Below are 461,373 nucleotides of genomic sequence, written 5' to 3'. Positions count from 1 at the left end.
AACATTATTTACAATTAGTTAATGAAATTTCGAATAGAAAGGTTAGATATTAATGAGACACATTTTTCCTTCTTTATTATCAGTCGATTTTTTGAATTTAAAACAGGAAATACAATTATTAGAAGAAGCAGGCGTTGACGGTCTACATTTTGATGTTATGGATGGTCAATTTGTACCTAATATATCAATTGGATTACCCATATTAGATGCAGTAAGATCAACTACGCAATTACCAATTGATGTACACCTCATGATTGAGAATCCTGAAAACTATATTGAGACATTTGCAAAACATGGGGCAGACATGATTTCAGTCCATATTGAATCAACCCCTCATATTCATCGTGCTATTCAACTTATCAAAAGTCTAGATAAAAAAGCAGGTGTAGTAATTAATCCTGGCACCCCTGTAGATAGGGTCGTGCCTGTTCTTTCTATGGTGGATTATGTTTTAGTAATGACGGTTAATCCTGGATTTGGTGGACAAACATTTATCGACATGTGTGCTTCAAAAATTAAGTTATTAAATGATTTGAAGTCATCTTTTAATTTAAATTTTGATATTGAAGTCGATGGTGGTATAAATGATAAAACGATAGATATTTGTGCAAAACATGGGGCTAACCTTTTTGTTACAGGTTCATACTTTTTTAACCAATATGATTATAAAACAGTGACTAAAATATTGAGAGGTTGAGATAATGAAAATTAATTTACTATGTGGAGATCGGCATTTACCCCCTCATATTTTTTCAAAATTATCAACTGAATCGTGGGGCGGAATAGACCGTGGGACTTTAATTCTTTCTGAACAAAGTATTGTACCTGTTTTTTCAGTGGGCGATTTTGACTCCGTCAATGATGAAGAAAGAGAAATTTTAAAAAAAACATTAAATATTCATCCAGTTAAAGCTGAAAAAGATGACACTGATTTAGCATTAGGCGTAGAACAAGCCATTCAAAAGGGATATACAGAAATAGATATCTATGGAGCAACGGGTGGAAGATTAGATCATTTTATGGGAACATTACAAATTCTTTTCAAGTCAGTCTATATAAAAAAAGAAATTATAATTAAAGTAATAGATAAGCAAAATGAAATCATGCTACTTAATACTGGGACACATCAACTTCATAAATCTGATAAATATCAATATGTTTCATTTATTCCAGTAAATGGAGAAGTGATAGTATCTTTATCTGGGTTTAAATATAATTTAGATCATCAGCATTTAGAAATAGGCTCTACACTGACAATCTCTAATGAAGTCGATCAATCAATAGCGATTATCGAAGTTGAAAAAGGTCAAGTATTGCAAATGAGAAGTAAAGATTTAGAGTAATAAAAAAATGCCTTCACCACATATGAAGGCATTTTTAGTGCATTATATTTATTAAACTCTAGTAACTTTACCAGATTTTAAAGCACGAGCAGAAACCCAAACTTTTTTAGGTTTACCGTCAACTAAAATTCTAACTTTTTGAAGGTTAGCGTTAAATCTGCGTTTGTTCGCATTTAAAGCGTGTGAACGATTATTACCAGTCGTAGCTTTACGACCTGTTACGTAACATTGTTTACCCATCAAAGTACCTCCTTTAATAAATATAAATACACTTAACTACTTATATACTTTAAATAAGATACCATATATCAATATTTAAAGCAATAAAATCATATGTAATTTATGTTAATTGTTTTGAAAATGTAAATCTATGGTATAATTAACTATTGTGGAGTTATTATAATATATTTTTATGTAGATTGGCTTATTTATAAAATAGTTATCTTTATCATATATGTATACATCATTTTTAAATATGATTTTAACCATAATTCAGGAGGATAATGAAGATGACATTAGAGATCTTAAATGACTATGGCAAAATTGATATCTCAAATGAGGTCATTGCTTCTGTTGTAGGAAGTAAAGCTGTAGAAAGTTATGGCATTGTTGGCATGGCATCTAGACAACAAGTAAGAGACGGTATTGCTGAAATATTAGGACATGAGAATTATGCTAAAGGTATTGTTGTTAAAGAAGATAATGGTGTGATTGATATAGATATGTACATCATTGTAAGTTATGGTGTCAAAATTTCTGAAGTAGCTAACAATGTACAATCATCAGTAAAATATACACTCGAAAGTTCACTTAATATTAAAGTGAATTCTATTAATATTTTTGTACAAGGTGTAAGACTTAATAACAAGGGCAAGAAGGTATAGGAGGACAAAGCACGATGATTAGCAAAATTAATGGTAAATTATTTGCCGATATGATAATACAAGGGGCACACAATTTATCTAATAATGCAGATTTAGTTGATTCCCTTAATGTATATCCGGTACCTGATGGTGATACAGGAACAAATATGAATTTAACAATTACCTCAGGTCGCGAAGAAGTTGAAAATAATTTATCTCAAAGTATTGGTGAATTAGGTAAAACTTTTTCTAAAGGACTTTTAATGGGAGCACGTGGTAACTCTGGTGTTATTTTATCTCAATTATTTAGAGGATTTTGCAAAAATATTGAAGATGAAAAGGAAATTAATGCTCAACAATTTGCTAGTAGTTTTCAAGCAGGTGTCGATACAGCTTATAAAGCAGTCATGAAACCAGTTGAAGGAACTATTTTGACTGTTGCCAAAGATGCAGCAAGTGCAGCTATGACTAAAGCAGAAGAAACAGATGATTGCATCGAAGTAATGGAATATACAATCGAAAAAGCTGAGCAATCTTTAAATAATACGCCAAATTTATTAGCAGTTTTAAAAGAAGTAGGCGTAGTGGATAGTGGCGGTAAAGGTTTATTGTGTGTCTACGAAGGCTTTTTAAAAGGACTAAAAGGCGAAAAAGTTGAAGCTAACAAACAAAAATTAGACACAGAAGATTTGGTTCATGAAGAACATGATTTTCATGGGGTTATTAATACAGAAGATATTAAGTACGGTTATTGTACTGAAATGATGGTACGCTTTGGAAAAGATAAAAAAGAATTTAATGAACAAACATTCAGAAATGACATGAGCGAATTTGGTGATTCGTTATTAGTTATTAATGATGATGAAATAGTTAAAGTCCATGTACATACAGAAACACCAGGTGAAGTGTTCAATTATGGACAACAATATGGTGAGCTTATTAAATTAAAAGTAGAAAATATGCGTGAACAACATCGTGAAGTAATTAGAAAAGAACAAAGTCATCAACAAGCAACAGCTTCGCAACAACCTAAAACAGTTGAAACAGCAGTAATTGCCATTTCAATGGGTGAAGGTATCTCTGAGTTGTTCACTTCAATGGGTGTGACACACATTATTAGTGGTGGGCAAACAATGAATCCTTCTACAGAGGATATTGTTAAGGTGATTGAACAGTCTGAATGCCAGCGTGCAATTATCTTGCCAAATAATAAAAATATTAGAATGTCTAGTGATCAAGCAGCACAACTTGTTAAAGCTGATACAGTAGTCATTCCAACTACATCTATTCCTCAAGGTATTGCAGCACTTTTCCAATATGATGTTGCATCTACGTTAGAAGAAAATGCGTCTCATATGAATACAGCGTTAGAAACTGTTAAATCTGGCTCAATTACATTTGCTGTCAGAGATACTAAGATTGATGGTGTAGATATTAAAAAAGATGAATTTATGGGATTAGCTGAAAGTAAAATTGTGACTAGTAATGCAGATGAATTTAAAACTATTACTGGCTTATTAAGTACATTGTTAAATGAAGAAAGTGAAATCTTAACAGTGATTACTGGTGAAGATGCACAATCTGATATGACAACTCAATTAGAAGAATGGGTAGAAAATGAATATCCAGATGTTGAAATAGAAATCCATAAAGGTGATCAACCAATTTATCCATATTTATTTGCTGTAGAATAAAGTGAGATTTAATAGTGGGAGTGATAACGATGAAATGATTATCGTTGTCACTCCCCATTTTATATTTAATAAAAGTATTGAAAAATATGACACTGGAAAACTTACTTTAATAGGTTTTTCAAGACATAATGACCAGTCAATATATATTAAAATAGAAAAATATGCTATCAATAATGAACTGTAAAATAGAGGAAGATATCACAATTAAGAAGATAACTAATATTCAAAGAGTGATTAAAAAAATATCATATAATTTAGCAGTAATAATAACTGGGAATGTATGTATAAATCGTTTTTTGATTTAAACCTTGATGGAACATAAAAATACTTCGTACTTCTAAAATTTAAATAAGATTAAGAGCTAATGCAAAATCATTTAAAATAGATTTATGCTCTCTTTCATATTATTAGTTAAGTATGATAAAACGATATTAGTATTAAAAGTGAATGTTGTACGTTTAAATGAAGTGAGTGATATTCATTTGTCAAGTGGACTATAGTAAGATGGTATCACTAAATATTTATAATAAACGTGATAAAATATAAATAAGATTAAAAATATTAGGTGAGAAATAATGTCGAAAGTTAGTTTAATTGAAAGTCCATATCCGCTTCAATCTATAAAAGGACTTGGACCAAAGAGAATTGCTTTACTACATGAATTAAACATTCACACAATAGAAGATTTAGTGTTGTATTTACCAACGCGTTATGAAGATAATACTGTTGTAGATTTAAACTTAGCTGAAGATCAATCTACTGTGACAGTAGCAGGAGAAATTTATTCTGTACCCACGGTAGCCTTTTTTGGTCGGAATAAATCAAAATTAACTGTCCATTTAATGATTGATAATATCGCAGTTAAATGTGTATTTTTTAATCAACCGTATTTAAAAAAGAAAATTGAGTTAAATCAAACAGTGACAATAAAAGGTAAATGGAATCGTGCTAAACAAGAAATTAATGGCAATCGTATTTTTTTTAATGACACTCATACCTCTACTGAAGAAGTGAGATTAGAACCGGTATATCGACTTAAAGAAGGTATTAAACAAAAACAAATGCGTGATATGATTCATCAATCTCTTAATGATGTCACTATACATGAATGGATTACGGAGGAATTAAGACAAAGGTACAAATTGGAATTACTAGATTATACTATTAAAACGTTGCATCTACCTAAAGATAAACAAGCTCTTATGCGTGCGAGACGTACATATGCTTTTACTGAATTATTTATGTTTGAACTACGTATGCAATGGTTAAATCGCTTAGAAAAAGCTTCAGATGAAGCCATTGAAATTAATTATGATATTAATAAAGTGAAGTCATTTATCCAGTCGTTACCTTTTGAATTAACAGATGCACAGAAATCGAGCGTTAATGAAATATTTAGAGATTTGAAAGCGCCAATACGCATGCATCGTTTATTACAAGGTGATGTTGGGTCAGGGAAAACAGTTGTAGCAGCAATTTGTATGTATGCACTCAAAACTGCTGGATATCAATCTGCACTGATGGTACCTACAGAAATTTTGGCTGAACAACATGCAAATAGTTTAACAGAACTTTTTGGTGACCATATGAATGTTGCTTTATTAACTGGATCGGTAAAAGGAAAAAAAAGACGTGTATTGTTAGAACAATTAGAGAATGGAACGATCGATTGTTTAATTGGCACGCATGCATTGATTCAAGACGATGTACAATTTAAAAATGTAGGGTTAGTTATTACTGATGAACAGCATCGTTTTGGTGTGAATCAACGTCAATTACTAAGAGAAAAAGGTGCTATGACCAACGTATTGTTTATGACTGCGACGCCTATACCGAGAACGTTAGCCATTTCAGTATTTGGAGAAATGGATGTGTCCTCAATTAAACAATTACCTAAAGGTCGAAAGCCAATTATTACACATTGGGCGAAACATGAACAGTATGACCAAGTGTTAGCTCAAATGACAAGCGAACTAAAAAAAGGACGTCAAGCCTATGTGATTTGTCCACTAATTGAAAGTTCTGAACACCTAGAAGATGTACAAAATGTTGTTGAGCTTTTTGAGTCACTACAAGAGTTTTATGGTAAAACACATGTAGGTTTATTACATGGGAAAATGTCAGCAGACGAAAAAGATGATGTAATGGCACGTTTTAGTAATCATGATATTGATATCTTAGTGTCGACAACCGTAGTTGAAGTAGGCGTTAATGTTCCTAATGCTACATTTATGATGATTTATGATGCTGATCGTTTTGGATTATCTACACTACATCAACTTAGAGGTCGTGTTGGACGTAGTGAACATCAAAGTTATTGTGTATTAATTGCATCACCTAAAACAGAAACTGGCATAGAAAGAATGACCATTATGACACAAACTACAGATGGATTTGAATTAAGTGAATATGACTTAGAAATGAGAGGCCCTGGTGATTTCTTTGGAGTTAAACAAAGCGGGTTACCAGATTTTATGGTTGCTAATATAGTAGAAGATTATCGTATGCTAGAAGTAGCTCGTGATGAGGCCGCAGAACTCATTCAATCTGGGGAGTTTTTTACTGAGAAATATGAACGTTTAAGAGCATTTATCAACGACCACTTACTTAACATGAGTTTTGATTAACATCAGTAAACTGATATTTAATTCAAATTATTTATTATATGAGAATGTAATATTTGTTGAGGATAATAAATAGAAAGTGTTATGATATGTGAGGAATGATTAAGACTTGGTACTAAAATATTTAAAGGGGAGGAAAGTATGAAATTAAAAAAAACAGAACGTCGTCATGAGATTAAGAAGGCGATTAATGAAAACCCCTTTATTACGGATAGTGAATTGTGTGAATTATTCAACGTAAGTATTCAAACTATCCGTCTGGATCGCACACAACTTAATATTCCTGAATTACGTAAACGTATTAAATCTGTAGCCAAACAAAATTATGAATATATCAAAGGATTGGAAGCTAATGAAGTGATTGGGGATCTTATTCAAGTTAAACCTAATTATTCTGCCCAATCTATTATAGAAATTACAGAAGAGTATGTGTTTCAAAAAACACGTATTGCACGTGGGCATATTTTATTTGCTCAAGCTAATTCATTATGTGTAGCCCTAATACATAACTCTACTGTTTTAACTCAAGAAAGTAATTTGAAATTTATTGAAAAAGTAAAGTTGCATGATAATGTTAGAGCAGAAGCAACCGTAATCAATAGAACAAATCGACATTATGATATAAAAGTGGAATCTTTTGTAAAAGATACACTCGTTTTTACAGGCATATTTAAAATGTTTTATATAAGTGAGGATGAAAACCATGGTTAAAATTGCTGTAGATATGATGGGTGGCGACAATGCACCAGGCATCGTATTAGAAGCTGTAGAGAAAGCAATCAATGATTTTAAAGATTTAGAAATTATTTTATTTGGTGATGAAAAACAATATACATTAAATCATAAGCGTATAGAATTTAGACATTGTTCAGAAAAAATTGAGATGGAAGATGAGCCTGTACGTGCCATTAAAAGAAAAAAAGACAGCTCAATGGTACGCATGGCAGAAGCGGTTAAATCTGGTGAGGCAGATGGTTGTGTATCTGCTGGTAATACAGGTGCTTTAATGTCAGCAGGGCTATTTATCGTCGGACGTATTAAAGGCGTAGCTAGACCAGCACTTGTTGTCACATTACCTACTATCGATGGTAAAGGATTTGTATTTTTAGATGTTGGAGCCAATGCAGATGCAAAACCTGAACACTTATTGCAATATGCACAGCTAGGTAATATTTATGCTCAAAAAATTAGAGGTATTCAACAACCTAAAATATCATTGTTGAATATCGGAACTGAACCAGCAAAAGGAAATGCCTTGACTAAAAAAACATATCAATTATTAAAAGATGAAGCGAGTCTCCGATTTAATGGAAATATTGAGGCTAAAACATTGATGGAGGGTGACACAGATGTAGTTGTCACTGATGGTTATACTGGAAATATGGTACTAAAAAACATCGAAGGTACTGCTAAATCAATTGGAAAAATGTTAAAAGGTACACTACTAGCTAATTTAAAAAATAAGCTTGCTGCTGCGATATTGAAAAAAGATATCAGTAAGTTTGCGAAAAAATTAGACTATGCAGAATATGGTGGGTCTGTTCTTTTAGGGTTAGATGGTACTGTAGTAAAAGCACATGGTGGTTCAAATGCACGTGCATTCTATTCTGCAATTCGACAAGCTAAAATTGCTGGTGATGAACAAATAGTAAAAATTATGAGAGAAACGGTAGGTGGTGACAATGAGTAAAACTGCAATTGTTTTTCCTGGACAAGGTGCACAAAAAGTAGGAATGGCTAAAGATTTATATCATGTTAATAAAGATGCGACTTCTGTTTTAGAATCAGCGCAAACAACTGTTGATTTTGATTTATTAGAAACGATGTTTACAGATAAAGAGAAAAAATTAGGAGAAACTGAGAATACTCAACCTGCATTGTTAACACATAGTATTGCATTACTAGAAGCACTAAACCGTATAGATGCTGACTATACAATGGGGCATAGTCTTGGTGAATATTCAAGTTTAGTGGCTGCTGGCGTACTAAAATTTGAAGATGCAGTGAAAATTGTGCGTAAGCGTGGCGAATTAATGACTCAAGCTTTTCCAAATGGTGTAGGAAGTATGGCTGCTGTTTTAGGGTTAAGTTATGAAGAAGTAGATGAAATTTGTAAAGAAATTTCATTTGGAGATCAATTAATTGAACCTGCCAATATTAATGCACCAGGTCAAATTGTTGTATCTGGGCATAAGGCGCTGATTGATAAATTAACTAAAGAAGGAAAAATTTTAGGTGCGAAGCGTGTGATTCCTTTAGCAGTATCAGGTCCCTTCCATTCTTCAATGATGCAAGTAATTGAAGAGGATTTCGCTTCATTTATTGATCAATTCACTTGGAATGATGCTCAATTTCCTATCGTTCAAAATTATAATGCTCATGGAGAAACAAAAGCAGAAACGATTAAACAAAATATGGTGAAACAACTCTATTCACCAGTACAATTTATTAAATCTACAGAGTGGTTAATAGACCAAGGCGTGGATCATTTTATTGAAATTGGGCCTGGTAAAGTATTATCTGGTTTAATTAAAAAAATTAATCGAGATGTAAAAATTACATCGATTCAAACATTAGAAGATGTGAAAGGATGGAATGAAAATGACTAAAAGTGCATTAGTAACTGGTGCTTCTAGAGGAATTGGACGTAGTATTGCATTGCAATTAGCAGAAGATGGATTCAATGTAGCAGTTAATTACGCGGGTAATAAAGAAAAAGCAGAAGCAGTGGTTAAAGAAATCAAAGAAAAAGGCGTAGAAAGTTTTGCAATACAAGCAAACGTTGCTGAAGGTGATCAAGTCAAAGCCATGATTAAAGAAGTTGTAAATCAATTTGGCTCTTTAGATGTTCTTGTAAACAACGCAGGTATTACAAAAGACAATTTATTAATGCGAATGAAAGAGCAAGAATGGGATGACGTTATTAATACTAACTTAAAAGGGACATTTAATTGTATTCAAAAAGCTACGCCACAAATGTTACGCCAACGTAGCGGTGCTATTATCAATTTATCTAGTATTGTAGCGGCTATGGGTAATGCTGGACAAGCTAATTATGTAGCGACAAAAGCAGGTATTGAAGGACTGACAAAATCAAGTGCACGTGAACTTGCTTCACGTGGTATTACTGTTAATGCAGTTGCGCCTGGGTTTATCGTCTCAGATATGACAAATGCATTAAATGAAGATCTTAAATCACAAATGTTGGAGCAAATTCCATTATCACGTTTTGGAGAAGATAAAGATATTGCCTATGCAGTGTCATTTTTAGCATCTGATCGTGCGAAATATATTACAGGTCAAACGTTATCAGTTAATGGTGGCATGTATATGTAATATATACGTCATGTATTTAAAAGGATAAATAGTCATTATATCCTTTTAATAAATACTTGTGTTTTAGCCCTTAAAATGGGAAAATATAATAGTCTATGGATAGACACTTTTAAAGGAGGTGAATCGACGTGGAAAACTTCGATAAAGTAAAAGATATCATCGTTGACCGTTTAGGTGTAGACGCTGATAAAGTAACAGAAGATGCATCTTTCAAAGATGATTTAGGCGCTGACTCACTTGATATCGCTGAATTAGTGATGGAATTAGAAGACGAATTTGGTACTGAAATTCCTGATGAAGAAGCTGAAAAAATCAACACTGTTGGTGATGCAGTTAAATACATCAATAGTCTTGAAAAATAAAAACTTACATCTGAGTCGTCGTCATGATGGCTCAGATTTTTTTCATAGGACATCAATAACATGAACGGAGGTTTATCAATCATGCACCCGAAACAATCAGAAATGATTAAAGATTTTCAATATCAATTTGATAAAAAAATGAAGATGCTTGGTCTTAGTTATACTCATTTAGATGTGTACCAACAAGCGTTTTCGCACTCTAGCTTTATTAATGATTTTAATATGGATCGATTAGCGCATAACGAGCGTTTAGAATTTTTAGGAGATGCGGTATTAGAATTGACGGTTTCACGTTACCTTTTTGACAAATATCCTAATTTACCAGAAGGAAATTTAACTAAAATGAGAGCGACAATCGTATGTGAACCCTCACTTGTAATATTTGCAAATAAAATTGAATTAAATCAACTCATTTTACTTGGAAAAGGTGAAGAAAAAACAGGTGGTAGAACAAGACCTTCATTAGTATCAGATGCTTTTGAAGCGTTTATTGGGGCTTTATACTTAGACCAAGGCTTAGAAGTAGTCTGGAAGTTTGCTCAAAAAGTCATTTTTCCATATGTAGAACATAATGAATTAATTGGCGTGGTCGATTTTAAAACACAATTCCAAGAATATATTCATAGTCAAAGTAAAGGGGATGTGACGTATCATTTGATTAAAGAAGAAGGTCCAGCACACCATCGTTTATTTACATCTGAAGTGATTTTAGAAAATAAAGCAATCGCAAAAGGACAAGGCAGAACAAAAAAAGAATCTGAACAAAAAGCAGCTGAAAGTGCTTATCATAAGTTAAGAGATGAGAACAAATAATAATGAACGCATTTCATATATTATCTTCTTTTCAACAAGAATGAGTATGAATGAATTAAGGAGAAGAGTATGGTTTATTTGAAATCTATAGATACCATTGGCTTTAAGTCATTTGCAGATCGTACGAATGTACAGTTCGATAGAGGCGTGACAGCAATTGTTGGTCCAAATGGTAGTGGAAAAAGTAATATTACTGATGCGATTAAATGGGTTTTAGGAGAACAATCTGCTAAGTCGCTTCGTGGCTCTAAAATGGAAGATATTATTTTCTCAGGGGCAGAACATCGTCAAGCACAAAATTATGCAGAAGTACAATTAAAATTAGATAATTCTACAAGAGGGTTGCAGATTGAGGCTGATGATGTGATTGTAACACGTCGTCTTTATCGTAGTGGAGAAAGCGAATATTATTTAAATAATGATAGGGCACGTCTACGCGATATTACAGAGTTATTTTTAGATTCTGGTCTAGGAAAAGAAGCGTTTAGTATTATTTCACAAGGTAGAGTAGATGAAATTTTAAATGCTAAACCTGTTGACCGACGTCAAATCATAGAAGAATCAGCGGGTGTTTTAAAATATAAAAAAAGAAAAACGGAATCTTTACAAAAGCTAGGTCATACAGAAGATAATCTATCTCGAGTAGAAGATATTTTATATGATTTAGAAGGGCGTGTTGAACCTCTAAAAGCAGAAGCATCTATTGCTAAAGAATACTTACAATTATCAAAAGAGATGGAGCATAGTGATGTTGTCGTAACTGTACACGATATTAATCAATATGATGAAGAGAATCGTCAACTCGATGAACGATTGAATCATCTAAAAAGCCAACAAGCTGAAAAAGAAGGCCAACAAGCTCAATTAAATCAATATTTACAAAAACAAAAAACACAACGTCAAAAGCTTGAAAGAGATACCGACCACGTTAATATAGATTTAATTACTACAACTGAGGAATATGAAAAATTTATTGGAAAATTAAATGTCCTTGAAGAGCGAAAAAGAAATCAATCAGAAACGAATGCACGTTTTGAAGAAGAATTAGATAATTTACAATATGAATTAAAGAATGTTCAAGATGAAAGAGAACTTTCTTTAGAACAAGTATCTAAACTTAAAAAACAGCATCAATCGCTTAATAAAGAGATTAAACAGTTAGAATCAAAACTTAATCTTACAGATGCACAACATGATGAAAAATTAGAAACTATTAAAAATGAATATTATGAATTAATGTCCGAGCAATCTGAAGTGAATAATGATATTCGTTTTTTAGAACGTACTATTCAAGAAAATGAAACCAAAAAAACACGTCTCGATGCAAGATTAATAGAAGTATTTGATCAACTTAAACATATTCAAAAGGACATACATCAAACCGAACAAGCGCATACTACTACATCACAAAAAATGAATGTAACAGAGAAAGACATGCGTGACGTTGAATATCGTTTATCTGAAACAAAACGTATAGAAGCGACATATGAAGATAAGTTATATCAAGCGTATCGATATACTGATAAAATGCGTGTGCGTATGGAAAGTTTAGAAACACAAGCAGAAGACTATTCCTACTTTTTTAATGGAGTAAAACATATATTAAAAGCAAAAGAGAATACTTTAAGTGGTATTCATGGTGCAGTAGCCGAAGTCATCAAGGTACCATCAAAATTAACACAAGCGATTGAAACAGCGTTAGGAGCCTCCTTACAACACATTATTGTAAATAATGAAAAAGATGGTCGCCAGGCGATAAAATTTTTAAAACAACGAGGATTAGGAAGAGCAACATTTTTACCACTAAATGTAATTAGAGCAAGAAGTTTATCTCATCATATCCAAAATGTAGCTCGAAATTTTGATGGTTTTATTAATATTGCATCTGAAGCGGTTGAAGTTAATCAAACGTATCAAGCTGTCATAGATAATTTGATGGGTACTACCATTATAGTGGAGAATCTTAAAATTGCGAATGAACTTGCAAGAGCGATTCAATATAAAGCGCGAATCGTTACCTTAGAAGGAGATATCGTTAATCCAGGAGGATCAATGTCAGGTGGCGGAATGCGTCAATCAAAAAGTATTTTAGCTCAAAAAGATGAATTGACAACAATGAAAACACAATTAAACGACTACGAAGAGAAAACAAAAGAATTCGAACAACAATTGCAAAATCAAAAAGAGGAAGTTGAGACATTAAGTAATAAGTATGTAGATTTAAGTCAACAATATCATCAATTAAAAGCCACCGCTCACGAAGAAACATTGACTTTAGATCGATTAAAAAAACAAGAAACACATATAAAAAGTGAACATGAAGAATTTGAATTTGAGAAAAATGATGGCTATCAAAGTGAAAAAAGTCGTCATACATTAAAACAACAACAATTACGGTTATCTGAAATTCAAGAGCAACTAAAACAACTTGAAAAGGACATAGAGGTATATTCAAAGCTCTCTAAAGAGGGTAAAGAAAATGTATCGCAAGTTGAAAAAGAATTAAATCAAAAACGTTCTGATGTTGCAGTCGTTAAAGAAAAAATAAGCCATCAAACTATGTCGTTGGAAAGAATAGACAAACAACATGCACAAATTAACCAACAAATCATAGCAACTAAAGAGAAAATAGAATTATTTAATTCTGACGATATGATGGGCGAAAAAGCATTTCAACAGCTTCAATCAAGTATCCAAGATAAAGCGTCTCAACGTGATACATTAAAACAAAAACTTGATGCTTTAAAAGAACAAAAAGAGTCTATAAATGAAGATATTGAAATTCATGAGTACAAACTCGAACAATGCCATCAAGATTTATTATCCATTGAAAGTTTTTATCAAGATATTAAGGCCCAACAGTCTAAATTAGATGTTCTTATTAATCATGCAATGAATCATTTAAATGAAACGTATCATCTTACACTTGAACGTGCGAGAGAAACGTATCAATCAGATGTTCCAATAGAAACATTAAGAAAAAAAGTGAAATTAACTAAGATGTCAATTGAAGAATTAGGTTCAGTTAATGTTAATGCTATTGAACAATTTGAAGAATTAAATGAGCGTTATACATTTTTGAATGAACAGAGAAATGATTTAAGAGAAGCAAAACAGACTTTAGAACAAATCATTGATGAAATGGATCAAGAAGTAAAAGATCGTTTCAAAGCTACATTTTTTGAAGTACAAGATTATTTTACATCTGTATTTCAATCACTTTTTGGTGGTGGTCATGCCAAGTTAGAGCTTACGGATGATGATTACTTGTCTGCAGGAGTAGATATTATTGTTCAACCACCAGGTAAAAAATTACAACATCTTTCTCTATTAAGTGGTGGCGAACGCGCATTAAGTGCTATTGCATTACTATTTGCTATTTTAAAAGTAAGATCAGCACCATTTGTTATACTAGACGAAGTGGAAGCAGCTTTGGATGAAGCCAATGTTATTCGTTACGCACAATTTTTAAATGATTTATCTGAAAAAACACAGTTTATCGTCATTACGCATAGAAAAGGTACAATGGAGTATTCGGATCGTTTATATGGTGTTACAATGCAAGAGTCAGGCGTTTCAAAATTAGTAAGTGTAAATTTAAATACAATAGATGAGGTTATGAAGGAGGAAAATGCATGAGTTTTTTCAAACGACTGAAAGATAAATTTTCTACAAAGTCGACTGAAGATATTGAAAAGGAATTAACGGAAGATGAGGAATTAGATCAACCATCAACAAAAGACAATGAACAAGAAAATGAAGAACCCGCACCAAAAAAGAAAAAACCACGTAAATTAAGCGAAGCTGACTTCGATGAAGATGGGTTAATTTCAATTGAAGATTTTGAAGAAATTGAAGCTCAAAAAATGGGAGCGAAATTTAAAGCAGGTTTAGAAAAATCAAGAGAAAACTTCCAAGAGCAATTAAATAACTTGATTGCACGTTATCGAACTGTAGATGAAGATTTCTTCGAAGCTTTAGAAGAAATGTTGATTACTGCGGATGTAGGTTTCAATACGGTTATGCAATTAACGGATGAATTACGTACAGAAGCACAACGTCGTAATATCAAAGAAACTGAAGGTTTAAGAGAAGTTATCGTTGAAAAAATTGTAGAAATTTATCACCAAGAAGATGATCATTCAGAAGCAATGAATATCGAAGATGGCCGATTAAATGTCATTTTAATGGTTGGGGTCAATGGTGTAGGTAAAACTACAACGATTGGTAAATTGGCACATCGTTATAAAATGGAAGGTAAAAAAGTTATGTTGGCTGCTGGTGATACTTTCAGAGCAGGTGCAATTGAACAATTACAAGTTTGGGGCGATCGTGTAGGCGTAGAGGTAATCAGACAAAGCGAAGGTTCTGATCCTGCAGCAGTTGTTTATGATGCAATCAATGCGGCTAAGAATAAAGGTGTAGATATATTAATTTGTGATACAGCAGGTCGTTTACAAAATAAATCAAACTTAATGCAAGAATTGGACAAAATGAAAAGAGTCATTAGTCGTGCTGTTCCAGATGCACCACATGAAGCATTATTATGTTTAGACGCAACCACTGGTCAAAATGCACTATCACAAGCACGTTCATTCAAAGAAGTAACCAACGTTTCAGGGATTGTGCTCACTAAATTAGATGGCACAGCAAAAGGTGGTATTGTACTTGCTATTCGAAATGAATTGCATATTCCTGTTAAATACGTTGGTTTAGGTGAAAAACTAGATGATTTACAACCATTTAATCCTGAAAGTTATGTATATGGACTGTTTGCTGATATGATTGAGCAAAATGATAATATCCCTGATGAAATGCAAAGCTTAACAAACAATAATGAGGAACACCAAAATGGGGAAAAATGATTTAGTTAAAACGTTAAGAATGAATTATCTATTTGATTTTTATCATTCTTTGCTTACTGAAAAACAAAAGAATTATCTTGAATTATTTTATCTAAATGATTACTCATTAAGTGAAATTGCTGAAACGTTTAAAGTGAGTAGACAAGCGGTTTATGATAATATAAGAAGAACTGGCGATTTAGTAGAAGACTATGAAACTAAATTAAAGTTATATGAGAAATTTGAACAACGTCAAATGATTTATAACGAAATGAAACAATCCATTCATGATACTAAAAAACTGGAACATTTAATCCAAAATTTAGAAGAACTAGAATAATTTATAAGGAGGTTGTTAATATGGCATTTGAAGGATTATCCGATCGTTTACAAGCCACGATGCAAAAAATTCGCGGTAAAGGTAAAGTAACAGAAGCGGATATTAAAACAATGATGCGTGAAGTTAGATTAGCATTGTTAGAAGCCGATGTTAACTTCAAGGTAGTCAAAGACTTTGTTAAAACAGTTTCCGAACGTGCTTTGGGATCAGACGTTATGCAGTCTTTAACACCTGGACAACAAGTTATAAAAATAGTACAAGATGAATTAACACAATTAATGGGTGGAGAAAATACATCTATTAAAATGGCTAATAAGCCACCCACAGTTGTAATGATGGTTGGTTTACAAGGGGCAGGTAAAACAACTACTGCTGGTAAATTGGCATTGTTAATGCGAAAAAAATATAATAAAAAGCCAATGTTAGTAGCAGCCGACATATATCGTCCAGCTGCGATTAATCAATTACAAACAGTAGGTAAACAACTTGATGTACCTGTTTATAGTGAAGGTGATCAAGTTAAACCACAACAAATTGTAGATAACGCATTAAGATATGCTAAAGAAGAACATTTGGACTTTGTAATTATCGATACGGCGGGACGTTTACACATTGATGAAACATTAATGAATGAATTAGCTGATGTTAAAGAAATCTCAAAACCAGATGAAATTATGCTTGTTGTAGATGCAATGACAGGACAAGATGCTGTGAACGTTGCGCAATCATTTGATGAGCAATTAGATGTCACTGGTGTGACTTTAACTAAATTAGATGGAGATACTCGTGGTGGTGCGGCACTTTCTATTCGTGCAGTAACACATAAACCAATTAAATTTGTTGGTATGAGTGAAAAAATGGATGGTTTAGAATTATTCCATCCAGAGCGTATGGCATCTCGTATACTAGGTATGGGTGATGTATTAAGTCTTATCGAAAAAGCGCAACAAGATGTGGACCAAGAAAAAGCTAAAGATTTAGAAAAGAAAATGCGTGAGTCTTCATTTACATTAGATGACTTCTTAGAACAATTGGATCAAGTGAAGAATCTAGGACCACTGGATGATATTATGAAGATGATTCCAGGTATGAATAAAATGAAAGGCTTAGATAAGCTAAATATGAGCGATAAACAAATTGACCATATTAAAGCTATTATTCAATCAATGACACCTAATGAAAGACAAGATCCAGCAATTTTAAATGTTTCAAGAAAGAAACGTATAGCAAAAGGCTCAGGCCGTTCATTGCAGGAAGTGAATCGTTTAATGAAACAATTTAATGATATGAAAAAAATGATGAAACAATTTACGGGTAATGGTCGTAAAGGTAAAAAAGGTAAACGTAGCCAAATGGAAAATATGTTAAAAGGCATGAATTTACCATTCTAGAAAGTAATGAAGACGGAATAACATTTTAAGTGTTATTCCGCTTTTTCATAAATAAGTAAAGGAATGCATGTATATTGGTATATGCATAACCAAAATGAATAAAGATAAGCCCTAGCTAAAGCTAGTACATAATCAAATTTACGATTTATTTCATAAATCTAGATTTGGTAAAGAAAAAAATCTTTACAAAGTTGAATGTTCCTGTTATTATTATTTCTTGTAGAAAATAAAAATTAAAAGATTTAAAGGAGAGTTTTATAAATGGCAGTTAAAATTCGCTTAACTCGTTTAGGTTCAAAAAGAAATCCATTCTATCGTATCGTTGTAGCTGATGCGCGTTCACCTCGTGATGGTCGTATCATCGAACAAATCGGTACTTACAATCCAGCAAGTGTAAATGCACCAGAAGTTAAAATCGATGAAGAATTAGCTTTGAAATGGTTAAAAGACGGTGCAAAACCAACTGATACTGTTCACAATATCTTATCAAAACAAGGTATTTTAAAAACATTTGATGAACAAAAACGTTCAAAATAATTGATAATAATATCATATAATAACTGGTCTGTGACATAAGGTATGTCACAGGCTTTTATTATATGTGCACTCTATAAGAAACATGTTAATATGTATAAATAAACGACTATGTAAGGAGGATAAGGATGCAAGTAGAAGTAGGACAAATTGTAAATACACATGGGATTAAAGGAGAAATAAAAGTAAAATCTAATTCCGATTTTACTGATACACGTTTTCAACCTGGAGAAGTCCTTATCGTAAATCACCACCATAATGAAATAGAAATGACTATTACATCATATCGTATACATAAAGGATTCCACATGCTTAAATTTGAAGGTATTAATAATATTAATGACATCGAACAATATAAAGGAGATTATTTATTCCAAGAACGTGATCATGAGGATATTGAATTGAATGAAAACGAATTTTATTATTCTGATATTATTGGGTGTACGGTGTTTAATAATGATACACCAATTGGAAGAGTAATTAATATTTTTGAAACTGGTGCCAATGATGTATGGGTTGTTAAAGGTGACAAAGAGTACCTTATCCCATATATAGCAGATGTCGTTAAAGAAGTAGATGTTGAACATAAAACAATTTGTATTACGCCAATGGAAGGATTATTAGAATAATGAAAATAGATTACCTAACATTATTTCCAGAAATGTTCGACGGCGTTCTAAATCATTCGATTTTGAAGCGTGCGCAAGATAAAAATATTATTGAAATTAATACTGTAAACTTTAGAGATTACGCTGAAAATAAACATAATCAAGTGGATGATTATCCGTATGGTGGCGGTCAAGGAATGGTTTTAAAACCAGAACCAGTATTTAATGCAATGCAAGATTTAAAGCGTACTGATAAAACGCGTGTCATTCTCATGTGTCCTCAAGGACGACCATTCTCTCAAGCAATTGCTGAAGAATTGAGTGAAGCTGAACATATTGTATTTATTTGTGGACATTACGAAGGATATGACGAAAGAATTAGAGAAAATTTAGTAACCGATGAAATTTCAATGGGGGATTATGTATTGACTGGTGGAGAATTACCAGCTATGACTATGACTGATGCTATCGTTAGGTTAATTCCTGGAGTACTTGGTAATGAACAATCCCATCAAGATGATTCTTTCTCAGATGGTTTACTTGAATTCCCACAATATACGCGACCAAGAGAATATAAAGATATGACTGTACCTGACGTATTATTATCTGGAAATCATGCAAATATAGAAAAATGGCGACATGAACAAAAATTAATACGCACTTTGCATAAACGTCCGGATTTACTAGAAAAGTATCAATTAAGTGATAAGGATAAAGAATTTTTAGAAAGCTATAAAAATCAATTGAAAAACAACTAGGAGTATGCTAATATATATCAAGTGTGAAAAGACACTAAAAATCACTATGATCCGCTGCTATATGATTGTCTAGGCAAGAACATAGGTTGAAGGAGAGTATAAAAATGAGTAATCATAAGTTAATCGAAGCAGTTACAAAATCACAATTACGCACAGACTTACCAACTTTCCGTACTGGTGACACGTTACGTGTACACGTACGTATCGTCGAAGGTTCACGTGAACGTATCCAAGTTTTCGAAGGTGTTGTAATTAAACGCCGTGGTGGAGGAATTTCTGAAACTTTCACAGTTCGTAAAATTTCTTCAGGTGTAGGTGTGGAACGTACATTCCCATTACACACTCCAAAAATCGAAAAAATCGAAGTTAAACGTCGCGGTAAAGTACGTCGTGCTAAATTATACTACTTACGTAGTTTACGTGGTAAAGCTGCAAGAATTCAAGAAATTCGCTAATCAGTATATAGAAAACCATACTAAAAAATGGGTAAGTTAATACGCATTTAAAAAAGAGTCCGGGACTAAAGTTCCAGGATAAGTAAAAAAGGACAATTTCTATTGAAATAATATAGAAATTGTCTTTTTTATAATTTTTTTGATTATTTTCAACTCATCGAGCTATTACTTTTCTCATATTAAGTGCTATTAGCACAAATTCTAGTTCTCTTTTAGCTTTATTTATTTCTCTAATGGATATTCGAGGGAAACAAAATCGCCTTCATAAATGCAAAAACAGGCTCTACATCGATTTTTCTTTGACTGTAGATTGTAGATGGTTTTTGTTTTTGGTATTGTTTGGACAAATGAATTTATCGAATTCAGTCTTAGTAATTGTTTTTACAATATCGTTTATGGGAATGAGAACTGAAGTTTCCATTGGTAGAGTAAATTGTGTCATGTTATCATCTTTATACATAAGACACCTCGTTAATTTAGTTTAGTGAAGTTTATTAAATTATAGGAAAGAACCTTATTTTTTTTAAATATTTCAATGTAAAATTACATATAACAAAGTATTTTGGCAAGATTCTTGAGAGAACAGGACAAACTGAAGACTACAGGCTAAACCTGTCCCCTAAGAAAGTGAGTCAACAATACGTAGTATTTGTAAATAAAGAAGCCAGTAAATGAATTTATAATAAACTCATTTACTGGCTATTTTGCTAGGAATTATGACCCAGGCGCTTTTTATTTTAATTGATTTTTTCTTTTTAAATATCTGCTAAATATTATACTGCTTATTATTCCGATAACGCTCAAAATTAATAGTTTATAAAAATGTGGTGGTGTATAAGATAATTCAATATGAGTATCATTTTTCTTGACTGGAATAGCTGTCATAATACCGTTAGCTTGTTTTACATCTACATCGTGTCCATTAACACTTGCGTGCATACCGTTAGTATAGACGATTGGGACCACTAAGTATCCAGAAGTTCCTTTAGGTTTAGTGAATGTATAGCCACTTCTAAATTGTGAAATAGTCACAGGTTTAAGTGATTTAGAAGCTTGTTTTAATGTATGATAATCTTCTCCATAGATACCTTTAATAGATAGTCGATAATGTCCTTTAGTAAGACGAATCTTTAATTGATCCGACGCTTTTACTCTCATTGTTACAGGAGTTACAAAACGTCGATATTTATAACTTAGCATATTACGATTTTGAGCATATTCATTTACTCCTATAGAATGCTCAATATCTGGAGCTAACAATTCTACATCCATTTCGACATACATATCTTTATATTGATTAGCTAAAGTTTTAGGTAATGTCAATGTGATACCACCATTATTTTTTTCTACATTTAAATGAGTTTTATCTTTCCAAGTAGCATTATGTGTAGATTGATATGCTTTACTTAATAGGTTTTTATTTTGAGTGAAAGAAGTATTCGCTTTTATTGAATCATCATCTAATACTACACCTTGTAGCATCGCTTGCTCACGATCTAATGGCGATTTGAGATCATGTTTATTAAAAATCTTATTAGTAATATGAGTGGCTGGATAATTAATAGTATTTTCTGAATGAATTAATTTATCTGAACCATTATTGATAGTATCTACCTTTTTAAAACCATAAGGCATATTCAGATCGTTAGGATGTCGGAACCGATTTTGAACATCCCACATGGCTTCTAAATTTGCTCGGTTCCCTAAGTATCGATATGTACTATTCTTATCAACAGGCATATTAATTTGCATTTCTTTATCATAGTATTTTAATATATCACCATCAAAAATACTTGAATAAAGTGAAATGCCATTATAATGGTAAATAAATGGTGAATTGAGTGCATAGGCTGACATATAATCGATACGATGGAAAGGATTTTTATTATCTTTTTGTTTCTTAATATTATTAATTCTTTTAGCAAGTTTATGGTTATAATAACTTGAATCTGTTAATGTTTTTGTAGTTGTTGCATACGGATCAATAGTACGAGCTCGTGAATCGTGTGTCATCATAATTTGTTGTACAAAGAATAGTAACACAATAGCTATTAGTATATAGGGTTGATATAACCATTGTTTTTTCCATACTACAAAGGTTAAAACGATGATTAAAAATAATGGTACAATCATCCAATTGACATAAGTACTTGTAAATATATAGTGATATAAACCAAATATAAATACCGGAATTGCTACAAGTAAATATTGTTTTAATGTAAGTTCAGATAAATATTGAATATATAATGCAATTAAGATACTAGTTGAAATAGATAAAAAGTATACCCATCGACGTTGTGGCAGTGAAAAGCCATTAAATGCACTATCAAAGTATTGTGATAAAGATCCAATAAGTAAAAACCAAGTGATAATAGCAAAAATTTTATAATAGTAGTGACGATATAACTTAAACGTAAATAACGCCATCAATGCAATAATCGAAACTGTGATATAAAAACCATCAGAAAAAATATGATATTTATTTTGTGTTAAATCTGTAAACAATGTAATATTAAAGTCATTATTTTGGGCTCTATCATTATTTAGGAATGAAGATACACCTGTATAGAATCCTAAAATACTAGATAAAAGCGCAAGTATTGCACCAATAACGAGTAAATAAAATTTTTCCCATCTTGATACGATATCATAACGATATTTAAAAATGATTCTTAATATGAAATAAATCCCTAATACAATAGCTTGGTAGTAACTGAAATAAAAATTAGAAAATAAGGTCAGCGCAACTGAAAAGATAAATAGCCCTATTCTTCTTTTTTGGAAGAAACGTTCCATTCCCCATAAAGATAAAGGTAATAAAATCAATAAGTCTCCATAAAATGACCATGTATAGTTATAGTAAAGAACAAGAGTGGATGCACCATATAAAATAGTAGCGATAAGCAATGGCGCCGTTTTCAACTTTAGCCATTTTAAGTAGTAAAATACAACAATAATTGTAATAATCGTTCTAGCGTAAGCGATTATTAATTGGTTAGTTGCCCAAAAGGCGATGTGACTCGTTTGCCAATGAAATAAAAAGTGACTTACCCAGATTATAAAAAAATTAATCCACATTATCGGAGATAAAGAATAATAATAGGCTAACCCCTTAATGTAATCTCCACCTAATCCAAATGATTGATCATAGGCTCCTTTGAACTTACTATAATGTTCATATAAGTACATTTGAAATGGCATCATTTGTCTAAAACCATCTCCGGAACCACTAAATACAAATCCTTCTTTGACATAATCTCGAATAAATGGATAATAAACTGCCAAAGAAATGATATTAGCAATTATAAATATAGATAAAAAGGTCAATAATCGATTGGACCGAATTTTATTGATCAATGTTTTTCCTCATCTTTCTCTTTTTGGTATTAACAAATCTAACAAATACAACACTTATTATTATACTGATTAGTGAAATTAAAATCATAGTATTCCAATAAGGTGGTTGATATTTAATAATTATTTTTTTGGCAGATGAATTAACAGGAACGCCTGTCATCATGTAATTAACTTTCATAGGTTTAATACGGTGTCCATCAACATACGCTTGCATACCTTCTCTATAAGGAATATTAATTGAAGCAATCCCTTTATCATGTTTAGCTAAGTTGACTTCGACGCCATTTTTAATATCTTTATATTTGTTATTAAAATCAGCTTTTTCATGCATTTGTTTTAATATTTTATAGTTTTCACCATTTAATTGTTGAAGATTTAAATAAAATGTTCCTTTAGGAGATAAAGTGATATTGATGTTTCCTTTATTATCAGGTTGTGTTCGATAAAGTTGTGTATCAATACCAGTACGATAAGTAGAATTATTAAATAATCGGTGATTTGCATAATTATTCACAGAGACTGTGTAATTACTATCGGGATGACCACGCTTTATTTTCATCGTAACGTAAAAATCATCATACTTTTGGCGTAATGATTGAGGTAAGTGTATTGTTAATGTTCCACCTTTATCTCCAATTACTTTATAGACATTACCATTTAAATGTTTTAGATTTTTATAACTCAATGATGATTGAGTTAATAAATTAGGAGCTTTATCTTTATAACTTGTGCCTTCATTGTTTAAAATAACACCTTTTAACATTGCATGTTCTCTATCAATTGCAGTTGTTAATTTTTTACTATTGTATATAGAATCAGTTACTTTAACAGAGGGTAAGTTAAGTGTATTTTCATAAATACCATATTGCCCGCTTGATTTTATTTTTTTGAAGTAGGAAGGTAAGTTATTTTGATAATTTTTTAGCATCATATAACGCACTGAAAATAGACTCGCGATATTTTGTCGTCCATTCGTTGATTGATATCGACTCAATGACTCCTCAGCTAAATTAATTTTTAAAGCATCGTAATAATAATCGAGTATATTATGATGGAAAATACTTGAATACAAACTTAACCCTTTAAAATGTTGATACATCGGTGTATTATCTTGTTCGTTGACTCTCCAATCGATACGTTCATCCTCATGCTTATTTTGATTCATTTCTTTGACAAGCGCACGTTGTAAGTCGGAACTATATAAACTGGAATTAATATAAAACGTATTTCCACGATCAGTGTGATCTTTATAGTAAATTTGATTTTTAATGAATACTATAGAGACCAAGATACTTAATAATATAATTGAAATATTATATAAATAACTTAATTTAAAACGATATGTACGATCTTTAATGATAAGAACCATCAGTCCAATTAAAGATACAATAGGGACTAATATGAACCATGCTAAAAATTTATGATATATTATAGCGCTTATAAATATAACTAATTCTGCAATAATATTACTTATTAGATAAGATTTTGTAGTTAGTGTTTTGAAATATTTTAAAAATAATCCGATTAATAGTGTGGAATTAAAAGCTAAAATAAAATGCCAACGCTTTTGAGGTGCTGAAAAACCATTAAATACTTGGTCGATGAAAGGTATAAAACTAAATATGATAAATACAAAGGTAAGGATAGCAAATAAACGATAATAATAATGTTTATATAATTTAAAACTTAAAAGAGCTTGAATGGTAATAAATAATAATACAATTAAATAATTATCAAAGAAAATATTTGTATTAATATCTAATTTTTCAAATGTATCAACTGCTCCAGAAAAAGGCACACGACGGTTATTTAAAAAGCTTTGAGCACCATGAAAAAAGATAAATAAACTATTGCCTAAACCTAACAGGGCACTAATGATTAAAGTTAAAAATGCTTTACTTCTTGAGAGAATATCTTTTGGGTGTCTAAATATTACACGAATCAGTATATAACCCCCACCTATTAAACAAAGATAATATGCAAAATAAAAGTTATTAATTAGTATTAAAGAAACAGTAACAATGAATAGTCCAAACTTCTGTTTTTGCAAGACTCTTTCAATAGAGAGTAGTAATAACGGCATCCAAACAAACACATCACTAAAGAAGGGCCAATACACTGTAAAGCGATAATATAAGGGTGACATAACAAATAAAAACGCTACAACTAAGCTTAACCGTTTGTTATTTGAAATGTATTTACTATATAAGTAAGTGCAATACATAGCAATCGTTGCTTTAATCATGGACATAACAAGGGCATTAATCATCCAAAATAATATATCATGCGTATGTAAAGGAATAAAAATTTTAATAAGTGCAATAAATACTACATTTATTATAAATAAAATATTTGTGGAGAAGTAGTAACTAAGATCTGTAAAGAAATCTCCACCTAATCCAAAATCGGTGGAATAAAACAAATTGCCACTACTCCATTTATCAAATAAATACATTTGAATTGGAACCATTTGTTCCATTCCATCATTTGGACCTGTAAATAAAATGCCATCGTGAATAAAACGATAAATGACATAACTATGGCCTATGATGGACAGTGCTATAAAAATTCCTAGATAAGTAAAAAATTTTTTCATATTAAACCTCTGTAGTTAGAATGTCCTATTAATAATTAAAAAATGACTACATACTAAATTGTAGTGTATTAAACTTCCTAATAAAAGTATTTATATGTTTTATAAAAAATTAGAAATTTGTTTTTAATAGTAGCGATTTAATGAATATGAAATAGCATGTTAAAATATAATAGAATTGATAATAGTAGTGAAGATTTTAAATATTGATTATAATCGAACAGTTGAAATAAATTTAACGAAAGTAGGGTGAATGTCATGGTGATTCAATGGTATCCAGGGCATATGGCAAAAGCCAAAAGAGAAGTGACAGAACAACTTAAGAAAGTAGATGTGGTATTTGAACTTGTTGATGCACGTATACCGTATAGTTCAAGAAATCCAATGATTGATGATGTCATTAAACAAAAACCACGCGTAGTTATTTTAAATAAAAAAGATATGTCGAATTTAAATGAAATGCAAAAGTGGGAACATTTCTTTACTGATAAAGGTTTTTATCCTGTAGCAGTTGATGCGAAACACGGCAAAAATTTAAAAGGCGTAGAAAATGCTGCAATTGAAGCGACTAAAGAAAAGTTTGAGAAAGAGAAAGCGAAAGGACTTAAACCTAGAGCTATACGTGCCATGATTGTTGGTATACCTAATGTGGGAAAATCTACATTAATTAATAAGTTAGCTAAAAAAAACATTGCTCAAACAGGAAATAAGCCGGGAGTAACGAAACAACAACAATGGATTAAAGTAGGTAAAGCATTACAACTGCTAGATACGCCAGGTATTTTATGGCCTAAATTTGAAGATGAAACTGTAGGTAAAAAACTAAGCCTTACTGGTGCCATTAAAGATAGTATCGTGCACTTAGATGAAGTAGCAATATACGGTTTACAATTCTTAATTAAACATGATGTTGAAGGATTGAAGAATCATTACAATATTGATGTAGAAACTGATGCAGAAATTTTAGAATGGTTTGATGCTATTGGACGTCGACGTGGGTTATTACAAAAAGGAAATGAAGTCGATTACGAGGCTGTCATCGAATTGATTATTAATGATGTGCGTAATGCTAAAATTGGAACTTATTGTTTTGATATTTATTCAGAAATGAAAGGGGACTTAGATTATGCCTCAAACAATTAAAGAGATTAAAGCATTATTAGACACAATTGATTCAATTGAAGCACTTGAACAACATGAATTAATGAGTGATACAAGAAAAGGGGTACAGCAAAATATAGTACGACGTCGTAAACAGCTTTTAAAAGATCAAGAAACACAAGAACATTATCAACAAATGAATAAATATGAAAATAAAATATTAAAGGACAATCCTAATGCTTTAATATGTGGGATTGATGAAGTAGGTCGTGGTCCACTTGCTGGGCCTGTTGTAGCTTGTGCAGTCATTTTAAATAAAGAACATCAATATTTAGGATTAGATGACTCGAAGAAAGTTTCAGCAACAAAGCGAAAAATACTTAACGAACAATTGAAAGAAGGTGTTTATGACTATGCTTACGGGATAGCAAGCGCTGAAGAAATTGATGAGTTCAATATTTACAACGCAACCAAATTAGCTATGGAACGTGCTATTAATCAATTAAAACAACAACCTAATCATTTACTTATTGATGCTATGACATTGGATAATGCAATGCCTCAAACTTCTATTATTAAAGGAGATGCTAAAAGTGTTTCTATTGCTGCTGCTAGTATCATGGCAAAAGAATATAGGGATGGTTTAATGGCGGAAGTAGCACTGAAATATCCTGGTTATGATTTTGAAAAAAATGTAGGATATGGCACTAAATCACACCTTCAAGGATTAAAACAATTAGGCATAACGCCATATCATCGTAAAACGTTTGAGCCTGTTAAATCAATGATATAATTAAAATAAAATTAAAATTATTTGAATTTAAAAACTATTGCAAAAAGTATAACACTTTCAGTTTACAAAAGCGCTTACATTTTCTATAATTAAAGTGAACTTAACCTAAGAAACAGGAGGATGGAAGATGAATATCCACGAGTATCAAGGTAAAGAAATATTTCGTGCTATGGGTGTAGCCGTTCCAGAAGGACGTGTAGCATTTACTGCTGAAGAAGCGGTGGAAAAGGCAAAAGAATTAAATTCAGATGTTTATGTAGTGAAAGCACAAATTCACGCTGGGGGTAGAGGTAAAGCAGGTGGAGTTAAAATTGCTAAATCACTGTCTGAAGTTGAAACTTATGCTAATGAATTATTAGGCAAGCAATTAGTAACGCATCAAACTGGACCTGAAGGTAAAGAAGTTAAACGCTTATATATCGAAGAAGGTTGTGATATTCAAAAAGAATATTATGTAGGCTTTGTCATTGATCGTGCTACTGATCGTATTACATTGATGGCTTCTGAAGAAGGTGGAACTGAAATTGAAGAAGTTGCAGCTAAAACGCCAGAAAAAATCTTTAAAGAAACAATCGATCCAGTGATAGGGTTATCACCATTCCAAGCACGTCGTATTGCATTCAATATTAATATTCCAAAAGAATCTGTAAATAAAGCAGCAAAATTCTTACTTTCTTTATATAATGTTTTTGTTGAAAAAGATTGTTCTATTGTTGAAATTAATCCACTTGTAACAACTGGTGATGGTGATGTTTTAGCTTTAGATGCAAAATTAAATTTTGATGATAATGCATTATTCAGACATAAAGATATTTTAGAGTTACGTGATTTAGAAGAAGAAGATCCAAAAGAAATTCAAGCATCTAAATATGATTTATCATATATTGCCTTAGATGGTGACATTGGTTGTATGGTTAATGGTGCCGGATTAGCCATGGCTACAATGGATACAATTAATCATTTCGGTGGTAATCCAGCTAACTTCCTAGACGTTGGTGGCGGTGCTACAAAAGAAAAAGTAACTGAAGCATTCAAAATCATCTTGGGTGATGATAATGTAAAAGGTATTTTTGTAAATATCTTCGGTGGAATTATGAAATGTGATGTGATTGCAGAAGGTATTATAGCAGCAGTTAAAGAAGTCGAATTAACTTTACCTTTAGTTGTTCGTTTAGAAGGTACAAATGTTAAACGTGGTAAAGAGATTTTAAATGAATCTGGTCTAGCAATTGAACCAGCAGCAACAATGGCTGAAGGTGCACAACAAATTGTTAAACTTGTTAAAGAAGCGTAAGGAAAGGATGGGAACACTAAAATGGGTGTATTTATAGATAAGAATACTAAGGTAATGGTGCAAGGTATTACAGGGTCTACTGCCCTTTTCCATACAAAACAAATGCTTGATTATGGCACACAAATTGTCGCAGGGGTAACACCAGGTAAAGGTGGACAAGTGGTTGAAGGCGTGCCAGTGTATAATACAGTAGCTGAAGCTAAAAAAGAAACAGGTGCTAACGTATCAGTAGTTTACGTACCAGCACCATTTGCTGCAGATTCAATTTTAGAAGCAGCTGATGCAGAATTAGATATGGTGATCTGTATTACTGAACATATTCCAGTTGTTGATATGATTAAAGTGAAACGTTATTTAGAGGATAGAAAAACACGTTTAGTTGGACCAAACTGTCCTGGTGTAATTACAGCAGATGAATGTAAAATTGGTATCATGCCAGGTTATATTCATAAAAAGGGACATGTAGGCGTTGTCTCTCGTTCAGGTACTTTAACATATGAAGCAGTACATCAATTAACTGAAGAAGGTATTGGTCAAACCACAGCAGTAGGTATCGGTGGGGACCCAGTTAACGGTACAAACTTTATCGATGTACTTAAAGCATTTAATGAAGATGAAGAAACAAAAGCTGTTGTTATGATTGGCGAAATCGGTGGTACTGCTGAAGAAGAAGCAGCTGAATGGGTCAAAGCAAACATGACTAAACCAGTGGTTGGTTTTGTTGGTGGACAAACAGCACCTCCAGGAAAACGTATGGGCCATGCAGGTGCAATCATCTCAGGTGGTAAAGGAACTGCTGCAGAAAAAATTAAAACGCTTAATGAATGTGGTGTTAAAACAGCAGATACACCATCAGAAATTGGTACAACACTAATTGAAGCGGCAAAAGAAGCAGGCATTTATGAAGAACTATTAACAGTGAAGTAGCAATTATGTAATTAATAATTGAATTCAAACTGTCAACAATTACTGAAATTTGTTGGCAGTTTTTCTTATATATATCGTAGACTACAATATATTATAAATAACTGAACGCTCTATTTTTCACATGTTATGAAATCAAAAAGTATACATAATCTTTTAATATTATTACTCCTTACATTTATATATCAAATTTGTCTTATAAATGAAATTTTACTGTTAATGATTCACGGTATAATAAATTAAAAGGAGACATTTACTTCATGAATGATTTTATTTTATTAAAAATGAGATGGATAGGGTATACGACCCAACATATTCATCATTTACTCAATGTATTTCCAAAATTTTTCAATGTTAATGAACATGATCAATTTGAAATGATCAATGAATGGGAATCTCTATATTTAAAAAAGAAGCGTTTTACTCAATTAACAGAGATTTCTTACGATTATATTCAAACCCAACTTTCTAGATATCAGGTTAACTATGTTACTTCATTTTCTTCTCAATATCCTTCATTGCTTAAAACTATTTACGACTATCCTTTTATATTATTTTATCGTGGAAATATACATTTATTATCATCTACGTATACTTTAGGTGTTGTAGGTTCACGTGAGGCCACAAATTATTCTAAGTGTGCACTAGATTATCTGTTTCCTCACTTTATAAATATTCCACTAACGATTGTATCCGGTTTAGCGAAAGGTGCTGATAGCATAGCTCATCAATTCGCATTAAAACATCATCTTCCAACTATTGCAGTTCTAGGTTTTGGCCATTTAAATCATTATCCAAAGGAAACACGAAAGTTACGCAATATAATTGAAGAAACTGGTTTAGTCATAAGTGAATATCCTCCTTTAACAAAAATAAACAAATATCAATTCCCTGAAAGAAATCGTCTGATAAGCGGGTTGTCTCGTGGTGTATTAATTACTGAAGCTAAAATTAAAAGTGGTAGTCAAATTACAATAGATTGTGCTTTAGATCAAAATAGAAATGTTTATGTACTGCCTGGATCGATGTTTAATCCTTTGACAAAAGGAAATTTATTACGTGCTCAAGAAGGTGCAATGATTGTTTCAGAAGCAGAAGATATATTATATGATTATCGCTTTTTAAACGATTAAATATATAAATAATTAATTGTGAAAATTCAAAGGATATTTCACAAAAAAATATCTATATTGGATTAAAATATTGACAAAAACAAAATTAACCGTTTATCATTTATCTTTAGTAATTGAAAAAGCAAGGGGGAATTCACTTTGGCAGATAATTTAGTCATCGTTGAGTCGCCTGCAAAAGCGAAAACCATTGAAAAATATTTAGGTAAACGATATAAAGTTATTGCTTCTATGGGACACGTACGAGATTTACCAAGAAGTCAAATGGGTGTAGACGTAGAAGATAACTATGAACCAAAATATATAACTATTCGAGGTAAAGGTCCTGTTGTTAAAGATTTAAAAAAATATGCGAAAAAAGCTAAAAAAGTTTTCTTAGCTAGTGACCCTGACCGCGAAGGTGAAGCGATTGCTTGGCATTTATCAAAAATTTTAGAACTTGAAGAATCAAAAGAAAACAGAGTTGTATTTAATGAAATCACTAAGGATGCAGTAAAAGAAAGTTTTAAACATCCTCGTGGTATTGAAATGAATTTAGTTGATGCACAACAAGCGCGTCGTATTTTAGATAGACTTGTAGGTTATAATATTTCTCCAGTACTATGGAAGAAAGTAAAAAAAGGATTGTCAGCTGGTCGAGTACAATCAGTTGCTTTAAGATTAGTCATTGATCGTGAAAATGAAATCCGTAATTTTAAACCAGAAGAATATTGGTCAATTGAAGGTGAATTTAGATATAAAAAATCAAAGTTCACTGCTAAATTCTTACATTATAAAAATAAACCGTACAAATTAAAAACAAAAAAAGATGTTGAAAAAATTACATCCGAATTAAATGGTGATGAATTTGAAATCACTAATGTAAATAAAAAAGAAAAAACGAGATACCCTGCAAATCCATTTACAACGTCTACGTTACAACAAGAAGCAGCACGTAAACTTAATTTTAAAGCACGTAAGACTATGATGTTAGCACAGCAATTATATGAAGGTATCGATTTGAAACGACAAGGTACAGTTGGATTAATCACATATATGAGAACAGATTCAACACGAATCTCACAAACTGCTAAAGATGAAGCAAAATCATATATTGAAGAGAAATATGGTACTGAGTATACTTCAAACCGTAAAACAAAAGGCAAACAAGGGGATCAAGATGCCCATGAAGCTATTCGTCCAACAAGTACATTACGTACACCAGATGAAATGAAAGCATATTTAACACGTGATCAACATCGCTTGTATAAATTAATTTGGGAACGTTTTGTAGCAAGTCAAATGGCTCCTGCAGTTTTAGATACTGTGGCTTTAGATGTAACACAAAATGACATTAAATTTAGAGCAAATGGACAAACAATCAAATTTAAAGGCTTTATGACATTATATGTTGAAGCAAAAGATGACAAAGATAATGATAAAGAAAATAAATTACCAAAATTAAATCAAGGTGACAAAGTAACTGCAACACAAATTGAACCGGCACAACATTTCACTCAACCACCTCCACGATACACAGAGGCACGATTAGTTAAAACATTAGAAGAATTAAAAATTGGTAGACCTTCAACATATGCTCCAACGATTGACACAATTCAAAAACGTAATTATGTTAAACTTGAAAGTAAACGTTTTGTACCAACTGAACTAGGAGAAATCGTGTATGAGCAAGTGAAGGATTACTTCCCAGAAATTATTGATGTTGAATTTACAGTTAATATGGAAACCTTGCTCGATAAAATTGCTGAAGGTGATATCGGTTGGAGAAAAGTTATCGATAATTTCTATGGTAGTTTTAAATTAGATGTTGCACGTGCAGAGGAAGAAATGGAAAAAGTTGAAATTAAAGATGAACCAGCCGGCGAAGATTGTGAAGTATGTGGAGCTCCTATGGTAATAAAAATGGGACGTTATGGTAAATTTATGGCGTGCTCGAATTTCCCAGATTGTCGAAATACAAAAGCTATTGTTAAAACTATTGGTGTCACTTGTCCAAAATGCAAAGATGGCGATGTAGTTGAGAGAAAATCTAAGAAAAATAGATTATTTTATGGTTGTTCGAATTATCCAGAGTGTGATTTTATTTCTTGGGATAAACCAATAGGAAGAGATTGTCCAAAATGTAATCATTACTTGATGCAACATAAAAAAGGACGTAGTTCTCAAGTGATTTGTTCTAATTGTGACTATAAAGAAGAAGTACAAAAATAGAGTTTTATTAAAGGAGAATGTATATGAGTCAAACTGTTAATGTTATAGGCGCAGGATTAGCTGGTTCAGAAGCAGCTTATCAATTAGCAGAACGTGGTATTAAAGTGAATTTAATCGAAATGCGTCCTGTTAAACAAACGCCTGCCCATCATACAGATAAATTTGCTGAGTTAGTATGTTCTAATTCACTACGTGGTAATGCATTAACAAATGGTGTAGGTGTGCTTAAAGAAGAAATGCGACGTTTAGATTCATTAATCATCGCAGCAGCTGATAAAGCTAGAGTTCCAGCTGGTGGTGCATTAGCAGTAGATAGACATGACTTTGCTGGTTATATTACAGATACATTGAAAAATCATCCTAATGTAACTGTTTTGAATAAAGAAATTCACAGTATTCCAGAAGGACATACAATCATTGCAACAGGCCCGTTAACAACTGAACATTTAGCTAAAGAAATTGTAGAAATTACAGGTAAAGATCAACTATATTTCTACGATGCAGCAGCTCCAATCATTGAAAAAGATTCAATTGATATGGATAAAGTCTATTTGAAATCACGCTATGATAAAGGTGAAGCAGCATATTTAAATTGCCCTATGACTGAAGAAGAATTCAATCGTTTTTATGATGCGGTATTAGAAGCTGAAGTTGCACCTGTAAATGAATTTGAAAAAGAAAAATATTTTGAAGGATGTATGCCATTTGAAGTGATGGCTGGTAGAGGTCGTAAAACATTACTATTTGGTCCAATGAAACCAGTAGGATTAGAAGACCCTAAAACTGGTAAACGTCCATATGCAGTAGTGCAATTACGTCAAGATGACGCGGCTGGTACGCTTTATAATATTGTCGGCTTTCAAACACATTTAAAATGGGGCGCTCAAAAAGAAGTCATTCAATTAATTCCAGGTTTAGAAAATGTTGATATTGTTAGATATGGTGTGATGCATAGAAATACCTTCATTAATTCACCTGATGTTTTAAATGAAAAATATGAATTAATTAATAATGATAGAATTCAATTTGCAGGACAAATGACAGGTGTGGAAGGATATGTTGAAAGTGCAGCAAGTGGACTTGTAGCAGGTATCAATTTAGCGCATAAGTTACTTGGAAAAGGAGAAGTGATTTTTCCAAGAGAAACAATGATAGGCAGTATGGCTTATTATATTTCTCATGCTAAAAATGAAAAAAACTTCCAACCAATGAATGCTAACTTTGGTTTATTGCCGTCACTTGATCGCCGCATTAAAGATAAAAAAGAACGTTATGAAGCACAAGCATATCGTGCACTAGACTATTTAGAAAATTTCAAAAAAACGTTATAGATTTAAATTATAATAAAATATTTTGAAGGAATTTTTAAATTATTCACAAATTCTCAAAAGATTTTGAATTCTATAGCTAATTATTTTAGTCCCCCTCAGTTTATATGCTACAATGCATATGATGGAGGGGATTTTTAGTGGAAGAAATCCAAAAGAAATTTTTGAATATGCTTAAAGTTGAAAGAAATTTCTCCGACCATACATTAAAAGCGTATCATGACGATTTAGCTCAATTTAATCAGTTTTTAGAACAAGAACTGTTAAATTTAAGAACGTTTGAATATAAAGATGCAAGAAATTATCTAAGTTATTTATATTCCAATAATTTGAAACGTACTACTGTATCAAGAAAAATATCAACATTAAGAACATTTTATGAGTTCTGGATGACTCAAGATACATCTGTAAATAATCCTTTTATACAACTTGTACATCCTAAGAAAGAGCAATATCTTCCTCAATTTTTTTATGAAGAAGAAATGGAAGCATTATTTAATACTGTTTCAAACGATGCAAAAAAAGGATTAAGAGATAGAGTAGTAATTGAATTATTATATGCAACAGGCATTCGTGTTTCAGAACTTGTGAATATAAAGGTTATGGATTTAGATATGAATCTTCCAGGGGTAAAGGTATTGGGTAAGGGAAATAAAGAACGATTTGTGCCTTTTGGAGAGTTTTGTAGACAAAGTATTGAACAATATTTAGAAAAATTCAAACCACTTAAAGGTAAAAGTCATCCTTATTTAATTGTTAATATGAAAGGTGATCCTATTACTGAGAGAGGTATTAGATATCTTCTCAATGATGTAGTTAAACGTACAGCGGGGGTAACTGAAATCCACCCTCATAAATTAAGACATACATTTGCTACACATTTATTGAATCAAGGTGCAGACCTAAGAACAGTTCAATCTTTATTAGGACACGTTAACCTTTCTACAACTGGTAAGTATACACATGTATCTAATCAACAATTGCGCAAAGTGTATTTAAATGCACATCCTCGAGCAAAAAAGGAGAGTAAATAAATGAGTAAGACATCATTACATGCTACAACGATATATGCTGTAAGACACAATGGAGAAGCGGCAATGGCTGGAGACGGTCAAGTTACACTTGGTGAACAAGTAATTATGAAGCAAACAGCTAGAAAAGTAAGACGCTTATACGAAGGTAAAGTGTTAGCAGGATTTGCAGGAAGCGTAGCCGATGCATTTACATTATTTGAAAAATTTGAAACTAAATTACAACAATTTAGCGGTAATTTAGAACGCGCTGCTGTAGAACTTGCTCAAGAATGGCGTGGAGATAAGCAATTACGTCAACTGGAAGCCATGCTTATCGTAATGGATAAAGATGGTATTTTAGTGGTAAGTGGTACAGGTGAAGTCATTGCGCCTGACGATGATTTAATCGCTATTGGTTCAGGAGGAAACTATGCATTAAGTGCAGGAAGAGCACTTAAACGTCATGCTTCACATATGACTGCTAAAGAAATGGCATATGAAAGCTTAAAAGTGGCTTCAGATATTTGTGTATTTACAAATGATAATATTATTGTTGAGACTTTATAAATAACATATATAAACAAAACGGAAATGAATTGATATGGACATACATTAAGGTGGAGGTAATAGTAAATGGATGCAAACGGTATAAAATTAACACCTAAAGATATCGTATCTAAATTGGACGAATATATTGTAGGTCAAGAAGATGCAAAACGTAAAGTAGCAATCGCGTTAAGAAATAGATACAGAAGAAGTCTTCTTGATGAAGAAACTAAGCAAGAAATTGCACCCAAAAATATTTTAATGATTGGCCCAACTGGTGTAGGTAAAACAGAAATTGCACGCCGTATGGCAAAAGTCGTAGGTGCACCATTCATTAAAGTAGAAGCTACAAAATTCACTGAAGTTGGATATGTTGGACGTGATGTAGAAAGTATGGTTAGAGACTTGGTGGACGTGTCTGTAAGACTCGTAAAAGAGCAAAAGAAATCATTAGTTGAAGATGAAGCAACACAAAAAGCTAATGAAAAATTAGTAAAATTACTTGTTCCTAGTATGAAGAAAAAAGCAGCTCAAAATAATAATCCACTTGAATCTCTTTTAGGTGGTGCTATTCCTAATTTTAATCAGAATGACGAGGAAGAAGAAGCCCCTACAGAAGAAATCAAAACAAAACGGTCAGAAATAAGACAACAACTTTTAGCAGGTAAGCTAGAAGAAGAAAAAGTTAGAATCAAAGTTGAACAAGACCCTGGCGCATTAGGAATGTTAGGCACGAGTCAAAATCAACAAATGCAAGATATGATGAATCAATTGATGCCTAAACGAAAAGTAGAAAGAGAAGTACCAGTAAAAACAGCACGTAAAATTCTTACTGATGATTTTGCAGATGAATTAATTGATCAAGAAACTGCTAATCAAGAAGCTTTAGAATTAGCAGAACAAATGGGAATTATCTTTATCGATGAGATTGATAAAGTCGCTACAAACAATTCCAATAGTGGTCAAGATGTATCAAGACAAGGTGTTCAAAGAGATATATTACCAATCCTTGAAGGTAGCATGATTCAAACTAAGTATGGTACTGTAAATACTGAGCACATGCTATTTATTGGTGCTGGCGCTTTCCATGTTTCTAAACCAAGTGACTTGATTCCTGAGTTACAAGGGCGTTTTCCAATTCGAGTTGAACTTGAAAGCTTAACAGTCAATGATTTCTATAGAATATTGACTGAACCTAAGTTATCTCTTATAAAGCAGTATGAAGCACTGTTAAAAACTGAAGAAGTTACGGTCAACTTCTCTGATGAAGCGATAACACGATTAGCTGAAATGGCATATCAAGTGAATCAAGATACAGACAATATTGGTGCACGTCGATTACACACTATTTTAGAAAAAATGTTAGAAGATTTATCTTTTGAAGCACCAAATATGCCAAATGCAGTAGTAGATATAACACCACAGTATGTTGATGATAAGTTGAAATCTATTTCAACAAACAAAGATTTAAGTGCATTTATTTTATAATATAAATAAAGGAGAAATTTTATGAGCTTATTATCTAAAACTAGAGAATTAAATACATTATTACAAAAACATAAAGGCATTGCGGTAGACTTTAAAGATGTTGCTCAGACTATTAGTAATGTAACTGTTACAAATGTCTTCATCGTTTCTCGTAGAGGTAAAATTTTAGGTTCAAGTTTAAATGAACTTTTAAAGAGTGAACGAATTAGTAATATGTTGACTGAAAGTAAACATATTCCAAGTGAATACACTGAACTACTTATGCAAGTTCAACAAACTGAAGCGAATATTGATATTGATTCAGACTTGACAGTATTCCCTCCAGAACACAGAGATGTATTTATTAATAGTAGAACAACCATCTTCCCGATTTTAGGGGGAGGCGAACGCTTAGGTACACTGATTCTAGGAAGAGTTAAAGATGACTTTAATGAAAATGATTTAGTGCTTGGCGAATACGCTGCAACTGTTATTGGTATGGAAATTTTACGTGAGAAACATAATGAAGTTGAGAAAGAAGCACGTGATAAAGCTGCTATTACAATGGCAATCAATTCATTATCTTATTCTGAAAAAGAAGCGATTGAACATATTTTTGAGGAACTTGGTGGTAATGAAGGTCTATTAATTGCATCTAAAGTAGCAGATAGAGTAGGTATTACACGTTCTGTAATTGTAAATGCGTTACGTAAATTAGAAAGTGCTGGTGTAATAGAATCACGATCTCTTGGCATGAAAGGTACATTTATTAAAGTTAAAAAAGAAAAATTCTTAGATGAACTTAATCGAAGTGAATAAATATTTTTTAAAACTACTATCTATCTATTAAAATTAAGATAGTAGTTTTTTATTTTACACAGTTAAAAAATGTTGCGTAATGATTCTAGATATGATATTATTATTGACGGCTATAAAGCCAATACACACGTAGTGAATGTAAATATAAAGGGTGCAGTCTTAAGTATTGTCTTTATATTAGTTTACTATGGAGGTAATTAACCAATAGGAGGAATTTAACATGGCAGTAATTTCAATGAAACAATTACTAGAAGCCGGTGTTCACTTCGGTCACCAAACACGCCGTTGGAACCCAAAAATGAAAAAATATATCTTTACTGAAAGAAATGGTATTTATATCATTGACTTACAAAAAACAGTAAAAAAAGTTGAAGAAGCTTATAACTTCTTAAAACAAGTATCTGAAGATGGCGGTAAAGTCTTATTCGTAGGTACTAAAAAACAAGCACAAGAATCAGTTAAAGCTGAAGCAGAACGTGCTGGTCAATTCTACGTTAACCAAAGATGGTTAGGTGGAATCTTAACTAATTATAAAACAATCTCAAAACGTATTAAACGTATTTCTGAAATTGAAAAAATGGAAGAAGACGGTTTATTTGACGTTTTACCTAAAAAAGAAGTTGTTGAACTTAAAAAAGAATATGACCGTTTAATCAAATTCTTAGGCGGTATTCGTGATATGAAATCTATGCCTCAAGCATTATTCGTAGTTGACCCTCGTAAAGAGCGCAATGCGATTGCTGAAGCACGTAAATTAAATATCCCTATCGTTGGTATCGTTGACACTAACTGTGATCCTGATGAAATCGACTATGTTATCCCAGCGAATGATGATGCTATTCGTGCCGTTAAATTATTAACTGGTAAAATGGCTGACGCTGTCTTAGAAGGTCAACAAGGTATTTCAAACGATGAAGTAGCTGCAGAACAAAACATCGATTTAGATGAAAGTGAAGAAACTCAAAAAGCAGAATCAACTGAAGAAAATACTACTGTTGAATCAAACTAAGATATAGTTAAATGGGTGATAAGATGTAATGCTTATCGCCCTTTTTTTAAAATAACCTTAATTTAAAAAATTATTAATAAATCGTAATAGAGTATTGGAAATAATAGTACCTTTAATGGTAATATTTAAATATCATCTATTATTACAATTAGACATATTGGAGGAATAATTAATGGCAATTTCAGCAAAACTTGTAAAAGAATTACGTGAAAGAACTGGCGCAGGTATGATGGATTGTAAAAAAGCGCTAACTGAAACTGATGGAGATATCGATAAAGCAATCGACTACTTACGTGAAAAAGGTATTGCTAAAGCAGCTAAAAAAGCTGATCGAATCGCTGCTGAAGGTTTAGTACATGTAGAAGTAAAAGGTAATGAAGCAGCAATCGTTGAAATTAACTCTGAAACTGATTTCGTTGCTCGAAACGAAGGATTCCAAGAATTAGTTAAAGAAATTGCTAATCAAATCCTTGAAAGTAAAGCTGAAACAGTAGAAGCTTTATTAGAAACTAAATTAGCAAGTGGTCAAACAGTTGATGAAAGAATGAAAGAGGCTATCTCAACAATCGGTGAAAAATTAAGCATCCGTCGTTTTGCTATTAGAACTAAATCTGATAACGATGCTTTTGGTGCATACTTACACATGGGTGGACGTATCGGTGTATTGACTGTTGTTGAAGGTTCTACTGATGAAGAAGCAGCTAAAGATGTAGCAATGCACATCGCTGCAATTAATCCTAAATATGTTTCTTCAGATCAAGTAAGTGACGAAGAAATTAATCACGAAAGAGAAGTATTAAAACAACAAGCATTAAATGAAGGTAAACCTGAAAATATCGTTGAAAAAATGGTTGAAGGTCGTTTACGTAAATATCTTCAAGAAATTTGTGCTGTTGACCAAAACTTCGTTAAAGACCCAGATCAAACAGTTGAAGCTTTCTTAAAATCTAAAGGCGGTAAATTAGCTGACTTCGTACGTTATGAAGTAGGCGAAGGTATGGAAAAACGCGAAGAAAACTTTGCTGATGAAGTTAAAGGTCAAATGAAATAATTTGTTCACATTATTCTAACAAGAAAGAAGACACCTTTAAGGAATTCTATATAATAAAATTCTTTTATTATAGAAGACCATTAGTGTCTTCTTTACTTGTATATATTACATATCATTAATCATAGAGAGGAAAAAATAATGGCGCAGACTTCTAAATATAAACGTGTAGTACTGAAACTTAGTGGTGAAGCACTTGCAGGTGAAAAAGGTTTTGGTATCAATCCTATCATCATTAAAAGTGTAGCAAAACAAGTCGCTGAAGTAGCTAAAATGGATTGTGAAATAGCTGTTATCGTTGGTGGCGGTAATATTTGGAGAGGTAAAACAGGTAGCGATTTAGGCATGGACCGTGGTACAGCTGATTATATGGGCATGCTTGCTACTGTAATGAATGCATTGGCATTACAAGATAGTTTAGAGCAATTAGATTGTGATACACGAGTATTAACTTCAATTGAAATGAAACAGGTTGCTGAGCCTTATATTCGTCGTCGCGCAATTAGACATTTAGAGAAAAAACGCGTAGTTATTTTTGCAGCTGGTATTGGTAATCCATACTTCTCTACTGACACAACTGCAGCACTACGTGCAGCTGAAGTAGAGGCCGATGTCATTTTAATGGGTAAAAATAATGTTGATGGTGTGTATTCTGCCGATCCAAAAATTGATAAAAATGCTGTAAAATATGATCATCTAACACATATTCAAATGTTACAAGAAGGCCTACAAGTTATGGATTCAACTGCTTCTTCATTCTGTATGGATAATAACATTCCATTAAATGTATTCTCTATTATGGAAGAAGGCAATATTAAACGTGCCGTTATGGGCGAAAAAATTGGTACATTAATTACTAAATAATTAGAGGTGTAAATGTATGAGTGAGATAATTCAAGATACAAAATCTAGAATGAAAAAATCAATTGAAAATTTATCACGTGAATTAGCTAATATTAGTGCAGGTAGAGCGAATTCTAATTTATTAAATGGAGTAAATGTTGATTATTATGGTGCGCCAACACCAGTTCAACAGTTAGCGAGTATAAACGTGCCTGAAGCACGCTTACTTGTCATTTCTCCATATGATAAATCATCTGTAGCTGATATTGAAAAAGCGATTATTGCTGCTAACCTAGGTGTGAACCCTACTAGTGACGGTGAAGTTATTCGTATCACTGTTCCTGCTTTAACTGAAGAACGCCGTAAAGAATTAGTTAAAAATGTTAAAAAAATCGGTGAAGATTCAAAAGTTTCAATCCGTAATATTCGTCGTGATATCAATGATCAATTGAAAAAAGACGAAAAAAATGGAGACATTACTGAAGATGATTTAAGAAGCCAAACAGAAGATGTTCAAAAAGTAACAGACAATTCAATTAAAGAAATTGATAATTTAGTTGATGAAAAAGAAAAAGATATTATGTCTGTTTAATATTTCATCATACTCTTCTATGACAAGATTATAAATTGTTTTAGTCTAAACTGTGCCAAGTCAGACTTTGGTACAGTTTTTTAATTTGCTTATTCAATGCCATTATTTAGTATGATAAAATGATAGATGATTTCTTAAATAACCTATATAATATAACAGAAATGATCAGGCTCGGAGGAAAGACCATGTTTAGAAAGCTAATAAAAAGAAATAAGACTAAAATCAATCAAAATGATGATTTAGATATACATAATTTACCTGAACATATAGCAATTATCATGGACGGAAATGGTCGTTGGGCAAAAAAGCGTAAAATGCCTAGAATTAAAGGTCACTATGAAGGTATGCAAACCATAAAAAAAGTGACACGTGAAGCAAGTCATTTAGGTATTAAATATTTAACTTTATACGCTTTTTCAACGGAAAATTGGTCAAGACCTGAAAGTGAAGTTAATTATATCATGAATTTACCTGTGAATTTTTTAAAAACATTTCTACCAGAACTTGTAGAGAAAAATGTTAAGATAGAAACTATTGGTTTTTTAGATGCAATACCCCAATCAACAATTGAGGCGATTAATTATGCTAAAGAAAAAACCAAAAATAATACAGGATTGAAATTAGTATTTGCCATTAATTATGGTGGACGAGCTGAACTTGTTCAAAGTATGAAATCAATTTATGATGAACTTCAACGTAATGGTCAAAACAGTGATGATATTGATGAATTGATGATTTCCAAACATTTAATGACCCATCCATATCCAGATCCAGATTTATTAATACGTACATCTGGAGAACAACGCCTTAGTAACTTCTTAATTTGGCAGGCTTCGTATAGTGAATTTATTTTTAATGAGAAGTTATGGCCAGACTTTGATGGTGAAGAATTAAAACAATGTATAAAAATATATCAATCTCGCCAAAGACGTTTTGGAGGATTAAGTGAGGAGTAATTTATGAAAGTAAGAACATTGACCGCGATTATAGCATTGCTTATTTTTCTACCTATATTATTAAAAGGTGGAACTATTTTAATGCTTTTTGCTTATTTGCTGGCGCTCATTGCTTTAAAAGAATTGTTAAATATGAATATGATTAAATTTTTATCAATTCCAGGTATTTTCAGTGCTATAGCGCTTATTATTATTATGCTTCCTCAGTCTTCCGGAGATTGGGTGAGTGATGTTCAATTAAAAAGTTTAATTGCAATGAGCTTCATACTATTAAGTTATACTGTACTTTCGAAAAACAGATTTAGCTTTATGGACGCTGCATTTTGTTTAATGTCTGTAGCATACGTTGGAATAGGATTTATGTATTTTTATGCTACACGTTCTTATGGTTTACATTATATACTTTTTGCATTTTTAATCGTATGGTTAACAGATACTGGCGCATATATATTTGGACGATTAATGGGAAAACACAAACTATGGCCAGTTATTAGTCCAAACAAAACGATTGAAGGTTTTATTGGAGGACTCATTTGTAGTTTAATTGTTCCACTTGTAATGATGTTTTTTGTAGATTTTCATCTAAATATTTGGTTGTTATTATTAATTACAATTATTTTAAGTGTATTTGGTCAATTAGGTGACTTAGTAGAATCTGGTTTTAAACGTCATTTTGGTGTTAAAGATTCAGGCAGAATCTTGCCAGGACATGGCGGTATTTTAGATAGATTTGATAGCTTTATGTTTGTTTTACCACTGTTAAACATTCTATTACTACAAATGTAATAAAAAATTAACGTTTTATTTATTTATGAAAAGCATATAATGATATAATTGAGGAGTTATTGAGTTCACATTTGATTAATATTATACAATCGTGTACTTTATAGCTCTTTTTTTAAAACTGTTTTTTTATACTAGAAATTATTATAAAATTTAAAATTTAAAATCTAAAATCTTATAATCTAGATAATTTAAATATTAAAATTAATTGAGGTGTTGTAAGTGAGTTATTTAATCACAATCGTCTCATTTATTATCGTATTTGGTGTACTCGTTACAGTACATGAATATGGACATATGTTTTTTGCAAAACGTGCAGGTATTATGTGTCCAGAATTTGCGATTGGAATGGGACCCAAAATTTTCAGTTTCCGTAAAGATGAAACGTTATATACAATACGTTTACTTCCAGTTGGTGGATATGTAAGAATGGCAGGAGATGGATTAGAAGAACCACCCGTTCAGCCAGGAATGAATGTTAAAATAAAACTAAATGAACAAGATGAAATTACACATATTATTTTAGATGATCAACATAAATTCCAAAAAATTGAAGCGATTGAAGTTAAACGATGTGATTTTAAAGATGATTTATATATTGAAGGTATTACAGCATATGATAATGAAAGACATCATTTTAATATTGCTAAAAAAGCTTACTTTGTTGAAAATGGTAGTTTAATTCAAATTGCACCAAGGCATCGTCAATTTACACATAAAAAACCATTACCTAAGTTTTTAACTTTATTTGCGGGCCCATTATTTAACTTTATTTTAGCTCTCGTACTATTTATTGGCTTAGCTTATTATCAAGGTACGCCTACCCCTACAGTAAAACAATTAGCAGACAATTATCCAGCACAAGAAGCTGGATTAAAAGCTGGAGATAAAATTGTTCAAGTTGGACACTATAAAATTAACGATTTTAGCGATATTCAAAGTGCACTTAATAAAACGAAAGACCATCAAACAACAATTAAAATTGTACGAGATGGTCACACCAAATCACTAGATGTTACACCTAAAAAACAAGTGATTAAACAGACAAAATTAAATTCTAAAACTTCTTATGTATTAGGTTTTCAACCTGCGAATGAACATTCACTATTTAAGCCATTAGCATTAGGCGTACAACAATTTTTAGATGCAAGTGTACTTATTTTTAAAGCAGTTGGAACAATGATTGGAAGTATTTTCACAGGTGGCTTTACTTTTGATATGTTAAATGGTCCAGTGGGTATTTATCACAATGTAGATTCTGTAGTAAAACAAGGTATTATTGCATTAACATACTATACGGCATTGCTGAGTGTTAACTTAGGGATTATGAACTTATTACCTATTCCAGCTTTAGATGGTGGTAGAATTTTATTTGTTATTTATGAAGCGATATTTAGAAGACCAGTAAACAAAAAAGCTGAAACTGCAATTATTGCTGTTGGAGCTATATTTGTAGTGATTATTATGGTCTTAGTCACTTGGAATGATATACAACGTTATTTCTTATAATTTAGGAGGATAAAAAATGAAACAATCGAAAGTCTTTATACCAACAATGAGAGAAGTCCCTTCTGAAGCTGAGGCTTTAAGTCATCAGTTGTTATTAAAAGCAGGTTTAATTAAACAAAGCACAAGTGGTATTTATAGTTATTTACCCTTAGCAACACGTGTACTAAATCATATTTCTAAAATCATTCGTGAAGAAATGGAAAATATTGATGCAGTTGAGATTTTAATGCCAGCATTGCAGCAAGCAGAACTTTGGGAAGAGTCGGGACGTTGGGGCGCTTATGGTCCTGAATTAATGCGATTAAAAGACCGTAATGGAAGAGAATTTGCTTTAGGACCTACTCACGAAGAAGTAGTGACTTCTATCGTTAGAGACGAATTAAAGTCTTATAAACAATTACCATTAACATTATTCCAAATTCAATCTAAGTTCCGTGATGAAAAACGTCCACGTTTTGGTTTATTACGTGGAAGAGAGTTCATCATGAAAGATGCTTATTCTTTCCATGCTGATGAAGCATCATTAGATCAAACATATCAAGAGATGTACAATGCTTATAGTCGTATTTTTAAACGTGTTGGAATTAATGCGCGTCCAGTAGTAGCTGATTCAGGTGCTATTGGCGGTAATCATACACATGAATTTATGGCTTTAAGTGAAATTGGTGAAGATACGATTGTGTATAGTGAAAATAGTGATTATGCAGCAAATATTGAAAAAGCTGAAGTTAAGTATTATCCAAATGAGAAACATACAGACATTAAATCACTAGAAAAAATAGAAACGCCAAATATTAAAACAGCTCAAGAATTGGCTGACTTTTTAAATCGTCCAATTGATGAAATTGTAAAAACAATGATTTTCAAAGTGGATGGAGAATTCATCATGTTCTTAGTAAGAGGCCATCACGAGCTCAATGATGTGAAGGTGAAAGCATACTTTGAAACTGATAATGTGGAAATGGCGACTCAAGATGAAATTGTAAATTTACTTGGAGCAAATCCTGGTTCATTAGGACCTATTCATAATAAAGACATTAAAATTATTGCTGATAATTTTGTTAAAGATTTAAATAACATAGTGGTAGGTGCTAATGAAGATGGCTATCACTATATTAATGCAAATGTTGAGCGTGATTTTAATATCGATGAATACGGAGACTTTAGATTTATTTTAGAAGGTGAACCGTTAAGTGATGGTTCTGGAAATGCAAAATTTGCAGAAGGTATTGAAGTTGGACAAGTATTTAAACTGGGAACGAAATATTCTGAAGCAATGAATGCTAAATTTTTAGATAATCAAGGTAAAGCGCAACCTTTAATTATGGGTTGCTATGGTATCGGAGTGTCTAGAACATTAAGTGCGATTGTTGAGCAAAATAATGATGAAAATGGTATTATTTGGCCAAAGTCAGTCACTCCATTTGATTTACATTTAATTACAATCAATCCTAAAAAAGAAGAACAACTTGAATTAGGAGATAAATTATACTCAGAATTACAATCTAAATATGATGTACTTTATGATGATCGTAAAGAGCGTGCAGGCGTTAAATTTAATGACGCTGATTTAATTGGTTTACCGATAAGAATTGTTGTAGGTAAAAATGCAAGTGAAGGTATTGTTGAAGTTAAAGTGCGTCAAACGGGTGAAAGTGAAGAAGTTCATGTTAATGAATTAGACAATCACATTGCTTCACTCTATGAAAAACTATAGGTGCACATGAATAAAAATGGTTGGAACATTTTGTTGTTTCCAACCTCTTTTATTGTTTTTATTAGTTAAACTGTAATCATGAAAAATAAATGTGAAAGTAGTATAATATAAATCAAGTTTTTTAAAGTAAATGATAAGTTCGAAATAAGGTGGTTATTCTTTGTGGCAATGACAAGTCAGGAAAAATTTAGAGTACTTGCCGATCAAATTAAGATTTCAAATCAATTGGATAAAGAAATACTTGAAAAAGGTGAACTCACACGAATAGATGTATCAAATAAAAATAGAAGTTGGGAATTTCAAATTACGTTACCTTATTTTCTTTCAAATGAAGATTATTTAATCTTTACTCATGCAATTAAAGAAGAGTTTAAAGATATTGCACATGTGGACTGGCATTTTACAATTCAAAATACATCGAATCAAGATGAACATGTGATTAAATATTTTGGACATTGTATTGAACACACAGCTTTATCACCAAAAGTGAAGGGTCAACTTAAACAAAAACGTTTAATTATGTCAGGTAATGTTTTAAAAGTAATGACTTCAAATGATATTGAAAGAAATCATTTTGATAAAGTATGTAATGGTAGTTTAGTAAAAGCATTTCAAAAATGTGGCTTTGATATAGATAAAGTAATATTTGAAACTGACGATTCGAATAGAGATGAAGATCTTGCTTCATTAGAGGCACATATTCAAGAAGAAGATCAACAAAGTGCTAAAGAAGCTACAGAAAAAATTGAAAAAATAAAAGCTGAAAAAGCAAAACAACAAGATAATAACGGTAGTAGTGTTGAAAAATGTCAAATAGGAAAGCCAATTCACGTTGAAAATATTAAACCTATTGAAACAATTATTGAAGAAGAATTTAAAGTAGCCATTGAAGGGGTTATCTTTGATATTAATATTAAAGAACTAAAAAGTGGACGTCACATCGTTGAACTTAAAGTGACAGACTATACAGATTCTTTAGTATTAAAAATGTTTACTAGAAAAAATAAGGATGATTTAAATCACTTTAAAGCCTTAAGTGTAGGTAAATGGGTACGTGCACAAGGTCGTATAGAAGAAGATACATTTGTCCGTGATTTAGTCATGATGATGTCAGATATTGAAGAAATCAAAAAGACACCTAAACAAGATAAAGCAGAAGAGAAACGTGTCGAATTTCATTTACATTCATCAATGAGTCAAATGGATGGTATTCCAAACATCAGCGCATATGTTAATCAGGCTGCAGCATGGGGACATAAAGCAATAGCTGTTACTGATCATAATGTGGTTCAAGCTTTTCCTGATGCTCATAGTGCAGCGGAAAAAAATGGAATTAAAATGATTTACGGGATGGAAGGCATGTTAGTCGATGATGGCGTGCCTATTGCCTATAAACCTACCGATAGAAATTTAAAAGATGCGACATATGTAGTGTTTGACGTCGAAACAACAGGTTTATCTAATCAATATGATCAAATTATTGAACTTGCTGCTGTCAAAGTTAAAGATGGCGAAATTATAGATAAATTTGAAAGATTTAGTAATCCACATGAAAAATTATCAGAAACAATAATTAATCTGACACACATTACAGATGACATGCTAGTGGATGCACCAGAAATTGAAGAAGTACTAACAGAATTTAAGGAATGGGTAGGAGATGCCATTTTTGTAGCGCATAATGCTTCATTCGATATGGGCTTTATTGATACAGGGTACGAACGATTAGGTTTTGGTCCATCAACTAATGGAGTGATTGATACCCTTGAATTATCACGTACTATTAACACTGAATATGGTAAACATGGGTTAAATTTCTTAGCTAAAAAATATGGCGTTGAACTCACTCAACACCATAGAGCGATTTATGATACTGAAGCAACAGCTTATATTTTCATTAAAATGGTTCAACAAATGAAAGAATTAGGTGTGGCTAATCATAAAGATATTAATAAAAAATTATCAAATGAAGATGCCTATAAACGTGCACGACCAACTCATGTCACACTCATAGTTCAAAATCAAGATGGACTTAAGAATTTATTTAAAATCGTAAGTGCTTCTTTAGTAAAATATTATTACAGAACACCTAGAATTCCACGATCATTATTAAATGAATATCGAGAAGGCATTTTAGTTGGTACAGCTTGTGATGAAGGGGAATTATTTACAGCTGTGATGCAACGTGATCAATCTGAAGTTGAAAAAATAGCAAAGTATTATGATTTTATAGAAGTACAACCACCTAAACTTTATCAAGATTTAATCGATCGTGAATTAATTCGTGATACTGAAACATTGTATGAAATATATGATCGTATTTTAAAAGCGGGAGAAAGTACAGGAATACCTGTGATAGCTACTGGTAATGCTCATTACCTATTTGAGCATGATGCTATTGCTCGTAAAATTTTAATTGCATCACAACCAGGTAATCCATTAAATCGTTCCACACTTCCAGAAGCACATTTTAGAACAACAGATGAAATGTTAGATGAATTTCATTTCTTAGGAGAAGATAAAGCCTATGATATTGTTGTTAAAAATACAAATGAATTAGCAGACCGAATTGAGAAAGTAATTCCAATTAAAGATCAATTATTTACGCCACGTATGGAGGGCGCTAATGAAGAAATACGTGAGTTAAGCTATACAAATGCAAAAAAATTGTATGGTGATGACTTACCGCAAATTGTAATTGATCGTCTCGAAAAAGAATTAGATAGTATTATTGGTAATGGCTTTTCAGTTATCTATCTTATATCACAACGGTTAGTTAAAAAATCATTAGATGATGGATATTTGGTAGGGTCACGTGGTTCTGTAGGTTCGAGCTTTGTTGCAACAATGACAGAGATTACAGAAGTGAATCCGCTCCCTCCACACTATATATGTCCACATTGTAAGACGAGTGAATTTTTTGATGATGGATCGGTAGGTTCTGGATTCGACTTACCTGATAAAACGTGTGAAACATGTGGTGGCGAATTAATTAAAGAAGGTCAAGATATTCCATTTGAGACTTTCTTAGGATTTAAAGGAGATAAAGTCCCAGATATTGACTTGAACTTTAGTGGTGAATATCAACCGCATGCTCATAACTATACGAAAGTACTTTTTGGAGAAGATAAAGTATTCCGAGCAGGTACAATTGGTACAGTGGCTGAAAAAACGGCATTTGGTTTCGTTAAAGGATATCTAAATGATCAAGGTATTCATAAACGTGGTGCGGAAATCGATAGACTTGTCAAAGGATGTACAGGTGTTAAACGTACGACTGGACAGCATCCAGGAGGAATTATTGTAGTTCCTGATTATATGGATATTTACGATTTTACACCGATACAATATCCAGCAGATGATCAAAGTGCACCTTGGATGACAACACACTTTGATTTCCACTCGATTCATGATAATGTGTTAAAACTTGATATACTTGGACACGATGATCCTACAATGATACGTATGTTACAGGATTTATCGGGTATCGATCCTAAAACGATTCCTGTTGATGATAAGGAGACAATGCAAATATTTAGTAGTCCGGCCTCTTTAGGTGTAACAGAAGAGGATATTTTATGTAAGACAGGCACATTTGGTGTACCTGAATTTGGTACAGGTTTCGTTCGTCAAATGTTAGAAGACACTAAGCCAACAACATTTTCTGAACTTGTACAAATTTCAGGATTATCACATGGTACCGATGTGTGGCTTGGTAATGCGCAAGAGTTAATTCGATCAGGCATCTGCGATTTATCCAGTGTAATTGGTTGTCGTGACGATATTATGGTATATCTTATGTATGCTGGACTTGAACCATCAATGGCCTTCAAAACAATGGAGTCTGTGCGTAAAGGTAAAGGACTTACAGATGAAATGATAGATGCAATGAAAGCGAATGATGTACCTGATTGGTATTTAGATTCATGCTTAAAAATTAAATACATGTTCCCTAAAGCTCACGCAGCTGCTTATGTACTTATGGCTGTACGTATTGCATACTTTAAAGTGCATCATCCGTTATACTATTATGCAGCATATTTTACAATTCGTGCATCAGACTTTGATTTAATTACAATGATTAAAGATAAAGAAAGTATTAAGAACACAGTTAAAGATATGTATTCTCGTTATATGGATTTAGGAAAAAAAGAAAAAGATGTATTAACAGTATTAGAAATAATGAATGAAATGGCACATCGTGGATTTAAAATGCAGCCGATTAGCTTAGAAAAAAGTCAAGCTTTTGATTTTATTATTGAAGATGATACATTGATCCCACCATTTATTGCTGTGCCAGGATTAGGTGAAAACGTAGCTAAACGTATTGTTGAGGCACGTGAAGACGGGCCGTTTTTATCCAAAGAAGACCTTAATAAAAAAGCAGGTTTATCTCAAAAAATTATTGAATACCTTGATGATTTAGGTTCATTACCAGATTTACCAGATAAAGCACAGTTGTCCATTTTTGATATGTAAATGGAGAACTTAGATGTATTAATAGTAGCTTCATTTGTTTAAGCATATAAAGTATGTTATAATTAATTTGTGTAAAAATTTAGACTCAGGCAGAAAGAGTGGGCATATACCCGCTCTTTTCTATTTGCCAAAAAAGGAGGCCTGTATGAGTAAAATTACTGAAGAAGTAGAAACTATCATTACTCCCATTTTAGATGATTTAAACTTTGAATTAGTTGATGTTGAATATGCAAAAGAAGGCAAAGATCGTTTTTTGAGAATCTCTATTGATAAAGAAGGTGGCGTAGATTTAAATGATTGTACGCTTGCTTCTGAAAAAATAAGTGAAGCAATGGATCAAAATGATCCTATTCCTGAAATGTATTATCTTGATGTAGCTTCACCTGGAGCTGAACGTCCACTAAAAAAAGAAAAAGATTATCAAAATGCGATAGAGCAACCTGTATTTGTATCTCTTTATGCGCCAATTGAAGGTGATAAAGAATGGTTAGGTATTCTGAAGTCTGTCGATGATGACACAATAACTATGGAAGTTAAAGAAAAATCAAAGAAAAAAACAATTGAGATACCAAGAAATAAAATTGCAAAAGCACGTCACGCTGTAATGATTTAACGTGATGAGGAGGAATAATTGTGGCAAGTAATGAATTATTATTAGCAACTGAATACTTAGAAAAGGAAAAGAAAATTCCAAGAGAAGTTTTGATTGATGCAATTGAAGCAGCTTTAATTACTGCATATAAGAAAAATTATGATAGTGCTAGAAACGTTCGTGTAGAATTAAATATGGATGAAGGCACATTTAAAGTCATCGCACGTAAAGAAGTTGTAGAAGAAGTATTTGATGATCGTGAAGAAGTTGATTTAAGCACTGCTTTAGTTAAAAATCCTGCTTATGAAATAGGTGATATTTACGAAGAAGATGTCACACCTAAAGACTTTGGTCGTGTTGGTGCACAGGCTGCTAAACAAGCAGTAATGCAACGTCTAAGAGATGCTGAAAGAGAAATTTTATACTCTGAGTTTATTGATAAAGAAGAAGATATTTTAACAGGTGTGATTGATCGTGTTGATCATCGATATGTGTATGTTAATTTAGGTAGAATCGAAGCGGTTTTATCTGAAGCTGAAAGAAGTCCTAATGAGACATACGTTCCAAATGAAAGAATTAAAGTCTATGTTAATAAAGTAGAGCAAACAACAAAAGGTCCACAAATTTATGTGTCAAGAAGTCATCCGGGTTTATTAAAACGTTTATTTGAACAAGAAGTCCCAGAAATTTATGATGGAACTGTTATTGTGAAATCAGTTGCACGTGAAGCAGGAGATCGTTCTAAAATTAGTGTATACTCTGAAAATCCAGATATAGATGCAGTGGGAGCTTGTGTAGGTGCAAAAGGTTCACGTGTTGAAGCGGTTGTTGAAGAATTAGGTGGGGAAAAAATCGATATTGTTCAATGGGATGAAGATCCAAACGTTTTTGTACGTAATGCTTTAAGCCCATCACAAGTTTTAGAAGTTATTGTTGATGAAGATAACCAATCTACTGTAGTGGTAGTACCTGATTATCAATTATCATTAGCTATTGGTAAACGAGGACAAAATGCGCGCTTAGCTGCCAAACTGACAGGATGGAAAATTGATATTAAATCTGAAACAGATGCTCGCGAAGCAGGGATTTATCCTATAATTGAATCTGAAGAAAAAGCTGATGAAATAGTATTTTCTGAAGATAAAGATATTGAAATTGATGACATCAATTTAGAAGAAACAAACTTAACAACAGCTGAATTATCAGCGGAAGTTGATGAAACTTCAAATGAAGCACAAGACGCTTCAGATAATAAAGAAGAACATTAATACGTTTAAGCATGTGGGGTGAGTAGTAAATGAAGAAGAAGAAAATTCCAATGCGCAAATGCATCATCACGAATGAAATGCGTCCTAAAAAAGACATGATTCGAGTAGTAATTAATAAAGAAGGCGAAATTTTCGCTGATGGTACTGGAAAACAACAAGGTAGAGGTGCATATGTTTCAAAAGATGTTAAAAGCGTAGAAGATGCTCAAAAAAATGGTGTACTCGAGAAATATTTTAATGAAAGTCCTGAAAAATTAGATCCTGTATATAAAGAAGTAATTCGATTAATTTATAGAGAAGAGATTCCTAAATGACAAAAGAACAGATATTTAATTTTTTAGGCTTAGCGATGAGAGCTAGAAAAGTTAAAGTTGGAGAATCAGTACTCATATCAGAAATAAAAAAACGTAATATTAAGCTTGTGATTTTATCTACTGATGCTTCAGATAACGCTAAAAAGAATATAAAGAATAAATGTGACACATATCATGTTCCATTTAGAGTTTTCGGTACGAGAGTAGAATTAGGACAATCATTAGGCAAAGAAGAACGTGTAAATGTTGGCGTAACAGATTCAGGTTTTGCCAAAAAACTTATGTCGATGATTGATGAATATTGTAAGGAGTGATTATATGAGTAAAAAGAGAATTTACGAATATGCGAAAGAAGTAAATGTTAAAAGTAAAGAGATTATAGATGAGTTAAAGAAAATGGACGTTGAAGTATCCAATCACATGCAAGCATTAGAAGATGACCAAATTAAGATGCTTAATAAAAAGTTCAAATCATCAAAAAATGAAGAAAATAAAAAACAAAACACTCAAAATAATCACCAAAAACAGCAAAATAAAAAAGATAATAATCAAAACAAATCTAATTCAAAGAAAAAAAACAATAAAAATAGCAAAAACAATAAAAACAACAAAAATAATAAAAAAGGTAAGAATAACAAACCTGCTGCTGAACCCAAAGAAATGCCTTCAAAAATCACGTACGAGGAAGGTATTACAGTAGGAGAACTTGCTGATAAATTAAATATCGAATCATCTGACATTATTAAAAAATTATTTTTATTAGGTATTGTTGCTAACATTAACCAATCATTAGATGAAGAAACATTAGAACTTATCGCAGATGATTATGGTGTTGAAATTGAAAAAGAAGTTGTTGTTAATGAAGAAGACCTAACAACTTATTTTGATGATGAAGAAGACGACCCAGATGCAATTGAACGACCAGCAGTTGTAACAATTATGGGACACGTTGACCATGGTAAAACAACATTACTAGACTCAATTAGAAATACTAAAGTAACAGCAGGAGAAGCAGGCGGTATCACACAACACATTGGCGCATATCAAATTGAAAATAATGGTAAAAAAATTACTTTCTTAGATACACCTGGACATGCAGCTTTCACAACAATGCGTGCACGTGGTGCTCAAGTAACAGATATCACTATTTTAGTAGTAGCAGCAGATGATGGCGTTATGCCTCAAACAATTGAAGCAATTAACCATGCTAAAGAAGCGGATGTACCAACAATTGTTGCGGTCAACAAAGTTGATAAACCAACTGCAAATCCAGACCGAGTGATGCAAGAGTTAACTGAATATGGTTTAATTCCAGAAGATTGGGGTGGCGACACAATCTTTGTACCACTTTCAGCATTAAATGGTGATGGTATTGATGACTTATTAGAAATGATTGGTTTAGTTGCCGAAGTACAAGAATTAAAAGCTAATCCTGATAAGCAAGCAGTAGGTACTGTTATTGAAGCAGAATTAGATAAATCACGTGGACCAGCTGCGTCATTATTAGTTCAAAATGGTACGTTGCATGTAGGTGATTCAATTGTAGTTGGTAATACGTATGGTCGCGTAAGAGCTATGGTAAATGATTTGGGTCAAAGAATCAAAACAGCTGGGCCTTCTACACCGGTTGAAATTACTGGTATTAACGATGTACCTCAAGCAGGTGACCGCTTCGTTATTTTCAAAGATGAAAAACAAGCGCGTCGTATTGGTGAAGCTCGTCATGAAGCAAATGTGATTCAACAACGTCAAGAAAGCAAAAATGTTTCATTAGACAATTTATTCGAACAAATGAAACAAGGCGAAATGAAAGATCTTAATGTCATTATTAAAGGCGATGTACAAGGTTCTGTAGAAGCTTTAGCTGCATCTCTTATGAAAATTGATGTTGAAGGCGTAAATGTTCGTATTATTCATACAGCTGTAGGGGCAATCAATGAATCAGATGTTACATTAGCTAATGCCTCAAATGGTATTATTGTTGGATTTAACGTACGTCCTGATGCAGGTGCGAAACGTGCAGCAGAAGCTGAAAATGTTGATATGCGTCTTCATAGAGTCATCTATAATGTTATAGAAGAAATTGAATCAGCGATGAAAGGTTTATTAGATCCTGAATTTGAAGAACAAGTTATCGGACAAGCTGAAGTACGTCAAACATTCAAAGTTTCAAAAGTTGGAACAATTGCCGGTAGTTACGTAACTGAAGGTAAAATCACTCGTAACGCAGGCGTACGTGTCATTCGTGATGGTATCGTTCAATTCGAAGGTGAACTTGATACGTTAAAACGTTTTAAAGATGACGCTAAAGAAGTATCACAAGGTTACGAATGTGGTATTACAATTGCAAACTTTAATGACATTAAAGAAGGTGACATTATTGAAGCATTCGAAATGGTAGAAATTGAAAGATAACTCATTTGTAAAGAGCTGAAGTGTATATGATATAGGTAGCCACTTTAGCCTTCTTTTCTAAATATATGTTAAATAATAAAGAGGTGACATATCCATGAGTAATATGAGAGCTGAACGTGTTGGCGAACAAATGAAAAAAGAAGTTATGGATATCATTAATAATAAAGTTAAAGATCCAAGAGTAGGATTTATTACTATTACTGACGTTGAATTAACAAATGATTTATCACAAGCCAAAGTTTTTTTAACAGTGCTTGGCAATAAAAAGGAAGTTAATGATACGTTTAAAGCTTTAGATAAAGCAAAAGGATTCATTAAATCTGAGCTAGGTTCAAGAATGAGATTACGTATAGTACCAGAGTTATTCTTTGAATATGATGAATCAATTGAATACGGTAATAAAATTGAAAAAATGATTCAAGATTTACACAAACAAGATAAATAATACTTTATCATTGTTATTAATCAGTGACATTCAATCAAATAACTTCAGAAAAAGAAATTTAGATGTAACATATAATGGGGGTAGGACGATAACATTTACATGAATTCAGTCCTACTCCTTTTTATATGATTAATACTGATAAAACATGGATAAGACATTAGATGATTTAATAATACATAGTGAGACATAATAAACTAAAGGGTGTGAAAAAATGTACAACGGTATATTACCAGTGTATAAAGAGCGTGGTTTAACCAGTCATGATGTTGTATTTAAACTTAGAAAAATCTTAAAAACTAAAAAGATAGGTCATACTGGAACATTAGATCCTGAAGTTTCAGGTGTACTACCTATCTGTATAGGGACAGCAACAAGAGTGAGCGACTATGTCATGGATATGGGGAAATCTTATCAAGCAACCATTACATTAGGTGAAAGTACGACAACTGAAGATCAAACTGGAGAAGTAATAGAAAAAGTAAATATAGCGGCGAATACGATTACTTCTATAGAAGTTGATTGTGTTTTAGAAGAATTTAAAGGAGTAATAGAGCAGCTTCCTCCAATGTATTCCTCTGTAAAAGTAAATGGAAAAAAATTATATGAATATGCTAGAAAAGGAGAAACTATTGAACGGCCAAAACGACAAGTTAAAATTGATGAAATTGAACGAATATCTGATTTAACATTTATAGAACAAACATGTCATTTTGATATAAAAGTAACGTGTGGAAAAGGTACCTATATCAGAACGTTAGCAACAGATATTGGCAAAGCTTTAGGTTATCCTGCTCATATGTCGTTGTTAACTCGTATAAATTCGGGTGGATTTAATATAAATGAGAGTTTATCACTTGAAAAAATTTCTGAATTACATGAGCATGAAACATTACAACATTATCTATTTCCTATAGAATATGGTTTGAAAAGTTTACAACATGTAGTCATTGATGATGACACTTTAAAGTATAGAATCTTAAATGGTCAAAAACTCCTAAAAAAAGATTTTACTCTATCATTAGAAAAGCAATTTGTGTTTATTGATAAGATAAGTGAAAAAGCATTAGCCATTTATGAACATCATCCTGACAAAATTAACGAAATAAAGCCTAAAAAAGTATTTAATTAAAGGAGCCTTTGATTGATATGAAAGTGATAGAAATAACACATCCAATACAAAATGAACAACTCATAAAAGAAGATGTTGCAATGGCATTTGGTTTTTTTGACGGTATGCATCGTGGTCACAGTAAAGTATTTGAAGCATTAGATATACGTGCAAAAGAAAAAAATTTAAAAAAGGCAGTAACAACATTTGATCCGCATCCATCAGTAGTATTAAATCCTGAACGTAAACGTACAGATTACTTAACGCCACTATCTGATAAATTAGAAATGATAGAACAGCATGATATTGATTATTGTATTGTTATCAATTTCTCATCACGTTTTGCTAACGTCACAGCTGAAGAGTTTATCAAAGACTATATTATTAATAATCATGTTAAAGAAGTTGTTGCAGGATTTGATTTTACATTTGGTAAATTTGGTAAAGGAAATATGGCCGTGTTAAATGAAATAGATGAATTTAATACTACAATAGTCGGTAAATTAGATTTAGATTCTGAAAAAATTTCAACAACATCAATTAGACAAGCGTTACATGAAGGCAATCTACAAAAAGCTAATGATGAATTAGGTTATTTATATCGAATTAAAGGTACAGTTGTTCAAGGAGAAAAAAGAGGTCGAACAATCGGTTTTCCAACAGCTAATGTCCAACCTAGCGATGATTATGTACTTCCTAAAAAAGGGGTATATGCGGTAAGTATTGAAATAGGTGCCGAACACAAAATATATCGTGGGGTAGCTAACGTAGGTGTTAAGCCGACATTCCACGATCCATCTAAAGCAGAAGTGGTGATAGAGGTGAATATTTTTGATTTTGAAGAAAATATTTATGGAGAACGTGTAATCGTATATTGGCACCATTATTTAAGACCAGAGGTAAAATTTGATGGTATAGATGCTTTAGTCAGTCAAATGAATGATGATAAAGAACGTGCAAAATATCTTTTAGCAGTTGATTTTGGTGATGATGTATCGTATAATATTTAAAGTTGAGTTTTTGAAAAACTTATTACTATTGAATCCTTTATCTTGGCAGGTTGAAACTCCGACGCCTTGCTCAGATTAAGGTGTAAACAAAAATTAGGAGGAATTTAATTATGGCTATTACTCAAGAACGTAAAAATGAAATTATTAAAGAATATCGTGTACACGAAACAGATACTGGTTCACCAGAAGTACAAATCGCTGTTTTAACTGCAGAAATCACTGCATTAAATGAACACTTACGTGAACACAAAAAAGATCACCATTCACGCCGTGGATTATTAAAAATGGTTGGTCGTCGTAGACATTTATTAAACTACTTACGTAGTAAAGATATTCAACGTTACCGTGAATTAATTAAATCATTAGGTATTCGTCGTTAATTTTAAATATATTGAAGGGAAAGCACCATTTAGATTGGTACTTTCCTTTTTTGTATTTTTATCATAAACACTAATATAAAAATATATAAATAAATGATATGATGTAAGTATTAGATTTCAGAGAGGAGATTCATAATGTCTCAAGAAAAGAAAGTGTTCAAAACCGAATGGGCTGGAAGATCGTTAACGATTGAGACAGGTCAATTAGCGAAACAAGCTAATGGTGCAGTTTTAGTACGTTATGGTGATACTGTTGTATTATCTACAGCAGTTGCTTCTAAAGAGCCACGTGATGGTGATTTTTTCCCCTTAACAGTTAACTATGAAGAAAAAATGTATGCGGCTGGTAAAATTCCAGGTGGATTTAAAAAACGCGAAGGTCGTCCTGGAGATGAAGCGACACTTACTGCACGTTTAATTGATAGACCAATTAGACCATTATTCCCTAAAGGTTATCGACATGACGTTCAAATTATGAATACTGTATTAAGTGCGGACCCAGACTGCTCCCCAGAAATGGCAGCAATGATTGGATCGTCAATGGCATTGAGCGTGTCTGATATTCCATTCCAAGGACCAATTGCCGGTGTTAATGTAGGATATATTGATGGAACATACGTGATTAATCCAACACTTGAACAAAAAGAAGTATCTCGTTTAGATTTAGAAGTTGCTGGTCATAAAGATGCTGTAAATATGGTTGAAGCAGGTGCGAGTGAAATTACAGAACAAGAAATGCTTGAAGCGATTTTCTTTGGTCATGAAGAGATAAAACGCTTAGTTGCTTTCCAAGAAGAAGTTGTTGAGCATATTCAACCTGTAAAAAAAGAATTTATTCCCGTTGAACGTGATGAAGAATTAGTACAACGAGTAAAATCTTTAACGGAAGAAAAAGGATTAAAAGAAACTGTATTAACATTTGACAAACAACAACGTGATGAAAATTTAGATGCACTTAAAGCAGAAATCGCTACTGAATTTGTAGACGAAGCGGACCCAGAAAATGAGTTGCTTATCGATGAAGTATATGCAATCTTAAATGATTTAGTAAAAGAAGAAGTTCGTCGATTAATTGCAGATGAAAAAATTAGACCTGATGGACGTAAACCAGATGAAATTCGTCCGCTTGAATCAGAAGTTGGTTTATTACCACGTGCACATGGTTCTGGATTGTTTACCCGTGGACAAACTCAAGCATTATCTGTACTTACTTTAGGAGCATTAGGAGACTATCAACTTATTGATGGATTAGGACCTGAAATTGAAAAACGTTTTATGCACCACTATAATTTTCCTAATTTCTCAGTAGGTGAAACGGGTCCAGTAAGAGCGCCAGGTCGTCGTGAAATTGGTCACGGTGCACTAGGTGAAAGAGCACTTAGATATATCATTCCTGACACTACAGAGTTTCCTTACACAATTCGTATTGTGAGTGAAGTATTAGAGTCAAATGGCTCATCTTCACAAGCTTCAATTTGTGGATCAACATTAGCGTTAATGGATGCTGGTGTACCTATTAAAGCTCCAGTAGCCGGTATTGCTATGGGTCTTGTCACTCGTGAAGACAGTTATACAATTTTAACTGATATTCAAGGTATGGAAGATGCCTTAGGTGATATGGACTTCAAAGTTGCTGGAACTAAAGAGGGTATTACTGCGATTCAAATGGATATCAAAATTGATGGTTTAACACGTGAAGTGATTGAAGAAGCTCTTGAACAAGCTCGTCAAGGTCGTTTAGCTATTATGGATCATATGTTACAAACAATCGATCAACCACGTAGTGAATTAAGTGCATATGCACCTAAGGTAGAAATTATGCATATCAAACCTGAAAAAATTCGTGATGTCATTGGTCCGGGTGGTAAAAAAATTAATGAAATTATTGACGAAACTGGCGTTAAGTTAGATATTGAACAAGATGGTACTATCTTTATTGGCGCTGTTGATCAAGAAATGATAAATAGAGCTCGAGAAATTATTAATGAAATTACACGCGAAGCTGAAGTGGGTCAAGTATATCATGCAAAAGTTAAGCGTATTGAAAAATATGGTGCTTTTGTAGAATTATTCCCAGGTAAAGATGCTTTATTACACATTTCTCAAATTTCTAAAGATAGAATAAATAAAGTTGAAGACGTTTTAAAAATCGGTGATACGATTGAAGTTAAAATTACAGAAATTGATAAACAAGGCCGTGTAAATGCGTCTCATAAAGTTTTAGATGAATAAATGGATGAAGTTAAGGTTAGGACAAAATGAAGTCCTAACCTTCTTTATATATATAAAGAATGGTTTTATGAAAGTATATATTTTTTATTAAAGGTCTTTTACTCCTTAGTTACAACACACTTTAATAGTGTACATCCTTCGTAAATTAAATTATAATAAATTATGAGTTTATATGGACGGGAATTAATTATAGGAGGTAACATTTTGAGTTTAGTAAAGAAAAAGAATGACGATATTCGCATTATTCCACTTGGGGGCGTAGGCGAAATCGCTAAAAATATGTATATCGTCGAAGTAGACGATGAGATGTTTATGTTAGATGCGGGATTAATGTTTCCTGAAGATGAGATGTTAGGAGTAGATATTGTTATTCCTGACATCCAATATGTAGTAGAAAACAAAGATAAATTAAAAGGGATATTTTTAAGCCATGGCCATGAACATGCAATTGGTGCAGTGAGTTATATTTTAGAGCAAGTTGATGCACCAATTTATGGATCAAAACTTACTTTAGCTTTAGTTAAAGAAAGTATCAAAAAAAGAAATATAAAGAAAAAAGTACGATATTATACTGTGAATCATGATTCAGTGATGAGATTTAAAAACGTCAATATTACTTTCTTTAATACATCACATAGTATTCCAGATAGTTTAGGTATCTGTATTCATACTTCATACGGTTCAATTGTATATACAGGTGAATTTAAATTTGACCAAAGTTTACAAGGGCATTATGCTCCTGATATGAAACGCATGGCTGAAATCGGAGAAGAAGGTGTTTTTGCTTTGATTAGTGATTCAACTGAAGCAGAAAAACCTGGTTATAATACTCCAGAAAATGTCATAGAATCGCATATTTATGATGCATTTGCTAAAGTAAAAGGACGCTTAATTGTTTCATGCTATGCATCGAATTTTATTAGAATTCAACAAGTATTAAATGTTGCTAGTAAATTAAATCGTAAAGTATCTTTCTTAGGAAAATCTCTTGAAAGTTCATTTAATACTGCACGAAAAATGGGATATTTTGATATTCCTAAAGATTTATTGCTTCCAATCAATGAAGTTGAAAATTATCCTAAAAATGAAGTCGTTATTATAGCAACAGGTATGGAAGGCGAACCTATTGAAGCGTTAAGTCAAATGGCCCAACATAAACATAAAATTTTAAATATTGAAGAGGGCGATTCAGTTTACTTAGCCATCACTGCTTCAGCAAATATGGAAGTTATTATAGCCAATACGTTAAATGAACTTGTTCGAGCAGGTGCACATATTATTCCAAATAATAAAAAAATTCATGCCTCTAGTCATGGTTGTATGGAAGAATTAAAAATGATGATTAATATTATGAAACCTGAATACTTTATTCCTGTTCAAGGTGAATTTAAAATGCAAATTGCTCATGCAAAATTAGCAAATGAAGCAGGTGTTGCACCTGAAAAGATTTTCCTTGTCGAAAAAGGTGATGTGATTCATTTTGATGGCTCACACATGGTATTAAATGAAAAAGTAAATTCAGGTAATATTCTTATCGATGGTATAGGTGTAGGAGACGTTGGAAATATTGTGTTAAGAGATCGTCATCTTCTTGCAGAAGATGGTATCTTTATTGCAGTAGTAACATTAGACCCTAAAAATAGACGTATAGCTGCTGGACCTGAAATTCAATCACGCGGATTCGTTTACGTACGTGAAAGTGAAGAATTAATGAAAGAAGCGGAAGATAAAGTTCGAGAAATTGTGGAAGCTGGACTACAAGAAAAACGCATTGAGTGGTCTGAAATTAAACAAAATATGCGCGACCAAATTAGCAAGCTTTTATTTGAAAGTACAAAACGTCGCCCAATGATTATTCCAGTTATTTCTGAAATTTAAGAGACATACATTTAATAAAGAGGTCGGGACAATATCACTTTTATAAAATAATTAAAAATATAAACGTTTATCATTCTTATTTATAGATTCATTGATGTATTAAATTGAAAGTATATAAAAGATAAGACATTTACCCTAACTTTTATAGTGAACTCTATAAATTTAAAAGATGATTTGACTCATTTATTTTTAATGATTTTAAAATGGGCTTAAGAGTCTATGTGATATATATTGTCTCAACCTCTTTCATACTTTTAACTCTAAAACATAACTTACATTTTTTTATATTTTTGAAAATGTCATTATTATAATTAAAAATAAAAGAAGGTGTAACATTTGCCACGAACTAAGAAAAAAACAACGACTAGAAAAACCAATTCAAAGACGAAAACGAAAGCACGCCAATCTAAAAAGAAAAAGCAACAAAAAACAGATAGTTCTATAAGGTATATTATTACTATTATAATTGTGGTTATATCTATTTTAGGAATATTTCAATTAGGGCTTGTTGGTAGAATGATTGATAGCTTTTTCAATTATTTATTTGGCGCAAGTCGTTACCTTACATATATTTTAGTAAGTTTAATTACGATTTATATTGCAATGCAAAGACATTTTCCAAAAACTCGTCGTACGTTCGGTCTCATTTTATTACAATTTGTATTACTGATTGTTTCTCAACTCATTTATTATTTTTCTAAAGGAGAAGTTGCGAAAAGAGAACCGGTATTGTCTTACGTCTATAAATCTTATGAACATACTCATTTTCCAAATTTCGGTGGAGGTATTATAGGTTTTTATTTATTAAAATTATTTGTACCTTTAATCTCTATTGCTGGGATTATCATTGTGACTTTGATTTTACTGATATCAAGTTTTATCCTATTACTAAAATTACATCATAGAGATGTGGCGAGAAGCACAATTGATTATTTTAAACGTTCTACTCAGAGTGCTTCATCTACTCTAAAAGAAAAAAGAGAAGCAAATAAAATTAGAAGAGAAGAACGATTACGTGAAAAAGAAGAACAGCGTCAAGCATTGGCACATCAAAGAGAATTAGAAGAACAACAAAGGAAAGATGAAGTCATTAAAGATGTGAGTGATTTCCCAGAAGTGAAACAACAACATAAAGATATTCCTATATATAGTCATCATGCAGCAACGGAAGAAGAAAAAGTACGACCTAAACGTAAAAAACGTCAATTTGACATAGACCATCAAGATAAAGAACCTACTCATGTATCTTCATCAAATTCTATGAAAAAAGATAAAATAAAACACGTCTCTAATGATAACGATACGAATAATAGTTCAATCATAGAAGCGGGAGAAGTTGGCAATGTAGCCTATCACATTCCTCCTTTATCATTACTTAAACAGCCAACAAAACAAACGACAACTTCAAGAGCTGAAGTACAACGTAAAGGTCAAATATTAGAATCAACCATGAAAAATTTTGGAGTTAATGCTAAAGTGACTCAAATTAAAATTGGACCGGCTGTCACTCAATATGAAGTTCAACCCGCTCAAGGTGTTAAAGTAAATAAAATCGTTAATTTACATAATGATATAGCTTTAGCACTTGCTGCGAAAGACATTCGTATTGAAGCGCCTATACCTGGACGTTCAGCTGTAGGTATTGAGGTTCCAAATGATAAAATTTCTTTAGTTACGCTAAAAGAAGTTTTAGAATCTAAGTTTCCAGCAAAAAATAAATTAGAAGTCGGTTTAGGACGAGACATTTCCGGAGAACCAATGACTATTGAATTGAATGAAACACCTCACTTATTAGTGGCTGGTTCTACAGGTAGTGGTAAGTCAGTATGTATTAACGGTATTATTACGAGCATTTTATTAAATGCTAAGCCACACGAGGTAAAATTAATGTTAATTGATCCTAAAATGGTAGAATTAAATGTATATAATGGAGTTCCACATTTATTAATACCTGTAGTAACAAATCCTCATAAAGCATCACAGGCATTAGAGAAAATTGTTGCTGAAATGGAACGTCGTTACGATTTATTTCAACATTCGTCTACTAGAAACATTGAAGGATACAATCAATTTATAAGACGTCAAAATGAAGAACTTGATGAAAAGCAATCAGAACTTCCTTATATCGTTGTCATTGTTGATGAATTAGCAGATTTAATGATGGTAGCAGGAAAAGAAGTTGAAAATGCAATACAGCGTATTACACAAATGGCTCGTGCAGCGGGCATACATTTAATTGTAGCAACACAACGTCCTTCTGTAGATGTTATCACGGGTATTATTAAAAATAATATTCCTTCAAGGATTGCATTTGCTGTAAGTTCACAAACAGATTCTAGAACAATCATAGGCTCTGGAGGAGCAGAGAAATTATTAGGTAAAGGTGACATGCTTTATGTTGGTAATGGTGAATCTACACAGACACGTGTTCAAGGTGCATTTTTAAGTGATCAAGAAGTACAAGAAGTTGTAAATTATGTAGTTGAACAACAAAAAGCAAATTACGTAAAAGAAATGGAACCTGACGCCCCTGTAGAAAAATCAGAAATGAAAAGTGAAGATACACTATATGATGACGCATACGCTTTTGTAATTGAGAAACAAAAAGCAAGTACGTCGCTTTTACAAAGACAATTCAGAATTGGATATAATCGTGCTTCAAGATTAATGGACGATTTAGAGAGAAATAATGTTATTGGTCCACAAAAAGGCAGTAAACCAAGACAAGTTTTAATAGATTTTGAGAATGAAGAGGTGTGAGTATGACTGAATTAAACTCGGTTTTTAAAGTAAAAGAATATATTTTTAAAAAAATAAAAAATCATTCTTTGAAACCTGGTGATAAACTTCCTAGCAATTTATCTATTGCTAGAGAAGTTAACGTTAAAACAGATGATGTCTATGAAGCGATTGGAGAACTTATTATTGAACAAGTTTTAACTGATAATTTTGAGGAAGGAACAAGTATAAAGGCTCTACGTCCCTTTTATTATCCTTTAAATAAATTATTTAGTATTAGTGAAATGATTAAAAAAGCGGGATATGAAGCAAGTACAGAATATTTAAGTTTAGAGCAACAACCCGCTTCTTTATTGGATGCAAAAATGTTAGATATTGAAGATAAACAACCTATAACAATTATTGAAAGACTACGTACTGCGAATCATCAACCAGTTATTTATTGTTTAGATAAGATTGCTGAGCATCATTTAACTTGTACCGAATATCAAGAAAGTGATGGTTCGATGCTTAATGCAATTGAACTTAATACTGGTCATAAGGTAGCTTCTGCTGAAACTGAAATTGAAGCAATCAGTTATGAACCTCATATTTCTAGCATATTGAATGCTGAACCACATGAGGGATTAATGTTATTAAAGGTTGTACATTATGATGAAATGGGTAAACCTATTTTATATTCATTAAATTATATAAAAAGTAGCCTAGTGAAGTTTAAATTAACACGCACAAAAATTTAATAACAGGTAAAGGAGTGATTGATTATTTTGAAACAACATACTAATCATCAAATACATATTGATATTCTTCCGACTGAGAAATTTAAAACAACGATGATCACATTTAAATTTATGGCACCACTTGATTACGAAACAATTACTGCTCGTTCATTACTAAGTAAAGTATTGGTTCGTGCCACAAAAAAATGGCCAACAGATAGATCATTTAATCAACAATTATCAGAGCTTTATGGGGCTTATATTAATAGCTTTGTTTCTAAATTTAAAGATAAACATGTCATTACTATTTCTTTAGAAATTGTAAATGAACGTTATCTTAAAGATACTACACCATTATTTGAAAAAGGTTTAAATTTATTAAAAGAAGTCATCATGAATCCACTTGTTGAGAACAATTCATTCAACTCTACATTTGTTACTCAAGAAAAATCATTATTACATAAAAAAATAGAAGCGATGATTGACAATAAAGCGCAATATTCATTTATTAATTTATTAAAATATATGTTCAAAAGTGAAGCTTATCGTTATTTGGCTATAGGTCAAATAGAAAATATTGCGCGTATTACAAATGAAAGTTTGTATGATACATATAAATCTATGATAAATAATGACATGTGTTCAGTTTATGTAGTGGGAAATGTAAATAAAAAAGAAGTTACATCACTTATAGAAAATTCATTTAGTCTTAGCTCAACTACGTTTGACTTTAATCATAATGTAAATACTGACTGTAACGCCCAATCTACTGAAACAATCATTGAAAAAGATACCGTCGACCAAGCTAAATTAAATTTAGGTTATCGTTTTCCAACTCATTATGGGAATGAAGATTACTATGCACTTGTCGTATTAAATACTATGTTTGGCGGTGATCCTTCTTCAGTACTATTTAATGAAGTACGTGAAAAACAAAGTCTAGCTTATTCTATTCATTCACAATTAGATGGAAAAAATGGCTATTTATTTGTATTAAGTGGTGTATCTGTTGAAAAATACGATACTGCAAAAAACACAATTATTGAAGAATTCGAGAAGTTTAAAGTAGGGGAATTCTCTGAAGAAAAATTAGCATTAGCTAAAAAAATTATCATTTCACAACGACAAGAAATTGCAGATAGACCTAAAGGTATTATTGAAGTTATGCAAAATCAACTACTTTTGAATCAGCCTCAATCAGATAAAGAATACATGGAGTTAATTAATAAAGTGATTAAAGAAGATGTCGTTAAAATGGCAAACCAAGCCTATTTAGATACGATATATGTATTAACGAAAGGAGGTCAATCATAGTGCAAGAACAATATTATGAATTAATTGATGAACGCGTCTATAAACATGAACTAAATAATGGATTACGCTTATTTGTAATTCCTAAAAAAGGATTTCAAAAAACATATGTGACCTATACAACTCAATTTGGTTCGTTGGATAATACATTTAAACCTCATCATAAAGATCAATATGTGACTGTACCAGATGGAGTAGCACATTTTTTAGAGCATAAGTTATTTGAAAAAGACGATGATAAAGATTTATTTACTGCATTTGCCAATGATAATGCTCAAGTCAATGCATTTACAAGTTTTGATCGTACGAGTTATTTGTTTAGTGCAACTGATCAAGTTGAACGTAATATTCTACGTTTACTTGATATGGTAGAAACACCCTATTTTTCAAAAGAAACAGTAGATAAAGAAAAAGGAATTATTGCTGAAGAAATTAAAATGTATCAAGAACAACCAGGATATAAAATTATGTTCAATACATTACGCGCAATGTATCATCATCATCCAATTAAAGTAGATATTGCAGGTAGTGTTGAGAGTATTTATAGTATTACTAAAGATGATTTATACTTATGTTATGAAACGTTTTATCATCCATCTAATATGGTGTTATTTGTCGTAGGAGATGTGGACCCTAAACGTATTTGTAATGTTATTGAAGAACATGAAAATCGTCGTCATAAAACAAATCAACCTTCTATCCAAAGAGGAGCAATAAAAGAACCAAATGAAGTAGTTCAATCATTTGTATCTGAAAAAATGAAATTACAGTCTCCACGTTTAATGTTAGGATTTAAAAATGAACCTTTGAATGAAGCACCTGAGAAATATGTTCAAAAAGATTTAGAAATGACTTTATTTTTTGAACTCGTATTCGGTGAAGAAACAGATTTCTATCAATCTCTTCTTAATGATGATTTAATTGATGATTCATTTGGATATCAATTTGTTCTTGAACCTACTTATAGTTTCTCAATTATTACAAGTGCTACTCATAAACCAGATCAATTAAAGGATAGATTACTTACTGAATTAAAGAAATATAGAGGAAACTTAAAAGATTCAGAAGCGTTTGAATTATTGAAGAAGCAGTTTATTGGTGAATTTATCTCTAGTTTGAATTCCCCAGAATATATTGCAAATCAATATGCAAAATTGTATTTTGAGGGCGTAAGTGTATTTGATATGTTAGATATTGTAGAGAATATCACTTTAGATAGTATTAATGAAACTGCCAAACAATATCTAAATATTGACCGTCTTGTTGATAGCCGTTTGGAGATAGATTAAATATGAAAGCATTAGTATTTGGTGGTTCAGGTAGTATTGGTAGTGCGATTGTAGATCGTTTATTAAAAGATAGATATGAAGTAATACTTCAATATTATCAATCTGATATCTCATCCTTAGAAAAAAAGTATAAAGGTGAAGCCGTAGAATTTATTCAAATGGATTTGACTCATGATATTGATTTTAATGATATATTTAGTCATATAAAACATTTAGACTGTTTAATTTATAGTAGTGGTACATCATTATATGGGATGTTACAAGATATGAAAGATAAAGAGATAGATGAATGTTATCATATTCATGTTAAACAGTTAATTCGATGCTGTCGATATTTCATAGACATATTGAGAAAAAGTACAAATGGTAGAATTATTGTTATCTCATCAATTTGGGGCGAGACGGGAGCAAGTATGGAAACTATTTATTCAGCAATGAAAAGTGCTCAAATTGGATTTGTAAAGGCCCTCAGTCAAGAGCTAGCATTGACGAATGTCACTGTGAATGCTATAGCACCTGGTTTTGTTTCAGGACGTATGGCTAAAGCATTCAGTGATGAAGACAAAGCAGTTATCTTATCTGAACTACCACAACAAAGAATGATAGCTCCACAAGAAGTAGCACACGTGTGCGCTTATTTATGCCATCCTAATGCTAAGAGTATTACAGGAACAGTCCAAAAGGTTAATGGTGGTTGGTATATTTAAAAAGTATCCTAAATTTTAAATGCAGATTTGACGATTCGTTTTTTATAATCAATGATATAATAAATTTAATTATATAAGGGGAATATTTCAAATTGTATTTAAACAAGGGGTGGTTAGATGACTGTCGCTAAAAAAAAGGAATGGTATTTAGAATACGAGATAATTGTTAATCGAGCTGGACTTTTAGGAGACGTATCGAGTTTACTTGGTATGTTAGGAATTAGTATTATTACTATAAATGGTGTTGATCAAGGGCGTCGTGGATTACTTATTAAGACAGATAGTCTTGAAAAAGTCACACGTTTTGAAAATATTATTCATGAATTGAAAGAAATAGAAATAACAAAGTTAAGAATTCCAGAGTTACGTGATCGTTTAGCAGTGCGTCATGGTCGCTATATTGAACAAGATGCAGGTGACAAAAAAACATTTCGTTTTGAACGTGAAGATTTAGGTTTACTTGTCGACTTTTTAGCAGAGTTATTTAAAGAAGATGGTCATAAATTAATAGGTATTAGAGGGATGCCTCGTGTTGGAAAAACAGAATCGATTGTTGCAGGTAGTGTCTGTGCGCATAAACGATGGCTATTTATAAGTTCAACATTAATTAAACAGACAGTTCGTAGTTCTCTTATAAAAGGTGAATATGATGCTAATCATGTTTATATTATTGATGGTGCAGTAACTGCTAGAGAAACAAATCCTAAACATCAACAGTTAGTGGAAGAAGTGATGACTTTACCATCAATAAAAGTAGTTGAGCATCCAGATTTATTTATAGAAACAAATCAATATAGCATCGATGATTTTGATTATATTATCGAGCTACGTGAACATGAGAATCAAAAAATTGAATATGATCATATGAAACAACAAGTTAAACAACAAGCAATTAAAAGCAAAAACACATTAGATTTTGGAGAAGATGTGTTTGGCGGTGGCTTCGGTTTTTTTGAGTAATAAGGGTGGAGGCGTCAAACGTGAAAACAATTGGTGAAACCTTAAAAGGTAGAAGAGAAAGATTAGGAATGACATTAACAGAATTAGAACAACGTACACAATTAAAGCGAGAAACGTTAAAATATATTGAAGAGAATAAATTTGATCAACTTGCCAAAGTGGATTACGCTGAAGGATTTATTAGACGTTATGCAAGTGTAGTTAATATGGATGTAAATCAACTCATTAAAGTGCATCATGAAGAAATTCCTAATCACCACAATCAACTCGATACACTTTTACATCATTATCGACACAACGAAGTGCCCGAATATCGTACTAAAAATAAAGAACCTATTCAATTATTGATTATGATTAGTATTGTTATAATTATTACTTTAATTATATGGGTGTTAGCAGTATTATTAATATAATTTACATATAAATTAAGAAATGAGGTATTAAAATGAATATACCTAACCAGATTACAGTTTTTAGAGTGATTTTGATTCCAGTATTTATATTATTTGCTCTAGTAAACTTTGGTTTTGGAAATGTATCTGTATTAGGTGGCTATGACATAAGAATAGAGCAACTTATTGCTGCTATTATTTTTATTGTAGCTTCTTTAAGTGATTTTTTAGATGGTTATTTAGCAAGAAAATGGCAACTTGTGACAAATATGGGTAAGTTTTTAGATCCATTAGCGGATAAATTATTAGTTTCTAGTGCTCTTATTGTTATGGTTCAATTAGGGCTAACTAATTCAGTTGTAGCAATAATTATCATTGCTCGTGAGTTTGCGGTTACAGGTTTACGTTTACTTCAAATTGAACAAGGGTTTGTGAGTGCAGCAGGCCAATTAGGTAAAATTAAAACAGCTGTTACAATGGTAGCAATTATTTGGATTTTACTTGGTGATTTATTCTCAAATTGGATTGGATTTCAATTAGGACAAGTATTATTATATATTGGCGTATTCTTTACAATATTATCAGGAATTGAATATTTCTATAAAGGTAGAGATGTGTTTAAGCAATAAAAAGTATAATCAAATAAAGTGAAATGTAATGAGAGTCGCATAAAATGACTCTCATTTTTTTGAGTTATTTTTTAGATTATATAATAGATTAAGTATAAAATATGAATTAAGACTAAATAAGGGAGAGGGGCATATGAATACATCTATCATAGCAGTAGGTTCAGAATTATTATTAGGCCAAATAGCAAATACAAATGGCCAATATTTATCAAAACTTTTCAATCAAATTGGAAAGAATATAGTTGAACATACAGTTATTGGTGATAATCCTGATCGTTTAGAATTTATTATTAGAGAAGGACTAAAAAGATTTGACACACTAGTGCTCACGGGTGGATTGGGTCCAACTAAAGACGATTTAACTAAACAAACAGTAGCAAAAGTATTAAATAAAAACTTAGTGACTAATGAAGAAGCATTAAATTATATTGAAGGTTTTTTCAAAGAACAAGGGCAAGAAATGACACCTAATAATAAACAACAAGCACTTGTGATAGAGGGAGCGAAAGTGTTAAAAAATCATTATGGTATGGCTCCAGGCATGTTTATTGAAATGAATGATAAAAAAGTAATTCTGTTACCTGGTCCTCCGAGTGAAATGCAACCTATGGCTAAAAATGAGTTGCTTCCATTACTTATAGATAATGACAATACTATTTTTTCAGAGCAACTTAGATTTGCAGGAATTGGAGAATCGAAAGTTGAAACAGAACTTATGGATTTAATTGAAAAACAAACGAATCCTACGATAGCTCCGTTAGCAGGGAAACATGAAGTATATATTAGATTAACAGCAAATGCTTCTACACAAAGCGAATGTAAAACATTGATTCAACCTATAAAAGAAGAAATTCTAGAACGAATTGGTCAATTTTATTATGGTTCAGATGACACATTGTTAGAACAATCTGTAATGGAACAAATGAATTCTACAGTAAGTATATATGACGGAGTAACTGATGGAGCGATTTATACTCGTTTAAAACGCTTTGATAAACAAAATATATTAAAAGGAATATTACCAGATAATGACATATTTTTAAATCATCATTCAAGTATTGAAATGCAATTAAGAGACGCTGCATCATATGTAAAAGATTTATATAAAACTGAAATGGGTATAGCAATATTACATGAGAAAGAGAATGTTTATCTAGCAATTAATACAAAAGATGATTTTAAAATGACTACATTTAAGATAACGCAATCAAGAAATATACTGCCCAACAGAAGTCAAAATTATGTATTAATAAGATTATTAAATTGGCACTAAAATGTACTTAAATTAAAAAATAGTTATAATTTCAGGGCACATTTGTTCGATTTTTCGGATAGCGTTCTCTTTTTATGCGAACAAATATTCGCAAAATGCTTGTGTTTGAATATAGTTAAGAGTATAATATATATATAATATTAAATAGATAACTATCTCATATAGGAGGTTTCGCTTTGGATAATGATCGTCAAAAAGCTTTAGATACAGTTATAAAAAATATGGAAAAATCCTTTGGTAAAGGTGCAGTAATGAAATTAGGCGATAATAAAGGTCGTCGTGTATCTAGTGTATCAAGTGGTTCAGTTACTTTAGATAATGCACTAGGTGTAGGTGGTTATCCTAAAGGAAGAATTATTGAAATATATGGTCCTGAAAGTTCCGGTAAAACAACAGTAGCACTTCATGCTATTGCCGAAGTGCAAAAAAATGGAGGCGTTGCTGCGTTTATCGATGCTGAACATGCACTTGATCCAGTATATGCTGAAGCATTAGGTGTTGATATAGATAATTTATATCTTTCTCAACCTGACCATGGTGAGCAAGGTTTAGAGATAGCAGAAGCTTTCGTAAGAAGTGGAGCTGTTGACATTGTTGTTGTAGACTCAGTTGCTGCTTTGACTCCTAAAGCTGAAATTGAAGGTGAAATGGGAGATACACATGTTGGTCTTCAAGCACGTTTAATGTCTCAGGCTTTACGTAAACTTTCAGGTGCAATTTCAAAATCAAATACTACTGCTATATTTATTAACCAAATTCGTGAAAAAGTTGGAGTAATGTTTGGTAACCCAGAAACTACACCAGGTGGTAGAGCCTTAAAATTCTATAGTTCAGTACGTTTAGAAGTGCGTCGTGCAGAACAATTAAAACAAGGTCAAGACATTGTAGGTAACAGAACTAAAATTAAAGTTGTTAAAAATAAAGTAGCACCACCATTTAGAATTGCTGAAGTAGATATCATGTATGGTCAAGGTATTTCAAAAGAGGGAGAATTAATTGACTTAGGTGTAGAAAATGATATTGTCGATAAATCTGGCGCTTGGTACTCATATAATGGTGAGAGAATGGGTCAAGGTAAGGAAAATGTTAAAACATATCTTAAAGAAAACCCTCAAATTAAAGATGAAATCGATCGCAAATTACGTGAAAAATTAGGCATTTTCGATGGTGATGTTGAAGAAAATGAAGATAAATCATCACAAACATTATTCGATGAAGAATAATGTTGAATTTTTAATGCTTTAAATAGAATATACTTTTAATATATATTTAAAAATATTAAAATTATTTTGTGTGAGAGTGAATAATGAGTTCGAAATGAATTCAATGTCACTCTCTTTCTTTTATAAGTAGGTGTAGTGAAATTTCATATCTTGACACTACTGAGTACCTAAACGTACAATTAATATGTATATTATTTATACAATTTATAAAAAATCATAGAGATTTTAATATACAAGCAAATACCTAGAAAAAGGAGGTGTTTATGTGAATTTATTAGACCTCCTACTCATTTTGCTGGGGATTATTCTAGGGGTTGTTGTAGGGTATTTTTTAGCCCGAAATATATTACATCAAAAGCAAATTCAAGCTAGACAAACTGCTAATGATATTATCAAACAAGGACAAAAAGAAGCAGATAATATCAAAAAAGAGAAATTATTAGAGGCAAAAGAAGAAAATCAAATTATTAGAGAACAAGTTGAAACAGAGCTACGTGAAAGACGTAGTGAGCTTCAAAGACAAGAAGCCCGAAATCTTCAAAAAGAGGAAAATTTAGATCGTAAATCAGAATTATTGGATAAAAAAGATGAGATTTTAGATCAAAAAGAATCCAAAATTGAAGAAAGACAACAACAAGTAGATGCAAAAGAGAGTAGTGTTCAGACGTTAATAATGAAGCATGAACAAGAATTAGAACGCATCTCCGGTCTCACTCAAGAGGAAGCAGTTAATGAACAACTTCATAGAGTGGAAGAAGAACTGTCACAAGATATTGCAGTACTTGTTAAGGAAAAGGAAAGAGAAGCAAAAGAAAAAGTTAACAAAACAGCAAAAGAATTGTTAGCTACTACTGTACAAAGATTAGCTGCTGATCATACAACGGAATCTACTGTTTCAGTAGTTAATTTACCAAATGATGAGATGAAAGGTCGAATTATTGGTAGAGAAGGTAGAAATATTCGTACTTTAGAAACGTTAACAGGTATCGACTTGATTATTGATGATACTCCTGAAGCAGTGATTTTATCAGGATTTGATCCTATTAGACGTGAAATCGCTAGGACTGCATTAGTGAATTTAGTCTCTGATGGAAGAATTCATCCAGGTCGTATCGAAGAAATGGTAGACAAAGCTAGAAAAGAAGTAGATGACATCATTAGGGATGCAGGTGAACAAGCAACATTTGAAATCAATGTTCACAATATGCATCCAGATTTAGTGAAAATTTTAGGTCGTTTAAACTATAGAACAAGTTACGGCCAAAATGTCTTAAAACATTCTATGGAAGTCGCACATCTTTCTGGAATGTTAGCTGCTGAATTAGGCGAGGATGTTAGTTTAGCAAAAAGAGCTGGATTACTACATGATGTAGGTAAAGCAATTGATCATGAAGTTGAAGGTAGCCATGTTGAAATTGGTGTTGAATTAGCTAAAAAATATGGTGAAGTTGAAACTGTAATTAATGCGATTCATTCACATCATGGAGATGTTGAACCAACATCTATTATTTCAATTCTAGTAGCAGCTGCAGATGCATTATCGGCCGCACGTCCAGGAGCACGTAAAGAAACACTTGAAAATTATATTCGTAGATTAGAACGCTTAGAAACTCTTTCAGAAAGTTATGAAGGTGTTGAAAAAGCGTTCGCAATTCAAGCTGGTAGAGAGATTAGAGTTATTGTTTCTCCTGAAGAAATAGATGATTTAAAATCTTACCGATTAGCTAGAGATATAAAAAATCAAATTGAAGAAGAATTACAATATCCAGGACATATTAAAGTGACAGTTGTTAGAGAGACTAGAGCAGTAGAGTATGCGAAGTAATTTTAAAAATTAAATAGGAACTCACTGATTACTAAAAAACCTGAGACATATTTAAAATGTCTCAGGTTTTTTCATTATTTAAGTTGTAAATCTGTTTTTTTGATTTCAGAAAGAATTTCAGCTGTATCATAACAATTTGTAGCAATATTAGAATATCTTTCTGCTAAACGGTATGCGTTAATATATAATTCTAAGCTTTCTTTAGCCATATCTTCTGCATCTTCTGATTTTGATGGGTTTGCTTTTACAACTAGTTCTGCAAATTTTTCTGGATCGATATTAATTGACATCTAATTATACAACTCCTAAATTTTTATAATATTATAATAACATATGCTGTATGCATGCTAAAGTTAAGACTGTGTAATTTTAAAAAATATGAAACTCTACCTTTAATTATATAGTTATTTCAATTACACTATATTGTGAGAGGATGAACATTAATGCGAATTTTATTTATTGGAGATATCGTAGGAAAAGTAGGTAGAAATGCCATTGCTGAATATTTGCCTAAATTAAAGCAAGCTTATAAGCCTACGTTGAGCATTGTTAATGCAGAAAATGCTGCTCATGGAAAAGGTTTAACTGAAAAATTATATAAACAATTGCTTAGAGATGGCGTGGATTTTATGACAATGGGAAATCATACTTATGGTCAAAGAGAGATTTATGACTTTATTGATGATGCTAAAAGAATGATAAGACCTGCTAATTTTCCGAGTGAAGCGCCAGGTGTTGGCATGCGTTTTATTCAGGTTAATGATATTAAAGTTGCCATCATTAACTTGCAAGGACGTTCATTTATGCAAGATATTGATGATCCTTTTAAAAAAGCAGATCAATTGATTGAAGAAGCTAAAAAAGAAACTAATTATATTTTTGTAGATTTTCATGCAGAAACTACTTCAGAAAAAAATGCAATGGGTTGGTATTTAGATGGAAGAGTCAGTGCTATTGTAGGCACACATACTCATATTCAAACATCTGATGAGCGTATTTTGCCCAATGGTACAGGCTATATTACAGATGTAGGTATGACTGGTTATTATGATGGAATACTAGGGATTAATCGCGAGGAAGTTATTAAGCGTTTTATTACAAGTTTGCCACAACGACATGTAGTGCCTGATAATGGTAGAAGTGTACTTTCAGGTGTTATTATAGATTTAGATAAAAATGGAAGAACCAAACTCATAGAACGCATTTTAATCAATGAGGATCATCCTTTTGATAAATAGCGTATAGTCCATTAGTATGAATTTAAATAAAAGCCACTGTTGACATAGTAAGACGGTGGTTATTTTTGTTATGATTTAGTATGAATTAATTCCACAGGAGGCTAATGATATGAAACCACAAATATCATGGAAAGTGGGCGGACAACAAGGTGAAGGTATTGAGTCAACAGGAGAACTATTTGCTACTGCAATGAATCGAAAAGGTTATTATTTATATGGATATCGACATTTCTCAAGCCGAATTAAAGGCGGTCATACAAATAATAAAATAAGAGTCTCAACTTCTCCAATTCATGCAATTAGTGATGATTTAGATATTTTAGTTGCATTTGATCAAGAGACAATTGAATTAAATCATCATGAAATGAGAGAAGATAGTATTATTATTGCAGATGCTAAAGCTAAACCTTCTAAACCAGATGATTGTCGTGCGCAACTTATTGAATTACCGTTAACATTAACAGCTAAAGAATTAGGTACTGCACTGATGAAAAATATGGTAGCGATTGGTGCAACTTGTGCAGTAATGAAATTAGATACAACACCTTTCGAAACGTTAATTACAAATATGTTTACTAAAAAAGGTCAAAAAGTTGTTGAAATGAATATAGAAGCGCTTCATCAGGGTTATGAGTTGATGAAGGATAAATTAGATACAGTAAATGGTGATTTTTTACTAGAAGATAGTGAGGGCACACCACATTTATACATGATTGGTAACGATGCAATTGGATTAGGCGCGATTTCAGCTGGTTCAAGATTTATGGCAGCTTATCCAATTACGCCCGCTTCAGAAATTATGGAGTATATGATTGCAAATGTTCCAAAAGTAGGAGGTACTGTAGTACAAACTGAAGATGAAATTGCTGCAGCGAATATGGCAATTGGTGCGAACTATGCAGGAGTTAGAGCATTTACTGCGAGTGCAGGGCCAGGTTTATCTTTAATGATGGAAGCCATTGGTTTATCAGGTATGACTGAAACACCACTAGTTATTGTTAACACGCAACGTGGAGGTCCTTCAACTGGATTACCTACAAAACAAGAACAATCAGATTTAATGCAAATGATATATGGAACACATGGAGATATTCCTAAGATAGTAGTAGCACCAACTGATGCTGAAGATGCTTTTTATTTAACTATGGAAGCTTTTAATTTAGCTGAAGAATATCAATGTCCGGTTATCGTATTAAGCGATTTGCAATTGTCATTAGGTAAACAAACAGTAAAACAACTCGATTACAATAGAATTCAAATTAAACGTGGAGAGCTTATTCAATCAGATATTGAACGTGATGAAGATGATAAATCATACTTTAAACGTTATGCACTTACAACATCTGGAATTTCACAACGTCCAATTCCTGGTGTTAAAGGTGGTATTCACCATGTTACTGGTGTTGAACATAATCAAGAAGGCAAGCCAAGTGAAGCTGCTGATAACAGACGTGAACAAATGGAAAAACGTATGAGTAAAACTGCGAACTTACTTATTGAAACACCTGTTGATTATGATGAGAAACATGAGAAAGCAGATATTTTATATATCGGATTTATTTCAAGTAAAGGTGCAATTGAAGAAGGAAGTAAACGATTAAATAATAATGGTATTAAAGTTAATACGATGCAAATTCGTCAACTTCACCCATTACCAAAAGATATTATTCAACAAGCTATTGATAAAGCTTCAAGCGTCATAGTAGCTGAGCATAACTATCAAGGCCAATTATCAAATATCTTAAAAATGAATACTGCCATTCAAGACAAATTAGTTAATCAAGCTAAATATGATGGTACACCTTTTTTACCACATGAAATAGAAGAAAAAGGACTTTCAGTAGCTAAAGATATGAAGGAGATGATGTAATTGGCTACATTTAAAGATTTTAGAAACAGTGTGAAGCCAAACTGGTGCCCAGGATGTGGAGACTTTTCAGTACAAGCTGCAATTCAAAAAGCAGCAGCAAATTTAGGTTTAGAACCTGAAGAAGTGGCATTAATTACGGGAATAGGTTGTTCAGGTCGTTTATCAGGCTATATTAACTCTTATGGGGTACATGGTATTCATGGTCGTGCATTACCTCTTGCCCAAGGAGTGAAAATGGCTAATAAAGATTTAACAGTCATTGCTTCAGGTGGCGACGGTGATGGTTATGCTATTGGCATGGGTCATACAATTCATGCATTACGCCGCAATATGAATATTACTTATATTGTTATGGATAACCAAATTTATGGCCTAACTAAAGGTCAAACGTCTCCATCTTCTGCTGTTGGATTTGTAACTAAATCAACACCTAAAGGAAATATAGAAAAAAATGTTGCGCCATTAGAACTAGCACTATCATCAGGTGCTACATTTGTAGCACAAGGTTTTTCAAGTGATATTAAAGCATTGACAAAATTAATTGAAGATGCAATTAATCATGATGGTTTTTCATTTGTAAATGTGTTTTCTCCATGTGTGACATATAATAAAGTGAATACGTATGATTGGTTTAAAGAACATTTAACTAGTATTGAAGATATTGAAAATTATGATCCAACAGATAAACAATTAGCGATGAAAACTGTATTAGAACACGAATCACTAGTTAAAGGTATTGTATATCAAGACACAACAACACCTTCATATGAATCACAAATTGAAGAATTAGATGAAAGTGCATTAACTAAAAGAGATATCCATCTTTCTGAGCAAGAGTTTAATGACTTAACTGCTCAATTTGTATAATTTTTTTAAAGACATTCTTGAAAGCATCATATGACTTCAAGAATGTCTTTTAATTTAAGTTTAAATTTATAAAAATCTTGTTAAACTTCATTTATTTATTTTTATTAGGGAAGAAAATAATATAGTAAATAAAAGGAGTGGAAATGTTGGATAAATTTAAATCAATGCAAGAATTGGAAAAAGAAACGATTGAAAATGAAGACTGGAAAATAATAACTAAAAACCGAAATAGCAGCGTTTCAATACTAGCAATTCATGGTGGAGGCATTGAACCCGCTACAACTGAATTAGCAAGTATAATTGCTGATGAAGGCGGATATAATTACTTTACTTTCGAAGGTTTACGTAGTAAAGGAAATAAAGAGTTGCACGTAACTTCTACACGTTATGATAATAAAGATGCAATGAATTTGGTAACTGAAAGTAACCAAGCTATTGCTATTCATGGTTGTGAAGGGAACGAGAGCATTGCTTATGTTGGTGGGAAAGACGAATGTCTAAAATCACTCATCAAAGAACAATTAAATAATATTGGTATAAAAACAAGTGAAGCACCAAGCCATATTTCAGGTCAACAGGATAATAATATTGTTAATTGTACGACTAGAGGTATGGGCGTACAAATTGAGTTAACTACCTCATTACGTAAAACTTTTTTCAAAAATAATAAAACAAATCGAAATAGTAGAGAAAATCAGTCAAATTGGGATAAATTAATGTGCGACTTTGCAAAAGCTATAAAATCTGCAATAGAAAATATAGAATAACTCAGATTTATAAAGATAATCATGATAAAATAAAATCATAAATAAATCATAGAGGTGAAATTTATGCAAGATACGTTAATGAGTGTACAAATAGTTCCTAAAACACCTAATAATGATGATGTTATTCCTTATGTAGATGAAGCGATTAAAATTATTGATCAGTCGGGACTACATTACAGAGTAGGTCCTCTTGAAACGACTGTCCAAGGTGATATGAGTGAATGCTTAATTTTAATTCAAAAATTGAATGAAAGAATGGTTGAATTAGAATGTCCTAGTATTATTAGCCAAGTGAAGTTTTATCATGTGCCAGAAGGTATATCTATTGAAACTCTAACTGGTAAATATGACGAAGCATAACATATTTTAAAGTTAAATAACGTTTAGTTAAAGTGGAGTAAGATTCAATATGACATCTATTCCACTTTTTATTCAATATTTAATAATAAAATATATTAATTTTTAACCTCTTTTTGCACTTTAATGCTAATTTTAATATAATGTACTAATAATATTAGGGCATATAGAAAGGATTTTTGTAAAGTGAACGAAGAGCAAAGAAAAGCTGGTACGATAGATATTTTAGACGAACGTAATAAAAAAGCAGAAAAAGACTATAGTAAATATTTCGAACATGTTTATCAACCACCTAATCTTAAAGAAGCAAAAAAACGTGGTAAACAAGATGTTCAATATAATCGAGATTTTCATATTGAAGATAAATATAAAGGTATGGGAAAAGGACGAACATTTTTAATTAAAACATATGGGTGTCAAATGAATGCACATGATACTGAAGTAATGGCAGGAATTTTGAAAGCTTTAGACTATCAAGCAACTGATGATATTAATGAAGCGGACGTTATATTAATTAATACATGTGCTATTCGTGAAAATGCTGAAAATAAAGTATTTAGTGAAATAGGTAATTTAAAACATTTAAAGAAAAATAGACCTGAAACGTTAATTGGTGTATGCGGTTGTATGTCACAAGAAGAATCCGTTGTAAATAAAATTTTAAAATCATATCAAAATGTGGATATGATTTTTGGAACGCATAACATACATAAATTACCTGAAATTTTAGAAGAAGCATATTTATCAAAAGCCATGGTCGTTGAGGTTTGGTCTAAAGAAGGCGACGTTATTGAAAACCTACCTAAAGTGCGTGAAGGAAGTACAAAAGCATGGGTTAATATTATGTATGGATGTGATAAATTCTGTACATACTGTATTGTACCTTTTACACGAGGAAAGGAACGCAGTCGTAGACCACAAGATATCATTGAAGAAGTTCGAGAACTCGCTCGTGAAGGTTATAAAGAAATTACACTTCTAGGACAAAATGTTAATTCATATGGAAAAGATATTAAAGATTTAGATTATGGCTTAGGTGATTTATTAGAGGATATTTCTAAAATTGACATTCCACGTGTACGTTTTACAACGAGTCATCCTTGGGATTTTACAGATAGAATGATTGAAGTGATTGCAAAAGGTGGAAATATCGTTCCTCACATTCATTTACCTGTGCAATCTGGAAATAATGCTGTATTAAAAATAATGGGACGTAAATATTCACGTGAAAGTTACTTGGATTTAGTTGATAGAATTAAAGAAGCTATTCCTAATGTCGCTCTTACTACTGACATAATAGTAGGATATCCTAACGAAACAGAAGAACAATTTGAAGAAACACTTTCATTATACGATGAAGTTCAATTTGAACATGCTTATACGTATTTGTATTCACAAAGAGACGGTACGCCTGCTGCTAAAATGAAAGATAATGTTCCAACTGAAGTGAAAAAAGATCGCTTGCAACGTTTAAATAAAAAAGTTGGTCAATATTCAGAAAAAGCAATGCAAAATTATGAAGGACAAGTTGTTACTGTTTTATGTGAAGGAACAAGTAAAAAAGATGAAACAGTTCTAGCAGGTTATACTGAAAAAAATAAATTAGTTAACTTTAAAGGACCTCGTGAAGCTATTGGTCAACTTGTTGATGTTAAAGTTAAAGAAGCAAAACAATACTCACTAAATGGTGAATTTTTACATTTTCATAATCAAGTTATGGTGACTAATTAATATGTATGAAAAAGAAGATATTCTAAAGCAAGCAAATAGTGTATCGAACAAAATAAAGGCACTAGAATTGATTAAACAATATCAAAATGTAGAGCAACAAATTCATGAGAATACATCAATTGAACAAAAAATGAAACAATTAAAATTGCAACAAAAACAGTCAGTAAATTTTCAAAATTATGGCAAGCATCAGGCTTATCAAAAATCTGAAGAAGAAATTTCTCAACTTGAAAAAGAAATCAATGCATTACCTATTGTTGAAGAATTTCGGTCAGCGCAATTTGAAGCAAATGAGTTGTTGCAATTGATGGTTTCTACTATGGAACAAAGTTTAAATAATCATAATGAAAAAGCACATCACGACTCATAAACAGAAGGGAATATTCAAAGATGAAAACTAAAAAACTTACCATTACAGCTTTACTCATTGCTTTTAATGTCGTATTTAGTAGTTTTATTATTATACCTTTAGGTCCAGTAAAAGCAGCCCCAGTACAACATTTTGTAAATGTACTATGTGCGGTTTTTGTAGGGCCATGGTATGGTTTAGCACAGGCTTTGATTTCTTCTTTAATAAGAATAACATTTGGAACTGGCAGTGCTTTTGCCTTTCCTGGTAGTATGATTGGTGTGTTTCTAGCTAGCCTCTTCTATATGTATAGAAAGCACATATTTATGGCTGCAGTTGGAGAAGTGATTGGAACTGGAATCATTGGTAGTTTAATGTGCATTCCACTATCTTGGATATTAGGTTTGCAACATTTCTTTATCAAACCATTAATGCTTGTATTTGTAGTTTCAAGTTTTCTTGGTGCAGCGATTAGTTATATCTTACTTATAGTGTTAAAAAAACGAGGATTATTAGATAAATTCAAATAAATATTTTATTTAAGATTATCATTTCATACACTTAATAAGTTTAGTGCTTATTAAGCGTAGTAAAGAGATGATAATCTTTTATTTTTAAGTTGTAGAATAATATTCTAATTTGGATAACGAGCGCTTCAGTATGACATATGTTAAAATATACAAGTTAAAATGTGAGAAGAAAAAAGTATATATCAGTAAGGTTGTGAAAAAATATGGCTAATGTGACACCTATGATGCAACAATATTTAAAAATAAAATCTCAATATCAAGATTGCTTATTGTTTTTTAGATTAGGCGATTTTTATGAAATGTTCTTTGAAGATGCTAAAGAAGCATCTAGAGTATTAGAAATTACCTTAACTAAAAGAGATGCTAAAAAAGAAAATCCAATTCCAATGTGTGGCGTTCCGTATCACTCAGCAAATAGCTATATTGAAACACTCATTAACAATGGATATAAAGTTGCTATTTGTGAACAGATGGAAGATCCAAAACAAACTAAAGGCATGGTTAAAAGAGAAGTAGTTAAAGTAGTCACGCCTGGAACAATGATGGAACAAGGCGGAATGGATGAAAATCAAAATAATTATATTCTTAGTTTCATTCAGAATGAAAATGGATACGCATTAAGTTATTGTGATGTTTCTACTGGTGAATTAAAAGCTACCAATTTTGAAGATGAAAGCACGTTAATTAATGAAATCATTACGATTAACCCAAATGAAATTGTAGTACGAGAAGACATAAATGAAGATTTAAAAAAACAAATTTCACTTACTACTGAAACGATTACAGTTAGAGAAGAAATTTCTGATATAGAATATAGTGTTAATACATTAGAAAATAATTTAATGTTTTTGACAACACAATTATTGTTAGATTATATTCATCATACTCAAAAAAGAGATTTATCTCATATTGAAGATGTGATAACTTATGCAGCGATTGACTTTATGAAAATGGATTATTATGCAAAACGCAATTTAGAGCTTACTGAAAGCATACGTTTAAAAAGTAAAAAAGGAACATTATTATGGTTAATGGATGAAACAAAAACACCTATGGGTGCAAGACGCTTGAAACAGTGGATTGATCGCCCACTTATTCATAAAGATAATATTGAACAACGATTAGATATCGTAGAATCATTTATTGATCATTTTATAGAAAGAGATACTTTAAGAGGTTACCTTAATCAAGTATACGATATTGAAAGATTAGTAGGACGAGTAAGTTATGGAAATGTAAATGCTCGAGATTTGATTCAACTCAAACATTCTATTTCTGAAATTCCAAATATTAAATCACTTCTTGAACAAATGGATAATGTGACAACAACGCAGTTTAGCACATTAGAACCATTAGAAGATTTACTGAAAGTTTTGGAAGATAGTTTAGTAGAAGAACCACCTATTTCAGTCAAAGATGGGGGACTGTTCAAACAAGGATTCAGTAAACAACTAGATGAGTATTTAGAAGCATCTAAAAATGGAAAAGATTGGCTAGCACAACTTCAAGCGAAAGAACGTGAAAGAACAGGTATCAAATCTTTAAAAATTAGCTACAATAAAGTTTTTGGTTACTTTATTGAAATCACACGTGCTAATCTTCAAGGATTCGAACCAAGCGAGCATGACTATCATCGTAAACAAACTTTATCTAATGCAGAAAGATTTATTACAGACGAATTAAAAGAAAAAGAAGATATTATTTTAGGTGCAGAAGATAAAGCAATTGAATTAGAATATCAACTGTTTATTCGATTGAGAGAGCATGTTAAATCATATACTGAAAGATTACAAAGACAAGCAAAAGTGATATCAGAGCTTGATTGTTTACAAAGTTTTGCAGAAATTGCACAAAAATATAACTATGTTAGACCAGAATTTAGTGATGATAAGACATTGAACTTAGAAAATTCTAGACATCCCGTTGTAGAACGCGTGATGGATTATAATGATTATGTACCAAATGATTGTTATCTTGATCAAAATAACTTTATTTACTTGATTACTGGCCCAAATATGTCTGGTAAATCAACTTATATGCGTCAAGTGGCAATCATTAGTATCATGGCACAAATGGGCGCTTATGTACCATGTGATAATGCAATATTACCTATTTTTGATCAAATTTTTACAAGAATTGGTGCAGCAGATGATTTAGTATCCGGTAAAAGTACCTTTATGGTTGAAATGCTAGAAGCACAAAAAGCATTAACATACGCAACAGCAGATAGTTTAATCATCTTTGATGAAATCGGGCGAGGAACGTCAACATATGATGGCTTATCTCTAGCGCAAGCTATGATTGAATATGTAGCTGAAACATCACATGCTAAGACGCTTTTTTCAACCCATTATCATGAATTAACAACATTAGATCAACAGCTATCTAGTTTGAAAAATGTACATGTAGCAGCAGATGAGTATCAAGGTGAACTTATTTTCCTTCATAAAGTTAAAGAAGGTGCCGTTGATGATAGTTATGGTATTCAAGTTGCTAAACTAGCAAATCTTCCTGAGAAAGTAATTGAAAGAGCTCAAGTTATTTTAAATGCGTTTGAACAAAATGGATTATCAGATGAGAATGTCAATCGTAAACAGTATAATGACAACTCTAAAGATATTGAAAATAAGGATCATTTAATTAATAAGGAAGAACACTCAACTATTAAACAAACAGATGTGTTTGAACAAACAAGTTTTGACTTATTTAATTCGAATGAAACACAAAGTGAAATAGAGGCACAAATTAAAAATTTAAATATTTCAAATATGACACCTATTGAAGCATTACTTAAGTTAAGCGAATTACAAAATCAGTTAAGATAGAGGTGTTAATTCATGGGTAAAATTAAAGAATTACAAACATCTTTAGCAAATAAAATTGCTGCAGGTGAAGTGGTTGAACGTCCTAGTTCAGTAGTAAAAGAACTACTTGAAAATGCAATTGATGCTAAGGCGACTGAAATTAATATAGAAGTAGAACAATCAGGTATTTCCTCAATTCGTGTAGTCGATAATGGAACTGGAATTGAGCAAGATGATTTGCAACTTGTTTTTCATCGTCATGCTACCAGTAAAATAAATGATGATGACGATTTGTTTCATATCAGAACATTAGGATTTCGAGGTGAAGCACTGGCTAGTATTTCATCTGTAGCTAAAGTGACACTTAAAACGTGTACAGATAATGAAAATGGTCACGAAATTTATGCTGAAAATGGTGAAATATTATCTCAAAAACCAGCAAAAGCCAAAAAAGGAACAGATATTAAAGTAGAATCATTATTTTATAATACGCCAGCTCGGTTAAAATATATTAAAAGTTTATATACAGAATTAGGAAAAATTACAGATATTGTTAATCGAATGGCAATGAGTCATCCAAATATTCGCTTTTCACTTATATCTGATGGAAAAACGATGTTAAAAACGAATGGCTCTGGAAGAACAAATGAAGTGATGGCTGAAATATATGGTATTAAAGTTGCAAAAGATTTAGTTCACATTTCTGGCGATACGAGTGACTATCATTTAGAAGGATTTGTTGCTAAACCGGAACATTCTCGTAGTAATAAACATTATATTTCAATTTTTATTAATGGTCGATATATCAAAAATTTCGCTTTAAATAAAGCTATTACTGAAGGATATCATACACTTCTAACCATAGGTCGTTATCCTATTTGCTATATCAATATAGAAATGGATCCAATTTTAGTAGATGTCAATGTGCATCCAACGAAACTTGAAGTTAGACTTTCAAAAGAAGAACAACTTTATAATTTAATTATTGAAAAAATTAGACATGCATTTAAAGATAGAATATTAATTCCTAAAAATGATTTAGATCGAACACCTAAAAAAAATAAAGTATTGCATACGTTTGAACAGCAAAAAATCGATTTTGAACAAAAACAACAAAATATTTCAAATCAAACAAAACAATTAGAAAATAAAAATGACCTCAACGTTTCGACTAACAATACCTTTTCAACAATAAGTTCTCAATATGATGAAGAACATACCTCTGATGATTCTTACACTAGAGAAGATAACGAACATTCTAGTGTCTATAATAATAAACGTAGTATGGATAAAGATTACTTCGACATTCAAAAAGATATTTTAAATAGTTTAGATCGTGCTGAGTCTTCAATCGATAACACTCGACATGATGAAACCAATATTTATAATTATGATGAAAATGAAGACTTTCAAGAGAATGTTACAAATCAAGAAGAACAAGATATTAAAGGTAAAGTAAGTTCAACACCGTCTCGACGTGTGCCATATATGGAGGTAGTTGGTCAAGTACACGGTACCTATATTATTGCTCAAAATGAAAATGGAATGTTTATGATAGATCAACATGCTGCTCAAGAACGTATTAAATACGAATATTTCAGAGAAAAGATAGGCGAAGTATCAAATGAAGTACAAGATTTGTTAATTCCTTTAACATTTCATTTCTCAAAAGACGAACAATTAATTATTGATCAATATCGAGAAGAACTTGATAAAGTAGGAGTTCATTTAGAACATTTTGGTGGATATGATTATATTGTAAATAGTTATCCAGTATGGTTTCCTAAAGTAGAAGCAGAGGAAATTATTAAAGATATGATTGAACTAGTATTAAATCATAAAAAAATTGACGTTAAAAAAATGCGCGAAGACGCAGCTATTATGATGAGTTGTAAGAAGTCAATTAAAGCAAATCATTACTTGAAAAAGAATGAAATGGCAGATTTAATTGATCAATTAAGAGAAGCGGAAGATCCATTTACTTGTCCTCATGGTAGACCAATTATTATTAACTTTTCAAATTATGAATTAGAGAAATTATTTAAACGAGTAATGTAGAAGGGATGCATAGAAATGAAAGAACACGTACTACCAGCAATTCGAAATATGAAAGATTTAGAGAAATTAACTCAAACGGATTATAAAGTGTGTGTCCTTTTAGATATGCATGTAGGTCATTTAAGAAGCATTATAGAGTTACTTAAAAAACATGACATTGAAGCATATATTCATATTGATTTAATTAAAGGAATGGCACATGATGAATATGCATGTGAATATATCATTCAAACTTATAAACCAAAAGGGATTGTTTCAACAAAAACAAAAGTCATTCAAAAAGCAAAATCATTAAATGTACTTACTATTTTTAGAGTTTTTATTATTGATAGTCAAGCACTCAATCGTAGTATACAACTCATAAAGAAAGTGGACCCAGATTATGTTGAAGTACTACCAGGTATTGCTCATAAAATTGTTGAAAATGTAAGAGAAGCAACGGGTGCTAAAATTATAGCAGGTGGGTTAATCGAAGAAAAAAAAGAAGTGAATGATGCGATTAATAGTGGTGCAAGCTATGTAACCACAAGTAATAGAAAATTGTGGTAGAAATTATCTTTTTAACCTGAGACAAAAATTGAGGTCTCAGGTTTTTTATGTATTACTAAAAAAATAATTATAGTACGTTGTTTTAATCTACAAAATAAATTGTGACAAATTTTTTACAAAATCTATTGACAACGCTTACAATTATTTTGTATGATTTATACAAGTTAATATTTGAATGAGAGATGAAGAGATTTCTGCAAGCCTAATTATATAGTTTGTAGAAGTCTCTTTGCCTTGTAGGAGGTTAAAACATGAATGCTTATTTAGCAGAGTTTTTAGGCACGGCCATTCTTATTTTGTTCGGTGGAGGCGTATGTGCAAATGTAAATTTAAAACGTAGCGCTGGACAAGAATCTGATTGGATCGTTATTGCCGCTGGATGGGGTTTAGCTGTAACTATGGGAGTTTATGCAGTAGGACAGTTTTCTGGAGCTCATTTAAACCCAGCTGTGACAATTGCTTTAGCAGTTGAGGGAAGTTTTAGTTGGGTAAAAGTACCAGGATATATTGTTTGTCAAATGCTAGGAGGAATTGTAGGAGCTACACTTGTTTGGTTAATGTATTTACCACATTGGAAAGCAACTACAGAGCAAGGTGCAAAATTAGGCGTATTCTCTACTGCACCTGCTATTAAAAATTATTTTGCTAACTTTTTAAGTGAAATTATTGGCACAGCTATTTTAAGTTTAGGGATTTTATTTATTGGGGTAAATAAAATTGCAGATGGATTAAATCCATTAATTGTGGGTAGTTTAATTATTGCAATAGGTTTAAGTTTAGGTGGACCTACAGGTTATGCCATTAATCCAGCTCGTGACTTAGGACCAAGAATTGCACATGCAATTTTACCAATTGCTGGTAAAGGCGGATCAAATTGGTGGTATGCTATTGTACCAGTACTAGGGCCAATTGCTGGCGGTATGATAGGTGCTGTGATTTATCAGGTTTTTTATAAAAATGAATTTACTTTTATGAGTGGTGTTAGCATTGTAGTTTTGATTGTTACATTACTGATTGGTTTAGCGCTTAATAAATCAAATAAACATAAAGATATTGAATCGATTTATTAAAAGAAAAATTTTAGTTTTAAATCATATAATATATTGACTATGTGATTCAAAGGATACTTAACACATACAGTCAGAATGAAAGAAGGAGAAAAATTATGGAACAATACATCATGTCAATAGACCAGGGCACAACTAGCTCTAGAGCAATTTTATTTGATAAAGAAGGACAAATTCAAGGCGTTGCGCAAAGAGAATTTAAACAATATTTTCCTAAATCTGGTTGGGTAGAGCATGACGCTAATGAAATTTGGACATCAGTATTAGCAGTAATGGCTGAAGTGATAAATGAAAATGAAATTGATCCTGAACAAATTAAAGGTATTGGTATTACTAACCAACGTGAAACTACGGTCATTTGGGATAAGAAAACAGGTCGCCCAATTTATCATGCAATTGTTTGGCAATCTCGTCAAACACAACATATTTGTAATGAATTAAAAGAACAAGGCCACGAAAAAACATTTCGTAATAAAACAGGTTTATTATTAGACCCTTACTTTTCTGGAACAAAAGTAAGATGGATATTAGATAATGTTAAAGGTGCAAGAGAGAAAGCCGAAAATGGGGATTTATTATTCGGAACTATCGATACTTGGTTAGTGTGGAAACTATCTGGTGGAGAAGCACATATTACAGACTATTCAAATGCCAGTCGTACATTAATGTATAACATTCATGAACTTAAATGGGATGATGAATTATTAGAATTACTAGACATTCCTAAAGCAATACTTCCAGAAGTTAAAGAATCTAGTGAAGTTTATGCACATACTAAAGATTATCACTTCTTTGGTCAAGAAGTACCAATTGCTGGTATTGCTGGTGACCAACAAGCAGCATTATTTGGTCAAGCTTGTTTCGAACGTGGTGATGTGAAAAATACGTATGGTACTGGCGGATTCATGTTAATGAATACTGGTGAAGAACCTGTAACGTCTGAAAGTGGATTGTTAACTACAATTGCTTATGGTCTTGACGGTAAAGTAAATTATGCCCTTGAAGGATCAATTTTCGTATCTGGATCAGCAATTCAATGGTTACGTGACGGTTTAAGAATTATTAATTCTGCACCGCAAACTGAAAACTATGCAACACGTGTTAATTCTACTGATAATGTCTACTTTGTTCCTGCATTCGTAGGTCTTGGTACACCATATTGGGATTCTGAAGCACGTGGCGCGATTTTCGGATTAACTCGTGGTACTGAAAAAGAACATTTCATTCGTGCAACATTAGAATCTTTATGTTATCAAACACGTGATGTTATGGAAGCAATGTCTAAAGATTCAGGAATTGAAGTAAATAATTTACGTGTTGATGGTGGCGCAGTAAAAAATAACTTTATAATGCAATTCCAAGCAGATATTGTTGATACATCAGTTGAACGTCCGGAAGTTCAAGAAACAACAGCACTTGGAGCTGCTTATCTAGCAGGTTTGGCTGTAGACTTTTGGGAAGATAAAAAAGACATTGCTGATGGATGGAAATTAGAAAAAGAATTTAATCCAGAAATGTCTGAAGAAACAAGAACTAAGTTATATAAAGGTTGGAAGAAAGCAGTAGAGGCTACTCAGGTCTTTAAATTAGAAGATTAATTTTTAATTATGGCTTAGTTACAAAGAATATGTTATGATGTAGTTAAGTTAATACATTAGTCGAGATTTGAGAGACCTGTTATCATGCAGTATGCTTCTGTGTGTGTATAGGTTTCTCTTTTTTTAATATAAATTTTGGAGGGTATATTATGGCATTATCTACTTTTAATAGGAACTTAATTAAAAAGAATTTAAGAAATAAAGAATTTGACGTTGTAGTTATTGGTGGAGGAATTACTGGTGCAGGTATTGCATTAGATGCTACACAACGTGGTATGAAAGTAGCTTTAGTAGAAATGCAAGACTTTGCGCAAGGTACAAGTTCTCGCTCAACTAAATTAGTACATGGTGGTTTACGTTACTTGAAACAAGCACAAATCAAAGTTGTTGCTGAAACAGGTAAAGAACGTGCAATAGTTTATGAAAATGGTCCCCACGTAACAACTCCTGAATGGATGTTATTACCGATGCATAAAGGGGGTACATTTGGTAAATTCACAACTAATATCGGGTTAACAATGTACGATCGTTTAGCAGGCGTTAAACGTTATGAACGAAAAAAAATGTTATCTAAACAAGCGACTTTAAATAAAGAACCTCTTGTGAAAAAAGATGGTTTAAAAGGTGGCGGTTACTACGTAGAATATCGTACTGACGATGCTCGCTTAACAATTGAAGTGATGAAACGTGCTGCTGAAAAAGGCGCTGAAGTCATTAATCACACTAAATCTACTGACTTCGTATACGATGCTAAAAATAAAGTAAGTGGTATTAAAGTAAAAGATATGCTTACAGGTGAAGAGTATCAAATCAACGCTAAAAAAGTAATCAATGCTGCTGGTCCATGGGTAGACGAAGTGAGAAAGAAAGATTATACACGTAATAATAAACAATTACGTTTAACAAAAGGTGTTCACGTAGTTATCGATCAATCAAAATTCCCATTACGTCAAGCGGTTTACTTTGATACTGAAAAAGATGGTCGTATGATTTTTGCTATTCCTCGTGAAGGTAAAGCATATGTAGGTACTACTGATACATTCTATAATAATGAAAAAACAAAACCTTTAACTAACCAAGAAGATAGAGACTATTTAATTGATGCAATCAATTATATGTTCCCTGATGTGCATGTTACGGATGCTGATATTGAATCAACTTGGGCTGGCGTGCGTCCATTAATTTTAGAAGATGGAAAAGATCCTTCAGAAATTTCACGTAAAGATGAAATTTGGGAAGGTAAATCAGGATTATTGACCATTGCTGGTGGTAAATTAACTGGATATCGTCACATGGCATTAGAAATTGTTGATTTATTAGCTAAGCGTTTAAAACAAGAATATGGTCTAAAATTTGCGGATAGCAAAACTAAAAATACACCTATTTCTGGTGGAGATGTTGGCGGTAGTAAAAACTTTGAAAACTACGTAAATCGTAAAGTCCAAGAAGGTAAAGCACTTGGATTAAGCACAGATGTGGCACATAATTTAGCTTCAAAATACGGTTCAAATGTAGATAAATTATTCGCAATTGCACAATTAACGAATGAAAAAGATTTAAATATGCCATTAGAATTATACGTTCAATTAGTTTATAGTGTACAAAACGAAATGGTATATAAACCAACTGATTTCTTAATTCGTCGTACTGGTAAATTATATTTTGACATCAATACAGTTAAACAATATAAACAAGCAATCATTGATGAATTAGATAAATTATTAAATTATACTGCTGAACAAAAAAATGAATTTTCTAAAGAAGTTGATGAAGCTATTGAAGAAGCAACACATGGTAATCATCAACCTGCAGAAAAATAAATATAGTTAAAATAGTATATTAACTGAGATTGGGTAAAAACACTCAATCTCAGTTTTTTTTATATTTTGATAAAATTTTTGAGTTTAAAGTATATATAACCTATTAAAAAGTGACAAACTATTTGATAACATTAAAGAGTATAGGTATATTAGTAGGAATAGTACGTTGTTAACAATACCATTATAGAAAGAGATTGGAGGCATATACGTGGGGCAAAGTGCTTATAAAATAACTGTAGAAGATGGAACAACTTTAGAAGTTAAAGTAGATAAAGCAAACATAGCGACTTATGGTATTGTACATATATTTCATGGTATGGCTGAACATATGGATCGATACGAAACACTTGTTAAAGCTTTAACACATCAAGGCTATGATGTGATTAGACATAATCATAGAGGACATGGGAAAGAGATTGATGAGAAAGAACGTGGACATTACGACAGCATGAATCAAGTCGTTCAAGATGCGTTTGAAATTGCACAAACATTATATGATAGTGAGAAAGGATTACCCTATATTGTATTAGGGCATTCAATGGGATCTATTATTGCACGTTTATTCGTTGAAACTTATCCAAATTTTGCTAATGGATTGATATTAACTGGAACAGGACAATATCCTAAATGGAAAGGAATTCCTGCAGGGATCAGTTTGAAATTAATTTCTATTTTTACTGGGAAGCGCAAGCGTTTAAAATGGGTCAATCAACTCGTTTACAAATCATTTAACAAAAAGATTGATCAACCAAGAACTGAAAGTGACTGGCTTTCATCACAGTCTACAGAAGTTGATAAATTCGTAAACGATGAGTATACCGGCTTTTTAGTTTCAAACCAATTAATTTATGAAACAGTAAAACATATGACACGTACTGCAAATTATAGTCAATTAAAAAAAATAAATAAACAGTTACCAATATTGATGATTTCTGGAAAAAATGATCCTTTTGGAGAGTATGGCAGAGGTATTAAATCCTTGGCCAGAAAATTTAAAAAAGCTGGTATTAAACATATTACGGTACAACTTTATGCAAATAGAAGACATGAAATATTATTTGAAGTTGATCAACAAATGATATGGAATCATATGTTTGATTGGATTCAAAAACAAGTATTGAAAAATAATCAGAGTGAGGCGTAATCATTGCAAGCATCAAAAAAACCTTTTCTAGTAGTCATTGTAGGGCCGACAGCTTCGGGTAAAACAGAATTGAGTATCGAATTAGCTAAAAAAATGAATGGAGAAATCATTAGTGGCGATTCGATGCAAGTATACCGTCAAATGAATATAGGTACTGCAAAGGTAACAGAAACAGAAATGGAAGGGATCCCCCATTATTTAATAGATATCTTAAATCCTGATGAATCATTTTCTGCATACGAATTTAAAAAAAGAGCAGAAGTGCTTATTGAAGATATTACAAAAAGAGGTAAAGTACCTATTATTGCAGGAGGTACAGGTTTATATATTCAATCTTTAATTTACGATTATCCATTTGATGATGAAAATATATCAGTAGAAAAAGAATTAAGAGTAAAAGAAAAAATAGATGTATTAAATCAATTAAATAATGATGACTTACATCGCTACTTAGCATCGTTTGATGAAACATCAGCTAAAGATATTCATCCAAATAATAGAAAAAGAGTACTTAGAGCGATTGAATATTACTTAAAAACAAAAAAACTTTTAAGTTCTCGAAAGAAAGTTCAACAATTTACAGAAAATTATGATACATTATTAGTAGGGATTGAAATGTCGCGCAAAACATTATATACAAGAATAAATAAACGTGTTGATATTATGTTGGGCCACGGATTATTTAATGAAGTGAAAGCACTAGTTGAACAAGGTTTTGAATCTAGTCAGAGTATGCAAGCAATTGGTTACAAAGAACTTGTCCCTGTTATAAAAGGAGAAATGGAATTAGAACCAGCTATAGAATTATTGAAACAACATTCAAGGCAATATGCGAAAAGGCAACTCACATGGTTTAAAAACAAAATGAATGTTCAATGGTTTGATAGAGAGACAATGTCACTTCAAATGATGTTAGATGAGATTACAACCCAAATAAATAAAAGGAGTTCTAAACATGATTGCAAACCAAAACATCCAAGATCAAGCACTAGAGAACTTTAAAGCAGAACAAACGGAAATTACTGTATTTTTCTTAAATGGTTTTCAAATGAAAGGCGTTATCGAAGACTTTGATAAATACATGATTAGCTTAGTTTCTCAAGGCAAACAACATTTGATTTACAAACATGCGATCAGCACTTTCACTGTGGATACAGAATCTACTGATTCAGAAGCTACAGGTGAAGGTGAAGAATAAGTTGTAATTAAAGTGCCAAGTTACTGACTTTTAGAGCGTAGTCCACGGTCAAAATGTATACGTAGCTTGCAAAATTCTCATCAATTTTTGCACTTTTGAACAAATAGAAGAAATGTTTGTAATAAAACAAAGCTTCAATATAGAACGATTGTCTATGACATAGTCATCTATATTGAAGCTTTTATTTATTTATAGAAGTTTTTCAATATCTTTTTCAATTTGAGCAGGTTTTTTCTGAGGTGAGAAGCGTTGAACAATATTACCTTCACGGTCTACTAAAAACTTAGTAAAATTCCATTTAATTTTTTCACTTAACATACCTTTAGCTTGACTTGTTAAATAACGAAACAATGGATGTTGGTTATCGCCTTTAACGTCAACTTTTTCGTGAATAGGGAATGTGACACCGTAGTTAATTTTACAATTTTGATTTGCTTCAGCACCAGAACCAGGTTCTTGACCACCAAACTGATTGCATGGGAAACCTAAAACAATAAATCCTTGGTCCTTATATTTATTATATAGTTCTTGTAATCCTTCAAATTGTGGTGTAAATCCACATTCACTCGCTGTATTAACGATAAGCATAACATCGCCTTTATATACATCTAATTTATAATTTTCACCATTAGATTTTTGAACTTCAAAATCATAAATATTTTCCATACTATCACCCTTTCAACTTAGCTTTAATTTAACATAGTTTTAGTCGTTAGTCTTTAAACTTGCTCTATGATAGAATATGTAAGACATGTTAAAAAAGGAGATGTATATCATGGCTCAGCAACACACTTATGATACTAAGAAAAAGCTAGAAACTGCTGTATTAGTTGGTGTACATGCTCAAAGTGATCATCAATATAATTTTGAATCTACAATGGAAGAATTAGAAGCTTTAGCGTTGACTTGTCAATTAGATGTTATAGGACAAGTCACTCAAAATAAAGATCAATTTGATTATAAATATTATGTTGGCAAAGGTAAGATTGATGAAATTAAAGCTTTTATAGAATTTCATGACATCGATGTTGTTGTGACAAATGATGAATTAACAACAGCACAATCAAAAACATTAAATGATAATTTGGGCATTAAAATTATCGATAGAACACAGCTCATTCTTGAAATTTTTGCTTTAAGAGCGCGTAGTAGAGAAGGTAAATTACAAGTTGAATTAGCTCAACTCGATTACTTACTCCCTAGATTACAAGGACATGGAAAAAGTTTATCTCGTTTAGGCGGGGGAATTGGTACGCGTGGTCCTGGTGAAACAAAATTAGAAATGGATAGACGTCATATTAGAACACGTATGAATGAAATTAAACATCAACTTAAAACAGTGGTCGAACATCGTGAAAGATATCGTAATCAACGCGAACAAAATCAAGTATTTCAAATTGCACTTATTGGCTATACCAATGCTGGAAAATCTTCTTGGTTTAATGTTTTAGCAAACGAAACGACTTTTGAAAAAGATTTACTATTTGCCACACTTGACCCTAAAACACGACAAATACAAATTAACAATGGGTTTAATTTAATTATTTCTGATACCGTAGGCTTCATTCAAAAGTTGCCTACAACATTAGTAGCAGCATTTAAGTCGACATTAGAAGAAGCAAAAAGCGCAAATCTACTTCTACATGTTGTTGATGCAAGTCATCCAGAATATCGAGCTCAATATGATACGGTTAATCAATTGGTAAAAGACTTAGATATGGATGGCCTTCCACAAGCAATCATTTTTAATAAAAAAGATCAATGTTCTGAAGAAACTGATGTACCGGTATCAGACCATCCGTCTGTATTTGTATCAAGTCGCAATAGTGAAGATAAATTAAAAGTGAAGCAGTTACTGTTTGATCAAATAAAAGCGACTTTGTCATATTACGTAGAAACTGTATCTAGTGAAGATGCAGATAGATTATATTTTTTAAAACAACATACACTTATCGAAGAAATGAAATTTGATGAGAATAATGAAAGTTATATCGTTAAAGGATATAGAAAATAATTATATATAAAGGAAGATAAATTGCATGTCAGATATTCAACACATCGTTTCTGAAGTAGAAGAAACGTTAACACCCTTTTTTAAAGAAATTGAAGAAACTGCTTATATCAACCAGGAAAAGGTTCTTGATGCTTTTCATCATGTTAAAGCGAGCGAGAATGATTTAGTAGGTTCTACAGGATATGGTTATGATGATTTTGGACGTGATCATTTAGAAGAGATATATGCTTATACGTTTAAAGCAGAAGATGCAATTGTTAGACCTCAAATTATTTCAGGTACTCATGCAATTACATTAGCATTGCAAAGTACACTCAAATATGGCGATGAACTGATGTACATTACAGGTAGTCCCTATGACACCTTACTTGAAGTGATTGGTGTTAATGGTAATGGTATTGAAAGTCTCAAAGAGCATGGCGTGACATATAAAGAAGTTGCATTAAAAGATGGAATAATTGATATTGAAACGGTTTTAAATACTATTTCGAAACAAACGAAAGTTGTTGCTATTCAACGTTCAAAAGGGTATGGACAACGCCCTTCAATTACAGTAGATGAAATAGAAAATGCTATTTCTCAAATTAAACAACGATATCCAAATGTAATTATTTTTGTAGATAATTGCTACGGAGAGTTTGTAGAGCATCGAGAACCAATAGAAGTGGGCGCAGATTTAATTGCAGGGTCATTAATAAAAAATCCTGGTGGTGGATTAGCCAAAATTGGTGGTTACATTGCAGGACGAAAAGATTTAATCGAACGATGTGGTTATCGTTTAACTGCACCTGGGATTGGTAAAGAAGCGGGTGCTTCATTATCTTCATTGCAAGAAATGTATCAAGGATTCTTTTTAGCACCGCATGTAGTGAGTCAAAGCTTAAAAGGCGCACTATTTACAAGTTTACTTCTTGAAAAAATGAATATGAACACAGTACCCAAGTACGATGCTAAGCGTACAGACTTAATTCAAACCGTTCAATTTGAGACAAAAGAACAGATGATTGCATTTTGTCAAAGTATTCAACATGCTTCACCAATTAATGCACACTTTAGTCCTGAACCTAGTTATATGCCTGGTTATGAAGATGATGTCATCATGGCAGCAGGAACATTTGTGCAAGGCTCCTCTATTGAATTATCAGCAGATGGTCCGATTCGTCCGCCTTATGAGGCATATGTGCAAGGTGGTCTAACTTATGAACACGTTAAAATTGCAGTAACACGTGCAGTAATGAATTTAAAAGAACAGAATTTAATTTAAGTAGTATAACAAAATATTCAAAAATAAATAGTAATAAAAATAATGAGAGTGAATTTCTTTTTGTATATGGATTTATTTTATGATAATATATCATGGTTAATTATGCGAGATACTAATGAATAAGAAGGTTTAAATCAATTATGAAAGAAAATTTTTGGAATGAATTACCACGTCCATTTTTCATTTTAGCGCCGATGGAAGACGTGACAGACATTGTTTTTCGACATGTAGTAAGTGAAGCAGCGAGACCGGATGTATTTTTTACTGAATTTACAAATACGGAGAGTTTTTGTCATCCAGAAGGGATACATAGTGTACGAGGACGTTTAACATTCAGTGAAGATGAACAGCCTATGGTTGCTCATATATGGGGTGATAAGGCAGAACAATTTAAAGAAATGAGTTTTGGTTTAGCAGATATGGGCTTTAAAGGTATTGATTTAAATATGGGCTGTCCTGTCGCAAATGTTGCCAAAAAGGGTAAAGGGTCTGGGTTAATTTTACGACCAGAAAGAGCAGCTGAAATTATTCAAGCAGCCAAGGCAGGTGGACTACCTGTTAGTGTTAAAACACGTCTAGGTTATTATAATATAGAGGAATGGAAAGAATGGTTAAGACATGTATTTAAGCAAGATATTGCAAACTTATCTATCCATCTTCGTACACGTAAAGAAATGAGTAAAGTTGATGCACATTGGGAATTAATTGAAGCCATTAAAAAAATGCGTGATGAAGTGGCGCCTCAAACATTATTAACTATTAATGGTGATATTCCAGATAGACAAAAAGGAATGGAACTTGCGACGAAATATGGTATTGATGGAGTGATGATTGGAAGAGGTATTTTCCATAATCCTTTTGCTTTTGAAAAAGACCCACGCGAACATACAAGTAAAGAACTCTTGGATTTATTTAGATTACATTTAGAGTTATTTGAAAAGTATTCAAATGAAGAAACACAACAATTTAAAAGTTTACGACGTTTCTTTAAAATTTATGTGCGAGGTATTAGAGGTGCAAGTGAATTACGACATCAATTAATGAGTACAGAAAATGTGGATGAAGCTCGAGCATTACTTGATGATTTTGAAGCAAATATGGAAGATAACCATTAATAAAGCTTAAATTTTCAAAACTCAACAATAAGAATACGCTATCGTATTGATGTCGTAAAAAATAATTTTTAAATAGTAAAAAGCCTGTAGATAACTGTATCTATGGGCTTTATGTTTATATGTAAGAAATATTTAATTTTCATGTAAGAAAACCTGACATATTTTTGTATTTCGTATTAATCTATGCTAAATTATAGACAAGTTCAAAAGTAGAGGTGAGGTTATAGTGTCTAACGATACAATAAGACGTAATATGGCCGTGTTCTCTATGAGTGTTGTTTGTAAATTGACAGAACTCACAGCAAGACAAATACGTTATTATGAAACACATGAACTCATTAAGCCCGAACGTACCGAAGGAAATAAAAGGTTATTCTCTATGAATGATTTAGAGAGACTGTTAGAAATTAAAGCGTTAATTGAAAAAGGTTTTAATTTAAAAGGTATTAAACAAATAATTACAAATAATCAAGGGCACTTAACTACTGATGAACAAGAAACGAGAAAAAGAATGATTGTAGATGCAACTCAGAAACCGCGCAGTGAAGCTTTACCGATAAACCGTGGCGATTTATCACGATTTATTAATTAATTACTTGGAGGATGTCTACCATGCCAAAACGTACTTTTACAAAAGAAGATATTCGCAAATTTGCCAAAGAGGAAAACGTAAGATATCTAAGATTACAATTCACTGATATCTTAGGCACAATTAAAAATGTTGAAGTTCCAGTAAGCCAATTAGAAAAAGTGTTAGATAATGAAATGATGTTTGATGGATCTTCAATCGAAGGTTTCGTACGTATTGAAGAATCAGATATGTATTTATACCCAGATTTAGATACTTGGGTTATCTTCCCTTGGACAGCAGGTCAAGGCAAAGTAGCACGTTTAATTTGTGATGTTTATACAACTGATGGAGAACCATTTGCTGGGGATCCACGTACGAACTTAAAACGTATATTAAAAGAAATGGAAGACTTAGGTTATACAGATTTCAACTTAGGACCTGAACCGGAATTCTTCTTATTCAAATTGGATGAAAAAGGTGAACCAACATTAGAATTAAATGATAATGGTGGTTACTTTGACTTAGCACCAACTGACTTAGGTGAAAATTGTCGTCGTGACATCGTCCTTGAATTAGAAGATATGGGCTTTGATATCGAAGCAAGTCACCATGAAGTAGCACCAGGTCAACACGAAATTGACTTCAAATATGCAGATGCAATTTCAGCATGTGACAACATTCAAACATTTAAATTAGTTGTTAAAACAATTGCACGTAAACATAATTTACATGCGACATTTATGCCAAAACCATTATTTGGTGTAAATGGCAGTGGTATGCACTTCAACGTATCTTTATTCAAAGGCAAAGAAAATGCATTCTTTGATCCAAACGGCAAAGATCAATTAACTGAAGATGCTTATCACTTTACTGCAGGTATCTTAAATAATGCACGTGGATTTACAGCAGTATGTAACCCATTAGTCAATTCATATAAGCGTTTAGTACCTGGTTACGAAGCGCCATGTTACATTGCTTGGAGTGGTAAAAACCGTTCTCCATTAGTACGTGTACCTACTTCAAGAGGTTTATCAACTCGTATTGAAGTACGTTCAGTTGACCCAGCTGCTAACCCATATATGGCTTTAGCTGCGATCTTACAAGCTGGTTTAGACGGTATTAAAAACAAAACTAAAGTACCAGAACCAGTAAACCAAAATATCTATGAAATGAATCGTGAAGAACGTGAAGCAGTAGGTATTCAAGATTTACCATCTACACTTTACACTGCATTAAAAGCAATGCGTGAAAACGATACAGTTAAAAAAGCATTAGGTAATCACATCTATAATCAATTTATTAATTCTAAATCTATCGAATGGGACTATTATAGAACTCAAGTTTCTGAATGGGAACGCGATCAATATATGAAACAATACTAATCGCTAAGCAAAAAGGGGAAAGACTTAGGGATATAAGAAGTTAAGGCACTTGTCTTAGCTTCTTTTTTGTTTGAAAACTGGGCAACTAAATCATAAAAATTAGAGCGATTTTGAGAAACTGGGCAACTATTGGGCAACTAAGGTTAAAAAACATTCTTTATATACTTCTCGAAATTTTCTTTAGCGTCATCATTCATTTTTTTAGTTACATGACTATATACTTCACTCGTAATGGCTTCAGATTTATGACCTAAGCGTTCCTGGATTACTTTCATAGGTACATTGCTTTCTAGAAGTAGCGTAGCATGTGTATGTCTTAGTTTATGAATACTTAATCTATTATCTTTACCTAGTAATTTTCCAGTAACATACATCATAGTATTATGAGTTGTTGAACGTGGTAATGGTTCACCAAACTCATTACAGAAAATATAATCGTAAGAATTATTATAGAAATCCGCATTAACAATTTTGTTACTATTTTGTAGATTCTTAAGTTTAAACAGTTCTTTAGCTAACTCATCTGAAATAAAAATAACTCTGTTTTCTTTATTTTTAGTGGGTCCAAATTTATTAGACTTTTGATTATACGATTTAGTAATTGATAATGTTTTAAGTTTTCTATCATAATCATTCCAATTTAAAGCACTAGCTTCGCCAATTCTCATACCAGTTTCTATTAGAGTTCTAAATAAAAAATATTGATATACATCTCTTTTACGTACCATATCTAGAAATGGTTTAATTTTATCTTTAGGTAGATACTTAGCTTTTTCTTGTTGTTTCAAATCTATGTGTTGCAAGGTTATACCATCACATGGGTTGTGATAGATGAGTCTGTCATATTTAGCTCGTTCTAAGCTACGCTTTAATAGATTATGTGTTTTAGATAATGTGGATTTACTATAGCCTTTTTCAATTAAGTAATTGATAAAACTTTGATGTATAGAGGGTGTAATGTCTTTTATATTTATATCGTTATAAAAGTCTAATATTCGTTTCTTCGAGAATTGTTCAATGTAAAAACTACTATTGCTTATCTTATTTTTTCTCCAAGTTTCAAGATAGTAATCGAGCCATTCTGTTAGAGTATAATTTTTTTCTTCTTTATAGCCTTTATTAATCTTACTCTCTAATTCTATTGCAGCTCGTTTAGTTTCTTGCTTCGTTCTAAAGCCTGATTTACTAATATATTTTTTTCTTCCTAAATTATCATGATAATGAATTTTAAAACGCCATTTACTACCACGTTTTTCGAATGATGCCATGTAAATCATCTCCTAGTTGTTAATTCTTGTTGTATAAAAATAGGGTAGACATGCTACCCTTAATTGTTATTTATATATTTTATTAAAACTATCAGCATATTGCGCTGGGTTATCATAAATTTCATTCTTATACTTTTCAATATTTTTAATAGCATCTTCATTCCATTTGCTTGAAACTACACGTGTACTACCAATTTTTACACCAATATTAGCTGATTTAACTCCTGTATTTGCATTATTAATACCAATAAGAGTTTGTGCAATAGCTCGATTTATAGTCTTTTTAGTCATGTTTTCAGTTAAATTATTGTCAACTGATATTAAAATATTAGTGTTGGTATCAAACTGACCTAATTCTTCTACTTTTCCTAGATGTAATTCAGTTTCAACTGAATTTCTTAGTTTAATAGTTTGATCTTCGCTATTATCAACAATTGAATCATTATTATTTATCGAATTATTTTCATTATTAATTTTAGTATCTTCTTTTGTATTTGAAGCGGGTGTTTCAACTTTATTACTCTCTTTTGTTTCATGTTGTTGAGTTGAATTATTTGATTCTTCATCAGAATCAGAGTCTGGCAGTGTTAAGGCAAGAACAAAAAATATTGCGAATACTAAGGATATGACTATTTTTGTTGACTTTTTAAAGGGAGTATATCTCCACATTAAAAATACTCCTAATGGAAAGAAAAACATTAAAGATAAAAATATAAACCAGTATTTTTTATAAAAGGGTGTTTTTTCTAGCTGCATAATCTATCACTCCTGTACAATATAAAGCTAATTTTCATTCAACAATATTTTAAGAAATGCGAGATTGGAATATGTATAGTTTTAAAAATAAATAGGTTGAAGGATTTTATAGGTAGATAATTTAAAAAAGTTGCTTAATTTTTGGAGGGTATTGCAATTATAAATCTCTATAGCTTTTTGAATCTTCATGAGGGGAATTAAATAACTTATGTCTTGATTAAAATTTTTAAGAATATAATATGATTTCCTAAAATCAGTATTCGAAGACAATTTGGTATTTATATATAATTTTTTATCTACTATCATACACTCTAACTTTTCAGGCATCTCTTTATACTCGATATTAATGTCATCAATCAACTCCTTGTATTGATGCATAATTTCTACTCCTTTATAAAAAATTTTTGAAACTTAGTTTTTTTATTTTTTAGCCTTATCTCCTATTTAAAAGTAAAATTATGCATAATTTAATTTATAAAAAAAAGAGACACAATTATACTAATTAAAAAAATTTAGTAATAATTTAGCGTCTCTTTTTATTTATCGCTTTTATTATCTTTAATAAAGTTTATAAAATTTATTATTTGTTTCATTTCTTCATCGGTTACATCATCACTTATATGTGCGGCAATAATTTGTTTATTATGACTTAACTGTCTCTCTTCATCGGTAGAACGATTAGAGTCAACATCATATCCAAGTAGCCAAGCTTCACTAACATTTAAAACTTTAGCTAATACATATAACTTTTTTTGACCGGGAGAAGTTTTACCATTTACATATTGACTTAAATCAGTTTTGGTAATTTTTATACCATCAGTATCATTTAGTAATTTTGATTTATTTATAATATCAATTTGTTTCATTCCGTTATTTCTCATAGCTTCTTTTAAACGCGCACTAAACGAACTTTTCATTATATAAACCTCCTTAAGTCTATAGATTTATTATACAAGTCATTGAACTAAAGTTCAATGATTAAATTCAAAAATTTTGAATAAAAGCGTTGCGAGTTTTAAATTATTGTGATGGATTTAACTTAAGTTCAAAAATATCGAACAAAAACTAAAGAGGTTTTTAAAATGCAATTTGATTATTCAGTTTTGAATGAAAAATTATTTCTGAATATGGAAGTCAATATGCTTTTGCTAGAAGCATTGAATTATCTGAGAGAAGTCTTTCTCTGAAACTAAATAATAAAGTTTCATGGAAAGATAAAGAAATTTCAAAAGCGATTGACTTGTTAGGTTTGAAAGAAGATAGTATTTCAGTATATTTTTTAATCACAAAGTTCAATAATATCGAAATTCACTTGAATTATTCACTTCCTATTTAAAATATATATTATTTATAGGTAATACCCTCAAAATCAAAATTTAGGCATGCTTTATTGGAAAATAATTTAGAAGAAAGTTTTGAAAAACTTTTAATTGCAATATACATATATAAGTAACTTTTGAATTCTCAATGCATATTAAATACATTCTATTACAAAGGTTATAGAGCAGAAGTTTACTAGCTAAATATCAACCGTAAAGTTTATAGAGTTTGTAAAAGTCATACTTATAAAGCATTAGACAATTTCTTTTGTAGAAAAGAAGCGATAGGATTTATAAATAGTTTAACTATTAATTAGAGTAGTATATATCAAAGAAAAATTTAATATTTTACATATGATATTTAATATTAGCCTCATAAGTTGATTTGCTTATTAGCTTGTGGGACAATTTTTATGTTTTAAAAAGTTATGACAAAAAGCATAATATAGTCATAAGATAACCGAAAGGAAGTACATTAAATGAGAGAAGCAATCATCAATTTATTAAACAGTGATTTAAGTAGTAATTACATAGCCAAACAAACAGGTGTAGAGCAAAGTACTATTTATAGATTAAGAAGGGGTGAACGTAAACTAGATAATTTAGGTCTTAGTAAATGTGAAAAATTATATGAATACGGCAGCTTTTTCTTTTACGAAATCAACCCAGAGTGATTAAAAGATACTAAATACATTTTAGACTTAATTAAAAATAAAGATCTAAATAGTAAATTTTATGAAGAAGAAATTGAAAAGCCTACTCAATTTGAATATACACTCCAAGAAGTAAAAGATTACTTAGAAAACTTATAATTAAAAATAATGCCCCTCACATCTATTAAAAGGTAGTTTGTTATAATGTGAGGAACTTGAATTTGAATAAAATAAAATCTAGTTAAAAGTTTTTCAAATTTTTAGCTTTAAACAACTTATTTTGAATTTTAATATAAATAGCATCCGATTCAATTTTTTTTGAAATTTTAAGTTCAATTATATCATTGATTAGTTTTGTTTTAGATTCGAATTTATTAAAATAACTTATTTCTAAATTGAAAGTGAAGGTTTTTTCAAAAGTAGTAATTGCTAATGAAGCGTTATTAATTTTTTCTTTATATTCTAAATAATACGCATATATATATGAATAAATACTTTTAGGGAATGGAATTGTTAAAATATCGTCTATTTTTTCATAGTAATGATACTCTCTATCATTGATAGAATAAATAAGAGTAGTTTCATTGGTGGCAGGTTTTATACCGAAATATTCGGTATCTTCGTTATAATAATATTCAAATAGAAATTTATTAAATGATTTTAATTTATTATTTGTATCGACTACAGAGGTTTCTTTATTATATCTTTTTTGAATTTCGTCAATTAAAGAATTTATATTATTATTTTTCGAAGGAGTTATAGAGACATGAAGATCATAAAGTGGTTGATCTGATGTTACTATTAAACTATATTTTAATTTATTATGCCTATACCATTTTTTTAAAAATCTATTGAACCATTCCAAAACGTGTAATTCCGAAGGGTGATTATCACTATTAATTTTATACTCTTTTCTTGTCAATATAATATTTGGTGATTTTCGTTTTCTTTCATTTAAATTCTTTTTAATAGTAATACATAAAGTGATAAACGCTACAATAAATGAGAACATTGCAGCAATAGCTGACCATATAGCAGGCCAATTTGAAGCGGTAGTTTCGCCTAGAATAAACATTAAATATCTTCCTCCATAAAATGTAAATAATTTATAATGTTTACATCAATATACCCTGTTTTTATTACAATCAACCTTGACCAATTTTCTAAATATAAAATAAAGCTCTATCCCTTATGTACTAAGAGATAGAGCCTAGGTAGTTTCCCACTTTGTAAGTTTTAGTATATTGGGCAACAAAATATATTTAACTATAAAACGTACATTGATTTAATAAGGTTTTAGTATAAAGTATTTTTAATATATCAGTAAAACTTGTATGAATTATAAAAATATTATGTAAACATAAAAATATAGACCCAAAGTACATCATCTTAAGGTCTATATTAAATAAATTAATAATTAAATTAATTCCAAAAGTTTGTCTATATTTTCTTCAGTTGTTGCCCAACTTGTTGCAAATCTAACAACACGATGTGTATCATCGTATTTTTCCCAAATTGCAAATTTCACTTTACTCTGAAGATCTTTAATCTTATCATCACTTAATACGAAAAATTGTTGATTAGTAGGAGAATCAAAATACACTTTATAACCTTTATCGATAAATCCTTGTTTCATTTTATTCGCCATATTAATAGCATGTCGACTAATTTCAAAATACAAGTTATCAGTAAATAATTCCAAAAATTGAATACCAACTAAACGTCCCTTAGCAAGTAGGGCACCATGCTGTTTAATACGTGTAGTGAAATGTGTAGGTTCATTATTATTTGTGAATACAATCGCTTCACCACATAGTGCACCAATCTTTGTACCACCAATATAAAAAATGTCACAGTAATTAGCAATATCTTCAATTGTGACATCTGTTTCATTACTCATTAAACCATAACCTAATCGTGCACCATCCATAAATAATGGAATGTTATGTTCTTTACAGACGTCTGATAAATTCTTGAGTTCTTCTTTGCTATAAAGCGTTCCATATTCAGTAGGATGAGAAATATATACCATACCAGGAAATACCATATGTTCACGCTTGAAATCACTATAAAAAGTTTCAAGATAGGTATTTACTTCTTTAGGTGAAATCTTACCTTCATAAGATGGCACTGCTAATACTTTATGACCACTAAATTCTATAGCGCCCCCTTCATGTACTGCCACATGACCTGTATCTGCTGAAATAACTCCTTCATATGGCTTTAATACAGTATTAATAACAACTTGATTTGTTTGTGTACCACCAATTAAAAAGCGAACAGTGGCTTCAGGACATTGAATCGTTTTTCGAATTTGATCAGCGGCTTGTTTTGAAAATTGATCATCCCCATAACCCGAAGCTTGAATATAATTTGTATCAATAAAACGTTGTAAAATTTTTGGATGTGCACCTTCTAGGTAATCATTTTCAAAAGATATCATCGAATTCCTCCCTAACTTCCTTATGCTTATTCTAAACTGATTATTCTGAAAGTTCGAATAGAATGTGTTTAGTATACACCACCTTTTTACAAATGTGAATTTAAGTGAATAAAAATAAAAATGTAAGCGTTTTTAAAAGATATCCTATTATCCTTACAATTTAGTTGATAAATATATGTAAAAAGACTATGATTTAAACAAATATATGAAATGGAGTGTTACAAATGAGCAAAGTAAAATTTAAAAGAATTCAAGAACAAACAATTGAAGAATTGGAAAATGAAATTAATCAATATTTAGCAAGTGAAGAAGGTAGTCGCTATGAATTATTAAATGTTTCAATTGATAAAATTGAAGAACGCCAATTTCCTAATAATGAAGAAATATTAAGTGCCTTTTTAATATTAGCCGATAAATAAAAGTTGAATTTGAGAAGTAGGAGTTTAGAATTATGATAAGTCTTTTTGGCCCTAAAATTGGTACAATATTGAATATCATTTTAGTGCTTGGATTTTTAGTCAATTTAGTGTTGGCTTTTATTTTGATTTTTCTAGAGCGTAACAGACGTAGTGCATCTTCGACATGGGCTTGGATATTTGTATTATTTGTATTACCAGTGCTTGGATTTATTCTTTATCTATTTTTCGGTAGAACAGTTTCAAAAAGAAAAATGGAGAAAAATAATGGTAAAGAGTTAGATGTTTATAAAGATTTAATTGATGAACAAGCTCATAAAATTGATCATCACAACTATCATACAGAAAATAAGCAGCTACAAAATCATCAAGATATGGCAAGAATGCTATTAAAGAAACAAGATGCTTTTATTACTGAAGACAATAAAATTGATTTATTTATTGATGGTCATGAATTATATGACAAAGTAATCGAAGATATTTATAATGCGAAAGGTTACATACATTTAGAGTACTTTGGATTTGAAATCGATGGTCTAGGCAAACGAATTATCGATGCCCTAGAAACAAAGTTAAAAGAAGGTTTAGAAGTTAAATTACTCTACGATGATGTGGGTTCAAAAAAATTAAAACGTCACAAATTTAAACGTTTTGAATCATTAGGTGGAGAGGTAGAAGCATTTTTTGCATCTAAACTACCAATTATTAACTTTAGAATGAATAATCGTAACCATCGGAAGATTATTGTTATTGATGGTCAAATCGGGTATATTGGTGGATTTAACGTAGGTGACGATTATTTAGGTTTAGGTAAACTAGGATACTGGAGAGATACGCATTTAAGAGTACAAGGTGATGTTGTAAATGCACTTCAAATTAGATTTATTCTTGATTGGAACTCTCAAGCACATCGTCCACAATTTGAATATGATAATAAGTATTTTCCTAAAAAGAAAGTACACAATGGTCATTCAGCCATTCAAATTGGTTCAAGTGGACCTGCATATGAATTACATCAAATTGAGTTTGGATATACCAAAATGATTATGAGTGCGAAAAAATCTATTTATATTCAAACACCTTACTTTATACCAGATCGAGCTTACATTAATGCATTGAAAATGGCAGCCAATACTGGCGTTGATGTTAACATAATGATTCCATGTAAACCTGATCATCCCTTTGTCTACTGGTCTACATTTTCAAATGTTGCTGAATTACTTGAATATGGAGTAAAAGTGTATACGTATCAAAATGGATTTATACATTCTAAAATGTTAATGATTGATGATGAAGTCAGTAGTGTAGGTTCATCTAATATGGACTACAGAAGCTTTGTATTGAACTTTGAAGTTAATGCATTCGTATATGATGAACAATTAGCTAAGAAGTTAAAAGAGGCATATAAAGAAGATATTAAAAAGTCTAAACAACTTACAATTGAGAAATATAAAAAACGGCCATTATCAATTAAATTAAAAGAAGATATTGCCAAATTATTATCCCCAATCTTGTAAGAGTTAATAAAACCGACAAAGCATTGTGCTTTGTCGGTTTTATTAATGTGACAAATGTCACTTAAAAATAATGACATTTTTATCTGAAATTATAACTTGTTTGTTGATAAATTATTGATATTAACAAAAGGAAGTGATGAGTTATGATTCAAATTCGACATTTATCTAAAAGATATAATGGAAAGACAGTATTGAAAAACATATCACTAAATATAGAAAAGGGTATGAGTACTGCATTAATAGGAAAAAATGGAGCCGGAAAATCAACTTTAATTAATATTTTAATTAATCATTTGAAAGCAGATACGGGAGAAATTATAGATATAGATCATGTATTAAATTTAAATCATATTGGTGTATTATTTCAAAAAACATCTTTTCCTAGGTTAATAAAAGTAAAAGAATTATATAAATTATTTTGTCAACTATACAAGGATGCAATTTCAATAGATGAGTTTAAAAAAATTACAAAATTGAATGATAGCCAGTTGAATCTGTATGCAAATCACTTATCTGGTGGACAACAACGTATATTAGATTTTGGATTGTGTTTAATAGGAAAACCAAAGCTTCTCATTTTAGATGAACCTACTGCAGCTATGGATGTTGAAATGCGAGAACATTTCTGGACAATGATAGGGAAATTAAAAAAAGAAAATGTATCTATTTTTTATACTTCTCATTATATTGAAGAAGTAGAACGAATGGCAGATAAAGTTATATTTCTTGATCAAGGTATTATTAAGTTAAATGATTCACCTAGAAATATATTAACCAACCAACAATATTCAATAATTAAAGTGCCAAATACAGTAGACAATGATTTACAGAATTTAACAAATTATTTTGATGTAAAAATTGAAGATACTACTTTAAAAATTAAAACATCTGATGTTAAGAAAGTAATATATTATTTGGAAAAATTAAATATAAATTTAAATGACATTACTATTGAAAAGCAAACATTGTTAGAAACAATTTTATTTGCTGATGTAAAAGAGGGAGAGACTAAAAATGAATAATATCGCTTTATTAAAAACAGAATTTAAAATTATTTTTCGAAAGAAACTAACTACATTCTTATCAATCATATTACCGGTAGGCTTTTATTTATTATTTACTTCTTTACTAGACTTACCTGAAGAGGCGAAACAGCAGTTCTATAAAGAATATATGTATAGTATGACAGTGTTTAGCTTGATGAGTTTTTGTTTAATGCAATTTCCTATAGAGATTATTGAAGAAAGAAACACAGGTTGGTTTAAACGATTAATGGTAACGCCTCTATCTAGTAAAACCTATTTTACTACTAAAATAATAAAAACAATAATGCTATTTTTATTGGCTATTATTTTAATTTTTACTGTTGCTCATCTATATAAACACGTAAACATGAGTATACAACAATGGTTGCTTTCAGGTGTTTCATTATGGGTAGGTGCAAGTTTATTTTTAACATTAGGACTAATCGTTGCTCAATTTAATGAAACACAAAAAGCAAGTAGTATAGCCAATATAGTTAATATGGTATTAGCGATATTAGGAGGATTGTGGTTTCCAATTCAAACATTTCCAAGTTGGTTACAAAGAATTTCAAAAATTACTCCAACATATCATTTGAAAAATTTTGCATTAGAGTTAGCTAAAAATCAAGGTTTAAATATTACTTCATTATTTATTTTAATTGTATATAGTATACTATTTTTAATTATTACAGTGTGGATCAATCAAAGAAAAGAAGTGAGTTAGATGAAAAAAAGAAAATGGAGCGTTAGATTAGGAGAGCTATCTACGCTTATATATTTGTTATTTCCAATTATAAGTATCTTCAATGAAAAACGAGGTTCTCAAACTGTATATTTAATTGTTTTAGCTATATTTATTGTGTCATATCTTATGTTAGTAATATATTATTATCGATTTAACAATAACGTAATATATAGCCTATTAGTGGTTCATTATGCAGGAATTATATATTTTGTTTATACTATTAATCCAATGAATAGCTTATTCTTTTTCTTTAGCGCATTTGCATTACCTTTTATGTTTGAAGTAACAATTAAGTCAAGAGAATTTATCACATTTATAATTGCAATATTTTTATGTCTTATAATTACAAGTATTTATCAAATACAATATATAACTGTATTAGTTATCTTTTATTTAGTTATTTTAATTATTACTTTAGGAAATTTTAAAACTAAAAAAGATGAAGCATTAAAAAAAGAAATAGAAGAGAAAAATAAGTATATTAATACATTAATTGCAGAACAAGAACGTCAACGTATAGGGCAAGATTTACATGATACACTAGGTCATGTATTTGTAAGTCTTAGTTTAAAATCAGAATTGGCATATAAGTTGATTGATAAAGATCAAGAAAAGGCTAAAAATGAAATATTAGCGATTAATCAGATATCTAAAGCTACCTTAATTAAGGTAAGAAATATTATTGAAAATTTAAAATCTCAAAGTTTTGAAGAGGAAGTTCAATCCATAAAAACTGTCTTAAAAGATGCAAACATTCAATTTGAATTAAAAAATATAAGAAAGGTAAATGTTTTAAATCCAACAAAGCAATCTATACTATCAATGATTTTGAGAGAAGCAATCAATAATGTCATTAAACATGCAAATGCTAGTAAAATCTGTTGTGAGGTTAGACAAGAAAAAAATGAACTCTACTTAATTATTCAAGATAATGGAAAAGGTTTAAACGATACAGAAGACATTAAGTTAGAAAGTATAGAAAATAGAGTTCAATTTCTTAATGGAAAGCTAGAAATTAAAGATAAAAGTGGTATGCATATACGTATTATAATACCAAGAGAGGATATTAAATGATTAGCATTATAATAGCAGAAGATCAATATATGTTGCGAAAAGCGATGGTTCAACTGATTGAATTCAATGACCAAATGAACGTGATTGAGGACTGTGGTAATGGGGTTGACGCATTTGAGTTTATTGAAAAGTATCATCCAGATATTGCTATATTAGATATTGAAATGCCTGGACTGACAGGATTAGAAGTATTAGTTAAAATAAAAGAATTTAAATTAGATACTAAAGTCATTATTGTAACAACATTTAAAAGACCAGGTTATTTTGAAAAAGCTGTGGCTAATGATGTAGATGCATACGTATTGAAGGAACGTTCAGTAGAAGATTTAATACAAACTATCCAAAACGTCATGAAAGGTGAAAAAGAGTATAGTACTTCATTAATGACTACTTTATTTAAAGAATCTAATCCCTTAACACATAAAGAACAAGTTGTATTACGTGAAATTGGAAATAATCTAAGTAGTAAAGAAATTGCAGAAAAACTTTATCTCTCAGATGGAACAGTAAGAAATTATACGTCTAATATAATTGATAAATTAAATGCAGATAATCGGTTTAATGCTTGGAAGCAGGCGAAAGAAAAAGGATGGATATAAAAGTAAGTAAAAAATTTTAAATAATATATAAAAAAGACTGAATTGAATGATATTTAATGTTTTCAATTCAGTCTTTTATTGAGAGTGACGTTGTATGATACTCCCTTATTTATCTTTTCGTTTACGTATAATACTTTGAATAATATAAACAATAAATCCAACTAAAATGCCTAACAATACTGCTATAACAACCGAAACAATAATAGGCAGTTTATAAACGATTTGTAAAATAACGCCAACGATAATAGCAATTACGACAGCAATCATCGTGACTAAATTTTCATTACGTTCGCTCATGTATTTCACTCCTAACATGTATAATTATATCATGTTGAATATCAATTAATCATTTTTTGAAAATAAATTCAATATAGGTAGACTTTTTAGGTCGAAAGTATTGATTGATTATTAAATACATATTATATATTATATTTGAGTATTAAAAATATAATATAGGAGGCACCTATGAATTCAAAGAAAAATTTAACAATAATTGTTTTTGCTGTCATTGTTATTGGCGTATTAGCATTTCAATTTTTAAATCATACAGGGCCATTTAAAGACGATAGTCAACATTCTTCATCTAATTCAACACAGACAGAATTTAAAGGAAAAGAAAAAGTCCACGTTAATCGGGTTGTAGATGGAGACACATTTGTGGCTAAGAAATCAAATGGTGAGCAAATTAAGGTACGTTTAATTGGTGTTGATACACCAGAAACGGTTAAACCTAACACACCAGTTCAACCTTATGGAAAAGAAGCTTCTAATTACAGCAAACAACATTTAAATAATAAAGATGTGTATTTAGAATATGATAAGGAAAAAGAAGACCGTTATGGTCGTACATTAGCCTATGTATGGTTAGATGAAAAAACAATGTATAACGAAGAATTAGTTAAAAAAGGATTAGCTCGTGAAAAATACTTTTCACCTAACGGTAAATATAGAAGTACATTTGAAAAAGATGAACAGCAAGCTAAAAAAGATAAAGTGAATCTTTGGAGTTAAAAAATGAGTATGGGAGAACATTCGTCAAGAATGTTCTCCCATACTCATTGTTTAGTTATGAAAGTTTTCAACAATAGTATTAACTTGAGTTTCAGATAGAGGGTGTTTAGATAATTCAATAGCATTATTAATCACAGATTCTAAAGAAGATTTCGTGGATACTGTATCAATATATTTCTCTCTTTCGTCAGCACCTTCAATTATATTAACACTACCATCACTAAAATAAATGACCCCAATACTTTGAACTTTATGATTAAAATATTTTTCAATGCCATCTTTTAAGATTTTTGCATTAATAGCAGCTTGTTCATAAGGATCATGTTGATAAAATTCATAGATGACTCGATTGTTTTGAATTTTTTCAACAAAAGTATATATTTCATTACGATTTGAATCAAATTGACTATGATATTGCTTACTAATATAATGACCTACAATTTGTTCTACACTTTGATTATTACCCTCTAAGTGATCAGAAGTAGGTAAATCAAAATGATAAAATGTTTTTTGTTTCCAACTTTTAACGTCAATATTAATAAGACCTACGTCAGATACAACTATATAGTCAAAGGTTCTTGCATACTCAAACAGTGGATGTTTAGTAGCTAAATTACTAGTCGTAATGATATTATAATATTTTAATTTTCCTGAAGCTTTAAAACGGTCTAAGATATCTTGTAATTCACGTTTAGCATTACGTTTTGAATGAGGACTAATCTCGTTATTAGAACTTAATATTTTATTTTTAAGTTCTAAATTTTCTTTACTGAGTAAAGAATTTTTAGAGACCATTTGATTTTTAGCGTAAACTTCAGTATCTATTCTATCTTGCATGTATCTTTGATTAAGTATAAATGCAAGTATAAGAATAACAATAATAATAATCAGAATAATCGTATGTGTCATATGTTCACCTCCTGTTTAATATTTGTAAATTAGAAGATTAATGATTAAATTAATTTTCTATAGAAATCAATAATTAATTATAAACAAAATATATTTAATGTTCAATAAACAAAAAATGATAATTTAAGTTGAAAAAGAACATAATAACAGGATATAATTTATTCATTATTATAAATATAAAATTGTGTAAAATTATATCTTATAACCTAAAGAAGAGTTAAAAGAATTACAAATTTTTCACAAATTGAAATTGAAAATATAAAATTGTGTCTGTATAATTAACTTATGAAAGCGTTTCCTTTAAGGAGGACAGTTGTATGTCTCATCACCAAAATCATGTAGAAGAACTAGTTGGAATATTAAAAAATCAATGCCGTACAGCGTTCAAATTTCACGGTGAAGTTGCTATTCAACTATTTTTAAATGAACTTTTTGAATTACCTTCGAAAGTCGATATTTGTGTAGAAAGAAAACGAATAGTAGAGGTTTTAAAAGTTATTCCTTCAAGTTATACATTTAAATATTATGATATGTCCAATCATAACATGGATAAAGATAATTTAGATATTCCATCTATTTCTCAAATAAACGTTGTTAATAATGATAAAGTTATTTTAAGTATTTTTATTTATGATGTTATAAATGAGGAATGGATATTTAGACTAAACACTAATATCCGACTACCTAAAAATAGTATTTATTTTCATTCATTAACTTGGGATGTCGATTATATTAAACCTGAAATCGTATTAATGTATGATTTATTAGATTATCAACAAAATAATTTAGAAGCCAATTATAAGTCAGTTTTAGATGCTCTAAGCTATTATCAATTTGTGATTTTAAAAATGGTAGTGGGAGAGCATAAAATTGAAAAAGCACTTACACTAAAAGTTTAATATAAAAAATCTGAGACAAATAGATGTCTCAGATTTTTTTATGTAATTGTTATTTAGGACATAAATTTTTTAAGCATACACCATGATAGCAATACTCATAAGTTGATAACACAGCTTTATCTGCATTTTCTCTTGAAATACCAAACATCATAGAAATTTCAGAAGCACCCTGATTAATCATTTTTAGGTTGATATTGGATTCTGCTAGAGCATGTGTGATTGTGTTAGCAGTCCCGACAGATTGAGTCATTCCTTCACCGACAATCATTAATATGGCAAGGTCATGGTCAATGCTTAATTCATCAATATCACATTTTTTTCTAATCGCACTCAATACTTCATTCTCTTTGTCTTTAATTTGATTAGAACGCATAATAATACTAATATTATCAATACCTGATGGCATATGATCGAAAGAGATATGATAGTCTTCTAATATTTCTAAAATTCTTCTTGTAAAACCAATTTGTCTATTCATTAAGTATTTTTTAATATTTATAACTGTGAAATCTTTATCGCAACTAATGCCAATAATTTGATTTTTATCTGTGACTTCACGATCATGGCGAATAAAGGTTCCTTTGTCCTCTGGATGATTTGTGTTTTTAATGACTACGGGTATTCTATGTTTATATAAAGGCTGTAATGCTTCATCGTGAAAAACACTAAAGCCGGCATATGATAACTCACGCATTTCTCTATATGTAATTTCTTCAATAAGTTCAGGATGTTCAATTACATTTGGATTTGCCTTAAAAATACCAGATACATCTGTAAAATTCTCATATAATGATGCTTTAATACCACGTGCTATGATTGCACCTGTGATATCTGAACCGCCTCTCGGAAATGTAACAACATAGTTATGTTTAGAAACACCAAAGAAACCTGGGATAATAATTTTTCCTTCAATTTCTCTTAATTTATAAATTTTATCATAAGCGTCTTCTAAAATTTGTGCTTGTTGTGGTAAGTCAGTTACTAAGATACCAGCATCTTTTGGTGAGAGATATGTTGTTTTAATGCCTTGAGAATCGTTGTATTTAGCGATAAGTTGAGCATTAAAATTCTCACCACATGATAACAATGCATCGTATAAACGATCATGCTTATCGTTTAATTGTTTAATGATTGTTTCAAGTGTTTCATCTATTGTTTCTAAGAGTGTAGACTCCATATTTAATTCTTCTAAAATATCTGCATAACGTTGAATAATCTCTCTTTTTTTATCTTGATAATCCAATTGATTGATTACTTTTTCATATAGACGAATAAGTAAGTCAGTTGTTTTAACATCATTCTTATGTCTTTTACCAGGTGCAGATACAATAATAATTTTTCTGTCTGGGTCATCATTGACGATATTTAGGACTTTTTTAATTTGTGTTGCATTTGAAACAGAACTTCCACCAAACTTAGCAACTTTCATAAAATTTACCAACCTTTCTAAAAAATCAGAAAATTCTATTTAATTTCCTGATACTACATGATAATATATATCTACATATTCACTTTTTCTTTTAAAAGTCCTATTCAACTAATTTGATTTAATAGTATAATAAATTTAAGTGTTTTTCAATAAAACAATTGTACTTCTCAATAATACAAATGGGAGGAAGATAAAAATTATGAAGGAATTAAACGTCGCATTACTGGGGTTAGGAACAGTAGGCTCAGGTGTAGTAAAAATTATTGAAGAAAATCGACAACAAATTAAAGATACTCTAAATAAAGATATTGTTATTAAACATATTTTAGTAAGAGATACCACTAAAAAAAGACCTATTAATATTAGTCAATATCATTTAACAGAAGACATTAATGAAATTTTAAACGATGAAGATATAGATATCGTTATAGAAGTAATGGGAGGAATTGAACCAACTGTTGATTGGTTAAGAGAATCTTTAAAAAGAAAAAAACATGTCATTACAGCAAATAAAGATCTACTTGCTGTGCATTTAGAATTACTAGAGAACCTAGCAGAACAACAAGGAGTAGCCTTAAAATTTGAAGCAAGTGTTGCAGGTGGTATTCCCATTGTTAACGCGATTAATAATGGGTTAAATGCTAATAATATCTCTAAATTTATGGGGATTTTAAATGGTACGTCAAATTTTATTCTTTCAAAAATGACAAGAGAACAAACTTCATTTGAAGATGCACTTGCTGAAGCACAAAGATTAGGATTTGCTGAAGCAGATCCTACTGATGATGTGGAAGGTATTGATGCAGCTAGAAAAGTAGTGATTACTTCTTATTTATCATTTAACCAAGTAATTAAGTTAAATGATGTGAAAGTAAAAGGTATCAGTAAAACAACGTTATCTGATATTAATGTAGCAGACAAATTAGGTTATAAGATTAAATTAATTGGTAAAAGTACATATCATCATAGCGAAGTTAATGCATCCGTTGAACCAACCTTAATACATAAATCACATCAGCTTGCAGCAGTAGAAAATGAATACAATGCAATTTATGTTATTGGAGATGCTGTAGGGGATACTATGTTTTATGGTAAAGGGGCAGGTAGCTTAGCTACTGGTAGTGCAGTAGTGAGTGATTTATTAAATGTAGCACTCTTCTTTGAGTCAAATTTACATACACTTCCACCTCATTTCGAATTAAAAACAAATAAAACTCGAGAATTAATGGATAATGGTGACGCAATTGCTATTGGAGAAAAATTAAATTACTATGTTGTCATTCATAGTAATGAATCAATTGATAAACTTAAAGATCAACTTAAATCAGATTTACCATTCCATAAATCACTTCAAATAGAACAACGTGATTCTAGTTCTTATGGCGTTGTGATTATCGGATTAGACCAATCACCTGAATCACTACTTAGTAAAGCAAATTACAACATTGAAAAAATTTATCCAGTTGAAGGAGTTTAATAATTATGAAAAGATGGCAAGGTTTAGTAGAAGAATTTAAAGATTATTTACCGGTTAATGAAGATACACCTAAACTTACTTTAAATGAAGGACATACACCACTGATTCACTGTGCTAATATATCAGAAATGCTAGATATTGATTTATATGTTAAATATGAGGGTGCTAATCCAACCGGTTCTTTTAAAGATAGAGGAATGGTAATGGCTGTAACAAAAGCGAAAGAACAAGGTAAAAAAGTAGTGATTTGTGCTTCAACAGGAAACACTTCTGCCTCAGCAGCAGCTTATGCTGCACGTGCAGGTTTAAAAGCAATTGTAGTGATTCCCGAAGGAAAGATTGCTTTAGGTAAACTTTCGCAAGCGGTCATGTATGGTGCAGAAATTGTCTCAATTGAAGGTAACTTCGATGAAGCATTAGAAATCGTTAAAGAGATTGCACAAAATGATGATGATATTGAATTAGTAAATTCTGTTAATCCATTTAGAATAGAAGGACAAAAAACAGGTGCATTTGAAATTGTGGAGCAATTAGAAGAAGCTCCAGACGTTCTAGCAATCCCAGTAGGCAACGCAGGAAATATTACTGCTTATTGGAAAGGCTTTAAAGAGTATCATGAGAAAAAAGGAAGTCAACTTCCTCAATTATTTGGTTTCCAAGCAGAAGGAGCCTCACCAATTGTTCAAAATAAAGTCATTAAAAATCCTGAAACAATCGCTACAGCAATCCGTATCGGTAATCCAGCAAGTTGGAAAAAAGCGACTGTTGCGTTAGAAGAATCAAATGGCCTCATTGATAGTGTGACTGATGATGAAATTTTAGAAGCGTATCAATTAATGACATCTAAAGAAGGTGTATTTAGTGAACCAGCAAGTAATGCTTCAATTGCTGGTTTAATCAAATTACAACGTGCAGGAAAATTGTCGAAAGGTAAAAAAGTAGTAGCAATATTAACTGGTAATGGACTAAAAGATCCAGACACTGCTATCTCAGTTTTAGATAATCCAATTCAACCGCTTCCAAACAATAAAGAAAGTATTATCAATTATATTAAAGGAACACTTTAATATGAAGCCATCACTTCACCTGAAAATACCTGCATCAACTGCTAACTTAGGAGTAGGATTTGATTCTATTGGTATGGCAATTAATAAATATTTATACCTATATGTTGAGGAAGCGGAAGGAAGTAACTGGGAATTTAGATATTTAAACGAAGAGTTAGAATCATTACCGAAAGATAAAAGTAATTATATCTATACAGTTGCACAACAAGTAGCTGAAAAATATAATGTGACTTTACCTAATTTAAAAGTGTCGATGAGAAGTGAAATTCCATTAGCAAGAGGGTTAGGATCATCCGCATCCGCTTTAGTTGGAGCATTATATATCGCTAACTACTTCGGTAATATCCAATTATCTAAGTATGAATTACTACAACTAGCTACTGACATAGAAGGACATCCTGATAATGTAGCACCTACAATTTATGGTGGATTACTCGCAGGATATTATAATCCTGAAACCAAAGAAACAAATGTGGCACATATTGATATACCTGATGTAGATGTGATTCTTACTATCCCAACATATGAACTCAAAACAGAAGACTCACGTAGGGTACTTCCAGATAAGTATTCACATGAGAAAGCAGTTCAAAATAGTGCGATTAGCAATACAATGATTTGTGCATTAATTCAACATAATTATGACCTTGCTGGAAAAATGATGACACAAGATGGTTTTCATGAACCTTATCGTCAACACTTGATTCTTGAATTTGAAAAAGTAAAAGTACTATCTCAAAAATATGATGCTTATGCTACAGTGATTAGTGGAGCAGGTCCAACGATATTGACATTGAGTCGTAAAGAAAAAAGTGGAGCACTTGTGAGAACATTAAAATCAGAAATAACAACTTGCGATTCTGAACTTGCAACAATTAATAATGTAGGTGTTATTGAAGAAGTTGTGTATCCTTCATAAAATTATTGTAAAATAGATAAGAGCAAAAATGAAAGGAGAGCAACTAAGAAATGAGTAACTATAAAATGATTGTTATGGATATGGATGACACTTTAATAACAAGTGATAATGTAGTTAGTCCTGAAACCAAAGATTATTTAATTCAACTACAAGAAGAAGGATATAAGATTGTTTTAGCCTCTGGAAGACCAACTGAGGGAATGATTCCAGTAGCTAAAGAATTAAAGTTAGATCATTACCAAAGCTATATCATTAGTTATAATGGTGGTAAAACAATTAATGCTAAAACAGAAGAAATTGAAGTAAGTAAAAGTGTAACTAAAGATCATTTTGATAAAATTACAGATTATTGTCGCGAAAAAGGCTTTTTAACATTAACGTATCAAGACGGACAAATTATCTTTGATACAGAACATGAATATCGTAAAATTGAATCAGAATTAACTGGTCTACCTATGAAACAAGTGGATGATATTAAAGCATATATTCAGTCTGATGTACCTAAAGCAATGGGCGTTGATTATGAAGAAAATATTTCAAAAGCACGTAACGAATTAAATGGAACATTTAATTCTGATATTGATGTGACGACGAGCAAACCTTTCTTCCTGGAATTCATGGCTAAAGATGTTTCTAAAGGTAATGCAATTAAAGCTTTATGTGAAAAGTTAAATATTTCATTATCAGAAGTGATTTGTTTTGGAGATAGCCTCAATGACCAATCAATGTTTGAAGTTGTAGGATATGCTGTAGCAATGGGAAATGCGAGTGAAGAATTAAAAAAGATTGCAGATAAAGTTACATTAGATAATGATTCTAATGGTATACCAGCAGCACTTAAAGAATTGCTATAAAACATTTATATAAATTAAAAGGAAGCGGAATGAATTCGTATTGAATCAAGTTTCGCTTCCTTTTTTTATTATCATAACTAGTTATTTAGCAGTGTGTGTCCAATCACGTTTACCTTTATTTCTTTTTACATGAGCATATACTTGATCAGCTGCATAATCTAAATTTGTATATACTGTTACTGTATATGCAGATTGGTTATCGCGAAATGGCTCATCTTGAAATACATCTTTTAAATGTGTAAATAAGTTTTCCATTTGATCATGAGTTAGACTAGGATACTCACGCAATGTGCGTTTCAGTAATTGTCCATTTCTTTCTTCTAAAGATTGTACGACAATAACAAAACGTTCATCGCTCTTTATTACGTCATCAAATAAATTTGTTTGACCTACCATACTCAGTCACCTCTAAGTCGTTATCGTTATACTCATTATACAAAATAAACGACTATTAGAAAATATACATATTGTGTTTAGTAATAAAAACAGGAGTAGAATTGTATTTAATTCTACTCCTAAATAAACGATGATATTAATCATGATAATGATGAGCTGTAAGATCCATATGATCTAATTTTACAAATTTAGTTTTACGAATCAATTTATGTACGATAAAGATAATCGCTAAGACAATTAAAGGCATGATATTAACAAAAAAATCACCTATATTACCACTAAATAAATCACCGATAGAATTACCAAAGTATAAGAAAATTAATGTAGCAAATACAATGATAGGACCTAGAGGGAAAAGTGGTGATTTATAAGGCAATAATGTATTAATATCTTTGCCTTGACGTTTAATACCTCTACGTAAACGTATTTGAGCCCATGCACTTATTGCCCATACAATAATAACTAAAGAGCCAATAATATTTAACAAGCTAAATACTGCATTAGCATAGAAATTAGCTAGAATAATAATTGCTACTACTAAAATGTAAGTGGTGACTAATGAACGCATCGGTAATTTTGTTTTATTATTTAATTTACTTAAAAACTTTGGTGCTTGCTTTTCATCACTCAAAGAGAAAAGCATTCTACTTGTTGTATACATTCCAGAATTCGCTGCAGATAGTAACGATGTAAGAATAACAGCATTAATAATTGATGCTGCAAATGCTATACCGATTCGATCGAAAACTATAGTAAACGGACTTTGAGATACTGATTGATTTTTATTTAATAATAAAGGATCAGTATAAGGAATAATAGCTGCAATGACGACAATAGATAAAACATAAAATAATAAAATTCTCCAAAATACTTGCTTAACAGCCCTTGGCATAGTTTTTTCAGGATTATCAGATTCACCTGCAGTGACCGCTACAACTTCCGTACCACCCACAGAAAATCCTGCTACAAGTAATACTGCTAAGAAACCAGATAAACCACCTACAAAAGGTGCTTCACCTTTGGTATAATTCTCGAATCCATATGTATGTCCACCAAGAATACCAAAAATCATTAATATACCGACAACAATAAATACAATAATTGTGACTACTTTAATTAGTGATAACCAAAATTCTGTTTCGCCAAATGCTTTAACAGTAAAGATATTTAATAGGAATATAATCGTTATAAAAATTAAACTCCATACTAGAGGACTGAAAATTTTAAATACATCCCAATAAAATAAAACATTAGAAGCTACCATTACATCAACGCTTGATACTAATGACCATAGAATGTAATACAACCAGCCCATTGTAAAACCGATAGACGGATCAATGAAACGGGTAGCATATGAACTAAACGAACCAGATACAGGATAAAATGTAGCAAGTTCTCCAATAGATGACATTAAAAAGTAAAGCATGATTCCTATCAATAAATAAGCTAAGATAGCTCCTCCAGGTCCTGCTTGAGAAACGACACTACCTGTAGCAACAAAAAGTCCAGTGCCTATTGCACCTCCGATAGCAATCATAGATATGTGTCTTGACTTAAGACCGCGTTTCATATTGTTATCTTCCATATAATATCTCCTAAATTAAAATTTAAAATATACAAATCATTTTAATCGTTTTGGTTCAAGTATTCAATAACTTTTGAACAATTTGTTTTAAAAATTTTAAATTTTCTGATTTTTTAAACGATTAGTTTTTGTTATGTAGAAGGAAACTGACTAAATTAAAAGAAACTTATTGCGTGAAAATGAAGGATATGATAGAGTTTTAAATCGTAAGAATTCCTAATTATATATAACAAGAAAGGATGTTATTGATGCGCGTTAATGTAACTTTAGCTTGCACTGAATGTGGCGATCGTAATTATATTACAACAAAAAATAAACGTAATAACCCTGAGCGTATTGAAATGAAAAAATATTGCCCAAGATTAAATAAATACACGCTACACCGTGAAACTAAATAATTCCTTATCTTTTAAATACGACAAAAAGATAAACTATTATAGACTCATACATGTTTAAGATGAATAACATGTATGAGTCTTTTAATTTTAAAATAAATGTCTTTGTAATTTTTTAAAAGTATGTTAATATATAAAACGTAATTATTACGATTTATAAAAAGGAGATAATATATGGCTAAAAAATCTAAAATAGCTAAAGAATTAAAAAGAGAAAAATTAGTAAATCAATATTATGAATTACGTAAAGAGTTGAAAGAAAAAGGAGATTATAAAGCATTAAAGAAATTACCAAGAGATTCATCTCCAACTCGTTTAACAAGAAGATGCAAAGTTACAGGACGTCCTAGAGGTGTAATGAGAAAATTTGAAATGTCTAGAATTGCATTTCGAGAACATGCTCATAAAGGTCAAATTCCTGGTGTGAAAAAATCTAGTTGGTAATTGAAACTAATACTTTAGTCCGTTTACATTGTATTTAAAAAATTGTAAAGTATATAAGGATATAAATAATAAGAGCGAGAAAAAGGTGATTTCTCGCTCTAGATTACGTTATAAATAATTTTGTAAAGAGTCAGATATTTTATTTATGTCTACAGTGTCTTTTAAATTTAAAATGTATAGGGGAAATTTAAAGTATGAAAATTTTTGATTATGAAGATATTCAATTAATTCCAAATAAATGTATTGTTAATAGTAGATCTGAATGTGATACGACTGTACAATTTGGGCCAAAAACTTTTAAGTTACCAGTGGTTCCAGCTAATATGCAAACAGTAATGAATGAATCTTTAGCAGAATGGTTTGCAGAAAATGATTATTTTTATATTATGCATCGCTTTAATGAAGTAGGTCGCATACCTTTTATTAAAAAAATGCAAAATAAAGGACTTTTTGCTTCTATTTCAGTGGGTGTAAAGGAAACTGAATTTGAATTTATAGAAAAATTAAAAACTGAGCACTTAATACCTGAATATATTACAATTGATATTGCTCATGGTCATGCTAATTCGGTTATTAATATGATTAAACATATTAAAAAACATATTCCTCAATCATTTGTTATTGCGGGTAATGTAGGAACCCCTGAGGGAGTAAGAGAGTTAGAAAATGCTGGTGCAGATGCTACTAAAGTTGGTATAGGACCAGGACGAGTATGTATTACTAAAATTAAAACTGGATTCGGTACAGGAGGATGGCAATTAGCTGCATTAAACATTTGTAGTAAAGCTGCACGTAAACCAATTATTGCTGATGGAGGTATTAGAACACATGGTGATATTGCGAAATCTATTCGTTTTGGAGCTACTATGGTTATGATTGGTTCATTATTTGCAGCGCATGAAGAATCTCCTGGCGAAACAGTTGAGTTAGATGGTAAACGTTATAAAGAATATTTTGGTAGTGCTTCCGAATTCCAAAAAGGGGAACATAAGAATGTTGAAGGGAAGAAAATGTTTGTGGAACATAAAGGTTCATTAAAAGATACCTTAGTTGAAATGCAACAAGATCTTCAAAGCTCAATTTCCTATGCTGGCGGTAAAGATTTAAAATCACTAACTACTGTTGACTATGTTATTGTAAGAAACTCAATTTTTAATGGTGATAGAGATTAATATATGTTTAGTAGGTGAATATTATTAAAAAGTTCCTTTTATTTACTGCAATATTTTTGTTATTTATCATTATTAAACCCATTGAAGAAAACCAGTTTTTTATTAATTTACAAAATAATGTAAGAGATAAAGTAGAAGTTTTATTAAATGAAGATACAAGTTTTAAAAATAATGTGCTTAAAGTTCCAAAAAAACAAGAATTTGCAGTTAATAATATTCAATTAAATATGTCTCAAAAGGAAGTAGAAAATAAGATAGGGCGACCAAAAAGAGTGACATCAAATGAATATGGTACAAAATGGTACACTTATTACAATGATGATTATCAAAATTTTTTAATGGTAAGTTACATTAATAATAAAGTTAATGCTTTATTTAGTAATCAAAATATTATAACTTCTAAATCTAAAATTAAATATAATACCCCTAAAAAAGTGGTTGAACAACGTCTCGGTAAACCAGTAGATAAAATTACAAAAGGACGTTATCGTTTTGTTGTAAAAAATAATGAATATGATGTTTTTTATAAAGATCACATTTATACCACTGCATTTTACGATAAACATAATAAAAATAACTTAACAGGGTTGTTGCAAGTGAGTGAATCGATGGAAAACCGATTACAAAAGCAATATGGTGCACCATCTACAACGCTAGAAAAAAGCTTTGAATATCAAAATTTTGATTTAGTTAATGCAGAAAGAAAACAACACGGATTAAATACATTGGATTACTCTAAAAAAATATCTCATACTGCAAGAAAACATAGTGAAGATATGGTTAAAAATAATTATTTTGATCATACTGATTTAAATGGTCATTCACCTTTCGATAGAATGAAACGTGATGGTATTCAATTTAATGCTGCTGCTGAAAATTTAGCTTATGGTCAACAAAGTAGTATTTATGCTCACGAAGGACTTATGAATTCTCTAGGACACCGAGAAAATATTTTAAATACGCACGTAAATACATTAGGTGTAGGTGTAGATTTTAATAAAAATCGACAACCATTTTGGACAGAAAACTACGCTGGATAATGTTTGATTTATAATATATAGGGGTATGTTCATTTTGCAAGGAAGTTGATATTATGCCTACAAAGAAAAATAAGAAAAAAGATATACTTGATAAAGTAAAAGAGATTTTAAATAAAAAATAAAACTAGAAGCGTCTATGCGCTTCTAGTTTTTTGTATATTAAACATATATAAGAGATTTTAACGTAACGAACAAGAGATAAACTATAATTCTCTATATAGACCAATGACTTTACCGATAACTGTTACATTATCTAAATATATGGGACTCATAGCACTATTTTCTGGTTGTAAACGATATCGATTTTTTTCTTTGAAAAAGCGTTTTACAGTAGCTTCATCATCTTCAGTCATTGCTACGATAATATCTCCATTTTCAGCAATAGTTTGGCTTCTTACAATTACTTTATCTCCGTCTAAAATACCCGCTTCAATCATACTTTCACCGATAACATTTAAAATAAACACATCACTATTGTGTGTAGACGTTAAATGTTCTGGTAATGGAAAGTATTCTTCTATATTTTCAACTGCGGTAATCGGAACTCCTGCTGTAACTTTACCGATAACAGGAACATAGATAGTTTCTTCTCTAGTCATATCATTATTTTGGTCACTCACGATTTCAATTGCTCTAGGTTTAGTAGGATCTCTTCTAATATATCCTTTTTCTTCTAATCTAGATAAATGACCATGCACAGTTGAACTTGAGGCAAGACCAACAGCTTCACCAATCTCTCTTACACTTGGTGGATAACCTTTTATTTGAACAACATGTTTAATATAATCATAAATCTCACTTTGTCTTTTAGTTAACTCTCTCATATATAGGCACTCCCTAAGTTTATTTTAATATAGTATAGCATTTTTTGATTTTTTAAACAAACGTTTGTTCGTAATTCTATTGACTAGGAACACTAGTTCTGTTAAAGTATTTATACAAACAAATGTTCTAGGAGTGAAAATAAATGCTTAGTAATCGTACTAGTAATATCATTAAAAATATAATTGTTCTAGTAGTATCTTGCATCGTTTTTCTGGTGTTTTTTACTAATTTATATCAGAACGCTCATACGGAACACATGTACGAAATTACCGATCATACGATCCCTAAAAAAGCGATTTTAAACGATGATTATAAGAACGATATACCCAACAATACAGAACAAACAGACTATAAAGTGTTCGCATTAGTTAAATAAATATTTAAGAGATACAGATAAAAAGTTATTACTTCTAAGAAATGGGAATATGAAGTATTATATAAAAATACTTCATTTATTTTAGAAAGAGTTTATGATGCTTAGATTTTTTATCTATGTCTCTTTTTTGTTATATTAATTAAGTATTTTATATGTATTAAAGAAAAGAATAGGAAGTGTAATGACATGTCAAATAATAATTTAAATATAGATAGAATTAATGAATTAGCAAAAAAGAAAAAAGAGCAAGGTTTAACAGAAGCTGAAGCAAAAGAGCAATCTAAGTTGCGTAAACAATATTTAGATTCTTTTAGAGAGGGATTTAAACAACAAATTGAAAGTACCAAAGTCATTGATCCAGAAGGCAACGATGTAACGCCTGAAAAACTTAAAAAAATTCAAGAAAGAAAAAAGAATGATCAATAGTTAATAACATTTTAATCATTAACATTATAATCTTATCATTTACTATATTTTTAAGTTATAATATATAAAAGATGATTAATTCTAGAAGGGAAGTATGTAAGATGTTTAATGAAAAAGACCAATTAGCTATTGATACTATACGTGCATTAAGTATTGATGCAATTGAAGAAGCAAATTCTGGTCATCCTGGTTTGCCTATGGGAGCTGCACCAATGGCCTACACGCTTTGGACTCGCCACTTAAACTTTAATCCACAATCTAAAGACTACTTTAACAGAGATAGATTTATATTATCTGCAGGTCATGGTTCTGCTTTACTATATAGTTTATTACATGTCTCTGGAAGCTTAGAATTAGAAGAATTAAAGCAGTTCAGACAATGGGGTTCTAAAACACCTGGACATCCTGAGTTTCGTCATACAGATGGTGTTGAAGTTACAACAGGTCCATTAGGGCAAGGATTTGCTATGTCTGTGGGAATGGCTTTAGCTGAAGCTCATTTAGGTGGTAAATTTAATAAAGGTGATATTAACGTTGTAGATCATTATACTTACGTGTTGGCTTCAGATGGAGATTTAATGGAAGGTATTTCTCATGAAGCAGCTTCATTTGCTGGTCATAATCAATTAGATAAACTTATTGTATTATACGATTCAAATGATATTTCACTTGATGGTGAACTTAACAAATCTTTCTCAGAAGATGTAAAACAACGTTTTGAAAGTTATGGATGGAACCATATTTTAGTAAAAGATGGCAACAATTTAGAAGAAATTGATAATGCGATTACTAAAGCTAAACAGCAAAATGGTCCTACGTTAATTGAAGTTAAAACAATTATTGGTTACGGCGCGCCAAACGTTAGCGGTACAAATGGTGTTCACGGAGCGCCACTTGGTACTGATGAAAGAAAACTTACATTTGAAGCATATGGATTAGATCCAGAAAAACGTTTCAATGTTCCAGAAGAAGTATATGAAATCTTCCAAACAACAATGTTAAAACGTGCAAATGAGCATGAAGATGAGTGGAAAGAAAAATTAGAAACATATACAGAAAGATATTCAGAATTAGCTGAAGAATTTAAATTGACAATCAGTGGTAAATTACCTGAAAATTATAAAGATGAATTACCAAAATTCAGTAGTGACCATAATGCAGCTACTCGTGCAGATTCTGGAGAAATCATTCAAGCAATTAGTAAATCTGTTCCTTCATTCTTTGGTGGTTCTGCAGATTTAGCAGGATCTAATAAATCAAATGTTAAAGAAGCTACAGATTACAATCCTAATACTCCAGAAGGTAAAAATGTTTGGTTTGGTGTAAGAGAGTTTGCTATGGGTGCTGCAGTAAACGGTATGGCAGCACATGGAGGTTTACATCCTTATGGTGCTACCTTCTTCGTATTTAGCGATTACTTAAAACCAGCATTACGCTTATCTGCAATTATGGGATTGAATGCAACATTTATCTTTACACATGATTCAATTGCTGTAGGTGAAGATGGTCCAACACACGAACCTATTGAACAGTTAGCAGGTTTAAGAGCTATTCCAAATATGAACGTCATTCGTCCAGCAGACGGTAATGAAACAAGAGTAGCATGGGAAGTTGCATTAGAATCTAAACAAACACCAACATCTCTAGTTTTAACTCGTCAAAACCTTCCTTATTTAGATGTAGATGAAGAAACGGTTGAAGAAGGCGTACGAAAAGGTGCATATATTGTATTTGAAACTGAAACTAAACCAGAATATCTATTGTTAGCAACTGGCTCAGAAGTAAGCTTAGCTATTGAAGCAGCTAAAGATTTAGATAAACAAGGTAAAGGTGTAAGAGTAGTTTCTATGCCAAACTGGTTCGCTTTTGAGCAACAATCAGACGAGTATAAAGAATCAGTTATTCCAAAAGAATTAACTAAACGTGTTGCAATTGAAATGGCTTCACCACTCGGTTGGCATAAATATGTAGGCACTGAAGGCAAAGTCATTGGAATCGATGGTTTTGGTGCAAGTGCACCAGGAGACTTAGTTGTTGAAAAATATGGCTTTACTAAAGAAAATATTTTAAATCAAATTCGCACTTTTTAATATTATGATTTAGTCAACATAGAGAGCGGGAAATGAATTCAAAATGAGTTCTTTCCTGCTCTTTCTTATTTTGTGAATAGTACTTTATATGAAGTGATTTATAATATTAGTATTCGTGTTAAACAGTTTGTTAATATAAAAGCGAAGTGGTGTTATTCTAAAACTAACTCTTGAAATCAAGATAGTTATTTAGTAAAATTCAGTAGGATATAGAAAGTGGGTGAAACAATGGCAACTTGGTTAGCAATTTTATTAATCATTGTAGCACTTATCATCGGACTAGTTGGTGGTTTCTTCTTAGCAAGAAAATATATGATGGACTATTTGAAAAAAAACCCACCTATCAATGAAGAAATGTTACGTATGATGATGATGCAAATGGGACAAAAACCGTCTCAAAAGAAAATCAATCAAATGATGACGATGATGAACAAAAACATGGATCAAAACATGAAGAGTTCAAAAAAATAATAGTTATTAAAGGATTGTATGCCATAAGGGTTTACAATCCTTTGTTTTTGTTGTAAAACATTTTTAGTTGGAGTATTTAAGAATTATAATAGTATTAAACTTTTAGTTATGTGAATATAAGAAGGTGTAAATTTGGCATATTTAGTTTTTTCCATAGTATTTGCATTGTTTATGGGGATTGTTGTCATAGTTATTCGTATGAAAGCACAAAAATTCCCTGTAAATGAAAAGAAAATTATTTTACCTCCTATCTTTATGTCGACAGGTGCTTTGATGTATGTCATTCCATATTTTAGATTAACTGGGGCTGAAATTTTAGAATCTATCATTTTAGGTGTGATATTTTCGTCTGTACTTATCTGGACAAGTCATTTTGAAGTTCAAGGTGCTGAGGTATATATGAAACGATCAAAAGCGTTTCCAATCATTTTAATTTCGCTTTTAATTATTAGAACAATCATAAAAATATTTATTAGTAGCTCTATTGATCCAGGAGAAATCGGAGGCATGTTCTTTTTATTGGCATTTAGTATGATTGTTCCTTGGCGTTTAGCTATGTTATATAAATATAAAAACGTTAAAAAATCTTTAGTCTCATAATAGAGATTAATAATATTAGCTTATCTAAAATTAAATAAAATATTATTTTTTGATATTAAATTGAATTGAAGTTTAGAGCGAGTATGTGAGTTCATTGAGAATTCAATCTCGCTCTTTTTTAAAATTAAATTATAATTCTTTAAAAAGTAAGGGGAATGTTATGAAAATTATACATACTGGAGATTGGCATTTAGGAAAGATACTTAACGGAAAACAATTTCTTGAAGACCAATCATTTATTTTAGAACAATTTATTCAATGTTTAAAAGATGAAAAACCTGATGTAGTTGTGATTTCTGGGGATATTTATGATACAACTTATCCGAGTAAAGAAACCATTTATCTTTTTGAAAATGCTATTCATACGATTAATATAGATATGAATATCCCCATGATTATTTCTAATGGTAATCACGACGGTAAAGAACGATTGAATTATGGTGCTTCATGGTTTGAACATTCCAAACTCTTTATACGTACAAAATTAAAACATATGAATCAGCCTATCGTATTTAATGATGTACATTTCTATGTACTTCCATTTGCTACTATTAGTGAAGTAAAAGAATTTTTTAAAGATGCTTCTATTCAAACGTATCAACAAGCAACAGAAAAATGTATTAATTATATAGTAGAAAATTTGAATAAAGAGAAAATAAATATTTTAATTGGTCACTTAACGATAAATGGGGGAAAAACATCAGATTCAGAAAGACCTTTAACAATTGGGACTGTTGAAAGTGTTACTAAATCGTGTTTTAACGTATTTGATAAAGTGTTATTAGGACATTTACATCATCCATTTAGTATTAAAGATGACATTATTGATTATTCTGGTTCACTGTTACAATATTCATTTTCAGAAATAAACCAGCCTAAGGGATATAAACGTTTGGTGATTAAAGATAAAAATGAAATATCAACATCATTTGTGCAACTTAAACCTTTAAGAGAGCTTGAAGTGGTTGAGGGCGAGTATGATGAAGTGATTCAAGGACATATTCAACCTAAAAATAAAGATAATTATATACATTTCAAACTTAAAAATATGTCGTATATTAGTGATCCAATGATTCATTTAAAACAACTATTCCCTAATACTCTTGCGCTTAGCAATATTACTTTTGAAAATGAGGGACCTTTACATCAGACACAAATACAACAACAAGACGACCAAACTATTATTAAGCAATTTTATAAGATGATTACAGATAATGAGATGACAAAATACCAGGAAGAAAAAATAAATAATTTAATCACTTTGGTATCGAATAAGGAGGTCTAAAATGAAACCAATAAAATTAACGTTACATAATTTTGGCCCATTCTTACATGAAATGATTGATTTTACTCAAATTAAAAATGATCAACTTTTTTTAATTAGTGGTAAAACTGGTTCGGGAAAAACCATGATATTTGATGCAATTGTATTTTCGTTATTTGGAAAAGCTTCTACAGAAGGCAGAAGTGAAGCGGGATTAAGAAGTCATTTTGCAGAGGCAAAATCTCCTATGTGGGTTGAATATGAATTTCAACTCAATAAAAAATATTTCAAAATTATTCGTCAAGGCGCTTTTACTAAAGAAGGAAACACTAGTCAAACACCAGGAAAACTAGATGTGTATGAATATGATTCTAAAAGTGAAACATATGAATTAAGAGAAAGTAAAATCAGCGTTGGAAATCAATATATTAAATCATTACTAGGAGTTAATGCTGAACAATTTAGACAGTTATTTATTCTTCCACAAGGTGAATTCAAAAAATTTTTAGTATCCAATAGTACAGATAAACAAGGGATATTAAGAACTTTATTTAATAGTATACGTTTTGAAGAAATTCAAAAACTTCTTCAAAGTGAAGTGAAAGAAGAGAAAAAACAAATTGAAAAAAGATACAATCAAATAAAATTACTATGGGAAGATATCGAAGCATTTGATGATGAGCAATTAATTCAATTTAAACAAATTCATCACATGAAAACTCAAGAATTAATACAGACTATTCCCGATTTTAGAGCAATAGGTCATCAAATCGAAGAAAAAAGACTGCATCTAAAAAATGAGCAAAACGAACAATTGCTTTCTATAACAAAACGTATTGATTTAAATAAAACGTTAGAACAACAACTGAGTGAACTGAAAGAATATCATCAATTAAAACATCAGTTAGATGAACAAATGGATGACATAAATGCATTAAAAGTAAAATTAAATCGATTAAATGATGCTGGCATGCTGTTTAATTTATATGATCAACAACACTTTAAAGAAGAAAAACGTCAAACAATAAAAACCAAAATAATAGAAACTGAAAATAAAATATCGCAATTAAATAATAAAATAAACATGCTTGAAAAAGAACGTAAACAATTAGACAAGATGAGTGACTCATATCATTTAAAAAGTGAGAGTTTAGAACAATCAAAGCCCTTTTATAATTATTTGAATAAATATCAACAAGCGTTTAAAGAGCAAGAACATATTATTCACAGTTATAATGAAATGATGAAAGAGCAAGAGCAGTTAATTAATAAAGAACATAAAATGAGTAAATCTATTGATAGCTATAAAGTGGATAATAAAGCTATTGATGAGCTGACTGAACAAATATATCAATTACAAAAACAATTAGATGAACAACAGAATTTAAAAGATAAGTATGAAAAGCAAGTTTCCCTAAAACGACAATATCATCAACATTCAAAAGAGGTACAAAATTTAAAAAATGACATTGATACACTCAATCAACAGTTAGGAATCATTGATAAACGTAATATTGATTTAAATGATAAACAAACCTTTATTATTGAAATACAGTCAGCGTTACGTATTGGCGATACATGTCCAATATGTGGAAATGAAATTGAATCTTTAAATCAGCATATTGATTTCGAAACTATTAATCAAAATCATCAATTACTTGATAAACTTTCTAATGAAATTAATGAAAAAAAACAGCATTTAAGTAAAAGCGAAGCGACGTGTGAATTACTCTCTCAAAGCATATCAGATTTAGGAGAGATAGAGTATAAATCGATTAATTTAGACCAAATCAAAGAAAAGTTACAAAGTGCAAAGTCTGAAAAAATACAATTACAACAACAATTAGAAGAGTTAGATAAATTACAACAAAAATTTCATACGTTACAGCAAGAGAAGCATCAGCAAGAACTTAAATTAGAGAAATTAGCTTCTCAAAAACGTCAGAATCAAACTTTAATTCAAGATTTTGAAATAAATACAGGATATTCAAGTATTGAAACTTTTAAAAATTATTACTTAAGTCTTCGAAAAGAGATTGATGAATATCATCAACATGTTAATGATACTAATAAAAACATGCAATCATATCAAAATGCGCTAGCTTTAGAAAATAATAGTGTTGATAATTATTTAGCTACGAGTAAAGAACTACAAAAAGAATTAGATTATTTTGCAACAACTATCCGAAAAGAAATGAAACGATTAGGTTTAGAAAATGAAGATGAAATAAAAAAATTAAAGCAGGAACTTCAAAATAAAGAACATATTGAGAAAAGAATTAATCAATTCGATAAGGAACAACATAAATATAACGTTGAAATAGAACGATTAACACGCCTTACAAGTGAAAAAGAACTTGAAGATATATCTAATCTTGAAATGCAAAAAGAACATATCGAAGAAAAATATAATCAGTATGTTAATGATGTTGTATCAATACAATATAAAATTAAGAAGAATGATGAAAAATTTGCAAAAATAGAAAAACATATTCACTATTTAGATGAAGAGTTAAAAGAGCAGCAACAAATTTTTAATTTATCTGAGGTTTTATCTGGAAAGAATCATCAAAAATTATCGCTTGAAAACTATGTATTAATTTATTATTTAGAAAGAATTATACATCAAGCAAATATTAGATTAGATATAATGAGCGGGCGAAGATACCAACTTAAACGAAGAGAATCAATATCACAAGGATATAGTGGATTAGAAATCGATGTATTTGATTTATATTCTAATAAGTCAAGACATATTAGTTCATTATCAGGGGGAGAAACGTTTCAAGCATCCCTGGCTCTAGCATTAGGATTAAGTGAAGTCGTACAACAAGAATCTGGAGGTATTACGTTAGAATCAATGTTTATCGATGAAGGATTCGGCACACTTGATCAAGAAACTTTAGAAACATCTCTTGATACATTATTAAATTTAAAAACATCTGGACGGATGGTAGGAATTATCTCTCATGTGAGTGAATTAAAACAACGAATTCCATTAATACTTGAAGTAAATACAAATCAGTATCAAAGTTACACAAAATTTAAATGGAAATAACAAAAGAGGCTGGGACATAATTCCTAAAAAATAGCCAGTAAATGAGTTTTTTATAAATTCATTTACTGGCTTCTTTATTTACAATACTACGTATTGTTGGCTCGCTTTCTTAGGGGACAGCTTCAGCCTGTAGTCTTCAGCTTGTCCTGTTCCCTCAAGAGTCTCGCCAAAACACTCTGTATTTATATGTAATTTTACATTGAAATACTTCAAAAAAATAAGACCCTTTCGTATAATTTAATAAACACTAATAAACTAAATTAACGAGGTGCCTTATGTATAAAGATTATAACATGACTCAACTTACTCTACCAATGGAAACTTCAGTTCTTATCCCCACAAATGATATTTCACGACATGTCAATGATATTGTAGAAACCATTCCTAAGACTGAATTTGATAAATTCAGACATCATCGTGGTGCAACATCATACCATCCAAAAATGATGTTAAAAGTCATTCTATATGCCTACACACAATCTGTGTTTTCAGGACGTAAGATAGAAAAATGACTTAATGATAGCATCCGAATGATGTGGCTATCACAAAATCAAAATCCTTCTTATAAAATGATTAATCGATTTAGAGTCAATCCAAAAGTAGATGCTTTATTAGAATCATTATTTATTCAATTTCATAGTCAGTGTTTGAAACAACATCTTATAGATGAACAGGTCATTTTTATTGATGGTACGAAAGTTGAGGCGAATGCCAATCGATATACATTTGTATGAAAAAAGAGTATTCAAAACCATGAGTCAAGGAAGAATGAAGATTCTAAAGTGCTCTATCATGAATGGGTGACAAATAAAATCATAACTGAGATTAAAGAAGATCGCGATAATGACTTAACAAAAAAAGAAATAGATTTGATTGGTAGTCATTTCGATAAAGAAATCGAAGATTTAAACCAACATATCGATAATGAAAAATGGACTAAAATAAGAAAACAAATACGGCTCAAAAGAACTAAAATTAAAAAATATAAAAAGCAAATTAATAATTACTCTGAGCGAAAGCATAAATACGAAGGCTAAAAATTTATTTTAAAGCATAGAAATAGTTATTCTAAAACAGATCATGAGGCCACATTTATGAGAATGAAAGGAGATTATATGAAAAATGGACAACTCAAGTCAGGTTATCATTTACAAATAGCGACAAATTCTCAATTCGTTTTATCTTATCATGTGTATCAAAATCTTACTGATACAAGAACGATGATACCATTTTTAAATTCAATTCAAGAGACCTACGGTCATTTACCTGAATATATCGTAGCTGACGCAGGTTATGGTAGCGAACCCAATTATATGGCAATTATAGATGATTTTAATCGAACATCGCTTATAACTTACGGTATGTTGATAAAAGATAAAACTAAAAAGTATAAAGTGACATCTTTAATACTCAAAATTGGGATTATGACGAAATTAACGATGAATACATTTGTCCAAACAAAAAGCGATTAGGTTTTAAAAGATATGCCTATCGTCATGATAAATATGGTTTTAAACGGGACTTTAAATTATATGAATGTGATGATTGTTCAGAATGTTCTTTGAAGCACCAATGGATGAAATTCAATTCAAAAACAAATAAAAAAATAATGAAAAATTATAATTGGGAATATTTTAAAGCCCAAATTAATCAAAAGCTTTCAGAAGCAAAAACAAAAACCATCTACAGTCAAGGAAAAATTGACGTGGCGCCTGTTTTTGGATTTATGAAGGCTATTTTGGGTTTCACTCGAATGTCCATTTGAGGGATAAATAAAGTCAAAAGAGAACTAGAATTTGTATTAATGGCACTTAATATAAGAAAAGTAGCAGCTCGACGAGCTGAAAATAATCAAAAAAATTATAAAAAAGACAATTTCTATATTATTTCAATAGAAATTGTCTTTTTTCACTTATCTAGAAACTTTATGTCCCGGACTCTTTGGATTTATTTATTTGTTTTTAAAAGATCTCGAATTTCTGTAAGTAATACCGTATTTGTATCAATTTCTTCTTCTGGTTCTTCTTTTCTCATAATTGTATTGGCAATCTTAACAAAGATAAATAATGCAAAAGCAACAATAATAAAATCAATAATTGACTGAATGAAAAGACCATACTTAATGCCCCAAAGTTGCCAATCTTTAGCAAAATCTACCGAACCGAACAGTTTACCAATCAATGGCATGATAATATAAGTTACTAAGGATGATACAATTTTATTAAATGCTGCTCCTATAACTACAGCAATTGCTAAATCTAAAACATTTCCTTTAAATGCAAACTCTTTAAATTCTTTTAGCATAGTAATCTCCTATTTATTTAATTTTTATATAATATATCATACAAAACATAAATAAATTAGTAAATATTAAAATTAATGAAATTTGATTAAGATTAAAACGTTTGTTATTATATTAAAGTGGTTTACCGAAAAATTAATTAATTATTTTTATAATTAATTGTGTATTTTTCATTTTGAAAAAATTTAATATTACGATGAAGGGAGTTATATTAGTTATGAATTCTTCTTCTGAATCAAGTAAGAAAGGAAAGAAATTTTCGCCGGTATTTATTTATAGTGCGATTATCGTAGCGATTATTGTATTAATTGGGGCAATTGTACCGGAACAATTCGATTCAATTACTAGTTCAATAAGTGGATGGATTACTGATAAACTTGGTTGGTATTATTTAATACTTACAACTATTATTGTTTTCTTCTGTGTCTTTTTGATTTTCAGTCCAATTGGGAAATTAAAACTTGGCAAACCTGATGATAAACCAGAGTTTAATACGATTTCATGGTTTGCCATGCTATTTAGTGCAGGTATGGGTATTGGTTTAGTATTCTATGGTGCAGCAGAACCTATGTCACACTTCGCAGCACCACCAACTGCTAGTCCAAAAACGACAGAAGCCTTTACTGAATCACTTCGTTCTACTTTCTTCCATTGGGGATTTCATGCTTGGGCAGTTTATGGTGTCGTAGCTCTTGCCTTAGCATACGCTCAATTTAGAAAAGATGAACCAGGACTTGTTTCTAGAACATTACGCCCATTGCTTGGAGATAAAGTAGAAGGACCTATTGGTACGATTATTGATGTACTTTCAGTATTCGCTACAGTAGTAGGGGTAGCTGTATCATTAGGTATGGGTGCATTACAAATTAACGGTGGTTTAAATTACTTATTTGGCGTCCCAAATAATGTATGGGTTCAATCACTTATTATTGTTGTTGTTACAATTTTATTTATTATTAGTGCTTGGTCTGGTCTAAGTAAAGGAATTCAATATTTAAGTAATGCCAATATTGGTTTAGGTACAATATTAATGATTGTTGCTTTAATTGTTGGACCGACTGTATTAATTTTGAACATGTTTACAAGTTCAATTGGTAGTTTGTTCAATACATTCTTATTCAACAGTTTTGATACAGCAGCATTAAATTCTCAAAAAAGAGAATGGATGTCTTCTTGGACACTATATTATTGGGGCTGGTGGTTAAGCTGGAGCCCATTCGTAGGTGTATTTATTGCGCGTGTGTCTAAAGGACGTTCAATTCGTGAATTTATTTCAGGTGTATTACTTGTTCCAGCTCTAATAAGTTTCTTATGGTTCAGTGTATTTGGCGTATTAGGTATTGAAATGGGTAAAAAACATTCTGAGCTATTCAAGATGTCAGCAGAAACACAACTCTTTGGCGTATTTAATCATTTACCTTTAGGAATGGTTTTATCACTTGTTGCACTTGTATTAATCGGTTCATTCTTTATTACATCAGCCGATTCAGCAACATTTGTATTAGGTATGCAAACAACATATGGCTCATTAGAACCATCTAACGTGGTAAAAGTAACATGGGGTATTGCACAATCTCTTATTGCCTTCATCTTACTCTTAGCAGGTGGTGGAGATGGCGCAGAAGCATTAGGCGCACTACAAAGTGCTGCAATTATTAGTGCATTACCATTCTCCTTTGTGGTCATACTAATGATGATTAGTTTCTATAAAGATGCTAACCAAGAACGCAAATTCTTAGGATTAACATTACAGCCTAATAAACATAGACTAAAAGAATATATTGAATATCAACAAAAAGACTATGAATCTGATATATTAGAAAAACGTCAAAATCGACGTAATGCAGAGAAAGCAGAACAATAATTAAAAAAAACGCCTAAGACAACTTATTTGTCTTAGGCGTTTTTTAATATGGTTAGATCGAAATATAAAGACTTTCAAAAGAAAATCCACATCCAATATATGTTGATATTGGAGCCAAAAATTCAAAATGAATTTCTATTCTACTTTCCTTTTTATTTCATTTAGCTTATTGAAAAAAATTCTCATTTAATAAAAAATACTTATAGTTTAAATGTACTATGATAAGTATTTCTTATATTAACTGATTATAAAACCAAAATTCAAATCACTCAAATTCTAGTGATATATAGTTGTTTTAAAAAACATATAATTATACAATTTAATTAAAGAAGTATAATTATGAATTTTTAATATTCAAGGGGGATAATCAAATGGCTTCTAACATTAAAGAACAAGCAAAAAAATCATTTGAAGTTCGAGGTAAATCATATACATATTATGATTTAAAAAGTCTTGAAGAACAAGGTTTAACTAAAATTAGTAAGTTACCTTATTCTATTCGTGTTCTACTAGAATCAGTATTAAGACAAGAAGATGACTTTGTTATTACAGATGATCATATTAAAGCATTAGCCCATTTTGGTAAAGAAGGTAATGAAGGAGAAGTACCTTTCAAACCTTCTCGCGTAATCTTACAAGATTTTACAGGGGTGCCTGCGGTTGTCGACTTAGCTTCATTACGTAAAGCTATGAATGATGTAGGTGGAGATATTAATAAAATTAATCCAGAAGTACCGGTTGATTTAGTCATCGATCACTCTGTACAAGTAGATAGCTATGCAAACCCACGTGCGTTAGAACGCAATATGAAATTAGAATTTGAAAGAAACTATGAACGTTATCAATTTTTAAACTGGGCTACAAAAGCATTTAATAATTATAATGCTGTACCGCCTGCAACAGGTATCGTACACCAAGTTAACTTAGAATATTTAGCTAAGGTAGTTCATGTAAGAGACGTGGACGGTGAACAAACTGCTTTCCCAGATACACTTGTTGGTACAGATTCACATACTACTATGATAAATGGTATTGGTGTATTAGGCTGGGGTGTTGGTGGTATTGAAGCTGAAGCAGGTATGCTTGGTCAACCATCATATTTCCCAATTCCTGAAGTGATTGGAGTACGCTTAACTAATTCATTACCTCAAGGATCAACTGCCACTGACTTAGCATTACGAGTAACTCAAGAGCTACGTAAAAAAGGTGTAGTTGGTAAATTTATAGAATTCTTTGGTCCTGGTGTTGCCGATTTACCATTAGCTGATCGAGCGACTATTGCTAACATGGCGCCTGAATATGGTGCAACATGTGGTTTCTTCCCAGTTGATGAAGAGTCACTTAAATATATGAAATTAACTGGTCGCTCTGAAGAGCATGTTGAGTTAGTTAAAGCTTATTTACAACAAAACAATATGTTCTTTACATCAGATAAGGAAGATCCACAATATACAGATGTAATTAATTTAGATTTATCGACAGTTGAAGCTTCACTATCTGGTCCTAAACGTCCTCAAGATTTAATTTTCTTAAGTGATATGAAAAAAGAATTCGAAAAATCTGTAACAGCTCCTGCTGGAAATCAAGGTCATGGTTTGGATCAAAGCGAATTTGATAAATCAGCCCATATTCAATTTAACGATGGCTCTGAAACAACTATGAAAACAGGAGACATTGCAATTGCAGCGATTACTTCATGTACAAACACATCAAATCCTTACGTTATGTTAGGTGCTGGTTTAGTTGCGAAAAAAGCAGTTGAAAAAGGATTAAAAGTGCCTGAATATGTTAAAACATCACTAGCACCAGGTTCAAAAGTAGTGACAGGTTACTTACGTGATTCGGGATTACAAAAATATCTTGATGATTTAGGATTTAATCTAGTAGGTTATGGATGTACAACTTGTATTGGTAACTCTGGACCGCTATTGCCAGAAATTGAAAAAGCTATTGCTAAAGAAGATTTATTAGTTACTTCTGTATTATCTGGTAACCGTAACTTTGAAGGTCGAATTCATCCATTAGTAAAAGCGAACTATCTTGCTTCACCTCAATTAGTCGTTGCGTATGCTTTAGCTGGTACAGTTGATATTGATTTACAAAATGAACCACTTGGTAAAGCTAAAGATGGTCAAGATGTATACTTAAATGATATTTGGCCTTCAATTAAAGAAGTTGCTGATACAGTAGATAGTGTTGTAACACCTGAATTATTTAAAGAAGAATATAAAAATGTATACAACAATAATGAAATGTGGAATGAGATTGATGTTACTGACTCTCCATTATATGACTTCGATCCTAATTCAACATATATTCAAAATCCAACATTCTTCCAAGGTTTATCAAAAAAACCAGGTACCATTGAACCATTAAAAGATTTACGTGTAATGGGTAAATTTGGTGACTCAGTTACAACTGACCACATTTCTCCAGCAGGTGCTATTGGTAAAGATACACCAGCAGGTAAATACTTATTAAATCATGACGTACCTATTCGTGATTTTAACTCATATGGTTCTCGTCGTGGTAACCATGAAGTTATGGTGCGTGGTACATTTGCGAATATTAGAATTAAAAACCAATTAGCACCAGGTACAGAAGGTGGCTTTACAACATATTGGCCAACTGATGAAATTATGCCAATTTATGATGCTGCAATGAAATATAAAGAAGATGGCACTGGCTTAGCAGTATTAGCAGGCAACGATTATGGTATGGGATCTTCACGTGACTGGGCTGCTAAAGGTACTAATTTATTAGGCGTTAAAACTGTAATAGCACAAAGTTATGAACGTATTCACCGTTCTAACTTAGTTATGATGGGTGTATTACCATTACAATTTAAAGATGGAGAATCAGCTGATTCACTTGGTCTAAATGGTAGAGAAGAGATTTCTGTAGATATTAACGAAGATGTACAACCACATGATATTATTAAAGTTCATGCAAAAAAAGAAAGTGGAGAAGTGGTTGATTTTGATGTCATTGTTCGTTTCGATTCACAAGTTGAAATCGACTATTATCGTCACGGTGGCATTCTACAAATGGTATTAAGAAATAAACTTGCTCAATAATACAATTATTCGAAAAAATATTTAAAATTTGAATGTATTTTGAATCCTTAGATGGCAATCTCATCTAAGGATTTTTTCTTCATTTGTGTCATTGAGCTATTTCAATAGTAGAAGTAGTAAATGGGGAATTCTATAGCAAGTAACTTTTTTATGTTAATATTGAAAGTGAACTTAATTGGAAAGAGGTACATAAATATGATTTATAGTATGACTGAAATTGAAGCGAGATACCAAGAGACAGATAAAATGGGAGTAATTTATCATGGGAATTATGCTACATGGTTTGAAGTTGCTCGTACTGATTATATTCGTAAATTAGGTTTTAGTTATGCAGATATGGAAAAAGAAGGAATTATCTCACCCGTCGTGGATTTACAAGTTCAATATAAGAAATCCATTTTTTATCCTGAAAAAGTTAAAGTGAAAACATGGGTAGAACATTATTCAAGATTGCGTTCAACGTACTGTTATGAAGTATATAATGAAAAAGGTGAATTAGCTACTACAGGGTCCACGCAGCTATTATGTATTAAAGCAAGTGATTTCAGACCAATTCGTTTAGATCGTTATTTTCCAGAATGGCATCAGGTATATAGTAAAGTCGAAGCATTGAATAACGAAGGTAAGGAATTAGAAATCACACAACGCAGCGATTTGAATATATAAATATAAGACCATAAATATCTGTAAATATTAGATACTTATGGTCTTTTTTTAATTAGTTGTAGAATAAACAATTTCGTCTTCATGGTCTACTTTTTCAACTAGAACTTCATGATCTTCAAAATACCATAAGTCATCTTCTGAAACTACAATAATTAAATCATTATAGTTTTCATGATAACCTATCTCAACGTCATTGCTCGGTTCCACACGAAATGCTGGGCTAAAACCTTGTTTAAGTTGAAATTCTCCACCATACCTCACATAAAATTGTAAGACTTTATTCTCTTCAGGTAAATCTAATTCATTTTTAAACCATTCAACTGCTTCATCAGTCAATTTGATTTTCATTATATGACCCATCCTTTATATTAATTATTATTATATTTATAATGTAATAATTGCTTGAACTAAAACATATTGTTCTCACTATTAAACATGAACTGCTTATCATATTTAATTAATAGAACTAAATCCGAATCTTCACATTTGGTGCAAGAAACATCCATTTTACATCCATTTGATTTTTGGCTCTTCACCTTTAAAAATTCTAACAATATTAGAACGGTGTCTAAAAATTAAAATGATTGATACAAAAGCACTCATTCCAAATAATATGTAATCATGAATAACTAATGAACCTATCACACAGCTGATTGCCGCAATAATACTAGATAATGACACATACTTTGTTAAATATAAAATTCCAAAGAATATGACTGCTAAGATTAAAAGTAAGATTGGATTAACTCCTAACACAACTCCGGCACTTGTGGCTACAGCTTTACCCCCTTTAAATTTAAGATAAATAGGGTAAACATGACCAATTATTGCAAAAATACCGACAATTAATCCATGTGTGAAGAATGTACTAATTGGTCCATGCGCATGCACTGGGAGCCATAATGGGAAAAATACAGTAATGAATCCTTTAAATATATCTAAAAAAGTAACGATAAATCCAGCTGGTTTTCCTAAAACTCTAAAACTATTTGTGGCACCGGTATTACCGCTTCCAAATTCTCTAATATCTTTTTTAAAAAAAACTTTTCCTATAACATAACCATTTGGAATAGCTCCAATGAGATAGCTTAAAATCAACATGAGAACTATCATCATCATTTGTTTACACATCCCTTATATAATGTAGGTATATTTTATCACAAAGTATTCCTGACAACGATTAAAAATTGAAAAAACGTCTTATATATTAAGTTAAATACGTATCTTATATAACTCATACTTGCATTTTAATGCGTTTTATATAAGAATAACTATTGTAAAGTTAAAAAAACGAACGTACGTTTGTAGGAGGCGAACGCATTGGCAACAAAAATGACAAATCATTATTCAGATGATTCGATTCAAGTATTAGAAGGACTTGAAGCAGTTAGAAAACGTCCAGGAATGTATATTGGGTCGACTGATAAACGTGGATTACACCATTTAGTATATGAAATTGTCGATAACTCCGTCGATGAAGTTTTAAATGGTTATGGTAATGAAATTGATGTAACAATCAATGAAGATAATAGTATTTCAGTGGAAGATAATGGAAGAGGTATGCCAACTGGTATGCATGCGTCTGGTAAACCTACTGTAGAAGTTATTTTTACTGTATTACATGCTGGAGGTAAATTTGGACAAGGGGGATATAAAACTTCTGGAGGACTTCATGGTGTTGGTGCTTCCGTAGTTAATGCTTTAAGTGAATGGCTAGAAGTTGAAATTCATCGAGATGGACAAATTTATAAGCAATCTTTTAAAGACGGTGGTATTCCAACTTCTGGTTTAATGAAAGCGGGAAAAACTAAGAAAACAGGTACAAAAGTTACATTTAAACCAGACTCAAGTATTTTTAAAGCAACAACGTCATTTAATTTTGATACATTAAGTGAGCGCTTACAAGAATCTGCATTCTTATTAAAAAACTTAAAAATTACTTTGAAAGATCTACGTGATGGAAAAGAACGTGAAGATGTTTATCATTACGAAGAAGGTATTAAAGAATTTGTAAGTTATATCAATGAAGGTAAAGAAGTATTACATGATGTTACGACGTTTACAGGTGCTGCAAATGGAATCGAAGTAGATGTTGCTTTTCAATATAATGATCAATATTCTGAAAGTATATTAAGTTTTGTTAATAATGTACGTACAAAAGATGGCGGAACTCATGAAGTAGGATTTAAAACAGCAATGACACGCGTATTTAATGACTATGCACGTCGTATCAATGAACTTAAAGATAAAGATAAAAACTTAGATGGTAATGATATTAGAGAAGGATTAACAGCAGTGATTTCTGTACGTATTCCAGAAGAATTACTGCAATTTGAGGGACAAACTAAATCTAAGCTTGGTACATCTGAAGCGCGTAGTGCAGTAGATTCTGTTGTTTCTGAAAAATTACCTTATTACTTAGAGGAAAAAGGGCAATTATCTAAATCACTTGTGAAGAAAGCTATTAAAGCGCAACAGGCAAGAGAAGCGGCTCGTAAGGCACGGGAAGATGCACGTTCTGGTAAGAAAAACAAACGTAAAGATACATTATTATCAGGAAAGTTAACGCCTGCTCAAAGTAAGAATACTGAGAAAAATGAATTATATCTTGTCGAAGGTGATTCAGCAGGGGGATCAGCTAAACTTGGGAGAGACAGAAAATTCCAGGCTATTTTACCTTTACGAGGTAAAGTGATTAATACTGAAAAAGCAAAACTTGAAGATATTTTCAAAAATGAAGAAATCAATACAATTATTCATACCATTGGTGCTGGTGTTGGTAATGATTTTAAATTAGAAGATAGTAATTATAATAGAGTTATTATTATGACTGACGCTGATACAGATGGCGCCCATATTCAAGTGTTATTATTAACATTTTTCTTCAAATATATGAGACCTCTTGTTCAAGCAGGTCGTGTTTTTATTGCATTACCTCCGTTATATAAATTAGAAAAAGGTAAAGGGAAATCTAAAAAAGTAGAATATGCTTGGACAGATGATGAATTGGAAAAACTTCAAAAACAATTAGGTAAAGGTTTTATTTTACAACGCTATAAAGGTTTAGGTGAAATGAATCCTGAACAATTGTGGGAAACTACAATGAATCCTGAGACAAGAACGTTGATTAGAGTTCAAATCGATGATGAAGTACGTTCTTCTAAACGTGTAACAACATTAATGGGAGATAAAGTTGCACCAAGACGTGAATGGATTGAAAATCATGTTGAATTTGGCATGCAAGAAGATCAAAGTATTTTAGATAATACAGAAGTTCAAATACTAGATACTGAAGAAGATGATGAGGAGGAAGTCAATTGAGTGAGATAATTCAAGACCTATCACTTGAAGATGTTATTGGCGATCGCTTTGGAAGATATAGTAAATATATTATTCAAGAACGTGCGTTACCAGATGTGCGTGATGGTTTAAAACCTGTACAACGTAGAATTTTATTTGCTATGTATAGCAGTGGCAATACGTATGATAAAAATTTCCGTAAAAGTGCGAAAACAGTTGGGGATGTTATTGGTCAATATCATCCACATGGTGATTCTTCAGTTTATGATGCAATGGTACGTTTAAGCCAAGATTGGAAGTTGCGTCATGTATTAATCGAAATGCATGGAAATAATGGTAGTATTGATAATGATCCACCTGCTGCGATGCGTTATACAGAAGCGAAATTAAGTCAACTTTCTGAAGAGTTGGTTCGTGACATTAATAAAGAAACAGTGTCCTTTGTACCAAACTATGATGACACAACACTTGAACCTATGGTGTTACCAGCAAGATTTCCAAATTTACTAGTAAACGGTTCGACTGGTATTTCGGCAGGATATGCTACTGATATTCCTCCACATAATTTAGATGAAGTAATTCAAGCAACATTAAAATATATTGATCATCCTAATATTTCAGTAAATCAATTAATGAAATATATTAAAGGTCCTGATTTTCCAACGGGCGGTATTATTCAAGGCATTGATGGTATAAAGAAAGCCTATGAAACAGGAAAAGGAAAAATTGTTGTTCGTTCAAAAGTAGAGGAAGAAGCGTTAAGAAATGGACGTAAACAATTAATTGTGACAGAAATTCCTTATGAAGTGAATAAAAATTCACTTGTGAAACGTATTGATGAGCTTCGTGCTGATAAAAAAGTAGATGGTATTATTGAAGTACGTGATGAAACAGATCGTACAGGTTTAAGAATTGCTATTGAATTAAAAAAAGATGTTAATTCAGAGTCTATTAAAAACTATTTATATAAAAACTCTGATTTACAAATTACTTATAATTTCAATATGGTCGCTATTAGTGATGGACGTCCAAAATTAATGGGTCTACGTGAAATTATTGACAGCTATTTAAACCATCAAATTGAAGTTGTAGCTAATCGTACAAAATATGACTTAAATCATGCTGAAAAGCGTATGCATATTGTAGAAGGTCTTATGAAAGCTTTATCTATATTAGATGAAGTGATCGCGCTAATTCGTCATTCTAAAAATAAAAAAGATGCAAAAGATAATTTAGTAAAAGAATTTGACTTTACTGAAGCACAAGCAGAAGCCATTGTAATGCTTCAATTATATCGTTTAACTAATACTGATATTGTTGCACTTGAAGAAGAACATGAAGAATTACAAACATTAATAGAAGAGTACCGAAATATTCTTGATAATCATGACGCATTATTAAATGTTATTAAAAAAGAGCTTACAGAGATTCGAAAACGTTTTAAAACATCACGTTTATCTTCAATTGAAGCGGAAATATCAGAAATTAAAATTGATAAAGAAGTTATTGTACCAAGTGAAGAAGTTGTTTTAAGTATGACTAGACATGGATATATAAAACGTACGTCTACACGTAGCTTTAATGCAAGTGGTGTGACAGAAGTAGGTTTAAAAGAGGGAGATAGTTTACTCAAATACCAAACTGTAAATACTCAAGATACAGCTTTAGTATTTACGAATAAAGGAAGATATCTCTTTATTCCAATTCATAAAATTGCAGATGTGCGATGGAAAGAGTTAGGTCAGCATGTATCGCAAATTGTGTCTTTAGAAGAAAACGAGAGAATTATAGATGTATTTAACGAAAAAACATTTGATGGTAAAGCTTTTTATATTATTGCAACTCGTAATGGCATGATTAAAAAAAGTAATCAATCATTATTTAAAACCACGCGATTTAATAAGCCACTCATTGCAACAAAGTTAAAAAATGAAGATGAAGTGGTAAATGTACTTCGCATAACTCAAGAACAAATGATTACTGTTATTACACATAAAGGCATGTCATTAACGTATTCTACAGAAGAACTTTCAGATACAGGATTAAGAGCGGCTGGTGTGAAATCTATCAATTTAAAAGATGAAGATTACGTTATTATGACTGATACTGTTGATAAGAATAATTCAATCATTATGGCTACGCAAAGAGGAGCAATAAAACGTATTGCTAAAGATATCTTACAAGATGCCAAACGCGCACAAAGAGGTATTACACTTTTAAAAGAATTGAAAAAAAATCCTCATCGTATTGTAGCTGCACATGTTGTCAGAGATGAAACATACTATACACTTTATTCAGATAAACATGCTGAAACAGGTGAAATTTCTCGTATTCATCTTTCTGAACAATATACAAATGGTTCATTTGTGGTTGATACAAATGAATTTGGAAATGTAAAATCAATGATAATAAATTAATATGATTTTAAAATTTTTGTTTTCAAGTAATTCATAAGATGATAAAATTAATTTAATATTTAATTATTTATAACTCACAAGAGATTTATATTGTTGGTAAGTATATCAAAGTGATTACATGAGAAATATGTACATTTTGATCTTTAATACTACAATATAAATCTCTTGTAATGTATATCATAACAATAATTTTGATGAGAGGGATTTAATTGAGAGATTTTGATAGTTTAATACCTGATTGGTTTAAATCCGTCGTCCAAGTTGGAAATGATTTAATCTGGTCACAGTATTTAATAGGTTTACTATTGACAGTAGGTATCTTCTTTACTATTAGTTCTAAATTTGTTCAGCTACGAATGCTACCTGAAATGTTTAAGGCATTAGTCGAAAAACCAGAAACTCTGAAAAATGGAGAGAAAGGTATTTCACCTTTTCAAGCATTTGCTATTAGTGCAGGTTCTCGTGTTGGAACAGGAAATATTGCTGGTGTAGCAACAGCGATTGTGTTAGGTGGCCCTGGGGCAGTTTTTTGGATGTGGATTATCGCATTTATCGGAGCTGCGAGTGCATTTGTAGAAGCAACACTTGCACAAGTTTACAAAGTTCATGATAAAGATGGTGGCTTCCGAGGAGGTCCAGCTTATTACATAACCAAAGGTTTAAATCAAAAATGGCTTGGTATTACATTTGCTGTGTTAATTACTGTTACATTTGCATTTGTATTTAACACAGTTCAATCGAATACTATTGCTGAATCTTTAAGAACCCAATATCATATTAGTCCAGTCATTACTGGTATTATTTTGGCTGTCATTACAGCAATCATTATCTTCGGCGGTGTACGTAGTATTGCAACGTTATCATCTTTAATTGTTCCAATAATGGCTATCGTTTATGTTGGTATTGTTTTAGTTATCTTACTAATGAATTTTGATCAAATTATTCCAATGATTGGTACAATTATTAAAAGTGCATTCGGAATGGAACAAGTCGCAGGTGGCGCAGTAGGTACAGCGATTTTACAAGGTGTAAAACGTGGCTTATTCTCTAACGAAGCAGGTATGGGTTCAGCCCCCAATGCGGCTGCTACTGCTGCTGTACCACATCCAGTAAAACAGGGATTACTTCAATCTTTAGGTGTCTTCTTCGATACAATGCTTGTTTGTACAGCAACAGCTATTATGATTTTACTTTACTCAGGCTTAAAATTTGGTGAAAAAGCGCCACAAGGTGTAGAAGTTACACAATCTGCATTGAATGAACATCTTGGTTCTCCGGGCGGTATTTTCTTAACTGTCGCGATTACTCTATTTGCATTTTCTTCTGTAGTTGGTAATTACTATTACGGACAATCTAATATAGAATTTCTATCTAAAAACAAAGCAATTTTATTTATTTTTAGATGCTTAGTTGTTGTATTAGTATTTACAGGAGCAGTTGTTAAAACTGAAACCGTATGGAGTACAGCGGACTTATTTATGGGATTAATGGCCATTGTAAACCTTGTTTCCATTATAGGTCTTTCAAATATTGCATTTGCTGTTATGAAAGATTACATTCAACAAAAACGTGCTGGTTTAAAACCTGTATTTAAACCAGAAAACCTTGAGATTAATTTATTTGGTATTGAATCTTGGGGACGTGAAGATAAAATATCTAAAAAACATTAATAATTTAAATCAACACTTCTTTTCTCCATCTTTTAGAGTAATGCGAGAAAGAAGTGTTTTTTAAAAGGACGACTTTTCAAATATAATGTTTAACTATATAATTTTAATAGTAAAAAAAGGATGATAATGATGAGTAAATATCATATTTCAAAAATTTTAAATAATAACGTCATCATATGCATCAATAGTAATCAAGAAGTTATTTTAATTGGTAAAGGTATTGGTTTTAATAAAAAGCCTGGAATGGTCGTAAATGATAATGCTTCTATTGAGAAAGTGTATAAATTAGATCAAAAACAACAACAAGAGTATTACAAATCTCTAGTTGAAATAGCTGATGAAGAGGTCTTACAAGCAATTATTGAATCAGTTAACTATATTACAAGTACAATCTATATGAACGATGATAAACAACTAGTTATTGCCTTAACCGATCATATTATTTTTGCATATAAACGCTTAAAACAAAATCAAATAATTAGTAATCCCTTTGCAATGGAAACTAAACATTTATATAGTGAGGCGTATGATATTGCCACACAAGTTATACAGAGATTAAATGAAAAATTAGATGTCACATTTCCTGAGGATGAAATAGGTTTTATAGCATTGCATATTGCGTCAAATAAAGAAGATTTACCTATGAGTGAAATATCTTTAATTAATAAAATGATAAGTAAATGTGTATTAATTATCGAAAATGATATAGGGTATCCTGTAAATCCTCGAACGGTCCAATATCAACGATTTATTAGACATATTCAATTTCTAATTCGTCGTTTAAATAAAAAGGAATATGTTCATGCACAAGATGAATTTATCAATATGGTCAAAACATATTACCCTAATTGTTACAGTACAGCATATAAGATTTCTAAAGTTATTCAAAAAAATCTAGATATTGATGTAGATGATTCAGAAATTGTTTATTTAGCTTTGCATATTTATCATTTTCAATCTCAAAATAACACACAAAATGAATAAGCTACATGGTATGATATAATATAGATTATTTTATTTTAGATTAAAAGGTACGGTGAAAATGATATGTCAATGGACCACAATAAAGTTGAAGGAAAGAAAGCTAATAAGCTAAGCTTTTCTGAAACACGCTTTATGAAGTTTCTAGGTGGTAAAGATTTATTATTTGCGCTAGTTTCATTAGTATTACTTGGTATTACTATATTCATCTTTGACAAAATTTCTTATGTTTTTCAGCCTTTTGTCATTATCTTTAATACTATTGCAGCGCCAATTATTTTATCGCTTATTTTGTATTATTTGTTAAATCCAGTGATTAATTTGATGGAACGGTATAATATTCCAAGATTATTAGCAATTGCAATAGTCTTTCTAGTGATTATTGGAGGAGCAACATTAATTATCGATTTATTAATTCCTGTGATTGGTGATCAAATTAAACAACTTGCAAATAACTTCCCAAAATATATTGAAAAATTTAATAGAGCTATTGATAAAGTGACACATATGTCTATTTTATCTTCATTTTATAATCAAATTCAGGACTGGCTTGATTCTACTTCTAAAAAGATTCCATCGTTAACGTCAGATTATTTTAGTGGATTTGGAACTAAAATTAGAACATTTGCAGAAGCTGTTGTGAATGTTGGTGTTGTGATTGCGACTACTCCATTTGTATTATTCTTTATGTTGAAAGATGGAACTAAATTTAGAGATTATACAACTAAAATTGTGCCGCCTAAATTTAGAAAAGACTATCATGATTTATTAGAAAAAATGAGTGTACAGGTCGGCTCATATATTCAAGGCCAAATTATCGTATCATTTTGTATTGGTATTTTATTGTTTATTGGTTATTCTATTATTGGTTTAGATTATGGATTAGTTCTAGCTTCAATTGCTGCAGTAACGAGCGTAGTCCCATACTTAGGACCAACAATTGCAATTTCTCCGGCAATTATTATTGCGATTATTACTTCACCATTTATGTTATTAAAATTGATTATTGTGTGGACGTTGGTTCAATTTATTGAAGGTCATTTTATTTCTCCTAATATTATGGGAAAAACGTTAAAAATTCATCCGCTAACAATTATCTTTATTTTATTAAGTGCGGGTAATTTGTTAGGTATTGTAGGAGTTATTTTAGGTATTCCTGGCTACGCTATTTTAAAAGTATTAGTTTCTCATATCTTCTTATTATTTAAACGTCGTTACAATAAATACTATGGTGACGATGCAGGTCAATATGAGATTAAAAAAGAAGAACATAAAAATTACACAGAAGCAGAATAAATCACTATATTAAAAAGCCTGAGACATAATGAGTTGTCTCGGGCTTTTTAATATAGTGATAGTCATCGTTGTAAAGTAGAGCGATGAATTCTCCTCCACTACCTTTTATCTTACAATTATGTTAGTTCAATAGTCTAAAGATATATACCTAGAATATGATATGATATATTTTATATTAATATAATGTAAAGGATAATAATGAATAATGACTGAAGAACATAAAAATAGACTGATATCTATATTAAAAGTGGTATTTGCTGTCACACTTTTTATTGTAGTAGTTGCTACTTTATATCATGAATTGTCACATATTAACTTCAAACAAACATTAGAAGCATTTAGTAAAATCAATCGATGGTTTTTAATTGGTTTATTTATATGTGGTGGCGCATCAATGCTACTTTTAAGTTTATATGATGTCATTCTTGTTAAAACTTTAAAGTTGAGTATACCACTGAACAAAGTATTTCGTTTGAGTTATATTATTAATGCATTTAATGCTATTGTTGGATTTGGTGGATTTATAGGCGCAGGATTTAGAACATTTATTTATAAAAATTATACTTCTGATAGAAAAAGATTACTTCACGCTATTTCAATCATATTAGTTTCAATGTTAACTGGTTTAAGCTTCTTATCTATTTTAGTCGTACTTCATATTTTCGATGCTTCTCATATTCTTGATAAAGTACGTTTTGTAAAATGGGTATTGTACGTAGTCGCTTTATTTTTACCTATTTTTATAGTGTATACAGTCGTTAAACCGGTTACTGAACATAATAAATTGGTAGGAATATATTGCACGCTTGTTTCAAGTATTGAATGGATAGCCGCTGCTGTTGTACTTTACTTGTCGGCATGGATTATTGATATTCATGTAGCTTTTACAACATTACTTGGTATTTTTATTATTGCTGCATTATCTGGACTAATTAGTTTTATTCCAGGTGGATTTGGAGCATTTGATTTAGTTGTTTTATTAGGACTAAAATCCTTAGATATTCCTGAAGAAAAAATATTGATTGCCTTACTGTTATATCGTTTTGCTTATTATTTTGTACCTGTTATTATTGCTTTAATTCTATCTACGTTTGAATTTGGCAATTCTGCGCGTAAGTACTTTGAAGAGTCTAAATATTTTGTACCCGCTAAAGATATTACCTCATTCATACTGTCTTATCAAAAAGATATTATTTCAAAAATCCCAGCATTTGCTTTATCTATTCTCGCACTATTAACAAGTTTTATTTTCTTTATTAATAATGTGACGATTGTGTATGATGGATTATATGATGCAGATCATTTTATTTACTATATCATGTTGTCTATTCATACAAGTGCATGTTTAATATTACTTGTTAATGTAAGGGGAATATATAAGCAAAGTAAGAGAGCAATTATTTATTCAATGATTTCACTTGTTTTAATATTTCTTGCAACGTTATATACGTATGCTTCTATCATGTTACTTACATGGCTCATCATTATTTTTATCTTACTTATTTTAGCTTATCGACGTGCGAAAGTATTTAAACGTCCATTTAGATTAAAAAACTTAATATTTACCTTAGTCATTAGTGTGATTGTTTTATATATTAATTATTTCATTATTTCTGAAACCTTATATGCTTTAGATTTATATCACTTGGAAATGGATACGTCATTATTAAAATATTATTTCTGGTTAACTGTGGTAGTTGTTATATTATTAATTGTTGGTATTGCATGGTTATTTGGTCGTCGCTTTGAACGCCCACATCAATTCCAAGAATTTTCTCAATGTAAATCAATTATAGAAACATATGGAGGGAATTATTTAAGTCATTTGATATATAGTGGTGATAAAGATGTATTTATGCATGACAGTGAACAAGCCTTTCTTATGTATAGATATAAATCAAATGCGCTGGTCGTATTGGGAGATCCAATTGGAAATACAGCATCATTCCAATCATTGTTGGATGATTTCTATAGTTATGCTGAAAAGTTAGGTTATGATGTCATTTTCTATCAAGTATCTGATCGTTTTATGCCGTTGTATCATAATTTTGGAAATCAATTTTTTAAATTAGGCGAAGAGGCTATTATTGATTTAACACAATTTACTACTTCTGGAAAAAAACGACGTGGTTTTAGAGCAACACTGAATAAATTTAATGATTTAAATATTAAATTTGAAATTATAGAACCACCATTTTCTAAAGCGTTTATAGAAGAGCTTAGAAAAGTAAGTGATAAGTGGCTCGATGGACGTACTGAAATGCATTTTTCTGTTGGTCAATTTACAGAACAGTACTTAGATAAAGCGCCAATTGGAATTATGAAAAATGAAGAAGGTAAGATTATTGCTTTTTGTACATTAATGCCAACATACTATAACGAAGCAATTTCAGTAGATTTAATTCGTTGGTTACCTGAATTAGATTTACCTCTAATGGATGGATTATATCTACATATGTTATTATGGGGTAAAGAAAAAGGGTATAAAGCTTTTAACATGGGTATGGCTACCTTATCAAATGTAGGTCAACTCGATTATTCTTATTTACGAGAACGTATTGCGGGACGTGTGTTTGAACATTTTAATGGTTTATATCGTTTTCAGGGGTTACGAAGATATAAAGAAAAATATAGTCCTCAGTGGGAACCGCGATTTTTGGTATATAGAAAAGATAGTTCTCTATGGTACAGTATGTTAAAAGTAATGCGAGTGATTAGACATAAATAAAAAAGATATCCGAAATTGTTTTCGGATATCTTTTTTATTATGAGTTAGAACGAGGATCATAATTTGCGCGATCTCGCTGTTCTTGTGCGTAACGTTCAGGATTTTTTTTATAGAAATTTTGATGATATTCTTCTGCTTTATAAAAATTTGAAGCGGGAAGAACCTTAGTAGCAATGGCTTTATCAGAATGCATCGTTTGTTCTAAATCTTTGATATAATTAATCGCAACTTTTCTTTGATCATCATTTGTATAAAAAATAGCTGTTTGATACTGTGACCCTCTATCTTGAAATTGACCGCCAGCATCTAATGGATCAATGACTGAAAAAAATATTTCTAATAATTTATGATAAGAAAATAAAGCAACATCATACTCTATTTTAACAGTTTCATAGTGTCCAGTAGTTCCGCTTTTTACTTGTTCATAGGTTGGATTTTTAACTGATCCCCCCATAAAACCTGATGTTACTGATTCAATACCTTCAAATTGATCAAACGGTTTTGTCATACACCAGAAACAGCCTCCTGCAAAGTATGCTGTATTAATATTCATTTATGCCATCCTTTCCTAACACCTTTGTAATATTTATTGAAAACACTTGATTTTTTAAGGTATTTTATATAACTTATTTATATATTATAGTATATCCGAATATTATTTTGAAGATTTTAAAGAGTGTAAGGTAGGTAAATATGACAGAAGAGAAGGATAATACAATATTAAGACGGCAATCGGGGACAACGATACCTTCTAAACGACGCAAGAAGAAAAAACTTCGAAAATTACCTTTTGTAATACTGATTATTGTAGTTTTACTTATTGTAATGATTACGTATGTCGTTCATGGATATCAAAGTGGGATGAAATATGCACAAGAACATGCAAAAGATATTAAAATTCATAAATTTAATGGAGCCGTTAAAAATGACGGGAAAATCACAATATTAATGCTCGGTGCTGACCAAGCTAATGGTGGAAAATCAAGAACTGACTCTATTATGGTTGTACAGTATGACTATATTAAGAAAAAAATGAAAATGATGTCAATTATGCGTGATATTTATGCTGAAATTCCTGGTTATGACAAATATAAAATTAACGCTGCATACTCACTTGGTGGACCAGAGTTATTGAGACAAACATTAAATAAAAATTTAGGTATTAATCCTGAATACTATGCAGTCATTGATTTCACTGGCTTTGAAAAAATGATTGATGAATTAGAACCTAATGGTGTGCCAATTGATGTTGAAAAAGATATGTCAGAAAATATTGGGGTTTCATTGAAAAAAGGACATCATCGATTAAACGGTAAAGAATTATTAGGTTATGCTAGATTTAGACATGACCCAGAGGGGGACTTTGGACGCGTGAGACGTCAACAACAAGTTATGCAAACACTTAAGAAAGAATTAATTACCCCAAGTACAATCGTGAAATTACCTAAAGTAGCGGGTATATTGAGAGGATATATTAATACAGATATGCCAAACTCAGCTATTTTCCAAACAGGACTAAGTTTTGGAATACGAGGCGATAAAAATGTGGAAACACTAACTGTACCGTTAAAAAATTCTTATCAAAATATTAATACTAATAACGATGGTAGTGCATTAGATATTGATAAAGAGAAAAATAAAAAAGCAATAGAGTCATTTTTAAAAGATAATAAATAAGCAGGCCACTTTGGCCTGCTTATTTATTATCTCTTTAACTACAATAATATTATTATGTAAACTTTAAAGATTATAATATTATTGTTCTGATTTTCTCACGCCACCTACACCGTAGTGATTTTTCTTCATTTCATCAATAACTACATGGATTGCTTCTCTATTTGCGCCTGTTGTTTTCTCCACTGCATTTGTAACCTCAGTGACTAAGTTTTTTAATTGCTCATCTGAGCGTCCTTCTAATAATTTTACATTTACAATCGGCATGATGTTTTCCTCCTTATATAATTATGTGCTTAGTATATCATTTTTAAAAAATGAACTTCAAGATATTTAAACAGAACATTTGTTCTTTTTAATATTGTAAGGGAACAAATGTTCTTATATAATTGAATTATCTAAGGAGGGGATTGATATGTATGATTATAATTTACTTGAAGATAGAGACATACTATGTGTAGATCAGAAAAGTTTTTATGCTAGTGTGTCTTGTATTGAAAAAGGGTTAGATCCTTTAACGACAAAATTAGCAGTGGTTGCTGACACTAAGCGACAAGGATCTGTTGTTTTGGCAGCAACACCTAAATTAAAAGAACTTGGCATTAAAACTGGATCTAGATTATTTGAAATTCCACAGCGTAATGATATTTATATTATTAATCCAAGTATGAGAAGATATCTAGAAATATCTTTAGAAATTTCTAAAATTGCTCTTAAATATGTTCCAAGGGAAGATTTACATCAGTATAGTATTGATGAATTTTTTATGGATGTAACAAATAGCTATCATCTTTTTAATACTACAGTATATTCTTTTGCTAAGTGTTTCCAAAAGGAAGTATTAGATAAGACAGGAATATACTGTACGATAGGTATTGGCTCTAACTTGTTACTTAGTAAAGTAGCTATGGATATCGAAGCTAAACACATAAAAGAAGGTATTACTGAGTGGCGGTATCATGACATACCCGATAAATTATGGCGTATTTCACCATTGAAATCATTTTGGGGAATTAATAAAAAAACAGAAATAAAGTTAAATAAAAAAGGAATTATTACAATAGGTGATTTAGCACATTATCCTCATAGATATTTGAAGAAAGACTTTGGTATATTAGGCACTGATATGCATTTACATGCTAACGGTATAGATCAAAGTAAAATAAGAGAAAAAAGTAAAATTAATAATCCAGCTATATGTAAAAGCCAAATTTTGATGAGAGACTATCAATTTAAAGAAGCAAAAATTGTTATGCAAGAGTTGATTGAAGATGTTACTTGTAGATTAAGAGAAAGAAAGCAATTAGCACGTACTATACATTTTTCATTTGGATATACTGAAGGTGGAGGAATACATAAACAACACACTTTAACTGATGCTACAAATCTAGAACAAGATATATTTAAAGTCGTTAATGATTATGCGAATCAGTTGTGTGATAAACACGCTTTGTATCGTACGTTAAGTGTTTCACTAACACAGTTCATTCATGAAGAAAATCGACAATTAAATTTATTTGTAAATGAATATAAAAGACAAAGAGATGAAAATTTAGCTAAAACGATTGATACGTTACAAAGAAAATATGGCAAAGGCATTGTTTCAAAAGCAATTTCTTATACTGCATCTGGAACAAAACATAATAGATTAGGATTAATGGCAGGTCATAAGATGTAAATAAATGGAAGTAGGTCAAAACTCATTTTGAATTTTGGCCCACTTCCTTTTTTATGGAATATAAGTATCAAATTCATTTAAAGCAACAATACCTAATTCACGATCTTTTGGAGTTTTAAAGGTAACTTGTAAAGCACCTAAAATATCCTCACGAACTTCTAAAATTTTTAAGTTTCTTATAGAAATATTATGTAAACTAAGTATGGAAGTAATTTTATTAATCATACCCGCTTTATCTGGAATATCAATATATAAATCATACCCAACATTGACTACACCATGTTGTTTAAGAGGTAATTGATCTCTAAATATTTTTGCTTCTTCAAAGAATTGATATATTTGTTGTTCTTCTTCATTTTTAAGTTTAACTATCATATCCTTAATATTGGTTTGCATATCTTCTAGTAAACTAATGATATTTTGTTTATTACTAAGTGAGATATCCTTCCACATTTCGGCATTACTACTTGCAATTCTTGTAATATCTCTAAATCCACCAGCAGCAAGCTGTTTGACTAAAGCATGATCATTTGCATGGCTTGAACTCAAGTGTACTAAACTAGAGGCAATAATATGTGGAACATGACTGACAATCCCCGTTACATAATCATGTTCTTTTGCATTAGTAACAATAAATTTAGCTAGTGTAGGGGAGAGCAAATCTTGTAATGTTTTAGCTGCTTGTGTATTATGTTCATCATCGTAAACTAAAATATAGTATGCATTTTCAAATAAGTGCTTTTTTGAATTAAGGACACCGGATTTATGGCTACCAGCCATTGGATGCCCGCTAACAAGATGGATATTTGATTCTAATAAACGTTTTTCAAAATTTTGAATGATAAGCTTTGTACTGCCAGTATCCGTTACAATCAAGTGTGATTTAGTTTCATAATTAGGTAATGAATTTAGATATATCGCTGTTTGATGAACTGGAGTAGCAAAGATAATAATATCCGCTTCCTTAACACCAAGTGCATAATCATTAATCTTTTTATCAATTATACCAATAGACATTGCTTTATCTAGTTGAGTTACATCAGTATCATAGGCAGAAATTATAAAATCAGATTGATAAAATTTTAAATTACTAGCTAAGCTTCCACCAATTAATCCTAAACCAACAAATAAAATATTTTTCATATGAGCTCTCCTTATTTCTAAATATTCAGAATATCTATATTTTAAATTAGTCATTCATTTTAAACAATACTATTCATTAGAGTTCGCTATTTATCTAAGTTAAAATATATTTAAATTGATAAAGGGGGAAGTTGAATGGAATCAAAGATATTAGAATTAATTCAAAACTTAACTAACATTAATAGTCCTTCGGGAAATGCTTATAAAGCAATAAGTTATGTAAAACAAAAAGTAGAACATTTAGGATATTCAACTCAATTAACAAATAAAGGTGCTTTAATTATCACAGTTGAGGGCGAAGACAATGAGCGTCAACGTTGTATTACTGCTCATGTAGATACTTTAGGTGCAATGGTAAAAGAAATTAAAGAAGATGGTCGTTTAACAATCGATCTAATTGGTGGATTTAAATATAATGCGATTGAAGGAGAATATTGTCAGATTGAAACAGACTCTGGCGAAACATACACAGGGACAATATGTTTACATGAAACAAGTGTTCATGTATATCGTGAAAATGAAAAAATCCCAAGAGATATTGAACACATGGAAGTCCGTATAGACGAAAAAACGTCTTCTAAGCAAGAGACAGAAGATTTAGGAATAGAAATAGGTAATTTTATTAGCTTTGATCCAAGAACAGAAATAACATCATCTGGATTTATTAAATCCCGACATTTAGACGACAAAGCAAGTGTAGCAATGATATTAGATTTATTAGAAAGAATAAAAAGTGAACAAATTAAATTACCACATACTATTCAATTTTATATTTCTAATAATGAGGAAATAGGATATGGAGCGAATGCATCTATTTCTAATAAAATTGTAGAATTTATTGCTTTTGATATGGGAGCGCTTGGAGAGGGACAATCTTCTGATGAATATACAGTATCTATTTGTGCTAAAGATGCGTCTGGACCTTATCATAAAGGATTAAAAACACATCTAGTAAACTTATGTAAATTTAATCATATTCCATATAAAATAGATATTTATCCTTATTATACGTCAGATGCGTCTGCAGCATTAAAAGCAGGAGCAGATATTAAACATGGGTTATTTGGAGCTGGTATTGAGTCCTCTCATGCACTGGAACGAACACATATTGATTCTATACATGCCGCTCAAAACTTATTATATGCCTATTGCTTGTCATCAATAAATTGAAATAAATATTGACAAGGAAGATTTATTTATGTATTATACTGAATTATAATAACATTTTAATAATTCTGAGAATTGAGTAGAAGATATGTGATGTAGCAAATAGAAAGCTAATGGATGATGTAAATTAGCACAGCATATGTTTGAATTGGACTTAGAAGGTTAAATTTAATAACAGTAAAGTGAACATGTAATGTTAATTAAGGTGGCACCACGGTAACGCGTCCTTATCTATGGAACGTAATCGTGGTGTCTTTTTGGTATAAATATAGTAATTATTAGCTAGATAATCATAGAAAGTTAGTGGTTGATGAAAACTAACATCACTAATAATGAAATTGGGTTTATACTTATAAAAAATTAAATGAAAAATGAGTGAACTTTAAATATTTTGATAATTCAAAATATTTAGTTAATTAAGGTGGTACCGCGCGTCAGCGTCCTTTTAAATAAGGATGCTGATATTTTTTTGAGAAAGGACTAAAGCTTAATGAAAATATATTATGAAATACTTAGAGCTAATATTACACCCGAAGTATTAGGAAAGTTAAAGAAAAATAAAATTATTTTAGAAAGTACCAGTCAAAAACAAGTTAAAGGTAGATATTCTATTGTAGCATTCGAAAGCTATGGTTCTGTTGTGTTAAACAACGACTTACTAACGATAAAAACAAAAAAACAAAATATTGAAATTACTGAAAAGTCTTATGAATACTTAAAAGATTATATCAATCAATTTAATATTCAGATTACAGATGAAAAATTAAAACATTTACCATTTGTATCTGGCTTTATTGGTACATGTAGTTTTGACTTAATAAGACATGAATTTCCAATGTTAAAACAGCAATCTATACAAGAAATTAAGGACAGCAATGATATTGAATTTCACATGATAGAAGATGTATATGTATTTGATCATTATAAAGATGAATTATATGTTATTGCTACAAATCAATTCTCAGAAGTAGAACAGAAAGATTTAGAAGAAAGAGTAAAAAATAGAGTAAAGGCACTATCTCAAATTAAAGCTTATACAGATGATTATATTCATCCTCCTACGCCTTCAAATATCATGCCAAATGTATCAGATGATGAATTTATAAATACTATAAAACAATTGAAAGAACTTATAAAAGAAGGCGATATGTTTCAAGTTGTACCATCTAGAATATATAGCTACAATCATTATTTTAAAAATAATACATTGCAATTAAGTTATCAATTATACCAAAACTTAAAAAGACGTAATCCAAGTCCATATATGTACTATATTAATATGACTACACAAATTATTATAGGCAGTTCTCCAGAGAGTTTTGTAGCTGTACAAGATGGGACGGTCATTACGAATCCAATCGCTGGAACAATTAAAAGAGGTAAAACCATAAAAGAAGATAAGCAAAATGCAGAGCAATTATTGAGTGATGAAAAGGAATTAAGCGAACATCGAATGCTTGTTGATCTAGGCAGAAATGATATACATAGAGTCAGTAGAACCGGTAGTTCAAAAATTACAAAATTAATGGAAATTGAAAAATATGAACATGTCATGCATATTGTAAGCGAAGTAAGAGGTGAGATTAAGCGAGAATTATCTCCTATGACAGTAATTGCTAATTTATTACCTACAGGAACTGTTTCAGGAGCTCCAAAACTTAGAGCAATTAGGCGTATATATGAGACATATCCATATAAACGTGGCCTATATAGTGGTGGTGTAGGCTACATTAATTGCAATCAGAATTTAGATTTTGCCTTAGCAATAAGAACAATGTTAATCGATGATACTACCGTGAAAGTCGAAGCAGGATGTGGGGTGGTTTATGATTCAGTACCAGAAAAAGAATTAGAAGAAACATTATTAAAAGCAAAAAGTTTATTGGAGGTAACACCATGATTTTAATCATTGATAATTATGACTCATTTACATATAACTTAGTTGATATAGTAAGTCAATTAGACGACGTCATTGTTAAATATCCAGATGATAAAGATGTGCTTAATTACGTTAACCAAAGTGATGGTCTCATCATATCTCCAGGACCTGGTCATCCTTTAGATAGTAACCATCTATTAAATATTATTGAAAGGTATAAATCTTTACCGATATTGGGCGTATGTTTAGGTGCACAAGCAATAACATGCTATTACGGTGGCCATGTTATTCAAGGTGAAAAAGTCATGCATGGTAAAGTCGATATATTAACAGTTATTCAACAAACTAAATTATATAACAACTTAGCAAATCAATTTAATATAATGCGTTACCATTCATTAATAAGTGATGAAATCTCTTTTCCATCACAATTAATAATTACTGGAAGAACAAAAGATTGCATTCAATCTTATGAAACAAAAAATGGATTACATTTTGGTATTCAATATCATCCCGAGTCGTTTGCAACAGACCAAGGACAACAAATAATTAAAAATTTTATCGATATCGTAAAGGAAAGAGGTAAATATGATGACCTTAACATTACTCAACCAAATTCAAAGCCATGTAACACTCTCACAACATGAAACTACTGAATTTATTCAATATCTCATCAATCCAGAATGTCATACTCAAGATAAAGTAAAGTTATTACAAGCTTTCACAAATAAGTCGATACAACAAAAAGAATTAACTTATATAGTGAAAAGTCTTATTCATACGATGTATTCAACTCAACCTGAATACAAAGGAAGTATATGCGTTTGTGGAACAGGAGGAGATAAATCAAATAGTTTCAATATTTCAACGACAGTATCATTTGTAGTAGCAAGTGCAGATGTTGCAGTCATTAAACATGGAAATAAAAGCATTACATCTAATTCTGGAAGTACCGATTTATTACAACAATTACACATTCCTACTACGAAAGTAGCGAATGTAGCCAAACAAGTATCTAAAACGCATTTAGCATTTATCAGTGCTATGGAATCTTATCCAATTATGAAATATATTCAACCTATTAGAAAACTCATTCATGAACCAACTATTTTCAATATTGTTGGACCATTAATCAATCCTTTTAAATTAGATTATCAAGTAATGGGGGTATACGATGCTTTCCAATTATCCATGATTATTAAAACTATGAAAGATTTAGGACGACGAAGAGGTATCGTACTTCATGGCGCGAATAGAATGGATGAAGCAACGTTATCTGGGGATAACGAAATATATGAATTGCATGAAGATGGAACTATTTCACATTATGTTTTAAATGCACGAGATTACGGCATTGCTAATGCGAATAATATAGAACTTCAAGGTGGTACACCTGAAGAAAATAAAAACATTACCATTGATATATTAAGTGGAAAAGATCATTCCCCTAAAAGAAATGTCGTAGTGCTGAATGCAGCATTAGCCTTATATATATCAAATAGAGTGGATAGTATTAAAAAGGGCGTTGATTTAGCAAAAGATTTAATTAATAGTGGCAAAGCCTTAAAACAATATCAGTTGATGAAAGGGGAATAAAAGTGACAATATTAGATGAGATTGTACAGTATAAAAAACAATTACTAAGTGATGGGTATTATACTGATAAAATAAAACATATTAAAAAAGTTGATGTATCTTATAAGTCAGCTCTAGAAACCACTTTGAAAAGAGAATCAACATTGAGTATTATTGCAGAAATAAAATCTAAAAGTCCTTCTGTAAAAGCATTCAAGGACATTAACTTAGAGCATCAAATTGCTAAATATGAAAATCATGGAGCAAATGCTATTTCAATTTTAACCGATGAAAAATATTTTGGAGGAAGTTTTGAACGTCTACAAACGTTAACACAACTCACACATTTACCAGTATTATGTAAGGATTTTATCATTGATCCGCTTCAAATTGATCTTGCTAAGAGAGCTGGAGCTTCTATTATTTTATTAATAGTAAATATTTTAACCAATGATACACTTCAGTCTTTATATCATTATGCAATGTCTCAAAACTTAGAAGTCTTAGTTGAAGTCCATAACAAAGAAGAGTTAGAACGCGCATATCAAATTAAACCTAAAATCATTGGAGTAAATAATAGAGATTTAAAAACATTTATTACTAAAGTAGAACATACTAATGACATTTTGGAAATGAAAAAAGAAGGTTATTACTATATTTCTGAAAGTGGTATTACAACTTTAAATGATGTAAAAAAAATTGTAAGTAGTGGAATAGACGGGTTACTTGTGGGAGGAGCTTTAATGAATAGTAATAATATATCATCGTTATTACCTTCATTAAAATTAAATAAAGAGAAATGAATATACTAAAATTTTGTGGTTTTAAAACAAAAAGTGATATTTTAAAAGTCAATTCCTTAGACATAGACATGATAGGTTTTATTCATTATCCAAAAAGTAAACGTCATTTAAATATAGAACAAATTAACTATTTAAATCAATTTGTAGCAAAGCACATTCATCGAGTTATAGTTGTTGTGAATCCTACATATAAAGAATTAAATACATTGTTGCAACAAACCAATGTGAATGCCATTCAATTTCATGGTAATGAAGCAATTGAATTAATCCAAAAAGTTAAATTGAATTTTAAGAATATTAAGATAATTAAAGCGTTGCCGGCTACAGAAAATTTGAATAGAGATATTAATCAATATAAGCCATGGGTGGATTTATTTATTATTGATACTCCTTCAATTCAATTGGGTGGTACGGGTCAAACGTTTAATTGGCAAATATTAGAATCAGTAAGCCAAGACATTCCTTATCTTATTGCAGGAGGAATAAACATAAATGCTATTCAACAGATTGAAAAGCTAGATTTATCACATAAAGGCTATGATATATCCAGTGGTATAGAGACAAATGAATGCAAGGATAAATTGAAAATGGAAACAATTATAAATTACGTTAAAAGGAGCTTAGAATATGAAACAGATACAAACTGAAGCAAATGAACTAGGTTTTTTTGGTGAGTACGGAGGACAATATGTACCGGAAACATTAATGCCAGCTATCATTGAATTAAAGAGAGCGTATAAAAAAGCCAAAAGTGATCCTAAATTCCAACAAGAGATAGCATATTATTTAAAGGATTATGTTGGGAGAGAAACACCATTGACTTATGCGAAATCATACACAGAAACATTAGGTGGGGCTAAAATTTATTTAAAAAGAGAAGATTTAAATCATACTGGTGCCCATAAAATCAATAATGCCATAGGTCAAGCATTGCTCGCTAAACGAATGGGTAAACATAAACTTGTTGCAGAAACGGGAGCTGGACAACACGGAGTTGCAAGTGCCACAGTGGCTGCATTATTTGATATGGAATTGATTGTTTTTATGGGAAGAGAAGACATCAAAAGGCAACAACTGAATGTATTTAGAATGGAATTATTAGGAGCTAAAGTTGAAGCTGTGGATGAAGGTCAAGGAACTTTATCTGACGCAGTTAATAAAGCGCTACAGTATTGGGTAAGTCACGTGGAGGATACACATTATCTATTAGGATCAGCTTTAGGACCGGATCCATTTCCAACAATGGTTAGAGATTTTCAGAGTGTAATTGGTCAAGAAATAAAATCACAACTATTAGAGAAGGAACATCGTTTGCCAGATGCAGTAGTTGCTTGTGTAGGAGGAGGATCTAATGCAATAGGAACATTTTATCCTTTTATCAAAGATAATGTGAAATTATACGGTGTGGAGGCAGCTGGCAGAGGTAAGGATACTAATCAACATGCACTTGCGATAGGGAAGGGAAAGGCTGGCGTGCTTCATGGATCAAAAATGTATTTAATCCAAGATGAACATGGACAAATTGAATTGGCACATTCTATCTCAGCAGGATTAGATTACCCAGGTATTGGACCTGAACATTCATATTATCATGATATTGGAAGAGTAACCTATGAATGTGCTAGCGATGAAGAAGCAATGGAAGCACTTGTCCGCTTCACCAAAATAGAAGGTATTATCCCCGCTATAGAAAGTGCACATGCATTAAGTTATGTAGAAAAATTAGCACCTCAAATGAAACAAAACGATATATTAGTAGTGACAATATCTGGACGTGGAGATAAAGATATGGAAACGATTCAACAATATATCCAACAAAGAAAGGAGGACAAAAATGAGTAAATTATTTATTCCTTATATCATGGGTAATAGACAATTTTTAGAAAATGTAAAATTACTTGATAAAAGTGGAGCAGATATGATAGAAATTGGTATTCCATTTTCAGATCCTGTAGCTGATGGACCTATCATTATGAAAGCTGGTCATGAAGCACTTCAAAATCATATAACAATCGACTATATATTTGATGAGTTAGATAAACATCAAAACGAAATTAATTGTAAATATGTCCTAATGACATACTATAATGTTATTTTAAGTTATGGAGAAAAAGCCTTTTTTAAAAAATGCGATGATATTGGTGTTTATGGAGTAATTATTCCAGACTTACCATTTGAATTAATAGAACAATTAAAACAACAATTAAATGATAATAGAGTAGTAAAAATAATTTCATTAATAGCAATGACGGCAGATACAAATCGTATACAAAATATAGCAAAACATGCTGAAGGATTTATCTATACTGTAACGATGAATGCTACTACAGGAGAAGATGGAACGTTTCATCCAAAGCTTAAAGACCAGATAAAAATGATTAAATCTTTTACAGCTCTTCCAGTTGTAGCAGGATTTGGAATAAGAACTACAGACCATATAAAAGATTTGGTAAAAGATGTAGATGGTGTTGTTATTGGAAGTGAAATCGTTCGAAGATTTGAAAATGATGACTTAAATCAAACAGGAGAATACTTAAGGGAGATTAGACAAATTTTAAATAACTATTAGCATAGTATAAAATAAAAGCTATTTAAAGTATTCATAGCATGAAATACTTAAGAATTAGTAGCAATGTAGTATTAATTGATTTAAAATGAAATTAGATATGAATTTAAGAGCTGAAAATCATTCTTTTTCAGCTCTTATTATTTGTAGAAGATAGAAGCCAAGAATTTAAGAGCATTTAGGTTAATTGGAAGTGTATACAGGTTTATATTTTAGTTTTAACCTTATCTAGTGTATACTTATTGAGATTAGACCGATGCGTATTCACAACATATACATAAGCTAAAATTTTAAAATTAGTCAACTCAAATTAAATAAAGATTCTAAATTAGGAGTTATAGAGATAATGAAGTTTACAAATTTAACATCTACAGAATTTGGCGATTTTACTGAAAAAATGCCATATAGCCATTTTACACAGATGACTGAAAATTATGAGTTAAAAGTTGCTGAGAAAACTGAAACTCATTTAGTAGGAATTAAAAATAAAGATAATGAAGTCATTGCTGCTTGTATGCTAACTGCTGTACCCGTTATGAAAATTTTTAAATATTTTTATTCAAATCGTGGTCCAGTCATTGATTATGAAAACAAAGAACTCGTTCACTTTTTCTTTAACGAATTAAGTAAATATTTAAAACAACAACATTGTTTATATGTACGTATAGACCCTTATTTGCCTTATCAATATCGTAATCATGATGGTGATATTACAGGAAATGCTGGGAATGATTGGTTCTTCGATAAAATGAAACAATTAGGATATCAACACGAAGGTTTTACAACAGGATTTGATCCAATATTACAAATTCGGTTCCATTCAGTTTTAAATTTAAAGGATAAAACTGCTAAAGATGTATTAAATGGAATGGATAGTTTACGAAAAAGAAATACTAAAAAAGTCCAAAAAAATGGTGTTAAAGTAAGATTTCTTACTAAAGAGGAATTACCTATTTTCAGATCATTTATGGAAGATACATCAGAGACTAAAGAATTTTCTGATAGAGAGGATAGTTTTTACTATAATCGATTTGATCATTTTAAAGATAGAGTATTAGTACCTCTCGCATATATAAAATTTGATGAATATCTTGAAGAACTTCATGCAGAACGTCAGACATTAAATAAAGACTTAAACAAAGCTCTAAAAGATATTGAAAAACGACCAGATAACAAAAAAGCACAAAATAAAAAAATAAATTTAGAACAGCAATTAAAAGCAAATGAGCAAAAAATTGATGAAGCAACACAACTTCAATTAGAACATGGTAACGAATTACCAATATCTGCTGGATTCTTCTTTATTAATCCATTTGAAGTTGTATATTATGCAGGTGGAACGTCAAATAAATATAGACACTTCGCTGGAAGTTATGCAGTTCAATGGACTATGATTAATTATGCAATTGATCATGGCATTGACCGTTATAATTTTTATGGGATTAGTGGTCATTTTACAGATGATGCTGAAGATGCAGGTGTTGTAAAATTTAAAAAAGGATTTAATGCAGATGTAATTGAATATGTTGGTGATTTCGTTAAACCTATAAATAAACCAATGTATTCACTATATACAACACTTAAAAAAATTAAAAAAAGATTGAATTAAGAGGGGGATAGTGCGAATATGAAATTTACAGAGTTAACAGTTAAAGAATATGAAACCTTCGTACAAAATCCATCATTAGAGAGTCATTACTTTCAAGTTACTGAAAATATAAAAACTAGAGAAAATGACGGATTTGAAGTTGTGTTATTAGGCGTAAAAGATGAAAGTAATAAAGTGATTGCTGCAAGTCTTTTCTCAAAAATTCCAACTATGGGAAGTTATGTATACTATTCAAATCGTGGACCGGTGATGGATTATTCCGATTTAGGTCTTGTTGATTTTTACCTAAGAGAATTAGAAAAATACCTACACCAACATCAATGTTTATATGTAAAACTTGATCCATATTGGATTTATCAAATTTATGATAAAGATATCAATCCGGTTGAAGGTCACGAAAAAAATGATGCTTTAGTTAATTTATTTAAATCACATGGTTACGAACATCATGGTTTCACTACGAAATATGATCGCTCTAGTCAAGTGAGATGGATGGGTGTAAATTATCTAAAAGGTGAAACACCTGCATCATTGAAAAAGCAGTTTGATAGTCAACGTAAAAGAAATATAAATAAAGCGATAAACTATGGAGTAAAAGTAAGATTTCTTAAAAGAGATGAACTAAACATTTTCTTAGACTTGTATCGTGAAACAGAAGCACGTACCGGTTTTGTTTCAAAAACAGATGAATATTTTTATAATTTTATAGATACATACGGCGATAAAGCATTAGTGCCATTAGCATATATTGATTTAGATGACTATATTAAATCATTGCAAACCTCTTTAAATGATAAAGAAACGCGTCGTGATCAAATGATGTCTAAAGACAATAAAAGTGACAAACAGCTGAAAAAAATTGCTGAATTAGATAAACAAATAGAACATGACCAAAAAGAGCTCTTACATGCAAGTGAATTACGTCAAACTGATGGACAAATTTTAAACTTAGCTTCTGGAGTATACTTTGCAAATGCTTATGAAGTAAACTATTTCTCAGGCGGCTCATCAGAAAAATACAATAATTATATGGGACCATACATGATGCATTGGTTTATGATGAATTATTGCTTTGACCATGGATATGATCGATATAATTTTTATGGTTTATCTGGTGATTTCACTGAAAATAGTGAAGATTATGGTGTTTATCGCTTTAAAAGAGGGTTTAATGTATATATCGAGGAGTTAATTGGAGACTTCTATAAACCAATTAATAAACCTAAATATTGGCTATTTAAAACATTGAATCGTATACGTAAGAAGATTAAAAAATAACAATTAGAATAAAAAGCATATTGGCAATCTTGCCAGTATGCTTTTTATAATTAGTGATAGAGACTAATTATAAATAGTGTAGGTAAATTCTAAGTTGTAAATACAAGTTGCATCCTACAAATTAATAATAGCATATCAATCATTTTTATCAATGATACACCAAAAGAAATTTGTTTTTGATATTTTATAAAAAATGAATTTTATATCTTTTTATAATTCAAATGATAAATACATAGCTATTATATCATCAAATAACTAATCTAATAGAAATCATTCCGCTTTGATTGATTTATCAAATAATTAAGAATGATTGTATGAATCGTAATGTCGACAACCATGATTCAATACTTTAGATATTGATTACCGAACTGTAGAAAAATAATAACTTTAAATAAATACTCATAAAATTAGAATGCATGGGCATATGTAAATGAGTTAAGGAATATATTAAAACTTTAAATATCTGTATTTTGTTAAAAAGCTTAAATTGAAGATATTCATATAAAAATACAGATTTCAACAATTTAGTTTACATAATATATATTATAGGAAGTTGTATATATAACGATTAGGGGACCTATTCTATTTTAATGACACTGTAATGATATATTTTAGTTATAATCCTGTGGTTAACATTGATCTATCTAAAATGATTGACTTAGTTATAATTTGTTATGATAAAAATCAACTACGTTATATATAACGTAGAAAATACTAATATGAATCTAGTGTTGGTATTTATGACACAATATATTTTGATAATGAATCAATTATTGAATGCTTATTTAGTTTACATAATGTAAGATATCAAATTATTTTTGCAGATAAATAATTTATTACCTGTTCTACCTTATCAATTTACGGTCTATCGATGATAATGGACCATGATTTATAATAACAATTATTTCAAAGAATGACTTTTATATCATAAAAAATGATCCATTCTTATAATTTTGATTATCGTTTATTAAGACGATTTTATTAAATATACCTTTCCAATATTATGAGCAATATACTCCTTTTAAAATTATCGAATAATCAATAAGATCACTTATTTTAAGTCTAATACATGTATTAAAGAAATCACTACTAATATAAAAGGAATATGTAATATTTTAGGTAAAATAATGTTATAAAACGTAAATATTTAATTGATAATGATTATCATTTTCTATTATAATGTTCTCTAGGAGGTAAGAAAATGCAAAAATTATTTAAATATATTCTATTAATTTTATCAGTTATTTTAATTTTATCAGCATGTAATAAGCAATCGGATTCAAATTCTTCATCTAGTAAAAATACCATTACAGTAAAAAATACATATGAATTTAAGGATAAGAATCATACACATAGTAGAGGCAAAAATAAAACAGAAACAGTTAAAGTACCAGTTAATCCAAAACGTGTAGCAGTACTAGATTATGGCGCGTTAGATATTATGCAACAAATGGGACTTCAAGATAAAATAGTTTCTATTGCTAAAGGACAAGGTGCTTCATTCTTACCTTCTTCCCTTTCGGAATTTAAAAACAGTAAATATACAAATCTAGGCAATCCTGGAAGACCTAATTATGATGAATTAGCTAAATCAAAGCCTAATGTTATCTTTGCTTCATTTAGACAAGCACATACAAAAACAATAGATGAAATGAAAAAAGCGGCGCCTAATGCTAAAATTTTATTTGTTAGTCCCGATAATGATCATTATATTTCATCAATTAAAGAACATACGACATTGTTTGGTAAAATTTTCAAAAAAGAAGAAAAAGCAAAAGCGCTTAATCATAAATTAAGTGAAGAAGTGAAAAAGACTAAAAAAGTAATGAATAATGATACCGTATTACTTTTAAATGTTGATGATAAAGGCATTAGTGTCTTCGGACCAACTGGTAGATTCGGGGGCTTCTTAAATAAAGATTTAGGAATTAATCACGCTGATCCTAAAATGAAAGCAAATTCAGCTGGTAATATAGTTACTAATGAGTATTTAAATAAAATTAATCCTAATAAATTGTTTGTAATTAATCGAACTAAAAATGCGGATGACAAAACGTTACCTTCTGCTTTAAATAATAAAGTGATAAAAGATATGAAAGCAATAAAAAATCACCAAGTATATCAATTTGAAGCTAACGCTTGGTATTTTAGTGAAGGTGGTATTGAAACAACTATTCATCAATTAAATAAAATTGAAAAAGCCTTTAAAAAATAATCATGTTATACACCATTAATAATATAAATAGGAGTGGGATAACGAATTCAAAATGAATTCTATCCTACTCCCTTATATTTATCTTCTATCACGACGGCGATACATGTACTCGTCGTGATCATATTTTTTCATCTCTTTTTCCAATTGCTTTTCTTTACGTTCTCGGCGCCATCCTCTTGTAAAATACCATAAAAGGAAACTAATCATTAAACTTATAATGGCAAGAAAAGCCGCATAGCCTAATAAAGGCTGGAACGTTATATTATAAAAATTAGGAATAAAGAAAGCTAATATTGCTAAAACAACGAAGGTAATTACTGTTGCTGAAAACCATTTTTTCAGTACCAATGTACAAAAGACAGTTAATATCATCATTGCTACGATTGTAATCCAAAGATAATTTGGCATATCAAATATCGTCATAAAAAACGCCTCAACTTTTATATTTTATAATATGTAATATACAATACTTTTATAAATAATTATACCTTCTTAATTATTAAAATGACTCAGACTAAAGGCTTAAAACTGAGTTTACAAATAATATTATGTATAATATATATGAGAATAACTATTTAGGAGTGAATAAAATGAACACAGGCTTACCACTCAGAAAACATGTTCCAGATAATGAAAAATGGAATTTAGAAGATTTATTTACGAATGATGAAGCATTTTATAATACTTTAAATGATGTATTAGAGAAATCCGCTCAATTTAATCAAAAATATAAAAATAATTTATCAGAAACTAAAATTATTCTAGATGCGCTTAAAGAATATGAAGACTTACTTATACAATTTGATCGATTAGGTAATTATGCTGAACTTAGATTAAGTGTCGATACTACAAATGAATTAGCGCAAACGTTAAATGCCAAACTATCAACATCTTATGGTAAGATATCTAGTTTATTATCATTTGTTGAATCTGAAATAATGATACTCTCTGATGATAAATTGAAAGAGCTAAAAGAGCAGTTCAATAGTCCTCATTATCTAGAAAAATTAATAAAACGTAAACCTTATCAATTATCTTCAGAAGTTGAAGAAGTGCTTGCTAGTTTGTCACCTACTTTTCAAAGTGCTTATGAACTCTATGGAACAACTAAAATGCTTGATATTGCGTTTGAATCGTTTGAACATAATCATGAAACGTATCCTTTAGATTATGCAACTTTTGAAAACGAATATGAAGACAGTTCAGATCCAGAGTTTAGACGTAAAAGTTTCGAAACTTTTAGTAATGCATTACGTAAATATCAACACACAACAGCCGCAACATATAATCAACATGTGCAACAAGAAAAAATTGAGGCTAATTTAAGAGGCTATGATTCTGTTATAGATTATTTACTACAAGAACAAGAAGTTACACGTGAAATGTATGATAGACAAATTGATGTCATCATGAGTGATTTAGCACCTGTGATGCAAAAATATGCCAAAATACTGCAAAGAATTCATAACTTAGATAAAATGCGATTTGAAGATTTAAAAATATCAGTTGATCCAAGTTATGAACCAGATATTTCAATAGAAGACTCAAAACAATATATTCACGGTGCTTTAGGTGTTTTAGGCGATGACTATATTAAAATGGTTGATAATGCTTATAATCATCAATGGATTGATTTTGCACAAAATAAAGGTAAAGATACTGGCGCGTATTGTGCTAGCCCTTATTTTACGCATTCATATGTATTTATTTCATGGACAGGTAAAATGGCAGAAACCTTCGTATTAGCGCATGAATTGGGTCACGCTGGTCATTTTACATTGTCACAAAAACATCAACATTTATTAGATTCAGAAGCATCTATGTATTTTGTAGAAGCGCCTTCTACAATGAATGAAATGCTAATGGCAAACTACTTATTTAGTAATAGTAATGATGCACGTTTTAAACGATGGGTGATTGGCTCAATCATATCTCGCACATATTATCATAATATGGTCACGCATTTACTAGAAGCTGCATATCAAAGAGAAGTATATAAAAAAGTTGATAATGGTGAATCTTTAACAGCACCGGTTCTTAATAAGTTAATGAGAAACGTTTATGAACAATTCTTTGGTGATGCGGTTGAACTTACTGATGGAATGGAATTAACTTGGATGAGACAACCACATTATTATATGGGATTATATTCATATACGTATTCAGCTGGATTAACTATTGGCACAGTGGTCTCTCAAAAAATTAAAAAAGAAGGACAAAAAGCAGTCGATGCATGGTTAGAAACGTTAAAAGCTGGAGGAAGTAAAAATCCAGTTGAACTTGCAAAAGTAGCAGGCGTTGATATAACAACAAATGCCCCACTTAAATCTACTATTGCGTATATTTCAGAATTAGTAGATGAAGTAGAAATACTTACAAATGAAATCGAACATAATTAATGTATTATAAAGGAGTGAGACACTATTCAAAATGAATAGTGTCTCACTCCTTTACTTTGATTTTTTTAGTTTGAATAAAACTATCAACTATAAAGTAGTTTAACGATCATATTTATCAAAATGTTCACCAGTAAAGTAATAATAAACACTTTCTGCTATATTTCTTACATGATCCCCTACTCTTTCTAAGTTACGTGCAGCTAAATGAGCTTGTCCAGCTACAAACGGATCATTATCAATTAGATAAGTTGTGTTAACAATATTCACGTATAAATCGTCAATATCTTTATCACGTTCGATAATTTCTTTAATCAATGTTAAATCTTCATTTTTAACAGCAGTATTTAAGTCTTCTAACATTAATAATGCAAGTTTACCCATTGTTTTTAAACGTGTTAAGACATAATGATCTGTAATTTTTACTCTTAGTCGAATATGAGCGATATTTGCAGCATTATCCCCCATTCTTTCAAAATCAGTAGAAATTTTTAAAGCTGCCATCATCATTCTTAAATCAGTAGCAATGGGTTGTTGTTTCGTAATTAACATGATTACTTGTTCGTTAATGTCATAATCAAATTTGTTAATTTCTTTATCTTTTTCAATGACGTGTCTAGCAAAGTTTCTATCATCTTCACTCAATGATTCAATAGCATTGTTAACATTTGAATAAACACGAAGACCAAGACGACGAAGTTCTTTAATTAAATCGTCCAATTGGCCTTCATATTTTTGTCTAATAATTTTCATTAAGCATTAACCGAAACGACCAGAAATATAATCTTCTGTTTGTTTGTCTGAAGGATTAGAGAAGATTTTATCAGTATCGTCATATTCATTTACATAACCATTAAGGAAGAATGCTGTTTTATCAGAAACACGTGCAGCTTGTTGCATGTTGTGTGTAACCATAATGATAGAATAATTTTCTTTTAATTCTTGAACCAGTTCTTCAACTCTTAAAGTAGAGATAGGATCTAATGCAGACGTAGGTTCATCCATTAAAATAACATCTGGTTCAATTGCTAAACATCTAGCAATACAGACACGTTGTTGTTGTCCCCCTGATAATCCATACGCATTTGTATGTAATCTGTCTTTTAATTCATCCCAAATTGCAGCACCACGTAATGACTTTTCAACAATTTCATCAAGTAATTTTTTATCTTTAATACCATGGATTTTTGGACCATAAGTAATATTATCATAAATTGATTTAGGAAACGGATTTGGTTGTTGGAATACCATTCCTACATTCGTTCTTAGTTTTTCTTTTGAATAGTTGCTATCAAAAATATTTTGTCCTCTGTATAAAATTTTACCCGCAGTTTTAACTGATGGTACTAATTCAACCATACGATTTAATGTTTTAATATATGTTGATTTACCACAGCCAGAAGGTCCGATAATAGCAGTGACATTATTTTCTAAGATATCTAAATTGATATTTTGTAAAGCATGATTTTCACCATACCATAAATCTAAATTTTGAGTTGAATAAACTACTTTTCTTTCACTGTCAGGTTTAATATCTTTTTTATTTTCATTATTAGTTGTTACAATTGTTGTCTTTTGCGACTGATTGTCGTTATGTTGTTGTGTGTCGTTTGTTGGATGAGTGTGATTTGAGCGTTGATCAACAACATCATTTGTATGTTGTTCAACGTTCTTTTTCTTTTCATCTACATTGATTTTTGCCATATATAAAACTCCTTTTATTTTAAGAAAGAAAGCAGAAACCTTTCTCTCTATCCCAAATAACTTTAATAATAAAATGCTTAATATTTTCTAGAAAATTTATTACGTAAGAAAATTGCTAAACCGTTCATTAATAATAAGATAACAAGTAATACGATAATACCTGCTGATGCCACGTTTTGGAATTCAGCTTGTGGCATTTTAGCCCAAGTATAAATTTGAGTTGGTAAAGCAGTAAACATTGAGAATAAACCAGATGGTACTGCTAAGAAAATAGTCGGAATACCGATTAAGATTAATGGTGCTGTTTCACCTAATGCACGTGAAAGTGATAAAATAAATCCCGTTAAAATACCAGGTAAAGCAGCGGGTAAAACCACTTTTCTAATTGTTTGCCATTTATTTCCACCTAGACCATAAGATGCTTCTCTTACAGAATTAGGTACGGCACGAATCGCTTCCTGACTTGAAACGATAATAATCGGTAAGATAAGTAATGACATTGTTAAAGCAGCAGCGATAACAGTATTTCCTAAAGATAATGATTCAATACCAGCGCCACGTACAAATAATGTTAAACCTAATAAACCAAATACAATTGAAGGGACACCAGCTAAGTTAGAAATACAAATTTTAACGAAACTTGTAAACATATTATCGCGTGCGTATTCTTCAAGATAAATTGCTGTACCAACACCTAAGATAATAGAAATTGGGATAATAGTAATCATTAACCATAATGTACCAGCTAATGCGCCTTTAATCCCAGCTTGTGATGGTGTTGAAGATGAGAAACTTGTAAAGAATTCAGGTGTTAAATGTCCTATACCTTTTACAAGTGTTTGAATCAGTAGTGCGGCAAGAACGATTAAAGCAAATACAATACATGCAAAGAATAGCCATTTATTAAGACTATTTTTTTTATCACGACTAGATAGGTTTTTTTCGACTTTATTTTTGTCAACTAAACCTTTAGCTCTTGGATCAGTCGTTGCTGTCATATTAATACTCCTCTCTATAACGCTTAGATATCCAGTATGAAATTAAGTTCATAATTAATGTGAAAATGAATAATGTGAAGCCAACTGCATAAATACTATAGTAAATATCTGAACCGAATGTCGCATCACCTGTAGCAATTTCAACAATATAACCTGTCATTGTTTGAATAGAGCTTGTTAATGTTAAAGATGATGTCGGTGAACTACCTGCAGCTAATGATACGATCATTGTTTCACCAATAGCACGAGAAATACCAAGTACAATTGAAGCAATTACACCAGAAGCGGCAGCTGGTAATACGACTTTAGTTGCCACTTCAAATTTAGTTGAACCTAAACCAAAAGCACCTTCCCGCATTTTATTAGGTACAGAAGCCATTGCATCTTCACTCATACTTGTAATAATTGGAACAATCATTATTCCAACTACGATACCAGGACTGATAGAGTTAAAACTATCGAGTTGAGGTATAAATGTTCTTAATAAAGGTGTTACAAAAGTTAAAGCAAAGAAACCGAATACGATAGTTGGAATACCAGCTAAGATTTCAAGAATAGGTTTAATAATACGTCTTGCTTTATCGCTTGCATATTCACTTAAGTAGATTGCAGCCCCTAATCCGATAGGAACAGCCACTAAAGTACCAATGAAAGTGATTTTTAAAGTACCAAGAATTAAAGCCCAAATACCATATTTAGGATCAGAACTTGTAGGGCTCCAATCTTTAGTAAAAAGAAACTCAGTAATTGAAACACGTGTAAAGAATGTGATTGTTTCAGTGATTAACGTAAATAGTATACCGATAGTTGTTAAAATAGAGATGGCAGCAATAATTCCTAAAATAATTGGCACGATTTTATCAGAAAATCCACCTTTTTTAGCGTTATTTTTAGCTATCATCTCTCTAACATTAGTGTTAGAAGCCATATGTAACCCTCTCTTTTTATTTCTCCCAATAGATTTTAAAAAAGAGCAGGAAATTATCAGGTAACGAATGAGTTCAAATTAATTTAAAACACTTTAACAATCACCCATGTATATATCCTGAACAACTCATGTAACATTTACATGAGTTGTTAATTCCCAGCCCTTTATATTAATAATGATTATTATTTGTCAGAATCTTTTTTGTATTTATCTAATTCTTTAATTTCATCTTTATAAACTTTGCTTGGTGAAGCAACGTATCCAGCATCTTCAGCTGATTTACCTTTATCATCTAAAGTGAATTTCAAGAATTCTCTCATAACATCATTATCTTCTAATGATTTTTCTTTAACATATAAGAATAATGGTCTACTTAAAGGATAAGAACCATCTTGGATAGTCTTTTTAGTAGGTTCTACAGATTTACCATCGTCACCTTTAATTTTAACTTCTTTTAATTTATCTTTATTTTGTTTATAGAAGTTATAACCGAAGTAACCAATACTTTCTTTGTTTTTCTCAACTGATTGAACGATAACGTTAGTATCTCCATTTTTTTGAGCTTTGATATCTTGTTTATCCATAACTTCTTCTTCCCAGAAGTCATAAGTACCATGACTTGAGTTTGGAGAGAAAGCTTTGATTTCTTTGTTAGGCCAGCTAGAATCTACATCTTTCCAAGTTTTAGCTTCGCCACTGTAGATTTTTTTCAATTGATCTTTAGATAATTCTTTTACAAAGTCATTATCTTTATTAACAGCAACAGTTACACCATCTTGTGCAATTTTAAATTCTTTATATTTAATGTTTTTGTCTTCTAATTTTTGTTTTTCTTCATCTTTGATAGGTCTAGAAGCTTGTGAGAAGTCTGTTTCACCAGCGATGAATTTTTCAAAACCAGCACCAGTACCTGCTTGACCAGATGAAATAGTTGCGCTTGGATGATCTTTAGCCCATTTTTCATTTAATTTTTCAACGATTGGAGCAACAGTAGATGAACCTTCACCTTTTGCAGAACCTTCAAGGTCTTTTCCATCTCCTGAACCACTGCCGCCACTATTTCCACCGCCACATGCGCCTAAAAGAACAGTAGCACCTAAAACAGTTGTACCAACTAATTGCCATTTCTTCATTAAAACATCCTCCTAATTATAGATAACCCAAAATGTTATATGTATTTCTTACAATGCTTATATTACATACTTTTTGTTAATGTAAAATAGAGTAATTGTAAATATTTTGTTAATTTATCAAAAAACTTATGTTTTATATAAATAAAACCCATAAAAAAACCATCGAAAGTGTTACCTTTCAATGGTTTTGAACTATCTATATAATATAGAAGAAACTCGTTTTTCATGAACTCATTATTCTTGAATAAGGGTTTTACCTTTTTTAGTTAATGTAATTTTTCCAGTTTCAATATTTATAATTTTTCTTTTATATAAATGACCAATTGCACGTTTAAATGAACCTTTACTCATGTTGAATACTTCTTTAATTGCTTCCGGACTTGATTTATCCCAAAATGGAAGTTCACCATCATACTCTACTAACAAATCAAAGATGACTTGACCATCTTCATCTAAACGTTCATGTGCGAGTGGTAAGAATGAACCGTTCAATTCACCTTTTTCATTATGCCCGATAATACGTACTTCTACAGCTTCGCCTAGTCTTGGCTCATGTTTACGTTCAGACTCATGTACAAATACTTTGTAACCATCCTCAGTTAATAAAAAAGTACCGATACGTAATAAACGATAAGGTCTTGCTTTTAATACTTGATTTTGCATATCATCATTAGATACAGGTGTAAACATTTTTTCCACAATTGTTTCACTAGCTAAACGCGCGAACATTTGATGATCTCTATCGATTCTTAATGTGACTAATACATAATCTCCTGATTGAGGCCATAACGATTTAACTTTAGGTAAATCTTCCCATGGAATAAGCACTTCTCTTGGTAAACCAACATCTACTCTTGCACCATCTCTATCTGTTTTTAATACTTTTGCAAAATCATATTTATCTTTTGTAATATCAGGCATATTTTGAGTAGCAAATAATTCACCTGAACGGTTTGGATAAATGAAGAAACTATATTCTTCTCCAATTTCGAATTCATCTTCCTCATTGATTTCTGACTGATTTAACTTCACTTGTTCACCATTTGGACCTTTTAATAAATAAGTAGAGCCTTCCAATCCAAGAACTTCTAGAAATTCAATTGAACCAACGATATCTTTGTCTAATGCCATAGTTGTCTCCTTTAAGCAGTGTATTTCTAAGTATTATAACATGAGTTTTGTAAAGTATCATTGACATAAATGATATAAGGTCGAATATAGGAACATTATATGATATAATTTTTTGCGTTAGATAAACGATGAATAAAGGAGTAAATGAATGTTACAAGTTACGGATGTAAGTTTACGTTTTGGTGATCGTAAACTATTTGAAGATGTAAATATTAAATTTACTGAAGGTAATTGTTATGGACTTATCGGTGCGAATGGTGCAGGTAAATCTACTTTCTTAAAAATCTTATCTGGAGAAATTGATTCACAAACGGGTCATGTTTCTCTTGGGAAAGATGAACGTTTAGCAGTATTAAAACAAGATCACTTTGCTTATGAAGATGAACGTGTATTAGATGTAGTTATAAAAGGTCATGAACGTCTATTTGAAGTGATGAAAGAGAAAGACGAAATTTATATGAAACCTGACTTCAGTGATGAAGATGGCATTCGTGCAGCTGAATTAGAAGGTGAATTTGCTGAAATGAATGGATGGAATGCCGAAGCAGATGCAGCTTCCCTACTATCAGGACTTGGTATTACCCCAGATTTACATGATAAGCAAATGTCAGAGTTAGAAAATAATCAAAAAGTAAAAGTATTATTGGCACAAAGTTTATTTGGAGATCCAGATGTTTTATTACTCGATGAGCCTACCAATGGTCTTGATATTCCTGCCATTAGTTGGTTAGAAGATTTCTTAATTAACTTTGAAAATACTGTCATTGTCGTATCTCATGATCGTCATTTTTTAAATAATGTATGTACACATATTGCAGATTTAGATTTTGGCAAAATCAAAGTCTATGTTGGTAACTATGATTTTTGGTATCAATCAAGTCAACTTGCTCAAAAAATGGCTCAAGAACAAAACAAGAAAAAAGAAGAAAAAATTAAAGAATTACAAGACTTCATTGCTCGTTTCTCTGCGAATGCGTCAAAATCAAAACAAGCAACTAGTCGTAAGAAGCAATTAGAGAAAATTGAACTTGATGATATTCAACCATCTTCAAGACGTTATCCTTATGTGAAATTCACCCCAGAAAGAGAAATTGGTAACGATTTATTAGTAGTTGATGGTATCTCAAAAACAATTGATGGTGAAAAAGTTTTAGATAATATTTCATTCACTATGAATCCAAATGATAAAGCTATTTTAATTGGCGATAGTGAAATTGCTAAAACTACCCTATTAAAAATACTTGCTGGTGAAATGGAACCAGATGAAGGTTCATTTAAATGGGGAGTGACAACTTCATTAAGCTATTTCCCTAAAGATAATTCTGATTTCTTCGAAGGCGTAGATATGAATTTAGTTGAATGGTTACGTCAATATGCTCCTGAAGATGAACAAACTGAAACATTTTTACGTGGCTTCTTAGGACGTATGCTATTTAGCGGTGAAGAAGTTAAGAAAAAAGCAAGTGTATTATCAGGTGGAGAGAAAGTACGTTGTATGTTAAGTAAAATGATGCTTTCAAGTGCCAATGTTTTACTACTTGATGAGCCAACGAATCATCTTGATTTAGAAAGCATTACAGCTGTTAATGATGGATTAGCTTCATTCAAAGGATCAATTATCTTTACTTCATATGATTTTGAATTTATTAATACAATCGCTAATCGTGTGATTGACTTAAACCAACCAGGTAGTTTATCTAAAGAATTGCCATATGAAGAATATCTAAAAGAAATTGGTGTGTTACAAAAATAAAATAACAGGATTTTAATAAGTTATCTTCTATTTTTAAAATTTAAAATATGCATAAAACTGTCGATAAATAACGAACTTTATCGACAGTTTTTTTATAAAATATTATTATTTTCGAATTATTGTTATTATTTACACAAATTACTTATTATTACTATCTCTTTTCTTTAACAGTAATATTACTTTAATAATTTTCAGTTTATTTCAAAAAATCACAAAAATCGGTTTACAGTTAAAAGGTGCTTATGTATAATTAAAAACATAGTAATTGAATAAGAAATTGATGAGGCGCATCAATCATTAGTATATATTAGAATACTGTCTGCCACGGCTAATATAGAAAGGGTGCGATGCCGAAACGAATTGCAACCGCAGTAAGCGTTCGTTGGACTTTGTGGTTAAGAGCTGAGAGTTTGTCATTATTATTTAATAATGGAGTGCATCACTTGTATATAAATTACGAGCAAGTTCGCACATTCCGAACTTGCTCTTTTTTATGACGTGTGCCCCTAAATTCTAGGAGGTAAAATCTTGAAACGACGTGTTTTAAAGTTCGGTGGTTCATCTGTCGCCGATTTTACAAAGATAAAAAATATTGCAGAAATGCTTAAACGCCGTGTAGATGACGGTGAACAACTTATTGTTGTCGTAAGTGCTATGGGCAAAACAACAGATCAATTAATGGAAAATGTTTCTCATCTTACAACAACACCAAAAGATGAAGAACTTGCTCTATTATTAACAACTGGTGAACAACAAACAGTTTCTTATTTGTCGATGGTATTAAATGATATTGGCGTAAGTGCTAGAGCTATGACTGGATATCAAGCAGGTATCAAAACAGTAGGTCATCATTTAAAAAGTCGAATTGCAGAAATTAATCCTGAAACATTTAACAAGGAATTTAAAGACAAGGATGTTTTAGTTGTAGCAGGTTTCCAAGGAGTGAACGACGAATTAGAGTTAACTACGCTTGGTCGTGGTGGTTCAGATACGACTGCTGTTGCATTAGCAGCTAGTAATCAAATCCCTTGTGAAATTTACACTGATGTTGATGGCGTTTATGCTACTGATCCAAGAATTTTGAGTGAGGCAAAACGTTTAGATTATGTGTCTTATGAAGAAATGATGGAAATGAGCGCTTTAGGTGCTGGTGTGTTAGAAACAAGAAGTGTAGAACTTGCTAAAAATTATGATATCCCCTTGTATTTAGGTAGAACGTTATCAAATGTGAAAGGAACATGGGTTATGCCAAGAACAGAAATATTAGAAAAAAAAGCCGTAACTGGAGTTGCATTAGATACACATATGATGCATGTAACAATTAGTTATCCTCTTCCAGATAATCGACTTCTAACTCAATTATTTACTGCTTTAGATGAAGGTTCAGTTAATGTGGATATGATTTCTCAAATCGTAAATGTTGAAGGTTTACAACTATCTTTTTCTATTAAAGATAGTGATGTACAACAAATTTCAAGTATCTTAGAGGAACTTTCTACAACATTTGATGCATTAGATTATAAAATTAATGAAGCGTACGTCAAAATTTCATTAATTGGTTCAGGAATGCGTGATATGTCTGGTGTAGCTTCAAAAGCATTTATTACGTTAATTAATTCTAATATTCCATTTTATCAAACAACAACTTCTGAAATTAGTATTTCTTATGTTATTGATGCAGAAAATGGAAATAAAGCGGTTGAAGTTTTATACGATGCTTTTGATATTTAAACTTAAGTTAAAATAAATAATTTAAAATTCAATTAATATTTAAATGGAGTGATTCTTTTATGACAAGATTAGCAGTAGTTGGAGCAACAGGATTAGTCGGAACAAAAATGTTAGAAACAATTGATCGTAAACATATTCAATTTGATGAGTTAGTATTATTCTCATCAGCAAGATCAGCAGGAAAAGAAATTGAGTTTCAAGGGAAAACATATACAGTTCAAGAACTTACAGAAGAAGCAGCAAGTGAAAAATTTGATTACGTGCTAATGAGTGCAGGTGGCGAAACAAGTAAAGAATTTGCCCCTATTTTCGAAAAAGCTGGAGCAATTGTTATTGATAATTCAAGTCAATGGCGTATGGCAAACGATGTGGACTTAATTGTACCAGAAGTTAACCAACCAGAATTTAAACGTGGTATCATTGCCAATCCTAACTGCTCAACAATTCAGTCGGTCGTGCCACTCAAAGTTTTATACGATGCTTTTGGATTAAAGCGTGTAGCTTATACAACATATCAAGCAGTTTCAGGTTCAGGGATTAAAGGTAAGAGAGACTTAGCTGAAGGTGCGAATGGTAAAGCTCCAGAAGCTTATCCACATCCTATTTATAATAATGTTTTACCACATATTGATGTTTTCTTAGAAGATGGATATACAAAAGAAGAGCAAAAAATGATTGATGAAACACGAAAAATTTTAGGACAACCTGACTTACGTGTGACTGCAACATGTGCACGTGTACCTGTTCAAGATAGTCATAGCGTAGAAATTGATGTTACTCTTGATAAAGAAGCAACAGTTCAAGAAATTAAAGATTTATTTGAAAACGATAATCGTGTTGTTTTAGTAGATAATCCTGAAAATAATGAATATCCTTTAGCTATTAATTCAACAGGTAAAGATGAAGTGTTTGTAGGTAGAATTCGTCGTGATGACTCACTTGATAATACTTTCCATGTTTGGTGTACTTCAGATAACCTACTTAAAGGTGCAGCTTTAAATGCAGTTCAAGTGTTAGAACAAGTCATTAAATTAAAAGGAGCTAGATAATATGGCACATATTTTTGAAGGTGTAGGTGTAGCGCTTGCTACTCCATTTACTAATAATGAAGTTGACTATAAAGCATTAGAACAACATGTTCAATTTTTACTTGATAATAATGTTAAAGCAATTATTGTAAACGGTACTACAGCAGAGAGCCCTACTTTAACAGAAGAAGAGAAAGAAACAGTACTTCAAGCAGTGATTAAACAAGTTAATCATCAAGTGGCTATTATCGCTGGAACTGGTACAAATAATACAGCTAAATCTATTCAAGCTTCATTACGTGCTAAAGAATTAGGTGTAGATGGTATTATGTTAATCACACCTTACTATAATAAAACGAATCAACGTGGCTTAATTAAACATTTTGAAACTATCGCGAATGAAGTTAAGTTACCTGTTGTTTTATATAATGTACCTTCAAGAACGAATATGACAATTGATCCTGAAACAGTCGAAACATTAAGTCATAATGATTATATTGTAGCTATTAAAGATGCTACAAATGACTTTAACTATTACGAAGAAGTGAAAAAACGTATTCATCAAGATGAATTTGCTCTTTACAGTGGTAATGATGATAATGTCGTAGAATTCTATAATCGCGGAGGTAATGGTGTAATTTCTGTCATTGCTAACGTTATTCCGAAAGAATTTCAAGCACTTTATGATGCTAAACAAAATGGGAAAGAAATTGAGAAAGACTTTGAACCAATTGGTCAATTGTTAGATGCACTTTCAGTTGATGTCAACCCTATTCCAATTAAAGCTTTAACAAGTCATTTAGGATTTGGAAATTATGAATTAAGATTACCTTTATTACCACTAGAGAAAGAAAAAGCAAATGTATTAGTGAATGCTTATAAAGCATTTAAAGCGGAGGAATAAAAATGAAAATTTTACTCATTGGATATGGCACAATGAATCAACGCGTTGCCAGATTAGCAGAAGAAAAAGGTCATGAGATTGTCGGTACAATTGAGCGAGAAGAACATCAACATTCACCATATAAAACTTATCATCATATTGCAGACGCCCAAAATGAAGCCGATGTAGCGATTGACTTCTCTAATCCTAATCTATTATTACCTTTATTAGATGAAGATTTTGAATTACCTTTAGTGATTGCTACTACTGGTGAAAAAGAAAAACTAATTCAAAAATTAGAACAATTAAGCGAACGTATGCCTGTTTTCTTCAGTGCAAATATGAGTTATGGCGTCCATGCATTAACTAAAATTCTAGAAGCAGCTGTTCCCCTTTTACACGATTATGATATTGAGTTAACTGAAGCTCATCATAATAAAAAAGTGGATGCGCCAAGTGGCACACTAGTCAAACTTTATGATGTTATTAAAGAATTACGTGAAAATGTAACGCCTGTTTACGATCGACATGAGCGAACTGAAAAACGTGAAAAAGATGAAGTCGGTATTCATTCAGTTCGTGGCGGTACAATTGTAGGCGAACATGATGTTTTATTTGCTGGCACAGATGAAACAATTACCATTTCTCATAAAGCACAATCTAAGGACATTTTTGCAAATGGCGCAATTACAGCTGCTGAAAAATTAAACACAAAATCAAATGGTTTCTATACATTTGACAACTTATAAAATAACTTAAGGAGATTCTAAACTATGGTACAACACTTATCTGCACAAGAAATTATTCAATATATTAGTGATGCTAAAAAATCAACACCATTAAAAGTATACGTAAATGGACAATTCAATGACGTCACTTTTCCTAATACATTTAAAGTATTCGGATCTGATGATTCAAAAGTAATATTTTGTGAAGCGGATGATTGGAAAACATTTTATGAAACCAATCAATCACATATTACTGACTTAGAAATTGAAATGGACCGTCGTAATTCTGCTATTCCTTTAAAAGACTTAACCAATACAAATGCACGTATTGAACCAGGTTCATTCATTCGTGAACAAGCTATTATCGAAGACGGTGCCGTTGTGATGATGGGAGCAACAATCAATATTGGCGCTGTTGTAGGTGAAGGCACTATGATTGATATGAATGCAACATTAGGTGGTCGTGCGACAACGGGTAAAAATGTTCATGTAGGTGCCGGTGCAGTATTAGCGGGCGTTATTGAGCCACCTAGTGCTTCTCCAGTAGTAATCGAAGATAATGTATTAATTGGCGCAAACGCAGTTATTCTAGAAGGCGTAAGAGTTGGCGAAGGCGCTATTGTAGCTGCTGGTGCTATCGTAACTCAAGATGTTCCTGCCGGTGCGGTTGTAGCTGGTACACCTGCTAAAGTCATTAAACAAACATCTGAAGTTCAAGACTCTAAACGAGAAATTGTTGCAGCGTTAAGAAAATTAAATGATTAATGACAAACTTGAATAATTGAATGCTAAAGGCTGGGACAACATGTTCTCAGCCTTTACAATTAAATGAATACATAAGTTGAATAATAAATGAATAAAGGATTGATTAAAATGAGCGAATTAGAATTTGTCACACAACATAGAAGACATTTACATCAACATCCAGAATTAAGTCTTCACGAATTTGAGACAACTCAATATATTACTCGATTTCTAGATGAATTAAATGTACCTTACGAACAACCTCTTGAAACGGGTGCTATTGCATATTTAGAAGGTAATAGTGACCATACAATTGCATTTCGGGCAGACATTGACGCCCTACCCATTTTTGAAGAAAATAATGTCGATTATCGTAGTCAAACAGATAATGTGATGCATGCTTGTGGTCACGATGGTCATACAACAGCATTGATGTTATTTGTTAAACGATGTAAGGTGATGGCTGATCAACATCAATTACCTCATAATGTCGTGTTTATCTTCCAACCAGCTGAAGAAACAGGCGGAGGCGCAAATCGCTTAATTAAAGCAGGTGCTTTTAATCAATATCCTATTGAAGCAGTATTTGGCATTCATGTCAATCCTTTCGCTGAGGAAGGACAAGTCGTGATACGCGATGAAGAAATTACAGCAAGTGCCACTGAATATCGTTTTTTCCTAAAAGGATTATCTAGTCATGTAGCTGATAAAGAGCAAGGTCATTCATGTGGCGAAGCACTGATTCATGTTTTAAATCAAGTTGGTCAAATACAGCAATATCATTTAAATGGACTAAAACGTAATATTATTCATATGGGTCACTTTAATGCAGGCGAAGCAATTAACACGGTGCCTAGTAACGGCTATTTAGAAGGAACTATTCGTACTTATGATGCCACTGATTTAAATATTGTGAAAAATCAAATGAATAAAATTGCAAAAAGTGTGAAATTATTATTCAATGTTGATTGTGAAGTCAAATTTGAAGAAGGATATCCTGCTACAATGAATAGTCCTAAACTACGTCATATCGTTGAACAATCTATACTATCTGCTAATTTAGAAGTTATTGAAAAGCCTCTGCCATTTTTATTCGGTGAAGACTTTAGTTTTTATGGTCAACAATTAGCGCCATCTTACTTTGCTTTTGTAGGAACTCGAAATGAAGATAAAGGCTTTATCACAGGCTTACATACATCGCATTTAAATTTTGACGAAAAAGTGCTTATTGATGTTGCGAATTACTATGAACAAATATTGAACCATTATGGAAAGGAGTAAATTAAATTGACAGCAGTTTGGTCAGTTGATTCAACAATCTTTTTAAGAAATGCAACTAAAGTAAAGAATAATCAATCAATAATGGCAGTTGTAAAAAATAATGCTTATCATTATGGATTAGAGTTTGCAGTAAGAACATTTTTAGAAGCAGGTATCAATACATTTAGTACTACTTCCTTAAAAGAAGCAGTGAGAGTTCGTAAACTTGCGCCTCATGCTACAATCTTTTTAATGAATGCAGTTTACGACTTTGATACAGTTCGAAATAATAATATTCAAATGACGCTTCCCTCTTTAGAATATTACTATCAGTACAAAAGTGAATTAAAAGATATTAATGTTCACTTAGAATTTGAAAATTTACTCCATCGTTCAGGTTTCAAAAATCTTGATGAAATTAAAGAAGTACTTCATCATCATGAAAATGATAATGGAAGTAAAATGAATATCGTTGGCCTATGGACGCATTTTGGGTATGCAGATGAATTTGATGTTCCAGAATATGGGATTGAACGGGAAGCATGGTTAAACGTCGTTAATACATTATTAAATGAAGGATACCAATTTGAACTTATCCATGCGCAAAACAGTGCGAGTTATTATCGCGAAGGACAACAACTTCTTCCCTATCATACACATGCACGTGTAGGTATCGCTTTATATGGTTCAAGACCATATAGCAAATTAGATGAACATGAGATTGAACAAGCCTTAACCGTAAAAGGAAATGTAATTCAAGTTCGTGAAGTAAATAAAGGTGATTATTGTGGTTATAGTTTTGCATTTGAAGCAATGCATGATCATACACATCTTGCAGTTGTTGATATTGGCTATGGTGATGGTATTTTAAAAAAACGTGCAACACACGAAGCATTAATTAATGGTAAACGTTACCCTATTCGAGCATTAATGATGAGTCACATGTTTGTTGAAGTCGATGATGATGTTCATGCACAAGATGAAGTGATACTATATAATAATGATATACGCATTGATGAATACACATTCAAAGGTGTTGGCGCTAATTCAGAACAACTTAGTGCGATGAATCATGATTCTCTTATAAAGGAGTTTAGATAAAATGTCAGTTAAATATAATGATTACGGTGAATTAACAATGGCGGGTACAAGTTTGAAAACACTAGCTCAAAGTTTTGGTACGCCTACCATTGTTTATGATGAAGATGAAATTCGCAATCAAATGCGTCGATTTCATAATGCTTTTCAAAAAAGTGGATTAAAATACAATATTTCATATGCTTCTAAAGCCTTTACTTGCATTCAAATGGTAAAGTTAGTTCAAGAAGAAAACTTACAATTAGATGTCGTATCTGAAGGTGAGCTTTATACAGCATTAGAGGCTAAATTTGATCCTAGTCGCATCCACTTCCATGGCAATAATAAAACGAAACGTGAAATACAATATGCTTTAGAAAGTGGCGTTGGCTACTTTGTTATTGATTCTTTAGAAGAAATTGAATTAATCGATCGCTATGCAAGTGATACAGTTAATGTTGTCATTCGTGTGAATCCTGGAGTAGAGGCCCATACCCATGAATTTATTCAAACTGGTCAAGAAGATAGTAAATTTGGTCTTTCAATTCGCCATGGTCTTGCAATTCAAGCAGTTGAAAAAGTCAAAGCATCAAAGCATCTTCATTTAAAAGGAATACATTTCCATGTAGGATCACAAATTGAGGGTACTGAAGCTATGATTGAAACAGCTAAAATTGTTTTAAATTGGCTTAATGAGCATCATATCCAAGTTGAATTACTTAACTTAGGTGGTGGTTTTGGTATTAAATATGTCGAAGGTGATGTGAGCTTCCCTATTGAAGAAGGTATTGCTGAAATTACAGATGCGATTAAATCTGAATCAGAAAAATTAAACTACGACGTTCCTGAAATTGGTATTGAACCAGGACGTTCAATTGTTGGCGAAGCGGGCATTACTTTATATGAAGTTGGAACAATTAAAGACATTCCTGAAGTAAATAAATATGTTTCTATTGATGGTGGTATGAGTGATCATATTAGAACTGCTTTATATGGAGCAAAATATCAAGCATTACTTGTAAATCGTCATGAGGAGGCAGACGAAACGGTAACTATTGCCGGAAAGTTATGTGAATCTGGAGACATTATTATCCGAGATGCTATGTTACCTTCTTCTGTAAAACGTGGAGATTATTTAGCCATTTTATCTACTGGCGCATACCATTACTCTATGGCATCTAATTATAATCAAATGCAAAAACCACCTGTTTTCTTCTTAAAAGATGGAAAAGCACGTGAAGTTATTAAACGTCAATCATTACGTCAATTAATAATTAATGATACAAAATAAAATAACGAAAAAGTTTATACTTACCCGTTAATGTTGCACCATGATGATATTTGAATTCATTGAATTCAGATATCAAGAATTGTTTTAATTGAAGATAAAGTATGTTGGCGAAATACTTGAAGGAACAGGATGAAGCTGTTCTTTAAGAAAATGATCCAATAACAGAAAGTATCATAAATAAAGAAGCCAGTAAATGAGTTTTTTAAAACTCATTTACTGGCTATTTTTCTGGGATTATGTCCCAGCCTCAATTATATATAAAAAACACCCTACATCTTGGTAAGGTGTTACTAAAGTCAATTTTTGCAATCTATAAATTATAGTTTAACAACGTTTGCAGCTTGAGGACCGCGATCGCCTTCAACTACTTCAAACTCAACTGATTGACCTTCTTCTAATGATTTATAACCTTCTTGGTTAATTGCTGAGAAGTGTACGAATACGTCGTTTTCTCCTTCAACTTCGATGAAGCCAAAACCTTTTTCAGCGTTAAACCATTTAACTGTACCTTGTTTCATAATTGTGAAACCTCCAAGACTAAAATTCATTCAATATGCATTATTCGCATATTACAAAAAATACGTGTTATAAATATGTATAAATAACAAAATGCTATCAATCAATATTACAGATATTCTTTGCAATATGGAATAAAACTATTGCTTGGTAACTATTATATGTTAGTTTGAACTAAATTGCAATACAATTATAGAAAATTCTCTTTTAATTAATTTTTGGTAGATTATAATAAACTTCTTTATTATTTAAAACAATAAAACTATAAAATATTTGTAAATCTTCATCACAATCTTCACAAAAATTTAAATCACAATTATTATAAAATGCATAAATATTATATTTCCCAATAACATAATTATTATAATATTTTTTACTTTTTTTAATAATTGATTGATAATCTTTTAACATTTCTTCATAGTTACTATAATGATGTTGTTCTACGATTTTTTCTGTCCAGTCGCTAAATAACCACCATCCCTCGTAGTCAGCACGAATCTTTGCAACTGTCCACATGACTAAGTCCCCTCTCAAATTAAAACTCTAATAAATATTGTAACTTTTTTTTAGACGAATTCAAGCTTAAAGACTTCGTTCTTTTAATTGAGATAGAGATGATATGTATATTAATTATTAGTTTTTTGTAGGAAAAATACGTATAATATAATGTAGAGGTGATAATGATGCAACGTAAACATATACAAGTATTTGGAACTGTCCAAGGTGTAGGGTTCCGTCATCATACTGAATTAATTGCAAAAAAACTTGGTATATTTGGGACTGTTCAAAATGTTGAGGATTATGTAGATATATATGCTCAAGGTGACGAGGAACAAATAAAATCATTTATTGATAAAGTGATTGCTGGTGCTTCTCCTGCATCTTCAGTTTCTGATTATAGTATTGAAGATTTAGACGTAACAAATAGATACTCAGAATTTAAAACGATTTATTAAATAAAGGAAGATGAATATTGAGATATAACCTTTCTCGACTTCTGGGTGTTTTAGTAGGAATTCCAATAGCTATTATCTCATGGGTGACAAGTGTATTTGGATTTGATCTATCCTTTATACTTGATGCCCTAATAGGTATTGGAATGTTTTTTGTATCTTATTTTCCTACTCAAAGATTGACATCCAAAAAATATTTAAATGAAATTGGATTATCACGTAGAGACTATCGTTTTGTTAATCAGCAACTCAATCAATCACATAATAAAATTCGTAATATTTTAAAATCATATATTAATATCAGAACGATTAAAGATTTTCGTCAAATTAATGATATTTATAAAATTTCTAAGTCTATTCATTATGCTGTTAAACAGAGACCTTCATCATTCTTCAAGGTAGAGAGTTTCTTTTATTCGCATATAGATAATGCACTAAATTTAATTGATGCATATACTCGTTTATCTAAAATGCCAAAAAAATCTGATAAAGAAAAGCAAAAATTAGAGCAAACACGTATTACTTTAGATGAAGTGAAACGTACACTTATTGCAGATTTAAAAAGACTTAATGAAGATGATTATGAGCGTTTAGATATTGAAATGGAACTTAATCGGTTACAACAAAAACGATATAAAAAATAATAATTTAAAGTTAAGATAAGAATGGAGAGAATTTTTAAATGAATCAAAAAGACCAATTTATTAACTCACATCCATTAGATGATTATATAGAACATCAACCGCATGATGTTTCAACTCAAAATGTTAAGCAAGACTTTGAACAACAATTTAACGAACAAGATTTAAAAAAAATTGATTCAATTAGTCAACAAATCAAACCATTAGATAGTGAAGGCCTATTATCTTTTGGGACACATCTACAGCAGAACATGTCTCAATTTTCACATCAAATGTTAGATGAAGTTCAATCGAAAGATGTGGGTCCTATTGGTGATACTTTAAATCAATTAATGTCAAAGTTAAGAGAAGTTAATCCTGATGACTTGAATCAAGACAATCAATCTAAACTTAAACGTTTATTTAGACGAACAAAAGCTTCAATAAATGAAGTATTCTCTAGAATGCAATCTGTAAGTTCACAAGTTGATAGAATCACCATTCAATTGGATAAGCATAAAGGAAATTTAACTAAAGACATTCAGTTACTCGACCATCTTTATGAACAAAATAAAGTATATTTTGATGATGTTTCTCTATATATTGCTGCTGCACAGCGTAAAAAACAAGACATAAATGCTAATGAATTGCCTAAATTGCGTCAACATGCAGAACAATCTGGTAATCAAATGGATATTCAAAGTGTCGCTGATATGGAGCAATTTGTTGATCGATTAGATAAAAAAATTTATGACTTACAATTATCACGTCAAATAGCAATTCAAACAGCACCGCAAATTCGCATGATTCAAAATGTGAATCAAGCATTAGCCGAAAAAATTCAAAGTTCTATTCTCACAAGTATTCCTTTATGGAAAAATCAGATGGCTATTGCTCTCACTTTAATGAGACAAAAAAATGCTGTAACAGCTCAGCGTGCAGTTACTGATACCACAAATGACTTGCTTACTCGAAATGCAGCCATGTTAAAACAAAATGCAATTGAAACGGCTACTGAAAATGAACGTGGTATCGTAGATATTGAAACGCTTAAAGCGACTCAAAATGACATCATTGAAACGATTGAACAAACACTGCAAATTCAATATAATGGACGTCAAAAACGTCAACAAGCTGAAAGAGAATTATCACAACTCGAGAATGAGTTAAAAGAACATTTACTTACTATGAAAAAAGAATAGATAAAATTAAAACACCGATTGCTCTCATTTAAAGAAGTAACCGGTGTTTAGTATATCTATTCCTTTTGATAAACAATATACGATTGATTTATAAACTTAGATACGATATACCCTATTATGATTGAAATGATAGCTATAGGTAACCATTCTAAAGAATATTGCTTAAGAGGTAAATGATTTATAACATTTAATTTTATTAAACCTAACGTATTTATTGTACTTACAATTGAAACAAGACTAACAATGATAATAGGTATTTGTTGCGCAATAGGTTTAGTTGGAATAAAACGCGCAAGTAAGATTAAAATAATCATAGTAATAGCTACAGGATAAATAATACTTAATACAGGAACAGACATGTTTATAACAGAATTTAATCCTAAATTAGCCAATATAAAACTGATAATTGTAAAACCTATAACATATACCTTATAACTAATTTTTGGAAATATACTATTAAAGTATTGACTCACAGATACAATAAGTCCACAAGCTGTAGTTAAACAAGCTAAAGCAACAATGATACCTAGTAAGTATTTGCCTAGAACACCAAAGCCATTTGTAGCCATTGTAGTAAGTAAATAAGTTCCTATATTTTGATTTTTAGCCATTAGAGTTGTAATCGTATTTTGACTTATTCCCATATGATTACCAATATACCCTAAAGAAACATATATAAAAATTAATGCTAAGGCGGCAATAAACCCAGCTATAACTGTTTGTTTAAATATTTGATTGGTGTGTTTAACTCCTGTTGCTTTAATGGCATTAACCACAATCATTGAAAATGCAATTGCTGCAATTGCATCCATTGTTAAATACCCTTCAATAAAGCCATGGGAAAAACTTTCTATATTTGAAGAATATGTTTCTGGATTTCCATGAGATGAACCGTGTCCCTTATAGTTTACAAATCCTTTAATAATCATAGCCAAAATTGTAATTAATAATAAAGGAGTTAATAAAGATCCAATTCGATCTACTATTTTACCGGGATTAATACATAAATATAAAACAATAATAAAATAAATAAGTGTAAAAATGAATAAAGACATATTACTATTTGAATGAGTAATGGGTGTAATAGTCATTTCAAAAGACGTAGATGCAGTACGTGGTATAGCAAATAGAGGTCCAATGGTTAAATAAATAATAATTAGAAAGACAACTGAAAATCTCGGTGACAGTTTATTAAAGGCACCAATATATCCTTGTTTATCAAGTGCCCCAACGACTACTCCAAGTAATGGTAAGCCTATTCCAGTCAAACAAAAAGCTAAAATTGCTGGCCAAAAATAGGCACCACTTTCTTGCCCTAAATTAGGAGGAAAAATTAGATTACCTGCGCCAAAAAACATAGCAAATAGCGTAAAGCCGATAATCCAAGTATGTTTATTCATAGACTTGCTCCTTTTTATGTATATGTTTGCAATATTTAACATTCTAGCACAAAAAGAATTTACAAGTCTATGTATGTCACAAAAATTTGAATATTATAAATCAATATACAGTTTAATTATTGATTATGATTAGAAAGATTTTAATAACAATTTTTTTAGCAATGGTGATAAGTGACTCGGTAAATTTTCAACACCTTCTACAAATAATGCAAATTGTCCATAAATATTATGAATGGTTTCTTCAATATCTTCAGTAATTGGATCTTGGCTTAAAAAGACATTAAATACTTCGATTCCAAATTTACGTGCCATTTCCACAGCTTCATACGTATCTAAAATACCGTCTTGAGCATAGTTATATGCTGAAGGTTCCCCATCTGAAAAGATAATTAAGAAACGTTGTTGATGACTTCTTCTTAATAAACGTTCACTTGCAATTCGTATAGCTACGCCATCTCTATTATCATCTTGAGGATGTAATGACATAATGCGTGGTCCACTTTTTTCCATGATGGAGCGATCGTAATGAACGATTTCATCAATGATATTAGGTTGTTTTCGATCATCAGAGTCAAAAGCATCTTCATTAAAAGCAAGTATCTCATGTTTAACGTTGAGTGCTTTTAATGTTTCATGAAATAATACGACGCCTTTAATCGTTTCTTCCATTTTATCAAACATACTAGCAGATACATCAATCAGTAATGTAAAAGTCGCATCGAATGTTTTACTAAGGTCTTGTTTTTTATAAAACAATTTATATTGATCATCAATAAACCAATTGGTTAAATCACGTTGAAGACGACCTTTAGTCAAATTATGACGTTCGTCCACGTGTTCTCTATCGATGGTTTTCTTTATAATCTGAATTAAATCTTTAGTTTCAAATTGTACTTCATTTTTAACTTGTTGGTAGCTTGAAATATACTCTGGCTCTATATCAGGCACTTTCCATTCTATTTCGACATTTTCATTAATACCACGTAAAGCAAATGATGGATTAGAACCTATAGAACCGCCTTCGTCACGATCAAGTGAATGATTAGAGCCACGTCCTTTTTTCGTCATCATATCTGTCATATCGTCAGTTGAATCACCTTCACGTGCAGTGTCGTTATCACTCATAACGTCACTATTTTCACCTTCATGTAATTCCATTTCAAGATAAGCGCCACCTTCAGATTTACTATCTTGAGCGTTTGTTTCAGCTTCGGCTGATGTAGTGTCAGTTTCTTGATTTGTATTATCTTGCCCATCAACGTTACTTGCATCCATACGTTTAATATCCTCATAAGACATTTCATGAATAGCTTCATATACTTTTCTAGGAAGATGATAATATTCATTTAACATATCATGTGATAACATTTCATCGATTTGGAACATGATACGTTGTGCAAGATACATATTATCTTCAGATGATTCATTTTGGAAAAAATCAGGTAAATATTGAAACATATGATTTAATATGTCATCTAATTGTGGATGTATCGTGGGTATATCAAAGAAGTTTTGACTTAAAAATGCTCGCTCTAAATATAAGAAAAGTAAATCTGTATATACCGTTTTTGTTTTATAGAATTTAATTTGTGATTCCGTATAAGATAATCGAGTTTTCACTCTTAAATCAATTTGTTTAGCAGTGCTAGGCCGATCTACTTTAATAAAATTAAAAACGCGCATATCTTCTAGCAATCTAAAGAGTTGATGATAAAATTTGGGATGGCTAAATTCATTATCATGAAGGACTTCATTTACGATAGCTTCGTCCATCATTTTATAACCATATGCAGCGAGCATAACATCTGTTTTTAACCCTGCACTTTCAATATCTTTTGGACGATGAGACCAAAACCAACTTGTAATTAAAGTATTATTAATAGGATCATAATAAGGGAACTTTTGAATTTTTACTTTAGTTTGTTCGTTTTTCAGTAGTAAGCGCGCTAAATCTTGTAACATCATGACTTGCTTAGCATCTAGCTGCTCATCATTAAATTTTATAAAACGATCACTCATAATAATCCCTCTCTAAAAGTTTAGTTCGATTGCATTTCTGATGGCTTGCTGTTCGCGTTCATCTTCAAGTTTATCGATAATTGTACGCTTAATTGCTCTCTCTATTGGCATAACTGTAATTAAGTCACTTAAGTCAATTAACGCACGAATACTAGCTGCTTCTTCTGAAATTTGTCCTTGTTTTGACATTGTACGTAAGTCTTCATTAAATTTAATGATTTTTTTAATTATATCATCATCTTGAAGTTGGCTTTGTTGTTTAATGACATCTTTAAGAATGTCTCCTCCAATGTAATCAACTTGTATGACAATAAAGCGGTTTTTTAATGCTTCATTCATTGGTAATGTCCCAACATAGCCTTCATTTATCGCAGCAATTACATTGAAACCAGGGGCTGCTTTAATTATTTCTCCAGTAAAAGGATTGGTTAACTGACGTCTATAGTCTAATACGCCATTTAAAATAGGTAATGTTTCAGGTTTAGCCATATTGATTTCATCAATATATAAGATATGACCTTCTCGCATGGCTTTTATAACTGGGCCGTCAATAAAAATAATTTCTTGTTGACCTTGTTCATTTGTTTTTATTGTTTTAAAACCTAATAAGCTCTCTGCGTCTAAATCAACAGAACAGTTAACTTGATGCATCGGCGTTTGGACCACTTCACTTAAAGTTTCAGCTAATCGTGTTTTACCAGAGCCTGTAGGGCCTTTTAATAAAATATTTTTATTTAAATTAAACAATGCTTTTGCATCATTGAATACAGATTGATCTGAATTGATATAATGATTATTTGGCATTTTAATATTCTCCTTTATAAGATGAAAAAATAGACCAAGAGCGTGTATAAATGTATAGATATTGGCACATCACTCTGAGTCTTAATTTAATCGTTATCTTTTTAGAAATTGAATGTATTTAAACTTCTTTAAAATAATCTTTGTAATAACCACCTACTAGACCAGAGTTATCAATGATTTGATAATATTCTTCAGTTTCATTGATGACATCATATTGTTTTCCAATAGTAAGCATATCTGATACTGTGAATTTTTTTGCATCAGTATTAACTACCATCACTTGTTTAATTGGTGTGCGTGATTTCCAATCTTCATGTAACATTCCCATTTTAAATCCTCCAATAAAATGATTTATATTAATTTTTTTCTAAAGTATATATGAAAGAGATGCCGCTACCTTCAGTAATGCGTAACGATTGAGCATCACCTTGATTTAATATTTGATAAGGAATACCTATTTCATCCAGTTCTTTTTGTGCATGTTCAAAGTCTTCAGTTGAATTTGTACTGAATTCAATTTGTTCCACAATTCCTTCTTCTTTTAATTCAACTTGTTCATTAGATTGATATAAATGAATTTCTCCACCAAGTCCACCATCTCCGATTTTAAATACCTGGACAGTTTGATCAGGAAATTCAGTAGATTCATATTCAGCATAATGCGTTAAATTAAATACATTTTTAAAGATAGAAGTTGTAACCAATAATTCGTTTACTTTAATAATTACTGGTCCCAATCCTTGAATTTGATGAAGAGGATTAACAGCACTTTCAAATGTGGGTGTGCCTAATCCAACACCAACATTCAGTTCATTAGAATAGATATCAAAAATTTGATGATTATCATCTTTAAAATTAAAGTGCTGATTACCGTTTAATTCAGTGATTGAACTAAATTGAATATTATTTTTTTCTAATATTTGTTGGTATTCTTCTAAACCAGCATTCGATGGTGTTCTTAATCCCACGCTTGATATATGTACATTTCTATAATTAGGATTAGGAACTTCTACAAAGTGAAGTCTTGTACCAGGATTTAATTCAGCATCACCAAAACGTAATGCTTGTCTTTTTGTTGCAACATTAAGACCTAAAATATTATGAAATAAATTCTGTGTTTTTGAGAGATCACTTGTTCCAATCGTAACACTTCTTAGTCCACTCATTCATCGACACTCCCATTTATATATCTTTTCTTAAACATTATAACGTATTTTATATATGAATAATATGTTGAACTCTTAAATAAGAGTATTGTTTTTTATTATAAAATATACGTAAATAAAAATATTATATATGATTAAAGTGTGTATAATAAATAAAATATATATAAGATAATATATATATTTTATCCCTCCCCTACTTTGTTTTATATAGGTAGGGGGGATATATCATAGGTTATTTAATTGTCTTAAAACAAACTTGATAAATTATATAAAGTTCGTTTTTAACTTATTGTAGCTTTAATGACTATTATTTTTTTATGAATTCGTTTGGAATATCCTTAAAAATATTTGTTGTTTTTTGTCCAAATATAATACTTAATTTATCATTTTTATACATATTAGCATCTGTTTTGGAAAAGTCATAAATGGATAATGAGGGATGCGCTTCTCTGTTATTTTTTATATTCTCAATTTTTTTAATACTAATATAACTAAAACATAAAAAGAGTAGAATAAATTCATTATGAACTTATTCTACTCTTTATCAATTTTTGATTAAGGTTTCAATATATTTAGCTCTTTAATAAACGAAATTAAGATTCTAATAATAAGTCTTCTGGGCTCTCGATAAGCTCTTTAATTGTTTTTAAGAATCCAACTGCTTCTTTGCCATCAATAATTCTATGGTCATAGCTTAATGCAATGTACATCATTGGTCGGTTCTCGATTGTATCTTTATCAATAGCAATTGGACGAGTGATAATTGAATGCATACCTAAGATAGCAGCTTGATTACCATTAATAATTGGTGTACTCATCATAGAACCAAATACACCACCATTAGTGATGGTAAATGAACCATTTACCATATCATCTAATCCAAGTTTTTTATCACGTGCTTTTACTGCTAAATCTGCAATTGATTTTTCTAGTTCAGCAAAGTTTTTCTTATCACAATCTCTAACGAATGGTACTAATAATCCATCATCTGTTGAAACAGCAATACCAATATCATAGTATTGTTTAGTAATCATATCGTCTCCATCAATTTCAGCATTAACTTCTGGATATTTTTTGAGTGCTGCTACTGCTGCCTTAGTAAAGAATGACATAAATCCTAATTTAGTGCCGTCATGATCTTTAATAAATTGTTCTTTTTTACGTTTTCTTAATTCCATTACATTTGTCATATCAACTTCATTAAATGTTGTGAGCATTGCGGTATTATTAGATACTTCTAATAATTTTTTTGCAGCTGTTTTCTTTCTTCTAGACATTTTTTCACGGATCACTGGTTTATTAGGCGTATTAGCAGTTGATTTTTTAGATGTTTCTTGTTGTGAATTAGGTTGAGTATTTTGATTAGATTGACTTGGTTTTTGACTATTATCAACATCTTCTTTTCTTATCACATCGCTACCTTTTCCAGCTACTTCATTTAAATCAATACCATTTTTACGAGCATGACGACGTGCTGATGGTGTTGCATTCACTCTTTTATTATTGATTGATTCTGAGTCGTCATTTGAACTTGTATCGCTACCTTGTGCTTCAGTAGAAGTGCGTGGTGTTGAATAATTAGTTTCTGCAGAATCTGTTTTTGTGTTTTCATTTTCAGAATTTGAATCGTTATTTTGTGATTCGCTTGAACTACTTGTACTACCTTTACCTTCACCGACAATTGCAATAGCTTGGCCCACTTCTACAGTGTCGCCTTCAGATGCAAGTTGTTCTTGAAGTATACCATCTTCTTCAGATACAACTTCAACATTCACTTTGTCAGTTTCTAATTCAAGAATAGCTTCTCCTTTTTCAACATTATCCCCTATGTTTTTTAGCCACTCTGCAACTGTACCTTCTGTAATTGATTCTGCTAATTCTGGAACTTTTACCTCTGCCATTATATTTCCCCCTAGTTATTTTTGACACTATTTTCAATAATTTTATGTTGAACAAGTTTGTGAATTTCTCCATCACCTTCGGCAGGTGCTGCACGTTGTATTCTACCCTGATAACTTAAATTATATTGATGTCCAACAATAGATTTAAGATATGGGTAAACAAATAACCATGCGCCTTGGTTTTTAGGTTCTTCTTGAACCCAAGCAACAGATTCTAAATTTGGTAATTCTTCTAAAGCTTTTTTAATGTCCTCCTCTGGGAAAGGATATAATCTTTCCACAGCAATAAGTTGTATATTTTCATTAGGTTCTTTTGCTAATGTTTCTTTTAAATCAATAAACATTTTTCCAGAAGCTAAAATGACTTTTGTTACTTTAGCTTTTTGAGCATCTTCAACAATAATTGGTTTGAAACCGCCAGTTGTAAATTCACTAATTGGCTTAGCCACTGTTTTATTTCTTAGCAAACTCTTAGGTGACATCACAATTAATGGTCTCATCGCTTCAGTATTTAAACTTTTAGCTTGTGCACGTAATAAATGGAAGTAGTTACTAGAACTTGATAGATTGACCACTGTACTATTATTTTCAGCCGCCAGTTGTAAGAATCTTTCTAAACGTGCTGATGAATGTTCAGGACCTTGACCTTCAAAAGCGTGTGGTAAGAATAAAGTTAGACCACTACGCTCGCCCCATTTAGCTCTGGCAGATGACATAAAATTATCAAACATCATTTGTGCCATATTTGAAAAATCTCCATATTGGGCTTCCCAAATATTCATACTATTTTTATTTTCAACATTATATCCATATTCAAAGCCTACGACTGCAGCTTCTGATAATGGACTGTTATGCACTTCAAATGTTGCTTTTTGACTTGGTACATGGTGAAGCGGTGTATACGTATTGCCATTGTCTTCATCATGTAGTACAGCATGTCTGTGACTGAATGTACCACGTTCACTATCTTGACCTGTCAAACGAATTGATATGCCATCTTGAACAATTGTTGCAAAAGCTAATTGTTCTGCTTGAGCCCAATCAACTAGACCATTTTCATTTTCAAAAGGCTCTCTACGTTTTTCTAATACTTTATTTAATTTTCTAAATACATGGAAATCTTCAGGATAGTTTAACATTGCATCATTAATTTCTTTCAAATGTTCAAAGCTAAACTCTTTTTCATCACTTTGTAAAGGCAACTGAAGCGATTCTGGTTTATTCATTGCAGTACTATTCATTTTATCTGATTTATCAATTTTATCTTGAGCAGTACGCATTTCTTTTTGTACAGAATCAATCATTTCAGACATTTGTTCTTTCGTTAAAATACCTTCATCTACAAGTTTATTTCCATAAATCACTTCAACTGAATCATGCTTTCTAATATTGTGATATAATGTTGGATTTGTAATAGATGGTTCATCCATCTCATTATGTCCATATCGACGATAACCTACTAAATCAATGACAAAGTCTTTGTGGAATTCTTTTCTAAATTCCATAGCAATATCAATGGCTTCAATTGTCGCTTCTACATCATCTGCATTCACATGAAGAATAGGTACATCATAACCCTTAGCGATGTCTGATGAATACGTTGTAGAACGACCATCAATAGGTTCAGTTGTAAAACCAATTCGGTTATTTGTAATTATATGTAGTGATCCGCCAGTTGAATAACCATCTAAATTACTTAAATTCATTGTTTCAAAATTGATACCTTGACCAGGATATGCAGCATCTCCATGAATAATAATTGGCATACCGTGATGAAAATCTGTAGTTGGTCCACCCGCATGATGTGTATCATCTTGAGCAGCACGTGTTTTTCCTATAACTACAGGTGCTACAATTTCTAGGTGACTAGGATTGTTTGCTAAAGAAATACGTTGTTCAATACCATATGAAGAAGTAGTTTTTACGCCACCCAAGTGATATTTAACGTCTCCTGTCCAACCAGCAGTAAGTTTTAAACTGCCATCTTCAGGTAAGAATTTCATTGGATCCGTGTGCATAAATTCTGAAATCATCATTTCATAAGGTTTTTCTAATACATGTGTTAAAACATTGAGACGTCCCCTATGTGCCATTCCAATTTGAATATTCTGAATGTCCTCTTGAGCAGCACGCTTCAATGTATGTTGCAACATTGGCACTAATGTATCTACACCTTCAATTGAGAAACGTTTTGCTCCGACAAAGTTCTTATGTAGATATTTTTCAAAACCTTCAACATGAGCAAGTGTTTTAAATAAGTTGATTTTTTCATCACTATTAATAGTAGCTTTATAAGGTGTTTCAATACGACGTTTTAGCCAAGTACGTTCTTTATTATTGTTAATATGATTGTACTCAAACGCAATAGAGCCTTTATAACGCTTTTCCATACGCTTTAACGCTTCATAAGCATTATCGTATATATCACTAAAGTGATCTGATACGATACCAGATGAAATATTTTCTAATGTCTCTTTATCTAAATTAAAATCTTCAATTTCTAATTTTGGGACATGCGTTCTTTTAGGCGCATTTACAGGATAAATATCAGCCTTTAGATGACCATATTGTCTAATATTATCAATTAATCGCATGACACGTTTGATTGTGCTATCATCTGCTGAAGTACCACTCCCATCTGTGGTAGACTTAGCTTTAATTTGTGCTTCGCCATTTTTTATTGTACTAAAAAGCACTTGTAAATCATCTGAGACAGAAGTTGGGTCTTGAAGATAATCATCATATAAATCGAGCATAAGACCCAAATTTGCCCCAAAATTTACTGGAGCTTCCGTAACATCCCTTTTATCCTTTGCCATTTTATACCCTCCACAAAATAGTTAAACCGCTTACAAAACTATCATAGCACTATTTTGACTATTGATAAAGACTATTGACTGAATATTATGTAAAAAGAAAAAATTCAATAAAGATAAATTTTTTTAATTTTATATTAATAAAAAAACACAGATTATTATCATCTGTGTTTTTATTTAAAATTGATTTTAAATGTTGTGAATTGATTAAGTTCACTATCTACAGAAATGTAACCTCCATATTGACTCACAATCTTTTCAGCAATTGAAAGCCCTAAACCATTACCACCTTGGCTTCTTGCTCTAGATTTATCTACTCTATAGAAACGATCGAAAATAAATTCTTGATCTTCTTTTGGTATGCCTAAGCCGTGATCGGTAATTTCAATACTTATTTGTTTATTACGCAATTGTGTTTTAATACATATATGCTTTCTCTCTTTATCATATTTCATAGCATTGTCTATAAAAATTAAGATTAATTGTTCAAATTGATGACGATTAATTTGTAAAACTAAAGGTTTTTGTTCTAATTCAATCTCAAATAAATAATCTGGATGCAGTTGTTGAAGTGCCTTAATTCGTGATTGAATTTCTTCATTGATATCAACGTCCTCTTTTTCTAAGGATTGCATATTTACTTTATCTTTGGTTAATAATAATAATTCTTCTACTAGCTTTGTAATTCGATTCATTTCTTCTAATGAAATATTTAAAGATTCTTCTAAAATGTCAGGATCTTTCTTACCCCATCGTTTAATTAAATTTAAATGGCCTTGAATGATTTGAAGTGGTGTTCTTAACTCATGAGAAGCATCTTCAACAAATTGTCTTTGTTGATTAAAAGAGGCTTCAATTTGATACATCATTTCGTTGAAAGTTTCTATTAAATTATCTGTTTCTTTATAACTTGTATCAAGTTCTAATTTATTTTGAAAACCATCGCGTCGTATTTGATTCATTTTATTAGACATTGTTACTAGCGGTTTTGTAATGTTTTTAGAAATGAAATAGCTAATACATGCAGTAATCACTGTAGCGAGTAGACCAAAAACAACAGCAATAATATAAAGTGATTTTACTAAGTTGTTATAATGCTCAAGAGAATGAATAAGTACGCTATAACCTTTAAAGTTTGGACTATGAAGTGGTTCAGTAATAACTAAATATTCTTTTCCATTATTTCGCATTACCTGAATTCGATCGGTTTTTTGTAAATTGTTGTTAGGTATAAACTGAATTGTACTTTCATTAGATGATTTCATTATTCTTTGACCTATATGATTGTAAATAATGACTTCTTCATAATTTTCTAATGAAGCACTTAAATCTAATATCGATATATTATTAATCGGACGCGTTTGAATTAAATTGACAATATCACTTAAACTATGTTCTGCTTCCTCCACTTCTCCTTCTCTTAAAGTATCTTTTAAGAAAAATATAATAATAAGACAAAATAAAATAATTGTCGTAAACATAATCAATGTAGTGATTGTCATCCATTTATATTGTAATGTATGATTTTTCATTATCGAATCACATATCCTACACCACGAACAGTTTCAATGACTTTCTCTTTATTAAAAGGTTTCAATTTATTTCTTAAATATCTGATGTATACATCAACCACATTCGTTTCTACTTCACTATTGTATCCCCATACATGATTTAAAATTTGTTCACGTTGTAATACGTGATTGCGATTCGTTGCTAATAGATACAATAAATCATATTCAGTTTTAGTAAAATCTAATTGCTTGCCATCAACAGTTACTTTAAATGCATCAATATCTATTCTGATACCATTGATATCGATAATATCTTTATGAGGCTGACGACGTAATACAGCGCGAATTCTTGCAAAAAGTTCCTCAATTTCAAAGGGCTTTACTATATAGTCATCTGCACCATAATCTAATCCAGTCACTTTATCGTAAGTATCACTTTTAGCAGTGATGATAATAATTGGTGTTGATTGCACTTGGCGTACACGTCGACAAATTTCTAGTCCATTTATATTTGGTAACATTAAATCTAAAATAATTAAATCAAAATCGTTATTTAATGCTTTTTCTAAACCAGGTTCCCCATCATATTCGATGTCTACTTTATAACCATCATGTGTTAATTCTAATTCAAGAAATCTGGCTAAATTTTGTTCATCTTCTACGATTAAAATATTAGTCATTTTTTCAGACACCTCTTTTTTAATAAACGTATGACTTCTCGTAATATAACCAATATTTTATCATAAAAATTATTTGTTACTAGAATGAATAAAATAAAAAGTAAAATTTTAATTGACAATCATTATCAATAAGTTATAATATTAATTGAAAATGATTATCAATTAATTCTAAGTTTCCCCTATAATTCAAAATACTTAGAATTATAATCATTTTCAAGCCATTCCCCCCTTAATTTATGTGTCCGTAAATATTAATAAACGTTCGTTTTAAAACGATACGTAAATAATAAATAAGTGCGCCAAATAAGGCGCACTTATTTATTGTTTATAAGATTGTAGGCTCATATAATCCTTTTAATACTAAAGTTGAAAGAACGATACAGAAAGCACCTCCGATGATTCCTGCAATAATATCAGTTGGATAATGTACGCCTAAATAAACTCTTGAAATAGAAATGAGTAAAATAAGTGCCGCACATAGTCCGATAATAACACCTTTTGTACTTCCTGATGCTCTACGTTGGGCAATATACATTGCACTTCCAAAAAATGAAGTCGAACCCATTGCATGTCCACTAGGAAAACTAAATCCAGAAATATCAATTAAACGTAGTAATGTTGGACGTTCGCGATCAAAAATATTTTTTAGTAAAGGATTTAATATACCTGATAGTGACATAGTGATAACAAAAAATAAAGCTTCAATTTTGTAACGTTTAAGCATTAAATAAGCAACAAGCATTAATGACAAACAAACCATTGCCCATACTTCCCCAATTTTTGTTGCACCTAATAAAATAGATGTAGTAATAAAACTCTCCGATGCATAAATAAATTCATATACTTCATTATCAATCCATTTGCCTAAACGTGATTCATGGAAAAATGCAATGATGCCAAAGATTAATGTAAAAACAATGAGCAATGTAATGCGTTTCGTTCTATTCATCAATTGGTCCTCCTATATTAAAGCGCATCGTTCAAGATTTTATTAAATAAGTCTTCTTTAGTATAACTTTCTTTATAAGATTCCATTTGATGAATAATATCATTACGGTGAGACTCAATTTGTTTTAGTTGTTCGAGTAATTTGAATTGTGTAAGTTGATCTTCTGGAATCATTTTTCCATATCCTTTGGATTCAAAATATTTAGCATTGTCAATTTGATCTCCTCTAGATTGATCAAGTCCTAGTGGTATTAGCAACATTGGGATTCTTAAAGTCAAGAATTCATAGATAGCATTAGAACCTGCACGACTTACGACTGTGTCTGTAATCGATAATAAATGCGTTAATTCTTCTTTAACAAATTCATATTGGATATATCCTTTTTGTTTATAAGACTCATCTACTAATCCATGCCCCGTCAAATGAATGATTTGATAATCATGTAGTAAAGCTTCAAGATTCTCTCTAATAATATCATTTAATTTTTTACTACCTAGGCTACCACCCATAACAAGTAATACTTTTTTATCTGAATCAAACCCTGTTATTTCATAACCTTTTTGTTGATTACCTTCTTTTAAATCTTCTCTAATTGTTGCTCCTACAAAATCAGCTTTATCTTTAGGTAGATATTTAAGCGTATCTTCAAATGTTGTATATATTTTTTTTGAAAATTTTAAAGATATTTTATTTGCTAAACCAGGAGTTAAATCTGATTCATGAATAATGGTAGGAATATTCAATGAACGTGCTGCTATAACAACAGGAACAGAAACAAATCCTCCTTTAGAAAATAATAAGTCAGGCTTTTCTTTTTTTAGAACGCGACGGGCATCTAAGATACCTTTTAATACTTTAAAAACATCTTTTGCATTTTCAAAAGATAAATAACGACGTAGTTTACCACTTGAAATTGGGTAATATTTAATATTCGAAATTTGTGATTCAATCATTTCTCGTTCAATTCCGTTTTTAGAGCCAATATAAAAAACTTGATGTCCTTTTTCTAATGCAGTTGGAATTAAACTTAAGTTCACAGACACATGGCCTACTGTGCCGCCTCCGGTAAACGCAATTTTAGACATGATTATTAACCTCTATTCTTATATGTTTTTATAATATGCATAGAATGGTGCGCCTCTATTGAATGGATGATAGTCAATTTCTGTTTCTCCTACTTTTTGGAAACCAAATTTCTCGAATAAACCTTGAGCAGGTTTATTTAATGCAAAAGTATCTGTCAGAATCACATGGATATGATGTTCTTCTGCTAATTTAACTGCAAAATCAAATAATTGAGTTGCTGCACCTTTATAATCTTTAGAACCAACTAATCTATGAATAACATAAGCGTTATTTCTATCAATTGGCCATTCTAAATTATCATACCACTCTGATTGTTGTTGGTCGACAACAATAAATCCATAAATAGTGTTATTTTCTTCTAAAACATACAACGTCTTAGTATCAATATCTGCCTTAAAATGTTCAGGAGTTGGGTACTTATCGTCCCACTGATTATTCCCAAATGATTTCATTAAATCTTTTGCTTCTGACACTAATATTTCGATTTGATTAATATCTTCATGTTTACCTAGTCTAATCATATAATAGATATTCCTTTCTATTTTATTAATTTTAATAATTTATCTAAGACCGTGTCTTCATTATTTGATTTTTCAACTAATAATTGAGTGAATTTTTCATTTGTTTTGGTATCAAATTTTCCCGTTTCAGATAGTTGATTATTTGATTGGAATAGTTTAATAGTATTAGCTAATTGATTATCAAATTGGTTTGATTCATCTCCGTTATAATAACCTAAAGCATCTAAACCAATTTTTATTGATTTAACATTTTTATTATTATCGCCAACAGAATATGTTTTATCAGACGGAATAACACTTAATGATTGATACTTAGGAGAATCAATTGTAACATCTGGTCTAATACCTTTTCCATGAATATAATGATCATCAGGTGTTAACCATTTCATTTGTGTATATTTTAATAATGAGCCATCTTTAAGTTCTCGTGTGGTTTGAACGATTCCTTTACCAAATGTTTTTGAGCCATACACTTTAGCTTTATGATGATCTTTCATTGCTCCTGTAAAGACCTCTGACGCACTTGCGGAACCTTCATTTACTAAAATACTCACTTTCATATCTTTAACATCTTTTAAAGCATCATTAGAAGTTTTAATTGCTTCTTTATCATTGCCTTTTTCAAGTTGAACAACAGTCTGACCTTTATCAATAAAAATATTAGCCATTTTAACTGCCTCATCTAATAATCCACCTGGATTATTACGCAAGTCTAAGATGATATTTCGAACACCAGCATTATGAGCTTTTATAATTGCAGATTTTAATTCACCCGCAGTATTCTGTTGGAATTTAGTAATCGTAAATACACCTATGTTACCTTTTTTCTTATATTCCACACTTTTAACATGAATTTTACCACGTTTAATGTTAATATCTTTTTCTTCAGAACCGCGTTTAATAGTTAACTTAACATTTGAGCCTTCTTTACCTCTTACCACTTTAACAACTTGATCTAAAGGTTTACCTACCACTGACTTGCCATTAACTTTTGTGACAATATCTTTAGGTTGAAGGCCAGCTTTTTCAGCAGGAGAATCTTTCATGGGACTTGTAATCATAATATCTTTATTTTTCTTTTGCATTTCTGCACCAATACCTACAAAATCTCCAGATACATCTTCATTAAAGCTCTTTGTTTCAGACTTTGTCATGTATTCAGAATATGGATCTTTTAATTCTTTTACCATACCATTAATCGCAGCTTCAGAAAGTTTACTTGAGTTTTGTTTTTTGTAATAATCTGTATCTAACGTTTTATATGCAAATTCTATTTTTTTCATTTCTTGACGTTCTTCTTTAGTTAAACCACTTAATTTATGATTGATTCCTATCGTCGCAAATACAGCTATAATCGTTGTAATGATAATAACACTTAATAAAATTAAGATAAACTGCCATATTGTCAAATGCATCTTTTTTTTAGTAGATGCATATCTTTTTTCATCTGATTGTCCGTCATGGTGCTCCTCAGAATGATTATTCATAAAATCACTTCCTCTAATTACATCTTGTCTCTTATCATTTTTTATAAAGACATACCTAGTATGTCTTTATTTTTGAGCAAACGCAAATTATAAGAAATTGTATTTCTTAATTAGATAAAAATAAAAAGAGTGGCATATAAATCTAAAATTAAGATTTATATGCCACTCCATATCATATTTAGACATAAAACGAATTTAAATTAGAATTTTAACCATTCTGTATATTCTTCATATAAATCATCAAATACGGACATAGGTAAAGTAATGTCACTTTGCATTTCGATATAGTCTGATAATATGTTGAAGTCACTTTCATGTTTTGGAAACGATAAGTCATTGAAAATGTCTTCGGCTAATTCACCTTTATCATCTTTACGTCCTCTAACCGTTAAGGCAAATTGATAAAATGAATGATCTTTCATTAGCTCATTGTCACATCGACAACTTTAGTTTCACCTTTAATAACAGCTTTAACATCATCGAGTGAAATAGATTCTGTTTGATCAGAATTTGTAATAATAATAGGTGAAATAACTGATTTGGCATTATTTCTAATAAATTCTAAATCGAATTTGAGTAGAGGGTCGCCTACTTGTACTGTATCACCACTGCTAACAAGTACATTAAATCCTTCACCGTCTAACTGCACCGTATCTAAACCAATGTGTACTAAAATTTCAAGACCATTTTTAGTTTTTAAACCAATTGCATGTTTTGTTGGAAAAACATTATCAACTTTTCCAGCAACTGGGGAAACTACTTCACCTTCAGTAGGATTAATACCGAAACCTTCACCCATCATTTTTTGGGCAAATACAGGATCTGGTATATCTTCAATTTTGACATATTCACCTGTTAATGGTGCATATAGTTGAGTTTCTTTATTGACTTCTTTATCTTTACCAAATAATTTTTTAAACATTATTCATCGCTCCTATTTATTAAAATGTGGAATCAAATCGCCATATCCTAATTCTTCTAATTTTTCGTATGGAATAAATTGAATGGCTGCAGAATTAATACAATAACGCAATCCGCCACTTTCTTTTGGGCCATCATTGAATACGTGACCTAAATGACTGTTAGCATCTTCTGATCTAACTTCAGTTCGAATCATACCAAATGATTTATCTACGAGTTCAACAATTTCATCATCATCTAATGCTTTTGAGAAACTCGGCCAACCACAATCAGATTCAAATTTCTCTTCAGAAGTAAATAAAGGCTTACCAGAAATTTTATCTACGTATATTCCTTTATCAAAATGATTCCAATATTCATTTTGAAAAGGAGGTTCTGTACCATTTTCTTGAGTAACAAGATACTCCATATCATTTAATTCGCTTTTATCTTTTTTAATCATTTTGAGACCCCCAATGTGATTCTATAAATGCTTTTCTACCAGAACCGCGTTGATATTGCTCATAATGCATAGGATTTTTTTTATAATAGTCTTGATGGTAATCTTCTGCTGGATAAAAGTTTTTGTAAGGAAGAACGGGTGTGATGATTGGTTTTTTAAAAATACCTTCTTCATTTAGTTGTTGGATTTTTAATTCGGCAGCCTTTTTTTGTTGTTCATCGTGATAAAATATTGCTGGTTCATAGCTTTCGCCTCTATCAAAAAATTGCCCTTTATTATCTGTCGGGTCAAATAGTTTAAAGTAAACATCTAAAATATTTTCAAATGACGTAATATCTGGATTATAAGTAATTTGAACTGCTTCTCTATGACCCGTTTGATTTGAACATACTTGTTCATACGTTGGATTTTCTATATCTCCGCCGCTATAACCTGATACGACATCTTCAATACCTGGGTAAGATGTAAAGGGTTTAACCATACACCAGAAACATCCTCCTGCTAATGTTGCATATGCCATTATATTACCTCCTCTATCTTTCTTTAAATTTACGATATAATGATATTAAATTAAAGTAATTAACTCAGAAATCAATAACTTAAGTGACCTATTATTTATCTATTATCCTCTAACTACGACAAGACCGATAGCGCCTTGACCAGTGTGTGTAGAAATGACTGGTGTCGTTACATTAACATCATAGCTTTGTTGTCCAAATGCTTCATTAAATTGATTTTTTACTTTTTCAACAAATTCAATCGTATTTGCATGTGCAATACCAATCGATTGAATAGTATGATTTTCAATAAATTTAGCAATTTCTTTTTTTAGATATTGAATACTAGAATTTTGAGTACGAGAATTATGTACGATTTCTAAATATCCCTCTCTAAGTGTTCCTATCGGTTTTATTTTCATTATATTTCCGATTAAACCTTTTGTTTTACTGATGCGTCCACCTTTAATTAATTGATTGAGTTGGCCAATAACAACAAATAGTTTAATATTTTTCTGCAAGTCTGAAATATGTTTAATAATTTCTATACTTGAAAGATTAGTATTTACAAGTTCTACTAAACGTTGAATTTGGTATGCTAATCCAAATGAAATTGATTTTGAATCAATCACATTTACTTTTGCTTCAACCATATTGCTCGCTTGTAAAGCAGTCTGATATGTTCCACTTAATCCTGAAGACATATGAATACTAAAGATTTCTACATCGTCATTGTCATTATCAAGTTGTTCATATAATTCAATAAATTTACCAATTGATGGCTGACTCGTTTTGACGTCAGCGTTTTCTTCAATACGTTTAATGTACTCCTCAGATGAGATATCTACTTGATCTACAAATGATTCTTTATCAATAGTTAAATTTAATGGAACGACATGTATGTTATGTTGATTTAAATATTCAGCTGATAAATCTGAGGTAGAGTCTGTAACGATTACTTGTTTAGTCATAATTTCTCCTCTTAGTTTATTTTATTTTCGTACTAAATGTAAAAAGGTATGTGGAATAGTATTTTTTTCATCAAGTTGACCCTCTTCAGAAGATGCAACCGTCCAATCTTCAAATGTGTAGGGAGGGAAAAATGTATCACCTTGATGTTTTCCGTCTACTACAGTGATATACATATCGTCAACTTTATCAATCATTACTTCAAATAATGTTTGGCCACCGAAAATAAAAACATGACCCTCTAAGTTGTAGATATCATCTATTGTGTGAATCACTTCAACGCCGTCAGGTTTAAAATTGTTATCACGAGTTAAAACTACATTTTTTCTATTTGGTAATGGTTTGCCAATAGATTCAAATGTTTTTCTACCCATTACAAGTGTATGGCCAGTTGAGAGTTGTTTTACATGTTTTAAATCATTTGGAATATGCCATGGTAGAGCATTTTTATAACCAATGACACGTTGTTGATCATGTGCCACTAAAATTGACAATGTCATTTATCATATCCCCTTTTAGTTTATTTTTAATTAAAGATAGATTACACAGCAATGGGCGCTTTAATTGCTGGATGAGATTGATAATCTACAAGTTCTAAATCTTCATAATTAATATCAAAGATTGATTGTTCAGAGTTTATTTTTAATGTAGGAGGTGCAAAACTTTCTCTAGAAAGTTGAGTCTTGATTGCCTCTATATGATTAGAATAAATATGTGCATCTCCAAAAGTATGAATGAATTCTCCAACTTCTAAATTACATTCTTTAGCAATTAAATGCGTAAGTAATGCATAACTTGCAATATTAAAAGGCACACCTAGGAAAATATCTGCACTACGTTGGTAAAGTTGACAACTTAATTTGCCATCTTGTACATAGAACTGAAACATTGTATGACATGGTGGTAATGCCATACTATCAATTTCAGTCGGATTCCATGCTGAAACAATGTGTCTTCTCGAATTAGGGTTTGTCTTAATTTGTTGAATAACTGTTTTAAGCTGATCGAAATGATTACCATATTGATCTACCCAATCACGCCATTGTTTTCCATAGACATGTCCTAAATCACCATATTTTTTAGCAAAAGTATCATCATTTAACACTTTCTCTTTAAATTTTTTCATTTCCTGTTGGTACATTTTATTGAAATTTTCATCTTTTTGAGAACGATGTCCAAAATTTGTCATATCTGGACCATGATAATCTTCAGATTGAATATATTTTTCAAAAGCCCATTCATTCCAAATATTATTATTATATTTTAATAAATACTTAATATTAGTATCTCCTTTTATAAACCACAATAACTCAGTAGCAATAAGTTTGAAAGATACTTTTTTTGTAGTGAGTAAAGGGAATCCCTTCGTTAAATCGAAGCGGATTTGATGTCCAAATTTAGAAATGGTACCTGTATGTGTTCTATCATCACGTTGATTACCAATTTCTAAAATGTCATTACATAAATCGTGATAAGCCGAATCAAAAGGATTGAGCATATGTACATCTCTCCTAAATTTTATATTAATTATCATTATACTAGAAAATAGAAAGATATTGAATGAATTATATTATTGAGTATATATTATTTCAAAACATTTTTATATTTAAAAATCTCCAATAATAAATTATCTTAGTTTGATAATTTATTATTGGAGATGCATATTAAGATAGAGTAAATTAGTCTAATAATATTAACAATTTTCGTCGAAAGCATCTTTAATATCCATACAAATATCTTGAATATCTCTACCTTCAATATGTTCACGCGGAATAAAATGTTTTAATTCTGTACCTTTAAATAAAGCATACGAAGGGCTTGAAGGTACTTGTTGGATATAATCGCGCATTGTTTGCGTTGCTTCTTTATCTTGTCCAGCAAACACTGTGACTTTATGTGTTGGCTTTTTATCATTTTGATCAGCAACTGCTACAGCGGCAGGTCTCGCTAGACCAGCAGCACAACCACATGTAGAATTAATAACAACAAATGTTGTTTCGTCATCTTTAACATTGTTCATATAGTTTGATACATCTTCACTTGATTCTAAACTTGTAAAACCATTATCAGTTAATTCAGAACGCATTTGTTGTGCTAGTTCATGCATATATTGTTCATACGGATTCATATAAAAAACTCCTTTAATGTTTATTACGATTAGCAATTTGTTTCCATACGGAACCTAATGCTTCATCGCCATTTTCAATTCTAGAAATTGCCATTTCCACTTGAAGTTTTACTTCGTAAGCATTGTCGTTCGCATGCGCTCTTAGAGATGCGAGTTGCGCTTTGCCACCTTCTTCAAATAAAAACATTGCAGCTCTCCAACGAACAATTTTTTGTGGATCATCAAGTGCTTTTTCCATTTCTGGCAAAGCTTCTTTATAACCTAAATCACTGATACAATCTCCAGCTGTACGTCGAATAGCAGGATGCTTATCATTTAATCCTTTATACAAATATGGCAATATTTCTTTACTTTCAATCATACCAAATAAAACAATCGCTTGACGTCTTAATGGTAACTTATTTTCATTTAAGGCTTGCTCTAAGAGTGGAATATCCTCAAGTGTTGGTGTTGGAAATTCTGTTAACATTCTGAGACGTACTTTCCAGTCTGATTCATTCAAGTACTCCTCGTATGAAACATGTTGATAAAAATGAGATGTACTTTTCGTTTGCTTAGATAAAGCTTGAACGACTAATTGTTCCAATCGACTTTTTGGATACAATGCAATGATTTCTTCATAAACTTCTTCCATAACTAAAGAAAGTTCTCCATAACGTAAACCAACCTCTTTCCATTTTCTAAGAAAAATAACATTATCATCATCTTCTTGTGCTTTAAGCATACTATTGATAAAGATATCAGGTAGTTGTTTACGTATTTCTTCATGAGCATTTGTTAATTTAATTTGATATGGGATATTTTTAAAAGTGAGTATCTCTGCTTTCACTTCTCCATAGTGTTCATCAAACTGAGATGATTGACTAATCGTTTCCTCTTTTTGAAGTGACGCAGTAATTTGAGGTAATACCTCTTCCCAATTTGCTTTCGGATACTTATCAATAGCTAAAAAGTCAATTACATGAAATATAGATTTAACATCTTTAATTTGTAATAAGTCATTAATAAAATCAGGTTGAGATGTTTTGACTTCTGTATATGTGTTCGACTGATTATCAGCACGCTTTTCACTTAAAACGATTTTCATTGTATTTGGGCTTGGTGTTGGTTCAATTTTTAATATTTCCACTACTGTTCCTCCTAAAATTAAAATGTGTCTTCAATTTTAGGTACAAGATCATCCCAATTGGCATATTCCTCTTTATCTACTGAAATAAAATCCATGACATAAAAAACTGACTTTACTCCTTCGATATCAAATAATCGATTAATAAAATCAGGTTGCCCATCTTGAGCAGATGTATACGTATTTGATTGATTATCTTTACGTTTTTCACTTAAATTAATTTTAATCGTATTATAATTTGGTGTGTCTTCAATTGACTTTATATGCATAAAATTCCCTCCTATTGAAGTTCATTGCCTAATTGCTTAATTTGCTTACCTATTGAACATTCAGAAATACAAAAATGATGTGCTTGTGTTTTTCCTTCTGTTTTTCTAATGTGTGTTTTCAGTAAACATTTATCACAATAAGTATTCATTAATTCATCAATTTTTTCTATTGCATTTTGTTCGGAATGTGTAAGTATAACTTTCACTCCTTATACTTAATTTTATAAATATGGAGTTATTATAACTTATATGATGATCATTTTAAAATAATCGATTTTATTTTTTAATATTTATAATATGAATTGATTAATGAGTATTGAATTTGAATTACTTTTACTATAAAATATTAAAGTTGCTTAGCGGTTTCTAAACACCCGCATTATCAAAATTTAGGAGGATAAATGATGTATAATGAATTTTTTGGCATTGCTACTTTTTTTGTAACATTTATTGTAATGGTTTTAATGTATCGTTGTTTTGGTAAACAAGGTCTTATCGCTTGGGTAGCTATCGGTACAATTATTGCTAATATCCAAGTCATCAAAACGGTTGATATTTTTGGTATCTCAGCAACTCTAGGTAATGTAATGTTTGCCTCTATCTACCTAGCTACAGATATTTTAAATGATATTTATGGACGAAAAGTTGCTAAACGTGCTGTATGGTTAGGCTTCTCATCAACTCTTGTTATGATAATTGTAATGCAAATGTCATTACATTTTATACCCGCACCAGAAGATATATCTCAAAAAGCATTATCTACGATTTTTGATTTAGTGCCGAGAATTGCTTTAGGTTCAATTATTGCTTATATTATAGGGCAACATGTAGATGTGTTCATCTTTTCAATGATAAAAAAAGTTTTCCAATCAGATAAAACATTTATTATTAGAGCTTATGGAAGTACGGTATTAAGTTCAATTATTGATACTGCATTATTTGTAACTATCGCATTTATCGGTACATTGCCTGCAAGTGTTGTATTTGAAATCTTTATTACTACGTATGTTTTAAAATTAGTCTCAACGATTTTCAATGTTCCATTTGGTTATATTGCGAAGTCATTCTATCGAAATGGAAAAATTCAAAAATTAGACGAAGGTTATTAAAACAATCATACATGCATATTGTTTAGGTTTACTAAGCAATATGCTATTTTTAAATAGACAAATAGTGTTTAATTAATGCTTAAACTAGAGGTGTTTTTAATGGCTAAAATATTTTTTGATGCTGCGACGAGTGGCAATCCGGGACGTAGTACGTGTGGGATAGTAATTAAAGAAAATGATATTAAATATACTTATACACATGATTTAGGAGAATTGGACAACCATAGTGCTGAATGGTCTGCATTCATTCATGCATTAGAGCATGCTCGTGAATTAAATGTTTCAAATGCTTTATTGCATACAGATTCTAAATTGATAGAAGATAGCGTGAATCAAGGTTATGTAAAAAATGCGCGTTTCAAACCATTTTTTGAAAATATGGAGATTTTAGAAGCAAGTGTTGATTTGCTATTTGTAAAATGGGTTCCAAGAGATAAAAATAAAGAAGCAAATCAATTAGCACAACAAGCTCTATACAAATTAATTAAGAATAAACAATAATAATGTAAAAAAGAAGATAAAAGAATTTATGTTGAATTCTTTTATCTTCTTTTTTTATCTGTTTTACATTAAAATTTTTGAAGCAAGATATTTACCAGAGACATAAAGTTCGTGTTCATTACAAATTGAAAGAATATGATTCAATGAATGTGTATACTTCATTTCTTCATATAATGCAGTTGTATCAATAGGCACATCTGTATAGATTTTCGCTAATTGTTTGGATAGAATCAAATTTTCTTTATCAATTGCAATTTTTTTCTGTTGATTAGGTGTAAGTGATTCGATATTGTCTAGTACGTTTTCAACGCTACCATAAGATTGTATTAATTTAATGGCGGTTTTTTCTCCAATACCTTTAACACCAGGATACCCATCTGCTGAATCTCCCATAAATGCTTTAATATCAATAAGTTGAAGTGGATGTAATGCATACTCTTCATTAAAACGATTAAGAGTATAATGATGATAAATATTAAAACCTCTTCTGATTAACCAGACTTCTACTTGTTCATTGATACATTGTAAAATATCTCTATCTCCAGTTACAATATGTACTTCATTATCTTTTGAATATATTTTAGCGAGTGTTCCTATGACATCGTCTGCCTCATAATTTGCAACACCGATATTCACAAAACCAAATTGTTCTGAAATGTCTTTTACGTAATCGAATTGAGGTATCAATTCATCTGGTGGTGCAGGTCTATTTTGTTTATAAGAAGTATACATATCATTTCTAAAGGTCGCTTGCCCCATATCCCAACATATCGCGACATGACTTGGTTTAATATCCTTAATTGCCGTAAAAATATGTCTAACAAAACCCTGAATCCCATTGGTTGGAATGCCTTTAGAATTATACATAAATTGTTTGTGTAGACTTGTAGCATAAAAATGTCTAAATAAGAGCGCCATTCCATCTACAAGTAAGACACGTTGAGTCATATATTAATCCTTCTTTCTAATTTAAAAGTGGGTCCAATTGTTGATTTACTGTTTCTAATTGTTTAATGAGTGAATCATCGATACGTTTAGATAATAAGTCATTGATTTGTTCTAAAACATTATTATTTAACTGATTAAGTTCGATGTTCGCGTCGTGAGTTAAGTTAGAAACATAATAATCTAATTGTTGTTTTAATGCGTTTAGTGATGGTTGTAGTAGTTCTAGTGTATTTGAACAAATCATTTCTTGTAGTTCTCTTTGCGCATTTGCATTTAAAATTTTACGTTTAGACAACTGTTTAGGTAAAACTGAAAGCATCTCTTCTAAACTAATACGTAATAGTGCATCATCAGTAAACGGCGCTATTATTTTAAAATGAGGTTGGATAAGTACATGAACTGAGTTTAATTTTTGAATTGTTGGTGCTACTTGTTGATCTAATTGAGAAGTAAAGTATGTTTTTATTCTTTCGACTAATAAAGTTTGTTCTAAATATAATCGTTGATGAACTTGATCTAAGTACATTTTCGTAGCATGTTTCTTTTCATCATTAAAATCATTATTTTGTGTCATTTGACTATTATATACTTTTTTAACCTCATCTAATAATTGAAGCTGTAATCGTTTATTTAAATGATAGATTTGTTCTTCAACTTCATTTTTAGTATGTTGCTCACTTGTATGAATCATTTGGTTAGTTAATGGTGTTTTATCTTTATAAGTTTCAAGTTGTTGTTGTCGTTCTAACATACGTGTTTGATTTGTTTTAAATTCATAGATGATTTGATTAAAGTTATCGCGCATTTGCTCGATTTGATGAACCATTTGCTTCTCTAAAATCGTTTTCGATTCAGTTTCGACAAAATGATTAATACTTTCTTTTAATTTAAGAATGCCTTCATCTTTAGTCTCCAATGCACGTTTACTTGATACACCGAATAATTCAGATGGCAGATTCACTTGAGATAGAGCATCTTTTACATACTGCTCCACTGCTATTAAATCTTCATTAGTTTCAGCTAAATCTACCGCATTAATAATCATTTTAAATGTCTGTGCTTCATTTAATTGGTTAATATCTTTCATATGTTCAATAAATGCTTTGTCATTATCAGTAAATGAGTGATTAAAATAGCTCACATATAAAATTAGGTCTGAAGAAGTTAAGATTTGTTCAGTTTCATTTGTATGTCGTTGATTATTAGAATGTAACCCTAATGAATCAACGATAATTTTGTCTTTTAACCAATCCAGTGGAAGGTGTATATGAACGGTTTTAACAAATGTAGCGTATTCGTCTTCTGCACTCCATTGCTTAATTTCATGTTGTGAAATAGTATGTGTTATACCTTCTTTTAGCATATCTTGGTACATTGAAAAGTGCTTCTCTACTGATGTTATAAAAGCCAATTGATTTTTTTCTAATTGTTGTTTTAAAGACTCAATGTTACTATTCATAAATTCTTCTAAAGAGTTAAAAGAAACGTTTTGATATTCAAGCAATTGATTTAATTCATTTAACAATTGCGTATTTGTTTTCAAAGTAATTTGACTATCATGACCATATGAGATTTCAGTTGTAGCTGCCGTTGTTGGATTAGGTGAGCTTACAAGATAATGATCTCCAAGTAAACCATTAATCAAGCTACTTTTTCCTGCACTAAATGTACCGAAGACACCTATTTTTACAATTTTATTATCTATACGTTGCAATGTTTCTTTGATGTCTTGCTTTGTTTTATTGAATAAAGGAACAGGCTCAATGATAGCCAGTGCTTTCTGAATATCAAAGTGATGAGTTCTCGTAGCCTTAGTTGATGTAATATCTTCGTCTAAATCATTTGTTGAAGATATGGTTGATTGATTAAGTTCATAATGTATTTCTGTTCGATCAATTAATTTATCGAGTGAGTCATTCATATGAATATAATAATGTTTATAATTTTCAGTTGTTAATGACTGTTTTAAATTCTTGAACTCAAGATACTGTTCATATAAATGTGCATCATTATTATCTATGTTAGATAATTCCGTTGCTTCAGTATGTTCAATAATATCTTTAAATAATGAATCTGATTGTTTTTCGACAACGCGTGCAATTGCTTTTACAACGTCATCACTAAATGTGAGCACATAGGTATTATTAATGCTTGTTTGTACTTGATATAAATTAGAAATTAAAGTAGGTTCAATTTGATAATGTTGATTTAAAATTCGTTGATTCACTTCAGAATGATGGATAAAGCGAGTTATAAAAGATAAATCTTCACGCATGGGTTGACGAATGTGTCGATTCACTTTTTCTTGTAAACGGTCTACAACATTTTGTAAACGTTTTGCTCTCTCTTCTTCTGTTTTCTTTTTTTTATTTAGAAGACCACCCACTTTGAAGTCTAAAGCCATGCTTTCAAGATAATAACGAATATCTTCTCGCATATCATGAGTCATAATATAAGCATTATCTAATATATTTTTCCGTTTTTCTTTTAAGTACATTAATAATTGAGAAGAATGATTTAATAATTGTGCTTCTTCACTTATAGCTTGATTCTGTTGAAATTGTTTATAGGATTCTTCAAATTCGGATTCATTGATATTTAAGTCGTCAAGTATATTTTGCATATGCTCTTGAATATATGAAAGCTGAGTACGATGTATAAATTCAATGATACGTGTTACAAAATCTTCAATAGGTTCACGTAGTTTATCTTTTTCTTCTAAAAACTCTGAGAATAAATGAAGTTGATTGTTTGGATGATCAAATTTACTAACATAAAATAGTTGATCGACTTTAATATCCCAATCTTGTATAGATTGTTCTACTTTTTGTTTAAATGTATCAAAAGAAATTTCATTCTCATTATGCTTATCAATTTGATTGATAACAAAAATAATAGGTATGCCTACTTGATTCATGCGTTTCATAAATTGGAAATTGAGTGCAGACTGAACATGATTATAATCAACTGTATACACAATCATATTGCTTGTATATAAAAATTGTTCAGTAGTGGATTGGTGTGCAGAAACATTTGAATCTACTCCTGGAGTGTCTTGTAATGTAAAACCAAGATTAAACTTATTTGAAGGGAACTTTATTTCAATAGATTCCACATCCATATTTAATCGGTTCATTATTTTTACATCTTCATACGTTTTTAGCTTAACATAATTTTGATATTCTAAATTAGCAATAATCTCTTCTTCTTTTGAAACAGAAACTATAGCCGTATTACTCGTCGTTGGTACAGGTGAACTAGGCAATATATCTTGTTCTAATAATAAATTGATTAATGTTGATTTACCAGCTGAAAAATGTCCAACAAATGATAAAGTATATTGATTTAAATATACTTTTTTAATCACTTGATTTATTGTATGTACTAATGCTTCGTTATTCGATTTTTCTATTTCTTTTTTTAGTTTGTATAATACATCTAATTGTTCATTATTTTGCATAATGCTATCCCCTTTATTTCGCTCACTCTAAAATATAAAAAAATTAAGGTTATAAAACTAAAAAGAATTATAACCTTACTTTTAGGGTGATAAAACTAAATTATCTTTAGCTGTGTTTATTAAATTTTATCATAAGAAATAATAAAAACCTATATAGAATGAATTAGTTAAACCAAGCTGGTTTATCGCCATCAGTATTTGGTTTATTTACTCCAATATTTTGTCTAGAATAAAGTTCAGGTTGTTTCGCTATACGTACTGCTAAATTGGCTACACTTCTTCTAGAAACTTCTGTTCCTTTAAAGGTATCACCTTTTTGAGTAATTTCATAATCTGATTCATTTTTAAATGTTAACCAAGCAGGACGAATAATTGTATAATCTAAGTCAGAAGCTTCAATTAAATCAGCTGCTTTACGATATTTAGTTAATTTTTCACCAAATTGTTCTTTATTAAATGTATTGAATTTATCTGGTAATTCGTCATAAATACCAGGAGCCGCCACAAATATTAAACGTTTAACATTCTTTTTGTTCATGGCATCTATAATGGCTTGTGCTTCTCTATCTAGGGATCCTGATAAACTTGCAAAAACAATATCTACTTGATCTAATGCTTTTTCTAAATCTTCAACATTTTTAGCATCACCTTCAAAGACAGTGATACGATTAGATGCGTAATCAGGAATACGATGGGCATTTCTTAAAAATAAATCAACATTAAAACTAGAATTCTCTAAGAAAATTTTAGTTGCTTCAATTGATACTTTTCCGTTAGCCCCTACAATTAGAACTGTTTGCATAACTTACTCTCCTTACTATACTGTTTAAATGTGCTGTGTTTTTAACACGCTTACTAATAACTTTACAATAGTCACTATTATAGTGCTAATAAATACATAAATTTTAAATAAATATTATCTAATTTATTAAGAAAAATTTACAAAATTAATTATTTTCAAATAAATCTTCAAATCAATTTATTTATCAATATTAGGCTTTTTTCCCCAGTATTGATAATACGTGCATTCGATATAACCATTAAAAAGTTTTCGACGTTTTGTTGCTTTACGATCAACTAAATACTCAAATTCTTTATTACTTGTAAGAATATATGTTGATAAATACGGGTGTTGTTTCATTAGTTTACCTACATATCGATACATTTCTTCTACTTCATCTCTATCTCCAATACGTTCGCCGTATGGTGGGTTACCAACTAACGCTACAGGCCCTTCTTGGTCGATAGTTAATGTATTAACATCCTTAACACTAAATTGAATAATATCACCTAGGCCTACTTCTTCAGCATTACGTTTAGCAATTTCAACCATTTCTGGATCTATATCAGACGCATACACTTGAATATCTTTATCATAGTCAGCTTGTTGATCAGCTTCATCACGCATGACGTCATAAATATTAGGAGGCATGATATTCCATTCCTCTGATACAAATTCTCTATTAAAACCTGGCGCAATATTTTGAGCAATTAAACATGCTTCAATAGCAATTGTTCCAGAACCACAGAATGGATCAATAAAGGGTGTATCACCTTTCCAATTGGCTAAACGTACTAAGCTAGCTGCTAATGTTTCTTTAATAGGTGCTTCACCTTGTGCAATACGGTACCCTCTACGATTTAGCCCTGAACCTGACGTATCAATGGTAAGTAGGACATTATCTTTAAGAATGGCTACTTCAACAGGATATTTCGCACCACTTTCATTTAACCATCCTTTTTCATTATAAGCTTTTTTAAGACGTTCAACGATAGCTTTTTTAGTAATGGCTTGACAATCAGGAACGCTATGAAGTGTAGATTTTACACTACGACCTTGGACAGGAAATTGCCCCTCTTTATCGATAATTGTTTCCCAAGGTAATGCTTTTGTCTTTTCAAAAAGTTCATCGAATGTTTTAGCATTGAAGCGACCTACTACTATTTTTAATCGATCAGCTGTACGTAGCCATAAATTACATTTTACAATGGCATTAGCATCACCTTCAAAGAAAATACGTCCATTTTCAACTTGAGTATCATAACCAAGTTCTTGTATTTCTTTAGCAACTACGGCTTCAAGACCCATTGGACACACTGCTAATAATTGATACATTATTTCATCTCCTTTGTCTCATATCATATTAGTATATTAACAAATATTAAAATAATTATGTATACAATATAAAAAAAGCTCTCCATAAAAAGGGAGAGCTAAACTAGTCCGTGATATCTCTATAAGCCATGTTCTGTACCATTGTACTCATAACGTACACTAGTTGTACTGGTACTTTGGTGGTAACCATCTGTCTACAAATCTTTACTATGCGAGTAAAGATGTCTCGTTTATACGTTGAATTCCGCTAAACAAGTGCTCCTACCAAATTTGGATTGCTCACTCGAGGGGTTTACCGCGTTCCACCTTTTATATTTCTATAAAAGCTACGTCACTGTGGCACTTTCAAACTATTTTAACCGTATCAATTAATGACTTAGGTTATTTCATTGCCGTCAAATTAATGCCTTGACTTATTGTTTCATCAAGCACGAACACTACAATCATCTCAGATTGTGTGAGCATGGACTTTCCTCTATATTTCTATAGCGATTACCCAAAATATCACTTGTGTGAGTATAACATAATTTTAAAATATTTAATAGAATTTTAAATAGATAAATAATTAGCTATCAAAATCCAACATAATAGCAATCAAACATGCTTCGTAACAAGCTTATATCTTTAAGATACCAATGTATTATTTACCAAAAACAGCTTTTTCAAGATTAGAAATTCTTTTTAAAATATCTACGTTATTATTCGCTGATTTCGAATTACTTGAAGCAAATGACTTATTATCAGAAGGACGTGAAGTTGCAACTCTGATTCTCAATTCTTCAACTTCTTTTTTAAGTTTATTATTTTCTTCAGATAGTCTGACTACTTCATTATTCATATCAGCCATTTTCTGATAATCAGTAATGATATCATCTAAAAAAGCATCGACTTCTTCACGACGATAGCCGCGAGCCATCGTTTTTTCAAAGTCTTTTTCATAGATATCTTTTGCTGAAAGCTTTAAAGAAACATCTGCCATTAATTTCCACCTCATTCAAAACTTTGGTCTTGTTGCCATTGTAAATCGTTAATAAAGTCAGTAAGTTCATCAAATGTCACAATATCACAATTATAAGTCGTTTTTTCCATAAAATCAACTAACATCCTCTTAAAATATTTTGGACTTCCTTCTTGTTCATCATCATAAATTAATAACGTCATATCTGTATGATCTAATATGAATTGATCTGTTTGTTTAAATTGAAAAGGTCCTTGATATTCAGAATGAAATACACTATCTAGAAATTGTGCATTACTAGCAATAGATTCATACTTTGCTATATTGTGTTCATTCCACTTGGAGGTATGACCATAAAATGGTGTGATAATACCTAATTTTAACTCAGGATGTGTGTCTTGCAATTTTAATACTACTTCAGCTGCCCATAATTCAATACCAATTTGTCCTTGAATAAGTACCCATTCTAGCCCTTCGTCAATATACTGTAATAATTTATGTTCTATAAATTGTTTAAGATAATCCACTTCTTTCATATCATCTTTAAATATATTTAATTCAAATGATTTATATCCAGTCACATATACTGTTTTCAATGCATTGATTCCTCTTTATCTTTGATATATTTAAACAAATTGGTAAGATCATAATTAACGGACTTCAATTTTTCATTAAATAACTTCTTACTTGTTTTATTGTAGTGACACTCTACAGATAATTCCTTAATATGTTTAACTAACATTTCTAATTTTTCTTTATTCATATAAGGAAATTGGATTAGTTCATCATGATAATGAGATAATTCTTCAGTTAAACCATCAATTTTTTTTACATAAGGAACAACATCTCGATGAAATTGCTTCTCTGACTGTGTCAATTTTATTTCATTATAGCTTGACGCCATGTACTGTAATTCTTTAAGTAGTTCATTAATTAATGTGTACATAACGATGCCTCCTATATTCTTACAATTTATTACAATTATTATAGAGTATTGTTTAGATATAAATTTTACATTATTACAAATTTTTAAACATATTGTTTTCACTGTTAAAGCACGTTAAAATAGAATAGATAATTAATGAATATATTTAATTATGTGTAGTATAATATAAATATTATGCTCATTTCATTATTATCATATTATAGTTTAATATTATTCTCTTAGACATTGAAAGTGTAATATTAAATTTGTGTGGTGAGTATGATAAATTATCCAAATGGAAAACCATTCAAACTAAATCCTACTAAGGTTGGAAGTAATCAAAGTGAGGCTTCTAGTAACATTAAATATGGTGGACGAGGTATGACTCTCGAAAAAGATATTGAGCAATCTAACAATTATTATTTTAAGCATGGTGTGGCTGTTATACATAAGAAACCTACTCCTATTCAAATTGTAAATGTTCATTATCCTAAAAGAAGTAAAGCTGTAATTAATGAAGCATACTTTCGTACACCTTCTACAACTGATTATAATGGCGTTTATCGAGGCTATTATATTGATTTTGAAGCGAAAGAAACCAAAAATAAAACGTCTTTCCCTTTAAATAATATCCATGATCATCAAGTAGAACATATGAAAAGTTGTTTTCTACAAAAAGGACTCGTCTTTTTATTGATTAGATTTAAAGTGCTTGATGAGGTATATCTATTACCTTTTTCGAAGTTTGAACCTTTTTGGGAAAGATATAAAAAGGAAATAAAAAAATCAATAACAGTTGAAGAAATCAAAAAAAATAGTTACTATATTCCTTATCAGTATCAACCTAGATTGAATTATCTCAAGGCTGTTGATAAGTTGATATTAGATGAAAGTGAGGACCGCGTATGACGGAAAATAAAGGATCTTCCCAACCAAATAAAGGCAAAAATGGGAAATCCAAATCAAAAAAGAATAAGAATGTAAAAAGAACGATTATTAAGATTATAGGCTTTTTATTCATTGCCTTTATCGTGTTACTTCTACTCGGTATACTTCTATTTGCATACTATGCTTGGAAAGCTCCAGCATTTAATGAGTCTAAATTACAAGATCCAAAGCCTGCTGAAATTTATGATAAAAACGGTGATTTGGTTAAGAAATTAGACAATGGTGCACGTAGAGAACATGTTGAATTGAAAGATGTTCCTAAAAATATGAAAAATGCCGTGTTAGCAACTGAGGATAATCGCTTCTATGAACATGGTGCTTTAGACTATAAACGTTTATTTGGTGCTATTGGTAAGAACCTAACTGGTGGTTTTGGTTCCCAAGGGGCGTCTACTTTAACACAACAAGTGGTTAAGCGTTCGTTCCTTTCAGAAAAGAAATCTATTGGACGTAAAGCGCAAGAAGCTTATCTATCTTATCGTTTAGAGCAAGAGTACAGTAAAGATGATATTTTCCAAATGTACTTAAATAAAATTTATTACTCAGATGGTGTATATGGCGTTAGGGCTGCAGCTAAATATTACTTTAATAAAAATTTAAATGAACTTAATTTAGCTGAAGAAGCCTATCTAGCTGGTTTACCACAAGTTCCTAACCTGTATAACATTTATGATAACCCGAAAGAAGCTGAAAATCGTAAAGAAACTGTTTTATACTTAATGCACTACCATCATAGAATCTCTGATAAACAGTGGAAAGAAGCTAAAGCTACTTCATTAGAAGATAATTTAGTAAAACGTACAACAAAAGAACGTCAAATATCTAATGATGATTCTAATAGTGAGTATGATTCTTACGTTAATTTTGTTAAAGCTGAATTAATAGGCAATAAACACTTTAAAAATAAAAACTATAGTGATTTAATGCAAAGTGGTATTAAGATTTATACAAATATGGATAAAAACGTTCAAAAAACGCTTCAAGATCGCATTGATAATGGTGATTACTATAAAAATGATGATCAACAAGTAGGTTCAACCATTCTTGATAGTAAAACAGGAGGCATTGTAGCCATTTCTGGTGGACGAAATTATAGAGATGTCGTTGATCGTAACGCTGCTACAGATACACACTTGACTGGTTCATCACTGAAACCATTCTTATCATACGGTCCAGCAATTGAAAATATGCAATGGGCTACAAACCACGCAATGCAAGATGAATCAAGTTATTCCATTGATGGTGGTACATTCCGTAACTATGATGGGCAAGGTCATGGTACAGTATCTGCATACGATGCATTAAGACAAAGTTTTAATATTCCTGCTTTAAAAGCTTGGCAACAAGTATCATCAAATGCAGGTAAAGATGCTCCAAAAGATTTTGCGTCTAAAGTTGGTTTAGATTATGAAATTGATTTAGGGCCATCTGAAATTTTAGGTGGCGGTGCTTCTGAATTCTCACCTACTCAATTAGCATCAGCATTCGCATCAATAGCTAATGGTGGTACTTACAATAATGCACATTCAATTCGCAAAGTTGTAACATCTGATGATGAAACTATCGAATTTGATCATACAAGTCATAAAGCGATGGAAGATTATACTGCTTACATGCTTGCAGAAATGTTAACTGGTACATTTAAACCATATGGTTCTGCTTACGGTCATGGTGTTGCTGGCGTTAATATGGGTGCTAAAACAGGTACAAGTACTTATGGCACAGAAGTTAATAATCAATATAACTTACCTGACAATGCAGCTAAAGATATTTGGATGAATGGTTTCACACCTAAATATACAATGTCAATTTGGATGGGCTTCAGCCAAATTAAACCAGGCGGTGAAGATTCATTCTTAGGACATTCTGAACAAGAATATGCACAATATCTATATAAAGATGTGATGTCAGATATTACTTCAAGTAATGATGGTGACTTCAAAAAACCTGATTCAGTTACTGGTTCAAGTGCAAGTACACTATCTGTTAAAGATCATCCAGATAATAATACAACATCAGGAAGTAAATATGATAACAAGTCTACTAGTAGTTCAGATAGTAGCTCATCAAATGATTCAAGTAATTCTAGTAGTACAGAAAGTAGTTCAAGCAATTCTACTTCTACCAGTGATAACAACTCAAATACTACATCAACAACGAACGGTAATACTACAACGAATACTGGTAATACAACTGATAACTCAGCAAATAATTCAACTACGAACAACAGTGCTAACAATAGTACCACATCAACTCAACAAAATAATAATAATGATAATACAAATAACAATAGTAGTTTATCTAACATATTTAAAGCAAACACGATTTTTAATTTTAGAAAAGCGTCGTAATAGCTTTAAAAACGACATAGTCTTTTATAAGGCTATGTCGTTTTTTTAATTAAAAAAAGTCTAGAACAACTTTGCTCTAGACTATCTTTCATATTAATTATTATTTTGATTTTTTCTTCTAATTTGATATGAAGCGTTCATTTTAATAAGCTCATTTTTTAATGTTTTCATTTGACTATACCCCATAAAGTGGTATTTTCTTTTTAACATATATTGATATCGTTCTAAAAAATTCATAGGAACAACTGGATATTGGTCTAAATGATTTAAATCAATAGACTCTATTTCATTAATTTGTTTAAAGAACAAAAGAAGTAGTTCAAAATAATCATCGATATATTGTTTTGCTAAATCAGAATTTAGTTGTCTTTTCTTAGCATAGACATCAAGTTCATTTTCTAGCGATTCAAATTGTGATTTATTAATCATTTGTTCCGACTTCCTTTTTCATTGCTTTCATGCGTTTTTGCCCTTCTCTACAATCCTCAAGTAATGGACAAATATCACATTTTGGTTTTCGAGCAATACAATGATAACGTCCAAAAAAGATAAGTTGATGATGACTTTTACTCCATCTTTCTTTTGGAATAATATCACACAAACGTTCTTCTACTTGTTTAACATTATCTTTCCACTTATTAATACCTAGACGCTTTGAAACACGTTCAACGTGTGTGTCTACTGCCAAAGAAGGCTCATCAAAAGCTACACTCATGACAACGTTCGCTGTTTTTCGTCCGACTCCAGCTAAGCTTTCTAAATCTTTATGTGTATGAGGAACTTGTCCACCGTACTGGTCGAGTAAAGATTGGCATAATTTTTTAATATTTTTTGCTTTATTACGATATAAACCTATTGATTTTATATCATTCTGCAATTCTTCTATATCTACTTTTAAATAATCTTCAGGAGTTTTATATTTTTTAAAAAGTGAACGTGTCACTTTATTAACTAAATTATCTGTACATTGCGCAGATAATAATACAGCTATTGTTAATTCAAAGGGATTATCATGTTTTAATTCACATTCTGCATCAGGAAACATATCTGCAATAACGTCAATCATTTCTAATGCTTTTTTCTTACTTACCATCTAGATTCTCTCCATTTAACCAGTCAAATTTAGGTATATGTTTTACAGTATGAGTTAATTTAGGTTTATTGAATTTTTCTCTCACTTTGTTAGATTCTTCTAAAGTTGTTACATTGTTTTTCTTCCAATTTAATAAGATACGATCAACATATTTAAAACTTAATTTATCATGACTATATGCTTCATCTAATGCAGCACGTATTAAAGTGTAATCATGTTGGTCTACATCAATCCATTGGTTGAGCGTTTCGATTTCATATGGTGATAATGGTCTCGAAAACAACTGTTCAATATATTGAAATAATTCCTTAAAGTTTTGTTGCGTTTGATGATGTGTAGTTTCATTTTTTTCTTGAGTTAAAATATCACTTAACTTTTCGTAAAAACGATTTAAATTCATATATTCAGTAAATTTTCCTTCCTCATCTTTACTTACATGTAGTGCAAGTAAATCACGCTGAATTAAATTTTGAATAATTGATGTTATTTCTCTCGGCTCCATATTTGAACCTTTTTGCAAAAATTCTATTGAGGGTTGTTTATTAGAAACTTCAGCGGCATAAATCAACTTAATCAAAATGACTAAATCTTTTTCATTTAAACCTAATTCATTGTAATGATCGAAAAGTTCCCTTCTAACTACAACAGGACGAGTTTTAAGTTGATGTGTGTCCATGATACCCCTCTCTTTCTTATTTTAAAAAGTGGGAGTGAGACATGAATAACATCATTTAGTCTCACTCCCCATGTATGATTTATAAAACGTGATATTTTATGGATATAAACGATTTAATAAACGTGGGAATGGTGATGTTTCTCTCACGTGTTCAACGCCTGAAATCCATGCAACTGTGCGTTCTAAACCTAAACCAAAACCACTGTGTGGCACACTACCATAACGACGTAAGTCTAAATAGTAGTTATAACTTTCTGTATCAAGTTGATGTTCATCGATACGTTGTTCTAATAATTCTAAATCATTAATACGTTCAGAACCACCAATAATTTCACCATAACCTTCTGGTGCAATTAAATCTGCACATAAAACTGTGTCTTCGTTGTTAGGGTTTGGCTGCATATAGAATGGTTTAATTTTAGTTGGATAATTTGTAATAAATACTGGTAAATCATAATGATTGGCTATAGCTGTTTCATGTGGCGCACCAAAGTCTTCACCCCATTCAATGTCATCAAATCCTTCTTCTTTTAAGAACTTGATAGCATCATCATAAGAGATGCGTGGGAATGGCGCAGATACTTTTTCTAATTTACTCGTATCTCTATCTAGCGCTTTTAATTCTAATTTACAATGTTCTAATACAGATTTTACGATATGAGATACATATTGTTCTTGAACTTGTAAACTTTCTTCGTGATTTGTGAATGCCATTTCAGGTTCAATCATCCAGAACTCAATTAAATGACGTCTTGTTTTAGATTTTTCAGCTCTAAATGTTGGTCCAAATGAGAAGACACGTCCATGTGCCATAGCTGCAGCTTCCATATATAATTGACCACTTTGAGATAAAAATGCATCTTGATCAAAGTATTTAGTATGGAATAATTCACTAGTACCTTCTGGTGCACTTGCAGTTAAGATAGGCGGATCAATTTTAGTAAAGCCATTTTCATTAAAAAATTCATATGTTGCTCTAATGATTTCATTTCTAATTTTCATTACTGCATGTTGCTTTTTAGATCTTAACCATAAGTGACGATGATCCATTAAGAATTCTGTACCATGGTTTTTAGGTGTGATTGGATAATCGTGAGCTTCATGAATGACATCAATTGATTTTACTTGCATTTCATAGCCTAAATCAGAACGATTATCTTCTGTAATCGTACCTGTGACATAAAGTGATGATTCTTGTGTAATGTCTTTAGCAAGTTTAAATGTTTCTTCATCGACTTCTGATTTAACGACAACACCTTGCATAAATCCACTACCATCACGTAATTGTAAAAATGCGATTTTACCGCTTGAACGTTTATTTGTTAACCAAGCGCCAATTGTGACTTCTTGATTAATGTATTGTTTTGCTTGTTTAATTGTTGTTTTCATAATCAAACTCCTACTTTATTTTCTTTTTATACAATACTTATTTATTTTATCAAAATAGAAAGTGAACTTCTAGCACCTGAATAGTGTTCTCATTATTTAAAATAAACTATTTTTTTCTGTTTTTCAGTTTACTTGCCTGCATGCGGTAAAGTAATTTATTAAATTGTTGAATATCCCCTTTTTTTTGAGAATAAGATTCTAACGATTGTTCAAAAAAATGCTTATAGTTACTATTTGTTAAACGATCATCAAAGGAAACAATGAGTCCCTTATCGTCTTCGTTACGAATCAATCTACCTAGACCTTGTCTAAAACGCGTTACAGCATCAGGTAAGACATAATCTTTAAATGTAGATTCAAATTCTGAATCCATTAGCCAATGCTTTGTATTATATTTATTCATGAATGGTAATTTAGCAATCATCACACATTTAATACCATTAGATTGATAGTCAAATCCTTCAAAAAATGTTGATGTACCTAACAAAATAGCTTTATCAAAGTGATTAAATTGTTGAACGATTTTATAGTTTTGATTTTGTTGTTGGGTCAAAATAACATAATCGTCAAATATTGGTAATTCATTTAATAGCTCTTGTACCATATGCATCATTCGATAACTGGTGAAAAGTACGAGACATTTAGATTGTGTTATAGTTACGTACTCTTGAATATAGTCTACAATAGACGCTACATAATCCTCTGTATTTTTAAAATCATAAGAAACAACATCACTTGGAATATAAATATTTGTTGATTTATGATTTTGAAGTGATGACTGTACTTCATAAGTATTAAATTCTACATCTTCTTTAAACCAGTTTTTAAATGCCTCAAACGAATGGTTAAATGTAAGTGTGCCTGAAATAAATGTTAATGATTTAAATTTCTCGAGCACTTGCTTTGTTAAAATATCCCGTACTTCATAATCTTTTACAATTAGACGTATGGTCGATTTTTGATTCAAATTTTTGATAGATATGAAAGCAGTATGATTTTGTTTTAAACTTTGTTCTATATGTCTGTAATTATCGTTAATGTAAAGTAATTGCTTACGTATAGATTTGATTGTTTTATGGTTAATACCATTAAAAAATTCTAAAGTTTTATTGATTTTGTCTACAATTGTATGTAAATCTTTTAGAATACGTGTAGAATCAAAGTCGAATACATAATGATATCGATGTACATCATCATCATGTACATCTGAGTGTTGAACAATATCGAAAATATGATTAAATAGGGTTTCATTTAGTTCGTGTAAATCAGAAATATTAGATTTTAAACCAAACACGTCAATAGGTGGAATATCTAATCGTTCCAAAATACGTTGTTGCTCTAAATGATCTACTAATTTAAGAAGCTTTTCATTTTCATTTTTCCCTATTAAACCTAACTGATATTTGATATCAGAATAATTTAATTCATTGGTCACTTGATTAAGAGCATAATCAGGTAAACGATGTGCTTCATCAATGATACAATCATCAAATAACTGATAGATTGAATTCTCTTGATCTGAATGAATAAGATGCGCATGATTAGTAATACCAATTTGAATATTTTGAGCATTACGCTTTATATAATTATAGTAATGAATATCGTGTCTTACTGGAACATAAGTTTCTAATTTTTGGTCAAAATACATTTTCTGACCACCTTTTAAATTTAACTCTTGTATATCTCCAGTATTTGTTTCTAATATCCATATAAGTAATTGCATTTTTAAAATATTCACTTCATAGTTAGCTGTATCATCTTTTAAAATTTGACTTATCAATCCTAGTGAAATATAGTCTGTTTTACTTTTAATAAGTGCAGCATTAATTTTGAAATCTAGCGCGCGATTAATACTAGGAATATCTTTTTGAAGTAATTGATGTTGAAGTAATTTCGTGTTTGTTGAAATCATTACATGTCTGCCTGTTTCAATGTTATACATCAATGCAGCTAATAAGTATGCTAATGATTTACCACTTCCTAAAGGTGCTTCAATAAGTGCCTTATCATTATGCATTAACTGCTCTAAAATAATTTCTGACAAATAGAGTTGTTGTGGGCGATAAGTAAGTTCAAGTGCTGTTGTAACTTCTAGATATAAATCTTTTAATGAACCTTTAAATTCAATTTGTGGCACTTTTAAGTCTTGTTGTTTTTTATAGATAATCTGTTCAAATTGAGCATACTGATAATCTATATCATGATTATGATGTTGTCTGACCATTTCAAATAAAATGTTAAATAAATCATATTTTAAATGCTTACTTAAATAATATAATTGTTTTAAGGTATCTATAGGTAATGACTCAAACTTTTTAAAAGCTTTAATCATTAAATAGGCCGTTGTTGTTGCATCCTCATCTGCTCGATGTGCATTTGTCAGAGGTATATTATGAGCATTTGCTAATTCACTTAATTGGTAACTTTTTTCAGTAGGAAATGCAATTTTAAATAATTCTAGGGTATCAAGCACCTTTTTAGGTTTAAAATGAATATTACTTTTTTCAAATGCTTTTTTAATGAAATTCAAATCAAAGTCAACATTGTGGGCTACAAATATACAATCTTTGAGTTGTTCATATATATCATCAGCAATTTCATGAAAATACGGTGCTTGTTCTAGCATAGTTTCTTCGATAGAAGTCAAAGCTTGGATAAATGGTGGGATTTCCAAATCAGTACGAATCATTGAATGATAAGTTCCTGATATTTTATTATCACGTACAAATGTAATACCAATTTGTATAATTTCATCATGTTCAAGTTGGTTTCCGGTTGTTTCTAAATCTACTACCGCAAAACTTGTATATGCCATATCTATCTCTCCTAATTCTATCCGTATGCTTATATATCTATATCTGCGCTTATAAGTCGTCTAGTCTGATTATCTTCATCTTTGACAATTAAAAAGCCGTCATTATTAATATCAATAGCTTCACCTATAAATTGTTCTCCATTTTCAGTAAATGTTAACTTACGATGCCAAATATTAGATGTACGAATGTATTCATCTCTAATTGTTTCAAATGAAGAGTTAAGAAATTGATGGTAACGCTTTTCAATTTCCTCAATTAAACGTTTCAAAAATTGATATCGATTGATTTCTTCTGAATGGTGCAAGCGAATGCTTGTAGCACGATGACGTATCATATCAGAAAAATCTTCTTCTTGATGGTTTAAATTAATACCAATACCACATATTATGGCCTCAACTGCATCAGCATTTGCTACCATTTCTGTTAAAAATCCACATACTTTTTTATCATTAATATAAATATCATTTGGCCATTTAATCTCTACTTTGTCTCTAGAAAATGCTTGGATAGCATCTCTAATTCCTAAAGCTATAAAAAGATTAAATTTTGGAATCATTGCAAATGAGACATTAGGTCTTAAAACAACAGACATCCATAACCCTTTTCCTTTTGAAGAAGACCAATTACGATTGAAACGACCACGACCTTTTGTTTGTTCATCACTTAAAATTAACATGGTATGCTGATTATCAACAAGACCTTGTTTAGCAATAGTTTGAGTAGATTCAACACTATCATATACTTCAATTTTGGATACTAAATGATTAGACTCTAGTACTTTATTGATAATGCCTCTATACCAACGATTTGGCGATGCATTAAGCTTATGTCCTTTATGATTAATTGAGTCAATATCACATCCATCTGCTTTTAATTGATCAATTACTTTTTTCACAGCAGCTCTCGATATATTAAGCTGATTTGCAATGTATTGACCAGAAATATATTCTGATTGATGCTCATATAACATTTTAACGACATCTTGACTATATTTTGACATTTTCATTCACCCATTTCAAAATTTCTTCTTTGTTATTTTTGATTTTATCAGTAACTATCGCACATTCTATTTCTCTCAATACATTTTTTAACCAAGGGCCACCATTTTTATTAAAATGTGCAAGTAAATCTTTTCCATTCACATCCATTTCTTTACGTTCATGTAATTGAAGGTGTTGAACGACTTGTTTAATAGAAAGAGAATTGATAATAAGTTCTGAAGCGGTAGGAATTTGATTATTTTGAAGTACAGAATAAATATTTAAAACCTTTAAGATATAATAGTCACTATAATCATAAACAAATAATTTCAAAGCATCTTTAGTAGTAATTTGAGGTAATGTTTCAATGATAGCAATATATATATGTATATCTGATTTTTCTTTATTACTAATTTTTAATTGCTTTAAAGAAGGAAGATTATTATTTTTTATAAGTAAGATGGCTAACCATTGTTCAAATTCAAGAGGTTCATTGATGTAAACACATGTCATATCTAATTCATTAAAAAATGGAATATAATTAAAAATTTTTAAAGATAATAAATTATGATAACTCTGTTTAACATTACTTCCTAAGATTAATTTTTTAAATTCTACAACAATTCGCTCGATTGATAAATATTTAACGTCCGAACAAGTTAATTGCATTGCTTCAAAGGTTTCAGTATGAATATCAAATGTAAGTTGTGACTGAAATCTAAGGCCACGAATAATTCTTAATGCATCTTCTTTAAATCGTTCACTTGGATTCCCTACCGTACGTATCAATTTTGATTGTATATCCTTTTGACCACCAAAGTAATCAAATATTTTATAATTTTTATCCATAGCAATAGCATTGATAGTGAAATCTCTACGTTGTACATCTTCATAGAGATTTCTCACAAAATTAACTTCACTTGGACGACGGTGATCTAAATAATCACCTTCTGATCTAAATGTTGTCACTTCGTAATTTTCATTGTTGAAAACAACATTGATTGTGCCATGCTCTTTTCCAATTGGAATAGTGTGTTCAAATATATCTTCAATTTCGTCTGGCATCGCACTTGTAGTGATATCAATATCATGAATTGTACGATGCATAATGTAATCTCTGACTGCCCCGCCTACAAAATAAGCTTCGAAATGATGTTTTTCTATTTGATTTAGAATTGGCAAAGCTGTTTCAAATAATTCATTACCCATATTAATCCTCTTTTTTAATTCAACATTTTTTTATAGTAATATTCATATTGATCGACGATAAGTTCAGAACTAAATCGTTGTTTAATATCTTTAAGCATATTACTTTGTAATTCTTGATAAAGTTGCTCATCTGTTAATAATTTTAGTGCATAATGACTTGCTTGTTCACTATCTCCTACATCTACAATATAACCTGTTTCACCATGTTTGATGACTTCTTTGATACCACCAGCATTTGAACCTATAGGTACGACTCCTGTAGTCATTGCCTCTAATAGTGTAAGGCCAAAACTTTCTTTTTCACTTAACAGCAAAACTAAATCAGCCATTTGATAGAATTTACTAACTTGATCTTGTTTACCTAAAAATAATACATCATCTTCGATATGTAATGACCTTGCTATTTTACGCATATCTAAAAGTTCTGGACCATCACCTAATAAGATCAACTTGCTTGGTATATGTTTATGAACTTTAGCGAAAGTTTCTAAAATAGTGTCAATACGTTTGACTTTTCTAAAGTTTGATACATGTATAAGAACTTTTTCCTCAGGCTTTATATCGTAAAGCTCTTTATATTGATTTTCATGTTGTGTAGGAAATTCTTTTTCTCGAACAAAATTATAAATAGGAATAATCTCTTTATCTGTTTCAATAATTGACTGTGTTTGTTCAGCTAATGAATGACTGACACTAGTCACGAGGTCACTTTGTTCAATGCCAAATTTAATAGCGCCTTTAAGTGAATGATCATAGCCTAACACTGTGATATCAGTACCATGTAATGTTGTCATAATTTTTATATCTTTTCCAGACATTTGACGTGCTAAAATACCACATACAGCGTGTGGTACAGCATAATGCATATGCAAGATATCTAAATCATATTCTTTAATAACTTCAGATATTTTTGTGCTCAATGTAATATCATATGGTGGATATTGAAATACTGCATATTGATTTACTTCGACTTGATGGATAGTAATGTTAGGCAAAGGCTTACGAATTCTAAAAGGAATATTTGACGTAATAAAGTGAACTTCATGTCCCCTTTCTGCCATTTTTATACCTAATTCAGTTGCTATGATACCTGAGCCACCCATTGACGGATAACATGTAATACCTATTTTCATAAAATAACCCCCTTTCTATCCATTATTTACGTTCAAATCGATTTTTATCTCTAGTATTAAATTTATCCATTGTATCATTAAAACTTTCTGTCATATCAATACCAAGTGAATTAGCAATGCAAAGTAAAACAAATAAATTATCTCCTAATTCAGCTTTAACAGAGTTTTCTTCTTCCGTTGGTTTCTTTTGCTTTTCACCGTAATAATGATTGATTTCTCTTGCAAGTTCGCCCACTTCTTCTGTTAGACGGGCTAAATTAGCTAATGGAGAAAAATAACCCGCTTTAAATTGACTAATATAGTCATCTACTTCTTTTTGCATTTGATTTAAAGATTTCATCATCATTCTCCTTTTTTCCGTTTCTTTCTAAGTATATCTCAAATTAGTTGTTAATGCATTTTATCAATTCTATTCTATGAGATATAAAAAAAGAGCGAAACAGAATTCATTTTTGAATTCATATTTCGCTCGATATAACTCCTTGAAAATCTTAAATGTTGTTACACAAGATTTAAGATTGAGTTAGTTTATAAAGGTAGTTTAGTTATCACTTGCACGTGCCAGTAAAATAATTCTAACAAGTTCGGCTACAGCTGTAGCTGTTGCTGCTACATAAGTCATAGCTGCTGCTGATAATACCTTTCTCGCATGTTTATATTCTTTTTCATTCACAATATTAAGTGCAGTAATTTGTTTCATCGCTCTTGAGCTTGCATCAAATTCAACTGGTAATGTCACGATTGAGAATAAAACTGCTAATGACATTAACCCAGCACCAATCCATAATGCAGTTGAGCCAAAAGCACTACCTAATGCTGTTAAAAAGATACCAGCCATAATAATGATATAGCTTAATGAACTACCAATATTTGCTAAAGGTACTAAAGCAGTTCTAAAACGTAAAAACGCATAACCTTGTTGGTGTTGAATAGCGTGTCCAACTTCGTGTGCCGCAATAGCTGTACCAGCTACTGAAGGACGATCAAAGTTTGCAGGAGATAAACAAACTACTTTCTTATTTGGATCATAGTGGTCTGTTAAAAAGCCTTCGCCCTTAACTACATCTACATCGTAAATTCCATTAGCATGAAGAATTTCTTCTGCTACTTCACGACCCGTCTTACCACTTGTTGATCTTACCTGTGAATATTTTTCATAATTTGATTTTACTTTGTGTTGAGCCCACATTGGAATGAGCATAATAATGACGATATATATAATATAAGACACTATAGACAATCAATTTCACTCTCCTTTAATCATATTCTACTGACTATCGAATTTTTTATCAAATAATTTAACCTTTATTAATTTATTAAAACTATAATAAAGGATAAGTGACATAATACTTAGCCATAGCGCGATAAAAGCAACTAAATGAACGTGTTGCTGTATAAAATCATAATAAGGATATTTCTTTAATATATAATCTACATAATCATTGTTAAATATCCATATCATAGAAATAAACAAACTGAGTATAGAAATTTTGAATCGTGGATAAAAATAGATACTTTCAAGTACCATAATTCCATGACTAATAATTAAAAGTACATTCATAATAGTTATATCGTTATTATTAACCATCATTATCAAATTCATAATGACAGCCCATAAACCATATTTAAATAATGTTACAAATGCTAGTCCTTCAATAATACTATTTTGTTTATTTAAAATAATTAAACAAATTGATATACATAACAATAGCGATGCAATAGGACTATCTGGTACAAAAATTAGATAATGCCATTGTGTCTTAAGTAATTGATCACCATACCATATAAAACCATAAATGGTGCCTAAAACATTACATATAAGCAATATTACGAGTATGGAACGTTGATATAATGATAATTCCCATAGTTGTCTTAAAGTAGGCATAAGTTATAATTCCTTTAATTTTGATCTATGAGTGATGAGTTAATACACTCAAAATTTGTGATAATTGATAAAAACGTTGTTGATCTTTCATTTGTAAACTTACATCGATATGATGTTCTAATTGTTCGATTAGTGAATACTTTTTATTTAGATCAAGACTTAAGTGATATATATTATTAAGATATGCAAGATATTGATCAGAATATATTAATTGTTGAATTATAAGCTCATTTAATCGCCCATCTTGCTTATCGTTGTATTCAAAGTGAATGAATATATCAATACAAATATCTTTAGAAGCTATATAATTGAATATTTCATTTGTATTAATTAATGTTTGATCGTCTTTTGTTAATTTAATCGCAGAGAAATTGGAGTGTTTTAGGCCAATTTCAAGGGTTATATGACTTTTAATTTTCTTATTTACAAAATGACTACAATTTAATTTTGGCGGTGAGGCTTTTAAATAATTTAATAGCCACACACTAATTCTGGACTTAAAATGATAATGAAACAAAGCATATTCAATATAGCTTTGTTTCATTTTAACTAATGTGTCATTCAATTTTAACACCCACTCTAGTCATTCAATCTGCTCAATTCTTCATTCCAAGTTTCATTAGTTGGATCGATAATTAATAATTCGTTAAGTAATACTTTAGCTTTATCTTTTTGGCCAATTTCAATTAAATAGAAATAATAATCGCTTAAGAATAGACTCTGAGATTTTAATGTTGGATAAGCCAATTCATAGAAATGTTGGGCTTCAGTATCTCTTTCTTCTTCCCCATATGCATGTGCTAAATGCCACATAAAGACAGGGTCAAGATCTTCTTCATCTACATAAGATAGAAGTGAAATGATGGCTTCATAGTCTTCTTTTTGACGGAATAAATCACTTAAGATAAGTAAAGGTTTATGGTAACCATTATCTACTTCAAGTGCTTTTTTAAGAAGTTCTACCCCCTCATTCGCATCTCCATGTTCAATTTCTAAACTACCGGTAGAAACCATGAGTTCTTTATAAAATTGATTAAGACGTAACCCTTCTTTACCTGTTTCAATCGCATCTGGATAATTTTTTTCATTTTCATATAAAGATTGTAAATAAAAGTAACCTTGAATAAAGTCTGGGTCTTTAGAAAGAAGTGTAGTCATAATTTTTATAGCTTCTTGAGTTAGATCATTTTTTTCATATGCGATGGCTTTTTTGAAAAAGTCATCAGAGATCATTTCATCTTCACTAATCTCATCAAATAACTGTATAGCATCACTATAATTTCCACTTTGTAACGCACAATCAGCCATTCTTGAAAATAAATTAATTCCATTTATTTCATATTCGCCTGTATCTAAAACAACTTCATATTCTCGTGTAGCACGAAGGTATTGTCCATCAAAATAAAGTAATTCTGCTAAAGCAAAATGAATAATTGGGTCATTAGGTTCTAATTCACGCGCTTCAGTTAACTTATCAATAGCAACTTCAGTCATATTGATTTGTTGATATAAGTCGGCTTCTAACATTAACTTTTCAGGTGATAATTCAACTTGATTTAAATATTCTAATGCTTCGTCTGTTTGATTTTCAGACATAAGGCCTTCGATAAAATAAATTAATAGTTCACTTTCATCTGGATACTTATGATATAACGTTCTAAACACTTCAAGACCTTGAGGTGTTAATCCAAAGTTATATAATGTTTCTCCTAAAATAAATAAAGCATCATCATTATTGGATGTTAATGCTTCATTTACACGTGTATCTAAATGATCTAATTTTTGAAGATTGATATCGTCTATTAATTTATAGATATCTTCCATAATATTTTATCCCTCATTTTCTAAAAGCTTTAATTTCGGCAAGAAACCAGGGAATGATACATTTACTGCATCAAACTGACGTATCGTTAATGGCGAATCACTTAAAATAGAGGCGACTGCAAGCATCATGCCAATTCTGTGGTCAGTTAAGCTATCTACTATAGCATTTCTAGTTAATTCAGAGGGATGAATAATTAATCCATCCTCTGTAGCTTGTAATTTAAAACCTAGTAAATTAAGCATATCTGCAGTTGTATCAATACGATTAGTTTCTTTTACCTTTAATTCCTCTGCGTCCTTAATCATACTTGTACCAGAAGCTTGAGTGCATAACAAAGCAATAATTGGCAATTCATCAATTGCTTTAGGAATTAAATCTCCTTCAATTGTGATTGGTTTCAAGTTGTTCGTATACTGAACTCTAATCGACGCAGTTGGTTCTGAAGACTCTGTAACATTAAATAATTCAATGTTACCATTCATTTGTTCAACGATATCTATAATACCTGAACGTGTAGGATTGATGCCAACATTATGAATTGTAATATCACTTCCTGGAGAAATCAAAGCAGCTACAATAAAGAAAGCAGCTGAAGAAATATCTCCTGGTACTACAAAGTTTTTAGGTTGAATATTGCTTATAGCATAAGGAGATGTTGTAATCACTTTTTGATTTACTTGTATTGGAATTTGATAATGTTTAAACATCGTTTCAGTATGATTTCTACTTATGTCTAATTCTGTAATTTGTGATGCTTCTTTTGAAAATAGACTTGCAAACAAAATTGCACTTTTAACTTGAGCACTTGCGACTTCCATTTGATAATTGATACCATTAATGGCTGAAGGCTTAATAATAAGTGGTGTATAGTTATTTTCAATACCATTAATATTTGCATTCATTAATTTTAAAGGTTTTAAAATACGATCCATAGGTCGTTTTCCTATCGATGTATCTCCAGATAAGACACACTCTATGCCCAATCCACTTAAAAGACCAGCAAGTAAGCGCGTTGTTGTACCAGAATTTCCAGTATATAACGTTTGATGTGGTATATTGAAATGTTGATATCCTGGAGAATTAACAATAAGACGATGTTCTTCAATTTCAATCTCAACACCTAAGAGTTTAAAAATTTCAATTGTACGTAAACAATCTTCACCTAGAAGCGGTTGTTCAATAATTGATTTACCTTTAGCGAGTGACGATAGCATAATTGCTCTATGCGTCATAGATTTATCTCCAGGTACTTCTATCTCACCCTTTAATGGACCATGAATATCTATTGTTTGACTTGTTGTCACAGTATTTCACCTACTCTACTAATAATTGTAGTTGTTTAAATGATTGCTTCAATATATTTTTTTCTACATGATATACATTAGGTTTACCTAATTTCTCGAGTAGAACCATTTGAATACCTTCACCATTATTTTTTTTATCTGATAACATATATTGATACATTTCTTCAAAATCAATCTGCTGAATTAAATCCAGCGGATAATTTAATTGATTCATATAATTAATATAATGTTGAATATCAAATTGTGTGCCAAGAAGATGATTTGCCACAATAAACTGATAAATCATCCCAATCATAATGGCATGACCATGAGGTATTTTATACTTATATTCTACTGCATGTCCAAAGGTATGACCTAAATTTAAATATTTTCTAACATTACTTTCTTTTTCATCTTTTATAATAATGTTTAGTTTTGTTTTTATGCCCTTAAAAATAAATTGATCCATATCTTTAAGTGATTCAAGTGTTTTCCTATCTGAAAAGTGTTTTTCAATATCTTCTGTAGCAACTGCGCCAGTCAATAAAGCATGCTTATATACCTCAGCGTATCCACTTAAAATTTCATGATAAGGTAAAGTTTTTAAAAAATTTAAATCATATATGACTGCTTTAGGTCTATAAAATGCGCCTATAAGATTTTTACCATGGGAAGAATTTATTCCAACTTTGCCTCCTACACTTGAGTCATGCGCTAATATCGTTGTAGGTACTTGTATAAAATCAACACCTCTTAATAATGTAGAAGCTAAGAATCCTGTAAAATCTCCTGTGGCCCCACCACCTATAGCCACTAAACATGTATTACGAGTAAGGTTCATTCCTAGTAGTTGTTCCATGATAGATTGATAATGATTAAACGTTTTCATTTTTTCACCGGCAGGAACGATAACTTTTTGAATGTTTGAATTGTGACATAATATTTCAAATTTATCTCTAAAATTAAAATCAACAAATTCATCTATAATTAAGAATACTTTATCGTAATCTTGAATATAATCGGATAAATATTTAAATGCATGATGTTCTACAATAATTGGATAATTATCACTGTGATATGTGGTTTGTAATTGCATGATATACCTCATTTCTAAAGGTTAATTAAAGATGTTTAAAATTCTATATTTAACTTTCTACGTTCTTCAATTTGTTCTTTAAGTTGATCGATATGATTAGATTGGAACTCTTCTAAAAGAGCTTTAGCAACTTCAAATGCAACGACATGTTCGCAAACAACGCTTGCTGCTGGAACTGCACAACTATCTGAACGTTCTATAGTTGCTTTAAAATCTTCTTTAGTATTAATATCTACTGAATTTAAAGGTTTATATAAAGTTGGAATAGGTTTCATAACGCCATTTACAATGATAGGCATACCATTAGTCATTCCACCTTCAAAGCCACCTAAATGATTAGATCCTCTATAATAACCTCTTTCAGAATGATATAAAATTTCATCTTGAATTTCGCTTCCAGGTTTTTCAGCAGCTTTAAACCCTTCGCCAAAGCTGACACCTTTGAAGGCATTAATACTTACAACACCTTGAGCAATGCGTCCATCGAGTTTACGATCATAATGCACGTAGCTACCTACTGCAACTGGCATATTTTCAACCATAACTTGAACTACGCCACCTATAGAGTCGCCTTCCTTTTTAGCTTCATCGATTTTATCTCTCATTTTTTGAGCAATCGATTCATCAATCACACGTACATCATTTTTATCGATATTTTGTTTAAATGTTTCTGTATCGTATAACCCTACATCTTTAATTCCACCAATTTCTACAACACGACTATACATATGAATGTCTAGTTGAGAAAGTAAAATTTTGGACACTGCTCCTACAGCTACACGTGCAGCTGTTTCTCTTGCAGAAGAACGTTCAAGTACATTTCTCAAATCACGATGATTATATTTCATTCCGCCAATTAAGTCTGCATGACCAGGTCTTGGCTTTGTAATTGTACGTTTCATATTTTCACGTGCCTCGTCACTAATTGGTTCAATACCCATAATATTTCTCCAATGAGTAAAATCATCATTTTTAACTACAATTGTAATTGGACTACCTAAAGTAAAGCCATTTCTTACACCAGAAACAATTTCTACCGCATCTTTTTCAATTTGCATTCGACGTCCTCTACCGTATCCACCTTGACGCTTAAACATTTCTTTATTTATTTCCTCAGCTCTCATTTCTAAGTTAGCTGGAACACCTTCAATAATCACGGTTAGTTGTGGACCATGTGATTCTCCTGAAGTTAAATATCTCATGATTAATAGCTCCTTTCCTTTACCACTTTAAATAGTATTATGTATTATTTGTTATCATATCATATTCAATGAAATTACATAACTAGTGTAGAATAATTGGTGTTTGAAAATTCAAATAATTTTATATAAAAAAGTACCTAAGACAACTGTTGTCTTAGGTACTTTCTAACATGTCGGCAGTCAATGGTTGAATTGAAAATAAATTCCAATTTATTCTACTTTTTAAAAATTATTCTTCATAAAGCCAATTTTCTCTATTAGCTTCGTAGCTATATATTTCATCATCATTAAACCATAAATTGATTTCTCTTTCAGCAGATTCTACAGAGTCTGATCCGTGAATAATATTTCTCCCTACTGTTAAACCATAATCGCCTCTTATAGTACCGGGAGCGGCTTCAGTGGGATTTGTTTTTCCGATAATATGTCTAGATACCGCAACTGCGTCTTCTCCTTCAACAACCATGGCAAACACAGGTCCAGAAGTTAAAAAAGAAACAAGTTTATGAAAAAACGGCTTCTCTGTATGTTCAGCATAATGTATGTTAACAGTATCTTTAGTTGGAATTATAAATTTACCGCCAACTATTTTTAAACCTTTTCTTTCAATTCTAGAAATAATTTCTCCTATTAAATTACGTTGTACTGCATCTGGCTTAATCATTAAAAAAGTGCGTTCCATTATACAAATCCCCCTAATAAAAAAATTGATTTAATATGTATAAATACATTTAATAGCAAACAACCTACTACTACTAAATACTAACAGGTTATTAAAGCGTTTTCAACTTTTTTCTATTCTTATGTATTTCTAGAACGCATTCTTTTAATAAGCTTTCTAAATAAATTTTGAGAATTTGGTTCCTCTAATTGATCAATTAAGTCGAGTGCTTTATTTAAATAATGATCGCTCACTTCTTGAGATTGTGTGATACTATTTGAATTCTTGATTTGATCAATAAGTGGATCAAATTGATGTTTATTTGTCAGGTGTGATAACTCAACAATTTGTTTTTTGAAAACCGGGTCTTTTTTCATCTCTAATAAAACTGGTAATGTAATATGACCATTCATTAGGTCACTACCCACAGGTTTACCTAATTTTTTCTCAGTACTTGTAAAATCTAAAATATCATCTACAATTTGAAAACTCATTCCAATATAATGACCAATCATTTTTAATTTTCGAATCGTCTCATTATCAGCTTGTGATGTTATTGCACCAACTTCTGTTGAAAGTTGAATAAGCAACGCCGTTTTTCTATTAATACGTCTCAAATAGTTCGTAATATTTTGATGACTATTAAATTGGTCTTGGAATTGGAAGAGCTCCCCTCTACAAACATCAACAATTGCGTTAGAAATAATAGTATGAACACGATGATCTTCAATTTTAGAAAGTTGTTTTAAACCTAAAGCTAGTAAGAAATTGCCAGTTAGGATAGCAGTAGTGACATCCCATTTTTTTTCAATAGTCAATTTACCACGACGTTTGTCACTTTTATCAATCACATCATCGTGCACAAGTGTTGCCATATGAATTAATTCTAAAGCTACTGCAACATGATACGTATCTTCAGTAATTTTCTTTGGTCCAAACTGACTACTAAGAAGAACAAATGCTGGACGCACTCGTTTGCCACCCGAAGATAATAAATGAAATGCTGCTTCTTGTAATACAGAATCATTACTTTTAATAGCATTTTTTAAACGCTTTTCAACATTTTTAATTTCACTATTCATACTTAACTTTGCCACATTAATCACCTTTTATTTAGTAGAAGTTTCTATTTATAGCCAAGGTGCATTGCAGCAACGCCACCTGTAAAGCTACGAACTTTTACATGACTGAAACCAGCCTGCTCAAATAAACGCTTTAATTTAGTTTTATCTGGAAAATTGAATGTAGATTGTTGTAACCATTCATATTCTTCCCTAGATTTAGCAAACAATTTCCCGAAAATAGGCATCACAAATTTAAAGTAAAGTTTATAAACTTGTTTAAATACGGGTAATGTTGGTTGACTTGTTTCTAAACATACAATCATACCGCCTGGTTTCAATACGCGATTTAATTCTTTTAATGTTGCTAAATAATCAGGCACATTTCTTAAACCGAAACCAATGGTTACATAATCGAATGTTTTATCCTCAAATGGTAAATTCATAGCATCGCCGTGCACTAAGTGAATATTAGGCATTGATTTAGTTTTTTCTTTACCAACTTCAAGCATATTTTCACTGAAATCTAAACCTGTAACTTCTCCATTAGGTCCTACTGCTCTACTTAAAGCAATAGTCCAATCTGCTGTACCACAACATACATCAAGTGCTTTACTTCCAGGTAACACATTCATATCTTTCATTACATGTTTACGCCATATTTTATGTTGTTCGAAGCTTATTATATTGTTCAATCGATCATATTTTTTAGAAATATTTTGAAAAACCGTATGAACTTGTTCTTTTTTTGCATTATTTTCAGTCATTAATTATTACCTCTACTTTTCTCTTTATCGCTTTGCTTTATATGTTTAATAAATTGGTTTATTTCATCTTCATCATATTCACTTAAATAAGAGGGATAATATTGATGTACCCCACTAAATAATTTTTCAAATATTTCATATTGAGAAATCTCAATATCTGTAAAATGAGAAATAGTTATAAAAGGGAAAAGTGTTTCTATATCTAACACAGCCTTATATATATCATGACGCTCGAGTGAATGATGATGCAATGAAGTTTTAAGCTCATTAGATTTTATAATCGCTTCACTCATTAGCTTTTGATATGACACATCACCAATTTCAGATATTAAAGTATAAAAATGAGCACTTAATAAGTCACCAATTAGAATTGATTTCTTAGATAATTTATTTTTAGAAATATCATCTAGATGCTTCATTGAAGTATCAATAGTGAGGCAGGCAAGTTTAGCATTTTCTGGAATATTAAAATGATCTAAAACATCACTTAATCCTTTATTAATGTGAATTGCTTCATATTCATTAATTCCTTTAAGCCTTTGAGTAATTTGTCTATTTAATTTGCTTAATGTTCTTTCCATGTTCACACCTCACGTTAGTATCAATATACATATTAACATTATATTCATAAAAATAAAATATAGTGCTTATGACGAAAATAACTTCACAGACGCTTCACAGTGAATTGTACAATTATAAATAAAACATATGTATTTAGAATTAAACAATATATAAAATAAAAAGCCCTTATAGGGCTTTTTAAGTAAATTATTTTACAGCATCTTTTAATGCTTTACCAGCTTTGAATGCTGGAACTTTACTTGCAGGAATTTCGATTTCTTTACCTGTTTGAGGGTTACGTCCTTTACGTGCAGCACGTTCACGTACCTCGAAGTTTCCGAAACCAATTAATTGAACTTTTTCACCTTTAGAAAGTGAGTTTTGAATTGATTCGAAAACAGCGTCTACTGCTGAACCAGCTTCTTTTTTAGTTAAATCAGCTTGTTCTGCAACCGCATTGATTAAGTCAGTTTTATTCATTATGAGTTCACCTCCAGATGAATGATAATGATAAATTTATATCATTATGGTATGACTTTAACACAATAATTCCCTTTACCGCAACGATTTATATACTTAAAACGTTGAATTATCAGTATTTCGTGAATAATTTTATAAAATATTTGCGTTAAATAGCAAAATTACACTTTATTCAGCTTTTTTATCTCGTCCCATTAAATCCTTCACACTATCTTTCACTGGTTTATCTTCAAATAATACTTTGTATAAAGCATTGGTTATTGGCATATCAACATTTTGAGCTTTTGCTAAATGATATACTGAATTTGTTGTATAAATTCCTTCAACAACCATATTCATTTCGTTAAGTGCTTCTTCAGTCGTTTTACCTTTTCCTAATTTATATCCTAAAGTATAATTTCTTGAATGAGTAGACGTACACGTTACAATTAAATCACCAATGCCACCAAGACCTAGAAAAGTCATAGGATCAGCCCCTAGCTTTTCACCTAGTCGACTAATCTCAGCTAAACCTCTTGTCATTAAAGCAGCTTTAGCATTATCACCATAACCCATTCCAGCAACAATACCACTTGCTACAGCAATAATGTTTTTAAGTGCACCACCTAGTTCTACACCTATCAAATCATTATTAGTATATACTCGTAAGTAATCATTCATGAATAAATCTTGAATAAGTTTACTTATACGTTCATCTTTTGACGAAGCTGCAACAGTTGTAGGTTGTTTAATTACAACTTCTTCAGCATGACTTGGTCCAGATAGTACCCCCACACCATTTTTATGGTTCTTAGATACTGAATCTTCAATCATTTCTGATACACGTTTAAATGTTTCATTTTCAATACCTTTTGCAACGTGAATAAATGTTTTTTTAGTTTTAATATGTTGATTAATTTCAGTCACAACGTCTCTAATTGCTTTTGTAGGTAAAGCAATTAAAAATATATCTGAAAAATTAACTGCTTGTTCTAATTGATTTGTTGCTTTAATTGTTTCAATTAATGTTACGTCTTTCAGGTACCGTTTATTTTGATGAGATTGATTAATTTCATCTACAGTATTTTCATTTTTTCCCCACATTAAAACTGAATGGCCATTCTCTGCTAAAACATTTGCTAATGCAGTACCAAAACTTCCTGTACCAAAAACTGTAATCTTAGTCATCTTAATCTCTCCTCTTAGTTTCTTCTTCTAGGGATGATATGAATAGGCGTTCCTTCAAAACCAAATGCATCTCTAATTTGATTTTCAAGATAGCGTTTATAAGAAAAATGCATTAACTCAACATCATTTACAAAAACCACAAATGTTGGTGGTTCAATAGCCACTTGAGTAGTATAGAAGACATTTAAACGTCTACCTTTATCTGTAGGTGTAGGATTCATTGAAATTGCATCCGTCACCACCTCGTTAAGTGTTGAGCTTTGAACACGTTTTTTGTGATTTTCACTTGCTTCTCTTATATAAGGGAAAAGTGTTTTTAATCGTAGTCGCTCTTTTGCCGATACGAAAGCGATAGGTGCATAATCTAAAAATTGAAATTGATTACGTACATCATCAGCAAATTTTTTCATGGTATTAGTATCTTTTTCTACAGCATCCCATTTATTTACAACAATCACCATTGCTTTTCCTTCTTCATGAGCATATCCAGCAACGCGCTTATCTTGTTCAATAATTCCTTCTTCGGCATCAATAACTAATAACACCACATTTGAACGCTCAATTGCTTTTAAGGCTCTTAATACAGAGTATTTCTCAGTTGACTCATATACTTTACCTTTTTTTCTCATACCTGCTGTATCTATTAACACGTAATCTTGTCCATCATAGCTATACTCAGTATCTACAGCATCTCGAGTTGTACCTGCTACATTTGATACAATAACACGTTCTTCACCTAAAATGGCATTTACTAAACTAGATTTACCCACATTTGGACGGCCAATAATAGATAAACGAATAGTGTCATCATCATATGGATCACTATCTTCTTCTTTAAAATGTTTAACGACTTCATCTAATAAATCACCTAGACCTAAACCATGTGAACCAGAAATTGGATAAGGATCGCCAAAACCTAAAGAGTAAAAATCAAAAATATCACTTCTCATTTCAGGATTATCTACTTTATTTACTGCTAAAACAACAGGTTTTTTTGATTTATAAAGTAATTGAGCCACCATTTCATCACTTTGAGTGAGACCTTCCCTCACATTTACCATAAAGATAATAACGTCTGCTTCATCAATAGCGATTTCTGCTTGAGCTCTTATTTGTGTTTGGAAAGGTGCATCTCCGATTTCGATGCCTCCAGTATCAATGATATTAAATTCATGTGTTAACCATTCGCCTGAAGAATAAATACGATCACGCGTAACACCTGGAGTATCTTCAACAATTGATACACGTTCACCTACTACTCTATTAAAAATTGTAGACTTCCCCACATTAGGTCTACCTACAATTGCTACAATAGGTTTAGTCATAAGCTAACTTCCTCTCTTTCTAAAATCTCTATAATTTTATCATACGCAATGATGATTTAAAAACAAGTATATATTGTCATACGATAGATAGTGAGTAAAGATAAATAAAAAAAGAGCAAGAAAGAATTCTATTTGAATATCTTTTCTTGCTCTCATCATTAAATTAAATAATAAAATATTTAATATTAGAATTTTAAGTTTTTAAATTTATCACCAAAAACGTCACCTAAAGTTGGATTGTCTTCATCTGTTTCATTAGATAAATATGATTGAGTTGTAGCTTCGTCACTTTCAATCACATCTTCATTTGGTAATGTAGCTTTAATAGATAAAGAAATACGCTCATTTTCTTCATCAATACCTAAAATTTTAACGCTCACTTGTTGTCCTGGTTCTAACACTTCACTTGGTGTACCAATATGTTTATGAGCAATTTCTGAAATGTGTACAAGTCCTTGAACACCAGGAGCAATTTCCACAAAAGCGCCAAAGTTAGCCAAGCGAATTACTTTACCTTCGATAACGTCGTTTTCGTGGAATTTACCTTTAATATTTTCGAATGGAGTTGGTAAAGTATCTTTAATAGATAAAGAAATACGTTCAGTATCTTTTTCAACAGATTTAACTTTAACGTCCACTTCTTGTCCAACGCTTACCACGTCTTCAGGAGATTGAACATGCTCATGTGATAATTCTGATACGTGAACTAATCCATCAACGCCACCAATATCTACAAAAGCACCAAAGTTAGTAAGACGCGCAACTTTTCCTTTGATAACGTCTCCTTCATTAAGTGAATCTAATAACGATGCTTTTTTAACGTCATTTTCAGCTTGTTCAACTGCTTTACGGCTTAAAATGACTCTATTATTTTCAGGATCTAATTCTTCTACTTTAAGACGAATGGTTTGTCCTTCAAATACAGAGAAATCTTCAATGAAATCAGTTGAAATGAGTGACGCAGGAACGAATCCTCTTTGGCCCACATCCACAACTAAGCCACCTTTAACTACTTCAGTAACTTTAGCTTCGATTACTTCGTCATTATCAAGCTTTTCTTGTAAATATTCATATGATTTTTCGGTTTCAAGTTGACGTTTTGATAAAATGTAAGCGCCTGATTCATTTTCTTCGTCAATTTCAATTTTGGTTACATATGCTTCAATTTCATCACCCTCTGAAATAATCTCACTTGGATTTTCAATGTGATGAGTTGAAAGTTGGCTAATTGGAATAATTCCGTTATATTTAGCCCCATCAATATGAACTACTACTTGTTTATCTTCAACTTGTTGAACTTTTCCAGTGACTTTGTCACCTTCTTTAATATCATTAATCATTGATTCATTGAATTCTTCAGTCATCATGTTTGCCTCCTTATACACTACATAACTATAACATCTTATAAACACGAGGAATTGTCAAGAAATACCCCTTTAGTTTCATAAGTTTTTAAAAAATATATCATTTTTTAAAATTATTTAATATTAAGCAATAGAAAAATATATTTATTAATATCGATGAAAATCGAAACTTATGATTGAATATAAGAATAAGAAAATTTATTGTTTATATTTTCATAATTAATTATATATAACTAAAATAGCTATTTAAAATAATTCGCTTATACTTTAGTCATTTGACGAATTAAATTAAATAGCTATGTATGAAAATTACAGATTCTCTACTAACTTTAATATTTCTTCAGTTACGTCTTCTATAGTTTTACTCGTTGTATCCACTGTTATAGCATCTTCCGCTTTTCTTAAAGGTGAAATATCACGATTCATATCGTAATGATCTCTTTCTTCAATCTCTTTTTTTAATTGATTTAAAGTGGAAGGAATGCCACGTAATTCATTCTCTTTTTGTCTTCTTTCCGCTCTTTCATCTACAGAGGCAATCATATATACTTTTAACTCAGCATCTGGAAGAACGACGGTACCAATATCTCTACCGTCCATAACAATTCCTTTTTTTATTGCTAATTCTTTTTGTTTTTGTACGGCGTAGGTGCGTACAGGTTCTTTTGATGCAACATATGAAACATGTTGTGTGACATCATTTTCTCTTAAATAGTCTGTCACATCCTCGTTATCTAAAATAATTCGTTGGCCTTTTGATGGATTGTAAGTTAATTCTAAAGAAGTGTGATTAATTAAATTTTGAAAATCTTCAGGAGCATCTTGCTTTAAATATTTATACGTTATTGCACGATACATTGCACCAGTATCGACATAAATCATTGATAATTTACTAGCTACTTGTCTTGCAATTGTACTTTTCCCAGCAGCAGCAGGACCATCTAATGCAATATTAATTGGATTCATAACATTTTTCCTTTCTTGTTGTTTTATCTGTATTATTTTATCATAAATATATATTTTAAAAATAGGAGGAGTTTAATGAAAAAGATACTTGTTATTCATACAGGTGGAACAATTAGTATGTCTCAAAATCAACTCAATCAGGTCGTTACAAATGATATCAATCCTATTTCATTGCATAAAAACATCATAGATCAATATGCAAATGTATATGAAATAAGTCCCTTTAATGTGCCATCACCACATATCACACTTTCTCATGTCATAAAGTTAAAAGATATCATTATGAAGGAATTTTCTAAGAATCATTATGATGGATGTGTGATTACACATGGCACAGATACGTTAGAAGAAACAGCTTATTTGCTCGATTTAACAATCGATATAAGTCAACCTATTGTTATAACAGGTGCAATGCGTTCATCAAACGAGATTGGTTCAGATGGGCTATATAACTTTATCTCAGCAATTAGAGTTGCAACTTCATTAGAAGCTTCTGATAAAGGCGTGATGGTCGTATTTAATGACGAAATACATACTGCGAGAAATGTTACTAAAACACATACCTCGAATATCAATACCTTTCAGAGTCCTAATCAAGGCCCTTTAGGTATCTTAACTAAAGATCGTGTTCAATTTTATAATCGTCCATATCGACAAAAAGTATTTCCAAGAATAGATGAAAGTTTAAATGTGCCATTAATTAAAGCGTATATGGGAATGACTAAGGATGTTTTAGAATTTTATGCTCAACAAAACGTTCAAGGTATAATTATTGAAGCGTTAGGCCAAGGTAACTTACCTCCAAGTTGTTTGAAAGGTATTGAATCATGTGTCAAAAAAGATATTCCTATCGTACTCGTGTCTCGCTCATTTAATGGCATTGTAAGTCCAGTATATGATTATGAAGGTGGAGGTTTTCGATTAGCTGAAGAGGGTCTTATTTTTTCTAACGGATTAAATGGCCCTAAAGCAAGATTAAAACTTTTAATTGGTTTAAGTAACCATATGAATCATAAGGAATTGAAAGAATACTTTGAAACTTAAAAAAGAGAGAAACAATGATGATGCACTCATTGTTTCTCTCTTTTAATTAAAATAAATGAAATTTAACTTTCTAGTGGAGTTTGTTTTTTTCTTAAAATACTTTGAGCGATAATACCACCATGATATTTACCGTTTTCAATGAAAATTGAATTATTATCATTACCAGCTGCTATAACACCAGCAATATAACAGTTTTCCACATTTGTTTCATACGTTTCTTTATTATAAATTGGAGCTGTTCCAAATTCATTAGTATGAATATCTATACCAATAGATTGTAAAAACTCATAGTCTGGATGATAACCAATCATTGCAAAAACAAAGTCATTTGGTATTGTTACTGTTTCACCATTTTTTTCATAAGTTACTGAATGTTGAGTGATTTCAGTAACATTTGCATCAAATTCCATATCGATTTTTTCATGGTTAACTAAAGATTCAAAGTTTGGCAAAATCCAAGGTTTAATTGCTGCTGAATATCGATCTCCACGATACAATACAGTCACATTTGCCCCAGCCTTTTCCAATTCCAAAGCTGCATCTACTGCAGAATTCTTACCTCCAATAACCACGACATCTTGATTGAAGTATGGATGTGCTTCTTTAAAGTAATGTTTAACCTTAGATAAATCCGCACCTTTAACATCTAAAGTATTATGTTGACCATAATAACCAGTCGCAACTGTTAAAAATTTACATTCATACACGTCTTTAGTTGTTGTAATTGTAAATTTATTTCCAATTTTTTTAACTGTTAATACTTCCTCAAAAGGATGTACATTCAACTGATGAAATCTTACTACTTCTCTATAATAGACAAGTGCTTGGTTACGACGAGGTTTACTTTCCTCTACAATAAATGGCACATCTCCAATACTTAATTTATCGCTAGAAGAGAAAAAAGTTTGATGCGTAGGATAATGATAAATGGCATCTACAATGTTACCTTTTTCAATTACTAGTGTTTCTATGCCTTTTTTCTTTTGCTCAATTGCTGCACTTAAACCACATGGGCCTCCACCAATAATAATACTTTCAATTGTTTGCATGTTTAATGGCCTCCTTTAATCACTAACATATTATATCAGTTTACAGATATATTTCTAAATAAAAATATTTACATTGTTATTTACTTATCTTCAAATGAACATAAAAAAGATACACCATTTTAGGTGTACCTTTTTTAATACATTCAGATATTATTGAGGAATAACTAATTTTTGACCATTTACAATATTATTACTAGTTAAGCCGTTAGCTCGTTTTAATTTATTTACATTTTCAACTGTACCTTCACCATAGTATTGAATTGCAATACGATATAAATTATCATTACCAGATACTACGTGAGTTTGTTGGCCAGCACTATTACTTGATTGTGTGCTATTTTGAGTTGATTGAGAATTTGAGTTATTGTCTGAACTTGATGAATTGTTATATACATTTGATTTATTGTTATCATTTTCAGATGTTGCACTTTCAGTAGAATTTTTATCATTATTATTGTTTGATGTACTATTTTCTGTTGTAGCTACTTCATTTGACTCATTACTATCTTTTTTAGTGCTATTATCTGATTCGCTTGATTTATCTTCTTTTGTTGCTACTTTTTCATTTGATTGGTCTTTTTCATTTGTAGCTTTGTCTTTAGCGTTATCTTTGTTCTCAGTTTGTTCTGTTTTATTATCTGCAGTGTTATTGTTTTTTTCTTTATGGTCATTGTTAAGATACATGCCAATAAAAATAGCTAGAGCAGCTAAAATAAGTAATAAAGCTATGAGTGGAAGTAAAATTCCCATTAAACCACGTTTTTTATTACCGTTATGTGCTTGGAAACCATCATTATCTTCGTATTCACGATGTTTATCAGCATCATGATGATTTAGATTGTTATGTTCATCATGTTGTTTATGTTTAGAAGCGGCAGCACCAGCAGCACCTGCTCCAGCTGCGCCAGCACCGACTGCAGCAGCTTTTTTGCCTTTATTACCTTTTTTTCTGTGATGTTTATTATCTAGTTCATTATTATCTTCGCTGTTATGTTGAACACTTCTATTTTCATTATCTCTATAATTTTCATCATCATGACGATTATTTTTACGTTTTTTATTACGTGATGCTTTTGCTCCAACAGCTCCTGTAGCAGCAGCTCCTCCAGCAATTGTTGCGTCTTTTCCGATTTTTGAATGATGAGCTTCATGTCTATCGTTATCTTGATCAAAATCACGATGACGACGATGATCACTATTCATTCTATCATCACTATTATCATCATTTTCATAACTATCGTCCTCAAGACGATGATTAGAATGACGATTATGTTCATCATAACGCTCATCTACATCGGAACGTTGATTATTCTCATCATTCTCGTGATTATGATGAGAATTATTATCGTTATGTACTTTGTCAAATGTCTCCTCATCATAACGGTCATCTAATGAACCTTCTTCATAATCATTAACCTGATCATTAAATTTTTTGTTACGACTAGAAGATTGGTTTCTTCTTCTTTGTCGTCTTTGTGCATTTCTTGGTGGAAACTGTTGATCGGTTTCATTGTTAAAATTGTCTATTTCATCGTTAGTTTCATTATTTACACGATCGAATTGATCGTTTGAATCTATCGATTGTCGATTTTTTTCAAAATCATCCTTAAAATTATCTCTAGACATAGTCAACATCCTCTCTTTTTCTTATTTTAATTGTCACATTATTTATACCCAAGTAATGCATAAATATGTATCATTTTTAAATTTCTTATAAATCACTATGTAATTTAATTATATCCTGTATAAAATATTTTAGTAAAGTAAAGTCACTAAACTCTAAATAAGTTTTTAATTTTTTCATTGAAAGTAAATTGTCTTTTAACTTTTTTTCTGTTGTAACACTCAATTTTACTTAAATCTGAATCATTGTCACAACATTCATTAGGTTGATTAGGAGATTCTCCAAAAAATTCCAATAAAAATTTTCTTCTACATTGATCTATACGAGTATAACCTATGATTCTTTGATAACCAGCTTGTTTACGTATATATGAGGTTTTAAAAATGTGTTTCAATTCTTTAAATGTATAATTTTGGTGTAATACTGTTAAAATTTCTTCTTTATTAGGTGGAAGGAATGCGCCTAGCTCAAAATTTTCGACATCTTCTGTTACGATAGCATCATTAAATAGTAACGTCTCTAGAATATAAGCATCGTCTGGTTGATATAGACTAATCGCTTGACTTTGTTTTCCATCTCTCCCAGCTCTTCCAATTTCTTGTAAATAATTTGAAGGACTAGATGATAAATGAAAATGAATCACAGTCCGAATGTCTTTTTTATTAACCCCCATTCCAAAAGCACTAGTAGCTACAATAACTGGAATAAAATTATTAATAAATTGATTTTGAACAGTTTGACGTTCTTGATAAGTTAAATCCCCATGATAAATACCAGTTAAATATCCATGTTGATAAATGAGTTTTGCGAGTTGTAAGCATATTTTCTTAGATGATACATAAATAATTGTGGGACCTGAAGATTCAATAAATTTCAATAACCATTCTATTTTTTCGTCGTCATCCTTGAAATTAAAATGTGATAACGAAATATTTTTACGATTCATAGTAGTTTGTATAGTGTTTAATTTAACTTTTAAAATATGTTCTAAATCACTTGTTAAATGTGGCGGTGCAGTAGCAGTTAATGCTAAAATAGTCGCTAATTTAAAATGATGAGTGATTTGACCGATAAGTGCGTAATGCGGTCTGAAATCATATCCCCATTCTGATAAGCAATGCGCTTCATCTAATACTACTAAACCAAATGGGATGTTTTTAATTAAATTGAAATGATGAGATTGAAGAATAAATTCAGGACTTAGAAATATAAAACGACTTTGATTTAATAAATTGATATTTTCCTTCTTTTCTTGTTCATCCATACCTGAATGAATACATACAACCTTTCGTTCACCTTGAGATTTAAGTTGCATCACTTGATCGTCCATTAAAGAAATTAGCGGTGAAATAATAAGAGTAGGTTTTTGTTGCATATAAGTTGGAAATTGGTAACACAGACTTTTCCCACTACCTGTTGGCAAAACACCAAGTGTATGATTGCCTTGTAACACACTTTCTATAACTTCTTTCTGACCTGGGTGAAAACTTTCATGTCCAAACCATTGTTTAAGATTGTTCTCTAACATTGATTTCACCTCTTTCTATCCCAACAATCATGAGTTTAATTTCAAAGTATGATAAATGGTCAAACTCTTGTTTATATATTTTTAATCTTTTTCCTTTATGCTCTGTATAGTATTGAGTAAATTGAAAAACATCTTTTTTCTCTACGTAATTTTCGTAATTTTTCTCATAACCTTTAATAAATAATTCTAAAATATGATCTTCTATTGTATTGAGTTTAACATTCTGTGCAATTGCAATTTCATTTAAACTCAAACCTTGATGAAGATATTGTTGAGTAATAGATGTTTTATTTAATAATGATGAAAGAATAATACATTCAGACAATATAGGATAACGTTGTTTATTTTCAATTTCACTTCCTAAGGTGACTAAATTATTCAATTCTAATGTATATAATTTTGAAATAGAAATATTCTCAATCAAACTTACCTGTTGTCTTGTATACATAGGCTCATCATAACCATGCAAATAATAATGAAGGTAGCACTTATTATTATTATTTAAACTGATTGCTTGAAATAAATCAGTCACTTCATTTTCAAAATCTTTTATTAAATCATTTTTAATAATAGTTCCATAAATCTTTTTAACTTTATTTTGAATAATAACTTGTTGGTTCATTGGTACGAATTTAAGTTGATGATGGAGATATTGAGATATCGTCTGAATTAATAATTGAATACATTTAAAAGTATTATTAAGACTGTCATAAGTGAACCGAGGATGCACCTTGATATTTAATTCTTTTATATCATTTTTATTCAAAAGTCGTTCAAATGTCTGATATTTTAATTTAGGTAAACTATGATATAATGATAAAAGTTGTTGAGAGCTCGCATCAAAAAACGTTTGATGTGACTTTTTTCCACTTAAAATATTATATATACTTTTATTAGTTTTATAATTGAATGAGTGATGTTTAACATAACTAATCATTTCTTGCATGAGTGAACTCCTCTTTTATAGAACTTTTATATCTAGAATATAATAAAATTATTTATTATGACTAGTGTAGCATTTTTATCAAAGGAGGCGAATAAAATGGCAAAGTACACAATCGTTGATATGGATACATGTATTGCTTGTGGTGCTTGTGGCGCTGCTGCACCAGATATTTACGATTATGATGACGAAGGTATTGCTTTCGTAATCCTTGACGATAATCAAGGTACTGCAGAAGTACCAGAAGAATTATATGAAGATATGGAAGATGCTCTTGAAGGCTGTCCAACTGATTCAATTAAAATTGAAGAAGAGCCTTTTGATGGAGATGCCTTAAAATTTGAATAAATCTGTAAATAAAATTGTATTACCATAATTATAATATAAAACCTCCGATGATTCCTACTTAGAAGTCATCGGAGGTTTTAATTTTATTTCAATACTTTTTTTAAACGGCGATATAGCAAGATAAAAATGATCGATATGACACATCCTTTAATAATATTAAAAGGAATAATACCAGATAAAATGATTACTTTTAAATTAGTAAACACATCACCAAGATTAAATATCATACCATATAAAGGTAGTAAGACAAAATAATTTAAAATACTTAAAACGATAGTCATTGCAATAGTACCGGCAACTAATCCTATAATTAGTGAACGACGAGATGAATATTGTTTACGACGACTAACAAAATAAGCTGTTAGTAAAAAACTAGCTCCAGCTAAAAAATTTGCCACAGGCCCAACAGGATCGCCAATATTAAATAAGAAATTTAATATATTTTTAATTAATGCTACAAGAAGACCAGATAAAGGACCAAAAATAAAAGTAGCTAATAAAGTCGGTACATCACTAAAATCTAATGTTAAGTATGGAGGCAAAAATGGTAACGGAAATTTCAAAAATGTTAATATGAATGCAATTGCACTCAACATACTTATGGTAATTAAACGTTTATTTTGTTGCATATTCAGTTTTCTCCTTCCATTCATCTTACTAAGAATTGGAGGATACGTTTACACAACAAAAAACCTCCACCTTCTCCCATCCAGACTATACTGTCGGCTTCAGATTTACACTGAATCAGCCACTTCTATTGAAGAGGGTCGCAGGCTCAAATTACTGCCGGTTGGGAATTACACCCTACCCCGAAGATGAATTATTGAATTTATCATTTAAAATTTATATTACACGAATAAATCTTTCATTGCAATATGTCTGTTTATTTATAAAAATGAGAGATATGTTTCATCAGTTTCATCGACTGATTTTAAATTAATATGACATGAAATATTATATTTAAAAAACTATAGATATAAAAATGTTCTTCAAAGTTTTATCTTTAACTTTGAAGAACATAATCTCAAAAAATTTGGATATTTAATCCTATTTTGTTGAAAGTTAATTATTTAGAATCTATAGAAGGTTTAGGTAATTTAATAATAAAGGTTGTGCCTTTATTCACTGTACTTTCTACAGAAATAATTCCGCCATGCTCTTGAATAATCATCTTACTAATAAATAATCCTAAACCAGTTCCTTGTTTACCCCTAGTTCTAGAAGCTTCTACTTTATAAAAACGATCAAATACATGATCAAGATGTTCAGGAGCAATACCGCTACCTGTGTCGTTTATATTTAAAATTTGATACTGACTATCTTTATTAGCAGTAATCGTAATTGAATCTCCAGGGTGTGTATAGCGTGTTGCATTATCAATTAAGTTTGTGAGTACTTGATCAATTCGATCAGCATCGTAATTCCATAAATCATCTTCATTAATATTTGGTAACAAGTCTATGTTTAGTTCTAAATCTTGTGCTTGTTGACGGTATTTAAGTTGTATTTTGCGTAATAATGGCATTATGGGCTGTATTTCTTTATTAATGGTTAATCCTTCCGCATCCATTCTTGCAACATTTAAAAGCTCGTTGACAAGGCGATTAAGTCGTTTTGTTTCATCTAATACAATTGATAGTGATTCTTTGATTTCGTTAGGTTCTGTTACAATGCCATCAACTATCGATTCAGTATAACCTTGTAATAACGAAATCGGTGTACGGAGTTCATGGGATACGTTTGCGATAAAATCTTTTTTCATTTGATCAAGATTATGTTCATTTGTCATATCTCTTATGATGATTACAATTCCACTACGACCATCTTGTTGAATACGATCAATATAACTCATTATAAATACATAATACTTAGAGTTTATTGCATATTCATTAAACTCTGTGCCTTTTGAATGAAACGTGGCATTAATTTGATTTTTAATTTCTGAATAAATAGATTTATCAATTGTCGGTAGTATTTGGTCTGCCATTTTGTTAGATAAAATAATTTCACTTTTATCATTTAAACCCACTACACCTTCAATCATAGAATTAAATAAACGATCACGAATATTTTTTTGAGTAGATAAAGCTTCAATGTGCTCTTGAATTTTATAACTCATATTATTAAAAGTATAAGAAAGTTCACCAATTTCATCTTTCGTATTTACGGTTGTTTTTTGAGAGTAATCTCCATTCGATACATTAATTGCCTGTGTACTTAATTTTCTAAGTGGTTTAGTAATACGATTAGATAAAAAGAACGCAAAAATCGTTGAAACAATAAAAAATACAATAGCAGTAATTAAAATAATAATGGTAATTGCATTATTAGTATCTTCAATTGTTTTTAAATCTTGATATATAAATACTCCGCTAAACTTAGCATGCTTACGATCTTGAGATTGCATCGGATATCCTAAAAGAATATAAGAATGGGATGTCCCTTTTTCACTTATTGTGACATTTTGTGTGGCAGATTTCCCTGTATTAAATACTTTATTAAAGTTGTCGTTGTTTTGAATTTCTTTTAACATTCTTTTTTTAATCAAATTATATGATTTTTCTGCTGACATATTTTTATTAGACATAATAATAACGCCACCTGTGCCATCAATCAATTCCTGACTATGTTGTATGGCAAGTGACTTGTTATCAGCTTTTTCAACAAGGTGACTAATTCTTGAAGCATCTTCTCTTATAGCATTTTCTGTTTGTTGGGTGTAATAATATTGAATAAATGTAATTAATGCTGCACTTAATAAAATTAAAACTGTCGTTACTATAAATATTATAGTTAACCACAGTTTTATAACAACACTATTTAGACGATTCATCATTTGTATTGACCTCAAATTTGTAACCGACACCCCAAACGGTTTGAATCATATGTGCTGCTTCTTCAGAAACTCGATTTAATTTTTCTCTTAATCGTTTAACATGTGTGTCTACAGTTCTTAAATCACCATAAAATTCATAATGCCAAACTTCTTTTAATAGTTGTTCACGATCAAATACTTTATTAGGTGTTTTTGCTAAGTATATTAATAACTCATATTCTTTTGGAGTTAAATTCACTTGTTGTTGATCCGCTAATACACGATGCGCATCATTATCGATAATAAGATGATTAAACTCAATGACATCTCTTGCATGTGGTTCGCTTTGTTCTGGTTTAGATGTTTGAGTTCTACGTAGTAATGCTTTCACTCTTAATACGACTTCTCGGGGAGAGAAAGGCTTCACTATATAATCATCTGCACCTGATTCGAACCCTTCCACACGATTAGTTTCTTCGCCCTTAGCTGTAAGCATAATAATAGGCGTATCTTTATGCTCACGTAATTTTGACGACATTTCAATACCATCCATTTCAGGCAACATTAAATCTAAAAGAATGCACGCATAGTCATTTTCCATAGCAAGTTCATATGCTTCTTTACCATCACTTGCTTCATGGATAGTAAACGATTCTCTTTCTAAGTAAAGTTTTAATAATCTTCTGATTCTATCTTCATCGTCTACAATTAATATTTCATTCGTCATTACAATATACCTCCTACACATGCTCTATACCGTTTTAATTATAGCATATTCACTATATTAAAGCTTTCTATTCAATTGACTTTGTGAAAAAAATATCAAAATATCTTTTTAATGTAGAACCTATGATTTATTATTACAGTGAATAAATAAAAAAAGAATACACATTGTAATTGAGAATATACTTTGTATTGTTAAGTTATTTCGAATTAATTACCATTTTCAGCCATATGTCTTAATATTTTCACCTCATGAGGTGTTAATACTCTACCTTCACCTGCATTTAATCCTTTTAAATTAAGATTTCCAAATTCGATTCGTATTAATTTATCGACGGTGTGATTAAAATGTTCGAACATACGTCGAACTTGTCTATTTCTACCTTCGCTAATAGTTATTTCAACCAGTGTCGTATTTTTTTCTTTATTTTGATTTTTTATTTTAACTTGAGCAGGTTGTGTAAAACCATCCTCTAATTCAATTCCTTGTTCTAATGATTTAACTTCTTCTCTCATTAAATACCCTTTTAATTTTGCAACATATTTTTTTTGAATATGATATCTGGGATGAGTCATTAGGTTAGTAAATTCACCATCATTTGTAAGTAATAATAACCCTGAAGTATCATAGTCTAATCGTCCAACTGGATAAATTCTTGCTTCTAAATCTTTAAAATAATCTGTTACAACCGTTCTACCTCTATCATCTGAAACACTAGTAATAACTTGCGTTGGTTTATAGAACAGAATATAAATTTTATCTTCTTGCTCAATTTTAATTCCTTCAACTTCAACAGTGTCTGAAGATTTAACTTTCGTTCCAAGTTCTGTAACTACTTGACCATTTACTTTCACTTTACCTTCAGTGATTAAAGTTTCTGCCTTTCTTCGAGAGGTATATCCACTGTTAGCAATTCGTTTTTGAAGTCTTTCTAAATCTTTATTCATTTTATTTCTCCTTTTGATTTGTAAGTGTACTAAAGAAATTCTCAATCTCTTCGTTATCTTCTTCAGTAGATGGTAATTCTTCTATTGATTTCATTCCAAAAACATTTAAAAATAAATCAGTAGTCATGAGTAAATGACTCCGCGAATTCTCCATGTCTTTTGCTTCAATAAGTCCTCTAGCAATTAATGTTCTCACTGCACCATCAGAATTGATACCTCTTGTTATTTCGATATCACTTCTAGTTAATGGTTGATTATAAGCAATAATTGATAGTGTCTCCATAGCAGCTTGAGATAATTTCATGTTTGCTTTTTGCTTCACTAGTACTTCGATAAAAGGTGCACACTCTTTTTTGGAGGTTAACATATAAATGGAACCATATCTTTGTATTTCAAGACCTTTTGAATGATACGTCGAAATTAATTGATCAAGTTCATCTAAATCCATTTTTAAAATATCTGCAAGCTGACGTGCTTCCAGTCCTTCATCGCCTACAGTAAATAATAAGGACTCTATAATTCCAAGGTTATCCAATCGCATAGTTCACTCCTCTAATGATATTGATGTCTTCAAAGTTATTTGACTGTTCTATATTAATAAGACCTGCTTTAGCCATTTCTAATATTGCTAAGAAATGTGTAACGACTTTACTCACAGGTTCATTAAAGTTAAATAAACTAAAGAAGTTAAATGCTGTTTGTTTCTCTAAATGTTTAGCAACCACTTCAGTAGCTTGTTGAATTGTAAAAGTATCTTTTGAAATTTCAACTACTTTTGGCGTATTTAATGCTACTCTATTTTTTACTCTTTGGTATGCAACAATCAGTTGAGTCAAATCAATCGTTTGATTTTTGTCCCAATGCGTTTCTTTTTCCAAGTGAGATAAATCAGCTGGTGATTTAGTATAATATAATTCTCGTTCTTTTTTTAATTCTGTTAATAGTAAAGAATATTCTTTATAATTTTGATATTCGATTAAACGACCTACAAGGTCCTCACGAGGATCTTCTTCTAAGTCATTTTCAGTTTCTTGTTGTGGCAATAATAATCTACTTTTTATCATTAATAATTCTGAAGCCATCACTAAATATTCACTTGCAATATTAATTTCAACTTCTTTCATTGCATGAACATATTGCATATATTGTTCAGTTAAAGCTTTCATTGGTATATCATAAATATCTATTTCATATTTATGAATTAAATGAAGAAGTAAATCTAATGGGCCATTAAAAGCATCTAATTTAACTTCGTACATAAATTAACTTCCTTGTATTATAAAATCTAAATTGTGCATAATTCACCTAAATATTATAGCATGAATATATATTAGAATTAAATTAAGGGGGAGTATTCATGAATAAAGCATTAAGTCAATTCTACTATCAATTTCATACACACCAACATTATTTTTTATGTCATGATATTTTAGAAGAATTATGGAAGTCTAACCCTAATTTTTCTAAGAAAGATGCTATAGTGAGTTTAATACTATTTTCAACTGCCATGTATCACTATAGACGATGTAATAAGTTAGGTGCATTAAAAAGCTTTAAAAAAGCGTTATATACATTTAAGCATGCAAAGGATAAGGATACACTAGGTTTAAAGGTCAATGAATTTACTTTATTGATTCAAAATCAAATAGAAAAAGTGAAACATGATCAGACATTTCAACCAATACAGTTGCCAATTACATCTTCAATAGAAAGGGAACTTATCAATTTATATCCTAATTATGAATATAAGAAACAAATTAACAATGATGACATGATTGTTCATTGTCATCGTCTAAGAGATAGAAGCGATATCATTGCAGCTAGAAAAAAAGCACTTAAAAATAAAAGAAAGAAAAGTTAAATAATTCACTTTTCTTTCTTTTATTTTAAGCTCTAGGATGAAATTGATTATACATTTGTCTTATTTGGGATTTAGACACATGTGTATAAAGTTGTGTCGTTGAAATATCTGAATGACCAAGCATTTCTTGAACTGCTCTTAGATCTGCCCCATTTTCTAAAAGATGTGTAGCAAATGAATGTCTCAACGTATGAGGGGTTAAAGTTTTATTAATATTGGCCTTCAAACCATATTGTTTAATCATTTTCCATATTCCTTGTCTAGTTAAAGGTCTACCGTGCATATTTAAAAATAATACATTCGTAATAGTCTTTTTCAAAAGTTGAGGACGTACCTTTTCTAAATACGTATCTAGAAATTCAATCACAGTGTCTCCTAATGGTATAATTCGTTCTTTATTACCTTTACCAAATACTCTAACAAATCCCATAATAAGATTGATATCCTCAATATTAATTTGTATCAGTTCCGAAACACGCATGCCAGTCGCATATAATAATTCTAATATTGTACGATCACGATACCCATTTTTCTTATTTAAGTCCGGTGTTTCTAAAAGTTGAAGTACTTCCTCAACTTCTAAAACATCGGGTAACTTCTTCTCATATTTCGGAGTTTCAATTAAGACTGTTGGATCTTTAGCGGCATATTTTTCTCTAAGTGCAAATTGATGAAAATTGCGAATTGTAGAGATAAAACGCGCCATTGATTTAGCTGAAGCACCTTGGTCTATTAAATATCCTAAGCATTCTTGTATGACTTGGCGATCAATAAAATCGATATGAGCAATTTTATGTTCTTTCATGTACTCTTCATATTTAGCTAAATCGCGTCGATATGCGCCGATAGTATTGTCACTCAATCCCTTTTCAATTTGAATAAATTTTAAGAATTCTTCAATAATCGTATTCATATTACACCTCTGTTTATATAAAAAAGGTATGAAATAGAATTCAAAGTTGATTCTTAATTTCACACCTTCTATCGATTAATTATTACATATCACTTTTTTTATCTTGAAAAGCTCTTCTAGGCATTTGCATATAAAGTTGATACAACACTTTATTAGGTTTAACTTATTATTTACCTTTAGCTTGACATTCTGAACATATACCGTGAAATGTTAAGCGATGATCCAAAATTTTAAATTGATATTCTGATTCAACACGTTCTTCCACTTTTGGTAATAAATCTTCATGAATTTCCTCTACCTTACCACATTCCATACAAACTAAGTGATGATGAAAATGTTTAGCACCTTCTTTTCTCAAATCAAATCGTGCTACGCCATCACCAAAATTAATTTTATCTACTACTTTTAATTCAGCAAGTAGTTCTAAAGTTCGATAAACAGTAGCTAAACCTATTTCAGGTGCTTTATCTTTTACCTTTAAATATACGTCTTCAGCACTTAGATGATCTTTTTCATTTTCAATTAACACACGAACTGTTGCTTCGCGTTGAGGCGTTAATTTGTAAGAAGATTGCTGTAATTGTTGTTTTACTCTATTTAGACGTTCTTCCACGGGAGCATCACTCCTCAATTAATTATAATCATTTTAAATTAAATTATTTCAATTAATAAATTACCAATAAATTTAGTAAAAATCAAGTAGTTATCACGTCTTATTTAGAATGATTATAATTTAATAATACATATTGTAAAGCAATCATTGTTTTCGCATCTTCAATTTCATGATTTTCTAAAAGTGCATGGATATCATCTAAGTGTATTTTATGCAATTCTACAAATTCGTCATCATCCAGATTCAATTCTCCTTCACTTAAATTATCAGTAAAATAAATGGTTAGTTTCTCATTTGAAAATCCTGGAGAACCATACATATGAGTGATGAATGTTAGATGATTAGCTTTGTAGCCAGTTTCTTCTTCTAATTCGCGTTTAGCTGCTTCTTCTCTTTCTTCATCTTCTTCTAGTTTACCTGCTGGAATTTCTAACAAGGGTTTTTCAATAGGTTTACGATATTGTTTAACCAATAATACTTCTTTTTCTGGAGTAATAGCGCAAATTGCCACAGCACCATTATGCTTGATAATTTCTCTCTTGGAAGTTTTCCCGTCTGGTAACTCCACATCGTGTAGTTCTAGATCGATAATTTTACCATTATAAATGACTGTTCTATCAAAAGTTTTTTCATTAAAGTCCATTATATCCACGTCCCTTTTCATTAAGTTAATAAATTGATAAGATAAATGCGTTAACTAAAGTGTATCGGAAGGAGATTGTTCATGCAAAAAAATATATTAAAAAGTGGCATTGAAATTTCGGAACTAGGTTTAGGGTGTATGAGTTTAGGCACAGAATACCATCACGCAGAGGAAATCATTGAGTGTGCAATTGAAAATGGTATCACATATTTTGATACCGCAGATATTTATGATAGAGGTGTCAATGAAGACATTGTTGGAAAGTCTTTAAAGAAATATCAAAATAGAGATGATATTGTTATAGGAACAAAAGTAGGAAATAGACCGCTTAATGATGGTAGTACTACTTGGGATCCTTCAAAAAAATATATTAAAGAAAGTGTTAAAAGTTCTTTAAAACGTTTAGGCTTAGAACAGTTAGATCTTTATCAACTTCACGGTGGTACAATTGATGATCCCCTAGATGAGACGATTAGTGCATTCGATGAACTGAAAAAAGAAGGTGTAATCAAAGCTTATGGAATTTCTTCTATTAGACCTAACGTGATTGAGTATTATTTAAAACACAGTCAAATAGAAACGATTATGTCTCAATTTAATCTTATTGATAATCGTCCAGAACGTCTTTTGAATCACATTCATTCTCATGGCGTAAAAGTTTTAGCACGTGGTCCCGTGTTTAAAGGGTTACTTACTTCAAATAGTGTTAATGTACTTGATCAGAAATTCTCAGATGGTATTTTTGACTATAATTATCATGAATTAGGAGAAACGATTGCTTCTGTTAAGGAAGTTGAAAGTAATTTAAGTGCTTTATCATTCGAATATTTAAAATCCCATGATGCATTAGGATCTATTATTGTTGGTGCAAGTTCTGTTTCACAATTAAAAGATAATATTACTAATTTTAATAAAACAGTAAGTTTGGATCAAATTAAATCTGCACGTCACCGCGTGAAAGATTTAGAATATACTCAGCATCTTGAGTAATTAATTAATAAATTCTTATAAACAATCGTTGATGTAAAGTACAAGTGATGAAGTATCTATGATGAATGCTTCATCATTTTTTTAGGTTAAATTATATTTTATTTTTAAACAATGAAGTAAAATATTTTTCAATTTTTCTAGGAGCTAATTGGTAAAGTTTTAATAGTGGATTCATCCATAGCGGCTTGTTAATTTCTACTTTACGAGTGATGATACCTTTAACGATATCTTCTGCGAGTATTTTAGGATCTATCATTAGTGATGCATATTTATTAGCGTACTTCAATGATGGATCTGCTTTTTTGTGAAATGGTGTATTAATCGGACCTGGATTAACAGTCATAACATGAAAGCCTTGCTCCTCAATTCTTAGAGCATTTAATACGCCATTTAAAGCAGCTTTAGATGAGCCATAAAATGCAGCGTTCGCTTGCGTTACAAATGCTGCCTGACTTGAAATAGCCACTATAGAAGCATTCATTGTTAAATATGGTTTAACAGTTTTAAATAATGTAATAAAACCAAGCACATTCACATCATAAGTCTCCAAGGTTTCTTCTAACGAATGAGATTGTATTGATTTAAAAAAGCCTAAACCTGCACTATAAATAATTCCGTCAATCGGATAACAAAGGGATTTAGAAATAGTATCTATTTGTGAAGTATCTTGTAAATTACATTTAATCATTGAAACACGATGTTTGTACGGATTAAAATTAATATTTTCGAATTTCTCCGTACTACGAACAATGAGGGTAATATATGCACCTTTTTTTAATAATTTTTTCGTTATTTCTAAACCTAAGCCACTAGTTCCTCCAGTTACGATGAAATGTTTACCTACAATCACTGATGAGTCTCTCCTATCTAACAAGTATAGTTAATTTTTGATAATAATTATAATGAATATGTTACTATAGTTTTATCAATTAAGGGTAAGGATGGTGCTATTTTATGAAGTTAGTATTTTATGGCGCTGGTAACATGGCACAAGCCATTTTTAAAGGAATTATTGATTCTAAAATATTAAATCATAACGATATTTATTTAACAAATAAATCAAATGAGAATACTTTAAAATTATTTGCGAAAGAATTAGGAGTAAAATACAGTTACGATGATGCATTTTTATTAAAAGATGCAGATTATGTTTTTTTAGGTACTAAACCTCATGATTTTGAAACGGTCGCATCACGTATTAAATCACATATACAATCAGACCATCGTTTTATATCTATTATGGCTGGTTTATCGATAAATTATATCCGAGAAAAGTTAGAAACGAATAATCCTGTTGCTAGAATTATGCCTAATACAAATGCACAGGTAGGTCATTCAGTGACAGGTATTAGTTTTTCTGGTAATTTCGATCCTCATTCTAAAGATGAAGTAACAGAATTAATTAGTGCTTTTGGCTCAGTTATTGAAGTTGACGAAGAATATTTACATCAAGTGACGGCTATTACAGGAAGCGGACCAGCTTTTTTATATCACGTATTTGAACAATATGTTAAAGCAGGAACATCATTAGGTCTTGAAAAGAAACAAGTTGAAGAATCCATTAAGAATCTCATTATTGGAACAAGTAAGATGATTGAACGATCGGATTTAAGTATGGAACAACTTAGAAAAAATATTACCTCTAAAGGTGGTACAACACAAGCTGGATTAAATGAACTTGATCGACATGATATTGAGAGTATTTTTAAAGCCTGTCTAGACGCGGCAGTTCATAGAAGTATTGCCCTTTCTAAAAGTGAAGATGAGTAATAAAAAAAGCTATAACGAAAATTAAGTCATACATATCGTTATAGCTTTTTATGAGTTTTTACGTATCATTATAAAACGCTAATATTATTTAAAATTTGAATGTATCGAAGTCTTTAACAAACTCAAAGTTTGGTGTATCTTTCATTTCTTTTAATGCACGGTTTATCTCTTCTATATCTTCTAAATTATATCGATTACTTAGGTGGGTAATAAAACTTTTCTTCACATTAGACTGATGAATTAACCTAAATACATCATCAATGTGACTATGATGATAGTTATTTGCTAAAATTTTGTCACCTTCAATATATGTTGCTTCATGAATCATAATATCCGCATTTTCTGCAAGTATATATTCGTTGTCACACGGTTTCGTATCTCCAAAAATAGTAACAATAGGTCCTGGTTTGGCTGGACCTTTAAAGTCTTTAGAAAGATAAATTTGATTATTATATTCAAAAGTATCAAACATTTTTACTTCTTGATATTTAGGACCCGGTTCTAGTCCAATTGCCTTTAATGCAGTTACATCAATTGTACCTAGTGTTGTAGGAGCCTCAATTCGATAACCATATGAAGGTATACCATGATTTAATAACCTTGATGAAACTGTAAAGCCATGATGATGATATGTAAAATTATTATCAATTTCAATATATGTAATAGGATAGTTTAAATGAGATTCAGATAATTTCAAAGCAGTTTCAATAAATTGTTGTAAACCTGTTGGCCCTATTAACGTCAATGGCTTATCTTCTCCACCTTGGAATGAACGACTTGTTAATAATCCAGGTAATCCAAAAATGTGGTCGCCATGCATATGCGTAATAAAAATATGATCAACTTTGCCTAATTTTATTGAGTGATGCAAAATTTGATGTTGAGTCCCCTCTCCTACATCGAATAACCATACTGAATTTGAATAAGGTTCTAAATTTAAAGCAATCGCTTGAGTATTACGATCTTTAGTAGGTAAACCCGCACTCGTTCCAAAAAATGTAACTTCCATGCATTTGCCTCCTCTTTCTTCAATAATATATTTTATCATACGTCTATAAGTTTGTTATCATATGAAATAAAATAAATGAATTTATCAGAATTTAGGGTATAATGTAACTTATAAAAAATAAATTGTATGTTATTTAGTTTAATGTTGTAAATATTATCAACAATTTTAGGCAAAAACATATCAAGAAAAACAGTTTTAATTTATAATGAATTAATCATAGCAATTAAAGAATTGAGGTTTTGAATTTGAACACACACACTAAACATATCCCTTGTTTAATTACTATATTTGGCGCAACTGGAGATTTGAGTCATAGAAAATTATTCCCTTCTTTATTCCATTTATATCAACAAGATAATTTAGATGACCATATTGCCATTATTGGCGTTGGTCGAAGAGATTATACTAACGACTTTTTCCGTGAACAAGTTAAACAATCTATTCAAACGCACGTCAAAGATACTGATCGACTCGATGAATTCATAGAACATGTTTTCTATTTTAAAAATGATGTCAATGAAGAAGAAAGTTATCATGAATTATTAACATTCTCTAATGAACTTGATGACACATTTAAATTAGAAGGTAATCGCCTATTCTATTTAGCAATGGCGCCTCAATTCTTTGGACCAATTTCTGATTATTTAAAAGCTTCTGGCTTAACTGAAACTAAAGGATTTAAACGCCTTGTAATTGAAAAACCATTTGGTAGTGATTTTAAATCTGCTGAAAAATTAAATAATCAATTACGACAATCATTTAAAGAAGAAGAAATATACAGAATTGATCACTATCTTGGTAAAGATATGGTGCAAAATATCGAAGTTCTACGATTTGCTAATGCGATGTTTGAACCTCTTTGGAATAATAAGTATATCTCTAATATCCAAATCACTTCTTCAGAAATACTAGGTGTTGAGGATCGTGGAGGTTATTATGAATCGAGCGGTGCATTAAAAGATATGGTACAAAACCATATGTTACAAATGGTTGCATTACTAGCAATGGAAGCACCTATTAGTCTTAAAAGTGAAGATATTCGAGCTGAAAAGGTGAAAGTATTAAAATCTTTAAGACAATTAAAACCTGAAGAAGTCAATCAAAACTTTGTGCGTGGACAATATGGAGAAGGGACTATTAATGACCAACGTGTTATCGCTTATAGAGATGAAGATCGTGTTGCGTCTGATTCCAATACACCAACCTTTGTTTCTGGAAGATTAACTATCGATAACTTCCGTTGGGCTGGTGTACCATTCTACATTCGTACTGGTAAGCGTATGAAGTCTAAATGTATACAAGTTGTTGTAGAATTTAAAGAAGTTCCTATGAATTTATATTATCAAACGGATCGACTACTAGATTCTAATTTATTAGTTATTAATATTCAACCTAATGAAGGGATTTCATTACACTTAAATGCTAAGAAAAGTATTCAAGGTATCGAAACAAAGCCTGTTCAACTGTCTTATGCTATGAGTGCACAAGATAAAATGAACACAGTAGATGCATATGAAAACTTGTTATTCGATTGTCTTAAAGGTGATGCAACCAACTTTACACATTGGGAAGAACTTAAATCTACATGGAAATTTGTAGACGCTATTCAAGAACATTGGACCATGATTGATCCAAACTTCCCTAATTATAAATCAGGGACAAATGGCCCTATCGAAAGTGATTTATTATTAAGCAGAGATGGAAATCATTGGTGGGACGATATTCAATAAACAGATATACTAGAAGCTTCATGTGATAGATGTATAAAGGATAAGACATATTATATTATTTTCACTCATTGAAAATAAGGTCTTGTCCTTTTTAAATTGAATATTGAAAGAGTCATTTAAAAATTTAATTTAATTTTATATTATTGATGTATATTTTTATAAAATAATGTAAAATATTAGTATTGATTGTAAATTTATTGGAGTGAAGGTTTTGGACGTTATCAAGCAGATACAACAGGCAATTGTATATATAGAAGATCATTTATTAGAGCCTTTTAATTTGCAAGATTTAAGTGATTACGTTGGTCTTTCCCCTTACCATCTTGATCAATCGTTTAAAATGATTGTTGGACAACCTCCTGAAAGTTATGCTCACTCTCGAAAAATGACTGAAGCTGCTAAAGAAATGATACAAAGTTCTTCGAGATTGGTTGATGTAGCAAAACGCTATAATTATTTAAGTTCCAATGACTTTGCAAATGATTTTAGTGATTTTCATGGAATATCTCCTATTCAAGCTTCTACTAAAAAAGAAGAACTAAAAATGAATGAACGTTTGTATATTAAATTAACAACTACAGAAAGAGCACCATACCCTTACAGACTAGAAACAACTAAAGACACACCTTTAGTTGGATATGTAAAATATATTGAGGCTAATCAACTATCTAACCCTTACAAAGTTCCTGATTTTTTAGAAGATTTATATTTAGATGGTAAAATAAAAGAATTAAAACGATATAATAATATAAGTCCATATGAGTTATTTGTTATTACATGTCCTTTAGATGAAGGTGTAGAATTATTTGTGGGCGTACCTAGTGAACGTTATCCAGCTCACTTAGAAAGTCGATTGTTGCCAGGGCGACACTATGCAAAATTTAATTTGCAAGGTCAAGTGGATTATACTGTTAATGAAGCTTGGTATTATATTGAATCCAGCTTACAACTTACTCTACCTTATGAAAAAAATAGCTTATATGTTGAAATTTATCCTTTTGATCTCTCATTCGAGGACCCGTTCACTAAAATACAGTTATGGCTACCTATTAAACAAGAAACTTATGATATAGAATAAAAGAAGCGTTAGATGACTAAGTTATTAAACTTATGTCATCTAACGCTTTACTATTAAAGTTCGGCTACGAACGCTTCAAAAGGTCTCATATTAGTGATATCTAAATCATTTTTATAATTGTGTAGCTTAATTTGAGATGGTTCAACTTCGAATGGTAAATTTAATGATGCAACATGATCTGTTAAATTTCCTGCAACTAGAACTGTCTTATTATTGAGTTTACGTGTGTAAGCAAAAATATTCTCGTTCGCATCATCGATTAAATTAAATTCACCATAAGTATATATATCATCAGATTTTTTTATTTTAATTAGACGTTTATAAAAATTAAGAACGGAATCTGAATCCTCGGATTGTTGTGCTACATTTATTGTTTTATAGTTAGGATTGACTGGGAACCATGGCGTACCTTCAGTAAAACCTCCATTTACTTCATTAGTCCACTGCATAGGTGTTCTAGAATTATCACGATTCTCCATTTTATATTTATCTAATAACTGATTAACATCTCCACCTTGAGATTTAACAATTTGATATTCTGTTTTTACAGCAACATCGTTAAATGTTTCAATACTTTCAAATGGATAGTTTGTCATACCAATTTCTTGACCTTGATAAATAAAAGGTGTGCCTTGTTGTAAGAAATATACCACTGCATGGCTAGTAGCAGATTCAAACCAATACTTTTTATCATCTCCCCAAGTAGAAACACGTCTAGGTTGATCATGATTTTCGATAAATAGTGCATTCCATCCTATACCCTCTAGTTGTTTTTGCCAACGGTTTAATACATTTTTATAAGATAAAACATCAAATTTAGAGTCTCCAGTACTCCATAAACCTAAATGTTCAAATTGGAAAATCATATTAAATTTACCTTCTTTTTCTCCAACCCACTCTTTTGCATTATCTGGATTCACGCCATTTGCTTCTCCAACAGTCATAATGTCATAATGACTAAGTGATTTGTCCTTCATTTCTTGAAGCCAATCTTGAATGCCTGGTTGATTCATATCAACATCAAATGCTGGAGCGTATTGTTTTCCTTTTGGAACAGGTAAATCACCAGCTTCAAATGTTTTTTTGATATGAGTGATCGCATCGACTCTAAAACCATCAATTCCTTTTTCGAACCACCAATTCATCATTTTAAAAACAGCTTCTCTAACATCAGGATTACTCCAATTTAAATCAGGTTGCTTTTTACTAAATAAATGGAAATAATACTGTTTTGTTGTGTCATCATATTCCCATGTTGAACCATTGAAAATACTCTCCCAATTATTAGGTTCAGAACCGTCAGGTTTAGGATCTGCCCAAATATACCAATCTCGTTTAGGATTATCTTTACTAGAACGAGATTCTATAAACCATGGGTGTTCATCAGATGTATGGTTAACAACAAGGTCTAAAATTAATTTCATTTCACGCTTATGAATCTCAGATAACAAATGATTAAAGTCTTCCATTGTTCCAAATTCTTCCATAATATCTTGATAATCACTAATATCATAACCATTATCGTCGTTTGGAGATTTATACATAGGGCTAAGCCAAATGACATCAATACCTAAATCTTTCAGATAGTCCAACTTTTCTACCATCCCTGGTAAATCACCAATACCATCATTATTGCTATCATTAAAACTTCTTGGATACACTTGATATGCTACGGCTTCCTTCCACCAATTTTTTTCCATTTATACCGCTCCTTTGAAAATATTATGTAAATAAATTAACTTTGAAATAATGAATTATAATATTCGAGTTAGTTATTTTAATAGTCAATGTTAGTCTTCAATATATAATTTAAATTTTTCTGGATTTATAGAAATATAAAATAATATGTAATAGCATTATATATGGATAATCCATTTTTAAGAAAACGTTTACGCCTATATTTATCGTACTAATCGAGTTTCTAAATGTCAACTTGGGATATATCGATTAAATATAAATTAAAATAACAAAACTATATTTATTAAGAGATCTATACAAACCTATCATAATAAAAAAATCTGAGACACTTAATGGTGTCCCAGATTTTTAATCATGCAATAATTATTCTTCAGTCCATTGAGTATGGAAAATACCATCTTTATCTTTACGTTCATAAGTATGTGCCCCAAAATAATCACGTTGTGCTTGAATTAAATTAGCAGGTAGATCTTCTGAACGGTAGCTATCATAATAGTTGATACTTGCTGAGAAACCAGGTGTTGGTACACCATTTTTAACACCAGTAGCAACTACTTCTCTAAGTGCATCTTGATATTCAGTAACAATACCTTTGAAATAAGGGTCTAATAATAAGTTTTGAAGACCTGAATTATTGTCATATGCGTCTTTAATTTTTTGTAAGAATTGGGCACGAATAATACAACCTTCACGCCAAATCATTGCTAAATCACCTAATTTAAGGTTCCATTCGTTTTCATTGCTCGCTTTACGCATTTGGGCGAAACCTTGGGCGTATGAACAAATTTTACTCATATATAACGCTTTACGGATTTTTTCTAAGAATTCTTCTCTATTTCCATCAAAGTTTGATTTAGGACCACTTAATACTTTCGATGCCTTCACACGTTCTTCTTTAATTGAAGAAATGAAACGTGCAAATACAGATTCAGTAATGATTGTTAATGGTATACCTAATTCTAATGCATTAATTGATGTCCATTTACCAGTTCCTTTTTGACCAGCAGTATCAAGAATTTTTTCTACAAGAGGCTCATTATTTTCATCTAATTTAGTGAAAATATCGCCTGTTATTTCAATTAAATAACTTTCTAATTCTCCAGCATTCCATTCTTTAAAAGTTTTAGAAATTTCTTCATGAGACATACCTAATAATTCTTTCATCATTGCATAACTTTCAGCAATTAATTGCATATCAGCATATTCAATACCATTATGAACCATTTTTACATAATGTCCTGCACCATTTGGTCCAATATATTCTACACATGCAGCACCATCTTTTGCTTTAGCAGCAATGGCATCTAAAATATCACTTACTTTGTTGTAAGCTTCTTGTTGACCACCAGGCATTAAAGATGGACCAGTTAACGCACCGATTTCACCACCAGAAACACCCATTCCAATAAAGTTGATACCACTTTCAGCAAGTGCTTTGTTACGACGAATTGTATCTTGATAGTTTGTATTACCGCCATCAATTAAAATGTCATCGTCATCTAATAAAGGCAATAAGCTATCTATTGTTGCATCTGTAGCAGGACCAGCTTTAACCATTAATAATATTTTGCGTGGTTTTTCTAAAGAGTTTACAAAATCTTCTAAAGAATACGTTGGATGAATTTGTTTACCTTCTGATTCCTTAATCATTAAATCTGTTTTATCACTAGAACGGTTATAAACAGATACGCTATAACCACGTGATTCGATATTCCATGCAAGGTTTTTACCCATAACAGCTAAACCTACTACACCTATTTGTTGAGTCATATTACTTACCTCTCTTATTCAATAATTTCATTAGTATTGTATCACAAAAATATAAATGACTTCACTAAAGTAAAATATTATTTCGCTACTAATTCAACAATTTTAATCAATTGATTCGTAAGTTGATTTAAAGCAGCTACAGAAATACGTTCAGAAGTAGTATGAATGTGTTCATATCCTACACCTAATATGACAGTTGGAATATGATATGTGTTAATAATACTTCCATCTGAATCTCCGCCAGCAATAACAGTTTTACCTGAAAGGCCTAAAGTTTTCGCACTCTTTATAGCATATTGAGTTACAGTCTCAGAATCGTTTCTTCTAAAACCAGGATAGCTCTTAGAAATTTCAACGTTTGCTTTACCGCCTAATTCTTTTGCTGTCGTTTCGAAAGTCTTTTTCATATGGTTGACTTGATATTCTAAACTTTTATCATTATGCGAACGAGCTTCTCCCTCTAAAATGACTTTATCTGCAACAATATTTGTAGCAGAACCGCCATAAAATTTACCAATATTAGCTGTGGTATCTTGATCAATCTGACCTAAATGCATTTTATTGATCGCCTTAGCTGCAATATGAATTGCACTTATACCTTGGTTGGGTTTACTAGCATGTGCTGTTTTCCCATAAATAGTTGTATTAATAATCATTTGAGTTGGGGCACCCACCACTGTTGTTCCAACCGCTTGGCTGGCATCGACAGCATAGCCGAACTCTGCATCTATTAAGTTTTGATCTAATTCTTTAGCACCTTTTAAACCTGCTTCTTCTCCTACAGTGATAATAAATTGAATTTGTCCATGAGGTAATTCTTGTTCATTTATAGTTTGAATCATTTCTAACAAAGCAGCTATACCTGCTTTATCATCTGCCCCTAATACAGTTGTGCCGTCTGAATATACATAGCCATCTTCTTTAAGGATTGGTTTAACGTTAATACCTGGAACAACTGTATCCATATGGCTAGTAAAATAGATTTTAGAAACATGTTCTTTTCCTTCACTACTTGGTAAGGTACAAATTAAATTATTTGCACCTAACCATTCTCTTTTAGACGCATTATCTTCTACAACATTTAATCCTAAATCTATAAATTTCTTTTTTAGAATGGGTTGTATCGTTTCTTCATTCCCAGTTTCAGAATTAATTTGCACTAACTCTAAAAAAGTATTAAGTAAACGGCGACTATTAATCATTATGAAAACCCCTTTCTTATATAGTTAATATTTTAACTGACTTTGAGAATTAGAGTAAATAAATTGATTGCCATTTTTATCGAAATCATTTAAGGTTATTTTATATATTATAAGTTATTAATATAACGAATAATTAAATTATTTAAAGGTTTCAAGGAGCGTTTACATTGAATAATAAAGTGCTAAAAATTATTATCATTATCATGTTAATTGCAGTTGTAGCTGCACTGTTACTTACAAGTCTTGTTCCCCTCATGCATTAAAAATTACTTAGAATAGAAACTATCGACAAAAAACCAAATTTGACGATAGTTTTTATTATTATTTCTTAAATTTATGCAAATAAAAAAGACAAACTTTTTGTATTTAAAGGAAGTTTGTCTTTTTACTTTGATTAGAAATTATTTTTAGATGTTATATTTCACTATGTAATTTTAAAGAGCCGAAGTGAGATTTAATATTTAAATATTCTTCTAATTCATTTAAAATTTGCATCATACTTGCTCTTGATTTTAAAGATTGATGTGATTCTGGCAATGGCAATTCGTCTAATTTTAAACGTATCTCATATAATGAATGTAGTCTTAACACAGTATAATCATTACTATTAACATTATCTCCAATTTCAGCCATTAAATGGGCAACAGTCTCTAACAAAGGATCATTAGATGAAGTATTATGAATTAATGTTTGGATTCTGCGTAGTATTTCTAGTTGTTCTTCTCTCATATCAAAATAGTGATAATATGAGTTTTCATTTCGCACAAAGTGATTTTTAACGTCTCTAAACGCAATAGATTTAGCTTTACGAATATTGTTTTCTAATGTATCAAAAGAAATTGACAATTGTTTATTAATATTTAAACATGCTTCACTATATTGTTTAAATATTGCTTTAATTTCATTTTCAATTTCCTTCTTAAAATTATCTAATGTATTATCTAGACTAGGCATAATTAAATTCATTAAAAATGCTATTCCTAAACCAATTATAAGAAGTAAAATTTCATTAATAATTAAATGAAGACCAATAACTTTGGCATTAAATACGTGAAGTAAAATGACACAACTTGTCACTACACCTTCTTGAACATTCAACATCACTGTAAGTGGAATAAATAATAAAACAATTAATCCTAAAACGACTGCATTTTGACCAAGTAAATTAAAAATAAATGAACCAAAAAATAACATTAATAAACACGAAACGAATCGAGAACCAATTGCTTGTAGTGAGTGAACTTTAGTATGTTTAATACATAGAACAATGAGGATAGCACTTGAAGCATAGTTATCAAGTCCTATCCATTTAGCTAGAATAACGCCTAATGTAATTCCTACAGCTGTTTTAAGTGTTCTAAATCCAATTCTATAAGGATTTAAAGTTAGCATGTATTGTTCCTCTTATCTTTCTTCACAATACTTATCAAATAACTTTTGAAGTTGATTGATAACATCCATTACGTCATGACCTTCTATTTGATGGCGTTCTATCATTTCAGTAATCTTACCATCTTTCATAAGTGCAAATGAAGGACTTGAAGGTGCGTATCCTTCAAAATAGTCTCTTGCTTGCTGAGTGGCTTCTTTATCTTGACCAGCAAATACAGTAACTAATCTATTAGGTAACTTATCATAGTGAAGTGCGTGACTTGCGGCTGGACGCGCTATACCTCCTGCACATCCACAAACTGAATTTATCATTACTAGTGTAGTACCATCTTGTTTAAATACTTTATCAACTTCATCTGAAGTAGTTAATTGTTCATAACCAGCAGATTCAATTTCATTTCTAGCTTGTTCTACAACACCATTCATATATAAATCAAAATTTAAATCCATTTAGAATCACCTTTCAGTCAATTATTATTTATTGTCATTTTACTAATTTCCAACATATAGTTCAAATAGGTTGGTTGTAATATAACAAACTTTTAATAAATATTTGTTGTTTCAATTGAATAGCTTTCAATTCGATTTTTTACTTGCGACATAAATCGTCCAGTTTGAACACCATCTAAAATACGATGATCAATTGAAATACATAAATTAACCATATTTCTTATAGCTATCATATCGTCGATGACAACAGGTTTTTTAACAATTGATTCTACTTGTAAGATTGCTGCTTGAGGATGATTAATAATACCCATTGAAGATACAGAACCAAATGTCCCAGTATTATTAACTGTAAAAGTACCACCAGTCATGTCTTCTTGAGTCAGTTGTTGATTTCGAGCTTTTTGTGCTAGTTGATTGATTTCTCTAGCAATACCTTTAATTGATTTTTCATCTGCATTTTTAATTACAGGAACATATAATTTGTCTTCATCAGCTACAGCTATCGAAATATTGATGTCTTTATGAATTATAATTTCATTACCATCCCAACTGCTGTTAAGTAATGGATTAGATTTCAAAGCTTCTGCTACAGCTTTTACAAAGAAAGCAAAGAATGTTAAATTATATCCTTCTTGTTTTTTAAACACAGTCTTATAATGATTTCTAGTTTTCACAAGGTTTGTAGCATCGACTTCTATCATCATCCAGCCATGTGGAATTTCAGTGGCACTGGTAACCATATTTTGGGCAATTGCTTTTCGCACGCCTTTAACTGGTACTGTATAATCGTCTAATGGTTCATTTGATGAAGCGTTATTATTTCTTGAACTCGTTTCGGAATGATTGGTTATCTGAGTGGTAGGTGTTTCTTTTAAGTCTTGCTGGTTATTTTCTTGAATATAAGTTTCAATATCTTTTTTAGTTACTCTACCCTCAAATCCTGTGCCAGGTACTTGTGATAAATCAATATCGTTTTCTGAAGCTATCTTAAATACGACTGGAGAAAATCTTCCATTATTGATCGAATTCGTAGATGATTGATTTGTGTTAGAAGGCTTAGACTGACTCTTTACAGAATTACTTTGTGTTTGACTAGGTGTTTCATTAGTATCGTCTTGATTAGAATTTAAAGATGTATCATCGGGTTGAATTTTACAAATGATTTGATTGATTTCAATCGTTTCACCTTCAGTAGCAATTAACTCTGTAATTGTACCAGAAATAGTTGAAGGAACTTCTGCTGTTACTTTATCTGTAACTACTTCACATAGTGGTTCATATTCATCTACATGATCCCCTTCAGAAACTAACCATTGTTCGATTGTACCTTCATGGACACTTTCTCCTAATTTTGGCATTTTAACATCCATTATGTTACCTCCCTAAAATTGTGCTAACTCACGCATTTTTTTTAATATCTTATCAGGATTCATCATTACTTCATTTTCTAAGTTAGGAGAAAATGGCATTGATGGAACATCAGGACCAGCTAACCGCATAATTGGTGCATCTAATTCGAATAAACAATGTTCAGCTATGATTGCTGAAACTTCAGACATGATACTACCTTCAAGGTTATCTTCAGTTACAAGCAAAATCTTACCATTTCGTTTAGCGCGTTCAATAATCGTTGTTTTATCTAATGGATAAACTGTTCTTAAGTCAACTACTTCAACATTAATGCCATCTGCCTCTAAAATATCGGCTGCTTGAATACAATAGTTAACACATAAACCATAAGTGAAAACTGTAATATCATCACCTTCACGTTTAACATCAGCTTTGCCCAAAGGAATAGTATAGTAAGAATCGGGTACTTCTTCTTTTAAAAATCGGTATGCTTTTTTATGTTCAAAAAATAATACTGGATCATTTGATTCAATTGAAGATAATAATAAACCTTTCGCATCATATGGAGTTGAAGGAATTACAATTGTTAATCCAGGTGTAGACGCAAAGATACTCTCAATACTTTGAGAATGATATAAACCACCATGTACGCCACCACCGAATGGTGCACGAACAGTTAAAGGACATTGCCAATCGTTATTAGAACGATATCGCATTTTAGCGGCTTCACTAATAATTTGATTAACTGCTGGTAAAATAAAATCTGCGAATTGAATTTCAGCTATAGGACGTTTGCCAAGCATTGCTGCACCAATTGCAGTACCGATAATATTTGATTCTGCTAAAGGCGTATCAATTACGCGCAGTTCTCCATATTTTTCTTGTAAACCACGTGTCGCACCGAATACACCACCTTTTCGTCCTACATCTTCTCCTAATATAAAAATATTATTATCTTTTTCCATAGCCAAGTCTTGTGCATTTTGAATGGCTTCTATATAACTCATTTTAGTCATTGAAAATATCTCCTTCTGGATCATACACATATTGATATGTTTCTTCTACATCTGGATATTGAGCATTTTCAGCATCTTTTGTAGCTTTATCTATAATAGATTTATGTGCGTTATCTAATTCGTTTAACCAATCTTCATTAATAATGCCTAAATCGAGTAATTCATTTTTGAATTTAAGATTACAGTCAGATGTCTTAAAAGCATCTCTTTCTTCTTTAGAACGATATGTATCATCATCATCAGAAGAATGAGGAGTCATTCGAGTGGTAATAGCTTCAATCAATGTTGCCCCTTCGCCATTAAGTGCCCTTTCTCTTGCTTCTTTCATTGCTTTGTACATCGCAATTGGATCATTTCCATCTACGGTTTCTCCATGAATACCATAACCTATTGCTCTATCAGATAGATGCGTTGCTGCATATTGTAATGAATCTGGTACTGAAATTGCGTATTTATTATTGATAATTACACATACAAACGGTAAGTTATGGACTCCAGCAAAATTCAATCCCTCATGAAAATCTCCTTGATTAGAACTACCTTCTCCTACAGTAGCAGTTGCTATATTAGATTGTTGATTCATTTTTAATGCTAATGCTGCTCCTACTGAGTGAGGGATTTGTGTTGCTACCGGAGAACTTTGAGATAAAATACCTTTTTCTCTATGACTAAAATGAGAAGGCATTTGTTTTCCTCCAGAATTAATGTCATCCTTTTTACCGAAAGAAGCTAACATTGTATCATAAGGTGAAATCCCCATATATGTAACGAAAGCTAAATCTCTATAATACGGAGATGAAATATCTCCTTCTTTCATTGCATACGCCATACCAATTTGAGTGGCTTCTTGACCTTGACCACTTACTACAAATGGTATTTTTCCAGCACGGTTAAGTAACCATAAGCGTTCATCTAGTTTTCGTCCTAAGTCCATCCATTTATATATTTCTCTCAAATCTTCATCTGTAAGTCCCACAGATTTGTAGTCAATCATTTTTATTTCCTCCTTTAAACGTGTATTGCTCTATTTTCAGCCTTTAGTCCAAGTTCCATCAATATTTCAGACAATGACGGATGTGCATGAGTCGTTAATCCTAATTCTAATGTTGATCCATTCATAAATTGTAATAAAGCAACTTCATTTATTAACTCCGTGACATGTGGGCCTACCATACTTAGACCAATAATATCTCCATTGTCCTTATTTAATATAATTTCACAAAAACCACGTTTATTTTTAGTTTCTTCAATAACTGCTTTTCCAATAGCATTAAAAGGAACTTTATAACTTGTTGCCTTAATATTTTGAGATTTAGCAGTTTCTATATTCAAACCGATAGATGCGACTTCTGGATAAGTATAAACACATTTGGGCATTAAATGATAATTCACTGGAAGCGGATGATCATTAAACATATGTTCAACTGCAGTGATTCCTTCTTTAGAAGCTACGTGAGCTAATTGTAATGTTCCGATACAATCACCTGCTGCATAAAGATGCTTATCACTCGTTTGTTGAAATTCATTTACTTTGATATAACCATGAGTATCTAATTGAATTTTAGTATTTTGAATACCAATATCACTTGTATTAGGTACGCGACCTACTGCAACTAATATTTTATCAACTGTAATAGTAGTTTTTTCATTTATATGTATTTGGATGACATCATTTTTATGTATGATATTCTCTTCACTTAGTTGGCAATCTTCAAAAAATTCTGCACCTCGTTCAATTAAACTATCTTTTAAAAATGTAGAAATGGATTTACTGTCAGAAGGTAATATACGTTTACCTGCTTCAATCACTTTAACATTTACATTTAAATCAGTTAGTAAGGAAGCAAATTCAAGGCCAATCACGCCGCCCCCAACAATAGCAATACTGTCTGGAAGTGTATCAATTTGTAATATATCATCGCTCGATAAAATATTTCGATGATTAATTTTTAAAAATGGTAATGTTTGAGGTCGTGACCCTGTAGCGATAAGTACAAATTGATTTGGAAGTAACTCTGAGCTGCCATCTTCGTATTCAACAGAGATTGTTCCGCTTTGTGGAGAAAATATAGAAGTTCCCATAATACGTCCAATACCATTATAAATATCAATATGATTTTTTTGCATTAAACTTTGAACGCCATTATGCATTTGATTAACAATATCCGTTTTTCGATTCATCATTTTTTCAAAATTAATATGTGAACCCTTTGTGTCTATACCAAATTCTGAAGATTGTCTAACAGTACGAGTCACTTCAGCAGATTTAAGTAGCGCTTTAGTAGGGATACACCCTTTATGTAAACATGTGCCACCTAATAAAGATTTCTCTACAATTGCTACCTTTTTTCCTAATTGAGAAGCACGAATCGCTGCTACGTATCCTGCTGTCCCACCACCTAAAACAACTAAGTCATATTGTTTTTCAGACATTTTGTTACTCCTTATTAATCAGATTTAAAGGTTAGAATTGAAAAGTGTGAATAAACAATTTGAATATAAAAAATAACATTATACTCAATATGTTCTATTTCTTTCCGACATCCAACCTTAATTTAAATTATTCAATTATAAACTATTTATGATTTTGAGCAATCATTTCTCTAGCATTTTCTCTTGTTAATTCAGTTACACTTGCTCCAGAAATCATACGGGCAATTTCGTCAATTTTATCTTCTTTTTTTAACTCTTTCACTTGAGTTGTTGTACGATCATTCTTAGACATTTTACTAATTAATAAGTGATGATCACTCATAGAAGCTACTTGGGGTAAGTGAGATATACAAATAACTTGAATATATTTTGCAATATCTCTCATTTTTTCAGCCATTTTTTGAGCTGCTTGACCAGAAACACCCGAGTCAACTTCATCAAACAAAATAGCAGTTTGACCTCTTGATTCAACGAATATACTTTTTAACGCTAGCATAATACGAGAAAGTTCTCCTCCAGAAGCTATTTTATTTAAACTTTTAAGTGGTTCGCCCTTGTTAGGACTAATGAGAAACTCTACAAATTCAATTCCTTCTATTGTAGGAGTTTCTAATGGCTGAAATGAAATTTCGAGGTTAGCCTCTTTCATTTGTAAATTTTGAATTTCAGCCACGATATGCTCCCGTAACGTTCGAGCTACAATTCGTCTTTCCTTCGATAATGACTGTCCATATTTTATTACTTTTTCATAAAGTAGGTCAATTTCTTCTTTTAATTGAGAAGTACTTTCTTCATAATTTTCAATCTTAGCAATTTCACTTTCTAATTTAGATTGATAAGTAATAAGTTCATCAATAGTTTTACCGTACTTACGTTTAAGATTATTCAGTAAGTTCATTCTAGATTCTAATTCATTAAGTAATTGTTCATCGAATTCAGTATTTGACATTTCATCGTATAGTTCGTGTTTAGCATCCTCTAAGGTATAGTAGAACTGATCAATATCCTCTTTAAGTTTTTTAAATTTACCTGGAATAATGTCATCAATAGTTTGTAAATGATTACTTAATTCATATAAACGGTCAGTGATAGCATGTTCATCTGTAAGTGTGACATGTGCATTGTTTAATGCTAAACTTAATTTTTCAGAATTCTGGATTCGTTTTATATCAGATTCTAATTGAGTAATTTCACCTTCTTTTAGAGAGGCTTCTTGCAATTCCTCAAATTGAAACTTCATTAAATCAAGACGTTGCAATAATGCTTGATCAGCAGACTGTAACTCTTCAAGTTCTTTTTTCTTTTCTTTATATTCATTAAATGTAGTTTCATATTGTTCTTTAACATTGCTATATTGATTTTCAGCATAATCATCTAATAATTTTAAATGATATTTTTGTTTTAATAACGTTTGCGTTTCATGTTGGCCATGTATGTCTAAAAGTTCTTGCATCACTTTTCTTAAATCTTGAAGCGTAACAATTTGATTATTAATACGACAAATACTTTTTCCCGAACTAAAAATTTCTCTTTTTACTAATAGAAAGTCTTCATCAATATCAATATCTAACTCATTTAAAACTGAAATGGCCTCTTTACTATTATCAATATCAAAAATCCCTTCGATAATTGCTTTTTTCTCTCCATGTCTTACAAAATCAGAAGAGGCACGCATACCAATAAGTTGGCCTATTGCATCTATAATAATTGATTTACCAGATCCAGTTTCACCGCTAAGCACAGTTAAACCATCAGAAAAATGAATTTCGAGTTCATCTATAATTGCAAATTGCTTTATTGATAAGGTTTGTAACATAGATTAATCGCATCCTTATAATAAATTGAAAATTCTTGTTTTAATTGTATGACTTGCTTCTTCATCTCTGCATATTAATAGACAGGTATCATCACCACAAATAGTTCCCAATACTTCATCCCAATCAATTTGATCTAAGATTGCTCCGATAGATTGAGCATTACCAGGAAGCGTTTTTAGTACGAGTAAGTTTCCTGTTCCTTCAATATTTACAAATGAATCCATTAAGTATCTACCTAATTTTTCTAAAGGATGGTACTTTCTATCGTTGGGAAGGCTGTATACATACTGTCCTGATGAAGCAGGTACTTTAATTAATTGTAATTCTTTAATGTCACGAGAGACAGTCGCTTGAGTAACATTTAGGTCGTATTCATTTAGACGTTTTACAAGTTCATCTTGTGTTTCAATTTGTTCACTTGAAATAATTTCTCTTATTTTTATATGTCTTACAGATTTTTTTGCCATTATGAACACTCCTAGTTTCGAATATTTATACAATGATTTTAACACAACGTTATTTTAACTACTACTAAAGTTATCCTTTAGAAAGGTTGATTTGAAGAATGATATTATTATTTATGATACGTATTATTATATTTTCTATTTAAATTAAATTTAAATTTATATACATTTATGCATTTTAAATCATTAAAAGTAGATTACTAAAACAAAAAACTCTTTAAAGATTATTGTCTTAGTAATCTTTAAAGAGAAAAACTCTAACTATTAATGGTCACGTGAATAAAATAAATCTACAATTTCTAGAAGCGGTTCAACATCATATTGTGGTTTCAATTGATTAATTGTATCTATTGCAGCATCTTTATGATATTTTAGTTTTTCTTCAGCGCCTGATTTACCAAGTAAAGAAACATAAGTACTTTTATGGTTTTCTACATCGCTTCCTACTTTTTTACCCAATTTTTTCTCATCACCATAAACATCTAATAAATCATCTTTTATTTGAAACATTAGGCCTAAGTGTTCACTGAAACAATCTAATGTATTTAAAATTTCTTTGTTTACATTGGCAATATCCGCAGCACTTAAAATAGAAAATTTTAAAAGAGCCCCAGTTTTTGCCTTATGAATTTGCTCTAGAGTATGTAATTCTATTGGAGTATTCTCACTATCCATATCTAAGGTTTGGCCACCGACCATGCCGAGATTGCCACTATCATGTGCTAGTCTTGAAATAACTTTTACTTTTGTTTCAGCATCTAAGTTTTTATCATTTGCAATTAGTTCAAATGATTTTGTTAGTAAGGCGTCTCCCGCTAAAATCGCTTTCCATTCTCCATACACTTTATGATTTGTTAATTTTCCTCTTCTAAAATCATCATTGTCCATTGCAGGTAAATCATCATGTATAAGTGAGTAAGTATGAATCATTTCTAATGCCAGTGCGGTTTGTAAACCTTTTTTATAATTTTCATTTAACACTTCTAAAGTGAGTAATACAAGCACTGGACGAATTCTTTTACCACCAGCATCAAGTGAATATTGCATACTCTCCTCTAGTTTAGTATTTAAAGGAGACGATTTTATAATACCGTCAAGATTATTATTTATAATTTCAATCAATTCATTCATTGATTTCTTCAACATCATCTTCATCCTTTGCTTCATCTTTGATTAATTGATTTACTTTATTTTCAGCATCTTTCAAAGTTTTGTCACAAGCAGATGATAATTTCATACCACGTTGATATAAATCAAGAGATTCTTCTAATGAAACAGTTTCATTATCTAACTTTTGAACTATACTTTCTAATTCTTTCATCATTTCTTCAAAACTTTGTTGTTCTTTACTCATCTTCACACCTTACTTTCTTAACTATAGCGTCTATATTACCGTCTTTCATTGATAATGTGATTTCATCTTGTTCATTTAAATCGTGTGTGCTTGTAATGACTTTATTGTCCTTATTAATAATTGAATATCCTCTTAACATTGTATTAGTTGGACTAAGTTGATTTAATTGCTCAATTTTATTCTTTAAATTAGCTTTATTATGATTAATTAAGTTATATGTTAAATTTATTAATCTATTTTCATTATTACGGATCATTTTTTGATATTGTACAATTGAATCATTTAATCTTCTTATATTAAAATGTTGACGCAATACAGTGATATTGTTTCTTTTTTTTTCAATATTTAACGTTAAACGTTGTGTTAGTTTTTTTTCTAAATCATCTCTTCGTTGAATCTGTTGTTCATATAACAACGTAGGTTGCTTAAATTTATAATAAGATGATAAATAATCTAATTGTTTATGTTGTTTTTCTATTAGTTGTTTAATACTTTTAGTAAGAGAAAATCGATACTGATGTATTTGCTGAATGAGTTCGTACTGATCTGGTGTAGCGATAACAGCAGCTTGAGTAGGAGTTGCTGCTCTCATATCTGCTACAAAATCACTTAAAGTAAAATCAGTTTCATGTCCTACAGCTGAGATAATTGGTGTATGACACTCATATATAGCTCGAACAACTTCTTCTTCATTGAAATTCCATAAATCTTCAATAGAGCCGCCTCCACGGCCTAGAATGATGGTATCTACTCCTAAAGTATCTGCATACTTAATTTTTTCAATAATATCATTTTTAGCATTAATACCTTGTACTAATGTACTAATTGATATTTTTTCTACTAGAGGGTATCTACTATCTATAGTAGTGTGAATATCTCTGATTGCTGCTCCAGTATCAGCTGTAAGAATAGCAATCTTTTTAGGGAATCTAGGGATTGCTTTTTTATGATTTTGATTAAAAATCCCCTGTTTATTTAGTTTTTCTTTTAATTGCTCTAACTTTTGGTATAAATTTCCTATACCGTCAATTTCCATTTTATTAACATAAATTTGATAATTTCCTCTACGTTCATAAACCGAAACTCGAGCTTCTAATAAAACTTCGTCTCCTTCTTTAGGATCAAATGTTAGTTTAGAAGCATTTCCCTTAAACATCATAGCACTTATCACACTATTTTTATCTTTCACATTAAAATAAAGATGACCACTAGAATGTTTTTTAAAATTTGAGAGTTCACCTTTTAATAGGATAGATTGCAAGTGTGGATCTTGATCAAATTTATATTTAATATATTTAGTTAAAGTAGAGACACTTAAATATTCTGACATGATTCATCACTCAAATATGTTTATTTTATATTACTTAAGACACCGTTTATAAATTTATAATGACCTTCATCACTAAATTGTTTTGTTAGCTCTACTGCTTCATTAATGATGACTTTAGGAGGCGTATCACTATGAAGCAATTCAAAGGTAGCCATTCTTAAAATAATACGATCCGTTTTTAATAATCGTTGTATAGACCAGTCTTTTAATTTTGGTTCAATTGATTGATCTAAAACTTGTTCATGATCTTTCACTCCTGTAACAAGCCAATGAATGAACTCAAAATCTAAGTCTGGATAATCGTCTTTTATAAAATTTATAGCTTCATTGATTGTTAAATCTGTATTTTTCATTTCTAGTTGAAACAATGTCTGAAATGCTTGTTTTCTTGATTCTTTGCGACTCATAAGAAACTCCTTTGTATTATGGTAACTTTAATTTATTCAGTTGTGATGTGCATGATATGAATGTTAATTTCTTTGGGTTCGATAGCAGTCATTGTTTTAATGGAATTAAAAATAGAAGTTTGAATTTTACTTGCAACTTTAGCTATTTTTATTCCATGTTTAATAGAGCAATAAACATCAATATGAATACCATCATCTTTAGTATTAACTTTTAAATTTTTATTTAAATTTTTACGACTTATTTTTTCAATATTACTCTTTTTTAGTTCATAAAAATGCCCAGTCACTCCTTCAACTTCAGAAACAGCAATACTTGCTATTACTGAAATAACTTCTGGTACAATTTCTACTTTACCTAAATTAGCATGTGAATAATCTGCTACATTTACCATTGTTTTATCCTCCTATTCACTCTCAGCCATAATATTATACTTTTCTAAAAAGTTTGTATTATAATCTCCAGATTTAAAAATATCATTATTCATTAATTTAAGATGGAATGGAATGGTTGTATCTATTCCTAGAATTAAATATTCACTTAGTGCTCGAATCCCAGTCATTATTGCTTCATCTCTGGTAGGTTCATGCACAACCAATTTTGCTACCATTGAGTCATAATAAGGAGGAATCGTATAGTTTGTATAACATGCTGATTCGATTCTTACTCCGTATCCTCCTGGCGCAAGGTATTGTGTGATTTTACCTGGTGAAGGCATAAAATTCTTATAAGGATTTTCAGCATTAATTCTATATTCAATGGCATGGCCATTTATTGTAATATCATCTTGCGTATAAGGTAGCGGTTCTCCCATAGCAACTTTTAATTGCAATTTCACTAAGTCTACACCTGTTACCATTTCAGTAACTGGATGTTCTACTTGAATTCGTGTATTCATTTCCATAAAATAGAATTTATTTTCATTTAAATCATATATGAATTCTATAGTACCAGCATTTTCATAATTCACTGCTTTAGCTGCTCGAATAGCGGCTTTACCCATCTCTTTACGTTTTTCATCTGTAAGTATTGGCGAAGGTGACTCTTCTACTAATTTTTGCATACGTCTTTGAATTGTACAGTCACGTTCGCCTAAATGAATGACATTACCGAATTGATCACCAATCACTTGAATTTCAATATGACGGAAATTTTCAATGAATTTTTCTAAGTATAATCCACCATTACCGAAAGCTGTTTGAGCTTCTTGTTGTGTCATACGGTAACCATTTTCTAAATCGTTCTCATTTCGTGCAACGCGAATTCCTTTACCTCCGCCACCAGCAGTAGCTTTAATAATAACTGGATATCCTATCTGTTTAGCCACTTTTTTAGCATCTTCAATCGAATCAATTAATCCATCACTTCCTGGTACTACAGGCACGTTAGCGGCTATCATTTCAGCTTTAGCTACATCTTTAATACCCATTTTTTGAATGGATTGATAACTTGGTCCAATAAATTTTAATTGGCAAGCTTCACAAAGTTCAGCGAAATCCCCATTTTCGGCTAAAAATCCATAACCTGGATGAATTGCTTCACATCCTGTTGAAGTTGCTATAGATAGGATGTTTGGAATATTTAAATATGAATCTTTAGACTGAGTTGGACCGACACAATATGCTTCATCAGCGATTTGAGTATGTAATGCATCTTTATCTCCCTCAGAATATATAGCAACAGTTTGAATACCTAAATCATGGCAAGCTCTAATAATTCTAACTGCAATCTCACCACGATTTGCAATTAATACTTTTTTCATTATTTCACCTTAAATAACGGCTGGCCATACTCTACCATTTGTCCGTCTTCAACTAAAATTTCAACGATTTCTCCTGTAACTTCTGCTTGAATTTCATTAAATAATTTCATGGCTTCTAAGATACATACAGTTGAATCATTAGTGACTTTATCCCCAACTTGTACATAAGCTTCCTCTTCAGGTGATGGGGATTTATAAAAAGTCCCGACCATCGGAGCATTAATTGTTTCGTAGTTTGACGTTTCATTTTCTTGGTTTACTTCACTAGTTTGAGATATTTCATTTGCCATTGGTGTTTGTACTGATGGTTGAGATGCCATCACTGTTGGTTGTTGTGAATATTGAGGCGTAATAATTTCAGTTTCTTTTTGTTTTTTTAAATTAACTACGCTACCTTTATTATCTTCTATATTAATTTCAGTTAAACTTGATTCATCAAGAATTTGAATTAATTCTTTAATTTCTTTAAAGTTCATAATTTAATGACTCCTCGACTTAGTTTTCATCTACCCATCTATTTTACTTGAGTGTGAAATTCAATTCAAGCGTGTTCATTTAACTGAGATCTAACTTATGATTAAAAAAGTATATAAGTGATTATAATATAGTAAATTTATATTAAAACTTAGATACTAAAATATTGATTATTCTTTTTAATCATTTATATAAAAACAGGTTAATCCATAATTAAATATGCATTAACCTGTTTTAATTTAAATTTTTAAAATTATTAATTATGCTCTTGAAATGTAACTGCCATCGCTTGTATTAATAACTAACACATCGCCTTCGTTAACAAATAATGGTACATTTAAAGTATAACCAGTTTCAACTGTAGCAGATTTTGTAGCACCAGTTGCAGTATCACCTTTAATACCTGGCTCTGTTTCAGTAACTTCAAGTTCAACAGTTTTTGGTAATTCAATACCAATCGTTTCGCCTTCATATGACTGAATTTGAACTTCCATATTCGCTTTTAAATATTTTAATTCATCTTTTAAATAATCGCCAGATAATTCTGTTTGGTCAAATGTTTCATTATCCATGAAGACATGAGTATCTCCATCAGCATATAAATATTGCATACGACGATTTTCAATCATCGCTTGTTCTACTTTTTCACCAGCTCGGAAAGTTTTTTCTTGAATAGCGCCTGTTCTTAAATTACGTAATTTAGAACGAACAAAAGCAGAACCTTTACCTGGTTTTACGTGTTGGAAATCAATTACTTTCCAAATTCCATTATCTACTGAAATAGTTAAACCTGTTTTAAAATCATTAACCGAAATCATTCAGTTTCCTCCTCAATTATACGCTTACTATAAAATAATAAGGTCTTTTGTGCATTTAGTAAAGACTTCACACCCATTTTCAGTAATTAAAATGTCATCTTCTATACGCACTCCACCAAGACCATCTACATAAATACCTGGTTCAATAGTAACACAATTATTAACTTGAACTGTATCATTAGTGTTTTTAGATAATACTGGACCTTCATGAATATCTAAACCAATACCATGACCTAAAGAATGACCAAATTCATTACCATAACCATGTGCTTTAATATAATCTCTAGATAATGCATCAGCTTCCTTAGTTGTCATACCTGGCTTGATTTCTTCAATTGCCTTTATTTGAGACTGAAGCACGATATTATAGATTTCTTTCAATTTTTTATCAGGTTCACCAATCGCAAATGTTCTAGTAATATCTGAACAGTATCCTCTATAATATGCACCAAAATCAAGAGTAATCATGTCACCTTTTTCGATTACTTTATCGCTAGCAACTCCATGAGGCAAAGCCCCTCTATAACCAGAAGCAACGATTGTATCAAATGATGGACCATCAGCGCCTAGTTCTAACATTTTGCTTTCAAGCAATGCTTTTAACTCTCTTTCAGTCATTCCAACTTTTGCAATGTTTAAAATGTAGTTATAAGTATCATCCACAATCTTAGCCGCATATTTTATTTTATCGATTTCTTCAGGTGATTTAACTTCTCTAATTTTTTCAATGGCATTGCCTATACTTACGTAATTCGTATCAATTTGGCTTAATTCTCGAAACGTATCATAGCTAACTAAATGACCTTCAAAACCTACTGTTTTATACTGCTTGTTTTTTATAATTTCTTTTATCTCATCAATAATCCCACTACGTCGATTTACAATTTCAAAATGAGTGGCTTGATTTGTGGCTTGTTCAATGTAACGAAAATCTGTAATCAACTTATTTTCATTATTAGAAATAATTAAAGCTCCACTTGTTCCGGTAAAATCAGAAATATAACGTCTATTATAGTCAGATAATATAACAAGAGCATCAAGATTTTCACTTTCTAATATATGACGAACTTTAGCTAATTTATCCATTTAACCCACTCCTTGTATAACGTTTGTACATTTTTATTATATACATTAAAATAATAACATACTTAAAATATTAAAGATATTTTGATTTAGGGAGATTTACATGAAAAGATTATTAACGATTTTAGGAGCTTCTTTGTTTTTGGTTGGCTGTGGCTCTCAAAATTTAGGACCTTTAGAAGATAAAACAACCAATTTAAGAGATGAGAATCATAATTTAAAATTAAAAATTCAACAACTAAATCAAGATATAAATAATCAAAAATCTCAGTTAGAAGCATTAAATAAAGATAAAAAGAATGTATCTAAAACTGTTGATAATAATAATGAAGCTAATTTTTTACAAGCTTCTTCAAATTATTATCAAGATATTGCTAAGATTATCGATAAATTTAATCAACTTGATTTAAATAAAACTAAAAAAGATGATAAAAATCAAAATCTTGAAAAGCTAAATTCATTATCAAATGATATAGATGATGCCTACAGTAAATATAAAAGTGATACAGATAAAGGTAATATATCAAATGATAATACTAACGAAGACAAAAATATTAAACAAATAAACAAAAATCTTCAATCTGGTTTTAAAGATATTAAAAATGGCTATGAATCTAATAATAAAAAGAAAATAAATCAAGGTAAGATGAAGTTATCACAGATTAATGTTTCTAGTAGTTCATAAAATAGGAGTTGTTTAGTTGAAAAATATTATATTTTATTTCGTTTTAATTATAGCAGCTATAGGTTTACTGCTAAATCTAAATATTTTTGTAATGTCGTTCATGAAATCAATTTTCACACTTATAATGATTGCTCTTATTATTTACTTTATCTATTATTTTTTCTTCCTTACAGAAGATCAGAGAAAATACCGAAGAGCAGTTCGAAAATATAAAAAAAGACAACGAAAATAAAAACAAGGAGGTTCAAGAGTATTAGTACTCTTAAGCCTCCTTGTTTTATATCTATTTTTTATATAACCACTCTTCTGAACGATATTTTTCTTCAAGCACTTTTACTTCGGCTAATTGATTTTCAGTTAGAGATAGTGGTTTAAATTCAATATTTAATCCTTTTTTAAATCCTTCTTCAAATGCTTTTTCCATTTCTTCAATAGAGATGTGTCTATCTGATATATCATTTATTGCTACAGCTTTATCTACGAAAGCTTTTTTCATTTTTTCTTTCAAGCGATCATTCTTAAAAATAAACATATCAAATAATTCGTCTACATCTACATCTTGAAGTAGTGATCCGTGTTGAAGAATAACGCCCTTTTGACGTGTTTGTGCACTACCTGCAATTTTACGTCCTTCAACGACCAGTTCATACCAACTTGGAGCATCAAAGCAAACGGCACTTCTTGGTTGTTTTAATTTTTCTCTTTCTTCTTTAGAACGTGGAATAGCAAAATAAGCATCAAATCCTAATAATTTAAAGCCTTCTAAAAGTCCTTCTGAAATGACACGGTAAGCTTCAGTAATTGTAGAAGGCATATTTGGATGAGATTCAGGTACGATAACACTATATGTTAATTCTTTATCGTGTAAAACGCCTCTACCACCAGTTTGACGGCGAACTAAACCAAATCCTTTTTCTTTCACTTTATCGATATCAATTTCTTTTTTTAATCTTTGAAAATAACCTACAGATAAGGTAGCAGGATCCCAAGTATAAAATCTAACTACAGGATCAATTTCCCCTCTTGAAACAAAATTTAATAAGGCTTCATCCATCGCCATATTATAATAGGGGTCATGGCTTCCAGTATTGATAAAATTCCATGTTTCAGTCATATAAAAACTCCAATCACAACTTAATTTATATAAATTCAACGTTAATATTACGTTAGAATGTATCAGTAATATGAAACAATAAAAAAATTTTGATAAATTGAGCTAACACCTTTATAATTAATAATATCGGTTAATTAGGGAGGATGCAATATGAATGTATCTTTGATTATAGCATTAATAATTATAGTTTTAATAATCCTTTACATGGTTGGAAATTTCTTTCTTAATCGACGAGCTGTAACTGAACTAGATCAAAACGAATTTCATAAAGGTTTAAGAAAAGCCCAAGTCATTGATGTACGTGAAAAAGTTGATTATGATTATGGTCATATTAATGGTGCTCGCAATATTCCAATATCTATGTTTAGACAAAGATTTCAAGGTTTACGTAAAGATCAACCTGTATATCTTTGTGATGCAAATGGTATTGCCAGTTATCGTGCTGCTCGCATTTTGAAAAAAAATGGATATAAAGATTTATACATGCTTAAAGGCGGCTATAAAAAATGGACTGGTAAAATTAAAACTAAAAAATAATTATCAGAAATAAAACTCTCAAGAAATTTCTTGAGAGTTTTATTATTTCTGAAATTAAATCATCCATTAAACTATTTACAATATTAAAGTTTTTCTTGATGTAAATCTTCAAATTTAAGAATAGGTTTACGAGCTGCAGTTGTTTCATCCAATCTATCAATGATAGTTGTATGAGGTGCTTCTAATACGTTATCAGGATTACTTTCAACTTCGTCTGCAATTTGAAGCATTGCATCAATGAAGTAGTCTAAAGTTTCTTTAGATTCAGTTTCGGTTGGTTCAATCATCATACCCTCTTCCACATTTAGCGGGAAGTAAATTGTTGGTGGATGTACACCAAAGTCTAGTAAACGTTTTGCCATATCCAGAGTACGGACACCATATTCTTTTTGTTTAGATCCACTTAAGACAAATTCATGTTTACAATATTGTTCATAAGGGATTTCATAACGATCTTTTAATCGTGCTTTAATGTAGTTCGCATTTAAGACAGCTGCTTCAGACACTTCTTTTAATCCTTGTGCACCCATAGTTCTAATATACGTATAAGCTCTTAAATAAATACCAAAGTTACCATAAAATGGTTTTACCCGACCGATTGAATTTTCAATATCATTATCATATTTAAATGTATCACCGTCTTTAATCACCATTGGTTTTGGTAAATAACTTGCTAATTCTTTTTTTACGCCGACTGGACCTGAACCAGGACCACCACCGCCATGAGGACCTGTGAAAGTTTTATGCAAGTTTAGGTGCACAGCATCAAATCCCATATCTCCAGGGCGAACTTTATCCATAATAGCATTTAAGTTTGCTCCATCATAATAGAGTAACCCGCCTGCTTCATGAACAATTTCACGAATCTCCATAATATTTTTTTCAAAGATACCTAAAGTATTTGGGTTAGTTAACATAATAGCAGCGGTATTTTCATTAACGACACGCTTTAAGTCTTCGATATCAACTTCACCGCGTTCATTAGATTTAACAGTTACTGATTTAAATCCAGCAAATGAAGCTGATGCAGGGTTTGTACCATGTGCAGAGTCTGGAACAATAACTTCATTACGATGGCCCTCACCATTTTTTATATGATATGCTTTAAAAATCATTAAAGCTGTCCACTCACCATGAGCACCTGCTGCTGGTTGTAGAGTTACTTCATCCATACCTGTAATTTCTTTTAGTTCTTCTTGTAAACTATAAATAATTTCTAATGAACCTTGAATTTGTTCTTCCTCTTGTAGTGGATGAGATTCTGCAAATCCAGAAATACGAGCAACTTTTTCGTTGATTTTTGGATTATATTTCATAGTACAAGAACCTAAAGGATAAAATCCAGAATCTACCCCAAAGTTTTTATTCGAAAGTTCCGTGTAATGACGTACTAAATCTAATTCTGCCACTTCAGGAAACTCTGCTTTATTTTTACGAATAAATTTATCATCTAAAATACGTTCAACAGAGTCAGTTTTAATATCACTTTGCGGTAAAGAATATGCATATCTACCTTCTCTAGATCTTTCAAAAATTAATGGACTAGATTTACTTACTGTCATTTAGCTCACCAGCTTTCTCAACAAATGTATCAATCTCTTCTTTAGTTCTTAATTCAGTAACAGCAATTAACATATGATTGTCAAAGTCTGATGAAACTTCACCTAAGTCAAAGCCTCCGATGAAACCATGTTCTGCTAATTTTTTATTTACATTTTTGATAGGTTGATCAAACTTAACAACAAATTCATTAAAAGATGTACCATCTAGGACTTCAAAACTGTTATTTTTAAATTGATTTTTAGCATAATTAGCATGTTCTAAGTTTTGAACCGCAATATCATAAATACCTTGTTTACCAAGAGCTGACATAGCAATTGAGGATGCTAAAGCATTCAATGCTTGGTTTGAACAAATATTTGATGTGGCTTTATCACGACGAATATGTTGTTCACGAGCTTGTAAAGTAAGAACAAATCCTCTATTACCTTCATCATCTTGCGTTTGTCCTACTAATCTGCCAGGAACTTTACGCATTAACTTTTTAGTAGTAGCAAAGTAACCACAATGAGGACCGCCAAATTGAGTAGGAATACCAAATGGTTGTGTATCACCAACAACAATATCTGCTCCAAATTGTCCTGGAGGTGTTAAAACGCCTAATGCTAATGGGTTAGAATAAACAATGAATAACGCTTTTTTATTTTCAATATAAGAATGAATTTTTTCTAAATCTTCAATTGTTCCATAGAAGTTAGGGTATTGTACAGCAACTGCTGCAGTATCATCATCAATTGCTTGTTCTAATTTTTCTAAGTCAGTAATCGTTCCATTTAAATCAACTTCAACAATTTCAAATTCTTTTCTTACTTTAATATATGTTTTTAATACTTGTAGAGCCTGATAATGGAGACCTTTAGATACTACAATTTTGTTCTTTTTAGTATGATTAAAAGCTAATATACAAGCTTCGGCAAAGCTAGTTATGCCATCATACATAGATGAATTTGCGACATCCATTTGAGTAAGTTCACAAATTAATGTTTGGAATTCAAAAATTGCTTGTAGTTCACCTTGAGAAATTTCAGGTTGGTAAGGTGTATAAGCAGTATAAAATTCAGAACGAGAAATCATAGCGTCTACTACTGCAGGTGTGTAATGATCATATACTCCTGCACCTAAAAAACTCACATGTGTTTCTTTAGTAATATTTTTATTTGCAATAGTATTCAATCTTCTTAAAAGTGAAGTTTCAGCTTCTGCACTATCTATATTTAAATCTCTATTAAGTAAAATATCTTTTGGAATATCTCCAAAGAGCTCGGTAATTGAATTTGCTCCAATTGTTTCTAACATTTCTTTTTTATCTTTATCAGTTAATGGTATATAACGATGACTCACATTGCACACCCCTTAGTTATTTTTCGATTTGGTTTTTCTTAACAATTTTAGCTTTTAATTGTCTTTTACGAACTTGAACTAGTAATTCTTTACCTAACTCAAATTCATCACGATCAATAATAGCCATAGCAATTGATTTTCCTGAAGAAGGTGATTGAGTTCCTGAAGTAATTTCACCTATTTCTTTTCCGTCAAGATTCATTACTGTATAACCCGTTCTTGCAATGCCTTTATCTATAAGTTCTAAACCCACAGTACGTCGTTTTGACCCATTCTCTTTTTGATCTTTTAAAACAGATTTACCAATAAATTCATCTTCAATTAAAGGTTTAGCAGCAAAACCAATTCCACCTTCATAAGGCGTGATTGATTCAGTGAGATCTTGTCCATGAAGAGGTAAACCAGCTTCTAATCTAAGTGTATCTCTTGCACCTAAACCACAAGGTACAACGCCTTTATCAATAAAACCATTCCAAATGTCAACTGTATCATTTGAATTACAATAAATTTCAAAACCATCTTCACCTGTATATCCAGATTGAGATAAGATAACATTTTTTCCAAAGATAGTTACATTTTGTTTGAATTCAAAAGGCTTCATTTCACTTACATCAACATCAACAAGTTCACTTACTAAAGTTCTTGCTTGAGGACCTTGAATCGCTAATTGACCATATTGTTCAGACACATTTGTTACAGCAGCATTAAATTTAGATTGATGTTTTTGAATCCATTCGAAATCCTTATCAGTATTGGCTGCATTAACAATTAATAAGTATTTGTTATCAGCAATTTTATATGTTACTAAATCATCAATAATACCACCCTCATCATTACATAAAGCTGTATATTGAGCTTTAGTTTCAGATAAATTAGTAGTATCATTTGAAAGTAAATATTGAACAAATTTACTAGCATTTTCACCTTCAATTAAAATTTCTCCCATATGACTTACATCGAACATACCCACTTTGTATCTAACTGCGTTATGTTCTTCTTTAATACTAGTAAATTGGACAGGCATAGCCCACCCACCGAATTCAACTATTTTAGCACCACTATTTACATAAGTTTCATATAATGGTGTCTTTTTTAATTCGCTTGTCATTTAAAAACCCCCTATTTTATAAAAAAAGCAGAGTAGCAGAAGCTACCCTGTCTAAATAACAAATCCAGGACTGCGTAACAGTATTATCCTTTTGCCTGAGAGTTTCGTAGTTTACTTGCACCTTCGGCGATAACATGACATAATTTCAAAACAACTATAGAATCAGTTCAAGTTATTCTCTCTAATACTGATCATTCGCATGGTATATGATTTAAAATTGTTTTATATACACATTCAATTGTTTTACTACTATCTACTTTTGTGGATGCGATTTCATTATATCTTGAAACTCTCGATAAATACAAGTCTTTTAATTGTTTTTCACTTTTGTTTTTCGCATTTGGTCTATGTGGATCATTAGCAATTCTATGATAGATAATATCAATATCACAATCTAACCAAATAACTGTTTTATTTTTTAAAAGTGAGATAGAATCATCGTTTTCTATAATCCCTCCTCCCGTTGATATAATATCGTATTTACCAATACAATCCTTTAAATAGTTATATTCTAACTTACGAAATCCTTTTTCACCAATTTCATTAAAAATATCTGGTATTGTTTTAAATTCTTTCATTTCTATATATGTATCTAAATCAATATATGAATAGTATAATTTTGAAGCCAAATATTCACCAATAGTACTTTTACCAGTACCCATAAAGCCTGTTAATATAAGTGGTAAATAAGAATGAGTCATCCTAATCACCTCTCTTAAGTTTATCACTTATTATACTATCATAATATATTTGAATATTATGTATTGTTTTTAATTTTATACTATATTGAGCAGAATAAGTAGATATAATTATCAAATATATACTAAGAATAAATAATGTATAGCTACTTATATATCCTTTCATTTTATAAAAATAAGTTTTTTTCATAGTAGTCGTTTTTATCACCTATTTTTAGATTTAATTTTATGATGTTAGAAGGTAAAATTTGAAATTCTGCATTGATGACGTTATTTAGTAAAACGATATTGCCATTTCCATTAATTTTGTAAAATAATTTGTTGTTTTTAAATTCTATATAATCTTTAGACGATTCATTATCAATGATAATTGTATGTTTATCCTTAATTATAAGGGCATGATGTTTTTTCGAAATAATTTGAGTTATATTTGTCTGAAAAAAAGCATATTCTGTTTGATAACTATTATATGACTCGTATAAATAGGAATGAGTCAATTTAATTAATTGAGGAAAAAATGTTAACATCATTGTTGTTAAAAATAATGAAACTAACATTTCTATTAAAGTGAACGATTTTAATTTAATATTTAACGCATGATTCGATTTCAGTTTCTTTGTGAAGTCCACATATTTTATTGGAATAAAGTTTAATATGATAATCACCTAAATTTATACCTTTTGAAATGGTTTTTTTATCATAATGGTTGATACTACTCATTATGGTTTGCTTGATTTCAACAATTTGGTATTCTCTTTTTAATGTATGATTTAAACTGATTAGTAGTGGAATTAAAGTAAAAACTATAGTAGTGAATATATATAAGCTAAATAAACTATCGATGAGTAACACTGCTTTAAATTTTAAAATATCTAATTCTTCCTTTTTCAATATTAATGATTAATTTATATTGATGTTGATTAATTTTCAATATTAAAGAGCCAAACTGATTTGTTCTTCCTTCTTTATTAAAAGTAATTTTCCCTAAATTTTTAACTTCAACTATTTTTCCATCTTCAATATTGTAATTGTACCGACCACCATGTGCTTCTATTACTTTTATAATTGAGGAATGTTTTGAAATTAACAATGTAATAGATTGATGATTACGCATCGCTTTAGATTTAAAATATTCTAATTGATTAACAAATTGTGTTGCTTTTATATCGTCTGACAAAGAAATATTGTTAAATACATTTACCCTTAACGTTGCATTAAGTAAGATTGTTAAAATCAAAATGATTAATAGGTTCTCTATAAAAGTGAATGATTTAATACTCTTACTCTGCAACTGCTTCTCCATTTTTAATACTGATAGTTTCTCCAGACTTACAAGATGATTGCCCTTGTTTTATAAACCCTTCAGTTATTAAGTTCTCAATAGAATTAGGAACTCTATTATGTTTTAAAGTATAAGCTTCAATTTGACTATTGACCATTTTCACTTGTGCTTCACATCCTGTTGATTGAATATGTGCCATTTGTTTAGCTATGTTTGGAATAATAAGAATGAGTAAAACACTAATTATTAATAGTACAAGTAACATCTCGATTAAAGTAAAAGCTTTTAATTTATGTTTGAATTTTTTCATAAAAACCTCCATTTTACTTTATTTAATATTTTGCATAAGTTGGAACATGGGTAACATGATCACTAGATACAAGCTGACTATAAAGGCTCCTAAGAATATAAATACGATAGGTTGGATCATTTTTGATTGTTTTAAAGCTGTTTGTTGGAGCCTTTGAATTAATATTTGACAATACATTTTCAACTCAATATCTAATTTATTGTTTTTCTCACCTTGCTTAATAAACTGTATTAAATCATATTGATAACATGGTATTTTAATCAAAATATTGGATAAATTAATGCCTCTATTTAGTTCATTTTGAATAACGATACCAATATAATTCAAAAATGAGTTGTTTTGTAGATGAATGTACATATCTACGACTTGTTGAATACTAATACCATTTTTATAAAATAAAGCTAAATCATTAGCAAGTTGATATGTTTTTATAGTCGAATAATAAAAACGTACAATTGGTATGTAAGAAATGAATGTAAGTTTTTTGGATATATCTAATTTATTAAGAAAGATAAATATAATGATGGATAAAGTTAGTAAAGTAGAAAAAACAAAAAGAAAAATTTGTGGTAAATGACTAATTAAATATGTAATAATAGTTTGTGATAAATTGAGTTTAACATCCATCATTGAATACAGATGTTTAAATTGAGGTAAAACTGTATAATTTAATATACTTAACATAGTTATAAATATTGCAATTAAAATAATGGGATATTGAATAGCTTTTAATATTCGTTGTTTAGCTTGAAGATTTGTTTTTAAATAATTCATTGCTTCCTCTAGTGCTTCATTTATATTCCCATATTTCTGCGCAAATTGAATTTGAGTGATAATAGATTTAGGATAGCCTATTAATTCTAATATTTGATCGCATTCTCCTCCCGTTTTTATTATTTTAACTATCTTATTTGCTATATTTTTATTTTTATAATTAAAATACAAATTTATAAAATTAAAACATTCTAATAATGTAAATCCACTTTTAAGTAAGTTATTCAAATTATTTAGAAGTATAATTTGTTGGTTTTCGCTAAGAACTTTAGAATGTTTGTTAAATATATTTTTCAACCACATCTTCACATATAAGACCTTCTTTCGATAGCGATAACAATTTTTCTTTTAAATTATTAAATGTCTCAGGAAGCGTATGGTTATGTTCAAAAAAATATTGAATTTGCTTATTTGTAATAGACTCACAAACAAGCTTTCTTTGATTTAAAGTAGTTGTAACTAATCTTTGATTTGAAATGACATTTATTGCTTGTGAAATTTCTTGAACACTAATCCCCATCTCTAACAATCTGAGTATTGCGCCCTTACAATTGCTTGAATGCATAGTGGTTAGTACTAAATGACCACTTAAACTTGCTTGAATAACACATTTTGCCACTTCAGCATCTCTAATTTCACCAATTAAAATAACATCTGGATCACATCTTAATATTGCTTTAAATGAATTAACATAATCTATACCAGCTTTATGATTTACTGACACTTGTGTTATGCCTTTTAATAATTGTTCAACAGGATTTTCTATTGTAATAACATTTAAATTTAATTCTTGAAAAGCATAGAGTACTAATTGATACATCAAAGTACTTTTACCTGAACCTGTTGGACCAGTAAGTAAAATGAGACCTTGCTTTTTATTCATTAGAGGTTTAAAGTCATTAAAGTCTTTATACTCTCTTTTAGAAGTGAAATATTGAGGGATAAGTCTGATAACACAACTTTCTATTCCTAATGACAAAGGTAAAGTAGAAATTCTTAAATAAAATATTGATTTAGCATGATAAGTATATCTACCACTTTGAGCTACTTGATGTGTTGATACATCTAAATTTGCTTTAAATTTCATATAAATTAATAATTTTTCATAAATGTCATTACTAAATATTTCATACGTCTCTAACCTATCATTCACTCTGAATTTAATATGTACTTTATCCTCTGAAGGAATAAAGTGTACGTCACTTGCATTTTTTGAAATTGCTTTATTAATTATTTCTTGAAATAATAATTTCAAAAAAACACCTCCTACATATATAAACGTAAGAGGTGTTTAAATTACTTTTTTTATTGTCCATCTAAATATGGATTGAGTTGTTCATCATCTACCGTAGTGTATTGACCGTGACCTGGGAATAAAGGCAAATCTCCGTCTAATTCAAATAATTTGTCTTTAATTGAGTCTACTAATGTTTCATAGTCTCCTCTATATAAGTCTGTTCTTCCAATACCGTTATTAAATAATGTATCTCCGACTACTGCAAAATCGTCAAAAACGTAAGTTAAACTTCCTGGTGAATGACCTGGTGTATGAATAACATTAAATTTAAATTCATCAATTGTAAAATTACCTTCATCTAAAGCAATTGGTTGAGCTTTACTAGTAGTGAGTGGCATACCATATTGTTTAAACTTTGAAGAACCATTTTTTTCAGGATCAGTTAAGAAAGAAAATTCTTCTTTATGCATATAAACAGGTACATCATATTTGGATAATACATCATCTAAAGCACCAATATGATCAAAATGAGCATGTGTAAGTAATATTGCTTTCAAAGGTTTATTGATTTGATTTAATTGCTTAAATATTTTATCAGATTCTCCGGCAGGGTCAACTAATAATACACTGTTATCGCTTTCTATAAAATATGCGTTTGTATCAACTAATCCTAAAGATAAATTAGAAATTCTCATATTACTCACCTTGTTTATCTAAGTGTTTTTGAACAGATTTTAACTTATCATTCATTTTACGAGACTTATCTCTTCTATCATCAATACGGATATTTGTACATACTCTATTTAATCCTTTATCAAATGGTAATTCGTGAATTGCTTGAACTACTTCAAATAAATCTTTAAGATCACCTTCGATAAGCGTATTCATAGGTGTTAATTGATAGTCAATTTTACCTTGTTTTTTAAATTCTTCTAGTTTCATTTGGATTTCTGCAATATATTTACTAACACTTGGACCTTCCGTTCCAACTGGTATAACAACTACATCAACAATAGCCATTATTTAACACCATCCTTTTCAATTATATATGTTTTTATTAGTCCAGCAGCACCAGTGATACCAGCATCATTTCCAAGTTTTGCTTGGACAATTTCAGTATCTTTTTGAGCAGGAGTAAATGTTAAATTATGATATTCTGTTTTAATATTTTCAATTAATATTAATCCTGCTGTAGACATTCCTCCACCTAAAACAATATATTTAGGATTGCTTGTAGCACTAATTATACTACATAAATAAGCGATATGATTTGCGACCTTCTCTGTTATAAATATGCAGAATTGATCTCCTGCTTTTGCTGCATCAAATACAGCTTTAGCAGTTACTTTATTTTCTTTTATAAGTGATAAAATAGATGATTTAAAAGTAAGTTTAGGATAATAAAAATTGACTAAATTAACAACTCCAGTAGCTGAAGCAACAGTTTCAATACATCCTGATTTGCCGCAGTTACAATTAAAACGTTGATCAAAATCAGTTCTAATATGACCTATTTCCGCACCTGAACCATTATGACCATGTACAATTTCACCATTTGAAATGATACCTCCACCAAGACCAGTACCAAGTGTAATAGCAACTACATCATTTGCACCTTGACCCGCACCTTTATGCTTTTCACCTAGTGCAGCTACATTTGCATCATTATCAACATATACAGGACAATCTATAAATTCACTAAAAATCTCTCTCACATTTACATTTCCAGGCCAATGTAAATTAACAGCCCCATGTACGATTCCCGTTTCAAAATCAACAGGACCGGGAACTCCTATACCAACTCCGATAACATTTTGAAGATCAAAGTGATAAGATTCAGTTGCTTCTTTAAAAGAATCAAAGACTTGCCTTAATAATGTTCGACCTGTATGGTCTGAAGTATCGGTTTCAATAGACCATTTATGTAATCGTTCTAATTTCGTATCAAAGATACCTAGTTTACATGTTGTTCCACCTATATCAGCTGCTAAAATAATATTTTTCATTTATGCTCATTCCTTCTTTGATTAATTATTAAAATACATTTTAGATATTCTTCTTTTGATAAAAGATCATAATTGTAAAGAGAACGTATTTCTTGTTGCATCATTTCATACATATCTTCTTTATCTTTAAAATATATAATAAAACCATAACGTTTCAAAAGTTGCAAGACATCATAAAAATTGTTAATTTTTAGATTCATTACTATCTTTCAATTCTTTTTCTAAATTTTTATAGCTTTGGTTGTTGCCATCAATTTTTAAAGCTTTTTTTATATATTTTAAAGATTTATCGTTATCATTTAATGCTCTATTAGCTATGGATAATTCATAGTTTAGTAATGCAGAGTTAGGATGACTTCTTAGGCCTCTTTCCCAATCAGCCATTGCTTCTGCTTTAGAACTTTTAGTAGCAGTTATTAAACCCTTTAAGTAATATGTTTCATCATCATCGTATCCTTTATTGATTGTATGTTCAACAATTGATAAAGCATCATCATAATTATAAGATATCATTTCGTCTTTAATAAGTTTATCGTAAATATTTTCCTCTTTAATTGAAAATATTCTAATTTGTAATAAAACAAAAAGTACTAATAATAAAATTAAAAATAACCAAAATAAATTACGGTTCTCATGAAAATAATAGCCTATTAATGTAATAAGGAAACCACCTATGAAACCACCTAAATGAGCCATTAAATTAATGTTCGACATAAATAGCGAGACAAAAATCAATATTAATACAACAACTAACAATTGTATTATCATTTTCTTATTAAAAGTCTTACTTAAGTACATCATCGTTAAAATAGCTCCTATAAGACCAAAAATAGCTCCACTTGCACCAACAGATATGGTACTTATATTAAAGGATAACGAAGCAAAGTTTCCAAATAAACCAGAAATTAAATAGATACCTAACATTTTATATGGACCAACGATAGTCTCTACAATTTTACCAAAAATGAATAAAGATAGCATATTCATTAAAATATGTTCAAAATTAAAATGTAAAAACATCGAGGTAATAAGACGGTACCACTCTCCGTGCACTACATTGAAGTGTACTAATCCCCCAACATCTAGTAACTTAATATCTGAAAAATGATTTAGATAAATCTTCATATATAACCATATTAGAACGTTTATAGCTATAAGTGTATAAGTCATTGGTGAAAACATCATCATATACTTATCAACAAGATTCGTATTAAGTACACGTTTTTTATAATCCAACGATGATTTTTTTTCTTTTTTATTAATGCGCTTTTTTAAAATAAAATTAGGCATTGTATTTTCTAAGTCTTTTTCATTAGTGATACTATGATAAATCAACTTAGTAGGATGCATTTCATCGAGATGATCAATATTCATCGATGTTTCTAAAAAGTAGAAGAACTCGACTTTTTTAATTTTAAATCCTAACTTTTTTTGTAAATTCTCTTTATGATCATTTATTTTAGATTTGTCGAAGCGTATCTCTTGAGTTGAACTCACTTCTTTTCTAAATACAATAAGTTCTTCTTTTTTCTTATTGGATAACCAAATTTCATTTGTATTTTTATCTGTGTGTTCTAATTTATAGTTAAAATATTTGATCCAATAATAAATTGATTTCCAATATAGTTTATCAATATTCATTAATTCCTCCCAAATTTAGTATTACATATAATTAAATTATCTACAGGTTGATCATGTTTTTCCACATCGAAATCTGATATTTGGAAGTCATATATAAGACTAATCGAGTTAATATCGTGTTGATTTAGAAATTTATCATAGTAACCTCCTCCGTATCCTATACGAAAACCATTTGTTTGAAAAGCTATTCCAGGTACAATAAGTAAGTCCATGTCATTACTAATAGATGTATCTTCATTAACATAATTAATACCTTTATCATCGGTAGCTATTGATGACAAATCTAATAGTTGTTTAAAATTCATATTACGACTTCTGTAATCTGTATCGGGCACAAAAATTTGTTTTCCATTATCTAAAGCGAAAGTAATAATATTGTATGTATTAATCTCGTGTGGCATAGACAAAAATATACCGATACGATGTGCTTTTTTAAATTTTTCATTTTCAATTAATTGTTTCATTAACCAAATATCAGCTTTACGCTTATTTTTTTTATCAAAGTCTTTCATTTGTGATAAAATATTTTTTCTAATTTGCTTTTTACCCATTCTTTCTCCCATCCTTTAATATATTATAACGTTATTATATAGTGATGTCATTTATGATAATTCAAATTATTTTAAGTTAAAAAATATATTAATCTATATAAAATAAATATAATTGCTAATTATATATTTAAGATGATTAATGGTTGAATGATCTACTAAAGTAAAAAAGGTTGGAACAATTTTGTTCCAACCTTTTTTACTTTTAATATTATTTAGTTTCACGATGTAGAGTTTGTTTGTTATCACGTGAACAATATTTTTTCATTTCAATACGTTCAGGATTGTTTCTTTTATTTTTAGTAGTAATGTAGTTTCTGTCACCACATTCAGTACAAGCTAATGTTACGTTTACGCGCATGATTATACCTCCTTACCTTTTCTAAATACGACTTTATTATCATACCACTTAGACGATTAATTGAAAAGTATTAATTTTTACTAGTATTAAGTAGAAAAGCATCTTATCAACGGTTATTAAAATTATTTTTCATTTTTAAAGTAGTAATTAATGATATCTCTTCCTAAATCTCCCCCATTTAACCATGGTGGTGGAACAGGTTGATTAGTATATACGATAGAAAAAGCTAATTTAGGATCTTTAATAGGCGCATAACCTATATATGTTGAGTTAACTCTAGATTGTCCGTTTTGATAAACTTCAGCAGTACCAGTTTTACCAGCTGATGGAACAACAGTTTTATGGAAGCTTGCATAGCCTGTACCATCTTTTTCATTGAAAGCCATCTTGAATCCTTGTTTTACTTCATCTATCTCATCTTGAGAATTATTAACTTTATTTAGTATATTACCTTTAATTTTATCTTTAACCGGTCCTACTTGATCACTATTTGTTGCGTCATGTATAGCTAAACCAATGTGCGGTTGTACTCTGTAACCATTATTTGCAATTGTAGATATATATTGTGAAAGTTGAATAGGTGTATAAGTATCATACTGACCTATTGATAAATCTAAATAATTGCCTGGATTATTAGTTAATGGTTCAATTTGACCAATTGTTTCATTAGGTAAATCGATACCTGTTTTAACACCTAATCCTACTTGATTTAGACCTTTTCTTAGTTTTTGACCAGCTTCTTCAATATTATTAGGTAAACTCATACCACTTGAGTAAGGATCACCAGCTAGTCTTAAAGCAGTTTTAAACATATATACGTTTGAAGAATGCATTAATGCTTCTTTGTCGTTAATTAGGACTTTGCCATTTTGGTTAAAGTAAGAACGTTTAGTTAGTCCGCCTCTAAAGTGTAAAGGTTCATCAATCATTTCTTCACCGACTTTGATAGTATGATTTTGATAACCAGTTAATAAGGTTGCTCCTTTAACAGAAGAACCGACTGCAAATTGGCCAGTAAAGTTACCTAAATCATAATCTAGCAGTTCACCATTTTTATCAATTTGTCTTCCAGCCATTGCAAGAATATCACCATTTTTAGGATTTTGAACAACTACAAGCGCATTGTCCATGTTGGTTGCTCCTTGACTACGCAGTGTTTTTATTTCGTTTTCTAACAGAGACTCAACTTTTTTCTGTAAATCAATGTCAATTGTTAGTTGTAAATCATTTCCACGTGACCCAGGGTTAATCACTTTAGAACTAATAACTTTACCAGATTTATCAGTAGTGTATTTCAGCTGTTTCTTTTTACCACGTAGAATGTCTTCATATTGATACTCTAGATAAGCTTTCCCTACCCTGTCATTTCTAGAATATCCTTTTGCTAAATACTGTTCAGTTAATTCTTTAGGAATACCCTCAGAAGGTGTAGAAACACTACCAAATATACTTCTTAAAGTTTCACCATATGGATATTTTCGATCCCAGTCCATTGAAGTATTGACACCAGGTAAATTATCCAATTGTTGAGAAACAGCAGCATATTCCTTTTCACTAACATCTTCATTTTTTATCATTTGCGGATCAAGTGTAGATCCAGATGACATTTCTCTATATATAGCTAACACTTGTAAATCATGCTTAGATAAACTATTTAATTGAGTATTTTTAATTTTACTATGTAATTGTTTATCATACTGTTCTTGACTTATGCTACCATTGTTAAGCATAGTTGTTTCTTTTTTCATTAATTTATTAACTTCTTTTGGATGATTTTGTATCCAAAAGTCTTGTTTATCTTGCTTTGTAATCTTATCAGTATTCATTGTAATGAGTTTAGCTAATTTTTTAGCGGTATTTAACATGTCTTGTTGACTTGTTTTTCTAGAACGCGTGTAGGTAATTGCTAATTTCGAAGCATTATCAACTAAAATCTTGCCATTTCTATCTAGTATTCTTCCTCGTGGTACGGACTCATTGACAGTAATATTCTCATCATTTTTCACTAATTGACTATAATGTGCACCTTGTGCAATTTGTAAATATCCTAGTCTTAGGACAATTAATACGAAAATCAAAACAATTGCACCAAATATAAAACGAATTCGTTTATTCATCGTATGTTTTATTTTTTCATCATTTGATTTTTCTTTTAATCTTTTAAGCAAGACAACCGACCTCAATTATTAATCATGTATACTTATAAATGATATATGAAATTGTATAATTTTTCTATATTTTTCATAAAAAAAGTGATCTCCCAAAAAGAGATCACTAATAAATACTTTTTTTATTTATTATTTTGTAGCAGCATTGTATAACTCGTCTACTTTTTCCCAATTTACAACATTCCAGAAAGCACTGATATAATCTGGACGTTTATTTTGATATTTAAGATAATAAGCATGTTCCCAAACATCTAAGCCTAAAATTGGAGTTTTTCCTTCAGTAATAGGGTTATCTTGATTTGGAGTAGTAACAATTTCTAATTTTCCATTATTTACTACTAACCAAGCCCAACCTGAACCAAAACGTGCTGCAGCTTTATCAGCGAATTCTTTTTTAAACTCATCTAAAGAACCCCATTGTTCTTTAATTTTATCAACTACAGTACCTTTTTCTTCAGAATTAGGAGTTAATAATTCCCAGAATAATGAGTGATTTAAATGACCTCCACCATTATTACGTACTGCTGTTTGAATATTTTCAGGTACACTATCTAAATTTGCAACAATTTCTTCAATTGATTTAGATTCTAAATCAGTACCTTCAACTGCAGAGTTTAATTTTGTAACATAAGTGTTATGATGTTTGTCATGATGAATTTCCATTGTTTCTTTGTCGATATGTGGTTCTAATGCATCTGCTGCATATGGTAAATTTGGTAATTCAAAAGCCATAAATAATCATCCTCCTAAATTATCTTCACATAAATCATAACAAGCTATATGATGTACAACAAATCATTTGCTTTAAATATTATTCACATAGTTGTCATATTTCTTATTATACTCTTTTTATATCTCATTTTAGTAGTTTTTAAACATTATATTTCAATATTGGTAAAAATTCAGACTTTTGACCTATAAAAAAACTGAGACGCTTATTTACGTCTCAGAACATATCTCATTTTAATTTATACCTTTATTATGGCAAGTTTCACATATACCATATACTTCTAATTTATGAGTATGAATATCTACATTAGGTAGAAATTGCTTAACTTGCTCAATTGGACAAAAATCTATTACTTTTGTATCTCCACAATTTTCACATATAAAATGATGATGATGGTGATTAGTACAAGCGATTCTAAATTTCATTTCTCCATCTAATTCTGTACTTTCAACAATATTTAAATCTTTAAAAAGATGAAGATTACGATAAATAGTATCAAAAGATATACCTGGATAATCATTGTCTAATTGTTGTTGTATATATTTAGCATTAATATATTTATCTTCATTAACAAAGATATTAATCATATCTTCTCTTTTCTTAGTATATTTTAACCCATTGTCTTTTAAAATTTTAATAGCGTCGTTTGTATTCATAATTTAATGCTCCTTTTTGGCAGTTCGTTTAGTTTTCTGTAGTAACATCGTTATTCCTAAAATTAGAACTAATAATACCACGATGACACCACCAGGAGATATATTAATATAAAATGCTAAGGTAAGTCCTAGAATGACAGAACATTCACCTATAATAATACTTAAGATAATCAACTGTTTAAATCCTTTAGTTAATCGCATTGCTATAGCTACAGGTAATGTAATTAATGCACTCACGAGTAAAATTCCTACTACTCTCATTGATGCAGAAATAACCATAGCAACAATCGTTATAAATAAAAACTGAATCCATTTTGGAATATTAATAACCTTACTATATTCCTCATCAAAAGATAAAATAAATAATTCTTTGTATAATAAAAGAATGAATAATAATACGACGATTGAAATGATCGTAATTGTGACTAAGTCACTTAAATTTACAGCACTAATTGATCCGAATAATAATCCAACAATTTCTTGATTGAACCCATCAGCTAGAGAAATAAAAATTGCGCTTAATGCAATTCCAGCACTCATTATAATTGGAATTGCAATTTCTTGATAGTTTGAATACGAAGTTCTTAATTTTTCTATAAGTAAAGCTCCAACTATTGCAAAGATTATACCAAACCACATAGGGTTTATAAATACTAATACTGGTGATAAGGTAATAATAAACATTCCAAACGAAATACCGCCTAGTGTGACGTGACTTAAAGCATCAGCAATTAATGATAATCGCCTTACCACTATAAATGCACCAATTAAAGGTGCAATAAAACCAATCAATATCCCACTTAAAAGTGAATATCTCATAAAATCAAAGTTTAACAATGCTTCAATCATGATATTCACCTCTTAATTCAATCCATATACTTATCATAATTAACTCCTATTTAAAATTATGCTTCACAGCATGAACGATTATGTTGATGATCAACAAATTTAATTGGATGACCATATATTTTTGAAATTTCAACTTCATCAAGAGACTTAAATTCTTCAGTAGAACCGTGGAAATGAAGATGTTTATTTAAGCAAGCGACTTTTGTAGCTGTGTCTACCACAACGCCTATATCATGAGTAACTAAAATAATCGTTATACCTTCTTCTTTTAAATGTTGCAAGGTGGCATAAAATTCATTCACATGTTTTGCATCAATCCCATTTGTCGGTTCGTCTAATACTAAGACAGATGGATTTGAAATTAAAGCGCGTGCAATTAGTACACGTTGTTGTTGTCCACCTGATAATTCTGCAATATTTTTATTCTTTAGATGATGAATATTTAAACGATGTAAGACATTATCTACTTGTTGTTCATCATTTTTATTAAACCACTGAAAAATTCTTTTCGTTTTAGTTAAACCACTTAAAACAACTTCTTTCACACTAGCAGGAAATCCTGCAGTAAAAGCATTGGCTTTTTGAGACACATAACTAATTTTTAATGCAGATTGAGTATTTTTTTTATAAGATTTCCCGTCAATGTATATTTCACCGCGTTGTAATGGTAATAAGCCAAGAATAACCTTTAAAAGAGTAGATTTTCCTGCTCCATTAGGACCAACAATTGCAAGAAAGTCACCTCTATTAATTCGGATATTAATGTTTTCTAATACTTGTTTATTATCAAAATAATAATCAATATTTTTTAATTCAAAAACAGGTTGATTCATCTTTTCACCTCGCTAAATACTATACAATTATATATGTTTTTTGTAAATAGTAATGTTTACGAATTAAAATAAGAGTAAGATAGTCTCTTTGTAGATTATGCTATCTTACTCTTATTTTAATTATTGATTCAATATTTTTTCTTTTAATTTAGGATCAAAAATTTGAGATTTTAACATTTCAATTTCAAAGCGATAAGGCGGCTTTTTATTTTTCTTATCTTCTCCTACATAAGGAGTTTCAAGGATTTTAGGAATGTCTTTAAAAGCTTCATGATGTACCACATTATTCAAGGCATCAAAACCAATATATCCAAATCCAATATTTTCATGTCGGTCTTTATGTGCACCTTGTTCATTTTTACTATCATTTACATGAACAACTTTAATACGGTCTATTCCAATAATTTTATCAAACTCATTCAAAACGCCATCAAAATCATTTTTGATATTATAACCAGCATCATGTGTATGACAGGTATCGAAGCAAATAGATAACCGATCGTTATGTGTCACACCATCAATAATGCGAGCAAGTTCTTCAAAACTACGTCCAATTTCTGTTCCTTTTCCAGCCATTGTTTCAAGTGCAATTCGTACATCATGATCATGTGTTAACACTTCATTTAATCCTTTAATAATCTGATTAATTCCTTTATCTGCACCAGCACCTACATGTGCACCTGGATGTAAGACAATATCTTTCGCTCCTAAAGCTTGCGTACGTTCAATCTCATTTTGAAGGAAATTAACACCTAATTCATAAACTTCAGGTTTCGTTGTATTTCCTATGTTTATTATGTAAGGAGCGTGTACAACAATATTTGATAAACCATATTGTTCCATAACTTTATGCCCTTTTTCAATATTTAAATCGTTTATACTTTTTCTTCTTGTATTTTGAGGTGCACCTGTATAAATCATAAATGTTGATTCACCAAATTGATGTGCTTCTTCGGCCGATCCTTCTAACATTTTTTTACCACTCATTGATACATGTGAGCCAATTAACATTTGTTTCACCTAACCTTTTTTATTGTTTTTTCGTTGTTGTCTACTACGTTGTTTACTGTATTGCTTTCTTTCTTGTCGTTTCATTCTTTCTACTTCTTGTTTAAATTTCTTTTTATAACCTGGTTTAACTTTATTTTTAGATTTACTTCTTACTTTATGTTTTACTTGATTTGTTAAATGATCATCTTTACGTTCGCGTTTATGACGTGTATTGTGCGCTTTGATTGGCTTAAGTTCTCCATTTTTAATATCAACATTATCAAAGTGGTAGCCTTTATCTTCAATAAGAGAAATATTATGTTCTTCATCTGGGCTATATAATGTTAGAGCCACGCCTTTATAATTTCCACGTCCTGTTCTACCCACTCTATGAGTAAAGAAATCAATATCATTAGGAACATCAAAATTCACTACATGACTAACGCCTTCAATATCAATTCCTCTTGAAGCTAAATCACTTGCAATAACATATTGGAAATCTAAATTCCGAATACGTTTCATTTGTTGTTTACGTTCTCTTGGTGTTAAACCGCCATGAATCATACCAACTTTAATGCCAGACTCATTAAGAGATTGAGCAAGTTCATTTGCATTTTCTCTACTGTTACAAAAAATAATACATAGATATGGATTTAGTATATCAATTAATTGCAAAGTTTTATCAACTTTTTCAGTTCCTTTAGTAGGAATCAAATAAAATTCAATATTTTTTTTATTTTGGGATTTGTTATCAACTACAACATATTCAGGGTGACTAAGATACTTATTTAAAAACGGTTCTAATGATTTTGGAATTGTTGCACTAAAGACTGCAATATTAGCATTTTCATCTAAACGAGCAGCAATATAATCAACATCTTCTATTAAGCCTAAATCAATGAGTAAATCTGCTTCATCGATAATTAAATATGATGCCTTATGAATATGCAAATGTCCACTCTGAGCTAAATCATTGATTCGTGTTGGTGTACCAATCACTAATTGAGGTTGTTGATTTGTTCGTTGTTTATCTTTCTCTATGTCAGTACCACCAATAAATAAACTTACTTTAATATCTGATTGAAAACTAGCTAGATGACTAGCCACTTTATACAATTGTTGTGCTAATTCACGAGTTGGTGCAACAACAATACTTTGAGGTTCTTTAATGTCAGTATTAATTAAATCTATTAAAGGTAATAAAAAGGCGTGTGATTTGCCAGTACCGGTTTGTGATTGACCAATTAAATTGGTTCCTTTTTTTATACGTGGAATAATTCTATTTTGAATTTCAGTAGGTTTATTAAAATTTAAATCTTTAACTGCATCAATAAGATTTGTATTTAAATTAAATATTTCAAATGGATGATTAGCCATTCATCTGACCTCCTTTGTATAGTTTTAAATATAATTAAATGGATCTGTATTTATTTCTGAAGCTTCTATATTAAACTGCTTACTCTCATTACTAAATAACCATTGTCCTAGTAAGCCTTTAAGTCCTTCTTTCATAACGTACTCACTATAATGATTGATATCTAATAAATGAATGCCATTAGTTTTAGCATCAAGTGCATCATGATGTTTTATGTCTCCAGTAACGAAAACATCTGCTCCCTTTTTAAAAGCACTAGTTTCAAAACCGATACCAGCACCTCCGATAATAGCAACTGTTTTAATTAACGCTTCTGAAGGACCTGTATAACGAACGCTAGGAATATTTAAATGTGCTTTAGCATATTTAGCAAAATGTTCTAAATTTAACGGCTCATTTAGTTCGCCTATTTTTCCAAGACCATAATTAGCAGATGTCGTCATCTTAATAAAATCATATACAGGTGTTTCATAAGGATGGTAATTAATAATTGCATTTTTAGCAATATTTAATTGATCTTTACGAATCATAAATTCTAGCTTCACTTCATTTACATATTCAATTCGATTTAGTTCTCCAATATGAGGGCGAGCCTCTCCAACTGGTTTGAATTGACCTTTACCTTTGGACTCAAAGAAACAATATTCATAATTCCCTTCTTTTGCTAAACCAATATTATTAATATGATATTTAAATGATTCTAGATTTTCTTCGGGAATGTAAGTTTGTACTTTATAGTAAAATGATTCTTCTTCATTTAAAAATCTAATATTAGTTAAATTTAATTTTTTTGCTAGCATCTCATTGACACCATCAATGTGATTATCTAAATTGGTGTGCAAAGCAATAAGTTGAATATCATTTTGAATAAGCATGTGTATTAATTTACCATATCCATCATTAACTAATGATTTAATACCTTTAAAAATTAAAGGGTGATGGGCAATAATTGTATTGTATCCTTTGCTAATTGCCTCTTCTATTACTTCCATTGTGCAATCTAATGCTGTCAAAATACCTGTTATCTCTTTAGTGTCATCTCCAATTAATAAACCCACATTATCCCAGCTTTCAGCAGTTTTAAGGGGAACGTGTTGGTCAATAATTGACATTAGTTCTTTAATTTTCATTATAGAGTACCTCTCTTATCATTGATATCTCTTCTTCAATCTCTTCTAGTCTCTCACGATGTTGTATTGGATTCAATTGATTACGAATATGCTCTAAAGCTGCTAACTCTCTTTCCCACTTTTTTATAAAAATACCGTTTTTATTATTTAAAAGAATAGGACCAAATTTAAGTGATTTTTTATTAAGAAGATTAAGATTTTCTTTCCATTCACTAACTACAATTTCATAGATATGTCCTTTTTCTTCTAAAATTTCTTCAGCGATAATATCATAATTAAGATGTTGAAGTGTCTTGCGTAAGGTTTCAGTTTGAATATTACTTTGCAAAATTAGACGTGGATGATGTGCAAGTTTATCTTTACCTTCATCTAATATTTTCGCTATTAAAGGTCCACCCATTCCACAAATTGTGATATTATCTACTTTATCTTTCTCAGTTAGTATACTAAGACCATCACCTAATCGAACATCGATATGTTGAGTAAGTTGATGCTGTGCTACATTCTTTTTAGCAGCTGTATAAGGTCCTTTGATTACTTCGCCAGCAATAGCATCATCGCATAGATGATGTTGTAATGCATAAATAGGTAAATAAGCGTGATCAGAACCGATATCAGCTAATGAATTACTTAATAAGTATTGGCTTACAACTTTTAATCGATGATTTAATGATATCATTGTTATCTCCTTTATTATAAAAAGAGGCTAGGACATAGTATTGTCTTAGCCTCAAGTTTCTTTATACATAACATCTATCGTTAACTCAGATTCACCATTAATCTTAGTCCATAAAATCTTTAAGACGCTTGCTACGACTTGGATGTCTTAATTTTCTAAGCGCTTTAGCTTCGATTTGACGAATACGTTCTCTTGTAACACCGAACACTTTACCCACTTCTTCTAATGTTCTAGTTCGTCCGTCATCAAGGCCAAATCTTAAACGTAAAACATTTTCTTCTCTATCAGTAAGTGTATCTAAAACGTCTTCTAATTGTTCTTTCAATAACTCATAAGCAGCATGGTCAGAAGGGCTTTGTGCTTCTTGATCTTCAATAAAGTCTCCTAAGTGACTGTCATCTTCTTCACCTATTGGCGTTTCTAAGGATACTGGCTCTTGAGCTATTTTAAGTATTTCGCGAACTTTTTCAGGTGGTAAATCCATTTCTTCACCAATTTCTTCAGGAGCAGGATCACGACCTAAGTCTTGTAATAATTGTCTTTGTACGCGAATAAGCTTATTAATAGTTTCAACCATATGCACAGGAATACGGATGGTACGAGCTTGGTCAGCAATAGCACGTGTAATGGCTTGTCTAATCCACCACGTAGCATAAGTAGAAAATTTAAATCCTTTACTAAAATCGAACTTTTCTACTGCTTTGATAAGACCCATATTCCCCTCTTGGATTAAGTCTAAGAAAAGCATACCACGACCAACATACCGTTTTGCAATACTTACAACTAATCGCAAGTTGGCTTCTGCAAGGCGAGATTTTGCTACTTCATCACCTTGTTCAATACGTTTAGCTAATTCAATTTCTTCTTGTGCACTAAGAAGATTTACACGTCCAATTTCTTTTAAGTACATTCTTACAGGATCATTAATTTTAACACCTGGAGGCGCACTTAAGTCATTTGGATTTAATTTTTCATCTGTATCTGAACTATCTTTTTCATTTACTAAACTAATATCGTTATCATTTAGTTGGTCAAAGAAATCATCCATTTGGTCGGAATCCATGTCAAAATTTTGCAGCTTTTCAGCAATTTCTTCATGACTTAGATGACCTTCCTTTTTACCTTTTTCAATTAATTGTTTTTTAACATCTTCTAATGTTAAAGTCGGATCAATTGTTTGTTTTTTGATTTTAACTTGGTTATCAGACATGAAAAGGCCTCCCAATCGTATTTTAAGCTTTCAATTAAGATATTTAATTATATAATAAATTATTATAATAAGAAAAGTATATTTTATAATAAACATGAAATATTATCATTCTATAGGTAATAAAAATGATATCCTTATTTCATAAATATTTAACTTACTATTTGTCTACCCTTTAAAAAAGCATAATAACCATTATACAGTAATGGTTATTAAATATAAATACTATATTAAAAGTTTAATATTTGTTTATATTTTTTAAATTTAAATGTTCATCTACATGCGTTGCTTATTTTTATCAACTATCATTTGTAAATAATATTTTTGAGATTCTACGTCACCAATTCTAAGTGCTTCTTTTAATTTATGATTAAGTTCTTCAATAGAATCTTCATATTTGTTTTCATTTAAGGTTGAGATATATTCTTCAATTTCTAAATCATAAGGTTCTCGATTTAATTCATAATCATCAAGCTGTATAATTGCTTCTCTAATATCTTTATCTTCAATGTATAATATTAAATCACTAATCGAATAGTAATCATTTTCAGAATAATAATCGGTTAGCGCTTTAAAAATACTTTGGAAATATTTATTCGTAAAATCATTTGCTTCAAGTTGTCGATTATAATTTAGAAATACATCTTTATCCATCATAAAATGTTTTAATAAAGCTCTTTGTGCTTTTTCACTTTTGTTTAAATGTGTAAAAACAATGTTTAAATTTTGAGAATTTGAATTCGAGTTATCATTGGTATTTCCAATATAGTCTTCTTCATATGAGATAAATTCAGGTTGTTGATGTACATTGGACATAATAGTATTGGCATCAATATTGAAAATGTCAGCTACGTCATTCACAATTTTATTTTTTAATATTGAAGATCTGACAAATGAAATATCTTCAGTAATCTCTTTAAAGTGACGCTCATAAGCTAGATCATTATTTTCAATTTCTTCTCGATAGAATTGAACTTTGTAAATAATAAACGATTTCTTCTCATTATTTAAAAATTCTATAAATTTTTCTTTACCGAATTTAACTATATATTCATCGGGATCCATGTTTTTTGGTAATTGTACTACAAATACATTTAATCCATGTTTCAGTAAATGTTCTCCAGTTTTTAAAGTGGCCTCTTGACCAGCAAAGTCTCCATCAAACATTAAAGTTATATTAGAGGTTAATTTTTTTAAAACTGTCATGTGATCTTCTGATAATGCTGTACCCATACTTGCTACCACTGTTTTTAATCCAGCGTAATCAGCTTTAATTACATCCATAAATCCTTCTAACAACATTACTTCATCATTTTTTCTAATTGATTTTCTTGCGTTATCAAGATTATAAAGTAATCGTCTTTTTTGAAAAATCGGTGTCTCAGGACTATTTAAATACTTAGGTTCTTGATTGTTATAAGTTCTACCAGAAAAACCGACAATTCTTCCTTGAGCATTTTTTAAAGGAAACATGATGCGATCTCTAAAACGATCGTAGTAACTAAAATTTTCTTCGTTACGTGATAACAAACCAGCTTCATAAGCTAGTTCTATGTCATATCCTTTTTGTTTTAAAAAGTCATGACAAAAGTGAGCGTTATTAGGGGCATACCCTATTCCACGAGATTTTATTAATTCTTCAGTGAAACCACGATTTACGAGATAATTTAAAGCTTCTTCACCTTCTACTGATTTCATTAATGCATACATATAATATTCATTAATTAATTCATGCATTTCAATCATTTTTAAGTCTTCAGATGCTATTTGAGTTGTAGAGGGATTAGAATGACCAATATCTACTTTTATATTAACGCGTTCTCCAAGTTCTTGTACTGCTTCTACGAATGAAATGTCCTTAATGTCTTGAATAAATTGAAAAACATTTCCACCTTTTTTACAACCAAAGCAATGGCATATTTGTTTATCTTCAGAAACTGTAAAAGAAGGTGTTTTTTCATCATGAAAAGGACACAAACCAATGTAATTGCGTCCTCTTTTTTCTAATTTCACATATTCACTTACTAAATCTAAAATATCTGTTTTTTCCTTTATTTCGTTAATTACAGACTGTTCTATACGCAATATATATCACCTATTAAATAGTAGTCATAATATTATACACTTTTATAAAAGGTTTTTAAATATTTATGCTTTACTTTCAATAATTTGTATAACATCATTTGCTGTTTCTTCAATAGCCTTATCAGATACATCAATAACAGGGCATCCTATTTTTTCGACAATTTTTTCAAAATATTGAATTTCTTCTTTAATTCTATCTTCAGTCGCATATCTAGCATGTTCACCTAATCCTAATTGTTTAAGTCGTTGTTTTCTTATTAAATTAAGTTTATCTTCACTAATCTTTAATGCTATACATTTAGTTGGATTAATTTTAAATAATTCGTCTGGTGGCGTTACCTCTGGAACTAGAGGAATGTTCATTACTTTATAGCTTTTGTGCGCTAAATACTGAGATAGAGGCGTCTTAGAAGTTCTTGAAATGCCAATTAAAACAATATCTGCCTTAGGTAATCCTTTCGCATCTTTACCATCATCGTATTTTACCGCAAATTCGATTGCATCTATTTTTTTGAAATAGGCATCGTCTAATTTATGAACTCTGCCTGGCTGATTATACGGCTCCTCATCATGCGTTTGATTAAGTAGTGTCATTAGAGGACCCATTATATCAACAGCTTTTAAAGAGAAATCGTCTACTTTTTTCTTCATATATGCTTTAATTTCTGGTTCTACTAACGTATATACAATAATTGCATTTTTATCTATAGCGACCTGTATAACTTCATCTATATCCTTAAAGGTTTCTATATAAGGATATCTCAAAAAACCATGTTTACAAGCTTTAGGATTAAATTGAGCGACGCAAGCACTAGCAACCAACTCAGCTGTATCTCCTATTGAATCAGATGCAATGATTATCTTTATATTTTCCATTGTTTATCACCTATTCTTTAAATAATGAAACAAATAATTTTGTTATTGTTGTTTTAGATATTCTACCTACAACTTTATATTTACTATTTTCTTTTTTTCTAACGACGGGAATTGAATCAATTTCCTTATCTATCATTTGACTTGCAGCATAGATGACGAGGTCTTCTTCTTTTAAATAAACAATATTAGGCATACGTGACATGATGATACTTATAGGCATAGTATGAATATCTTGACCAATCATAGAGGCACGTAACAAATCTTTTCGCGAGCTCACACCAATCAATTCATCTTTTTGATTAGTAATAAATAATGTTCCTGTATCTTCTAAAAATATAGTACATATAGCATCATAAATTGTCGTATCTTCTTTAACGATAACAGGTAGAGACATATGATCTTTTATTATATATTGACGTAAATGATCACTGATTAATTTATTCTTGGATTTACCTGAATAATAATAACCCACACGTGGTCTAGCTTCAATAAAACCAGACATAGTTAAAATAGCTAAATCAGGACGTAAAGTAGCACGAGTTAAATTAAGCTTATCTGCTATATGTTCACCTGTTATCGGGCCACCATCCTTAACTATTTCAATTATTTGTTCTTGTCTTTTACTTAATTCTATAGGTCTTCACCCCTTTTAATTTCATGTTTTATTATACCTATTTATATATATACCTACAAATACATATAAATCCTTGCTATTAAATTTTCTATGAATTAAAATATGATTAAGCGAGTTAAGGTTGGTGGAAGCTTAACATTTTAAAAATTGGCTTATCAATATCATTACATAAAAGCGAGTGTCTACACTAATTTGGGTGGAACCGCGGGTTATTTTGTTAACACTATATATTTATATAGATGAATTATTAACTCGTCCCAAGATAATAATAAGTATTGTTTTATATTTATTTATTGTCTTGGGACGTTTTTATTTTAAAAGGAGAGATAATATGGTTAAAGATATGGATACTATTGTATCACTAGCTAAACATAGAGGATTTGTATTCCCAGGTAGTGATATTTACGGTGGTTTATCTAATACATGGGATTATGGTCCATTAGGTGTTGAATTAAAAAATAATATTAAAAAAGCATGGTGGCAAAAATTCATTACTCAATCACCATACAATGTTGGGATTGATGCTGCAATTTTAATGAATCCAAAAACTTGGGAAGCATCTGGTCATTTAGGTAATTTTAATGACCCAATGATTGATAATAAAGATAGTAAAATTCGCTATCGTGCAGATAAATTAATCGAAGACTATATGCAAAATGAAAAAGGTGATGAAAATTTCATTGCTGATGGCTTAAGTTTTGAAGAAATGAAACGCATCATCGATGATGAAGGTATTGTATGTCCAGTAAGTGGTACTGCTAATTGGACAGATATTCGTCAATTTAACTTAATGTTTAAAACATTCCAAGGTGTTACTGAGGGCTCTACTAATGAACTATTTTTACGTCCAGAAACTGCTCAAGGTATTTTCGTAAACTATAAAAACGTTCAACGTTCAATGCGTAAAAAATTACCATTTGGTATTGGTCAAATCGGTAAATCATTCCGTAATGAAATCACGCCTGGTAACTTTATTTTTAGAACAAGAGAATTTGAACAAATGGAATTAGAATTCTTCTGTAAACCTGGTGAAGAAATTGAATGGCAAAATTACTGGAAAACATTTGCAAGTCAATGGTTAAAAGATTTAAACATCAATGAAGAAAATATGAGATTACGTGACCATGATGAAGAAGAATTATCTCACTATTCTAATGCGACTACAGATATTGAATATAAATTCCCATTTGGTTGGGGCGAATTATGGGGTATTGCAAGCCGTACTGATTTTGACTTGAAAAAGCACAGTGAACATTCTGGCGAGGATTTCAGATATCATGATCCAGAAACAAATGAGAAATATATTCCATATTGTATTGAACCTTCTTTAGGGGCAGATCGTGTTACATTAGCTTTCTTATGTGATGCTTATGATGAAGAAGGCGTTGAAGGTAGTAAAGATGCTCGTACAGTAATGCATTTCCACCCTGCTTTAGCCCCATATAAAGCTGCTATTTTACCATTAAGTAAAAAATTATCTGAAGAAGCAATTAAAATCTTTGAACAATTAAGTTCTAAGTTTTCTGTTGATTTTGATGAATCACAATCAATTGGTAAGCGTTATCGTCGTCAAGATGAGATCGGTACTCCTTACTGTATTACATTTGATTTCGATTCATTAGAAGATAATCAAGTTACAGTACGTGATAGAGATTCTATGGAACAAGTTCGTATGCCAATCTCAGAATTAGAAACATTCTTAGCTGAAAAAGTTAAGTTTTAATATAACAAGAACCCACTTATTACTTGCTATGAGTAATAAGTGGGTTCTTTTAATTAATTTAAACATTGTATATTATTCTAATCGCTTAAGTTGATTAATTAATTTTTGACCTTTAAAGTACATGCCAGCATATTCTCTATACAGCATTATCATTAATTCTGACATTTCATCTAATAAAGCTTGGTTAATATTAAAATGATTCATTTTATCAATTGGCAACTTTTGTAAAATATCCAATAAATAAAATGTTTTATTGGATAGCTTTAATGCATAAGGATCATTATTTAATACAGTTTCTGAGATTGTCCCGTCATATTTAAAACTGTAAGCAATAAGCTTAGATTGATCAGTATCACCAGTAATTGCACAATAATTGAAAAATGCGCCAAAACCAAATTTATTCATACATTTCAATAATACGATAATCGACATTAATTGAGCAGAATTACCTTCTGAAATTTTATTGAGTACAAATTCTAATAACTTATAATGATATAGAGAAACTTCATCTGGTTCTAATGATCGATCTATTGCTTCGACACATAAAGTCGCATAACTACTATCAAAAATATCTAATCGTAATTGATAATATTGGTTTATGACATCAATAGAACTGAGCGTCCCCATACCTTTCCATTTATTATAAATAAATAAGCCATACACAAAGAGTTGTGTATGAGCTTGCAAGCCGGTTTTAGATTTCTTAGCACGTCTTACCATAATAGGAATTTTAGCACCATGCTCGTTTAATATTGTAATAATTTTATCGGATTCACCATAATCTACTGATTTTATGATAATTCCTTTTTGTTTTTCTAACAATGCATCTCACCGGCTTTCCTATTAATTTAAACGTTAATCTTGATCTTCAACATATCCCATTTGACGAATAAAGTTTACTTTATTTCTCCAATCTTTCTGAACTTTTACCCATAATTCAAGGTAAACTTTTGATCCGAGAAGCATTTCAATATCGCGTCGAGCTCTTTTACCAACTTCTTTAAGTTTTTTCCCACCCTTACCTATAACAATTCCTTTTTGAGAATCACGTTCAACAAAAATAGTTGCTTCAATTCTTACTCTTTCTTCACTTTCCTTAATCATTCTGTCTACATTTACCCCTATTGCATGTGGGATTTCTTCACTTGTTAAATGTAAGATTTTTTCTCTAATAATCTCGCCTACTACAAATTGTTCTGGATGATCCGATATTTGATCATCAGGGTAATATTTTGGACCTTCAGGTAAATAATCTTTAAGTACATCGATAAAATGATCCACATTCAATCCCTCAAGTGCCGAAATTGGCACGATTTCAGTAAAATTCATATAGGTTTTATATTTTTCAATCTTAGGCATAAGTGCATCTGGATGAACTAAATCAATTTTATTTAACACTAGAAATACCGGTGTTTTAACATTTTTCAGCATTTCCATTATATATTCATCACCACGACCAATATCTTCATTTACATTTACCATAAACATAATAGCATCGATTTCTGATAGCGTATTTTTAGCTACACGCATCATATAATCTCCTAATTTATGCTTAGGTTTATGAATGCCTGGTGTATCTAAGAAAATGATTTGAGCATCTTCTCTTGTCATTACTCCCTGAATTTTATTTCTTGTTGTTTGAGCTTTATCTGACATAATTGCAATTTTATGTCCAATGACTCTATTCATAAATGTGGATTTTCCCACATTCGGTCTCCCTATAATAGATACAAATCCTGATTTGTGTTCTGTCATTTATTCTAAATCCTTTCCTGAAAAGCCGTGAGGTAATAGTTCTGCTACAGTTGATTTAATCATCTCACCCTTATGATTTGTCATATACACAGGCATGTCGTCATCACAGAGTTCTTTTAATACTTGACGACATGTTCCACAAGGTGATGACGGATGTTCAGCGTCAACGGTAACTGTTATTGATTCAAAATCTCCTGGTCGATAGCCTTCTGAAATTGCAGCTACTAAACTAGATCGTTCTGCGCAAATCGTTGCTGGATAAGCTGCATTTTCAACATTTGCTCCATAAAAATGACGACCGTCTTTTGTTTTTAAATATGCACCTACTTTAAAATGACTATACGGTACATAAGCACGTTGTTGAGCTTTTCTAACTTCTTGAAAATAATGTGATTGATAACTCATTTTATTGTCCCCTTAAAAAAAGATGTGAGGTATAAAAATAATTAAACCTATAATTAGTGCAAAGATTGAAACAACCATAACACTAAAGGCGGCAATATCTTTAGCTTGTTTAGCTAATTCATGATAGTCAGAAGTAACTAAATCTACGACGCATTCTATAGCCGTATTCACAGCTTCAAGCGTAAGTACCAAAGTGATGCTTAATAAAACAAACAACCATTCTACAGTTGAAAGTCTTACGATAATTCCTAAAATGATAGCTATGAATGCGAAGATTAAGTGTATTAGATAATTGTGATCTTTTTGAAGAAGTGTTTTTAAACCATCAAAGGTGTATTTAAATCGTTTTAAAAATTTAATCTCTAGTCAATCCGTATGCATTTAAAATTTCTTTTTGACGTCCAAACATTTCTTTTTCATCTTCTTCATTCATATGATCATAACCTAATAAGTGTAAAAAACCATGTAAAGCTAAAAAACCAAGTTCTCTTTCAAATGAATGATTATAAGATTCAGCTTGTTCCTTAGCTACATCAGTACAAATAATAATATCTCCTAATACTCTAGGAATATCTAAACCAATAATATCTGGTTCATCTTCTTCAAGTGCAAAAGAAATAACATCAGTCACTTTATCTTTATCTCGATAATTTTTATTTATTTCTTGAATTTCATCTTTATCTACAAAAGTAACTGACAATTCAGCATCTTCATGAATGTTTTCTTTTTCTTTAGCAAAGTTAATTAAGTCTTCAATTTGATGATACCATTTATCTTTAACTAAGTTTGTATGATCATTGAAATCAATCGTAAACATTTAATTGTCTCCTTCATAACGTTCGATAATTTTACTTACTAATGGGTGTCGTACTACATCACTTTGATCTAGTTCCATAATATTTATTCCTTTAACACCACGAAGGTTCTTAATAGCTTCTTTTAATCCACTTTTAACACCTTTTGGTAAGTCAATTTGAGTTTGGTCTCCAGTTACAACCATTTTTGAACCAAATCCTAGACGAGTTAAAAACATTTTCATTTGTGCATGTGTTGTATTTTGAGCTTCATCTAAAATGACAAATGCATCATCTAGAGTTCTACCCCTCATATACGCTAAGGGAGCAATTTCAATTGTACCTCGTTCAATAAATCGTGCTGTTTGTTCTCTACCTAGGACAGTATTTAAACCATCATAAAGAGGTCTTAAATATGGATCAACTTTTTCTTTTAAGTCTCCTGGTAAGAAACCTAATGATTCACCAGCTTCTACAGCTGGTCTTGTTAAAACAATTCTTTTTACAGTTCCTTTTCTTAATTGTTTTGCAGCATAAACAACTGCAAGGAAAGTTTTACCTGTTCCAGCAGGACCTATACCAAATACCAAATCATTACGTTTCATAGCATTAATATAAAGACGTTGCCCCATTGTTTTTGCACGAATTGTTTTACCAAAGGCATCTTTAGTAATCTCTTCATCATATAAATCCAATAGATATTGAATAGTATCATTTTTAGCCATCTTTATGGCAGCCTCAACATCCTTTAATGTAATTGAATGTCCTAACTCAATTACCTTTAATAAATTTTTAAGAACTAATTCTGCTTTTTCAACATGCTCTAATACTTGACCTTTTACTGCAATTTCTTGCCCACGAGCATGTATGATAACATCAAATGCTTCTTCAATCGACTTTAAGTGTTCATCATTATTACCAATTAAAGCTTGAGAATGATTGATGTTATCTATTTGAATTATTCCTGGCATAAAAGCGCTCCTTTTCACATAAAACATATTCATTAATAATTAATCTTTCATATAAATTTTACTAAACAATGATAAAGTATACAAATTTAAATGTTTTGAATGAATAATTAACCTAAGATAATATAGCATAACAAAAAAGTACCAAGAACACTATGAGTTTTAGGGGCGTCTTAACTTATTAGGAACATAAATAAAGAGACTTTCACGTAGAAAGTCTCTTATAGAGGTCAGAATGAAACAATGAATCTTGTCTTATTTTTTTATTTATAACCTCTTATAATTTTTTAGGTTTATTTAATATTTCTTGCCAAATAATTCCATCAACTATTGGATCATTATCAAATTGAAACGTTTGATGTGTCATATTTTTCTCAATAGATTTACTATTGAGTAGTTGATTCAGTTTATAACGTTTCGTTTTTTCAGATAAATACTTATCATTAATAATTTCTTTAGCTTTCTTTTCAATTAAAGAAAGTTGTTTTTCTTTTTCCCTGTCAATTTCAGATCTCACATTAAATAATTCTTTTGATAGCGAGTCTTCTAACTGTTTTTTAATATTTTTTTCACTTTGAGATCTCTCTCGTGAAGTTGAATATCTATCTTTAGAAGGCACTTTTCCGGTGTGAGATTGTTTAGTTTCAAACCGTTTTGATTCTCCACGATGATGTTCAGGCGTAACATTTTTTTTTAGATTTTTATCACTGTGAACCGTTTCTTTTTTAGAAGATGGTTTTGGTGATGATGTTTTTTTAGTTTGTTCTTCTTCATCAAATTCTGATGCCATCTCATTAAAAGCTTCTTCTATCTGTTCAAAAATACCTTTTTTTCTTGGTGTGTTTTGCGTAGGACTTTGTGTATTTTTGTGTGGAGGCATTTGATTTTTTCGTTGTTCATGACTTTTATCTCTCATTGCACTAATACCAGTAACAATCACAGAAATAACGAATATAAGAATTCCAATATTCATTTAATCACCCCTCTATTTAATTTGGTGATTCATCGTCATTTTGTTCGGTACGTTTATTAATAGCGTTTCTCATACCTGTATCTGCTTCTACATTTTTTAAATTATAGTAATCTTTTACTCCGATATTACCTTTACGTAAAGCTTCAGCCATTGCTAGTGGTACTTCTGATTCAGCTTCTACTACCTTAGCACGCATTTCTTGAACACGTGCTTTCATTTCTTGTTCAGAGGCAACAGCCATAGCACGTCGTTCCTCAGCTTTAGCTTGAGCAATATTTTTATCTGCGAGTGCTTGTTCCGTTTGTAAATCAGCGCCGATATTTTTACCGATGTCTACATCTGCAATATCAATCGATAAAATTTCAAATGCTGTTCCTGAATCCAATCCTTTACTTAATACTGTTTTAGAAATATTATCAGGATTTTCAAGTACTTGTGTATGATGTTCACTAGAACCAATTGTGGAAACAATACCTTCACCAACTCGTGCAATAATTGTTTCTTCTCCAGAACCACCTACAAGTCTAGAAATATTAGCTCTTACTGTAATTCTAGCTTTAGCTTTAACTTCGATACCGTTCATCGCAACACCGGTAATAAAGGGAGTTTCGATTACTTTGGGATTAACAGACATTTGAACAGCTTCTAAGACATCTCGTCCCGCTAAGTCTATTGCGGCACCTCTTTCAAAAGGTAAATTGATATCTGCACGTTGAGCTGCTATGTTGGCATCCACTACTCTATCTACATTACCACCAGCTAGATAATGAGATTCCAATTGATTTGTTGTTAAATTTAATCCTGCTTTATGAGCTTTAATAAGAGGACCTATCACTTTACGAGGAGATACTCTACGAAGTCGCATTCCTACAAGTGTAGCAATACTAACTTTTACACCTGCAGCAATAGCGGAAATCCATAATCCGACTGGTACAAATGAAAATAATAACAATAACGCAACTATTATAATAATCGCAATAATTATAATTCCAATATTTAACATTGATTTTACTCCTTTTATATTTTTATTTCTCTTACAACTACTCTACTACCTTCTACCTCTAAAATTTTTACTTTTTTATTTCTCAGGATAAATGTACCGTCAGAAACAGCATCAATTCTTTTGTCATCTAAAGTTATGATTCCAGCAGGTCTTAAATCAGTAGTAGTATACGCAGTTTTTCCCACTAAGTAAGAACGATCATCATGAGATCTATAACCAGCTTCTGTACTCGTTGAATCATTCAATACCACTTTATCAAAAAATGGTATTTTGCGATTAAATACTTTCACCAAAATCACCCATTCTATAATAGAAAATATTAAAGCGACAATAACATTAAAGAGCATAACTAAAATATTATCTCCTAACATAATCATACTAACAATAATAAGCACTATTCCTATAATTCCAATGACTGCTCCAACAACGAATAGTTCTATTATTAGTAAGATGATACCTATGAAAAACAATAAAATCGAAATCAAATTGACATCGCCACTAATTAAAAATCCTAGAAATAGAATAAGTAACGCTAGAGAAGCTAAAATACCTAAAATATTTATCCTTTTAGAATAAAGTTGATATAAAAAACCTAAAAAGATAATACATGTAAGAATTAATAAAACAATAGGATTAACAATGATATTTGACATATGATTCAACCATGAATGATTCAATGAAGCAAAAGTATTCTCGATATGTATCAAACTTATACTTATCATTATCTCACCTCGCTCTCAATTAAATTATACATGAAATAAATACTATATTATAGTATTACAATTATATAAAAAAACTCTCAATTAGTTTAACTAATTGAGAGGATATATATAATTAACATTCATGTTGAGGGAGTCAACAGAGCTATTAATTATTTGAATTTACGTTTACGTGCAGCTTCTGATTTTTTCTTACGTCTTACACTTGGTTTTTCGTAAAATTCACGTTTACGTACTTCTTGGATTGTACCACTTTTAGATACTGAACGTTTAAATCTACGTAATGCATCTTCTAGTGATTCATTTTTACGTACTACTGTTTTAGACATCTGTATTTCCCTCCCTCCAAATATCAACGAAACTTAAAGTCAATAATTGCATAGAAATAATTAACTATGCTTTATTTAGTATAATATATGAAATAATTATGGTCAATTATAAATCTTTATAATTTCAAAAATTTATAATAATATGCCTTCTTCAGTTTTATTAGTAGCATGATTAACGATTCTAACTGCACTACCAATGTTAATTGGATAATCAGCTTTATTAATTTTAACTTTAACAATCTCACCGATTAAATCCTCACTACCCTCAAATTCAACTTTCATATAATTATCTGCGTAACCTACTAATGTATTTTTTGTTTCCCCTACTTCTTCTGGAATCACTTCTAAAACTTCATTTTCAAATTTTGATGCGTATTCTTTAGCAAGTTGATCACTTAAAGCAATAAGTTTATGCACACGTTCATTTTTAATTGACTCATCAATTTGATCACCCATACGTGCAGCAGGTGTACCAATACGTTGTGAATACGGGAAAACATGTAACTCTGAGAATTTATGTTTAACTATAAAATCATATGTTTCTTGGAATTCTTCTTCAGTTTCTCCTGGGAAACCTACTATAACATCACTTGTAACTGCTAAATCAGGTAATGCATCATGTAATTTTGTTAGTCTTTCAGAAAAATGTTCCATAGTATATTTGCGACGCATACGTTTTAATACTGTATCTGAACCTGATTGTAATGGTACATGTAAATGTCTAACTACTTTATTAGAATTTTTTAGAACGTCAATGACTTCATCAGTAAGTTGACTGGCTTCAATTGAAGAAATTCGAATTCTTTCTAAACCATCAATTTCCTCAAGATCTCTGAGTAATTGAGCTAAATTATAATTTTTTAAATCTTGACCGTATCCACCGGTATGAATACCAGTTAATACAATTTCTTTATATCCAGATTGAACTAATTGTGTTGCTTGTTCAACTACTTTTTCAGGATCTCTAGAGCGCATTAAACCACGTGCCCATGGAATAATACAGAACGTACAAAAATTATTACAACCTTCTTGGATTTTTAGAGATGCACGAGTTCTATCCGTAAAATAAGGCACATCAAGTTCTTCATATGTACGATTTTTCATAATATTTCCAACACCATTAATTGGTTGACGTTCTTCTCTAAATTGATCAATATAACTAAGTAATTTATGTCTGTCTTGAGTACCAACAACGACATCTACACCTGGAATCTCCATAATTTCAGCAGAAGATGTTTGTGCATAACAACCTGTAACACATACTACTGCATCCGGATTACGACGTATTGCTCTTCTAATGACTTGTCTACTTTTTTTATCACCTGTGTTAGTCACGGTGCAAGTATTAATGACATATACATCTGCATTAGTTTCAAAATCTACTCTTTCATAATTAGCATCTTTAAATAATTGCCATATTGCTTCAGTTTCATAATGGTTTACTTTACAACCTAAAGTATGAAACGCTACTGTTGCCATTTGATTCACCCCATCAATTCTTTCTCAAAACTTATAGCACTAAGTGCATATAGTGGCGCAGTTTCTGCTCTTAATATTCTAGGACCTAAACCAACGTTTAAGCTTACCTCCCTAAAGAGATCGATTTCCTTATCAGAAAAACCACCTTCAGGTCCAAATATGATTAACACACGATCATTCGTTTGAAAGTTGTTTAAAATATTTTTAAATCGACTTTTTTCGCCATGCTTGGCTTCGTCTTCATATGCTATTAACACATAGTCATAATTATTTATGGTATCATAAATTACTTTTAAATTCGACTGAAATTTAACATCTGGAATAACAAGTCTATAACTTTGTTCAGCAGCTTCTTTTACAATCTTTTGCCATCTATCTATTTTCTTTTGTACCTTGTTCTCTTGTAATTTAACTACAGATCGATCCATACCCACTGAAATAAAATGATTGGCACCTAATTCTGTACTTTTTTGAAGCAACCATTCATATTTATCAGCTTTTATTAAACCACTACAAATCGTTACATCAACTGGTAATTCAGTGTCAATATCTAATTGGTTTATTGGTAAAACTTCAATTTGATTAGAATTTATATTTGTGATTTCACTAATAAATACTTTTTTATCATTAAAATTAATTATAATTTTGTTACCAACGGTATTTCTCATTACATTTTTGATATGATGTATATCTTCTTCATTGGTAATAAAAAAACGCTGATGAGAATCAGCGTTTTGATTGATAAAGTATCGTTGCAAATTATTCACTCACTTTCTGACCAACAATGCAAACCCATCCATTGTCATGATTGATTGATACAATATTAAATCCAACACGCTTCATATGCGACAGTATATCTTCATGCTTTTCTTCTATAATACCTGAAGTTATAAAATAACCATCTTCATTTAGTGTATTATAAGCATCTTCAATCATTTCATCAATAATATGAGCTAAAATATTTGCGATAACTACATCAAATTTTTCATTTTCTTCTTTTAATAGATTACCGGGAATGGCTTCAATATCATTTTCACAATGATTTTTTCTAAAATTCTCCTTAGCCACACCAACAGCCATTTCGTCTATATCTAAGGCTTTAATTCGTTTAACACCTATTAAGTGACTAGCGATACTTAATATACCAGAACCTGTACCTACATCAATGACTGAGGAATCGGGTGTTACATAAGTTTCAATCGCTTTTAGACACATACTTGTTGTTGGATGATCTCCAGTACCAAAAGCCATTCCAGGATCTAATTCTATACATAATTCATCTTCTGATTCTTTTGAATAGTCTTCCCAACTTGGAACAATCGTAAATCTCTTAGAAGCTCTGAAAGGATGAAAATAATTTTTCCATTCATTAGCCCAATCTACTTCAGCAATAGTCTTTGCTGAAAACTCAACTACTGAATCATCTATAAGATCCAAATTTAATATTTCATTTTCTAATTTATTTTTAAATTGAGTGTTATATTTCAATTCATTAAAGTATGCTTTTAATCTCACACCTTGTTCAGGGTAATCTTCTTTTTTTAATTCGTAGATTTCACCAAATTTATCAGTAGGTTGATTAATTAAATCATTGGAATCTTCTATAACTACTCCATTTGAACCATAGTTTTCTAATATGTTAGTGACTAAAGATTCAACTTCATGATTTACAGTGACTGCAAATTCTGTCCAGTTCATGACTATTCACCTCTAAAGAATTTACGAGCTTTGTCTTTAAAATTAGCAGGTTGTTCTTCCGGATTTTCACCACTAATTTCCGCAAATTCTCTCATTAATTCTTTTTGTCTATCAGTTAGTTTATTTGGTGTGACAACTTTTATATTAACAAATAAATCACCATGGCCATATCCATGAACATTTTTAACGCCTTTCTCTTTAAGACGGAATTGTTTACCATTTTGAGTACCAGCAGGAATTGTAAGCATAACGTTACTGTTTAGAGTTGGTACTTTGATTTCATCGCCAAGTGATGCTTGTGGGAAGCTAATATTAAGTTCATAGAATAAATCATCGCCATCTCTTCTAAATTTATCAGAAGGTTTAACGCGGAATACTACATAAAGATCACCATGTGGACCGCCATTTTCACCAGGTGCACCTTCACCAGCAAGACGGATTTGTTGTTCATTGTCTACACCTTCAGGTACAGTTACTTCTAATTTTACTGTTTTATTTTCAGTCCCTTTACCATGACAAGTTGGACATGGTTCTTCAAATTCTTGACCACTACCCTCACACTTAGGACAAGTTTGTTCAGTTCTTACGCGTCCTAAAATTGTATTTTGTTCAACAGATACATGTCCTGAACCATGACAATAGCTACATGTTTTTTTACTTGTACCTGGTTTAGCGCCATCACCATGACATGTATGACACGTAACATCTTTTCGAATAGAAATTTCTTTTTTAGTACCAAAAACAGCTTCATCGAATTCTAAAGTCATAGTGTATTGTAAGTCGTCACCTTTTCTAGGTGCATTTGGATCTCTTTGACGTGAACCACCAAAGAATGAGCTAAATATGTCTTCAAAGCCTCCACCGAAGCCACTGAAGTCTTGTCCACCAAATCCTTGACTGCCAAATCCACCTTGGGCACCGCTATGTCCAAATTGGTCATAATTTGCACGTTTATTGTCATCACTTAGAACTTCGTATGCTTCAGAAATTTCTTTGAACTTTTCATCAGCGCCTTCTTCTTTATTGATGTCCGGATGATATTTTTTTGATAATTTACGGTATGCTTTTTTAATTTCATCTTTTGAAGCATCTTTACTTACGCCAAGAACTTCATAATAATCTCTTTTAGCCACAAGTATCTCTCCTTTTCTAAATTTTTATAATTTAAACACATACTCAAGTATCTTAATTATAAAAGAAAAAGTCAAAGCCAATGTTCAATTGACTTTGACTTTTTGGCTTACATTTATAAATGTTTACATAGTAAACATTATAAACGATTAGCTTTATTTTTTATCTTCGTCGTCTTTAACTTCTTTGAACTCAGCGTCTTCAACATTGCTATCATTTGATTGTTGTGAATTGTCTTGTGCTTGTTGTTGAGCTTGTTGAGCTTGTTGATATACTTTAGCAGATAATTCTTGAATTACTTGTTCTAATTCTTCTTTTTTAGCTTTAATATCATCTAAATCTTGACCTTCTAATGCTGATTTAAGTGCATCTTTTTTGCTTTCAGCATTTGATTTGTCTTCTTCACTGATATTTTCACCTAAGTCTTTAATTGTTTTTTCAACTTGGAATACTAAGCTATCTGCTTCGTTTCTTAAGTCTACTTCTTCACGACGTTTTTTATCTGCTTCAGCATTTTCTTCAGCATCTTTAACCATACGATCAATTTCTTCATCAGATAATGCAGAACTTGATTGAATAGTAATATTTTGTTCTTTATTTGTACCTAAGTCTTTTGCAGTAACGTTTACGATACCATTTTTATCAATATCAAATGTTACTTCAATTTGAGGTACACCACGTGGAGCTGGTGGAATATCAGTTAATTGGAATCTACCTAATGTTTTATTATCTGAAGCCATTGGACGTTCACCTTGTAATACGTGAATGTCTACTGCTGGTTGATTGTCAGCTGCTGTTGAATATACTTGAGATTTTGATGTTGGAATTGTTGTATTACGTTCAATTAACGTATTCATACGACCACCCATAATTTCGATACCTAATGATAATGGAGTTACGTCTAATAATACAACGTCTTTAACATCACCAGTAATTACGCCACCTTGGATAGCAGCACCCATTGCAACAACTTCATCTGGGTTTACACCTTTATGAGGTTCTTTACCAATTTCTTTTTTAACTGCTTCTTGTACTGCAGGAATACGAGTTGAACCACCAACTAGGATAACTTCATCAATTTCAGAAGTAGATAAGCCAGCATCTTTAAGTGCTTGACGAGTTGGTTCCATTGTTCTTCTGATTAATGAATCAGCTAATTCTTCAAATTTAGAACGAGTTAAGTTGATTTCTAAGTGTAATGGACCATTTTCTCCAGCTGAAATGAATGGTAATGAGATTTGTGTTTGAGATACACCAGATAAATCTTTTTTAGCTTTTTCTGCAGCGTCTTTAAGACGTTGTAACGCCATTTTATCTTGTGATAAGTCAACACCATTTTCTTTTTTGAATTCTGATACTAAATAGTCGATGATTACTTGGTCAAAGTCGTCCCCTCCAAGTTTGTTATCCCCTGCAGTTGATAATACTTCGAATACGCCATCGCCTAATTCAAGAATAGAAACGTCGAAAGTACCGCCACCTAAGTCAAATACTAAGACTTTTTGATCTTGTTCAGTTTTATCTAAACCATAAGCTAATGCTGCAGCTGTTGGTTCGTTAATGATACGTTCTACTTCTAAACCAGCAATTTTACCAGCATCTTTAGTAGCTTGACGTTCAGCATCATTGAAATAAGCAGGCACAGTGATTACTGCTTTATCCACTTTATCTCCTAAATAACTTTCAGCAGTGTTTTTTAAATTTTGTAAAATCATTGCTGAAAGTTCTTGTGGTGTATATGATTTGCCATCAATATCTACTTTATAATCTGTACCCATATGACGTTTAATTGATTGTACAGTATTTGGGTTTGTAATTGCTTGACGTTTAGCAACTTCACCTACTTGAGTTTCACCATTTTTAAATGCCACAACTGATGGAGTTGTTCTAGCACCTTCAGGATTTTGAATTACTTTAGGTTCGTCTCCTTCTAATACAGATACGCAAGAATTTGTAGTACCTAAATCAATACCTATTACTTTACTCATAATAAAATTCCTCCAATTTTAAAAATTTTTCAAATTTAAATCTTATTGATTAACTTTGACCATAGATGGTCTTAAAACTCTATCTTTTAATTTATACCCTTTTTGTAATTCTTGAGTGATTTCACCAGAATTAAAATCAGGATTGTCATCTTGAACAACAGCTTGATGGAAGTTTGGATCGAATTCTTGACCTTCAGATTCAATTTCTTCTAAGCCATTGTCTTTTAATGCTCTTAATAAGCTTTCATGAATCATTTGAACGCCTTTTTTGAGAGATTTAAATGATTCATCATCACCCTCAATTTGCAGTGCACGTTCAATGTTATCGATAGTAGGTAAAATATCAGTAAGCACGTGTTGAGCTTGATATTTTTTATTTGTTTCATTTTCATTTCGAATTCGACGCTTATAATTTTCGAATTCAGCATATAATCTTAAATATTTTTCTTCATTTTCATTTGCTTTTAATTGTAATTGTTGAATCTCTTCGTCTTTAGATTGATCATTTTTATCTTCATTATCATGTTCAGATGTAGATTCATTATTTAATTCTTCTTCAGAAGGATTATTTTCTACATCATTTAAAGACGACGCTTCGTTTTTAACGGTTTCATTTTCTTCAGTATGTTCAGTGTTATTTTTCACTGATTCGTCTTTTTCTGTCATTTTATGCCCTCCAATATAATTACAATTAGATTCACCATATTTGATTAAGTAATTGAATCACATTTTGATAATGCATCGCAGTTGGTCCGATAACCGCAATTTGTCCTTTTAGTGCATCATCAAAATGGTACTGGCTCGTTATAATTGAAATATCACTTAACCCTTTATCTATTTCGTGGCCAATTTTAACATTAATTTCAGAAGTAGAAATATTTTCTAGTAACTCGATAATTTTTTCTGATTCTAGATATTGTAAGATTGGCTGAATAGAAGAAACATTGGTTTCGTTCAGTGCATCAATAAGTTTAACCTTTCCACCCATAAAAATGCTATTACTTTGTTTATGGAGATGAGAAGTTAGCATAATAGTTAATTCATTTATAAAGGATTGTTCCGCAATAGAATTTGTAAATTGTTTTAACTTCTTATTAAAATCAAATTGACTTTTATAATAATTATCAGTCAAAAAATTTGAAATCCTTGTTAACCTATCATCGTCAAACTCCATTGATTCACTTAAATGTAAATGTTCTACATGTCCAGAATTATAGATGATGACCATTATAATTATAGACGAATTTGCACGAATCAAATGAACATTATTTATAATATCTGTTTTGTGATTAGGTCGAACAACCAACGTTGCATATTGAGATTTTATTGATAATTCATCAGCAAAATAACTAAGGGCTGAAGAAATATCATAATGATTCTCAATCAAAAGTTGATTTAAACGTTGAACTTTATTTTGTTTTTGATGAGATGTTTGTTTTAACAATTGATTGACGTATAATCTAAAACCTTGTTCAGAAGGTGCACGCCCTGAAGATGAATGAATTTTTTCTAAAAAATTCAACTCTTCCAAATACTTCATTTCGTTTCTAATAGTAGCTGGGCTTACATTTAAGTTATGTCTATCAATTAAGGTTTTAGAACCTATCGGTTGTCCTAAATCAACATAATCTTCAACAATTGCATTTAAAATGCTTAATTGTCTATTTGTAATCATGTCTTCACCTCATTAGCACTCCTTTGTCTCAAGTGCTAATTATAATTTAACAAATTGGTCAAAGTAAGTCAACGTTAAAGCTCTTATTTTTCAAAAAAATTTATTAATTTAATAGAAATGCTTCAAAAACTTCATTTCCAATGATTTTTCCCCTGTTTGTCAATGAAATATGGTTATCTCTTTCATAAAGTAAATTTTTCTTTTTCAGATTATTTATTGTCTCACCAAACACTTTATCCATTGAGGTACCAAATTTTGAAAGAAATTTAACTTTATCGACACCTTTATTCATTCTTAATCCTAAAAACATTTCTTCTTCCATTCTTTCTGATTGAGTAGGGAAATTGGAAGTTAAAATAGGACGTTGATGATTATTAATAGCATTGATGTAATGATTAACAGGATTGAGATTCGAATAGCGTTCTCCATTTACATATCCACTTGCGCCTGCTCCAAAACCATAATATTCTTCATTTAGCCAGTAAGTCTTATTATGTCTTGATTCATGATGAGACTTGGCGAAATTTGAGATTTCATACTGTTTAAATGAGGTTTCTCCTAAAACATTCATTAAATATTGGTACATTTCAGCTCCTAGATCTTCGTTTGGCAATTTTAATTTGCCTTTTCGATACATATTATAAAATTGAGTTTTAGGTTCTAAAATTAATCCATAACTTGAAATATGATCTATATCCATTTGTATTGCTCTATTAAGACTATCTGAAAAATCGTCTAATGTTTGAGTTGGTAAATGATACATTAGGTCTAAACTAATCGATTCAATATTTGCTTTTCTGGCATAATCTACAGCATTATATATATCTTGAGTTTTATGTGTTCTACCTAGAATTTTTAGTAATTCTGGTTTAAATGTTTGTACACCCATAGAAATTCTATTTACACCATATGAGTGCAGTAATTTCACTTTATCTAAAGTTAATTCATCGGGGTTTGCTTCAAATGTATATTCACCTTTAATTGAAAAAGTTGACTGTATTGCTTTTAAAAGTGTTTCAAGTTGCTTGAGATTTAAAGCTGTAGGAGTACCTCCTCCAACGTACATTGTTTCAAGATTTCTAATTTCACTTGTTTTCATTTCTTTAATTAATGCAGAAATATATTCATCTACTGGTTGTTTGTTAATAAAGTACTTATTAAAATCACAATATGTACAAATCCTAACGCAAAAAGGTATATGAATATACGCACTTTTTATTGACATAGTTACACCCTCAATTTTAAGTTTTTAAAACACAAACGAGGTTGGAACATATGATTGTAGGTTCCAGCCTCGCATTAATAATTTATTCATCATCCATTTTAAGAACAGCTAAGAAAGCATCTTGTGGTATTTCTACGTTACCAACAGCTTTCATTTTTGCTTTACCAGCTTTTTGTTTTTCAAGTAATTTACGTTTACGGCTGATATCTCCACCATAACACTTAGATAACACATTTTTACCCATAGATTTAATATTAGTTCGGGCTACGATTTTTTGACCTATTGCAGCTTGAACCGGAACTTCGAATTGTTGTCTAGGAATAAGTGTTTTTAACTTTTCAACAAGAGCTTTACCTCGTTCATACGCAAAATCTCTGTGAACGATAAAACTAAGTGCATCTACTTTGTCACCATTTAATAAAATATCCATTTTAACTAAATTACTTTCTTTATTTTCGATAAATTCATAATCAAATGAAGCATAGCCTTTCGTATTAGATTTTAATTGGTCAAAGAAATCAAATACAACTTCTGACAATGGAATTTCATAAACGATATTTACACGGATATCATCTAAGTAATCCATGTTTATAAATTGGCCACGTTTACGTTGACACAGTTCCATAACTGCTCCTACATAGTCATTTGGAACCATCATTGTTGCTTTTACATATGGTTCATAAATCGCTTTAATTCTATCACGTTCAGGCATTTGAGATGGATTATCAACTATAACTTCTGAACCATCATTCATTTCGCATTTATATATAACTGAAGGTGCAGTGGCAATTAATTCTATTCCAAACTCTCGCTCAATTCTCTCTTGAATAATTTCCATATGTAGCATACCTAAGAATCCTGTTCTAAATCCAAATCCCAACGCTTGTGATGATTCTGGTTCAAATTCTAATGATGCATCATTTAATTGAAGTTTTTCAAGAGCTTCTCTTAAATCGTTATAATCTTTATTATCAATTGGGAACAATCCACAATAAACCATTGGATTCATCTTTTTATACCCTTTTAACGGAGCATCTGCTGGTCTATCTACATGAGTGATAGTATCCCCAACACGTGAATCGTCGACATTTTTAATACTTGCAATAATATATCCAACATCGCCTACTGTAAGTTCTTCAATTGGTAGTTGTTTAGGAGTATTAATCCCAACCTCAGTAACTTCAAACTCTTTTCCTGTTGCCATCATTTTGATACGATCTCCAGCTTTTACAACGCCTTCCATTACACGAATAGAAGAAATAACACCTCGATAAGGATCGTACTCTGAATCAAAAATAAGAGCTTTAAGCGGTGCACTAGGATCTCCTTCTGGTGGAGGAACAACTTCAACAATTTTTTCTAAGATTTCATCAATACCAATATTTGATTTAGCACTTGCTAACACAACTTCATCTTTATCTAAACCAATAACGTCTTCTAATTCTTGTTTTACTCTTTCTGGTTCAGCTGCGGGTAGATCTATTTTATTTACTACCGGTAAGAGTTCTAAATCATTATCTAGTGCTAAGTAAACATTAGCAAGAGTTTGAGCCTCAATGCCTTGTGCAGCATCAACTACTAAAATAGCGCCTTCACATGCAGCTAATGAACGAGAAACTTCATATGAGAAATCGACGTGCCCTGGAGTATCGATCAAATGAAACGTATAAGTCTGTCCATCTTTAGATTCATATTTTAATCTAACAGCATTTAATTTAATTGTAATACCGCGCTCTCTTTCAAGATCCATTGAATCAAGCAATTGATTTTGCATTTCTCTAGTTTCTACAGATTTAGTATTTTCTAATATTCTATCTGCTAACGTTGATTTACCATGATCAATATGAGCAATTATAGAAAAGTTTCTTATATTGTCTCTTCGGTTATAGCGTTCTTGCATATCCATAACTTATCATTCTCGCTTTCGTAAATTTACCCGTATGTGTATACATCTTTGACATAATATCGTTTTTAATCATTATTTGCAAATTTAAGAGAAAAGAATCATCATGTGAAGATTCTTTATTTACTTTTAATTTTAAGATTTTTCTTAAACTACATAACAATTATAAAGTGTTGTATAAAGGTTTCCAATAGTTAATATCGTTCTTTTTGTAAATAAATAGGTTTAATGTTAATAAATGATTGCACAAATATTCATGTTTTGATAAAATATTTCTTGTTGTAATCAAAATAAAATTTGATATGCTTAGATCACTTTTAGGAGGTGACAGTAATGCCAAATATTAAATCTGCTATTAAACGTGTAAGAACAACTGAAACTGCTGAAGAACGTAATATTTCACAAAAAAACGCTATGCGTACTGCAGTGAAAAATGCTAAATCAGCAATTGAAAATAATGCTGATAATAAAGCTGAATTAGTTAACTTCGCAATTAAATCAGTTGATAAAGCTGCACACAGTAACTTAATTCATTCAAATAAAGCTGACCGCATTAAATCTCAATTAATGTCTTCAAGCAAATAATCATTTAAAAAGTTCAAGCGATTAGCTTGAACTTTTTTATTTATAAAGAAAGAATAAATAATTCTAAAATCAGTTGTTTATCCATATATGAGGATTTTAACTTATAATCAGTTTCTGCACATTGATCAATAATATTTAGCAAATGAGTTAATTGATAATGTTTTACTTGATTTAAAGCCAATTTAACTCGATACGGGTGCACATTAATTGTTTTAGCAATTTGTTGTCCGCTATATCCTTTTCGACTTAAAATTTTACATTGATAATATAATCGATAATTACTTGTTATTAATGCTAATAGTTTAATAGGTTCTTCCTTCATTACTATTAAATCTTTAATAAGTTGAATGGCTTTATATTTTTCTCCTTTTTGTATATATTCAGTTAAAAGAAAAACATTTTGTTCTAAACTTCTATTAATAATCTCTTCAACATCTTTTTTATTTATAGTTGGTCGCTCTCCTAAGAATAAAATGATTTTTTCTAATTCTTGCGAAACTATATTAAAGTTAATACCAGTTAATTCTATAAATAAATCTAATGCATCCTGTTTAATATCTTTAAAATTTTCATGAAGTTTATTTTTTATCCATTTTTTAATCTCTTGTTCAGACATCTGTTCAACTTTAGTTAGCTTGCTTGTCTTTTTTAAAGTTTTAGTAATTTTCTTTCTTTCATCTAATTTATTTTGATACACTTCAAAAATGATAAAATTTTCTCCATCATATTTTTCTAAAAATTCGTTCACTTGTTCGTTGTTTGGTTGGATATCTTTTGAAACTTTCTCACCTGTAAAGATAAAAGCATTTTTAACAACGATAGCTTTTTTCTCTGAAATAAAAGGCATCGTTAATGCTTCTTCCATAATCTGATTAAAACTTGTATCATAAAGATTATATTTAACATAGTTAAAATCGTCTTTTTTTTCATTTAAGTAACTTTCTACGATTTCATTACTTTTTTTCTCCACTAGTTCTGGCACTTCTCCGTATATAGCCATTATATTATTAGCCATGTAAACTTGCACCCTTTCAAAATTCTACCATTAAGTTATTATAGCATTGTGTAATTATTATTCTCTATCATTAACTTTTATTAAAGGATGATATAAGTTGATTATCGAGATTTAAAGTAATATCTCCATCAGTCTGAGTATTATAGATATGAGAATTAATTTTCTCTAATTTATCTATCGTTTCATTATTAGGCAAATGAAAAGTATTATTTTTTCCACTTGAAATAATACTTATTTTAGGTTGTATGATTTCTAACAAATGTTTTGAACTACTTGTTTTACTGCCATGGTGTCCAACTTTTAGAACATCAATTAACGGTAAATGATATTTCTTTAATAATAAATTTTCATTTTCTTCAATTGCGTCGCCCATCAATAATAATTTGTAATTTTTGTACTCTATTAATGAGATTATACTTTGTGCATTTTTGTCTTCATTGGAATCAATAAAAGCATTTAAAAATGATATTTTAGCTTCTTTCAACTGAATTTTATTAGTCTCTAAAACATCAATAACTTTTATATGATATATACTACAAGTTGTATGTATAGTTTTAATTTGTTCTATAGAATAACTTTTTATATATAAATATAAATTTTTAATTCTTATATTTTGTGCTAAATAAGGAAATTCGCCGATATGATCATTATGTGGATGGGTAAGAATTAAGTGATCAATTTTTGATATTCCTCTAGATTTTAAAGTAGGAATAATATGATATTTCGCAATATTATGATTATCTTTAATCTTCGTTTGAACTACTTTACCACCAGTATCTACCATCACAGTTTCATTATTTTTTGTTTGAAAAAGAAAACTATCACCTTGGCCAACGTTTAAAGCAGTAAACGTCGTCGCTAATGGTTGATTAGTTAATCTTAAAAATATTATAAATAAGATAATTATAATTAAGAATACTCTATAATTTTTATAACATATAAATGTAGTTAGTAGAGTTAATAAAATGAAACAGTATAGTAGACTTAAATTTGATTGATCAGCGATATTTATTTGGTAATTTCTAAATAAAATGAACGGTTGCATTATTCTATCATGCAGTTCAAATAATTGATTTGTAACCATATTTATATATCGCAAGTCACTAAAGAAATGATAGAAAATAAATAAAACAATAGAAAGTGGAAAAATAATGAAAGAATATAATGGGACAAATATTACATTAGAAATAAAACCAATCCATTGAAACTGATTAAAATGGTAAATACTAATAATCATGGATGAAAATTGAGCGATAATTGTTATATAAATATAATTCTTTAAAATTGATTGATTATTAAATAGTGGCTTAGAAAGTAGTATAAAAAAAGAAATGATGAAAGAAAATTGAAATCCAATATCATAAGCAAAATTCATATTCCAAATTGTCATCAATAAAAAGACTAAAGATAATACACTTATAGACGAAATTTTAAAAGCCTTAGGGATAATAAAAAAAGTAATAGCGGTTAAAACTGCTCTTAAAGCACTCGGTGCAAAATTTGTATAAAAAATAAATAGTATTAGTATTATAATAATAAAAACTCGTATAAATAATTTTGGAATATTAAACCTGACCAGACTATATTGAATGATAAAAATAATGGTAGCAACATGTGATCCACTGACAGCAAGTAAATGATAAATACCTATAGCTTTAACTTTATCTAAGTAATCTGTATCAATTGCACCAGTATCCCCAGTAATTAAAGCTAATACTCTCTCTGGATATTTTAACGAAGAATGATATAACTTGTTTTGAATATAATTTAGGTGTTTATCTATAAAACTTATATGATTAACCTTAGTACAATATTTATTATCTATTTGATTGATATAAACATAGACTTCATTTTGAATACTATTTGTGATATTTCCATTAATTTTACATTCTCGATTTTTTAAATCTTTAGCTCTCAATTGTGGACTTTTAAAAGTAAAGTGATAAAGATTATGTTTATATCGAAATTGTCCTTTAATAATTTGATTGAATTGTTTTATATCATTTTGAAACGTTACTTTTGAATGTATATTACTGTGGACTTTTAAATTTTGGAGTATTAAATGATTTGTTTTCAAAGTATGGTGTACTTGAAATAAAGCTAGAAAGAAAAAGGATAGAATTAATAAATAGTGGTATAAAGGAATACTCTTTCGATACACAATAATTAATATAATAGTAAATATTAAAATTGAAAATAATTTAAGATGAACCCATAATATACCACTTAAAAAAGAAAGTGCATATAAAACAACTAACATTCTTTAGTTAAAAATTCAGCTATTTTATTAGCAGAAAATGGTATTTTTTCATACTCAATACCTGCTTGATTTAATAATTTAATAGCATATTTATGATTATGATAATCTTTTGCATAGTATATTTTTTTAATACCTGCTTGAATAATAGACTTAGTACAGTTTAAACAAGGAAAATGTGTGACATATATCGTTGCATTATCTGACGATACACCTTGTTTTGCGCATTGTAATAATGCATTCATTTCTGCGTGGATGGTTCTAATACAATGATCATCTTCTATTAAACATCCTACATCAATACAGTGAACTTCTCCTGCTACTGAGCCATTATAACCTCCTGCAATTATTCTATTGTCCTTTACAATTGTTGCGCCTACTGATAATCGTTGACATGTAGAACGTAATGCAAGCAAATGACTTTGTGCCATAAAATATTCATCCCATTTTATTCTATCCATAAAGTTCAACTCCTTAAAAAAATATATATCTATTATAATTTATATTAAAATTTCTTCCAATTTAATTTATGTAGTAAAGTAATCTTTAAGTTTCTCAAAAGTTTTCCCTCCAATTCCTCTTACTTGTTTTAAGTCTTCAACATTATTAAACTGTCCCTTTTCCTCTCTGTATTTAATAATCTCTTTCACTTTAGTTGGCCCTATACCTGGAACATTAAGCAATTCTCTTTCATTTGCTGTGTTAAGATTGACTTTAATACTTTCAGAAGTATTTAAATTACTTTGATTAGTGGGTGTAGCATTTATTTTCGTTTCATTTTTATTAGGTATATAAATCATTTTTTGATCAGTAAGTTTTTCAGATAAATTGATTTTTGTAATATCAGCGTTTTCAGAAACTTTAGCTTTTTTTAATACATCTTTAACTCTATCGTTCTTTTTCATTTCATAAACATCTGGTAATTTAACAGCCCCTTTGACATCTACATAAATAGTTGAATTTTCTTTAGAAGAAGTGGATAAATTATTATCATTTTTATTTTTATTATATTTTTCATTATTATTAAATTGGCTATTATTAGCATTAGATGTTGTCATATGTTCTGAAGTCTCATTATTTTTCATAAGCATGAGAATCACTATAAAAAGTAACACTACTGCAATTAAAATGATGATATGAGTCTTCCACTTAGTTAATAATTGAATTATTTCATTTCTATACTTAAACAAAAACTCATCTCCTTATATGTATAAACGTATAAGGAGATGAGTTTACTTTATTTTATTTATAAGCAACAAAAAACAATCTGTCACCTTTTTCATTATGATTATTAATGTCAAAGTCTACAAAAGTTTCAATACGATTAAATCCAGTTTGTTTTAACAATCGAATATAGAAATCTTTTTCAAATGTTCTTTGATAGTGTGATTCATTAAAACGGTGATAATTACCATTATGCTGTTTTAAAAAGAAACTCATATCATGATAAACACTATAAGGTTCTTCACCCTTTATAGCTTCCCACGCTAAAAATATATTATCATTATCATCAATATAACATTGATTATTAAATGCTGTGTTCATTTTATATATCGTATGAATATCGAATATAAACATTCCTAAATGAGATAAATGATTAAATACACAATTAAACGTATTTACGATATCATCAATATCAGGTAAATAATTCAGGGAATCACAAAATATTGTTACAACATCATATGTTGTATTTAATGAAAAATCGGTCATGTCACCTTCTAACCAAGTAACTTGATTAGATTTATTTGCAGCAATAGATAACATGTCTGTACTTAAATCCATGCCTGTAACCGTTCCAATAGAAGGAAGTAATTGCGTTAAACTTCCAGTGCCACAACCAATATCAAGAATATTTATTGAATCATTAGAAGACATTGTTCTTGTATAATATTTTACAATATTAAACCATTCTTCATAAGGTTGATCTTGAGTAAGCTGATCATAAACTTTACTCATTTCAGTGTATTGCATCATTTTAATATGCTACCTGATTATATGATTCTATTGGAGCATCTTGATAAAGTTTCTCTATATTATAGTAATTGCGTTCATCTTTATGGAAAATATGAACTACTACGTCTGCTAAATCAATTAAGACCCATCTTGCACTTTGATAACCTTCCATACGCTTTACTTCAATATTATTTTCATGCACTTTTTCTTTTACTGCTCTAGCAATTGATTGAACTTGACGTTCATTATTACCATGACACACTACAAAATAATCAGTCATATCACTAATACCTTGCATATTAAGAGAAACAATATCTTCTGCTTTTTTATCTTCTGTCGCTGTGACAGCAATATTTAATAATTCTTCTGAATTCATTTAATCATCCTTTATCTTTTGATCACTATAATTATAATAATTTAAACATTCAATCGTAGAACCATAAACAGTAATATCTTTACTAATTAAAAATAAGACTGTTCGTTTTGATATTTCATAAATTATTTTATCTAAGCTACCTTGATTGTATGCCATATCTCTAATTTCTTCAACTCCTGGAGTTTTTCTACCAGGTTCTATATAGTCAGCAATAAATACCAATTTTTCAGTTTTTGTCATTTCTTTACGACCAGTAGTGTGATATTTAATGGCTAATAATATTTCTTCATCTTCGATGCCATAATCAGCCTTCATTAATGCTGCACATACAGGTCCATGAAGAATTTCACTTCCATAACTTAACAAATTGCTATCTAAATCATGTTGGCGAACGACTTGATACATTTTTCCTAAATCATCATATTTACAATAATCATGTAAAATGCCTGCTAACTCTGCTTTACTTTTATCTCCATCATAGATTTCAGCAAGCTTAACTGCTGTGTCAGCTACTCTAAGAGAATGTTTAAAACGCTTTTCGGGCAATTTATTTTCGATAAGTTTTTTTGCTTCTTTAGTGTTCATAGAATCCTTCCTCTCTAATATATTTACTAACATTTCGAGGGACTAAAATATCAATTGTTTTTTTATCTTTTACACGTTGTCTAATCATTGATGAACTAATATCCATTCTTGGAATAGATATGGAAATCATATTTTCATCAACCTTTTGAATATTTTTTTCTCTATTTACTACTATAAAGATAATCATTTGCTTTAATTCATCTATTTTATACCATTTATCAAGTTGATCATATTGGTCTGATCCTATTACAAAATAAAACTTATCGTAAGGATTTTGGTCAATTAAAGCTTTTAATGTATCATACGTATAACTTTGACCTTTTCTTTCTAATTCTGCATAACAAATATTTCCGAAACCTAACTGCTCAATTACCATATTAATCATTTTGATGCGATAATGAGCATCTAAGTAATCGTTATGTTCTTTAAGTGGAGCCATATAACTTGGTAAAAAATAGAAAACATCCGGTTTAATTTTATGAAATACTTCATTAGCTACTAACATATGTGCAGTATGAATAGGATTAAATTGTCCGCCGTATAAAACAATTTTTTTCATAGAATTATGGTAATGAAATTTCCTTATTTTCTTGAGATTCTCTATAAATGACTATCATTGATCCAATGACTTGGACCACTTCACTATTAGTAGCTTGACTTAGCGTTTGGGCTAAATTGTTTTTATCATCAAAATTATTTTGAAGTATATGAATTTTAATTAATTCTCTATTTTCAAGTGTTTCATCTATTTGACTAATCATATTATCATTAATTCCAGCTTTACCTATTTGAAAAATTGGATCAATGTTATGCGCCAAACTTCTTAAATATCTTTTTTGTTTACCTGTTAGCATAGCATATTATTCTCCTTTTAATTGATTTAAAACTGCTAATTTCATTTCTTTAATTTCAGCATCTTTGCCAGTCCATATTTTAAAGCTCTCAGCACCTTGATATACAAACATATCTAGACCATTATAAATAGGGTTACCCTTCTCTTCAGCTTGTTGTAAAAATGATGTTTTATAGGGAATATAAATGATATCACTTACCAATGTATTCGGTGATAATTGATTGAGACGAATTACACTCTCTTTATTATTATCTAATCCTGCTGATGTTGTATTAATAATAATATCAAACTCATCAAGATATTGTTCAGCTTGTTGTAGGGTAATCGCATTAATATCTAATTTCCAATTATCAAAGCGACTCATTGTTCTATTCGCTATAGTTAATTTAGGTTGTACACATTGTGAAAGTGCAGTTGCAATACCTTTGCTTGCACCCCCAGCTCCAAGAATTAAAATATATGCATTTGATAAGTCAGGATATACTTGTTTTAATCCTTTTACGTATCCAAGACCATCAGTATTATAACCAATCCATTTATTCCCTTCTATTTTCACAGTATTCACTGCACCTACAGCTTTAGCTTGTTCATCAATATCATCTAAGAATGGAATAATGCGTTCTTTATGAGGAATAGTAATATTAAATCCACTTAAATTTTTTTCAGTTATTATTTCTTTAATATTATCGAAATCTTGAACCGGTATATGCAATGCTTCATAAGTATCATTTAAACCTAAAACTTTAAAATTAGTATTATGCATCACTGGAGATAATGAATGTGAAATCGGATCTCCTATCACTGCAAATTTCATTATGAATCCTCCCTACATAATAGATTGTCTTAAAACAACATCAACACTTTTAGGAACACGAACAATCACTTTTGCACCTGCTTCGAGTGTAATAAAGCCCAATCCAGAAATCATAATGTCACGTTTTTCTTTCCCTGTTTCTAGACGTACAGCTTTCATATCACTTATATTAAATTTTTCGGGGTTACTAGGTGGACTTAATAAATGCCCTATTTGATTTCGCCATAAATCATTTGCCTTTTCAGTTTTAGTTCTATGAATATTTAAATCATTAGAAAAATAACATACAAGAGGTCGTTTCCCACCAGAAACATAATCTATCCTAGCTAATCCACCGAAGAATAAAGTTTGTCCCTCATTTAACTGAAATACACGTTGTTTAATTTCATTCCTAGGAATAATCACTTTCAATTCTTTTTCAGTAACATAATGGGTCATTTGATGCGCTTGTATAATGCCAGGTGTGTCATACATAAATGTGTTCTCATCTAAAGGAATATCTATCATATCTAATGTTGTACCTGGAAATCTTGATGTTGTAACGACATCTTTTTCACCTACACTTTGCTCAATTAATTTATTGATTAAAGTTGATTTACCAACATTTGTAGTACCAACGATATAAACATCTTGATGATTTCTAAAACGGTTGATTGATTCTAAAAGTGCATCAATACCCCATCCTTTATGAGCTGATATTAATACCACCTCTTCAGCTTCTAATCCATACTTTCTAGCTGTTCTTTTTAACCATTCTTTTACACGACGTTGGTTAATTTGTCTTGGTAAAAGATCTAATTTATTCGCCGCCAAAATGATTTTCTTATTTCCTACAATTCGTTTTAAAGCATTAATAAACGATCCTTCAAAGTCAAAAACATCAATTACGTTAACGATAATCCCTTGTCTATCGGATAATCCATTTAATAAATTTAAAAAATCTTCACTATCCATTCCTACATCTTGTATTTCATTATAATTTTTTAATCTAAAACAACGTTGGCATATAACATCATCTCTAAATAAATTATGTTCTGGCACATACCCAGGTGCGTTTTTATCTTCAGATTGTAAAGGAGCGCCACAACCGATACATTTTAAAGTTTCATCCAATCAATTTTCCTCCCATGTAATATAGCCTTTTCTTTTAAAATAGTTTAATAATCGACGTTCGATTATTCTATTTAGTCTAGTTAAAAATCCATCTGTCTTTTTGACAGGAACTACCATGATAGTATATAGACCGTTATTATTGCCACCAAGTACGTCTGTAAGCATTTGGTCACCTATAACGACTGTTTCTTCTGGTTTAATATTCATGTGTTGTATAGCTTTTTTAAAAGCTCTTCCCATAGGTTTTCTAGCTTTAAAGATAAAATCAACGTCTAAGTCTTTCGAAAAACCGGAAACACGTTTTTCACTATTATTTGATACAATTGTAATCGTTAATCCTAAATCATTTGCTTTTTTAAACCATTCTTGTATTTCTTTCGTTGGTGTTTTAACGTCCCAACCTACTAATGTATTATCTAAATCTGTAATAATACCTTTAAAACCAGAATTTGCTAACTTTTCAATATCAATTTGAAATACAGATTGTACATAATCACTAGGCATAAAATATTTTTTAATTAATCCCATTCATTTCACCTTTAAATTATTTATTGTTTATATTTCTTTAACCAACTGTTCAACAATGTTACTTGATGATTGAGCTGCTTTACCAAGAAACTCTTCAAACGACATTTCTGCTTTCCCATTTGCTAAATCAGAAACAGCACGAGTGACGATAAAAGGTAAATTAAATTGATAACAAGTTTGAGCAATAGCCGTTGCTTCCATTTCAACTGCCATAGCTTCTGAAAACTGACGTTTAATTTTTAATCGCTGTTCGCTACTACCAATAAAGCTATCGCCACTTACAATTTGACCAATTTTAGCGGTTAAATTTTGCTGTTTTACAACTTTTTCAGTTAATTGGAGTAATTGTTGGTTAGCTTCAAATTGAGCTGGCATTTGAGGTATTTGACCGATGTCGTATCCAAAAGCAGTTGCATCTGCATCATGGTACATCACATGATTACTAATTAAAATGTCTCCAACTGATAAACTGTCATCTAAAGCACCAGCAGAACCTGTATTTATAATTAATGTTGGTTTAAATTTTTCAATTAACAATGTTGTGGATATTGCAGCATTTACTTTTCCAATTCCACTTTGTGTTAAAACAACATCTTTATCATTTAGTTGACCACGATAAAATTTTACATGTGCTACTTCAACCTCATTTAAATTCACTAATTTATGTTTTAAAATCGCTACTTCTTCTTCCATAGCTCCAATAATTCCAATCATATTTACACCTCAACTTTAATCTTAGCACATGTTATTCTAACATAATTTCTAGTTCATCACGACTAACTTTTTCTATTAAAATAATCTTGAAAATGATTTAATAAAAAAACTGTCGATACAGTTAAACACTGTCGACAGTTAAATTTTAAAATCCTAAATTAGATATTTATTTATGATTAACCTTTCCATAAAGTAGCTAAATCTTGTAGAGACAATATACCTGTTATAATTGTAACAATAACTGCTACAATGCCAAATACTAGCATCCATGTTGGATGTTTATAATCTCCAACAATTGATTTTTTTCTACTCGCTATCAATATTGCACCCAAAGTAATCGGTAAAATCCATCCATTTATTGCTCCAGCAATAATCAATAAACTAATTGGTTTTCCAATTAATAAGAAAATTATTGTTGAAATCACGATGAAGACAATGACAATCAAATTATTTTTATTAAATAATGATTTGTGTAATGTTTTTAAGAAAGTTGCACTTGTATATGCTGAACCGATCACTGATGACATTGCGGCTGCGAAAATAACAACTCCAAAAATATTTTTTCCTATTGGTCCAATAGCATGTTCAAATACTGATGCTGGCGGATTATCTGCATTTAAAGTGACACCTGTCACTACAACTCCAAGTACTGCTAAGAATAATAATGTTCTCATAATACCTGTAGTTAAGATACCTGCAATAGCTGAACGATTCACAAATGGTAAAAACTCTTTACCTTTCATTCCAGAATCAAGTATTCTATGTGCGCCAGCAAATGTGATGTATCCACCTACTGTTCCTCCAACTAAAGTAATAATTGGTAAAATTAATTTAATGGGGTGTTCTGGTGCAACTGAATGGATAAGTGCATCACCATAGGGAGGGTTAGATACGACCATGACATAAGCGACTACTAATATCATTATTACTCCTAAAATCATTGAAACAATATCCATAATTTTTTGACCACTTTTACTTACAAATATTAAAATTGCAAAAATGGCTGTAATCGCTGCTCCCCATTTAACATCAAGTCCAAACATTGCATTCAATCCTAAACCAGCACCAGCTATGTTTCCGATATTAAAAGCAAGTCCTCCAAAAGCAATCAATATTGAAATTAAAGTTCCTAATCCAGGTAACACTTTATTTGATGCTTCTTGACCACGTAAACCTGTTACAACTAATACACGCCAAATATTAATTTGAGCTCCAATATCAATTAATATAGAGATTAAGATTGCAAAAGCGAAACTTGCATAAAATTCTGCCGTAAACACAGCAGTTTGAGTTAGAAATGCAGGACCGATCGCTGATGTAGCCATTAAAAATACAGATCCATAAAGTAAGCGTCTATGACTTTTTGTAAATTTAAAATTGTCTTTATCTTGTGTTTGATTTAAATTTTCTTTCATTAGAAAACCCCCTTATAAGGATTGAATATCAATGCCTTCTTTCGTTAATTTTTTTCTTATTTGTTCAACAAATTCTAGTGCATGTTTACCATCACCGTGAACACATATTGTATCTGTTTCCAAATCAATTTCTTTCCCATTGCGACTTATCACTTTGTTTTCAGTTACCATTTTCAAAACTTGTTTTAGTGCTTCATCAGTATCAGTAATGACTGCGTCTGGTTCTTTACGACTAACTAATTGTCCATTATCTTCGTAACGTCTATCAGCAAACACTTCAGAAGCTGTTTTCAATCCAATTGCTTTAGCTTCAGATATTAATAATGAATTAGATAAACCTACAAGCACTATAGCAGAATCAAAATCGTATACTGCTTTTGCAATTGCTTTTGCAATTTCTTTATTTTTAGCACCCATATTATACAGTGCACCGTGTGGTTTAACATGATTTATTCGTGTTTGATGTACTTTACAAAACCCTTCTAAAGCACCTAACTGATAAACTATGAGGTTATATACTTCGGTTGGACTAATATCCATCTTTCGACGACCAAACCCTTTTAAATCTGGAAGTCCGGGATGAGCGCCAATACTCACATGATTTTTTTTAGCTAATTTTACTGTTTGATTCATTACATTTTCATCGCCCGCATGAAAACCACAGGCTATATTAGCAGATGTAACTAAAGGAATGATATCTTTATCACCTCCAAATGAATAGTTACCAAATGCTTCACCTAGATCACAGTTTAAATCAACTTTCATCATAATTTCACTCCTTTAACTATGTGATGTTTTTCAAGGAATTTAATATCAACTTCTTCTGCATTTCCTTTTGCGTATGGTGGGTAACTTAATACTGCATATAGAAAATCAGCAGTAGTAGTGAAACCATCAATTACCATTTCATCAAGTGCCACTTTTAATTTGTTAATCGCAGAAGTTCTATTAGAGTCTTTTACGATAACTTTTGCAACTAGTGAATCATAGTAAGGAGATACTTGATAACCAGCATATAATAACGAATCTACTCTAATATTAAAACCTTGAGGTAAGTGTAGACGTTTAACTTTACCTGGAGTAGGTTGGAATTTCTTTTCTGGATTTTCAGCGTTGATACGTGCCTCTATTACATGACCATTGAATACAATATCTTCTTGACTAAAAGGTAATTTATTATGTAATAACAAATATAATTGTGCTTGTAATAAATCTCTATCTGCACGCATTTCAGTAACAGTATGTTCTACTTGAATTCTCGCGTTCATTTCAATAAAGTAATGTGCCTCTTCAGTAACTAAAAATTCAATAGTACCAGCACTACGATAATTAGAGGCTTTTGCAACTTTGACAGCATCATTACATATTTTTTCACGTCGTTCTTCAGACAGTGCTGCACATGGTGCTTCTTCTATTAATTTTTGGTTTTTTCTTTGGACTGAACAATCTCGTTCACCTAAATGAACATAATTTTCTTTTCCGTCACCAATCACTTGAACTTCTATGTGTTTTGCAACAGGAATAAATGCTTCTACATACACTCGATCATCATTAAAATATTTTTGACCTTCACTTTTAGCTTCTTTTAATGATTTCTCAAGTTGATTTTCTTCTTTAACAATTCGAATACCTTTACCGCCACCACCACTTGCGGCTTTTAATACTAAAGGATATCCTATGTCTTTTGCTAATTCTTTGATTTCTTCTACAGAATTTACTGCATCTGTTGAGCCAGGAATAACTGGTACCCCTGCTGAATGAACGGTTTGACGAGCAGTTATTTTATCACCCATCATTTCCATTGTTTTTTTGTTAGGGCCAATAAAATGAATATCATTTTCTTCAACTTTTTGGGCAAATGTTGTACTCTCCGATAGAAATCCGTATCCAGGATGAATAGCATTAGAACCTGTGATTTCAGCTGCACCAATAATACGTTCTATATTTAAATAACTATCTAAAGGATTTGCTTCTCCAATGCAAACTGCTTGATCAGCCAAACTTACATGAAGACTTTTTTCATCACCTTTAGCGTATACTGCAACAGTTTCTATTCCCATTTCTCGACACGCTCGAATGATACGTACCGCAATTTCTCCTCTATTTGCTACTAAACAACGATACATATTTTTGCCCCCTTTATTTTACTTTAACTAGAACTTGATCGTATTCAACGTTTGTACCATGTTCAACAACAATGTCGGTAATCTCACCATCTATATCACTAGTCACTTCATTCATTACTTTCATTGCTTCAACATATCCGATAATATCACCAGATTTAATGTTGTCACCTACTTGAATTATAGGATCCGTTAATTCCTTGCTATCTTGTAAGAAGAATGTTCCTACCATAGGAGAAGTAATTGTTTTTGATGAATCATTTGAAGGGTTATTTTCTGAAATACTTTTGTCTTGAGAATTCCCTTCAGATTGTATTACTGGAGTACTATTATTTTGATTATTACTTTGTTCAGTAAAATCTAATTCGATTTCGTTTTTGTTATCTTTATATTTAAATTTTTTTACATCATTTGATTTTACAAGTTTAATGACTTCTTCTATTTTTTTAATATCCATAACTATCTCTCCTCTGTAATGATTTTAGTCAATTTCTTTGCTGTCGGTCTCATTTCACCCATATTAAAGGTTGGTGACGTGTTAATTTCAGCATTTAAATGATTAAAGTGATTTAGATATTGTTCCTGAACCTTTGCAGACTCTTCAATCGTTGACCACTTAAATCGAATTAAATCTCCCGGCTTAAATTGAGCAATTTTATTTAAATCCAGTTGAGTGACTGTAGCGATTTTCGTATAGCCACCTATAGTTTGTTTATCATTTAATAAGATAATAGGATTACCATCATTTGGGACTTGAATACTTCCTAAAGCAACAGGTTCTGAAATAATATCTGCTCCAGTTTTAGGAGGGATATGCTCACCATTAAGACGGTACCCCATTCTATCAGATTTTTCAGAAACTTTATATTCCATATTAACGAGCTTATTTATACTTTCCTTTGAAAATGCTTCAATTTGTGGACCGGTAATAATATGTATTATATTATCTTCGGGAATAGCATTATAAACTGTTGTTTTACCCAAATTTTGTTTGAAAGATGGATTTTCTTTTAAGTATATCAAATCCCCTTTTGATAATGGTCTCCCTTTGTAACCACCAATTTTACTTCTAGTATGTGTCGAATAACTTTCTGCTATTGGTTGAATATCTAAAGGATGGCCAAAGAAAATATAACCACGGGCGCCTGCAGTCACTGCTCCAACTTTCAAAATATCGCCTTTGCATGCATAAATTACAGTATTAATATCAACTGTCTCTTCATTTAATTTTGCGTTTACATGTGCTCCTGTCAAAATAAATGTATTATCTTTATTAAATTGAAGTGTTGGACCGATAATAGTATATTCAAGGCTGGGTCCATTATTACCAATTAAAGTCTTACCAATTAAATAACTATATAAATCCATAGCACCAGCACTTGAAAAACCTAGGTGTTGAAAACCAAATCTTCCTTCATCTTGAACAGTTGTAAACATACCAGGTTGAATAATACTAATCGACATGATTTAACACCCACTTTTCTTTATTAAATCGATTTTCTGCTATTTCACTTTGGATGTCGTTAAATGTATTTTCATCAATAGAATAAAACTTAATATAATCCCCCGCTTGATATAAAGACATTTCATCGTCGTTGATATCAAATACTTTTAATGGTGTTCTTCCAATAATTTGCCAACCACCTGGTGAATCAGAAGGATATAAACCAGTTTGATTATTTGCTATTCCTACTGAACCTGCGTCAATTTTGACTCTAGGTTCATCTCGACGTGGAGTATGTAAAAGAGAATCCAATCCACCTAAAAATGGAAAACCAGGCATAAAACCTAACATGTAAACGAGATATTCATTTTGAGTATGGATTCGAATGACTTCATCAGTAGTTAGTTTGTTATGTTTAGCTACATATGGTAAATCAGGTCCGACTTCTGAATTATATAATACTGGAATATGTATGATCGTTTTATCTGAAATATCTTTAGCATGTTCACCATTTAACTGTTTTAAATCTAATATATCTATTAATTGCTTAAAATTAAGCTTTATATTATCAAAATTTATCATAATTGCTCTATATGACGGTATCACATCTTTGATACCATCTATTCTTTTAGCGTGTATATGTTTAGTAACGGATTCAACATCTCTGTAATTACTTTCAGATATTTCTTCTTTAAAATAAAGCGCAATTGATTGTTCATTAATAATCTTTATTTCCAAAGATGATGGTCCTCCTTCGATTATAAATAACGTATTTCATTTTATATATTAGTAATATAAAATATCCACGTATTCATAGTAGTTTAATATGTCTTTCAAATAGACAATAATAAAAGAAGGTAAGTAATGCATTAATGTAATCGCTTACCCCCTTTCAGTACAAGATATTTATATAATTTGTCTACATTGTTATTTAAGCATATATTTATATTTTTGTCATGTGAAAGTTCTAAAAATTAAATGAATGTACTTGCTTATATCTAATTTATAGTTAAATAATTATAAATATTTAACTATAAAAAAATCCAAAAATCAAAATGATTTTTGGATTTTTTGTTACTTAATATCAACGATTTTAACTTTCATTTCTCCACCATTTGGAAGTGGAACACGAACTTCATCATTTAAATTTTTACCAATAAGTGCTTTTGCCATTGGAGATTCATTTGAAATTTTTCCTTTAAACGCATCTGCTTCTGCAGATCCAACAATTTGATAGCTTTCTTCTTCATCACCAGGTAATTCGACAAACGTAACAGTTTTACCAATTTGAATAACATTATTATCACCGTTGTCTTCAATAATCAAAGCATATCTAAGCATGTGTTCAATACGTTGAATATCTTGCTCAATAAAACCTTGTTCATCTTTAGCAGCATCGTATTCTGAGTTCTCAGATAAGTCACCAAAAGATCTAGCAACTTTGATTTTTTCTACTACTTCAGGACGTTTAACTGTTTTAAGTTCTTCTAATTCTTGTTCTAACTTTTCATAACCTTCCTGTGTCATTGGATATTGTTTTTGATTTTCCATAAGTTCATCTTCCTTTTCAACAAGTTAATTTAATTTTGAAAAATACATATTATTCGTTAATGCTTCCCAACAAGCGTTTGTATTTTTGTTGTCATTATATCAATTGCCACCTTATTACTTCCACCTTCTGGAATAATAATATCAGCATATTTTTTTGTTGGTTCTATAAATTGATTATGCATAGGTCTGACAACATTTAAATATTGGTTAATAACTGATTCCATTGAGCGTCCTCGCTCTTTTGTGTCACGTACAAGTCTTCTTAAAATACGTAAATCTGCATCAGTATCAACGTATATTTTAACATCCATCATATCACGTAATGTTTTATTTTCCAAAGCAAATATACCCTCTACGATAATAACATCTTTAGGTTCAAATGCAATTGTTTCATCACTTCTAGTATGATTTTTATAATCATATGTTGGAACTTCAACCGATTGACCGTTACGCAAATCTTTTAAATTACTAATAAGTAAATCATTATCAAATGCAAAAGGGTGGTCATAATTAGTTTCAAGTCGTTCTTCAAATGTTAAGTGTGATTGATCTTTATAATAATAATCTTGAGCAAGTAAAGCAACACTATGGCCTTCTAAGTTTTTCATTATTTCATTTGTGACAGTTGTTTTTCCTGATCCTGAACCGCCAGCGATTCCGATGATTGTTGTCTGTGTCATTAGCCGATTTCCTTTCTCATCATATTATTAGGGTAAATAGGATGATTCACTTTAATTTGAACAATTTGAAGAGGATGACGTGCTGCATCAAGGTGATTTCCTTCTTCATCATAAATGACATCAATAACCTGTTTAAATGATTCAATTTCAGGTCCAAAAAATTCAATCTCTTGACCAGGTTTAAAGTGATTTCTTTGTTGTATTGTAGCAATATGAGTTGCTTCGTCATAATCTAAAACTAATCCACAAAAATCATATGGTGACTTTTTATTTTGTTGAACACCAAACATTTGCTCTTCATATCCAGGCGTTCCTTCAAAGAAAGCAGGTGCTGTATCTCGATTAGCACATTTGTCTAATTCAATTAACCACTCTGGTTTAATTTTAAAATTATCCGGATCTTCTGCATATGCATCAATAACCTTACGATAAACTGATACTACTGTAGCAATATAATGAATAGATTTCATTCGCCCTTCAATTTTTAAAGAATCTATACCAATATCCATCATTTGAGGAATGGATTCAATTAATTTTAAATCTTTTGGGCTCATAGCAAAAGGCACAACTTCGCCATCTTGATAAAATAAATCTAATTCTCCCTCTTCATCAACAGCTAGTAAATCATAATCCCAACGACAACTTTGACAACAACCGCCTCTGTTAGAGTCTCGTGCTGTCATGTGATTACTTAAAGTACATCTACCTGAATAAGCAATGCACATCGCACCGTGAATAAAGGCTTCTATTTCGATATCAACATTGTCTTTCATTTCTTTCATTTCCATAGCGCCTGTTTCACGAGCTAATACTACTCGATCAAGTCCTTCTTCTTTCCAATATTCCACAGCTTTGTAATTAGAAAGAGATTGTTGTGTTGAGAGATGAATTTCTAATTTAGGAGCTACTTTCTTACATGTTTCAATAATAAGTGGATCTGCTACAATAATTCCTGTTGCACCTGTAGCTTCTAATTGACGTAAATAATCTTCTAAACCGTCTATATTTTCATCATGAGCGATTATATTAGTCGTAACATAAATTTTTGCACCATAACGGTTTGCAAATTCAACGCCTTCTTTAATTTCTTCCATAGTAAAGTTATCAGCGTTAGAACGTAACCCGTATTCTTGTCCACCTAAAAATACAGCATCAGCACCATAGTGAACCGCAATCTTTAACTTCTCTAGGTTTCCAGCAGGCGCTAATAATTCAGGTTTTTTTATTTTTCTTTTAGCATTTACTTCAATTTCATTTAATGTCTTCATACTGGCGCCTCCCTTAATATACTGTTTGTTTATATAAGAACCCTTCATCAAATGGACGATGTTCAGGTTGAATTTCTTCTATTGGATCAATTAACATAAATTTTTCATCTTCATAAGCTTCTGGATCTTCATGATATAAGTCAATGGCTTCTCTATATTGTGCTGTAACAGTATTAATGTATGATTCACTATGTAAGATACCATCAATTTTAAATGAATCAATATTTGCTTCAAAGAATGGCTCTAATTCTTCAATTAAACAGATATCATTAGGAGACATAATATGAGTACCATTGTAATCTTCAAACACAGGATATTTATTTTCTCTTTCTTCATCGTATAATAATAAATCTTGCTCATTCTCACTACGTTGGATTTTCATTTGTCTATCTTGAAAAGTGTAATAATTACCCAATAACATACGTTTAGATTGGAACATACAAGTCATACCGTGAACCTGAACTTCAATTTCAACCTTTGCATGTTTTTTAATATTTAAAATTTCATCTAGGTTTAATTCACGTGCTAATACAGCTCTTTTAGCGCCTTTTTCACCCCAGTAATTACATTGGAAATAATTCGTAACAATTGTTTCTGCATCCCAATTTAATGGTATCGGATTATTTTGTTTTTTAACATACATCACGACAGCAGGATCACCAAAAATAATTCTATCTACTCTTATTTCATGTAAAAATTCAATATAGTTTTCTAAGGCATTTAAATGATAATTATGAAAAATACCATTAACTGCCACATATACTTTTTTATCATGTTCGTGTGCTAAATTAACTGCTTTTCGAACATCTTCACGATTAAATTCTCCGGGTAATCGCAATCCAAATTTTTGCTCTCCAATCACAAATGCATCAGCACCGAGTTCTATCAATGTTTTCATATGATTTAAAGATTTTGGAGTGACAAGTAATTCAGTCATATTCATTCTCCTTTAATAGATATGGCTAAACCATCATCCATATTTAAAAAATTTGTTTTATAGTTCTTTTGTTTCATAAGCCAAGTATTATATTTTTGTACCTTTTTTACCATTTGCTTAACATTTCTTGATCGTACGATATCTATATCAGATACAAATCCATGATACAAAACGTTATCAGTAATAACTAAGCCACCATTTTTCAATAACGGTGTATAATATTCAAAAAATTTTTGAGATTGAGCTTTAGCTGCATCGATAAATATCATATCATATAAATGATTGCTCACTTTATCGTACTGTGATAGCGCATCGCCCTCTATAAGACGAATTTGATTTTCGTATTCAAATTTTTTAAAATTAAATTTTGCTTGTTTTATCATATTCTCATTACGTTCAATAGTAGTAATAGAAATATCTGGTGAAACAGAAGCAAATTGCATCGAACTATATCCAATAGCAGTTCCAATTTCCAAAATATTTTTCGAATGATGAATTCTAATTAATTGTTTTATCATGTCTAAAGTTAATTTATCCACTATAGGAACAGCGTGTTCTTCTGCATAAAATCTTAGTTCTTCAATATTATTATTTAACTGTTCATGAAGATTTAATAAATAGGATTGATTTGATTCCACTTCTATAACTTCCCTTTTAATATCAATAGGCATAAAAATAAATCAGTCAACTAATATTACATTATTTAAAATAAAATAATAAACCTACTTTATGTTTTAATGTATAAATATAGTAACTGACTGTATATTTAAAAATTTATGCTACAGTAATTTAACTTTAAATATTTTATCATAATTCTAAATTAAATTTAAGCCTGAAATATTAAAAACCTCTAACCAAAGTGAATTGATTAGAGATTTATTATTAACAAAAGACTGTTTATTCTTCCATATTTGTATTTACAACTTCTTCAATCATATCCCATTCTTCATCTGTTTCAATAGGAACAAGTTTACCACCATCACCAGATTCATCTGGTTCATTAATCATTGGAATGAGCTCAATCATGTCATCATCATCAGATTGAGCACCTTCTTCAGCTAAAATAACATACTCTTTTTTAAATTCTGGATGATAAAATTCAAGCATTTTTCGATATAAAACTTCATTTCCATTTTCATCGAATAACGTTAATAATTCTTCTTCATTACTAATATTTAATTCTGTATTATGATTATGTTCAGTCATAATGAAATTCTCCTTTATTGAATTGAATCTAAATAGCCTTGCAGTATAAAAACTGCTGCCATTTTATCAATTACTTTTTTTCTTTTTTGTCTTGAGACATCAGCTTCTAATAATGAGCGCTCAGCAGCCATGGTACTTAAACGTTCATCCCACATAATAATTTCAATATTTGGTAAAGCCTCTTGAAGCAATTCTTTGTATTTAAGGGAAGCTTCTCCACGAAAACCAATAGAATTATTCATGTTTTTCGGTAATCCTATGACTACTGAACCAACATTATTGTCTTTTATGATTGAAACCAATCTATCAATACCAAATTCTTCATTTTCTTCATTTATTCTTAGAGTGTCTAGTCCTTGAGCAGTCCAGCCCATCAAATCACTAATTGCGATACCTACAGTTCTACTACCTACATCTAATCCTAAAATTTTATGACGTAACATTTATTTATTATTCTCTTTTAAGTAGTTTGAAACGAGTTCTTCCATAATTACATCTCTATCAATGTGTCGTATTTGATTACGTGCATCATTTTGACGAGGAATGTATGCAGGATCTCCTGAAAGTAAATAGCCGACAATTTGATTTACAGCATTGTAGCCTCGTTCTTCTAGAGTCTGATGTACATTTTTTAAAACTGTTTGGACATTTTCTTTTGGAATTTCATCATAATCGAATTTCATAGTTTTATCAATATTTTCCATAGATGCGACACTCCTCTGACATGTATTAACTTACATATTAATTTTACACCAGTTGATTAAAAAGTTATAGGTTTTTAATATAATCTTTAATAAAGCGTAATGATTCTGAGATGTTTTCAGGTTGTGTGCCGCCACCTTGTGCCATATCTGGACGACCGCCACCTTTTCCTCCTACAATTGGAGCCATGTTTTTAATGATATCTCCGGCTTTAACCTGACTTGTAAGCTCTTTAGGTACAGCGGCAATTAACGAAACTTTTTCACCAACATGACCTGCTAAAATAATAATTGTATCTTGTTTTTTTGATTTAAAATCATCCATTGTTTGACGGATTTCTTTTGGATTAGATACTTCTACCTCTGTAGCTAATACTTTAAATCCATTAATCATTTCTACTTGATCCTCTATATTACCCATTTTAAGTGAAGTAATTTCCTTATTACGTTGCTCTAATTGCTTATTCAATTGTTTTTCATTTTCTTGAATTTGAACAACTTTATCATAAACTTGTTTATCTGATTTTACTTTAAGTTGTTCTTTGACAGAATTAAATTTATTTTGAATATCTTCAAAATATAAAAATGCGGCTTTACCGGTAAGTGCCTCAATACGTCTAACACCTGCACCTGTACCTGATTCGCTTACAATTTTAAACAACCCTATTTCAGCCGTATTATCTACATGAATACCACCACATAATTCAATTGAAAATGGAGCCATATTGACTACTCTTACAATATCACCGTATTTTTCACCAAACAGAGCCATAGCACCCATTTCTTTAGCTTCTTGAATAGGCATTTCTTGAATATGAACTGAAATTCCTCTCCAAATTTCTTCATTTACTCTTCTTTCAACTTGATCAATCTCTTCTTTTGTCATTGGACCAAAGTGAGAAAAGTCAAATCTTAATCGTTCACTTTCAACGAGTGAACCCGCCTGATTAACATGTTCACCTAAAATCTCTTTTAATGCAGCATGTAGTAAGTGAGTGGCACTATGATTTTTTTGTATATCTTTACGTTCTTCTTTATTTACAGTTGCATCTACATGACTATTTACACTTACTTGTCCAAATTGAACTATACCTTGGTGTAAATTTTGTCCGTTTGGTGCCTTTGTAACTTCTTGAACGGCTATTTCGAACTGATCATTTCCTACAGTTCCTTTATCTGCAACTTGTCCACCACTTACTGCATAAAATGGTGTTTCTTTTAAGATAAAGTAAACTGTTTCTCCAGCTTCAGCAGATGTAACAGTTTTACCGTTATAAATTAAATCTGTTAAAATTGTTTGATAATCTGTTGTTTCATAACCAACAAATTGGCTTTTAGTATTAATATTTTTTAAAACATCGCTTTGAACTTGCATAGATTGTGAACTTTGTCTAGCTTCTCTCGCTCTAGTACGTTGCTGTTCCATTTCAGCTTCAAATGTTGCCATGTCGACTGTAATACCTTCTTGACTTGCTAGTTCTTCAGTTAACTCAATTGGGAATCCATACGTATCATATAATTTAAACGCATCAGAACCATTAATCTGATGTGTAGATTCTTTTGCTTGCGTAATGAGTTGATTTAATATAGATACGCCTTCTTGAAGTGTTTCATGGAAACGTTCTTCTTCAGATTTAATAACACGTTTAATAAAATCTGATTTTTCTTTTACATTTGGATAATATGGCTCCATAATGTCAGCAACGATATCAACCAATTTATACATAAATGGCTCATTAATGCCAAGCGTTTGACTAAAACGTACGGCACGACGTAAGAGACGACGTAAAACATAACCACGCCCTTCATTTGCAGGTAAAGCGCCGTCAGAGATTGCGAATGAGATTGTTCTGATATGGTCGGCGATGACTTTAAATGCTACATCTTGTTCGTTATTTTCAAGATATTTTTTTCCTGATATATGCTCTACTTCTTCAATAATTGGCATAAATAAATCTGTTTCATAATTGGTACGAACATTTTGGGAAATAGACGTCATGCGTTCTAATCCCATGCCGGTATCAATATTTTTGTTTGGAAGTGGTGTATAAGTATGATCCTTATTATGGTTATATTCACTAAACACTAAGTTCCATACTTCTAAATATCTCTCATTTTCACCGCCAGGATACATTTCTTCTGCTGGATCATTTTGACCATATGCTTCACCACGATCATAGAAAATTTCGGTGTTAGGTCCTGATGGTCCTTCTCCAATATCCCAGAAATTCCCCTCAATTCTAATAATACGACTTTCTTCTAAGCCAATATTTTCATGCCATAAACGATAGGCTTCAACATCTTCTGGATGAATTGTTACATATAGCTTTTCTGGTTCCATTCCCATCCATTTGTCACTAGTTAAAAATTCCCAAGCAAATTCAATTGCTTCTTTTTTAAAATAGTCACCAATTGAGAAGTTTCCAAGCATTTCAAAGAAAGTATGATGACGCGCAGTAAAACCTACGTTTTCAATATCATTTGTTCTAATTGCTTTTTGAGAATTAACTATTCTAGGCTTTTTAGGTGTTTCTCGTCCATCAAAGTATTTTTTTAAAGTTGCAACACCAGAGTTTATCCAAAGTAACGAATCATCGTCAATAGGCACAAGTGGTGCAGATGGTTCTACCATATGACCTTTTTCAACAAAGAAATCAATATATTTTTGACGTATATCACTTGCTTTAAGTTTTTTCATTTTTTCACTCCTAATATAATTAATACATTTATAAATAAAAAAACGTTCATCCAACAAAGGGACGAACGTTTTCGCGGTACCACCCTAGTTACAAGAAATAAATACTTTTAAAATATATTTAATTTCTCATCACTTAATTATCATATAAACGATAACACAAAGTAGCGTTCAACAAATTAACTTGTACTTTTCACCAACCAGTACATCTCTACATAAGTTAAAAAGTTTACTCATCTTTATGCGAATTCAAATTTATTTTAAGTATTTTTGTTTAAATTGTCAATGTTCAACAAAGTCGTAAGGCGAAACATTTCCCATATTAATCATTGGATTAATTTGATAAATTGTTTCTTCACTTAAAGTAATGTGTTCAACTGCATTATTATCATCTTTATCATCTATATTTATCTGTTCATCATTCTCTTCTACATCTATATTAACCTGACTCATACCAAAATAATTTATAATTAGTGTTTTTAATTGTGTATGTCTTTCTTGACCTTGCGTATTTAAGGCAATGTCAAATGCCTTTGGATCTCCTAATAGTACTAAAGATTGTTTTGCACGTGTCAGACCTGTATATAAAATAGGTCTTTGCAACATTCTAAAATATTGTTTGACAATAGGCATAATGACAATAGGAAATTCTGACCCTTGTGATTTATGGATTGAGGTACAATAAGCATGTGTGAGTTCTAATAAATCTTGTCTAGTAAATGTAATTTCATTTCCTTCAAAATCGACAACCAGTACATCTTTATTAAGTGCATTTTCTTTAGCCCAAAATATACCTACTATGACGCCAATATCACCATTAAAAATATTGTCATTGGGTCGATTGACTAGTTGTAAAACTTTGTCTCCTTTTCTAAACGTTATATCGCCAAACTCTATTTCTCTTGTATCTTTTTCTTTAGGATTTAAAATATTTTGTAATACTTGATTAAGTCTTTTTATCCCTGCACTTCCTTTGTACATAGGTGCTAAAACTTGAATATCACTCATATCATATCCTTTGTTTACAGCGCTAGATACTACTTTCTCCACTACAGTTGGAATTTGTTCTACATTACAATGAATAAAACTTCTATCATGATAACGTTTTGTAATATCTATTGGCTCATGATGTTTCATGCGATGCGCTAAGTCAATAATGCTAGAACCATCTTGTTGGCGATAAACTTCAGTTAAATTAACTCTTGGAAATGCTTTAGACTCAATTAAATCCTTAAATACTTGGCCAGGACCGACAGATGGCAATTGATCTTCATCCCCTACTAGAATGATTTGTGCATCTAGTGGAACGGCACTTAAAAATTGGTGGAACAACCAAGAATCAACCATTGACATTTCATCAATTATAATGAGCTTAGCTTTAATTTCATTCTCAAGAATATCTTCTGGTTGAGTATCTTGATTCCATCCTATTAATCGATGAATCGTCATTGCCTCTAAGCCAGTTGATTCTTGTAAACGCTTTGATGCTCTTCCAGTTGGGGCGGCTAATACGATTGGATAATCATCTTCTTGATAATCAGAATACTTAAGAGATAGACCATGAATTTCAGCATATAATTCTACAATCCCTTTAATAACAGTTGTCTTACCTGTTCCTGGACCTCCAGTCAGTAACATTATTTTCGAATTCATCGCCGTTTCAAGTGCTTCTTGTTGTGATTTAGCATAATTAACATTATTTTGATCTTCTAGTTCACCAATATGTATCTGTAAATCTGATTGCTCTATTATTTTAAAGTGATTTTTGTATGTTTTGATACGATACAAATTTTGAACACTTTTAAGTTCTGAATAGTATAAACTTGGAATCGCAACATGACTATTCTCTAAAATAATTTTCTTTTCTTCAAAAAGTGTTTGTAGTACATGTTTTAATTGTTGTTGTTCAATTGTTTCATCTAAATGCTTATCTGAAAGCATATCTTCTGTAATTTCTAATACAGCATTTTCATCTAAATAAGTATGCCCCTGTTTTATACATTCTTCTTCAAGAGTATATAATAATCCAGCTTTTAAACGTTCTGAATCGTTATAAGCAATACCATTATTTCTAGCTAATGTATCAGCTTTTTGAAAACCAATACCTTTTACATCATAAACTAATTGGTATGGATTGTTTTCTAAAACTTTTAAAGTCTCTGATTGATAGAATTGATAAATCGCCATAGATAATTTTGGACCAAAACCTAAGTCATGTAAGCGAATCATTATTTTTTCTGACTCTTGATTTGCACTAATCTGTTCTACAATCTGTTTTTGTTTCGTTTTTGCTAAACTAGGAACATTTTCAAGAACAGAAGGATCAGTTAAAATATCATTTATTGCATTTTCTCCTAATGTATTTACAATATTCTGAGCAGTCTTTTTACCAATACCTTTAAATAAGTCACTAGATAAATAACTTATAATGGCATCTTTAGTTTGAGGCAATTCTTTTTCAAATGTTTCAGCTTTAAGTTGTTTACCATAACGAGGATGTTGAACAATTTGTCCTTTAAACGTATAGACATCTCCTTCAACAATATTAGGAAAAAACCCTACAACTGTAGGCAGATTATCAAATGATTCATTAGTTTCAATGGAATCTACTTTTAAAACAGTATAAAAGTTATCTTTATTTTGAAACAGAATGGTATCAACTGTTCCTTTAACCATTGAGTAATCAAATAGCGTAGGGTTTGACATATTATTCCTCCTCATTTTTTAGAGATTTAAATGTTTGTTTAGCATGCTGACTTAATAAATGTTTAGGATCAATTTGAATTGCTTTATCAAAATACTGAATTGATTTATCAGCATCCTCAGTTTCCATATATGTTGCAAGACCTAAATTATATAATGCATCTACGTGATTAGGATTAATAGATAAAACATAGTTTAATTGCTTAATGGCTTCTTGAAACATTTCTAAATGACATAATGTTAAACCATATTGAAATTGAACTTCTGTGTCCAAAGTTTGATCTAATTCAGCAGCAGTCATAAAAAAAGGTAATGCTTCTCTTTGCGCATCTAGTTGGCTAAAAGACATACCAATCATATAATTAGCATCAACGGGATTCATATTATATTTTAAAGCTCGTTGATAAAGTTTTATCGCTTCTTGAAAACGCGATTGTTCATAATATAGATTAGCTAAATTATAGTAAACAGCGCCATTTTTGTCATCTAATGTTATTGCTTTTTGAAAAAATCTTTCTGCTTTCTCAATCTCACCAACATCAGCTAAAACGATACCAGCATTAATATAATTTTCAATAATATTAGGATTCTCTTCAATGTTATTAAATAATGCTTTAATGGCTTCTTCATAATTACCATTATTCATCCACTGATATATTGTTTCTTGTTCAATCATTTCCATATCTCCATTTCTAACATAAATTTACAATTAAAAAGAAACCGCTAATTCTCATTTACAATGAGTTAACGGTTTACTAAACATTAAACAACATAGCTAAGTTGACCTGTTGTTTTATATACATCATCTATAGTAGCGCCACCTAAACAAACTTCTCCGTTATAGAATACCACTGCTTGGCCTGGTGTAATAGCTCGAACAGGTTCGTCGAAAGTAACTCGAATAGATTGTTCATCTTCTTTTTGAACAAATACTTTAGTGTCTTTTTGACGATATCTAAATTTAGCAGTACATTCAAATCCATTTTCTAAATCAACTGGATTAACAAATGATGCGTCAGAAGCAATTAAATAATCACTATATAATGCATCATGATGGAAGCCTTGCTCGACATATAAAATATTATCTTCAAGATTTTTACCAACAACAAACCATGGATCTCCATCTCCACCAATACCTAGTCCATGACGTTGGCCAATAGTATAGTACATTAAACCACTGTGTATGCCCATTTTTTTACCATTGAGTGTTCTCATCTCACCAGATTGTGCCGGTAAATATTGAGAAAGGAATGATTTAAAATTACGTTCCCCAATAAAACAAATACCCGTAGAATCTTTTTTCTTAGCTGTTGCTAAGTCTTGTTCTTCAGCGATTTTACGAACGTCTTTTTTTTCTATGTCTCCAATAGGAAACATGACTTTAGATAATTGTTCTTGAGATAATTGATTTAAAAAGTATGTTTGATCCTTATTATTATCTACCCCACGTAACATTTCTACGTGACCATCTTCATGTCTACGGATTCGTGCATAATGACCAGTAGCCACATAATCGGCTCCTAATTTTAATGCATGTTCTAAAAATGCTTTGAATTTAATTTCTTTATTACACATGACGTCAGGATTAGGAGTACGACCTTTTTTATATTCATCTAAGAAATATGTGAATACTTTATCCCAATATTCTTTTTCAAAATTCACAGCATAATATGGTATACCAATTTGATTACATACTGCTATGACATCATTATAATCTTCTGTAGCTGTACATACCCCATTTTCATCTGTGTCGTCCCAGTTTTTCATGAAGATGCCAATAACATCATATCCTTGTTCCTTTAAAAGGTATGCTGTGACTGAACTATCTACACCTCCAGACATACCAACTACAACACGTATATCTTTATTTGACAAATTCTATTCCTCCTTAAATTTATGATATATTTTATGAATTTCAGCAACAATATATTTTATATCTTGTTCAGTTGTGATTTCATTAAAACTAAATCTGACTGAATGTTTTGCACGATCGTCATCTTCATACATCGCAGCAAGTACATGTGACGGAGTTGTTGAGCCAGCTGTACATGCAGAACCAGACGAAACATAAATATTTGCTAAATCTAATAAAGTTAACATTGTTTCTACATCTATAAATGGAAAATATAAATTAAGTATATGGCCAGTCGTTTCTACCATTGAACCATTGACTTCAAATGGAATTGCACGTTCTTGCAAACTTACTAAAAAAAGTTCTTTTAATTGCATTAAATGAATATTATTTTGATCTCGATTTTTAGTAGCTATTTCTAGAGCTTTTGTCATTCCAACTATTTGTGGAACACTTTCTGTTCCAGCACGACGTTTAGTTTCTTGTTCGCCGCCTAATTGAGAATACTCGATTGGTGTATTGTTTTTTACTAATAAAATACCTACACCTTTAGGTCCACCAAATTTATGAGCAGTAATACTCATGGTATCAATTTTAAACTCACTAAATTTAATATCTAAATGACTAATTGCTTGGACTGCATCCACATGTAATAGAGCATTTGAATTAGAAACAATGTTTTCGATATCGTAAATAGGTTCTACTGTGCCCACTTCATTATTGACAAACATAATAGATACTAAGATAGTATCATCTGTTAAAGCTTCTTCCAATTGATCCAAATCAACTCTACCTGTATCATCTACGTCTAAATATGTGACTTCATATCCTTCTTTCTCTAATTGCTCGAATACGTGTAATACAGAATGATGTTCAATTTTTGTAGTAATAATATGATTACCTAAATGCTCATTAGCATAGACTAACCCTTTAATAGCAGTATTATTTGATTCTGTAGCACCACTAGTAAAAATAACTTCGCTTGGTTTAGCACCTAGTAATTGAGCAACATTTCTTCTAGATTCATCTAAATAGCGTCTAGCATCTCTACCTACTGAGTGAATAGAAGATGGATTGCCGTAGTGTGATTGATATATATCCATCATTGCTTCTATAACTTCTGGTTTGACTGGTGTAGTTGCAGCATAATCTGCATATACTTCCATTATTAAGTACACTCCCCACAATATTATCAATGTTCCTATAATAGCACCTCATTCTAAAATTTTCTACCTACTTGTTTATGAATTAATATATTAACTATTTTTCTTTCAATAATTATTTTAAGTATGAGCAATTTAATAACTGTAATTGTTTTAAGTTGTTAAACTATTAGATAATAAAGATAAAAAGGAGAAATAGTCTATGTCTGATATAAAATTTTCTGCATTAAATTTAGTTCCTATACGAGAAGGTCAAACTGATAAAGATGCAATTAATGATATGGTGGCTTTAGCTCAGAAATTAGATGAATTAGATTATGAGCGTTATTGGATTGCAGAACATCATAATGCACCTAATTTAGTAAGCTCAGCTACATCATTGTTAATACAACATACGCTTGAACATACTCATAATATTAAAGTTGGTTCAGGTGGCATCATGCTTCCAAACCATGCACCTTTAGTTGTTGCTGAGCAATTTGGCACCTTAGAAACCATTTATCCCAATCGTGTAGATTTAGGATTAGGTAGAGCACCTGGTACTGATATGATGACAGCAAGTGCATTGAGACGAGATCAACATAATGGTGTGTATGCTTTCCCTGAAGAAGTAGAACAATTACAAACTTATTTTGGTCCAGGAAATAAACAAGCTTATGTAAGAGCTTATCCTGCGGTAGATAAAAATGTACCGTTATATATACTCGGATCATCAACTGACTCTGCACATTTAGCAGCTAGAAAAGGTCTACCCTATGTTTTTGCAGGTCATTTTGCACCACAGCAAATGAAAGAAGCAATTGAGATTTATCACGACTTATTCGAACCATCTGAAGCATTAGATAAACCATATATGATTGTATGTTTAAATGCTATCGTGACAGAAACTGATAAAGAAGCAGAATATTTAGCTAGTTCTTTAGCACAAGTATTCATTAGTATTGCTCGAGGAAGAATGCAACCAGTTCAACCACCAACTGATGATTTAAAAGGTCTTTTAACACCGAGAGAGTATGAAATGGCAAAACAAAGATTTGATGATTCTCTTATTGGTTCTGAAGAAACTGTAAAAGCTAAATTAGAAGCATTTTTAGAGGAATATGGTGATATTGATGAAATAATGGCCGTAAGCTATATTTATGACCAAGATAGACAATTTGAATCATATGAGCGTTTTAAACGAGTAATTCAAAAATTAAATAAATAATATTGATTAAAACCTGTTGAACATAAATAAATTGTCAACAGGTTTTAAATTTTTCATAAAAAAAGAGTGATGACTAAAATCATCACTCACAATTTTAATTATTTATTGTCTTTTTTGTCATCTTTACTGTCGTTATTTCCACCAGTATATTCATTAATTTTATCTTTTACTTTATTTACTTGTTCGTTATCGCTATTTTTAAATTTCTCTGCTGTATCTTTTGCTTTATCCATGAATCCCATATTGAAATTCTCCTTTCGAATTTAAGCATTTAATTTTTAATAAGTAAATTTTACTTACTTTAATCCAATACCACAGTAAAAAAGTTTTAAACATAATTAATTTAAATTTTTAAATGTAAAACATATAACCATCTAAATCGTTATCTGATTCTACAAAATCAGCTAAATATTTTAATGTTGTATTATCTAAAACTTCTCTAACAGCATCTCTCATTCGCAACCATAATTCTTTTTGTGCTGGTGGTTCAGAATCTATACTTTCTACAATAGTAATAGGTCCTTCTAATAAGCGAATAATATCGCCAGCTGAAATTTCTTCAGATGGGACTCTTAATTGATATCCACCCTTAGCGCCACGAATACTTCGAATTAATCCAGCATTTCTTAAAGGACCCACGAGTTGTTCTAAATATAAATCACTTAAATGATTTTCTTCAGCAATTGTTTTTAATGATACACACCCTTGCCCCTCTCTTTTTGCTAGGGAAATCATTAAAGTTAACCCATATCTCCCTTTCGTTGATATTTTCATAGTTTTACCTCACTTAATTCGAATAATATAGTCCCATTCTATCATTTTTTCAGTTAATATAGTAATAGAAAGGTGTGAAAAAATTGAATACAGAACCTTTAGCTTCAAGAATGAGGCCTACAAATATAAATGAAATTATTTCACAACAACATCTAGTTGGTCCAAGAGGCATTATAAGACGTATGATAGAAACTAAAAAATTATCTTCTATGATTTTTTATGGACCTCCTGGAATTGGAAAAACTAGTATTGCTAAAGCCATAGCTGGCAGTACTGAATATAAATTTAGACAATTAAATGCAGTAACTAATACAAAAAAAGATATGCAAATGGTAGTTGAAGAAGCTAAAATGTCAGGACAAGTCATTTTATTATTAGATGAGATTCACCGCTTAGATAAAGCAAAACAGGATTTTTTATTACCACATTTAGAAAATGGTAAAATCATTTTAATTGGTGCTACAACTTCTAACCCTTATCATGCAATTAATCCAGCGATTCGCTCACGTGTACAAATTTTTGAATTATATCCACTTAATGAAAAGGATGTATATCAAGCATTAACTAGAGCATTAAATGATGATCAAAATGGTTTAAAATCGTATCAACCAAAAATTGATGAAGATGCACTAAAATATTTCTCTACTCAAAGTCATGGTGATGTAAGAAGTGCTTTAAATGCTTTGGAATTAGCAGTATTAAGTGCTAAAGTTTCCAATAATCAACGTCATGTTACTTTAGAAGATGCTAAAGATTGTTTACAAAAAGGTGCTTTTATCAGTGATAAAGATGGCGACATGCATTATGATGTCATGAGTGCATTTCAAAAGTCTATTCGTGGAAGTGACGTTAATGCTGCTTTACATTATTTGGCGAGATTAATCGAAGCAGGTGATCTTCCAACAATCGTACGACGTTTACTCGTCATTAGTTATGAAGATATTGGCTTAGCTTCTCCAAGTGCTGGTCAAAGAACACTAGCAGCTATTCAATCAGCTGAACGACTCGGATTGCCTGAAGCACGAATTCCTCTAAGTCAAGCAGTAATTGAATTATCACTATCTCCTAAGTCTAATTCAGCTATAAAAGCAATTGATAGTGCATTAAGTGATATCAGAAAAGGCAAAGTTGGACAAATACCTAATCATCTACGTGATGGTCACTATCAAGGAGCAAAAGACTTAGGCCGATCTATCGGTTATAAATATCCTCATGATTATGAGAATGGTTATATTAAACAGCAATATTTACCTGACGCTTTAAAAAATAAAATATATTATGAACCAAAAACAACGTCTAAAAGTGAACAACAATTTAAAATAGTGTATGATAATTTAAATCATAAAAACTAATAAAACCTATGGAAAAGATGATAATACTTCATTCATCTCTTCCATAGGTTTTTTGTTAGTTGTTACCTTTATCTTTAATTCTACGTACAGGAATATCTTTTAAAATATCATTTACGACATAACTTGCACAAATTAAACCTACTGTGCTTGGTACAAATGCATTCGATGATGGAGGCATTTGACCTTTTCGATTTATTGCATTTGCATCTCCAACTGTTTTCTTAACATCTTCACGAATAACTATTGGACTCTCATCTGAAAAAACAACAGGAACACCTTTTTTTATTCCAAGTTTTTTCAACTTGTTACGAATAATTTTTGCCATTGGATCCATGTATGTTTTTGAAATATCAGCAATTTTGAAACGTGTTGGATCTATTTTATTCGCAGCGCCCATACTTGAAATCAACTTGATTCCTCTATCTAAACATTCTTTCATTAAATGGACTTTGTATATAATCGTGTCACTTGCATCGATAAAATAATCAATATTGTAATTATTAAAAATATCTTCATATGTCTCTTCAGTATAAAACATGTGAAGAGGTGTAACTTTACAATTTGGATTGATGAGTTTAATTCGTTCTTCCATTAATGTTACTTTACTTTGACCTATGGTAGTAGTTAATGCATGAATTTGACGGTTTACATTAGTGATATCTACGTCATCTTTATCAATAAGAATAATGTGACCAATGTTAGTTCTTGCTAAAGCTTCAGCAGCAAATGAACCAACTCCACCTACCCCTAAGACCGCTACTGTCTTGTCTTTTAGTAAATCTAGTCCTTCTTGTCCATAGGCTAATTCATTTCTAGAAAATTGATGTTTCATAATTAACTCCTTTACTTAGCAAATATTAATACTATATTAACAGAAAAAAGCAAAAAAAAATACGTAAGGCCTAAAGCCTTACGTACCGATAGAGTCCGTAGTTGCCGTAGTTATAAAAAGCTTGATCATTCGGCCTGCTATATACAGGTGGGTGCCCTGTTTCTTGTTTTGCAAGTCCTCCAAATGAGGCATGTGCGCTGCAAGAAAACCTATTGGGCTCCCTGATCAAAAAGTGTTAGGCCCAAATAAAAAGCAAACATACGAACAACACAGATGACTATCTTATAGACATATTTTATCATAAAGAGATTATTAAATAAATCCTTAAATACTGTATGAAGATATTTTATATTTTAAAATACTTTTAAATATATAATTTTACATAATATAATTATTGTTATTTAAAATTTAAGTTAGTTTATACAAAAATTGGAACAGAAATTCAATTTCCGTCCCAATTTAGCACTAAATTATTCTATTTTAAAAATGAAGATTAATGACGAATTCTTAACGATAATTCTTCTAATTGTTTATCTGATACTTCACTTGGTGCATCCGTTAATAAGCAAGTTGCAGAAGCAGTTTTAGGGAAAGCGATGGTATCACGTAAATTAGTTCTATTTGTAAGTAACATAACTAATCTATCTAGACCTAAAGCAATACCTCCATGTGGTGGTGCGCCGTATTTAAAGGCATCTAATAAGAAACCAAATTGATCTCTAGCTTGTTCTTTAGTAAATCCTAAAACCTCAAACATTTTTTCTTGTAATTCTCCGTCAGATATTCTGATTGATCCACCGCCTAATTCGTATCCATTTAATACTACGTCATAAGCATTTGCTTGAACTTTTTCTGGTTCAGAGTCTAGTTTAGCAATATCTTCTTCTTTAGGTGATGTAAACGGATGATGCGCAGCAACATAACGTTTAGCATCTTCATCATATTCTAATAAAGGCCAATCTGTTACCCATAAGAAGTTTAATTTTGATTCATCAATTAATTTTAATTCTTTTGCAATTTTAATTCGAAGTGCACCTAAACTTTGTGCCACAACATTTGGCTTATCTGCAACAAACATTACTAAATCTCCAGGTTTAGCACCTGTTAATTCTTTTAATGTGTTAACATTCTCTTCTTCAAAGAATCTTGCTATCGGACCACTTAAGCCTTCATCTACAACTTTCACCCAAGCTAGACCCTTAGCACCATAGATATTTACAAATTCTGTTAATCCATCCATATCTTTACGTGTATAGTTATCTGCAGCACCTTCAGCAACGATTGCTTTAACTTCTCCGTCGTGTTCTACAGTATCTTTAAATACTTTGAAATCCATTTCTTTTCCTAATTGAGACACATCTTGCAATTCCATACCAAAACGTGTATCTGGTTTATCAGAACCATATCGTCTCATTGCTTCATCATATGTCATACGAGGGAATGGTGTTTGGATATCAATACCTTTTACATCTTTTACAACTTTAGAAAGCATTTCCTCGCCCATTTGAATAATATCTTCTTGATCAACAAAACTCATTTCGATATCTACTTGTGTAAATTCAGGTTGACGATCAGCACGTAAATCCTCATCACGGAAACATTTTACAATTTGATAGTATTTATCAAAACCACTAATCATTAATAATTGTTTAAATAATTGTGGTGATTGTGGTAAAGCGTAAAATTCGCCTTCATGTACACGAGATGGCACTAAATAATCTCTCGCACCTTCTGGTGTAGATTTTGTTAATACAGGTGTTTCAATATCAAAGAAACCATTATTATCAAGATATTGACGAATTGATCGAGTTGTTTGATGTCTCATTTTAAATGTTTGAGCTAATTCTGGTCGTCTTAAATCTAAATAGCGATATTTAAGACGAATATTTTCATCAACACTTTGATTTTCTTCATTAATTGAAAATGGAGGTGTCGCTGATTTATTAATTATATGAATATGAGATACTTGAACTTCTACTTGACCCGTTTTTATTTTTGGATTAACTGTTTCTGGGTCTCTTTTAGTGACTGAACCTTCGACTTCGACCACATATTCTGATCTTACAGTTTCAGCAATAGATAGAGCTTCTTTTGAAAAATCTGGATTGAATACAATTTGTACAATTCCTTCTCTATCACGTAAATCAACAAAAATAAGGCCTCCTAAATCACGTCGATTATGAACCCAACCTTTTAGTGTTACTTTCTGACCTAATAATTCTTCAGTTACTAAACCACAGTATGTTGTTCTTTTACCCATTATTTATTCTCCTTTTCTTTATTAAAGAAACTAACTACTTCATCTAATTGAATTGTTTTTGTTTCACCAGTAGACATTTCTTTAACATCAATTTTATTATTGTCTAGCTCTTGGTCACCTATTACAATCGTATATTTAGCATTTAAACGATCAGCTTGCTTCATTTGTCCCTTAATTTTTCGATTTAAGTAATCTTTATCAGCTTTCACGCCATGTTTTCTTAAATCATTTAAAAGTTTCACGCTATATTGTTCTGCTTTTTTACCCATCGTTACGACAAATAAATCGAAATCTTCATCCACATTCAATTCTATGTCTTCTTCTTCAAGTGCAAGAAGTAATCGTTCAATACTAAGGGCAAAACCTATTCCTGTTTGCTTAGGACCATCTAATAACTCAAGAAGTCCATTATAACGACCTCCACCACATAGTGTAGTAATAGCACCGTCATAATTTGGATTATCCATCATGAGTTCAAATGCGGTATGAGTATAATAATCAAGTCCACGCACTAAATTAGGATCTTCAACATAATTGATACCTAGTTGATCTAAATGATGTTTAACCATTTCATAATAAGCCTTTGATTCATCATTTAAGTAATCAGTAATTCTTGGAGCATGTTTAACTGCTTCTTTGTCTCTATCAATCTTACAATCTAAGATTCTCATTGGATTTGTATGCAAACGTGATTGACAATCATTACAAAATGTATCAATGACAGGTTCAAAATGCTTAATTAATGCTTCATTATATTCTTTACGAGATGCTTGGTCTCCTATACTATTAATCACTAGTTTTAGATGTTTTAAACCAAATGATTCATATATATGCATTACCATTGCTAATACTTCTGCATCAATACTTGGATTTTCTGCTCCTATTGCTTCTACACCAAATTGATTAAATTGTCGATAACGTCCTTTTTGTTTTCGTTCGTATCTAAACATTGGTCCATTATAGTAAAGCTTAATAGGTTGATTAGGTTCACCCTGCATTTTATTTTCAATATATGATCGCACTACTGCTGCAGTTCCTTCAGGTCTTAATGTGATACTTCTATCGCCTTTGTCTTTAAACGTATACATCTCTTTTTGAACGACATCAGTAGAATCTCCTACACCTCTTGCAAATAAGTCAGTACTTTCAAATATTGGGGTACGTATCTCTTTATAATTGTATAATTTCATTAATTCATCTAATTTATTTTCAATATATCGCCATTTTGCAGACTCTTGAGGTAAAATATCTTGCGTTCCTCTAGGAATCTTAATCATACAATCACTCCTTCTAAATTGTTGTTAACTATTAAAATTCTTTAATAAAAAAGTCCCTTATATAGCTTCATGCTATATAAGGGACGATATGCCGTGTTGCCACCCTAATTGAGAATAAAAATATTCTCCACTCATCACGTGTAACGTACGCAAACCGGCTTTATTTTATCAAAGCACCTTTTCTTGTGTTCAAAGATACCAATGTACTAGTATAATCTTTCAGCCTAGGATTACTTCTCTTCACAATCAATATGATTGTCCACTATTTCATTAGTCTTTTCAAGAATACAAACGGTATTATTTATAAAGTTCACTGATTATGATACCGATTTTAGGAAAAGTTTGCAAGTATTATGAAGCAAAATATTGTTTTAATCCATCTACGACTGCTTCTTCTACCACCTGTCTATGTAATTGATTTCTAATCATTTTTTCATCAGTAGGATTACTTATATAGCCTAATTCAAGTAACACAGCTGGTTTATTCGTTTGTCTTAAAACTTGATAATTTTGTTGACGAACACCACGATTAGAAAGTAATGACTTTTTTTGAATATTCGCATTTAATATTTCTGCTAATGTTTCTTGACTATTTTGATACCAATATACAGTAGCGCCATTAGCATTATGACTATCTAATGAGTCATTATGAATACTTATAAATACATCGCCTGTCGCTTTTCTATTATCTAAGCTTACATAACTATCATCTGTTCTCGTCAATTTAACATGCGCTCCTGCTTTTTCTAATGCCCGTTTTAATTCAAGTGCTGTTTTCAAAGTATAGTTTTTTTCGAGAGATTTAAGAGCCGTGGAGCTTGAGGCTCCCTGATCACTACCTCCATGACCAGGATCAAGTACCACAGTTTTATTCTTAAAAGGATTTTCCTGTTTATTGACATCAGCTTTAATATTCAAACTCGTATGCCAACCAGCAACCCATCCTTTTTTATCTCCTTTAGCATTTTGGACTTCAATCCATTTTCCTGTAGTCTTTAATTTTTTAAAACTATCTCCTTTTTCAACTTTATATATCACCGGATAGCCTGCATTAGGACCTGTTCTTATTTCTGCATCTTCCGTTATTGTTAGTCTATTACTATCTTGATCATTATGATTCATAAACATAAATAATAATATTATAAAAAGAATAAATAATAACACTACTACTAACGTCAACATATTTTTTAGATCATGTTTAGTTAACCATGTATCTAATTTATTCATATTACTTTGCCATCCTGACTTTCATATATAATCGTTACGGGACCATCATTAATAATTTCTACTTCCATATCTGTCCCAAATTCACCAGTTTGAATATCAATATCATACTTTTGAAGTTCAGAGTTAAACTTATCGTATAATATTTTGGCATCTTCAGGTCGCATGGATTGTGAGAAACCTGGTCTATTACCTTTTTTAACTTCTGCATAAAGTGTAAATTGAGAAATAGATAAAATCGCACCATTAATTTGTTGAATATTTAAATTTAATTTCCCGTTTTCATCTTCAAACAAACGTGCGTTAACAATTTTCTTCGCTAATACTTCTATATCAGCTTCCGTCGAATTTTTCCCAACACCTACTAATAAACAATAACCTTTTTCAATTTGGTTATGAATAGATTTATTAGTGACAGATGCTCGTTTTACTCTTTGTACAACTATTTTCATATCTTAGCACCTCTTTTAATTCCATACTCTAGAAACTGTATAAATATCACTCAATTGTTTAAGTTTTTCAACTACACGAAATACATCATTTACATTTTTAACCATAACGCTAATTGTAATGATTGCATTCTTGTCAATATCAGATCGTGCATTCATTTTAATAATACTTCCTACGGTTGAATTTACGGCTTGAATCACTTCATTGAGTAACCCATTTCGATCATATGCATTGACTTCTAAATCTACTTGATAACGTTGTGTTGAATCTTTTGATTTAACCCATTCGACATTAATTAATCTCTCGTTTTCATTTTTAATATTTGGGCAATCTGATCTATGAACTTTAATACCATGTCCTTTAGTGATGTATCCAACAATATCATCACCAGGAATTGGATTACAACATTTAGATAGTTTGATTAAAACATTTTCTAATCCTTCGACATAAACCCCGCTATCAGTAATGATATCTTCTTTAATTGGTGATGTTTTAATGACTTCTTGTGCTTCATTTAATGCTTTTTGTTTATCTTGTATACGCTGTCTTTCTGTTAATTTATTCACTACTTGTAATGCAGTAACTCCACCAAAACCTACTGCAGCATATAAATCATCATCATTGGCAAAATGATATTTTTCGTTAACGACTTCAATATTTTTTTCTGTTAGAATCTCATCAACTCGATAACCTTGTTCTTTAATTTCCGCTTCTACCATAAATTTACCTTTTTCTATATTAGAAGAACGATCTTGCTTTTTAAAGAAACTTTTTATTTTACTTTTTGCTCCAGATGATTTAACAATTTTCAACCAATCTCTACTTGGACCATATGAATGTTTACTTGTGCGAATTTCTATAATATCGCCTGTCTTAAGTATATAATCTATAGGCACAATTTTACCATTAACTTTTGCGCCAATCATTTTATTACCAACTTCGCTATGAATGGCATAAGCAAAATCAATAGGGACTGCGCCATAAGGTAATTCAATCACATCACTTGCTGGCGTAAATGCATATACTTTATCACTTTGTAAATCATATTTAAGTGATTCCATAAATTCTTGTGCATCTGAAGATGTATGGTCAGTTTCTGCAAGCTCTTTTAACCAGTTAAGTTTATTTTGGAAATCTTGTGTTTTAGAATTTATTGTTTTACCTTCTTTATATGCCCAATGCGCTGCCACCCCATGCTCAGCAATTTCGTGCATTTCAAATGTTCGAATTTGAATTTCTAAAGGATCACCATTAGGTCCAACAACAGTAGTGTGTAATGATTGATACATATTTTGCTTTGGCATAGCGATATAATCTTTAAAACGACCTGGCATCGGTTTCCATAATGTATGAACTAGGCCTAAAATAGCATAACAATCATTAATTGAATTCACAATCACTCGTATAGCTAATAAATCAAATATTTGATCAAATTGTTTTTTTTGTTTTACCATCTTACGATAAATACTGTAAATATGTTTAGGGCGACCGCTTATTTCACCTTGGATATTCATTTTATTCATTTCAGTTTGAATTTTATCCATAGCATTTTGAATATATGCTTCACGTTCACTGCGTTTTTTCTTCATTAAATTAACAATTCTAAAATACTGAACACTATCAATATAACGTAACGCAATATCTTCCAATTCCCATTTAATGGTATTAATACCTAGACGATGCGCTAAAGGTGCATAGATTTCTAATGTTTCTTTGGAAATACGAATTTGTTTTTCTCTAGCCATTGCTTTTAACGTTCTCATATTATGTAAGCGGTCAGCTAATTTAACTAATATGACACGAACATCCTTAGCTATCGCAATAAATAACTTTCTATGATTTTCCGCTTGTTGTTCCTCTTTAGAACGGTATTTAACTTTTTTTAACTTCGTTACACCATCTACAATTCGTGCAATTTCTTCATTAAACATATTCTTTACGTCTTCAAATGTATATGGTGTATCCTCTATCACATCGTGTAAAAAGCCAGCTACAATTGTTGGTCCATCTAAGCGCATTTCTGTTAATATACCTGCTACTTGAATTGGATGCATAATATATGGTAGCCCATTTTTTCGAAACTGTCCTTGATGTGCTTCATAAGCAATATGATAACTTTTTAAAACATATTGATAATCATCTGCTGATAAATAGGATTTAGCTTTATTTAGTACTTCATCAGCACTATATGGATACTCGTTATTCAATATATGACACCCCGACTTTTTAATATTTCAAATACTCTACCGATAACCGAATCATTGAAAATCAAGACATTTCTTTTCATTACTTAATTAATCCGAGTACCACTCCTATTAATTAAAGATGCGTGAGTATTAATGTAATTTTAACAAAAGTATTAAAATCTCTAAAAGATTAACTTTGGTTTAAATAATAGTTATATAATACTACAAGTTTTTAAATAAATAAATGTGATTAGATTAATGATGATACAACGATAAATAAAAAAGCGAGATAGTATTCAATCTGAATTCCTACACTCGCTTTAAAGTATATATTAATCTAATTACTAAATTAATGACTATTCATCGTAAGAAATTAAACTCATGACATCATAGTCTTTAATTTTTTCCATACCATTTAAATATTTTAATTCAATAATAAAAGCTATTCCAACAACAATACCACCTAATTTTTCTACTAATTTAATAGCCGCTTCAATTGTTCCACCTGTCGCTAATAAATCATCAGTGATTAAAACACGTTGTCCTGGTTTAATTGCATCTTTATGCATTGTTAAAACATTTGTCCCATATTCTAAGTCGTATTCATAGCGAATAACTTCACGTGGTAATTTTCCTTCTTTTCTTACAGGTGCAAATCCAATTCCCATTGAGTACGCAACTGGACAGCCAATAATAAATCCTCTTGCTTCAGGGCCTACAACAATATCAACGTTACGATCTTTTGCATACTTTACAATTTGATCAGTTGCATAACCGTATGCTTCACCATTATCCATAATAGTTGTAATATCTTTGAAACTAACACCTGGTTTAGGCCAGCCTTGTACTTCAGATACGTATTGCTTTAAATCCATTTAAAAATTTCCTCCTATGCGTTACGCTTTTTGAGCTTTAATCCAATTCTTAAGATGTGAAAAGTCATCATAAAGCATTAATTTTTCAACTTCAATTCTTGACTGTCTCGATTTATAAACTTGACTCGACTCAATAGATTGTTTACTTGGATTATCATTTATTTTAATTATACCATTTTCTTCGTAAATAAAACTTAGGTCAAGAAATACTTTTAAAATAAACTTTAAAGTATTTGGCTTAATATTTAAGTATTGACATAATTGTAAACCTTCTTTTTCTAAATTCATTTCTTTCCTAATGAATAGTGCTTTATAACTTTGTTTAAATAGATGACTACTCGGTAACCCCTCGAAATAAATTGAATGTTGATGGTGTAATACTAAATAGAGTTGTGAGTATTCTAAATGTTTTAGAGATTGTTTAACACTATCTAAATCAGTTGGTAAATCACGAAATACAATCGTATTATATGATGAATCAATTGTTTCACCGTAGTGGAAATAATTCTCCCCTAGCTTCTCTTTTTTAGAATGAATGACAAAAGCAACATTTTTAGATGACGTATCAATGTTAAGTTGTTTACGTTTACTTCTATAATCTAATATTTGCTCATTTTGAGTCGCTAAATCTTGTATCATCATTTGAGGTGTCTGATTGCCATTCCACTCATTTATTTGTAAATGTCCTATGATATTGACGGGTTGGCCTAATTCTATTTGTGTAATTAAACCACCATTTTTCCAAAATAAATGTTGTAACTTAGCTTGACCAGTTACTAATTTTAAATGATTTTTATCTTTTCCAATCGCTTTAACATCATTAACTTCTGTATCATCCAATTCAAATAAAGGTTTTTCAAAATCAGTACCAAACGGTTTCAGTATTTTAATATCATGAATATTTGATACAGTAATGTCATCTTCTGAAAGTTTAGTCGTAATATGTTTTGTTGGTTCTAAAGAAGTATGTTTAGAAAGCTGAACCATCCACTCATTTAGTCCTTTTGATAATGCATCAATATTATCAATCTCCATCGTCATTCCAGCTGCCATATGATGACCACCAAATTTAGATATCAAATCTTGATGTGCACTTAAAATTTCGAACATGGACACTTGTTCAATACTTCTAGCTGAACCTTTTGCATGATGTTGTTCTAAATCTATATTTAAAATAAGAGTGGGTAAAGCATAAGTTTCTACAATTTTTGAAGCCACAATACCTAATACTCCCTCATGCCATCCTTCTTTAGCTAAAAGTAAAAATTTGTCGCCATTTTCAACTTTTTCATTAGCCATCAATAGGGCTTCTTCTGTTATTTGAGCTACAATATCTTTACGTTCAATGTTAAATGCCTCTACTTGTTCAGCTAAAAAATTCGCCTCTTCAGAATCTTCTGCCATCAGTAATTCCGCTGCTAATGACGCATCTTCTAATCTACCTACCGCATTTAAACGAGGTCCAATAATGAAACCAATTGTTTCTTCATCTATCTCATCATTAAATCCTGCTTGATTTAATAATGATTGAATTTGAAATGGACAGGATTGATTTAAATATTTAAGACCTTCTTGAACAATCGTTCTGTTTTCATCAGTCAGTGACACTAAATCTGCAATCGTCCCAATAGTTGCAAGAACTATGAAATATTCTGGAGGATGATCTATTAAACATTGCGATAATTTGTATGCGACACCGGCTCCACATAAATATTTAAATGGATACTCAAATTCTGGATGCATAGGATGAATAATGGCATATGCTTTTGGTAATGTACGGCCTATTTCATGATGGTCTGTAACAATTACATCGACTCCTAATGCTTGTACCATTTCAATTTCTTCATGACCTTGTATTCCATTGTCAACTGTAATAATAAGTGATACGCCTTCATCGTAAGCATTTTGAAAGGCGTATTTATTGGGGCCATAACCTTCGCTAAATCGATTAGGAATATACCAACCGACTTCAGCGCCCAATTTCTGCAGTGTTTGAACTAATATCGTTGTAGATGTTACGCCATCGGCATCATAGTCTCCATATACTAATATTCTTTCATTTTTATCAATCGCTAAATTAATTCGATCAACAGCTTTTTGCATATCACTCATTAGCCATGAATCATGCTTTTTATTTGTACCATTAATTAATGTATTTATCTCATCGTACTGTGTAATCGATTTACTTTCTAAAATCTTTCTTACAATAGGAGATAAATTAAATTCCTTAATAATCTCAGACGATATATTTTGTTTAGGTGCTTCATAAAGCCATTTATATTTAGATTGAATCATAAAGTTATCCTTCCTTTTTCCACAAGCAATTATACCTAAAAAAAGAATAAATAAAAAGAGGAAGAAACACTGAATTCAATTAGAATTCTTTTGTTTCTTCCACTAATTTTATATCATATATTTAATTATACTAAGATTTTTTCATCATTTGATTTTTTCTCTTTATAAACTACAAGCTTACCGTTTTCAGATTTTTTCAACTGATGTTTCTTCATGATGCCCCATAGTGGAACTGCAATAAAGATAGAAGAGAATACACCAGATAATAATCCAATAAGTAATGCTAATGAGAAGTTAAACAGACTTGATGCACCAAAGATTAGTATGGCGATAACTACTACAACGACTGTAAGAACTGTATTAACAGAACGAGTCATCGTTTGTCTAATAGATTGGTTAACAATATCATCGATTTGATGAGGTTCTATTATAACTTTAATTTTATGAAGATTTTCTCTTACACGGTCGAAAGTAACAATTGTATCATTTATTGAGTAACCTACAATCGTTAAGATTGCAGCGATAAATGTAATATCTACTTCAAGTCTTAATAAACTGAATAAAGCAACGATAATAAATACGTCATGAAGTAATGCTAAGACAGCAGAAAGCCCCATTCTCCATTCGAATCTTAATGAAACATAGATAATAATACCAATAGCTGCATAAATTAATGCTTTCATTGCATTTTTAGCTAACTCTTGACCAATCATTGGAGAGACTGTGTTCACTGTCGGTTTATGACCATATTGATCATTAATAACTTTATTAAGTTTCAAAGTTTCATCTTTAGATAAATCATTTTTAAATTGAACTGTTGCTTGTTTATTGTCATTACCATTAATTTGAATTTGATCAGGTGTCAAACCAACATCTTTAATCGTACGTTCAACTTTCGTTTGAGATAACTTCGTATCAGAATCAAGATCTACTCTTGTACCAGATGAGAAATCAATACCTAAGTTAAGTTTAAATATACTTAGAATAATTATACCAATTACTAAAATTAAAATACTTACTCCAATTAATGGTTTTGCTAATTTAACAAAATTCCATTTTTCAAAAGCTGTTTTTAAGTCATGAACATCTACACCTTCATTGATATTATGGCGATTATTTTTATTTACACCAAACATCCAATATTTCTTCTTAAAGTAATTAGAAGAAACTAAAAGTGATAATAGTCCTCTTGATAAGAAGACAGCTGTGATGAATATCATTAAAATACCTAATAATAACATCGTAGCAAATCCTTTAACTGAACTTTGACCAAAGAAGAATAATACTGCTGCTGCTATAACCGTTGTTAAGTTTGAATCAAAAATCGTTAAGAAAGAACTTTTATTTGCTTTAGAATAAGCCTGTTTAAGCGTTCGTCCTACTCTAAGTTCATCTTTAATCCGTTCATACATGATGATGTTTGCATCTACAGCCATACCAACACCTAATACTAATGCAGCTAAACCTGGTAATGTAAGTACACCTGAAATAAAGTTAAATGCTACTAATGTTAAATAAACATATACTGTTAAAGCTATCACTGCTACAATACCTGGTAATCTGTAAAAACCTACCATAAATAAATAGATAATTGCAACACCAACCATTGATGCAAAGATTGTCTTATCTAATGCATCTTGACCAAATTGTGCACCTACAGAATTAGAATAAATTTCTTTTAAATCAACTGGTAATGAACCTGCATTTAATAATTCTGCAATTTGCTTAGCACGTTCTACGCCTTGTTGACCCTGGAAGCCACCTGAAATTTCTACACTGTCTGAATTAATGGGTTGATCTACTGAAGCGGCTGAAACGTATTTCCGTTTATCTTCAGGTTTTTCCAACTCTTTATGATAGCTATCACCTTTTTTATAGTCTAACCACACTACCATCATATTTTCTTGTTTTTTAGAAATTTCTTCTGTAACTTTTTTGAATTTCGCACGGTCTTTTAATTTAAAAGTGACTGCAGGTTCGTTTGTACCTTGTTTAAATTCTTGTTTTGCAGAACCTTGTACAATATCTTTACCTGTTAATTTAACGTGGTCATCAGCATCACGTATAGTCAGATTTGCTTGTGAGGACAAAATTTTTCGAGCTTCATCAGGATTTTTTACCCCTGCGAGTTGTACCCTAATTCTATCAGGGTCTTCAACTTGAATATGAGGCTCAGATACACCTAATACATTAACACGATTTTCTAAAGTTTGAGCAGTAGATTGTAAAGCCTTATCATCGATTTTACCATCACCGCTAAGTGGTTTAACTTGATATAATACTTCGAAACCACCTTGTAAATCCAAACCTAGATTTACATTCTTAACTACATTCTTATATGTAAAGCCCATACCTACAATCAGTAGCGCTACAATGAGTATGAATGCAATTATTCTACTTGTTTTTTTCACATGAACACCTCATTATTTACTTATGTAATTAGAATAATCTTTTAATAAACCATGTGCAAGTGAATTAAAGATTACATCTATGTGACAAGACTTATCTATCTTAACATAACCTCTTTATTAGTGTAATCAAGATAAATAGTTAATAAAAAGACATTCCATGACAACAAACTGTCGTGGAATGTCTTTTTATTATAATTTATGATGGATCAACTTGTTTAATCGCAGGTTTTTCAAATGTCATTTCAGTACCATGACCATTTACTGTGATTACAACTGCTGTTTCATCCACAGCTTTAACTGTTCCTTTGATTCCACCAATAGTTGTAATTTTTTGACCTGCTTCGATACGACTAATCATTTCACGATGTTCTTTCGCACGTTTTTGTTGCGGTCTAATTAAAAAGAAATAAAATACTATAATTAAAATTATAGGCAAGATTAATGCTGAAACATTCATTATGTTGTTCTCCTTATTAAAAGTTTTTAGGGTTCTCTACATTTAGCCCATATTGTTCGAAAAATTCTTCTTTAAAATCTAATAAACGATCTTCTCGAATGGCCTGTCTAATATCTTCCATTAATTTTAGCAGAAAATGTAAATTATGAATAGTAGTAAGACGGATACCAAACGTTTCCTCTGCTTTAATTAGGTGTCTAATATATGCACGTGTATAATTCTTACAAGTATAGCAATCACAATTCTCATCTATAGGACTAAAATCATCTGCATATTTAGCATTTTTTATAACCAATCGTCCTTGAGATGTCATACATGTTCCATTTCTAGCTATGCGTGTTGGCAACACACAATCAAACATATCCATGCCGCGAATGCTACATTCTATTAAGGCATCAGGTGATCCTACTCCCATTAAGTATCTTGGTTTATCTTCTGGCATAAATTGAACCGTATGTTCAACCATATCGTACATCACTGGTTTTGGTTCACCTACAGATAAACCACCAATAGCATATCCAGGAAAATCCAATGATACAAGTTCTTTAGCACTTTGTTCTCTTAAGTCTTTGTACTCTCCACCTTGTATAATACCAAATAATGCTTGGTCTTCTGGACGTTGATGTGCTTCAAGACATCGTTTAGCCCATCTCGTTGTACGTTCAATTGAATCTTTTACATATTTATATTCGGCAGGCATAGGTGGACACTCATCAAATGCCATCATAATATCTGAACCTAAGTCATTTTGAATTTGCATTGATTTTTCTGGACTTAAAAACAACTTAGAGCCATTTGTATGATGTCTAAATTCGACACCCTCTTCTGATATTTTTCTAAGATTACTCAAGCTAAATACTTGGAAACCACCAGAATCTGTAAGAATAGGGCCATCCCAATTCATGAACTTATGTAAGCCCCCAGCTTGTTTGATAATATCATTTCCAGGTTGTAACCACAAATGATATGTATTTCCTAATATAATTTTAGCTTCAATTTGTCTTAACTCTTCTGGACTCATTGTTTTAACTGTTGCTTTCGTACCTACTGGCATAAACATGGGTGTCTCAAATGAGCCGTGGGGTGTATGAATAATCCCTAAACGTGCACCTGATTGCTTACAAGTTTTAATGTGCTCATAAGTTACTGCTGGCATAATCTGTACCTCTCATTCATTAAATTATTAACATTGCATCTCCAAAACTAAAGAATCTATATTTAAGTTTTACCGCTTCTTTATAAGCATTCAAAATATATTCTCGACTACTAAAAGCAGAGACTAACATCACTAATGTTGATTTGGGCAAATGAAAATTAGTAATTAACCCATCAATTGCTTTATATTCAAAACCTGGATAAATAAATATATCTGTCCAACCACTTGTGGCAACAAATTGTTCATGATCACGACGAATGGTTTCTAACGTTCTAGTAGACGTTGTACCTACAGAAATAATTCTATGCCCATTTTCTTTAGTTTTATTCAGAATATCTGCCGTTTCTTTAGTCATTTGATAGTATTCACTATGCATTTCATGATCATTAATATCCTCCACACTTACTGGTCTAAAGGTACCTAGGCCAACGTGTAGTGTAATAAATGCAATATTGACACCTTTATCTTTTATTTTCTGTAAAAGCTCATCTGTAAAATGTAACCCTGCAGTAGGCGCTGCAGCGGAACCATTTTCTTTAGCATATACAGTTTGATATCTATCCGGATCGTCTAAACGTTCTTTAATATAAGGTGGTAAAGGCATTTCACCTAACTCATCTAAGCGTTCTTCTAAAATACCTTCAAAATGTAGACGCATAATACGCCCACCTTGTTCTAATTCTTTTATACATTCAGCAATGATTTTGCCGTTACCAAATGATAAAGTATTACCTACTTTAATACGTTTTGCTGGTTTTAATAACACTTCCCAGTCATTGTCCTCTATCCTAGTAAGCATTAACATTTCTACCTTTGCACCTGTTTCTTCTTTCAAACCGAATAAACGCGCTGGCATAACACGTGTGTCATTTAACACTAATGTATCTCCAGTTTCAAAATAATCCATAATATCTGTAAAGTGTTTATGTGCAATATTTCCAGTCTTTCTACCTAGCACAAGTAATCTACTTTGATCTCTATTTTTTAAAGGTGTCTGAGCAATCAATGATTCAGGTAAATGATAATCAAACTCCTCAACGTTCATATTATTCCCTCATTCTTTAGTTTTTTTGAAATGTTCATAGGCAAATGGTGTTGCTTTTCTACCTCTTGGTGTTCGTTCTATAAATCCTTTTTGTATTAAAAAGGGTTCATAGACATCTTCGATTGTAATACGTTCTTCTCCAATTGACACTGCTATCGTATCCAGTCCCACAGGGCCTCCATTATATTGATTAATAATACAATTCATCATTTTATGATCAATGTAATCTAAGCCTTCATCATCCACTTGTAATAAGTTTAAAGCTTGCTTTGTTGTTTCGATATAAATTTGTTCATCTTCATTTACTTGTTGAAAATCTCTTACTCTTTTTAGTAGTCGATTTGCAACACGAGGTGTTCCTCTTGAACGCTTAGCAAGCTCAACTGCACTTTCATCATCAATTTTTGTACCTAATACTTCAGCAGTTCGAATAATGATTTCTTTTAAATCTGATTCCGAATAGTACTCTAATCTTAAATGGACACCAAATCGATCTCTTAAAGGGCCTGTTAAACTTCCAGCACGTGTTGTCGCACCTACTAGAGTAAAAGGTGGTAAATCAATACGTATACTACGTGCTTCATCACCTTTACCGATAATAATATCTAAGAAAAAATCCTCCATAGCAGAGTATAAAACTTCTTCTACTACACTACTTAAGCGATGAATTTCATCAATAAATAAAACATCGCCAGGTTGTAACCCAGATAAAATTGCCGCTAAATCTCCAGGTCGCTCTAATGATGGACCAGATACAGTTCTTATATTGACTTCCATTTCATTAGCAATAATATTTGAAAGTGTCGTTTTACCTAATCCTGGAGGGCCAAAAAGTAATACATGATCTAATGGCTCATCCCTTAGTTTAGCCGCTTTTATAAAAATTTCTAAATTGTTCTTTATTGATGATTGCCCAATATATTGTTTTAATTTAGTTGGTCTGAGTGAGAATTCAAAAGAAGATTCTTCATTGTGTAATGATTGATCTACCATTCTATCATCCATATTTATCCCCCCAGTTATCGTTCATAATATTAAGATACAAGCGTTTTTAAACCAATCTTAACTGCTTCATCAACAGAGTGAATGGATGTTTTATTAAGTACTTTTTCAACTTTAGAAAGCTCTCTCTTAGAGTATCCTAAAGCTGCAAGCGCTAATAACGCTTCCTTAATTATATTGTCATTTTCTTCAACTTGTCCCTCAACTTGTAACAAGGTCTCACTAGTCTCTTCTGTAATCTTAACTTTACCTTTTAAATCTAATACAATTTGTCGTGCAGTCTTTTTACCTATACCAGGAAATTTAGTTAGATAAGTATCATTTTCATTTTCAATTGCACGTTTAACTTCGTTAGGTGTACTTGTGGCTAGAATAGCTAAAGCTGATTTAGGGCCTATACCTGTAACTTTTATTAAGCTTAAGAACATCTCTTTTTCTTCTTCGCTAATAAAACCATATAATAATTGTGCGTCTTCTCTTACAATAAGTGAAGTAAAGACTTTACATTCTTGATTTAAATATTTTTGAAATCGATATGAATTTGGAGTTTGAATTTCATAACCGATACCACTAGACGTTTCTACAACAATATGTGTTGGAAACAATTGAGATAAATGTCCTTTTATATAAGCGTACATAAATACCTTCCTTACATACTCATACTAATTAATTCAACTTTATAAACATGTTGAATATTTCTCAAAGTGCCCATGACCTTTTCTATTGATAATGATTGATCTTTTGCACTCAAAGAGAGTGTAATCGTTGCTTTTTCTTCCATTGGAACACTTTGATGAATAGTTAAAACGGATAACGCTAGTTTTGAAATAATTTGTAGTACTTGAGCAAGCATTCCTACTATATCATTAACATAGAGAATCAAGGTGAATTCACGGTGTTCAAAAATCTTGTCATCTACAGGAAAAATAGTATCTCTATATTTATAAAAAGCACTTCTTGATAGATTAAACTGCTTAACTGCTTCATAAATGGACAGTGTGGAATCATTTTTTAAAGCGTCTTTAATTTTAAGCGTTTTAACCACTGATTCTGGTAAAACGTCTTCACGTATTAAATAAAACTTTTTATAATCTTTGCTGTCCACTAAAAAGCCCTCCTATTCGACGAATTCAAATTCTCCCCCAAGTATTCTAACAATATCACCATTACTACATCCACGTTCTCTTAATGCATCATCAATACCCATAGAGCGCATTTGACGTGCAAAGCGTCTTACTGCTGGATCACTATTAAAGTCTGTCATTTTAAACATGCGTTCGATTGCATTACCGCTTACTACATAGGCACCATCATCATCTCTTGTAATCGTAAATTTATCTTGAGATGGCGTATGTTTATATAATACGCGATTAACACCTGCATCTTCATCTTCTTCTACACTAAAATCAATATCTTTTACTTCTTCTAATTTATCAGCAATTGTATATAGTAATTGATCAATATTATCTCTTGTAATTGTAGAAACTGGAACAATAGTTACCTCTTCATCAATTTCTTTTTTAAATAATTCTAGGTTATCTTTTGCTTCCGGTATATCCATTTTATTTGCCACTATAATTTGAGGTCTATCTTCTAATCTTTGTTTATAATTTATCAGTTCATTATTGATGATTTGATAATCTTCAAGTGGATCTCTTCCTTCAGAACCACTCATATCTATCATATGAACAATAACTTTTGTTCTCTCAACATGACGTAAAAATTGATGACCTAAACCAACTCCTTCTGAAGCTCCTTCAATTAAACCTGGTAAATCTGCCATTACAAAACTTCTATGATCAGGTGTTGAAACCACACCTAAATTTGGTTTAATTGTTGTAAAATGATAAGCACCAATTTTAGGTTTTGCCTTAGATACAATAGACAACAATGTTGATTTCCCTACACTTGGGAATCCAACGAGTCCCACATCAGCAAGTAGCTTTAATTCTAAGGTAACATCTAGCTCTTCTCCAGGTTCTCCATTTTCACTAAAGTCTGGAGCTGGATTTCGAGGGGTTGCAAAACGTGAATTTCCTCGACCTCCTCGACCTCCTCGAGCAATGACTGCACGTTGACCTTCTTCAACTAAATCTGCTAAAACTTCTTCTGTTTCTACACTTTTAATAATGGTACCAGGAGGCACTTTTAAAACTAGGTCTTCCGCATTTTTACCATGCATATTACTACTTTGACCATTTTCACCTTTTTTAGCCTTAAAATGACGTTGAAATCTAAAGTCTAAAAGTGTTCTTAAACCTTCATCAACTTCAAAAATAACTGAAGCACCTTTACCGCCATCACCACCGGCAGGGCCACCAAATGGTACATATTTTTCTCTACGATAAGCAGTAATACCATTACCTCCATCGCCTGCTTTTAGAGATATTTTTACTTGATCGACAAACATATATCTCACCTCTTTTTATATATTTTATTAATTCATCGCTAATATTATATCATTAACTCTAAAACGTTAGATTCTATTATAATCATTTTTAAACAAAAATAAAACACCAGAAGTCTTCACTTCTGGTGTTAATTAGACAAAAATTATTCAGCTACTGCATATACAGAAACTTGTTTTTTGTCGCGACCTTTACGTTCGAAACGAACAACGCCGTCGATTTTAGCGAATAATGTATCATCGCCACCACGACCTACATTTTCACCAGCATAAATTTTAGTACCGCGTTGACGATATAAAATTGAGCCACCTGTTACGAATTGACCGTCTGCACGTTTAGCACCTAAACGTTTTGATTCTGAGTCACGTCCGTTTTTTGTAGAACTTACCCCTTTTTTAGATGCGAAGAATTGTAAGTTTAATTTTAACATCGGGATACACCTCACTTATAATTTAATCTGATATTTTCATTATATTCATCTTCAATCGTTTGTAAAGACACAAGCATTGCTTGAAGAATTAATTGTGCTTGCTCATTGTTAGTGTCTACTGATCTAATATGAAAATGACCACCGTCATCATCATAATCGATATCCGGCTTTTCAGAAGTTAAACTTAAAATAGCATTTACACTTCCAAAAAGAACAGCTGAAGCCCCTGCACAAACAATATCATAGCCATAATCACCATGATTAGCATGGCCATCCATAATGACGTCTGTTACTTTACCTTCATCATTAATTGAAATATCAACAGTAATCATAATTAAGCGTTGATTTTATCAATTGTTAATTTAGTATAAGGTTGACGATGACCTTTTTTACGTTTTGAATCTTTACGACGTTTGTAAGTGAAAACAGTAATTTTTTTACCGCGACCTTGTTTGTTCACAGTAGCAGTTACTGTAGCTCCTTCAACAGTTGGAGCACCAACTTTAACTGAATCTCCACCTACAAATAATACTTTATCAAATGTGAATGAATCACCTTCATTAACATCTAATTTTTCAACGAAGATCTCTTGACCTTCTTCTACTTTAATTTGTTTACCGCCTGTTTCGATAATAGCAAACATACTTTGCACCTCCTATAATTATAAGTCACGCCATATACAGGTGATAAAATAAAAACATTTTAACGCTTAAACCTGTATTTGAGCGGTTGTATGTAGCTATAAAACTACTCAACTACTGCATCTTACCATTACTTATATTCAATGTCAATCTATTATATTGGCTTTTTAAAAAATTTAAAGAATATAGGCATAAAAATAATTAATAAAATAATATTTAATATAAGTGTTGGGATAATACGTAGTAATATAAAATTTAGTAAATCAAATTCTACATAGCTAATGACAGAATATATAATTGCTACAAATATTTCAAGAATCATTACACCAATGATACTGAACCAATATACCATAATATAGTCTCGGTAAAAAATCTTCAAGAATTTATTAAATATTGTTATTAAGAATATATAACCAAACAAATATAAACCATATACACTGCCAAAGTAGATATCAGTTATAATACCTAAAAAAATGCTTAGTAATAATGTGACCATAAATGGTCTATAAATTGATAAAAGTAATAAATACATTAAAGTTAAATGAGGAACTAAGATAAATGTTAGGTTTCCTATATGAAAAGGAATAACTAAACTAATAAGTGTATCAAGATAAAAAACGATGATACCAATCATTATATAAACGAACGCTTTCATTATCGGGTCTCTCTTTCATTGAAATCCGTATTATTACTTTTTTTCGCTATGTATACATGTTGAATATCTGATAAATTAGCTCCAGTTTTCACTCTCACTTCTTTTGCTAAACCATATTCATCATTTTCTACCTTCGTCACTTCTCCTATGTATAAATCACTTGGCAATTGGTCGGCTAATCCACTTGTTACTACTTTGTCACCTTTTGAAATTTTATCCTTATTATTGATATTACTAATAATTAATTCCTGAGTTTTATTATCATAGTGATCAATTAATCCAAAAACATTTTTAGAATGATGTTGAATATTGACTGATAGTTTTCCAGCTCTTGTACTCGTAGAAAGTAAATCAACTTGAGAAGAAAATTGATTCACTCTAGTTACTCTTCCAATTAAACCATCACTAGTAAACACTGCCATATTATTGCTTACACCAGCTTTTTTACCTTTATCAATAATCACTGTATTCATCCATTGATCTGGATTACGTGCTATGATGGCACCTGAAATTGCATCGTATTTTGAAGCATCAGTCATATCAAGTTCTTTTTTTAAGTTTTTATTTTCAGCTTCTAATGCTTCGTTTTTTGCTTTTAATTGATTAACTTCATTATGATTTGATTTGTTAGATTTTAAGAAGTTACCTATAGCTCCAGTCACAAAGTTTACCGGGTAACTAATTACTCTCTGACCAAATGACACTGAGTCCCCCACATATTGCTCAGGAGGTGATTGAGTTTGTGAACGAATGGACAAACCAATCAATGCAATAAAAATAATTATTGCACAAAAAACAACAATTAACTTGTTATTTTTAAAAAAATTTAACACTCATAACACCTCTACTATTTATTTTAAACTATTATATTCTATTTTATATTACTCTAGGATTGAAATAAAGAATAATATTAAATATTATCTTCAAAGAAGAAAAAAGGAACAAGTTAGAATCTTCATTGAATTCTAGTACTTGCTCCTATCAAATGTCATCTTATTTAATTTTACGATTTTTTATTCGACTTATCTTTTTTATCTTCTTCATAGAGCGTTTCATCTTTTCTCCATTTCGAAAATAAATTTTGTGCTTTTGCTTGTTCATTTGCTTGTTTTTCTTTAGATTGTTCAGACATACATTACACCAACCTTCAAAAGATTATTGTATCTATTCTAGACATTAACGCATTTATTTATTTTTTTCAAATTATATTTTTTAATACTCATTCTGAGGTTTTAAAGTAATTGATTGTCCTAGACGATTTAATTCCTGTTCCATTTCAATTTCCGTACTAAAGACTTTAATCGTATCACTTCCGAATTTATAGATGATAAATTCATTATCTCTTTGCCCTACAATGTAATTTTCATTATATCCCATCCTAACTATACCTGAAACTTCCATAAATTCTTTTTTATCTATAAATTTAAATACATTTTTCGTTTGACTAGCAGGAATATTCTGAAGTAAATTGTTTTCTTCTATAGTATAACTTTTTCCATTAGTGGGCACTGGTGTTGATGTTTGATTACTTGGTAGAAGCTCGAATTGGTTACTAAGAGGTTGATTCATAGGATTCCAGTCCTGTTCTCTTAAAAATGGGGCATATTTTAATGCAAAATAAACAATACTAAGGATTGCAATAACTGCTACTATATTTTTAAAAATACTAAATACCATTCGCAATTAAATCCCTCCAATTTTAAACCTAAATTATTATAAATATAAAATAGATTTCATCCATCGGTCTAAAGAAGTAAATTAAGTAAATTCTTTAGACTGATTAACATTTTCTTAAAATATATTATAATAATTAATATCACTCGTAAAATAAATTTAGAGGAGTGTGAGAAATGAACATTCTTACAATTATTTTACTTATCTTGCTTGCAGTTATACTTTTTAAAGTAGGATTTGCACTTTTAAGATTTTTAATCTCTGCTGCTTTTATTATTCTCGGACTGTATTTAGCCTATCAAGGTGTTCTTTGGATTTTAGAAAATTTTAATGTGCTTTCAGCTTATATAAGATAATGAAAAAGCTAGTTACTTTTCAATGTAATTGATACAATCTATCCCTTTATTAATTCGTTTATGATTGTATTGTATGAAAAGTTAACTAGCTTTATTTACGATTGCTTTGAGACAAGTATTCATAAATTTTATATATTGTTGCTAATAGTAACCCAAATATCGTTCCAGTTACTATATCACTAATGAGTACAATATATAATTGAGTATGCGTTTGGTTAACGAATACTCCAATAAAAGAAAAAGTTGTAATACCAACAATCGATAATAATACAGTATTAAGTGTTTCTTTTAAACGAATTGTTTCTTGTTTAATATTCAATCTCATTATGTAAATAATAGGTATTAATACCCCTATGATTAAAAATAAAGTCATCGTACACCTCTAAATATATAATTAAGGTTTATTATACTAAAATTTTAACAATGAGACTATAAATACTTTTTAACCTTTTATACGAAATATCCCTCCTCTACTAAACTAGTAAATTTTTGATCACCGATAATAATATGGTCAAGTAATTCAATGCCAAGAATTTGTCCACATTCTTTAAGTCTAATGGTAGTAGCAATATCTTCTTTTGAAGGCGTCACATCTCCAGATGGATGATTATGAATCACAATTATTGCATTACATGAAGCTCTAATGGCAGCATTAAAGACTTCTCTCGGGTGTATCACTGAAGAGTTTAATGTTCCTATAAATATAGTTTCTTCTTTAATCACTATATTTTTAGTATTTAAAAATAAAGCAACTAAATGCTCTTGAGTTAAATCTTTCATTTTAGACATCATCATATCTGCGACATCTTTAGGAGATTTAATCTTTACTTTTTCAATCGAATTACGTTTATTTATTCTTTCTCCCAATTCGAAAGCGGCTTTTAATGTCACTGCTTTATGCAATCCTATACCTTTTATTTTTAACAAATCATGTATTGAAAGTAATTTTAATTCTTTTAAATTATTTACTTTATTAATCATTTCATTCGCAATATCAATACTTGAAACCCCTCGTCGTCCAGTGTTAATTAAAATTGCTAATAATTCACTGTTAGACAAACTTTTTTCACCATATTGAATGAGTCTCTCTTTAGGAAGCTCACTTTTGGCCATATCTTTAATTTTCAAAAACATCACCTTTTCTTTATTAGTTACATAATATTGTTGGAAAAATTAATTAATAAAATATATGAGATTGAAATAAAAGGAATAAGTGGGATTTTACGTATCTTAAAACGAAACATGATGATATAAAACATAAGACCAATTGCACAAGTTAATAATATTAGATGAAGCATAAATTCATAAGTATAAAATATAGAAAGTATACTAAGTAATAAAATATCACCGTACCCTATACTTTTAGAATTTAACAGAAAAAATGTATGTAATAGAAAGAAAATAAATATAAATGAAATCAAATGTAATGAAGAAATATATATACCGACAATGAAAAAAATGAGGATTAAGTTACTGTTGATTGTTAATGTTTGAATATCGGTTAGAGACATCGTTATCAACATTAAACAAGTTAATATAAAGAGAGAATAATTTATATGTATATCGATAAATATTAAATATGGGACAATAAGAAACGATAATATTTCACCTATAATATAGGAACGCTTTAAAGGATTTGAACAACATCTCGAGCGTCCTTTTAAGAATATGAAACTTAATAATGGTATAGTATCAAACCACTTTAATGATGTATGACAATAATCACATTGGGATCGTCGCTTGAAATATTGAAGATTCACTTTCTCTATACTTGAAAATTGATATAAAAAACTAAATATTACACTACACGTAAATGCTAATAATACTATTATACTTATCACCTCATATCATTCATTATAACTAAAATATGGTCTAAGTAAATGGAATAACGAGGATTAGATTAAATTCATTTCAATAAATAAATATATCTTCTTTAAAGCATTTTAAATTCAATAAAATGAATAAAACTTTTATTAAAAATAATCAGTCTACTCTTAATCTATCAATTATATAACTAATAAAAAAGCTATGAAGAAGTTTAATTTGTAACTTTCTTCATAACTATATTTAGACATTTAACATACTATATATTATGAATTAAATTCAACTTTCGATTTTACTTCACTTATAAAATATAAACTACCTGTAATCAATAAGCCCTCACCATCATAATGATTTATAAAATCTACATAATCATCAATATATTCGATGTTATCAGCATCTATACTCTCAAGTAATTCTTGTTTAGATAAGGCTTTATGAAAATCAAATTCAGTAAAATAAAAGGTACCAGCTAAATTTTGTAATTTACTTAACATTTCGTTTACAGGTTTACCTTTAATGGCTGAAAATAAAACATCCATTTTCTCAAGATCATAATAATTTTTGATTGTTGAAACTAATGCTTCAACACTTTCATTATTATGTGCTCCGTCAATAATAATAAGAGGCTTTTCTTTAACTTGCTCAATACGTCCTGTCCAACAAACACTTTCAATAGCATCAATCATTTTATTAAAATCTAATTCAATAATATTTTCTTCGTTCAACTCTATTAAAGCTGTAATAGCTAATGAAGCATTTTCTTTTTGATGATCACCTATCATATCTAAGATGATTGTTTCTAACTCATAATCTTTATATCTATAAGTAAATTCATCATCTTCAGATACAATAATGATTTCTCTATCTAGTTCAATTGGCTTTGCATTCTGATTTTCCGCTAAATCTCTAATGTATTTTAAAGCTTCCTCATTTTTTACTGCATAGATGACGGGTACATTAGGTTTTATGATAGCACCTTTATCTTTTGCGATATCTAAATACGTACTTCCTAAAATATCAGTATGATCTAATCCTATACTTGTCAAAATTGAAAGAATAGGAGTAAACACATTAGTTGAGTCATTTTTAATTCCTAGTCCCGCTTCTACAATAACGAAATCTACAGGATGTATATCTCCAAAATATAAAAACATCATTGTTGTTATAATTTCAAATTCTGTTGCAGAACCGAGTTCGGTTTCTTGTTCTAACGCTTCACTTACTGGTTTAACTCGCTTTACTAATTCAACTATTTCGTCATTTGAGATCGGATAACCATTTAAACTAATTCGTTCATTAAACGTTTCAATAAAAGGAGAAGTAAATGTTCCAACTTCATATCCATTCTCAACTAATGCAGCTCTTAAATAAGCTACTGTAGAACCTTTACCATTTGTTCCACCCACATGAATACCGCGAATATTTAATTGAGGATTATTTAAGTGGTTAAGCATCCATTCCATTCTTTTAACACCAGGTTTAATACCAAACTTAGTGCGCTCATGTATCCAATATAAGCTATCTAGGTAATTCATTGACAATTCTCCTATGCTTTTAATTGTTCAATTCTGTTTTTAACACCATTATATTTTTCTTGATATTTTTGTTGTTTTTCGCGCTCTTCATTTATAATCTTTTCAGGTGCTTTATTAACAAAATTCTCATTTGATAATTTTTTATCAACACGGTCTAACTCTTTTTGAAGTTTGTCTAACTCTTTCTCTAAGCGTTCAATTTCTTTATCCATATCAATAAGTCCCTCTAACGGTAAAATTACTTTACCAGCAACTACTACCGCTGTCATCGCTTTTTCAGGAATATCTACATTTGTATCAATGGTTAATTCACTTGGATTACAAAATCTGTGAATATAATCAGCATTTTTTTCTAAGATTGTTTCAATTTCTTCATTTTTAGCTTGAATGAGAATAGGGATTGATTTAGAAAGTGGTGTATTGACTTCTACGCGTGATTGTCTCACAGATTTAATAATTTCAACTAATTGTTCCATTGTCTGTTTACTTTCATCAAACACAAACTCTTCTTTAACTGTCGGCCATGCTGCTTTTACAATTGTTTCTCCTTCATGCGGTAAACTTTGCCAAATTTTTTCAGTTACAAATGGCATAAATGGATGTAGCATTCTCATTATTTGATCAAGTGTATAACTTAGAACAGAACGTGTTGTTTGTTTTTGAGATTCATCTTCACCATTCATTGGTATTTTACTCATTTCAATATACCAATCACAGAATTCATCCCAAATAAAGTTATATAAAGCACGTCCAACTTCACCAAATTCATATTTTTCACTCAGATTAGTAACGGTCTCTATTGTTTCATTTAGTCGTGTTAAAATCCATTTATCCGCTAAAGATAAATTACCAGATAAATCAATGTCTTCCACTTTAAAGTCTTCTCCAATATTCATCAAGCTAAAGCGAGCGCCATTCCAAATTTTATTAATAAAGTTCCATACAGATTCAACTTTTTCGGTAGAATAACGTAAGTCATTACCTGGAGAAGAACCAGTTGCTAAGAAGTAGCGTAAACTATCTGCTCCGTATTTTTCGATGACATCCATTGGATCTACACCATTACCAAGTGATTTACTCATTTTACGACCATCTTCAGCTCTTACTAAACCATGAAGAAGTACATCATTAAATGGTCGTTTACCAGTAAATTCTAATCCTTGGAAAATCATTCTTGCTACCCAGAAGAAGATAATATCATAACCAGTTACAAGAACATTCGTTGGATAGTAATGTTGATAATCTTTTGCTTCTTCATTAGGCCAACCTAAAGTTGAGAATGGCCATAACGCACTTGAGAACCATGTATCTAACACATCTTCATCTTGAGTCCAATTTTCGATATCAGCAGGCGCTTCTTCTCCAACATATACTTCACCTGTTTCATTATGATACCAAGCTGGAATTTGGTGACCCCACCATAATTGTCTAGAAATAGTCCAATCTCTAATTTCTTCCATCCAACGATTAAATGTATTTTCAAAACGTGGTGGATAAAAATCAATTCGATTATCTGTTTTTTGATTATCTAGTGCTTGTTGCGCAAGTGGTTTCATTTTTACAAACCATTGTGTAGATAAATAAGGTTCTACTACTGCACCAGAACGTTCTGAATGACCTACAGAATGCATATGTTCTTCAATTTTAATCACTAAATCTTGAGCTTTTAAATCTTCTACTAATTTTTTACGACATTCGAAACGGTCTAAACCAGCATACTGAGATGCATTGTCATTCATTTTTCCATTTTCATCCATTACGATAATGTTTTCTAAATGATGTCTCTGACCAATTTCAAAGTCATTAGGATCATGTGCAGGTGTAACTTTCATAGCACCACTACCAAATTCAATATCAACATACTCATCTGCTAAAATTGGTAATTCTCTACCTATAATTGGTAAAATCACTTTTTTTCCGATGACATCTTTATAACGTTCATCATTTGGATTAACGACTATAGCAGTATCCCCTAGCATTGTTTCAGGACGAGTTGTGGCAATTTCAATATATCCATTACCATCAGCATAAGGATATTTAAAATGATAAAAATGACCTTGCACATCTTCATGAATCACTTCTATATCTGACAATGCTGTACGTGCGACTGGATCCCAATTTATAATTCGCTCTCCACGATAAATAATTCCTTTATTATATAAATCAACAAATACTTTTCTAACCGCTTTACTTAAGCCATCATCAAGAGTAAAACGTTCTCTACTATAATCAAGACCTAAGCCTAATTTAGCCCATTGTTTACGAATAAAAGATGCATATTCTTCTTTCCAAGACCAAGCATGTTCTAAAAATTTTTCACGTCCTATATCATGACGAGAAATACCTTGTTCTTTTAATTTAGCATCTACTTTAGCTTGTGTGGCAATACCCGCATGATCCATACCAGGTAAATAAAGCGTATCGTATCCTTGCATACGTTTCATTCGAGTAATAATATCTTGTAATGTTGTATCCCAAGCATGTCCTAAATGTAATTTACCAGTCACATTCGGTGGTGGAATAACAATTGTATATGCTTCTCTAGATTCATCTTCTAGAGGTTTAAAGTATTCATTTTTTACCCATTCTTCATAACGCCCCGCTTCAACTTCACGAGGATTATACTTTGATTCCATTTTCATTGAAATAACCTCCTAAAATAAAAAAGCATCCTTCCTAATATATAGGACGAATGCTCCGTGGTACCACCTAAATTCAAGACGATACCTCCATATCTTCTTGCACTTATTTATGATTAACGCTCATACACGCTTCTATCTACTATTATATGTGTATTCAATAAAAGAACTTGTGGGCTACCTTCAGTTTGATCATTATACATATTTACACCGTCCATATGCTCTCTTTGATAAGTATCAAACGTACTCTTCCCAAAAAATATATTTAATTACTAATTAATAATATAATAGAAAACAATGATAAGTCAATCTTTTGGAGGAATATTTATGAACGCATGTGCCTTTGGAACTACAGACCCTATTTATTTAGATTATCATAATAAAGTATGGGGACAACCAGATTTTAATAGTCTTTCACTTTTCAAATTACTTGCACTTGAATCTCAACATGCTGGTTTATCTTGGTTAACTATATTAAAAAAGAAAGAGGCTTATGAAAAAGCATTTCATCAATTTGATCCTATAAAAATTTCTAAAATGACAGAGAAAGATATTAATGCTTTAATGACCTTTCCAAATATCGTACATAATAGAAAGAAATTAGAAGCCATAGTATCTCAAGCTAAGGGTTATTTACAAATTGAAAAAGAATATGGTAGCTTCAGTAAGTTTTTATGGTCATATGTTGATGGACATCCCATTGATTTGCACTATAAAACTCCTTCAGAACGTATCACAGTTGATGAAAGAGCAAAACAACTTTCAAAAGATTTAAAAACTTATGGTTTTAAATTTTTAGGACCTGTGACTGTATTCTCTTTTATGGAAGCGGCTGGTCTATATGATGCTCACTTAGAAGGATGTCCTTCAAAACCTAATCATTAAATATTAAAAGGAGTAGAACAGATTATTTTGAATTCGTAGTTCTACTCCTTATGATTGATTATCACTTTTTTTACGTTTTAAAAAGTAATTAATTATTGGTGCTACTAAAAATAATATAAAAAATATCCTAAAGATGTGAAAACTTGATATCTTAGCAACATCTGCACCAGTAGCTATGGCAACTAGCACAATTTGACTCATACCTCCAGGAGCTCCACCTAAAAATAATTCGTTTAATGAATTATGAGTAAACAAATGAACCATAAAGACCATCAAAAATGACCCTAAAATTAAACTTATATTTTGATACATAATTGCTATAGCAATGCGACCTTTTAAATCACCTAATAAATGTGCAATTTGTAAACCAATTCTAATCATATAAATCACTTGTGCAAAAGCAAGAATATAATTATCTAAAGTAAAAATCAGATGAGTTGATAAGTTCCAAACAATTAAAACGATAATTGGAGCGAGTAATTGTTTTGTTGGAAAATTTATTTTTGACATTAAGAAATAAACAAAAGCTATACTAATCATAATTAAGGCAATTTGGGGCACATTTAAAGCTCTTGTTAATGGTGTAGCTTTATGAATCATCTCTTCACTTGATGATGAATTGCTAAATAAAAAAGAAATCAGTGGTACAAGTACGACTACAAAAATAACTCTAGAAGTTTGGGTTAAACTTACTACTAAGATATTTGCTTTTTTATCTTCTTCAGCCATAATTAACATTTGACTTAAAGCACCAGGTATGACACTCAAGATAGCAGTTTCAGTATTAACTCTTGCAATTTTTTTGAAAAAATAAGCAATCAATAATGATAACGTGATGAGTAAAACAGTCACCGTCACAATGGTTAACCACTCATTTTTGATATCGTTAATGACTTGTGACGTAAACGTAGATCCTATTTGTACTCCAAGTAATATTAAGCCAATCTGACTAATCCAAAAAGGCCATTTAATATTTAGTTTTAGTACTTTAACCACAATAATTGAGGCTATAATGGGCCCAAACATAAAGGGTAAAAGCATATGAGATAATTTTAATATTAAACTCATGATCATCGCTATTATTAATAATATAATATTATTTAGCCAAATTCGCCTCAAAAATCATCACTTCTTTCTAGATTAAAAGCATTTAAATTAAAAAAAGTGGAACGTGATATGATCTCATCTTTGTTCCACTTTTATTATATTAACTTTTAAATATTAAACAATTCTGCTTAATGCATTATCAAAAGCATGAATCGTTTTTTCAATATCTTCTTTGGTATGTGCGGTAGATAAGAATGTTCCTTCAAACTGAGAAGGTGGTAAAAATATGCCTTCTTTAGCCATTTCTCTATACATATTACTAAATAGCTCTAAATCACTTTGATTCGCTTCTTCAAAGTTGGTTACAGGTCCTTTATTTAAGAAATAACCAATCATAGAACCAGCTCTATTTACTGTAATAGGAACATTATGTTTAGCAAATACCTCTTTAAGTCCTTTTTCTAATATATCGCCTAATTCTTGGAAATACTCATATGATTCAGGCGTTAATTGATTTAGTGTTTCATAACCACTTGTCATTGCTAAAGGATTACCAGACAGAGTTCCCGCTTGATAAATATTACCTACTGGAGCAATTTTATCCATAATTTCTTTTTTGCCTCCAAAAGCACCTACAGGTAAACCACCGCCAATCACTTTTCCTAAGCATGTGATATCTGGTGTCACACCAAAATAACCTTGAGCACAGTTATACCCTACTCGGAAACCTGTCATGACTTCATCAAAGATAAGTAAAGAACCATATTCTTTAGTGACTTCCCTTAATCCTTCTAAGAAACCTTTTTTAGGAGGAACAACCCCCATATTTCCTGCAACTGGTTCTACTATCACACCAGCAATATCATCTCCATAATTTTCAAATGCTACTTTAATCGCCTCTAAATCATTATAAGGTACTGTAATTGTGTTTTTAGCTGTGCCTTCAGGTACTCCTGGTGAATCTGGAAGACCTAAAGTTGCTACACCTGAACCTGCTTTGATAAGCAATGAATCGCTATGTCCGTGATAGCATCCTTCAAACTTAACAATTTTATTTCTACCAGTGTAACCTCTAGCAAGTCTTAATGCCGCTAAAGTAGCTTCAGTACCTGAAGAAACCATTCTTACTTTTTCAATTGAAGGCACTCTTTCAATAACAAGTTCAGCTAATTTGTTTTCTTCTAGTGTTGAGGCACCAAAACTAGTACCTTTATCTACAGCATCATGTAATTTACTAATGACTTGTTTATTTTTATGACCCAAAATTAATGGTCCCCAACTTAATACGTAATCAATGTATTCATTGCCATCTATATCATAAATTTTCGAACCTTCACCATGATCCATAAAAATTGCTGGTGTATCTACTGATTTAAATGCTCTTACAGGGCTATTGACACCACCAGGCATAAGTGTTTCAGCAATGTGCATTGCTTCTTGTGATTTTTCATAAGTCATTAACTCGTTCCTCCTTAACCATTATTTATCTAAGTAACGGCAAATATCTTTCGCGAAATAAGTAATAATCATATCTGCGCCCGCACGTTTCATTGATACCATTTGTTCCATAACCACACGTTCTTCATCTATCCAACCATTTTGAGACGCTGCTTTAGTCATAGCATATTCACCACTAACATTATAAGCAATAACAGGAATATTAGTGTTATTTTTTACATCTCTAACAATATCTAAATAACTTAAAGCTGGTTTAACAATCATCATGTCTGCACCTTCTTTTAAGTCACTTTCTAATTCTCTTAGTGCTTCTAAACGATTAGCTGGATCCATTTGATATGTTTTTCTATCTCCAAATGAAGGAGTTGAATCTGCAGCATCTCTAAATGGTCCAAAGAAACTAGAAGCATACTTAATGCCATAGCTCATAATTGGAATATTATAGTACCCAGCTTCATCTAAACCTTGTCGAATTTCAGTAACAAAACCATCCATCATATTACTTGGAGCAATAATGTCAGCGCCAGCTTCGACTTGGGAAATTGCTGTTTTAACTAATAATGGTAAAGATTTGTCATTATCAACATCATGCGTATGTTCATCAATGATACCGCAATGACCATGATCCGTATATTCACATAAACAAGTATCAGCAACGATTAATAAATCTTTATGAAGTTTTTTTGCTCTACGTGTTGCCTCTTGAACGATGCCATTATGATCGTATGCACCAGAACCCACATCATCTTTTTCATTAGGTACGCCAAAGAACATAATTGCTCTAATACCTAACTCATATGCTTCATTAATTTCATCATCTAATAGATTTAAACTTATTTGATATACACCAGGTAACGATTTAATTTCGCTTCTAACATTATCTTTTTCTACTACAAAGATTGGATAAATTAAATCTTCTTTTCTAACATGATTTTCTCTTACTAAACTTCTCATTGTAGCTGAAGAGCGTAATCTTCTATGTCTATCGAATTTCATTATTTATTCCTACTTTCTAAAAATGTGTTTATTAATGCTTCAGAAGTTTGTTTATCTGCAATATAAGGTTCATAACCATAGGCTCTAATGCTATTTGCAGTTTGTTGACCTATAGCATAGTAATTTTTAAAATGCTTAGGAAATGCCTCACTAAAATAATAACGCACTGCAGATGAACTTGAAAATGTTAATGCTTCAACTTGATTATGTTGAATTAGATTGATAACTTCAATAATATTCTCTCTATCCGCTATAGGAGTATACAAGTCAATTTTCACTACATTATTATGTTCAGCGAGTGTTTGTTGCAATTTTGGTCTTGCCTGTGCACTGCTCGGAATTAAAATAGAAGATTTTTCTAGATTTAATCCTTCTAATAAACCTTCTTGAGAATAATCGTTAGGTATAAAATCTATATTTATACCTAATTGTTTACATAACTGCGCAGTTTTAGCGCCTACTACTGCAATATGTTTTACATTCACGTACTCTAAATATTTATAAAATAAATGTACGGCATTTTTTGAAGAAAAAATAAGCCAGTCATAATTATCATGCAAGAGTTGAGTATCAAATTCAAGTGATTGAATTTTAATAAATGGCTTATGAATGACTTCTACCATATCACTCTGTACTTTACTCGTTTGCGTCATAACTATCACTGGTTTCATCTAACTGTAACACCTCTACTAAGATTTAGTATTAATGTGATGCTTCTTCGTTTAATTTTCTTATAATTTCATACGCACCTTGTTCTTTAAGTATCTCACTTACTCTCTTCCCTAATTTTACAGGGTCAGTTCCTACTTCAGTATGTTCATAACGTTCCTTACCATCTGGTGTCATGATTAAGCCTGTAAACTCAATTTCATTGTTATTGTTATAATTCGCATATCCACCAATTGGAACTTGACAACTTCCATCCATTGCAGCTAAAAATGTTCGTTCGGCCGTTACACAATTTGCAACTTCATTATTGTGAACTTTTTGAAGTAACTCGAGAAGTTCAATATCGTTACGACGGCACTCAATGCCAAGAGCACCTTGACCGATTGCAGGTAGTAATGTGTCTTTATCTAAATAAGTTGTTACTACGTCATCAGACCAACCCATACGTTTGAGTCCTGCTGCTGCTAAAATAATCGCATCATAATCTTCTGTTTCTAATTTATTTAAACGTGTATCAATATTACCACGAATCCATTTAATTTTTAGATGAGGATATTTAGATAATATTTGTGCCCCTCTTCTTAATGAACTTGTACCAACTATACTATTTTTAGGAAGTTCTTCTAATGGTACATGATTTTTGGCAATATAGGCATCAAATGGTATTTCTCTATCAGGAATACAACCTAATGTTAAACCTTCTGGAATAATACTAGGAACATCTTTTAATGAGTGTATTGCCATATCGATATCGTTGTTAAATAGCTCATTTTGAATTTCTTTAACAAATAGGCCTTTTCCTCCAACTTTAGATAGTTGTTGATTCACAATTCGATCTCCTTTTGTGACAATCTCTTTAATTTCGATTTCTAAAGATGGATCAATGGCTTTTAATTTATCAATGAATTGTTTACTTTGTGTTAAAGCAAGTTTACTTCTACGTGAACCCACAACTAATTTACGCATAAACAAGGCCTCCTACATAAGTTTTCTTTTAATTAAAATGAGTAGTGAAGAATAAATTCACCATACATAGGCAAAATATCATAATATTAAAATAAATTAAATTAATTGAGATGATTTTCTTTTTTAAATACATAACGATATATCCTGTATAAAGAAGCGTAATAATGACAGACAACATAACCTTCGGATCTTTAAATATTGCTACACCAACCGCATAGATTCCCCATTGAGCAATTAAAATTACACTCAATATTAATATCACTAAACCGCCCAAAGTTGAAAAAAATATAATTTTTTCAAGAGTTGCTACACTGCCAATTCTAAAATATTTCTGATTAAAGTTTTTTTCTTTAAGGTTTTTATATTGAATGATATATAGCAATGCATTTACAAATGCAAGTGCAAAAAAAGCATAACTCAATACTGCAAGCCCTACATGTACAAGTAATAATTCATTTATAACTTGTACTCTCTGTATACTGTTTGTATAGTGTTCAGGTCTAAATGTATTCATCGTTAATAAGATAAATCCAATTACATTCAAAAAAAACACAGAAAAACTTAAAACTTTAATAATATTTAAAACTAAAGAAATAGAAATAATCATCCATGACAAGAAGAAAAAAACATCAAATATGGAATTAAACAATATATCACTATGCGAAGTAATATACATAGACAAAGAGATTGTTTGTAAAAACCAAACAATCCCTAAGGCATAAATTCCAAGTACTCTAATCTTATGACTCTTCCGAACAAAGTCTATAAAATAACAAAGAATGCTAATTAAATATACAATTAATATAATTTCATGAAATCTAATAAATAGCGTTTCTTGCATATTATCACCATTTTAATATGCTTATTCAAAACTAAAGATATGTCGTACTGAAAGTTCCTTTTCTTTTTTACGTTCTTTCACTGCTTTGTAAGGATCTTCGGCTTCAATATCAAATATATTTTGAAATAGCTCTAATTTTTCATTACTTTTTTTATCGTTACTCAATTCCTTAGCTTGTTTAATTGGATCTTTCAACATTTGATTAATAATACTTTTAGTATGTTTAGAAATGACTGTTCGTTCTCGTTCAGATAGATTCGGTAATTTTCTATCGATACTATCCATTGTTTCAGCTTGAATAGTCATTGCTTTTTCACGTAAAGCTCTTATTACAGGAACTACACCCAACATATTTACCCAATCATTATGTGCTTTAATTTCAGTAGGAATTTCATTAGAAATAGCTTCAGCCGCTATTTGTCGTTCTTTTAAATTAGCATCAACTAAACCTTTTAAATCATCTACATCATAATTAAATACGTCATCACTTAAATTATGACATGGTTCAATATCTCGTGGTACTGCAATGTCTAATAATAATAATTTAGATTTTCTATATGATAGTGCCTGATTAATCATACTTTTAGTAATAATATAATCTGGTGAACTAGTAGAACTAATAACAATATCAGTTGAAGTTAATAAACTAGGTAAAGATTCTAGCTTATCATAACTAACTTGGTGTTTTTCAGCTAAAATTCTAGCTTTACTTTCTGTTCGATTTACAATTGTAATATGATTAATGCCTGAGCCGAGTAAATTTAATAACGACAATTCACTCATTTCGCCTGCACCAATAATAACAGCATGTTTATTTTTTAATTTACCTAATACTTTTTTTGATAATTCCACAGCAGCATATGAAACACTTACAGCATTATCTGCGATATCTGTTTCATTATGTGCTTTTTTAGCAAAAGTAATTGCTTGTTTAAATAGATGATTAAAGATAGTTCCAGTTGTTTTTAAATCTTGCGCTAAGAAAAATGCATCACGCATTTGGCCTAAAATTTGTGTTTCTCCTAACACAATTGAATCTAAACCTGAAGTTACACGCAATAGATGTTCTACTGCTTCGTCCCCCACTTTAACTTCAGACATTGCTTTAATATCATCTACTTTAAATCCAAATGAACGAGCTAAAAATCGTTGAATATAATATCGTCCTGTATGAATTTGATCCACTACAGCATATACTTCTGTACGATTACATGTCGATAATATTACATTTTCTAAAATTGCTTTAGTTTCGAATAAATCTTCATTGGCTAATCGTAAGGCATCATCTCTAAAAGCAACTTGCTCTCTTAAAGCTACATCAGCAGTACGATGATTTATGCTAATAGCAATAAAATGCATTTATAACGCCCTCCATATACTAACAATATTGTTAGTATAACACATTTTAGAATGAATTTAAGTTTGATGCTCAAATAAATTAGAAACATTCTAATGTGAAGTCAAAATTTTGTCACTTAATTACAAGATATATCTTTTAATTTATATAATTAGCAATAATATCCCAAATATATTGCTGTTTAGAATTTTGAATAGAAGAGTAACTTATAATTGTATCGTTTGGATCTAAATCTAATTTTTGTTTTATATTTTTTATATGCTTTTGAACTTTACCTTTCGCAATTTTATCTTCCTTAGTACAAATGACTAGTGTTGGCAGATCGAAATGTTTTAAATAATTATACATTAATACATCATCTTCGGTAGGATTATGTCGTAAATCTACAAGTTGAATGACTAAACCTAGATTTTCTCGTTTAGTTAAATACTCTTCTATCATTTTCCCAAATTTTTCACGCTGTGATTTACTTACTTTTGCATATCCATATCCAGGAACATCAACAAAAATAAGTTGTTCATCAATATTATAGAAGTTTAGAGTTTGCGTTTTTCCAGGCTGTTGTGAAGTACGAGCCATATTTTTTCTACCAATCATACTATTAATAAAAGAGGACTTACCCACATTAGAACGTCCACTTAAAGCGATTTCAGTTAAATTGGTTTCAGGATATTGTTCTTCTTTCACTGCACTAATCATTAATTCTATATTATTTGGGTTAATATTCATATTCAAACACCTCTTCATTGTTATAGCTGCTTTATTATAATATAAATGTTTAAAAATCTAAAATTTTAAAAAAATGATATGTATAAAAATAAGGAAGCAGTTTCGAACTCAAATGAATTCTATCACCACTTCCTTATTATATGGTTGATAATTAAGCTGAAGTTTTAGTACCGTTCAATAAATTCCCTTCTGAATCATACATTTCAGGCTCGATTTCATCATTAATTGTTTGAGCAGTTACTACAACTTTAGCAACATCACTTGTTGAAGGTACATCATACATAATATCAATTAAAGATTCTTCTATAATTGATCGTAATCCACGTGCTCCAGTTTTTCGTTCAATTGCTTTTTCACTGACTGCTGCCAAAGCTTCTTCAGTAAATTCTAATTCAACGTTATCAAGAGCTAACATTTTTGTATATTGCTTAACTAACGCGTTTTTAGGTTGCGTTAAAATATTTTTAAGTGCTTCAACATCTAATGTTTCTAAATTAGCAACAATTGGTACACGTCCAATAAATTCTGGAATTAAACCATATGCTTGTAAATCTTCAGGACGAATTTGTGCTAATAAAGCTTCTTCATCATACTTATCTGCTTCATTGCTAGCAAAACCGATAACTTTTTCACCTAAACGGCGTTTAATTACTTCATCAATACCATCAAACGCACCACCTAATATAAATAGAATATTAGTTGTGTCAATTTGAATCAATTCTTGGTTAGGATGTTTACGGCCACCTTGAGGGGGTACACTTGCTGTTGTACCTTCTAAGATTTTAAGTAATGCTTGTTGCACACCTTCACCAGAAACATCACGCGTAATTGATGTATTTTCAGATTTTCTAGCAATTTTATCAATTTCATCTACATAAATAATTCCTTTTTCTGCTTTATCAATATCAAAATCAGCAGCTTGAATCAAACGTAATAAAATATTTTCAACATCATCACCAACATAACCTGCTTCAGTTAAACTTGTTGCATCTGCAATAGCAAATGGTACATTCAATGTTTTAGCAAGTGTTTGTGCAAGTAAAGTTTTACCGCTACCCGTTGGTCCAATTAAGGCGATATTACTTTTTTGTAACTCAACATCATCTTCATTTGGACCCAATTGTTGAATACGTTTGTAATGATTGTAAACTGCCACTGCTAAAGATTTTTTAGCTTTTTCTTGGCCAATAACATATTCATTTAAATGGTCCATAATTTCTTTAGGCGTCGGTAATTCAGTAAATTCTTCTGAAGTAGCTTGAGCTAATTCTTCTTCAACAATTTCAGAACATAGTTCGATACATTCATTACAAATATATACACCACTGCCTGCTACTAATTTTTTAACTTGATCTTGGTCCTTACCACAGAAAGAACATTTTAAATTTTCTTCATCTTCATTAAATTTAAACATTCATTTACACCTCTATCCTTAAACGACTATACTAGATAGCATTCTACAATGCAAATTGATAGTTAACAACTAAAATGCTTAAAACATATAGTAGCAGATACATATAATGATGCACCTGCTACTTATTTTTTAAACTTTATATCAATTTAAAAGTTTATTATTTGTCTTCTTTTTTATCGTCTTTAGCTGAATCAACATATTTAGCATTGTCTCTTAATAAATCAATTACTTTTTGAATACGTACATCATTTTTAATGATATCAGTATTACCAAGAGTTTGTTTAATATCTTCTACTGAGATATTAAATTGACTGCTCATTTTTTCTAATTCTTTATCAATATCTTCATCTGTGACTTCGATATTTTCTTCATCTGCAATTGCTAATAATGTTAAGTTTGTTTTAACACGTTGCTCTGCATCGTCTTTCATTTGTTCTCTTAATTGAGATTCATCTTGACCAGAAATTTGGAAGTAAGTTTGTAAGTCTAAACCTTGTTGTTGGATTCTTTGACCAAATTCTTGAACCATACGATCTAATTCAGTGTCAATCATAGCTTGTGGAATATCAATTGTTGTATTTTCAGTTGCTTTATTAATTGCTTCTTCTTTTTCCACATTTTCAGCATCTTGTGCTTTTTCTTCTGATAAACGTTTGCGTAAGTTTTCTTTATACTCATCTACTGAATTAGCATCTGAATCTAATTCATTTGCAATTTCATCAGTTAATTCGGGTACTTCTTTGTATTTAATTTCATTTACTTTAGTTTTGAATGTAGCTTCTTTACCAGCTAATTCTTCAGCGTGATATTCTTCTGGGAATGTTACAACAACATCTTTTTCTTCTCCAGTTTTAACGCCTACTAATTGATCTTCAAATCCTGGAATAAATGAACCTGAACCAATTTCTAAATCATAACCATCAGCTTGGCCACCTTCAAATTGTTCGCCATCTACATAACCATCAAAGTCAATATTTACAGTGTCTCCTTCTTCAACTGCACCATCTTCTTTAACTACCATATCAGCTAAATGACCTAAACTATGATCAATTGCATCTTGTAAATCCTTATCAGTTAATTCAGAATCTTGTTTTTCAATTTCAAGACCTTTATAATCTCCTAATTTAACTTCAGGTTCAACAGTCACTGTTGCTTCAAATTCGAAATCTTTACCTTTTTCAATTTGAGTTACATTAATTTCAGGTTGAGCGACTGGATTGATTTTAGTTTCTTCAATAGCTTCACCATAAGCTTCAGGTAAAAGAATATCTACTGCATCTTGATATAATGCTTCAACGCCAAAACGTTGTTCGAAAATTGGACGAGGCACTTTACCTTTACGGAAACCAGGCACGTTAATTTGTTTAACCACTTTTTTAAATGCTTGATCTAATGCTTTATTTACCTTTTCTGCTGGAACAGTAACTTTTAATAAACCTTCGTTACCTTCTTTTTTTTCCCAAGTTGCTGTCATGTATAAATACCTCCATGCTTACATTTTTAATTTTTTCAACTTCCCTATTATATCATAGGTCCAATATGGACACAAACAATGTTTTATAGGCGATTTTAAATAATAATTCAACTTTACAGAATCATTTAAGTAAACTAAAATGATTTGCTCACATTTAATTATCTAACTGATAAATTAATGCTAATAATTCTTGATTTGCTTCACTTACTTCTATACCAATCATTGACTTAAAATAAACATCATAAGCTATTATCCAATCTTCTTCATTAAAAAGTGAAAATATATCAAGTGGATATAGTTTTATTGAATGATTATTCATCACATACTGAGCTTCATTTTGTATATTCAAAGCTCCATTTTCTAATCTATCGAGAACTTTGGGAATAACAGTAGTTTTCATATCTGTGTGTTCTAAACCTTTTAATGTTGTAGGTAAGATGTTGACTTCATAACCATACTTCTCAATTTTTATTTCACTATCATAATTTGAAAAACGTAAATACTCAAGCATGAGACTTTTCAAATTATAAGATTCTACTTGATTAGATAATAAAAAAGCAACCGTCTTTCTGAATTCATAATGTCCGTTATCAATGAGTTTAATCATTAATTTAGTTTGACGATTTAAATCTAAACTAGTAAATTCTGATAATAATTGACTAGAAAGTTTCTTGTCTTCATCTAATTTAGATTGTGCATATTCTTTTAATGGAAAGAGTGCCATTCTAGTTTTATGTTCTTTCACTTCGTTAATGATTTGATTAATGACTTCAATTGCTTCATAATTCTGATTTAAACCTATTAATGCTTTAATATAGAAAATAATCAGTTCGTCGTAATGAGGTATACCTTTTTTTAAGAAAATAATTGCTTCTTCTCTTAATTCTAAATATAACCCTAATTCATTTAACATGTCACATTTAATCAAAGATAATTGATTATCTAATTCGAATGAGGCTTCATATATATCAAACAATTGATACATTTCTTTATATTTATTTTGTTGTTGTGCATTTAAAATATTATGATATAATTTTTGCTTTGATTGAGGAAAAGGGATAATATCAGACATATTGAGCCCCCTTTATTTTAAATCTTTTAAAATTAACGCACTCCATGATTCAAAATGATTTAAATCATTTATTTCATCTTGTGATACCCAATTAATTTTTAAAGTGTCGGTTTCTCTAACTTCTACATCACTAGATTTCACCTTAATTTTGAAAACAACACCTATATGAACTTTACCTACCGCATTAGTATCATCATTAATAAAACCAATATATTCTATATTTTGAGATCTATCTTCAGATAATCCTACTTCTTCATTAAGTTCTCTTTGTGCATTCACTCTTAAAACTTCATTAATTGAATCGGCGCCAACAACATTATTCATATGTCCACCAACACCCACTGAAGACTGTCCGTGTAAGCGTTCTTCTCCGCCACCACTTAAACGTTGATATACTAAGATTTCATCATTTTCATTTTCTAAAAGACAATATGAAATAAGTTGTTTATAAGATGGATCTTCTTCCATATCTCCACGTCTTTTTACTTCATAATTTTTAAACGTATTAAATATTTCTTCACCTTGACCATCGTTTTTCGATAAGAATCCATTAAATGCATTTTTTTCATTATTAAATAATAATTCTCTTGATACGACGATGATTTGTTCATCAAATTTAGACATAGTTAACTCCTTGAAATTAATATTCTTTTTTAATAGTTTAACAAACCAATGATTTAAATCACAATGATATTTAACTGGTTCGTTTACTTATCATAATTCTATTAAAGAATATTTGATGAATAAAAGTAAATAAAAAAAGCCAATAAGGTTTTATAGTTACCTTATTGGCTTTTAAATATGAATTATTTTAAAGCATCTTTAGCTTTTGATACTAATTCACCGAAAGCTTTATCGTCTGAAATAGCAATTTCAGAAAGCATTTTACGGTTAATGTTAATGTCAGCCTTTTTCAAGCCGTTCATTAAACGAGAATAGCTGATGTCATGTTGACGTGCAGCTGCATTAATACGTGTAATCCATAATTTACGGAAATCACGTTTACGTTGACGACGGTCACGGAATGCGTATTGACCTGATTTCATCACTTGTTGTTTTGCTACTTTATATAATGTATGTTTTGAACCGAAGTAACCTTTAGCTAATTTAATCGTTTTTTTACGACGTGCTCTTGTTACTGTTCCACCTTTAACTCGTGGCATGTTAAATTCCTCCTTAAATATATCGCTTTATCATCGTTCGAAAGTAATATTAATTATTTTTTGTAAGCTAATAATTGTTTTACGCGTTTCATATCGCTTTTAGATACTAGTTTAGCTTTACGTAATTTACGTTTTTGTTTAGTATTTTTATTTGCAAATAAGTGAGATGTGAAAGCTCTAGAACGTTTTAATTGACCTGAACCAGTTCTTTTAACACGTTTAGCTGCTCCACGGTGAGTTTTCATTTTTGGCATGATTCATTTCCTCCTAATAAAAGTAAATTATTTTTCGTTTACAGGCGCTAACATAATAAACATTTGGCGCCCTTCCATTTTAGGTTTTTGTTCAACAGTGGCAATATCTTTACATTCGTCTGCAAATTTTTCTAAAACACGTTGACCAATTTCTTTGTGTGTAATTGCACGACCTCTGAAACGAATAGAAACTTTACATTTGTCACCTTTAGTTAAGAATTTACGTCCATTTTTCAACTTAGTTTGGAAATCGTGTTCCTCAATAGTTGGACTTAAACGAATTTCTTTAACATTGATAACTTTTTGTTTTTTCTTCATTTCTTTTTCTTTTTTCTGTTGTTCGAATTTATATTTACCATAATCCATAATTCTTGCAACAGGTGGTTTAGCATTTGGTGCAACAACTACTAAATCTAATTCAACTCTTTCAGCCATCTCAAGAGCTTCTCTTTTAGATTTAACACCAATTTGGTCACCATTTTGGCCAATTAAACGTAATTCTTTTGCGCGAATTTTTTCGTTAACTTGCGTTTGATTTTTTGCTATGGTTGACACCTCCCAAAATTTTACGAAATTTTCCCAAGCAAAAAGAGCGGACAATATTTGCCCGCTCTTCACTCATACACAATAATTGTGTGACATGATTAACCTGCCAACAGCTTTTTGCGTCGCTACAGGTGAGAAACGGGTGTTTCTACTTGGTTCGTTTCGTAATCAACGATACTAATCATATCAAGTTTTATTAAGCATGTCAATTGTTTTTTAAAATTAGTGATGTTTTACTTCATTCATTGAGACATCTTGGCTTAAATCAACTTCTTCAAGAGGTATTTTTTTAGTTTTATATCTTAATTTATGATAAATAAAGAATACTAAAAATACTGGAATACCCATATACGTAATAATAAATCGATTAAGATCAAAGTGCCCTGTTTTAATGAAATCCACATCTTGTCCAACAATCACAATCACACACAATATACCTGCAAATATTGGACCGAATGGGAACCATTTCGCTTTATATTTCAATTCTGATTTACGATGATGTTGAACATTAAATGCTCGTCTAAAGCGATAGTGACTTACTGCAATACCTACCCAAGCAATAAAGCCTGTCATACCACTGGCAGCTACAATGTATTCATAAGCATTTCCGCTTAATTTTTGTACTAAGAAAATAACGACTACAAGTACACCAGTAGCAATCAATGATAAATATGGCACGCCGTGTTTATTCGTTTTACCAAACGAAGCGAATGCTAATTTATCTTTACTCATTGAATATAACATACGTGTTGATGCATACATCCCTGAATTACCAGCTGATAATACTGAAGTTAAAATAACTGCATTCATAAATGAAGCAGCAAATGCTAAGCCTGCATTTTTAAAGACAAGCGTAAATGGAGATGTTGCAACATCGTTATCTCCACCCATTAAAGCATTACTATTATAAGGAATTAACATACCAATAACAAAGATGGCTAAGATGTAAAATAATAATATTCTCCAAAAAACTTGTTTAATTGCTTTTGGGACAGCACGTTCTGGATTCTCAGATTCTCCAGCAGTAATACCTATTAATTCAGTACCTTGGAATGAGAAACCAGCAACTAAGAATACACCTAGGATTGAAAGTAAACTACCGCCAAGATTTCCACCTAGGATTGGCCCATCACCTTTAGTAAATGTTTCAAATCCTACAAAATGTCCACCCATAATTCCTAATATAGTTAAAATACCAATAATTATAAAAATAATTACTGTAATCACTTTTATAAGTGCAAACCAATATTCACTTTCACCATATACTCTTACAGATAAAGAGTTTAATGCGAAAATAATAACTATAAAGATACAACTCCATACCCATGCTGGTATCCCTGCCATAGGTGTCCAATACTGAATGACTTGCGCTGCAATAGTTACATCTGCCGCTACAGTAATTACCCAGTTAAACCAATAGTTCCAACCTAATGCGAATCCTAATGATGGATCTACAAATCGTGTTGCATAGGTACTAAATGAACCTGAAACAGGTAAATACGTAGCCATTTCTCCTAAAGAAGTCATTAAAAAGAATACCATAGCTCCAATAATTGCATATGCAATAAGCGCACCTAATGCACCAGCATCGTGAATAGCACCACCTGATGTCATAAATAGGCCTGTACCAATACAGCCTCCCATTGCAATCATAGAGATATGACGATCTTTTAACCCTCTCTTCATACCGCTATCTTGATTTTCAACTTTACTCATATAAGCTCCCTTTCTTAATGTAGAGGTTAGCTAAGTATTTATTTGTTATGTGAAGATAATTAACATATTTAATTTTTATAAATGATATGTAAATCAAATTACAAATTAAAAAATAGGTACATACCGTTAAGATATGCACCCATTACTTAATCTATGTCGGTAGCACATCACAAACTGTGACAGTACAGTTTCTATTCGATAACTGTCCCAACAAATCATAAGTATGGTTATCATTTGTTTCGGCATCTTTACCTTTCATACTTTCAACATACGTTCCATATCAACTTCTGAAGTATTACTTTTTAAAGATGCAACCTCTAACTCATTTTTATTTAACTACTTTGTAATATACATTAAGGATATTATTTTATCAAGACTATCTACGTCTTTTTAGACGAATTTCATCTACTAAGTTCCAGATAAATTCATCTCTTTCTATTGTTTCTTGATCTTGTGAGCCATACTTACGAACATTTACTTCGTTGTTTTCAACTTCTTTATCTCCTACTACAATTTGATAAGGAATTTTTTGCATTTGTGCCTCTCGAATTTTATAGCCCATTTTTTCGTTACGATCATCAATTTCTACACGAACACCTTGAGATTTTAATTCATCTTGTAAATTTCTCGCATAGTCGTAATGTAAATCTACATTTACTGGAATAATCTCAACTTGTTTTGGAGCTAACCATGTTGGGAAAGCACCTTTAGTTTCTTCAGTTAAGAAAGCTACAAAACGTTCCATAGTTGAAACTACGCCACGATGAATAACAACAGGTCGGTGATTTTCACCATCACTACCAATATAAGAAAGATCAAATCGTTCAGGTAGTAAGAAATCAAGTTGTGCAGTTGAAAGGGTTTCTTCTTTACCCATTGCAGTTTTAACTTGAACATCTAATTTAGGACCATAGAATGCTGCTTCTCCAATAGCTTCAACATATGGTAAGCCCATTTCATCTACTGCTTCTTTAAGCATAGACTCAGCTTTATTCCACATGTCATCATCGTCCATATATTTTTCTTTATCTTCAGGATCTCTGTAACTTAATCTGAATGTGTAATCTTCAAAACCAAAGTCTTCATAAACATCTTGTATCATATGAACAACGCGTTTGAATTCATCTTTAATTTGGTCAGGACGTACAAAGATATGAGAATCATTTAAAGTCATACCTCTTACACGTTGTAAGCCTGATACTGCACCACTTGCTTCATATCTATGCATAGTACCTAATTCAGCAATACGAATTGGTAATTCACGATAAGAATGTGGTTTATTATTATAAACCATCATATGATGTGGACAGTTCATTGGACGTAATACCATTTCTTCAGTTTCATCTAATTTCATTGGTGGGAACATATCATCTCTATAGTGATCCCAATGACCTGAAGTTTTATAAAGTTCAACGTTAGCTAGAACTGGGGTATATACATGATCATATCCCATGCTTACTTCCTTATCTACAATATAACGTTCAATTTCACGGCGAATTGTTGCACCATTTGGTAACCATAGTGGAAGACCAGCACCAACAAGTTGATTATTTGTAAATAATTCTAAATCTTTACCAATACGACGATGATCACGTTCACGACGTTCCTCTAACATGTCTAAATGTGCTTTTAAATCTTTTTTATCAAAGAAAGCAGTACCATATATACGTTGTAACATTTTATTGTCGCTATCCCCACGCCAATATGCACCTGCAGTAGAAAGAAGTTTAAATTCTTTAATTTTTGAAGTTGATGGCACATGAACACCACGGCATAAATCTGTAAATTCACCTTGAGTATATAATGTTACATTCTCATCTTCAGGAATTGCATCTATTAATTCTAATTTATATGGATCATCTTTAAAGAAATCTTTTGCTTCTTCACGAGAAACCACTTTACGTTCAATTTTATAATTTTCGTTAACAATTTGTTTCATTGTTTTTTCGATTTTTTCAAAGTCATCTGATGATACTTTTTCATCCATGTCAAAGTCGTAGTAAAAACCGCCTTCAATCACTGGACCAACACCGAATTTAACATCTCCATAAATTCGTTTTAATGCTTGAGCCATTAAATGAGCAGTTGAATGACGTAATACCTCTAGAGCTTCATCACTACCAGGTGTAACAATTTCAATTGCCCCATCTTCTTCAAGTGGACGAGTTAAATCAACGAGTTGATTATTAAATTTTCCTGCTACTGCTTTTTTTCGAAGTCCAGGACTAATTGATTGTGCAATGTCTTCTGTAGTAGTTCCTTTATCAAATGATTTTGAATTGCCATCTGGAAACTTAATATTAATTTGTTCCATATCGAAACCCTCCATAAATTTTATTCTATGATCGCTGAAGAAAATAAAAAAACTCCTCCCTATAAAAGGGACGAGTTCGTCGCGGTACCACCCTAGTTATCTAGATGTATTCTAGATATCTCTTCATAAGATAACGGTCTTGAGCCGGATACTGATTACCAGCATCTAAATATGAAGGAGTAATAATTTAATATATCAACCAAATTCTCATCAATTGTTGGCTTGCTGTATGATAGAGATTAAATTATCATATCTTCATTTATTTCAACGATTTAGATTTATCTTTATTATACATCACACATTGTAAATTTCAATTATTTCGTAAATTTTTTCCATCTAAATAAAATTCATTTGCTAAACTTTTGATACGTTCGATAATTCGAGCAGCTTTCGTTATTTCTGCCCCTTTGTTTGATATAGATAAATGATGTTCTAATTCTTCCAAATTTAGATTTGAACTAAAGAATGTTGGTAATTCATGAACCATACGATAATGTAATAAGGGACCTATCACCTCATCCCTTACCCATGTTGTGACATCCTCAGCTCCGATATCATCTAACATTAATATATTTGCTTCTCGTATACGCTCTAACTTTTCATTATAACTCCCATCTTTAAAACCACCTTTTAGTATACGAATGTATTCAGGTAAATATACTATTGTAGATGGCACATGTTTTGACTTAAGCTGGTTTGCGATAGCTCCTAAAATAAAAGATTTGCCTGTTCCAAAAGGGCCATGTATATAAAGACCCTTAACGCGTTCACCGTTAACTAACTTTTTACAAATATCGTTAACTTCCATAGCTATTTCAAGTCGACTTCTATCGTTAGTATAGATATCTTTAACTTTTGCATTTAACGTATCTCGTTGCATGTGATGAGCAGTAATGAGTTGTGAACTTAAACGTTCTTCATCGTATTTAATTTTGCAAGGACATAATCGATAACGAACTTTAATACGCTCATTTTCTATATATAATTCTGGAATATGACCTTTAACAAAGTTTGGACAGTGTGCATAATCGTGACCATCGTAGTGTTTTTGTTGATCTTTATATTCTTGAAGTACATTTAAATCTTTATCAATCATTTCATTAGTAAGTTCTGACTGGTGTTGATTTAAAAATTGTTTAACATCAGAATCATTAATGACTTGATGTTTTATTTTAGCAATTCTTTTGTTTAAATTATCTTGATTTTTTATAAGTTTACTAAATGGTTTCATCTAATCCTCCCAATCTTGTTCTAATTGAGCACGAAACGCTTCTCTATCTTTTTCAAATTGCGCATCATTATTGTTTGGTTTTTCATCTTGTTGGTTTTTATCTTTTAACCATTTTGGTGTTTTTTCTATTGATGCAACGTCACGTTGTTTATATTGACGTTTTGTTTTTTTAGTTATACTATCATTGATTTGTTGATTTGTTTTCAGCGCATAATCATATGCTTGTTGTGCAGTTTTAATACCTAACTTTTTCCAATTTGAAGCGATTTCAAATATATAGGATTTAGGAAGTTTCATTTCATTCTTAAGCATTACAAATTGTAATAAAATATTAATTACACCAAATGACAATTTTTCACGCTCTATTAACTCTTCTACCATTCTTTTTTGTTGTAAAGTTGGTTCTGATTCAGACCAAGACGCTAACATATCAATAGGACTTGTGTTTTCTAATAACTTAAACCAACTATCACTTTCCTTTATATCATCAGTAGTCTCATTTGGACGCTGTGATTGTTCTAAATAATTAGAAGGATTAGCTTTAGTTTGTAACTTAGGAAGCTGTTGTTGATGCTCAATTAAGTAATGAGACCTTGCTTGTTTTCTCATCTCTTCAAATGATAAGGTTTGATTTTGTGTGATAGAGTTAAGAATGATTCGTTTCATAGAAGTAGGCGTTAACCCATATAAAGTAGCCAATTGTAAAATTAATTGTTTTGCCTCTTTAGTAATAATTTCTCCACTTATAAAATGATGTTGTAACATATCTCTCAACATATCAAAGTCAAATGATTCATTATCTAAATCTATAGTAGCTGAATGATTTTCCTTTTGAATTGTTGAAGCATCAATAGATATATTTTTATGTGGAACTTTGAATACATCAGTAAATTTGCGCGTTACTTGCTGAAATTCTTTTAAATCTGGTTCATCTTTTTCAAAATACGCTTTTAAATCTTTATATCTTCGATTATCAACTTCATTGTATAGGTATATAGATAACATTGGATCATTAAAAAATTGGTATGCCGTTGGAGGTTGAATCAATTCATATATAAACAATGACTGATTACTATCATGTTTTACAAATGTTTTAATTAACCCAATGCCTTCAAGTAAATCCATATATTCACGGAATTCTAATAAATTTATTTTAAGCTCATTCATGATAGTGTAATGTGTGAGAATAGTATCTTCAACTTCATCGATAAATTGGTTCATGAAATGATATACACCAATAGCTTTAAAGCCAATTAACGGTATGTACAATCGATTTAATATCTCTAATTGTTGATGATTAAAGAAAAAATGTCGATATACTTTAAATCCATCGTGTGGACTTAAACCATACTCATAAGATTTAAAACTCATTTATGAATCACTCCGTTTGTTATCATCCAAAATACCTTGCATCGATGCTAGTAATTGATCCACATCTTTAAACTCTTTATATACTGACGCAAATCGTACATAAGAGACTTGATCTACATGCATGAGCAAATTCATTACATATTCACCTATATCTCTAGATGAAATTTCTGTATGACCTTTATCGCGTAATTGCCATTCTACTTTATTAGTAATGTCTTCCAATTGTTGATATCTAACTGGTCTTTTTTCACAAGATCTTACAAGACCATTTAATATTTTTTCTCTTAAAAATTGTTCACGTGTGCCATCTTTTTTGACCACAATAAGTGGACTCACTTCAATATGTTCAAATGTTGTAAATCTTGTCCCACAATTCTCACATTCACGTCTTCTACGTATTGCGTTAGCTTCATCAGCATGTCTTGAATCTACCACGCGTGAATGTGTGGCACTACATTTTGGGCATTTCATATCTGTCACCCTCTTGAATAGATTATGCTTCATTATACTATAAAAACGATTTATGACAAAAGAACTCATATGTATTGATAATAAATTGATACAACTTAGCTGTCTAAACCTATAATAAAATATAAAAAGGAAAGTGAAATAGAATTCAATATAAATTCTTTTTTCACTTTCCTACATATGACTCATTAAAAAAATTATTTAATGTTTTATAATTTTTTAATCTATAAAATCAATGACATTATATTAGAATATCAACTCTAAAATTAACAATCTTTTACTTATTAAAAGCTTAAACTGCAGTCACGGTAGACTTTTCTACTAGTTGTTCACCAATCATTTCAGCTACTTCTACTACTCTATTAGAATAACCCCATTCATTATCATACCAAGCAATCACTTTCACCTTATGATCATCCATTACAATTGTATTCTCAGCATCGATAATAGCTGAATGTGGATTTGTATTGAAATCGACAGATACTAAAGGTGCATTTTCTACTTCTAAAACACCATCTAAATCTGAATGACGAAATGCATTATTAATTTCGTCAACAGTTACCGGTTTTTCTAAATCTACAACTAAATCAACTAAAGAAACATTTTTTGTAGGCACACGTAAAGCTAACCCATGAAGTTTACCTTCTAGTTCTGGTAAAACTTCTTTCAATGCTTTTGCTGCTCCAGTAGAAGTTGGAATAATACTTTCATTACATGAACGTGCTCTACGTAAATCTTTATGGGGATTATCAATATTTTTTTGATCATTAGTAATTGCATGAACAGTAGTCATTAATCCATTTACAATACCAAATTGATCATTTAAAACTTTAGCAACTGGTCCTATACAATTTGTCGTACATGAAGCATTACTGAAAATGTCATACTTTTCAACATCTAATTTGTCATCATTTACCCCTTTAACAATCATTTGGACTTCTCCACCTTTAGATGGGCCAGTTAGTAATACTTTTTTAGCTCCAGCATGAATATGTCCAACTGCTTTATCACCATGATTAAATTTTCCAGTTGCTTCAATTACGATATCTATATTTAAATCTTTCCATGGTAAATTTTCAGGATTTCTATCTGACACTAACTTAATGTTATGGTTATCAACACGTATACCATCCTCAATTGGTTCTACCTTTTTATCATAACGTCCATGCGTTGTATCATAGTTAATTAGATGTGCAATTGTTTCAGGTGGATAGCTTGCATTAATCGCAACCACATTAAAATTTTCATTATGTAATGCAATTCTTAAAACCATTCTTCCTATTCTACCCATTCCATTAATTGCAATATTTGTTGACATTTAAAGCACCCCTTGTTTTATATGTTATACTTTATAAAATTAGTATAACATAATAGATTCCGATTGAAAGCGTTTACCAAAAATAATGTAATATTTTTTACATTTTAAGTTTATATAACTAATATATTTATTATATAAATAAAAAGAGTTTAAGACTAAAAATAAAGTCCTAAACTCTTTTTCTCATATTATTCATGAATGTATCCTTTTTCAATCAATAGTTGTTTAAGAAGGGTTTCTAATTCAGATTTACTTCCTAAATTATCTATAACATGATCAGCCATTCTGCTTTTTTTATCAATTGATATTTGACTATGAACTCTCGCTTTTGCTTGATCCAAGTCTAAATTGTTACGTTTCATTAAACGTTCAATTTGTACACTTTCAGATGTGTAGACCAGCCAGACTTCATCCACAGTATCTTGTAAATCATTCTCAAACAGAAGCGGAATATCCATAATCACATCATACCCTTGTTGTAAATACTGTTGCTTTTCTTGTTCCATAATCGTTCTTACAATAGGATGAATAATTTCATTAAGTTCTAATCGTTTTTCTGGATGATTAAATACTAATTCTCCAATGTATTGTCGATTCATTTCTCCGTCACTTGTGATTGCTTCGTCACCAAACGTTTCTTTTATTTGTTCCAAAGCAGTTGATCCTTTCTCTACTGCTTTTCTTGAAGCTATATCTGCATCGACAATTTTAAATCCATATTCTGATAATAATTTAGAAACTGTTGACTTTCCGGTAGCTATTCCACCTGTTAATCCAATTACTTTAGGCATTTGTATCACCGCTCACTTTATTTATTTCTGACAATATGGACAAAAATGACTGTTTCTAGATGCTATAACTTTTTGTTCAATATCATGGCCACATACTTTACATGTCTTTTGTTTGTATACATTTAAATGTAATTGCATTTTTCCAGTTTTTCCGTCAGCATGACGATAATCTGAAATACTTGTTCCACCATTATCAATACCCTCTTTTAAAACTTCTTGTACATAATAAAAGAGCATTTGTCTTTCTTGATGAGACGTATCTTTTACTTTTCTCGCAGGATGGATACCTGCTCTAAACAATGCTTCACAAGCATAGATATTTCCACATCCTGCTATGATTTTATGATCCAGTAACATCTGTTTAATAGGTTTATTGGCTACTTTTTTTTGAGATAAATAGTGATTAAAATGTTGTAACGCTTCTTCGTCAAAAGGCTCAGGCGCTATTTCTAAAAATGAAGGATAATCTTCAAATGAATTTAGGTTTCTAATCTCACCAAATCGACGTATATCTGAAAACACTAATTTTTTTCCATTATTTAAATGGAAAATCACGTGCCAATGTTTACGATAGTTGGGAATTGCTATCTCAGATAGGTGATTGACAATGAAAAATCCACCAGCCATACCTAAATGACTAAGTAACACACGTTTACGATTATGTTTTTCAATATGAAAAACAATATATTTACTTCTTCGTTCGACTTTAATTATCTTATAGCCTTCGCAATTCAAACGAAAACCATCTAAATTCATTCCTTTGATAATCGTTTCTTTATTCTGACTTTTACCTTCAATTACTTTTTTAGAAAATGAAATACTTTTAATTGTAGCATTTACAATAAAAGGTTCTATTCCCCTTTTAACATGTTCAACTTCTGGTAATTCTGGCATTATTCATTCCTCTTTCTATTTCGCATCATACCAAGTAGGACCATAATTAGAGTCTACTTTTAATGGAACATCTAAGTCTAATGCATGCTCCATTATATCTTCAACAAATAAACTAAATTCTTCAACTTCAGACTTAGGCACTTCAAATATTAATTCATCGTGTACTTGTAAAAGTAATTTAGCTTTGTAAGACGTATGTTGAACTTGCTTATCAAATTCCACCATAGCAAGTTTAATAATATCGGCTGCACTTCCTTGAATTGGAGTGTTCATTGCTGTACGTTCCGCAAAACCTCTTAAATTAAAATTACGACTAGTGATGTCAGGAATATAACGTCTACGATGCAATAATGTTTCAACATAGCCATTTGCTTTAGCATCCTTTACAATGTCACTCATATATTGCTTAACTCCAGGGAAACTTGCTAAATAATCATCAATAAATATTTTTGCCTCTTTACGTGTTATATTTAAGCTTTGACTTAAGCCATAATCACTAATACCATAAACGATTCCAAAATTTACAGCTTTGGCTTGTCTACGCATTAAATCAGTGACTTCCTCCGCTTCAACACCAAATACTTTTCGTGCTGTAGCAGTATGAATGTCCTGTCCATGAATGAATGCTTCTTTTAAACTGTCATCTTGTGTAATATGCGCTAAGACACGTAATTCAATTTGAGAATAATCTGCAGATAAAATAACACTGTCTTCAGATGAAGGTTTAAATGCTTTACGTATTTTACGCCCTTCTTCAAGTCGAATAGGTATATTTTGTAAATTAGGATCAACTGAAGATAATCGTCCAGTTTGTGCTAATGTTTGATTAAAACGAGTGTGTATACGCTTATCATTACTAATGACTTTTTGTAAACCTTCCACATAAGTAGATTGTAATTTAGCTAATTGACGATATTCCAAAATATCATTAATGATAGGATGTTCATTCTGTAACTGTTCTAAAACATCGACTGCTGTAGAATAACCAGTTTTTGTTTTTTTAATGACAGGTAGTTTTAATGTTTCAAATAAAACCACACCGAGTTGTTTAGGTGAATTAATGTTAAATTCTTCACCTGCTGCGTCATGAATACGTTGAACTAACAATTCTAACTTCTCTTGTAATTCTTGTTGCATGCGTTGTAAATCATTTACATCTGTATAAATACCAATTTCTTCCATTTTACTTAAAATACGTGCTAGCGGAAGTTCTAAATCTTTTAGTAAATTCATTTGTTGATGTGATTCTAGTTCTTTTTCCATTAACGGTTTAACAGCATCAATAGATTTAGTAATAGATGCAATATGCGTATTTAAAATTTCAGTATCAGGAACATGTCGCTTTTTACCTTTCCCATAAATAGAGACATCTTCTTTAACATACGTTTGATGATAATTTGTTACAACCGAATAGACATCATCAATCGTTCGTGATGGATCAATAATGTAGCTTGCTAACATCGCATCAAAAACGATATTTTGAATGTTGATATTTAATCTGTGTGCTATAACAAATGTTTTCTTTGCATCATAAACTACCTTTTTAGAATTTTCATTTTCTAACCATTTAATAAGTTCTGGATAATCTTTAATATTATCTGTATCAACTACGATATAACGTTCTTTATCATAAAATCCAAACTTTAAAATATCATCTTTTAAATAATTAGAACCATCTATTTCGAAATGAATCACTGCTTCATCAAGATGATTAAAATCAACATATTCAAAAGTAGGCAAAATATCAAAAGAAACTTGTTTTTGTTCTTGCTCAAACTCAGATGCTTTATTATCTATATCTGCTAATAATTGTTTAAATTCTAATTTCTTAAAAAGTTCAATTTTTTCATGATTATCGTTGATATCACTTAATTTAGTATCATTTAAAGTGACTTCTATTGGACTATAGCGATTAATTGTAGCAAGCTCTTTACTCATTAATGCATCTTCATGACTAAGTTCGAGCTTTTCTTTTAATTTTTTACCAGATACTTTATCAATATTCTCATAGACACCTTCTACAGAATCAAATTGATTTAAAAGTTTAATTGCTGTTTTTTCTCCTACTCCAGCTACACCGGGTATATTGTCTGAACTATCTCCCATTAAACCTTTCATATCAATAATTTGTATTGGTTTTAAACCATTATATTTTTCTGCTATAAATTCTGGAGTATAGTGATCAACGTCTGTGACCCCTTTTTTAGTATAATAAATAGTCACATTTTGAGTTGCTAACTGTGTTAAGTCTCTATCTCCAGTTACAATAATAGTTTCAAAATCATTTTGATCTGCTTCTTTACTTAGCGTACCAATAATGTCATCTGCTTCGTAGTTTTCTAATTCATAATGTTTAATATGATAAGCATCTAACAATTGTCGAATATAGGGAAATTGTTCGCTTAATTCGGGTGGTGTTTTTTGACGTCCACCTTTGTATTCACTATATTTAGAATGTCTAAAAGTAGTCTTACCTGCGTCAAAGGCTACTAAGAAATGTGTAGGTTGTTCTTCTCTGATAATTTTTTCGAGTAATTTGGCGAACCCAAGAATCGCATTTGTATGAATCCCTGCTTTATTAGATAAAAGTGGCAATGCGTAAAAAGCTCTAAAACTTAAACTATTGCCATCTATCAATACTAATTTATTCAAATTTTAAACCTCCAGAATGAGTTTAATTATATTTTAGCATAAACCTTTGGTCATAACGACTGAACGATATTTTACGAATTTCAAAAAATAAAGTCCTACAAGTTTAGGTCCTTTTAAAATTCTAAAAACATAAAAAAGTATTTTAAAGTGTGGATGACCTAAAATTGTAGGACAAAATAGTTATTCGATTTTATCTATAAATGAGACTCTAAATAGCGATCCTTTATTCAGTTCACTTTCGACCATAATTGTACCGTGAAGTGCTTCTACAATATGTTTTGTAATCGATAATCCTAAACCTGTTCCACCAGAGTCACGACTTCTTGCTTTATCTACTCTATAAAATCTCTCAAAAATATGCTTTTGATCTTTTTTGTCTATCCCAATGCCATAATCTTGGATTTCTAGATTAACTTTTATATCTTCTCTGTAAACTCTAACAATAACTTTATTATTTTCGTACGAATAGTTAATGGCATTTGAAAGTAAATTTGTGATAACTTGAGACAACTTTCCTTCATGCGCTTCAATAATAACATCATTTTCTATTTCAGATTTAATAGCGATGTTTTTATACTTAGCTTGAGTTTGTAGATTATGGATTGTATTATGTGCTAAATCTGAAAGATTAACATAAGTAGTCTCAATCTCAGTTTGTTGTTCAATATGAGATAAATCTAATAAATCCATGACAAGTGATTCTATACGATTTGATTCTTTTAAAATAATATTTAAAAACACCTCAAGAGATTGTTCATCATTCTTTGCACCTTCAATTAAGGTTTCTGCAAATCCTTTAATTGAAGTAATTGGAGTTTTAAGTTCATGTGAAACATTTGCAACAAACTCACGTCTCAAATTTTCTAATTTTTTTAAATTAGTGATATCATGTAATACTACAACCATACCTTGAAGTTTCTTTTTTGCTTTACTTAAGATGGGAATACAAGAAACATCAAAATATTTTTGATGAACATCATTAATGTATAACTCAATTTGTTCATGCAACGGTTTTTCAGTTTTAAAGCTTTCAATAACAAGATGTTGAATTTCTTTATCTAAATGTACAGTATAATCTTTATTTTCGACTTTACTATCTGGTTTGAATACCTCGTAATAAGCATGGTTTGCAATAACAATTTCACCTTGCTTATCTATCATTAATACCGAGCTAGGAATATTTTCTAATGTTGTTTTAAGACGATTAGATTGTATTTTTTGTTTATTATTTAATTTTTGCAATCGTCTTGCTAAATCATTGGTAGTGACAAATAATGCTTTTGTTTCTTTCACATTACTTTCAGGTACTCTAACATGATAATATCCATCTGCAATTAAAGATGTCGCATAAGTAACTTCGTTGATTGGTCTTATATAGGTGCGATTAATGCTTCTTACAGCTAAATAAATAGCAATTAACACAATGATTCCAATTAATGATAAGTACTTCCACATATTTTTTTGTAAATCTAAAATTTCAGTATTAATACCACTTATGTATATTGTTTTATTACTTACAGTATTTTTAAATGTGTAATCCACTTTATCCTTATTTTTATGATATATAATATTCGAAGGATTAGCTGCATTATCAATAGTATGATTAATTTGATGTTGATTACCAGTTTGATATAACACATGTCCATTTTCAGAAATTTCAACAACCAAGTTTTGATTTTGTGCTATACGCTGAATGTCTGCTTGTTTATTTCGATTATTTAAATTTACGATATTTTCTGATAGATGATTTAATTCTCTAGTTTGAGTATCTGATAATATTTGATAAATCGTATGATGAAGAATTGCACCTAAACCTATAAAACTAATAATTGTTATTGTACATAGTAGAAGTAATAATCTATGATGAAATTTAATCATTAAGCTTTAGGTCTTTCTAATTTATAACCCAATCCACGCACTGTTTTTATCAACTTAGGTTGTTTAGGATTTTCTTCTAATTTATCTCTTAAATGACTAATATGAACATCTACAATTCTTGAATCTCCTGCAAACTCGTAATTCCACACTGAATTTAACATATGTTCTCTAGTAATTACGCGTCCTTGACGTTCAATAAGATAAAGTAGTAACTCAAATTCTTTAGGTGTAAGTTCAAGCAAGGTATCATCTCTATAGACTTCAAAGAATTCAGGACGAATTCTAATATTATCAATTACAATATCTTCATCATCCACGTCATCTTTTACGACTTCATTAGCAATTTGAGAGCGTCTTAAAATAGCTTTTACTCTCGCTACAACTTCTCTTGGAGAGAATGGTTTAGTCATGTAATCATCAGCACCTAATTCTAAGCCTAACACACGATCAAACTCATCATCTTTAGCTGTTAACATTAAAATAGGTACAAGATTTTTATCAGATCGAATCGTTTTACATACTTCTATTCCATCTTTTTTGGGTAACATGACATCTAATACAATCAGTTCAGGTTTAACCTCTTTAACTTTTTTGAGTGCTTCTTCACCATCATACGCTACATCTACAATATAACCTGCTGTTTCTAAGTTATATTTTAGTAACGTTACTATTGATTGCTCGTCATCAACCACTAATACTTTTTGTGACATGATTTGCCTCCCTAAATAGAATTAACAATTTCAATTTTATTATAACTGAAATTTAAATAAAAATAACATACAACATATTGAATTTACATAAACTTAACATTTACTTAATATTTTCTATTTGTGAAGGATATTTTTGTTAATCTTGCTATGATATTTATTAATAATGAACAAAAAAACAGTCTAAGACATCAAAATCCATCTTAGACTGTTTTATCAAAATAAATATTATGTTTATTTTAAGTTTTTAATAAGTTCATCGGCAAATTCTGAAGTTGATACTTCAGTAGCCCCGTCCATTAAACGAGCAAAATCATATGTTACAATTTTAGAAGCAATTGTAGCTTCAATAGCATCAGTAATTTTATCAGCCGCTTCTTGCCATCCTAAATGTTCTAACATTAATACAGAACTTAATAATTCAGATGATGGATTCACTTTATTTAAGTTAGCATACTTTGGTGCTGTACCATGTGTTGCTTCAAAAATAGCATGCCCTGTCTCATAGTTAATATTAGCACCAGGAGCAATACCGATTCCTCCTACTTGTGCAGCAAGTGCATCTGAGATATAGTCGCCATTTAAGTTCATTGTAGCTACTATATCATGTTCTGCTGGACGTGTTAAAATTTGTTGTAAGAAAATATCTGCTATTGAATCTTTAATAATAATTTTACCATCTTTTTCAGCTTTTTGTTGTGCGTCATTTGCAGCATCTTTACCATCTTTTTCAGCAATTTCATCATATTGTTGCCAAGTAAATACTTTATCAGAAAATTCATTATGAGCTAAATCATAACCCCATTGTTTAAATGATCCTTCTGTAAACTTCATAATATTACCTTTGTGAACTAATGTTACTGATTTACGATTATTATCAATTGCATATTGAATAGCAGATCTTACTAAACGTTCAGTCCCTTCTTTAGAAACTGGTTTAATACCAATACCAGAAGTTTCGGGAAAACGAATATTTGTAGCACCCATTTCATTTTGTAAGAAGTCAATAACTTTTTTAACTTCTTCTGTTCCTTCTTTAAATTCAATTCCTGCATAAATATCCTCAGTATTTTCACGGAAGATAACCATATCAACATCTTGAGGACGTTTAACTGGTGAAGGTACACCTTTAAACCAACGTACTGGACGAAGACAAGTAAATAAATCTAGTTCTTGTCTTAATGCTACATTTAAAGAACGAATGCCTCCGCCAATTGGTGTAGTTAATGGTCCTTTAATTGCGATTAAGTATTCTTTGATAGTATCTAAAGTTTCTTGTGGTAACCATTCACCAGTTTCATCGTACGCTTTTTGACCAGCTAATACCTCTTTCCACTCAATACGCTTTTCACCGTTATATGCTTTTTCAACCGCCGCATCAACAACACGACTAGCTGCTTTCCAAATATCAGGACCGATACCATCCCCAATAATAAATGGAATAATTGGTTCATTAGGTACATTTAATAATTCATCATTTGCTCTAGTAATTTTTTCAGCTGCCATTATAAAAGCCTCCATAAATTAAATTTTAAAATATTTTATCTTTCTTCAACTGGTACATATTTACGATTTGTTTCTCCAACATATTTTGCACGCGGACGAATAATTCGATTATCACGATATTGTTCTAAAATATGCGCGGTCCATCCTGCAGTACGACTCACAGCAAAGATAGGTGTAAAAATATCGTGTGGAATTTCCATACTATGATAAACAGTTGCACTAAAGAAGTCTACATTTGGAATTAAGCCTTTTTCATCGTGCATACGCTTTTCAATTGCAAGAGAAATTTCATATAATTCGTTATGTCCGGTTTCAGAAGTTATTTTTCGACTCATTTCTTTTAAGTACTTAGCACGTGGATCTCCCTCTTTATATACTCGATGACCGAATCCCATGATTTTTTCTTTGTTAGCAAGTTTCTTATCTAAATAATTATCTACTTCATCAAGTGATTTAACTTCTGATAACATTTTCATTACTTGTTCATTTGCTCCACCATGTAAAGGCCCTTTTAATGAACCAATTGCTGCTACAATACCTGAATACATATCAGATAGAGATGATACTGCACATCTTGCTGTAAATGCTGAAGCATTGAGTTCATGATCGGCATGTAATATTAAAGCTTTATTAAAAGCTTCAACTTCAGTATCAGATGGCAATTCCCCTTTTAACATATACAAGAAGTTTGCTGCATAGCTTAAATCAGAGTTAGGCTTAACAGGTTCCTTTCCTTCTCGTACGCGTGAAAACGCTGTAACTAATGATGCAATCTTTGCTTGGATACGAATAGCTCGATCTTTTCGACTTTCATCTGTTTCCTCTTCAGCATCTGGATCAAAGTGTGCAATATAAGAAACAGAGGTACGTAATGCAGTCATTGGATGTACATCATCTGTAGCATATTCTTCAAAATGCTTATATACCCTTGGATTTAATGTCATATATTGTTTTAGTTTCTCTTTTAATTCTTCAAGTTCTTCTTGTGTTGGTAATCTATAATTCCATAATAAGAACATGATTTCTTCAAATTGAGCATTTTCAGCTAAATCATCAATATCATATCCTGAATAAGTTAATTGACTATCAATAATTGAACTGATTTTAGTTTCTGCTGCGATAACCCCTTCTAAACCTTTTTGTAATTCTGCCATAAGTAATTCCCCTTTTCTTTTACATAATGTAATGGCTTTCATAAATAGTATATCTAAAATTATAAGTTTTGTGAATCATGATATATGTGGTTTAAATTTTCATTGGTAAATTATTTATATATTAATTTTAATTATAATGATTATAAAAATTGTTATAAAGCTATTTATAAGAATTAAGACAAGGTTGACTTATGTGAAAATAATGAATATTTTAATTATTTATCAATAATGATTATCTTTTATTAACTCAATGTTAATAAAATTTTTAGAAAAAATTTAGAAAAATAATTGTCGAATTTAATATATAAGTGCATAATTAATATTAATTAAATGTAAGGGAGTTGTCTTATGGCAGAAGAAAAATTACAAAGAGGATTAAGTAATCGTCATGTACAATTGATTGCTCTTGGTGGCGCTATCGGAACTGGATTATTCTTAGGTGCAGGTCAAACTATAGCTATGACTGGACCTTCTATTCTATTAACCTATATCATTATTGGATTCATGCTATTTATGTTTATGAGAGGCCTTGGAGAAATCATTATTCAAAATACTCGTTTTAAATCATTTGCTGATGTAACAAACGAGTATATTGGACCATTTGCAGGATTCGTTACTGGATGGACATATTGGTTATGCTGGATTATAACGGGAATGGCAGAAGTAACTGCAGTTGCCAAATATGTTAGTTTCTGGTTTCCAACTATACCAAACTGGATTACTGCTTTATTTTGCGTATTAATATTAATGGTTTTTAACTTATTAAGTGCAAAATTATTTGGAGAATTAGAATTCTGGTTTGCTATTATTAAAATTATAACTATTATAGCTTTAATCGTCATTGGTGCAATAATGATTTTATTTGCTTATAAAACTCAATTTGGACATGCAAGTTTAACTAATCTTTATAAACATGGTATTTTTACCAATGGAACTTCTGGTTTCTTTATGTCATTCCAAATGGCTTTATTCTCATTTGTTGGTATTGAAATGATTGGGGTCACTGCTGGTGAAACTAAAAATCCAGAAAAAACAATACCTAAAGCTATAGATGCAGTACCGATTAGAATTTTAATTTTCTATGTAGGTGCTTTAGCAGTCATTATGTCTATTATTCCTTGGGACAAAGTGGATCCAAATGAGAGCCCATTTGTTAGATTGTTCTCATTAATTGGTATTCCATTTGCAGCTGGATTAATTAACTTTGTAGTTTTAACTGCTGCTGCTTCATCTTGTAATAGTGGTATCTTCTCAAATAGTCGTATGTTATTTGGATTATCTGAACAAAAACAAGCGCCTTCTATATTTAAAAGTACTAACAAGCAAGGTGTACCACATATCGCAATTATTGTATCATCTGCGTTATTATTGGTGACAGCATTATTAAACTATATTTTTCCAAATGCAACGCTAGTATTTACATATGTTACAACAATTTCAACAGTATTATTTATTATCGTGTGGGCTTTAATTATTTGGGCTTATATTAATTATCATAGAAAAAATCCTGAATTACATAAAAAAGCAAAATTCAAACTTCCTGGTGGAAAATATATGGCCTATATTATTTTAGCATTCTTCTTATTTGTGTTTTGTTTACTATTTGTAAATGCAACAACAAGAAACGCTATTTTCTTAACACCTATTTGGTTTATTATTTTAGGTATTATGTATTTAAGATATAAAAAAGTAGCAAAATAACATTAAAATATCAATATGAAAAATGACTGGAACAATTAATAATGTCCCAGTCATTTTTATGTTAATGCAGTCGATGTCTGAATTGAAATACTCTTGTAACAAGCTTTTTCAACACTACTATCCCCAACATAGAGATTTTCTTAATGAAAATCTACGTTCAATGCAAGTTGGGACGACGAATACGGCTCTCTCCCACTTTTTTCTAATATGTTTAAATAACATAAAAAAGAGCGAGAATTTTATCCATTAACATGTAACGTGGTTATTCCCGCTCTTCTAGCTTTCTATTTAAAAATACTTATACAATTGTTTAATTAAAGGACATTTGCATACCCTTCAAAAATTCTACCTTGATTTGCATCAACAGTAACTAATAAGTCATTTTTCAATTCTTTCGTTGCATTTTCAACACCAATAATAGTTGGGATACCTTGTTCAAGCCCAACGATTGCACTTGGTGATGTTATACCGTTTTCTTCAGTAATTAAACCTGCAGCTTTTTCAACATATGGAACATAGCTTTCGTCTATTGAATTAGTCACAATAATTGATTGACTTAGGTCTTTTCCTTCTAAATCACTAGCAGTTTTAGAAATCACTGTTTTACCAGTTGTTGATCCACGACCAACACCTTGACCTTTAGCAATTTCATCACCTACTAAATGTAATTTCATCATATTAGTCGTACCTTTTTCACCAGTTGGAACGCCAGCAGTAATGATAATTAAATCACCATTACCAACTTTTTCAGTAGCAACAGCTGTTGCTACTGCATTATTTAATAAATCATCTGTTGTTTTACGTCCTTTTTTAACAACTGGATATGCACCCCATACTAGTGCTAATTGTCTTGCAGTATGTTCACTAGGTGTTACTGCAATAATATCTGAATGTGGACGATATTTAGAAATTGTAATCGCTGTTGAACCACTTTCAGTTGCAGCTACAATTGCTTTAACATTTAAATTTAGAGCAGTATGTGCTACAGACACACCAATCGCATTTACTAATGATGTTTCTACTAATTTAGTACGATCAGATAATAATTTTTTGTAATCTTGAGCAGCTTCAGCTGAAATTGCAATATTTCTCATTGTTTTAACTGCTTCTTCAGGATATTGTCCTGCAGCTGTTTCACCAGATAACATAACTGCATCTGTACCATCATAGATTGCATTAGCAACGTCACTTGCTTCAGCTCTTGTTGCACGTGGATTACGTTGCATTGAATCAAGCATTTGAGTTGCAGTAATAACAGGTTTTCCTAATTTATTACATTTTCTAATTAAATCTTTTTGAACGATTGGCACAGATTCAGGTGGAATTTCAACACCCATGTCACCACGAGCAACCATTAAACCATCAGATACTTCTAAAATTTCTTCGATATTATCAATACCTTCTTGGTTTTCAATTTTAGGGAAGATAGTAATATTATCATTATTTTCTTGTTCTAAAATTTCGCGAATATCTAATACATCACTAGGACGACGTACAAAGCTTGCTGCAATGTAATCAATATCTTCTTTAATACCAAATTTAATATCTGCAGCATCTTTATCAGTGATACCAGGTAAGTTTACTTTAACACCAGGTAAGTTTACACCTTTTTTATTTTTTAATTCACCAGTGTTTAAGATATCACATTTAACTTCGCCTTTATCTTTATCAATATCTTTAACTTGTAATTCTACTAAACCATCATCTAATAAAATGTATGATCCAATTTGAACATCATTAATTAAATCTTCATATGTGACTGAGAATTTCTCAGGTGTACCTTCAACTTGAGACATACTCACAATAACTTCTTTACCTTTTTCAAGTACAATTAAGCCGTCTTTCATATCATGTGTACGAATTTCAGGTCCTTTAGTATCTAATAAAATACCAATAGTTTTACCTAATTTTTTAGATACTTTACGAATTGAATCAATACGTGCTTTATGTTCTTCATGACTACCATGAGAGAAATTTAAACGCGCAACGTTCATTCCAGCATTCATTAATTTTTCTAACATTTCCTCAGACTCTGAAGCAGGTCCTATAGTACATACAATTTTAGTCTTTCTCATTATAAAAGCCTCCTAAATTAAATAGATAATTCTTTTGCTAAGTCATAAATACGAGTGTTGAATTTATGGCTTTCATTATTGAAAATTTCATCAAATGGTGTTGCTGTAAGTTGGTTATTTTGTATACCTACACCGAATCCTGTTTGACCTTGCATTAACAATTCAACAGCATAACCGCCTAATCTTGAAGCAAGCACTCGATCTACACCAGATGGACTACCACCACGTTGGATGTGACCAAGAACAGATACACGTGCATCAACATTGATATATTTAGTTAATTGTTCTGCACATTCATGGCCACTCATACAACCTTCTGCTACCATAACGATAGAATGTTTTTTTCCACGTTTAATACCACTTTCAATTTTTTCAGCAACATCTTTAATATCTGTGTGCACTTCTGGAACTAAGATTGTTTCAGCACCTACTGACAATCCAGCCCACAGTGCTAAATCACCACAATCACGTCCCATTACTTCTACAACAAAAGTTCTCGCATGACTTGAAGCAGTATCTCTGATTTTATCGACACAGTCAATAATCGTATTTAATGCTGTATCGAAACCAATCGTGAAATCAGTACCATTAATATCATTATCAATTGTTCCAGGGATACCAATTGTTTTTATATCGGTTGTTTCTTCGCTAATACGTTGAGCACCTCTATAACTGCCATCTCCACCGACTACTACAAGTCCTTCAATACCATGCTTGTGTAAGTTCTCAATCCCTTTTTGTCTTACACTCTCATCTTTAAACTGAGGACATCTAGCAGAATATAGAAAAGTTCCTCCTCGTTGAATCGTATCTCCAACACTTCCTAATTCAAGTTTGTGGATATTATCATCAAGTAAACCTTGATAACCCTGATAAACACCAAAAACTTCGATATTATTATAAATTGCTTTTCGTACGACTGCTCTAACAGCAGCATTCATGCCTGGTGAATCTCCACCACTTGTTAATACCGCAATTCTCTTCATAGCGACATACCCTTTCCTAACTATAATAATCTTCATGTATAAATTACCATAATTTTATTATCTATTCCATTAATATTAATAGATTATATATATGTAAACGTTTTAAATTTTTAATTTAATTTATATAAAAAAATGACTAGAAATTTAATTAAAATTTCTAGTCATTCTGTGTTAATTAATAAAAGTACCAATATTTCTAAACTTATTAAATCGATGATTCGCTAAAGCTTGTCCATCTAATTTATTTAATTCATTAAGCTGATGAATAAAAGATTGTTTAATTTGTTTTGCTTGAAAAACGATGTCTTTATGAGCGCCACCTTGTGGTTCAGTAATAACTTCATCTATCACGTTTAATTCCAGTAAATCTTTTGCAGTAATTTTCATCGTTTCAGCAGCCATTTTTGCTAAAGAGCTATCTTTCCAAAGTAATGCTGCCGCCCCTTCTGGAGAAATAACAGAATAAGTACTATTTTCAAGCATTAATAATTTATTAGTTATACCAATACCAAGCGCACCACCACTTCCACCTTCACCGATGACAACACCAATCACAGGTACTTTAAGCGAAGCCATCTCAATTAAATTTTTCGCAATTGATTCACTTTGCCCTCGTTCTTCAGCGGCTTTTCCCGGATATGCACCTTTCGTATCAATAAACGTAAAAATAGGACGCTTAAATTTTTCAGCTTGTTTCATTAAGCGTAAAGCTTTACGGTAACCTTCAGGATGAGCCATTCCAAAATTACGATAAATATTATCTTTAGTATCTTTCCCTCGTTGCTGACCTATGATAGTTACCGGTTGATTGTTGAGATATCCTATTCCACCAATCATCGCAGGATCATCTCTAAAATTACGATCTCCATGTAATTCAATGAATGAGTCGAAGATATATGGAATATAATCAAGTGTTGTAGGTCTTTCTTGAAGTCTTGCAATTTGTACTCGATCCCAAGGTTTTAAATTGGTATATATTTTTTTTCTTTCTCTTTCCAAAGAGGCTTCTAACAAGTCAATTTCATCTTGTAAGTCGACGTCATTTTTTTCTTGAGATTCCTTCAATGAATTAATCTTTTCTTTAATCTCATATAAAGATTTCTCGAAATCAAGCATTCGTCTTCACCTCTTGATGTAGTTTTAAAATTTCAGAAAGTGTTGCTTTCATGTCTTTTCTATGCACAACTTTATCTAATTGACCATGTTCTAATAAAAACTCAGCAGTTTGAAAATCTTCCGGCAATTTTTCGTTAATTGTTTGTTCTATCACTCTACGTCCAGCAAAACCGATTAAAGCTTTAGGTTCGCTTAGGTTAATATCACCCACAGAAGCAAAACTAGCTGATACACCACCAGTAGTAGGATGTGTTAAATATGAAACATATAATAATCCAGCATCAGAATGTCGTTTTAATGATACACTTGTTTTTCCCATTTGCATTAATGAAATAATACCTTCTTGCATTCTGGCACCACCACTTGCAGAAAATAATACAAATGGTAACCGATGTTCAGTACAATAATCAACGATTCTACAGATTTTTTCCCCTACGACTGAACCCATACTTCCCATTCTAAATCGTGAGTCCATGACTGCAATACCATATTTCACGCCATCTAATTCTGCTGTACCAGTTACGATGGCTTCATTTAAACCCGTTTTCTTTTGATCTTTTTCGACTTTTTCTTGATAGCCAGGAAAATCCAAAGGATTAGAAGAAACCATTTCTTTATCGAATTCTTTGAACGAATTTTCATCTGAAATAGCTTCTATTCTTTTGTACGCAGGAAGTGCAATATGATGATCACAATTAAAGCATACATTTAAATTTTCAGTTAGTTCTTTTGTATACATTATTTTTTTACAATTAGGACATTTAGTCATGATGCCTGCTGGTACGTCATTTTGTTTAGAATCCGGTACCGTTAAATATTTCTTTTTTTTACTACTTCTATTAAAAAAATCTTTAAACATGCGTAAACCTCCGCATAACTCACTCAATAATTTCGTTATTTTAAATAGTTACTTTTAAATTCGCTTACTTTATTTTAAATCTATTAACTTCATTGTTTTATCATATACTTATTGGAAATCTACTTCAATACATGCAACACCTAATTCTATAACAGATCGTGTTAAATCTCGTGTCACTGATGGTGCCACTCTTTAATCGAAAGGAGTAGTTTCAATATCTAAGATATCTTTAAAAATACCTAGAAAAGCTAATATCTTATTAACTTGATTTGAAAAATAAGGTCGTCTCGTTCCTACTACTTTAGCACTACTTCTTTCGCATCATCAGGTTTGATTTCTAATTTACCTTGATTCTCTTTATGCATTTGTAATGCATCGTCTCTTAAAGACATTCAATCAACTTCTAATTGATTTATAATTAAATTACTTTTGAAAAGAGGGATTTTTGTAACAATTAAGTTCAATTTTAAAAATCTTTTTATATGCTACATGTTATTAAATCAAGAGATAAAAAAATCAATAAAATTATTAATTCTTCTTTATAACCATCAACTAACTATATCATAATTTTTTTGCATATAAAAGTTATATAATTCTGATGTCACTTGGCTTGAACATCTTTATAAACCTTTCGACTTGTTCCATTTCTTTTTGTAAAAATCCTAAAGATTGAGTTTGTTGTTGCATTTCATTAAATAAAACTACTTCTAAATCGTTATGTGTAGTCTGATCTATTAAAAATGATTTAATATCTTCTAATTGATTGACGTTTCTAATCACTATTTGTTTGGCTTGAGATAATTTGTTATTTTCAAAGTCGTTAATTGTATCCATATTTTGAATGATAATTTGTCTCTTTTGATTTCGTTCTTCAAATTTGCCATGAACGACTAGAATATCATTTTGTTGTTGAATCATTGTCTCATATTGTTTGTACTTATCTGGAAACAAAACACCATCAATAGTGGTTCTACCATCATCTAGAACTAAGAACGCCATATGTTGTCCAGTTTTTGTTCTTATTTGCTTAAATTGATTAACCTGAACAAGTATAGGTTGATAATCTAAACTATTCTTAATCGTAAAAATACCTAAATATTGTTTGATATAAAATAGTTTTTCAACTGGATGGTTAGAAATATAAAATCCTAAGTATTCTTTTTCATAAGCACTAATGATTTGATCACTGAATTCTTCTTTATCTTCATAGGATTGCTTTGGTGTTAACATATTAAATAAAAATTCATCTTGTTCAACATTCGAAACTTGATCGATAACTTCGTCAATTGTAGATAATAGTGTTGATCTAGTTTTACCAAATGAATCAAATGCGCCCACACATATTAATGCTTCTAACAATTTTCTAGTTTTAATTCTTTTAGGAATTCTTCTGGTGAAATCAAAAAAGTCTTTATACAATCCATTTTCAATTCGTTCGTCTACTATAGATTTGACGCTTTGATATCCGACACCTTTTATTGCGCCCAACGATAAATAAATATTTTTTTCTGTCGCTTTGTAAAACCAATGACTTTTATTAATATCTGGAGGTAAAATATTTAAACTTTGAGTTTTAGCTTCTTCTATTATTATTGCCGTTTTTGTTTCATTACCTATAACATTACTAAGAATATTCGCGTAGAAATAATTAGGATAATGCACTTTTAAATAAGCCATGATATATGCAATTTTAGAATAACTCACCGCATGAGCTCTAGGAAAACCATAATCCGCAAATTTTAATATTAGTTCGAAAATACGTTCACTAATTGATGCATCATAATTATTACTTACAGCCCCTTCAATAAAGTGTTGACGTTCACTTTCTAGGATAGCTCTATTTTTTTTACTCATTGCACGTCTTAATATATCTGCTTGACCATAACTAAAATTAGCGAATTGACTAGCAATTTGCATGATTTGTTCTTGATAAATAATGACGCCATATGTCTTCTTTAAAATAGGCTCCAAATCAGGATGTAAGTATTTAATGTCACTTTGACGATGTCTTCTTGATATGTATGTAGGTATTTCTTGCATTGGACCGGGTCTATACAATGATGTTACAGCAACAATATCTTCAAAGTGTTCAGGCTGTAATTCCATCAATACTTTTCTAACACCTTCTGATTCTAATTGAAATATACCTGTAGTGTTTCCTAGAGACAATAATTTAAATACTTTTTGATCATTAAAAGGGAGTCGTTCTATATCGATATCAATATTTAAATCTTTTTTTACTTGAGTGATAATTTGATGAATAATTGATAAATTTCTAAGACCAAGAAAATCAATTTTTAATAAACCTAATCGTTCTGCTTCAGTCATTGTCCATTGAGTCAATATACCTGTATCCCCCATTGTTAAAGGAGCAAAATGATACAATGGTTTATCATTAATAATTATTCCTGCAGCATGGGTAGATGTATGACGTGGTAAGCCCTCTAGTTTTTTACTAATTTCAAACCATTTTTCATGACGATAACTTTTATGAACAAATGCTTTAAATTTTTCATTTTGATAGGCTTCTTCTAGTGTAATACCTAATTGATGTGGGATTAAATTCGATATTTCATTTAACGTTTTTTCGTCAAAACCAATAATACGGCCTACATCTCTCGCTACAGCCCTTGCTAATAAGTGACCAAAAGTGACGATGCCCGATACGTGATATTGACCATACTTTTCTTGTACGTACTGAATCACTTTTTCTCTTCTCGTATCCTCAAAATCAATATCAATATCTGGCATAGTGACACGTTCTGGATTTAAAAAGCGCTCGAATAATAAATCAAATTTAATTGGATCAATAGTCGTGATACCTAATAAGTAACTAACTAAAGATCCTGCAGATGAACCACGTCCAGGTCCAACCATCACATCATGCGTTTTAGCAAAATGTATTAAGTCGCTCACTATCAAAAAATAATCTTCGAATCCCATATTCGTTATTATTGAATATTCATGATGTAATCGGTCAATATATCGCTGATCTTTATCTAATTTAAATTCTTTAAGATTATATTTTAACTTTTCTAAAAGATAGGATTTAGCACTTTGTTGATTGGGCGTTTTAAAGTTAGGCAATAGATTTTGATGGTATTGAATTTCTGCGTTACACTCATCAGCTAAAGCCTTTGTATTAGCTATTATTTTTTCAGACAACTGAAGTTCTTTAATATTTTCACTAGTTGGAAAATATTCATGAGCATCCTTGATATCATTTACTAAATCCAATTTTGTATTGTTTTTTATTGCTTTTAATGCAAGTATTGTATCTGCATCTTCAGGATTTAAATATCTTGCATTATTAAGAAAGACAATTTTATCGTCTGAAAAATCTAATTGACTTGTATGATTTATAAATACTGACTCATTATTCTTTAGTGTTTGAATTAACGATTGATGAGACGCATTAGCATCTTTAAAAACAATAGCAAGATGGTAACTATATTTTTGTAGCCATTTTAGGGGTATCGTAGTCTTTTGTTTCATATTAATTGCAGAAGAAAGTTGATACAGAGCATGGAGACCTTCATTATTCTTTGCGAATAATATGGTTTCAATTGTGCTAATTTCATCAGAAACCATTACAGTCATTCCAAATATTGGCTTAATTCCCTCATTAACACATGCGTCATAAAACTTAGGGAAGCCATATAATACGTTCGTATCCGTAATTGCAAGTGCTTGATATCCATTTGCTTTTGCCTTTGATACGACATCGTTAATTTTTAAACTTGAATATAATAAATCATATGTTGAATGAATATTCAAATGTACAAACATGTATGACTTCCTTTCGTAATTTATAGTTTTTGGCGCAAGGCTTCACCTAAAATCTCAAATTGTTCCCAATTTTCAACAGAGACTCCAGATGCATTTGGATGTCCTCCACCGCCAAATTGATTAGCTATATCATTGATAGTAATTCCTTTAGAACGTAATCGACATCTAATTTGATCACCTTCATCAACACCAAACATCCATATTTTTAGACCTTTGATATCCGCTACAGTGTTAACAAACTGAGATGCTTCGTTAGGTGCAATTTGAAATCTGTTTAGGACATCTTTAGTAATCTTTATTTGACAATATTGATGATTTTCACTTAATTGGAAATTTTGCAAAATATATCCTTGAAATGGCATAAGTTTTGGATCTTTCTCACCCAATTGATTTAATACATCATTATGATTAAATGGAAATTCTAGCAAACGACTAGCAACATTCATAGTATGTGGTGTGGTATTACTAAATAAAAAACGACCTGTGTCTCCGACAATTCCTAAATATAGAACACGTGCAACAGATTCATCGATAATATTAATATCATTAAAATGTGTAATAAAATCAAAAATAATTTCACTGGTTGAACTTGCATTGGTATCGACATAATTTATTCTGCCATATTGATCAGTAGCAGGATGGTGATCAATTTTAATTAAATCTTTGCCTTGATTAAATCTCTGATCATCAATACGAGGTGCATTTGCTGTGTCACAAACAATCACTAGAGCGTTTTGATATATATCATCTCTAACTCTGTCTAAGTCTCCTATAAATGCTAAAGAAGATTCTGGTTGTCCAACTGCATAAATAGACTTTTCTGGAAATTTACGTTGCAAATAATATTTTAAGCCTAACTGTGAACCATATGCATCTGGATCAGGTCGAACGTGTCTATGAATAATAACAGTTTCATATTTATCAATTTCATTCATTATTTTATTAAAAATTTCTACCATTTCTTTTCTCCTTTAATTTCAAAAACTATTTTAAATATCTTCAAACATTTGACATATGATCATTGCATTTGCAACTTTCTCATTTTTGCAAGTCATAGTGACCTCTAATTTAGCAAAATTTCTTCCTACATCTAACATGTTATACTTTACATCAAGCGTACTTTCAATTGCGACATTTTTAATATAAATAATATTCAAGCTTTCAATCATAACATCTACTTTTTTATACTTACGCAATTCATGTTTAATTGTTTCTTCAATAATTGCGACACATATTGCTTTACTCAACGTACCATATTGGTTGGTTAAAACTGGTGAAATTTTAACAGACGTCTCATTATGATTTATTGAGATGTGTTTGGCAATTTGATCGATAATGGTTTCTCCAATTTGAGGTTGTCTTCCAATTAATTGCATTGCTTTTAACACATCATTTCGTGTAATAACACCTATTGCTTTTTTATTTCTTGTTGTGACAGGTAAAATTTCAATTCCTTCCCAAATCATTATATGAGCACAACTCGCTACTGTAGTTGTTAATTCAACATTGATAGGTCGTCTTGTCATGACTTTATTAATCCTATCATCTTCGTTCATGTGAATAACTTCTTTACTCGTTACAATTCCCACAAGTTTCCAATCTTTATTTACTACTGGAAAACGAGAATGTCCTGTGACTTTTGCACGAGAAATATAGTCGTCTAAACCCATTTCATCGAACACTACCGTCATATCATTGATAGGTTTTACGATATCTTCAACAATAAGTATTTCTTTTCTTATCATTTGATTATACATGGCTCTATTAATGATATTAGCTACTAAAAATGTATCATAATTTGAAGAAATAATAGGTAGTTCTTGTTTATTTGCATAATCAATAATATTTTGAGCTGTACTAAATCCACCGGTAATAAGTATACCGCTTCCTCTTTTTAATGCTTCCATCTGAACTTTAGGACGGTTACCTACAATTAATAACGTTTGATTTCCAATATACTTTACTACATCTTTTAGTTCCATAGCTCCTATTGCAAATTTACTAACAGTTTTATTTAAACCACTTTTGCCACTTATGATGTCACCTTCAATAATATTCACAATTTCTTGAAAAGTAAGATGTTCAATTTGTTCACGACTCTTTTTATCTATCCGAACCGTACCTACTCTATCGATGGTAGTTACAAAGCCAAGTTGACTAGCATCTTTAATTGCTCTATAAGCAGTCCCTTCAGAAACATTCATTACTTTGGCTATTTTTCTAACTGAAATTTTTTGTCCTATATTTAATGATTCTATATAGGATACAATTTGTTCATGTTTAGTCATTTTCAACCCTCTTCATTTTTAGACAATGTCTAATATATTATAACTTTTTTATTTATAAAAATCGATTTGAATGTGACAAAAGTATCAAAAACTGATATATCGGTATCATTTTGTTTTTAATGTATATAAATGAAGTTAATTTAAATAATAAAAATATAAATTTGATGGAAATATTAAATCACTAATTATATAATTAAATATAAGGAGGGATGACCTATGTATAAAAACATATTACTAGGTGTAGATACTCAATTAAAAAATGACAAAGCATTGAAAGAAATTTCAAAATTAGCTGGCCCAGATACCGTTGTTACAATCATGAATGCGATTGGTGAACAAGACATCCAAGCCTCTATTAAAGGAGGTACTCACATCGAACAATTGACACATCGTCGTGATCAAGGTCTTGAACACACACGTCATACTTTAGATGATTATGGTATTAATTATGATCAAATTATCGTTCGTGGAAATCCAAAAGAGGAATTAGTGAAACATGCAAATAGTGGTAAATATGACATTGTCGTATTAAGTAACCGTAAAGCTGAACAACAAAAGAAATTTGTTTTAGGTAGTGTTAGTCATAAAGTTGCTAAACGTGCTACTATCCCTGTTTTAATAGTTAAATAATTTTAATCTTATAAAAAAAGACGGTAAATGCTATATTTGCCGTCTTTTCTATATATCATTAAAATGTCACTTCATCACCAGGTTGTAAAATTTGTACTTCTCCTTGAGATACTGCTTCTTTAAATTTCTCTGGATCTTGTTCAATTAATGGGAATGTATTGTAATGAATAGGCACTGAAATTTTAGGTTTAATGAATTCATTTATTGCATAACTTGCATCTTCAATACCCATAGTAAAATTATCACCAATAGGAATAAAACATACATCTACCGGATGACGTTCAGCAATTAATTTCATATCGCTAAATAAACCAGTATCTCCTGCATGGTAAATCGTTTTACCTTCTGCTTCAATGATAACACCCATTGGCATACCCAAATAAATAGGTATTCCATCTTCATTAGTATAACTTGAACTGTGGAAGGCTTGAACAAATTTTACTGTACCGAAATCAAATTTGTATTTACCTCCAATATTCATACCATGTGCGTGTTCAATTCCATGATACGTTGTTAAATAGCCTTGGACTTCTGCAGAACCAATCACTGTAGCATGATTACGATTAGCTAATTCAACTACATCACCAAAATGATCACCATGTCCATGCGTTAAAATAATATAATCCACATCTAATGTCTGCTCATCTAAATCACTTTTATCATTACCAGAAATAAATGGATCAACAATTACTTTTTTACCATTACTTTCAAAATAAATCGTTGACTGTCCATGAAATGAAAGTTTCATATATAGAACCTCCTATATTTTAATATTATTATTATACCCTGATAATTATATTTATAACTTGAAACACTTTGAATTCATTTCTATTTAGACGTAAAATTAAATTGATTAAACTATAGGAGGATACGTATTATGATTAAAACAGATGAAATTATTGCAACATTAAAAGAAAAAAATGCTGATGCAGCATGGATTACTACTCCACTTAATATATTCTACTTTACAGGTTATAGAAGTGAACCTCATGAAAGATTGTTTGCGTTACTTATAACTTCAAATGGTGAATGCACATTATATTGTCCTAAAATGGAAGTTGAAGAAGTTAAGCATTCACCTTTTAATGGAAATATTGTTGGCTATTTAGATACTGAGAGTCCTTTCGATTTAGCACCCCATACATTTAATACTTTATTAATTGAAAGTGAACACCTCACTGTTAAACGTCAAAGAGAACTTACGAATAACTTTAACGTTAAAGCGTATGAAGATATCGATTTAACTATTAAAAAGCTAAGAAATATTAAAGATGAAAATGAAGTTAAAAATATAAAAAAAGCAGCTGAACTTGCAGATAAATGTATAGATATTGGTGTTTCATTTTTATCTGAAGGCGTAACTGAAAGAGAAGTTGTAAATCATATTGAAAATGAAATTAAAAAATATGGTGTCAGTGAAATGAGTTTCGATACAATGGTACTATTTGGTGACCATGCTGCATCTCCACATGGTACACCTGGAGATCGAACATTAGTTAAGAATGAATATGTACTATTTGATTTAGGTGTAGTCTATAATCATTATTGTAGTGACATGACAAGAACTGTAAAATTTGGTGAACCAAGTAAAGAAGCAAGAACAATTTATGATATTGTATTAAAAGCTGAACAAAGTGCTATTGAAGCAATTAAACCAGGTATCCCTTTACAAAATATTGATAAAATTGCTAGAGACATTATTTCAGAAGCGGGTTACGGTGATTTCTTCCCTCATCGATTGGGACATGGACTCGGCTTAGAAGAACATGAATATCAAGATGTATCAAGTACAAATACAAATTTACTTGAAGCAGGTATGGTGATTACAATTGAACCTGGCATTTATGTGCCTAATGTCGCTGGCGTCCGAATTGAAGATGATATTTTAGTCACTGATACTGGGTTTGAAGTACTTACACATTATAAAGTCAAGTCCAGACTCCTGTGTAAAATGCTATACAATGTTTTTACCATTTCTACTTATCAAAATTGATGTATTTTCTTGAAGAATAAATCCATTC

Annotated in this window: 435 protein-coding genes, 2 other RNA genes, 7 pseudogenes, 4 riboswitches and 3 other annotated features (1 of these 451 only partly in view); of the genes and pseudogenes, 170 read left to right on the top strand and 274 right to left on the bottom strand. The window is 30.8% G+C overall.

The window, feature by feature from the left end; translation table 11 throughout:
- The 3 genes in view from rsgA to BDW25_RS02195 are tightly spaced (at most 4 nt apart) and all read left to right on the top strand, a layout consistent with a single transcriptional unit that may run on beyond the window.
- A protein-coding gene (gene rsgA / locus BDW25_RS02205; RefSeq protein ID WP_002448849.1) for a ribosome small subunit-dependent GTPase A crosses the window boundary here: on the top strand, positions 1 to 53 show its 3' end. It extends 823 nt beyond the left edge of the window; 53 of the gene's 876 nt are visible here — the last part of the coding sequence; the start codon falls outside the window, past its left edge; it ends in the stop codon at positions 51 to 53.
- On the top strand, positions 53 to 697 hold the full coding sequence (gene rpe, locus BDW25_RS02200) for a ribulose-phosphate 3-epimerase (protein WP_133944740.1): 645 nt from the start codon (positions 53 to 55) through the stop codon (positions 695 to 697). The genes rsgA and rpe overlap by 1 nt, the downstream gene beginning before the upstream one ends.
- 4 nt (positions 698 to 701) lie before the next feature.
- Positions 702 to 1,343 carry a thiamine diphosphokinase gene (locus BDW25_RS02195; protein WP_002455439.1) on the top strand — a complete coding sequence of 214 codons (642 nt, stop codon included), beginning with the start codon at positions 702 to 704 and terminating at the stop codon, positions 1,341 to 1,343.
- A 51-nt stretch (positions 1,344 to 1,394) separates the two neighbouring features.
- On the opposite strand, the gene rpmB is transcribed toward BDW25_RS02195, so the two are convergent.
- Complete coding sequence (gene rpmB / locus BDW25_RS02190) at positions 1,395 to 1,583, bottom strand: 50S ribosomal protein L28 (RefSeq protein WP_002448748.1); 189 nt, start codon at positions 1,581 to 1,583, stop codon at positions 1,395 to 1,397.
- Between the two features lie 269 nt (positions 1,584 to 1,852).
- Here rpmB and BDW25_RS02185 point away from each other — a divergent pair, with 269 nt between their 5' ends.
- The 17 genes from BDW25_RS02185 (at position 1,853) to rplS (ending at position 19,965) form a co-directional block, all read left to right on the top strand.
- Entirely contained in the window at positions 1,853 to 2,227 is a 375-nt protein-coding gene (locus tag BDW25_RS02185) for an Asp23/Gls24 family envelope stress response protein (protein ID WP_002448841.1), read from the top strand.
- A gap of 14 nt (positions 2,228 to 2,241) precedes the next feature.
- A complete protein-coding gene (gene fakA, locus BDW25_RS02180) occupies positions 2,242 to 3,900 on the top strand; it encodes a fatty acid kinase catalytic subunit FakA (protein ID WP_002448785.1) in 1,659 nt (552 codons plus the stop codon).
- 575 nt (positions 3,901 to 4,475) lie between these two features.
- Positions 4,476 to 6,527: an ATP-dependent DNA helicase RecG gene (gene recG / locus BDW25_RS02175; RefSeq protein ID WP_002455437.1), complete on the top strand. Its 2,052-nt coding sequence runs from the start codon at positions 4,476 to 4,478 to the stop codon at positions 6,525 to 6,527.
- A gap of 138 nt (positions 6,528 to 6,665) precedes the next feature.
- On the top strand, positions 6,666 to 7,235 hold the full coding sequence (gene fapR, locus BDW25_RS02170; RefSeq protein WP_049336517.1) for a transcription factor FapR: 570 nt from the start codon (positions 6,666 to 6,668) through the stop codon (positions 7,233 to 7,235).
- Entirely contained in the window at positions 7,228 to 8,214 is a 987-nt protein-coding gene (gene plsX / locus BDW25_RS02165; RefSeq protein ID WP_049336515.1) for a phosphate acyltransferase PlsX, read from the top strand. The genes fapR and plsX overlap by 8 nt, the downstream gene beginning before the upstream one ends.
- Entirely contained in the window at positions 8,207 to 9,133 is a 927-nt protein-coding gene (fabD, locus tag BDW25_RS02160; protein ID WP_002455435.1) for an ACP S-malonyltransferase, read from the top strand. Before plsX ends, fabD begins: the two co-directional genes overlap by 8 nt.
- Positions 9,126 to 9,860: a 3-oxoacyl-[acyl-carrier-protein] reductase gene (fabG, locus tag BDW25_RS02155; RefSeq protein ID WP_133944738.1), complete on the top strand. Its 735-nt coding sequence runs from the start codon at positions 9,126 to 9,128 to the stop codon at positions 9,858 to 9,860. Before fabD ends, fabG begins: the two co-directional genes overlap by 8 nt.
- Before the next feature lie 128 nt (positions 9,861 to 9,988).
- Positions 9,989 to 10,222, top strand: a complete 234-nt coding sequence (locus BDW25_RS02150; protein WP_001830184.1) for an acyl carrier protein — start codon at positions 9,989 to 9,991, stop codon at positions 10,220 to 10,222.
- An 81-nt stretch (positions 10,223 to 10,303) separates the two neighbouring features.
- Complete coding sequence (gene rnc, locus BDW25_RS02145) at positions 10,304 to 11,035, top strand: ribonuclease III (protein WP_002448736.1); 732 nt, start codon at positions 10,304 to 10,306, stop codon at positions 11,033 to 11,035.
- 69 nt (positions 11,036 to 11,104) lie between these two features.
- Positions 11,105 to 14,674 carry a chromosome segregation protein SMC gene (smc, locus tag BDW25_RS02140; RefSeq protein WP_133944736.1) on the top strand — a complete coding sequence of 1,190 codons (3,570 nt, stop codon included), beginning with the start codon at positions 11,105 to 11,107 and terminating at the stop codon, positions 14,672 to 14,674.
- Entirely contained in the window at positions 14,671 to 15,900 is a 1,230-nt protein-coding gene (gene ftsY / locus BDW25_RS02135) for a signal recognition particle-docking protein FtsY (protein WP_002488662.1), read from the top strand. The genes smc and ftsY overlap by 4 nt, the downstream gene beginning before the upstream one ends.
- Positions 15,887 to 16,219: a putative DNA-binding protein gene (locus tag BDW25_RS02130; protein WP_002448806.1), complete on the top strand. Its 333-nt coding sequence runs from the start codon at positions 15,887 to 15,889 to the stop codon at positions 16,217 to 16,219. Before ftsY ends, BDW25_RS02130 begins: the two co-directional genes overlap by 14 nt.
- 20 nt (positions 16,220 to 16,239) lie before the next feature.
- Entirely contained in the window at positions 16,240 to 17,610 is a 1,371-nt protein-coding gene (ffh, locus tag BDW25_RS02125) for a signal recognition particle protein (protein WP_002448737.1), read from the top strand.
- Positions 17,611 to 17,871: 261 nt separating this feature from the next.
- Entirely contained in the window at positions 17,872 to 18,147 is a 276-nt protein-coding gene (rpsP, locus tag BDW25_RS02120; RefSeq protein ID WP_002448807.1) for a 30S ribosomal protein S16, read from the top strand.
- Between the two features lie 125 nt (positions 18,148 to 18,272).
- Complete coding sequence (rimM, locus tag BDW25_RS02115; RefSeq protein WP_002448854.1) at positions 18,273 to 18,773, top strand: ribosome maturation factor RimM; 501 nt, start codon at positions 18,273 to 18,275, stop codon at positions 18,771 to 18,773.
- A complete protein-coding gene (trmD, locus tag BDW25_RS02110) occupies positions 18,773 to 19,510 on the top strand; it encodes a tRNA (guanosine(37)-N1)-methyltransferase TrmD (protein WP_002448830.1) in 738 nt (245 codons plus the stop codon). The genes rimM and trmD overlap by 1 nt, the downstream gene beginning before the upstream one ends.
- 104 nt (positions 19,511 to 19,614) lie before the next feature.
- Positions 19,615 to 19,965 (top strand): 50S ribosomal protein L19, encoded by a 351-nt coding sequence (rplS, locus tag BDW25_RS02105; protein WP_002448843.1) that lies wholly within the window; start codon positions 19,615 to 19,617, stop codon positions 19,963 to 19,965.
- Between the two features lie 36 nt (positions 19,966 to 20,001).
- On the opposite strand, the pseudogene BDW25_RS11000 reads toward rplS, so the two are convergent.
- The 4 genes and pseudogenes from BDW25_RS11000 to BDW25_RS02095 all read right to left on the bottom strand — a co-directional run.
- Positions 20,002 to 20,288, bottom strand: a pseudogene (locus tag BDW25_RS11000) (transposase); the annotation flags it as partial.
- Entirely contained in the window at positions 20,249 to 20,407 is a 159-nt protein-coding gene (locus BDW25_RS11155; RefSeq protein WP_172848035.1) for a hypothetical protein, read from the bottom strand. The gene BDW25_RS11155 and the pseudogene BDW25_RS11000, both read right to left, overlap by 40 nt.
- Positions 20,408 to 20,697: 290 nt before the next feature.
- The gene (locus BDW25_RS02100; RefSeq protein ID WP_133944733.1) at positions 20,698 to 23,322 is read right to left on the bottom strand and encodes a YfhO family protein; all 2,625 of its coding nucleotides are present in this window, start codon (positions 23,320 to 23,322) and stop codon (positions 20,698 to 20,700) included.
- On the bottom strand, positions 23,312 to 25,918 hold the full coding sequence (locus BDW25_RS02095; protein ID WP_002488702.1) for a YfhO family protein: 2,607 nt from the start codon (positions 25,916 to 25,918) through the stop codon (positions 23,312 to 23,314). Before BDW25_RS02095 ends, BDW25_RS02100 begins: the two co-directional genes overlap by 11 nt.
- Positions 25,919 to 26,173: 255 nt before the next feature.
- Between BDW25_RS02095 and ylqF the strand changes: the two genes are divergently transcribed.
- From ylqF to rny, 43 genes and pseudogenes are all read left to right on the top strand, one after another.
- On the top strand, positions 26,174 to 27,058 hold the full coding sequence (gene ylqF / locus BDW25_RS02090) for a ribosome biogenesis GTPase YlqF (RefSeq protein ID WP_049336491.1): 885 nt from the start codon (positions 26,174 to 26,176) through the stop codon (positions 27,056 to 27,058).
- Entirely contained in the window at positions 27,042 to 27,809 is a 768-nt protein-coding gene (locus BDW25_RS02085) for a ribonuclease HII (RefSeq protein ID WP_002455424.1), read from the top strand. The genes ylqF and BDW25_RS02085 overlap by 17 nt, the downstream gene beginning before the upstream one ends.
- A gap of 127 nt (positions 27,810 to 27,936) precedes the next feature.
- Positions 27,937 to 29,103, top strand: a complete 1,167-nt coding sequence (gene sucC / locus BDW25_RS02080; RefSeq protein WP_133944731.1) for an ADP-forming succinate--CoA ligase subunit beta — start codon at positions 27,937 to 27,939, stop codon at positions 29,101 to 29,103.
- Between the two features lie 21 nt (positions 29,104 to 29,124).
- The gene (gene sucD, locus BDW25_RS02075) at positions 29,125 to 30,030 is read left to right on the top strand and encodes a succinate--CoA ligase subunit alpha (protein WP_002448725.1); all 906 of its coding nucleotides are present in this window, start codon (positions 29,125 to 29,127) and stop codon (positions 30,028 to 30,030) included.
- A 257-nt stretch (positions 30,031 to 30,287) separates the two neighbouring features.
- The gene (gene dprA / locus BDW25_RS02070) at positions 30,288 to 31,160 is read left to right on the top strand and encodes a DNA-processing protein DprA (RefSeq protein ID WP_019835580.1); all 873 of its coding nucleotides are present in this window, start codon (positions 30,288 to 30,290) and stop codon (positions 31,158 to 31,160) included.
- Positions 31,161 to 31,298: 138 nt separating this feature from the next.
- Positions 31,299 to 33,368, top strand: a complete 2,070-nt coding sequence (gene topA / locus BDW25_RS02065) for a type I DNA topoisomerase (protein WP_017174596.1) — start codon at positions 31,299 to 31,301, stop codon at positions 33,366 to 33,368.
- Positions 33,369 to 33,391: 23 nt separating this feature from the next.
- Positions 33,392 to 34,699 (top strand): FADH(2)-oxidizing methylenetetrahydrofolate--tRNA-(uracil(54)-C(5))-methyltransferase TrmFO, encoded by a 1,308-nt coding sequence (gene trmFO / locus BDW25_RS02060; protein ID WP_002455420.1) that lies wholly within the window; start codon positions 33,392 to 33,394, stop codon positions 34,697 to 34,699.
- Positions 34,700 to 34,836: 137 nt separating this feature from the next.
- Complete coding sequence (gene xerC, locus BDW25_RS02055; protein ID WP_017174598.1) at positions 34,837 to 35,730, top strand: tyrosine recombinase XerC; 894 nt, start codon at positions 34,837 to 34,839, stop codon at positions 35,728 to 35,730.
- Positions 35,731 to 36,276, top strand: a complete 546-nt coding sequence (gene hslV / locus BDW25_RS02050; RefSeq protein ID WP_002448739.1) for an ATP-dependent protease subunit HslV — start codon at positions 35,731 to 35,733, stop codon at positions 36,274 to 36,276. It begins immediately after the preceding gene.
- Positions 36,277 to 36,342: 66 nt separating this feature from the next.
- Positions 36,343 to 37,743: an ATP-dependent protease ATPase subunit HslU gene (hslU, locus tag BDW25_RS02045; protein WP_017174599.1), complete on the top strand. Its 1,401-nt coding sequence runs from the start codon at positions 36,343 to 36,345 to the stop codon at positions 37,741 to 37,743.
- Positions 37,744 to 37,764: 21 nt separating this feature from the next.
- A complete protein-coding gene (codY, locus tag BDW25_RS02040) occupies positions 37,765 to 38,541 on the top strand; it encodes a GTP-sensing pleiotropic transcriptional regulator CodY (protein ID WP_017174600.1) in 777 nt (258 codons plus the stop codon).
- Positions 38,542 to 38,610: 69 nt separating this feature from the next.
- The gene (locus BDW25_RS11110) at positions 38,611 to 38,742 is read left to right on the top strand and encodes a hypothetical protein (RefSeq protein ID WP_256096029.1); all 132 of its coding nucleotides are present in this window, start codon (positions 38,611 to 38,613) and stop codon (positions 38,740 to 38,742) included.
- Between the two features lie 19 nt (positions 38,743 to 38,761).
- A complete protein-coding gene (gene rpsB, locus BDW25_RS02035) occupies positions 38,762 to 39,550 on the top strand; it encodes a 30S ribosomal protein S2 (RefSeq protein ID WP_002448842.1) in 789 nt (262 codons plus the stop codon).
- Positions 39,551 to 39,722: 172 nt separating this feature from the next.
- Entirely contained in the window at positions 39,723 to 40,601 is an 879-nt protein-coding gene (tsf, locus tag BDW25_RS02030; RefSeq protein ID WP_017174601.1) for a translation elongation factor Ts, read from the top strand.
- Between the two features lie 138 nt (positions 40,602 to 40,739).
- Positions 40,740 to 41,462, top strand: a complete 723-nt coding sequence (pyrH, locus tag BDW25_RS02025) for a UMP kinase (protein ID WP_017174602.1) — start codon at positions 40,740 to 40,742, stop codon at positions 41,460 to 41,462.
- A gap of 16 nt (positions 41,463 to 41,478) precedes the next feature.
- Positions 41,479 to 42,033, top strand: coding sequence for a ribosome recycling factor (frr, locus tag BDW25_RS02020; protein ID WP_017174603.1), 555 nt, complete (start codon positions 41,479 to 41,481; stop codon positions 42,031 to 42,033).
- Positions 42,034 to 42,218: 185 nt separating this feature from the next.
- Complete coding sequence (locus tag BDW25_RS02015) at positions 42,219 to 42,989, top strand: isoprenyl transferase (protein ID WP_049420551.1); 771 nt, start codon at positions 42,219 to 42,221, stop codon at positions 42,987 to 42,989.
- A 3-nt stretch (positions 42,990 to 42,992) separates the two neighbouring features.
- Positions 42,993 to 43,775 carry a phosphatidate cytidylyltransferase gene (locus BDW25_RS02010; RefSeq protein ID WP_049382496.1) on the top strand — a complete coding sequence of 261 codons (783 nt, stop codon included), beginning with the start codon at positions 42,993 to 42,995 and terminating at the stop codon, positions 43,773 to 43,775.
- Between the two features lie 219 nt (positions 43,776 to 43,994).
- Entirely contained in the window at positions 43,995 to 45,281 is a 1,287-nt protein-coding gene (gene rseP, locus BDW25_RS02005) for an RIP metalloprotease RseP (protein ID WP_017174606.1), read from the top strand.
- 16 nt (positions 45,282 to 45,297) lie between these two features.
- Complete coding sequence (locus tag BDW25_RS02000) at positions 45,298 to 46,998, top strand: proline--tRNA ligase (RefSeq protein WP_133944729.1); 1,701 nt, start codon at positions 45,298 to 45,300, stop codon at positions 46,996 to 46,998.
- Positions 46,999 to 47,166: 168 nt separating this feature from the next.
- Complete coding sequence (locus BDW25_RS01995; RefSeq protein WP_133944864.1) at positions 47,167 to 51,477, top strand: PolC-type DNA polymerase III; 4,311 nt, start codon at positions 47,167 to 47,169, stop codon at positions 51,475 to 51,477.
- A 145-nt stretch (positions 51,478 to 51,622) separates the two neighbouring features.
- The gene (gene rimP / locus BDW25_RS01990) at positions 51,623 to 52,090 is read left to right on the top strand and encodes a ribosome maturation factor RimP (protein WP_002448726.1); all 468 of its coding nucleotides are present in this window, start codon (positions 51,623 to 51,625) and stop codon (positions 52,088 to 52,090) included.
- 20 nt (positions 52,091 to 52,110) lie between these two features.
- Positions 52,111 to 53,337, top strand: a complete 1,227-nt coding sequence (gene nusA, locus BDW25_RS01985) for a transcription termination factor NusA (RefSeq protein ID WP_002455412.1) — start codon at positions 52,111 to 52,113, stop codon at positions 53,335 to 53,337.
- Between the two features lie 29 nt (positions 53,338 to 53,366).
- Positions 53,367 to 53,651 carry an RNase P modulator RnpM gene (gene rnpM, locus BDW25_RS01980; RefSeq protein WP_002448835.1) on the top strand — a complete coding sequence of 95 codons (285 nt, stop codon included), beginning with the start codon at positions 53,367 to 53,369 and terminating at the stop codon, positions 53,649 to 53,651.
- Positions 53,648 to 53,965: a YlxQ family RNA-binding protein gene (locus tag BDW25_RS01975; protein WP_002448860.1), complete on the top strand. Its 318-nt coding sequence runs from the start codon at positions 53,648 to 53,650 to the stop codon at positions 53,963 to 53,965. The genes rnpM and BDW25_RS01975 overlap by 4 nt, the downstream gene beginning before the upstream one ends.
- A gap of 4 nt (positions 53,966 to 53,969) precedes the next feature.
- On the top strand, positions 53,970 to 56,066 hold the full coding sequence (gene infB, locus BDW25_RS01970) for a translation initiation factor IF-2 (protein ID WP_002488708.1): 2,097 nt from the start codon (positions 53,970 to 53,972) through the stop codon (positions 56,064 to 56,066).
- Positions 56,067 to 56,160: 94 nt separating this feature from the next.
- Positions 56,161 to 56,511 carry a 30S ribosome-binding factor RbfA gene (rbfA, locus tag BDW25_RS01965; RefSeq protein WP_002448740.1) on the top strand — a complete coding sequence of 117 codons (351 nt, stop codon included), beginning with the start codon at positions 56,161 to 56,163 and terminating at the stop codon, positions 56,509 to 56,511.
- 211 nt (positions 56,512 to 56,722) lie between these two features.
- Entirely contained in the window at positions 56,723 to 57,640 is a 918-nt protein-coding gene (truB, locus tag BDW25_RS01960) for a tRNA pseudouridine(55) synthase TruB (protein ID WP_002448855.1), read from the top strand.
- 17 nt (positions 57,641 to 57,657) lie between these two features.
- On the top strand, positions 57,658 to 58,629 hold the full coding sequence (gene ribF / locus BDW25_RS01955) for a riboflavin biosynthesis protein RibF (protein WP_002448787.1): 972 nt from the start codon (positions 57,658 to 57,660) through the stop codon (positions 58,627 to 58,629).
- Positions 58,630 to 58,739: 110 nt separating this feature from the next.
- On the top strand, positions 58,740 to 59,009 hold the full coding sequence (gene rpsO, locus BDW25_RS01950; RefSeq protein WP_002448819.1) for a 30S ribosomal protein S15: 270 nt from the start codon (positions 58,740 to 58,742) through the stop codon (positions 59,007 to 59,009).
- 135 nt (positions 59,010 to 59,144) lie between these two features.
- Positions 59,145 to 61,241: a polyribonucleotide nucleotidyltransferase gene (gene pnp / locus BDW25_RS01945; protein ID WP_002448862.1), complete on the top strand. Its 2,097-nt coding sequence runs from the start codon at positions 59,145 to 59,147 to the stop codon at positions 61,239 to 61,241.
- A 204-nt stretch (positions 61,242 to 61,445) separates the two neighbouring features.
- A complete protein-coding gene (gene rnjB / locus BDW25_RS01940; RefSeq protein ID WP_002488688.1) occupies positions 61,446 to 63,119 on the top strand; it encodes a ribonuclease J2 in 1,674 nt (557 codons plus the stop codon).
- A 441-nt stretch (positions 63,120 to 63,560) separates the two neighbouring features.
- A complete protein-coding gene (locus tag BDW25_RS01935) occupies positions 63,561 to 65,879 on the top strand; it encodes a DNA translocase FtsK (RefSeq protein WP_481864896.1) in 2,319 nt (772 codons plus the stop codon).
- A 2-nt stretch (positions 65,880 to 65,881) separates the two neighbouring features.
- Complete coding sequence (locus BDW25_RS01930) at positions 65,882 to 66,598, top strand: GntR family transcriptional regulator (RefSeq protein WP_002448813.1); 717 nt, start codon at positions 65,882 to 65,884, stop codon at positions 66,596 to 66,598.
- A 21-nt stretch (positions 66,599 to 66,619) separates the two neighbouring features.
- A pseudogene (gene yfmF, locus BDW25_RS01925) lies at positions 66,620 to 67,825 on the top strand (EF-P 5-aminopentanol modification-associated protein YfmF); the annotation flags it as partial.
- A gap of 65 nt (positions 67,826 to 67,890) precedes the next feature.
- Positions 67,891 to 69,177, top strand: a complete 1,287-nt coding sequence (yfmH, locus tag BDW25_RS01920) for an EF-P 5-aminopentanol modification-associated protein YfmH (protein WP_002448796.1) — start codon at positions 67,891 to 67,893, stop codon at positions 69,175 to 69,177.
- Positions 69,178 to 69,179: 2 nt separating this feature from the next.
- Positions 69,180 to 69,884 carry an elongation factor P 5-aminopentanone reductase gene (ymfI, locus tag BDW25_RS01915; protein WP_002448738.1) on the top strand — a complete coding sequence of 235 codons (705 nt, stop codon included), beginning with the start codon at positions 69,180 to 69,182 and terminating at the stop codon, positions 69,882 to 69,884.
- 117 nt (positions 69,885 to 70,001) lie between these two features.
- Positions 70,002 to 70,844 (top strand): DUF3388 domain-containing protein, encoded by an 843-nt coding sequence (locus BDW25_RS01910; protein WP_002448864.1) that lies wholly within the window; start codon positions 70,002 to 70,004, stop codon positions 70,842 to 70,844.
- 20 nt (positions 70,845 to 70,864) lie between these two features.
- The gene (locus BDW25_RS01905; RefSeq protein WP_002448763.1) at positions 70,865 to 71,257 is read left to right on the top strand and encodes a helix-turn-helix domain-containing protein; all 393 of its coding nucleotides are present in this window, start codon (positions 70,865 to 70,867) and stop codon (positions 71,255 to 71,257) included.
- Positions 71,258 to 71,289: 32 nt separating this feature from the next.
- Positions 71,290 to 71,865 carry a CDP-diacylglycerol--glycerol-3-phosphate 3-phosphatidyltransferase gene (gene pgsA / locus BDW25_RS01900; RefSeq protein WP_002448865.1) on the top strand — a complete coding sequence of 192 codons (576 nt, stop codon included), beginning with the start codon at positions 71,290 to 71,292 and terminating at the stop codon, positions 71,863 to 71,865.
- Between the two features lie 133 nt (positions 71,866 to 71,998).
- On the top strand, positions 71,999 to 73,138 hold the full coding sequence (locus BDW25_RS01895; RefSeq protein ID WP_002448803.1) for a CinA family nicotinamide mononucleotide deamidase-related protein: 1,140 nt from the start codon (positions 71,999 to 72,001) through the stop codon (positions 73,136 to 73,138).
- A 176-nt stretch (positions 73,139 to 73,314) separates the two neighbouring features.
- Entirely contained in the window at positions 73,315 to 74,361 is a 1,047-nt protein-coding gene (gene recA / locus BDW25_RS01890; protein WP_002448773.1) for a recombinase RecA, read from the top strand.
- 265 nt (positions 74,362 to 74,626) lie between these two features.
- Complete coding sequence (gene rny, locus BDW25_RS01885) at positions 74,627 to 76,186, top strand: ribonuclease Y (RefSeq protein ID WP_002448856.1); 1,560 nt, start codon at positions 74,627 to 74,629, stop codon at positions 76,184 to 76,186.
- A gap of 74 nt (positions 76,187 to 76,260) precedes the next feature.
- Here the strand turns inward: rny and BDW25_RS01880 are convergent, their stop codons facing one another.
- On the bottom strand, positions 76,261 to 76,476 hold the full coding sequence (locus BDW25_RS01880; protein ID WP_002448781.1) for a hypothetical protein: 216 nt from the start codon (positions 76,474 to 76,476) through the stop codon (positions 76,261 to 76,263).
- Between the two features lie 153 nt (positions 76,477 to 76,629).
- Here BDW25_RS01880 and BDW25_RS01875 point away from each other — a divergent pair, with 153 nt between their 5' ends.
- From BDW25_RS01875 to hfq, 17 genes are all read left to right on the top strand, one after another.
- Positions 76,630 to 77,424 carry a TIGR00282 family metallophosphoesterase gene (locus BDW25_RS01875; RefSeq protein WP_002448851.1) on the top strand — a complete coding sequence of 265 codons (795 nt, stop codon included), beginning with the start codon at positions 76,630 to 76,632 and terminating at the stop codon, positions 77,422 to 77,424.
- A 109-nt stretch (positions 77,425 to 77,533) separates the two neighbouring features.
- Positions 77,534 to 79,294 carry a 2-oxoacid:acceptor oxidoreductase subunit alpha gene (locus BDW25_RS01870; protein ID WP_002455401.1) on the top strand — a complete coding sequence of 587 codons (1,761 nt, stop codon included), beginning with the start codon at positions 77,534 to 77,536 and terminating at the stop codon, positions 79,292 to 79,294.
- Entirely contained in the window at positions 79,295 to 80,161 is an 867-nt protein-coding gene (locus BDW25_RS01865) for a 2-oxoacid:ferredoxin oxidoreductase subunit beta (protein ID WP_002448821.1), read from the top strand.
- Between the two features lie 146 nt (positions 80,162 to 80,307).
- The gene (locus tag BDW25_RS01860) at positions 80,308 to 80,928 is read left to right on the top strand and encodes a poly-gamma-glutamate hydrolase family protein (RefSeq protein ID WP_166667410.1); all 621 of its coding nucleotides are present in this window, start codon (positions 80,308 to 80,310) and stop codon (positions 80,926 to 80,928) included.
- Positions 80,929 to 80,991: 63 nt separating this feature from the next.
- Entirely contained in the window at positions 80,992 to 81,288 is a 297-nt protein-coding gene (locus BDW25_RS01855) for a thiamine-binding protein (RefSeq protein WP_002448768.1), read from the top strand.
- Positions 81,289 to 81,471: 183 nt separating this feature from the next.
- Positions 81,472 to 83,016, top strand: coding sequence for a tRNA (N6-isopentenyl adenosine(37)-C2)-methylthiotransferase MiaB (gene miaB / locus BDW25_RS01850; RefSeq protein ID WP_049418168.1), 1,545 nt, complete (start codon positions 81,472 to 81,474; stop codon positions 83,014 to 83,016).
- 1 nt (position 83,017) lies between these two features.
- Entirely contained in the window at positions 83,018 to 83,386 is a 369-nt protein-coding gene (locus tag BDW25_RS01845; protein WP_002448720.1) for a YlbF/YmcA family competence regulator, read from the top strand.
- A 20-nt stretch (positions 83,387 to 83,406) separates the two neighbouring features.
- Positions 83,407 to 83,895, top strand: a complete 489-nt coding sequence (gene thiW / locus BDW25_RS01840; protein WP_002448801.1) for an energy coupling factor transporter S component ThiW — start codon at positions 83,407 to 83,409, stop codon at positions 83,893 to 83,895.
- Positions 83,896 to 84,098: 203 nt separating this feature from the next.
- Positions 84,099 to 86,720, top strand: coding sequence for a DNA mismatch repair protein MutS (gene mutS, locus BDW25_RS01835; protein ID WP_002448719.1), 2,622 nt, complete (start codon positions 84,099 to 84,101; stop codon positions 86,718 to 86,720).
- Between the two features lie 12 nt (positions 86,721 to 86,732).
- Positions 86,733 to 88,757 carry a DNA mismatch repair endonuclease MutL gene (gene mutL / locus BDW25_RS01830; RefSeq protein ID WP_133944720.1) on the top strand — a complete coding sequence of 675 codons (2,025 nt, stop codon included), beginning with the start codon at positions 86,733 to 86,735 and terminating at the stop codon, positions 88,755 to 88,757.
- A gap of 15 nt (positions 88,758 to 88,772) precedes the next feature.
- Positions 88,773 to 89,306, top strand: a complete 534-nt coding sequence (locus tag BDW25_RS01825; RefSeq protein ID WP_049418163.1) for a glycerol-3-phosphate responsive antiterminator — start codon at positions 88,773 to 88,775, stop codon at positions 89,304 to 89,306.
- 251 nt (positions 89,307 to 89,557) lie between these two features.
- A complete protein-coding gene (locus tag BDW25_RS01820; protein ID WP_002488678.1) occupies positions 89,558 to 90,376 on the top strand; it encodes an MIP/aquaporin family protein in 819 nt (272 codons plus the stop codon).
- A 95-nt stretch (positions 90,377 to 90,471) separates the two neighbouring features.
- Positions 90,472 to 91,971: a glycerol kinase GlpK gene (gene glpK, locus BDW25_RS01815; protein ID WP_002448786.1), complete on the top strand. Its 1,500-nt coding sequence runs from the start codon at positions 90,472 to 90,474 to the stop codon at positions 91,969 to 91,971.
- 149 nt (positions 91,972 to 92,120) lie between these two features.
- A complete protein-coding gene (locus BDW25_RS01810) occupies positions 92,121 to 93,791 on the top strand; it encodes a glycerol-3-phosphate dehydrogenase/oxidase (protein WP_002488651.1) in 1,671 nt (556 codons plus the stop codon).
- A 208-nt stretch (positions 93,792 to 93,999) separates the two neighbouring features.
- Positions 94,000 to 94,935 (top strand): alpha/beta hydrolase, encoded by a 936-nt coding sequence (locus tag BDW25_RS01805; RefSeq protein WP_002448832.1) that lies wholly within the window; start codon positions 94,000 to 94,002, stop codon positions 94,933 to 94,935.
- Positions 94,936 to 94,938: 3 nt separating this feature from the next.
- Positions 94,939 to 95,937, top strand: coding sequence for a tRNA (adenosine(37)-N6)-dimethylallyltransferase MiaA (gene miaA, locus BDW25_RS01800; RefSeq protein ID WP_002448817.1), 999 nt, complete (start codon positions 94,939 to 94,941; stop codon positions 95,935 to 95,937).
- Positions 95,891 to 96,133, top strand: a complete 243-nt coding sequence (gene hfq, locus BDW25_RS01795) for an RNA chaperone Hfq (RefSeq protein ID WP_002448741.1) — start codon at positions 95,891 to 95,893, stop codon at positions 96,131 to 96,133. The genes miaA and hfq overlap by 47 nt, the downstream gene beginning before the upstream one ends.
- Positions 96,134 to 96,322: 189 nt before the next feature.
- Here hfq and BDW25_RS01790 read toward each other — a convergent pair whose 3' ends face one another.
- On the bottom strand, positions 96,323 to 96,799 hold the full coding sequence (locus tag BDW25_RS01790; RefSeq protein ID WP_002448833.1) for a glutathione peroxidase: 477 nt from the start codon (positions 96,797 to 96,799) through the stop codon (positions 96,323 to 96,325).
- Between the two features lie 109 nt (positions 96,800 to 96,908).
- On the opposite strand from BDW25_RS01790, the gene hflX reads away from it, so the two are divergent.
- The 5 genes from hflX to glnA all read left to right on the top strand — a co-directional run bounded on the left by hflX (position 96,909) and on the right by glnA (position 102,479).
- Entirely contained in the window at positions 96,909 to 98,147 is a 1,239-nt protein-coding gene (gene hflX, locus BDW25_RS01785) for a GTPase HflX (protein ID WP_049336394.1), read from the top strand.
- Between the two features lie 25 nt (positions 98,148 to 98,172).
- Complete coding sequence (locus tag BDW25_RS01780) at positions 98,173 to 99,411, top strand: methionine gamma-lyase family protein (RefSeq protein ID WP_077700441.1); 1,239 nt, start codon at positions 98,173 to 98,175, stop codon at positions 99,409 to 99,411.
- A 140-nt stretch (positions 99,412 to 99,551) separates the two neighbouring features.
- The gene (locus tag BDW25_RS01775) at positions 99,552 to 100,526 is read left to right on the top strand and encodes a tRNA dihydrouridine synthase (protein ID WP_133944718.1); all 975 of its coding nucleotides are present in this window, start codon (positions 99,552 to 99,554) and stop codon (positions 100,524 to 100,526) included.
- 223 nt (positions 100,527 to 100,749) lie between these two features.
- Positions 100,750 to 101,118 carry a MerR family transcriptional regulator gene (locus BDW25_RS01770; RefSeq protein WP_161800506.1) on the top strand — a complete coding sequence of 123 codons (369 nt, stop codon included), beginning with the start codon at positions 100,750 to 100,752 and terminating at the stop codon, positions 101,116 to 101,118.
- A gap of 20 nt (positions 101,119 to 101,138) precedes the next feature.
- Positions 101,139 to 102,479, top strand: a complete 1,341-nt coding sequence (gene glnA, locus BDW25_RS01765; RefSeq protein ID WP_133944716.1) for a type I glutamate--ammonia ligase — start codon at positions 101,139 to 101,141, stop codon at positions 102,477 to 102,479.
- A gap of 143 nt (positions 102,480 to 102,622) precedes the next feature.
- Here the strand turns inward: glnA and BDW25_RS01760 are convergent, their stop codons facing one another.
- From BDW25_RS01760 to BDW25_RS01745, 3 genes are all read right to left on the bottom strand, one after another.
- Positions 102,623 to 103,747 (bottom strand): tyrosine-type recombinase/integrase, encoded by a 1,125-nt coding sequence (locus tag BDW25_RS01760; protein WP_133944714.1) that lies wholly within the window; start codon positions 103,745 to 103,747, stop codon positions 102,623 to 102,625.
- 66 nt (positions 103,748 to 103,813) lie between these two features.
- On the bottom strand, positions 103,814 to 104,416 hold the full coding sequence (locus tag BDW25_RS01755) for a hypothetical protein (protein WP_133944712.1): 603 nt from the start codon (positions 104,414 to 104,416) through the stop codon (positions 103,814 to 103,816).
- Positions 104,417 to 105,039: 623 nt separating this feature from the next.
- Positions 105,040 to 105,420, bottom strand: a complete 381-nt coding sequence (locus tag BDW25_RS01745) for a helix-turn-helix domain-containing protein (RefSeq protein ID WP_077700446.1) — start codon at positions 105,418 to 105,420, stop codon at positions 105,040 to 105,042.
- A gap of 165 nt (positions 105,421 to 105,585) precedes the next feature.
- Between BDW25_RS01745 and BDW25_RS01740 the strand changes: the two are divergent.
- Together BDW25_RS01740 and BDW25_RS01735 are read left to right on the top strand one after the other, a co-directional pair.
- Positions 105,586 to 105,839 (top strand): annotated as a pseudogene (locus tag BDW25_RS01740) (DUF739 family protein).
- Positions 105,840 to 106,301: 462 nt separating this feature from the next.
- Entirely contained in the window at positions 106,302 to 106,496 is a 195-nt protein-coding gene (locus BDW25_RS01735) for a DNA-binding protein (RefSeq protein WP_077700447.1), read from the top strand.
- A gap of 220 nt (positions 106,497 to 106,716) precedes the next feature.
- On the opposite strand, the gene BDW25_RS01730 is transcribed toward BDW25_RS01735, so the two are convergent.
- Positions 106,717 to 107,550 carry a hypothetical protein gene (locus BDW25_RS01730; RefSeq protein WP_133944710.1) on the bottom strand — a complete coding sequence of 278 codons (834 nt, stop codon included), beginning with the start codon at positions 107,548 to 107,550 and terminating at the stop codon, positions 106,717 to 106,719.
- A 342-nt stretch (positions 107,551 to 107,892) separates the two neighbouring features.
- Entirely contained in the window at positions 107,893 to 108,918 is a 1,026-nt protein-coding gene (locus tag BDW25_RS01725; protein ID WP_002448844.1) for a threonine aldolase family protein, read from the bottom strand.
- 224 nt (positions 108,919 to 109,142) lie between these two features.
- Between BDW25_RS01725 and BDW25_RS01720 the strand changes: the two genes are divergently transcribed.
- The 6 genes from BDW25_RS01720 (at position 109,143) to BDW25_RS01695 (ending at position 114,294) form a co-directional block, all read left to right on the top strand.
- The gene (locus BDW25_RS01720) at positions 109,143 to 109,337 is read left to right on the top strand and encodes a hypothetical protein (protein ID WP_002448761.1); all 195 of its coding nucleotides are present in this window, start codon (positions 109,143 to 109,145) and stop codon (positions 109,335 to 109,337) included.
- A gap of 32 nt (positions 109,338 to 109,369) precedes the next feature.
- Positions 109,370 to 110,851 carry a cardiolipin synthase gene (gene cls / locus BDW25_RS01715; protein WP_049437554.1) on the top strand — a complete coding sequence of 494 codons (1,482 nt, stop codon included), beginning with the start codon at positions 109,370 to 109,372 and terminating at the stop codon, positions 110,849 to 110,851.
- A 143-nt stretch (positions 110,852 to 110,994) separates the two neighbouring features.
- Complete coding sequence (locus BDW25_RS01710) at positions 110,995 to 111,873, top strand: ABC transporter ATP-binding protein (RefSeq protein ID WP_049431910.1); 879 nt, start codon at positions 110,995 to 110,997, stop codon at positions 111,871 to 111,873.
- Positions 111,866 to 112,600: an ABC transporter permease gene (locus BDW25_RS01705; RefSeq protein WP_002488660.1), complete on the top strand. Its 735-nt coding sequence runs from the start codon at positions 111,866 to 111,868 to the stop codon at positions 112,598 to 112,600. The genes BDW25_RS01710 and BDW25_RS01705 overlap by 8 nt, the downstream gene beginning before the upstream one ends.
- On the top strand, positions 112,601 to 113,695 hold the full coding sequence (locus BDW25_RS01700) for a sensor histidine kinase (protein WP_107632491.1): 1,095 nt from the start codon (positions 112,601 to 112,603) through the stop codon (positions 113,693 to 113,695).
- Entirely contained in the window at positions 113,692 to 114,294 is a 603-nt protein-coding gene (locus BDW25_RS01695; protein WP_049418149.1) for a response regulator transcription factor, read from the top strand. Before BDW25_RS01700 ends, BDW25_RS01695 begins: the two co-directional genes overlap by 4 nt.
- A gap of 105 nt (positions 114,295 to 114,399) precedes the next feature.
- On the opposite strand, the gene BDW25_RS01690 is transcribed toward BDW25_RS01695, so the two are convergent.
- Positions 114,400 to 114,591: a hypothetical protein gene (locus BDW25_RS01690; protein ID WP_002448766.1), complete on the bottom strand. Its 192-nt coding sequence runs from the start codon at positions 114,589 to 114,591 to the stop codon at positions 114,400 to 114,402.
- A 168-nt stretch (positions 114,592 to 114,759) separates the two neighbouring features.
- Here BDW25_RS01690 and nucI point away from each other — a divergent pair, with 168 nt between their 5' ends.
- The gene (gene nucI / locus BDW25_RS01685; protein ID WP_049418145.1) at positions 114,760 to 115,305 is read left to right on the top strand and encodes a thermonuclease NucI; all 546 of its coding nucleotides are present in this window, start codon (positions 114,760 to 114,762) and stop codon (positions 115,303 to 115,305) included.
- A gap of 51 nt (positions 115,306 to 115,356) precedes the next feature.
- Here nucI and BDW25_RS01680 read toward each other — a convergent pair whose 3' ends face one another.
- Positions 115,357 to 116,214: a hypothetical protein gene (locus tag BDW25_RS01680; RefSeq protein ID WP_133944708.1), complete on the bottom strand. Its 858-nt coding sequence runs from the start codon at positions 116,212 to 116,214 to the stop codon at positions 115,357 to 115,359.
- Positions 116,215 to 116,531: 317 nt separating this feature from the next.
- On the opposite strand from BDW25_RS01680, the gene BDW25_RS01675 reads away from it, so the two are divergent.
- Positions 116,532 to 117,113: a hypothetical protein gene (locus BDW25_RS01675; RefSeq protein ID WP_049418142.1), complete on the top strand. Its 582-nt coding sequence runs from the start codon at positions 116,532 to 116,534 to the stop codon at positions 117,111 to 117,113.
- 49 nt (positions 117,114 to 117,162) lie between these two features.
- Here the strand turns inward: BDW25_RS01675 and BDW25_RS01670 are convergent, their stop codons facing one another.
- Positions 117,163 to 118,542: an aspartate kinase gene (locus tag BDW25_RS01670; RefSeq protein ID WP_071859417.1), complete on the bottom strand. Its 1,380-nt coding sequence runs from the start codon at positions 118,540 to 118,542 to the stop codon at positions 117,163 to 117,165.
- A gap of 199 nt (positions 118,543 to 118,741) precedes the next feature.
- Between BDW25_RS01670 and BDW25_RS01665 the strand changes: the two genes are divergently transcribed.
- From BDW25_RS01665 to BDW25_RS01650, 4 genes are read left to right on the top strand one after another with little or no spacing between them, the layout of a single operon-like run.
- The gene (locus BDW25_RS01665) at positions 118,742 to 120,019 is read left to right on the top strand and encodes a homoserine dehydrogenase (protein ID WP_049336365.1); all 1,278 of its coding nucleotides are present in this window, start codon (positions 118,742 to 118,744) and stop codon (positions 120,017 to 120,019) included.
- Positions 120,020 to 120,024: 5 nt separating this feature from the next.
- Positions 120,025 to 121,086 (top strand): threonine synthase, encoded by a 1,062-nt coding sequence (gene thrC, locus BDW25_RS01660; protein ID WP_002449107.1) that lies wholly within the window; start codon positions 120,025 to 120,027, stop codon positions 121,084 to 121,086.
- 1 nt (position 121,087) lies between these two features.
- Complete coding sequence (gene thrB, locus BDW25_RS01655; protein WP_049431923.1) at positions 121,088 to 122,005, top strand: homoserine kinase; 918 nt, start codon at positions 121,088 to 121,090, stop codon at positions 122,003 to 122,005.
- Positions 122,006 to 122,055: 50 nt separating this feature from the next.
- Positions 122,056 to 122,859, top strand: a complete 804-nt coding sequence (locus BDW25_RS01650) for a Cof-type HAD-IIB family hydrolase (RefSeq protein WP_002449102.1) — start codon at positions 122,056 to 122,058, stop codon at positions 122,857 to 122,859.
- Between the two features lie 81 nt (positions 122,860 to 122,940).
- Here the strand turns inward: BDW25_RS01650 and BDW25_RS01645 are convergent, their stop codons facing one another.
- Positions 122,941 to 123,255, bottom strand: coding sequence for a hypothetical protein (locus tag BDW25_RS01645; protein WP_002449111.1), 315 nt, complete (start codon positions 123,253 to 123,255; stop codon positions 122,941 to 122,943).
- A 136-nt stretch (positions 123,256 to 123,391) separates the two neighbouring features.
- Positions 123,392 to 124,840, bottom strand: a complete 1,449-nt coding sequence (locus tag BDW25_RS01640) for an amino acid permease (RefSeq protein WP_002455381.1) — start codon at positions 124,838 to 124,840, stop codon at positions 123,392 to 123,394.
- A gap of 248 nt (positions 124,841 to 125,088) precedes the next feature.
- Here BDW25_RS01640 and rpmG (BDW25_RS01635) point away from each other — a divergent pair, with 248 nt between their 5' ends.
- The 4 genes from rpmG (BDW25_RS01635) (at position 125,089) to BDW25_RS01620 (ending at position 127,891) form a co-directional block, all read left to right on the top strand.
- Positions 125,089 to 125,238: a 50S ribosomal protein L33 gene (gene rpmG, locus BDW25_RS01635; RefSeq protein WP_001265708.1), complete on the top strand. Its 150-nt coding sequence runs from the start codon at positions 125,089 to 125,091 to the stop codon at positions 125,236 to 125,238.
- Positions 125,239 to 125,409: 171 nt separating this feature from the next.
- Positions 125,410 to 125,679 (top strand): 30S ribosomal protein S14, encoded by a 270-nt coding sequence (gene rpsN, locus BDW25_RS01630; RefSeq protein WP_002449108.1) that lies wholly within the window; start codon positions 125,410 to 125,412, stop codon positions 125,677 to 125,679.
- A gap of 194 nt (positions 125,680 to 125,873) precedes the next feature.
- A complete protein-coding gene (gene guaC, locus BDW25_RS01625) occupies positions 125,874 to 126,851 on the top strand; it encodes a GMP reductase (RefSeq protein WP_002449104.1) in 978 nt (325 codons plus the stop codon).
- A gap of 14 nt (positions 126,852 to 126,865) precedes the next feature.
- Positions 126,866 to 127,891 (top strand): CAP domain-containing protein, encoded by a 1,026-nt coding sequence (locus tag BDW25_RS01620; RefSeq protein WP_002455379.1) that lies wholly within the window; start codon positions 126,866 to 126,868, stop codon positions 127,889 to 127,891.
- A gap of 203 nt (positions 127,892 to 128,094) precedes the next feature.
- Here BDW25_RS01620 and lexA read toward each other — a convergent pair whose 3' ends face one another.
- Positions 128,095 to 128,715, bottom strand: a complete 621-nt coding sequence (gene lexA / locus BDW25_RS01615; RefSeq protein WP_002449099.1) for a transcriptional repressor LexA — start codon at positions 128,713 to 128,715, stop codon at positions 128,095 to 128,097.
- Between the two features lie 143 nt (positions 128,716 to 128,858).
- On the opposite strand from lexA, the gene sosA reads away from it, so the two are divergent.
- The 8 genes and pseudogenes from sosA to BDW25_RS11105 all read left to right on the top strand — a co-directional run.
- Positions 128,859 to 129,092, top strand: a complete 234-nt coding sequence (sosA, locus tag BDW25_RS01610) for a DNA damage-induced cell division inhibitor SosA (protein WP_002455378.1) — start codon at positions 128,859 to 128,861, stop codon at positions 129,090 to 129,092.
- 186 nt (positions 129,093 to 129,278) lie between these two features.
- Entirely contained in the window at positions 129,279 to 129,518 is a 240-nt protein-coding gene (locus BDW25_RS01605) for a DUF896 domain-containing protein (protein WP_002449118.1), read from the top strand.
- Positions 129,519 to 129,619: 101 nt separating this feature from the next.
- On the top strand, positions 129,620 to 131,608 hold the full coding sequence (gene tkt, locus BDW25_RS01600) for a transketolase (RefSeq protein WP_133944705.1): 1,989 nt from the start codon (positions 129,620 to 129,622) through the stop codon (positions 131,606 to 131,608).
- Between the two features lie 228 nt (positions 131,609 to 131,836).
- Positions 131,837 to 132,079 carry a YneF family protein gene (locus BDW25_RS01595; RefSeq protein WP_037541068.1) on the top strand — a complete coding sequence of 81 codons (243 nt, stop codon included), beginning with the start codon at positions 131,837 to 131,839 and terminating at the stop codon, positions 132,077 to 132,079.
- A gap of 132 nt (positions 132,080 to 132,211) precedes the next feature.
- A complete protein-coding gene (locus BDW25_RS01590) occupies positions 132,212 to 132,679 on the top strand; it encodes a CcdC family protein (RefSeq protein WP_002449105.1) in 468 nt (155 codons plus the stop codon).
- A gap of 160 nt (positions 132,680 to 132,839) precedes the next feature.
- Positions 132,840 to 133,964, top strand: coding sequence for an exonuclease subunit SbcD (gene sbcD / locus BDW25_RS01585; RefSeq protein ID WP_002449112.1), 1,125 nt, complete (start codon positions 132,840 to 132,842; stop codon positions 133,962 to 133,964).
- A gap of 1 nt (position 133,965) precedes the next feature.
- Positions 133,966 to 137,001, top strand: coding sequence for an exonuclease subunit SbcC (sbcC, locus tag BDW25_RS01580; protein WP_002449110.1), 3,036 nt, complete (start codon positions 133,966 to 133,968; stop codon positions 136,999 to 137,001).
- Between the two features lie 275 nt (positions 137,002 to 137,276).
- A pseudogene (locus BDW25_RS11105) lies at positions 137,277 to 138,943 on the top strand (IS1182 family transposase); the annotation flags it as partial.
- A 5-nt stretch (positions 138,944 to 138,948) separates the two neighbouring features.
- Here BDW25_RS11105 and mscL read toward each other — a convergent pair.
- The gene (mscL, locus tag BDW25_RS01570; RefSeq protein ID WP_002455375.1) at positions 138,949 to 139,305 is read right to left on the bottom strand and encodes a large conductance mechanosensitive channel protein MscL; all 357 of its coding nucleotides are present in this window, start codon (positions 139,303 to 139,305) and stop codon (positions 138,949 to 138,951) included.
- A 215-nt stretch (positions 139,306 to 139,520) separates the two neighbouring features.
- Between mscL and BDW25_RS01565 the strand changes: the two genes are divergently transcribed.
- The 3 genes from BDW25_RS01565 (at position 139,521) to menI (ending at position 144,910) form a co-directional block, all read left to right on the top strand.
- Positions 139,521 to 141,167 carry a glycine betaine uptake BCCT transporter gene (locus BDW25_RS01565; RefSeq protein ID WP_002449918.1) on the top strand — a complete coding sequence of 549 codons (1,647 nt, stop codon included), beginning with the start codon at positions 139,521 to 139,523 and terminating at the stop codon, positions 141,165 to 141,167.
- Between the two features lie 371 nt (positions 141,168 to 141,538).
- Positions 141,539 to 144,244 (top strand): aconitate hydratase AcnA, encoded by a 2,706-nt coding sequence (acnA, locus tag BDW25_RS01560; protein WP_002449723.1) that lies wholly within the window; start codon positions 141,539 to 141,541, stop codon positions 144,242 to 144,244.
- 195 nt (positions 144,245 to 144,439) lie between these two features.
- Positions 144,440 to 144,910 carry a 1,4-dihydroxy-2-naphthoyl-CoA hydrolase MenI gene (gene menI, locus BDW25_RS01555; RefSeq protein ID WP_002449842.1) on the top strand — a complete coding sequence of 157 codons (471 nt, stop codon included), beginning with the start codon at positions 144,440 to 144,442 and terminating at the stop codon, positions 144,908 to 144,910.
- Between the two features lie 48 nt (positions 144,911 to 144,958).
- Here the strand turns inward: menI and BDW25_RS01550 are convergent, their stop codons facing one another.
- Together BDW25_RS01550 and plsY are read right to left on the bottom strand one after the other, a co-directional pair.
- Positions 144,959 to 145,258: a HesB/YadR/YfhF family protein gene (locus tag BDW25_RS01550; protein ID WP_002449780.1), complete on the bottom strand. Its 300-nt coding sequence runs from the start codon at positions 145,256 to 145,258 to the stop codon at positions 144,959 to 144,961.
- Positions 145,259 to 145,417: 159 nt separating this feature from the next.
- Positions 145,418 to 146,026: a glycerol-3-phosphate 1-O-acyltransferase PlsY gene (gene plsY, locus BDW25_RS01545; RefSeq protein WP_002455372.1), complete on the bottom strand. Its 609-nt coding sequence runs from the start codon at positions 146,024 to 146,026 to the stop codon at positions 145,418 to 145,420.
- Positions 146,027 to 146,242: 216 nt separating this feature from the next.
- On the opposite strand from plsY, the gene parE reads away from it, so the two are divergent.
- From parE to mprF, 6 genes are all read left to right on the top strand, one after another.
- The gene (gene parE / locus BDW25_RS01540; RefSeq protein ID WP_002455371.1) at positions 146,243 to 148,231 is read left to right on the top strand and encodes a DNA topoisomerase IV subunit B; all 1,989 of its coding nucleotides are present in this window, start codon (positions 146,243 to 146,245) and stop codon (positions 148,229 to 148,231) included.
- Entirely contained in the window at positions 148,228 to 150,627 is a 2,400-nt protein-coding gene (gene parC, locus BDW25_RS01535; protein WP_133944703.1) for a DNA topoisomerase IV subunit A, read from the top strand. The genes parE and parC overlap by 4 nt, the downstream gene beginning before the upstream one ends.
- A 209-nt stretch (positions 150,628 to 150,836) precedes the next feature.
- Positions 150,837 to 152,297 carry a glutamine transporter AlsT gene (gene alsT, locus BDW25_RS01530; RefSeq protein ID WP_049430890.1) on the top strand — a complete coding sequence of 487 codons (1,461 nt, stop codon included), beginning with the start codon at positions 150,837 to 150,839 and terminating at the stop codon, positions 152,295 to 152,297.
- A 129-nt stretch (positions 152,298 to 152,426) separates the two neighbouring features.
- Entirely contained in the window at positions 152,427 to 153,281 is an 855-nt protein-coding gene (gene glcT / locus BDW25_RS01525) for a glucose PTS transporter transcription antiterminator GlcT (protein WP_065581259.1), read from the top strand.
- Between the two features lie 63 nt (positions 153,282 to 153,344).
- Positions 153,345 to 154,574 (top strand): AI-2E family transporter, encoded by a 1,230-nt coding sequence (locus tag BDW25_RS01520; RefSeq protein WP_002449703.1) that lies wholly within the window; start codon positions 153,345 to 153,347, stop codon positions 154,572 to 154,574.
- 205 nt (positions 154,575 to 154,779) lie between these two features.
- Positions 154,780 to 157,302 (top strand): bifunctional lysylphosphatidylglycerol flippase/synthetase MprF, encoded by a 2,523-nt coding sequence (gene mprF, locus BDW25_RS01515; protein ID WP_133944701.1) that lies wholly within the window; start codon positions 154,780 to 154,782, stop codon positions 157,300 to 157,302.
- 37 nt (positions 157,303 to 157,339) lie between these two features.
- Here the strand turns inward: mprF and msrA (BDW25_RS01510) are convergent, their stop codons facing one another.
- Positions 157,340 to 157,855 (bottom strand): peptide-methionine (S)-S-oxide reductase MsrA, encoded by a 516-nt coding sequence (msrA, locus tag BDW25_RS01510; protein WP_002449832.1) that lies wholly within the window; start codon positions 157,853 to 157,855, stop codon positions 157,340 to 157,342.
- 140 nt (positions 157,856 to 157,995) lie between these two features.
- Here msrA (BDW25_RS01510) and BDW25_RS01505 point away from each other — a divergent pair, with 140 nt between their 5' ends.
- A complete protein-coding gene (locus tag BDW25_RS01505; RefSeq protein WP_002449708.1) occupies positions 157,996 to 158,979 on the top strand; it encodes an LCP family protein in 984 nt (327 codons plus the stop codon).
- Between the two features lie 78 nt (positions 158,980 to 159,057).
- On the opposite strand, the gene BDW25_RS01500 is transcribed toward BDW25_RS01505, so the two are convergent.
- Complete coding sequence (locus BDW25_RS01500) at positions 159,058 to 159,243, bottom strand: 2-hydroxymuconate tautomerase (RefSeq protein WP_002449790.1); 186 nt, start codon at positions 159,241 to 159,243, stop codon at positions 159,058 to 159,060.
- 148 nt (positions 159,244 to 159,391) lie between these two features.
- On the opposite strand from BDW25_RS01500, the gene BDW25_RS01495 reads away from it, so the two are divergent.
- Positions 159,392 to 160,654: a Y-family DNA polymerase gene (locus BDW25_RS01495; RefSeq protein WP_133944699.1), complete on the top strand. Its 1,263-nt coding sequence runs from the start codon at positions 159,392 to 159,394 to the stop codon at positions 160,652 to 160,654.
- A 51-nt stretch (positions 160,655 to 160,705) separates the two neighbouring features.
- Here BDW25_RS01495 and BDW25_RS01490 read toward each other — a convergent pair whose 3' ends face one another.
- Positions 160,706 to 161,797, bottom strand: coding sequence for a prephenate dehydrogenase (locus BDW25_RS01490; RefSeq protein ID WP_049336310.1), 1,092 nt, complete (start codon positions 161,795 to 161,797; stop codon positions 160,706 to 160,708).
- Positions 161,798 to 161,932: 135 nt separating this feature from the next.
- Between BDW25_RS01490 and BDW25_RS01485 the strand changes: the two genes are divergently transcribed.
- The 11 genes from BDW25_RS01485 to BDW25_RS01435 all read left to right on the top strand — a co-directional run bounded on the left by BDW25_RS01485 (position 161,933) and on the right by BDW25_RS01435 (position 174,889).
- Entirely contained in the window at positions 161,933 to 162,967 is a 1,035-nt protein-coding gene (locus BDW25_RS01485; protein ID WP_133944697.1) for a M42 family metallopeptidase, read from the top strand.
- 487 nt (positions 162,968 to 163,454) lie between these two features.
- Positions 163,455 to 164,864, top strand: coding sequence for an anthranilate synthase component I (locus tag BDW25_RS01480; protein ID WP_133944695.1), 1,410 nt, complete (start codon positions 163,455 to 163,457; stop codon positions 164,862 to 164,864).
- Positions 164,861 to 165,490 (top strand): anthranilate synthase component II, encoded by a 630-nt coding sequence (locus BDW25_RS01475; RefSeq protein WP_002449807.1) that lies wholly within the window; start codon positions 164,861 to 164,863, stop codon positions 165,488 to 165,490. Before BDW25_RS01480 ends, BDW25_RS01475 begins: the two co-directional genes overlap by 4 nt.
- Entirely contained in the window at positions 165,435 to 166,439 is a 1,005-nt protein-coding gene (gene trpD / locus BDW25_RS01470; RefSeq protein ID WP_208318176.1) for an anthranilate phosphoribosyltransferase, read from the top strand. The genes BDW25_RS01475 and trpD overlap by 56 nt, the downstream gene beginning before the upstream one ends.
- A gap of 2 nt (positions 166,440 to 166,441) precedes the next feature.
- Positions 166,442 to 167,221 (top strand): indole-3-glycerol phosphate synthase TrpC, encoded by a 780-nt coding sequence (gene trpC / locus BDW25_RS01465; protein WP_002449783.1) that lies wholly within the window; start codon positions 166,442 to 166,444, stop codon positions 167,219 to 167,221.
- Positions 167,218 to 167,868, top strand: a complete 651-nt coding sequence (locus BDW25_RS01460; protein ID WP_133944691.1) for a phosphoribosylanthranilate isomerase — start codon at positions 167,218 to 167,220, stop codon at positions 167,866 to 167,868. The genes trpC and BDW25_RS01460 overlap by 4 nt, the downstream gene beginning before the upstream one ends.
- Positions 167,849 to 169,063 (top strand): tryptophan synthase subunit beta, encoded by a 1,215-nt coding sequence (gene trpB / locus BDW25_RS01455; RefSeq protein ID WP_002449727.1) that lies wholly within the window; start codon positions 167,849 to 167,851, stop codon positions 169,061 to 169,063. The genes BDW25_RS01460 and trpB overlap by 20 nt, the downstream gene beginning before the upstream one ends.
- Positions 169,056 to 169,790 (top strand): tryptophan synthase subunit alpha, encoded by a 735-nt coding sequence (gene trpA / locus BDW25_RS01450; protein WP_049336298.1) that lies wholly within the window; start codon positions 169,056 to 169,058, stop codon positions 169,788 to 169,790. Before trpB ends, trpA begins: the two co-directional genes overlap by 8 nt.
- Positions 169,791 to 170,133: 343 nt before the next feature.
- Entirely contained in the window at positions 170,134 to 171,396 is a 1,263-nt protein-coding gene (locus BDW25_RS01445; RefSeq protein WP_064207468.1) for an aminoacyltransferase, read from the top strand.
- A gap of 18 nt (positions 171,397 to 171,414) precedes the next feature.
- A complete protein-coding gene (locus BDW25_RS01440; protein WP_002449855.1) occupies positions 171,415 to 172,674 on the top strand; it encodes an aminoacyltransferase in 1,260 nt (419 codons plus the stop codon).
- A gap of 1,201 nt (positions 172,675 to 173,875) precedes the next feature.
- Positions 173,876 to 174,889, top strand: coding sequence for a siderophore ABC transporter substrate-binding protein (locus tag BDW25_RS01435; protein WP_133944689.1), 1,014 nt, complete (start codon positions 173,876 to 173,878; stop codon positions 174,887 to 174,889).
- Between the two features lie 78 nt (positions 174,890 to 174,967).
- Here the strand turns inward: BDW25_RS01435 and BDW25_RS01430 are convergent, their stop codons facing one another.
- Positions 174,968 to 175,312 (bottom strand): hypothetical protein, encoded by a 345-nt coding sequence (locus BDW25_RS01430; protein WP_002449774.1) that lies wholly within the window; start codon positions 175,310 to 175,312, stop codon positions 174,968 to 174,970.
- Positions 175,313 to 175,479: 167 nt separating this feature from the next.
- Between BDW25_RS01430 and pepF the strand changes: the two genes are divergently transcribed.
- The gene (gene pepF, locus BDW25_RS01425; RefSeq protein ID WP_071860367.1) at positions 175,480 to 177,288 is read left to right on the top strand and encodes an oligoendopeptidase F; all 1,809 of its coding nucleotides are present in this window, start codon (positions 175,480 to 175,482) and stop codon (positions 177,286 to 177,288) included.
- Between the two features lie 99 nt (positions 177,289 to 177,387).
- Here the strand turns inward: pepF and phoU are convergent, their stop codons facing one another.
- From phoU to cvfB, 6 genes are all read right to left on the bottom strand, one after another.
- Positions 177,388 to 178,038, bottom strand: coding sequence for a phosphate signaling complex protein PhoU (phoU, locus tag BDW25_RS01420; RefSeq protein ID WP_002455359.1), 651 nt, complete (start codon positions 178,036 to 178,038; stop codon positions 177,388 to 177,390).
- Between the two features lie 6 nt (positions 178,039 to 178,044).
- Positions 178,045 to 178,989 carry a phosphate ABC transporter ATP-binding protein PstB gene (gene pstB / locus BDW25_RS01415; protein ID WP_049430864.1) on the bottom strand — a complete coding sequence of 315 codons (945 nt, stop codon included), beginning with the start codon at positions 178,987 to 178,989 and terminating at the stop codon, positions 178,045 to 178,047.
- A 77-nt stretch (positions 178,990 to 179,066) separates the two neighbouring features.
- Positions 179,067 to 179,987: a phosphate ABC transporter permease PstA gene (gene pstA / locus BDW25_RS01410; RefSeq protein ID WP_049417598.1), complete on the bottom strand. Its 921-nt coding sequence runs from the start codon at positions 179,985 to 179,987 to the stop codon at positions 179,067 to 179,069.
- Between the two features lies 1 nt (position 179,988).
- The gene (gene pstC / locus BDW25_RS01405; RefSeq protein WP_002449801.1) at positions 179,989 to 180,915 is read right to left on the bottom strand and encodes a phosphate ABC transporter permease subunit PstC; all 927 of its coding nucleotides are present in this window, start codon (positions 180,913 to 180,915) and stop codon (positions 179,989 to 179,991) included.
- A 182-nt stretch (positions 180,916 to 181,097) separates the two neighbouring features.
- Positions 181,098 to 182,048: a PstS family phosphate ABC transporter substrate-binding protein gene (locus BDW25_RS01400; protein WP_002449750.1), complete on the bottom strand. Its 951-nt coding sequence runs from the start codon at positions 182,046 to 182,048 to the stop codon at positions 181,098 to 181,100.
- Between the two features lie 234 nt (positions 182,049 to 182,282).
- Positions 182,283 to 183,179, bottom strand: a complete 897-nt coding sequence (gene cvfB, locus BDW25_RS01395; RefSeq protein ID WP_002449860.1) for an RNA-binding virulence regulatory protein CvfB — start codon at positions 183,177 to 183,179, stop codon at positions 182,283 to 182,285.
- A gap of 148 nt (positions 183,180 to 183,327) precedes the next feature.
- On the opposite strand from cvfB, the gene BDW25_RS01390 reads away from it, so the two are divergent.
- From BDW25_RS01390 to lysA, 9 genes are all read left to right on the top strand, one after another.
- Entirely contained in the window at positions 183,328 to 184,932 is a 1,605-nt protein-coding gene (locus BDW25_RS01390; RefSeq protein WP_002449802.1) for an ABC-F family ATP-binding cassette domain-containing protein, read from the top strand.
- A 272-nt stretch (positions 184,933 to 185,204) separates the two neighbouring features.
- Positions 185,205 to 185,380: riboswitch (Lysine riboswitch) on the top strand.
- A gap of 77 nt (positions 185,381 to 185,457) precedes the next feature.
- Positions 185,458 to 186,663 (top strand): aspartate kinase, encoded by a 1,206-nt coding sequence (locus BDW25_RS01385; protein WP_208318175.1) that lies wholly within the window; start codon positions 185,458 to 185,460, stop codon positions 186,661 to 186,663.
- 59 nt (positions 186,664 to 186,722) lie between these two features.
- Entirely contained in the window at positions 186,723 to 187,712 is a 990-nt protein-coding gene (locus tag BDW25_RS01380) for an aspartate-semialdehyde dehydrogenase (protein WP_002455354.1), read from the top strand.
- A 1-nt stretch (position 187,713) separates the two neighbouring features.
- Complete coding sequence (dapA, locus tag BDW25_RS01375) at positions 187,714 to 188,595, top strand: 4-hydroxy-tetrahydrodipicolinate synthase (protein WP_002455353.1); 882 nt, start codon at positions 187,714 to 187,716, stop codon at positions 188,593 to 188,595.
- Positions 188,596 to 188,597: 2 nt separating this feature from the next.
- Positions 188,598 to 189,323 carry a 4-hydroxy-tetrahydrodipicolinate reductase gene (dapB, locus tag BDW25_RS01370; protein WP_070672352.1) on the top strand — a complete coding sequence of 242 codons (726 nt, stop codon included), beginning with the start codon at positions 188,598 to 188,600 and terminating at the stop codon, positions 189,321 to 189,323.
- 24 nt (positions 189,324 to 189,347) lie between these two features.
- Positions 189,348 to 190,067 (top strand): 2,3,4,5-tetrahydropyridine-2,6-dicarboxylate N-acetyltransferase, encoded by a 720-nt coding sequence (gene dapD, locus BDW25_RS01365; protein ID WP_002449858.1) that lies wholly within the window; start codon positions 189,348 to 189,350, stop codon positions 190,065 to 190,067.
- Between the two features lie 108 nt (positions 190,068 to 190,175).
- Positions 190,176 to 191,327 carry an amidohydrolase gene (locus tag BDW25_RS01360; protein WP_133944684.1) on the top strand — a complete coding sequence of 384 codons (1,152 nt, stop codon included), beginning with the start codon at positions 190,176 to 190,178 and terminating at the stop codon, positions 191,325 to 191,327.
- Positions 191,328 to 191,333: 6 nt separating this feature from the next.
- Positions 191,334 to 192,407 carry an alanine racemase gene (locus tag BDW25_RS01355; protein ID WP_133944682.1) on the top strand — a complete coding sequence of 358 codons (1,074 nt, stop codon included), beginning with the start codon at positions 191,334 to 191,336 and terminating at the stop codon, positions 192,405 to 192,407.
- Between the two features lies 1 nt (position 192,408).
- Positions 192,409 to 193,674 (top strand): diaminopimelate decarboxylase, encoded by a 1,266-nt coding sequence (lysA, locus tag BDW25_RS01350; protein WP_002449712.1) that lies wholly within the window; start codon positions 192,409 to 192,411, stop codon positions 193,672 to 193,674.
- Between the two features lie 317 nt (positions 193,675 to 193,991).
- Here the strand turns inward: lysA and cspA are convergent, their stop codons facing one another.
- Both cspA and msaA read right to left on the bottom strand, forming a co-directional pair.
- Positions 193,992 to 194,192 carry a cold shock protein CspA gene (gene cspA / locus BDW25_RS01345; protein WP_001831260.1) on the bottom strand — a complete coding sequence of 67 codons (201 nt, stop codon included), beginning with the start codon at positions 194,190 to 194,192 and terminating at the stop codon, positions 193,992 to 193,994.
- A gap of 205 nt (positions 194,193 to 194,397) precedes the next feature.
- Positions 194,398 to 194,706 carry a regulatory protein MsaA gene (gene msaA / locus BDW25_RS01340; protein WP_002449871.1) on the bottom strand — a complete coding sequence of 103 codons (309 nt, stop codon included), beginning with the start codon at positions 194,704 to 194,706 and terminating at the stop codon, positions 194,398 to 194,400.
- A 167-nt stretch (positions 194,707 to 194,873) separates the two neighbouring features.
- Between msaA and BDW25_RS01335 the strand changes: the two genes are divergently transcribed.
- From BDW25_RS01335 to BDW25_RS01325, 3 genes are read left to right on the top strand one after another with little or no spacing between them, the layout of a single operon-like run.
- Positions 194,874 to 195,146 carry an acylphosphatase gene (locus BDW25_RS01335; RefSeq protein ID WP_064207480.1) on the top strand — a complete coding sequence of 91 codons (273 nt, stop codon included), beginning with the start codon at positions 194,874 to 194,876 and terminating at the stop codon, positions 195,144 to 195,146.
- Positions 195,147 to 195,163: 17 nt separating this feature from the next.
- Positions 195,164 to 195,787 carry a 5-bromo-4-chloroindolyl phosphate hydrolysis family protein gene (locus BDW25_RS01330; RefSeq protein ID WP_002455349.1) on the top strand — a complete coding sequence of 208 codons (624 nt, stop codon included), beginning with the start codon at positions 195,164 to 195,166 and terminating at the stop codon, positions 195,785 to 195,787.
- A gap of 38 nt (positions 195,788 to 195,825) precedes the next feature.
- Positions 195,826 to 196,965, top strand: coding sequence for a toxic anion resistance protein (locus BDW25_RS01325; protein ID WP_064207478.1), 1,140 nt, complete (start codon positions 195,826 to 195,828; stop codon positions 196,963 to 196,965).
- 56 nt (positions 196,966 to 197,021) lie between these two features.
- On the opposite strand, the gene brnQ3 is transcribed toward BDW25_RS01325, so the two are convergent.
- The 24 genes and pseudogenes from brnQ3 to BDW25_RS01205 all read right to left on the bottom strand — a co-directional run bounded on the left by brnQ3 (position 197,022) and on the right by BDW25_RS01205 (position 219,863).
- Complete coding sequence (gene brnQ3 / locus BDW25_RS01320; RefSeq protein ID WP_064207477.1) at positions 197,022 to 198,365, bottom strand: branched-chain amino acid-like transporter carrier protein BrnQ3; 1,344 nt, start codon at positions 198,363 to 198,365, stop codon at positions 197,022 to 197,024.
- A gap of 129 nt (positions 198,366 to 198,494) precedes the next feature.
- Positions 198,495 to 200,384: a vWA domain-containing protein gene (locus BDW25_RS01315; RefSeq protein ID WP_064207476.1), complete on the bottom strand. Its 1,890-nt coding sequence runs from the start codon at positions 200,382 to 200,384 to the stop codon at positions 198,495 to 198,497.
- A gap of 12 nt (positions 200,385 to 200,396) precedes the next feature.
- Positions 200,397 to 201,188, bottom strand: a complete 792-nt coding sequence (locus BDW25_RS01310) for an ATP-binding protein (RefSeq protein ID WP_133944680.1) — start codon at positions 201,186 to 201,188, stop codon at positions 200,397 to 200,399.
- Between the two features lie 118 nt (positions 201,189 to 201,306).
- On the bottom strand, positions 201,307 to 201,510 hold the full coding sequence (locus BDW25_RS01305; protein WP_025987180.1) for a DUF6501 family protein: 204 nt from the start codon (positions 201,508 to 201,510) through the stop codon (positions 201,307 to 201,309).
- Positions 201,511 to 201,544: 34 nt separating this feature from the next.
- Entirely contained in the window at positions 201,545 to 202,354 is an 810-nt protein-coding gene (locus tag BDW25_RS01300) for a VOC family protein (RefSeq protein WP_049437764.1), read from the bottom strand.
- Between the two features lie 593 nt (positions 202,355 to 202,947).
- A complete protein-coding gene (gene odhB / locus BDW25_RS01295) occupies positions 202,948 to 204,255 on the bottom strand; it encodes a 2-oxoglutarate dehydrogenase complex dihydrolipoyllysine-residue succinyltransferase (RefSeq protein WP_002449702.1) in 1,308 nt (435 codons plus the stop codon).
- An 11-nt stretch (positions 204,256 to 204,266) separates the two neighbouring features.
- Complete coding sequence (locus tag BDW25_RS01290; protein WP_002449843.1) at positions 204,267 to 207,074, bottom strand: 2-oxoglutarate dehydrogenase E1 component; 2,808 nt, start codon at positions 207,072 to 207,074, stop codon at positions 204,267 to 204,269.
- A gap of 170 nt (positions 207,075 to 207,244) precedes the next feature.
- Complete coding sequence (locus BDW25_RS01285) at positions 207,245 to 208,552, bottom strand: HAMP domain-containing sensor histidine kinase (RefSeq protein WP_369962953.1); 1,308 nt, start codon at positions 208,550 to 208,552, stop codon at positions 207,245 to 207,247.
- Positions 208,553 to 208,602: 50 nt separating this feature from the next.
- Complete coding sequence (locus BDW25_RS01280; RefSeq protein WP_002449906.1) at positions 208,603 to 209,262, bottom strand: response regulator transcription factor; 660 nt, start codon at positions 209,260 to 209,262, stop codon at positions 208,603 to 208,605.
- A 325-nt stretch (positions 209,263 to 209,587) separates the two neighbouring features.
- The gene (locus BDW25_RS01275; RefSeq protein WP_049417614.1) at positions 209,588 to 210,211 is read right to left on the bottom strand and encodes a phosphatase PAP2 family protein; all 624 of its coding nucleotides are present in this window, start codon (positions 210,209 to 210,211) and stop codon (positions 209,588 to 209,590) included.
- Positions 210,212 to 210,228: 17 nt separating this feature from the next.
- Positions 210,229 to 211,296, bottom strand: a complete 1,068-nt coding sequence (locus tag BDW25_RS01270) for an undecaprenyldiphospho-muramoylpentapeptide beta-N-acetylglucosaminyltransferase (protein WP_049430835.1) — start codon at positions 211,294 to 211,296, stop codon at positions 210,229 to 210,231.
- Positions 211,297 to 211,314: 18 nt separating this feature from the next.
- Positions 211,315 to 211,818: a GNAT family N-acetyltransferase gene (locus BDW25_RS01265; RefSeq protein WP_002449870.1), complete on the bottom strand. Its 504-nt coding sequence runs from the start codon at positions 211,816 to 211,818 to the stop codon at positions 211,315 to 211,317.
- Between the two features lie 17 nt (positions 211,819 to 211,835).
- Positions 211,836 to 213,221: pseudogene (locus BDW25_RS01260) on the bottom strand (S41 family peptidase); the annotation flags it as partial.
- Between the two features lie 284 nt (positions 213,222 to 213,505).
- On the bottom strand, positions 213,506 to 213,727 hold the full coding sequence (locus BDW25_RS01255; RefSeq protein WP_002449915.1) for a YozE family protein: 222 nt from the start codon (positions 213,725 to 213,727) through the stop codon (positions 213,506 to 213,508).
- Positions 213,727 to 214,227: a PTS sugar transporter subunit IIA gene (locus tag BDW25_RS01250; protein WP_002449797.1), complete on the bottom strand. Its 501-nt coding sequence runs from the start codon at positions 214,225 to 214,227 to the stop codon at positions 213,727 to 213,729. Before BDW25_RS01250 ends, BDW25_RS01255 begins: the two co-directional genes overlap by 1 nt.
- A gap of 12 nt (positions 214,228 to 214,239) precedes the next feature.
- Positions 214,240 to 214,668 carry a peptide-methionine (R)-S-oxide reductase MsrB gene (msrB, locus tag BDW25_RS01245; RefSeq protein ID WP_002488510.1) on the bottom strand — a complete coding sequence of 143 codons (429 nt, stop codon included), beginning with the start codon at positions 214,666 to 214,668 and terminating at the stop codon, positions 214,240 to 214,242.
- Positions 214,661 to 215,188 (bottom strand): peptide-methionine (S)-S-oxide reductase MsrA, encoded by a 528-nt coding sequence (gene msrA, locus BDW25_RS01240; RefSeq protein WP_133944678.1) that lies wholly within the window; start codon positions 215,186 to 215,188, stop codon positions 214,661 to 214,663. The genes msrB and msrA (BDW25_RS01240) overlap by 8 nt, the downstream gene beginning before the upstream one ends.
- 102 nt (positions 215,189 to 215,290) lie before the next feature.
- Entirely contained in the window at positions 215,291 to 216,136 is an 846-nt protein-coding gene (locus BDW25_RS01235) for a DegV family protein (protein ID WP_049430824.1), read from the bottom strand.
- 21 nt (positions 216,137 to 216,157) lie between these two features.
- A complete protein-coding gene (locus BDW25_RS01230; protein WP_002449764.1) occupies positions 216,158 to 216,634 on the bottom strand; it encodes a dihydrofolate reductase in 477 nt (158 codons plus the stop codon).
- Positions 216,635 to 216,675: 41 nt separating this feature from the next.
- Positions 216,676 to 217,632 (bottom strand): thymidylate synthase, encoded by a 957-nt coding sequence (locus tag BDW25_RS01225; RefSeq protein WP_002455336.1) that lies wholly within the window; start codon positions 217,630 to 217,632, stop codon positions 216,676 to 216,678.
- A 195-nt stretch (positions 217,633 to 217,827) separates the two neighbouring features.
- Positions 217,828 to 218,262, bottom strand: coding sequence for a bacilliredoxin BrxA (gene brxA / locus BDW25_RS01220; protein ID WP_017176317.1), 435 nt, complete (start codon positions 218,260 to 218,262; stop codon positions 217,828 to 217,830).
- 13 nt (positions 218,263 to 218,275) lie between these two features.
- Positions 218,276 to 219,391 (bottom strand): conserved virulence factor C family protein, encoded by a 1,116-nt coding sequence (locus tag BDW25_RS01215; RefSeq protein WP_002455334.1) that lies wholly within the window; start codon positions 219,389 to 219,391, stop codon positions 218,276 to 218,278.
- A 17-nt stretch (positions 219,392 to 219,408) separates the two neighbouring features.
- Positions 219,409 to 219,657: a NifU N-terminal domain-containing protein gene (locus tag BDW25_RS01210; protein WP_002449746.1), complete on the bottom strand. Its 249-nt coding sequence runs from the start codon at positions 219,655 to 219,657 to the stop codon at positions 219,409 to 219,411.
- Between the two features lie 11 nt (positions 219,658 to 219,668).
- Positions 219,669 to 219,863, bottom strand: a complete 195-nt coding sequence (locus BDW25_RS01205) for a zinc-finger domain-containing protein (protein WP_002449911.1) — start codon at positions 219,861 to 219,863, stop codon at positions 219,669 to 219,671.
- 198 nt (positions 219,864 to 220,061) lie between these two features.
- Between BDW25_RS01205 and BDW25_RS01200 the strand changes: the two genes are divergently transcribed.
- Positions 220,062 to 220,766, top strand: a complete 705-nt coding sequence (locus tag BDW25_RS01200) for a queuosine precursor transporter (RefSeq protein WP_002455333.1) — start codon at positions 220,062 to 220,064, stop codon at positions 220,764 to 220,766.
- A gap of 99 nt (positions 220,767 to 220,865) precedes the next feature.
- The gene (locus tag BDW25_RS01195; protein WP_133944676.1) at positions 220,866 to 221,267 is read left to right on the top strand and encodes a ribonuclease HI family protein; all 402 of its coding nucleotides are present in this window, start codon (positions 220,866 to 220,868) and stop codon (positions 221,265 to 221,267) included.
- 63 nt (positions 221,268 to 221,330) lie between these two features.
- Here the strand turns inward: BDW25_RS01195 and BDW25_RS01190 are convergent, their stop codons facing one another.
- From BDW25_RS01190 to BDW25_RS01155, 8 genes are all read right to left on the bottom strand, one after another.
- On the bottom strand, positions 221,331 to 222,215 hold the full coding sequence (locus BDW25_RS01190) for a 5'-3' exonuclease (protein WP_064207230.1): 885 nt from the start codon (positions 222,213 to 222,215) through the stop codon (positions 221,331 to 221,333).
- A 16-nt stretch (positions 222,216 to 222,231) separates the two neighbouring features.
- Positions 222,232 to 225,675: a dynamin family protein gene (locus BDW25_RS01185; protein ID WP_065581277.1), complete on the bottom strand. Its 3,444-nt coding sequence runs from the start codon at positions 225,673 to 225,675 to the stop codon at positions 222,232 to 222,234.
- Between the two features lie 163 nt (positions 225,676 to 225,838).
- Positions 225,839 to 226,477, bottom strand: a complete 639-nt coding sequence (locus BDW25_RS01180) for an SDR family oxidoreductase (RefSeq protein WP_002455331.1) — start codon at positions 226,475 to 226,477, stop codon at positions 225,839 to 225,841.
- A gap of 177 nt (positions 226,478 to 226,654) precedes the next feature.
- Positions 226,655 to 227,791, bottom strand: coding sequence for a THUMP domain-containing class I SAM-dependent RNA methyltransferase (locus BDW25_RS01175; RefSeq protein ID WP_002449804.1), 1,137 nt, complete (start codon positions 227,789 to 227,791; stop codon positions 226,655 to 226,657).
- Between the two features lie 117 nt (positions 227,792 to 227,908).
- Positions 227,909 to 228,295: RNase P RNA component class B (rnpB, locus tag BDW25_RS01170), an RNA gene on the bottom strand.
- Between the two features lie 136 nt (positions 228,296 to 228,431).
- Complete coding sequence (gene gpsB, locus BDW25_RS01165; RefSeq protein WP_002449866.1) at positions 228,432 to 228,770, bottom strand: cell division regulator GpsB; 339 nt, start codon at positions 228,768 to 228,770, stop codon at positions 228,432 to 228,434.
- A gap of 11 nt (positions 228,771 to 228,781) precedes the next feature.
- A complete protein-coding gene (locus BDW25_RS01160; protein WP_002449755.1) occupies positions 228,782 to 229,345 on the bottom strand; it encodes an SLOG family protein in 564 nt (187 codons plus the stop codon).
- Positions 229,342 to 229,695 (bottom strand): DUF1798 family protein, encoded by a 354-nt coding sequence (locus tag BDW25_RS01155; RefSeq protein ID WP_002449784.1) that lies wholly within the window; start codon positions 229,693 to 229,695, stop codon positions 229,342 to 229,344. Before BDW25_RS01155 ends, BDW25_RS01160 begins: the two co-directional genes overlap by 4 nt.
- A gap of 261 nt (positions 229,696 to 229,956) precedes the next feature.
- On the opposite strand from BDW25_RS01155, the gene recU reads away from it, so the two are divergent.
- Together recU and BDW25_RS01145 are read left to right on the top strand one after the other, a co-directional pair.
- The gene (recU, locus tag BDW25_RS01150) at positions 229,957 to 230,583 is read left to right on the top strand and encodes a Holliday junction resolvase RecU (protein ID WP_037554551.1); all 627 of its coding nucleotides are present in this window, start codon (positions 229,957 to 229,959) and stop codon (positions 230,581 to 230,583) included.
- Positions 230,580 to 232,973 carry a transglycosylase domain-containing protein gene (locus BDW25_RS01145; RefSeq protein ID WP_002455328.1) on the top strand — a complete coding sequence of 798 codons (2,394 nt, stop codon included), beginning with the start codon at positions 230,580 to 230,582 and terminating at the stop codon, positions 232,971 to 232,973. The genes recU and BDW25_RS01145 overlap by 4 nt, the downstream gene beginning before the upstream one ends.
- Positions 232,974 to 233,066: 93 nt before the next feature.
- Here BDW25_RS01145 and BDW25_RS01140 read toward each other — a convergent pair whose 3' ends face one another.
- The 25 genes from BDW25_RS01140 to cmk form a co-directional block, all read right to left on the bottom strand.
- Positions 233,067 to 233,402: a YpoC family protein gene (locus BDW25_RS01140; RefSeq protein ID WP_002455327.1), complete on the bottom strand. Its 336-nt coding sequence runs from the start codon at positions 233,400 to 233,402 to the stop codon at positions 233,067 to 233,069.
- Entirely contained in the window at positions 233,395 to 234,066 is a 672-nt protein-coding gene (gene nth, locus BDW25_RS01135; RefSeq protein ID WP_002455326.1) for an endonuclease III, read from the bottom strand. Before nth ends, BDW25_RS01140 begins: the two co-directional genes overlap by 8 nt.
- Complete coding sequence (locus tag BDW25_RS01130) at positions 234,056 to 234,742, bottom strand: DnaD domain-containing protein (protein WP_002449719.1); 687 nt, start codon at positions 234,740 to 234,742, stop codon at positions 234,056 to 234,058. The genes nth and BDW25_RS01130 overlap by 11 nt, the downstream gene beginning before the upstream one ends.
- 96 nt (positions 234,743 to 234,838) lie before the next feature.
- Positions 234,839 to 236,131: an asparagine--tRNA ligase gene (gene asnS, locus BDW25_RS01125; RefSeq protein ID WP_017176306.1), complete on the bottom strand. Its 1,293-nt coding sequence runs from the start codon at positions 236,129 to 236,131 to the stop codon at positions 234,839 to 234,841.
- Positions 236,132 to 236,237: 106 nt separating this feature from the next.
- The gene (locus BDW25_RS01120) at positions 236,238 to 238,946 is read right to left on the bottom strand and encodes a helicase C-terminal domain-containing protein (RefSeq protein ID WP_064207233.1); all 2,709 of its coding nucleotides are present in this window, start codon (positions 238,944 to 238,946) and stop codon (positions 236,238 to 236,240) included.
- Positions 238,947 to 238,975: 29 nt separating this feature from the next.
- Positions 238,976 to 239,947: a biotin--[acetyl-CoA-carboxylase] ligase gene (locus BDW25_RS01115; protein WP_002449737.1), complete on the bottom strand. Its 972-nt coding sequence runs from the start codon at positions 239,945 to 239,947 to the stop codon at positions 238,976 to 238,978.
- The gene (locus tag BDW25_RS01110) at positions 239,934 to 241,136 is read right to left on the bottom strand and encodes a CCA tRNA nucleotidyltransferase (RefSeq protein WP_133944674.1); all 1,203 of its coding nucleotides are present in this window, start codon (positions 241,134 to 241,136) and stop codon (positions 239,934 to 239,936) included. Before BDW25_RS01110 ends, BDW25_RS01115 begins: the two co-directional genes overlap by 14 nt.
- A gap of 14 nt (positions 241,137 to 241,150) precedes the next feature.
- Positions 241,151 to 242,269 (bottom strand): N-acetyl-alpha-D-glucosaminyl L-malate synthase BshA, encoded by a 1,119-nt coding sequence (gene bshA / locus BDW25_RS01105; protein ID WP_133944672.1) that lies wholly within the window; start codon positions 242,267 to 242,269, stop codon positions 241,151 to 241,153.
- 22 nt (positions 242,270 to 242,291) lie between these two features.
- On the bottom strand, positions 242,292 to 242,609 hold the full coding sequence (locus BDW25_RS01100) for a nucleotide pyrophosphohydrolase (RefSeq protein WP_002449913.1): 318 nt from the start codon (positions 242,607 to 242,609) through the stop codon (positions 242,292 to 242,294).
- A gap of 201 nt (positions 242,610 to 242,810) precedes the next feature.
- Positions 242,811 to 243,509, bottom strand: a complete 699-nt coding sequence (locus BDW25_RS01095) for a zinc metallopeptidase (RefSeq protein WP_002449792.1) — start codon at positions 243,507 to 243,509, stop codon at positions 242,811 to 242,813.
- 27 nt (positions 243,510 to 243,536) lie between these two features.
- Positions 243,537 to 244,154, bottom strand: coding sequence for a DUF1405 domain-containing protein (locus BDW25_RS01090; protein ID WP_002449828.1), 618 nt, complete (start codon positions 244,152 to 244,154; stop codon positions 243,537 to 243,539).
- Positions 244,155 to 244,179: 25 nt separating this feature from the next.
- Positions 244,180 to 244,719 (bottom strand): YpiB family protein, encoded by a 540-nt coding sequence (locus BDW25_RS01085; RefSeq protein ID WP_002449704.1) that lies wholly within the window; start codon positions 244,717 to 244,719, stop codon positions 244,180 to 244,182.
- A 14-nt stretch (positions 244,720 to 244,733) separates the two neighbouring features.
- Positions 244,734 to 245,978: a tetratricopeptide repeat protein gene (locus BDW25_RS01080; RefSeq protein WP_002449879.1), complete on the bottom strand. Its 1,245-nt coding sequence runs from the start codon at positions 245,976 to 245,978 to the stop codon at positions 244,734 to 244,736.
- Positions 245,979 to 245,984: 6 nt separating this feature from the next.
- Entirely contained in the window at positions 245,985 to 247,283 is a 1,299-nt protein-coding gene (gene aroA / locus BDW25_RS01075; protein ID WP_002449768.1) for a 3-phosphoshikimate 1-carboxyvinyltransferase, read from the bottom strand.
- Positions 247,284 to 247,293: 10 nt separating this feature from the next.
- On the bottom strand, positions 247,294 to 248,358 hold the full coding sequence (gene aroB / locus BDW25_RS01070) for a 3-dehydroquinate synthase (protein WP_002449806.1): 1,065 nt from the start codon (positions 248,356 to 248,358) through the stop codon (positions 247,294 to 247,296).
- A 35-nt stretch (positions 248,359 to 248,393) separates the two neighbouring features.
- Positions 248,394 to 249,560: a chorismate synthase gene (gene aroC, locus BDW25_RS01065; protein WP_002449816.1), complete on the bottom strand. Its 1,167-nt coding sequence runs from the start codon at positions 249,558 to 249,560 to the stop codon at positions 248,394 to 248,396.
- A gap of 229 nt (positions 249,561 to 249,789) precedes the next feature.
- The gene (ndk, locus tag BDW25_RS01060; protein WP_002449736.1) at positions 249,790 to 250,242 is read right to left on the bottom strand and encodes a nucleoside-diphosphate kinase; all 453 of its coding nucleotides are present in this window, start codon (positions 250,240 to 250,242) and stop codon (positions 249,790 to 249,792) included.
- 119 nt (positions 250,243 to 250,361) lie between these two features.
- Positions 250,362 to 251,318 (bottom strand): polyprenyl synthetase family protein, encoded by a 957-nt coding sequence (locus BDW25_RS01055; protein WP_002449820.1) that lies wholly within the window; start codon positions 251,316 to 251,318, stop codon positions 250,362 to 250,364.
- A gap of 29 nt (positions 251,319 to 251,347) precedes the next feature.
- Complete coding sequence (locus tag BDW25_RS01050) at positions 251,348 to 252,049, bottom strand: demethylmenaquinone methyltransferase (protein WP_002449836.1); 702 nt, start codon at positions 252,047 to 252,049, stop codon at positions 251,348 to 251,350.
- The gene (locus BDW25_RS01045; protein WP_002449710.1) at positions 252,049 to 252,630 is read right to left on the bottom strand and encodes a hypothetical protein; all 582 of its coding nucleotides are present in this window, start codon (positions 252,628 to 252,630) and stop codon (positions 252,049 to 252,051) included. The genes BDW25_RS01050 and BDW25_RS01045 overlap by 1 nt, the downstream gene beginning before the upstream one ends.
- A gap of 187 nt (positions 252,631 to 252,817) precedes the next feature.
- On the bottom strand, positions 252,818 to 253,090 hold the full coding sequence (locus BDW25_RS01040) for an HU family DNA-binding protein (RefSeq protein WP_002449794.1): 273 nt from the start codon (positions 253,088 to 253,090) through the stop codon (positions 252,818 to 252,820).
- Positions 253,091 to 253,258: 168 nt separating this feature from the next.
- Positions 253,259 to 254,257, bottom strand: a complete 999-nt coding sequence (locus BDW25_RS01035) for an NAD(P)H-dependent glycerol-3-phosphate dehydrogenase (RefSeq protein WP_002455320.1) — start codon at positions 254,255 to 254,257, stop codon at positions 253,259 to 253,261.
- A gap of 14 nt (positions 254,258 to 254,271) precedes the next feature.
- On the bottom strand, positions 254,272 to 255,582 hold the full coding sequence (gene der / locus BDW25_RS01030) for a ribosome biogenesis GTPase Der (protein WP_019835234.1): 1,311 nt from the start codon (positions 255,580 to 255,582) through the stop codon (positions 254,272 to 254,274).
- Positions 255,583 to 255,767: 185 nt separating this feature from the next.
- Positions 255,768 to 256,946, bottom strand: coding sequence for a 30S ribosomal protein S1 (rpsA, locus tag BDW25_RS01025; RefSeq protein WP_039984237.1), 1,179 nt, complete (start codon positions 256,944 to 256,946; stop codon positions 255,768 to 255,770).
- A gap of 309 nt (positions 256,947 to 257,255) precedes the next feature.
- A complete protein-coding gene (gene cmk, locus BDW25_RS01020; protein ID WP_002449771.1) occupies positions 257,256 to 257,912 on the bottom strand; it encodes a (d)CMP kinase in 657 nt (218 codons plus the stop codon).
- A 75-nt stretch (positions 257,913 to 257,987) separates the two neighbouring features.
- Here cmk and BDW25_RS01015 point away from each other — a divergent pair, with 75 nt between their 5' ends.
- The gene (locus BDW25_RS01015) at positions 257,988 to 258,956 is read left to right on the top strand and encodes an asparaginase (protein WP_002449857.1); all 969 of its coding nucleotides are present in this window, start codon (positions 257,988 to 257,990) and stop codon (positions 258,954 to 258,956) included.
- A gap of 62 nt (positions 258,957 to 259,018) precedes the next feature.
- Here BDW25_RS01015 and ypdA read toward each other — a convergent pair whose 3' ends face one another.
- The 4 genes from ypdA to BDW25_RS00995 all read right to left on the bottom strand — a co-directional run bounded on the left by ypdA (position 259,019) and on the right by BDW25_RS00995 (position 264,103).
- Positions 259,019 to 260,005, bottom strand: coding sequence for a bacillithiol disulfide reductase YpdA (gene ypdA / locus BDW25_RS01010; RefSeq protein ID WP_019835230.1), 987 nt, complete (start codon positions 260,003 to 260,005; stop codon positions 259,019 to 259,021).
- A 150-nt stretch (positions 260,006 to 260,155) separates the two neighbouring features.
- Positions 260,156 to 261,631 (bottom strand): elastin-binding protein EbpS, encoded by a 1,476-nt coding sequence (gene ebpS, locus BDW25_RS01005; protein ID WP_002449732.1) that lies wholly within the window; start codon positions 261,629 to 261,631, stop codon positions 260,156 to 260,158.
- A gap of 146 nt (positions 261,632 to 261,777) precedes the next feature.
- Positions 261,778 to 263,157: a RecQ family ATP-dependent DNA helicase gene (locus BDW25_RS01000; protein WP_049418388.1), complete on the bottom strand. Its 1,380-nt coding sequence runs from the start codon at positions 263,155 to 263,157 to the stop codon at positions 261,778 to 261,780.
- Complete coding sequence (locus tag BDW25_RS00995) at positions 263,138 to 264,103, bottom strand: helix-turn-helix domain-containing protein (RefSeq protein ID WP_133944670.1); 966 nt, start codon at positions 264,101 to 264,103, stop codon at positions 263,138 to 263,140. The genes BDW25_RS01000 and BDW25_RS00995 overlap by 20 nt, the downstream gene beginning before the upstream one ends.
- A 96-nt stretch (positions 264,104 to 264,199) precedes the next feature.
- Between BDW25_RS00995 and BDW25_RS00990 the strand changes: the two genes are divergently transcribed.
- Complete coding sequence (locus BDW25_RS00990) at positions 264,200 to 264,448, top strand: ferredoxin (protein ID WP_002449743.1); 249 nt, start codon at positions 264,200 to 264,202, stop codon at positions 264,446 to 264,448.
- 83 nt (positions 264,449 to 264,531) lie between these two features.
- On the opposite strand, the gene BDW25_RS00985 is transcribed toward BDW25_RS00990, so the two are convergent.
- The 6 genes from BDW25_RS00985 to BDW25_RS00960 all read right to left on the bottom strand — a co-directional run bounded on the left by BDW25_RS00985 (position 264,532) and on the right by BDW25_RS00960 (position 270,193).
- On the bottom strand, positions 264,532 to 265,077 hold the full coding sequence (locus BDW25_RS00985) for an ECF transporter S component (protein ID WP_133944668.1): 546 nt from the start codon (positions 265,075 to 265,077) through the stop codon (positions 264,532 to 264,534).
- Between the two features lie 64 nt (positions 265,078 to 265,141).
- A riboswitch (FMN riboswitch) is annotated at positions 265,142 to 265,269 on the bottom strand.
- A gap of 245 nt (positions 265,270 to 265,514) precedes the next feature.
- Positions 265,515 to 267,281, bottom strand: a complete 1,767-nt coding sequence (locus tag BDW25_RS00980) for an ATP-binding protein (RefSeq protein ID WP_002455316.1) — start codon at positions 267,279 to 267,281, stop codon at positions 265,515 to 265,517.
- Complete coding sequence (locus BDW25_RS00975) at positions 267,265 to 267,990, bottom strand: response regulator (protein WP_002449874.1); 726 nt, start codon at positions 267,988 to 267,990, stop codon at positions 267,265 to 267,267. Before BDW25_RS00975 ends, BDW25_RS00980 begins: the two co-directional genes overlap by 17 nt.
- A gap of 206 nt (positions 267,991 to 268,196) precedes the next feature.
- Complete coding sequence (locus tag BDW25_RS00970; protein ID WP_002449899.1) at positions 268,197 to 268,934, bottom strand: pseudouridine synthase; 738 nt, start codon at positions 268,932 to 268,934, stop codon at positions 268,197 to 268,199.
- Position 268,935: 1 nt separating this feature from the next.
- A complete protein-coding gene (gene scpB, locus BDW25_RS00965; RefSeq protein WP_002449749.1) occupies positions 268,936 to 269,469 on the bottom strand; it encodes an SMC-Scp complex subunit ScpB in 534 nt (177 codons plus the stop codon).
- Positions 269,462 to 270,193, bottom strand: coding sequence for a segregation and condensation protein A (locus BDW25_RS00960; RefSeq protein WP_002449902.1), 732 nt, complete (start codon positions 270,191 to 270,193; stop codon positions 269,462 to 269,464). The genes scpB and BDW25_RS00960 overlap by 8 nt, the downstream gene beginning before the upstream one ends.
- 98 nt (positions 270,194 to 270,291) lie before the next feature.
- Between BDW25_RS00960 and BDW25_RS00955 the strand changes: the two genes are divergently transcribed.
- Positions 270,292 to 270,795 (top strand): DUF309 domain-containing protein, encoded by a 504-nt coding sequence (locus BDW25_RS00955; RefSeq protein WP_002449814.1) that lies wholly within the window; start codon positions 270,292 to 270,294, stop codon positions 270,793 to 270,795.
- A 25-nt stretch (positions 270,796 to 270,820) separates the two neighbouring features.
- Here the strand turns inward: BDW25_RS00955 and xerD are convergent, their stop codons facing one another.
- The 3 genes from xerD to BDW25_RS00940 all read right to left on the bottom strand — a co-directional run bounded on the left by xerD (position 270,821) and on the right by BDW25_RS00940 (position 272,964).
- The gene (gene xerD, locus BDW25_RS00950) at positions 270,821 to 271,708 is read right to left on the bottom strand and encodes a site-specific tyrosine recombinase XerD (protein ID WP_002449900.1); all 888 of its coding nucleotides are present in this window, start codon (positions 271,706 to 271,708) and stop codon (positions 270,821 to 270,823) included.
- A gap of 166 nt (positions 271,709 to 271,874) precedes the next feature.
- Positions 271,875 to 272,321: a ferric iron uptake transcriptional regulator gene (fur, locus tag BDW25_RS00945; protein WP_002449777.1), complete on the bottom strand. Its 447-nt coding sequence runs from the start codon at positions 272,319 to 272,321 to the stop codon at positions 271,875 to 271,877.
- 100 nt (positions 272,322 to 272,421) lie between these two features.
- A complete protein-coding gene (locus BDW25_RS00940; RefSeq protein WP_002449742.1) occupies positions 272,422 to 272,964 on the bottom strand; it encodes an NUDIX domain-containing protein in 543 nt (180 codons plus the stop codon).
- An 81-nt stretch (positions 272,965 to 273,045) separates the two neighbouring features.
- Between BDW25_RS00940 and BDW25_RS00935 the strand changes: the two genes are divergently transcribed.
- On the top strand, positions 273,046 to 273,954 hold the full coding sequence (locus tag BDW25_RS00935; protein ID WP_002449875.1) for an aldo/keto reductase: 909 nt from the start codon (positions 273,046 to 273,048) through the stop codon (positions 273,952 to 273,954).
- A gap of 91 nt (positions 273,955 to 274,045) precedes the next feature.
- On the opposite strand, the gene BDW25_RS00930 is transcribed toward BDW25_RS00935, so the two are convergent.
- A complete protein-coding gene (locus BDW25_RS00930) occupies positions 274,046 to 274,804 on the bottom strand; it encodes an SDR family NAD(P)-dependent oxidoreductase (RefSeq protein ID WP_002449837.1) in 759 nt (252 codons plus the stop codon).
- Between the two features lie 104 nt (positions 274,805 to 274,908).
- On the opposite strand from BDW25_RS00930, the gene proC reads away from it, so the two are divergent.
- Positions 274,909 to 275,724, top strand: coding sequence for a pyrroline-5-carboxylate reductase (gene proC / locus BDW25_RS00925; protein WP_002449763.1), 816 nt, complete (start codon positions 274,909 to 274,911; stop codon positions 275,722 to 275,724).
- A gap of 88 nt (positions 275,725 to 275,812) precedes the next feature.
- On the opposite strand, the gene rnz is transcribed toward proC, so the two are convergent.
- On the bottom strand, positions 275,813 to 276,733 hold the full coding sequence (gene rnz, locus BDW25_RS00920; protein ID WP_133944665.1) for a ribonuclease Z: 921 nt from the start codon (positions 276,731 to 276,733) through the stop codon (positions 275,813 to 275,815).
- A 245-nt stretch (positions 276,734 to 276,978) separates the two neighbouring features.
- On the opposite strand from rnz, the gene zwf reads away from it, so the two are divergent.
- Together zwf and BDW25_RS00910 are read left to right on the top strand one after the other, a co-directional pair.
- Positions 276,979 to 278,463, top strand: a complete 1,485-nt coding sequence (gene zwf / locus BDW25_RS00915) for a glucose-6-phosphate dehydrogenase (RefSeq protein WP_002449753.1) — start codon at positions 276,979 to 276,981, stop codon at positions 278,461 to 278,463.
- 211 nt (positions 278,464 to 278,674) lie between these two features.
- The gene (locus BDW25_RS00910) at positions 278,675 to 279,541 is read left to right on the top strand and encodes an AraC family transcriptional regulator (RefSeq protein ID WP_002449782.1); all 867 of its coding nucleotides are present in this window, start codon (positions 278,675 to 278,677) and stop codon (positions 279,539 to 279,541) included.
- A gap of 53 nt (positions 279,542 to 279,594) precedes the next feature.
- Here the strand turns inward: BDW25_RS00910 and BDW25_RS00905 are convergent, their stop codons facing one another.
- The 3 genes from BDW25_RS00905 to BDW25_RS00895 form a co-directional block, all read right to left on the bottom strand.
- Positions 279,595 to 281,241 carry a glycoside hydrolase family 13 protein gene (locus BDW25_RS00905; RefSeq protein WP_133944663.1) on the bottom strand — a complete coding sequence of 549 codons (1,647 nt, stop codon included), beginning with the start codon at positions 281,239 to 281,241 and terminating at the stop codon, positions 279,595 to 279,597.
- 361 nt (positions 281,242 to 281,602) lie between these two features.
- Entirely contained in the window at positions 281,603 to 283,009 is a 1,407-nt protein-coding gene (gene gndA / locus BDW25_RS00900) for an NADP-dependent phosphogluconate dehydrogenase (protein WP_107632306.1), read from the bottom strand.
- 77 nt (positions 283,010 to 283,086) lie between these two features.
- Positions 283,087 to 284,211, bottom strand: a complete 1,125-nt coding sequence (locus BDW25_RS00895; protein ID WP_133944661.1) for a M20/M25/M40 family metallo-hydrolase — start codon at positions 284,209 to 284,211, stop codon at positions 283,087 to 283,089.
- Between the two features lie 167 nt (positions 284,212 to 284,378).
- Here BDW25_RS00895 and prli42 point away from each other — a divergent pair, with 167 nt between their 5' ends.
- Complete coding sequence (gene prli42 / locus BDW25_RS10835; RefSeq protein ID WP_017176262.1) at positions 284,379 to 284,474, top strand: stressosome-associated protein Prli42; 96 nt, start codon at positions 284,379 to 284,381, stop codon at positions 284,472 to 284,474.
- A 151-nt stretch (positions 284,475 to 284,625) separates the two neighbouring features.
- On the opposite strand, the gene BDW25_RS00890 is transcribed toward prli42, so the two are convergent.
- The 17 genes from BDW25_RS00890 to BDW25_RS00810 all read right to left on the bottom strand — a co-directional run bounded on the left by BDW25_RS00890 (position 284,626) and on the right by BDW25_RS00810 (position 300,362).
- Complete coding sequence (locus tag BDW25_RS00890) at positions 284,626 to 285,603, bottom strand: aromatic acid exporter family protein (protein ID WP_133944659.1); 978 nt, start codon at positions 285,601 to 285,603, stop codon at positions 284,626 to 284,628.
- A gap of 12 nt (positions 285,604 to 285,615) precedes the next feature.
- The gene (brxB, locus tag BDW25_RS00885; RefSeq protein WP_017176260.1) at positions 285,616 to 286,053 is read right to left on the bottom strand and encodes a bacilliredoxin BrxB; all 438 of its coding nucleotides are present in this window, start codon (positions 286,051 to 286,053) and stop codon (positions 285,616 to 285,618) included.
- Positions 286,054 to 286,145: 92 nt separating this feature from the next.
- Positions 286,146 to 287,423 (bottom strand): dihydrolipoamide acetyltransferase family protein, encoded by a 1,278-nt coding sequence (locus BDW25_RS00880; RefSeq protein WP_049418397.1) that lies wholly within the window; start codon positions 287,421 to 287,423, stop codon positions 286,146 to 286,148.
- Between the two features lie 12 nt (positions 287,424 to 287,435).
- Positions 287,436 to 288,419, bottom strand: coding sequence for an alpha-ketoacid dehydrogenase subunit beta (locus BDW25_RS00875; RefSeq protein WP_133944657.1), 984 nt, complete (start codon positions 288,417 to 288,419; stop codon positions 287,436 to 287,438).
- A complete protein-coding gene (locus BDW25_RS00870) occupies positions 288,412 to 289,413 on the bottom strand; it encodes a thiamine pyrophosphate-dependent dehydrogenase E1 component subunit alpha (protein WP_133944655.1) in 1,002 nt (333 codons plus the stop codon). The genes BDW25_RS00875 and BDW25_RS00870 overlap by 8 nt, the downstream gene beginning before the upstream one ends.
- Before the next feature lie 14 nt (positions 289,414 to 289,427).
- Complete coding sequence (lpdA, locus tag BDW25_RS00865) at positions 289,428 to 290,852, bottom strand: dihydrolipoyl dehydrogenase (RefSeq protein WP_133944653.1); 1,425 nt, start codon at positions 290,850 to 290,852, stop codon at positions 289,428 to 289,430.
- 142 nt (positions 290,853 to 290,994) lie between these two features.
- Complete coding sequence (gene recN / locus BDW25_RS00860) at positions 290,995 to 292,668, bottom strand: DNA repair protein RecN (protein ID WP_133944651.1); 1,674 nt, start codon at positions 292,666 to 292,668, stop codon at positions 290,995 to 290,997.
- 15 nt (positions 292,669 to 292,683) lie between these two features.
- Complete coding sequence (gene ahrC / locus BDW25_RS00855; protein WP_002449839.1) at positions 292,684 to 293,136, bottom strand: transcriptional regulator AhrC/ArgR; 453 nt, start codon at positions 293,134 to 293,136, stop codon at positions 292,684 to 292,686.
- A gap of 261 nt (positions 293,137 to 293,397) precedes the next feature.
- Complete coding sequence (locus BDW25_RS00850; protein WP_002455304.1) at positions 293,398 to 294,279, bottom strand: polyprenyl synthetase family protein; 882 nt, start codon at positions 294,277 to 294,279, stop codon at positions 293,398 to 293,400.
- Positions 294,257 to 294,487 (bottom strand): exodeoxyribonuclease VII small subunit, encoded by a 231-nt coding sequence (locus BDW25_RS00845; RefSeq protein WP_070813237.1) that lies wholly within the window; start codon positions 294,485 to 294,487, stop codon positions 294,257 to 294,259. Before BDW25_RS00845 ends, BDW25_RS00850 begins: the two co-directional genes overlap by 23 nt.
- Positions 294,480 to 295,817 (bottom strand): exodeoxyribonuclease VII large subunit, encoded by a 1,338-nt coding sequence (gene xseA / locus BDW25_RS00840; protein ID WP_002449838.1) that lies wholly within the window; start codon positions 295,815 to 295,817, stop codon positions 294,480 to 294,482. Before xseA ends, BDW25_RS00845 begins: the two co-directional genes overlap by 8 nt.
- 20 nt (positions 295,818 to 295,837) lie before the next feature.
- Positions 295,838 to 296,224, bottom strand: a complete 387-nt coding sequence (nusB, locus tag BDW25_RS00835; RefSeq protein WP_002449711.1) for a transcription antitermination factor NusB — start codon at positions 296,222 to 296,224, stop codon at positions 295,838 to 295,840.
- Positions 296,225 to 296,256: 32 nt separating this feature from the next.
- Positions 296,257 to 296,616 carry an Asp23/Gls24 family envelope stress response protein gene (locus BDW25_RS00830; RefSeq protein WP_049336135.1) on the bottom strand — a complete coding sequence of 120 codons (360 nt, stop codon included), beginning with the start codon at positions 296,614 to 296,616 and terminating at the stop codon, positions 296,257 to 296,259.
- A 12-nt stretch (positions 296,617 to 296,628) separates the two neighbouring features.
- A complete protein-coding gene (gene accC, locus BDW25_RS00825) occupies positions 296,629 to 297,984 on the bottom strand; it encodes an acetyl-CoA carboxylase biotin carboxylase subunit (protein ID WP_133944649.1) in 1,356 nt (451 codons plus the stop codon).
- The gene (gene accB, locus BDW25_RS00820) at positions 297,984 to 298,460 is read right to left on the bottom strand and encodes an acetyl-CoA carboxylase biotin carboxyl carrier protein (protein WP_070468431.1); all 477 of its coding nucleotides are present in this window, start codon (positions 298,458 to 298,460) and stop codon (positions 297,984 to 297,986) included. The genes accC and accB overlap by 1 nt, the downstream gene beginning before the upstream one ends.
- Positions 298,461 to 298,718: 258 nt before the next feature.
- Positions 298,719 to 299,276, bottom strand: coding sequence for an elongation factor P (efp, locus tag BDW25_RS00815; protein ID WP_002449752.1), 558 nt, complete (start codon positions 299,274 to 299,276; stop codon positions 298,719 to 298,721).
- A gap of 27 nt (positions 299,277 to 299,303) precedes the next feature.
- Positions 299,304 to 300,362 (bottom strand): M24 family metallopeptidase, encoded by a 1,059-nt coding sequence (locus tag BDW25_RS00810; protein ID WP_087436205.1) that lies wholly within the window; start codon positions 300,360 to 300,362, stop codon positions 299,304 to 299,306.
- Between the two features lie 100 nt (positions 300,363 to 300,462).
- Here BDW25_RS00810 and BDW25_RS00805 point away from each other — a divergent pair, with 100 nt between their 5' ends.
- Positions 300,463 to 301,044, top strand: a complete 582-nt coding sequence (locus BDW25_RS00805) for a putative periplasmic lipoprotein (RefSeq protein WP_049418407.1) — start codon at positions 300,463 to 300,465, stop codon at positions 301,042 to 301,044.
- A gap of 16 nt (positions 301,045 to 301,060) precedes the next feature.
- Positions 301,061 to 301,276: an SA1362 family protein gene (locus BDW25_RS10975; RefSeq protein ID WP_049336125.1), complete on the top strand. Its 216-nt coding sequence runs from the start codon at positions 301,061 to 301,063 to the stop codon at positions 301,274 to 301,276.
- Between the two features lie 51 nt (positions 301,277 to 301,327).
- Here BDW25_RS10975 and BDW25_RS00795 read toward each other — a convergent pair whose 3' ends face one another.
- On the bottom strand, positions 301,328 to 302,158 hold the full coding sequence (locus BDW25_RS00795) for a lipoate--protein ligase family protein (protein ID WP_002449762.1): 831 nt from the start codon (positions 302,156 to 302,158) through the stop codon (positions 301,328 to 301,330).
- Between the two features lie 150 nt (positions 302,159 to 302,308).
- On the opposite strand from BDW25_RS00795, the gene BDW25_RS00790 reads away from it, so the two are divergent.
- On the top strand, positions 302,309 to 302,695 hold the full coding sequence (locus BDW25_RS00790; protein WP_002449897.1) for a rhodanese-like domain-containing protein: 387 nt from the start codon (positions 302,309 to 302,311) through the stop codon (positions 302,693 to 302,695).
- An 83-nt stretch (positions 302,696 to 302,778) separates the two neighbouring features.
- Here the strand turns inward: BDW25_RS00790 and gcvPB are convergent, their stop codons facing one another.
- The 29 genes from gcvPB to ccpN form a co-directional block, all read right to left on the bottom strand.
- Positions 302,779 to 304,257 (bottom strand): aminomethyl-transferring glycine dehydrogenase subunit GcvPB, encoded by a 1,479-nt coding sequence (gcvPB, locus tag BDW25_RS00785; RefSeq protein WP_002455299.1) that lies wholly within the window; start codon positions 304,255 to 304,257, stop codon positions 302,779 to 302,781.
- A complete protein-coding gene (gcvPA, locus tag BDW25_RS00780; RefSeq protein ID WP_002455298.1) occupies positions 304,244 to 305,596 on the bottom strand; it encodes an aminomethyl-transferring glycine dehydrogenase subunit GcvPA in 1,353 nt (450 codons plus the stop codon). Before gcvPA ends, gcvPB begins: the two co-directional genes overlap by 14 nt.
- A 16-nt stretch (positions 305,597 to 305,612) precedes the next feature.
- A complete protein-coding gene (gcvT, locus tag BDW25_RS00775; RefSeq protein WP_002488553.1) occupies positions 305,613 to 306,704 on the bottom strand; it encodes a glycine cleavage system aminomethyltransferase GcvT in 1,092 nt (363 codons plus the stop codon).
- A gap of 73 nt (positions 306,705 to 306,777) precedes the next feature.
- A riboswitch (glycine riboswitch) is annotated at positions 306,778 to 306,899 on the bottom strand.
- Positions 306,896 to 307,405: a shikimate kinase gene (locus tag BDW25_RS00770; protein WP_002449809.1), complete on the bottom strand. Its 510-nt coding sequence runs from the start codon at positions 307,403 to 307,405 to the stop codon at positions 306,896 to 306,898. Its footprint overlaps the riboswitch before it by 4 nt.
- A gap of 164 nt (positions 307,406 to 307,569) precedes the next feature.
- On the bottom strand, positions 307,570 to 308,031 hold the full coding sequence (locus BDW25_RS00760) for a competence protein ComG (protein WP_239665815.1): 462 nt from the start codon (positions 308,029 to 308,031) through the stop codon (positions 307,570 to 307,572).
- A 227-nt stretch (positions 308,032 to 308,258) separates the two neighbouring features.
- Complete coding sequence (gene comGD, locus BDW25_RS00755; protein ID WP_279587311.1) at positions 308,259 to 308,705, bottom strand: competence type IV pilus minor pilin ComGD; 447 nt, start codon at positions 308,703 to 308,705, stop codon at positions 308,259 to 308,261.
- Complete coding sequence (gene comGC / locus BDW25_RS00750) at positions 308,683 to 308,994, bottom strand: competence type IV pilus major pilin ComGC (RefSeq protein ID WP_002449700.1); 312 nt, start codon at positions 308,992 to 308,994, stop codon at positions 308,683 to 308,685. The genes comGD and comGC overlap by 23 nt, the downstream gene beginning before the upstream one ends.
- Before the next feature lie 18 nt (positions 308,995 to 309,012).
- Positions 309,013 to 310,077, bottom strand: coding sequence for a competence type IV pilus assembly protein ComGB (comGB, locus tag BDW25_RS00745; RefSeq protein ID WP_438287693.1), 1,065 nt, complete (start codon positions 310,075 to 310,077; stop codon positions 309,013 to 309,015).
- Positions 310,049 to 311,023, bottom strand: a complete 975-nt coding sequence (gene comGA, locus BDW25_RS00740) for a competence type IV pilus ATPase ComGA (protein ID WP_133944645.1) — start codon at positions 311,021 to 311,023, stop codon at positions 310,049 to 310,051. The genes comGB and comGA overlap by 29 nt, the downstream gene beginning before the upstream one ends.
- Positions 311,024 to 311,073: 50 nt before the next feature.
- Positions 311,074 to 311,700, bottom strand: a complete 627-nt coding sequence (locus BDW25_RS00735) for an MBL fold metallo-hydrolase (protein ID WP_002449717.1) — start codon at positions 311,698 to 311,700, stop codon at positions 311,074 to 311,076.
- Position 311,701: 1 nt separating this feature from the next.
- A complete protein-coding gene (locus BDW25_RS00730; RefSeq protein WP_002449910.1) occupies positions 311,702 to 312,025 on the bottom strand; it encodes an MTH1187 family thiamine-binding protein in 324 nt (107 codons plus the stop codon).
- Positions 312,025 to 313,011 carry an ROK family glucokinase gene (locus BDW25_RS00725; RefSeq protein ID WP_002449785.1) on the bottom strand — a complete coding sequence of 329 codons (987 nt, stop codon included), beginning with the start codon at positions 313,009 to 313,011 and terminating at the stop codon, positions 312,025 to 312,027. The genes BDW25_RS00730 and BDW25_RS00725 overlap by 1 nt, the downstream gene beginning before the upstream one ends.
- On the bottom strand, positions 313,008 to 313,211 hold the full coding sequence (locus BDW25_RS00720; protein ID WP_037555982.1) for a YqgQ family protein: 204 nt from the start codon (positions 313,209 to 313,211) through the stop codon (positions 313,008 to 313,010). The genes BDW25_RS00725 and BDW25_RS00720 overlap by 4 nt, the downstream gene beginning before the upstream one ends.
- Positions 313,195 to 314,652 (bottom strand): rhomboid family protein, encoded by a 1,458-nt coding sequence (locus BDW25_RS00715; RefSeq protein WP_002449916.1) that lies wholly within the window; start codon positions 314,650 to 314,652, stop codon positions 313,195 to 313,197. Before BDW25_RS00715 ends, BDW25_RS00720 begins: the two co-directional genes overlap by 17 nt.
- Complete coding sequence (locus BDW25_RS00710) at positions 314,652 to 315,203, bottom strand: 5-formyltetrahydrofolate cyclo-ligase (protein ID WP_002449726.1); 552 nt, start codon at positions 315,201 to 315,203, stop codon at positions 314,652 to 314,654. Before BDW25_RS00710 ends, BDW25_RS00715 begins: the two co-directional genes overlap by 1 nt.
- A gap of 208 nt (positions 315,204 to 315,411) precedes the next feature.
- Complete coding sequence (gene rpmG, locus BDW25_RS00705; protein WP_002449881.1) at positions 315,412 to 315,561, bottom strand: 50S ribosomal protein L33; 150 nt, start codon at positions 315,559 to 315,561, stop codon at positions 315,412 to 315,414.
- 122 nt (positions 315,562 to 315,683) lie between these two features.
- Complete coding sequence (locus tag BDW25_RS00700) at positions 315,684 to 317,729, bottom strand: peptidoglycan D,D-transpeptidase FtsI family protein (RefSeq protein WP_002449757.1); 2,046 nt, start codon at positions 317,727 to 317,729, stop codon at positions 315,684 to 315,686.
- Positions 317,730 to 317,858: 129 nt separating this feature from the next.
- On the bottom strand, positions 317,859 to 318,461 hold the full coding sequence (locus BDW25_RS00695) for a superoxide dismutase (RefSeq protein ID WP_002449767.1): 603 nt from the start codon (positions 318,459 to 318,461) through the stop codon (positions 317,859 to 317,861).
- Between the two features lie 231 nt (positions 318,462 to 318,692).
- A complete protein-coding gene (locus BDW25_RS00690; RefSeq protein WP_002455286.1) occupies positions 318,693 to 319,115 on the bottom strand; it encodes a Fur family transcriptional regulator in 423 nt (140 codons plus the stop codon).
- Between the two features lie 3 nt (positions 319,116 to 319,118).
- On the bottom strand, positions 319,119 to 319,964 hold the full coding sequence (locus tag BDW25_RS00685; protein ID WP_002449745.1) for a metal ABC transporter permease: 846 nt from the start codon (positions 319,962 to 319,964) through the stop codon (positions 319,119 to 319,121).
- Between the two features lie 56 nt (positions 319,965 to 320,020).
- The gene (locus tag BDW25_RS00680; RefSeq protein WP_002455284.1) at positions 320,021 to 320,797 is read right to left on the bottom strand and encodes a metal ABC transporter ATP-binding protein; all 777 of its coding nucleotides are present in this window, start codon (positions 320,795 to 320,797) and stop codon (positions 320,021 to 320,023) included.
- Positions 320,798 to 320,917: 120 nt separating this feature from the next.
- Positions 320,918 to 321,808 (bottom strand): deoxyribonuclease IV, encoded by an 891-nt coding sequence (locus BDW25_RS00675; protein ID WP_002449740.1) that lies wholly within the window; start codon positions 321,806 to 321,808, stop codon positions 320,918 to 320,920.
- Between the two features lie 9 nt (positions 321,809 to 321,817).
- Positions 321,818 to 323,164, bottom strand: coding sequence for a DEAD/DEAH box helicase (locus BDW25_RS00670; RefSeq protein WP_002449896.1), 1,347 nt, complete (start codon positions 323,162 to 323,164; stop codon positions 321,818 to 321,820).
- A gap of 24 nt (positions 323,165 to 323,188) precedes the next feature.
- Positions 323,189 to 324,292 carry a Nif3-like dinuclear metal center hexameric protein gene (locus tag BDW25_RS00665; RefSeq protein WP_002455282.1) on the bottom strand — a complete coding sequence of 368 codons (1,104 nt, stop codon included), beginning with the start codon at positions 324,290 to 324,292 and terminating at the stop codon, positions 323,189 to 323,191.
- Complete coding sequence (locus BDW25_RS00660) at positions 324,282 to 324,971, bottom strand: tRNA (adenine(22)-N(1))-methyltransferase (RefSeq protein ID WP_002449878.1); 690 nt, start codon at positions 324,969 to 324,971, stop codon at positions 324,282 to 324,284. Before BDW25_RS00660 ends, BDW25_RS00665 begins: the two co-directional genes overlap by 11 nt.
- A gap of 103 nt (positions 324,972 to 325,074) precedes the next feature.
- Positions 325,075 to 326,181 (bottom strand): RNA polymerase sigma factor RpoD, encoded by a 1,107-nt coding sequence (gene rpoD / locus BDW25_RS00655; RefSeq protein ID WP_002449793.1) that lies wholly within the window; start codon positions 326,179 to 326,181, stop codon positions 325,075 to 325,077.
- 273 nt (positions 326,182 to 326,454) lie between these two features.
- A complete protein-coding gene (gene dnaG / locus BDW25_RS00650; RefSeq protein ID WP_133944643.1) occupies positions 326,455 to 328,263 on the bottom strand; it encodes a DNA primase in 1,809 nt (602 codons plus the stop codon).
- A gap of 63 nt (positions 328,264 to 328,326) precedes the next feature.
- Positions 328,327 to 329,139: a pyruvate, water dikinase regulatory protein gene (locus tag BDW25_RS00645; RefSeq protein WP_002449751.1), complete on the bottom strand. Its 813-nt coding sequence runs from the start codon at positions 329,137 to 329,139 to the stop codon at positions 328,327 to 328,329.
- Positions 329,140 to 329,149: 10 nt separating this feature from the next.
- Positions 329,150 to 329,773, bottom strand: coding sequence for a transcriptional regulator CcpN (ccpN, locus tag BDW25_RS00640; protein ID WP_071860142.1), 624 nt, complete (start codon positions 329,771 to 329,773; stop codon positions 329,150 to 329,152).
- A 331-nt stretch (positions 329,774 to 330,104) separates the two neighbouring features.
- Here ccpN and BDW25_RS00635 point away from each other — a divergent pair, with 331 nt between their 5' ends.
- Positions 330,105 to 331,496 carry a glycine--tRNA ligase gene (locus BDW25_RS00635; protein ID WP_002449775.1) on the top strand — a complete coding sequence of 464 codons (1,392 nt, stop codon included), beginning with the start codon at positions 330,105 to 330,107 and terminating at the stop codon, positions 331,494 to 331,496.
- 72 nt (positions 331,497 to 331,568) lie between these two features.
- On the opposite strand, the gene recO is transcribed toward BDW25_RS00635, so the two are convergent.
- From recO to lepA, 19 genes are all read right to left on the bottom strand, one after another.
- A complete protein-coding gene (gene recO / locus BDW25_RS00630; protein ID WP_049336087.1) occupies positions 331,569 to 332,318 on the bottom strand; it encodes a DNA repair protein RecO in 750 nt (249 codons plus the stop codon).
- Positions 332,319 to 332,351: 33 nt separating this feature from the next.
- On the bottom strand, positions 332,352 to 333,251 hold the full coding sequence (gene era, locus BDW25_RS00625) for a GTPase Era (protein ID WP_071860141.1): 900 nt from the start codon (positions 333,249 to 333,251) through the stop codon (positions 332,352 to 332,354).
- A complete protein-coding gene (gene cdd / locus BDW25_RS00620; protein ID WP_002455278.1) occupies positions 333,252 to 333,656 on the bottom strand; it encodes a cytidine deaminase in 405 nt (134 codons plus the stop codon).
- Positions 333,657 to 333,668: 12 nt separating this feature from the next.
- The gene (locus tag BDW25_RS00615) at positions 333,669 to 334,016 is read right to left on the bottom strand and encodes a diacylglycerol kinase family protein (protein ID WP_037554417.1); all 348 of its coding nucleotides are present in this window, start codon (positions 334,014 to 334,016) and stop codon (positions 333,669 to 333,671) included.
- Positions 334,012 to 334,473 (bottom strand): rRNA maturation RNase YbeY, encoded by a 462-nt coding sequence (ybeY, locus tag BDW25_RS00610; protein ID WP_002455276.1) that lies wholly within the window; start codon positions 334,471 to 334,473, stop codon positions 334,012 to 334,014. The genes BDW25_RS00615 and ybeY overlap by 5 nt, the downstream gene beginning before the upstream one ends.
- Positions 334,474 to 335,421: a PhoH family protein gene (locus BDW25_RS00605; protein ID WP_002449734.1), complete on the bottom strand. Its 948-nt coding sequence runs from the start codon at positions 335,419 to 335,421 to the stop codon at positions 334,474 to 334,476.
- A gap of 274 nt (positions 335,422 to 335,695) precedes the next feature.
- A complete protein-coding gene (locus BDW25_RS00600) occupies positions 335,696 to 336,391 on the bottom strand; it encodes a hypothetical protein (RefSeq protein WP_002449854.1) in 696 nt (231 codons plus the stop codon).
- 16 nt (positions 336,392 to 336,407) lie between these two features.
- Complete coding sequence (floA, locus tag BDW25_RS00595; protein ID WP_002449729.1) at positions 336,408 to 337,394, bottom strand: flotillin-like protein FloA; 987 nt, start codon at positions 337,392 to 337,394, stop codon at positions 336,408 to 336,410.
- Between the two features lie 14 nt (positions 337,395 to 337,408).
- Positions 337,409 to 338,116 (bottom strand): NfeD family protein, encoded by a 708-nt coding sequence (locus tag BDW25_RS00590; RefSeq protein ID WP_002449826.1) that lies wholly within the window; start codon positions 338,114 to 338,116, stop codon positions 337,409 to 337,411.
- A 149-nt stretch (positions 338,117 to 338,265) separates the two neighbouring features.
- Positions 338,266 to 338,442 (bottom strand): 30S ribosomal protein S21, encoded by a 177-nt coding sequence (gene rpsU, locus BDW25_RS00585; protein ID WP_002449867.1) that lies wholly within the window; start codon positions 338,440 to 338,442, stop codon positions 338,266 to 338,268.
- 132 nt (positions 338,443 to 338,574) lie between these two features.
- Complete coding sequence (mtaB, locus tag BDW25_RS00580; RefSeq protein ID WP_002449880.1) at positions 338,575 to 339,921, bottom strand: tRNA (N(6)-L-threonylcarbamoyladenosine(37)-C(2))-methylthiotransferase MtaB; 1,347 nt, start codon at positions 339,919 to 339,921, stop codon at positions 338,575 to 338,577.
- A 5-nt stretch (positions 339,922 to 339,926) separates the two neighbouring features.
- Entirely contained in the window at positions 339,927 to 340,679 is a 753-nt protein-coding gene (locus BDW25_RS00575) for a 16S rRNA (uracil(1498)-N(3))-methyltransferase (protein WP_002449761.1), read from the bottom strand.
- 1 nt (position 340,680) lies between these two features.
- Positions 340,681 to 341,619, bottom strand: coding sequence for a 50S ribosomal protein L11 methyltransferase (prmA, locus tag BDW25_RS00570; RefSeq protein WP_002449831.1), 939 nt, complete (start codon positions 341,617 to 341,619; stop codon positions 340,681 to 340,683).
- Between the two features lie 2 nt (positions 341,620 to 341,621).
- Positions 341,622 to 342,752 (bottom strand): molecular chaperone DnaJ, encoded by a 1,131-nt coding sequence (gene dnaJ, locus BDW25_RS00565; protein WP_002455274.1) that lies wholly within the window; start codon positions 342,750 to 342,752, stop codon positions 341,622 to 341,624.
- Between the two features lie 153 nt (positions 342,753 to 342,905).
- Positions 342,906 to 344,738: a molecular chaperone DnaK gene (dnaK, locus tag BDW25_RS00560; RefSeq protein WP_002449892.1), complete on the bottom strand. Its 1,833-nt coding sequence runs from the start codon at positions 344,736 to 344,738 to the stop codon at positions 342,906 to 342,908.
- Between the two features lie 42 nt (positions 344,739 to 344,780).
- Positions 344,781 to 345,404, bottom strand: coding sequence for a nucleotide exchange factor GrpE (gene grpE, locus BDW25_RS00555; RefSeq protein ID WP_002449765.1), 624 nt, complete (start codon positions 345,402 to 345,404; stop codon positions 344,781 to 344,783).
- 31 nt (positions 345,405 to 345,435) lie between these two features.
- Entirely contained in the window at positions 345,436 to 346,413 is a 978-nt protein-coding gene (gene hrcA / locus BDW25_RS00550) for a heat-inducible transcriptional repressor HrcA (RefSeq protein WP_002455272.1), read from the bottom strand.
- Between the two features lie 103 nt (positions 346,414 to 346,516).
- Positions 346,517 to 347,638, bottom strand: coding sequence for a radical SAM family heme chaperone HemW (hemW, locus tag BDW25_RS00545; protein ID WP_002449698.1), 1,122 nt, complete (start codon positions 347,636 to 347,638; stop codon positions 346,517 to 346,519).
- Between the two features lie 82 nt (positions 347,639 to 347,720).
- The gene (lepA, locus tag BDW25_RS00540) at positions 347,721 to 349,544 is read right to left on the bottom strand and encodes a translation elongation factor 4 (protein WP_002455271.1); all 1,824 of its coding nucleotides are present in this window, start codon (positions 349,542 to 349,544) and stop codon (positions 347,721 to 347,723) included.
- A gap of 330 nt (positions 349,545 to 349,874) precedes the next feature.
- Between lepA and rpsT the strand changes: the two genes are divergently transcribed.
- Positions 349,875 to 350,126 (top strand): 30S ribosomal protein S20, encoded by a 252-nt coding sequence (gene rpsT, locus BDW25_RS00535; RefSeq protein WP_002449701.1) that lies wholly within the window; start codon positions 349,875 to 349,877, stop codon positions 350,124 to 350,126.
- A gap of 40 nt (positions 350,127 to 350,166) precedes the next feature.
- On the opposite strand, the gene holA is transcribed toward rpsT, so the two are convergent.
- From holA to BDW25_RS00375, 32 genes are all read right to left on the bottom strand, one after another.
- Positions 350,167 to 351,141, bottom strand: a complete 975-nt coding sequence (gene holA, locus BDW25_RS00530; RefSeq protein WP_002449817.1) for a DNA polymerase III subunit delta — start codon at positions 351,139 to 351,141, stop codon at positions 350,167 to 350,169.
- A gap of 70 nt (positions 351,142 to 351,211) precedes the next feature.
- On the bottom strand, positions 351,212 to 353,218 hold the full coding sequence (locus tag BDW25_RS00525; protein ID WP_243830608.1) for a DNA internalization-related competence protein ComEC/Rec2: 2,007 nt from the start codon (positions 353,216 to 353,218) through the stop codon (positions 351,212 to 351,214).
- A 176-nt stretch (positions 353,219 to 353,394) separates the two neighbouring features.
- Entirely contained in the window at positions 353,395 to 353,859 is a 465-nt protein-coding gene (locus BDW25_RS00520) for a ComE operon protein 2 (RefSeq protein ID WP_002449872.1), read from the bottom strand.
- A 66-nt stretch (positions 353,860 to 353,925) separates the two neighbouring features.
- Positions 353,926 to 354,588: a helix-hairpin-helix domain-containing protein gene (locus tag BDW25_RS00515; RefSeq protein WP_002449803.1), complete on the bottom strand. Its 663-nt coding sequence runs from the start codon at positions 354,586 to 354,588 to the stop codon at positions 353,926 to 353,928.
- A gap of 52 nt (positions 354,589 to 354,640) precedes the next feature.
- A complete protein-coding gene (locus BDW25_RS00510) occupies positions 354,641 to 355,372 on the bottom strand; it encodes a class I SAM-dependent DNA methyltransferase (protein WP_002455269.1) in 732 nt (243 codons plus the stop codon).
- Position 355,373: 1 nt separating this feature from the next.
- On the bottom strand, positions 355,374 to 355,727 hold the full coding sequence (rsfS, locus tag BDW25_RS00505; RefSeq protein WP_002449779.1) for a ribosome silencing factor: 354 nt from the start codon (positions 355,725 to 355,727) through the stop codon (positions 355,374 to 355,376).
- The gene (gene yqeK, locus BDW25_RS00500) at positions 355,728 to 356,312 is read right to left on the bottom strand and encodes a bis(5'-nucleosyl)-tetraphosphatase (symmetrical) YqeK (protein WP_133944639.1); all 585 of its coding nucleotides are present in this window, start codon (positions 356,310 to 356,312) and stop codon (positions 355,728 to 355,730) included.
- A complete protein-coding gene (locus BDW25_RS00495; RefSeq protein WP_002449696.1) occupies positions 356,302 to 356,871 on the bottom strand; it encodes a nicotinate-nucleotide adenylyltransferase in 570 nt (189 codons plus the stop codon). The genes yqeK and BDW25_RS00495 overlap by 11 nt, the downstream gene beginning before the upstream one ends.
- Before the next feature lie 4 nt (positions 356,872 to 356,875).
- Positions 356,876 to 357,166 (bottom strand): ribosome assembly RNA-binding protein YhbY, encoded by a 291-nt coding sequence (gene yhbY, locus BDW25_RS00490; protein ID WP_070443273.1) that lies wholly within the window; start codon positions 357,164 to 357,166, stop codon positions 356,876 to 356,878.
- A 6-nt stretch (positions 357,167 to 357,172) separates the two neighbouring features.
- The gene (gene aroE / locus BDW25_RS00485; RefSeq protein WP_133944637.1) at positions 357,173 to 357,979 is read right to left on the bottom strand and encodes a shikimate dehydrogenase; all 807 of its coding nucleotides are present in this window, start codon (positions 357,977 to 357,979) and stop codon (positions 357,173 to 357,175) included.
- A 12-nt stretch (positions 357,980 to 357,991) separates the two neighbouring features.
- The gene (yqeH, locus tag BDW25_RS00480; protein WP_002449730.1) at positions 357,992 to 359,092 is read right to left on the bottom strand and encodes a ribosome biogenesis GTPase YqeH; all 1,101 of its coding nucleotides are present in this window, start codon (positions 359,090 to 359,092) and stop codon (positions 357,992 to 357,994) included.
- Positions 359,093 to 359,620: a YqeG family HAD IIIA-type phosphatase gene (locus BDW25_RS00475; protein WP_002449847.1), complete on the bottom strand. Its 528-nt coding sequence runs from the start codon at positions 359,618 to 359,620 to the stop codon at positions 359,093 to 359,095.
- A gap of 27 nt (positions 359,621 to 359,647) precedes the next feature.
- Positions 359,648 to 360,334, bottom strand: coding sequence for a 5'-methylthioadenosine/adenosylhomocysteine nucleosidase (locus tag BDW25_RS00470; RefSeq protein ID WP_002449724.1), 687 nt, complete (start codon positions 360,332 to 360,334; stop codon positions 359,648 to 359,650).
- A 176-nt stretch (positions 360,335 to 360,510) separates the two neighbouring features.
- On the bottom strand, positions 360,511 to 361,749 hold the full coding sequence (locus BDW25_RS00465) for an NRAMP family divalent metal transporter (RefSeq protein ID WP_071560736.1): 1,239 nt from the start codon (positions 361,747 to 361,749) through the stop codon (positions 360,511 to 360,513).
- Between the two features lie 12 nt (positions 361,750 to 361,761).
- Positions 361,762 to 362,514 carry a 5-oxoprolinase subunit PxpA gene (gene pxpA / locus BDW25_RS00460; protein WP_133944859.1) on the bottom strand — a complete coding sequence of 251 codons (753 nt, stop codon included), beginning with the start codon at positions 362,512 to 362,514 and terminating at the stop codon, positions 361,762 to 361,764.
- On the bottom strand, positions 362,514 to 363,875 hold the full coding sequence (locus BDW25_RS00455) for an acetyl-CoA carboxylase biotin carboxylase subunit (RefSeq protein ID WP_002449893.1): 1,362 nt from the start codon (positions 363,873 to 363,875) through the stop codon (positions 362,514 to 362,516). Before BDW25_RS00455 ends, pxpA begins: the two co-directional genes overlap by 1 nt.
- Before the next feature lie 13 nt (positions 363,876 to 363,888).
- Complete coding sequence (locus BDW25_RS00450) at positions 363,889 to 364,329, bottom strand: acetyl-CoA carboxylase biotin carboxyl carrier protein (protein ID WP_002449821.1); 441 nt, start codon at positions 364,327 to 364,329, stop codon at positions 363,889 to 363,891.
- 2 nt (positions 364,330 to 364,331) lie between these two features.
- A complete protein-coding gene (locus tag BDW25_RS00445; protein WP_002455262.1) occupies positions 364,332 to 365,336 on the bottom strand; it encodes a 5-oxoprolinase subunit C family protein in 1,005 nt (334 codons plus the stop codon).
- Positions 365,326 to 366,054, bottom strand: coding sequence for a 5-oxoprolinase subunit PxpB (gene pxpB / locus BDW25_RS00440; RefSeq protein ID WP_133944635.1), 729 nt, complete (start codon positions 366,052 to 366,054; stop codon positions 365,326 to 365,328). Before pxpB ends, BDW25_RS00445 begins: the two co-directional genes overlap by 11 nt.
- 336 nt (positions 366,055 to 366,390) lie before the next feature.
- A complete protein-coding gene (greA, locus tag BDW25_RS00435) occupies positions 366,391 to 366,867 on the bottom strand; it encodes a transcription elongation factor GreA (RefSeq protein ID WP_002448959.1) in 477 nt (158 codons plus the stop codon).
- A 56-nt stretch (positions 366,868 to 366,923) separates the two neighbouring features.
- Positions 366,924 to 367,547 (bottom strand): uridine kinase, encoded by a 624-nt coding sequence (gene udk, locus BDW25_RS00430; RefSeq protein ID WP_002448951.1) that lies wholly within the window; start codon positions 367,545 to 367,547, stop codon positions 366,924 to 366,926.
- A complete protein-coding gene (locus BDW25_RS00425) occupies positions 367,547 to 368,815 on the bottom strand; it encodes a peptidase U32 family protein (protein ID WP_002449013.1) in 1,269 nt (422 codons plus the stop codon). The genes udk and BDW25_RS00425 overlap by 1 nt, the downstream gene beginning before the upstream one ends.
- A gap of 13 nt (positions 368,816 to 368,828) precedes the next feature.
- Positions 368,829 to 369,752, bottom strand: coding sequence for a peptidase U32 family protein (locus BDW25_RS00420; protein WP_037555620.1), 924 nt, complete (start codon positions 369,750 to 369,752; stop codon positions 368,829 to 368,831).
- 2 nt (positions 369,753 to 369,754) lie between these two features.
- Positions 369,755 to 370,390, bottom strand: coding sequence for an O-methyltransferase (locus tag BDW25_RS00415; RefSeq protein WP_002448992.1), 636 nt, complete (start codon positions 370,388 to 370,390; stop codon positions 369,755 to 369,757).
- Between the two features lie 259 nt (positions 370,391 to 370,649).
- The gene (locus BDW25_RS00410; protein WP_002448965.1) at positions 370,650 to 370,958 is read right to left on the bottom strand and encodes a DUF1292 domain-containing protein; all 309 of its coding nucleotides are present in this window, start codon (positions 370,956 to 370,958) and stop codon (positions 370,650 to 370,652) included.
- A 14-nt stretch (positions 370,959 to 370,972) separates the two neighbouring features.
- Positions 370,973 to 371,401 (bottom strand): Holliday junction resolvase RuvX, encoded by a 429-nt coding sequence (gene ruvX / locus BDW25_RS00405; RefSeq protein ID WP_002455257.1) that lies wholly within the window; start codon positions 371,399 to 371,401, stop codon positions 370,973 to 370,975.
- Positions 371,402 to 371,662: an IreB family regulatory phosphoprotein gene (locus BDW25_RS00400; RefSeq protein ID WP_002448947.1), complete on the bottom strand. Its 261-nt coding sequence runs from the start codon at positions 371,660 to 371,662 to the stop codon at positions 371,402 to 371,404.
- A 64-nt stretch (positions 371,663 to 371,726) separates the two neighbouring features.
- Positions 371,727 to 374,357 (bottom strand): alanine--tRNA ligase, encoded by a 2,631-nt coding sequence (gene alaS / locus BDW25_RS00395; protein WP_002455256.1) that lies wholly within the window; start codon positions 374,355 to 374,357, stop codon positions 371,727 to 371,729.
- 279 nt (positions 374,358 to 374,636) lie between these two features.
- A complete protein-coding gene (gene recD2 / locus BDW25_RS00390; protein WP_133944633.1) occupies positions 374,637 to 377,060 on the bottom strand; it encodes an SF1B family DNA helicase RecD2 in 2,424 nt (807 codons plus the stop codon).
- Between the two features lies 1 nt (position 377,061).
- The gene (locus tag BDW25_RS00385) at positions 377,062 to 377,733 is read right to left on the bottom strand and encodes a tetratricopeptide repeat protein (protein WP_064207355.1); all 672 of its coding nucleotides are present in this window, start codon (positions 377,731 to 377,733) and stop codon (positions 377,062 to 377,064) included.
- A gap of 86 nt (positions 377,734 to 377,819) precedes the next feature.
- Entirely contained in the window at positions 377,820 to 378,932 is a 1,113-nt protein-coding gene (mnmA, locus tag BDW25_RS00380; RefSeq protein WP_064207356.1) for a tRNA 2-thiouridine(34) synthase MnmA, read from the bottom strand.
- A 3-nt stretch (positions 378,933 to 378,935) separates the two neighbouring features.
- Positions 378,936 to 380,075, bottom strand: a complete 1,140-nt coding sequence (locus BDW25_RS00375) for a cysteine desulfurase family protein (RefSeq protein WP_064207357.1) — start codon at positions 380,073 to 380,075, stop codon at positions 378,936 to 378,938.
- A 199-nt stretch (positions 380,076 to 380,274) separates the two neighbouring features.
- On the opposite strand from BDW25_RS00375, the gene BDW25_RS00370 reads away from it, so the two are divergent.
- Positions 380,275 to 381,279, top strand: coding sequence for an LLM class flavin-dependent oxidoreductase (locus BDW25_RS00370; RefSeq protein WP_049336022.1), 1,005 nt, complete (start codon positions 380,275 to 380,277; stop codon positions 381,277 to 381,279).
- A 98-nt stretch (positions 381,280 to 381,377) separates the two neighbouring features.
- Here BDW25_RS00370 and BDW25_RS00365 read toward each other — a convergent pair whose 3' ends face one another.
- Positions 381,378 to 381,521: an SAS049 family protein gene (locus BDW25_RS00365; RefSeq protein WP_133944631.1), complete on the bottom strand. Its 144-nt coding sequence runs from the start codon at positions 381,519 to 381,521 to the stop codon at positions 381,378 to 381,380.
- A 109-nt stretch (positions 381,522 to 381,630) separates the two neighbouring features.
- Positions 381,631 to 382,053 carry a cysteine metabolism transcriptional regulator CymR gene (gene cymR, locus BDW25_RS00360; RefSeq protein WP_002448977.1) on the bottom strand — a complete coding sequence of 141 codons (423 nt, stop codon included), beginning with the start codon at positions 382,051 to 382,053 and terminating at the stop codon, positions 381,631 to 381,633.
- Between the two features lie 83 nt (positions 382,054 to 382,136).
- Here cymR and BDW25_RS00355 point away from each other — a divergent pair, with 83 nt between their 5' ends.
- The gene (locus BDW25_RS00355; RefSeq protein ID WP_049430991.1) at positions 382,137 to 383,405 is read left to right on the top strand and encodes a replication-associated recombination protein A; all 1,269 of its coding nucleotides are present in this window, start codon (positions 382,137 to 382,139) and stop codon (positions 383,403 to 383,405) included.
- Positions 383,406 to 383,460: 55 nt separating this feature from the next.
- Here BDW25_RS00355 and BDW25_RS00350 read toward each other — a convergent pair whose 3' ends face one another.
- From BDW25_RS00350 to BDW25_RS00235, 24 genes are all read right to left on the bottom strand, one after another.
- Positions 383,461 to 384,237: a tRNA threonylcarbamoyladenosine dehydratase gene (locus tag BDW25_RS00350; RefSeq protein WP_002455249.1), complete on the bottom strand. Its 777-nt coding sequence runs from the start codon at positions 384,235 to 384,237 to the stop codon at positions 383,461 to 383,463.
- An 88-nt stretch (positions 384,238 to 384,325) separates the two neighbouring features.
- Positions 384,326 to 384,516, bottom strand: a non-coding RNA gene (ssrS, locus tag BDW25_RS00345) — 6S RNA.
- Positions 384,517 to 384,730: 214 nt separating this feature from the next.
- Positions 384,731 to 386,497 (bottom strand): aspartate--tRNA ligase, encoded by a 1,767-nt coding sequence (gene aspS, locus BDW25_RS00340; RefSeq protein WP_049336019.1) that lies wholly within the window; start codon positions 386,495 to 386,497, stop codon positions 384,731 to 384,733.
- The gene (hisS, locus tag BDW25_RS00335) at positions 386,497 to 387,774 is read right to left on the bottom strand and encodes a histidine--tRNA ligase (RefSeq protein WP_133944629.1); all 1,278 of its coding nucleotides are present in this window, start codon (positions 387,772 to 387,774) and stop codon (positions 386,497 to 386,499) included. The genes aspS and hisS overlap by 1 nt, the downstream gene beginning before the upstream one ends.
- 351 nt (positions 387,775 to 388,125) lie before the next feature.
- Complete coding sequence (locus tag BDW25_RS00330; protein ID WP_002448967.1) at positions 388,126 to 389,001, bottom strand: N-acetylmuramoyl-L-alanine amidase family protein; 876 nt, start codon at positions 388,999 to 389,001, stop codon at positions 388,126 to 388,128.
- Entirely contained in the window at positions 388,998 to 389,450 is a 453-nt protein-coding gene (dtd, locus tag BDW25_RS00325; protein ID WP_049430984.1) for a D-aminoacyl-tRNA deacylase, read from the bottom strand. Before dtd ends, BDW25_RS00330 begins: the two co-directional genes overlap by 4 nt.
- Before the next feature lie 15 nt (positions 389,451 to 389,465).
- Positions 389,466 to 391,655 carry a RelA/SpoT family protein gene (locus tag BDW25_RS00320; protein ID WP_002449001.1) on the bottom strand — a complete coding sequence of 730 codons (2,190 nt, stop codon included), beginning with the start codon at positions 391,653 to 391,655 and terminating at the stop codon, positions 389,466 to 389,468.
- A gap of 335 nt (positions 391,656 to 391,990) precedes the next feature.
- Complete coding sequence (locus tag BDW25_RS00315) at positions 391,991 to 392,509, bottom strand: adenine phosphoribosyltransferase (RefSeq protein ID WP_002448963.1); 519 nt, start codon at positions 392,507 to 392,509, stop codon at positions 391,991 to 391,993.
- A gap of 21 nt (positions 392,510 to 392,530) precedes the next feature.
- Positions 392,531 to 394,804, bottom strand: a complete 2,274-nt coding sequence (gene recJ / locus BDW25_RS00310; protein ID WP_049418469.1) for a single-stranded-DNA-specific exonuclease RecJ — start codon at positions 394,802 to 394,804, stop codon at positions 392,531 to 392,533.
- 125 nt (positions 394,805 to 394,929) lie between these two features.
- Positions 394,930 to 397,215 (bottom strand): protein translocase subunit SecDF, encoded by a 2,286-nt coding sequence (gene secDF / locus BDW25_RS00305; RefSeq protein WP_133944627.1) that lies wholly within the window; start codon positions 397,213 to 397,215, stop codon positions 394,930 to 394,932.
- Between the two features lie 196 nt (positions 397,216 to 397,411).
- A complete protein-coding gene (yajC, locus tag BDW25_RS00300; protein ID WP_002448938.1) occupies positions 397,412 to 397,672 on the bottom strand; it encodes a preprotein translocase subunit YajC in 261 nt (86 codons plus the stop codon).
- A gap of 16 nt (positions 397,673 to 397,688) precedes the next feature.
- On the bottom strand, positions 397,689 to 398,828 hold the full coding sequence (gene tgt, locus BDW25_RS00295; RefSeq protein WP_002455245.1) for a tRNA guanosine(34) transglycosylase Tgt: 1,140 nt from the start codon (positions 398,826 to 398,828) through the stop codon (positions 397,689 to 397,691).
- Between the two features lie 19 nt (positions 398,829 to 398,847).
- Positions 398,848 to 399,873, bottom strand: coding sequence for a tRNA preQ1(34) S-adenosylmethionine ribosyltransferase-isomerase QueA (queA, locus tag BDW25_RS00290; protein WP_002448945.1), 1,026 nt, complete (start codon positions 399,871 to 399,873; stop codon positions 398,848 to 398,850).
- 9 nt (positions 399,874 to 399,882) lie between these two features.
- Positions 399,883 to 400,878 carry a Holliday junction branch migration DNA helicase RuvB gene (gene ruvB / locus BDW25_RS00285; protein WP_002448957.1) on the bottom strand — a complete coding sequence of 332 codons (996 nt, stop codon included), beginning with the start codon at positions 400,876 to 400,878 and terminating at the stop codon, positions 399,883 to 399,885.
- A gap of 29 nt (positions 400,879 to 400,907) precedes the next feature.
- Positions 400,908 to 401,513, bottom strand: coding sequence for a Holliday junction branch migration protein RuvA (ruvA, locus tag BDW25_RS00280; protein WP_002448949.1), 606 nt, complete (start codon positions 401,511 to 401,513; stop codon positions 400,908 to 400,910).
- An 11-nt stretch (positions 401,514 to 401,524) separates the two neighbouring features.
- Positions 401,525 to 401,980 (bottom strand): ACT domain-containing protein, encoded by a 456-nt coding sequence (locus BDW25_RS00275; protein WP_002448936.1) that lies wholly within the window; start codon positions 401,978 to 401,980, stop codon positions 401,525 to 401,527.
- Positions 401,981 to 401,992: 12 nt separating this feature from the next.
- Positions 401,993 to 403,285, bottom strand: coding sequence for a GTPase ObgE (gene obgE, locus BDW25_RS00270; protein WP_002448940.1), 1,293 nt, complete (start codon positions 403,283 to 403,285; stop codon positions 401,993 to 401,995).
- 143 nt (positions 403,286 to 403,428) lie between these two features.
- Positions 403,429 to 403,713: a 50S ribosomal protein L27 gene (gene rpmA, locus BDW25_RS00265; RefSeq protein ID WP_002449010.1), complete on the bottom strand. Its 285-nt coding sequence runs from the start codon at positions 403,711 to 403,713 to the stop codon at positions 403,429 to 403,431.
- Positions 403,714 to 403,724: 11 nt separating this feature from the next.
- Positions 403,725 to 404,045 (bottom strand): ribosomal-processing cysteine protease Prp, encoded by a 321-nt coding sequence (locus BDW25_RS00260; protein ID WP_002448953.1) that lies wholly within the window; start codon positions 404,043 to 404,045, stop codon positions 403,725 to 403,727.
- A gap of 2 nt (positions 404,046 to 404,047) precedes the next feature.
- Entirely contained in the window at positions 404,048 to 404,356 is a 309-nt protein-coding gene (gene rplU / locus BDW25_RS00255) for a 50S ribosomal protein L21 (protein WP_002448968.1), read from the bottom strand.
- Between the two features lie 13 nt (positions 404,357 to 404,369).
- Positions 404,370 to 404,454 (bottom strand) — a sequence feature (ribosomal protein L21 leader region).
- Positions 404,455 to 404,508: 54 nt separating this feature from the next.
- Positions 404,509 to 405,009, bottom strand: coding sequence for a rod shape-determining protein MreD (gene mreD, locus BDW25_RS00250; protein ID WP_002448950.1), 501 nt, complete (start codon positions 405,007 to 405,009; stop codon positions 404,509 to 404,511).
- Positions 405,009 to 405,842 (bottom strand): rod shape-determining protein MreC, encoded by an 834-nt coding sequence (gene mreC / locus BDW25_RS00245; RefSeq protein WP_002448929.1) that lies wholly within the window; start codon positions 405,840 to 405,842, stop codon positions 405,009 to 405,011. The genes mreD and mreC overlap by 1 nt, the downstream gene beginning before the upstream one ends.
- A 170-nt stretch (positions 405,843 to 406,012) precedes the next feature.
- Complete coding sequence (locus BDW25_RS11100) at positions 406,013 to 406,141, bottom strand: hypothetical protein (protein WP_133944625.1); 129 nt, start codon at positions 406,139 to 406,141, stop codon at positions 406,013 to 406,015.
- 80 nt (positions 406,142 to 406,221) lie between these two features.
- Positions 406,222 to 406,692: a DUF4930 family protein gene (locus BDW25_RS00235; RefSeq protein WP_002448941.1), complete on the bottom strand. Its 471-nt coding sequence runs from the start codon at positions 406,690 to 406,692 to the stop codon at positions 406,222 to 406,224.
- Positions 406,693 to 406,859: 167 nt separating this feature from the next.
- Here BDW25_RS00235 and BDW25_RS00230 point away from each other — a divergent pair, with 167 nt between their 5' ends.
- Complete coding sequence (locus tag BDW25_RS00230) at positions 406,860 to 407,039, top strand: hypothetical protein (protein ID WP_002455241.1); 180 nt, start codon at positions 406,860 to 406,862, stop codon at positions 407,037 to 407,039.
- Positions 407,040 to 407,130: 91 nt separating this feature from the next.
- Here the strand turns inward: BDW25_RS00230 and BDW25_RS00225 are convergent, their stop codons facing one another.
- From BDW25_RS00225 to BDW25_RS00205, 5 genes are all read right to left on the bottom strand, one after another.
- The gene (locus BDW25_RS00225) at positions 407,131 to 407,364 is read right to left on the bottom strand and encodes a hypothetical protein (RefSeq protein ID WP_242276315.1); all 234 of its coding nucleotides are present in this window, start codon (positions 407,362 to 407,364) and stop codon (positions 407,131 to 407,133) included.
- 125 nt (positions 407,365 to 407,489) lie between these two features.
- On the bottom strand, positions 407,490 to 408,167 hold the full coding sequence (radC, locus tag BDW25_RS00220; RefSeq protein WP_002448999.1) for a RadC family protein: 678 nt from the start codon (positions 408,165 to 408,167) through the stop codon (positions 407,490 to 407,492).
- A 23-nt stretch (positions 408,168 to 408,190) separates the two neighbouring features.
- Complete coding sequence (locus BDW25_RS00215) at positions 408,191 to 408,880, bottom strand: prepilin peptidase (protein WP_002448988.1); 690 nt, start codon at positions 408,878 to 408,880, stop codon at positions 408,191 to 408,193.
- Between the two features lie 249 nt (positions 408,881 to 409,129).
- On the bottom strand, positions 409,130 to 410,398 hold the full coding sequence (locus tag BDW25_RS00210; protein WP_049335990.1) for a bifunctional folylpolyglutamate synthase/dihydrofolate synthase: 1,269 nt from the start codon (positions 410,396 to 410,398) through the stop codon (positions 409,130 to 409,132).
- An 11-nt stretch (positions 410,399 to 410,409) separates the two neighbouring features.
- Positions 410,410 to 413,040 (bottom strand): valine--tRNA ligase, encoded by a 2,631-nt coding sequence (locus tag BDW25_RS00205; RefSeq protein ID WP_049430970.1) that lies wholly within the window; start codon positions 413,038 to 413,040, stop codon positions 410,410 to 410,412.
- A gap of 39 nt (positions 413,041 to 413,079) precedes the next feature.
- Positions 413,080 to 413,306, bottom strand: a binding site (T-box leader).
- A gap of 58 nt (positions 413,307 to 413,364) precedes the next feature.
- On the opposite strand from BDW25_RS00205, the gene BDW25_RS00200 reads away from it, so the two are divergent.
- Entirely contained in the window at positions 413,365 to 413,922 is a 558-nt protein-coding gene (locus BDW25_RS00200) for a DNA-3-methyladenine glycosylase I (RefSeq protein ID WP_049335986.1), read from the top strand.
- 48 nt (positions 413,923 to 413,970) lie between these two features.
- On the opposite strand, the gene BDW25_RS00195 is transcribed toward BDW25_RS00200, so the two are convergent.
- From BDW25_RS00195 to BDW25_RS00060, 28 genes are all read right to left on the bottom strand, one after another.
- Positions 413,971 to 415,041, bottom strand: a complete 1,071-nt coding sequence (locus tag BDW25_RS00195) for an AbrB family transcriptional regulator (RefSeq protein WP_064207066.1) — start codon at positions 415,039 to 415,041, stop codon at positions 413,971 to 413,973.
- 102 nt (positions 415,042 to 415,143) lie between these two features.
- On the bottom strand, positions 415,144 to 416,427 hold the full coding sequence (hemL, locus tag BDW25_RS00190; protein ID WP_064207065.1) for a glutamate-1-semialdehyde 2,1-aminomutase: 1,284 nt from the start codon (positions 416,425 to 416,427) through the stop codon (positions 415,144 to 415,146).
- A gap of 21 nt (positions 416,428 to 416,448) precedes the next feature.
- Complete coding sequence (gene hemB / locus BDW25_RS00185) at positions 416,449 to 417,423, bottom strand: porphobilinogen synthase (RefSeq protein WP_064207064.1); 975 nt, start codon at positions 417,421 to 417,423, stop codon at positions 416,449 to 416,451.
- On the bottom strand, positions 417,423 to 418,094 hold the full coding sequence (locus BDW25_RS00180) for a uroporphyrinogen-III synthase (protein WP_002448958.1): 672 nt from the start codon (positions 418,092 to 418,094) through the stop codon (positions 417,423 to 417,425). Before BDW25_RS00180 ends, hemB begins: the two co-directional genes overlap by 1 nt.
- Before the next feature lie 31 nt (positions 418,095 to 418,125).
- Positions 418,126 to 419,058, bottom strand: a complete 933-nt coding sequence (gene hemC, locus BDW25_RS00175; RefSeq protein ID WP_133944623.1) for a hydroxymethylbilane synthase — start codon at positions 419,056 to 419,058, stop codon at positions 418,126 to 418,128.
- A gap of 28 nt (positions 419,059 to 419,086) precedes the next feature.
- Positions 419,087 to 419,899 (bottom strand): cytochrome c biogenesis protein CcsA, encoded by an 813-nt coding sequence (gene ccsA / locus BDW25_RS00170; protein WP_002455230.1) that lies wholly within the window; start codon positions 419,897 to 419,899, stop codon positions 419,087 to 419,089.
- Between the two features lie 21 nt (positions 419,900 to 419,920).
- The gene (hemA, locus tag BDW25_RS00165; RefSeq protein WP_002455229.1) at positions 419,921 to 421,258 is read right to left on the bottom strand and encodes a glutamyl-tRNA reductase; all 1,338 of its coding nucleotides are present in this window, start codon (positions 421,256 to 421,258) and stop codon (positions 419,921 to 419,923) included.
- A 136-nt stretch (positions 421,259 to 421,394) separates the two neighbouring features.
- Positions 421,395 to 421,985, bottom strand: coding sequence for a ribosome biogenesis GTP-binding protein YihA/YsxC (yihA, locus tag BDW25_RS00160; RefSeq protein WP_002448982.1), 591 nt, complete (start codon positions 421,983 to 421,985; stop codon positions 421,395 to 421,397).
- Between the two features lie 151 nt (positions 421,986 to 422,136).
- Entirely contained in the window at positions 422,137 to 423,399 is a 1,263-nt protein-coding gene (gene clpX / locus BDW25_RS00155; RefSeq protein WP_049430960.1) for an ATP-dependent Clp protease ATP-binding subunit ClpX, read from the bottom strand.
- Positions 423,400 to 423,556: 157 nt separating this feature from the next.
- The gene (gene tig / locus BDW25_RS00150; RefSeq protein ID WP_133944621.1) at positions 423,557 to 424,873 is read right to left on the bottom strand and encodes a trigger factor; all 1,317 of its coding nucleotides are present in this window, start codon (positions 424,871 to 424,873) and stop codon (positions 423,557 to 423,559) included.
- Positions 424,874 to 425,027: 154 nt separating this feature from the next.
- The gene (locus tag BDW25_RS00145) at positions 425,028 to 425,945 is read right to left on the bottom strand and encodes a hypothetical protein (RefSeq protein WP_002448991.1); all 918 of its coding nucleotides are present in this window, start codon (positions 425,943 to 425,945) and stop codon (positions 425,028 to 425,030) included.
- A 12-nt stretch (positions 425,946 to 425,957) separates the two neighbouring features.
- The gene (locus tag BDW25_RS00140) at positions 425,958 to 426,569 is read right to left on the bottom strand and encodes an NUDIX domain-containing protein (protein ID WP_002448986.1); all 612 of its coding nucleotides are present in this window, start codon (positions 426,567 to 426,569) and stop codon (positions 425,958 to 425,960) included.
- Positions 426,570 to 426,751: 182 nt separating this feature from the next.
- Positions 426,752 to 427,108, bottom strand: coding sequence for a 50S ribosomal protein L20 (gene rplT / locus BDW25_RS00135; protein ID WP_002448983.1), 357 nt, complete (start codon positions 427,106 to 427,108; stop codon positions 426,752 to 426,754).
- Positions 427,109 to 427,161: 53 nt separating this feature from the next.
- Positions 427,162 to 427,362 carry a 50S ribosomal protein L35 gene (gene rpmI, locus BDW25_RS00130; RefSeq protein WP_002448990.1) on the bottom strand — a complete coding sequence of 67 codons (201 nt, stop codon included), beginning with the start codon at positions 427,360 to 427,362 and terminating at the stop codon, positions 427,162 to 427,164.
- Positions 427,363 to 427,389: 27 nt separating this feature from the next.
- Positions 427,390 to 427,917, bottom strand: coding sequence for a translation initiation factor IF-3 (gene infC / locus BDW25_RS00125; RefSeq protein WP_002448994.1), 528 nt, complete (start codon positions 427,915 to 427,917; stop codon positions 427,390 to 427,392).
- A gap of 23 nt (positions 427,918 to 427,940) precedes the next feature.
- Positions 427,941 to 428,068, bottom strand: a sequence feature (ribosomal protein L20 leader region).
- Positions 428,069 to 428,130: 62 nt separating this feature from the next.
- A complete protein-coding gene (locus tag BDW25_RS00120; protein WP_002448996.1) occupies positions 428,131 to 429,624 on the bottom strand; it encodes an amino acid permease in 1,494 nt (497 codons plus the stop codon).
- A 152-nt stretch (positions 429,625 to 429,776) separates the two neighbouring features.
- Positions 429,777 to 429,952, bottom strand: a riboswitch (Lysine riboswitch).
- 48 nt (positions 429,953 to 430,000) lie between these two features.
- Positions 430,001 to 431,938, bottom strand: coding sequence for a threonine--tRNA ligase (thrS, locus tag BDW25_RS00115; protein ID WP_002455226.1), 1,938 nt, complete (start codon positions 431,936 to 431,938; stop codon positions 430,001 to 430,003).
- A 310-nt stretch (positions 431,939 to 432,248) separates the two neighbouring features.
- Complete coding sequence (gene dnaI, locus BDW25_RS00110; protein ID WP_019835439.1) at positions 432,249 to 433,169, bottom strand: primosomal protein DnaI; 921 nt, start codon at positions 433,167 to 433,169, stop codon at positions 432,249 to 432,251.
- A complete protein-coding gene (locus BDW25_RS00105; protein ID WP_049437856.1) occupies positions 433,170 to 434,540 on the bottom strand; it encodes a replicative helicase loading/DNA remodeling protein DnaB in 1,371 nt (456 codons plus the stop codon).
- A complete protein-coding gene (gene nrdR, locus BDW25_RS00100; protein WP_002448939.1) occupies positions 434,541 to 435,011 on the bottom strand; it encodes a transcriptional regulator NrdR in 471 nt (156 codons plus the stop codon). It abuts the gene before it with no gap.
- 289 nt (positions 435,012 to 435,300) lie between these two features.
- The gene (gene gap, locus BDW25_RS00095) at positions 435,301 to 436,326 is read right to left on the bottom strand and encodes a type I glyceraldehyde-3-phosphate dehydrogenase (RefSeq protein ID WP_002448943.1); all 1,026 of its coding nucleotides are present in this window, start codon (positions 436,324 to 436,326) and stop codon (positions 435,301 to 435,303) included.
- A gap of 188 nt (positions 436,327 to 436,514) precedes the next feature.
- Positions 436,515 to 437,117, bottom strand: a complete 603-nt coding sequence (coaE, locus tag BDW25_RS00090; RefSeq protein ID WP_002487989.1) for a dephospho-CoA kinase — start codon at positions 437,115 to 437,117, stop codon at positions 436,515 to 436,517.
- Positions 437,118 to 437,138: 21 nt separating this feature from the next.
- Positions 437,139 to 438,011, bottom strand: a complete 873-nt coding sequence (gene mutM / locus BDW25_RS00085) for a bifunctional DNA-formamidopyrimidine glycosylase/DNA-(apurinic or apyrimidinic site) lyase (protein WP_002449011.1) — start codon at positions 438,009 to 438,011, stop codon at positions 437,139 to 437,141.
- 15 nt (positions 438,012 to 438,026) lie between these two features.
- The gene (gene polA, locus BDW25_RS00080; protein ID WP_133944619.1) at positions 438,027 to 440,663 is read right to left on the bottom strand and encodes a DNA polymerase I; all 2,637 of its coding nucleotides are present in this window, start codon (positions 440,661 to 440,663) and stop codon (positions 438,027 to 438,029) included.
- 180 nt (positions 440,664 to 440,843) lie between these two features.
- Positions 440,844 to 442,541 carry a two-component system histidine kinase PnpS gene (pnpS, locus tag BDW25_RS00075; protein ID WP_049437865.1) on the bottom strand — a complete coding sequence of 566 codons (1,698 nt, stop codon included), beginning with the start codon at positions 442,539 to 442,541 and terminating at the stop codon, positions 440,844 to 440,846.
- Positions 442,541 to 443,251 (bottom strand): response regulator transcription factor, encoded by a 711-nt coding sequence (locus tag BDW25_RS00070; protein WP_002448933.1) that lies wholly within the window; start codon positions 443,249 to 443,251, stop codon positions 442,541 to 442,543. The genes pnpS and BDW25_RS00070 overlap by 1 nt, the downstream gene beginning before the upstream one ends.
- Before the next feature lie 231 nt (positions 443,252 to 443,482).
- Positions 443,483 to 444,754, bottom strand: coding sequence for an NADP-dependent isocitrate dehydrogenase (gene icd, locus BDW25_RS00065; RefSeq protein WP_049437867.1), 1,272 nt, complete (start codon positions 444,752 to 444,754; stop codon positions 443,483 to 443,485).
- Between the two features lie 35 nt (positions 444,755 to 444,789).
- Positions 444,790 to 445,908, bottom strand: coding sequence for a citrate synthase (locus tag BDW25_RS00060; protein WP_049418483.1), 1,119 nt, complete (start codon positions 445,906 to 445,908; stop codon positions 444,790 to 444,792).
- A gap of 348 nt (positions 445,909 to 446,256) precedes the next feature.
- On the opposite strand from BDW25_RS00060, the gene BDW25_RS00055 reads away from it, so the two are divergent.
- Positions 446,257 to 447,609: an amino acid permease gene (locus BDW25_RS00055; protein ID WP_002449012.1), complete on the top strand. Its 1,353-nt coding sequence runs from the start codon at positions 446,257 to 446,259 to the stop codon at positions 447,607 to 447,609.
- Between the two features lie 314 nt (positions 447,610 to 447,923).
- Here the strand turns inward: BDW25_RS00055 and pyk are convergent, their stop codons facing one another.
- The 8 genes and pseudogenes from pyk to BDW25_RS00020 form a co-directional block, all read right to left on the bottom strand.
- Positions 447,924 to 449,684, bottom strand: coding sequence for a pyruvate kinase (gene pyk, locus BDW25_RS00050; protein ID WP_002448942.1), 1,761 nt, complete (start codon positions 449,682 to 449,684; stop codon positions 447,924 to 447,926).
- A gap of 17 nt (positions 449,685 to 449,701) precedes the next feature.
- Positions 449,702 to 450,670 carry a 6-phosphofructokinase gene (pfkA, locus tag BDW25_RS00045; protein WP_002448931.1) on the bottom strand — a complete coding sequence of 323 codons (969 nt, stop codon included), beginning with the start codon at positions 450,668 to 450,670 and terminating at the stop codon, positions 449,702 to 449,704.
- A 171-nt stretch (positions 450,671 to 450,841) separates the two neighbouring features.
- Positions 450,842 to 451,786 carry an acetyl-CoA carboxylase carboxyltransferase subunit alpha gene (locus BDW25_RS00040; RefSeq protein WP_002448930.1) on the bottom strand — a complete coding sequence of 315 codons (945 nt, stop codon included), beginning with the start codon at positions 451,784 to 451,786 and terminating at the stop codon, positions 450,842 to 450,844.
- Positions 451,779 to 452,645 carry an acetyl-CoA carboxylase, carboxyltransferase subunit beta gene (gene accD, locus BDW25_RS00035; protein ID WP_002448997.1) on the bottom strand — a complete coding sequence of 289 codons (867 nt, stop codon included), beginning with the start codon at positions 452,643 to 452,645 and terminating at the stop codon, positions 451,779 to 451,781. Before accD ends, BDW25_RS00040 begins: the two co-directional genes overlap by 8 nt.
- Before the next feature lie 108 nt (positions 452,646 to 452,753).
- Positions 452,754 to 452,983, bottom strand: a pseudogene (locus BDW25_RS10970) (NAD-dependent malic enzyme); the annotation flags it as partial.
- A 247-nt stretch (positions 452,984 to 453,230) separates the two neighbouring features.
- Positions 453,231 to 456,434 (bottom strand): DNA polymerase III subunit alpha, encoded by a 3,204-nt coding sequence (locus BDW25_RS00030; RefSeq protein ID WP_002487990.1) that lies wholly within the window; start codon positions 456,432 to 456,434, stop codon positions 453,231 to 453,233.
- Positions 456,435 to 456,454: 20 nt separating this feature from the next.
- The gene (locus BDW25_RS00025; RefSeq protein WP_002448960.1) at positions 456,455 to 457,393 is read right to left on the bottom strand and encodes a DHH family phosphoesterase; all 939 of its coding nucleotides are present in this window, start codon (positions 457,391 to 457,393) and stop codon (positions 456,455 to 456,457) included.
- Positions 457,394 to 457,423: 30 nt separating this feature from the next.
- Entirely contained in the window at positions 457,424 to 458,722 is a 1,299-nt protein-coding gene (locus BDW25_RS00020) for a DRTGG domain-containing protein (protein WP_133944617.1), read from the bottom strand.
- A 216-nt stretch (positions 458,723 to 458,938) separates the two neighbouring features.
- Here BDW25_RS00020 and BDW25_RS00015 point away from each other — a divergent pair, with 216 nt between their 5' ends.
- Positions 458,939 to 459,352, top strand: a complete 414-nt coding sequence (locus BDW25_RS00015; protein ID WP_002448952.1) for a universal stress protein — start codon at positions 458,939 to 458,941, stop codon at positions 459,350 to 459,352.
- A 58-nt stretch (positions 459,353 to 459,410) separates the two neighbouring features.
- On the opposite strand, the gene BDW25_RS00010 is transcribed toward BDW25_RS00015, so the two are convergent.
- Complete coding sequence (locus BDW25_RS00010; protein ID WP_002448970.1) at positions 459,411 to 460,100, bottom strand: metal-dependent hydrolase; 690 nt, start codon at positions 460,098 to 460,100, stop codon at positions 459,411 to 459,413.
- A gap of 129 nt (positions 460,101 to 460,229) precedes the next feature.
- Between BDW25_RS00010 and BDW25_RS00005 the strand changes: the two are divergent.
- Positions 460,230 to 461,279: pseudogene (locus BDW25_RS00005) on the top strand (M24 family metallopeptidase); the annotation flags it as partial.
- Positions 461,280 to 461,373: the final 94 nt, after the last annotated feature.

This window comes from Staphylococcus sp. AtDRG32 (genome assembly GCF_004365845.1).
Classification (GTDB): domain Bacteria; phylum Bacillota; class Bacilli; order Staphylococcales; family Staphylococcaceae; genus Staphylococcus; species Staphylococcus hominis.
This window is presented reverse-complemented; position numbering and strand designations above follow the sequence as displayed.

What these genes read in the sequence shown, in the direction of transcription:
- rpe (WP_133944740.1), top strand. Translation starts at nt 53, where the DNA reads ATGAGACACATTTTTCCTTCTTTATTATCAGTCGATTTTTTGAATTTA.
- BDW25_RS02195 (WP_002455439.1), top strand. Translation starts at nt 702, where the DNA reads ATGAAAATTAATTTACTATGTGGAGATCGGCATTTACCCCCTCATATT.
- rpmB (WP_002448748.1), bottom strand. Translation starts at nt 1,583, where the DNA reads ATGGGTAAACAATGTTACGTAACAGGTCGTAAAGCTACGACTGGTAAT.
- BDW25_RS02185 (WP_002448841.1), top strand. Translation starts at nt 1,853, where the DNA reads ATGACATTAGAGATCTTAAATGACTATGGCAAAATTGATATCTCAAAT.
- fakA (WP_002448785.1), top strand. Translation starts at nt 2,242, where the DNA reads ATGATTAGCAAAATTAATGGTAAATTATTTGCCGATATGATAATACAA.
- recG (WP_002455437.1), top strand. Translation starts at nt 4,476, where the DNA reads ATGTCGAAAGTTAGTTTAATTGAAAGTCCATATCCGCTTCAATCTATA.
- fapR (WP_049336517.1), top strand. Translation starts at nt 6,666, where the DNA reads ATGAAATTAAAAAAAACAGAACGTCGTCATGAGATTAAGAAGGCGATT.
- plsX (WP_049336515.1), top strand. Translation starts at nt 7,228, where the DNA reads ATGGTTAAAATTGCTGTAGATATGATGGGTGGCGACAATGCACCAGGC.
- fabD (WP_002455435.1), top strand. Translation starts at nt 8,207, where the DNA reads ATGAGTAAAACTGCAATTGTTTTTCCTGGACAAGGTGCACAAAAAGTA.
- fabG (WP_133944738.1), top strand. Translation starts at nt 9,126, where the DNA reads ATGACTAAAAGTGCATTAGTAACTGGTGCTTCTAGAGGAATTGGACGT.
- rnc (WP_002448736.1), top strand. Translation starts at nt 10,304, where the DNA reads ATGCACCCGAAACAATCAGAAATGATTAAAGATTTTCAATATCAATTT.
- smc (WP_133944736.1), top strand. Translation starts at nt 11,105, where the DNA reads ATGGTTTATTTGAAATCTATAGATACCATTGGCTTTAAGTCATTTGCA.
- ftsY (WP_002488662.1), top strand. Translation starts at nt 14,671, where the DNA reads ATGAGTTTTTTCAAACGACTGAAAGATAAATTTTCTACAAAGTCGACT.
- BDW25_RS02130 (WP_002448806.1), top strand. Translation starts at nt 15,887, where the DNA reads ATGGGGAAAAATGATTTAGTTAAAACGTTAAGAATGAATTATCTATTT.
- ffh (WP_002448737.1), top strand. Translation starts at nt 16,240, where the DNA reads ATGGCATTTGAAGGATTATCCGATCGTTTACAAGCCACGATGCAAAAA.
- rpsP (WP_002448807.1), top strand. Translation starts at nt 17,872, where the DNA reads ATGGCAGTTAAAATTCGCTTAACTCGTTTAGGTTCAAAAAGAAATCCA.
- rimM (WP_002448854.1), top strand. Translation starts at nt 18,273, where the DNA reads ATGCAAGTAGAAGTAGGACAAATTGTAAATACACATGGGATTAAAGGA.
- trmD (WP_002448830.1), top strand. Translation starts at nt 18,773, where the DNA reads ATGAAAATAGATTACCTAACATTATTTCCAGAAATGTTCGACGGCGTT.
- rplS (WP_002448843.1), top strand. Translation starts at nt 19,615, where the DNA reads ATGAGTAATCATAAGTTAATCGAAGCAGTTACAAAATCACAATTACGC.
- BDW25_RS11155 (WP_172848035.1), bottom strand. Translation starts at nt 20,407, where the DNA reads ATGACACAATTTACTCTACCAATGGAAACTTCAGTTCTCATTCCCATA.
- BDW25_RS02095 (WP_002488702.1), bottom strand. Translation starts at nt 25,918, where the DNA reads ATGAAAAAATTTTTTACTTATCTAGGAATTTTTATAGCACTGTCCATC.
- ylqF (WP_049336491.1), top strand. Translation starts at nt 26,174, where the DNA reads ATGGTGATTCAATGGTATCCAGGGCATATGGCAAAAGCCAAAAGAGAA.
- BDW25_RS02085 (WP_002455424.1), top strand. Translation starts at nt 27,042, where the DNA reads ATGCCTCAAACAATTAAAGAGATTAAAGCATTATTAGACACAATTGAT.
- sucC (WP_133944731.1), top strand. Translation starts at nt 27,937, where the DNA reads ATGAATATCCACGAGTATCAAGGTAAAGAAATATTTCGTGCTATGGGT.
- sucD (WP_002448725.1), top strand. Translation starts at nt 29,125, where the DNA reads ATGGGTGTATTTATAGATAAGAATACTAAGGTAATGGTGCAAGGTATT.
- dprA (WP_019835580.1), top strand. Translation starts at nt 30,288, where the DNA reads ATGAATGATTTTATTTTATTAAAAATGAGATGGATAGGGTATACGACC.
- trmFO (WP_002455420.1), top strand. Translation starts at nt 33,392, where the DNA reads ATGAGTCAAACTGTTAATGTTATAGGCGCAGGATTAGCTGGTTCAGAA.
- hslV (WP_002448739.1), top strand. Translation starts at nt 35,731, where the DNA reads ATGAGTAAGACATCATTACATGCTACAACGATATATGCTGTAAGACAC.
- hslU (WP_017174599.1), top strand. Translation starts at nt 36,343, where the DNA reads ATGGATGCAAACGGTATAAAATTAACACCTAAAGATATCGTATCTAAA.
- codY (WP_017174600.1), top strand. Translation starts at nt 37,765, where the DNA reads ATGAGCTTATTATCTAAAACTAGAGAATTAAATACATTATTACAAAAA.
- BDW25_RS11110 (WP_256096029.1), top strand. Translation starts at nt 38,611, where the DNA reads ATGTTGCGTAATGATTCTAGATATGATATTATTATTGACGGCTATAAA.
- rpsB (WP_002448842.1), top strand. Translation starts at nt 38,762, where the DNA reads ATGGCAGTAATTTCAATGAAACAATTACTAGAAGCCGGTGTTCACTTC.
- tsf (WP_017174601.1), top strand. Translation starts at nt 39,723, where the DNA reads ATGGCAATTTCAGCAAAACTTGTAAAAGAATTACGTGAAAGAACTGGC.
- pyrH (WP_017174602.1), top strand. Translation starts at nt 40,740, where the DNA reads ATGGCGCAGACTTCTAAATATAAACGTGTAGTACTGAAACTTAGTGGT.
- frr (WP_017174603.1), top strand. Translation starts at nt 41,479, where the DNA reads ATGAGTGAGATAATTCAAGATACAAAATCTAGAATGAAAAAATCAATT.
- BDW25_RS02015 (WP_049420551.1), top strand. Translation starts at nt 42,219, where the DNA reads ATGTTTAGAAAGCTAATAAAAAGAAATAAGACTAAAATCAATCAAAAT.
- BDW25_RS02010 (WP_049382496.1), top strand. Translation starts at nt 42,993, where the DNA reads ATGAAAGTAAGAACATTGACCGCGATTATAGCATTGCTTATTTTTCTA.
- BDW25_RS02000 (WP_133944729.1), top strand. Translation starts at nt 45,298, where the DNA reads ATGAAACAATCGAAAGTCTTTATACCAACAATGAGAGAAGTCCCTTCT.
- BDW25_RS01995 (WP_133944864.1), top strand. Translation starts at nt 47,167, where the DNA reads ATGACAAGTCAGGAAAAATTTAGAGTACTTGCCGATCAAATTAAGATT.
- rimP (WP_002448726.1), top strand. Translation starts at nt 51,623, where the DNA reads ATGAGTAAAATTACTGAAGAAGTAGAAACTATCATTACTCCCATTTTA.
- rnpM (WP_002448835.1), top strand. Translation starts at nt 53,367, where the DNA reads ATGAAGAAGAAGAAAATTCCAATGCGCAAATGCATCATCACGAATGAA.
- BDW25_RS01975 (WP_002448860.1), top strand. Translation starts at nt 53,648, where the DNA reads ATGACAAAAGAACAGATATTTAATTTTTTAGGCTTAGCGATGAGAGCT.
- infB (WP_002488708.1), top strand. Translation starts at nt 53,970, where the DNA reads ATGAGTAAAAAGAGAATTTACGAATATGCGAAAGAAGTAAATGTTAAA.
- rbfA (WP_002448740.1), top strand. Translation starts at nt 56,161, where the DNA reads ATGAGTAATATGAGAGCTGAACGTGTTGGCGAACAAATGAAAAAAGAA.
- truB (WP_002448855.1), top strand. Translation starts at nt 56,723, where the DNA reads ATGTACAACGGTATATTACCAGTGTATAAAGAGCGTGGTTTAACCAGT.
- ribF (WP_002448787.1), top strand. Translation starts at nt 57,658, where the DNA reads ATGAAAGTGATAGAAATAACACATCCAATACAAAATGAACAACTCATA.
- rpsO (WP_002448819.1), top strand. Translation starts at nt 58,740, where the DNA reads ATGGCTATTACTCAAGAACGTAAAAATGAAATTATTAAAGAATATCGT.
- pnp (WP_002448862.1), top strand. Translation starts at nt 59,145, where the DNA reads ATGTCTCAAGAAAAGAAAGTGTTCAAAACCGAATGGGCTGGAAGATCG.
- BDW25_RS01930 (WP_002448813.1), top strand. Translation starts at nt 65,882, where the DNA reads ATGACTGAATTAAACTCGGTTTTTAAAGTAAAAGAATATATTTTTAAA.
- ymfI (WP_002448738.1), top strand. Translation starts at nt 69,180, where the DNA reads ATGAAAGCATTAGTATTTGGTGGTTCAGGTAGTATTGGTAGTGCGATT.
- BDW25_RS01910 (WP_002448864.1), top strand. Translation starts at nt 70,002, where the DNA reads ATGACTGTCGCTAAAAAAAAGGAATGGTATTTAGAATACGAGATAATT.
- pgsA (WP_002448865.1), top strand. Translation starts at nt 71,290, where the DNA reads ATGAATATACCTAACCAGATTACAGTTTTTAGAGTGATTTTGATTCCA.
- BDW25_RS01895 (WP_002448803.1), top strand. Translation starts at nt 71,999, where the DNA reads ATGAATACATCTATCATAGCAGTAGGTTCAGAATTATTATTAGGCCAA.
- BDW25_RS01880 (WP_002448781.1), bottom strand. Translation starts at nt 76,476, where the DNA reads ATGTCAATTAATATCGATCCAGAAAAATTTGCAGAACTAGTTGTAAAA.
- BDW25_RS01875 (WP_002448851.1), top strand. Translation starts at nt 76,630, where the DNA reads ATGCGAATTTTATTTATTGGAGATATCGTAGGAAAAGTAGGTAGAAAT.
- BDW25_RS01870 (WP_002455401.1), top strand. Translation starts at nt 77,534, where the DNA reads ATGAAACCACAAATATCATGGAAAGTGGGCGGACAACAAGGTGAAGGT.
- BDW25_RS01855 (WP_002448768.1), top strand. Translation starts at nt 80,992, where the DNA reads ATGCAAGATACGTTAATGAGTGTACAAATAGTTCCTAAAACACCTAAT.
- BDW25_RS01845 (WP_002448720.1), top strand. Translation starts at nt 83,018, where the DNA reads ATGTATGAAAAAGAAGATATTCTAAAGCAAGCAAATAGTGTATCGAAC.
- thiW (WP_002448801.1), top strand. Translation starts at nt 83,407, where the DNA reads ATGAAAACTAAAAAACTTACCATTACAGCTTTACTCATTGCTTTTAAT.
- mutS (WP_002448719.1), top strand. Translation starts at nt 84,099, where the DNA reads ATGGCTAATGTGACACCTATGATGCAACAATATTTAAAAATAAAATCT.
- mutL (WP_133944720.1), top strand. Translation starts at nt 86,733, where the DNA reads ATGGGTAAAATTAAAGAATTACAAACATCTTTAGCAAATAAAATTGCT.
- BDW25_RS01825 (WP_049418163.1), top strand. Translation starts at nt 88,773, where the DNA reads ATGAAAGAACACGTACTACCAGCAATTCGAAATATGAAAGATTTAGAG.
- BDW25_RS01820 (WP_002488678.1), top strand. Translation starts at nt 89,558, where the DNA reads ATGAATGCTTATTTAGCAGAGTTTTTAGGCACGGCCATTCTTATTTTG.
- glpK (WP_002448786.1), top strand. Translation starts at nt 90,472, where the DNA reads ATGGAACAATACATCATGTCAATAGACCAGGGCACAACTAGCTCTAGA.
- BDW25_RS01810 (WP_002488651.1), top strand. Translation starts at nt 92,121, where the DNA reads ATGGCATTATCTACTTTTAATAGGAACTTAATTAAAAAGAATTTAAGA.
- hfq (WP_002448741.1), top strand. Translation starts at nt 95,891, where the DNA reads ATGATTGCAAACCAAAACATCCAAGATCAAGCACTAGAGAACTTTAAA.
- BDW25_RS01790 (WP_002448833.1), bottom strand. Translation starts at nt 96,799, where the DNA reads ATGGAAAATATTTATGATTTTGAAGTTCAAAAATCTAATGGTGAAAAT.
- hflX (WP_049336394.1), top strand. Translation starts at nt 96,909, where the DNA reads ATGGCTCAGCAACACACTTATGATACTAAGAAAAAGCTAGAAACTGCT.
- BDW25_RS01780 (WP_077700441.1), top strand. Translation starts at nt 98,173, where the DNA reads ATGTCAGATATTCAACACATCGTTTCTGAAGTAGAAGAAACGTTAACA.
- BDW25_RS01775 (WP_133944718.1), top strand. Translation starts at nt 99,552, where the DNA reads ATGAAAGAAAATTTTTGGAATGAATTACCACGTCCATTTTTCATTTTA.
- glnA (WP_133944716.1), top strand. Translation starts at nt 101,139, where the DNA reads ATGCCAAAACGTACTTTTACAAAAGAAGATATTCGCAAATTTGCCAAA.
- BDW25_RS01760 (WP_133944714.1), bottom strand. Translation starts at nt 103,747, where the DNA reads ATGGCATCATTCGAAAAACGTGGTAGTAAATGGCGTTTTAAAATTCAT.
- BDW25_RS01755 (WP_133944712.1), bottom strand. Translation starts at nt 104,416, where the DNA reads ATGTGGAGATATACTCCCTTTAAAAAGTCAACAAAAATAGTCATATCC.
- BDW25_RS01745 (WP_077700446.1), bottom strand. Translation starts at nt 105,420, where the DNA reads ATGAAAAGTTCGTTTAGTGCGCGTTTAAAAGAAGCTATGAGAAATAAC.
- BDW25_RS01735 (WP_077700447.1), top strand. Translation starts at nt 106,302, where the DNA reads ATGAGAGAAGCAATCATCAATTTATTAAACAGTGATTTAAGTAGTAAT.
- BDW25_RS01730 (WP_133944710.1), bottom strand. Translation starts at nt 107,550, where the DNA reads ATGTTTATTCTAGGCGAAACTACCGCTTCAAATTGGCCTGCTATATGG.
- BDW25_RS01725 (WP_002448844.1), bottom strand. Translation starts at nt 108,918, where the DNA reads ATGATATCTTTTGAAAATGATTACCTAGAAGGTGCACATCCAAAAATT.
- BDW25_RS01720 (WP_002448761.1), top strand. Translation starts at nt 109,143, where the DNA reads ATGAGCAAAGTAAAATTTAAAAGAATTCAAGAACAAACAATTGAAGAA.
- cls (WP_049437554.1), top strand. Translation starts at nt 109,370, where the DNA reads ATGATAAGTCTTTTTGGCCCTAAAATTGGTACAATATTGAATATCATT.
- BDW25_RS01710 (WP_049431910.1), top strand. Translation starts at nt 110,995, where the DNA reads ATGATTCAAATTCGACATTTATCTAAAAGATATAATGGAAAGACAGTA.
- BDW25_RS01705 (WP_002488660.1), top strand. Translation starts at nt 111,866, where the DNA reads ATGAATAATATCGCTTTATTAAAAACAGAATTTAAAATTATTTTTCGA.
- BDW25_RS01700 (WP_107632491.1), top strand. Translation starts at nt 112,601, where the DNA reads ATGAAAAAAAGAAAATGGAGCGTTAGATTAGGAGAGCTATCTACGCTT.
- BDW25_RS01695 (WP_049418149.1), top strand. Translation starts at nt 113,692, where the DNA reads ATGATTAGCATTATAATAGCAGAAGATCAATATATGTTGCGAAAAGCG.
- BDW25_RS01690 (WP_002448766.1), bottom strand. Translation starts at nt 114,591, where the DNA reads ATGAGCGAACGTAATGAAAATTTAGTCACGATGATTGCTGTCGTAATT.
- nucI (WP_049418145.1), top strand. Translation starts at nt 114,760, where the DNA reads ATGAATTCAAAGAAAAATTTAACAATAATTGTTTTTGCTGTCATTGTT.
- BDW25_RS01680 (WP_133944708.1), bottom strand. Translation starts at nt 116,214, where the DNA reads ATGACACATACGATTATTCTGATTATTATTATTGTTATTCTTATACTT.
- BDW25_RS01675 (WP_049418142.1), top strand. Translation starts at nt 116,532, where the DNA reads ATGTCTCATCACCAAAATCATGTAGAAGAACTAGTTGGAATATTAAAA.
- BDW25_RS01670 (WP_071859417.1), bottom strand. Translation starts at nt 118,542, where the DNA reads ATGAAAGTTGCTAAGTTTGGTGGAAGTTCTGTTTCAAATGCAACACAA.
- BDW25_RS01665 (WP_049336365.1), top strand. Translation starts at nt 118,742, where the DNA reads ATGAAGGAATTAAACGTCGCATTACTGGGGTTAGGAACAGTAGGCTCA.
- thrC (WP_002449107.1), top strand. Translation starts at nt 120,025, where the DNA reads ATGAAAAGATGGCAAGGTTTAGTAGAAGAATTTAAAGATTATTTACCG.
- thrB (WP_049431923.1), top strand. Translation starts at nt 121,088, where the DNA reads ATGAAGCCATCACTTCACCTGAAAATACCTGCATCAACTGCTAACTTA.
- BDW25_RS01650 (WP_002449102.1), top strand. Translation starts at nt 122,056, where the DNA reads ATGAGTAACTATAAAATGATTGTTATGGATATGGATGACACTTTAATA.
- BDW25_RS01645 (WP_002449111.1), bottom strand. Translation starts at nt 123,255, where the DNA reads ATGGTAGGTCAAACAAATTTATTTGATGACGTAATAAAGAGCGATGAA.
- BDW25_RS01640 (WP_002455381.1), bottom strand. Translation starts at nt 124,840, where the DNA reads ATGGAAGATAACAATATGAAACGCGGTCTTAAGTCAAGACACATATCT.
- rpmG (WP_001265708.1), top strand. Translation starts at nt 125,089, where the DNA reads ATGCGCGTTAATGTAACTTTAGCTTGCACTGAATGTGGCGATCGTAAT.
- rpsN (WP_002449108.1), top strand. Translation starts at nt 125,410, where the DNA reads ATGGCTAAAAAATCTAAAATAGCTAAAGAATTAAAAAGAGAAAAATTA.
- guaC (WP_002449104.1), top strand. Translation starts at nt 125,874, where the DNA reads ATGAAAATTTTTGATTATGAAGATATTCAATTAATTCCAAATAAATGT.
- lexA (WP_002449099.1), bottom strand. Translation starts at nt 128,715, where the DNA reads ATGAGAGAGTTAACTAAAAGACAAAGTGAGATTTATGATTATATTAAA.
- sosA (WP_002455378.1), top strand. Translation starts at nt 128,859, where the DNA reads ATGCTTAGTAATCGTACTAGTAATATCATTAAAAATATAATTGTTCTA.
- BDW25_RS01605 (WP_002449118.1), top strand. Translation starts at nt 129,279, where the DNA reads ATGTCAAATAATAATTTAAATATAGATAGAATTAATGAATTAGCAAAA.
- tkt (WP_133944705.1), top strand. Translation starts at nt 129,620, where the DNA reads ATGTTTAATGAAAAAGACCAATTAGCTATTGATACTATACGTGCATTA.
- BDW25_RS01595 (WP_037541068.1), top strand. Translation starts at nt 131,837, where the DNA reads ATGGCAACTTGGTTAGCAATTTTATTAATCATTGTAGCACTTATCATC.
- sbcD (WP_002449112.1), top strand. Translation starts at nt 132,840, where the DNA reads ATGAAAATTATACATACTGGAGATTGGCATTTAGGAAAGATACTTAAC.
- sbcC (WP_002449110.1), top strand. Translation starts at nt 133,966, where the DNA reads ATGAAACCAATAAAATTAACGTTACATAATTTTGGCCCATTCTTACAT.
- mscL (WP_002455375.1), bottom strand. Translation starts at nt 139,305, where the DNA reads ATGCTAAAAGAATTTAAAGAGTTTGCATTTAAAGGAAATGTTTTAGAT.
- BDW25_RS01565 (WP_002449918.1), top strand. Translation starts at nt 139,521, where the DNA reads ATGAATTCTTCTTCTGAATCAAGTAAGAAAGGAAAGAAATTTTCGCCG.
- acnA (WP_002449723.1), top strand. Translation starts at nt 141,539, where the DNA reads ATGGCTTCTAACATTAAAGAACAAGCAAAAAAATCATTTGAAGTTCGA.
- menI (WP_002449842.1), top strand. Translation starts at nt 144,440, where the DNA reads ATGATTTATAGTATGACTGAAATTGAAGCGAGATACCAAGAGACAGAT.
- BDW25_RS01550 (WP_002449780.1), bottom strand. Translation starts at nt 145,258, where the DNA reads ATGAAAATCAAATTGACTGATGAAGCAGTTGAATGGTTTAAAAATGAA.
- plsY (WP_002455372.1), bottom strand. Translation starts at nt 146,026, where the DNA reads ATGATGATAGTTCTCATGTTGATTTTAAGCTATCTCATTGGAGCTATT.
- parE (WP_002455371.1), top strand. Translation starts at nt 146,243, where the DNA reads ATGACAAATCATTATTCAGATGATTCGATTCAAGTATTAGAAGGACTT.
- glcT (WP_065581259.1), top strand. Translation starts at nt 152,427, where the DNA reads ATGAGTAAATATCATATTTCAAAAATTTTAAATAATAACGTCATCATA.
- BDW25_RS01520 (WP_002449703.1), top strand. Translation starts at nt 153,345, where the DNA reads ATGTCAATGGACCACAATAAAGTTGAAGGAAAGAAAGCTAATAAGCTA.
- mprF (WP_133944701.1), top strand. Translation starts at nt 154,780, where the DNA reads ATGACTGAAGAACATAAAAATAGACTGATATCTATATTAAAAGTGGTA.
- msrA (WP_002449832.1), bottom strand. Translation starts at nt 157,855, where the DNA reads ATGAATATTAATACAGCATACTTTGCAGGAGGCTGTTTCTGGTGTATG.
- BDW25_RS01505 (WP_002449708.1), top strand. Translation starts at nt 157,996, where the DNA reads ATGACAGAAGAGAAGGATAATACAATATTAAGACGGCAATCGGGGACA.
- BDW25_RS01500 (WP_002449790.1), bottom strand. Translation starts at nt 159,243, where the DNA reads ATGCCGATTGTAAATGTAAAATTATTAGAAGGACGCTCAGATGAGCAA.
- BDW25_RS01495 (WP_133944699.1), top strand. Translation starts at nt 159,392, where the DNA reads ATGTATGATTATAATTTACTTGAAGATAGAGACATACTATGTGTAGAT.
- BDW25_RS01490 (WP_049336310.1), bottom strand. Translation starts at nt 161,797, where the DNA reads ATGAAAAATATTTTATTTGTTGGTTTAGGATTAATTGGTGGAAGCTTA.
- BDW25_RS01485 (WP_133944697.1), top strand. Translation starts at nt 161,933, where the DNA reads ATGGAATCAAAGATATTAGAATTAATTCAAAACTTAACTAACATTAAT.
- BDW25_RS01480 (WP_133944695.1), top strand. Translation starts at nt 163,455, where the DNA reads ATGAAAATATATTATGAAATACTTAGAGCTAATATTACACCCGAAGTA.
- BDW25_RS01475 (WP_002449807.1), top strand. Translation starts at nt 164,861, where the DNA reads ATGATTTTAATCATTGATAATTATGACTCATTTACATATAACTTAGTT.
- trpD (WP_208318176.1), top strand. Translation starts at nt 165,435, where the DNA reads ATGACCTTAACATTACTCAACCAAATTCAAAGCCATGTAACACTCTCA.
- BDW25_RS01460 (WP_133944691.1), top strand. Translation starts at nt 167,218, where the DNA reads ATGAATATACTAAAATTTTGTGGTTTTAAAACAAAAAGTGATATTTTA.
- trpB (WP_002449727.1), top strand. Translation starts at nt 167,849, where the DNA reads ATGAAACAGATACAAACTGAAGCAAATGAACTAGGTTTTTTTGGTGAG.
- trpA (WP_049336298.1), top strand. Translation starts at nt 169,056, where the DNA reads ATGAGTAAATTATTTATTCCTTATATCATGGGTAATAGACAATTTTTA.
- BDW25_RS01445 (WP_064207468.1), top strand. Translation starts at nt 170,134, where the DNA reads ATGAAGTTTACAAATTTAACATCTACAGAATTTGGCGATTTTACTGAA.
- BDW25_RS01440 (WP_002449855.1), top strand. Translation starts at nt 171,415, where the DNA reads ATGAAATTTACAGAGTTAACAGTTAAAGAATATGAAACCTTCGTACAA.
- BDW25_RS01435 (WP_133944689.1), top strand. Translation starts at nt 173,876, where the DNA reads ATGCAAAAATTATTTAAATATATTCTATTAATTTTATCAGTTATTTTA.
- BDW25_RS01430 (WP_002449774.1), bottom strand. Translation starts at nt 175,312, where the DNA reads ATGACGATATTTGATATGCCAAATTATCTTTGGATTACAATCGTAGCA.
- pepF (WP_071860367.1), top strand. Translation starts at nt 175,480, where the DNA reads ATGAACACAGGCTTACCACTCAGAAAACATGTTCCAGATAATGAAAAA.
- phoU (WP_002455359.1), bottom strand. Translation starts at nt 178,038, where the DNA reads ATGAAAATTATTAGACAAAAATATGAAGGCCAATTGGACGATTTAATT.
- pstB (WP_049430864.1), bottom strand. Translation starts at nt 178,989, where the DNA reads ATGGCAAAAATCAATGTAGATGAAAAGAAAAAGAACGTTGAACAACAT.
- pstA (WP_049417598.1), bottom strand. Translation starts at nt 179,987, where the DNA reads ATGACAGCAACGACTGATCCAAGAGCTAAAGGTTTAGTTGACAAAAAT.
- pstC (WP_002449801.1), bottom strand. Translation starts at nt 180,915, where the DNA reads ATGGCTTCTAACACTAATGTTAGAGAGATGATAGCTAAAAATAACGCT.
- BDW25_RS01400 (WP_002449750.1), bottom strand. Translation starts at nt 182,048, where the DNA reads ATGAAGAAATGGCAATTAGTTGGTACAACTGTTTTAGGTGCTACTGTT.
- cvfB (WP_002449860.1), bottom strand. Translation starts at nt 183,179, where the DNA reads ATGGCATTAGACAAAGATATCGTTGGTTCAATTGAATTTCTAGAAGTT.
- BDW25_RS01390 (WP_002449802.1), top strand. Translation starts at nt 183,328, where the DNA reads ATGTTACAAGTTACGGATGTAAGTTTACGTTTTGGTGATCGTAAACTA.
- BDW25_RS01380 (WP_002455354.1), top strand. Translation starts at nt 186,723, where the DNA reads ATGACAAGATTAGCAGTAGTTGGAGCAACAGGATTAGTCGGAACAAAA.
- dapA (WP_002455353.1), top strand. Translation starts at nt 187,714, where the DNA reads ATGGCACATATTTTTGAAGGTGTAGGTGTAGCGCTTGCTACTCCATTT.
- dapB (WP_070672352.1), top strand. Translation starts at nt 188,598, where the DNA reads ATGAAAATTTTACTCATTGGATATGGCACAATGAATCAACGCGTTGCC.
- dapD (WP_002449858.1), top strand. Translation starts at nt 189,348, where the DNA reads ATGGTACAACACTTATCTGCACAAGAAATTATTCAATATATTAGTGAT.
- BDW25_RS01360 (WP_133944684.1), top strand. Translation starts at nt 190,176, where the DNA reads ATGAGCGAATTAGAATTTGTCACACAACATAGAAGACATTTACATCAA.
- lysA (WP_002449712.1), top strand. Translation starts at nt 192,409, where the DNA reads ATGTCAGTTAAATATAATGATTACGGTGAATTAACAATGGCGGGTACA.
- cspA (WP_001831260.1), bottom strand. Translation starts at nt 194,192, where the DNA reads ATGAAACAAGGTACAGTTAAATGGTTTAACGCTGAAAAAGGTTTTGGC.
- msaA (WP_002449871.1), bottom strand. Translation starts at nt 194,706, where the DNA reads ATGTGGACAGTTGCAAAGATTCGTGCTGACTACGAGGGATGGTGGTTA.
- BDW25_RS01335 (WP_064207480.1), top strand. Translation starts at nt 194,874, where the DNA reads ATGCAACGTAAACATATACAAGTATTTGGAACTGTCCAAGGTGTAGGG.
- BDW25_RS01325 (WP_064207478.1), top strand. Translation starts at nt 195,826, where the DNA reads ATGAATCAAAAAGACCAATTTATTAACTCACATCCATTAGATGATTAT.
- brnQ3 (WP_064207477.1), bottom strand. Translation starts at nt 198,365, where the DNA reads ATGAATAAACATACTTGGATTATCGGCTTTACGCTATTTGCTATGTTT.
- BDW25_RS01315 (WP_064207476.1), bottom strand. Translation starts at nt 200,384, where the DNA reads ATGAGTGATCGTTTTATAAAATTTAATGATGAGCAGCTAGATGCTAAG.
- BDW25_RS01310 (WP_133944680.1), bottom strand. Translation starts at nt 201,188, where the DNA reads ATGCCAAATAATCATTATATCAATTCAGATCAATCTGTATTCAATGAT.
- BDW25_RS01305 (WP_025987180.1), bottom strand. Translation starts at nt 201,510, where the DNA reads ATGTTACATGAAGATTGGAAATCACGCACACCAATTAAACAAGTGATG.
- BDW25_RS01300 (WP_049437764.1), bottom strand. Translation starts at nt 202,354, where the DNA reads ATGAGTGGACTAAGAAGTGTTACGATTGGAACAAGTGATCTCTCAAAA.
- odhB (WP_002449702.1), bottom strand. Translation starts at nt 204,255, where the DNA reads ATGGCAGAGGTAAAAGTTCCAGAATTAGCAGAATCAATTACAGAAGGT.
- BDW25_RS01290 (WP_002449843.1), bottom strand. Translation starts at nt 207,074, where the DNA reads ATGGCAAAGGATAAAAGGGATGTTACGGAAGCTCCAGTAAATTTTGGG.
- BDW25_RS01285 (WP_369962953.1), bottom strand. Translation starts at nt 208,552, where the DNA reads ATGTTTACGACAATTATTTTATTTTGTCTTATTATTATATTTTTCTTA.
- BDW25_RS01280 (WP_002449906.1), bottom strand. Translation starts at nt 209,262, where the DNA reads ATGACTAATATTTTAATCGTAGAAGATGAACAAAATTTAGCCAGATTT.
- BDW25_RS01275 (WP_049417614.1), bottom strand. Translation starts at nt 210,211, where the DNA reads ATGAATAGAACGAAACGCATTACATTGCTCATTGTTTTTACATTAATC.
- BDW25_RS01270 (WP_049430835.1), bottom strand. Translation starts at nt 211,296, where the DNA reads ATGTCTAAAATTGCGTTTACCGGAGGCGGCACAGTAGGCCATGTGTCT.
- BDW25_RS01265 (WP_002449870.1), bottom strand. Translation starts at nt 211,818, where the DNA reads ATGATTAGACTAGGTAAACATGAAGATATTAATCAAATCGAAATATTA.
- BDW25_RS01255 (WP_002449915.1), bottom strand. Translation starts at nt 213,727, where the DNA reads ATGAAAGATCATTCATTTTATCAATTTGCCTTAACGGTTAGAGGACGT.
- BDW25_RS01250 (WP_002449797.1), bottom strand. Translation starts at nt 214,227, where the DNA reads ATGTTTAAAAAATTATTTGGTAAAGATAAAGAAGTCAATAAAGAAACT.
- msrB (WP_002488510.1), bottom strand. Translation starts at nt 214,668, where the DNA reads ATGATTAAAAAAGATAAAAGCGAATTAAATGATATGGAGTATCTTGTT.
- msrA (WP_133944678.1), bottom strand. Translation starts at nt 215,188, where the DNA reads ATGGCATATGCAACATTAGCAGGAGGATGTTTCTGGTGTATGGTTAAA.
- BDW25_RS01235 (WP_049430824.1), bottom strand. Translation starts at nt 216,136, where the DNA reads ATGACTAAACAAGTAATCGTTACAGACTCTACCTCAGATTTATCAGCT.
- BDW25_RS01230 (WP_002449764.1), bottom strand. Translation starts at nt 216,634, where the DNA reads ATGACATTGTCAATTTTAGTGGCACATGATCAACAACGTGTCATTGGT.
- BDW25_RS01225 (WP_002455336.1), bottom strand. Translation starts at nt 217,632, where the DNA reads ATGCTCAATCCTTTTGATTCGGCTTATCACGATTTATGTAATGACATT.
- brxA (WP_017176317.1), bottom strand. Translation starts at nt 218,262, where the DNA reads ATGAATCCGTATGAACAATATATGCATGAACTAGCACAACAAATGCGT.
- BDW25_RS01210 (WP_002449746.1), bottom strand. Translation starts at nt 219,657, where the DNA reads ATGCATATAAAGTCAATTGAAGACACACCAAATTATAATACGATTAAA.
- BDW25_RS01200 (WP_002455333.1), top strand. Translation starts at nt 220,062, where the DNA reads ATGTATAATGAATTTTTTGGCATTGCTACTTTTTTTGTAACATTTATT.
- BDW25_RS01195 (WP_133944676.1), top strand. Translation starts at nt 220,866, where the DNA reads ATGGCTAAAATATTTTTTGATGCTGCGACGAGTGGCAATCCGGGACGT.
- BDW25_RS01190 (WP_064207230.1), bottom strand. Translation starts at nt 222,215, where the DNA reads ATGACTCAACGTGTCTTACTTGTAGATGGAATGGCGCTCTTATTTAGA.
- BDW25_RS01185 (WP_065581277.1), bottom strand. Translation starts at nt 225,675, where the DNA reads ATGCAAAATAATGAACAATTAGATGTATTATACAAACTAAAAAAAGAA.
- BDW25_RS01180 (WP_002455331.1), bottom strand. Translation starts at nt 226,477, where the DNA reads ATGCAAACAGTTCTAATTGTAGGGGCTAACGGAAAAGTATCAATTGAA.
- BDW25_RS01175 (WP_002449804.1), bottom strand. Translation starts at nt 227,791, where the DNA reads ATGTATCAATTATTAGCAGTGTGTCCAATGGGTCTTGAAGCCGTAGTT.
- gpsB (WP_002449866.1), bottom strand. Translation starts at nt 228,770, where the DNA reads ATGGCAGATGTTTCTTTAAAGCTTTCAGCAAAAGATATCTATGAAAAA.
- BDW25_RS01155 (WP_002449784.1), bottom strand. Translation starts at nt 229,695, where the DNA reads ATGTACACATTAATTAATGAACTACTTAAAGAATTACAGTACATGGCG.
- BDW25_RS01145 (WP_002455328.1), top strand. Translation starts at nt 230,580, where the DNA reads ATGACGGAAAATAAAGGATCTTCCCAACCAAATAAAGGCAAAAATGGG.
- BDW25_RS01140 (WP_002455327.1), bottom strand. Translation starts at nt 233,402, where the DNA reads ATGATTAATAAATCACAATTTGAATCGCTAGAAAATGAACTTGATGTC.
- nth (WP_002455326.1), bottom strand. Translation starts at nt 234,066, where the DNA reads ATGGTAAGTAAGAAAAAAGCATTAGAAATGATTGACGTTATTGCAGAT.
- BDW25_RS01130 (WP_002449719.1), bottom strand. Translation starts at nt 234,742, where the DNA reads ATGGACACACATCAACTTAAAACTCGTCCTGTTGTAGTTAGAAGGGAA.
- asnS (WP_017176306.1), bottom strand. Translation starts at nt 236,131, where the DNA reads ATGAAAACAACAATTAAACAAGCAAAACAATACATTAATCAAGAAGTC.
- BDW25_RS01120 (WP_064207233.1), bottom strand. Translation starts at nt 238,946, where the DNA reads ATGGCATATACAAGTTTTGCGGTAGTAGATTTAGAAACAACCGGAAAC.
- BDW25_RS01115 (WP_002449737.1), bottom strand. Translation starts at nt 239,947, where the DNA reads ATGTCAAAATATAGTCAAGATGTCGTTAAAATGTTATATGAGCATCAA.
- BDW25_RS01110 (WP_133944674.1), bottom strand. Translation starts at nt 241,136, where the DNA reads ATGGGTAATGAATTATTTGAAACAGCTTTGCCAATTCTAAATCAAATA.
- bshA (WP_133944672.1), bottom strand. Translation starts at nt 242,269, where the DNA reads ATGAAAATAGGTATTACATGTTATCCGTCAATGGGTGGCTCAGGTATC.
- BDW25_RS01100 (WP_002449913.1), bottom strand. Translation starts at nt 242,609, where the DNA reads ATGAAATCTTTAAATCAAATGCAAAAAGAAGTAGATGACTATATTAGT.
- BDW25_RS01090 (WP_002449828.1), bottom strand. Translation starts at nt 244,154, where the DNA reads ATGCCTACTTTAAGACAACTATGGGAATTATCATTATATCAACGTTCC.
- BDW25_RS01080 (WP_002449879.1), bottom strand. Translation starts at nt 245,978, where the DNA reads ATGGAAGATATCTATAAATTAATAGACGATATCAATCTTCAAAAATTA.
- aroB (WP_002449806.1), bottom strand. Translation starts at nt 248,358, where the DNA reads ATGCAATTACAAACCACATATCACAGTGATAATTATCCAATTATTGTA.
- aroC (WP_002449816.1), bottom strand. Translation starts at nt 249,560, where the DNA reads ATGAGATATTTAACTTCAGGAGAATCACATGGTCCACAACTAACCGTG.
- ndk (WP_002449736.1), bottom strand. Translation starts at nt 250,242, where the DNA reads ATGGAACGCACTTTTTTAATGATTAAGCCAGATGCAGTACAACGTAAT.
- BDW25_RS01050 (WP_002449836.1), bottom strand. Translation starts at nt 252,049, where the DNA reads ATGACTGAAAATAATGCAAAAAAAGAACAAGTTCATACGGTTTTTCAA.
- BDW25_RS01045 (WP_002449710.1), bottom strand. Translation starts at nt 252,630, where the DNA reads ATGGAAAGAACATTAAGCAAATTAAATAGACAAATTACTCAAAGGCTT.
- BDW25_RS01040 (WP_002449794.1), bottom strand. Translation starts at nt 253,090, where the DNA reads ATGAATAAAACTGACTTAATCAATGCGGTTGCAGAACAAGCTGATTTA.
- BDW25_RS01035 (WP_002455320.1), bottom strand. Translation starts at nt 254,257, where the DNA reads ATGACTAAGATTACAGTTTTTGGTACAGGAAGTTTTGGTACTGCATTA.
- der (WP_019835234.1), bottom strand. Translation starts at nt 255,582, where the DNA reads ATGACTAAACCTATTGTAGCAATTGTAGGTAGACCTAATGTGGGGAAG.
- rpsA (WP_039984237.1), bottom strand. Translation starts at nt 256,946, where the DNA reads ATGACTGAAGAATTCAATGAATCAATGATTAATGATATTAAAGAAGGT.
- cmk (WP_002449771.1), bottom strand. Translation starts at nt 257,912, where the DNA reads ATGAATCCAATTAATATTGCATTAGATGGTCCTGCTGCTGCTGGGAAA.
- BDW25_RS01015 (WP_002449857.1), top strand. Translation starts at nt 257,988, where the DNA reads ATGAAAAAGATACTTGTTATTCATACAGGTGGAACAATTAGTATGTCT.
- ypdA (WP_019835230.1), bottom strand. Translation starts at nt 260,005, where the DNA reads ATGCAAACAATTGAAAGTATTATTATTGGTGGAGGCCCATGTGGTTTA.
- ebpS (WP_002449732.1), bottom strand. Translation starts at nt 261,631, where the DNA reads ATGTCTAGAGATAATTTTAAGGATGATTTTGAAAAAAATCGACAATCG.
- BDW25_RS01000 (WP_049418388.1), bottom strand. Translation starts at nt 263,157, where the DNA reads ATGTTAGAGAACAATCTTAAACAATGGTTTGGACATGAAAGTTTTCAC.
- BDW25_RS00995 (WP_133944670.1), bottom strand. Translation starts at nt 264,103, where the DNA reads ATGCAAGAAATGATTAGTTATGTTAAACATCACTCATTCAATTATAAA.
- BDW25_RS00990 (WP_002449743.1), top strand. Translation starts at nt 264,200, where the DNA reads ATGGCAAAGTACACAATCGTTGATATGGATACATGTATTGCTTGTGGT.
- BDW25_RS00985 (WP_133944668.1), bottom strand. Translation starts at nt 265,077, where the DNA reads ATGCAACAAAATAAACGTTTAATTACCATAAGTATGTTGAGTGCAATT.
- BDW25_RS00980 (WP_002455316.1), bottom strand. Translation starts at nt 267,281, where the DNA reads ATGAATCGTCTAAATAGTGTTGTTATAAAACTGTGGTTAACTATAATA.
- BDW25_RS00975 (WP_002449874.1), bottom strand. Translation starts at nt 267,990, where the DNA reads ATGACGAATGAAATATTAATTGTAGACGATGAAGATAGAATCAGAAGA.
- BDW25_RS00970 (WP_002449899.1), bottom strand. Translation starts at nt 268,934, where the DNA reads ATGAATAAAGATTTAGAAAGACTTCAAAAACGAATTGCTAACAGTGGA.
- BDW25_RS00960 (WP_002449902.1), bottom strand. Translation starts at nt 270,193, where the DNA reads ATGTACGAAGTTAAATTAGATGCTTTTAATGGCCCATTAGATTTACTT.
- BDW25_RS00955 (WP_002449814.1), top strand. Translation starts at nt 270,292, where the DNA reads ATGAATAAAGCATTAAGTCAATTCTACTATCAATTTCATACACACCAA.
- xerD (WP_002449900.1), bottom strand. Translation starts at nt 271,708, where the DNA reads ATGAATACGATTATTGAAGAATTCTTAAAATTTATTCAAATTGAAAAG.
- BDW25_RS00940 (WP_002449742.1), bottom strand. Translation starts at nt 272,964, where the DNA reads ATGGACTTTAATGAAAAAACTTTTGATAGAACAGTCATTTATAATGGT.
- BDW25_RS00935 (WP_002449875.1), top strand. Translation starts at nt 273,046, where the DNA reads ATGCAAAAAAATATATTAAAAAGTGGCATTGAAATTTCGGAACTAGGT.
- proC (WP_002449763.1), top strand. Translation starts at nt 274,909, where the DNA reads ATGAAGTTAGTATTTTATGGCGCTGGTAACATGGCACAAGCCATTTTT.
- rnz (WP_133944665.1), bottom strand. Translation starts at nt 276,733, where the DNA reads ATGGAAGTTACATTTTTTGGAACGAGTGCGGGTTTACCTACTAAAGAT.
- BDW25_RS00905 (WP_133944663.1), bottom strand. Translation starts at nt 281,241, where the DNA reads ATGGAAAAAAATTGGTGGAAGGAAGCCGTAGCATATCAAGTGTATCCA.
- gndA (WP_107632306.1), bottom strand. Translation starts at nt 283,009, where the DNA reads ATGACTCAACAAATAGGTGTAGTAGGTTTAGCTGTTATGGGTAAAAAC.
- BDW25_RS00895 (WP_133944661.1), bottom strand. Translation starts at nt 284,211, where the DNA reads ATGATTAATAGTCGCCGTTTACTTAATACTTTTTTAGAGTTAGTGCAA.
- BDW25_RS00890 (WP_133944659.1), bottom strand. Translation starts at nt 285,603, where the DNA reads ATGCTAACTTTAAATCCTTATAGAATTGGATTTAGAACACTTAAAACA.
- brxB (WP_017176260.1), bottom strand. Translation starts at nt 286,053, where the DNA reads ATGGATTTAAATTTTGATTTATATATGAATGGTGTTGTAGAACAAGCT.
- BDW25_RS00880 (WP_049418397.1), bottom strand. Translation starts at nt 287,423, where the DNA reads ATGGATGTTAAAATGCCAAAATTAGGAGAAAGTGTCCATGAAGGTACA.
- BDW25_RS00875 (WP_133944657.1), bottom strand. Translation starts at nt 288,419, where the DNA reads ATGACTAAAATGAGTTATATAGAAGCCATTCAAAATGCACAAGACTTG.
- BDW25_RS00870 (WP_133944655.1), bottom strand. Translation starts at nt 289,413, where the DNA reads ATGATTGACTACAAATCTGTGGGACTTACAGATGAAGATTTGAGAGAA.
- lpdA (WP_133944653.1), bottom strand. Translation starts at nt 290,852, where the DNA reads ATGTCTGAAAAACAATATGACTTAGTTGTTTTAGGTGGTGGGACAGCA.
- recN (WP_133944651.1), bottom strand. Translation starts at nt 292,668, where the DNA reads ATGTTACAAACCTTATCAATAAAGCAATTTGCAATTATAGATGAACTC.
- ahrC (WP_002449839.1), bottom strand. Translation starts at nt 293,136, where the DNA reads ATGGCAAAAAAATCTGTAAGACATATAAAAATAAGAGAAATTATTTCA.
- BDW25_RS00850 (WP_002455304.1), bottom strand. Translation starts at nt 294,279, where the DNA reads ATGTTGAAGAAATCAATGAATGAATTGATTGAAATTATAAATAATAAT.
- BDW25_RS00845 (WP_070813237.1), bottom strand. Translation starts at nt 294,487, where the DNA reads ATGAGTAAAGAACAACAAAGTTTTGAAGAAATGATGAAAGAATTAGAA.
- xseA (WP_002449838.1), bottom strand. Translation starts at nt 295,817, where the DNA reads ATGTCAGAATATTTAAGTGTCTCTACTTTAACTAAATATATTAAATAT.
- nusB (WP_002449711.1), bottom strand. Translation starts at nt 296,224, where the DNA reads ATGAGTCGCAAAGAATCAAGAAAACAAGCATTTCAGACATTGTTTCAA.
- BDW25_RS00830 (WP_049336135.1), bottom strand. Translation starts at nt 296,616, where the DNA reads ATGGTAAATGTAGCAGATTATTCACATGCTAATTTAGGTAAAGTAGAA.
- accC (WP_133944649.1), bottom strand. Translation starts at nt 297,984, where the DNA reads ATGAAAAAAGTATTAATTGCAAATCGTGGTGAGATTGCAGTTAGAATT.
- accB (WP_070468431.1), bottom strand. Translation starts at nt 298,460, where the DNA reads ATGAACTTTAAAGAAATTAAAGAATTAATTCAAATTCTTGATGAATCA.
- efp (WP_002449752.1), bottom strand. Translation starts at nt 299,276, where the DNA reads ATGATTTCGGTTAATGATTTTAAAACAGGTTTAACTATTTCAGTAGAT.
- BDW25_RS00810 (WP_087436205.1), bottom strand. Translation starts at nt 300,362, where the DNA reads ATGGATAAATTAGCTAAAGTTCGTCATATATTAGAAAGTGAAAATCTT.
- BDW25_RS00805 (WP_049418407.1), top strand. Translation starts at nt 300,463, where the DNA reads ATGAAAAGATTATTAACGATTTTAGGAGCTTCTTTGTTTTTGGTTGGC.
- BDW25_RS00795 (WP_002449762.1), bottom strand. Translation starts at nt 302,158, where the DNA reads ATGACTGAAACATGGAATTTTATCAATACTGGAAGCCATGACCCCTAT.
- BDW25_RS00790 (WP_002449897.1), top strand. Translation starts at nt 302,309, where the DNA reads ATGAATGTATCTTTGATTATAGCATTAATAATTATAGTTTTAATAATC.
- gcvPB (WP_002455299.1), bottom strand. Translation starts at nt 304,257, where the DNA reads ATGACAGTAAGTAAATCTAGTCCATTAATTTTTGAAAGATCTAGAGAA.
- gcvT (WP_002488553.1), bottom strand. Translation starts at nt 306,704, where the DNA reads ATGACAAGCGAATTAAAAAAGACACCATTATATGAAACTTATGTAAAT.
- BDW25_RS00770 (WP_002449809.1), bottom strand. Translation starts at nt 307,405, where the DNA reads ATGACTCATTCTTATTTACCACTTATATTAACAGGCTTTATGGGTACT.
- comGD (WP_279587311.1), bottom strand. Translation starts at nt 308,705, where the DNA reads ATGGAGAAGCAGTTGCAGAGTAAGAGTATTAAATCATTCACTTTTATA.
- comGC (WP_002449700.1), bottom strand. Translation starts at nt 308,994, where the DNA reads ATGAAAAAATTCAAACATAAATTAAAAGCTTTTACTTTAATCGAGATG.
- BDW25_RS00735 (WP_002449717.1), bottom strand. Translation starts at nt 311,700, where the DNA reads ATGAGAATTTCTAATTTATCTTTAGGATTAGTTGATACAAACGCATAT.
- BDW25_RS00730 (WP_002449910.1), bottom strand. Translation starts at nt 312,025, where the DNA reads ATGGCTATTGTTGATGTAGTTGTTATACCAGTTGGAACGGAAGGTCCA.
- BDW25_RS00725 (WP_002449785.1), bottom strand. Translation starts at nt 313,011, where the DNA reads ATGAAAAATATTATTTTAGCAGCTGATATAGGTGGAACAACATGTAAA.
- BDW25_RS00720 (WP_037555982.1), bottom strand. Translation starts at nt 313,211, where the DNA reads ATGAATCTAAAAATTAACAATTTTTATGATGTCTTGCAACTTTTGAAA.
- BDW25_RS00715 (WP_002449916.1), bottom strand. Translation starts at nt 314,652, where the DNA reads ATGAATATTGATAAACTATATTGGAAATCAATTTATTATTGGATCAAA.
- BDW25_RS00710 (WP_002449726.1), bottom strand. Translation starts at nt 315,203, where the DNA reads ATGGGTAAAAAGCAAATTAGAAAAAATATTTTATCACAAATGAAAGAC.
- rpmG (WP_002449881.1), bottom strand. Translation starts at nt 315,561, where the DNA reads ATGCGCGTAAACGTAACATTAGCTTGTACTGAATGTGGTGACAGAAAC.
- BDW25_RS00695 (WP_002449767.1), bottom strand. Translation starts at nt 318,461, where the DNA reads ATGGCTTTTGAATTACCAAATTTACCATATGCAGCAGATGCATTAGAA.
- BDW25_RS00690 (WP_002455286.1), bottom strand. Translation starts at nt 319,115, where the DNA reads ATGAATACAAACGACGCTATTAAAATTTTAAAAGACAATGGGTTAAAA.
- BDW25_RS00685 (WP_002449745.1), bottom strand. Translation starts at nt 319,964, where the DNA reads ATGATTGAAGCATTGTTAAACTTTGATTTTATGAGATATTCACTTTTA.
- BDW25_RS00680 (WP_002455284.1), bottom strand. Translation starts at nt 320,797, where the DNA reads ATGAATCAACCTGTTTTTGAATTAAAAAATATTGATTATTATTTTGAT.
- BDW25_RS00675 (WP_002449740.1), bottom strand. Translation starts at nt 321,808, where the DNA reads ATGTTAATTGGCTCACATGTATCAATGAGTGGTAAAAAAATGTTAGAA.
- BDW25_RS00670 (WP_002449896.1), bottom strand. Translation starts at nt 323,164, where the DNA reads ATGGCTAATCATCCATTTGAAATATTTAATTTAAATACAAATCTTATT.
- BDW25_RS00665 (WP_002455282.1), bottom strand. Translation starts at nt 324,292, where the DNA reads ATGAAAATTAAAGAACTAATGTCAATTATTGACCAACACGTTCCCCTT.
- BDW25_RS00660 (WP_002449878.1), bottom strand. Translation starts at nt 324,971, where the DNA reads ATGATATCATTAAATCATCGATTAAAAGTTGTAAGCCAATACTTATTA.
- rpoD (WP_002449793.1), bottom strand. Translation starts at nt 326,181, where the DNA reads ATGTCTGATAACCAAGTTAAAATCAAAAAACAAACAATTGATCCGACT.
- BDW25_RS00645 (WP_002449751.1), bottom strand. Translation starts at nt 329,139, where the DNA reads ATGGAAAATATAAAGATAATCATTGCATCTGATTCAATAGGAGATACA.
- BDW25_RS00635 (WP_002449775.1), top strand. Translation starts at nt 330,105, where the DNA reads ATGGTTAAAGATATGGATACTATTGTATCACTAGCTAAACATAGAGGA.
- era (WP_071860141.1), bottom strand. Translation starts at nt 333,251, where the DNA reads ATGACAGAACACAAATCAGGATTTGTATCTATTATAGGGAGACCGAAT.
- cdd (WP_002455278.1), bottom strand. Translation starts at nt 333,656, where the DNA reads ATGAGTTATCAATCACATTATTTTCAAGAAGTTAGAAAAGCTCAACAA.
- ybeY (WP_002455276.1), bottom strand. Translation starts at nt 334,473, where the DNA reads ATGTTTACGATTGATTTCAATGATCATACAAACTTAGTTAAAGATAAA.
- BDW25_RS00605 (WP_002449734.1), bottom strand. Translation starts at nt 335,421, where the DNA reads ATGCCAGGAATAATTCAAATAGATAACATCAATCATTCTCAAGCTTTA.
- BDW25_RS00600 (WP_002449854.1), bottom strand. Translation starts at nt 336,391, where the DNA reads ATGAATATTGGAATTCTTATATTCGTTATTTCTGTGATTGTTACTGGT.
- floA (WP_002449729.1), bottom strand. Translation starts at nt 337,394, where the DNA reads ATGTTAAATATTGGAATTATAATTATTGCGATTATTATAATAGTTGCG.
- BDW25_RS00590 (WP_002449826.1), bottom strand. Translation starts at nt 338,116, where the DNA reads ATGATAAGTATAAGTTTGATACATATCGAGAATACTTTTGCTTCATTG.
- rpsU (WP_002449867.1), bottom strand. Translation starts at nt 338,442, where the DNA reads ATGTCTAAAACAGTAGTACGTAAAAATGAATCACTAGAAGATGCATTA.
- mtaB (WP_002449880.1), bottom strand. Translation starts at nt 339,921, where the DNA reads ATGGCAACAGTAGCGTTTCATACTTTAGGTTGTAAAGTAAACCATTAT.
- prmA (WP_002449831.1), bottom strand. Translation starts at nt 341,619, where the DNA reads ATGAACTGGACAGAATTTGCAGTCACTGTAAATCATGAAGTTGAATCT.
- dnaK (WP_002449892.1), bottom strand. Translation starts at nt 344,738, where the DNA reads ATGAGTAAAGTAATAGGTATTGATTTAGGTACTACAAATTCTTGCGTA.
- grpE (WP_002449765.1), bottom strand. Translation starts at nt 345,404, where the DNA reads ATGACAGAAAAAGACGAATCAGTGAAAAATAACACTGAACATACTGAA.
- hrcA (WP_002455272.1), bottom strand. Translation starts at nt 346,413, where the DNA reads ATGATTACAAATAGACAATTAAGCATTTTAAATGCAATTGTTGAAGAT.
- hemW (WP_002449698.1), bottom strand. Translation starts at nt 347,638, where the DNA reads ATGTCAATAAAAAGTGCGTATATTCATATACCTTTTTGCGTTAGGATT.
- lepA (WP_002455271.1), bottom strand. Translation starts at nt 349,544, where the DNA reads ATGGATATGCAAGAACGCTATAACCGAAGAGACAATATAAGAAACTTT.
- rpsT (WP_002449701.1), top strand. Translation starts at nt 349,875, where the DNA reads ATGCCAAATATTAAATCTGCTATTAAACGTGTAAGAACAACTGAAACT.
- holA (WP_002449817.1), bottom strand. Translation starts at nt 351,141, where the DNA reads ATGGCTAATAATATAATGGCTATATACGGAGAAGTGCCAGAACTAGTG.
- BDW25_RS00520 (WP_002449872.1), bottom strand. Translation starts at nt 353,859, where the DNA reads ATGGATAGAATAAAATGGGATGAATATTTTATGGCACAAAGTCATTTG.
- BDW25_RS00510 (WP_002455269.1), bottom strand. Translation starts at nt 355,372, where the DNA reads ATGATGCAATACACTGAAATGAGTAAAGTTTATGATCAGCTTACTCAA.
- rsfS (WP_002449779.1), bottom strand. Translation starts at nt 355,727, where the DNA reads ATGAATTCAGAAGAATTATTAAATATTGCTGTCACAGCGACAGAAGAT.
- yqeK (WP_133944639.1), bottom strand. Translation starts at nt 356,312, where the DNA reads ATGAACACTAAAGAAGCAAAAAAACTTATCGAAAATAAATTGCCCGAA.
- BDW25_RS00495 (WP_002449696.1), bottom strand. Translation starts at nt 356,871, where the DNA reads ATGAAAAAAATTGTTTTATACGGCGGACAATTTAATCCTATTCATACT.
- yhbY (WP_070443273.1), bottom strand. Translation starts at nt 357,166, where the DNA reads ATGCTAACAGGTAAACAAAAAAGATATTTAAGAAGTTTGGCGCATAAC.
- aroE (WP_133944637.1), bottom strand. Translation starts at nt 357,979, where the DNA reads ATGAAATTTGCAGTGATAGGAGATCCGATTTCACATTCATTATCTCCA.
- BDW25_RS00475 (WP_002449847.1), bottom strand. Translation starts at nt 359,620, where the DNA reads ATGGGATTAATTAAAAAATATTTTATGCCTAGTGATTATGTACAATCT.
- BDW25_RS00470 (WP_002449724.1), bottom strand. Translation starts at nt 360,334, where the DNA reads ATGATTGGAATTATTGGAGCTATGGAAGAAGAAGTAGCGATTTTAAAA.
- BDW25_RS00465 (WP_071560736.1), bottom strand. Translation starts at nt 361,749, where the DNA reads ATGAAAGAAAATTTAAATCAAACACAAGATAAAGACAATTTTAAATTT.
- pxpA (WP_133944859.1), bottom strand. Translation starts at nt 362,514, where the DNA reads ATGAAAGTTGATTTAAACTGTGATCTAGGTGAAGCATTTGGTAACTAT.
- BDW25_RS00455 (WP_002449893.1), bottom strand. Translation starts at nt 363,875, where the DNA reads ATGTATCGTTGTTTAGTAGCAAATAGAGGAGAAATTGCGGTACGTATC.
- BDW25_RS00450 (WP_002449821.1), bottom strand. Translation starts at nt 364,329, where the DNA reads ATGGATATTAAAAAAATAGAAGAAGTCATTAAACTTGTAAAATCAAAT.
- BDW25_RS00445 (WP_002455262.1), bottom strand. Translation starts at nt 365,336, where the DNA reads ATGTCGATTAGTATTATTCAACCTGGTATGTTTACAACTGTTCAAGAT.
- greA (WP_002448959.1), bottom strand. Translation starts at nt 366,867, where the DNA reads ATGGAAAATCAAAAACAATATCCAATGACACAGGAAGGTTATGAAAAG.
- udk (WP_002448951.1), bottom strand. Translation starts at nt 367,547, where the DNA reads ATGACACAGACAACAATCATCGGAATCGCTGGCGGTTCAGGATCAGGA.
- BDW25_RS00425 (WP_002449013.1), bottom strand. Translation starts at nt 368,815, where the DNA reads ATGAAGACATTAAATGAAATTGAAGTAAATGCTAAAAGAAAAATAAAA.
- BDW25_RS00420 (WP_037555620.1), bottom strand. Translation starts at nt 369,752, where the DNA reads ATGACTGAATTACTTGTCACTCCAAAATCTTTAAATCATATGAAAACA.
- BDW25_RS00410 (WP_002448965.1), bottom strand. Translation starts at nt 370,958, where the DNA reads ATGACTGAACATAATCATAATACAGAATTAAATATTAGTAATGAAGAA.
- ruvX (WP_002455257.1), bottom strand. Translation starts at nt 371,401, where the DNA reads ATGTTACGTCATAAAATTTTAGGATTAGATGTAGGTAGTAGAACTGTA.
- BDW25_RS00400 (WP_002448947.1), bottom strand. Translation starts at nt 371,662, where the DNA reads ATGGAAAATATTGATAAAACTATGAAATTCGATTATGATGAAATTCCA.
- alaS (WP_002455256.1), bottom strand. Translation starts at nt 374,357, where the DNA reads ATGAAAAAACTTAAAGCAAGTGATATACGTCAAAAATATATTGATTTC.
- recD2 (WP_133944633.1), bottom strand. Translation starts at nt 377,060, where the DNA reads ATGTCAAACCCTACGCTATTTGATTACTCAATGGTTAAAGGAACAGTT.
- BDW25_RS00385 (WP_064207355.1), bottom strand. Translation starts at nt 377,733, where the DNA reads ATGATTGAACAAGAAACAATATATCAGTGGATGAATAATGGTAATTAT.
- BDW25_RS00375 (WP_064207357.1), bottom strand. Translation starts at nt 380,075, where the DNA reads ATGGAAGTATATGCAGATTATGCTGCAACTACACCAGTCAAACCAGAA.
- BDW25_RS00370 (WP_049336022.1), top strand. Translation starts at nt 380,275, where the DNA reads ATGTCTGATATAAAATTTTCTGCATTAAATTTAGTTCCTATACGAGAA.
- BDW25_RS00365 (WP_133944631.1), bottom strand. Translation starts at nt 381,521, where the DNA reads ATGGGATTCATGGATAAAGCAAAAGATACAGCAGAGAAATTTAAAAAT.
- cymR (WP_002448977.1), bottom strand. Translation starts at nt 382,053, where the DNA reads ATGAAAATATCAACGAAAGGGAGATATGGGTTAACTTTAATGATTTCC.
- BDW25_RS00350 (WP_002455249.1), bottom strand. Translation starts at nt 384,237, where the DNA reads ATGAAACATCAATTTTCTAGAAATGAATTAGCCTATGGACAAGAAGGA.
- aspS (WP_049336019.1), bottom strand. Translation starts at nt 386,497, where the DNA reads ATGGGTAAAAGAACAACATACTGTGGTTTAGTAACTGAAGAATTATTA.
- hisS (WP_133944629.1), bottom strand. Translation starts at nt 387,774, where the DNA reads ATGATTAAGATTCCTAGAGGAACGCAAGATATTTTACCTCAAGAGTCT.
- BDW25_RS00330 (WP_002448967.1), bottom strand. Translation starts at nt 389,001, where the DNA reads ATGAATAAATTAGATACATGGTTAACTAAACATGATCTAAAAAATATG.
- dtd (WP_049430984.1), bottom strand. Translation starts at nt 389,450, where the DNA reads ATGAAAATAGTTGTACAAAGAGTAAAACGAGCATCTGTCACTAATAAA.
- BDW25_RS00315 (WP_002448963.1), bottom strand. Translation starts at nt 392,509, where the DNA reads ATGGATTTAAAGCAATACGTATCTGAAGTACAAGGCTGGCCTAAACCA.
- recJ (WP_049418469.1), bottom strand. Translation starts at nt 394,804, where the DNA reads ATGATTCAATCTAAATATAAATGGCTTTATGAAGCACCTAAACAAAAT.
- yajC (WP_002448938.1), bottom strand. Translation starts at nt 397,672, where the DNA reads ATGAATGTTTCAGCATTAATCTTGCCTATAATTTTAATTATAGTATTT.
- tgt (WP_002455245.1), bottom strand. Translation starts at nt 398,828, where the DNA reads ATGCCAGCAGTAACTTATGAGCACATTAAAACTTGTAAGCAATCAGGT.
- queA (WP_002448945.1), bottom strand. Translation starts at nt 399,873, where the DNA reads ATGAACGTTGAGGAGTTTGATTATCATTTACCTGAATCATTGATTGCT.
- ruvB (WP_002448957.1), bottom strand. Translation starts at nt 400,878, where the DNA reads ATGGATGATAGAATGGTAGATCAATCATTACACAATGAAGAATCTTCT.
- ruvA (WP_002448949.1), bottom strand. Translation starts at nt 401,513, where the DNA reads ATGTACGCTTATATAAAAGGACATTTATCTCAATTGTTTCCAACACAT.
- obgE (WP_002448940.1), bottom strand. Translation starts at nt 403,285, where the DNA reads ATGTTTGTCGATCAAGTAAAAATATCTCTAAAAGCAGGCGATGGAGGT.
- rpmA (WP_002449010.1), bottom strand. Translation starts at nt 403,713, where the DNA reads ATGTTAAAATTAAACTTACAATTCTTCGCATCTAAAAAAGGGGTAAGT.
- BDW25_RS00260 (WP_002448953.1), bottom strand. Translation starts at nt 404,045, where the DNA reads ATGATTACTGTTGATATTTCAATTAATGATGAAGGTAAAGTAACAGAC.
- rplU (WP_002448968.1), bottom strand. Translation starts at nt 404,356, where the DNA reads ATGTTTGCTATTATCGAAACAGGCGGTAAACAAATTAAAGTAGAAGAA.
- mreD (WP_002448950.1), bottom strand. Translation starts at nt 405,009, where the DNA reads ATGAAAGCGTTCGTTTATATAATGATTGGTATCATCGTTTTTTATCTT.
- BDW25_RS11100 (WP_133944625.1), bottom strand. Translation starts at nt 406,141, where the DNA reads ATGTCTGAACAATCTAAAGAAAAACAAGCAAATGAACAAGCAAAAGCA.
- BDW25_RS00230 (WP_002455241.1), top strand. Translation starts at nt 406,860, where the DNA reads ATGAACATTCTTACAATTATTTTACTTATCTTGCTTGCAGTTATACTT.
- BDW25_RS00225 (WP_242276315.1), bottom strand. Translation starts at nt 407,364, where the DNA reads ATGAGATTGAATATTAAACAAGAAACAATTCGTTTAAAAGAAACACTT.
- BDW25_RS00210 (WP_049335990.1), bottom strand. Translation starts at nt 410,398, where the DNA reads ATGAATTACCTAGATAGCTTATATTGGATACATGAGCGCACTAAGTTT.
- BDW25_RS00205 (WP_049430970.1), bottom strand. Translation starts at nt 413,040, where the DNA reads ATGAAAATGGAATCAAAGTATAATCCTCGTGAAGTTGAAGCGGGGCGT.
- BDW25_RS00200 (WP_049335986.1), top strand. Translation starts at nt 413,365, where the DNA reads ATGAACGCATGTGCCTTTGGAACTACAGACCCTATTTATTTAGATTAT.
- hemL (WP_064207065.1), bottom strand. Translation starts at nt 416,427, where the DNA reads ATGACTTATGAAAAATCACAAGAAGCAATGCACATTGCTGAAACACTT.
- hemB (WP_064207064.1), bottom strand. Translation starts at nt 417,423, where the DNA reads ATGAAATTCGATAGACATAGAAGATTACGCTCTTCAGCTACAATGAGA.
- BDW25_RS00180 (WP_002448958.1), bottom strand. Translation starts at nt 418,094, where the DNA reads ATGAAACCAGTGATAGTTATGACGCAAACGAGTAAAGTACAGAGTGAT.
- hemC (WP_133944623.1), bottom strand. Translation starts at nt 419,058, where the DNA reads ATGCGTAAATTAGTTGTGGGTTCACGTAGAAGTAAACTTGCTTTAACA.
- ccsA (WP_002455230.1), bottom strand. Translation starts at nt 419,899, where the DNA reads ATGCAAGAAACGCTATTTATTAGATTTCATGAAATTATATTAATTGTA.
- hemA (WP_002455229.1), bottom strand. Translation starts at nt 421,258, where the DNA reads ATGCATTTTATTGCTATTAGCATAAATCATCGTACTGCTGATGTAGCT.
- yihA (WP_002448982.1), bottom strand. Translation starts at nt 421,985, where the DNA reads ATGAATATTAACCCAAATAATATAGAATTAATGATTAGTGCAGTGAAA.
- clpX (WP_049430960.1), bottom strand. Translation starts at nt 423,399, where the DNA reads ATGTTTAAATTTAATGAAGATGAAGAAAATTTAAAATGTTCTTTCTGT.
- tig (WP_133944621.1), bottom strand. Translation starts at nt 424,873, where the DNA reads ATGACAGCAACTTGGGAAAAAAAAGAAGGTAACGAAGGTTTATTAAAA.
- BDW25_RS00145 (WP_002448991.1), bottom strand. Translation starts at nt 425,945, where the DNA reads ATGTCTGATATTATCCCTTTTCCTCAATCAAAGCAAAAATTATATCAT.
- BDW25_RS00140 (WP_002448986.1), bottom strand. Translation starts at nt 426,569, where the DNA reads ATGTCTAAATTTGATGAACAAATCATCGTCGTATCAAGAGAATTATTA.
- rplT (WP_002448983.1), bottom strand. Translation starts at nt 427,108, where the DNA reads ATGCCACGAGTTAAAGGTGGAACAGTAACAAGAGCACGTCGTAAAAAA.
- rpmI (WP_002448990.1), bottom strand. Translation starts at nt 427,362, where the DNA reads ATGCCAAAAATGAAAACTCACCGTGGAGCAGCTAAACGTGTTAAAAGA.
- BDW25_RS00120 (WP_002448996.1), bottom strand. Translation starts at nt 429,624, where the DNA reads ATGAGTAAAGTTGAAAATCAAGATAGCGGTATGAAGAGAGGGTTAAAA.
- thrS (WP_002455226.1), bottom strand. Translation starts at nt 431,938, where the DNA reads ATGGAACAAATTAATATTAAGTTTCCAGATGGCAATTCAAAATCATTT.
- dnaI (WP_019835439.1), bottom strand. Translation starts at nt 433,169, where the DNA reads ATGAAACCATTTAGTAAACTTATAAAAAATCAAGATAATTTAAACAAA.
- BDW25_RS00105 (WP_049437856.1), bottom strand. Translation starts at nt 434,540, where the DNA reads ATGAGTTTTAAATCTTATGAGTATGGTTTAAGTCCACACGATGGATTT.
- nrdR (WP_002448939.1), bottom strand. Translation starts at nt 435,011, where the DNA reads ATGAAATGCCCAAAATGTAGTGCCACACATTCACGCGTGGTAGATTCA.
- gap (WP_002448943.1), bottom strand. Translation starts at nt 436,326, where the DNA reads ATGTCAACAAATATTGCAATTAATGGAATGGGTAGAATAGGAAGAATG.
- coaE (WP_002487989.1), bottom strand. Translation starts at nt 437,117, where the DNA reads ATGCCTAAAGTAATTGGATTAACAGGTGGAATAGCTACCGGAAAGTCA.
- mutM (WP_002449011.1), bottom strand. Translation starts at nt 438,011, where the DNA reads ATGCCAGAATTACCAGAAGTTGAACATGTTAAAAGGGGAATAGAACCT.
- pnpS (WP_049437865.1), bottom strand. Translation starts at nt 442,541, where the DNA reads ATGATTAAATTTCATCATAGATTATTACTTCTACTATGTACAATAACA.
- BDW25_RS00070 (WP_002448933.1), bottom strand. Translation starts at nt 443,251, where the DNA reads ATGTCACAAAAAGTATTAGTGGTTGATGACGAGCAATCAATAGTAACG.
- icd (WP_049437867.1), bottom strand. Translation starts at nt 444,754, where the DNA reads ATGGCAGCTGAAAAAATTACTAGAGCAAATGATGAATTATTAAATGTA.
- BDW25_RS00060 (WP_049418483.1), bottom strand. Translation starts at nt 445,908, where the DNA reads ATGGCAGAATTACAAAAAGGTTTAGAAGGGGTTATCGCAGCAGAAACT.
- BDW25_RS00055 (WP_002449012.1), top strand. Translation starts at nt 446,257, where the DNA reads ATGGCAGAAGAAAAATTACAAAGAGGATTAAGTAATCGTCATGTACAA.
- pyk (WP_002448942.1), bottom strand. Translation starts at nt 449,684, where the DNA reads ATGAGAAAGACTAAAATTGTATGTACTATAGGACCTGCTTCAGAGTCT.
- pfkA (WP_002448931.1), bottom strand. Translation starts at nt 450,670, where the DNA reads ATGAAGAGAATTGCGGTATTAACAAGTGGTGGAGATTCACCAGGCATG.
- BDW25_RS00040 (WP_002448930.1), bottom strand. Translation starts at nt 451,786, where the DNA reads ATGCTTGATTTCGAGAAATCTTTATATGAGATTAAAGAAAAGATTAAT.
- accD (WP_002448997.1), bottom strand. Translation starts at nt 452,645, where the DNA reads ATGTTTAAAGATTTTTTTAATAGAAGTAGTAAAAAAAAGAAATATTTA.
- BDW25_RS00030 (WP_002487990.1), bottom strand. Translation starts at nt 456,434, where the DNA reads ATGTTTGTACATTTGAATATTCATTCAACATATGATTTATTATATTCA.
- BDW25_RS00025 (WP_002448960.1), bottom strand. Translation starts at nt 457,393, where the DNA reads ATGGTAGAAATTTTTAATAAAATAATGAATGAAATTGATAAATATGAA.
- BDW25_RS00020 (WP_133944617.1), bottom strand. Translation starts at nt 458,722, where the DNA reads ATGACTAAACATGAACAAATTGTATCCTATATAGAATCATTAAATATA.
- BDW25_RS00015 (WP_002448952.1), top strand. Translation starts at nt 458,939, where the DNA reads ATGTATAAAAACATATTACTAGGTGTAGATACTCAATTAAAAAATGAC.
- BDW25_RS00010 (WP_002448970.1), bottom strand. Translation starts at nt 460,100, where the DNA reads ATGAAACTTTCATTTCATGGACAGTCAACGATTTATTTTGAAAGTAAT.